Raw genomic sequence first — 457918 nt, 5'->3', positions numbered from 1 at the left:
TCCACTGGAAACCGGGTCTTTGAAATCTTCACCGTCCTTGGCCTCGAAGGCCTGGGGCGGTGATCCAGAAACAACCCCCCGATACCTGCCCTCAGTTCCGCCAAGCGTCTCCCTGTCGCTGAAACTGGATTGGCTGCTGCCATCACGATCAATTGCACGGCGATGTACTGACAGGCTGGTTTGAAACGGATGTCCGAAGGTGCTCGACCAAACGCCACCGCCGCTTGGCTCGCTTCCCGGCGAATCACGTTGTAAGCCAGCAACAGCCCCCACACTTCCTGATAGATCAGCTCGATTTTTTTGCTGCGCAAGGTCATTGCGTTCTGTTGCATCGAACTCTTGATGTCCCTGAAACCCAACTCGATCTCCCAACGCTCCTGATAAAGTTTGGCAACGGCCTTGGTGGTGTAGGTCTTGGCCGGCAAGGACGTCATGACGGTCTTCACTTTGCCTTGAATTTCATAGCTAACTTCGCGTACCTCCCAGTGCGAGGGAAGAGTCGGATTTCGCTTTCTGGCCTGTGGCGAGACTTTCATACGCACCAAACGGTCGTGCTGGCTGTAACGGGCCACCTCCTCGCAGACCAGTCCTTTTTTTGCCGGGATCAACCAATGACGGTGGGTGCCCGTTGTGCTCAGGCTCGACAGCAGCTCCGCGCCCCAGAACCCTTTGTCGAACAGCGTCACCGAATGGTCGGGAATCTGCTGCAAAAACTCGTCGGCCAGGCGCATTTCACTGCGTCGGTAAGGGCTCAATTGTGCATCCAGGATCACGTGCGAACGCACATTCATTAGCGCCACCAGGCGCAGCATCGGAAACGGTGTCTGGCGGTCGCTGGAGGTGTTTCCCGACCCGAAGTGATCTCGAAGCTCGGGCGTATCCGGGGTGCGCAAAAGCGCACCGTCCACCGCGAAAACCTGCAGATCATGCCAGGCATCATCGTCATAGCGCTCTGCGCCCCAATGGTTGCCGGTCTTACGGAACAACCACTCAACAGGATCGGCGCCGAGCCGTTTACGAGCTTCGGTTACACCACTGCGCGCCAGCAAATGGTCAGAGGCCAGGCCTTGGGCGCAGATGTTCAAACGCCTGGCCACCTCGTGAACCGGCTCGTCACGAAATAACGCCATGCCAAGCACTAGCCACAGCACTTGATCAGCGGGCAGGCGCCGCCGGCGAATGGTCGCCTGACTGGAGAGGTCGAGCGCAGACGCGACCCACTCGATGGGAATATTTTGAGTGAAAGTGCTCAAGTCACAGAAGTTGAAAAGGTCGCCGAGGTCGAGCAAGTCCTGTTGAACAGACATAAAAAATCCGATGCCAGAGGTCTGGCATCGGATTTTCTAGGAAGCCCGGCTTTGACTCAAATGCTTAAGTGAACAGCATTACGCCGGAAGGCGGGCTTTAGGACAAACATCTCAGAGCAGGAAGATCGTCGCCAGACCAAGGAAGATAAAGAACCCCCCGCTATCAGTCATGGCCGTAATCATGACACTGGCCCCCATGGCAGGATCGCGCCCAAGCCGCGCCAGCGTCATCGGGATCAGAACCCCCATCAGTGCTGCAAGCAACAAATTGAGTGTCATGGCAGCGGTCATCACCACACCCAAAGACCAGCTGCCGTATAGAAGATAGGCAACAACGCCGATCACACCACCCCAAATCACGCCATTGATCAGTGCAACCGCCAACTCTTTGCGCATCAGTCGCGAAGTATTGCCAGTGCTCACTTGATCCAACGCCATCGCCCGAACAATCATAGTGATCGTCTGATTACCGGAATTGCCCCCGATACCCGCCACGATCGGCATAAGCGCCGCAAGCGCTACCAGCTTCTCGATTGAGCCTTCGAAAAGACCAATCACCCGCGATGCAACGAATGCAGTGATCAGGTTCACCGCCAGCCAGGCCCAACGGTTACGCAAGGACTTCCAGACGGACGCGAAAATATCTTCTTCTTCGCGCAGACCCGCCATATTGAGAACTTCGTTCTCGCTCTCTTCACGAATCAGGTCGACCATTTCATCAATGGTCAGTCGACCGATCAACTTGCCGTTTTTGTCTACGACAGGTGCCGAAATAAGATCGTATCGCTCAAACGCCTGAGCCGCGTCGTAGGCCTCTTCATCCGGATGAAAGCTCACCGGATCGCTGGCCATCACTTCAGAAACCTGCTTGTCCGGGTCGTTGACCAGCAAACGCTTGATCGGCAACACCCCTTTGAGGACGCCGTCATAATCAACCACAAACAGTTTGTCGGTATGGCCGGGCAGCTCCTTGAGGCGCCGCAGGTAGCGCAAAACCACTTCGAGACTGACATCCTCACGGATGGTCACCATCTCGAAGTCCATCAAGGCACCGACCTGATCCTCGTCATAGGACAATGCGGAGCGAACACGCTCACGCTGCTGACCATCGAGAGTTTCCATCAGCTCATGGACGACATCTCGCGGCAGCTCTGAGGCCAGGTCAGCAAGTTCGTCGGCATCCATGTCCTTGGCTGCAGCCAGGAGCTCATGATCGTCCATGTCGGCGATCAGGGTTTCACGAACCGAGTCGGATACTTCGAGAAGGATGTCGCCGTCACGATCAGCCTTGACCAATTGCCAAAGCGCCAGACGATCGTCCAGTGGCAAGGCTTCAAGGATATAGGCGACGTCGGCGGAGTGCAGATCATCGAGCTTGCGTTGCAACTCGACGAGATTCTGCCGGTGGACCAGGTTCTCAACCCGATCGTGATGCGGGCCTTCCTGGCGATGAGTCAGGTCTTCTACTACTCGCTGACGCTGCAACAGCTCAACAACTTGAGCGAGGCGGTCCTGCAAGCTTTCTTGCGTTTTCTTTACTTCAACTTCAGACATAGGCGAACTCCACTCCCAGCAGCGGGGCACGCCGGAAGTATCAATCAGTCAATTCATGATTGGAAAAACGGGGTATTAAGTAACTACTGGGTAAGTCCATGGAGGTATTCCACAAGCCCCGGCGGGGCTGACGGGCGCAATGATAACACCGCCCGACGGTTTTAAACGTTAAAAAATCGTGGCTGAAACAAGCGCTTGCGAAACAATCTTGAGCACCATCCTGATCCTTCAAACTGCGACGACTCATCCCGAAAAGAAAACACACCGACAAATGAAAATGTAGCAGCTACCTTTGAACGAGCACCGTCACGGAGGACGTCGAATGCCACAAAAATCATCCTGCCTTCTACTGCTCCCCCTTCTTTGCCTGCCACTCGTCGTACACGCCACAACCATCCATCGCTGCGAAGCGCCTGACGGACGCATCACCTTCACTACAATGGGCTGCGCAGCCGGCGAGCACCTTTCAACCCAGGAAGTGCAACCCTACTCGCCCGGCACGGCTATCGCCCTCATGCCGGACGCCAACCCCCTAGCAACACCGGGAAGGACATTCACAAACCGCGATATGACTGTCGTCGGCCAGCCAGAGGACAAATGTGGAAACCTGATCAGTGCCAGGGAGCGCCGAGAAGCAATCATCAATCAGCGAATTGTTGCCGGCATGAGCCAACAAGACGTCGAAAGCGCCTTGGGCAAACCAGACAAGATCAACATTCGGAATTCGACCACGAGTTATCGCTACGACACCAAGCGAGGTCGAAGCGCAAACGTAGAATTTGATGCGAGAGGATGTACGAAAGGAAAAGCCAAATCCCGGACGGCAAAAAGCCCGCATTAAATGCGGGCTTTCTGTTGTATGGTGCACTCGACAGGATTCGAACCTGTGACCGCTCGGTTCGTAGCCGAGTACTCTATCCAGCTGAGCTACGAGTGCATTTTGTGTTTTTATACCAGATCACAACTGGTTGAAGCCAAGTCATTCACATCACTGCAAACAACTCTTAAATGGTGCACTCGACAGGATTCGAACCTGTGACCGCTCGGTTCGTAGCCGAGTACTCTATCCAGCTGAGCTACGAGTGCATTTGTTGCCGCGCATTATAGGCCGTTCAATCTGTTTGTAAAGCGCTTTTTTCTAGTAATTTCAACAACTTACCGAAGAAGCCAGATTACAACGTACTACGAAAATAATGGCGGAGAACGGGGGATTCGAACCCCCGACACCCTTTTGAGGTGTACTCCCTTAGCAGGGGAGCGCCTTCGGCCACTCGGCCAGCTCTCCGCAACACGGGGCGTATATTAACCAGCTTCTTCCCCGTTTGCAAACATAAAAAACGATAAAAATTAATGGCTTGGTTCTTCGTCCTTCTCTTTCTTGATACGCAGGTAGATTTCCTCACGGTGGACAGCCACCTCTTTAGGGGCATTCACACCAATACGCACTTGATTTCCTTTGACGCCGAGCACGGTCACAGTGATTTCGCCATCACCAATAATCAGGCTTTCTGCGCACCGACGAGTCAGAATCAGCATACCTTTCTCCTCACGCATTACATTTCAGGGACAACAGTCTGCAAAAAAAGAGGCACTCGACCTACAACCAAAGCGGTCGCGGCCTGCATGCCTGAGTATTGACCAGCACGAGCAAAAGAACAGCTTCGGGTCGCGCCGTTCAAAAAGCAAAGAGCACGGTCAGACCGCGCTCCTTGGCAAACGCATCACTCGCCCTGGCGGGCCGGTGCGTCCAGTTCGAAAGCCGTGTGCAGGGCGCGCACAGCCAGTTCCAGGTACTTCTCTTCGATCACTACGGAGACTTTGATTTCCGAGGTCGAGATCATCTGGATGTTGATGCTTTCCTTGGCCAGGGATTCGAACATGCGGCTGGCTACGCCTGCGTGGGAGCGCATGCCAACGCCGACGATCGAAACCTTGGCGATCTTGGTGTCACCCACGACTTCACGGGCACCGATCTCGCGAGCGGTGTTTTCCAGCACTGATTGTGCGGCCTGATAGTCGTTGCGGTGCACGGTAAAGGTGAAGTCGGTGGTGTTATCGTGCGCAACGTTCTGCACGATCATGTCGACTTCGATATTCGCGGCACTGATAGGACCGAGAATCTTGAACGCCACGCCCGGGGTGTCTGGCACGCCACGGATGGTCAGCTTGGCTTCATCGCGGTTGAAAGCGATGCCGGAAATGATCGGCTGTTCCATGGTTTCCTCTTCATCAATAGTAATGAGGGTGCCCGGACCCTCCTTGAAGCTGTGCAGTACGCGCAGCGGAACGTTGTACTTGCCGGCGAACTCGACCGCACGGATCTGCAACACCTTGGAACCGAGGCTGGCCATTTCCAGCATCTCTTCGAAGGTGATCTTGTCCAGGCGCTGGGCCACGGACACGACGCGCGGGTCCGTGGTGTAGACGCCATCGACATCGGTGTAGATCTGGCATTCATCAGCCTTCAAGGCTGCTGCCAGGGCCACACCCGTGGTGTCAGAACCGCCACGACCGAGGGTCGTGATATTGCCGTGCTCGTCGACACCCTGGAAACCAGCGACAACGACCACACGACCAGCCTTCAGGTCGCCGCGAATCTTCTGGTCATCAATCTGCAAGATACGCGCTTTATTGTGCGCGCTATCCGTCAGAATCCGGACCTGATTACCGGTGTACGATACCGCCGGCACACCGCGCTTGATCAGCGCCATGGCCAACAGGGCAATCGTCACCTGCTCGCCGGTGGAAACGATCACGTCCAGTTCACGCGGAACCGGTTGCCCGTCGCCACTGATTTGCTTGGCCAGATCGATCAGACGGTTGGTTTCGCCGCTCATTGCAGACAGCACAACCACCAGGTCATCGCCGGCATCGCGGAATTTCTTAACCTTGTCGGCGACTTGCTCGATTCTCTCGACAGTGCCGACCGAGGTGCCTCCAAATTTCTGTACGATCAAAGCCATTTCAAAGCCGCCTCTGCCCATGAAGGGCGCCCAAATAATCACTCAAACAGCGTTCCGGCCCGCCACTAGACTGCGGGCCGAGAGCACTGCCTTATAAACCCTGCTCTACAAATGGAACTGTCAGCGCCAGTGCTGCATCCAGTGCGCCAGCGTCGGTACCGCCGCCCTGCGCCATGTCCGGACGACCACCGCCCTTCCCGCCCACTGCCGCAGCGGCTTGCTTCATCAAATCACCGGCTTTGAGTTGGCCAGTCAGGTCCTTGGTTACACCTGCAACCAGTACGACCTTTTCCTCATGGACACTGCCGAGCAGGATCACTGCGCGGCCGAGTTTGTTTTTCAGCTGATCGACCAGCGCCAGCAGCGCCTTGCCATCCTGACCGTCCAGACGCACGGACAGCACTTTCACACCCTTGACGTCCAGTGCCGAAGCCGACAGATCGTCGCCCGCGGCGCTGGCGGCCTTGGCTTGCAATTGCTCGAGTTGTTTCTCCAGCAGACGGTTGCGCTCCAGCACAGCCGACAACTTGTCGATCAGGTTGTCGCGGCTGCCCTTGACCAGGTTGGCCGCTTCCTTGAGTTGTTCTTCGGCCGCATTCAAGTAGGCCAGGGCCGCAGCACCGGTGACCGCTTCGATACGACGCACACCAGACGCCACACCGCCCTCACTGATGATTTTCAGCAGGCCGATGTCGCCGGTACGGTTGGCGTGAATACCGCCGCACAGCTCAACGGAGAAATCACCGCCCATGCTCAGCACGCGAACATTGTCGCCATACTTCTCGCCGAACAGCGCCATGGCGCCTTTCTTCTTGGCGGTTTCGATATCGGTCTCTTCGGTTTCAACCGCGGAGTTCTTGCGAATTTCGGCGTTGACGATCTCTTCCAGCGCTTTGAGCTGTTCCGGCTTGATCGCCTCGAAGTGACTGAAGTCGAAACGCAGGCGCTGACTGTCGACCAACGAGCCTTTCTGCTGAACGTGATCGCCCAGCACCTGGCGCAACGCGGCGTGCAGCAAGTGAGTGGCCGAGTGGTTCAGCGAAGTGGCGTGACGCACGTCAGCCTCGACGTGGGTTTCCACCGGCGCACCGATCAACAGGCTACCCGACGCCAGCACACCGTGATGCAGGAACGCGCCACCGGTCTTGGTGGTGTCGCGCACATCGAAGCGCGAAGCACCGGCCTGCAGGTAGCCACAATCGCCGACCTGGCCGCCGGACTCCGCGTAGAACGGGGTCTGGTTCAGAACGACCACGCCTTCTTCGCCTTCGCTCAACACATCGACCGATTGCCCGTCCTTATAGAGGGCAACGACTTTCGCCGAACCGCTGGTGGCGTGGTAACCGGTGAACTCGGTATCGACATCCACCTTGACCAGGCTGTTGTAGTCCATGCCGAAGGAGCTGGCCGAACGGGCACGGACGCGCTGGGCTTCCATTTCGCGTTCGAAACCTTCTTCGTCGATGGTCAGGTTGCGTTCGCGAGCGATGTCGCCGGTCAGGTCCATCGGGAAACCGTAGGTGTCGTAGAGCTTGAACACCACATCGCCGGGCACCACGTCGCCCTTGAGTTCGGCGAGATCCTGCTCGAGGATTTTCAGGCCCTGCTCCAGGGTCTTGGCGAATTGCTCTTCTTCGGCCTTCAGAACGCGTTCGATATGCGCCTGCTGGGATTTCAGTTCAGGGAAGGCTTCGCCCATCTCGGCGACCAGTGCCGCGACGATCTGGTAGAAGAAGCTGCCCTTGGCCCCGAGCTTGTTGCCGTGACGGCAGGCGCGACGAATGATCCGGCGCAGCACATAGCCACGGCCTTCGTTGGATGGCAGCACGCCGTCAGCGATCAGGAAACCGCAAGAACGGATGTGGTCAGCCACGACTTTCAGGGAAGCCTGTGCGTCGTTGGTGCAACCGATGGCCTTGGCCGATGCGCTCAGCAGGCTCTGGAACAGGTCGATTTCATAGTTCGAATGCACGTGCTGCAGCACGGCACTGATCCGCTCAAGGCCCATGCCGGTGTCTACCGACGGCGCTGGCAGCGGGTGCAACACGCCATCGGCGGTGCGGTTGAACTGCATGAACACGTTGTTCCAGATTTCGATGTAGCGGTCGCCGTCTTCTTCCGGCGAGCCCGGTGGGCCACCCCAGATGTCGGCGCCGTGATCGTAGAAAATCTCGGTGCAAGGACCGCACGGGCCGGTATCGCCCATGGTCCAGAAGTTGTCGGAAGCGTAAGGCGCGCCCTTGTTGTCGCCGATACGAACCATGCGCTCGGCGGGAACGCCGATTTCCTTGGTCCAGATGTCGTACGCCTCGTCATCGCTGGCATAGACCGTGACCCAGAGCTTCTCCTTTGGCAGGTTCAGCCATTTGTCGGAAGTCAGGAAGGTCCAGGCGTAGGTGATGGCATCACGCTTGAAATAGTCACCGAAGCTGAAGTTACCCAGCATTTCGAAGAAAGTATGGTGACGGGCGGTATAGCCGACGTTTTCCAGGTCGTTGTGCTTGCCGCCGGCGCGCACGCATTTCTGGCTGCTGACGGCGCGGGTGTACGCGCGCTTTTCCTGGCCCAGGAAACAGTCCTTGAACTGGTTCATCCCCGCGTTGGTGAACAGCAGGGTTGGGTCGTTGCCCGGAATCAAAGAGCTGGAGGCTACACGGGTGTGGCCTTGCTCTTCGAAGAAGCGAAGGAAGGCTTCACGGATTTCTGCGCTTTTCATTAGGTTCTTCCACGGAGGCTGCGGCCAAAGGCCTGTTCGAAACGTCAACAGACGAAGCGACGGCAAAGGGCCGCATTATATCGGCCCTGCGCGCGGGGTACAGCGTGTTTATACGATAGAAACAGTCAATTGGAGCGCTAACGCTATCACTTGCGCGAAAAGTCGACGAATGTCGCGACGACCTGCTCGATTTGCGCCGCACTGACGTCCATGTGCGTGACCATTCGCAGGCGTGCGGCCGCGCTCAACTTGATCCCGCGCGCGTCGGCGAACGCCTTGAGCGCTTCGGCCTGGTCGCCCATCTGCACGTAGACCATATTGGTCTGCACCGGCTCGACCTCAAAACCTGCCCCGCGCAGGCCCTCGGCCAGCAATTGTGCGTTGGCGTGGTCATCAGCCAGCCGCTGAACGTTGTTGTCCAGTGCATACAAGCCTGCCGCCGCCAGAATCCCGGCCTGCCGCATGCCGCCGCCGACCATCTTGCGCAGGCGCCGAGCCTTGCCGATCAACTCGGCCGAGCCGCACAGCACCGAACCCACCGGCGCGCCCAGACCTTTGGACAGACAAACCGAGACAGAGTCGAAATGCCGGGTGATTTCCCGGGCGTCGACCCCGAGCCTGACCGCTGCGTTGTACAGCCGCGCGCCATCCAGGTGCAGTTGCAGCCCATGCTCACGGGTAAAACAGCGCGCCCTTGCCAGATATTCCAACGGCAGGACCTTGCCCTGCATGGTGTTTTCCAGCGCCAGCAATCGGGTCCGGGCGAAGTGGAAGTCATCCGGCTTGATCGCGGCGGCGACCTGCGCCAGATCCAGCGAACCATCTGCCTGCACTTCCAGTGGCTGCGGCTGGATCGAACCGAGCACTGCCGCGCCGCCACCTTCGTATTTATAGGTGTGCGCTTGCTGACCGACGATGTACTCGTCACCGCGTTCGCAGTGAGCCATCAGCCCCAGCAAATTACTCATCGTGCCAGTCGGTACGAACAGCGCCGCCGCAAAACCCAGACGCCGGGCCAATTCGGCTTCCAGTCGATTGACCGTCGGATCCTCACCATAAACGTCGTCGCCGGTGGCGGCGCCGGTCATCGCATCGAGCATGCCGGCGGTGGGTTGGGTGACGGTGTCGCTGCGAAGATCGATAACACTCATGAATCTGGCCTCGGTAAACAGGGGAAATCCCTTTCAGAAAAGAATTACTGCGGTCATGCCGATGAATAATCAACCCTTGGTGAAGGAAAAGTCGGGGTAATCCAGTGAAAAATTCGATGAGATTGATCTGAAAGCATCGATGCGCACGTAGGAAATATGTGTTAAAAACGCTGCGCCGCCAGACAATCTGGCGGCAAAACGTTCTCAGGGCGGGGTGCAACTCCCCACCGGCGGTAATTGCGCGCAACGCGCATAGCCCGCGAGCGCTTGGCGACAGTACGGCTTCGGCGGTGACTGGCGGCAAGGTCAGCAGACCCGGTGTGATCCCGGGGCCGACGGTCATAGTCCGGATGAAGAGAGAACGGGATTGGCGCCGCCTAGGCTCTATACCAAAGCGCCGTCCGCAGGCACTTGCGCCTGCGTACCCTTAAATCCCATTCGATTCATAACGCCCTGTTTTTCACACAAACAGGAGTCAGAACATGCAACCCACCGCAATCGACAGCAAAAGCAAAAACCATCACGGCGAACGCGTTGCGTTCATCCAGGCCTGCTGGCACAAGGATATTGTTGATCAGAGCCGTAAAGGCTTCGTCAGCGAAATGATTGCCCAGGGTTATCAGGAATCCGAGATCGACTTCTTCGAAGTCGGCGGCGCCTTTGAAATGCCCCTGCACGCCAAGCTGCTGGCCAAGACCGGCCGTTATGCCGGCATCGTAGCGGCAGCCCTCGTGGTGGACGGCGGCATCTACCGTCACGAGTTCGTCGCCCAGTCAGTGGTCAGCGGCCTGATGCAGGTTCAGCTGGAAACCGAAGTGCCAGTGTTCTCGGTGTCCCTGACCCCGCACCACTTCCATGCCGGTGAAGAACACCAGAAGTTCTTCTTCGAGCATTTCGTGCACAAAGGCCAGGAAGCGGCGAAGACGTGCGCGGATACGCTGCACAAGATTCGCAGCCTGCGCCGTACTGAGCCGCGCGCAGTCGCTGTTTAACACAGGACCTGTAGGAGCGAGCCTGCTCGCGATGGTCTTCAACGAAAACGCCGTGTATCTGATACCCCGCGGCGTTCTCAAGTCCATCGCGAGCGAGCTCGCTCCTACAGGGTTATCCGGTCAGGCCAGATTTTCGTCGGTGGTCGGTACGATCAGGATGCCGGCACGCAGGCCATTCTTCACCTTGGGGTTCGGGAAGATGATCCGGGCGCCCTCCTCCTCGATGATCCAGCGGGTCTGGGCGATGTCTTCGGCCAACAGATAACCCACTTCCAGCTCCGAAAAGTTTTCGATGTCCGCTGGCAAGTTCAGGCGGAAGTTATCGCTGTGCTTGATGATTTCCCGCGCGACGCTGAACAGCTTCAAGCCATCCAGCGCCACTTCATTCAGCGCCGGCTCGGAGCCTTCGATAATCTGTTTGAGGCGTGTTTCCAGCCTGGACACGTTCACCCCGTCGTTCTGCCCGAATGGCCGCGCCTTGCCCAACTCCAGCGTGAAGGACTCGGCACCGAGCTTGTCGTAGGTGTAGGAACTGAAAACGATGGACGGCTTGTTCTGCAGCAGCACCGCCTCCATGCCGGCGGCGCGCAGGCGGGCCAGCTCCTGGCGTGAATGCTGACGACCTTCCTTCCACGGATACAACGCGAACTGCTCGATTTTCGAGCCGCGAATGGCGGTATGCAGGTCATAGTGCAGGCGATCGCGGTCCGGCAGGCTGAAGAAACTCGCCGCCAGGCGCTCCAGCTCACAAGCGCGCAACGCTTCGGAGCCGCTGCTTTGTTCGTGACGGCCGTTGAACAGCCGATTGACGTCCTGCTCGACGAAACGCTCGCCTTTGCGAATCGCCTCGGGGTTGCCGAACAGGAACAGAATACGTGCACGCGGTTTCAGATCACCGCGGGCGATGTCATGCAACAGGCGATCGAGCAGTTCGATCGGCGCTGTTTCATTACCGTGGATACCCGCCGACAGCAGCAGGTCCAGGCCATTGTCGCGAGCTTCAGGTGGCCGGACTTCCAGCGCACCTTCGCTCAACCAGCGCATGCGCACGCCTTCGACAGTCAGTTGAGTCTTCTCCGCCGGTTCACGGCCGGCGAGGGTCAGTTCAAGCAGTTTGCCGAGGGCGAGCATAGAGCGGTTTCCTTAGTGATCGTGATTGCAATCCGGGCCGTGAACGTGGTCTTCGTCGCCGACTTCAGCCGGTTCCATTTCCAGTTGCAGACTTACCAGATTAGTCGCCAATGGGCGCAGCAGCAGGTTGGCGTATTCGGCGTCACCTTCTTCGACGTCCACGCCAATCAGCAACTGACCACGGCCATCATGCTGGATCCACAGCTCTTTGCCTTGCCACAGGACCGCGACACGGGTGCAGGAAGTCTCCAGTTGCGTGCCATCGGTGTCTTCAAGGATCAGCTGCAGGGTATCGCTCATTTATTTACGCTCTCATTTGAGATGAAGCGGCGCGCTGTCGTGCCCGAGCGCGCGCCGTCGATCAATTGATCTGGAATGGATAAACCGAGCCCAGTTTAAGGATTTGTGTCAGTTCATCCAGTGCCGTCCGGCACTCAAGCAACAATTGCGGGTCCGCCAGATCGTTTTCGGTCATGCGGTCGCGGTAGTGCTTGTCGACCCATTCGGTCAACGTGCCATACAACGGCGCCGTCATGATAACTCCTGGATTGACCGCCGCCAGTTCAGTTTCGTTGAGAGCGACACGCAAACGCAGGCAAGCCGGGCCACCGCCGTTCTGCATGCTCTGCTTGAGATCGAAGACTTTGACTTCGCGGATCAGGCCGCCGGAGCTGGTCAAACCCTGCAGGTATTGCCAGACACGCTCATTGCCACGGCACTCTTCCGGCACGATCAACAGCATGGAACCGTCCGGACGGGACAGCAGCTGGCTATTGAACAGGTAGGAACGAACCGCGTCTTCAACGGTTACAGCGGAACGCGGCACGCAGATCGACTGGAATTTGCCACCGACCCTGGCGAGCTTGCTCTGCAACTCGGCCAGCATCTGCTCGGTCTCGAGGAATGCGTCCTCGTGATAGAACAGCACTTCGCCATTACCCACGGCGATCACGTCATTGTGGAATACGCCCTGATCGATCACCGATGGGTTCTGCTGGCCGTAGACCACGCCGTCATCGCTCAGGCCGTGCAAACGGGCAACGGCCTGCGACGCTTCGAGGGTCTGGCGCGCCGGGTACTTCTGCGGTGCCGGGTAGCGGGTATCGAACGCACTGCGACCGAAGACGAAAAATTCAACTCCGGCTTCACCGTACTCACGGCAGAAACGGGTGTGGTTGGCGGCGCCTTCGTCACCGAACTGCGCCACGGCCGGCAGGGCCGCGTGGTGCGCGAAGTGCTTCTGGTCGGCGAACATCGCCCCCAGCACGCGACTGGTGGTCGGGTGTTCGATGCTGCGGTGGTATTTGCAATTCAGGTTGGCGGCGGTGAAATGCACGCGGCCATCCGCGGTGTCGGCACTTGGGCTGACGGTAGCGGCGTTGGCCACCCACATGCTCGAAGCCGAGCAGCTGGCAACCAGCAGGGGCATGGCGTCTTTGGCGGCGCGCTCGATGACTTGAGCGTCGGTGCCGCTGAAGCCCAGGCGACGCAGTGCCGCCACGTCCGGGCGCTCTTGTGGCGCCAGCACGCCTTGCTGAAAGCCCATTTCCATCAGCGCTTTCATTTTTGCCAGGCCTTGCAGCGCGGCTTCCTTCGGGTTCGAAGACTGCTGGCTGTTGCTCTGGGACGCCACGTTGCCGTAGGACAGGCCACCGTAGTTATGGGTAGGCCCCACTAGACCGTCAAAATTGACTTCATAGGATTTCATCAGCGAGGCTCCACGAGAATCTGTTGTTATAGGCTTCAGTAACTATTCTTTTAGACCGAGTCGCGGCCATCGCGAGCAAGCTCGCTCCCACAGTGATTGCGTCGTACACAAATTGTATGAACACCACTGAACCTGTGGGAGCGAGCTTGCTCGCGAAAGGGCGTCAGGCCATTTTCACGCCGGGGGTCAGGGCCGACGGCAAGGCCAGGCTCGGGGTTTCCAGCGAGGCCACCGGATACGCGCAGTAATCCGCCGCGTAGTAGGCGCTGGCGCGATGGTTGCCCGAGGCGCCAACGCCGCCGAATGGCGCGCTGCTGGCAGCACCGGTCAACTGCTTGTTCCAGTTGACGATACCGGCACGGCTCTCCAGCCAGAATTGCTGGTAACGCGCTTCGGAGTCCGACAACAGACCCGCAGCCAGACCGTAGGCCGTGTCGTTGGCCTCAGCAATCGCCGACTCGAAATCAGCGTAGCGGATCACTTGCAGCAGCGGGCCGAACAACTCTTCGTCCGGGCGATCCGCCACGGCGGTCACATCCAGAATGCCAGGGGTCAGCAATGCGGATTGCGCCTGAGGCTGAGTCATCTCCAGCAACGACACCGCGCCGTTAGCCAGCAAATGCGCCTGTGCGTCCATCAGCGCTTTAGCGGCGCCGAGGGAAATCACCGAGCCCATGAACGGTGCCGGTTGCTGATCGAAGGCCCCGACTGAAAGAGTCGAGCTGACCGCCACCAGACGCGCCAGCAGGGTGTCGCCCCAGGCGCCTTGCGGCACCAGCAGGCGGCGGGCGCAGGTGCAACGCTGACCGGCAGAAATGAATGCCGACTGGATGATGGTGTACACAGCGGCATCGAGATCGGCGACCTGATCGACCACCAGCGGGTTGTTGCCACCCATTTCCAGCGCGAGGATCTTGTCCGGACGACCGGCGAACTGCTGGTGCAGATGATTGCCGGTACGGCTGGAACCGGTGAAGAACAGACCGTCGATGCCAGGGTTCGCCGCCAGGGCGATACCGGTTTCGCGAGCGCCTTGCAGCAGGTTCAACACGCCGGCTGGCAAGCCGGCTTCGATCCAGCACTTGACCGTCAACTCGGCGACTTTCGGCGTCAGCTCGCTCGGTTTGAACAGCACGGTGTTACCGGCCAGCAACGCCGGCACGATGTGGCCGTTGGGCAGGTGACCAGGGAAATTGTAGGGACCGAACACGGCGACCACGCCATGTGGCTTGTGACGCAGTACGGCGGTGGCGTCGCCCAGCGGGCCGCTCTTCTCGCCGGTACGTTCACGGTAACTCTGCACCGAGATCGCAATCTTGTTGACCATGCTGGTGACTTCGGTCGCCGCTTCCCAGAGGGGTTTGCCGGTTTCTTCACCGATGGTGCGGGCCAGTTCGTCAGCGTTGTTCTTCAATGCCGCGGCGAAAGCCTCCAGCACCGAGATGCGTTCTTCCAGCGTGCGGCGAGCCCAGGCCGGGAACGCCTGGCGCGCCGCTTGTACGGCCGATTCAACTTGGGCAGCGGTAGCGCCTTCGCCGGACCAAACCACCTGCTGGGTCACCGGGTTCAGCGACTCGAAGGTTTCGCCCTGACCGGCCAGCCATTCACCTGCAATGTAAAGCGACTTCATTATTTCGACTCCCGAGCAGCGGACAACGGAACGGCGCGCACTTGATCGCCGGCGTTGAGTTGAAGACGTTTGGCGGTCAGCGGATCGACCACCAGCGTACCGGCGGCGAAGCGTGCGGGTGCGGCAGTGATCCGGCAGTCTTCGCGCTTGCGGTTGTGAATAATGAATGGCGTGGCGTCGTCACCCGGCGTGCCGATGGCCAGCACCAGGGCCTGGCTGTCGCGCACCGCACGGATCTTGCCGGTTTCGCACTCGATGGCCGGGCCGGCGTCGAAGATATCGACGTAGCCTTGATAGCTGAAACCTTCGCTCTTGAGCATCGCCAGCGCCGGCTCAGTGTCGGGATGAACCTGACCGATCACGTTGCGTGCCTCCGGAGAGAGGAAGCAGGTGTACAGCGGGAATTTCGGCATCAGTTCGGCGATGAACGCCTTGTTGCCAACGCCGGTCAGGTAATCGGCCTGGCTGAATTCCATTTTGAAGAAGTGCCGGCCCAGGCTTTCCCAGAATGGCGAACGCCCGGCTTCATCGGACACGCCGCGCATCTCGGCGATGATCTTGTTGCCGAACAGGTGCGGGAATTCGGCGATGAACAGCATCCGCGCCTTGGACAGCATGCGGCCGTTGAGGCCACTGCGGTAGTCGGCGTGCAGGAACAACGAGCACAGTTCCGAGTTACCGGTCAGGTCGTTGGCCAGGAACAGCGTCGGGATTTCGCGATAGATTTTCAGTTCCTGCGAGGCACTGACCGTCAGCCCCACGCGGAAGTTGTACCAAGGCTCACGCAGGCCTACGGCACCGGCGATGGCGGAAATGCCCACCACGCGGCCGTCGTCGTCTTCGAGTACGAACAGGTAGTCCGCATCGCCCCGCCCGGCTTCGCCACGGAAAGTCTTCTCGGCCCAGCCGACCCGATGGGCCAGGCGCTCTTCGTTGGCTGGCAAGGTGGTCAGGCCGGTGCCGGTGCTGCGGGCCAGGTCGATCAGAGCGGGTAAATCGCTGCTGCGTACGGGACGAACGATCATGCTATCTCCTCAATCGGGTCGCTTGCGCCACCCGCGAAACTCGCTGCTTTCTAAGCATTCATTGAAGCAGGCGTTAAACCGCCACCAGGCGCACGCTGGCACCTTCACCGACGCCCAGGGCTTCGGCTGCTTCCAGATCCAGGGTGACGGGTTTGCCCGGCGCGTAATCAAGCTCGAGCAATACCGCGCGGTAATCCTGCAACTGGGCGTTGGCCACCAGGTACTGACGACCGGCGCCTTTGACCGGCTCACCGATTTTCACCGGCACCACACGGCTCTGGGCAATCGAACGGATCCCCGAGACACGGGCGTGCAAGGTCGGGCCGCCGTCGAAAATGTCGATGTAGTGATCGGTCTCGAAGCCTTCGCGCATCAGGATGTCGAAAGTGATCTGCGCCCGCGGGTGTACCTGCCCCATCGCTTCTTGTGCCGAATCCGGCAGCAACGGCACATAGATCGGGTAATGCGGCATCAGTTCGGCAAGGAACGTCCGGCTCTTCAGGCCGCACAGACGCTCGGCTTCGGCGTAGTTGAGGTCGAAGAAGTTGCGACCGATGGCGTCCCAGAACGGCGAATCGCCATTTTCATCGCTGTAGCCGACGATCTCGGTCACCACGGAATCGGCAAAGCGCTCCGGATGGCTGGCCACGAACAGCAGGCGACCACGGGAATTGAGCTCCGCCCAAGGCGACCCCACCAGCTCGCGCTGTACGTAGAAACTGGTCAGCAAGCTGTTGCCGGTCAGGTCGTGGCACTGAGAAAGCACATGAATCTTGTTATGAATCTTCAGCTCACGGGAAGCATGCACGAAGGTTTCATTGCGGAAACTGTAGAACGGCTCGGAATAGCCGGCCGAGGCGACGATTGCCGAGCAACCGACCAGTTTGCCGGTCGCGGTGTCTTCGAGGACGAAGAAATAGCTCTCTTCACCGTTGAAGCTGACTTCGGCGGCGAATGAGGCTTCGCTTGCCGCGATCTTGTCGCTCAGGCGTTCAACGTCATCCGGCAGGGAAGTGACACCAATAGGGCTGTCCGCAGCCAGACGCTGTACCTCGCCCAGATCAGCCATTTGCGCGGGGCGCATCACCAGCATGGTGTCACTCCTTTTTAAAAACTCTTTGAGGAAAATAAGCCGGCCCCTTGTAGGAGCGGGCCTGCTCGTGAGGCTGGATCAGTAACAATGATGTCGACTGACACACCCTCGCGAGCAGACTCGCTCCGACAGGAAAGCGGGTCCGGCATCAGAATTGGGTTCGACGCCTGAATGGACAGGCGTCGAAAGGTCTATCAGGCTTGTGTCAGCTTAGCTGCGGCGCGCTCGAAGCGATCCAGGCCGGCATCGATATCGGCGTCGTCAATCACCAGGCTCGGGGCAAAACGAATCACGTCCGGGCCGGCTTGCAGAATCATCAGGCCTTCTTTTTCAGCGGCGTTGAAGATGTCCTTGGCCTTGCCTTTCCAGGCATCGCTCAGTACGCAACCGATCAGCAGGCCCAGGCCACGCACCTGGGTGAACAGGCCGTATTTCTCGCCGATTTGTTCCAGGCGGGCCTTGAACTTGTCGTGCTTGGCATTGACGCCGTTCAGCACTTCAGGGGTGTTGATCACGTCGATCACGGCTTCCGCGACGGCGCATGCCAGCGGGTTGCCGCCGTAGGTGGTGCCGTGGGTGCCAACGACCAGGTGTTTGGCCAGGTCTTCGGTGGTCAACATCGCCGCGATCGGGAAACCGCCGCCCAGGCTCTTGGCGCTGGTCAGGATGTCCGGGGTCACGCCGTAGTGTTGATACGCGAACAGCTTGCCGCTGCGGCCCATGCCGGTTTGCACTTCGTCGAACACCAGCAGCGCGTTGTGCTCGGTGCACAACTCGCGGGCGCCTTGCAGGTAGGCCAGTTCGGCCGGCAGTACGCCGCCCTCACCCTGGATCGGCTCCAGTACCACGGCACAGGTCTTGTCGGAAACGGCGGCTTTCAAAGCGGCCAGATCGTTGTAAGGGACGTGAGTGATACCGGTGATTTTTGGACCGAAGCCGTCGGAGTACTTCGACTGGCCACCCACGTTCACGGTGAACAGAGTACGACCGTGGAAGCTGTTCAGCGCGGCAATGATTTCGTATTTTTCGCTGCCGAAGCGATCGAACGCGACGCGACGGGCCAGCTTGAAGGCAGCCTCGTTGGCTTCAGCACCGGAGTTGCAGAAGAACACGCGCTCGGCAAAAGTGGCATCGATCAGCTTATGGGCCAGGCGCAAGGCCGGCTCATTGGTGAACACGTTGGACACATGCCACAGCTTGTTGGCTTGCTCGGTCAACGCACCGACCAGCGCCGGATGCGCATGGCCCAATACGTTTACCGCAATCCCGCCGGCGAAGTCGATCAACTCGCGGCCGGACTGGTCCCATACGCGGGAACCGGCGCCACGCACTGGAATGAAAGCGGCAGGCGCGTAGTTGGGAACCATTACCTGGTCGAAATCGGCGCGTTGTACCGCAGCGTGCTCAACGGACATCGGAGTCTCCTGAAGACGAACACTCGCCTGAAACTGGCGAGCGATGGGGGGATTGTAAGGACAGTTTTCAGCCCGGCCTTGCCGCCAAGCGACAACTTCTTATAGCGCAAACCCCGGATTTTCCCGGGTTTACGGCAATGCGACATATAGGGTCGCAAAGGCGCAGTTTAACTGGCGGCGAGCGTTTGCGGCAGGCTTGCTCCGTTGTAACCGATACGGATTGGGCGAGTGAGGTAAATATGTACCGCACGTCGTCCGCCTTCGCGCGGTTTCCTTAGGGCCTTCTCAAACTTCGATGGCCCACTCGACCCCATGACGACCCAACCTGCCCCCCAGGCGACCGATGTTTTCAGGCCGGACGCCCACTTTCAGCACCTGATCAACGTCATCCCGTCCTGGCTGCGCCAGGCAACGCCCCAGCGGCGTGAAGCACTGAGCAATATCACCCCGGGATTGCCGGCCAGTCTCAAGGACGCCCCGCCACATCAGCACGCGGAGCTGAGCAAACTCATCGCCCGTCATGTGACCAGCCAGAATCGGGTCGATCAGATGATGGCCAATCTGCAAAGCCCCGCTGATTTCGCCGAGCCGCTGCTGAAGGCGGCGCTCAAGCGCGATTTCGGCCTGGAGCTGGACGTGCGCCAAACCTGCTTGCGTCTTTACATCCCCACCCACCTTCCCTGGCTGCGGTTGAAGTCAGGGGCCGCGCGCATCTGGACGGTGTCGCTGCTGGATGCAGCGCTGCACAACTTCGAAAGCGCCGAAACCGAAACTGACGCCTTCGAACCCGCCTCGACTTTCATCACGCCCCCCTCCGCCGACGGGCGATTCGGGACCTTGCCGCAGATTGCGGAAAAAATGCCCATCACGGCGTTCACCCGCCTGTGCCGGGAGCTGGATATCGGCCAGCGCTATAAAGAGTACCTGGAGGACAATCTGGGTATCAGCAACCCGGTGGCGGCGGCACTGCTGCAACCGAAAATCCATGACAGCCAGAAAACCGCGCTCATCGCCGCCCTGCACATGGCGCTGATGCAACAACGGCTGACCAGTGATACCCACCGGCTGATTCTTGGCCTGCTGGACGACCTGCCTTATCTGCGCTTGCGCGGCCAGCCATGGGGCTGTCATGAGTTGACCATCATGAACGCGCGCCTGACTGGTGTTCTGTTATTTGCCCCGGACCTTGAAAGCGCACGCGAAGTGGCCAGGGTCGTGGCCTACATCCCTGACGACCCCGAACATCCGATCAAGGAATACGCATCGTCCGCCGCCTTTGCCGAAGAACTGAGCAAACGCCTGCGCGTGCCCGCCTATCAACAATTCTTCAGCCGCTTCATCGACCACGAGGATCGCGGCCACTTCTTCGCCCAATTGAACAGCCAACTGGCCCCCATTACCTGGCAACCGGTTCAGCCGGGGGATCCGCGCCCGACCTGGCGCGAGCAACCCAACCAGCGGGTCGATCTGCGCATCGCTTCAATGCCGATCAAAGGCGAACTTTGGACCCACCAGTATCAGTCCAAACTCAACAAGATTCTCAACGATGCCCGGGTCATCGCGGTATCCACTGCAACGGTCGACCAGAAAGCCCGCTGGGCCCTTTGGGACTCCTTCACCGAAATCGCTTCGGCACTGTTGAATGTCGCTGCCTTCATTGCCCTGCCGTTCGTGCCGTTCCTTGGTGAGTTGATGCTCGCTTACATGGCCTACCAGTTGCTCGACGAAACCTTCGAAAGCGTCGTCGACTGGGCGCAGGGCCAGGGTCGCGAGGCGTTCGGGCACCTGATGGGCGTCGTGGAGTCCGCCGTACAGCTGGGTACATTTGCGGTGGGTGGCGCGATTGCAGCGGGAGAACTGCGTGCGGCGCTGCCCGGGGACATCGTGCAGTTCTTCGACCGCTTCAACTCGGTTAAGCGACCGAACGGCGAAACCCGTTACTGGCAACCCGACCTCACCGCGTACGAGCATCCCGCCGAGCTTCCCGACGAATCAAAACCTGATGCACTCGGACTGCACCGTCATCAGGGCAAAACCCTCTTACCCCTGGAGAACAAACGCTACGCCGTCAGCGAGAATCCTTTGTCGGGCGAACATCGCATCGACCATCCGACCCGACCTGAGGCCTACAAACCCACGCTCAAACACAACAGGGCCGGCTCCTGGCAAACCGAGGTCGACCAACCTCTGAGCTGGGACCAGGCCACCTTGCTTCGACGTATCGGACCGGACATGCAGCGTTTTTCCGAGCGCGAACGCGAAGGCATGCTAACCATCAGCGGCACCCACGAAAACGTCCTGCGCAAGATGCACACCCATGCAGGGTCGCTGCCGCCGCTTCTGGCCGACACGCTCAAGCGCTTCACGATCGACCAGGACATACAAACCTTTATCGAGCAAATCGGCAGCGACCGGCCGGAGCTGTACCTGAAGGCCGACCCCGTCACCCAGCTCGAATTGCTCAACGCCAACGGCTACTGGCCGAATACCAAAGGGCTGCAACTGACGGATGGCGAGGCGCGCACACTTTGGCAAAGTCCCGCGCCGGATGTGCCGCGCCTGCGCATCGATGTCACGCAACTCAACGACGGCGATCTGCTCAAAACCTTCCTGCTCGCCCTGTCGGACGAAGAAGCGAGAACCTTGATGGGCGAGGAATTCGGCCTGCCCTCCCCTCGCCTCGAAAGTCGCACGCGCAGCCTGCGCCAGAAACTGGCCCAACTCGCCCAACGCAAGCGACAGAGCCTGTTCGAACAGCGCTACCGCGAACTCGAACGGGGCGCTCACTCCATGGCACAAATCCTCATCGATGCCGAACCCGGATTGCCGACCACCATCGCAGACGCGATTGCCGCAACGGCCAACGACCTGGAGCTGCAACAACTCAAGAGCGGCAAGATTCCCCCCAGGCTGGCGGAACTGAGCCAGGAGGCCAGGTTGCAGGTACGGGTGACACGCGCCTACGAAGGCCTTGAGTTGCCGTCGACCGAGGACAACATCGACACCGATTGCCTGGTTCTGCACTCACTGGAAAACCTGCCAGGCTGGAGCGGACAACTGCGCCTGGAAATACGCCACTACAGCCCTGACGGGCGCCTGATCGACAGCCTTGGCAGCGCTGACGCCGACCTGCGCAAAATACTGGTGCTCGGCGAGGACGGCGCCTATCAGCCGTTTGATCAGGATGGAGAAGAACTCAGCGGTTCGACCACGTTTTTTAACAGCTTGCTGCAGGCATTGCCCGACAGCGAGCGCATGGCGCTGAACGTCCGGATTGGCGACGAGGCCCGGCTCAAACAGTTGATTCGCCAACACCCACTGAGCCGCGAGGCCTTGCGCACACTGCTGGGCCGGCAGGTCAATCTCAAGCCTGCCTACGACCCGAAGGTCATGCGACTGTTGGGCGGCGTCGATGGTTATCGGCACCTTCCCACCCGTACGCCCACCCTGCAAGCCCGCGTCCAGTCGTTGTTCCCGCAACTGTCGGCCGAGGAACTCGATGCGTTTGTCGAGCGCCTGCAACAACACCCGGCAGGGCCACGGGCAGAACTGAATCGACTCATGGTTGAACATTCAGGGCTCTACGACACCCTGTCACCCTGGTGCAGCGATATTCCGCCGTTCCTGCCTGATACCCAAACCAGGCTCACACCTGAACAACTCTCCACCCAGATGCACGCTCGAAGGCATTTCGTGATCGAACTGATGGAGTGCTGGCGGCGGCAATGGGTCCCTGCACAGACCGGATTCGCCACGACCGACTTCAATTTCTTCCAACCGATTATTGGCGAGCTGCCAGCCCTGAACGCCGACTTCAGCCGTGTCCAAACGCTAACACTGGATGGCTGTGGCGCCACACGGGGAATGCAAGCTTTCTTGAGCAGTTTTACCGGATTGCGCGCCCTGAAACTGCGCTACTTCAACCTGGGTCACCTTCCGGATGTTGTCGTGCAGCTACAACTTGAGGAACTGGTTCTCAGCGATTGCGCGATCCGCCTCAGCCCCGAGGCCCACGCCACGCTCGCCGGGCAGTTTCAATTGACCACACTGGATATGTATAACAATCCGCTGGGCCTGGTACCGGACGTCGGTGGCATGCCCAACCTGAATTACATCGACCTCTCACACACCGGCATCCCCGAGCTGCCCAAGGACTTGCTAACCCGCCCGCGCCTGCTCACTGCACTGCTCAACAACAACCGGATCGAAGAATTGCCGACAGCCCTTTTCTCACTGCCACCCGACAGTCAGGAAGGATTCGACCTGGGCAACAACCCACTGTCGTCCACAACCCGCGAACGCCTCAAGCAACACTACCTGGCCACACGTCAGGACTTCGGTATCTTTGCCGAGGCGGCGGACCTGAGACGTGCGCAAGCGCTTTATCCGATGATGGACCAGGAAGAAGCGAGCAAATTCGTGAATTCGCTGCCTGGAACACTGGACGAGGGGCGAGCCGAACTGAGTCGCCTGGAAGCCGAACTTGCCACCCTGGAAACCGAGCTGGCTGCCTGGACCGCCGACATTCCCGCTCTCCATCCCGTCACCCAACAACCGTTCAACGCGCAACAACTGCTGAACGAGCATTGGGCCCGAGACGAATTCAAACAGCTCGTGCTGCGATGCTGGCGTCGGGAAACGGGGGCCGAAGACATGAGCGACTTGCTGCAACCGAGCTACGACTTGAGCCTGGACACCCACATTAGCGGCGACTTGCCAGCACTGAGTGCAGACTTCAGCCATGTCACGATGGTTTATCTCAATAGCGAAAGCGGAATGCCCATGGGCGTTAGCCGGTTCCTGGAAGGTTTCCCGAAACTCAAGACCCTGAGCATCCGCGACTTTCACCTGGGCAATATCCCGGACGCGATTTTCCGCATGGGCGAACTGACCTCGTTGAACCTCCCGGACTGCCACATCGCCCTGACGGCACAGAGCGTCCTGAACCTGTCCGAGATGACTCAACTGGACTTCCTGGACTTGAGTAACAACCCGCTGGGACTCGCACCGGATGTCACTCAGATGACCGATCTGGCCACCCTGCAACTGGACAACTGCCGGCTCACCGAACTGCCTGCCGGCCTGTTGCAACTCAAGAGTCTGGACATCGCGAATCTGAGCAGTAACGAGATCACCCGGATACCCACCGATATTCTCGAACTGCCGATGGAGGCTGCCGAAAGCATCGATCTGCACGGCAATCCGCTCAACGAAGCCAGTCTGAAAATCCTGATTGAGTATTTCAAGTTGACCAACGTCGACTTCGGGGTCGAGGAAGTCATCGAGCGGGCTGAGCTGCAGGTGTCGTCTTCCGGAGAATCAGACCCGGACGAGTAACCCTGTCAGGCGCGGATCAACCGCGCTCCGACGGCACCGAGGACAACTCGAACGGGCTGCTGCTGCGCCGCTGGTTGCGATCTTCCCGCGGCGTGGCGCCGAAGAAGTTGCGGTAGGCGCTGGAGAAATGCGGCCCCGAGGAAAAGCCGCAAGACAGGCCGATCTGAATGATCGACTTGCTGGTTTGCATCAACATCTGCCGGGCCTTGTTCAGGCGCAATTCCAGGTAGTACTGGCTCGGCACACGGTTGAGGTACTGCTTGAAAATCCGCTCCAGCTGCCGACGGGACACGCACACATGTTGGGCGATTTCGTCGGTGGTCAACGGCTCTTCGATATTGGCTTCCATCAGCAACACCGCCTGGGTGAGCTTTGGATGGCTGGAGCCGAGACGGTTCTGCAACGGAATGCGCTGGCGCTCACCCCCCTCACGGATACGTTCGACCACCAGTTCTTCAGAGACCGCACCGGCCAGCTCGGCGCCGTGATCGCGGGCCAGCACCGCCAGCAGCAAGTCGAGTACCGACAGGCCACCGCACGCGGTCAGGCGATCACGATCCCAGTCGAACAGATGGCTGGTCGCGATGACTTTCGGGAAGCGTTCAGCGAAATCGTCCTGCCAGCGCCAATGCACGGCCGCGCGATAACCATCGAGCAAACCGAGTTGCGCCAACGGGTAGACACCGGCCGACAGACCGCCGATCACGCAACCAGCACGCACCAGCTGCTTCAGCGCACTGCTGAGCGCCGGGGCAAGGCTGGTCGGTGGCTCATCTGCCAGCAGGAACAGTTTCTGAAAGTTTTCGAGCTTGCCGGTCCACGCCTCGCCGGGCAATTGCCAGGCACCTTCGGCCGGTGGCTCGGCCTGCAGGAACGACAATTCGTAAACCACCTCCGGATGCACACGCTGGGCAACACGCAAGGCCTCCTCAGCCAGCGCAAGCGTCAGTGCTTTAGTGCTGGGCCAAACAAGGAAACCAATTCGATGGGCAGTCATGGCGGGCAATCCGAAACGAAGAACGGTGATGAAGGCATGGGCCAATGCTAGCCCGTAAATGAACGCAAATCTCAAAACCAGCATCGTCCCCTGTGGGAGCTGGCAAGCCAGGTCCCACAGGGATCAGGGATCGATCTCTAGGTTGCGAAGCATGCACTATCGCGGTGCACAACGGCAGCCCTGATTACTTCAGGCTACCCGACAGGAATTGCTGCAGGCGTTCGGATTGCGGATTCACCAGCACTTCGCGCGGGTTGCCGCTTTCTTCGACGACACCTTTGTGCAGGAACACCAACTGGTTCGACACTTCACGGGCAAAGCCCATTTCATGAGTCACCACCACCATGGTCCGGCCTTCCTGGGCCAGGGCCTGCATCACCTTCAGCACGTCGCCGACCAACTCCGGGTCGAGGGCCGAGGTCGGTTCGTCGAACAGCATCACTTCCGGCTCCATCGCCAACGCGCGGGCAATCGCCACGCGCTGCTGTTCGCCGCCGGACATATGACCCGGGTAAGCATCCTTACGGTGAGCCACACCCACTTTGTTCAAGTAGTGCTCGGCTTTTTCCCGCGCTTCGGCCTTGGACACGCCCAGTACATGCACCGGCGCTTCCATGATGTTTTCCAGCGCTGTCATGTGTGACCACAGGTTGAAATGCTGGAACACCATCGACAGGCGCGAACGCATGCGTTGCAGCTGTTTCGGGTCGGCAGCCTTGAGTGCGCCGTCCTTGTTCGCCACCAGTTTCAGTTCTTCGTTGTTGAGCAAGATCTTGCCCGCGTGCGGCTGCTCCAGCAGGTTGATGCAACGCAGGAAGGTACTTTTGCCGGAGCCACTGGAGCCGATGATGCTGATCACATCACCCGCCGCCGCCTTCAGGGACACGCCCTTGAGCACTTCGTGACTGCCATAGCGTTTATGCAGGTCTTGGACTTCAAGTTTGTACATGCGGTCGGTTCTCACAAAAACAGTCAGTCAGTCGTTGAGCAAGCGCCCGTGACGCAGCGCTTCGCGCCCCGCCACCTTGGCCAGCCAGAAACCGGGTTGGGCGTAACGCAGCCGCTCAATGGCAAACAGCACCCCGGACGTACCAGCACACACCGTGCTGACCCGATCCGCCAGCGGATCGATCACTTCAAAAATTTCGTCTCCGGCGTCCACCCATTCACCGGGCTTGCGCAGGAAACTCACCACACCGGGGTGCGGCGCAAACAGCAATTCAGTGCCTTCGAAGGGCATGCCTTCGCACGCGTCCTGCGCAGGTTTCGGCCACTCGCCGCTGATCAATCCCTGCTCGGCGAGGAACGCCAGAATGCCTTCGGCGTGAGCCTCGGATTCAGCGCGACCGGTGTCGGCCTGACCACCCAGTTCAAGGGTGGTCGCCAGGCACGCCAACGGAATCTGCGCATCCGGGAACAGGCGCGACAAACGCAACCACGGCAGCGAACAGGCCTCGTCAAAGGAACTGCCGCCGGAATCTTCCGCCAGCAGACCGACTTTCACATTCAAGTGCGCGGCCAGTGAACGCCACTGCGGCCAATGCTGCGGCAAGGCATACATGTGCAGCGCCGCTTCGGCGTCGCAATGCAGATCCAGCACCACATCGGCGGTGCAGGCATGGCTGAGCAAAATGCGCTGCATGCCCTGCAACTGGCTGCTGGCCGGTGGCAATGCGGCCAGCGCATCGCTCATGGCCTGGCGAATCAAACGGATGTTGGCGTGCGGGTCATCACCCAGGTGCCCGGCGACTTCGGCGGCCACTGGCGCGCTGAGCTCGACGAAATCGCGATTGAAGTTCTTGCCGCTGCCCGCCTCGAAACGCCCTTGATGATTGCCTTGCAGCAGTTGACCGAGGCCCAGTGGATTGGCCACCGGCACCAGCTCGATCACGCCGTTCAACAAGCCTTGGGCTTCCAGTTCGGCCAGGCGCTTTTTCAGCGCCCAAGCCGTGCGCATACCCGGTAGCTCATCGGCGTGCAGGCTGGCCTGGATGTAAGCCTTGCGCTCGCCGGTGCCGAAGCGGAACACCGAAATCCGGCGTTCGCTGCCCAGATGGCTCCACGGCAATAGATGATCAATGCGTTCCATATCAGTGCTTCCGCGGGGCCAGATAGCCCAGCCAGCGGCGCTCGGCCAGTTTGAACAGCTTCACCAGGATGAAGGTCAGGCACAGGTAGAACACGCCAGCGGTGATGTACGCCTCGAACGGCAAGTAGAACTGAGCGTTGACCGTGCGCGCGGCACCGGTGATGTCGATCAGGGTCACGATGGACGCCAGACTGGTGGTCTGCAGCATCATGATCACTTCGTTGCTGTACTGCGGCAGGGCCCGGCGCAGGGCCGATGGCAGCAGGATGCGCTTGTACATCTTGAAGCGCGACATGCCCATGGCCTTGGCCGCCTCGATCTCACCGTTCGGCGTGGCGCGCAGGCTGCCGGCGATGATTTCGGCGGTGTACGCACTGGTGTTGATGGCGAACGCCAGGCACGCGCAGAAGGTCGCGCTCGACAGCCAAGGCCAGAGGAAGCTTTCCCGTACGGTTTCGAACTGCGCCAGACCGTAGTAGATCAGGAACAGTTGCACCAGCATCGGCGTGCCGCGGATCACGTAGGTGTAGAGCCAGGCCGTCATGTTGACGACAGCGTTTTTCGAGACGCGCATCAAGCCCAGCGGCAATGCACACAGCAGGCCGAAGAACAGTGACAGTGCGAGCAGTTTGAGGGTGGTCACCAGGCCGCCGAAGTACAGCGGCAAGGCCTCCCAAATGACGTTGTAGTCGAAGATCATAGATCAGCCGCCCTTACGCCTACCGAGTAGCGCTTCTCAAGGTGACGCAATGCCAGCAACGAGACACTGGTGATCACCAGGTACATCGCCGCCACTGCGAGGAAGAAGGTGAAAGGCTCACGGGTGGCGTCTGCCGCCTGCTTGGCCTTGAACATCATGTCTTGCAGGCCCACCACCGAAATCAGTGCGGTCGCCTTGGTCAGTACCAGCCAGTTGTTGGTGAAGCCCGGAATCGCCAGACGGATCATCTGCGGCACCAGCACACGGAAGAACACCTGGAAACTGCTCATGCCATACGCCATGCCGGCTTCGGCCTGACCTTTGGGGATCGCCATGAACGCGCCACGGAAGGTCTCCGACAGGTACGCACCGAAGATGAAGCCCAGGGTGCCGATACCGGCGGCCAACGGGTTCAGGTCGATGTACTCGTCAAAGCCGAGCAGCGGTGCGACGCGGTTCAGCAGGTCCTGCCCCCCGTAGAAAATCAGCAGGATCAACACCAGATCGGGAATGCCGCGGATCACGGTGGAATACAGGTCGCCCAGCCAGGCCAGCCAGCGCACCGGCGAAAGGCGCAGTGCCACGCCGATCAGGCCCAGAACGATGGCCAGAGCCATGGACGACAAGGCGAGCTGAAGCGTCAGCCAAGCGCCATCGAGGATGACAGCCCCGTAGCCTTTCAACATGATTCAGGTCCTCGAGAGTTGGGATGAAAAAATGGCGCAAACCTCAGAGATCCTGTTGCTTGCGCCATTTCGGACTTTTCGTTGCGACGTACTTACTTGCCGTAAATGTCGAAATCGAAGTACTTGTCCTGGATTTGCTTGTACTTGCCGTTCTCACGAATGGCGGCGATGGCGGCGTTGAGCTTGTCCAGCTCAGCCTTGTCGCCCTTGCGAACCGCGATGCCTACGCCGTCGCCGAAGTATTTGACGTCGGTGAACGCAGGGCCGACGAACGCGAAGCCTTTGCCGGCATCGGTCTTCAGGAACCCGTCATTCAACAGGGTAGCGTCTGCCACGGTGCCGTCGAGGCGGCCGGCGGCCACGTCGAGGTAAATTTCGTTCTGCGAACCGTAAGGCTTGATCTCGGCACCCAGCGGGGCCAGGACTTCGCGGGCGAAACGCTCGTGGATCGAACCACGTTGCACGCCGATGTTCTTGCCCTTGAGCTCGGCCAGGCCTTCGCTGACCTGAGTGCCTTCCTTCATGACCAGGCGGGCCGGGGTGTTGTAGTACTTGTTGGTGAAGTCCACGGACTTCTTGCGATCTTCAGTGATCGACATGGACGACAGAATCGCGTCGATCTTGCGCACTTTGAGTGCCGGGATCAGACCGTCGAACTCTTGCTCGACCCATACGCACTTGACCTTCATCTCTTCGCACAGGGCGTTGCCGATGTCGTAGTCGAAACCAACGATGCTGCCGTCCGGGGCCTTGGAAGCGAACGGAGGGTAAGCCGCTTCGATACCAATTTTCAGAGGCTTTTCATCGGCGAAGGTTGGCAGGGACAGCACGGACAGTGCCAGGGCGCCAAGCAGCACGAGTTTCTTCATCTTGGGACTCCATCGGTAAAGGGCTAAAACGGCAGAGTGAGCGACAGCCCAATATGCGAATGAGTGGAACCGGATAGTTTTGCTGCGTCCTACAGTGCACGTGCGAATTTTCAACACGAGCAACGACGAGCGAGTGATCGGCATTCTAACGACAGGCCCGAAGCCGATATTTCTTCAATGCGACAACTAGTTACAGAAGCACTGAGAAAGCCGGTTTGGCACGTTGACAGCCCTGCAAAATCATGCAAGAGCAAAAGACAGTGAACCGATATACATTGCAAATTGCGGGCCTATTATTAGCAAAGCCTTCTAATCCGGCAAGCGCAGCGTTGGTTCTTATTTTTGAGGGGCGTTTTGAATGCCCCTATCCGGGGCCTGGCGTTTCCCTATGCCCCGTATCGGCGCGGGCGGTTACACATTTAGTAACTTGAAGGATCAAGGGTAACAGCGGGAAACAGCCTACAGGGGAAACCGATAATTATTGGCTGTTGCATAAGGGGCGACTGACAGGCCGCCTTCGCGAGCAGGCTCGCTCCCACAAGGATCAATGGAGTGCCTACGAGTTACGCCACACTACAAAAACCTCTGGGAGCGGGCTTGCCCGCGAAGAGGCCCGCACAGCCACCACACAATCACCCGACATGAAAAAGCCCCGCCAGACTCAACACCTGGCGGGGCTTTGGATGACGCCGAACGCTACTTACGCAACATTCATGGTCTTGTGCGTATCAATCAAATGCTGCACCACGCTCGGATCGGCCAGAGTGGAGATATCCCCCAAGCCATCGTATTCGCCGGTCGCGATCTTGCGCAGAATCCGGCGCATGATCTTGCCCGAACGGGTTTTCGGCAGGCCTGGCGCCCACTGGATGACATCCGGCGAGGCGATCGGACCGATCTCCTTGCGCACCCAGTTTTTCAGTTCCAGGCGCAGTTGCTCGTTCGGCTCCTCGCCGTTTTTCAGGGTGACGTAGACATAAATGCCCTGCCCCTTGATGTCATGCGGCACACCGACCACCGCCGCTTCGGCGACTTTCGGGTGAGCGACCATCGCGCTTTCGATCTCGGCGGTGCCCATGCGGTGGCCGGACACGTTGAGCACGTCGTCGACGCGACCGGTGATCCAGTAGTAACCGTCGGCGTCACGGCGGGCGCCGTCACCGGTGAAGTACATGCCACGGAAGGTCTTGAAGTAAGTGTCGACGAAACGGTCGTGGTCGCCGTACAGCGTGCGTGCCTGGCCTGGCCACGAATCGAGAATCACCAGATTGCCCTCGGCCTCGCCTTCGATGATGTTGCCCAGGTTGTCCACCAGCGCCGGTACCACGCCGAAGAACGGACGTGCCGCCGAACCCGGCTTGAGGGCATGTGCGCCCGGCAGCGGGCTCATCATGTTGCCGCCGGTTTCGGTCTGCCACCAGGTATCGACGATCGGGCAACGGGACTTGCCGACATTCTTGTAGTACCACTCCCAGGCTTCCGGGTTGATCGGCTCGCCCACCGAACCGAGCAGGCGCAGGCTGCTGCCGTCAGCACCTTCGACGGCAGCGGTGCCCGAAGCCATCATGGCGCGAATGGCGGTCGGTGCGGTGTAGAGGATGTTGACCTTGTGCTTGTCGACGATCTTCGCCACCCGGGTGATGTCCGGGTAATTCGGCACGCCTTCGAACAGCAGCGTGGTCGCGCCGTTGGCCAGCGGGCCATAGACAATATAGGAGTGACCGGTGACCCAACCGACGTCGGCGGTGCACCAGTAGACCTCACCCGGGCGGTAGTCGAACACGCGCTCGTGGGTCATGGCCGCGTACAACAGGTAGCCGCCGGTGGTGTGCTGCACGCCCTTCGGTTTGCCGGTGGAGCCGGAGGTGTAGAGGATGAACAGCGCTTCTTCGGCGCCCATTTCCTTCGGCGCGCACACGGTGCCCGCCACTTTCATCAAATCTTCGTACCAGATGTCGCGATGCTGGTTCCACTTGATGTCGCCACCGGTGCGCTGGCACACGATGACTTTCTGGATGCTGCTGGTTTCCGGGTTGGTCAACGCGTCGTCGACGTTGGCCTTGAGCGGGATCTTCTTGCCGGCACGAATGCCTTCGTCGGCAGTGATCACCACCTTCGACTTGCAGTCGATGATGCGGCCCGCCAGGGCTTCCGGCGAGAAACCACCGAACACCACCGAGTGAATCGCACCGATCCGGGCACAGGCCAGCATGGCGACCACGGCTTCGGGGATCATCGGCATGTAGATCGTCACCACGTCGCCGCGGTGTACATCCTGGCCGCGCAGGGCGTTGGCGAATTTGCAGACTTGCTCGTGCAGTTCGCGGTAGGTGATGTTGCGGCTTTCGGAAGGGTCATCGCCTTCCCAGATGATTGCGACTTGATCGCCGCGCTCGGCCAGATGACGGTCGAGGCAGTTGTAGGAGACGTTCAGGGTGCCGTCGGCGAACCACTTGATGTCGACATGGTGATCGTCGAAGGACGTCTGTTTTACCGTGGTGAAAGGCTTGATCCAGTCGAGACGCTTGGCTTGCTCGCGCCAGAAGCCGTCCGGGTTGACGACTGACTGCTGGTACATGGCCTTGTAGGTCGCCTCGTCGGTCAGCGTGTTGGCCAGAACCTCGGGACGAACGGGATACAGGGAAGCCACACTCATCTTTCTTACCTCGGGGAATATAGTTGTTTTTGTATGACCCCGTTGTAGCCGGGCCGGCCCTATAGAACCATTCGACGATGGTAGTAACAAGCCCATACAAAATGCCCCGGCAAGCGCAAAACAAGGCTGGAACGAATGTTCCGATATCACGCCGCCCCTTGTAGAAGCGAGCTTGCTCGCGATGCTCCTGCAAAATAACGCGCCAAACCTGACACCCCGCAGCGCCCCACGATTCACCGCGAGCAAGTTCTCCCTACATGGGATTGTTACGAAATCTGTCAAAGGTGTTTATCAAAAGCATGGCTATATGAATAAACCCCTCCCCCCTAAAATCTGCATCGCCAACCCGGCAAATTGAGTTAACCACGTTACAGCCCCCACGAAGGCAGTTAACCCAAAAACTAAGTTGTTCGGCTCCACACGCAACCCCAAAAAGGTTGCGTGACCCCACTCGACCTATGAAAGGTAAAATTTAAATGAAAGCTTTATTGGTTCTGGCCCTCAGCAGTCTGTGCGCTACCGCCATGGCAGACGAGGTCCCGGCTGATGTCGCGCAACAACAACCCGTAGTAGAGGATTACACTTACTCGATGCACCTGGACATCGCCAAAGTTATATCCATGAGCGAAGTTCCCAATGTTTGCGAAGTTGTCCCGATGAAAATGGAATATGACGACTCCAAGGGTCAACGTCATATCCTGCGCTACAGCGTGATGGGTAACGGCTGCTCCAGCGGCTGATACATCCGCCCCTCGTCTCCCCAAGGTTCGACCCAGCCGCCCGACGTTGCAGGCAGATGAAGCGCCGAACCTGATACATCTATAAATACGATTTCTTTAAGCATTTTTTAGCGAATTTAGATCAATTTATCAGATGTAGCATGTGTTCCATACCCAAGGCACATAACGCCACCCCATTTGGAGTCACCCCCATGAAAAGCAAACTGATCCTCGCCCTGACCCTCTCGGTACTGGCTGCCAACACCTTCGCCGCCGACGGCTATGACCGCACCGGCTCGGCCACCTTTGCCGCTGATGGTTACGATCGCACCGGTTCTGCCACCGTTGCTGCTGACGGCTACGATCGCACCGGTTCTGCCACCGTTGCTGCTGACGGCTACGATCGCACCGGTTCGGCCACCGTTGCTGCCGACGGCTACGATCGCACCGGTTCTGCCACCGTTGCTGCTGACGGCTACGATCACACCGGGTCTGCCACCGTTGCCGCTGATGGCTACGATCACACTGGCTCGGCAGTGGCTGCCGACGGCTACGATCGCACCGGTTCGGCGACTGTCGCTGCAGATGGTTATGAGCGCACCGAGTCGGCCACTTTCAGGTGATCACTGAAGGTCGTTCCCAGCCCGACTTCGGTCGGGCTTAGTTGTGTCTGGAGCCTGAGAAACCCCCTTCGAAACACAAGATGTAGTGAAAAAAGCCTTTTCTGGTTATTTCTTGAGCAAAAATGACCCAGGGCAAAAATTTACGAAAAAAAATCTGCACCGGCCAAAGCCCTGTAAACCCTCGCTCCGACCGAAAAACCGTCCCTGTCGACCGATCCGTGAGCCATTTCGCCGCACCACGGCACCGAAAACTTCCCTATAATGCGGCCTTAAACGGGCCTGCAATATTCCCTTACAGGGATGAAAAGCCAGTCTGAAGCCCCGCAGAAGCGTTCGATGCTTTCTGCGCCCATCAGTGGCTCTCGGAACCCCGTACAAAATTCTGTTTTATTGCCTGCCTTAGCTGCTGCAAAAAACGATTCCTTAAGATCCATCGCGGCCAGTACGGCCGTGTGAAAGACCAACCTATCAATTTCACACGGGCAATCTGGCCCTCACGCAGGAGACGACACGTCATGCTGAGCTGGGACGAATTCGATAAAGAAGACACGGAAGTAGCGGTCAAGAGCGCCAACGCTGGCCACGCCACCGAAGCCAATATGGACCGTCTCGACAGCGCTGGCGGTGCCGCCGCCCTGGAAGCCCGTGCCGTCACCGCCACTGACTCCGCCGCCGTCGCCCGCGCCAAGGCTGCCCTGGACGCCCTCGACGTCGCCGAAGGTCTGGCCGAACTCGAAGGCGCCTCCGCCCGTGTCGCCGTTGACGAAAAACGCATGATCAACTGCCGCGCCGACCTCAACCAACTCGTGCCCTTCAAGTACGACTGGGCCTGGCAGAAGTACCTGGACGGCTGCGCAAACCACTGGATGCCGCAAGAAGTCAACATGACCGCCGACATCGCCCTCTGGAAAAACCCGGAAGGCCTGACCGACGACGAGCGCCGCATCGTGATGCGCAACCTCGGCTTCTTCTCCACCGCCGACTCCCTGGTCGCCAACAACCTGGTCCTGGCCGTATACCGCCTGATCACCAACCCGGAATGCCGCCAGTACATCCTGCGCCAGGCGTTCGAAGAAGCGATCCACACCCACGCCTACCAGTACTGCATCGAATCGCTGGCCATGGATGAAGGCGAAATCTTCAACATGTACCACGAGATCCCGTCGGTCGCGAAAAAAGCCACCTGGGGCCTGAAATACACCCGTTCGATCTCCGATCCGAAGTTCGAAACCGGCACCGTCGAAACCGACAAGGAACTGCTGCGCAACCTGATCGCCTACTACTGCGTTCTGGAAGGCATCTTCTTCTACTGCGGCTTCACCCAGATCCTCTCCATGGGCCGTCGCAACAAAATGACCGGCGTCGCCGAGCAGTTCCAATACATCCTGCGCGACGAATCCATGCACCTGAACTTCGGCATCGACGTGATCAACCAGATCAAAATCGAAAACCCACACCTGTGGGATGCCGAAATGAAGGAAGAAGCGACCCAGATGATCCTGCAAGGCACTCAACTGGAAATCGAATACGCCCGCGACACCATGCCTCGCGGCGTGCTGGGCATGAACGCCGCGATGATGGAGGACTACCTCAAGTTCATCGCCAACCGTCGTCTGTCGCAGATTGGTCTGAAGGAAGAGTACCCAGGCACCACTAACCCGTTCCCATGGATGAGCGAGATCATGGACTTGAAGAAAGAGAAGAATTTCTTTGAGACGAGAGTGATTGAGTATCAGACTGGTGGGGCGTTGAGCTGGGATTAACCCCTCAGGTTGCCGTGATTTGAAGATTTAAATCGGCAAATCGAAAATTAAAGCCCCGTTCTGATCATCGATCAGAACGGGGCTTTTTTTGGAGTAGGAAAACTCTTACTCATACTCCTAGTAGCTGCTAAACCTCCCACAGGACTTCCAGCGCCTTCTGAATTGATTGCTGTTCAAAGCGTCTCTAAGCTTTGTCGCAGGTGCCTAAGAAACGCCCAACGTAGAAGCCAACCTCCTCATAGAACGCATGCTGATATCAGCTATTTATGCGCGTCTCTGTGTGCGGGAGAACGGCTTGTTGGGATTTCTTAGATCCTCTACGTCGGGCTCTGGCCCTCTTCAACTTCAACGTAGAGGTAAGGGATATGCCTACAGAAACTCCACACCGATCGGTCATGCGCGATCCTTATAGGCCGACGATCTTCATCCGCCACAACCTCCACCTCCACGCCCTCCTCCTTGAAAATCAACCATGGTTCTGCACTCGCGATATCGGCCGCTTGATGGGTGTCCATCTGAGTGATCGTATGGTCAGCAAACTAGACAAAGATCAGCGTCGTGTTGTGTGGATTGAGTATTTTCGGCAACCAGAAAAGCAGCTGATGCTCAGCGAGTCCGGTGTCTATGCGCTGTTGGTGTATCACTACGTTCCGGGGAATCGATTGTTGCGTGAGTGGTTGACCCACCAGGTGGTGCCGGCTTTGCGCGATGCGGAGCAATCTGAAAACTCGGATCGGCCGATGTTGAGCTTGTTGGATTGGCCGGAAATGTCGTTGAGTCTGCTGCATTGGCAGAATGAAGGTTGGATTCGACTTCGGGACATGCCGTATCTGTTAAACGATCAAACGCAGCGGCGCGTACCGATGGCTAAGCCTTGGTGGCGGAAGGTAACTCAGGTGTTTCAGTCATCGAAGCATTCGATGAGTTAGGTGACGTGCTTGTAGGAACGATCGCGAGATCCGTCGTTATTTTCTGTAGGAATTTTCGTAGACAGTCGTAGTGGCCACTCAGTATCGTCCGAGGGTTTTCAACCCTCGGCGATCGTATGGACACTGAAAAGAAGAACGAAGATTGGAGCGCGTCGGAAATTAAGGCCGCAGTGGGCGCCTATCTGACGATGCTTGCACTTGAACTCAAAGGACAGACATTCAATAAGGCCCAAGCGAATCGCTTACTACGCCAGGGTGCCTTGGCTAACCGTTCCAAAAGCTCCGTTGAGTTCCGTATGCGGAACATATCTACAGTCCTAGAAAAGATGGGGCGCTCGAGTATCAAGGGATACAGGCCAGCGGAAAATGTCGGCGCCAATGTTGAACACGGAATTCGTGAAGCACTTGCCTCTGACGCCTTTGAACCCTCCGCCGATGAAGACACACTTGAACGTCGTGCTATTGCCCTAGAGCAGAAACCGTTCGAGAAGGAACCAAAAGGGATCTTAAAACCCAAGCAAGCCTCTACCAACAGCACTACTTACATTCGCGATCCTGAAGTCAGAGCCTGGGTTCGGCAGAATGCCAAAGGTATCTGCGAAGGCTGTGATCAGCCCGCACCGTTTGAAAAGGACGGCTCGCCGTTTCTTGAGGTTCACCACGTTAAGCATCTGGCGAACAAAGGGTCGGATCGGACAAGCAATGCCGTAGCGCTGTGTCCAAATTGTCATCGCCGCTGCCACCATTCGGACGATAAAGACACTTTCACTTTGTATTTGTATGACAAGGTGAAACGGCTGAGGCGTGAGAAATAGCTATTTGTTGCCAGCCCTTCAGCCCGTCAGTTGAGATTGTTGGTGCAAGGGCTGGCGCCATCGCGAGCAAGCTCGCTCCTACAGGGGATGGCGGTGAGTTTGGAAACTATAAGTACCCTCACAACTTTGCCGAAACCACTCGTATCCCATACTGCGGAATAATCCCGTCCGCGGTGATCAACTCCAGCCCTTCCGCCTGAACCTGAGCAATCAACATTCGATCAAACGGATCGCGATGGATCTCCGGCAGTTTTCCTGCCTGTTGCCCGTGGAACAGGGAAATAGGCAGCTTGGTAAAACCCTCGTCCTCAACCAGCGCTTCGAGGTCCTCTGGGGCCTCCAGCATCCCTTTAGCCTGCTTGATCGATATTTCCCAGATAGAAGCAGCACTCACCAGCACCTGATTTCGCGGTTCTTCTATCATCTCCCGAGCCTCCGCACCCAGTGCCGGATCATCGGACAACCACCAAAGAAACACATGGGTATCCAACAACAAGCGCCTCATAAGCTGCCCTCAAATCCATCGATGATGTCCTCGGGAGTCTTGTCGAAATCCGCAGACATCCGAATTTTCCCCTTCAACCGCCCGGGCTTGCGCGCCCGAGGGGTATCGACATGAGGCAGCAGATCCAGATAAGGCTTCCCGGCTTTGGCGATCACCACCTTGTCACCATGCCACGCACGTTCAGCAAGTTGAGAGAGTTGGGACTTTGCCTCGTGCATGTTTACTTGCACCAATTCATTCATATGGCACCTCCATAGAGTTAGCTAAGCTAGCCTAAGCTGGCGTTTTTCTATAGGCAAGCTAGCGAGGTGACCGTCTATCAAAAATGTCTTCTCAAACCATTTCTGTTTTCAAGCGAATCCACAGCGTCTCTGTCGATACGACAAACACGAATCAACAGGTGCGCCATCAACCACTACCCGCTATTAATACCCCTCCCCTCAAGGACCCGAGCCCCCCATGAAATTCGACCTCGCCTACTGCCTCAGCCTCGACGCCAAGCTGTCGATCTATGACGTGCGCGATTTGAATTTCGACGAGACCATGGCCTTCGATTCCGCCAAGGAACACTTCCAGTGCCCCAACGATGCCTGTCGTTTGGCGTTCGATGTGGCGAACGCGTTGGGGACGTTCAACGCCAAGAATGTGAATTACGTGCGTACGCCGCACTTCAAGAATTTGCCGAGTACGCGGCATGTCGAGGGTTGTCCTTATGTCAGCCTGAAGACGCCGGCATCGGGCGTGGAGGCGGATGGGGCGGAAGCGGATGACAGTCGCGAGGAGCATTTCCCGTCGGAATTGTTACTGACTCGACGTGCGTATGTGCGTAAGCCATCCAGCCCGGCGGTGGCGCCCGACACTGAGAGGGATGAGCCCATAACGCCTTCGGCCACCACTAGCGTCGAGCCGCCGAGCCACGATTCGACGCCGGACAAGACCAGCATCTTCGCCCACCCGGTGGAGTGTTTCGTGTCGAACTTCGACGACAAGGACTTGCTCAAGCGCATGCCGCTGAAGATCGGCGAACACACCGCAACGTACGCGGCTTTTTTCAAGAAGATCGAGTACCTGCAGGACAACAAGGGGCTGATTTACTGGGGCAAGGTCAAGCAGATCAAGGACTACACCCAAAGTTTTCGCATCGACTTCGAGAAGAAGGTCTGGTTCGAGAAGAAGCCGTATTCGGTCAATGTTTACCTGAGCAAAAAGCTGATCGACACCTACCGCAAGCGCAAGGCGTTCCTGGAAGAGATCAAGCACGCCATCGAGAGCGGGCGCGAGTTGTATTGCTTCTTTTATGGCGTGACGCCGGAGCTGAAGCAGGTGCCGAGCAAGAAAAACCCCGAGCAGACGTTCGGGGTGTTCAGTGCCAACATTGAGAATCTGGATCACTTTATTGTGCGGGAGGCACCCGGGCTGGAGGGGAAATGACCCACCATTACGATTCCCGCGCGTGTTTAAGCTCCCGTTCAAATGCCCGGATTTCCCGCTTCACTTCCATGCGCCGTTCAAGTGCGGCTTGAATGCCGGACTCATCAAGGCCAACGTATCGGCGCAACCAGTGAGCCACCATTTCCTCATCCGGGTAGTAAAAATCCTTGTGCCCTTTGCTCCCTCGTGGCGTGTCATTCATGTCGCCATCGAAGCGTCCGGCTGAGAACTCATCCAAAGGCAGAGTCCCCCATTCAGCGGCGCAGTCCTCGAAGATCCAGGCAATTTCATTGATGTGTTTTTGCGCACCTCGGTGGCCGCGTTTGTAAAACGCGTACTCGCGGCAACCCTCCTCGAAGCGCCCCATCATCTGCTCAGCATCGACCCAGCGAAGAATGTCATGGTTTCCGGCGTGACGGATCAGGCCCTCTACCCAGCGGTTGGCAAACCGTCGAATGATACCTTCGATATCCGCCTTTTTCGCGTCGGCGAAAATCATGCAGTAGCGGGTTTGCACATGGATGACGTACAGCACGTGTTTGCGTTGCACGGTGGCGGCGTGAACCAGCCACTGTTCGGCAAGCTCGCCGACCTCATCCTCCTCGATAACGGGTGATGGCGGTTTTTCCACCGGGGTGATTTTTTTACCCTTGTGTACGCGACTGAAGAAATGGCTGGCCGCTTCGGTGCAGTTAAAAATCAACATCCTGATTCTCTGCTAGAGGTCTGGGTATAGGGGGAGTCAGTCATGACTTACGCCTTCTTCGGCCCACTTAATCTTATGGGGCCGACGAACAACGTCAGCAAGCATTGCCTGCACCTCGTCGCTAAGGACTGTCAGCTCTGCATCGGTCAGCAAATCGTGACTGACCATCGTTTCCAAGGCCATAAGGGCGCTAGATCGACTGTAACGATCGAACGTGCGGACGATGTCTTTATCCCTATCGCGCATCAGTTGATAAAGCGTCCGATACCTGGCGTGGGGTGAGCGCGCGTCATGCTCGGCGATAGTCTCGGCATCGGCCAACACCCTCAGACAGAAACGATCGAGCGCAATTTTGTACAGCTCCTTGAACTTCTTCCAATCACTTTCGAGGACCCTCATGACATTCTCCCGCGCGAAATATTGAACAGTGCGAAGTCGCATTCTTGCGAACAAGCCCACTGACTCCAACCCTACCTGGCACACATACTCATCAGCACCAACACTAGCAACCCGACGTACACCCGCGCGTGAATCTGATCCGGTATGCGCCCGATCCAGGGCGTGGCCAGGCGAATCCCCACCACCGATCCAACCGTCAACACCGTAAACGCCAGCAGATCCACATAGCCGACAAACCACGGCCCCAGATCAAACGCGCTGAAGCCGGCCATGGCCATGTAGGTCAGGGTTCCGGCCAGTGCCACGGGCAAGCTCAGTGGATTGGCCATGGATGTCGCCTGGGACATGCTCAGTCCGCATCGGCGCAATAATGGCACGGTCATGACGCTGCCGCCCACGCCGAGAAAGGTGGCAATGACGCCGATTCCCACACCGCCGCCAGATTGTTCTGACCGACTCAATCGCCGTGGATTTCGCAGCTGGGAATGTGTGAGAAAGCCGTCTCTGAACAGGCAATCCAGAATGGTCAGCCCCAGGTAGGCAATGAAGGCCAAGCGAATGAGTTGGCCACTGGCCTGCATCGCGGCCACGGCGCCGAGTGCCGCCCCCACACCAATGAAGCCGCCCAACGGCCACAGGTAATGGCGAATGAGATGACCGGCGCGGTGGTGTTTTCCGGTGGCGATCAGGGCATTGACGATCATCACGCAGGTCGAGGTGGCGACGGCAATGTGCATCGCCGCCTGGCCGATGGGATCGTCCACGCCGTACCTGGCCATGAGCATGCGGTACAGCAACGGCACCACCACAAAGCCCCCGCCAAAACCAAACAACACGGCGGTAACGCCGCTCATGCAGCCGAAGAGTGTCAGCCATAGGTAGAACATTGCGCGTCGTCCGTTGATTGAGAGCAGTCGACGATAAAGCGCTGCGCCTTGGCCTGCTTCAGCAAGTCAGCCAATAATGTTTGCGTTTACGCCAACTGTGGGACTGCTTGGATGCGCAATATTTCGATTGATCTGCTGGACGCCACGCCACGTCCGGTGGTTGCCATCGGTTCGGATTATGCCTACGGCCAATGGTTGCCCCGTCATACACACCGTCGCGCGCAGTTGTTGTACGGCGCCACGGGGGTGATGCAGGTGAGCACGCACGACGGCAATTGGGTGGTGCCGCCGCAGCGGGCGGTGTGGATTCCGGCGGGGGTGGCGCATGAGGTCTTGATGCTGGGGGTGAGCACTCGCAGTTTGTACATCGAACCGAGCGCGGTGGATTTTGGCCAGCGCTGTCAGGTCATCAGCGTGTCGCCGTTGATGCGGCACCTGTTGATGGAAGCGGTGGAGATTGCGCTGGAGTACGCCGAAAACAGTCGCGACGCCACCCTGATCGACTTGTTGCTGCACGAACTGGCGCTCAGCACTCACTTGCCGCTGCATATCCCGCTACCGCTCGATGCGCGCCTGCTCGCGTTGTGCCAGGCCTTTGTGCAGCGGCCCGACGCCCATCAGTCTCCGCAACAATGGGCCGATCAATTGCACATCAGTTTGCGCACGTTCAATCGCCTGTTTCGCCAACAGACCGGCTTGAGTTTCAGCCAATGGCGGCAACGCGCCTGTGTGGTGCTGGCACTTGCACGGTTGGTCGCGGGTGAACCGGTGACGCGCATTGCCCTGGATTTCGGTTACGACAGCCCGGCGGCATTTTCGACCATGTTCCGACGCCTGTTGGGCCAGGCGCCATCCGTCTGGTTGGAGGGGGCGAAATAGCAGAAATCGAAAAATCAAATTGATCCGGGTCGAAAACAACTGTACAAAAACACAGTATATTTTTGATCAACACTCTCGAACCCGGAGAACCCCATGGCCTCTCAAGCGATGAAAATCACCCTGGAACGTATCGCCCTCTTCCAATTCACCCCGGCCCACTGCGCCCAGGCCCGAGCGATGCTGGGTTGGAGCGTGGAGGAACTGTCTCGCGAATCCGGGGTTTCGGTGGAGGCCATTCAGCGCTTCGAAGCAGAACAGGATGTGCTGGATGTCACCCGGCTGACGCTGGCGTATCGGTTTGAAGCCGAGGGGCTGGTGTTCTTCCCGGGGTTTGCACCGGGGCGCGGGATGAACCTGAGAGGTTCTACCCCCAATCCAATGGAGCGGGCTGATTTTGCGATGGTTGAGTAAAGATCCTTGGACGGGCCGCTTTCAGGGCTAGCGGCCCGATTCCAAAACACTACGCGTTCTGCACAGTCACCTGATCACTCTCCCCTTCCAGCTCCAGCCACCACGCGTCACCGCGCTGCGGGTACATGAGGTTGAACGCCTCACCCATCTGCGGTGTGGTAATCGAAACGCTGCGGTCCCAGGCCAGGGCCAGGATGCGGTCGAAGGGTTCGTACCAGGCGTGCATCGACAGGTCGAAGGTGCCGTTGTGAATCGGCAAGAGCCAGCGGCCCTTGAGGTCAATGTGGGCTTGCAGGGTTTGTTCCGGTTGCATGTGCACGTGGGGCCACTCGACGTTGTAGGCGCCGGTTTCCATCAGGGTCAGGTCGAACGGACCATATTGTTCGCCGATGTGTTTGAAGCCTTCGAAGTAGCCGCTGTCACCACTGAAGAAGATCCGCGTGTTGCCTTCGATCATCACCCACGAAGCCCAGAGGGTGCTGTTGCCGTCGAACAGGCCGCGACCGGAGAAGTGTTGTGACGGGGTGGCGATGAAGCGGATGCCATCGACTTCGGTGTCCTGCCACCAGTCCAGTTGCCGGATCTTGCTGGCGTCGATACCCCACTTGATCAGGGTGTCGCCCACGCCCAGCGGCGTGAGGAAGTACCTGGCCTTGTCGGCGAGTTGCAGCACGGCCTGGTAGTCCAGGTGATCGTAATGGTCGTGGGACAGGATCACCGCTTCAATGGGTGGCAACTGGTCGAGGCTGATCGGCGGCTGGTGAAAGCGCTTGGGACCGGCCCATTGCACAGGCGAAGCCCGTTCTGCGAAGACCGGGTCGGTGATCCAGAATTTGTCCCGCAACTTGAGCAGCACCGTGGAATGGCCAAGTCGATAGACGCTGTGGTTCGGCGCGGCCATCAACGCCGCCTGGGTCAGGGTTTGTACCGGGACCGGCGCGCTCGGACGGGTGTCTCGCTGCTTGTGGAAGACCATGTTCCACAGGATGCGCAGGGTCTTGCGAAAGCCTTCACGCTTGAACGGTGAGTGATTGAGGTATTGCCCTTCTGTCTGACGGGACGCTTCAGATGCGGCAACGATGTCCGCGGGGGAAGTGGTTTTGGCCATGACTGAATGACTCCGGAAAAACCGCAAGTAACCGGTTTATCAAGGTTGGACGATAAATGGCCAAGGCATGCACGCATCAGCCGGATGGTTCTATTGTTCACCGGGCAGGATTAACAAAACATTACACTGCACGGTGTAGTTTCTAGGTTGCATCAAAGCCGATCACAAGTAAACTGCCCAGTGTAATTTTTCACCCACCCCTGCCGAAGCGTACTTATGACAGTTCCACAGCGCCTCACCGACCGAAAACGCGAAGCCATCATCCAGGCGGCGATTGCCGAATTCCGTGCCAACGGTTTCGAGATCACCAGCATGGACAAGATCGCCGCCACTGCCGGCGTGTCGAAGCGCACGGTGTACAACCATTTCCCCAGCAAGGAAGAGTTGTTCGCCGAAATCCTCAATCAATTGTGGACCCGCGTAACGACAGAGCAAGAAACGCCCTATCGCGCTGATCAACCGCTACGAGAGCAACTGCGCCTGCAACTGATGGCGAAAATGCAGATGCTGGGCGATGAAAATTTCCTCGACCTGGCGCGAGTGGCCATTGCGGCAACCATCCATTCCCCTGAGCGCGCTCAGGACATGGTGGCTCGCCTGGGTGAGCGCGAAGAAAGCCTGACGGTGTGGATTCGCGCGGCCCAGGCCGATGGTCGGTTGAAAGCAGTCGATCCTGCATTTGCTGCGCAACAGGTTCAGGGCCTGCTCAAATCCTTCGCGTTCTGGCCGCAGGTTTCCATGGGGTTGCCGGGCTTGTCGGCAGACATGCAGGGCTCTGTCGTGGAGTCGGCACTGGATATGTTCCTGGCCTGCTACCAGTTGCCATAAATGACAATGTGCGGGCGTTGTCCCACATTGGGGCGGCTGCGGATAGATCGGCGCAATGTGTTTCAGAATGAAACTGGCACCGGGGTTATAGTGAGTCCAAGTTCCAGCCTCCACCAGAGATCACCATGAGCACGACACCCAACAACAAACCCGCCTCCCCCGTCGATCACCTGCGCTTCCATCGCCCTCACGCCCACTTGGCACCGACCTTTGGCGATGACAAGTTCGCCCTGCGTGCCGAGGCTTTTGCGCGGTTCTTTGGTACGCCGACTTTTCTCGGTGCCCAGACGCTGATCGTCGCGGTGTGGATCGTCCTCAACATCTCCGGTGTGACCCACTTCGACGCGTATCCCTTCATCCTGCTCAACCTGGCGTTCAGCCTGCAGGCGGCGTATGCCGCACCTCTGATTCTGCTGGCCCAGACCCGTCAGGCGGCGCGGGATAAAGCGCAGTCCGATGCCGATGCCCAGCATCGTGAAGCGCTGGCGACCGCCAACAGTGAGCGACAGGCAGAGGCGGCGAAGAACACGTCGCAACTGATGGAATTACTCGAACAAAACACTCGCCTGACTCAACTGACCAAGGAGCTGAGCGAACGCATCGAAAACCTGACCTCGGAAATGCATCAGCACGTGTTGAACGCGGCGCCATCAAAAGGCTGAGCTGTTTACGGCAGCTTCAATGCCCGCCCCAGCTCATCAAACAAGGTGACCACCGAGCGCAGGGCGCGGCAATCCGGGCGGGTCAGCAGCCACAGCGCGGTGTCGTAACCCTGCAATGGCTCACCCAGCGCCTGCAACCCGTCGCCGATCAGGAAGTCCGGCAACGCCGCCACCCCCAACCCTGCCCGGACCAGTTCGGTCACCGACAGCATGCTGTTGCAGCGATAGGCGGGCGTCACGCCCGGCAACGCCTGGCGACGCCATGCGATGGTCGGGTGATCGGGAAGGAATTCGTCCGGGGCAATCCAGGTCAGTGCGGCGAGGTCATGGGGATCGACCGATTGCAGATAGCTCTCGCTGGCGCACACCCGGTAGGAGATGGCCGCCAGTCGCCGCCCCACCAAGTGCTCGGGCGGCGTACGGGTCAGGCGCAGGGCAATGTCGGCGTCGCGACGGCTGAGGTTGGCGAAGTCGTTGGAGGTACTGAGTTCGATGGTCAGTGCCGGGTAATTGGGCATGAACCGCGCCAGCGCCGGCAGCAACAAACCTTGCAGGACCGAGTCGGTGCAGGTCAGGCGCACGGTACCGCTGATCACTTCACCGCCCTGCTCCACGCCAATGCGCGCGGCCTCAAGTGCCTGTTCGGCGCGCTCGGCCTGCTCGGCCAAGGCCTGGGCCAGGCTGGTTGGCAAGTAGCCGGCGCGGCTCTTTTCGAACAATTGCTGACCCAGCGCGGCTTCCAGTCGACGCACCGCACGAAACACCGTCGAGACATCCACCCGCAACAGCTGCGAGGCCCGGGCCAGAGAGCCGCCACGCACCAACGCCAGAATCAGGGCCAGGTCCGGGTAGTCCAGTCGATAGTGCGTTGCTGCATTGATCACTTGGGAAAACGCCCATATTGAGTGCGTGAACGCCAATCTATAGTGAGCGCCAGGAATCAACAAGCGCCGAGGTTGCTCATGGAAAACCGCGTTATCCGCATCGCCCTGATCGGCGACTATGACCCGCACGTCACCGCTCACCAGGCCATTCCCGTGGCCCTGGACATGGCTGCCGAACACAGTGGCCACAACGTGCAAGGGCATTGGCTGGCGACTGACAGCATCCACGCCGACACCCCGTTCGATGACTACGACGGTTTCTGGTGCGTGCCCGCCAGCCCCTACCGCAACACGGACGGCGCATTACGGGCGATTCGTTATGCCCGCGAACAAGGGCTGCCTTTCCTCGGCACCTGCGGCGGCTTTCAACACGCCGTGCTGGAATATGCGCGCAACGTGCTGGGCTGGACGGATGCCGAACATGGCGAGACATCGCCCAACGCTGCGCGGGTGTTGCTCACGCCGCTGGCCTGCTCGCTAGTGGAAGCCATCGACAGCATTCATTTGCTTGAGGGTTCGTTGATCGCCAAGGCGTACGAAACTTCTGAAATACGTGAAGGCTACCGCTGTAACTACGGTGTGAATCCTGAGTTCGAACGAGCACTGCTCAGGCATGACCTTCACAGCGTCGGGCAGGATTCGGCCCACGGCTTGCGAGCGCTGGAACTGCGAGGTCATCCGTTCTTTGTCGCCACCCTGTTCCAACCCGAACGCGCCGCGCTCAAGGGCACCTTGCCGCCCCTGGTACGGGCATTCATCCAGGCCTCCGCGGGGCAGCCCTCATGATCGCCAACACCCCGCCAGCCCCTTACTTCGCCGTGATCTTCACCTCGCTGCGCACCGAGGGGGACCAGGGTTACGCCGAAGCGGCCGAGCGCATGGTCGAGCTGGCCCGCCAACAGCCGGGGTTCCTCGGGGTGGAGTCGGCACGGGGCGATGACGGGTTGGGGATTACCGTGTCGTACTGGGCCAGTGAGGCGGCGATCCTGGCGTGGAAACAGCATCCCGAGCACAGCGCGATTCGGGAACGGGGGCGCTCGACTTGGTATGCCCATTGCCATACGCGGGTATGCCAGGTTGAGCGGGCTTATGAGTTCGAACGGTAATTGATGCGGCGTTAGCTCGCTCCCACAATGGATCGGTGGGAGCGAGCCTGCTCGCGATGGGGCCAGTCGAATCACTGCAAAGACTCAACCCTGCACCGATTGCCTCACCGCCAAAATCTCCGGCACTTCCCGCCGCTGCATGTACACCCGCAACGGCTCGGTGATGTTGATCCGGTCATCGATGTTCTGATCCAGCAACAACTGAATCAACTCGCGCTTGAGGGTCATGGCCTGCTCGGGGCCGGACGCCCAGACGAATTCGCTGGCGGGAATGATGCCGTCATCGGCCACGTCCATGCCGAAAGCGTCTTCACTGAAGCGCACGATGTAACGGCCGGTCTTGCGATTGAGCCCGACGAAACCTTTGAGTTGGTCGGCGGCCTGGCAGATGAGCTGGGAAGTGATGCGCATGAAAACCTCACAAAAGGTGATGGATGGTTTACACGCAAGGATGGCAAGTGGATTTCCCTCTGCCGGGGAAATGGCCGGGGCTAGGGTACTGCAAAAAACCGTTTTGAACAGATGGATGTCGGTCCGGCGATGGCGCTTGTCACGCTCAGTTGCTACAAGAGAGGGCTTCGACAACCATCGCGAAAGGATTTCGACCATGCCCGTCACCTTCAGCCAAAGCGCCTTGCTGCTGAGTCTGCTGCTCGGCCTCGGCCAGGCGCATGCCGCCAGCGAGCCAGCCCCCGTTGCATTGGCAGCCCGTCTGGGCATCCCGCACCCGGCGGTGATTGCCCATCGCGGCGCGTCCTTTGATGCCCCGGAATCCACTGCCGCCGCCTACAAGACCGCCCGCGATCTCGGCGCCGATTACCTGGAGCTGGACCTGCAACGCAGCAAGGATGGCGTGCTGTTCGCTCTGCACGACAACCATCTGCAACGCACCACCGACGTCGCCACCCGGTTCCCCGAGCGCAAGGACAGCCCGGCCACGGCATTCACCCTCGCCGAACTGAAAACCCTGGACGCCGGCAGCTGGTTCAACAGCGCCTACCCGGATCGCGCGCGGCCCGCATTTGCCGGCCTGAAAATCCTCACCCTCGATGAAATCATCGACATCGCCGAAGGCAACCCGCTGCACAAACCCGGTCTGTACATCGAAACCAAGGAGCCCAGGCAGTTTCCCGGCATCGAACGCGAGCTGAAGGAAAAACTCCAGGCCCGTGGCTGGCTGATCCCGCCGGGGTCGACACCGACAAAAAACGAAGTGGCCGTCGGCCAGGGCACTGGCAAGGTGATCTTGCAAACCTTCGAGAAGAGCAGCCTCGAGTTGCTGCAAAAGGAAATGCCGCAGGTGCCGAAAATCCTTCTGCTTTGGGTGGGCGAAGGCAACATCGAGCCGGCCTCCAACGTGCCGTTTGCCAAGTCTGGCGAGAAAGACAAAGCGGCTTACTACGCCCGACAGCAACCCAAGGACAAAGCCGAATTCCAGCGCTGGATCGACTACGCCAAGGCCCAGGGCGCGATCGGCACCGGTCCGTCTGCCGCACTGACCCAGGGGGGTGATCAGAGTTACGCGGATTTGGTGAAGCCCTGGATGAACCAGTACACCCACGACCAGGGGCTATTGGTGCATGTCTACACCCTCGACGATGCGGTGGATTACCAGAAAGCCATGGACGCCGGCGTCGACGGCATCTTCACCAACCGTGCGAGTGAGTTGCTCAAATTCTACAAGCGCCCGGCGGCGGCGAGTGTGGAGCAGGTGTTGCGCAACAACGGTTTCTGAGCCGGGATCGACGCGTCCGCATCGCTGGCAAACCAGCGATGCTCGGGAATTAAGGCTGAATTAAGTTGCCACAATTAACCTGATCCCACTCAAACAGCTCACCCAAGGAAAGATGCCCATGAAAACCCTGACAGCCCTCCTCACCGCCGCTGCCTTGACCCTGACCGCGGGTTTGGCCCAGGCCGATGTTCGCGTGGACGAGATCCCGCAACTGGTCAAGGACGGCAAGATCAAGCCGTTGGAAGAGCTGAACAAAATCGCCCTGGACCTGCACCCGGGTGCATCGATCACCAAGACCGAGCTGGATAACCATTTCAACGGTTTCGAGTATGAGATCGAACTGCGCGACAAGCAGAACGTCGAGTGGGATGTGGACATCGATGCCGCCACCGGCAAGGTCCTGAAGAACAAGCAAGACAAGTAACCGCGACACGCACAAAAGCCGCACGACCTGACCATCGTGCGGCTTTTGTGCGTTTTCAGTTCACGCCGATGTGCTGACCAGCGAACCGGACGTGCTGCCGCCCTCTTCCTGCAACGCTTGCAGCAGCGATGCGGTGGCGGTTTGCAATGAGGCAGAGGTCGTCGCTATCTGCGCCTGAGCCGCCGCCACATCAGCCGCCTTGGCATCGGCGCTTTCCTGCTTGGCCTGGGCCGCTTGCAGTTGCTGCTGTTGTTCCTGCAATTGCTTTTGCAGCTCGGCGATCTGCTTGCGCAGTTCTTTGACCGAGTCGGACTCTTCGCTGCTGCTGGAGCTGCTGCTACCCGATGCCTGTGTGCCGCCAGCGGAAACCTTGGTGTCATCGCTTGAAGTCGATGTCGAGGTCGCGGCCGCGGTGGAGGTGTCTTCAGTGCTCGTGGCGCTGGTCGAAGTGGTCGCCGTGCTCGACGGTGGCTGGGTGATTGAAACGGATGTGATGCTGACCATGGGCGTTATCCAAAGTGGTTCGAAGTCCCCTCCCTCATCGACACGCCGAGCCAACGCTTGAGATCGACTGTGTACCGACTCGGTAAGCGAACCGATACACAGCCGTTTTCATTACGCGCTCAAACGCGCTGTCACCTCGTTCAACTCCCCCGACAACCCGTGCAGGTTGTTGCTCGCCGCTTCGGTGCGTTGCACGTTGTCCAGGTTGGTACTGGCGATGCTGGTGATCTCCGTCAGATTGCGCGAGATGTCTTCGGCGACGGACGTCTGCTCTTCGGCGGCGGTGGCAATCTGGCGGTTCATGTCGCGAATCGCTTCCACGGCCAGGGTGATGCGCTCGAGCATGGCACCGGCCTCGGTGACCTGCTGAACGCTTTCCTCACTGCGCGACTGACCGCTTTCAATCGCCTGGGCCGCATCCACTGCACCGCTCTGCACGGTCTGGATAATCTGGTTGATTTCGATGATCGACGCCGCCGTGCGCTGGGCCAGGCTGCGCACTTCATCGGCCACCACGGCAAAACCGCGTCCGGCCTCTCCAGCGCGAGCGGCTTCAATCGCGGCGTTGAGCGCCAGCAGGTTGGTCTGTTCGGCGATGCCGCGAATCACTTCCAATACCTTGCCGATGCGCCCGCTGTCGGTTTCCAGCTGACGAATAACCGTGGCGGTGTTGTCGATTTCGCCGCGCATCCGGGTGATGGTGTCGATGGTGCCCTGCATGACTTTCTCGCCCTGCTGCGCGGACTGGTCGGCGTCGTCGGCGGCCCGTGCGGCATCGGCGGCATGGCGGGCGACTTCCTGGGCGGTGGCGGACATTTCGTTCATCGCTGTGGCCACCTGATCGGTGCGGTTGAACTGCTCGTTGGTGCCGCCGGCCATCACGGTCGCAATCGAATTGAGCTCGCCGCTGGCGCTTTCCAGATCCGAGGCACTGCGTTGCAAGCGGCTGAAGGTCTCAGCGAGGAAATCGCGCAAGGTATTGGCCGCCATCGCCAGTTTGCCCAATTCATCCTGACGGTTGCTGGCCACGCGCTCGGCGAATTTGCCGTGACTGAGTTGCGCCACGTATTCGATCAATTGGCGAATCGGCTCGACCAGGTTGCGGTTGATCAGCCACAGGCTCAACAGACCGATCAGCAACCCCGACGCCAGCATCACGATGATCCCCAGCAACACGGTGCGATCGGCACTGGCGCTGAGCTGTTTCGATTGCTCTACACCCTGCTGGCGCAACTCGCTGACCAATTCGCTCATCTGATCGCTGGTCGCGCGGTCCACACCCTTGACTGCGGTGTCACCGGCAGTGGGATCGGCCCCCGCCGCGAGATAGGCATCGCGGCCCTTCTGATACGCGGCGCCCAGTTGGCGATGCTCGTCGCGCAGCCGTTCGATGCGGGATTTCAGTTGCGGCTCGATGCCCTGCTGCCCGGCCAGTTCGCCGAGAATGTTCTGCACATCGCCCTGACGCTCCTGGAACTGCTTCCAGTACTTGTCCAGGTCCGCCGGTTGCTTGCCGCGCAGCAGGACGTTTTTCCACTCCTGCACCTGCACCTTGAATTGCAGGTTGGCTTCATCGATCAGTTGCGACGTGTGCAACGGCCCCTCGATCAGGTTGGCGTAGCTCTGGACACCGCTGGACAAAAAGTGAAAGCAGGCCAGCGCGATCAGCAACATCGCAATCAGGCTGCCGCTCAGCAGGGCGAGAATTTGCGCTCTCAGGGACTTTTGCAAAAACATCGGACGGTACTCATGACAGGAATGAAGCACGCCCGGTTCAGGCGTGAAAGGTCTCCGGACATCCATGTCTGCGGCGTCGGCTTCTGGCCGAAGGCGCGCAACTTACCCCAAGCAAGATCGGCGTGCCAGAGCGGTTCTTTAGGGAAATCCGACCATCGGCCGAGCAATCGTTTGCGTTCACTTTGCCGTCACAAAAACGTCATCAACGCTTGCGATGATGCGGCTCAAGTGAACCTGTAAAACCCGCAGCAGGCGCCTCACCTTGCGAGCACTCATGAACCACAGCATCGATCAAAGCCATCGCGATCCGGATCTGTTCGGCTTGCTTTACGGCTTCAGTTTTCGTCCTGGTGAGCGCGGTCGCGAGATCGATTCGGCCAGGGCGCTGCAATGCCTGAAGCAACCGGACGACAGCGACGAGTTCCTCTGGCTGCATTTGAATCTGGCCCATGCCGCGTGCGAGCGCTGGATGAAAAGCCATCTGGAATTACCCGAAGAGTTTTTCGAGGCCTTGCACGAAGGTTCGCGCTCGACGCGTATCGAGCATGTCGACTCGGCCTTGCTGGCGGTGGTCAACGACGTGGTGTTCAACCTAAGCAGCATGGTCTCGTCGGATGTCTCGACGCTGTGGGTCTGCGTGCGCAGTCGGCTGATCATCAGCGCACGCCTGCAACCGCTGCACTCGGTGGACAAGCTGCGCTCTTCAGTGAAGGCTGGCGAACGCTTTCGCTCGCCGCTGGAACTGCTGGTGCACCTGCTGCGCGATCAGGGTGAAGTGCTGACCCAGATCGTGCGCAAGACCAGCCAGAGTGTCGATCAGGTCGAAGACGAATTACTCTCCTCGCGCCTGTCGACCAACCGCGCCGAGCTGGGTGCCAACCGTCGGGTGCTGGTGCGCTTGCAACGGCTGCTGGCGCTGGAACCGGGGTCGTTGCTGCGCCTGCTCAATCGCCCGCCGCCCTGGTTGCAGAAGGAGGACGTGAAAGAGCTGCGCAAATCCACCGAGGAGTTCGCGCTAATCATCAACGACCTTACGGCGCTGGGCGAACGGATCAAGCTGCTGCAGGAGGAGATCGCCGCCAACCTCAACGAACAAAGCAACCGCACGCTGTTCACCTTGACCGTGGTGACGGTACTGGCATTGCCGATCAACATCATTGCCGGCTTCTTCGGCATGAACGTCGGTGGGGTGCCACTTGCCCAGGACCCCGAAGGATTCTGGATTCTGGTGGCGCTGGTCGCGACTTTTACCCTGATCGCCGGACGCTGGGCGTTTCGCAAGCGCAAGGATTATTGACACTCCCTTCATCACCCGACACAGGTTTTTGTACAACCTCAGGATTGTCCGGGTTTCAGATAAACGACCCACGAAACACCTAAACACTGATCCAAAGCAGCCTCCCTGTAACAATTGGCAACGATCATGACCGGTACTCCTTCCATCCTCAGGAATGTCCGGTATGGCTACGCCCACTTTCACTGCCGCTCAGGCCCCTGCCAGTAGTGCAAAACCGCAGTTGGACAAAAAACCCGGCTTGTTCACCATCGTCGTATTTTTTGCGGTACTGGCCATCGGCTTGCTGTTCACCGCCTACAGCCTGATGCGCGACATGAACGAACTCGGCACGGTGGTGACCACCTGGACGCCATTTCTGCTGCTGGGCGTCGCGCTGTTGATCGCTCTGGGCTTTGAATTCGTCAACGGTTTCCACGACACCGCCAACGCGGTGGCCACCGTGATTTACACCAACTCATTGCCGCCGAACGTCGCGGTGGTCTGGTCCGGTTTCTTCAACTTCCTCGGCGTGTTGCTGTCCAGCGGCGCGGTGGCCTTCGGCATCATCGCCCTGCTGCCGGTGGAATTGATTCTGCAGGTGGGCTCGTCCGCTGGCTTTGCGATGATCTTCGCCCTGCTGATCGCGGCGATCCTGTGGAACCTCGGCACCTGGTGGCTGGGCCTGCCGGCGTCTTCGTCGCACACCCTGATCGGCTCGATCATCGGCGTGGGCGTGGCCAACGCACTGATGAACGGCCGCGATGGCACCAGCGGCGTGGATTGGGCGCAAGCGATCAAGATCGGTTATGCATTGCTGCTCTCGCCACTGGTCGGCTTCGGCTGCGCCGCGTTGCTGTTGCTGGCCCTGCGCGCGTTCGTGAAAAACCGCGCGCTGTACAAGGAGCCGAAAGGTCAGACCCCGCCACCCTGGTGGATTCGCGGTCTGCTGATCGTGACCTGCACCGGCGTGTCCTTCGCCCACGGCTCCAACGACGGTCAGAAAGGCATGGGCCTGATCATGCTGATCCTGGTCGGCACCCTGCCAATGGCTTACGCCCTGAACCGCACCATGCCGGCCGACCAGGCCCTGCAATTCGCGGCCGTGGCCGAAGTCACCCAGCAAGCACTGGTCAAAAATGCACCGCAACCCGCGCCGGCCGACCCACGGGCGGTGCTGTCCGACTACGTGCGCAGCAAGGACGCCACGCCGCAATTGGTGCCGGCGCTCGCCGCGCTGACCGGTAGCATTGGCGCCGAGGTCAAGGGGTATGGTTCGCTGTCGAAAGTCCCCGCCGAAGCCGTGGGCAACGTGCGCAACGACATGTACCTGACCAGCGAAACCATTCGCCTGATGGACAAGAACAAGCTCGGCAACTTCGACGCCGACACCAGCGGCAAGCTGCAACTGTTCAAGCAGCAGATCGATAACTCGACACGCTTCATCCCGCTATGGGTGAAGATCGCGGTGGCCATCGCCCTCGGCCTGGGCACCATGGTCGGCTGGAAACGGATCGTGGTGACGGTTGGCGAGAAGATCGGCAAGACCCACCTGACCTATGCCCAGGGCGCCTCGGCGGAAACCGTGGCCATGCTGACCATCGGCGCCGCCGACATGTTCGGTTTGCCGGTTTCGACCACGCACGTGCTGTCTTCCGGTGTGGCCGGGACCATGGTCGCCAATGGTGGCGGCCTGCAGATGAGGACCATCCGCAACCTGCTGATGGCCTGGGTACTGACCTTGCCGGCGGCCATTGTGCTGTCGGGCAGCCTGTACTGGTTGTTCACGCAGTTGTTCTGATTCGATTGTTGTTTCAACCGTCCCGGCCCGATCCTGAGCCGGGATTTTTTTTGTCCGACGGCACGGAATTTGCTCACAAGCCCGGGAGCTTACGTTTTGTTGACGCGCCACACGTCCAGCAGCCCTTCAGTTTGCTAGCGTGATGCCGACTCATAAAAGACTCGATGCATTCAGGAGCGAATTCGTGAATCTGTACATCAATCAGCTTCAACACAAAGCTGACTTCAAAGAAGCCATCTACGCCGGTGACATCTTCCTGAACACTCATCTGCGCGCCGCCAAGGATCTGTGCGTGTTCGCCCAGGACAGCATCACCGCCGCCTTCGACGGCGAGACCCATCACCAGGCGCTGCACACGCTGATGCCGGTGGAAGAATTCGTGGTTCTGGTGACGCGCCTCAAGGGCCAGTTCACCAACAGCCAACGCGTCAAGGAATTGATCCTGTCGTTCATCGACGAGATCGGCGTCGACCCGCGCGAATACATTTTCGACGTGCCGCGCATTCGCGTGGTGCCCAACTATGACTACCTGCACGCCGGGGTCAGCTACGCCTACAAGCCGCATCGCGACACGTGGTACGGCAGCGTCGATTGCCAGATCAACACCTGGATGCCGGTGCACACCATCAGCCCCGACCAGACCATGATGATCAACGCCGGCTACTTCGACGTACCGGTGAAGAACACCTCCAGCCAATGGAGCCTCAACGACTGGATCAACAATCAACGCCACAAGGCCAAGGACAACCTCAAGGAGGAAGTCCGGGTGCACCCGGTGCCACTGGAAGAGATCAATAGCACTTCTGAAGTGCGCATCGCCGGCAACACCGGTGAGATGCTGATCTTCTCTGGCTCGCACCTGCACGGCACCGTGGCCAACCACACCAATCAAACCCGCTTCAGCGTGGACTTCCGCCTGATGCACCTCGACGACCTCAAGCACCAGCGCGGCGCCATCAACGTCGACAGCGCGTGCCCGGATGTCGGCGCAGGCTTCAAAGACTATTTCCACGCCCACGACTTTTCGAATTTCCAAGGAATCGACCAATGACCAAGCGTCGCATCACGCCTGCCGAGGCCCAGTACAACGAAACCCGTGCCAACGTCCTCAAACGGGTCGATGCCGAATACGTCGCCGATGCACCGTTCGTCTTCGCCAACCGCATCGGCGTGACCGCTGCGCTGTCGCGCATGGAGCTGTTCAAGAAAGTGGCCGAAGTACCGGGCGCGATCATCGAGTGCGGCGTGTACAAGGGCAACTCGCTGATGCTCTACATGCACCTGTCGATGATCCTGGAACCCTACGCGATCAACCGCTCGATCATCGGCTTCGACACCTTCGAAGGCTTCCAGAGCATCGACAAGAACGAAGACCCGGCCGACGTCAACGAGACCATGTTCTCCGACACCGACCAGTCGCTGATCCAGGACATGATCGACGCCAACGACCTGCTGCGCCCGGTCAACCGCATCCCGCGCTGCGAACTGGTCAAGGGTGACATCGTCAAGACCGTGCCTGAGTGGGTCAAGACCCGTCCTGATCTGGTCGTGGCCATGTTGATTCTCGACACCGACCTGTACGAGTCGACCAAAGTCGCGCTGGAAACCTTCCTGCCGTACATGCCTAAAGGCGCAATCGTAGTGCTCGACGAAGTCGCCTACCGCAACTTCCCGGGCGAAACCAAAGCCCTGCGTGAAGTGCTGGACCTGAACAAGATCGAACTCAAGCGTCTGCCGTTCGATTCCTGCGTAGGTTACTTCCACGTCTGATACCCGGACCGGGACCTGACACAAAACCTGTGGGAGCGAGCTGGCTCGCGAATGCGGTCTGACCTTCAACAATGACGTTGAATCGTTGACCCTTTCGCGAGCCAGCTCGCTCTCGTCGTTTATGCGCCGCAGCTTTCACGAATGACCATGCGCTCGCGCACCACGTCATACACCCAGTGGTACAGGTAGGTGTACGGCAGGAAAAACAGCAGCACCCCGATATCCAGCAAAAATGCCTGCCACAGGCTGATGTTCAGCCACCAGGCAATCAGCGGTACGCCGAGGGCCACCAGCCCACCTTCGAACAACAGTGCATGCACCACACGGACCCAGGCGTTGTGCGCAATGGCCAGGCGCTTGAGCATCCGATCGAAGAAGCCGTTGAACACCACGTTCCACGCCAGGGCCAGGGCGGCCATGACCAGGGTCACGACGCCCATGTCGAGCATCGGCTTGTCCATGATCAACGCCAGCAAGGGGGTGCAGATCAGGATGGCCAGCAATTCGAAACCGATGGCCTGGAAAATACGCTCAGTGATGGATTTGTTGGCGCTCATGGCCTGACTCCTTGAGTGACGATGGTTGCCATGATCCTGCCTCGCACCGATACTTCATAACCAATAACCATCGATCAAGGCGATAGTTCATGGCCTCCCAAGAAGTGTTGCAGGCCTTCGTCCAGGCCGCGACCCAAGGCTCGTTTTCCGCTGCGGCGCGTAAATTGGGTCGCAGTCAGTCGACCGTCAGCGCGGCGGTGGCCAGTCTGGAAATCGACCTCAACCTGACGCTGTTCGACCGCACCACCCGCAAACCCACGCTCACCCCGGCCGGGTACGTGATGTTGCAGCGCGCCGAGGACATTCTGGCCGCCACCAGCCGCCTGGAAATGGCGGCCAGCCAACTGTCCCAAGGGGTCGAGGCGAAACTGACCGTGGCACTGTCCGACACCTACCAGTCCGATCGCTTCGAAGCGGCACTCAGTGCATTCGATCAGCGTTATCCCGACCTGGAACTCGAATGCCTGATCGCCGAATGCGAGGACCTGGTGGCCCTGGTACAGAGCGGTCGGGCACAGGTGGCCTTCGCCGAAATGCAGGACAGCTACCCGCCGGACCTGGTCAGCTCGACGGTGGATGAACGCACGGACATCGCGCTGTTCGCCTCCCCCGAACACCCGCTGGCAGCGCTGCAATACATTGATCAGGACGTACTGCAGCAGCACCGTGAATTGCGCCTGGCAACCATCGTCAATCCATACGAAAGCCGGGCGAAGGGTCGCGTCTGGTCGGCGCCGAGTTATTTGATGCTGCTGGAAATGGCCCAGGGCGGATTCGGCTGGGCACCATTGCCACGCTGGCTGGTGGAGCGCTTCGGTCCAGGCACCTTGCAGGAGCTGCCGGTGCGTGGCTGGCCGAAGACGGTGTCGGTCGATGCCCTGTGGTCGCGACTGCACCCACCGGGACCGGCGGGCAGTTGGTTGCTGGGCAAGATGCTGGAGTGAGAGTGCTTCGGCGCTGCGCGGAACCAGTGGGAGCCCGCTCGCGATGGTCGTCAACGATGACGCGGTCTGGCTGAATGACCGCGTTGCCCGGACGTTTTTCGTCGGAACGCCGCCCGGAGCAAGCTCGCTCCCACAGAGAAGCAAGGCGGCGCCCCCACCCGCTCTACTCCACTCATCAGGCCGAGCGTTAGCTCGCCTGCAGCTCTTGATCTTGATCCACCCGCCCCTTCGGGAGGCTGAGTGGAGGTGTTCATCCGGGGAGTGGCGCGCAGCGCCGTTCGACGCAGTCGAACACGCTGCATGTAGGTCGTCGCGAAGCAGACCGGAGGGCAGTGTCCCCGGATGGATACCGCAGCGAAGGAACCCCGAGCCTTAGCGAGGGGCCGGACGCTCGGGGCGAGACCTTTTGGTTCCTTTTGTGGCGTTTGACAAAAGGGACTCGCCGTAAGGGCGAAACCGCCAGCCGCCATCACCGCAACAACGGATATGTACACAACCAAACCAAAACCCGGTCGGCCCAGAGGCCGCCGATACACCCACATCACCTCAACCCCTTGAGCCGCCCCCGGATAAACCGCCGCTCCGGCTCCTGCCGGGTCAACTCCAGCGCCCGCTCATACGCCTGCCGCGCCTGCTCCACCCGCCCCAACTGCCGACAAAATTCCGCTCGCGCCGAATGGGCCAAGTGGTAATCCTGCAACTCACCACGCTCCAGAATCGCCTCGACCAGCGCCAACCCCGCCAGCGGCCCGTCCCGCTTCGACAGGGCCGCTGCACGGTTCAACTCGATCACCGGCGAAGGTACGGCGCGCAGCAACACGTCATACAGCCCGACAATCTGCGCCCAGTCGGTTTGCTCCACCGACGGTGCTTCGGCATGCACCGCCGCAATCGCCGCTTGCAGGCAATAGGGGCCGAATCGCCGCGTGCCCAGCGCCCGCTCCACCAACGCACAACCTTGGGCGATCATCTGGCTGTCCCACAACGTTCGGTCCTGCTCATCCAGCAAGATCAACTCGCCACCAGAGGACGTGCGCGCCGGGCGCCGCGATTCGTGCAACAGCATCAGCGCCAGCAGCCCCATCACCTCCGGCTCCGGCAACAGCTCCATGAGCAAACGCCCGAGTCGAATGGCTTCACGGGTCAACTCTTCGCGGGTCACCAGCGCGCCGATGGACGCCGAATAACCTTCGTTGAACACCAGGTAAATCACCCGCAACACGCTGTCGAGGCGTTCGGGCAGTTCCGCCAGGGTCGGCACCTGATAAGGGATTTTCGCGTCACGGATTTTCGACTTGGCGCGCACGATGCGCTGGGCGATGGTGGCCGGCGCCGAGAGGAAGGCCCGGGCGATTTCTTCCGTGGTCAGGTCGCAGACTTCCCGCAGGGTCAGCGGCACCTGGGCGTCCGCCGCCAGTGCCGGGTGACAGCAGGTAAAAATCAGCCGCAGGCGGTCGTCTTCCACGTCCTCGTCACTCCAGTCGGCCTGCTCCAGTTCTTCCAGTTGCGCGATCAACAGCGGACGAGACGCGGCGAAGCGGGCGCGCCGGCGCAACACATCGATGGCCTTGAAGCGTCCGGTGGACACCAGCCACGCCCGCGGATTGTCCGGCACACCGTCCCGCTGCCAGCGCTCGACTGCGATGAAAAACGCCTCATGCAGGGCCTCTTCGGCGAGGTCGAAATCGCCGAGCAAGCGGATCAGTGTCGCCAGAATCCGTCGCGACTCTTCACGATAGACCTGCTCGACGCGCTCCTTGACCGACACCGTCATTTCAAGGGTTCAACTGGCGAACGGGGCGCACTTCGACACAACCGACCCGGGCCGCCGGAATGTCACCGGCGACCTGGATGGCTTCGTTGAGGTCCTTGGCGTCGATCAGGTAGAAGCCGGCCAGTTGCTCCTTGGTTTCGGCGAACGGGCCGTCGGTGATCGACAGCTTGCCGTTGCGCATGCGCACGGTGGTGGCGGTCTGCACCGACTCCAGCGCCTCGGCGGCGACCATTCGGCCACTGCCCTGGATCGACTCGGCGTACGCCATGCACTCGGCGTCCTTTGGGCTTTCCGGCAACGCATGCAGCAGGTGCTCGTCGCTGTAGACCAGGCATAAATATTTCATGAGCTTCTCCAGGGTCGAAGATCAACTATGGCCGTGAATCGGCCGTTTGGCGCGTCTTCCCGATCAACTGCCCGCCGGTCAGGGTTCCAGATTGAACAGGGCCGTACCGCTCATCATGTCGAACGGCGCCGACCAGTGTTCGTGGACGATGCGCCATTGTCCGGCCTCGCGCCGGTAGCAGGCCGTCACGCGCATCCAGCACGCCTGGGTTTCACCCTTGTCATTGGTGCCCCCGCAGTGGGCCAGCCAATGGGCAAAGGCGATGTGTTCATCAGCCACGATGTTCATCTGGTCGAAGTCAAAAGTGTGCGGGCCCTGGCACATTTCCATGCATTCGAGCCAATGCGCGCGGTAGGCGGCCTTGCCGCGAAACTGCAGCGCCTTGACCGCGTCATAGGAGACGATGTCCTCGGCATACAGGGCCATGATTTTCTCGACATCCTTGGCGATGACCGCCTGACGGTAGGTGTCGATCAGGGTCTGGATTTCGTGGGTGGCGTTCATGGTGGTTCTCCGTGGTTTTTATTGTGAAGACACCCTTAGTCGTCTGGCGATCCATCCAATCGACAGCCGAAATAAAAATAATCCATGAACGCAAACTCGCTAGAATCCGAGGCTCATTTCCGTTGGAAAAAGGACACTCCAGTGACAACCCGACTCGTGCCTTACGAAAGCCTCAATGCGCTGCAGCGCCAGCAGGTGGAGGCCATCGAAGTGCATCCGGAACAAATCAGGTTTTCCGGTGACATCCACGGTGCATTGCACACCCTGCTGTCCCGACCCGGCCCCGGCGTCAAAGGATTTGCCCTGTTGGCCGACGCGATCCCCGTGGCCTTCCTGCTGCTCAAACGCCCACCGGTATTACCCGCCTGGGCCGACGAACACAGCGCCACCCTGCATGCCTTGCAGGTCGATCAGCGCGCCCAGGGCAAGGGCTATGGAAAGGCTTGCCTGCAAGACTTGGCCGAAGTGGCCCGCCAGGCCTGGCCGGAAATTCGCGGGCTGGAGTTGTCGGTGGATGCAGACAACGCCGCGGCCATTGCCCTGTACGCCAAATATGGTTTTGTCGACAGCGGCGAGGCGTACAAGGGGCGGATTGGCTATGAACGGCGGATGGGAATGATGTTCTAGGTGCGCCACGCACCTGTAGGAGCGAGCTTGCTCCGGGCGGCGTTCCGACGATGGTCGATAACGATAACGCGTGTTTACCGGTTAAACGCGGTGTTCTTAAGTCCATCGCGGGCAAGCCCGCTCCCACAGGTTTTGTGCAAAATTTTAGAGACTGAGCACCATCTCATGCCACGCCATGCCGCCATGGTCCGACGCCGATGGCTTGACGTAGGCAAAGCCGAACCCGGCATACAGCGGGATATGCCGCTCCTTGCACATCAGGTTGATGCTGGCCTTGCCCATTGCGCGCATGCGCTCGATGAACTCGCCCATCAAACGCTTGGCCAGCCCCTGCCCCTGAAAATCCGGATGCACCACCACCGACATGATCACCACGTGCGGCCCGGCCGGGTCGTGGCCGATCAGTTCCTTGAACGCTTCGTCCGACATTTCAACTTCAAATGCCGCACCGGAATTGATGAAGCCGGCCACCACGCCGTCCACTTCGGCGACGATGAAACCCTCGGGCCAGGTGGCGATGCGGGTGGCGATTTTTTCGCGGGTCGCGGCTTCGTCGCCCTCGTAGGCTACGGTTTCGATGGCGTAGCAACGGTCCAGGTCGGCGGGCAGGACGTGACGGATGACGGTGTTCATGGCAACTCGGAATCAGCGATGGGAAAGCCGGGGATCATAAATCAGCCTCCCCGTGACATCGAGAGACGAATCGTCGATACGTCTCTCGATGCGGCTGATCAGGCCTTGATCGGCAGCCAGATTTCCAGTGTTCCGGTGTTGAGCCTGGGGTTGAAGTCTTCGCCGTAGCGTTCGAATTCCGGGGCGTCCGCCGCCTGATGCCCGGACTGCGGCAGCCAGGTATCGCAGATGTAGCGAAAGGTCTGCGACAGGGATTCCAGCGGCCCTTTATGCTCGAACACCGCGTAATACTGCGGCTGAATTTCAACCCAGCGGTATTGCTCGGGCAAATCGTCGAGCTTGCTGATCTCGACCCCGGCGATGTAATCAAAGCCACCCTTGCCATCGAAATTGCAGCAGACGCCGTAGGTGACTTCACCCTTTTGACCCGGCACGTTGCCGATGTGGGGACTGAATTTTTCCCAAAGCGCGGGAATGCCTGCGGTGGTCTGCTGGGTGAAGGGAGCGCCAAGCCCTGCAATCAGCAGGAAGTGTCCGCGTTCAAAGCGCGGTTCCAACAATTCGACGCTTTTTTGCTCATCCATGACTCGACTCCTGGAAGGAAAAATGGGTTCGGCTGGGAGTATAGAAGCCAAACCCGTTTCGCCCACTTACAGTGCGTGCAACTGCTCGACGGCAGCCGCACCGACAAATTCGTTGTAGCCGGAAAGGATCACGTACACCGCGAAATAGCAGAAGATCGCCGCAGATGCCATATAGGAGTACCGCAGCAGCTTGTCGCCGAGCAACTTGCCGCCATGGCTCGCGGCAAAGCACAGGCCGGCGGACCACAGCAAACCGGCGCAGAGAAAACCGCCGAGGAACAGCGCCGAACTGAGCGGGCCACCGCCGCCGGATCGTGCGATCAACGTGCCGCCCACGGCGGCGAACCAGAGAATCGCGCTGGGCGAGGACATGGCGAGGAAGATCCCGCGAAAAAACTCTTTGCGATGGGAGTTCTGCCCCACCTCGACCGTTTCGGCCATCAACGCTTCATGGTGGATCGCCGAATAAATCATCTTCGCCGCGAAATACACCAGCAACGCCGAACCACCGATCCACAGCACCCAACGCACGGTTTCGTACTGCAGCAAAACCGTCATGCCCGCCAGCGCCAGCACCGCGTAGATCAGGTCGCCGACGCAGGTCCCCAGGCCCAGAGCAAAGCCTTGAAAATAGCCGCGCTGCATCGCCAGGGTGATCATGGCGATATTGGCCACGCCAATGTCCAGGCACAGCGAAAGGCTCAGCAAAAAGCCACTGGTGAATTCCATCGTCCCAATTCCTTCGGAAAAATTTGTTTACATGGAGGCTGGACAGTCTGCCACAGCTGACCGTACATTCCGCACAGGTCACCGCAGTGACCAGCGTCGCTCGGACGGTTCCGGGCGCTTACGTTATCCGAGGCAACAATGGCCGAACAAGGTTCGCCGCGCCGCTTTGCGCGCATAGATCGACTCCCTCCTTACGTTTTCAACATCACCGCCGAGCTGAAGATGGCCGCCCGTCGCCGTGGCGAAGACATCATCGACTTGAGCATGGGCAACCCCGACGGCGCCACGCCGCCGCACATCGTCGAGAAACTGGTGACCGTCGCCCAGCGCGAAGACACCCATGGCTACTCGACGTCCAAGGGTATTCCGCGCCTGCGCCGGGCGATTTCCAACTGGTACAAGGATCGCTACGAGGTCGACATCGACCCGGAAACCGAAGCCATTGTCACCATCGGCTCCAAGGAAGGCCTGGCGCATTTGATGCTGGCGACCCTCGACCAGGGCGACACCGTGCTGGTGCCGAACCCCAGCTACCCGATTCACATCTACGGTGCCGTGATTGCCGGCGCCCAGGTGCGTTCGGTACCGCTGGTGCCGGGCGTGGATTTCTTCGCCGAACTGGAACGGGCTATCCGGGGTTCGATTCCGAAGCCGAAAATGATGATCCTCGGCTTCCCGTCCAACCCCACCGCGCAGTGTGTGGAGCTCGATTTCTTCGAACGGGTGATCGCACTCGCCAAGCAGTACGACGTGCTGGTGGTGCATGACCTGGCCTACGCCGACATCGTCTACGACGGCTGGAAAGCCCCGTCGATCATGCAGGTGCCGGGCGCCAAGGACATTGCGGTGGAGTTTTTCACCCTGTCCAAGAGCTACAACATGGCGGGCTGGCGCATCGGTTTCATGGTCGGCAACCCGGAACTGGTCAACGCCCTGGCGCGGATCAAGAGTTATCACGACTACGGCACCTTCACCCCGCTGCAAGTCGCAGCGATTGCGGCGCTCGAAGGCGACCAGCAATGCGTGCTCGACATCGCCGAGCAATACCGCCAGCGCCGTAACGTGTTGGTCAAAGGCCTGCATGAGCTGGGCTGGATGGTCGAGAATCCGAAGGCGTCGATGTACGTCTGGGCCAAGATTCCCGAGGCTTATGCCCATCTGGGTTCGCTGGAGTTCGCCAAGAAACTGCTGGCCGAAGCCAAGGTCTGTGTCTCGCCAGGCGTGGGCTTTGGTGAGTACGGGGACGATCACGTGCGCTTTGCGCTGATCGAAAACCAGGACCGGATTCGTCAGGCTGTTCGCGGCATTCGCGGGATGTTCCGGGCCGATGGGGTCGCACCAAAGGCCACCAGCTAATACAAAACACTGTGGGAGCGAGCCTGCTCGCGATGAGGGCTTATATTCAACGAAGATGTTGAATGTAAGTCCGCCATCGCGAGCAGGCTCGCCCCCACATTTGGTTTTGTGGTGCGCTTAAACGAACAACGACAACAACAGAATGAAGCCCAGGCCCACCACCGACAGGATGGTCTCCATCGCGGTCCAGGTCTTGAAGGTTTCTGCCACGGTCATGTTGAAGTACTGCTTCACCAGCCAGAAGCCGGCGTCGTTGACGTGGGACAGGATCAACGAACCGGCACCGGTGGCCAACACCAGCAGCTCACGGTTCACGCCCGGAATCATCCCCACCACCGGCACCACGATGCCCGCGCCAGTGATGGTCGCCACGGTCGCCGAACCGGTCGCGATGCGGATCACCGCCGCCACCAGCCACGCCAGCAGGATCGGCGAGATCTGTGCGTTCACCGCCATGTGGCCGATCACGTCACCCACACCGCTGGTCACCAGCATCTGCTTGAAGCCACCGCCGGCACCGATGATCAGAATGATCGCGGCGGTCGGCGCCAGGCTCGCGTCCAGCCATTTCATCATTTGGCTGGAACCGATGCCCTGCTTGTAGCCGAAGGTGTACAGCGACAGCAGCAAGGCCAGCAGCAACGCCGAGATCGGGTGACCGATCAGGTCCATGAAGGAGCGGAAGATGTTGCCATCGGGCAGCACCACGTCGGCAAACGTCTTGAGCAGCATCAGGAACACCGGCAGCAGCACGGTCACCAATGTGATGCCGAAGCTCGGCAGTTCAGCCGAATCGGTTTCGCGTGCCAGTTGATCCACCAACTCCTGGTTCGGATGGCCAGGGATGTGCTTGGCAATGAACGTACCGTAGATCGGGCCGGCAATGATCGCGGTAGGCAGCGCCACGATCAGGCCATACAGAATGGTTTTACCGATGTCGGCGCCGAACACGCCGATCGCCAGCAGCGGCCCCGGGTGCGGTGGCACCAGGCCGTGGACGGCGGACAGACCGGCCAGCAGCGGGATGCCGATCTTGATGATCGACACGCCGGTACGCCGGGCAACGATGAACACCAGCGGAATCAGCAGCACGAAGCCGATTTCGAAGAACAGCGGGATGCCCACGAGGAACGCGGCGAACATCATGGCCCACTGCACTTTGTCCTTGCCGAAGGCGCGGATCAGGGTCTGGGCGATCTGGTCCGCCCCGCCCGACTCGGCCATCATTTTGCCGAGCATGGTGCCCAGCGCGAGGATGATCCCGACGAAACCGAGCACGCCACCGAAGCCGTCCTGGAACGCCTTGATGATGGTGCCGATCGGCATGCCGGAGGTCAGCCCGAGGAAGGCGGCGGCGATGATCAGGGCAAGAAAGGGATGCAACTTGAACTTGGTGATCAGAACGATAAGCCCGATCACCGTGACCACTGCATCGAGCAGCAGGAACGTCTCGTGGGACATGCCAAACATTAGGGGTGTCTCCTGGTTGTTGTTGTTATTGAAGCGGGTAATTCGAAAGCCATAAGGACAGCGCTATCTCTAGAAGCAAAATTAGCCGGCACGCTTCAGGCCGTGCCCGAGCCACCAGTGGTGCGCCTGCACGGCCAACTCATCGACACTGTGGGTCGACGCATCGAGGGCCAGGGTCAAGGGCTCGCCGACGGGGGACTCGAGGGTGGCGAACTGGCTGTCGATCAAGGTCGACGGCATGAAGTGGCCCGGCCGGTGGGAGACACGGTCGGCGGCGACTTCAGGGGTCAGTTCAAGGAACACGAAGCCCAGGCCTGGCAAGGCGCTGCGCAGGCGCTCGCGGTAAATGTGCTTGAGCGCCGAGCACGTCAGCACCGGGCGCTGGCCCAGAGCGTCGACACGGCGCAATTCAGCGCACAGGCTGTCGAGCCAGCCGGCACGGTCTTCATCGTTCAGGGGGATACCCGCGCTCATCTTTTCGATATTGGCGGCAGGGTGAAAAGAGTCGCCTTCAATGGCGGTGGCGCCGCTGAGCTGGCACAGGGCTTCGCTGACGCACGTCTTGCCGCAACCGGCAACGCCCATGATGACCAGGGCGGTGATGGGATGATTCATGTAACACCTCAGCGCGCAGACAGCGCTACCTTTGCCAGTTATGACACTAGATCAAAAGTAGAAGTTGCCGACGCCTTCTTGTCATTTTTGTGGGTTGCAGCATGTTCGTTCCCAACACCAAAAAGCGAGGATCAGGCAAACCCTCGCTCACGCATTTGCAGCTGCATCGAGACAGCGCTACCTTAGTGCCTTGAATTTTGTTTGGCAAGCCATCGATGACCTCAACCAAAAACGATAAAAACACACGAACCACTGGCCGCCCTACCCTCAACGAAGTTGCCCGCCTGGCTGGTGTCAGTCCGATTACCGCTTCGCGCGCCCTGCGCGGCGTCAGCACTGTGGCCGCCGAACTGGTGGAAAAGGTCCAGAAAGCGGCGCTCGAACTCAACTATGTGGTCAACCCGGCTGCCCGCGCCCTGGCCTCGGCCCAGAGCCATTCGGTGGTGGTGTTGGTGCCGTCGCTGTCCAACCTGTTATTCATCGACACCCTGGAAGCCATTCATCAGGTGCTGCGCCCCAAGGGCTTCGAAGTGCTGATCGGCAACTTCCACTATTCCCGCGACGAAGAAGAAAACCTGCTGCGCAACTACATGGCCTATCAGCCGCGCGGCTTGCTGCTGACCGGTTTCGACCGCACTGAAAGTTCGCGGCGGATGATCGAAGCGAGCAACATTCCCTGCGTCTACATGATGGAGCTCGACAGCGCCGCCGGAGTCAATTGCGTAGGCTTTTCACAACTGGCTGCCGGCGAAACGGCGGCCGAACACTTGCTGTCCCGCGGGCGCAAGCGCCTGGCCTACATCGGTGCGCAACTCGACCAGCGCACGCTGCTGCGCGGCGAAGGTTTCCGCAAGGCCCTGCAAAAGGCCGGTTTGTATGACCCGGACCTGGAAGTGCTGACGCCACGCGCCTCCTCGGTCGGCCTCGGTGGCGAACTGTTTCTGCAACTGCTCGCCGGTCACCCCGATGTCGATGCGATTTTCTTCGGCAACGACGACCTGGCCCAGGGTGCATTGCTCGAAGCCATGCGCTGCGGGATCAAGATCCCCGGGCAGGTGGCGATTCTCGGCTTCAACGACCTGCCCATGTCGGAACACATGGTCCCGCGCCTGAGCAGCATCAACACCCCGCGCGAGGCAATCGGTCGGCGTGCGGCGGAGCAAATGTTGACGCTGATGGCCGGCAACACCGTGGCCAAACCGGTGCAGGACATGGGGTTTGAGTTGAAGGTGCGCGAGAGCACGTAAGGATGGGCCTTCGGATTTCAACTAACCTTTTTAGAACAACGAATGTCGCCAACCGGTCCGCACCCTGCCAGTCTCCCGTAGCGCGCCAATTCGCTAACGGAGCCGCAACATGGAACATGCACTGAAAATTCTCGGTAAAGCCTCATCGATCAACGTCCGCAAAGTCTTGTGGACGTGCGAGGAACTGGGCCTGTCCTACGAGCGTGAGGATTGGGGCAGCGGTTTTGCCTCGACCCACAGCCCTGAGTTTCTGCGGCTCAATCCCAATGCAAAGGTGCCGGTGATCATCGATGAGAACGGGGCGCTGTGGGAATCCAACACCATCTGCCGCTACCTGGCCGGCAAACACCACTATCACCATGCCGAACTGCTGCCCACCGAACCGGTCGCGCGGGCCCGGGTGGAACAGTGGATGGATTGGCAGGCGATTGAGCTCAATCCGTCATGGAGCCATGCGTTCATGGCGCTGGTGCGCAAGGACCCGGAATTCCAGGACCCGCATCGACTGGACGTCAGTGTGCGCGACTGGAACCAGAAGATGGGCATCCTCGAACATCAGCTGGCAACCACCAAGGCTTATGTGGCCGGGCCAACATTCACCTTGGCCGATATCGTCATCGGGCTGTCGGTCAATCGCTGGTTGATGACACCGATCGAGCGCCCCGATTACCCGGCCATCGACGAGTATTTCAGGCGTTTGGCGCAGCACCCCGGTTTTCTCAAGCATTGCTGCAACGGCCTGCCTTGAGCCCTCCGTGTGCCAGTGAGCATCGCTGACGGCCCGGCGGTCGAGCCCTGCCGCCTGGCGGCAAGGCTTGACCGCAAACGTCCGATACTCGCCGGACAAAACAAACCAAGTATTTGATATATAAGATATTTATCTTATAGGCATACTATTTGCTCAACACACTGCACCGCCCATACCTACAAGGTCTATTTATCATGCTGGTCAGTGCAAAATTAAACCAGGTGACGCCACTGCCCAAACGGCCCGGTGAAAATCCAAACGCCGACGCCGCTGCCGGACTTCAGAGCGGCCTTCAAGGCGCCATGATGCAAGCGCTGCAAAACAATGTGCAGACGCAAACCGCGCAAGCCAGCGAGCAGGTACAGGCATCCGCCACACAACTCGCCACGCAACAGGTCAGCCAGGCCAGCCAGGCCAGCAAAATCAGTGACAACGTTGATGAAGCGTTCGCCAAGACCCGCGTGAATCTGCAGGCGACGACTGCAAGCGTACCGGCCGACACCCAGAACAAGGTCGGCAGTGGCTCGGCCACGGACGAATTCAAGGACTATATGAGCAAAACGCCTGAACAGCGTTTGCGCGACAGCATTCTGAAAGAGATGGGCCTGACGGAAGACCAGGTAAATGCCATGCCTCCTGAGCAACAATTGGCGATTGGCAAAGAGATCGCCGAGCGCATGCAGGACAAGGTGAAACTGACGCAGGCCGAGAAAGACAACGGCAGCAGCGATAAAGGCAGCAGCCAGGTGGTCGACAAGCTCCTTGCTTCGCTTTAATGACGCCGGAACAAAAGGGGCCCTCTTACCGGGCCCCTTTGCATTTGGCCGCGATCAATTCAGCTGCAAGGTCGAATTGAACTGGCTGATGGCGTCCACCACGTGCCGCGAGCCCTGTTGAATCTCCAGAATCACCTCCCCCGCCTCATTCGCCAGCTCTACCCCAAGCCCGGTTCGACTCAAGCTCGACTGCATGCTCGACACAGCACTCACTGACAAATCGTGGTTCTTGCGCACCACTTCGACGATTTCCACCGTCGCCTGGCTGGTGCGTGCGGCCAGGCTGCGCACTTCATCGGCCACCACCGCGAAGCCGCGTCCATGCTCGCCGGCGCGGGCCGCTTCAATGGCGGCGTTGAGGGCCAGCAGGTTGGTCTGATCGGCAATGCCGCGAATGGTCTGAACGATGGTGCCGATGATGTCGGACTGTTTGCTGACGGCATCGATGCTTACCGCCGCCTCGTTCAAGTCGCGGGAAATGTCCTGGATGATCTGCACCGTTTGCTGCACCACCTCGGACCCTTTGCGCGCGCAGGCATCGTTTTGTACCGAGGTGCTGTGGGCCGATTCCGCGGCCGTTTGCAGGGTAGTGACCTGCTCGGTGATATTGCTGGCGAACTTCACCACTTTGTACAGCCGGCCCTTGGTGTCGAACAGCGGGTTGTAGGACGCTTCCAGATAAACCATGTGGCCGAACTTGTCCTTGCGTTCGAATCGGTGCGAGTGATATTCGCCGCGATTGAGCGAGGCCCAGAACGCTCTGTAGTTGGGCGATTCACTTTCGCTGCGGTGGCAAAACAAGCTGTGATGCTGGCCGACGATTTCATCGAGCGAGTAGTGCATGGTCTTCAGGAAGTTGTCATTGGCCGTGATCACCTTGCCTTCGGGGGTGAACTCGATCACTGCCATGGAGCGCCCGATCGCCGCGAGCATGCTTTCGTCTTCGTGCTCTTTGTAAACTCTCGCCGAAATGTCGCTGGCGATTTTAATCACACTGCTCACTTGCCGATCAGGACCGTAGACCGGCATGTAGCTGGCTTCGAGCCAGATCTCCTTGCCGCTCTTGTTCAAGCGTGAAAAGGTGCCACTGATGGGCTCGCCACGGGCCAGGTCGCGCCACAACTTGGCGTACTCTTCGCTACGGTAAAACGCCTCTTCGCAAAATATCCGGTGATGCTTGCCGCGTACTTCTTCGACGCTGTAACCCATGGCGCTGCAAAAGTTTTCGTTGGCATCGAGCACAATGCCGTCCGGGGTAAATTCAATCATCGCCATCGAACGGCTGATGGCGGCCAACCTGGCATTGGCCTCGCCCAGCGCACAGCTGAAGCGTTCGATTTCCTGCAGGTCAGCCTTGTGATGTAGGTTGAACATGTTCGTACCACCTTGAGCGCGGTCTTTTGATTAATGAAAGCTGCTGATCTTTCACATCCACCACTACGTTCCACAGAACAGGTACACGCGCCCCTCCACGGGAAGGACTTGTCAGGTGATAAATGATGTTTAATCGGAGGGTCCCTTTAGTGACACTCTTATCAAGACATCCTTCTCTTGATCGCCCGGATTCGGGCCAGCCCTAACCTACTCAAAATCAAATTCCCTTTACCCGATTGCTCCATTTTGCCCAGCCTCGGTGCCTTGGAATGCGCACTCTCACGGTTGAACGCCAGTCACCCGGAGGCCACCGACATAGTTAGTTATAAGTGAGCATAGACAGCCGTTATGGCTAAGCAAGGCCACTAGTCGGCCAGTATTGAGGACAAAATCGGTTCAGCGTTGGTGTGACTGAGAAGGCATCCCAAACAGGGATCGGTGGGCAGTATCGAAGTCATGAGGCATGGCGTTGCCCGGATCGGGATCATTTCCCTTCTGTGCAACGACGCCGGGTTTTCTTGCAGATTTTCTCTTCACTGGACGAACAGCGGGAGCCCTTGGACCGGGCTCCCTGATCACGGGATCAATGACCGAAAATATCGACTTTCTTGGCCTTCTTGTCCGCACGCTTCTCGATGGCGGTTTTTGCCGGTTTTTTCTTCGCTGCTTTCTTTGAATCCATACCTTTGGACATGATGCGTACTCCACTCACACGGGATGTGAGATCAGGTATACACCTATCCTTGGGGTCGCGTTCTTTTATAATCGCCCGCTTTGCACACCGACAGTCCGGTCCCATGCCCAACACTCAGTACACCCGGCTCGATGAGCCGTTATGGCCGTTGATGAACAAGTTTTATCGCGCCCACCAATCTTCGATGAAAGCAGTCCGCGACGCGCAATTGTGGGTCGCCCGGCGTGACGAAATCGTCGGGGCATTGTGCTTGCGGCCGGTGTCCGGCGGGCATTGGCTGACGGGGTTGTTTGTCGATCCGGCCTGTCGCGGGCAAGGCATCGCCGCCGCGTTGATCGCTGCCGCGGTAAAGCAGGCCGAAAGCCCGGTCTGGTTGTTCTGCCACCCGGACTTGCGCGGCTTCTATGAGCGTCGCGGCTTTGTCTTCGATCCACAGATGCCCTACGCCATGACCGAACGCCTGAGCCGTTACGCGCGCAGCAAGCCGATGATCGCCATGGGCCTGGAACCGCTGGTCAGGACCACAGGGTAACCGGTGAGTCGGAGCGAGTGACGAAAGCGTCGAGATCACCTGTGGGAGCACGCTCGCTCCCACATGGGTCTTGTGGAGGATTCAATCGTCGGCGTTCGGATCAAGGTCCGGAAACATCACCTCGGTAAACCCGAACTTGCTGAAATCGCTGATGCGCGACGGATATAACCGGCCGATCAGGTGATCACACTCATGCTGCACCACACGCGCATGAAAACCCGAGGCGATGCGCACGATGGGCTCGCCCTTGGGATCGAAGCCTTCATAGCGGATGTGTTGATAACGATCCACGGCACCGCGCAAACCGGGCACCGACAGGCAACCTTCGAAGCCCTCTTCCAGCGTCGGACTCAGCGGCGTGATCAAGGGATTGATCAGGATCGTCTGCGGCACCGCTTCGGCATCCGGATAACGCTCGCTGTGCTCGAAGCCGAAGATCACCAGTTGCAGGTCGACGCCGATTTGCGGCGCGGCGAGACCAACACCGCCAACGCTTTCCATGGTCTGGAACATGTCGTCGATCAGTTGCCACAGTTCCGGGCTGTCGAACATCTCGGCCGGCACCGGCGGGGCAATGCGCAGCAGGCGTTCGTCGCCCATTTTCAGAATTTCACGGATCATGATCAGGCTTCGTCAGCGGTCGGTTTGAGCGAGTGATCCCGGCCCAGTCCCGACACATGGTGTTTGGGTTCAATGCCCGGGCTGTGTTCGCCGGGGACTTTTTCGCCCGGGTCCTTGCCTTCCTTGGACATGTGCTCGATCACCGCATTCATCTCGGCACCGAGCAGCAGCACCGCGGAAGAAATATAGAAATACAGCAACAACACGATGATCGCGCCGATACTGCCATACATGGCGTTGTAGTTGGCGAACTCCTTGACGTAGAAACCGAAGCCCAGGGACGCGATGATCCACACCACCACGGCCAGTACCGAGCCGGGGGTGATGAAGCGGAACTCCTGTTTGACGTCGGGCATCACGTAGTAAATCAGGGCCACGGCCACCATCAACAGAATCACGATCACCGGCCAGCGGGCGATGGTCCACAGCGTGACGATGAAGTATTCGAGGCCGACTTGCGACGCGATCCAGCTCATCACTTGTGGCCCGAGCACCATCAGCGCGGCGGCAATCAACAGCATGCCGGCGACGCCGACGGTGTAGATGATCGACAGCGGAAAACGCTTCCACGCCGGCCGGCCTTCGACCACATCGTAGGCGGCGTTCATCGCGCTCATCATCAGCCGCACGCCGGCAGAGGCCGTCCACAGGGCGATTACGATACCCACTGAAAGCAGCCCACCCTTGGACTGCTGGAGCTGGTCGATCACCGGGTTCACCTGCTCCAGGGCCTGGGGTGGCAGTACCAGTTCAGACTGCAGGCGCAGCCAGGAGAAGAAGTCCGGCAGGTGCAGGAAACCGATCAGGGCGATCAGGAACAGAATGAACGGAAACAGCGAGAACAGCATTTGATAGGCCAGTGCCGAGGCGTAGGTCGACATTTCGTCGGCGACGAACTCGGTGACCGTGCGCACCATCACACGGTGCAAGGGCAGGCCTTTCATGTCCGGGAAAATCATTAGCGTCTCCTTTCGCCGCAAACAAAATGGTGGGTTAAGTCGTGGCGACTCAAGGGCCGTTTACTGCTTCAAAATACTCTAGCTGGCGACTTTGAAACAATTTCTGGGCTCAAGTTCAGGCTGACACAAAAACGGCCATCCGCGGATGGCCGTTTCTTACCTTTATTAAAGGCTGGGTTACGCCTTGTCGATGCCTTTCTTCAGCGCATCCTTGGCTTTGCCAACGGCTTGCTGGGCTTCACCTTTCTTTTCCTGCATCACGCCTTCGGCGCGCATTTTGTCGTTACCGGTGACTTTGCCCACGCCTTGCTTGACGTTACCGGCTGCTTCGTTGGCCATGCCTTTTACTTTATCGCCAGTGCTGCTCATGGTGTTTCTCCTGTGAACATCTCGATGAAAAAGGTCGTTACACAAGGTTGACCGGGGGCGTTTGCACGGAGTTTCATTTATTTTCAGCCCGACATTTCATCGTTCAGCGCAGGTTGGGCTTTATGTTTGCCCGGCAACCCCCGAGAATGCGCAACGTATTCAGGCCATGGCGCTGAAGATCCAATCCCGTAGGAATGTTATGAAACTCGATAAAAAGCAGGCCATTGCCCGCAGAAACCAGGAACTCGGCGGTGCTGTGCTTGGCGTCAACAACTGCCACTTCACCGAATTGAACCGCAACCGCAACATCTGGTGGTTCGATATTCCGGTCGCGCGCCTGGCCATTGGTCAGTACGAGTGGATTCACCTGCTGATGCACACCCCGGATACCGACGAACTGTTGCACCTGAAAGTGCCGACGGTGTTCCTGCGCGAGAAACTCGAAGGCCTGGTGGTGCGCAATCAGGGCAAGCGCAAGGCGGCATTGAGCCTGGAACTGAGCGCCGACAAGGACTCGTACCTGCAGGACATGCGCCCGGCGGGCACCAACGTCAATTTCGCGCCGTTCCGCCAATAACCCCTCGCCACAAGAGCACTAACAAAAAGCCCCGCATCGGCGGGGCTCTTTGATTAGGCGGCGTTCTTCGCCTTGATCTTCTTCAACTCTTCATCCCGCAACTCGCGACGCAGGATCTTGCCAACGTTGGTGGTCGGCAATGCATCGCGGAACTCCACGGAACGCGGCACCTTGTAGCCGGTGACGTTGGCGCGCATGTGCTCCATCACCTGTTCCTTGGTCAGCGTCACGCCTGGCTTGGCGACGATGAAGATCTTGATCGCCTCCCCCGACTTCTCGTCCGGAATGCCGATGGCCGCGCATTGCAGCACGCCCGGCAGGGTTGCCAGTACATCTTCGAGTTCGTTCGGGTAAACGTTGAAACCGGACACCAGGATCATGTCTTTCTTGCGATCGACAATGCGCATGTAGCCATCCGGCTGGATCAGCGCGATGTCACCGGTCTTCAACCAGCCTTCGCTGTCGAGGATTTCATCGGTGGCGTCCTGACGCTGCCAGTAGCCCTTCATGACCTGCGGACCTTTCACGCACAGTTCGCCGATTTCGCCCATTGGCTGTTCAACACCGGCATCGTCGATGACTTTGCACAGGGTCGATGGCACCGGAATGCCGATGGTGCCGATCTGAATGTTCTGGATCGGGTTGACCGTCGCCACCGGGCTGGTTTCGGTCATGCCGTAACCTTCGCAGATGGCGCAACCGGTGACGGCTTTCCAGCGCTCGGCCGCCGCCAGTTGCAGGGCCATGCCGCCGGACAAGGTCACTTTCAGCGCCGAGAAGTCCAGCTTGCGGAAGCCTTCGTTATTGCACAGGGCGACGAACAGGGTGTTGAGGCCAACGAAACCGCTGAACTTCCACTTCGACAGCTCCTTGACCATCGCCGGCAAGTCGCGCGGGTTGCTGATCAGGATGTTGTGGTTGCCGATCAGCATCATCGCCATGCAGTGAAAGGTGAAGGCATAGATGTGGTACAGCGGCAGCGGTGTGATCAGGATCTCGCAGCCTTCATTGAGGTTGGAGCCCATGAGCGCCTTGCACTGCAGCATGTTCGCCACCAGGTTGCGGTGGGTCAGCATGGCGCCCTTGGCCACGCCGGTGGTACCGCCGGTGTATTGCAGCACCGCCACGTCACTGCTGGCCGGGCTGGCTTCCGCCACTGGCTGACCATGCCCCTTGCTCAATACGTCATTGAACTTGACGGCTTTTGGCAGGTGGTATGCCGGGACCATCTTCTTCACGTATTTGATGACGCTATTGATCAGCAGGCGCTTGAGCGGTGGCAGCAGGTCGGCCACTTCGGTGACGATCACGTGCTTGACGCCGGTTTTCGGCACGACGGTCTCGGCCAGGTGCGCCATGTTGGCCAGGCACACCAGCGCCTTGGCACCGGAATCGTTGAACTGGTGTTCCATTTCCCGCGCGGTGTACAGCGGGTTGGTATTGACCACGATCAAGCCCGCTCGGATGGCACCAAAGACGGCAATCGGGTATTGCAGAACGTTGGGCAGTTGCACGGCGATTCGATCGCCGGGCTGCAAATCGGTATGCTGTTGCAGGTAAGCCGCAAAGGCACCGGACAATTCGTACAGTTCACCGTACGTGATTGTCTTGCCCAGGTTGCTGAACGCCGGCTTGTTGGCGAAGCGATGGCAGGATTGCTTCAACACTGCCTGAATATTCGGGTACTCATCTGGATTGATGTCGGCAGCAACTCCAGCTGGGTACTTATCCTTCCAAAAGTCTTCGTTCATGGAAGCCCACTCCTCAGCAACGCGAATTCAGCACCGCATTTGATGCGATTATTATTGGTGTGTTTATTGGTGAGTCTGGCTTTTTACAAGGCCGAGAAGTCACAAAGCGCGCCGAGAGTAGCAGCTTTGCCAAGGGTCGACTAGAGCCAAAAGCGGCCTCTACGGTCACTTTTGTGACTCAAGAATGACAAGCGGTCATTTTAGAGCAAAAATTCTATAAAGCCCTGAAAGCCCCGAAAATCGGGGCTTAAATCAATGCAGGAGCGAGCTCGCTGGCGAAAAACTGGAGGCCGTTGCGGGGCATCTGGGTTTACGCGTCATCGTTCAAGACCCTCGCGAGCTCGCTCCTACAGGATCCGCGCAAAGCGCGGCCATTTATCGATCAAGCGATATCACGCAACTCCCGCCGCAAGATCTTGCCCACCGGTGTCATGGGCAACGATTCACGCAACACAATGTGCTTGGGCACTTTGTACGCCGTGAAGTTTTCCTTGCAGTACGCCTTCAGCTCTTCAAGGCTGACCCCCGTTTCACGGGCCACCACAAACAACTTCACCGCTTCGCCCGAGCGCTCGTCCGGCACCCCGATGACCGCGCAGTTGGCGACTTTCGGGTGGGCCATGACCACGTCTTCAATCTCGTTCGGGTACACGTTGAAACCCGAGACGATGATCATGTCCTTCTTGCGATCGACAATGCGCACAAACCCGTCCGGGTCGATCACGGCAATGTCGCCGGACTTGAACCAGCCCTCGGCATCCAGCACTTCTTCGGTGGCTTCGGGTTTCTGCCAATAGCCCTTCATGATCTGCGGGCCTTTGATGCACAGCTCGCCGCGCTCGCCCAACGGCTGCTCGACGCCTTCATCGTTGATGACCTTCAGCGTGGTGCCTGGCACCGGCAAGCCGACCGTGCCGATGCGCGACTGGTCGCCATAGGGGTTGGTGCAGGCCACCGGCGAGGTTTCCGTCAGGCCGTAGCCTTCGGTGATCCGACACCCGGTCATTTGCTCCCAGCGCTCGGCGGTGGCCTTGACCAGTGCGGTGCCGCCGGAGTTGGTGAGTTTGAGGCTGGAGAAATCCAGGGTCTTGAAATCCGGGTGATCCATCAGCGCGACAAACAGCGTGTTGAGCCCCAGCAATGCCGAGAACCGCCAGTTTTTCAGCTCCTTGATAAAGCCGCCGATGTCCCGTGGATTGGTGATCAGCACGTTGTGGTTGCCGGTCACCATCATGCACATGCAGTTCGCCGTGAAGGCATAGATGTGGTAAAGCGGCAGCGGCGCGATCATCACTTCCTGTCCTTCGCGCAGCAGCGGGTGGCCATCGACAGCGGTCTGACTGAGGCAGGCCCGCGCCTGCTGCATATTGGCCACCAGGTTACCGTGGGTCAGCATCGCGCCCTTGGCCAGGCCGGTGGTGCCACCGGTGTATTGCAGCACCGCGATGTCATCGAGGCCGGCGTTCAACGGCTTGATCCCCAGGCCCCGGCCCATGCGCAGTGCACTCTTGAAGGAAATCGCCTGGGGCAAGTGATAGGCCGGGACCATTTTCTTGACCTTGCTCACCATGGTATTGACCAGCCAACCCTTGGCGGTCGGCATCAGGTCGCCCATCTTCGCTTCGATCAGGTACTGCAGGTCGGTGTCAGGCACTACTTCCTGGACTTTGGCACCGAACATGTTCAGGTACACCAGCGCTCGGGCTCCGGAGTCCTTGAACTGATGACGCATCTCCCGCGCTGTGTACAGCGGGTTGGTGTTGACCACGATCAACCCGGCGCGCAAGGCGCCGAACACGGCGATCGGGTAATGCAGGACGTTGGGCATCTGCACCGCGATGCGATCCCCCGGCACCAGGTCGGTGTGGGCTTGCAGGTAACCGGCGAAGGCTGCGCTATAGCGTTCCAGCTCAGCGTAGGTCAGGGTGACACCCATGTTGCTGAACGCCGGGCGATCAGCAAACTTCTTGCAGGAACGTTCGAACACCTCGATCACCGACTTATAGGCGCCCGCATCAATGTCCAGGGGCACGCCGGCCGGGCGTTTGTCATTCCAGAAATCAGGTTGCATTGTTCTTGTCCTCTTTACCTGAACCTATCCGGGCCACTTTTCTGTCTCTGTCATTTCTTAAAAGCAGAAAGCGAAAAGCGGAGCTTCACGGACACTAGCAGCTATGTCGAATCAGGCAAATACGCGCACGATCGTCATAGATCGTGTGAATCTTCGTGCCATGGCGTGACCAGATCAGACGCCCGACGCAGGATGCGCTATACACTTGGGTTGCAAGCCGCACGTACCATGCCCCAGCAAAGGAAACGCCATGATCCACGACACTTTCTGGCTGACCACCAGCGATCACAGCCGTCTCTTCGTCAACCAGTGGCTACCGGCAGGCATTCCCAAGGCATTGATTTTGCTGGCTCATGGCATGGCGGAACACAGTGGGCGGTATGCGCGTCTGGCGGAAAAACTCTGTGAACAGGGTTACGGCGTGTATGCGCCGGATTTGCGCGGACATGGCAAAACTGCCGAACACGGGACCCTCGGTCATTTCGCCGATAGCGATGGCTGGAGCAAAGTGGTGGGTGATCTGGCGTGCCTCAACCAGCACATCGGCCAGCAGCATCCCGACATGCCGATTGTGCTGCTCGGTCACAGCATGGGCAGCTACATTGCCCAGGCTTATTTGCTGCATCACAGTGCCAGCCTGCACGGGGCCATTCTCAGCGGATCGAATTTCCAGCCCGTCGCGCTTTATCGCGCGGCGCGGCAAATCGCCCGGTTCGAACGCCTGCGCCAAGGCCCCAAGGGCCGCAGCGCCCTGATCGAATGGTTGTCATTCGGCTCGTTCAACAAGAAGTTCAAACCGGTGCGTACCCGGTTCGACTGGCTCAGCCGCGATCCGAAGGAAGTCGACTTGTACGCCAATGATCCGCTCTGCGGCTTCCGTTGCACCAATCAGCTGTGGATCGATTTGCTCGGCGGCTTGCAGCAAATCAGCAAAGCGTCCAATCTCGCTCAGATCGATCCGGGCCTGCCGTTGCTGGTGATTGGCGGCGAATGTGATCCGGTGAGCGAAGGCAAACGTCTGACAGATCTGGCCAACGCCTTGCGCAAGGCCGGCAGCCAGAGCCTGCAACTGACTATTTACCCGCAGGCGCGGCATGAACTGTTCAATGAAAGCAACCGCGATGAAGTGACCGCCGATGTGCTGGCCTGGATCGCCCAGGTCTTGAGCCATCGTCGTCCACACCGAGCCGAATAGTTTTTTTGTGAATTTTTTTATTCGTCACAGGAATTGAGACAGATGACCCAGGTTACCAACACCCCTTACGAAGCCCTTGAAGTCGGCCAGACCGCCAGCTTCAGCAAGACCGTCGAAGAGCGCGACATCCAGTTGTTCGCCGCGATGTCGGGCGACCACAATCCGGTACACCTGGACGCCGAATACGCCGCCAGCACCATGTTCAAGGAACGTATCGCCCACGGCATGTTCAGCGGCGCGCTGATCAGTGCGGCAGTGGCTTGCGAGTTGCCCGGGCCGGGCACGATTTATATCGGTCAACAGATGAGCTTTCAGAAGCCGGTGAAAATTGGCGACACCCTGACCGTGCGTCTGGAGATTCTCGAAAAGCTGCCGAAGTTTCGGGTGCGCATTGCCACCCGCGTGTTCAACCAGCGTGATGAGCTGGTGGTGGATGGCGAAGCGGAAATTCTGGCGCCGCGCAAACAGCAGAGCGTGACCCTGACCGAGTTGCCGGCCATCAGCATCGGCTGATCCCCCTCTAACCCGTGGCGAGGCAGCTTGCTCCCTCGCCACGGGCACAATTTAGCGCTCCCCCTCCTGCACCTGCACGCTCGCCGTCATCCCCGCACTCAGATTCAGCCCTTCGGGCACGTGGTCCAGTTTGATCCGCACCGGAATCCGTTGCGCCAGCCTGACCCAGTTGAAGGTCGGCTCCACTTCCGCCAGCAATTGACCATCAGGCGTCGTATTGCGATCGGTAATCCCGCGGCTGATGCTTTCCACATGTCCCTGCAACGCCTCCCCGGCGCTCATCAACCAGACCTTCACCGGATCGCCGATGCGAATCCGCGGCAGTTTGGTTTCTTCGAAATACGCCTGCACATAGAAGGTCGAATCGTCGATCAACGCCATGACCGATTGCCCGGCATTCACATAATTGCCTTCGGCCAGGCGCAGGTTGGTGATATGGCCATTGCGCGGCGCGTGGACCTGGCTGCGGTCCAGATTGATTTGTGCCATCTTGGCTTCGGCCTGGGCTTCACGCAGTTCGCCACGGGCAATGCCCGCGTTGATTTGCGCGTTTTCACGCAGTTCGGCGCTGATCGCTTGCGGCCCGAGACTGGCGCGACGGCTGGCTTCGCGCTCGCGCAGATTGAGTTGTTGCTGACGGGTCTGCACCACCGCCTGGGCCTTTTCCAGCGCGGCTTCGAAACGGTCACGGTCGATACTCAACAACAGGTCGCCGGCCTTCACCTGCTGGTTGTCATACGCCTTGAGTTCACGCACCCAACCCGACACGTCCGGGGAAATCACCACCACATCGGCACGGATTCGCGCGTCGCGAGTCCAGGGCGTGAGCATGTAGTACTGCCATAAATGGAACCCGGCAAAAATCGCCACCGCCACCAGACACAGGGTTACCGCGACACGTACGGAGGTACGCATATTCAACTCCTTATAAGGGACCGAGGACGAAGGTGATCACGGTCAATACACAGACGTACAAGGCGCAATCAAACAATGCTTCATGCCAGATCCAGCGGCTCACCGGGGTCAGCCGCAACAACAGGCGCAAGGCGCCGGTGACCAGCAACGCCAGTACCACATAAATCAGAAACGGGCTGAGCAGTACGCCGCCCACCGACCACTCACGCAAGCCCATCGACGTCCTCCTGCTGGCGGCACCAGGCACGCCAGCTGTTTTGCAATTGCAGCACCGCGCCCTGGGCCAGCTTCACCGCGTCATCAGGGGGCAAGGCGTACAAGGATTGCAGCAAGGCTTCGCTCGGCTCGGCCAACGCGTCGGCGCGACTGCCAGCCGGACCTTGTTGCAGGACTTTTTCCAGATGCTCCAGGTATTGCCGTTGCGGTGCGGTCAGCGGCACCTGCGCCACTGCCAGGCTCAAACGCAGGTGCAGCAATTCATCGCCGATATCCAGGCCGAGCAAGCCATCGTCCCAGCGACTGCGTGCTGGCTCCGGCAGCTCCGGATAATGCCGCGCCAATTGCAGCAAACGGTCGGCCATGCGTCCGCCGAACCAGCTCTCGGCGCCGGCCAGATTGCGCCGGGTCAGGCGTACCAGGTCGCCAAGGGTCGCGGCCAACAGGCGTCGGGCATGCCAGGTCGGGTTGCGCAGGATCAGTAAATGAAACGCCAGCACCGCCGCACCGACGCCTATCACCATGGCTTGTGCACTGTTGAAAAACCCGGCGACGTCGAACTTCATCTGATTCAACGGAGCCACCAGCACAATGAAATGCAGACAGAACGAAGTCGCCGTGGCGCCAATCTGCGGTTTGGCCATGCCCAGCGCTCCGAAAAACAATGGCACGCCCATGCCCAGACAGAGCATCGCGAAACCGCTCCATTGCGGCAGCAGAATCTGTCCGACGATAAACGCCGCCGGAAGGGCCAGGAAAATCCCGCGCATGAAACTCATGCCGATCTGCGCGCCGTTCTCGCGGCTGGCGAACAGGCTGCACACCACACACGTCAGCAATAGCGCCCCGGCCGCGGCGGGCCATGCCGTCGCCAGCCAGAAACACGAAACCACCAGAAAGGCCAGCGCGCTGCGGGCACCGAACACCAGCGCCAGGGACAGGTCACGGTGTGGGGCCAGGGATCTTGGTGGGTCGAGGGACTCACCCCCCTGCTCCACCGCTTGCAACGCGGTACCGGCTGCCAGCGCGGTGTCCATCAACAAGGTCAACCGCACCAGGCAGTAACTTTGCGCGGCGCTGATGTGCCGCGCATGGGACGCCTCCAGCAAGCGTGGACGCAAGGCTTGCAACGGCGCGGGATCGCCGCTGCCGAGCGCTTCCTGGACTTCGTGCATCCAGGACGATAATTGCGCCGTCTCCTGGGGCTCCAACGGCTTCCACTGACGACGAACCGAACGGGCGATGCGCAGCAACATCAACAACTTCTGACTCAGACCACTGATAGCCCGCGCACGTTGCCGGCCGCGACGGCCTTCGAACCAGGCGTGTTCGCGCTGGGCGTCTACCGCGACGATTCTGCCGAGGATTTCCAGCAAGTCCTTGCGCGCCTGGCCATCGCCGGCCAGGGTCGCCCGCGCGGCGTTCATTCCGCTCCGCCAGGCCGCGCGGGCCTGATCGGCCAGTTGCAGCTCGACCCGCATCGGCCAGAGCAAGGCACTGCTGGCGGTGGCACAGACAATCCCCAGGCAAATTTCCGTGCAGCGCGCCACGGCCTGATCGAACACGGTCAGCGGATGGGCAATGGCCGGCAAAGCAATGATCGCCACCGTGTACCCGGCCAGCACAAATGAATAGGACCAGGCGCTGCGCAGCAGGGTCGAACTCGCCGTACACAGGCCGAGCCACAGCGCCAGGGCCAACAGAAACAACCACGGCGTCTGGGCGAAAGCGCCCATGAACACCACCGACATAATCGTCCCGATCAACGTGCCCAGCAGCCGCGCCAGGCCCTTTTGCAGCACCATCCCGGACAATGGCTGCGCCACGATGAACGCCGTCATCAGCGCCCAGGCCGGTTGCTCCAGTCCCCAGCGCAAGGCCAGCCACAGCGCCAGGCCTCCGCCGATCAGGGTCTTGATCGCGAATTGCACAGCGCGGCGGTCAGGCGCAAATAAAGCCTGGAAAGTGATGGGCACGAAAGGGACTCTTGGAAGGACGATTTAACGATAGACGGCTTCGGTGAACACTTGAGAAACAAATTATTAGCTAGCTATCGATATCCCGTCCAGCGCTAATTCACAGGCACAAAAAAACGCCAGACTGGCTGGCGTTTTTGACAGCAAACGTACGCTTACGAACGTGCACGCGCCTGGTTACGCAAGGCTTTGACTTGATCGTGATTGCGCTGCACGCCGTGGTACTGACGCTCAACGAGGTCGCGAATGCCCACCAGATTATGCTTGTTGATTTTTTCCATGGCGTCTCGATAGGCCTTCAGCGCATGGTCTTCGCCACGCTCGGCTTCATTGAGCACCGCTTCTTCGTCCTTGCCGGTGAACATCGACTTCACGTCAACCCAGCGACGGTGCAAATCACCGCTGACACTGGTGGAGGTTTCCGGATCGCCGCCCATGGAACGAACCGCACGTTGCAGTTCGGAAGCCGCTGTGGCGCACTCTGCGGAACGTTGCACGAACAGGGTTTTGAGTTCAGGGTGTTTGATGTCTTCAGCGCAAGTCTTGAACCCTTCCTGACCGTCCTTGCTGGTTTCAATCAGGTCGTTGAGTACAGAAATCGCTTCTTTATTCATGTCAGTCATTTTTCAATTCCTTGCGGGTGGATGAAAGTTGCAATAGGTGTTGCACCTCGCATGCCAGCTATCCATCAAGCAATTACTCTATATATTTCAGTGAGTTATAAATATCAGATGAATCTGTATCCGTTTCTTTTGCATGATCTGTCATTTGGCCTGCATGCAGAATGCCTGTATTTTCCAGACTGATTGAATCCAGGATTGATTGATGAACCCTGAAAAGCTCGAACTGCTGATAACTCGCCAGATGCCCTTCGGCAAATACAAGGGTCGAATCATTGCCGACCTGCCCGGCCCCTACCTGAACTGGTTTGCCCGGGAAGGATTTCCCCACGGCGAACTGGGCGGTCTGTTGGCCCTGATGCAGGAAATCGATCACAACGGTTTGTCTGAATTGCTCGAACCCTTGCGTGCCAAACACGGCAAACCCGCGCCACGTCACTGAAATGTCCACTCATCGAGTTGCCCATGCCCGATAACACCCGCCGCGCCCGTGATGAATCCTTCTGGCGGACGTTTGCCGACCGCTACGATGTCCAGCCCGGCCCGATCAACCTGGAAAACGGTTACTTCGGACGCATGTCGCGCACGGTGATCGAGGAGTATCAGCACAACATCGAGCTGATCAACCGCAGTAACTCGGTCTACGTACGCCAGCGCTTCGAGACGAGCGACGGCCTGAAGATCCGTGCGCGGGTGGCCGGGCTGATTGATGTGCCCGCCGAAGCTGTCGCGCTTACACGCAACGCCTCGGACGGCTTGCAGTCACTGATCCGCAACTACAACCGCTTGCAGCCGGGCGACCAGGTGCTGGTATGCGATCTGGAATACGACACGGTCAAGGGCGCCATGCGCTGGCTGGCCCGTCACCGTGGCGTCGAAGTGATCGAGATCGAACATCGGCATCCCGCCAGTTTCGACAGTTTGCTGACCACCTATCGCGAAGCTTTCGAGCGTTATCCACGGCTCAAGCTGATGGCCCTGACCCACGTCACCCATCGCACGGGGCTGGTGATGCCGGTACAGGCGATTGCCGCCGCAGCCAGGGAACACGGGATCGACGTGATTCTCGATGGGGCCCATGCATTGGGCCAGTTGGCGTTCGATCTTGAGGAGCTGGGCATCGCCTTCGCGGCCTATAACCTGCACAAGTGGATCGGCGCGCCGCTGACCCTGGGCTTCCTCTACATTGCCCCTGAACGCCTGGGCGATATCGACCCGGACATGGGCGAGATGCATTTCCCGATAACCGACATTCGCGCCCGCACGCCCTACAGCACCCCGAACATCCCGGCGTTGCTGACCCTGCCGCTGGTGCTGGTGCTGGAGGAACATTGGGCCATGGGCGGCGCCGCCGCCAAGGGTGCACGGCTCAACTACCTGCGTAACCTGTGGGTTCGAGCGGCACGTGAGCTGCCGGGCATTGAAGTGCTGACACCGGATGACCCAAGGCTGTATTGCGGCATCACCTCGATGCGTTTCACCGCACACAACGATCAGCAGTCGATGGTCGAGCGGCTGCTCAACGACTACAACCTGTTCACCGTGGTGCGCAGCGGTGCGGCCTGCGGTCCCTGCATTCGCATTACGCCGGGACTGACCACCACCGCTGCCGACATGGCACAACTGATCACGGCGCTGACCGAACTGAGTTGACTCACACCGTGTACTTGTCGAAGTCCTCGGGCTTGATCTGGGATGACACTGCAAAGGTGTCGATGCCGATGGTCACCTGCCCGAAAAAGCCGTCTTCATTCGAGTCTCGACCGAGGGTGTGAACGTTCAGGGTCGAGGCTTCGCCGCCCATGCTCTGGTAGAAAAAGTCTTGATCGTTACTCAATGCAGGGATGGCGCGACCGCTGTACTCCCGGGCATTGAGCACCGAGCGCGCGGCGACCTCGGGGAAGTACAACTGACCGACCCAGGCGACGTGTCGCTCCTGCAGATAGTTGTTACCGCTGGTGATGCGAACGGCGACGTGGATATGCAAGGCACGCCCGGCATAAAACCCCGGACAGATCGTGGTGAACCGGGCGATGCCTTTCTTGTCGGTGAATTGCCCGCCGCGCAGGTAAGTGTCGTCGTCGGTTCGCGGGACCGAGCCGATGTCTCCGGCATCGACTTCCACATCCGGATTGACCTTGCTCCAGCCGGAGTATGCCCCGCGCGCATTGCAGTGCCAGATATCCACCAGCGCATCGGGAACGGGCTGGCCGGTCATGGCGTCGACTATGGCCAGCCGCAACACCAACGGGATGCCGTCGGCGCCTTCGCTGATATTGCGTCTGATCAGTTTCGGGTTGCGGAAATAGGGACCGGCTATCTGTTCCGGTGAAAGCAGGTAAACGGGTGTTGCTGAGGTGTTGTCGTCCATGACGTTCTCTCTTCCATAAGAAGAACGCAGGCTAGCACTGGCCAAAACGCGTCACGCGGTAACTATGTATCGCATGATGTCCCTGTGGGAGCGAACGGGCTCGCTCCCGCCTGTTTTTTTGCGGGCAAAAAAAACGGTGCGCCGACCAAGCGCACCGAAAAGCCGTAGAACACACAACGAGGTGTCAGGTGAAGCGGATCAGTCCAGCAGCGCCAGAGCTTCGGCGGTGCATTCCTGAATGCGGGCCCAGTCGCCGTTCTTGATCCACTCCGGATCAAGCATCCAGCTACCGCCCACGCACATGACGTTTTTCAGCGCCATGTAGCTTTTGATGTTGGCCGGACCGACACCGCCGGTCGGGCAGAATTTCACTTCGCCGAACGGGCCGCCCAGGGCCTTGATGGCCGCGACGCCGCCGCTGACTTCCGCCGGGAACAGCTTGAAGCGGCGATAGCCCAGACCGTAGCCCTCCATGATGCCCGACGCATTGCTGATGCCCGGCAACAGCGGGATCGGGCTGGCGACGCTGGCTTCCAGCAGGTCACGGGTAATGCCCGGCGTCACGATGAACTGCGAACCGGCAGCTTCCGCGGCCGCCAGCATGTGGCGATCGAGCACGGTGCCGGCACCGGTCACCAGCTCCGGACGCTGCTCACGCAGGATCTGAATGGCCTTGAGGCCGAACTGCGAACGCAGGGTCACTTCCAGCGCAGTCAGGCCGCCAGCGGCGAGCGCATCGGCCAGCGGCAGAACGTCCTGCTCACGAGCGATGGTGATCACCGGCAGAATCCGCGCCCTGGCGCAGAGGTCGTCGATCAGGGCAACTTTGTCCGCCATGGAAACGGTCGGGGATGGGTTTTTCATAGCGGCAGTTCCTTGGCTCATGGGCACCAGTAAATCTCTAACGTGGGTTGCAAAAATGCGCGAATCGGCAATTCGGCGACATCGTCGCCGGCCAATGCGGTGTTCAGGGTGGTCAACTTGGACTGACCGGAAATCGACAGCACTTTATGTTTGGCCGAAGCCAGCAGCGCGCGACTCATGGTCAGGCGCTGATGCGGCACGGTCGGCGCCAGCATCGGGTAGCAACGACGCGTGCCATCGGCTTTCAAGGCATCGGCGAGGTTCGGACTATTGGGGAACAGGGATGCGGTGTGACCGTCGTCGCCCATGCCCAGCACCAGCACGTCAATCACCGGCAGCTCGGAGAGCAAACGGTCAGCGTTCTCGGCGGCTTGTTCAAGGTTGGCGGTGGCGCTGTACAGACTCAGGAACTGCGCCTTGGCCGCCGGGCCTTGCAGCAGATACTTCTTCAGCAGGCCGGCATTGCTGTCGGCGTGCTCGACCGGGACCCAACGCTCATCAGCCAGGCTGACCACCACGTTCGACCAGTCCAGTGGCTGCTTGGCCAGGTGCTGAAAAAAGGCCACCGGGCTGCGACCACCGGACACCACCAGCGTTGCGGTGCCCTGGGTGTCGATCGCCTCGCGCAATTGCTTGCCCACGCCCATCGCCAGGCCTTCGGCCAATTGCACCGGGTTCTTGAACTCACGGGCGCTGACGCCCTGAGGCAGTTTCAAATCAGATATCGCCATACCACGACCTCCCGTCCCGCGTGATCAGAGCAATGGAGCTCATCGGCCCCCAGGACCCGGCCGCGTACGGCTTGGGCGCATCACCGGATTTTTTCCATCCGGCGATCAACTGGTCACACCACTTCCACGCGGCTTCGATTTCATCTTTACGGACAAACAGGTTCTGATTGCCGCGCATCACTTCCAGCAACAACCGTTCGTAGGCATCGGGAATCCGTGCGCTGCGCCAGGTGTCGGAAAAATTCAGCTGCAACGGACCGCTGCGCAACTGCATGCCCTTGTCCAGGCCTTGTTCTTTGGTCATCACACGCAAGGAAATGCCTTCGTCCGGCTGCAGGCGGATAATCAGTTTGTTGCTGATTTGCAGGCGCTGCTCGGGAGCGAAGATGTAATGCGACGGTTCCTTGAAGTGGATGACAATCTGCGAGAGCTTTTGCGGCATGCGCTTGCCGGTACGCAGGTAGAACGGCACGCCGGCCCAGCGCCAGTTGCGGATGTCGGCACGCAAGGCGACGAAGGTTTCGGTGTCGCTCTGGGTGTTGGAATTCGGTTCTTCCAGGTAACCCGGTACCGGTTTGCCTTCGCTGTAGCCGGCAATGTATTGGCCGCGCACCACTTGAGTGGTCAGGCCTTCCGGACTGATCGGCGCCAGCGCCTTGAGGACTTTGACTTTCTCGTCGCGGATGCTGTCGGCGGACAGGTCGGCCGGCGGGTCCATGGCGATCAGGCAGAGCAGTTGCAGCAGGTGATTCTGGATCATGTCCCGCAGCTGACCGGCCTTGTCGAAGTAACCCCAGCGGCCTTCGATCCCGACCTTCTCGGCCACAGTGATTTCCACGTGAGAGATGTAGTTCTGGTTCCACTGGGTTTCGAACAGGCTGTTGGCGAAACGCAGGGCGATCAGGTTCTGGACAGTTTCCTTGCCCAGGTAGTGGTCGATGCGATACGTGCGGTTTTCCGGGAAAAACTGCGCCACGGCATCGTTGACCTTGCGCGAGGATTCCAGGTCCGAACCGATAGGTTTTTCCAGCACCACGCGGGTGTTTTCCGCCAGGCCGACCTTTGCCAGGTTTTCGCAGATCGCGCCATACACCGCTGCCGGCGTGGCGAAATAGGCAATGACCCGCTGCGCGCTACCGGCCATTTCAGCCAGGGCCACATAGTCTTCGGACTTGAGGAAATCGACGTGCAGATAGCTCAGGCGGGCCAGGAAGCGTTCGACCACGGCTTCGTCCAACTCTTTGGCACCGACGTAGCGGCGCAGTTCGGCGGTGATGAACGCCAGATGCTGCTTTTCATCGCCCGGCTCACGGGCCAGCGCGATGATCCGCGTGTCCTCGTGCAGGAGGCCCGCACCGTCGAGTTGATAAAGGGCTGGAAACAGTTTGCGCAAGGCCAGGTCGCCAAGGGCGCCAAACAAGGCGAAGGTGCACGGTTCAACCGTAATCGAAGGCATGATGTTTGTTCTTTTATCAAGTTAAGCTACAAATACCTTTTTTCAAGGCATCACTCAAGGGAAAATGTAGTAATAACCACAACATTTTCGCAAAATACAGATTCCGAGTGGTGGTCGGTCAGAGCCATCAGTAGGATAGGCCACCGTTATGGGCCACACCAAAGGCCCTTTTTGCATTAGCCGCGCGCTTATCGGCGCCGGTGAATCAAGGAAACTCATATGGACCGCGTGCGAAATTTACTGGAACAGATCCAGAATCGCCTTGAAGAGCTCAACAAGGCCGAACGCAAAGTCGCCGAGGTGATCCTGCTCAACCCACAGCAGGCCACTCGCTTCAGCATCGCCGCCCTCGCCCAGGCCGCCTCGGTCAGCGAACCGACGGTCAACCGGTTCTGCCGTTCATTCGGCGTCAGCGGCTACCCCGAGCTCAAGCTGCAACTGGCCCAAAGCCTGGCCAGCGGCGCGGCGTACGTCAGCCGTGCGGTGGAGGCCGACGACAATCCGGAAGCCTACACCCAGAAAATTTTCGGCAGCGCCATCGCCTCCCTCGACAGCGCTTGCCAGGCCCTCGATCCGAACCTGATCAGCCGCGCCGTCGACCTGCTGATCCAGGCCCGGCAGATCCACTTCTTCGGCCTCGGCGCCTCGGCTCCCGTGGCCCTGGATGCGCAGCACAAGTTCTTCCGTTTCAACCTGGCCGTGACCGCCCATGCCGACGTGCTGATGCAGCGCATGATTGCTTCGGTGGCGCACACCGGCGAGTTGTTCGTGATCATTTCCTACACCGGACGCACCCGCGAACTGGTGGAAGTGGCACGCATCGCCCGTGAAAACGGCGCATCGGTACTGGGCTTGACCGCCGAGAACTCGCCGCTGGCCAAGGCCAGTACCTTGAGCCTGAACATTCCGCTGCCCGAAGACACCGACATCTACATGCCGATGACTTCGCGGATCATTCAGCTCACCGTGCTGGACGTGCTCGCCACCGGCATGACCCTGCGCCGGGGCGTGGATTTCCAGCCGCATCTGCGCAAGATCAAAGAGAGCCTGAATGCCAGCCGGTATCCAGTGGGCGACGAGTTTAATTGATCCGAAATCTGCGCTGAACGGTCCTGCCTCATCGCTGGCAAGCCAGCTCCCACAGGTTTCATTGGCGTTCGCGAATTTCAGGTTCGGCGCGGACACTGTGGGAGCTGGCTTGCCAGCGATGGGGCCAGCAGCAACAGCACAAATCTAAGCCCCCACCCGCGCCTGCAGACTCAAATGCGCCCGCTCCCCCGGTTTCAGGCACAGGCTGTCAGTCCCGCCGCTTGCGGCTTCTACGCAAACGAACTCGGATATCTCGTTCCAGCTCACCCCCAGCAACGGCCGTGAGCCCGGATGCCAGACCACCGTGTCGGCCGTGTCGCCGGTATCGATGCACAACGCCCGTTGCCAGGCATGGTCGTTGAGCTGCAGTTCGCCGTCATGCTGGAACACCCGCTGACAACCGCCATCGACGCGCAACTCGCCTTCCTGCTGGCAAACCTGACGGTTCAACTGGTCGTAACCTTGCGCACCTTCGAGCCCAGACAGCGCTACCTCACCGACGTCACCAATACGCCAGTAAGCGTGCAAAGCCTGACTCAACTGGCACGGCATGTCGTCCTGATGCTCGGTACTCAGGCGCAGATCCATGCATTCGCCCAAGTGTGCATGCAGGTCCACTTGCCAGTCGCACAGTTCCAGCTGCCAGTGCAAACGCACGCCGTCATCATCACTGCTGCTGTCGATCAACTTCCAGTCGATCAGCCGCGCCCAGCCATGGGACGGCCAGGCATTTTCACTGGGATGACGGCCATACCACGGCCAGCACACCGGCACGCCACCACGGATGGCACCGACTTGCGGCCACTTCGCCGCACACCAAAGCCACGGCTTCTGCCCCTTGGGCTGAAAGTGCAGCAATTGCGCGCCTTGGCGACTGAACACCGCCTGACACAACGGGTGATCGATCACCAACACGTCGCGCTTCTGATAGCGCTCCCATGCAAACACCGGTCGTTCGCGCAAGGATTTGAAGAAGCGTTGTAGCGGATGCTCAAGCATGGGCCACGGTCCTGAAAAACATGGGTGTACTAACAGTCACTGAAATTATCTGTGGCGAGGGAGCTTGCCCCCCTCGCCACAGGGCCGCACAAAAAAAAGCGGACAGCCATGGCTGTCCGCAAAAATGCGCACATAGAGAGGAGCTTATCGCAACCGCGTTAGAACACCGACTGAATTTTCAGGCCGGCGACCAATGCGTTGTCGACTTCATCCACACCGCCAGGGTGAGTGATGTATTGCAGGTTGGGACGCACGGTCAGCCAGTTGGTCACGTGGAAACCGTAGTTGACCTCGTAGTTGTATTCGGTTTCACGAATCGGCGAGAACACCGGATTGTCGTAGTCCGAAACGCCATTGGAAGCATTGACCAGTTCAGCGTTTTTCTTCACGTCATCGTTGACATGGATACGGGCGAAACCGATGCCCACGTCATCCTTCGGACGCGCGTCGAACGGGCCCTTGTACACAAACATCAGCGACTGGTAGTTGTCGATGAAGTTGGTGTCCTTGTCGTGGAAAGTGGCGTTGGCGGCGATGTTCAGACCGCGAGAAGCATCGCCATTGTGGCTGGTGAGTTGCTGTTGCGCGACGAACCAGTAGCCGTGCTTGCTATCGTGGACGCGGTAAGGGTTGCCGCTGGTCGCGGCGTTCTGGCCGTTGTCGTCCTCGAGCACGTCGTCGGCCGGGGCGGTACTTTTGTAGTAACCGACACGGTATTCGCCAGGCAGGCTGTTGACCTTCGGCGACCAGACCAGTTCGACCGGCAACACGGTGCCCGCCGTACCGCTGCCGCTGAGCTTGAAGCCGTTACCGTGCTCCAGCTGTGACGGGTTCTGGTTGTACGCGCCAATCTGAGCGTAGAGCTCGTCATTGATGTTGTACTTCACGCGGATCGCCGCTTGGCTGACCGGCCAGTTGTACCAGATGTTGGTCGCCCAGTTACCCACCTGGGAGCCGCAGAACGCCAGGTTCTGGAATTCGCACGGGAAGGTGTTGAAGTCTTCGCCTTCACCGAAGTAACCGGCCTTGACGTCCAGCTTGTTGTCGAAGAATTGATGCTGAATCCACAACTGGGTCAGGCGGACCATATGGCCACGACCGTAGACTTCCTGGGAGGAACTCAAGGTGCCGGCACGCGGGTCACCGATACGGTCATTGGAAATGTTCTCACCGTTACGGTTGGTGAGCTGGATCTTGGCCTGGGTGTTGTCCCAGCCCAGCAGTTTTTGCAAGTCCAGCGCCGCACCCAGGCCGAACTGGTCGCTGTAGCGTGCGGTCTTGTCGTCATTGAAGCCGCCGTGCAGGTTACCGCCGACTTCCCCGACGTAGTCCATCTTGATGTCGATGCCTTGCTCGATCAGCCTGGTACGCTCGCCACCCCAATCGCCCGTCATCCACTTGGAGTCGGAGCTGAACGCTTCATCGGCCATCGCATTACCGGCCAGAACCAGTGCCGCCGCTGCTGAGACCTGGCAGATCAACCGGGCCGTGTTTCTCGTCTTCATCCCTACATCCTCGTTTTATTGTTATTAACTTTTCTTTTTCTAACGCGGTTACAGCGGTTGCGATGCACGACAGGCCGCGCATCACGGATTCCCCCCTGTAGGAGCGAGCTTGCTCGCGAGAAACCTGAGAACACCGTGGGGTGTCAGGTTTCCAGTGTCATCGTTGACGTCCATCGCGAGCAGGCTCGCTCCTACAGTTTTGTTGTTCAGCGGCCCTTGAATTGCGCGACGTTGGCAGCGTGCGCTTCGGCTTTCGGCAGACCGGCCACCCCCAAACGCTCCCCGGTCTTGGCATCGAACAGCAGCACTTTGGCCGGATCGAATTGCAGGGTCAGGCTCTCGCCCACGGCCGGGGCGACGTCCGGCGCCAGGCGGCAGCAGACCTTGGTGTCGTTGAGGTTGACGAAGACCAGGGTGTCGGGACCGGTCGGTTCAGTGACCTGGACTTCGGCACGAATGCTCGGCAAACCATTGGTTTCGCCATTCGCCAGAACGATCTGCTCCGGGCGCATGCCGAGGATCACTTCGCGATCCTCGAGACCGGCGTCCTGCATGCCCAGCGGCAACTCGCAACGGGCCTGGCCGCTGTCGAGCAACGCCAGCAGACGACCGTCCTTGCGTTGCAGGCGCAGGGGGATGAAGTTCATCGGCGGCGAACCGATGAAGCTCGCCACGAACAGGTTGGCCGGATCGTTGTAGATGTCTTTCGGCGTGCCGAACTGCTGAATGATCCCGTCCTTCATCACCGCCACTTTGTCGCCCAGGGTCATCGCTTCGATCTGGTCGTGGGTCACGTAGACAGTGGTGGTCTTCAGGCGCTGGTGCATCAGTTTCATTTCGGTGCGCATCTCGACCCGCAGCTTGGCGTCGAGGTTGGACAGCGGTTCGTCGAACAGATAGATCTTTGGCCGACGTGCCAGGGCGCGGCCCATCGCCACGCGCTGTTGCTGGCCACCGGAGAGCTGGCCTGGCTTGCGATTGAGCAGGTGTTCGATCTGCAACAGCTTGGCGACGCGAGCGACTTCCTCATCGATGGCCGACTGGCTCATCTTGCGGATTTTCAGTCCGAACTCGATGTTCTCGCGCACGCTCATGGTCGGGTACAGCGCATAGGACTGGAACACCATGGCGATGTCACGATCCTTGGGGCTCATGCCGCTGACGTCCTGGTCACCGATCATGATCGCGCCGCCCGTGATGGTCTCGAGGCCGGCGATGCAGTTCATCAGAGTCGACTTGCCGCAGCCCGAGGGGCCGACGAGGATCAGGAACTCACCGTCCTTGATCGACAGTTCGATGTTCTTCAGGGTGTCCGGCAGGCCGGCGCCATAGGTCTTGTTTACGTTGCGAAGTTCGAGCGTTGCCATGATTACCCCTTGACTGCGCCGGCTGTCAGCCCGCGCACGAAATACTTGCCTGCGACCACATAGACCAGCAGGGTCGGCAAACCGGCGATCATCGCCGCCGCCATATCAACGTTGTATTCCTTGGCCCCGGTACTGGTGTTGACCAAGTTGTTCAACGCCACCGTGATCGGTTGCGAATCACCGCTGGAGAACACCACCCCGAACAGGAAGTCGTTCCAGATCTGAGTGAACTGCCAGATCAGGCAGACCATGATGATCGGCGTCGACATCGGCAGGATGATCCGGCGGAAGATGGTGAAGAAACCCGCACCGTCGAGGCGCGCGGCTTTGACCAGCGCATCGGGAATGCTGATGTAGTAGTTACGGAAGAACAGCGTGGTGAACGCCAGGCCGTAGACCACGTGCACGAACACCAGGCCCGTGGTGGTGCTCGCCAGGCCCATCTTGCCGAGGGTGAACGAGGCCGGCAGCAGGACGGTCTGGAACGGCAGGAAGCAGCCGAACAACAGCAGACCGAAGAACAACTGCGAACCGCGAAAACGCCACATCGACAGCACGTAGCCGTTCAAGGCACCGATGGCCGTGGAGATAACTACCGCAGGAACGGTGATCTTGATCGAGTTCCAGAAGTAACCGTCAACCGTGGCCCAGGCCTTGACCCAGCCAATGCCGCTGACCACGGTCGGCCAGCTCAGCAGGTTGCCGGTGCTGATGTCTTCGGGGGTCTTGAAGCTGGTCAACAGCATGACCACCAGCGGAATCAGGTAAAGCATCACGGCGAGGATCAGCACCGCATAGATCGCGATGCGACTCAGGCTGATGGCAGGTTTGGCAGCGAGACTAGTCATGACGCTTGGTCCTCAGCTCGGAGTACAGGTAAGGCACGATGATCGCGAGAATCGCACCGAGCATCAGAATCGCACTGGCCGAGCCCATGCCCATCTGGCCGCGACTGAAGGTGAAGGAATACATGAACATCGCAGGCAGATCCGAGGAGTAACCCGGGCCGCCGGCTGTCATCGCCGCCACCAGGTCGAAACTCTTGATCGCGATGTGCGCCAGAATCATCACCGCACTGAAGAACACCGGACGCAGGCTTGGCAGCACCACTTTCCAGTAGATGCGCGGCATGCTCGCGCCATCGATCTGCGCGGCACGGATGATCGATTGATCGACGCCACGCAGGCCGGCAAGGAACATCGCCATGATGAAGCCCGAGGCCTGCCACACAGCGGCGATCACCAGGCAATAGACCACGCGATCCGGGTCAATCAGCCAGTCCAGGCGGAAGCCTTCCCAGCCCCAGTCACGCAACAGTTTGTCCAGGCCCATGCCCGGGTTGAGCAGCCATTTCCATGCAGTACCGGTGACGATCATCGAGAGCGCCATCGGGTACAGGTAAATGGTGCGAATGAAGCCTTCACGACGAATGCGCTGATCGAGAAACACCGCCAGCATCACGCCGATCACCAGCGTGATGCCGATGAACATGCCGCCGAACAGCGCCAGGTTCTTGCTCGCCACCCACCAGCGGTCGTTGTCGAACAACCGTGCGTATTGCGCCAGGCCCGCCCACTTGTAGTTCGGCAGGAAGGTCGAGGTGGTGAACGACAGAACGAACGTCCACAGGATGTAGCCATAGAAGCCCACCAGAACGATGAACATGCTCGGCGCCAGCACCAGTTTTGGGAGCCAGCGCTGCAATGCATCGAACGGCGAGGCCTTGCTGAACACAGCAACAGAACTCATGGGGAAATCCAGAATAGAGAATTAGGATTACAAGTGCGTTCCCTGTGGGAGCCAGCCTGCTGGCGATTGCGTTGTGTCAGTTCTCACATCAGGTGGCTGACAGTCCGCCATCGCGAGCAGGCTCGCGCCTACAGGGGCCAAGCATTACTTGGACGACTTGATCGCTGCGCCCAGCTTCTTGGCCGTGTCGGCCGGGTCGGCTTTCGGGTCGTTGATGTAGTTGGTCACTACGTCGAAGAACGCGCCCTGTACCGCCAGCGTGGTCGCCATGTTGTGCGCCATGCTCGGCTGCAGGCCGCCGGACTTGGCGTCAGCCAGGAAGTCCTTGGCCGCGGTCTGGGCGCACGAGTCGAAACCGAACTTGCCCATATCGGCCAGCATGTCGTTGCGCACCGGGATCGAGCCCTTGTTGATGCTGAAGACTTTCTGGAAGTTTTCACCCAGCACGACTTTGGCGATGTCCTGCTGACCGGCAGCAGTGCCCTTGTCTTTCTGCTTGAACACCGCCAGGGAGTCGATGTTGTAGGTGAACGCCTTGTCGGTGCCCGGGAACGCTACGCACTCGTAGTCCTTGCCCGCGACTTTCTTGGCGGCGGTCCACTCGGACTTGGCCCAGTCACCCATGATCTGCATGCCGGCCTTGCCGTTGATGACCTTGGCGGCTTCCAGGTTCCAGTCCTGGCCTTTGCCGTCGGCGTCCATGTAGGTCGCGACTTTCTTCAGCTCGGTCAGCGCCTTGACCATTTCCGGACCGGTCAGCGTGGCGTTGTCGAGATCAACCAGGGCTTTCTTGTAGCCATCGACCCCCATGACCGACAGCACGACGGCTTCGAACACGGTGCTGTCCTGCCAAGGCTGGCCGCCATGGGCCAGCGGAATGAAACCGGCAGCCTTGAGCTTGTCGCCAGCGGCGTAGAATTCTTCGAGGGTGGTTGGATTCTTGGTGATACCGGCTTTCTTGAAGACTTCCGGGTTGATCCACAGCCAGTTCACACGGTGGATGTTCACCGGCACGGCCACGTAATCACCGTCGTACTTCACGGTATCGGAGACTTTCTTGTCGAGCAGGCTGTCCCACTTCTCTTCTTTGGCAACGTCTTTGAGGACGTCGGTGTCCAGCAGGCCGGTCGAGGCCCACTCCTGGATGTCCGGCCCCTTGATCTGAGCGACGCCTGGCGGATTACCGGCCACTGCGCGACTTTTCAGTACGGTCATGGCCGTGGCACCGCCACCACCGGCGACTGCGCCGTCCTTCCAGGTGAAGCCGTCTTTTTCGACTTGTGCCTTGAGGACATCGACCGCTGCTTTTTCACCACCCGACGTCCACCAGTGAACAACTTCCACAGTTCCTTTGGAATCGGCGGCAAGGGCACTGATGGGGAATGCAGCAACAGGGAGTATTGAGGCGAGAGAAATGACAGTAGCGAGGCGAGAAATCGCATTCATCTAGGAGTACCTTTCTTGTTGTTATGCATGCAAGTCTGGTGCTTGCGCTGCATAGGATTTTAAACAGGGGATGCCCCTTCGCAGGTAACGAAGGGACGCGCGAATGTCACCGCATGGTTACATAGAACCGCTCTGGGACAGCTTTGCCAGCGCACTGGCCATGCTCGGGGCGAGGGGCAGGCGTGGAATCAGCACCGCTTGCCAGGCGTGGTAAAGGTCGGGTTTGCCGGCCCAGATATCGGCACTCGGGCGGTTCAGCGGGTCGAGCTCGTGGTGCCAGCTGCCATCGCAACGGTCAATGAAATGACTGTCACAGAATTCCCAGAATAGTCGGTACCAGTGCTCGTATTGCTCATCGCCCGTGCGTTTGAGCAGCGCACTGGCAGCGGCGCTGGCCTCGCAATGGGTCCAGTGCAGGCGATGGCGCACCACCGCGCGATTGTCCCAGTCGAGGGTGTAGACGATGCCGGGCGCGCCATCGATGTCCCAGCCGTGGCGGCAGTTGTGTTCGAAGAGTTTTTCCGCATCGGTGGCCAGCCATCCCGGCGTGAGCATCCCGGCCCGTACCCGCGCCGCCTCGAGGTGCAGCAGCAACCGCGCCCATTCGAAACCGTGGCCCGGCGTGGTGCCGTAGGGACGGAATCCGTCGGCCGGGTTGTCGTGGTTGTAGTCGCGCAACGGCTGCCAGTCGCGGTCGAAATGCTCGACCACCAGGTAATCATTGGCAGCCGCATGGCCATGGATGACCCGCTCGACGATGCGCTGGGCACGGCACAGCCAGCGGTTGTCGTCGGTGACATCGGCCAGGGCGAGGAAGGCTTCGGTGGCGTGCATGTTGCTGTTGGCGCCGCGATACGCCTCCTCCTCACGCCAGTCACGGTTGAAGGATTCGCGCATCGCGCCTTCCTCCTCGCTCCAGAAATACGTGTCGATGATGTCGATGGCCTCATCGAGCAAGGCTTGTGCGCCGGGACGTTGCGCGACCAGAGCAGAACTGGCAGCCAGTGCGACGAAGGCATGCAGGTAGGCGTTTTTGCCGGTGTTGCCGTCACGGTGTTCCGCGACGGCGAACCACCCTCCATGAACGGCATCACGCAACGGTCCGCGCAGGGCGTTGATGCCGTGATCCACCAACTCGGCGAACCCCGGCAAGCCCTGGATATGGGCCATGGCGAAGCTGTGGGTCATGCGGGCGGTGTTCATGGTTTTGGCTTGCGCGTTGGCCGCCAGGTGGCCTTTTTCATCGAGGTTACCGAAGCCTTCGGGAAGCTTCGAAGCCTTGGCAAACGCCAACAGACGCAGGCCTTCGGTGGCTAGCCATTGCTGGTGGGCAGGCGCGTTCAGCCAACTGCTGAAGCCTGGTTGGAAGCTGTGCATGGAGGACCTTTTTTGTTGTTATGACTGCAGGGCAGTCTAAACAACGGGCGGTGGCAGGCTTGTAACGAAGGGGGCGAGTTATGTCACCAAGCCGTGACAATAGCCCCCTCGCCACAAGGTCCGTGTCAATCCAGCGAGCGGGGTAACTGAAGGGTCACCCGCAAGCCACCTTCACGCAGGTTTTGCAGGCTGACTTCACCGCCATGGCTGTGGGCAATGTTGCGCGCGATTCCCAGCCCCAACCCATACCCCTGCTGCTGCCCGGCCAGGCGGAAGTGCGGTTCGAACACCTGTTCCAGCCGTTGCTCCGGAACCCCCGGCCCTTCGTCGTCGACATGCAGCACGAACGCACTGTCGTCATCATCGATGTGCAGATGGGCCTTCTGTCCGTACTTCAAGGCGTTGTCGATCAGGTTGCCGATGCAGCGCTTGAGCGCCAGCGGTTTGCCCGGATACGCCGCCAGTGCCCGCCCCTGCTGCGTCACGCGGCCATTGCCGTTCGGCGCCAGGTACGGCTCCACCAGACAATCGAGCACGTGATTGAGATCGACCTGCTCGATATTTTCGTGGATGTCGGTGTCCTTCACGCATTGCAGCGCGCCCTTGACCAGCAATTCCAGCTCATCCAGATCGCGGCCGAACTTGGCTTGCAGTTTTTCGTCTTCGAGCAATTCGACCCGCAGGCGCAAGCGGGTAATCGGTGTACGCAGGTCATGGGATATCGCGCTGAACAACTGACTGCGTTCAGTCAGGTAGCGACTGATGCGCTCGCGCATGGTGTTGAAGGCGCGACCGACCTCCACCACTTCGCTGCCACCGCCCTCGGCCACAGGCTCGACGTCAGCGCCCAGGGACAGATCCCGCGCCGCCCGCGCCAGACGCTTGAGCGGCCGGCTCTGCCAATGCACCAACAGGCCGATGAACAACAACAGAAAGCCGCTGGTGAGGGCGATGAACCACATCTGTTGCGCTGGCAGGCCCTGTTCTTCAAGGCTGGTGTAGGGCTCGGGCAGAAGCGAGGCGATATACAGCCATTCGCCTGGCGCCATCTGGATCTGGGTGACCAGCACCGGCGGATTCACCGGTTCCAGGGTCAGCGCGTAATGGGCCCAGGAGCGTGGCAGTTCATCGAGCTTCAGGCCGGCATTGAAAATCCGCAGGTCTTCAGGGCTGACGAAGGTCACCGAAATGTCCGTGTCCTGGCCCAGCGACTGACGCAGCACTTCGTCCACCGCTTTGATCACCGCCGCCTTGCGCGGGGTAACCGGCAACACTTCCATCCCCAACGGTCTATCGTTGAGCGTCACCACGAACCGGGTGCCGCCCATGCTGCGCAACTGGTCGAGCACCAGCGGCCGGAACGCCACCGGCAAGGAGCGGAAATAACTGACACTGGCGGTCATGGAATGGGCAAGGCTGCGGGCGCTGGTGACCAGGCCTTCCAGCTGGGTGGCGCGCAGTTGCGAGACCCAGATCACGCTGGACAGCGTCTGCGCGAACAGCACCGCGAGCAAGGTCAGCAGCAACATGCGCCCGAGCAGCGAGCGCGGCACCGGCACTTTCGCCACGAGCGAGCGAAAAAAATCAGTGACCATTGCTGGCAACCACATTGGCTGCCAGTTGGTAGCCACTGCCACGCACGGTACGGATCAGGCGCGGCGGTTTTTCGGTGTCGCGCAGGCGTTGGCGCAGACGACTGACCGCCATGTCGACGATGCGGTCGAGCGGCATCAACTCACGGCCACGGGTGGCATTGCCGATAGTGTCGCGGTCGAGGATTTCCTGCGGGTGATCAAGGAACAGCTTGAGCAAGGCGAAATCGGCGCCCGAGAGAATCACTTCTTCGCCATCGATGTGAAACAACCGATGGCTGACCATGTCCAGGCGCCAGTCATCGAAGGCCAGCACTTCACTGCCGGAACGCTCCTGACCGAACTGCGCGCGACGCAACAAGGCCTTGATCCGCGCCTGTAGCTCACGGGGGCTGAAGGGTTTGCCAAGGTAGTCGTCCGCCCCCAGTTCCAGGCCGATGACACGGTCGGCTTCGTCGGAACTGGCGGTGAGCATGATGATCGGCACCTGGGCCCGTCGCGGGTGCTGGCGGATCCAGCGGCACAGACTGAAACCGTCCTCGTCCGGCAGCATCACGTCGAGGATCACCAGATCGCTGGGCTCATCGTTCAAGGCCTGGCGAAAACCGGCGCCGTCGGGCGTGGTACGGACCTGGAAACCGGCGCGGGTCAGGTAGGTGTCCAGCAACTCGCGTATCTCTTGATCATCATCGACCAACAAAATCGACTTGTTGACTGAGCTCACGGGGCGGCGTCCTTGTTGTTTGAATTGGGCGGATTATGCCTGATGACCTTCGAATATTTGTTGCCTGTTCTGGCCCTATCGCGGGCAAGCCCGCTCCCACAGGGTTATGTACACATTCTGAAAATGCCGGTGATCCTGTGGGAGCTGGCTTGCCAGCGATGAAGGCGACGCGGTCTCAAGCCTGGTCGAGTGCCACTCCCGCCCCCACCAACCCGGAATACGGTGCCGTCACCAACCACACCGGAATCCCCTTGAAGTAATCGCTCATGCAGCCCTTGTCGGCAAAGCATCGGGCGAAACCGCTTTCGAGGAAGAAATCGGCGAAGCGCGGGATCACCCCGCCAACGATGTACACGCCACCGCGCGCGCCCGTGGTCAGCACGTTGTTGCCGGCCACGCGACCGAGCCAGCAGCAGAACTGCTCAAGCACTTCCAGGGCAATCGGATCGCCCGCCAACCCGGCAGCGGTAATCGCCTCCGGGGTGTCGAGTACCGGTTCATGACCGTCCACCGCGCAAATCGCCCGATACACCCGTGGCAAACCACCGCCGCTCAACGCCGTTTCGGCGCTGACGTGGCCAATCTCGTTATAGAGGTGTTGCCACAGTTGGGTTTCTCGCGGGCTGCTCAGGGGCAAATCGACGTGACCGCCCTCTCCCGGCAAGGCCGCGAAACGGCCCTCACCCAGATCCAGCAACGTACCGACGCCCAGACCGGTGCCCGGGCCGATAACCACCGCAGGCCGCAACGGCTCCGGCGTACCTTCGCAAACCACACGGAATTCGCCCGGTTGCAAACGGGTCATGCCCAGGGCCATGGCCGAGAAGTCGTTGACCAGCAACAGCTGATCCACCTGCAACGCCTGACAGAACCCCTTGCGGCTCAGGCGCCAGTGATTGTTGGTGAACTTGAATTCGTCGCCGCTCACGGGGCCCGCCACCGACAGGCACACCGAACCGATCGCCCCCGGCGCCAGGCCGAGCCCGCTCAGGTAGAGGCTGATCGCCTCTTCGGGGCTGGCGTGGTCTGCCGTCGCCAGCACCTGGACCGATTCCAGTTGCTGGTTTTTCCACAACGCGAAACGTGCGTTGGTCCCACCGATGTCACCGACCAAAGCCAGTTTCAATTAAGCGTCTCCAGGGCAGAAGTAAAGGCGCTGGCGCCCTGCTCCGCCGAGCTGAAGGCCATGCGCATGAAACCAAACAGTTCGCGCCCGGTACCGATGTTGTTGCCCAACAGGCCCTTGGCCGGGGTGCGCGCTGCGAATTCTTCGGCGTCCACCTTAAGCTCCAGGGTGCCTTTGACGCCATCGACGCGGATGATATCGCCCTCTTGTACCCGCGCCAAAGCTCCGCCCACGTACGCTTCGGGACTGACGTGAATGGCCGCCGGAATTTTCCCCGACGCGCCGGACATGCGCCCGTCGGTCACCAGTGCGACTTTGAAACCGCGATCCTGCAGCACGCCAAGGAACGGCGTCATCTTGTGCAGTTCCGGCATGCCGTTGGAGCGCGGGCCCTGGAAGCGCATCACCGCAACGAAATCCTTCTCCAGCAAACCGGCCTTGAACGCATCGGCCAGGTCTTGCTGATCCTGGAACACCATGGCCGGTGCTTCGACGATCTGGTTCTCCAGCGCGACGGCCGAGACTTTCATCACGCCACGACCGAGGTTGCCTTCCATCACCCGCAGGCCGCCCTCTGGCGAGAACGCACGAGCCACCGGCCGCAGGATGCTTTCGTCGAGGCTTTCGGTAATGCCTTCGCGCCAGACCAGCTCGCCGTTATCGAGGAACGGCTCCTGGGTGTAACGGCTCAGGCCGTGGCCCAGCACGGTGTTGACGTTTTCGTGGAGCAACCCGGCTTCCAGCAGTTCGCGGATCAGGAACGACATGCCGCCCGCCGCCTGGAAGTGGTTGATGTCGGCTTTACCGTTCGGGTAGACGTGGCTCAGGGTCGGCACCACCTCGGAGAGGTCGGCCATGTCCTGCCAGGTCAACTGAATGCCTGCCGCCATGGCGATGGCTGGCATGTGCAAGGTGTGGTTGGTCGAGCCGCCAGTGGCGTGCAGGGCGACGATGGAATTGACCAGCGAACGCTCGTCGACGATTTCGCCGATCGGCAGGTAGTTGCCGTTCTGCTTGGTAATGCGTGTCACCTGATGCGCCGCTTCGCGGGTCAGGGCATCGCGCAACGGCGTGTTCGGATTGACGAAGGAAGCGCCTGGCAAGTGCAGGCCCATGACTTCCATCAGCAACTGGTTGGTGTTGGCGGTGCCGTAGAAAGTGCAGGTGCCGGGGCTGTGGTAGGAATTCATTTCCGATTCCAGCAACTCTTCGCGGCTGGCCTTGCCTTCGGCGTAGCGCTGGCGCACATCGGCTTTTTGCTTGTTGGAAATGCCCGACACCATCGGCCCGCCCGGGACGAAGATCATCGGCAGATGCCCGAAACGCAACGCGCCCATCATCAGGCCCGGCACGATCTTGTCGCAGATGCCGAGCATCAGCGCGCCGTCGAACATGTTGTGGGATAACGCCACGGCCGTAGACAGCGCGATCACTTCGCGACTCGGCAGGCTCAGTTCCATCCCAGGCTCGCCCTGGGTCACGCCATCGCACATGGCCGGGGTGCCGCCGGCGAACTGACCGACGGAGCCGATTTCGCGCAGGGCTTTTTTGATCAGCTCCGGGAAGACTTCGTACGGCTGATGCGCCGAGAGCATGTCGTTATATGACGAAACAATCGCAATGTTGGCGGAGTTCATCATCCGCAAACTGTTCTTGTCGTCGCTGCCGCAACCGGCCACGCCGTGGGCGAAGTTGGCGCATTGCAGCTTGCCGCGCATCGGACCGTCGCTGGCCGCACCGCGAATCAGTGCAAGGTAAGCCTCACGCGTGGCGCGGCTGCGGGCGATAAGCCGTTCGGTGACCTCAAGGACGCGGGGATGCATGTGTAAGAACTCCAGGCTAACGGATGTGGCGACCTGATTGTCTATGCTGAACAAGAGCCGTTGTTGACGGGATGACAGACGGCTTTCTTGATCAATCGGACCAGTTGATTCAGGTCACTCGTTGTAGATTGAACAAAATATTGCCACTAAAAAGGCTTGTTTTCTATTTTTTTGCGAATAATCTTGTAATTCCAACAACAAAACGACGGCGGCGCTGACAAATGACTCTTCGAATCGCGATCAATGGTTTTGGCCGTATCGGCCGTAATGTCCTGCGCGCACTCTATACCCAAGGCTATCGACAGGATTTGCAGATTGTCGCCATCAACGACCTGGGCGACAGCGCGATCAACGCACATTTGCTCAAGTACGACACTGTTCACGGCACGTTCGATGCCGATGTCCAACACGATCAGGAAAGCCTGACCGTCAACGGCGACCGCATTTCGGTCAGCGCCATCCGCAACCCGGCCGAGCTGCCCTGGGCCGCGGAACGGATTGATGTGGTGTTTGAATGCACCGGCCTGTTCACCGACCGCGCCAAAGCTGCGGCGCATATTACGGCCGGCGCGCGCAAAGTGATTATCTCGGCACCGGCCAAAGGCGCCGATGCCACGGTGGTGTACGGGGTCAATCACGACATTCTGCGCCAGTCGCACCAGATTATTTCCAACGCTTCGTGCACCACCAACTGCCTGGCCCCGGTGGCCCAGGTGCTGCACCGCGAACTGGGGATCGAAAGCGGTCTGATGACCACGATTCACGCCTACACCAACGACCAGAACCTGACCGACGTCTACCACACCGACCCCTACCGCGCCCGTTCGGCCACCCAGAACATGATCCCGAGCAAGACCGGCGCCGCTGAAGCGGTCGGCCTGGTGCTGCCGGAACTGGCGGGCAAACTGACCGGCATGGCCGTGCGCGTGCCAGTGATCAACGTCTCCCTGGTCGACCTGACCGTGCAGCTCAAGCGCGAAGCGTCGGCCGATGAAGTCAACGCGCTGCTCAAGGAAGCCAGTCAGCACTCGAAAATCCTCGGCTACAACACCCTGCCGCTGGTCTCGAGCGACTTCAACCACAACCCGCTGTCGTCGATCTTCGACGCCAACCACACCAAAGTCAGCGGCAAGCTGCTGAAGGTGCTGGCCTGGTACGACAACGAATGGGGCTTCTCCAACCGCATGCTCGATAACTGCCTGGCGCTGTGCAACGCTGAATAAGCAGCACGCCCCCTGCCTGTAGGAGCGAGCCTGCTCGCGATGGTCGTGAACGATAACGCGGGGAACCTGATGCTCCGCGGTGTTCTCAAGTTCATCGCGAGCAAGCACGCTCCTACAAGGTGCACCCCCTGCCTGTAGGAGCGAGCCTGCTCGCGATGGTCGTGAACGATAACGCGGGGAACCTGATGCTGCGCGGTGTTCTCAAGTTCATCGCGAGCGGGCTCGCTCCTACAAGGTGCACCCCCTGCCTGTAGGAGCGAGCCTGCTCGCGATGGTCGTGAACGATAACGCGGGGAACCTGATGCCCCGCGTTGTTCTCTCGTTTATCGCGAGCGGGCTCGCTCCTACAAGGTGCATCTCATTTTTGGAGCCACAACCGATGATTGGCATCAGCTTTACGCAAAAGACCCTGGCGGCGCGCAAGCGTATCGCCTTGGTCGCCCATGACCACTGCAAGGTGTTCTTGCTGGATTGGGCCGAGCGGCAGAAAGATAAACTCGCCCGACACGAACTGGTCGCCACCGGTACCACGGGGTTGTTGCTGCAACAACGCCTCGACCTGCCGGTGGAGAGCATGATCAGCGGTCCGCTGGGCGGTGACCAGCAGCTCGGCGCGCGAATCGCTGAACAACGGGTCGACATGCTGGTGTTCTTCTGGGACCCGTTCGAGCCACAGCCGCACGACCCGGACATCAAGGCGTTGTTGCGCGTCGCGGCGGTCTGGAACATTCCAGTGGCGTGCAACGAATGCAGCGCCGACTATCTGCTCAGCAGCCCGCTGATGGATCAGGCGCATGGGCACCGGATTCCGGATTACGCGACCTATCTGCAGAATCGCGCATAAACCGGAACAAATCAGTGCTTGACCACCAAAGCGGATGATACGCATTATCATCCGCTTGAAATGGATCAGGTTCTCCCGTGAGTCAATCGCGCTTCAACGACGTCTTCATCACCCAGCGAATCACTCTGCTGCGCACGCTGGAGCGGATGGTCAACAACCACAGCACCGCCGAAGACCTGCTGCAGGAAACCTACCTGCGCGTGACCCGTGCGCTCAGCGAGCGGGCCATCGATCACCTTGAACCCTTCGTCTTCCAGACTGCCCGCAACCTGGCGCTGGACCATCTGCGTGCGCGGCGAATCCACTCGCGAACCATGGTCGATGACGTCCCGCTGGAAGTGGTGCAAAGCGTCGCCGCCCCGGCCGGCAATGCCGAAGATGCCGTCCATGCCGAACGATTGCTTGAGCGCTTGAACGTACGCCTCAGTCAACTCAGCCCTCGCCAGCAGCAGATTTTCATCCTCAGTCGCCTGCACGGTCACAGCTATCTGGAGATCGCCGAAAAGCTCGGTGTATCGCTGAGCACCGTGCAAAAGGAGCTGAAACTGATCATGACAATCTGTATGGGCGTCGCAGGACGCAGCTCGAAGCTTTAAGCTTGAAACTGCATTTCCTCCCCTGCCGAGAAAATACCGTGACGGACACCCAGCGCTTCCCTTCGCCCTCCCCGGCGCAGGACACTGCAGATGCGATGGACCAGGCCCTCGACTGGCTGATCGTGCTGGACAGCCCGAACGAAGAACAGACCCGCCAGTTCCAGCAATGGCTCGCGGCCGATCCGGCGCATGCCGATGCGTTCGCCAGGGCCCAGGCGATCTGGAATGGTCCGCAAATCACACAGTGCGCACAAAGCCTGGCCGCGCGCCCGACGAAAATCACCGTACTCTCGCGCCTGCGCCCCCACTGCAAACCCCTGGCCACCGCCGCCGTGCTGATCCTCGGCCTGTTCAGCTTCAGCAATTTGCCGATGCGCCTGCAGGCCGATCACCTGACCGTGGTCGGTGAACGCCAGCGCCTGCAACTGGAGGACGGCTCGAAAGTCCTGCTCAACACCAACTCGGCCTTTTCCAGCACCATCAACGACCAACAACGCGTGGCGCGGTTGTATCAGGGCGAAGCCTATTTCGAGGTGCCGCCTCATCCGGGACAACCGCTGGAAATCGACGCTGGCCTGGTCACGGCGAGCGTGCGGGATACCGCATTTGCCGTGCGTTATCTGGATGGTGTGACACAGGTTCGAGTGCAACGCGGGGACGTCGATCTGCGGGCCACTCGCGACGACGAACGCGTTCGCTTGAGCGCCGGAGAAAGCATTCGCATCGGCCCCAACGGGTTCGACCGCCCGGCCAAACTGGATGCCGCCACCGAACTGGCGTGGGTCCAGGGCCGACTGGTGTTCGAAAACTGTCCGTTGAGCCAGGTCCTCGCGGAACTGCGTCGCTACTACCCAGGCTGGATCATCAACAACAACGAGCGGTTGGCCAATGTCACGGTGACGGGGAATTACCGCCTCGATCAGCCGCTGGACGCCGTCCGCTCCCTTGCCCACATCACCTCCGCCAAACTCCAGGAGTTCCCGGCGCTGGTGATCCTGAACTAAATGAGAATTATTTTTACTCGATAGCCAAGCCTCGTACGTCTCGTTATAGCCAATGCAATTGATTCGCATCTTCGATGCCGATCAGCACCTATAAAGATTCGTGCGACACGGAGCGCTATCGATGTCCTCTCGCCTTACCCGCCAGTCCTCTTCACCTTCCCGCGTACTGTCGCTGCTGACCGCCGCCATTCTGATGGCCGGCAGTGCACCGCTCATGGCCGCCACGGCCGAACAGCCGAGCCGCAACATGGGCGACTATTCGTTCGCCATTGCGCCACAGTCGCTGGTGCCGGCGCTCAATGCGTTTACCGCTGTCACAGGCTGGCAGGTTGGCTTGCCCTCAGCGCTGGCCGAAGGTGTGGCGTCGCCGGGTGTACGCGGCTCACTGCCGCCAGAGAAAGCCCTCGATCGCCTGTTGGTGGGGACCGACCTGAGCTATCGCAAACTGGGCAATAACAACATCGTGCTGGAAAAGCGCGGCAACAGCGGCACCCTCAACCTGCAACAGGTGACCATCAGCGCCACCCGCCAGGAGCAGGACGTGAACAGCGTGCCCAGCACCGTCACCGTTCACACGCGCGAAGAGCTGGATCGCAACAACGTCAATACCATCAAGGAACTGGTGCGTTACGAACCGGGCGTTGCCGTGGGCGGTACCGGCACCCGTGGCGGAATCAGCGGCTACAACATCCGGGGCATCGACGGTGACCGGATCCTGACCCAGGTCGATGGCGTCGAAGTACCGGACGGCTTCTTCAACGGCCCTTACGCCAAGACCCAGCGCAACTACGTCGACCCGGAAATCGTCAAGCGTGTCGAAATCCTCCGCGGTCCGGCTTCGGTGCTCTACGGCAGCAATGCCATCGGTGGTGCGGTCAGCTACTTCACCCTGGACCCCGACGACATCATCAAGCCTGGCCAGGACGTCGGTGCACGGCTGAAGACCGGTTACAGCTCCGCCGACGACAGCTGGCTCAAATCCGCCACCGTGGCGGGCCGCGCCGATCAGTTCGATGGCTTGCTGCATTACAGCCAGCGCGATGGCCACGAAACCGAATCCTACGGCAGCAACAACGGCACAGGGCTGGCGCGTACCGCCGCCAACCCGGAAGACGTACGTGCCAGCAACGTGTTGGCGAAAGTCGGCTGGAACTATAAAGAAGATGCGCGCCTGGGCCTGGTCTACGAAAAGTACAAGGACGACCGCGACACCGACCAGAAAAGCGCTTATGGCGGCCCGTTCTTGAACGGCCGACCGACCATTGCGGCCAACATCTTGCCGGGCGGCATGTACCAGTGGCGCACCGGTAACGACACCATCACCCGCGAACGCTTCGGCCTGGAACACAGCTTCGCCCTCGACAGCCTGCTGGTGGACAACGTCAAGTGGAGCCTGAATCACCAGGTCGCCAAGACCGATCAGAGCACCGAGGAGTTCTACTACCCGATGTCACGCAAAGTGCTGCGGACCCGAGACACGGTCTACGAAGAAAAGCAGTGGGTCTTCGATGCACAACTGGATAAGACATTCAGCATTGCCGACACTGAACACCTGCTGACCTACGGCACCACCCTCAAGCAACAGAAAGTCACCGGATCACGCAGTGGCAATGGCACCTGCCTCGCGGTCTTCGGTAGCTGTCGGGTTGTCGGCGCCACCAGTGCCGCGGACGTGCTGAAAAAATCCAGCGACTTCCCGGACCCGACCATCAACACCTACAGCCTGTTCGCCCAGGACCAGATCAGCTGGAACCAGTGGACCTTCCTGCCTGGCCTGCGCTACGACTACACCGAACTCAAGCCGCACATTACCCGGGAATTCCTCAACACCGTGGCGGCTGACGGTCGCGGCACCGTCAGCGACGAGAACAAGACCTGGCACAAGGTGTCACCCAAGTTCGGCCTGACCTATGCCCTGACCGACGAGTACACCTGGTACGGCCAATACGCCGAAGGATTCCGCACCCCGACCGCGAAGGCGCTGTACGGGCGCTTCGATAACACCGCTGCCGGTTATCGCGTAGAGCCAAATCCGAACCTGGAACCGGAAAAGAGCAAAAGCTACGAGACCGGCCTGCGTGGCAACTTTGAGCAAGGCGTCTTCGATGTGGCGGTGTTCTATAACAAGTACCGCGATTTCATCAACGAAGATGCCATCACGCCGGGTTATGACGAGCCGACCTTCCAGAGCGCCAACATCAAGCACGCCACCATCAAAGGCGCGGAAGTCAAAGGTCGCCTGAACCTCGATGCCTTCGGTGCACCGCAAGGTCTCTACACCCAAGGTTCCGTGGCTTATGCCTACGGTCGCAACGACGACACCGGCGAGCCGCTCAACAGCGTCAATCCGCTGACCGGTGTATTCGGGCTCGGCTACGACCAGGACAACTACGGCGGATTGTTGAGCTGGACGCTGGTGAAAAAGAAAAATCGGGTCGACGACAGCAACTTCAAGTCGCCGGACGGCGTCAGCAGTCAGTTCAAGACCCCGGGCTTCGGCGTGCTGGACCTGAGTGGTTTCTACAAAGTCACCGACGATGTGACCGTCAGCGCTGGCATCTACAACCTGACCGACAAGAAGTACTGGTTATGGAACGACGTGCGCGGTTACGACAGCGTCGGCGAAGCCTCGGTGACGCAACCGGCCAACCTTGATCGCCTGACTCAACCGGGTCGCAACTTCGCGGTCAATCTGATCTGGGATATCTGATCCCGCCCTTCTCACGACGCCACTTCATTAAAAGCGGCGTCGTGAGGATTTTTTACTGTCGTGGGCCTGCTCATACGTCTCGTTACCAGGCTCTTCTTATTCTCAAGGATTTCTCATGACCACTCAGGAAACGGCTCAACGTCCGGTATTGCGCTCGCAACGCCTGAACCAGATCACCCACGAACCTCACACCCGACTCGATGCGTTGGTCAAAGCCCACGCACCCTTCGAAACCCAGGCCAACTTCGCCCGGTTCGTGGTGGCGCAGTATTTGTTCCAGTCCGAACTGGTGCCGCTGTACAACGATGCCGATTTGACCGCCATCGTTCCGGACCTGCCTGCTCGCTGTCGGGCCGAAGCGGCCATGGCCGACCTGGCGGACCTGGACACCGAAGTGCCGGGACCGGTCGCTGGCGCCCTGCACCATCCGAGTAAAGCCCAGGCACTGGGCTGGCTCTTCGTGTCCGAAGGGTCGAAGCTCGGCGCAGCCTTCCTGATCAAGCGCGCCGTCGGCCTGGGCCTGAGCGAAACGTTCGGCGCCCGCCACCTGGGCGAACCGGCCGGTGGCCGTGCTGAAGGCTGGAAAAGCTTCGTCAAAACCCTCGATGGACTGGAGCTCAGTGCCCAGGAGGAAGCCGAACTGGATAAAGGCGCCATCGACGCGTTCAACCGCTTCACCCTGTTGCTGGAACAGGCTTACGCCACGAAGGCTGAACCGGCCTGAGGTCACTCGATCCCTGTGGGAGTGAGCCTGCTCGCGATGACGGACTGGCATTCAAATCGGATGTCGCCTGCAAGACTGCTATCGCGGGCAAGCCCGCTCCCACAAGGGACCGAGTCAGCCTGTAAAATCCCGATCCGCCTCACACGCGCCCCTCTGAGAATATGCCGTCCTCATCAAAACTCACCCGTCTGCTGTTCGGCCTGCTGGCCTGCGTCAGCCTGGGTATCGGCCTGATCGCCATTGTCGTACCCGGCCTGCCAACCACCGAGTTCATCCTGCTGGCCGCCTGGGCGGCGACCAGAAGCTCGCCACGCTTGAGCGCCTGGCTGGAAAACCATCGGCTGTTCGGCCCCATTCTCATTCACTGGCGCAACGGCAAAATCATCGCGCGCCGGGCCAAGGTCAGCGCCACCGTCAGCATGCTGCTGTGTGCCACGCTGATGCTGGTGATGCTCGATCATGGCTGGCCGATCTACCTGGCGATGGCGGGCATGGGCCTGGGCAATGTGTGGATCTGGTCGCGCCCCGAAACACTGCCGAAATCTTCCTGAATCAAACCGCTGTTTTTCCTGTTTTTTATACGATTTTCGGTACATTTTCCCGCGCAAACGTTTAGCAGCTACCGTTCGTCGGAATCACCCTCATGCAATGACCACCCCTCGCCGATGTGGATTGAATACGCTGAATGGATTTGGCGAATCGAGTCGGCCCGGACTCAAAGCCAACACCTCATCCATTCGCGAGTTCGCCCTATGTTCGACTCACTGTCCATCCGCCTGAAAATTGTCCTGCTCTCCGGTCTGTGCCTGCTTGGCGTGGTCGCGCTGATCGAGGGCATGAACGTCTACCAGACCGATCAGAACAATGCGCTGGTCAGTTCCTCCAGCAGCCAGATGCTCACCAACAGCGTGCAGGATTTGCTGCAGGCCAAGGCTGCCGAGCAAGCGGTGCGGGTGCAGAAGGCATTTGGCGAGACCCTGACGGTGGTGACCGCCCTGGCCGATCAGGTCAAGGACATGCGCAACCTGGCCGCCAAGCGCTCCCTGGAGCCCGGTGCCCTGCGAGAAGAACTGAACCAGAGCCTGAAAACCGCGTTCGAGCGCAACAGCAAAGTGCTGGGGATCTGGATCGCGTTCGAACCCAACGGCCTGGATGGCAAGGACAGCGAGTTCGCCAATGACGCCACTCACCAGTCCAACGAAGTCGGACGTTTTGCCACCTACTGGAGCCGTGCCGGGGGAGAATCGCTCAACACGGTCTTGCTCGAAACGGACATGAACAAGACCACCCTGACCCTCAGCGGCACGCCGTATAACATCTGGTACACCTGCCCCCGGGACAACAAGCGCGCCTGCCTGCTCGACCCGTACGCCGATACCATTGGTGGCAAGGAGGTGTTAATGACCACCGTTTCCGTACCGCTGCTGGTGGATGGCAAATCCATCGGCGTGGTGGGCATCGACATCGCCCTCAACACCCTGCAAGCAGCGGCTGTCGACTCCCAGCGTGACCTGTTCAATAGTGCCGGGCACATGCTGATCACCTCCGGTACTGGCGTGGTGGCGGCCTACAGCATCGATGCTGCCAAAGTCGGCAAAAGCATCGACGACACCCTGGGCGCCGACGGCAAGGACATTCTGCAATTGCTCAGCGGTGGCGCTCCGAAAATTCTCCAGCAAGGCGACCTGATCCGTGCGGTTTACCCGGTCAGCCCGATCCCTGACGCCAAGGCCTGGGGCGTGGTGATCGATTTGCCCAAACAAGTGTTGCTGGCCGACTCGGTGAAGCTGCAAGCGGTGCTCGATGACGCCCAGCAAAGCGGCACGATCAAAGCCATTGGCGTGGCGATCATTGCCGGCCTGATCGGCTTGCTGTTGATCTGGCTGACGGCTTCGGGTGTCACCCGGCCGATCAATAGCGTGGCCCAGATGCTCAAGGCGATTGCCAGCGGCGACGGCGACCTGACCCAACGCCTGCACTACAGCAAGAAGGATGAGCTGGGTGAACTGGTCAGCTGGTTCAACCGCTTCCTCGACAAGCTGCAACCGACCATCGCGCAGATCAAGCAGAGCATTACCGATGCTCGCGGCACCGCCGATCAGTCTGCGGAAATCGCCCGCCAGACCAGTGAAGGCATGCTGGTGCAGTTCCGCGAAGTCGACCAGGTCGCCACCGCCTCCAACGAAATGAGCGCCACGGCCCACGACGTTGCCAACAGCGCATCGAACGCGGCGAATGCGGCCAAGGGCGCCGACCAATCGGCCCGCGATGGCATGCAGATCATCGAGCGCAGCACCCGCGACATCAATCAACTGGCCGACGAAGTCAGCAAGGCCGTGACTGAAGTGGAAGCCCTGGCGGTGAACAGCGAGCAAATCGGATCGGTGCTGGAAGTGATCCGCAGCATCGCCGAACAAACCAACCTGCTGGCGCTCAACGCCGCGATTGAAGCCGCCCGGGCCGGCGAAAGCGGTCGCGGTTTTGCCGTGGTCGCCGACGAAGTGCGCAACCTGGCCAAACGCACCCAGGACTCGGTGGAAGAAATTCGCCTGGTGATCGAACGTATCCAGAGCGGCACCCGCGGTGTGGTCGCCACCATGCATTCGAGCCAGACCCAGGCGCACAGCAATGCCGGGCAGATCCAGCAAGCCGTGCAGGCACTGAGCAAGATCAGCGACGCGGTCACCGTGATCAGCGACATGAACCTGCAGATCGCCAGCGCCGCCGAACAGCAAAGCGCCGTGGCCGAAGAGGTCAATCGCAACGTCTCGGCGATCCGCACCGTCACCGAAACCTTGACCGGGCAGGCCAATGAATCGGCGCAGATCAGCAGCCAGCTGAACAACCTGACCACCCACCAGATGAAACTGATGGATCAGTTCCGCGTATAGAGCCCCCCCGCTGGGAGCGAGCAAGCTCGCTCCCACAGGATTTCATCCGGCCTGCCCCCTATTTGTTCTATGCTCGGGCTCTCGCTCCGGAGGGCCTTCGATGACTGATCTACTCACGTCCATTCAAGCCGCACTCGGCTTGCCCCGCACCCAGGTTTCATTCACCGCCAGTGGCGCCCTGCCCTCGGCCTTTGCCGTCACAGACCTGGCGTGCGCCAGCATCGCCGCCGCCGGCCAGGCCGTCAGTGAATTGCTGCACCAGCAAACCGGTCGCTTGCCCGGGGTTGAAGTCGATCGCCGCTTAGCCTCGTTCTGGTTCTCCTCCTCGATCCGCCCGGTGGGCTGGAGTGTGCCACCGCTGTGGGACCCCATCGCCGGTGACTATGCCACCCGGGACGGCTGGATTCGCCTGCACACCAATGCTCCCCATCACCGCGCCGCCGCCGAAACCGTGCTTGGTGCCTGTGCCGATCGATCCGCGATGGCGAGCAAAGTGGCGCAATGGGCCAAGGGCGACCTGGAGCAGGCGGTGGTCGATGCCGGAGGTTGTGCCGCCGAAATGCGTACGTGGGCGCAGTGGCAGTCTCACCCGCAAGGCATGGCAGTCAATGCAGAACCGCTCATCCAGTTCGACCGTCACGGCAACCACGAGGGCAAACCGTGGCGAGGTTCGGTGGCACAGCCCTTGGCCGGGATCAAAGTGCTGGACTTGACCCGTGTGCTCGCCGGCCCTGTTGCCAGCCGTTTTCTGGCCGGCCTCGGCGCCGACGTCTTGCGTATCGATCCACCGACCTGGAACGAACCCGGCGTGGTGCCGGAAATGACCTTGGGCAAACGTTGCGCGCGCCTCGATCTGCACGACAAGGCTGATCGCAGCGTGTTCGAAAAGCTGCTCAAGGATGCCGATATTCTGCTCCACGGCTACCGCGCCGATGCGCTCGAAGGGCTGGGATACGGCATCGTCGAACGGCAAAAACTCGCCCCCGGCCTGATCGATGTCTGCCTGAACGCCTACGGCTGGAGTGGCCCGTGGCAAAACCGTCGAGGCTTCGACAGCCTGGTGCAAATGAGCAGCGGCATTGCCGAGGCCGGCATGCGCTGGAAGTGCGCGGACAAGCCGACACCTTTACCACTGCAAGCGCTGGATCACGCCACCGGCTACCTGATGGCGGCCAGTGTGATCAAGCTGCTGGCTGAACGCTTGAGCAACGGCCGTGGTGGATCGGCGCGGCTGTCACTGGCGCGCACGGCAAAGTTGCTGATCGACAATGGACCCGGGACCGAAGCGTTATTGCGCGCAGAGGACGAAGGCGATCAGGGACTTGTGCTCGAGCAGACCACCTGGGGGCCGGCGCATCGGCTGCAGGTTCCATTGAAGATCACCGGTACCCCCCTGCAGTGGACGATCGCGGCCTCTGAATTGGGTTCCCACCGCGCGCAGTGGTGGTGACGGTCAGATAGCCTTCACGAGCAGGCTCGCACAAGGTTTGTCATTACCCATAAATTGTGCGCGGGATTTCACCATTGGCCCGCGCCAAGGCATACTTGCCCCCCCTCGCCGTCCAGAATTCATTAGCGTCCCATGCGTATCCACGTCAGCTTCATCGACCGCGTCGGTATCACCCAGGAAGTCCTGGCCTTGCTCGGTGGGCGCAATCTCAATCTGGATGCGGTGGAAATGGTGCCGCCCAACGTTTATATCGACGCCCCGACCCTGAGCGCGGAAGTCCTCGAAGAGCTGCGTGATGCGCTGTTCAGCGTGCGTGGGGTGCAAGCGGTGACGGTGGTCGACATCCTGCCCGGCCAGCGTCGGCACTTGCAGCTCGACGCGCTGCTCGCGGCCATGACCGATCCGGTGCTGGCGCTGGACAGTGCCGGCAAGGTGTTGCTGGCCAACCCGGCCCTGATTGCCCTGTACGGTCGCGAGCCGGCCGGCGAAAGCGTCGCCGACCTGTTCGGCGACCCGGCCCTGCTCGATACATTGCTCGAATACGGTTTCCGGTTGCCACTGCGGGAAATTACCGTCAACGGGCAGACATTACTGCTGGACGCCACGCCCATCACTGACGCTGGCGCGCTGCTGACCCTGTATCAACCGAACCGCATCGGCGAACGCCTGTCGGCGCTGCATCACGATCATGCCGAAGGCTTCGATGCGCTGCTGGGCGAGTCGCCGGCGATTCGCACGCTCAAGGTTCGCGCACAACGGGTGGCAGCCCTCGATGCGCCTCTGCTGATCCAGGGCGAAACCGGCACCGGCAAGGAATTGGTGGCCCGGGCTTGCCACGCCATCAGTGCGCGACACAACGCTCCGTTTCTGGCATTGAACTGTGCTGCATTGCCGGAGAACCTCGCCGAAAGCGAACTGTTCGGCTATGCCCCCGGCGCGTTTACCGGTGCGCAACGGGGCGGTAAACCGGGGCTGATGGAACTGGCGAACCAGGGCACGGTGTTTCTTGATGAAATCGGTGAGATGTCGCCCTACCTGCAAGCCAAGTTGCTGCGCTTCCTCAACGACGGCAGTTTCCGGCGGGTCGGCGGTGATCGGGAGGTGAAGGTCAACGTGCGGATCCTCAGTGCGACCCACCGCGACCTGGAAAAAATGGTCAGCGAAGGCCTGTTCCGTGAAGACCTGTTCTATCGACTCAATGTGCTCAATGTCGAAGTCCCGCCCCTGCGCGAGCGCGGTCAGGACATTCTGCTGCTGGCCCGCTATTTCATGCAGCAGGCATGCGCACAGATCCAGCGTCCGGTCTGTCGCCTGGCGCCGGGCACCTATCCGGCGCTACTGGGTAATCGCTGGCCGGGTAACGTCAGGCAACTGCAAAACGTGATCTTCCGCGCCGCCGCCATATGCGAAAGCAGCCTGGTGGACATCGGCGACCTCGACATCGCCGGCACGTCGGTGGCGCGCCAAAGCGACCATGAAGTCGACAGCCTGGAACAGGCGATGGAGGCGTTCGAAAAAGACCTGCTGGAAAAACTCTACGTCAGCTACCCCTCGACCCGGCAATTGGCCAGTCGCCTGCAAACCTCCCACACCGCGATTGCCCACCGTTTGCGCAAGTACGGCATTCCCAACAAGCCCTGACGCCGCCCACGCCTGAATCACCGCATATCCCGTGGGAGCAAGCGCGCTCCCACGGGTTTCGTGTCCAGCAAAAAATCACTCTAAAAGCGACCTTCATCTGTACTGAAAGCGCTACAGCGTAACGATATCGCTACACTCACCCCCAACCAGCGCCGTGCAAGGCTTTGATCCCTCTAGGCTTTTTTCTTTGTGCCCAACCGTAGCGATTTCGCTACAGTCAACGTTGTCCGCGCCTCTCGAAATACCCATAAACAATTGATTAATAACAAGAAATCAACATTGGCCGCGTTTTTGCTTAGTAACCCTTCATAAATCAGGGCATTGCCCAAGCATTCAATAGCGTCCACCAGACGAGTCTGGCCCCCTTAGGAGTTTCCATGAGCGAGTTGCGTTTTACTGAAGATCACGAATGGCTGCGCACCGAAGCTGACGGCACGGTTACTGTCGGCATCACCGTTTTCGCGCAGGACGCATTGGGCGACGTGGTTTTCGTACAACTGCCTGAGCTGCAGTCCTACGACAAAGGCGCTGAAGCCGCCACCGTGGAATCGGTCAAAGCCGCCAGCGGCGTGTACATGCCACTGGACGGTGAAGTGCTGGAAGTGAACCCTGCGCTGGACAGCAGCCCTGAGCTGGTCAACGAAGATCCGCTGGGTGAAGGCTGGTTCTTCCGCTTCAAGCCAAATGACGCCTCGGCTGTTGCCCAACTGCTGGATCAGGACGCCTATGACCGTCTGATCAAAGCCAACGCCTAAGCCTGAGGAGCGCTGACATGACTCAAGTAAGCCTGACAACAGCCAACGAATTCATCGCCCGCCACATCGGCCCGCGCGCCGGCGACGAGCAAGCGATGCTCAACAGCCTCGGCTTCGACTCGCTGCAAGCCCTGAGCGCCAGCGTGATTCCCGACAGCATCAAGGGCACCAGCGTGCTCGGCCTGGAAGACGGCCTGAGCGAAGCCGACGCCCTGGCGCTGATCAAAGGCATCGCGGCCAAGAACCAGCTGTTCAAGACCTACATCGGCCAGGGTTACTACGGCACGCACACGCCGTCGCCGATCCTGCGCAATCTGCTGGAGAACCCGGCCTGGTACACCGCCTACACCCCGTACCAGCCGGAAATTTCCCAGGGTCGCCTCGAAGCGCTGCTGAACTTCCAGACCCTGATCAGCGACCTCACCGGCCTGCCGATCGCCAACGCCTCGCTGCTCGACGAAGCCACCGCCGCCGCCGAAGCCATGACCTTCTGCAAGCGCCTGAGCAAGAACAAGGGCAGCCACCAGTTCTTCGCCTCCGTGCATTGCCACCCGCAGACCCTCGACGTGCTGCGTACCCGTGCCGAGCCGTTGGGCATCGAGGTGGTGGTCGGCGACGAGCGTGAACTGAGCGACGTGACGCCGTTCTTCGGCGCCCTGCTGCAATACCCGGCGAGCAACGGTGATGTGTTCGACTACCGCGCATTGACCGAACGTTTCCACGCCGCCAACGCCCTGGTGGCGGTGGCCGCCGACCTGCTGGCCCTGACCCTGCTGACCCCGCCGGGCGAATTCGGCGCCGACGTGGCCATCGGCAGCGCCCAACGCTTCGGCGTGCCCCTGGGCTTCGGTGGCCCGCACGCGGCGTACTTCTCCACCAAGGATGCATTCAAGCGCGACATGCCGGGCCGTCTGGTCGGTGTCTCGGTGGACCGTTTCGGCAAGCCGGCGCTGCGCCTGGCGATGCAGACCCGCGAGCAACACATCCGCCGCGAGAAGGCCACGTCCAACATCTGCACCGCGCAGGTGCTGCTGGCCAACATCGCCAGCATGTACGCCGTGTACCACGGTCCGAAAGGCCTGACGCAGATTGCCAACCGCGTGCATCAGCTGACCGCGATCCTGGCCAAGGGCTTGAGCGCTTTGGGCCTGAACGTTGAGCAGGAACACTTCTTCGACACCCTGACCCTGGCCACCGGCGCGCAAACCGCCGCGCTGCACGACCAGGCGCAAGCCCGGCAGATCAACCTGCGCGTAGTCGATGCCGAGCGTCTGGGCCTGTCCCTCGACGAAACCAGCACCCAGGCCGACGTCGAAACCCTGTGGGCCCTGCTGTCCAACGGCAAAACCCTGCCGGACTTCACCGCCCTCGCCGCTTCGACTCAAGCGACCATTCCGGCCGCACTGGTGCGTCAGTCGCCGATCCTCAGCCACCCGGTGTTCAACCGCTATCACTCGGAAACCGAGCTGATGCGCTACCTGCGCAAACTGGCGGACAAGGACCTGGCACTGGATCGCACCATGATCCCGCTGGGCTCGTGCACCATGAAACTCAACGCCGCCAGCGAAATGATCCCGGTGACCTGGGCCGAGTTCGGCGCCCTGCACCCGTTCGCCCCGGCCGAGCAAAGCGCCGGCTACCAGCAACTGACCGATGAACTGGAAGCGATGCTCTGCGCCGCCACCGGTTACGATTCGATTTCCCTGCAGCCAAACGCCGGTTCCCAAGGCGAATACGCCGGCCTGCTGGCCATTCGTGCCTACCACCAGAGCCGTGGCGAAGACCGCCGCGACATCTGCCTGATCCCGTCCTCGGCCCACGGCACCAACCCGGCCACCGCCAACATGGCCGGCATGCGCGTGGTGGTCACCGCCTGCGATGCCCGTGGCAACGTCGACATCGAAGACCTGCGCGCCAAGGCCATCGAGCACCGCGAACACCTCGCGGCGCTGATGATCACCTACCCGTCGACCCACGGCGTGTTCGAGGAAGGCATCCGCGAAATCTGCGGCATCATTCATGACCACGGCGGCCAGGTGTACATCGACGGCGCCAACATGAACGCCATGGTCGGCCTCTGCGCCCCGGGCAAGTTCGGCGGCGACGTCTCGCACCTGAACCTGCACAAGACCTTCTGCATTCCCCACGGCGGTGGCGGCCCGGGCGTCGGCCCGATTGGCGTGAAATCGCACCTGGCGCCGTTCCTGCCAGGCCACGCGCAAATGGCGCGCAAAGAAGGCGCGGTGTGCGCCGCGCCGTTCGGCAGCGCGAGCATTCTGCCGATCACCTGGATGTACATCCGCATGATGGGCGGCGCCGGCCTCAAGCGCGCCTCGCAGCTGGCGATCCTCAACGCCAACTACATTTCCCGTCGCCTCGAAGAGCACTACCCCGTGCTCTACACCGGCAGCAACGGCCTGGTGGCGCACGAGTGCATCCTCGACCTGCGTCCGCTGAAAGACAGCAGCGGCATCAGCGTCGACGATGTGGCCAAGCGTCTGATCGACTTCGGCTTCCACGCCCCGACCATGTCGTTCCCGGTGGCCGGCACGCTGATGATCGAGCCAACCGAAAGCGAATCCAAAGAAGAACTGGACCGCTTCTGCGACGCCATGATCCGCATCCGCGAAGAAATCCGCGCGGTGGAAAACGGCACCCTGGACAAGGACGACAACCCACTGAAAAACGCCCCGCACACCGCGGCGGAGCTGGTGGGCGAGTGGTCGCATCCGTATAGCCGGGAGCAGGCGGTTTATCCGGTAGCGTCGCTGATCGAAGGCAAGTACTGGCCACCGGTCGGCCGGGTCGACAACGTCTTCGGCGACCGCAACCTGGTTTGCGCCTGCCCGTCGATCGAAAGCTACGCTTAAACGAATGAGGGGGCGGGTTTGCCCGCCCCCACTTTCAAGAACACCACAAAACCCTGTAGGAGCTGGCTTGCCAGCGATGAGGGTGGATCAGTCTACGTATCTGTTGCCTGACCCACCGCCATCGCTGGCAAGCCTGCTCCCGCAGGGAATGCATCAAGCCAGAATTTCCGTCCATTCCTATAACAAGAAACCGGAGAACAACCATGTCGTTAAGCGTGTTCGACCTGTTCAAGATTGGCATCGGCCCTTCCAGCTCCCATACCGTCGGCCCGATGCGTGCCGCCGCGCGTTTCGCCGAAGGCTTACGCCGTGACGGACTGCTGACAACGACGACCTGCGTCAAGGTCGAGCTCTACGGTTCGCTGGGTGCCACCGGCAAGGGCCACGGCAGCGACAAGGCTGTGTTGCTCGGCCTGGAGGGCGAACACCCGGACACCGTAAACACAGAAACCGTCACCGCCCGCCTGCATGAGATTCGCGGCAACGGACGCTTGAACCTGCTCGGCGAACACAGCATTGCGTTCAACGAGAAAGAACACCTGGCCATGATTCGCAAGCCGTTGGCCTATCACCCTAACGGCATGATCTTCCGCGCGTTCGATGCGGCAGGCCTGCAAATTCGCAGCCGCGAGTACTACTCGGTCGGCGGCGGGTTTGTCGTCGATGAAGACGCTGCAGGCGCCGACCGCATCGTTGAAGATGCCACGCCCCTGACCTTTCTCTTCAAAAGTGCCAAGGACTTGCTCGGTCACTGCACCACCTATGGCTTGTCGATCAGCGAGGTGATGCTGACCAACGAAAGCGCCTGGCGTCCGGAAGCGGAAACCCGCGCCGGTCTGCTGAAAATCTGGCAAGTGATGCAGGACTGTGTCGCCGCCGGTTGCCGCAACGAAGGCATCCTGCCTGGCGGCTTGAAGGTCAAGCGTCGTGCGGCAGCGCTGCATCGGCAATTGTGCAGCAACCCCGAGTCCGCCTTGCGCGATCCACTCTCCGTGCTGGACTGGGTCAACCTCTACGCCCTGGCCGTGAACGAAGAAAACGCCAACGGCGGACGCGTGGTCACGGCCCCCACCAACGGTGCGGCCGGGATCATTCCGGCCGTGCTGCATTACTACATGCGTTTTATTCCCGGCGCGAACAATGACGGGGTCGTGCGTTTCCTGCTGACCGCTGCGGCCATCGGCATCCTGTACAAGGAAAACGCCTCGATCTCGGGCGCCGAAGTCGGTTGCCAGGGTGAGGTGGGCGTGGCGTGCTCCATGGCGGCCGGCGCGCTTTGCGAAGTCCTCGGCGGCAGCGTTCAGCAAGTGGAGAACGCCGCTGAAATCGGCATGGAACACAACCTCGGCCTGACTTGCGACCCGATTGGCGGACTGGTGCAGGTGCCTTGCATCGAGCGCAATGCCATGGGATCGGTCAAGGCCATCAATGCCGTGCGCATGGCCATGCGTGGTGACGGCCAACATTTCGTCTCCCTCGACAAGGTCATTCGTACCATGCGCCAGACCGGCGCCGACATGAAAAGCAAATACAAGGAGACCGCCCGTGGCGGTCTCGCGGTCAACATTATCGAGTGCTGATGTGCACTCACCTGCACACTTTTTCAGGAGCTGAATATGTCCACCGAACAACTGTTGAAAACCCCGTTGCACGCCCTGCACATCGAGCTCGGCGCACGCATGGTTCCGTTCGCGGGCTATGACATGCCTGTGCAATACCCGCTGGGCGTGATGAAAGAACACCAACACACCCGCGACCAGGCCGGCCTGTTTGATGTGTCGCACATGGGCCAGATCCGCCTGACCGGTGCCAACGCCGCCAAGGCCCTGGAAACCCTCGTGCCAGTGGACATCATCGACCTGCCAGTGGGCATGCAGCGCTACGCGATGTTCACCAATGAGAGCGGTGGCATCCTCGACGACCTGATGGTCGCCAACCTGGGTAACGACGAGTTGTTCCTGGTGGTCAACGCCGCCTGTAAAGATCAGGACCTGGCGCACCTGCGCAAGCACATCGGCGATCAATGCACCATCGAGCCACTGTTCGAAGAACGCGCGCTGCTCGCTCTGCAAGGCCCGGCGGCCGTCACTGTCCTGGCACGCCTGGCGCCGGAAGTGGCAAAGATGACATTCATGCAGTTCACTCGAGTGAAGCTTTTGGGCGTGGAGTGTTTTGTCAGCCGCTCGGGCTACACCGGTGAAGACGGCTTCGAAATCTCCGTACCGGCACAAAACGCCGAAGCCCTGGCCCGCGCCCTGCTGGCCGAACCTGAAGTCGAAGCCATCGGCCTTGGCGCGCGCGACTCGCTGCGCCTGGAAGCCGGCCTGTGCCTGTACGGCCACGACATGAACACCGACACCACTCCGATCGAAGCCAGCCTGTTGTGGGCCATCTCCAAGCCACGCCGTACCGATGGCGCGCGAGCCGGTGGCTTCCCTGGGGCTGAGACGGTATTCGCTCAACAACAGACCGGCGTCGGCCGCAAACGTGTCGGCCTGCTGCCACAGGAACGCACCCCGGTGCGCGAAGGCGCAGAGATCGTCAACGAAGCCGGCGAGATCATCGGCAGCGTCTGCAGCGGCGGTTTCGGGCCGACCCTTGGCGGTCCTTTGGCGATGGGTTACCTCGACAGCGCTTATATCGCGCTCGATACGCCGGTTTGGGCGATTGTTCGTGGGAAAAAGGTTCCTTTGCTTGTAAGCAAAATGCCATTTGTTCCACAACGCTACTATCGCGGCTGATTGACTGTTCCTATAAGTAACGCGGTTGCGTTAACAGTGCACTAATGTGTAACGCAACCGCCATAAAATAGTGCACTGTTTGAATCTAAGCTTCGATTATGAACTTTGCTTATAACGATCGAAAACAATTGAACAAGCATAACGAATAACGCACCCACTAACCGACCGGAAAATTGCTCAAACTGAGGAAAACCGGGGGCTTTGCGGGGGCTTGTTTTTTCTCCCGTAGTTGGCGTAGAGTTTGTTCACTGTGTTTGCATGGGTCGCTTGGAATCGTGACCTGGGCAGTAGCCTACAAGTTAGCTACATCCCGTTCGACGTCTTCTTACTCTCCTGCAACCAGCCCCAGTACTCTTTCATGAGAAGGAGGCTGTCATCAATTTTAGCGTCAAAGGAAATAAGAAATGTCCCAACGTCAGAGCGGTACCGTCAAGTGGTTTAACGACGAGAAAGGTTTTGGTTTTATCACTCCAGAGAGCGGTCCGGATCTGTTCGTGCATTTCCGCGCTATTCAGGGCAACGGCTTCAAGAGCCTGAAAGAAGGCCAAAAAGTGACTTTCATCGCTGTGCAAGGCCAGAAAGGCATGCAGGCTGACGAAGTCATCGCAGAAGCCTAATTTTCTGTAACGAAAAAGCCCCTGATGCTGACATCAGGGGCTTTTTTGTGCGCGCAAATCCGTAAAATGGCTTCTTTTTTCGCCGAGAGCCTGCCATGTCGAAACACCTGCTTACTCCTCAGGGCGATTTCCCTGTCGCTGGCCTGGGTCGTCGCCTGGCCGCGATGTTCTACGACTTCCTGCTGTGTACCGCGCTGCTGATAGTCACTAGCGGCATCTACAAGATGATTCAAATGGCGATCATCGGCGAAGACAAAATGCGCGCCCTCACCGAATCCGGCGCACTGGATGGCGATCCACTGCTGTCGACAGTGCTCCTGTTCGTACTGTTCGGCTTTTTCGCCAAGTTCTGGACCTGGTCTGGGCAGACGCTGGGGATGCAGGTCTGGTGCATCCGCGTGCAGAATGCCGACGGCTCATCCATCAGCCTGTGGCAAGCTTTGTTGCGCTTCGTGGTGGCCATCGCATCGCTGCTATGTGTCGGCCTGGGTTTTTTCTGGTCGCTGTTCGACAAGCAGAAACGCAGTTGGCATGACATGTATTCCAATACTCAACTGGTGCGGATTCCAAAGAAATCCAAATAAATTCGGACCGCACAAATCATTGTGGGAGCGAGCCTGCTCGCGATGGCGGCGTATCAGTCAACATGCACGTGACTGACAGTCCGCTATCGCGAGCAGGCTCGCTCCCACCGTTTTTTCTACTCGCTGATTGATCTCAGGCGTTGCCCGCCAGTTTCATCCGCGCAGCCTGGGTGAAATCGAGCATGCGCTTCAGCGGTCGAATCGCCTGTGGTATCAGCGCAGGATCAACAAAGATCTCATTCGCCCCCTCCTTCAAGCTCTTCAGCGTGCGCTCAAGGGTATTCATCGCCATCCATGGGCAATGTGCGCAACTGCGGCATGCCGCGCCGTTACCGGCCGTTGGCGCCTCGATAAAGACCTTGTCCGGACACAGCTGCTGCATCTTGTAGAAGATGCCACGGTCAGTGGCGACAATCAGAGTCTTGTTCGGCAGGCTCTGCGCCGCCGCGATCAGCTGACTGGTGGAGCCAACGGCGTCCGCCAGTTCGATCACCGACGTCGGCGATTCCGGGTGCACCAGAATCGCCGCCTCGGGATACAGCGCCTTCATGTCTTCGAGCTGCTTGGATTTGAATTCCTCGTGAACGATGCAGGCACCATCCCAAAGCAGCATGTCGGCGCCGGTCTGGCGCTGAATGTAGGTGCCAAGGTGCTTGTCCGGGCCCCAGATGATCGTTTCGCCGTTATCCATGAGGCTCTCGACGATCTCCAGCGCGCAGCTGGACGTCACCACCCAATCCGCCCGGGCTTTGACCGCTGCCGACGTGTTGGCATAAACCACCACCGTACGCTCGGGGTGCTGATCGCAGAACGCGGAAAACTCGTCGACGGGGCAACCCAGGTCCAGCGAACAAGTCGCTTCCAGGGTCGGCATCAGGATGCGCTTTTCCGGGTTGAGGATCTTGGCGGTTTCGCCCATGAACTTCACACCGGCGACCACGACGGTCTTGGCCGGATGGGCATTGCCGAACCGGGCCATCTCCAGCGAGTCGGAGACACAGCCCCCGGTTTCTTCAGCCAGGGCCTGAATGATCGGATCACAATAGAAGTGAGCCACCAGCACTGCGTCCTGAGCCTTGAGCTCGGCAGCGATGGCGGCACGGTAATAGGCTTCCTCATCGGCGGTCAGCGGCTTGGGCTGCTTGGCGTCGAGGTGGGCTTGAACCAGAAGGCGTTCGGAAATCTGCGTCATGTTCGCAAGACCTGCAGGCGCATTCGCGCGAAAGTCGAGTATACACCCGGCTCCGGACCCTTCAGGGGGTACCGCCGGGAAAGTGGGTATTCATCAGGCACGGACAGTGTTGAAGCTGGGCAAGGCTACAGAATATCCCGGGGATGCAAAAGATGATTCTGACCTGCGTCATGCAGTGCAGCCCAAGAACGGGACGGACCTAAATCGCGGGCAAAAAAAAATCCGGAAATCCTCACTTTCGTGGGCCTTCCAGACTTTTAAAACAGCTTGAAAATGGTGGGTCGTGTGGGATTCGAACCTACGACCAATTGGTTAAAAGCCAACTGCTCTACCAACTGAGCTAACGACCCGCTGTGTGGTGGCGCGTATAATACTGATTTTTAAGGACTATTCAACACCTTTTTTAAAATAATTCAAAAATAAGGTGTCGGGTCGCTGATTCCGGCCGCCGCAAAGCCTTCCGCACGCAGTCGGCAGCTGTCGCACTTGCCGCAGGCACGGCCATTATCGTCAGCCTGATAGCAGGAAACGGTCAGGCTGTAGTCCACACCGAGCTTCACGCCAGCCTGGACGATCTGCGCCTTGCTCAGGTTTTGCAGTGGCGCCTGGATGCGGAACCCCTGCCCTTCTACGCCGGCTTTGGTAGCCAGATTGGCCATGCGCTCGAACGCTTCGACGAACTCGGGACGGCAATCCGGGTAACCGGAGTAGTCGACTGCGTTCACGCCGATAAAGATGTCACGCGCGCCCAGCACTTCCGCCCAACTCAGCGCCAGCGAGAGAAACACCGTGTTGCGTGCCGGGACGTAAGTCACCGGAATGCCTTCGCTCGGCGCTTCCGGCACGTCGATGCTGCTGTCGGTCAATGCTGACCCGCCAATGCCATTCAGGTTCAGTCCGATCACCTTGTGCTCGACCACACCCAGATCACGAGCAACACGTTCGGCAGCGTGCAATTCGGCACGGTGCCGCTGACCATAGTCGAAGCTCATGGTGTAGCAGCTGTAGCCATCGGCGCGGGCCATGGCCACGACAGTCGCCGAGTCCAAACCTCCGGAAAGCAGGATGACCGCACGTTTTTCAGCAGTGTTCAGTTGTTCTGTCATATCAGCGCCCCGGCTCGTCGTTCCAAAGATATTTATGCAGCTGCAATTGCAGACGCACTGGCAGGTTGTCCGCCACCACCCAGTCAGCCAGGTCCCGAGCATTAAGGTCATGGTGACTAGGCGAGAACAGGACTTCGCCGGCGCGCCGATCAAGACCGTACTGGATCAATTTGGACACGGACCAGTCATAGTCTTCCCGCGAGCAGATGACGAACTTCACCTGATCGTTGGGCGTGAGCAGCTCAATGTTCTCGTAACGGTTGCGATGCGCCTCGTTCGAACCTGGCGTTTTCAGGTCGACGACGCGACTGACGCGGGAATCTACCGCCGATATATCGAGAGAACCACTGGTTTCCAGTGACACTTCGTAACCGGCATCGCACAACCGCTTGAGCAATGGAATGGCATTGGGTTGTGCCAGAGGCTCGCCGCCGGTGACACAGACATAACGCGGACGGAAACCAGCCACTTGCTCGAGAATATCGTCGAGCGTGCGGATGGTTCCGCCGGTGAAGGCGTAGGCACTGTCACAGTATTGGCAACGCAACGGACAACCGGTCAGACGCACAAAAACAGTGGGCAGGCCGGCGGTCCGAGTTTCACCCTGCAACGAGTAGAAAACTTCGGTGATTCTCAATGTGTCTTGCATAGTCGCCACGGGCGTAACAGCTAAACAGGCTGTCCGCCTCCGTCAGGCACTTCAAGGAACCCCGGCAATGCGCAGATCCCAAAAAGCGTGTTTCAGAAAAAGGGGGTGAATTCTAACGAAAAAACCCGCGACAAGCGCGGGTTTCTTTGAAACGGGTCAAGCAGGCTTACATGCGCTGCAGATCGCGTTGAGCCAGCTGAGCGGCGGAAGTGCCCGGATACTGGGAAACCACCTGCTGCAGAATGCCTTTGACGCGGTCGGTGTGACCAAGTCGGCGCTCTACGTCCGCGAGCTTGTACAGCGAATCAGGCACCTTGGCGTGCTTCGGGTACAGCTGCGAAACCTTGGCAAATGCCTGACCTGCGCCTTGCAGGTCGCCTTTGGCCAGGTTGACTTCGCCCAACCAGTACTGGGCATTACCCGCGTATTGGCTGTTCGGGTATTTACGCAGGAACGCGGCAAAAGCCTGACTGGCCTTGTCGAAATCCTTGGCCTTGATCAGGTCGAAGGCTGCGTCGTAATAGAGCTTTTCCTTCGCCGGGTCCGCCGGTTCGCTACCCGCGGCGGGTGCTTGAGCGGCAGCCGCTCCCGCAGCTGCGCCAGCTGCTGCAACGGGGGCATTCAAATTGCCACCGGTAGAAGAATTCTCAGGAGTCGCGGCCGGTGCAGCGCCGGTTCCTATGCGCCGATCCAGATCCTGGTATCGCTCCAGGTTTTCCTGCTTCATGCGCGCTACATCATTCTGCAGAACCTCGATCGCGCCTTGCTGACGCTCGATTTGTTGCTGCATCGATTGCAGTTGGTTGAACAGCTCGCCCTGTGCCGAGACAGGGGCCGAAACCCCTCCCCCGGCATAGGCGCCGTTCGTACCGTAACCTGCAGGCGGATAACTGCTCCCGCTATTGTTATAACCGGAGTTGTTATCGACCACAGGAACCGCAGCCCACACCGAAAGCGGTGCGAGACTGAGAGCCAGGACAGTTACAGCACGACGGCACGTTCGCATGACGAATTACTTACGCAGTTCGACGCGACGGTTTTGAGCCCAGGACTGCTCGTCGTTGCCGGTAGCAACTGGACGCTCTTCGCCGTAGGAAACCAGTTCCAGCTGAGCTGGGGAAACACCTTGCAGTACCAGGTAACGCTGAACGGCTTTCGCACGACGCTCGCCCAGTGCCATGTTGTACTCACGAGTACCACGTTCGTCGGTGTTGCCTTCCAGAACAACGCGAGCGCCGTTTGCTTTCAGGTCTTTGGCGTGAACGTCCAGAGCGCGCATGGCTTCTGGCTTCAGGTCCGAGCTGTCGTATTCGAAGTAGAAGGTGGTGATTGCGCGCAGAGCAGCTTCTTCGCTCAGGGAACCGTCAACAGCACCAGTGTTGGCGCCATAACCAGCGTTTGGATCAACAGCGCCTTCACCGGCGTTGTCGCCGCCTTTGGACGAGCAACCTACAGCTACAGCCATGGCCAGAGCCAGCGCAGCAAATTTACCAAACTTCAGCATTTCCATCGTGAAACTCCTAATGAACCCCAGTGTGTTAAGTAAAACGTATAGCGCCGCGTCAGTTCAGGTAAGGGGACCAGGAAGGTTCTCTGACTTCGCCTTGAGCGGTAGGAAGCGGGAGCCTTACGCGTCCATTGATAGACACGAGCATCAAGACTCCCCGGCCCTGCTGGCGGGTGGCGTAGATTACCATGGTGCCGTTGGGCGCGACAGTGGGCGACTCGTCCAGAGTGCTATCAGTGAGGATTTTTACACTGCCTCGCTGCAAATCCTGGGCCGCCACTTTGAAATTGGTGAAACCGTCCTGGCGGTGAATCATCACCAGGGTCTTTTCGTCAGCCGACAATTTAGGGTTGGCGTTGTAGTTACCGATGAAGGTCACACGCTCGGCACCACCACCGCCCACGCTGGTTTTGTAGATCTGCGGCTTGCCGCCACGGTCGGAAGTGAAGTAAATGGTCGAACCATCCTTACCCCAGAACGGTTCGGTGTTGATGCCGGGACCATTGGTGACACGGCTGATCTGACGCGAACCCAGGTTCATCACGTAGATGTCAGGGTTACCATCCTTCGACAATACGAATGCCAGGCGATTGCCATCTGGCGACCAGGCTGGCGCACCGTTCAGGCCTTCGAAGTTGGTGATCTGCTCACGGCGGCCGGTGTCGATGTTCTGCATGAAGATGCGTGGGCGCTTCTGCTCGAACGATACGTAGGCGATGCGCTTGCCATCCGGTGCGAAACGCGGCGACAGGATCGGTTCACGCGATTGCAGCAGCGTCACGGCGCGAGCACCGTCGTAGTCCGAACGCTGCAGCGTGTAGCGAGTGTTCTTCTCGGAGAAACGCTCGGCAGTCACGTACAGCAGACGAGTCGAGAACGCACCTTTGATACCGGTGAGTTTTTCGAACGACTGGTCGGAGATGTAGTGCGCCATGTCGCGCAGTTGATCGACACCACCCGACACGCTACCGGTCAGCACTTGCTGCTCGGTGGCGACGTTGAACAGTGCGTATTGAACCTGCAGGCGACCGCCGGCAGGAACGATGCTACCGACCATGACGTACTGGGCGCCCAGCGCCTTGAAGTCACGGTAGATGATTTCGCTGGCCTGGCTTGGCTGGCTGATCATGTTCTGCTTGGGAATCGGCGAGTAGTAACCCGAGTTACGCAGGTCGTTACCGATGATTTCGGCCATGTCGTCCGGCAGCACGCTGCCGCCCTGGTTGCCGAATGGTACGACGGCGATCGGAGTAGCCCGATCGCTGCCGCTGGTGACCAGAATGTTTTTCTCATCTGCCATCGCCATCCCTGCCATGCAGCAGATAACGACCAGCATTCCTCGAAGAAGGTTTCTCACAAGGCTAGATCCTCAGGTGTGAATGTCATCTTGAATGAACGATACGGAGCGAAATCGCTCGGCTTCATTCCCTGCATTTCTGTCAAACGTCCAATATTCTTCACCGCCGCTACAGCCGATGCGTCAAATGGACCGTCACCGCTGGACTTGGCCACGCTGACCGAAGTCACCGTACCGTCCGGCAACATGCCGATTTGCAACACGACCGTCATGCCTTTGCGGGCCGAAGGTGGACGAGCCCAGCCTTCCGCTGCACGAGCCCGAATCAGGTCATCGAAACTGCCGGCGACTTCGTCGCCCTGCTCATCGGCCAAGGCCTGCTGACGCTGCGGCGTGTCGGAAAGCAAATCTGCCAGGGCCTGAGCCTTTTTATCCTCGGCGGATTTACGTGCCGCGTCCTGCGCTTTCTTCTTCGCAGCATCGGCAGCAGCTTTCTTCTTCGCTTCTTCGGCGACTTTCTTCTTCGCCTCTTCAGCTTCAGCTTTCTTCTTGGCGTCTTCCGCGGCTTTCTTCTTCGCGTCTTCGACGATCTTCTTCTTCGCTTCCTCAGCGGCCGCTTTCTTGGCCTCTTCTTCAGCAGCCTTCTTGGCTTCTTCTTCCGCTTTCTTCTTGGCTATATCAGCCAATTGTTTCTCTTCTGCCTTCTTGGCTTCGGCGGTCTTCTTCGCTTCGTCGGCTTTCTTGGCTTCATCAGCCTTTTTCGCCTCTTCCGCTTTCTTGGACTCGGCGGCCTTCTTGGCTTCCTCGGCCTTTTGAGCTGCTTCTTCTTTCTTTTGTTCCGCAGCCTTCACCGCTTCCTGCTCGACCTTCTTCTGTTCCATCTGTTCGACTTCGGTCTGACGCGCCGCAGATTTCTGCGCTTCACCGGCAATCTTCTGATTGGTCTGGGTGGTCGCCCGACTTTTCGATTTCAGCTGGTACAAGGTCGCCTGGACAATCGGCTTGGCCGGCGGCAGTTCCGGTGTCATGGCGAAACTGACAAACAGCATGCCGAACACCAGCACGTGCAAGCCAATCGCCCAGACACTAGGCCAGAAGTAGCTTTCCGAGGCGGACGGCTCTCGCTGTTGTTGCATCAGGGCGCCTCGGTAATCAAGCCAACATTACCGACCCCGGCTTTCTGCAATCCGCCCATGGCGCCCATGACAGAGCCGTAATCGACGGACTTATCGCCGCGAATGAAGACCTGGGTGTGCTTGCCGCCCTCGTTACCGGCGCGAATGATCTTGGTCACCGCATCGGTCATTTGAGGCAAGGTCATGGCCCTGTCCTGCTGTTTCTCTGTATCGACTTCGCTGCCAAGATTCCAGTAATAGGTCTTGTCAGCCTTGATCGAAATGGTCAGGACCTGGGTGTTGTTGTCCTGCGGCAAGGCCTCACTGGAAACCTTGGGCAGATCAACTTTCACGCCCTGATTGAGCATCGGCGCGGTCACCATGAAGATGACCAGCAGTACCAACATCACGTCGATGTAGGGCACCACGTTCATCTCGGCGACCGGCTTGCGCTTGTGTCGAGCTCGAGCGATTAAAGCCATTGGAAATTACCTGCTTATTCTTCGCTGGTGTGCACTTTGCGGTGCAGGATCGCCTGGAATTCGTCGGCGAAGGTGTAGTAACGGCTCAGCAGTGTTTCGCTGCGAGCAGAGAAGCGGTTGTAAGCGATAACGGCCGGGATGGCGGCGAACAGACCGATCGCGGTGGCGACCAGGGCTTCGGCGATACCGGGCGCCACAGTCGCCAGCGTTGCTTGCTGGGCAGTCGCCAGACCACGGAAGGAGTTCATGATGCCCCACACGGTACCGAACAGGCCGATGTACGGGCTGACGGAACCGACGGTGGCCAGGAATGGCAGACTCTGCTCGAGCTTTTCTTCTTCGCGGGAAATGGCTACACGCATGGCACGAGCCACGCCTTCCATGACGGCTTCAGGATCGACGCCTGGTTGCTGACGCAGACGGGAGAACTCTTTGAAACCGGCGCGGAAGATCTGCTCGACACCCGAATCCGGGTCCGGGTTGCTGCCGGCCTGACGGTAGAGCTTGGACAGGTCGATACCCGACCAGAAGCGCTCTTCAAAGCTCTCCAGGGCACGTCGGCCAGCGCGTATCAGATTGCTGCGCTGAAAGATCATGATCCACGAGGTCACCGATGCGGCTACCAGGATCAGCATTACCAGTTGCACCACGACACTGGCATTGCTGACCAGGCTCCACATGGAGGAATGGTCGACGACGTTAGCTTCCACGCTTTATCTCCTGCTTTGAGTGTGTACCCGCGCCGCTCACGTCGGCAAAGGCCGCTCGTAGAGCTTCGGGAATGGCCCGGGGTTTCAAACTGTTAGTGCGCACACAGGCCACCAAAAACTGCCCCTCGCAGAGCAGCACATTATCCGTAGCCCGCCTGACCTGCTGTTTAAAGCGCAGGCTGGCACGGTTCAATTCAATTACTTCAGCGCTTACCAACAGTTCGTCGTCCAGTCGCGCCGGCGCGTGGTAACGCGCTTCGCTGGAATGCACGACGAACAACAGGTCCTCCCCTGCCAGCTGCGATTGGGCAAAACCCAGTTCTCGTAGCCGCTCGGTTCGAGCCCGTTCCATAAACTTGAGGTAATTAACGTAATACACGATGCCGCCCGCATCGGTGTCCTCGTAATAAACGCGACAACGATGTGCGAAAGGCTCAAGCCTGTTTTGCGCGCGCATACTCTAGTGCTTACTCCTCAGGTTGCCAATCCGGCGAGACAACTGTTTTTCATTGTTCTGCGGCTTTCTTGCAAAAGTACGGTCCTAGGACAGCACAATGCCCGAATAAATCAGCGCGCAAAGGTTATTAATCGTCCACGGCATCAAGGAACTCGTCTATCACGGGCATCTCGCCCAATCGTGACGGAATGTTCAAGCCGAAATGCAGATATGCATGCCGCGTCACCACCCTTCCCCGCGGCGTGCGCATGATGTAGCCCTGCTGAATCAGATAGGGTTCAAGTACGTCTTCAATGGTGTGACGCTCCTCGCTGATGGCTGCGGCGAGACTGTCCACCCCGACCGGCCCGCCGTCGAACTTCTCGATCATCGTCAGCAACAGACGTCGGTCCTGGTGATCGAAGCCACGCTCATCGACATCCAGCAGGTTCAATGCCAGGTCGGCAATCGGCTTGGTGATGTGCCCCTTGGCACGAACTTCGGCGAAATCCCGCACACGACGCAGCAAGCGATTGGCAATTCGCGGGGTACCCCGGGCACGGCGGGCGATTTCAAAGGCGCCTTCCGGGTCCAGCGGCAAACCGAGGATGTTAGCCGAACGACTGACAATCGTGGCCAGGTCGGCCGTGCTGTAGAACTCCAGGCGCTGCACGATCCCGAAACGGTCACGCAACGGGTTGGTCAGCATTCCCGCCCGCGTGGTCGCACCGACCAGGGTGAAGGGCGGCAGATCCAGCTTGATCGAGCGCGCGGCCGGTCCTTCACCGATCATGATGTCGAGTTGGAAATCTTCCATGGCCGGGTATAGCACTTCTTCGACAATCGGCGACAGTCGATGGATTTCGTCGATGAACAGCACGTCATGGGGTTCAAGATTGGTCAGCAGCGCGGCGAGATCACCCGGTCGCTCCAGCACAGGCCCCGAAGTGCTCTTGATAGAAACCCCCATTTCCTGGGCGATGATATTAGCCAGGGTGGTTTTACCCAGGCCCGGCGGACCAAAAATCAGCGTGTGGTCCAAGGACTCACTGCGCCCGCGGGCCGCCTGGATGAACAACTCCATTTGCTCGCGAACGGTCGGCTGACCAATGTATTCGGCCAGGCTGACAGGGCGTATCGCACGGTCCTGGACTTCCTCGCGATCACGGGGACCACCCGTTGCGGCGATCAGACGATCAGCTTCAATCACTTAGATCATTCCCTTCAGGGCACGACGAATCAGGTCTTCACTGCTCAAGCCTTTCTCCTTGATCGCGGAAATCGCCTTGCTGGCTTCCTGAGGCTTGTAACCCAGGGAAATCAGCGCACTGACTGCATCGCTTTCAGCGGTGTTCACCGGAGCCGGGCCATCTGGCTGGTTCGGCACCAGGGCAAACATCGCCGGCACCGTTTCCCAGGCCTTGAAGCGATCCTTGAGTTCGACCAGCAGGCGCTCCGCGGTTTTCTTGCCCACGCCCGGCACCTTGGTCAACGCCGAAGTATCCTGGGATTGCACGCAACGGACCAACTCGTCGACTTCCAGACTCGACATCAAGGCCAGAGCCAATTTCGGTCCGACCCCATTGAGACGGATCAACTCGCGAAAAAAGTCTCGCTCGCGCTTGCCGACGAAGCCATAGAGTAACTGCGCGTCTTCGCGTACGACCAAATGGGTATGCAGCGTCAGCGGTTCACCGACCGACGGCAGCCGATACAGCGTAGTCATGGGCACTTCCAGCTCATACCCCAGACCGTTTACATCGAGAATCAGATGCGGCGGCTGTTTTTCAGCCAGTGTGCCGCGCAAGCGTCCAATCACGTTACAGATCCTTGAGCGTTGGCCAGCGCGAGGCCAGCGACTGACAGAACAAGGATTTTGCGCCGACGACACAGGCGAAAAACCTTCATTCCATAAAATTGACTGTTGATGCTATCAGAGACGCAAGCGCCCGCCACGACTGCGTGCCGTGCCCAGGCCATGGGGCAACAGGCTGGAACGGGTGTGAGCATGGCAAATGGCAATGGCCAGGGCATCCGAGGCATCGATTTGCGGCTTGCTGGTCAGCTTCAGCATATGCATGACCATCATTTGTACCTGCTCTTTATTCGCCCCGCCCGTCCCGGTCACCGCTTGCTTGACCTGGGTTGCGGTGTATTCGGCAATTTCCAGGTTTTCTTCGGCACCAGCGACAATGGCCGCGCCGCGAGCCTGTCCGAGTTTCAACGCCGAGTCGGCGTTACGTGCCATGAACACCTTCTCGATGCCCATGGTCACCGGGCCGTAGGTCTGGATGACCTCGCGAACGCCGCGATAAACGATTTGCAGGCGCTCATGCAACTCGCCCGACCCCGTGCGAATGCAGCCCGACGCCACGTAAACGCAGCCTCGGCCGGTATCGCGCACCACGCCATAACCGGTGATACGCGAACCGGGGTCGATACCTAGAATTAAAGTCATAACGCCTGCGGGCTATTGGAAAAAACCAAGTGTCGAACCTGTAGGAGCGAGCTCGCGTTGGGCGCCAACGATGCTGCGAGCCAACTGAATTAGCACGCCACTCTCGGGCTCATCGCGAGCAGGCTCACTCCTACAAAGGCAAAATCAACCGAGCTGTGCGGCCACCGACTCTGGAATATCCGCGTTGGAGTAAACGTTCTGTACGTCGTCCAGGTCTTCGAGCATGTCGATCATTTTGAGGACTTTCTCGGCGCCTTCCAGATCCAGCTCGGCGCTGGTGGTCGGCAGCATGACGATTTCCGCGTCATCACCCTTGAACCCGGCCGCTTCCAGCGCGTTACGCACGGAATAGAAACCGGCAAACGAGGTGAACACGTCGATGGAACCATCTTCGTTGGTCACCACGTCATCGGCATCAGCCTCCATGGCCGCTTCGATCAGTGCGTCTTCATCAACGCCAGGAACAAAGGAGATCTGACCCTTGCGCTCGAACAGGTAGGCGACCGAACCGTCGGTACCCAGGTTTCCGCCGCACTTGCTGAACGCATGGCGTACCGCCGCCGCCGTGCGGTTGCGGTTGTCGGTCATGCACTCGACCATCACCGCTACACCACCCGGGCCGTAACCTTCATAGGTCAACTCGACCACATCGTCAGTGTCTGCCGCACCGGTGCCACGGGCAATGGCCCGATCAATGATGTCGCGACTCATGTTCGCACCCAGGGCCTTGTCCAGGGCCAGGCGCAAACGCGGGTTGGAGCCCGGATCACCGCCACCCTGACGGGCCGCGACGGTCAGCTCACGAATCCACTTGGTGAAAATCTTGCCTCTCTTGGCATCCTGACGTTCTTTGCGGTGCTTGATGTTCGCCCACTTGGAATGACCTGCCATAACTCGCTCCGAATTCTCTTTGACACATTACCCGCCACGCGGCGTCGCGTCGGCCGGCAAACAAAAAATTTCGACCCTTATAAAGAAAAGGCGCATCCGAAGATGCGCCCTTCAGGCCAGTCTTACTCAGCCTTAGGCGTTTCGCGCAGACGAATATGCAGTTCGCGCAATGCCTTGGCATCCACCTGCCCCGGCGCCTGAGTCATGACATCCGCCGCGCTCTGGGTTTTCGGGAAAGCGATCACTTCGCGGATCGATTGGGCACCGGTCATCAGCATCACCAGACGGTCCAGACCGAAAGCCAGGCCACCGTGCGGCGGCGCACCGTACTTCAGGGCGTCAAGCAGGAAGCCAAACTTCTCTTCCTGTTCAGCCTCGTTGATGCCCAACAGGCGGAATACCGACTGTTGCATCTCTTTGCGGTGGATACGGATCGAACCACCACCCAGCTCCGTGCCGTTCAGAACCATGTCGTAGGCGCGGGACAGAGCGGCTCCCGGATTGGCTTCCAGCTCTTGCGGGGTGCACTTCGGTGCGGTGAACGGGTGGTGCAAGGCACTGAAGCTGCCGTCTTCGTTTTCTTCGAACATCGGGAAGTCGACGACCCACATTGGCGCCCACTTGCAGGTCAGCAGGTCCAGGTCGTGGCCCAGCTTGATCCGCAGAGCACCCAGGGCTTCGCTGACGATCTTCGACTTGTCGGCGCCGAAGAACACGATGTCGCCGTCAACCGCACCGACGCGATCAAGGATCACGTTGAGGTTGGCTTCAGGGATGTTCTTCACGATTGGCGATTGCAGGCCTTCGACGCCTTTGGCGCGCTCATTGACCTTGATGTACGCCAGGCCCTTGGCACCGTAGATGCCGACAAACTTGGTGTAATCGTCGATCTGCTTGCGCGGCATGCTGGCGCCGCCAGGAACGCGCAAGGCGGCGATGCGGCATTTCGGGTCGTTGGCCGGGCCGCTGAACACCTTGAAATCGACTTCCTTGAGCTGATCGGCAACGTCAACCAGTTCCAGCGGGTTACGCAGGTCCGGCTTGTCGGAACCGTAACGACGCATGGCCTCTTCGAAGGTCATGTGCGGGAACTCACCGAATTCCAGATCCAGCACTTCCTTGAACAGGTTGCGGATCATGCCTTCGGTCAGGCCCATGATGTCTTTTTCATCGAGGAAACTGGTCTCGATGTCGATCTGGGTGAATTCCGGCTGACGGTCGGCACGCAGGTCTTCGTCGCGGAAGCACTTGGCGATCTGGTAGTAACGATCGAAGCCGGCGACCATCAGCAGTTGCTTGAACAGCTGCGGCGATTGAGGCAGGGCGAAGAACGAACCGGCGTGGGTACGGCTCGGCACCAGGTAGTCGCGCGCGCCTTCAGGGGTGGCGCGAGTCAGGATCGGCGTCTCGACGTCGAGGAAGCCATTTTCGTCCAGGTAGCGACGAATGCTGGTGGTCATGCGCGAACGCAGACGCAGCTTCTCGGCCATTTCCGGGCGACGCAGGTCAAGGAAGCGATAGCGAAGGCGGGTTTCCTCGCCGACATCGGAGAACTCGTTCAGCGGGAACGGCGGGGTTTCCGACTCGTTCAGCACTTCCAGCTCGTAGCCGAGGACTTCGATCATGCCCGACGCCATGTTGGCGTTGGTAGCACCGGCCGGACGCAGGCGAACCTTACCGGTGATCTTCACGACATACTCGCTGCGCACGCGGTCGGCGGCGGCGAAGGTTTCAGCGCGGTCCGGATCGAATACGACCTGGGCCAGACCATCACGATCACGGATATCGAGGAAAATCACCCCACCGTGGTCACGGCGACGGTGGACCCATCCGCAAAGGGTAATTTCCTGGCCGTCCAGGCTTTCGTTCAGTTGGCCGCAATAATGGCTGCGCATCATGGTCGTGGTTTCACTTCTCGTAATTCGAAATTCGGTTGGAGGCCCTGCGTATATACCAGTCGGCAGATGATGCAAGGGCTCGCACGTGTCGTTCAACTCAGGTCCAGACCCTAGTCAGCTTTGTCGCCGCCGGCCAGGTTCTTCTTGGAACCGGTCTTGAAATCGGTTTCGTACCAGCCGGTACCGCTCAGGCGGAAACCCGGCATGGACAGCATCTTCTTAAGCTCTGGCGCCTGGCATGCAGGGCAGTCGACCAGCGGTGCGTCGCTGATCTTTTGAATGGCTTCCAACTGATGACCACAGGAAGCACATTGATAATCGTACATCGGCATGAGGGTTGTCTCGGTGATCAGATTGCTACCGTCTACACTCGGTTTTACGGCAAAGCGCGGGATTATATCCATTAAATGCAGCCTGTGCAGCCGTAAGACTGCACAGATCGACACACCGCTGCTCCACTGCGACAGTCAGGCCATCACCATGCAACGCCCTTCCTTGCGACTGTGCACGACACAGACAACACGCACCAGGCCGCTGAAATTCTTCACCCCTCCATGACGCAAATGCACTTCGCGATCCACGTGGGACAACAATGCACTGACCGAACAACAGTTGATCCTGGCCATATCGCCCAGGATATCCCAGTAAACCTGCTCAAGCCGCAAACAGGTGGCAAAGCCATTGAGGCGCACCGACCGGGACAAGGGCCGGGCCAGCCCCATATCGAATTCGCTGACAAACGGATCAATCCTTATGTCTGCGAGCGGACCGATCCTCTGCTCGTTGCGCCTGTCCTCATAATCCATACCGTTGACACTCCTTTGCCATTCCGGGTTTTCATAAGCGCAATTTGTGTGCTTATAAAACCGCGAGGACAAAGTTATATCCAGATGACTTTATGACCATCCACGTAGGATAAGCCAACAACTGAAGGCAGATCATGGAGAGCGTCCTACTCCGGGCTTTTTCCTACGCCCCCAGTAAAGGGTCATTCCGGCAGCAGGGCGTATTACCGAAAAAAGACAAGACAGCGCTCGGACGACACACGCCGGGTGTCGTCCGCGCACAGAATGAGTTACTCAGCCAGCAGTGAGCGCAGCATCCACGCGGTCTTCTCATGAACCTGCATACGCTGGGTCAGCAGGTCGGCCGTTGGCTCGTCACTGACTTTCTCCAGCAGTGGAAAGATGCCTCGTGCCGTACGTGTCACTGCCTCCTGGCCTTCGACCAATTGCCTGATCATGTCCTCGGCGGCCGGAACACCTTCTTCTTCCTTAATGGAAGACAGGCGCGCATAGACTGAATAGGCGCCAGGCGCCGGAAATCCGAGTGCGCGAATTCGCTCGGCAATCAAGTCGACCGCCAGTGCCAACTCGTTGTATTGCTCCTCGAACATCAAATGCAGGGTCCGAAACATGGGACCGGTGACGTTCCAATGGAAGTTATGGGTTTTCAAGTAAAGTACGTAAGTGTCCGACAGCAGCCTCGACAATCCGTCGACGATGGACTTGCGGTCCTCTTCACTGATTCCGATATCGATTGCCATGTTTTTCCCCTAAAGGTGACGAAATTCATCCGACAGGTGCAGGATCACTCTAGCAAGCCCCTCCCCCCGCTGCAGCCCTGCCTCCCCTTTTCAGCCCACGAAAAATCGCCCCCATGCACCGCTGGACTCCCTGATTTGAGTAGCTACTGGCTTTGCTGTTAAATAGGCGGTGTGTCGCTGACGCCTATATTTTCCGGGCGCCGCGCATAGGCTGACACCGGGTACGTACCCAACGCCTCTTATTGTTCTGAAGCGAACCGTGCTCGATCAGCTCTTCCTTGTGATCCGTCTTAACGTGAGTTAATCAAAATGTTGAAAATCGTCCACCTGCTAATGGGCGCAGCGGCTCTGCTGCTGTCCTTCATCCCTAGCCTGCGATCCGAAGCCGTACCTTACCTGCAACAACCCGACGCACTGTACCTGGCCTTTTTCGGCCTGCTAAACCTTACCCTCGCTCCTGTTATCCCATACTGGAACAAAGGCCCTCGCCATCAATTGCAGAACCTGGTCAGCGCCCTGCTGGTGCTGGCTGTTGTCCTGCAAACACTGACGCTGATCGCACCGATGCCGGTGATCGCCGGTCAACCTGCCGTTCTGTTCAGCCTGGTCGCTGCCCTGATTGCCGTTGTTTTGCACCTGGCGGTCAGTTTTTACAAATCGTCACCGGCCACCACTTCGCCTGGCTATGACATGAGCAACCGCGATACCGGCACCGTCAAGTGGTTCAACACGTCGAAAGGCTTCGGCTTTATTTCCCGCGACTCCGGCGACGATATTTTCGTGCACTTCCGGGCCATTCGCGGCGAAGGCCACCGCGTCCTGGTCGAAGGCCAGCGCGTGGAGTTCTCCGTCATGAACCGTGACAAGGGCCTGCAAGCCGAAGATGTGATCGCCGCTCTGCCGCGACGCTGATTCAAGGCATAAAAAAACCGCGAACAGCCAGGCTGTTCGCGGTTTTTTATTGCCGGCGCCTGGGCCTTAGTAATGTGGCGGCGGCGCCTCTTCCTCGAACGACTCGAACTGGCCGGCCATTTCCTCCTGGCGCTTGAGCAATGCGGCGATTTGCAGTTGCAGGCGCTCAACCGCACGCTGCTGTGCCGCCACTACATCATTCAATGCCTGAATGGTGTCATCCTGAAACGCCAACTGGCTCTCCAGATCGGTAATGCGATCTTCCAGACTCATGATTCAGCCCTCCACGAACGAAAAATCACTGGTCAGCACCAGGCGCAGCCGCTCGCGAATCGCCTCGACCTGCTCGGCACTGTAGGGTTTGGCCGGGTGCTTGCCCCAGACCGGAGCCGGCCAGGCGATGTCCTCACGCTTGCGCACGATCACATGCATGTGTAACTGGCTGACAACGTTGCCCAAGGCCGCGACATTCAACTTGTCCGCGCCGAATGAGTCCTTGAGCATCTCGGCCAGCGCGGTGGTTTCCTGCCAGAGCCGCAACTGATCGGCGACATCCAACTGAAATATCTCACTGATATCGTCGCGGCGAGGCACCAGGATGAACCAGGGATAATTCGAATCATTGGACAACAGCAACCGACAAAGCGGGAAATCGCCAATCGGCAACGTGTCTTGTTGAAGTCGTGGATCTAAAGCGAACACTGAGTGCACTCCCGCCTGGTCATCAATTTTCAGCTTAGCGCCCATCCCGAAAGATCGCGCACCAAGCGACTGGTCGGCAGCATACCTGCGAATGTCGCCGGCTTCACGAGCAACCATTGCCGAAGCCCGCCCGAGAGCTTGCAAAGGGCCGACGCGCGCCCCGAGATGAGACATTTCATGGCGAAACGCACCATTACTGACCCATTGCCAGTGAAACGAATAGCGAAATGACCAGCAACTACCTATCCGTTCAAGGCGTGGCAAACGCGTAACTGTACGAATTCAGTACAGCGCGATAAATTATTTGCACCAAAACCGCACAGTGCGTCTACGCTGAATGCTTCGACATCCGCCATCTACTCACTGGTGGGGTGAACCGGTAACGTTTTTGGTTGTCACGCCGCCGTACATGGCGATAAACACGATGCAAACCATGGCGTCAAGCTCGACTAACAGAAGCATGCCCCCCCGGTTTTATGAGGTTTTTAGCGCACCAGGCAGGCATTCAGAAAAAAAGATCAGCAAAAAGCTGGTTTGTGCACACTTGTTGCATTAGCACCCACATCGTCTATGAGGACACCGCTGGAAGCGGGAACCTTGAGACCCAAAAAAATAGTGGCAGGTAGCCCGATGGAGATTCAAACGTTTCACCAAGGACTCTTTTTACCGATGCTCAAGCCCAGAAACAGCATTAAAGTTGTCCGTCCTGTTGCATCGGGGCTGTAAATTTGCGACATCTAGCAAGCCGTTTGCGACAGGGTCGTAAAGAAGCTGAAAGGTTAGATGCGCAAGTATCGCCAACATTGTCGGCGTGATATAAGTTTGCGCCGACACAAAAAGAAAGAGCCGCCCAGATAATAAAACAGGTGGGACGGCAGTACTCTTCTAAAAACCAAAGGAGCAAATCACGATGCGCGTGATGAAGTGGAGCATGATCGCACTGGCTGTTGCAGCTGGTACCTCGCAGTTCGCAGTAGCGTCCTCCCAGGACGACGCCAAGGGTTTTGTCGAAGATTCGAGCCTGAAACTGAAAACCCGTCTTGAATACATGAACCGCGATTTCAGAAATGGCGCGAGCAACAGCACTTCTGGCGGTGCTTCGGGCTACCGCCAAGACACCGGTATCAGCCAACTGCTGAACTACGAATCGGGCTTCACCCAAGGCGTTATCGGCGTCGGCCTCGATGCCATGGTAATGGGTACCGCCAAACTCGACGGCGGGTCGGGTCGTGCCGGTAACGGCCTGTTCGCCACTGACAGCGACGGTAACCCGGAAAAGAGCCAGGGCAAAAGCGGCGCAGCCGTTAAGTTCCGCCTCTCCGACACCACCCTCAAATACGGTCGTCAATTCGTTGCCAGCCCTGTATTTGCTACCGATGACAGCCGTCTGCTGCCAGAAGTCGCTGAAGGCACTCTGATTACCAGCAAGGAAATCAAAGGCCTTGAACTCAGCGCCGGTCGTTTCACTGCTCTGAGCTCGCAAACTGGCATGGGCAAGGACAGCATCAACGGGAAGCACACCGCGGGTCTGACCAGTGCCAACATCGCTGGCGCAACCTACCAGTTCACCGATAACTTCGTAGCCGGGCTCGCTGCGTCCGACGTTGATGACTACTTCAAGAAACAATACCTCAACGCCAACTACACCCTTCCGATCAATGACTCTCAGTCGCTGAACTTCGACCTCAACGCCTATCGCACCAAGGATCAGGGCCAGGCGCTGTATGGCAAGCTCGACAACAAACTGTGGAGCCTTGCAGCTGCCTACAGCCTGGGTGCACATAAATTCACCCTCGCTTACCAGCAATCGTCCGGTGACACCAACTACCTGTATGGCGTTGACGGTAACAGCACAATTTTCGTATCGAACTCCATCCAGATCTCCGACTTCATCGGTGTCGAAGAAAAATCCTGGCAGGCTCGTTACGACCTGAACATGGCCACCTATGGCGTACCTGGTCTGAGCTTCATGACTCGCTACGTATACGGCGACAACATCGAAACGACTGCAGGCACCGAAGGTAAGGAACACGAGTTCAACTTCGAAACCAAGTACGTCCTGCAAGAAGGTCCAGCCAAGGACCTGTCGTTCCGTCTGCGTAGCGCGATTTACCGTGCAAACGGTGCCTACAACGCTGACTACACTGCTGACAACAACGACGTACGTCTGATTGTTGAGTACCCGCTGAGCATCCTGTAATCCGGGTGTAACACCGCAAGTACTGTAAGAATAAAGCCGCCCACCTCTTCAGGTGGGCGGCTTTTTTATGCCTGCCATATTCGTAAAAAACCAGCAAACAACTTCATTTCATAACATCAGTCTTTTTTTCAATGAACTGATCAAAAATCACAAAAAAGCCCAAGAGGCAATTATCCTCTTGGGCCCTGTGCCACTAACGGAGCAAATAACCAACTAAGTTGGTATGGGTTACTGCACTGCCGCTTCCTGAACCACACGAACAACCCGTTGTGGAAATGGAATATCGATGCCAGCCTGTTTCAATCGATCACGGGACTGTTCATTAAACATGAACATTACGTCCCAATAATCTGCCGTTTTGACCCACACTCGCAGGGAAACAGTGATCGAACTGTCACCCAAGGTCGAAATGACTGCCTGAGGCTCCGGGTCCGTCAAAACACGCGGATCCTTGGCCAGGTCCAGCAAGACCTGACGGGCCTTTTGCAAGTCCGCTTCGTAATCCACGCCAACGTCGAACACCACTTTGCGGGTCGGTTGGCGATTGGTGTTGGTAATGATACCGTTCGACAGATTGCCGTTTGGCACGATAATCGTCTTGTTGTCACCCGTTCGTAACACGGTGTGGAAGATCTGGATGCTGTCGACAGTACCGGCAACACCTTGAGCCTCAATCCAGTCGCCAATTCGGAACGGTCGGAACAACAAAATCAGCACGCCACCGGCAAAGTTCGCCAGACTGCCCTGCAGTGCCAGACCAATCGCCAGACCCGCCGCACCGATCGCCGCCACGAACGAAGTGGTTTCCACACCGATCATCGACGCCACACTGACGATCAGCAGTATCTTGAGAATGATATTCGCCAGGCTACTGATGAACCCTTGCAGGGCCAGATCCGCATTGCGCAGGGCCAAAAGACCGCCGAGCTTTTGCGTGACCTTGTTGATCAGCCACCAGCCAATGGCCAGAGTGATCACTGCCAGCAGCACACGACTGCCGTATTCCATGATCATCGGGATCCAGGCCTGGGATACCTTGACCAGGTTGTCTACTTCAGCATTCAAATCCATCTATTTTCTCCTGATTTCCGGCCATCCGGCACACGAAAAATAAACGGTAGAAATGACCGCACCCTCAGGGGCAATCGTTTCTACCGTTGCTTGGGCCTCGGACGCCGAAAACGCCGAGAGGTTCCCGCTTGCTACGTCAGTCGCGGAAATTGTTGAACTGCAGCGGCATGCCGAATTCCTTGGCCCGCAGCACCGCAATGGCCTCCTGCAAGTCATCGCGCTTCTTACCGGTGATGCGCACTTGCTCGCCCTGAATGGCGGCCTGAACCTTGAGCTTGGCGTCTTTGACGTGAGCGACGATTTTCTTCGCCAGCTCTTTGTCGATACCTTCCTTGAGAACGGCTTCCTGCTTCATCAACTTGCCCGATGCAAACGCATCCTTGACTTCAAGGCATTGCACGTCGATCTTGCGCTTGACCAGCGACAGCTTGAGGATCTCAATCATCGCCTCCAGCTGGAAATCCGCTTCGGCGGTCAGGTTGACGGTCAGGTCCTTTTCCTTGAACTCGAAGCTGCCTTTGCCTTTCAGGTCATAACGACGATCGAGTTCCTTGACGGCGTTTTCGACCGCGTTGGTGACTTCGTGTTTGTCCAGTTCGGATACCACGTCGAACGACGGCATGTAGTTTCTCCAATAAATGGGCGCGCCGATGAAGCACACCTGGCTTGCGGTAAAAATCCGCGCTGATTATAACGGGTCTTTTCCATCATTCACTGTGAGCCTTCCATGCGCGCCTTAAACAGAGCAAAAAGCTGATGTCCACCACCTGGCATGTCCTGGGGGCCGGAAGCCTTGGCACGTTGTGGGCGACGCGCCTGACACGGGCCGGAGTGCCGGTGCGACTGATTCTGCGGGATAGCGCGCGCTTGCAGGCTTACGAAACGGCAGGCGGGCTGACACTGGTCGAACACGGAGAGGCACGGCACTACCCGGTGCCCGCCGAAACTCCTGAGAGTATCGAGCCGATCAATCGCCTGTTGATTGCCTGCAAAGCCTACGACGCTGAAAAAGCCGTGGCGCGAGTAGCATCACGCCTGGCCCCCGGTGCAGAGCTGATTCTCCTGCAGAACGGCCTGGGCAGTCAGGACGCCGTCGCAGCGCAAGTACCGCAGGCACGCTGCATTTACGCGTCAAGCACCGAAGGCGCCTTCCGTGACGGCGACTGGCGTGTGGTGTTCGCGGGACACGGCTTTACCTGGCTCGGCGATGCTGGCCATCCAGTCGCGCCGATCTGGCTCGATGACCTGAGCGCCGCCGGCATTCCCCATGAGTGGAGCACCGAGATTCTGACCAGACTGTGGCGCAAACTGGCGCTCAACTGTGCGATCAATCCGCTGACGGTGCTGCACGATTGCCGAAATGGCGGTCTGCAGGAGCATCACTGTGAAGTCGCTACCCTTTGCGGTGAACTGACCGAATTGCTTGAGCGCTGTGGCCAGCCGGCGGCGGCCGAGAACCTGCAGCAGGAAGTGGAACGGGTGATCCACGCCACCGCTGCCAACTATTCCTCGATGTATCAGGACGTGAGCAACCGACGTCGAACCGAAATCAGTTACTTGCTGGGTTACGCCTGCAAGGCATCGGACAGGCACAGGCTCAACCTGCCGCACCTCAACCAACTGCAACAGCGCCTGATCACCCATCTGAAAAGCCTTGGATTGCCCAGCGACTGAGCAGCGGCTACGCTGGCCACTTGTTCCTCTGCAGCGATAAACCCGATGCCATTGCGCCAGCGCCTTGAAAACCTGCCTGTCGGCCAGAAACTGTTGGCCGCCCTGTTGGTGCTGTTGACCACTGTCCTGCTGGTCGCCAATCTGACCTTTATCAGCGCCGCGTATTACATCTCCCAGGAAAGCATGGCCCCGCAGGCCCTGCAGACCATTGGTCGACTGGTGTCCAACCCGAGCCTGGTGGCCGATGCCTTGCAATCGCCACAAAACGCCGAGCGCCTGCTCAATGAACTCAACAGCTACTCCCCGCTGCGGGCAGCCGCTCTCTATGACGGCAAGGGGGTACGTCTGGCACAGCTGCAACATGGCGACCACCTGAGCCTGCCCGAGCGTTACCGGCACATCGAAGCCTGGCAAGCCACCGAGTTTCGCAGCAATCAAGTGATCACCCTGCCCCGCCCCGGGACTGACCCCGGCCACTTGCTGCTGGTGGCCAGCAGCGAACTGCCGATGGCGTTCTATACCGGCACCCTGACCGCCAGTCTCGGGATTCTGATCTTCAGCGTGCTGCTGTGGATGGTGATCGCCCGGCAAATCAAACGCCTGATTACCCGACCGATCCACGAACTCGAAGAACTCTCCCGACAAGTGACGCGGGAAGAGAATTACGCACTGCGCGCCTCGCGCGGTAATCACGATGAAATCGGCAGTCTCGCTGAAGCGTTCAACACCATGCTTTCGCGCATCGAGGCCCGGGAGCAGCAACTCAAGCGGGCGCGGGACGATTCTCAGGCGGCCTATGACCAGGCTCAGGGGCTGGCCGAAGAAACCCGGCATACCAACCGCAAACTGGAGCTCGAAGTCCAGGTGCGCAGCAAGATCGAGAAGAAACTCACCGGTTTTCAGAATTATCTCAACAGCATCATCGACTCCATGCCGTCGGCCCTGATCGCCCTCGACGAGCAGCTCTACGTCACGCAGTGGAACCAGGAAGCCAGCGCCCTCTCCGGCACACGCCTCGATGAAGCCTTGAACCAGCCAATTTTTCTCGCTTTCGAACCGCTCAAACCGTTTCTGCCACAACTCAAGCAAACCGTCGAACAACACACCGTGGCCAAGATCGAACGCGTGACCTGGGTCAAGGACGATGAACCCAAGCACTACGCCCTGACCTTCTACCCGCTGATGGGCGGCGCCGGGCGCGGGGTGGTGATCCGGATCGACGACATCACCCAGCGCCTGTCCCTGGAAGAAATGATGGTGCAGTCGGAGAAAATGCTGTCCGTCGGCGGCCTTGCCGCCGGTATGGCCCACGAGATCAACAACCCGCTGGGCGCGATTCTGCATAACGTGCAGAACATTCGTCGACGCCTGTCCCCCGACTTGCCGAAGAACCTTGAGCAGGCCGAACAGGTGGGTGTCGAACTGTCGACGGTCAATGACTACCTGAAAGCCCGTGAAGTGCCACAGCTGCTCGACGGCATCCAGCAGGCCGGCGCCCGGGCGGCAAAAATCGTGACCCACATGCTCAGTTTCAGTCGTCGAAGCACTCGCCAAATGGCCCCTTGCGATCTACCGGCGCTGATTGATCAAGCCGTGGAAATCGCCGGTAACGACTTCGACCTGGCCATCGGTTTCGATTTCAAGGGTCAGGCAATCATTCGCCAGTTCGACCCGGCGCTGGGCCCGGTGCCCGGCACGGCCAACGAACTGGAGCAGGTGCTGCTCAACCTGCTGAAAAACGCCGCCCAAGCCATTCACCAGCGCGAAGACGACAGCGAACCGGGACGGATCATCCTGCGTACCAAGCTGAATCCGCCATGGGCCGAAATCCAGGTCGAAGACAACGGCGTCGGCATGAGCGAAAGCGTACGCAAACGCACGTTCGAACCCTTCTTCACCACCAAGGAAATTGGCCAGGGCACCGGTCTCGGCTTGTCCGTCTCGTACTTCATCATCACCAACAACCATAAAGGTCAGATGGAAGTGCAATCGACCCTGGGCCAAGGCACCTGCTTCACCTTGCGCCTGCCATTGGCGGGCACCCCGCTCGTCTCTCAAGAACTCAATCAGCTATCGAGGTAACCATGGGCTTTCGCTTGTCGAAGATTTACACCCGCACCGGCGACAAAGGCGAAACCGGTCTGGGCGACGGCCGCCGCGTGCCCAAGGACCATCCACGGATCGAGGCCATAGGCGAGGTCGATACGCTCAACAGTCAGGTGGGTGTATTACTGGCCGGGCTGGCCGCGCAGTGCGTCAAGCATCCGGGGCTGGAGGAAGTGATCGAGGTATTGGCCCCCTGCCAGCACCGACTGTTTGACCTTGGGGGCGAACTGGCAATGCCGGAGTATCAAGCGTTGAACGCCGCAGAAATCGAACGCCTGGAAGCGGCGATCGATGTGTGGAACGAGGAGCTGGGGCCGCTGGAGAACTTCATTCTGCCGGGTGGTTCGATGCTGATTGCCCAGGCTCACGTCTGCCGCAGTCTGGCTCGCAGTGCCGAGCGTCGCTGCCAGCATTTGAACGCGATTGAACCGTTGGCCGGAGTGGGCCTGGCATACATCAATCGACTGTCGGATTTGCTGTTTGTGATAGCACGGGTGATTGCCCGGCGTCAGGGGGTTGCGGAGATTCTTTGGCAGCCCGCGGCGAAACCTGAAGTTTAGTCGTCGCCTATTAGGCCCTCTTCGCGGGCTTGCCCGCGAAGAGGCCGACAGCATCACTGCATAATCAAGCCTCAGGCCAAAACGCCCGAATCCCGGCCACACCTTGCGCACCCGCCGCCCAGGCCTTCCGGACTTCCGCAGGCCCCACGCCACCGAGCAGGAACACCGGTTTGCTGAAACCGTCGATCAAGGTCGAGGCCTGTTCCCAACCCAGCGGTTGAGCGCCCGGATGAGTGAGGGTCGGCTGCACCGGTGACAGGGTCACGAAGTCCACGCCCATCTCTTCGGCCAGCGCCAGTTCTTCGGCGTTATGGCAGGACGCCGCCAACCAGCGCGACGCAGGCAACGGACGACCGGCCGCCGCGTATTTGCGCAGTTGTGCCGAGGTAATGTGCCAGCCGGCGGAAGGGAAATCCCCCAGCCATTCGAACGGGCCCTTGATCATCAACTGCGCCTTGCCGGCACACAGCCCCACTGCGTCCACCGCCAGATCACGATACTTGGGGTCGTAACCGTTCGGTGCGCGCAACTGGATCAGCTTGATGCCACCCGCGATGGCTTTCTGGATCCCCCTCAACAAGGCCGGGGTTTCCAGATCCTCCGGGGTGATCAGGTATTGCTCGGGCAAACGGGCAGCGGCGACGATAGGCCGATTGGCCTCCGGAAACTCGTAATTCGAGAGCTCACGGGCGGTCACCCAGGCCAAAGGCTGACCTTCGGCACCATGAGGTTCGCCGGTGAACGCCGAGACTTCCCAAACATCCAGCAAAACTTGCTTGTCCGGGTAGTCGTGTTGAACCTTGATCAGTGGTCGCGCGATGTCGACGACAATGCCCAGTTCTTCGTGAAGCTCGCGACCAAGAGCCGTTTCAACGGACTCGTCAGCTTCGACCTTGCCACCAGGGAATTCCCACAGCCCACCCTGATGCTGGGTGTCGGCACGGCGAGCGATGAGGATCTTGCCGCTGCTATCACGGATAACGGCGGCGGCTACGTGTACTCGTTTCACCGCTTGATTTCCTCCAGTCCGGCCTTCTGCCAGGCCTTGAAGGCTGGCCATTGGTAGATGGTTTGAACATAGGCTTCGTCAGCTGCGGACAGCTTCACCTGATAGGTGCGCAGGCGCACGGCGATGGGCGCAAAAAACGCGTCGGCCAGGGTGGCCCGACCAAACAGATACGGCCCGCTTTCCGTCGCGACGGCACGGCACTCTGCCCACAACGCGGACATGCGTTCAATGTCCGCCTGCACGTCGGCCGGAACCGGCGACAGAGGTGCATCATGGCTCAGGTCGAATGGCATGTTGCCGCGCATGGCGAAGAACCCGGCATGCATCTGTGCGCACGCTGAACGCGCCTGGGCACGGGCCGCGGTGTCTTTGGGCCAGAGGCCAGCATCGGGGAATTGCTCTGCCAGGTACTCGGCAATCGCCAGGGAATCGGCGACGGTCCCGTGTCCGGTTTTCAGCAGTGGTACTTTGCCGGTCGGCGAATGCTTGAGCAGACGTTCACGGGTGTCCGGCTGGTTGAGCTTGATCAATTCTTCGGTGTAGGAGGCACCGGCCAAGTCCAGGGCCAGAGCGCCGCGCAGGGACCAGGAGGAAAACAGTTTGTCGCCGATGATCAGGTGCAGGCTCATGTTCGGGACCTTTTGATGAAGGGGACAGACCAGTCTAGCGAGTGACTGGCAGACCGCCATCGCTAGCAGGCTAGCTCCCACAGTTATTCGGGTGAACACAAACCCAATGTGGGAGCGAGCCTGCTCGCGATGGGGTCGACGCGATCTTAAGTACGGTATTCCGCGTTGATCTTCACGTACTCATGCGACAGGTCGGTGGTCCAGATGGTTTCGCTGCAATCGCCGCGTCCCAGCTCGATACGGATGGTGATTTCTTCCTGCTGCATCACCGCCGCGCCCTGGGCTTCGGTGTAAGTCGCGGCGCGCGCACCACGGCTGGCGATGCACAGGTCGCCGAGGAACACGTCGATCTTGCTCACGTCCAGATTCGGTACACCCGCGCGGCCGACGGCAGCGAGGATACGACCCCAGTTCGGATCGGAAGCAAACAATGCAGTCTTGATCAGCGGCGAGTGGGCCACGGTATAACCAACGTCCAGGCACTCCTGGTGATTACCGCCGCCGTTGACTTCAACGGTGACGAACTTGGTCGCGCCTTCACCGTCGCGCACGATCGCCTGGGCCACTTCCATGCACACTTCGAACACGGCCTGTTTCAACTTGGCGAACAACTCGCCTTCAGCGCGGGTGATTTCCGGCAGCGCAGCCTGACCAGTGGCGATCAGCATGCAGCAGTCGTTGGTCGAAGTGTCGCCATCGATGGTGATACGGTTGAACGACTTGTTGGCGCTGTCCAGCAACAGGTTTTGCAACACATCGCGGGAAACTTTGGCGTCGGTGGCGATGTAGCCCAGCATGGTCGCCATGTTCGGGCGGATCATGCCCGCGCCTTTGCTGATGCCGGTGACGGTGATGGTCACGCCATCATGCTGGAACTGACGGCTGGCACCCTTGGGCAGGGTATCGGTGGTCATGATGCCGGTGGCAGCGGCTTCCCAGTTATTGACCGACAGGTCGTCGAGGGCGGCTTGCAGCGCGCCTTCGATTTTCTCGACCGGCAGTGGCTCGCCGATCACACCGGTGGAGTACGGCAGCACCAGGCTGGCATCCACACCCGCCAGCTCGGCCAGCTTGGCGCACGTGCGCTCGGCGGCGGCAAGGCCGGGTTCGCCGGTACCGGCGTTGGCATTGCCGGTGTTGGTCAACAGGTAGCGTACCGGGCCTTGCACGCGCTGCTTGGCCAGGATCACCGGTGCCGCGCAAAAGGCGTTGAGGGTGAACACGCCGGCGACGGTCGAACCTTCGGCACAACGCATGACCACAACATCCTTGCGCCCCGGGCGCTTGATACCGGCCGAGGCGATACCGAGTTCAAAACCGGCAACCGGGTGCAACGTTGGCAAAGGACCAAGACCAACAGCCATGAATGCGCTCCTTATAGATGATGTGTGCACCGCTTCAGGAAGAGCGGTGGTTTAAATGGCAAAACGCCGCGACGGCAGGAGCCGGTCGCGGCGCGGGTATTTCAGCGTTTGAAACGGGGTTACTGAATCTGCCCGTGGCAATGCTTGAATTTCTTGCCCGAACCGCAGTAGCACAGCTCGTTACGGCCCAGCTTCTGCTCACTGCGTACCGGTGCGGTGGCCAGGGCCACATCGACCTCTTCACCCAACGCTTCCGGCTGCTCCAGACCCGGGGCTTCTTCATGCAGGAACTGCATGCGCGCCGCCAGTGCTTCGGCCTCCTGACGCAAACGGGCTTCTTCTTCGGCCGGATCTTCGCGACGAACCTGAACGTGGGACAGCACACGGATCGAATCGCGCTTGATCGAATCGAGCAGTTCGGAGAACAGCGTGAACGACTCGCGCTTGTACTCCTGTTTCGGGTTCTTCTGGGCATAGCCACGCAGGTGAATGCCGTGACGCAGGTGATCCATGGTCGACAGGTGGTCTTTCCACAGGTCGTCCAGCACGCGCAGAACGATTTGCTTCTCGAAAGTACGCAGCGCCTCGGCGCCCGCCTGGTCTTCTTTCTCGTTGTACGCCGCCACGAGTTCCTGCATCAGCTTCTCGCGCAGGGTTTCTTCGTACAGGTGATCGTCTTCGTCGAGCCATTGCTGGATCGGCAGCGCCACGCCGAAGTCGCTCTGCAAGGCGGCTTCCAGACCGGCCACGTCCCACTGCTCCGGCAGCGATTGCGGTGGAATGTGTGCGCTGACGGTGGCGTTGAGCACGTCCTGGCGGAAGTCGGCAATGGTTTCACCGATGTTGTCCGCGGCCAGCAATGTGTTACGCATGTGATAGATCACTTTACGCTGTTCGTTGTTGACGTCGTCAAACTCGAGCAGTTGCTTGCGAATATCGAAGTTGCGACCTTCAACCTTGCGCTGCGCCTTTTCGATGGCGTTGGTCACCATGCGGTGCTCGATCGCTTCGCCAGGCTGCATGCCCAGGGCTTTCATGAAGTTCTTCACCCGGTCAGAGGCGAAGATGCGCATCAGGCTGTCTTCCAGAGACAGGTAGAAACGGCTGGAACCGGCATCACCCTGACGGCCGGCACGACCACGCAACTGGTTGTCGATACGGCGCGATTCGTGACGCTCGGATGCGATCACCTGCAAACCGCCCGACTCGAGCACTTGCTGGTGACGCTTCTGCCAGTCGGCCTTGATCTGGGCGATCTGCTCAGGGGTCGGGTCTTCCAGCGAAGCCACTTCCACTTCCCAGTTGCCGCCCAACAGGATGTCGGTACCACGACCGGCCATGTTGGTGGCGATGGTCAGTGCACCTGGGCGACCGGCCTGGGCGATGATCTCGGCTTCTTTTTCGTGGAACTTGGCGTTCAGGACCTTGTGTTCGATACCTTCCTTCACGAGCAGGCTGGACATGTGCTCGGACGTTTCGATGGTCGCAGTACCCACCAGCACCGGACGACCGGCAGCCATGCTTTCCTTGATGTCGGCGACGATTGCCGCGTATTTCTCGTCGGCGGTCAGGAACACCAGGTCGTTGTAATCCTTACGGGCCAACGGCTTGTTCGGTGGAATGACCATGACCTGGAGGCCATAGATCTGGTGGAATTCGAACGCTTCGGTGTCCGCCGTACCGGTCATGCCGGACAGTTTGCTGTACAGACGGAAGTAGTTCTGGAACGTGGTCGACGCCAGGGTCTGGCTTTCGGCCTGAATGTTGAGGTTTTCCTTGGCTTCGATGGCCTGGTGCAGGCCCTCGGACAAACGACGGCCCGGCATGGTCCGACCGGTGTGTTCGTCGACCAGGACAACCTGACCATCCTGCACGATGTATTCGATGTTGCGATGGAACAGTTTGTGCGCACGCAGACCGGCATACACGTGAGTCAACAGGCTCAGGTTGTGCGCCGAGTACAGGCTCTCGCCTTCAGCCAGAAGGCCGATGCGGGTGAGGGTTTCTTCGACGTACTGGTGACCGGCTTCGTTGAGCTCTACCTGGCGGGTCTTCTCGTCAACGGTGTAGTGACCGGCCTTGGTGACTTCGCCTTCGACTTCCTCGACATGCAACTCCAGCTGCGGGATCAGCTTGTTGATCTCGATGTACAGCCTGGAGCTGTCCTCGGCCTGACCGGAAATGATCAGCGGCGTACGGGCTTCGTCGATGAGGATGGAGTCGACTTCGTCGATCACGGCAAAATTGAGTTCGCGCTGGAATTTTTCTTCCATGCTGAACGCCATGTTATCGCGCAGGTAATCGAAACCGAATTCGTTGTTGGTGCCGTAGGTAATGTCGGCGGCGTAGGCGGCGCGCTTCTCTTCCGGCGGCTGGAACGGCGTGACCACGCCGACCGACAGGCCGAGGAATTCATAAAGCGGGCGCATCCAGTTGGCGTCGCGGCGAGCCAGGTAGTCGTTCACCGTCACAACGTGCACGCCCTTGCCGGACAATGCGTTGAGGTAAACGCCCAGTGTCGCCACCAGGGTCTTGCCTTCACCGGTACGCATCTCGGCGATCTTGCCTTCATGCAAGGTCATGCCGCCGATCAGCTGGACATCGAAGTGGCGCATACCCATGACGCGCTTACCGGCTTCGCGGGCGACCGCAAAGGCTTCTGGCAGCAGCTTGTCGAGGGTTTCCCCTTTGGCGATGCGGGCCTTGAACTCATCTGTCTTGGCACGCAATTGATCGTCCGAAAGGGCCACCATTTGCTCTTCGAAGGCATTGACGAGTTGCACCGTCTTGAGCATGCGTTTGACTTCACGCTCGTTCTTGCTTCCAAAAAGTTTCTTTAACAAAGGCGCAAACATATCGGCAGGATCTTCCACACTAAAGGGATGGAGGGCGGCCCCGTGAGTCGCCCGTGCAGCCCTCATGGCCGCATGCGAACGAGCATTCTACCCGGAAACGATGGTGAGGAAAGTGGCGTTATTCCACGATGCTGGCACAGCGCTGTGACGGGGCTCACTTAAAATAGGGGCAAATGGCTGAACTTCAAGCCATAGGCGACAGAAGTTACTTGTTGATTTAATGGGCAAACCCCGCATAAAAGCAATGGGGCAGGTGCATCCGGCGCTTTCTGCTACCATGGCGGCTCTGTTACTTAAGGTGTCTGATCATGGCATTTCGCCCTCTTACGGCCAGAGCACCCGCCGTTCTGCTTCGCGAAGCCAAGCCGCTCAAGGCTATTCTCGGCCACGCTCAACGCCTTGGACATCTGCAGCGGCTACTGGAAAGCCAACTGCAGCCGGCCGCCCGCGAGCATTGTCATGTAGCGTCGTGGCGCGAAGGCAGTTTGTTGCTGATTGTCACCGACGGTCATTGGGCCACTCGCCTGCGTTATCAACAAAAGCGCCTGCAGCGGCAATTGCAGATGTTCGACGAGTTCACCAGCCTCACGCGAATCCTGTTCAAGGTACAGCCGCCCACCGTTCAACAAGGTGCCGCCGGGCATACCATGGATTTGTCCAACGATGCCGCCGCCACCATTCAGGCGACGGCCGATGGCATCAGCGACCCGAACCTGCGGGCCGCACTGGAACGATTGGCGGCGCACGCCAGACCCAAGGGTTGATAAAAAACCAATGTGGGAGCGAGCCCGCTCCCACCGTTTTTACGCGCCGACTCAAATCAACGGCGTTTGCTGCCGCCCAATAATGATCCCATCAACCCGCGCACCAGCTGTCGCCCCAACTGATTCGCCGCCTGTCGCATCGCCGACTTCAGCGCTTGCCCTGCCGCGGTGCCGAGGAATTCGCCGGCCTGTTCGGTGAAGCTTGGCTCCTGCGGAGCCGGCTTGCCGGGTTCAGCTTCAGGCGCCAGGCCTTTGCGCCCCATCAGCACTTCGTAGGCGGATTCGCGATCGATCGGCTTGTCATATCGCCCCTGCAATGGCGAGCTGGCAATCAATGCCGCGCGCTCGGCCTCACTCAGCGGCCCGATCCGCGATTGCGGTGGTGCCACCAGCACCCGCTGGACCATCTCCGGCGTGCCCTTGTCCTGCAAGGTGCCGACCAGCGCCTCGCCGATCCCGAGTTCGGTCAGCACCGACAGGGCATCGAACGCCGGGTTCGGCCGGAAACCCTCGGCCACCGCCCGCAAGGATTTCTGCTCCTTGGCGGTGAATGCGCGCAAGCCGTGCTGGATGCGCAAACCCAACTGCGCCAGTACGTCATCCGGCAGGTCACCCGGCGATTGGGTGACGAAATACACGCCGACACCTTTCGAGCGAATCAGCCGCACCACTTGTTCCAGACGATCCTGCAATGCCTTGGGCGTACCGGCGAACAACAAGTGTGCCTCGTCGAAGAACAGCGCCAGCAGCGGCTTATCCGCATCGCCGCGCTCCGGCAATTGCTCGAACAATTCAGCCAGCAGCCAGAGCAGGAATGTTGCATAAACCTTCGGCGCTTCATGAACCAGACGACTGGCATCGAGCAAATGAATACGTCCGCGCCCATCGGCGCCCGGTTGCAGAATATCTTCGAGTTGCAGCGCCGGTTCGCCGAACAGCGCTTCGGCGCCCTGCTGTTCAAGGATCGCCAGGCGCCGCAACAGCGCCTGACTGGACCCGGTGGTCATCAACGCCGCGTCGTCGCCGAGCAACGCCGGATTGTCCTTGAGGTGATTGAGCAGCGCCTTCAAATCTTTCAGGTCCAGTAGCAACAGGCCTTCGCGGTCCGCGACCTTGAAGGCGGCGTACAGCGCCGACTGCTGGCTGTCCGTCAATTCGAGCAAACTTCCCAACAGCAGCGGCCCCATTTCGCTCAAGGTCGTGCGCAATGGATGACCGGACTGACCGTGCACGTCCCACAGCGTTACCGGATAAGCCTGAGGCTTGTGGTTCAGCCAGGGCATGCCGGCGATCCGCTCGGCGATTTTGCCCTGGGGATTGCCGGCGGCGCCCAGGCCGCACAGGTCGCCTTTGATATCGGCGGCGAATACCGCTACACCGGCGTCACTGAAGGCTTCGGCCATGCGTTGCAAGGTAACGGTCTTGCCTGTCCCGGTGGCGCCCGCGATCAAACCGTGGCGATTGGCCAGGCGCATGGCCTGGGTGATCGGCTGCCCCGCGGGATCGGCGCCGATAACGATTTGCAATGACTCAGACATTTGGTCACCCATGGTTAATCTTTGGTCCTACACGGCCGATAGACATAACGACAAAGCAGACAGACACAATCTGTAAGAGATTTCTCTAAGGAGCGGCGGAAATATCAATTGCTTTGAACCTTGCACATTTTGCGTCTCTTTATAAAAGCACGCGTTGTACATTAAGACCTTAGCGGACCCCTAAGTCATGAACAAAAATCTGCGTTTCAGCCATAAAATCCTGCTTGCCGCCGCGCTCGTCGTCATTACTGCCTTCGCCTCATTCACGCTGTACAACGACTACTTACAGCGCAACGCCATTCGAAGGGACCTGGGCAATAATCTACAGGAGATGGGCAGAGTCACTGCCAACAACATCCAGACCTGGCTGGCCGGTCGCAGCTTGTTGATCGAAAACCTGTCGCAAACCACCGCACTGAACCCTGATACCGACAACGTTTCCAATCTGCTTGTGCAGAAGGCCGTGACGTCGACGTTCATGGGCGCCTATCTGGGCAACAAGGATGGTTCTTTCATGATCCGTCCGGACAGCAAGATGCCCGATGGCTATGACCCGCGCGCTCGCCCCTGGTACAAGAGTGCGCAAAGCACGAACGGCCCTGCATTGACTGAACCGTATATTGATCTGGCCTCTGGCCAACTGGTGATTTCCATCGTCGACAGTGTGATCAAGGACGGACAAAACATCGGTGTCGTCGGCGGCGACTTGAGTTTGCAAGTGATCGCCGACACCCTCAATGCGCTGGACTTCGGCGGCATGGGCTACGCCTTTCTGGTCAGCTCGGACGGCAAGATCCTGGTCCACCCCGACAAATCGATGGTGATGAAATCGCTCAAGGATGTTTACCCGCAGGACACGCCAGCCATCAGCAGCGACCTGAGCGAAATCCAGGTCGATGGCAAAACCCGCATCATGACCTTCACCCCGATCAAAGGATTATCGTCGGTGAACTGGTACATCGGTTTATCCGTGGACAAGGACAAAGCCTTTTCCACGCTCAGCGAGTTCCGCGCCTCGGCAGTCGTTGCCACCGTCATTGCCGTGGCGATCATCATCGCCCTGCTGGGCATGCTGATCCGCATCCTGATCCAGCCGTTGCACGTCATGACTCGCGCCATGGCCGATATTGCCGACGGCGAAGGTGACCTGACCAAACGCCTGACCATTGTGAACCACGATGAGTTCGGCATCCTTGGCACCGCTTTCAACCGCTTTGTGGAGCGCATTCACGGTTCGATCCGCGAAGTGTGTTCGGCCAGCGGGCAGGTCAACGAAGTCGCGTTGCGGGTCGTCGCGGCCTCGAACTCCTCGATGTACAACTCCGACCAGCAGGCTTCGCGCACCAACAGTGTGGCGGCAGCCATCAATCAGCTCGGCGCCGCCGCCCAGGAGATCGCCCGCAACGCCGCGCAAGCCTCGACCCAGGCCAGCGATGCCCGCAGCCTGGCAGAAGACGGCCAGCACGTGGTCGATCGCAGCATTGCCGCGATGAATCAGCTATCGAGCATGCTCAGCGCCTCCAGCAGCAACATCGAGTCGCTCAACAGCAAAACCGTGAACATCGGGCAGATTCTCGAAGTGATCACCAGCATTTCCCAGCAAACCAACCTGCTGGCCCTCAACGCCGCCATCGAAGCCGCACGAGCGGGTGAAGCCGGACGCGGGTTTGCCGTGGTCGCCGACGAAGTTCGCAACCTGGCGCACCGTACCCAGGAGTCGGCGCAACAGGTACAGACCATGATCGAGGAGCTGCAAGTCGGCGCGCGCGAATCCGTCAGTACCATGAGCGACAGCCAGCGCCACAGTCAGGACAGCGTGGACATCGCCAACCTGGCGGGCGAACGCCTGAGCAGCGTGACCCAACGCATCGGCGAAATCGACGGCATGAACCAGTCGGTGGCCACGGCGACCGAAGAGCAGACGGCCGTGGTCGAGTCGATCAACGTGGACATCACCGAAATCAACACCCTCAATCAAGAAGGTGTGGAAAACCTGCAAGCGACCTTGCGCGCCTGTGCCGATCTGGAACAACAGGCGGCGCGACTGCAGCACCTGGTGGGCAGTTTCCGAATCTAGCGTCTGATCCCCCCCTTGTGGCGAGGGAGCAAGTTCCCTCGCCACAACATCGCCGTTACCTCCGTCCTCGCCCACAAATCCGCAACCGAACAACTATTCTTCATTAAGGTCAACCAAGGGAGAGCAACGGACCGGAGGGATGTTGATCGTGCACATAGCCGACATAACCATGTTCTACGCCCCCGCCAGCGGTGGCGTGCGCACTTATCTGGATGCCAAACACCGTCGCCTGTGCAACCGGCCGGGTATCCGCCACAGTTTGTTGATCCCTGGGGCCTCTTTTAGCGAACGTGATGGCATTTACACCGTTCCAGCGCCCGCCCTGCCCTTCGGCAAGGGTTATCGTTTCCCTCTCCGCCTCGCGCCCTGGCGCAATGTCCTCCATGATTTGCAACCGGACCTGATCGAGGTTGGCGACCCTTACCTCACCGCCTGGGCCGCCCTGGATGCCCGACGGCAACTGGACGTGCCGGTCATTGGTTTTTACCACTCGGACCTGCCGCTGCTGATCAGCAACCGGATGGGCAATTGGGTCACCCCCAACATCGAGGCTTATGTCAGGAAGCTCTACGGCAATTTCGACCGCGTGCTGGCACCCAGTCGGATCATGGCTGAAAAACTGACAGGCCTGGGGGTGAAGAACGTTTTCGTGCAGCCTTTGGGCGTCGACTTGCAGACCTTTCACCCCGACGCCCGTGATCCGGGGCTGCGAGCCGAACTGGGCATCGATGAAAACACCCATTTGCTGATCTTTGCCGGGCGCGGTTCCAAGGAAAAAAACCTGCCTGTGCTGCTTGAGTGCATGAAGCGCCTGGGCCGGCGCTATCACTTGCTGCTGGTGGGCTCTTCGATGCCGGCTGCGGTGCCGGATAATGTCACTGTCGTCGACGAATTCTGCCCCGCCGCGCAAGTCGCCCGCCTGATGGCCAGTGCCGATGCGTTGCTGCATGCCGGTGACCAGGAGACCTTTGGCCTGGTGATCCTCGAAGCCATGGCCAGCGGAATTCCGGTGGTGGCCGCCGCGGCCGGGGCCTTTGAGGAAATTGTCACCCGTCAATGCGGCTTGCTCTGTACGCCCAACGATCCGCAGGCGATGGCCAATGCGGTGCACGAACTGTTCGATCAGGGCTGCGCCGCCCTCGGCCAACAAGCGCGGCGCCATGTCGAACGACATTACTCTTGGGACACCGTGGTCAACAGCCTGCTCGGTCACTATCACGCCGTACTCGGCAGCCAATGGCCGCAGGTGGCCAATGGCTGAGCCCATGGCCCCGCCCAGCCTGTTGCTGGTGCTGCACGACGTCGCACCACACACCTGGGCCGATTATCAGCCCTTTGTCGAAGCCGTCGATGCTTTGGGCAACGTGCCGATGACCTGGCTGGTGGTGCCGAACTTCCACAAACACGATGACCTGGAGGCGCATCCGGGATTCCGTCGCCTGCTCAGCGGACGCCTGGCTCGCGGTGATGAACTGGCGTTGCACGGTTATTTCCATTGCGACGACGGACCAATGGCGAGCAATCCCCGAGACTGGTTCATGCGCCGGCTCTACACCCACGAAGGCGAGTTCTACAGCCTGACCCGGGAAGCGGCCCTCACCCGCCTGCACGCCGGCATCGAAATGTTTCAGCGTTACCGTTGGCCGCTGCATGGCTTCGTCGCTCCCGCGTGGCTGATGAGCGAAGGCACACGCCAAGCCCTGCGCCAATTGCCGCTGAGTTACACCAGCGACCCGCAACACCTCTATCGACTGCCGGATTTCGCCGTCGTCGATGCCCCGGGTCTGGTCTGGAGTGCGCGCAGTGCCTGGCGCCGGGGAATATCGAAGCTGGTCAGTGATCAACGCGAACAACGCTGGCGACAAGCATCGGTGATTCGACTCGGCCTGCACCCGGTGGACATGCGCCATGAGTTCTCGCGTAGCTACTGGCTGCAAACCCTCAAGCGCCTGATCGCCGAGGGGCGAAAGCCGATGACCAAGGCGAGCTGGCTGGCACGGCACGACGATCGCATGGGTCGTGCCGCATGAGTCGCGGCTTTCTGCTGTTCGTCGGCCTGCTTGCCGCGGTGCTGATCCCCTGGCTATTGGGAGGAAGCGAGACCTGGTCGCGATTGCAGAGTTTTCCCTTGAGCGAATTGTTGATCATGTTCGGCATGATCCTGTTGTGCTGGTTGATCAATACGCTGCGTTTGCGCTTGCTGCTGGGAGATCAACGCGGCAAGGTCAGCCCGGTCAAAAGCCTCGGCGTCGTGATGGCCGCCGAATTTGCCTACTGCGCCACGCCGGGCGGCAGCGGCGGACCGCTGACGATCATGGCCCTGCTGGCACGCAACGGCGTGCGTCCGGCGAGGGGCAGCGCGGTGTTCGCCATGGACCAGCTCAGTGACTTGCTGTTCTTTCTCTGCGCGCTGAGCGGGATTCTGATTTATGCCCTGTTCCAGCACCTCAGCCAACGCATGGAGTGGTTGCTGACCGTCAGCGCCGTCTCGATGTTCGGCGGATTGATCAGTTGCATTGTCGTGGCTCGCTATCATCGCGGACTGATCCGTCTGACTGGCCGATTGCTGGCGCGTCTCAATGTCAAAGCCAGCACCCGGGTTCGCTGGGCCCGTAAGCTCCTGCATTTCCTGGCAGCCTTTACCGACACCCTGAAGCTGCCCTTTCAGACATTGATCACGGTGTTTGCCCTGACCTGCCTGCATTGGGCCTTGCGTTACAGCGTGTTGTACCTGGCGTTGCGCGGGCTCGGCGCGGACTTGCAGTGGGCCTGGAGTTTTCTGATCCAGATGCTGTCATTGAGTGCAGGGCAATTCAGTCTGTTGCCGGGTGGCGCGGGGGCGGCGGAATTGACGTCGGCGGCGCTGTTGGCGCCCATGGTGGGGAAATCCACGGCAGCTGCGGCGATCCTGATCTGGCGGGCGGTGACTTACTACTTCTATCTGCTGGTGGGTGGCCCGGTATTTCTATTGATGCTTGGCCGACCCTTGCTCAAGAAGCTGATGAACTTCAAGCAGGCTTAGGCGGTTGTTCGGGCTGATCCTGCAATTGCTCCCACAATTGGGCCGCGCCGGGAAACTCCGTGCCGTCCTCCGGGCTCATGTCATCCGGGTCATAACGACTCAAACAGCCTTCCCCCAGCGTGGCGGGTGCCCTGGAAGTGGCTTTATCCAGTGGATCGGCCATAGACATATCCTCAGTGTAGAAACGGCGAAGGGCCTGAAGCGATTGAACGCCCAGGCCCTCCGAATTTCAACCGTGTCGTGTGGCGACGGTCAGAACACCACGGTTTTGTTGCCGTGCACCAGCACCCGGTCTTCCAGGTGATAACGCAGACCGCGGGCCAGCACCATTTTCTCGACGTCACGACCGAAACGCACCATGTCTTCGATGCTGTCGCTGTGACTGACGCGCACCACGTCCTGCTCGATGATCGGACCGGCGTCCAGCTCTTCGGTCACATAGTGGCAGGTCGCACCGATCAGTTTCACACCACGCAGGGAAGCCTGGTGGTACGGCTTGGCACCGACGAACGATGGCAGGAAGCTGTGGTGAATGTTGATGACCTTGTGCGCATATTCGCGGCACAGTTCCGGCGGCAGGATCTGCATGTAGCGGGCCAGTACGACCACTTCGGCATCGTGCTGTTTGACCAGGCGCGAGACCTCGGCGAACGCCGGCTCCTTGTCCTGTGGATTGACCGGCACGTGGTAGTAAGGAATGCCGTGCCATTCGACCATGCTGCGCAGGTCGTCGTGGTTGGAAATCACGCAGGCGATTTCACAGTCCAGTTCGTCGCTGTGCCAGCGATGCAGCAAATCGGCCAGGCAATGGGACTCGCGGCTGGCCATCAGGACCACGCGCTTCTTCTGCTCGGTATCGGTGATGCGCCAGTCCATCGAGAATTCTTCGGCAATCGGCGCAAAGGCTTCGCGCAAGGCTTCGATACCGAAAGGCAGCGAGTCGGCACGAATTTCGTGACGCATGAAGAACCAGCCACTGAGATTGTCCGAGTGATGACTCGCTTCAGTGATCCAGCCATTATGGGACGCCAGAAAATTACTGACTTTGGCAACGATGCCGACGCGGTCCGGGCAAGAAATCACCAGCCGAAAAGTGCGCATGAGGGGAAACTCCAGAACTTCGCAAAGGCGGGCATTCTAACGATTGCGCAGCAAAACTGCAGTATTGATGACGTAGCACCTTGCCCGAACGCCAGCGACAGGACCTTTGCCGCCGTCGGCAACCGGCGGTAACAGCAGCGTTGTTAAACATCTACAAGCATACAATTGTGAATATCCGCGCCGGTGTATCGCACTATTTAACCGCACATCCATTGTGCGGCGATTTTCATCGCGACTAAATTAAATAAACCTCCCTTTAATGTTTACTTGATGAAACACCCTGACTATTATTGCGACACTGTTCCCTGCCATCCTATGACCTGCATAAGGTAGTCATCATGTCCCTGATCAACGAATATCGCGCCACCGAAGAAGCTATCAAAGAGCTGCAAGCCCGTTTGAAGAACCTGTCCCAAGACGACAAACTGCAAACCGAGCTGGAATTCGAAGGCAAACTGCGCACCCTGATGGGCGAATACTCCAAGTCCCTGCGCGACATCATCGCGTTGCTGGATCCAGAATCCAAAACCAAAGCTCCACGCGGCGGCGCAGTAAAAACTACCGGCACCAAGCGTGCTCGCAAAGTTAAACAATACAAAAACCCGCACAACGGCGAAGTCATCGAAACCAAAGGTGGCAACCACAAGACTCTGAAAGAGTGGAAAGCCAAGTGGGGCGGCGACGTGGTTGAAGGCTGGGCTACCCTGCTGGGCTAAGCCGCAGCGCTTGTCGCAGACTGATCTGCGACCCAAAAGAACGCCAGCATGCGCTGGCGTTTTTTTATGCCCGGAGTTCAGGCTTCGGGGATTTTCGTTTTCAAAGACTCAAACGTTTACGCAACACCTGGACATATTCCTGCCATTCATTCAGCACCGATTTTTGAAACGGTGTCGCAGTAACATTCAGTTGGGCTGCGGTCTGTACGAAACTTTCCAGGGTATTGGGCGCTCCCCACTCAGGCACTGACAAACGTTTCTGACAGAATAATCGCCAGCGCTCTTGCTCGTCGGCACTCAACGTATCGGGAAAGTTACGTGCGCGATATCGAAACAATAATTCCGGCAAACGCTCATCATCGAATGGCCATTGCGCTTGCGCTAATTGTGTCGGATCGGCCATTCGCACTTGTTCGCACAGGCGTCGATCGCGATCACCGATAAAACCGTCGTATAGCTGTTGTTCCGGGTCCTGATTCGCGGAGAAATCCTCCCGGGCGTATATCGCCGAAACTTTATCCTGCCAAACTTTTTGCGCATCGTTTAGCTGCAGCGCACGCTGCTGATAAAGCGCCATATCCAGCCCCAGCCGCTGCTGATCTTCCGGGCGAAGTACCGACATCGGCGCCACCACCGGGCATTTATTGATGTGAATGAGCTTGAGTGGGACCGGCAACTCACCTTCGGCCAGTTCTTCGCGACGGGTATACAACCGCTGTCGCAATGTCTCGGCGTCCAGGTCGAGCAAACCCTGAGGATCCAGCTGCAGATCACAGACGATCAAGGCGTTCTTGTTACGCGGGTGCCAGGCCAGGGGCAACACCACACCGACGTAATTGCGCGCCGCGGAAAAGCGCCCGGAGACATGCACCATCGGCTGCAGCAGTCGAATCTGATCCAACACCTTCTGCTTGCTGCGCAGATTGAACAGCCAGTCATACAGCTTCGGTTGCTTTTCCCGGATCAGCCGCGCCAGCGCGATGGTGGCCCGTACATCCGATAGCGCTTCGTGGGCGTTGCCATGGTCGATGCCATTGGCGGCGGTCAAACGTTCGAGCTTGAGCGTCACCCGGCCTTCTTCATCCATCGGCCAGACGATGCCATCGGGGCGCAAGGCATAGGCCGCGCGCACCACATCGATCAGGTCCCAGCGACTGTTACCACCCTGCCACTCCCTCGCGTACGGGTCGAAGAAGTTGCGATAGAGGCTGTATCGGGTCATTTCGTCGTCGAAACGCAAGGTGTTGTAACCCGCACCGCAAGTACCGGGCGCCGCCAGTTGGGCATGCACCCGGGTCATGAAGTCAGCTTCACTCAGGCCGTGCTCGGCCAATTGACCCGGGGTTATGCCGGTGATCGCGCAGGCCGCCGGATGCGGCAGGATGTCATCACCGGGCTGACAATAGAGATTGACCGGCTCGTCTATTTCATTGAGATCGAAGTCGGTACGCAGTCCCGCCATTTGCAGTGGGCGATCGCAACGGGGGTTGATGCCCGTCGTTTCATAGTCGTACCAGAAGATGGAGGTCACGGGCTATTCCTGAACTGAAGATCGGCAAAGTCTAGGCGTTCACATCCCGCCCCGGCCAGCAATCTTGTCGTTCACGCACCGTTGCTTGCTTGGCGTGCGTTACAAGTTATGTCGTATGCCCCGGAGAAACTGCCTGCATCCTTTCGAGAGTCCATCCTGCTCAGGCCACATCATCAAGTTGCTTATGCGAGAGACTACAGCGCAGCTAAGGAAGACGATGCTGTTCCTCCTGGATACGCGGCATCAAGTCGAAATGCCCGAGGGCATCGATTTCACACCGCGCCCAGCCGGGTTGATGGTTGGTATACCGGCGCTCTCCTTCGGCCTGATGCTGCGTGGTTTGATCCTCGGCTTGCAGTTCATTGTTCTGGCGATGCGTGGAAAACTCGGCGCAGGGCTGGGCTCGCTACAGATTTTCGCCGTGAGCCAGTGGTACATGGTGCCTTTCGAAGTCTCCAATCAGGGATGCTCGCTGGGCGAACAGTGGATGGGCCGGCGCGTGGTGCCGGATGACGGCACACCCATTGACTCGTCCGCGTCGCTACTGCGTAACCTGTTACGATTTGTCTACCTGTTGCCGTTCGGCTACTCCTCGGCACGATCAGTTGTCTACAACACGCGCCATCCTCTCTCTGCTTTCATATCCGCGTCTGTCCGAATTTCGCCTGCCGCTAGTTACTGGCTGTGGGCAACTTGTTCAGCCAGCTCGGCGTACGCCAACATTAGCGACGTGGCCAGGGCTGAAATTTCATTAATTACGCGAATTTCGCGAGAATGACAGCCTCCGGCAATTGACTGGTAGGCCACGCGAGTCCAAGGCAATGGCATACTGCGGTACGGTAGATTTCTTGAATAAACGGAACGAACTCCATAACGAGTTCAGTACAAATGGCGTATCGGTTCTGAATGTTACGCGTTGAGAGCTCGGCTTAGTATTATCAACGAGATACTCAAACTAAAAAAAATCAAAACAACAAAACCATTAACACACTCAAACCCACAACAAAATAATTATTAACCCAGACGCCGTGAATATTTGCGCATTTTTTTGACGTAACCGCACCACCCCGCCCGACAACGCCCCAACAACGCTAATTACCTCACACAACAAACTAATAACTGCACAACACATCAACTTCAAGCGCTATGCGCCCCCAAACCTGACAAAACCCACCCCCCTTTCCTACAACAAGTAAAAACCCGATCAAAAACCCTACACCCCCCAAAAAAAACCAATAAAGTCAAACCACGCCGCCTATATCTTAGAGCTAAACACTCATAACCCCGCAGCAGCCATACAATCGACAACCTCTACAGAAAGCAGATCAAAAAAAAAAAAACCGACGACAACATATTCATGACGAATATACGGCAAAAAACCAAACTAAAATAAATCATGGCTATGCCGTCGCCAAAAACCGAAAAACCTTATTTCATTGACCAAAAAGCGAGAAATCCGCTTGCCAGAAGCGACAACCATCAATACTTTTTAAACACAACCGACAGCTAATTATGGGCGACGCACGAGCTGAACTTTATTCCCCCAACTTTCAGTCTCACCAACGCCATTATTTTTTCCATCATATTCAATTCGAACATTAAAAAACGGACCACTCCCCTCTTGAAAATAAACATTCGCATATGTAATATAGGAATGCCACTGAAAATTTTGGCTCATTGCATCAGGCGAGTTAACCCGATGTGTAATAAGACCTTCAAGTTGAATATCCAAATTTGCCCTATTCCAATGACTGTTAGCCGGCCGACTAGTCAGATAATAGGCCAAAGTTCTGACATACACCGTCGAACCGTCAAATCTATATTGGTATTGCAATTGGCCCTTCAATTCTACAACACGCTTATGCTGGTGATGAAAAACATCAACCGGAACATCTTTCCAAAATTCATCGGTAAACGGCTCGCCTTCACCCACCTCTCGAAAGTCACCGTCTGCAAAATCTTCCGCAATTACGAACTGCGTCACGCGTGACTCTTTTGTATTTTCGACACTCATCTCAGTAACTCCTCAGGAAATTTAAGAACGCATTCAAAAATTACCCCATAAGCAGGAGAACCAACCACTGTCAGATCTGACAGTTCTCAAGATGAAAAAGGCATAACAGGAATAATTTAATTTCCAAACATTCAGAAAAAACCGTTCTATTTATCCAGCCAACCTTATTTTTCACAGGTCATCTGCGGTCATTCGCCACTACCCATCTGCGACAGGAAATGCCTTTAAGAGGCTATGGTTGCTAGAGGTATAGGGTCTTGATCGCAAGCCAGACTGAGGCCCCCGATATCAAAAAAGTCGCAGCCAGTTGCTGGCTGCAACCTTTGCCTGTCACGCCGAAGCCGGCAACGTCTGAAAACTGAAGTACTGCTTCAACGCCTCTACCAGTTGCCCATACTCCGGCGGTGGGCGTTGCAAGCTGAACCCGGCGTCATAGTGCTGAGGGGTTGCGTCTTCGTGGCACCACAGGCAACACGCCTGCAGGTCGATGACCTGTTGGCAACCATCGCTGGCGGGGATCTTAAGGCGCAAATCGAAGTCCGCGCCGATCATCAGGGGCAACTGACTGATCAGCATCAGCCCGTCCTCGGACACGTTGCCCAGAAAGCCGATGGGTTTGTCGGTGATGCTGTTGAACACTTTCAGAAAATACGGCAGTTGATGCCGCTCGATCCGGCGGTCAGTGAACATGCTGAATTCGCTATGCAAGGCCCCTAAGCAGGGCCGCACCAATGCTTCGGAACAGACCTGCCTGGTGTGGTTTGACAGCCACGGGCGGCCCGCTCTCCCCGATCCCGGTGCGACAGTCGCCGAAAACCGCTGCCGCTTACATCTGCCGATCACAGGTGTTACCTCGGTTTAGAGACAAGGCTCTAAAACCGGTCTATTCGACTATAGCTCACCACTGCCGGTAGGCCAGACATCAGATGACCACTGACATCAGAACCGGGTCGGACGCACCACTGCCGCACTGCGAGTCGGGTAGTGGCCCAGGCTCTGCAGGGTTTCCAGGCGGGCGCGGGCGCGGTAGGCGTACTCGCTCTGCGGATAGGTCGCGATAATGAATTGGTAAGTCTGAGCCGCATCGATAAACATCTTCTGCCGTTCCAGGCACTGACCGCGCATCATCGAGACTTCCGGCCACACGTAAGGTCGCGCCCGACTATCACGCTCGACCTTGGACAACTCAAGCATCACCTGCTCGCAATTACCCCGGTCATAGGCGCTATAGGCATTGTTCAAATGATGGTTCATCGCAAAACGAACGCAACCCGTGGCGCTGAGGGCAAGGGCGGCAATGAGCATGAATCGCATGGGGGATCTCCTGTCTTGAACGCTGTATCGACCCGCGAGCGGAAATCTTCAGGCCGCCGGGCGCAAAGTTGCCAGGTTCAATAAAGAAAGCAATAAGTAGTGCTTACGAACAATGACTACAACTTCGGACCATAGTAGCCTCACTCAGCGCTTGAACTCAGGAGTCTTTGCATGTCCGTCCGTCGTACCAAAATCGTTGCCACCCTTGGCCCGGCCAGTAACTCGCCGGAAGTTCTCGAACAGCTGATTCTGGCTGGCCTGGACGTCGCCCGTCTGAACTTCTCCCACGGCACCCCCGACGAGCATAAGGCTCGCGCCAAGCTGGTGCGTGATCTCGCTGCCAAGCATGGCCGCTTCGTGGCCCTGCTGGGTGACCTGCAAGGCCCGAAAATCCGTATCGCCAAATTCGCCAACAAGCGCATCGAGCTGAAGATCGGTGATCAATTCACCTTCTCCACCAGCCATCCGCTGACCGAAGGCAACCAGCAAGTGGTCGGCATCGATTACCCGGACCTGGTCAAGGACTGCGGCGTGGGCGACGAGCTGCTGCTCGACGACGGTCGCGTCGTGATGCGTGTCGATACCGCCACCGCCACCGAACTGCACTGCACCGTGACCATCGGCGGTCCGCTGTCGGACCACAAAGGCATCAACCGTCGCGGTGGTGGCCTGACCGCACCGGCCCTGACCGAAAAAGACAAGGCTGACATCAAGCTCGCCGCCGAAATGCAGGTCGACTACCTCGCCGTATCGTTCCCGCGTGACGCCGCCGACATGGAATACGCCCGTCAACTGCGCGACGAAGCTGGCGGCACCGCCTGGCTGGTGGCGAAGATCGAACGCGCCGAAGCCGTGGCCGATGACGAAACCCTCGACGGCCTGATCCAGGCATCCGACGCGGTGATGGTGGCCCGTGGTGACCTGGGCGTGGAAATCGGCGACGCCGAGCTGGTGGGCATCCAGAAGAAAATCATTCTGCATGCACGCCGCCACAACAAGGCCGTGATCGTGGCGACCCAGATGATGGAGTCGATGATCCAGAACCCGATGCCGACCCGTGCTGAAGTGTCCGACGTGGCCAACGCCGTGCTCGACTACACCGACGCCGTGATGCTTTCTGCGGAAAGTGCCGCCGGTCTGTATCCGCTGGAGGCCGTGCAGGCCATGGCCCGCATCTGTGTCGGCGCTGAAAAGCACCCGACCAGCAAGACGTCCAGCCACCGCATCGGCAAGGAATTCACTCGTTGCGACGAGAGCATTGCCCTGGCGACCATGTACACCGCCAACCACTTCCCGGGCGTGAAGGCGATCATCGCGTTGACCGAAAGCGGCTACACCCCGCTGATCATGTCGCGCATCCGTTCCTCGGTGCCGATCTACGCGTTCACCCCGCACCGTGAAGCCCAGGCTCGCGCGGCGCTGTTCCGTGGCGTGTACACCATTCCGTTCGATCCGGCTTCGCTGGCGCCGAACGAAGTCAGCCAGAAGGCGATCGACGAGCTGGTCAAGCGCGGCATCGTGGTGAAAGGCGACTGGGTCATCCTGACCAAGGGCGACAGCTACCACACCACCGGTGGCACCAACGGCATGAAAATCCTGCACGTTGGCGACCCGATGGTCTGAGTGACTAACCGTTGAAAAACGAAAGCCCCGCCGTGTGAATGGCGGGGCTTTTTTGTTTTCTGATTCGACAGGTGTGTTGTCTGATCCGGCCTCTTCGCGGGCAAGCCCGCTCCCACAGCAGCCGGTGTCGTTGACATAACCTGTGCCGAACACAAAATCCTGTGGGAGCGGGCTTGCCCGCGATGAGGCCAGCCCAGTCTGCGAAGATTCAATGCCGTTTAATAAACCCGGTCAACGCCGCCAATGCCTCCGGCGAACGCAGCCGTTGTGTAAACAACGCACCCTCTTCTTCTATGACCTTGCGCAACATCTCCCGATCCGGCGCTCTCATCAATTGCTTGCTGATGCGCACCGCTTCCGGCGGCAGCGACTCGAAGCGCAGCGCCATTTCCCGCGCCTTGGCCAACGTCTCTTCGCCACTGCCCAAGGCTTCGCAGGCAATGCCCCATGCGGCGGCCTGCTCACCGCTGAACCCCTCACCGAGCAACAGCAACTCCGCCGCCCTGGCCTGCCCGAGCAAGCGAGGCAGGATCAGGCTGGAACCGAATTCCGGGCACAAACCGAGGTTGACGAATGGCATGCGCAGACGCGCATCGCGGCTGACGTACACCAGATCACAATGCAGCAACAGGGTCGTACCAATGCCCACCGCCGCACCCGCCACCGCCGCGATCACCGGTTTGCGGCATTCAAGCAGGTTGAGCATGAACTGGAACACCGGGCTGTCGAGGCCGCTCGGCGGTTGCTGGATGAAATCGGCGATGTCGTTGCCGGCGGTGAAGCACTCACTGGAACCCGTGATCAGTACGGCATGGATTTCAGGGTCGTGGTCGGCCAGTTTCAGCGCTTCGGCCAAGTGGCTGTACATGGCGCGGGTCAGGGCGTTTTTCTTGTCGGGGCGATTCAGCCGCAGGGTCAGCAGGCCCCGTTCGCGTTCAACTTGGATGGCATCGGTCATGACAGGTCTCGCGTCTGAAAGATCAGCGCTCAACCACGGGGCAGGAAGACGTCGGCCAGCAGTTGATTGCGCGGCAATCCCGCCAGGTACAGGCGTCGGGCGAAGGCGTCGATGCTGTCGGGGGCTCCGCAGAGTAAGGCCTGGGTTTGCCGGGAAACAAGCCGCAGTTGCGCCAAAGCCGCCGGCAGCTCGGCCGCGGTCCACAGCTCGATACTCAGGTTCGACCGGTTCGCCGCCAGGGCTTGCAGGGGTTTGGCCAGATAATGCTCATTGGCATCATGGGCCAGGTGAATGACACGAATCGCACCCTGGTGATCCTGGCGCAACGCTTCGCGCAACACCCCGAACAGCGGCCCCAGTCCGGTGCCCGCAGCCATCAGCCACAGCGGACGCTCGTGCCAGTCCGGGTCGTAATGCAAGGCCCCGCCCCGCAACTCGCCGAGACGGATCCCATCGCCGATCTTCAGTTGACGCGCCGCATCGCTGAATTGCCCGGGCTGTCGACAATCGAGGTGAAACTCCAGAAAACGGTCATCTTGCGGCAGGCTGGCGAGGGAGTAAGGCCGCGCCACATTGCCCGCCCACAACACCAGATGCTGGCCGGCGCTGTAGCGCAATGGCCGCTGCGGGGTCAGGCGCAAACGCAACACGCTGGCGCTCAGCCAATCGACGGCGGCGACCTCGGCCGGCTGGCCATCCTGCTGCGGGTCGAAGGTGTGCACCTGCAGGTCCTCGACCACCTGGCACTGACAGGCCAGGCGCCAGCCTTGCCGACGCTGTTCCGTGTTCAAGGCATCGGGACGGCTGTCGCTCGGCAGCCCTTGCACACATTGCACCAGGCACGCATGGCAACTGCCGGCACGACAGCTGTAGGGCACCGACACGCCGTTCTGATTCAGGGCATCCAGCAGATTACTGCCCGCCGCCACCGACCATTGACGGTCGCCAACACGCAACTCAGGCATCGACGTTTTCCCAGGCCGCCGCGCAACGGTTGCGGCCATCGCGTTTGGCGCGATAAAGCGCCTGGTCGGCGCGCTGCAAGGCATCGTCAAGATCATCCCCGAGTTCCAGCAGGGTCATGCCGGCGGACAGGCTGAGGCTGCGCACATTCAGGCCAATCAATTCGACATCGGTGAAGGCGATGCGTAGCCGCTCGCAACAGGAGGTCAAGCTTTCGGGATCGCAATCGGGCAGCAGCACCACGAACTCCTCGCCGCCATAACGGGCCAGCACGTCACCGTCGCGCAGACAGGCCGAGGCCACGCCGGCAAAGGCTTGCAACACCTGGTCGCCTGCGGCGTGGCCGTGCAGATCGTTGATACGCTTGAAATGGTCGAGATCGATCAGCGCCAGGCCATGCACGACACCCACCTCCATGGCGTTCAACTCGCGGGACGCCAGGCGCAGGAAATGCCGGCGATTGAACAACCCGGTCAACTCATCGGTGGCCACCAGGTCCTCGAGCTGACGCATCATCCCGCGCAGCGTGTCCTGGTGCGCCTGCAAGGCAAATCGCCGCTGACGCATGCGGTGTCGCGAAGCCTGTACGTAACCGGCATAGAGCACCAGCCACACCAGCACGATCAACAGCACGCACACCTGCAACGCCGCCAATGCCGGGTCAGGCAACTGGAAGTGGTAGCCCTCCCACAGCGTGATCGCGCTGAAACTGAAAAACACCAGCGAGGCACAACGCACAAATGAGCGACGGGACAGATGGAACAGCCCGAACAGCAGAATCAGTACGTAAAAAACCAGAAACGCCCCACGGGCATCCCCCAGGTGTGCGATCAGCCAGGTCTGCCACCCCAGCCCCAGCAACACTTGGGCTTCGGTCAGGCTGGGGTCGGCAAAGCGCAGGTTGAGGCCCGAATAGAACAGTGCAAACAGCGTCGCCTGACTGATGACCACCAGCGCGCTGCCAATGGCAACGCCGGAGAGCGACTCTTCATAGTGCCCGGTAAAAAACGCCAGCCACAGCAATACCAATGCCAGGGCATAGGTGCCGGCCGCAAGGGCGAAACGCTTGAGCAACAGTCGCTGGATGGCGTTATGGGTCAATCGTTGACTCACCGAATGAAAGGAGACTGACAGAGCGTCCTACTCTACAGACCGTATGTCACTTTAGTGGCGTGGCCGATAAATGACCATCCTATTTTCGAGGGTGGATAACAGGAATACACGCGGCTCAACGGGAGCAAGCCACCTCGCCACAAAAGCAATATGCCTTTATCTGCCCGTTCCAAACCTGCTGCTGCCTGTATGCGACCAACGATTGATTGCCGGCGGGTGTTTACGGAACCGAGGCGCGTTATACTGCCGCGCCTTTTTAGCGTCGCGCCAGCATGCCCGGCGTGCCTTGAAAGGTGCTTGCAACCGACCGATGCACCCAAGCTGCAAGCACCTTATTGAATGTTCCCGTCTTTTAGAGGAGCGCGACTCATGACCGTGATCAAGCAAGACGACCTGATTCAGAGCGTTGCCGACGCCCTGCAGTTCATTTCCTACTACCACCCCGTGGATTTCATCCAGGCGATGCACGAGGCCTACCTGCGTGAAGAATCGCCGGCTGCCCGTGACTCCATCGCTCAAATCCTGATCAACTCGCGCATGTGCGCCACCGGCCACCGTCCGATCTGCCAAGACACCGGCATCGTGACCGTGTTTGTCCGCGTGGGCATGGACGTGCGTTGGGATGGCGCCACCATGAGCCTGGACGACATGATCAACGAAGGCGTGCGTCGCGCCTACAACCTGCCGGAAAACGTCCTGCGTGCCTCGATCCTTGCCGACCCGGCAGGCGCTCGCAAGAACACCAAGGACAACACCCCGGCCGTTATCCACTACTCCATCGTTCCGGGTAACACCGTGGAAGTGGACGTGGCGGCCAAGGGCGGCGGTTCCGAGAACAAATCGAAAATGGCCATGCTCAACCCGTCCGACTCGATCGTCGACTGGGTGCTGAAGACCGTTCCGACCATGGGCGCCGGCTGGTGCCCACCGGGCATGCTCGGCATCGGCATCGGCGGCACCGCCGAGAAAGCCGCGGTGATGGCCAAGGAAGTGTTGATGGAATCCATCGACATCCACGAACTGAAGGCCCGCGGCCCACAGAACCGCATCGAAGAAATGCGTCTGGAGCTGTTCGAGAAGGTCAACCAGTTGGGTATCGGCGCCCAAGGCCTGGGCGGCCTGACCACCGTGCTCGACGTGAAGATCATGGATTACCCGACCCACGCCGCTTCGTTGCCGGTGTGCATGATCCCGAACTGCGCCGCCACCCGCCACGCACACTTCGTGCTCGACGGCTCCGGCCCGGCGTCCCTGGAAGCGCCACCGCTGGACGCCTACCCGGAAATCGTCTGGGAAGCGGGTCCGTCGGCCCGTCGCGTGAACCTCGACACCCTGACCCCGGAAGAAGTGCAGAGCTGGAAGCCGGGCGAAACCATCCTGCTCAACGGCAAGATGCTCACCGGTCGCGACGCCGCGCACAAGCGCATGGTCGAGATGCTGAACAAGGGTGAAACCCTGCCGGTCGACCTCAAGGGCCGCTTCATCTATTACGTCGGCCCGGTCGATCCGGTCCGTGAAGAAGTGGTTGGCCCGGCTGGCCCGACCACCGCGACGCGGATGGACAAGTTCACCCGTCAGATCCTCGAGCAAACCGGCCTGCTGGGCATGATCGGCAAATCCGAACGCGGCCCGACCGCCATCGAGGCGATCAAGGACTACAAGGCCGTCTACCTGATGGCTGTCGGCGGCGCGGCTTACCTGGTGGCGCAAGCCATCAAGAAATCCCGCGTGGTGGCTTTCGCCGAACTGGGCATGGAAGCGATCTACGAGTTCGACGTGAAAGACATGCCGGTCACTGTTGCGGTCGACAGCAACGGCGAGTCGGTACACATCACCGGTCCTGCCATCTGGCAGAAAAAGATCAGTGACAGCCTGGCGGTGGAAGTGCAGTAAGTATTAAACCGTAAGCCAAAAAGAGCCGCGCTGTATTTACGACAGCGCGGCTTTTTTATCCATTAATACCCAATTTTCAACGACAAAGTTTTAAACCATTCAAGCACCTGGCTACCCAACCACGGTGACCGGAGATCGCAGGATCGGGCGGTCAAATCGTGAACGGCTTATCAACTGCCCAATCGGAGTCCCCCCCTGTGACCTTGCCGATCTGCCTGGCAGTAATTATGTAATTTCCTGATCCCCATGCTGTCGGGGCAGACACCCGCCAACTTCCGTCGGACTCAACCGTCGTGGATAATAAAACGCCCCCGCCCCCACCCGAATTCCAGATCTCAAGCGTGGCACCTTTGAGCCCCCCCGTTCCACTGATAGTAGGTTTTCCGTCAGCAGATATGGTTACATCAGTGATCACTGGCCTGAACAGCACAGCAAAATGGACCGGGCTCGCCCATTCGGACACCACACCATTCAACTTCTGAATAGCGGTCAGTCTGAATGGATCACCCATCCACAACGGCTGCGTAAGCACGGTCTTCCAGCCATCTGATTGTACTGTCGCTGTTCCGAATAGAACGGTACCGACACCGGCTTCATAAAGTTCGATCGTAGCACCCGCCATACCGCCCGTTCCTTGTATTTCCGGTTTTGGTACCCGCACGGTTCCGGGTTGGGTAATTACTGGCGTAGATGGGTGAACCTGACCAATTTTAAAGTTATGACTCCTTGCCCAATGGCTATATAGTAAGTTTTTATATTGGATCCTAAAGTAAATCTGTTCACCTATAGGTAGCTCATCGGGCACCTGAAATCTTATAAAAATGACCCCTCCGTCACCGCTATATCTTTTGATTTTTTCATTATTGCTGGCTCTGAAGAAATCAAGATTCCATTTGGAGTAAGTGGGTGCCGGTACGACTGCATCAACGTTAAATCGACGACTAACGATTGTCGCGACGGGCGCCGTGATTATGGGAGATGGCAGTACTTCCCAGTCTGGTTCATTTTCTCCCGCCATCCGGAGTTCATTATTGCTTGTCATGATCTCACCTCTCCTGTGCCCGGCACGTTCGCCAACACTTGTAACGCTGTTTTTATCTTGGTTCGCGACGATGAAACAACCTGTAAAAACTGACAGTTCCGACGAATGGATACCTGTATGCAGTCGAGCAAATTTCTGCGCAGAGCGGGAAAGCCCGGCGTATTGACTTGAACGTATGAGATGAGTACGGCGCAAGAGGGTCTGCATGCTATCTTGCGACCCCTGTCATTGGTCCGATCTCCGTTTGATGCTGCCTACTTCCCGATCCCTGCGCCTGGCGCTCTATATCGTATTGATCATCGCCGGTGCCGCCATCGCCGCCACCCTGGCGATGCGTCACACCATGCGCCAGTCCATGGTCGAAGACGCCGCCCGGGCCAATCAGCAGTTGGCGCTGTACGCCACGTCACTGCATACCCTGATCGAACGTTACCGTGCCCTGCCCTCCGTGCTGGCGCTGGACCCGCAGTTACGCGAAGCACTCAATGGCCCGGTAAGCCCCGAGCAACAGGACGTGCTGAACCGCAAGCTGGAAAAAATCAACGGCGCCGCCGAGTCCTCGACCCTGGAATTGCTTGATCGCAACGGCCTGGCCGTGGCGGCGAGTAACTGGCGCCTGCCCAGCAGCTACGTCGGTCACAACTACGGCTTCCGTCCTTACTTCAGTCAGACGCGCACCCAGGGCACCGGGCGTTTTTACGCCGTGGGCGTGACCAGTGGGATACCGGGTTACTTCCTGTCCAGCGCCGTCACCGATGACGACGGGCAGTTTCTCGGGGCCATGGTGGTCAAACTGGAGTTTCCCGAGCTGGAACGCGAGTGGCGTCAGGGCAGCGACACGCTATTGGTCAGTGATGCGCGCGGGATCATTTTTATCGCCAACCAGCCGGGCTGGCGTTATCGCCAATTGAAGCCGTTGAACGACAGCGATCACGCCGAACTCAAGGCCACACGCCAGTACGACAAGCAGCCCCTGACACCGCTTGATTATCAATCGCTGCGCCGCTTCGACGAAAACAGCGAGCTGGCACGGGTCGATGGTCCGGACGGCAACGCAGATTACCTTTGGGAGTCCCTGCCGCTGACCGCCGAGGGCTGGACCCTGCATCTGCTGCGTCGCCCACAAGTGGCGTTCGAAGACAGTCGCAACGCCGCCCTCGCCGCTGCCGGCCTGTGGCTGACCCTGGTGTTTCTGCTGCTGTTCCTCAACCAGCGCTGGCGTCTGGCAAAAATGCGCCAGCGCAGCCGCGAAGAGCTTGAGCAACTGGTGGAAGAGCGTACCCGCGATCTGCGCACCGCCCAGGAAGGCCTGGTGCAATCGGCCAAACTCGCCGCCCTCGGGCAGATGTCCGCCGCCCTCGCCCACGAGATCAATCAGCCTTTGACTGCCCAGCGCATGCAACTTGCCACGCTGAGGTTGCTGCTCGACCACGGCCGCGTCGACGACGCCTACAAGGCGCTCAAACCCGTGGATGAAATGCTGACGCGCATGGCCGCCCTCACCGGCCACCTGAAAACCTTCGCCCGCAAAAGCCCTAGCGGCTTGCGCGAACGCCTGGATCTGGCCGCAGTGGTGGATCAGTCCCTGGAGCTGCTCGACACCCGATTGCGTGATGAACAGGTCAGCACCGTGCTGCACCTGACCCGCCCGGCCTGGGTGCGCGGCGATGCGATTCGCCTGGAACAGGTGCTGATCAACCTGCTGCGCAACGCACTGGACGCGATGCAGGATAAACCCTGCAAGCGCCTGGAAATCCGTCTCGAAGCCGATGAGCAATTGTGGCGCCTGAGCGTCATTGATAACGGTGGCGGCATTGCCGAAGAGAACCTGGCCAAAGTGTTCGACCCGTTCTTCACCACCAAACCGGTCGGCGATGGACTGGGCATCGGATTGGCGGTTTCCTTTGCAATCGCTCACGAATCGGGCGGACGCCTGACGGCCGGCAATCGCGACAACGGCGCAGTGTTCTCCCTTACCCTGCCCATCGACCTGGAGGCCCATGGCTCATGCTGAATTCCGTGATGGTGGTCGACGACGAAAGCAGCATCCGCAGCGCCGTCGAACAATGGCTGAGCCTGTCGGGTTTCGATGTGCAGTTGTTCAGCCGAGCGGACGAGTGCCTGGCGCAGTTGCCGAAACATTTTGCCGGGGTGATTCTCAGCGATGTGCGCATGCCCGGCATGAGCGGCCTGGAACTGCTGGCCGAAGTGCAGCAGCGTGATGCCGAGCTGCCGGTGATCCTGCTGACCGGTCACGGCGACGTGCCGATGGCAGTGGATGCGATGCGTGACGGCGCCTACGACTTTCTGGAAAAACCCTTCAGCCCCGAAGCCCTGCTCGGCAGCCTGCGCCGCGCGCTGGACAAGCGCCGGCTGGTACTGGAGAACCGTGCCCTGCATGAACAGGCGGACAACCGCGCCAAACTCGATGCCACGCTGCTGGGCGTGTCCCGTGGCTTGCAGACCTTGCGCCGTCAGGTGCTGGAGCTGGCTGCATTGCCGGTCAATGTGCTGATCCGTGGTGAAACCGGCAGCGGCAAGGAACTGGTTGCCCGCTGCCTGCACGACTTCGGCCCGCGGGCGGACAAACCTTTTGTGGCGTTGAACTGCGCAGCCATCCCCGAGCAACTGTTTGAAGCCGAGCTGTTCGGTCATGAGAGCGGTGCGTTTACCGGCGCCCAGGGCAAACGCATCGGCAAGCTCGAATACGCCGACGGCGGCACGCTGTTTCTCGACGAGATCGAAAGCATGCCCCTGGCACAGCAGGTGAAGCTGCTGCGCGTGTTGCAGGAACAGAAACTGGAACGCCTGGGTTCGAACCAGAGTATCCGCGTGGATCTGCGGATCATTGCCGCGACCAAGCCGGACCTGCTCGACGAAGCACGGGCCGGGCGTTTTCGCGAGGACCTGGCTTATCGTTTGAACGTCGCCGAGCTGCGTCTGCCGCCGTTGCGCGATCGCCGCGAAGACATTCCGTTGTTGTACGAATCGTTCGCCCGCCATGCCGCCGAACGCCTCGGGCGCACCTTCGCGCCGCTGAGCGGCCCGCAGTTGAGCCACCTGCTGAGCCACGACTGGCCAGGCAATGTGCGTGAACTGGCGAATGTCGCCGAACGTCAGGTGCTGGGGCTTGGCGAACCTGTTCCTGCTGGCATCGACCCTGGGCAGTCGCTGGCGGCCCAGCAGGAAGCCTTTGAGGCGCAGTGCTTGCGCGCGGCGCTGACCCGGCACAAGGGTGACGTCAAGGCCGTGCTTGAAGAACTGCAACTGCCACGCCGTACGTTCAACGAAAAGATGCAGCGCCATGGCTTGAGTCGAGAGATGTTCCTGCAAGAAAACTGATTCTCCAGCGCCTTTAATGGCCTCTTCGCGGGCAAGCCCGCTCCCCACAGGAGGCCGATACGGTAGGCAAAACTCGCGATCAGCTCGGTCATTGTGGGAGCGGGCTTGCCCGCGAAGGGGCTGGTCCAGGCAACATCCCCCCATGAGCAACTTTTCGCTCACACCCAACTTTTAATGAGCGGATTTCCGCTCACAAGATCGCTCCAACCCCTCTAAATCGGCCCTCTCCACCTTGGCACACCTCCTGCTATAGCCCCCGCAGGCTGCGTTAACGCGCGCTCCACAAACAATAATTAGACGAAGGATCCTTCAATGGATAACTCCAATACCCTGCCCCGTGGGTCGGCTGCCGTGCCGACAAGAGAACGCACCACCTCCAGCCGTATCAAGTCGATCTTCAGCGGCTCGGTCGGCAACATGGTCGAGTGGTATGACTGGTACGTCTACGCCGCTTTCTCCCTGTACTTTGCCAAGACCTTTTTCCCGAAAGGCGACACCACTGCACAACTGCTGAACACCGCCGCAATCTTCGCCGTGGGCTTCCTGATGCGTCCGATCGGTGGCTGGCTGATGGGCCTGTATGCCGACAAGGTCGGGCGCAAAAAGGCCCTGATGGCCTCGGTGTACCTGATGTGCTTCGGCTCGCTGCTGATCGCCCTGAGCCCGGGCTATGAAATCATTGGCATCGGCGCGCCGATCCTGCTGGTGTTCGCCCGCTTGCTACAGGGCCTGTCGGTCGGTGGCGAGTACGGCACCTCGGCCACTTACCTGAGTGAGATGGCGACCAAGGAACGCCGCGGTTTCTACTCCAGCTTCCAGTACGTAACCCTGATCTCCGGCCAGCTCATCGCGTTGGCCGTGTTGATCGTATTGCAACAATTGCTGACCACCGAGGAGCTGTACGCCTGGGGCTGGCGCATTCCGTTCGCCATCGGCGCACTCTGCGCCATTGTCGCGCTGTACCTGCGTCGCGGCATGGAAGAAACCGAATCGTTCACCAAGAAGGAAAAGGCCAAGGAAAGCGCGATGCGCACCTTGCTGCGTCATCCAAAGGAACTGATGACAGTGGTCGGCCTGACCATGGGTGGCACCCTGGCGTTCTACACCTACACCACGTACATGCAGAAATACCTGGTGAACACCGTCGGCATGAGCATTTCCGACTCCACCACCATTTCCGCTGCGACGCTGTTCCTGTTCATGTGCCTGCAACCGATCATCGGCGGCCTGTCGGATAAAATCGGTCGTCGGCCGATCCTGATCGCCTTCGGCATCCTGGGCACCCTGTTCACCGTGCCGATCCTCACCACCCTGCACACCATTCAGACCTGGTGGGGCGCGTTCTTCCTGATCATGGCGGCACTGATCATTGTCAGCGGCTACACCTCGATCAACGCGGTAGTCAAAGCCGAACTGTTCCCGACCGAAATCCGCGCCCTGGGTGTTGGCCTGCCCTACGCGCTGACCGTGTCGATCTTCGGTGGCACCGCCGAATACATCGCGTTGTGGTTCAAGAGCATCGGCATGGAAACCGGTTACTACTGGTACGTCACTGCCTGTATTGCCGTATCGCTGCTGGTGTACATCACCATGAAAGACACCCGCAAACATTCGCGGATCGTCACGGACTAAGTCCAGCCGCGTCACGATCAAAAGGGGCAGACCGTCATGGGTCTGCCCCTTTTTTTGTTTGGCATGGCATGAAAAAACCTTCACGGCCGCGAGAGCCGGATTAATCACGAGTTAATGCTCAACCACCACCCTGAACCTGCCTGATCGATTAACTGCGATGCGCTCACTCAAACCTTGAAAGCGAAAACATCTGCGGGCCTTAACATCTATTTAATCGATTGTTTTTAGCATTTATTTGCGCTTTTTAATCAGTTTAATTGGCGTAGCATGAGACCCATGCCCAAGACACAACCGCCAACGAATCTGGAGAAATGAAGATGAAAACCAAACTGTTCCTCGCCCTGGCCCTCACCGTACTGACCGCCAACACCTTCGCCGCCGACGGCTTTGACCGTACCGGCTCCGCCGTTGCAGCAGACGGCTATGACCGCACTGGCTCGGCCACGGTCGCCGCTGATGGCTACGACCGCACTGGCTCGGCCACGGTCGCCGCTGATGGCTACGACCGCACCGGTTCTGCCACCGTCGCCGAAGATGGCTACGACCGCACTGGCGGCGCTTCCATCAGCTGATCCGCAATCGCGGCACCACAGCCCGGCTTCGGCCGGGCTTAGTCCTTTATGGAGAACACTAAAAACGACAACCGCAAAAAACCTGTGGGAGCGAGCAAGCTCGCTCCCACAGGGTCCCCATAGAAGACCCCAACTCTTGCGATTGACTGGAAATTAGTCATCGTCGCCAGCAATATGACCCTCTCTCGAAAAGCTCAGGTCTGCCCCATGCCCGACGATATCCACTATTACGAACCCGCCAAGGGCCACCGCCTGCCCCATGATCCGTTCAACGCAATCGTCGGGCCGCGCCCTATTGGCTGGATTTCTTCCCAGGATGCCAATGGCCACTTGAATCTGGCGCCTTACAGCTTCTTCACCGCGTTCAACTACATTCCGCCGATCATTGGTTTTTCCAGCATCGGACGTAAAGACAGCCTGAACAACATCGAGCAAACCGGCGAATTCGCCTGGAACCTGGCGACCCGGCCATTGGCCGAACAGATGAACCAGAGCTGCGCCATGGTTGGCCCAGAGGTGAACGAATTCGAGCTGTCCGGGCTGACTACCGTTGCCTCGAAAGTCATTTCAGTGCCACGGGTGGCCGAAAGCCCGGTGTCCTTCGAGTGCAAGGTCACGCAGATCATTCAGTTGCAGCGGGCGGACGGAAATGTGGTGCCGAGCTGGCTGATTCTGGGCGAAGTGGTCGCCGTGCATATCGCCAGGAAACTGTTGAAGGACGGTGTATACGACACCGCCGCAGCAGAGCCGATTCTGCGCGGCGGCGGACCGGCGGACTACTTCCAGTTGGGGCCTGAGGCGTTGTTCAAGATGTATCGCCCCGGGGCGGTCAGGTAGTTACCAGATCAGGGCGCCGTCTTCGCTGACACCCTTGAGGTGGGTCAACTGCAGAGCGGCCGCTTCGTCCGCTTCTTTGGCGGTCTTGAACGTCTGCTCTTCCAGCAGTTTATTGAAGCGAGGCGCCCCCGAGCCACCGATGGCTTTGGTGGCGATTGCGGCGTAATACCCGCCTTCACGGGGAACGACCGCCGATACGGCTTCGAAGGTTTCAAAGGCTTTGCGTGCCATGTCGCGCATCCTGACTGGTTGAGAATGCTGCCATTAAACCCTCAACCAGCCAGTTTGTGTACCGCAGCCCCGGACTGGCGGAGGGCCTGCGCCGCCGACACATCCCTGAAGGTGTGAAAATCCAGGCTATTGACCACCAGTTCCTGCACCAGCTCGGTGAAGATCTCCATGGCCGGGGTGCTGAAGTACGCGGTCATGGCCTGCTGGTTAGTCCAGAAACCGCAGACCAGCCACAACTCGGGGTCGCATTGCGAATGCTGCAAGGCAAAGCTCAGGCAGCCTGGCGCGGCGCGAGACGGCTCGATCAATGCGCTCAAGCGCACACCCAGCTCCTGCGAACGTCCGGCGCGCGCTCGAACAAAGGCCATATGACTGACGGGGATCTGCTTAGACATGTTCAACCCTCCCAGGGAGTCGTGTGGCAGCCGGGGGACGGGCTGCGACAGGATCAAAGGTTAAGGGTTGGCGTGCGTGGCTCGTTAGTCGATTTCTGCCGGGACGTTGCACAATCCTGCGAGAGTGTGTGGACTGATTGTAACAATGCGCAAAACACTGTCACGCTTCTGCCCTGCGAGTTTCAAGCAAGTTTTGCCGCCTCTGACCGGTCTTGTCGGGGTAAAAGGCAACGCCCATGCAGAATCAGGCAAGCATCCGGCAGGATGTGTCTACCGCCGTGACTTGCACAAACTTATGCTCTGCCCGTCAACCCAACCTTGCCGAGGATGCCTCCCATGTCGTCGCTCGATCACTTTCAAGCCCCGCTGGACGCCGACATGGAGAAACAGCGCGCGGAACTGGCGCCGATCATTCGTCGCAACACCGCCGAAGATGGCAGTTATGCCACCGCTGTCGATTCGCTGCTCATGTCGCGCCACAGCCAAAACCACGACTTCGCCCCGGTGCTGGCGCAACCGGCACTGTGCATCATGGCCCAGGGGCGCAAGGAAGTTCGGCTCGCCGATGAGTTCTTCAATTACGACCCGCTCAATTACCTGGTGGTCTCCGTCTCGATGCCACTTAGCGGCCGGGTTGTGAATGTCTCGGCCGAAGAACCGATCCTGGCCGTGCGGCTGGACATCGACCCCGCAGAAATCACCGCCTTGATCGCCGACGCGGGTCCGCTTGGCGTGCCCACCCGGCCGACCGGGCGCGGGCTCTATGTCGAGCGGCTCGACAGCGCGATGCTCGATGCAGTGCTGCGACTGGCACGGTTGCTCGACACGCCGAAAGACATCGCCATGCTCGCGCCACTGATTCGACGGGAAATTCTCTATCGGCTGCTACGCAGCAAACAGGGCCACCGGTTGTACGAAATCGCCATCGCCAACAGCCAGAGCCATCGCATCAGCCAGGCGATCAAATGGCTCAACAGCAACTATGAACAGCCGCTGCGCATCGATGATCTGGCGAAGGAAGTGAACCTGAGCGTGTCGACGCTGCATCATCGTTTCAAGGCGATGACGGCGATGAGCCCGTTGCAGTACCAGAAACAACTGCGATTGCAGGAAGCGCGACGCTTGATGCTGGCCGAAGGACTGGAAGCTTCAGCGGCGGGATATCGGGTCGGGTATGAAAGCCCTTCGCAGTTCAGCCGCGAGTACAGCCGTTTGTTCGGCGCGCCGCCGTTGCGGGATCTGGCGCGGTTGCGGTTGAGCGTTTAGCCGGGATTTGTTCAGTCAGTACCGGCCCCATCGCGAGCAGGCTCGCTCCCACGGGTTTTGTGATCGCCCAATAACCCTGTGGGAGCGAGCTTGCTCGCGATAGGGCCAGTACAAACAACATCTAGTCCGGATCAGGCGCCGAGTACCCGGCAAGCCTCCGCCGGCAAGGTCACCGACACCGGATGCCCAACGCTCAAGCCAAAGCCCTGGCACGGCGTGCTCAGCGCCGTGAACGTCACCCCGGAACACTCGACCGTGGTTTCGATGGTCGCGCCGATATCCCGCACGAACGTCACCTTGCCCAACAACCGATTGCCCGCCGTCGCCTGCGGCGCCGACAGTTGCAGGTCTTCCGGGCGAATCAGCATCTTCACTTTCTCACCGACCACAATGCTGCTGCAGATCGGCACTTGCAGCGCATCGCCGCCCGGCAGGCTGATCTTGCCATTGCCCAGCGCCGTGGCCGGGAAGATGTTGCCCGAACCGATAAAGTCGGCGACGAATTCGTTGGCCGGGTGCCGGTAGATTTCGATCGGCGTACCGACCTGCTGCACCCGATGCTCACCCAGCACGACGACAATATCAGCCATGGTCATGGCCTCACGCTGGTCGTGAGTCACCATGATGGTGGTGATGTTCAGCCGTTGTTGCAGTTGACGGATTTCCACCTGCATCGACTCGCGCAGCTTGGCATCGAGTGCCGACAGCGGTTCGTCGAGCAAAAGGATTTTCGGGTGACTGGCAATCGCCCGGGCAATCGCCACGCGCTGCCGCTGCCCGCCGGAAAGTTTGGCCACCGGGCGATCAATCATCTGTTGCAGCTGGATCAACTCCAGCAACTCCACCACTCGCGCCTGCTGGTCAGCCTTGCTGACCCCGCGCAGTTTCAGCGGGTAAGCAATGTTCTCCCCCACCGTCATGTGCGGGAACAGGGCCAGGGACTGGAACACCATGCCGAAATTGCGCAAGTGCGCCGGGGTTTGGCCGATGTCTTCGCCGTCCAGGCGAATCTCACCGCCAGTCAGGGTTTCAAGACCGGCAATCATCCGCAGCAACGTGGTTTTGCCGCAACCCGACGGGCCGAGGAAACACACCAGCTTGCCCTCGGGCAAATGCAGATTGACGTCCTGTACCGCGCAAGCCGAGCCATAGAATTTCTCGACGTTTTCCAGAATCAGACCAGTCATGTTGCACCTCAAATCAAAAGGAAACGCCGCCCTCGCCCACCAGCTTCTCCAGCGCCCAGATAAGGACGAAGTCGATCAGCACGATCAGCACGGCAAACGAAAATACGGTTGGGTCGAGCGAAGACACGGTGCGGCTGTACATCCAGATCGGCACGGTCATGACGTCGATGGTGTAGAGGAAATAGGTCACGGTGAATTCGTTGAACGAGACGATGAACGCCAGCAGCATGCCCGCCAGAATCCCCGACTTCATCAATGGCACCACCACATCGACGATCGCCCGCAGCGGTGAAGCGCCAAGCATTTGCGCGGCCTCTTCGACTTCACTGCCGATGGAGAGCATGGCGGCGGTGCAGTTCTTCACCACGAACGGCAACGCCAGGATCACGTGGGCAATCACCAGGCGCGAGGTGGTCATCTGGAACGGCAGGCTGTCGAACACCAGCAGCAACGCCAGGCCCAACACCACCATCGGGAATACCAGCGGCAGCGACATCAGTTGCAGCGCCACGGCTTTGCCGCGGAATTCGCAACGGGTCAGTGCGTACGCCGCCGGCACCGCGATCAGCGTCGCGAAGACCATGGTCAGACACGACACCATCAGGCTGGTGGTCATGGCTTTGCCCAGGCTCAGCACGTCGCTGGCGTCCGGCGAAACGAAGGTGTGCCAGGCGGCCTTGTACCATTGCAGGCTGTAGCTGCTCGGCGGGAAGTCGAGGTTCGACGCGCCACTGAAGGACATGACGATCATGGTCAGGATCGGCAACACCGCCAGCAACAGAATGAAGCCGGACAGTATGCCTGCGAACTTGCCGGTCTCTCCCGGCAACAGCGACTGGCGCTTTTTGATCAGGGTACTCATTGCGAAGCCTCCAGTCTGCGCCGACGACGGCCAGTGATGTATTCGGACAACGTCATGATGGCGAGCGTGGTGACGATCAGCACCACACCGGCAGCGGACGCGGCGGGCCAGTTCATCAGCGGCGCGATCTGGTCATGCACCATCACCGCCAGCATCGGCACGCGACGGCCACCGAGCAGCAGCGGCACCACGAAGCTGCTGGCGTTATAGGCGAACACCAGGGTCGCACCGGTGATGATCCCCGGCAGGCTCATCGGCAACACCACCTGGCGGAACACCTGGAAACGACTGGCGCCAAGGGTGGCGGCGGCCTCTTCGTAACTGCGGGCAACGCCGCGCATGGCGCTGGCGATCGGCAACACGGCCAGCGGGAAGGCAGTTTGCACCAGGCCCATCAACACGCCGTTCTGGTTGTAGAGCAGCATGATCGGACGCTTGATCAGGCCCAGGCCCATCAACGTCTGGTTGAGCATCCCGCCCGGGCCGAGAATCACCAGCCAGCCGTAGCTTTGCAGCAGCAGGTTGACCAGCAAGGGCAGCAGCACCGCCGCGAGGAAAATCCGGCGCACGAACGGCGAGCTCAGGCGCGACATGGTGTAAGCCACCGGGATCGCCAGCACGACCGCGATCACCGCGCTGATCAGCGCCAGGCGCAGGGTCAGCAGCAGGGATTTGAGGTAGTAGGGTTCCAGCAATTGCGCGTAGCTGGCCAGGCTGAACCCGCTCCATTCCGCGCCCTTGGTGCCCACGCTCATGCGCAGGACCAACAGGCTGGCGGCAATCAGCACGCCCAGAAACAGCATCGACGGCGATAGAAACAGCCAGGCGCGCGTCGTCGGCGAAACACCCCGATCATTGCGCGCGGGAGCAGCACTCACCGGATGGGTCAGAGGTTGGTGTTCCATAGCAAAGGTCTCGTCAATGGAGGATCAAATGGCACACGGACATGGGGCATCAACCCGATCCCTTGTAGGAGCGAGCCTGCTCGCGATGGACGTTAACGATAACGCGGGGCATCAGACAGCCCGTGTCGTCCATGCGCCCATCGTCGGAACGCCGCCCGGAGCAAGCTCGCTCCTACAGATCAGGAAGAAAAGATTTCCGTGTAACGACGAATCCATTGGTCATGCACGGTGGCCAGGAAGGCGTTGTCGTGCATGATCGCCTTCTCGGCAATCTGCTCCGGCGTAAGGATGTACGGGCTCTTGCGCGCTTCGGCGGAAATGATCGCCTTGGCGTTGACCGGGCCGTTGTAGATGTCTTCGGCCATCTTGCCCTGTACCAGCGGGTCCAGAGAATGGTTGATGAAGGCGTAGGCCAGGTCGGTGTCGCCGGGGCGATTCTTTGGCATCACCGAGAGCATCAGGTCGGTGTAGAAACCTTCCTTCATGCCGAAGGTGGCGCCCAGGCCGTAGTTGCTGTCGCGGATCTGTTTCGGGAAAAACGCAGGCGCGTACAGCCCCCCCATGTCCAGCGAACCGGTGCGGAACAGTTCGGCGATCTGGTTCGGGTTTTCACCCAGGGTCACCACACGGTCCTTGAGCTCGGCGAGTTTCTTGAAGCCCGGCTCGATGTTGTGTTCGTCACCACCGGCCAGTTTGGCGGCGATGATGATCAGGTCCATGGCCTCGGTCCAGTTCGGCGGCGGCAGGAAGATGTTCGGTGCCAGCTCGGCATCCCACAGGGCGGCGTAGCTGTCCGGAGCTTCCTTCTGCGTGCGAGTGCTGTAGACCAGGCTATTGCACCAGAGCAGGTAACCGATACCGTGGCCATTGGCGCCGGTGCGATACTTTTCCGGTACATCAACAATGTTGGGAATGCGGTTGAGGTCGGGTTTTTCCAGCAGGTTGGCGGCGGCCAGACCTTCGGCGCCGACGCCTGCCAGGGTGATGATGTCGTATTGCGGACGATCACCGCCGGCCTTGAGTTTGGCGACCATTTCCGAGGTACTGCCGGTGCGGTCAGCGATGACCTTGACGCCGTATTTGTCCTCGAACGTCGCGGCGATGTTGCGCAGTGCGGCCAGGCCTGTGTCGTCGGACCAGGTCAACAGACGCAGGGTCTTGCCCTGGAAACGGGTATCACTGGCATTGGCCTTGACGAACGGCAGGCTCATGGCCGCCGCAGCAACCGAGGCTACGCCCACGGTCTTGATGAATTGACGTCTGTTCAGATCATGCTCGCCCATTACGGACTCCCTTTGTTTTTTTAGGTATAAGGCAGGTCGAAGCTATTGCATCCGCGCGACTGGATCAGCGTTTTCCCCTCTATTTTCGGGGGGGTTGGTTGAACCAGTGAGTTCATCCTGAGGTTGTGTAAAACCGCTGACTATCGATAAAAACTCATTGAAGCCATGACGCCAGCACATGCCTCAAGTAGGAGCGAGCTTGCTCGCGATAGGTGCACGGGCGGCGCGTAAACTCAGGCGCTCCGCGTCATCCTTGACGTCCATCGCGAGCAGGCTCGCTCCCACAATAATCGTCGTCAGACGGCTCGAATCACGTGCTTGATTTCCTGGAAAGCCTGCAAGCCCCACGGGCCCAATTCGCGACCGATGCTGCTCTGTTTGTAGCCACCCCAGGCGGTCTGCGGGAAGATCACCTGGGGTGCGTTGATCCACACAAGCCCCGCTTGCAAAGCGTTGGCGACGCGATCCGCCGTCTCGGCATTGCGCGTCACCACGCTGGCGACCAGACCGAACTGACTGTCATTGGCCAGGGCAATCGCTTCGGCTTCGCTGGCAAAGCTGCGCACGCCAATCACCGGGCCGAATATCTCTTCACACCACAGCGCACTGTCGAGGGGCACTTCGGTGAAGATTGTCGGCTGCAAAAAATATCCGCGCGGCAGATCCGCCGGGCGATTGCCGCCGCAAATCAGCTTGGCACCGGTACTCAAACCGCGGTCGATGTGGCTTAGCACGCGCTGGTATTGCGCTTGATTGACCAGCGCGCCCATTTCCACGTTCGGGTCGAACGGGTCTGCCACGCGAATCGCTTCGGCACGGGCTTTCAATCGAGTCAGGAATTCATCGGCCAGTTCGTCGGCGACCAGCACGCGGCTGGTGGCCGAACACATTTGCCCGGCGTTGAAGAAACCGCCGCCACAGGCGACTTCCACGGCCAGGTCGATATCGGCATCGGCCAGCACCAGCAACGAGGATTTGCCGCCCAGTTCCAGGCTCACGCCTTTGACGGTTTCTGCCGCGCGCTGCATGACCTGTACGCCTACCGCGTTACTGCCGGTGAACGACACCTTGGCGATGCGCGGGTCCGCCGACAGCGGCGCGCCAACCGCCAGCCCCGTGCCGCACACCAGGTTGAACACACCGGCGGGCAAGCCAGCTTCGGCAATGATTGCCGCCAGTTCCAGCTCCGGCAGCGGCGTCACTTCCGAAGGCTTGAGCACCACGCAGCAACCGGCAGCCAGGGCCGGCGCCAGTTTCCAGGCCGTGGTGACCATCGGGAAATTCCACGGCACGATCAGGCCGACCACGCCGCAAGGTTCGCGGCGCAGACGAGCGCGGAAATCTTCGCTCGGCAGTTCAACGGCGCTGTCCTGTTTTGCGTCGAGGCCTTCGGCCAGATCGGCGTAATACTCGAACGTGGCGATCACGTCATCGACGTCGATGGCCGCTTCGAACTGTGGCTTGCCGTTGTTGAGGGATTGCAAACGCATCAAGTGCTCACGACCGGCCTGCACGCCGGCGGCGATTTTGCGCAGGATCGCGCCGCGCTCGGCACCGGTGGTTTTCGACCAATCGGCGAAAGCCCTGGTCGCGGCGCTGACGGCTTGCTCGACAGCGCGCTCGTCACCGCCCTTCACCGTGGTCAACAGGGCTTCGGTTGCCGGGTTGATCACCCGCAGGTGTTCGCTGCTGGCGGACCATTGGCCGTCGATGAACAGGCCATCCAACGTGGTGGGTAAGGTCAAGGCAACGCTCATTTCGACACCGCCTTGGTCCAGGCAGCCTGATCGATTTCGATCAGGGTCGGGCCTTGACGATCCGAGGCCAGGCGCAAGGCGCCACGCAGTTGCTCGACGCCGCTGACTGCTTCGGCGGCACAGCCCAGGGCCTTGGCCACAGCGATGAAGTCCGGGGTGTAGATGTCCACGCCGACCGGCTCGATGGCGCGGTTGACCATGTATTTCTTGATCTCTTCGTAGCCCTGGTTGTTCCACAGCAGCACGATCACCGGGGTGCGCGCTTCAACGGCGCTGGCCAGTTCCGGCAGGGTGAATTGCAGGCCACCGTCGCCGATCAGGCACACCACCGGCGGACGTGCGCCACCTTCAATACTGCCGCCCAACCAGGCGCCAATCGCCGCCGGCAAGGCGTAACCGAGGGTGCCGTAGCCGGTGGACGAGTTGAACCAGCGACGCGGGCGCTGCGGGTTGAACGTCAGGTTGCCGGTGTACACCGGTTGGGTCGAATCGCCAACGAACACCGCATTCGGCAATTCGTGCAAAACGGTTTCGAGGAAACGGGTCTGGACCAGGGTCGGCGCATCCCAGGAGGCCGCCAGTTCTTCGCGCAGGCGGGCGGCACGCACCTGGCCCCAATCGTTGCGGCGCTCGGCCAGGGACTTGTGCGACAGCGCGCTCAACAGAGCTTGCGCGGCGTTGCGCGAGTCGGACACAAGGGCCATGTGCGGCGGGTAGTTGCGCACGGTCTGGTCCGGGTCGATGTCGACACGCAGCAGCTTGCCGGGAATTTCGAAGCCACCGGCGAAGGTAACGTCGTAGTCGGTCTCGGCCAGTTCAGTTCCGATGGCCAGCACCACGTCGGCCTCGGCGACCAGCGCGCGAGTGGCGACCAGGCTTTGGGTAGAACCGATCAGCAGCGGGTGACCGGATTCCAGCATGCCCTTGGCATTAATGGTCAGGGCGACGGGCGCGTCCAGCAGCTCAGCCAGTTCAGTCAGCTCGGCGGCGGCGTCGATGGCGCCGCCACCGGCGAGAATCAGCGGACGCTTGGCGCCCGCCAGCAGGTCGGTCATGCGCGACACCGCAGTCGGCGAGGCCCCGGCGCGGTCGATGTTCACCGGGACGCTGGCCAGCAGGTCGTCGGCTTCTTCCACCAGAACATCCAGCGGAATTTCAATGTGCACCGGGCGCGGACGACCGGCCTGGAACAGCGCAAACGCCCGGGCCAGAACACCTGGCAATTCCGAGGCCGACATCAGGGTATGGGAGAACGCCGCGACACCGGCGCACAAGGCGCTCTGGTTCGGCAGCTCATGCAGCTTGCCGCGACCGCCGCCCAACTGGTTGCGCGATTGCACGCTGGAGATCACCAGCATCGGGATCGAGTCGGCATAGGCCTGGCCCATCGCAGTGGTGATGTTGGTCATGCCAGGGCCGGTGATGATGAAGCACACGCCCGGTTTGCCGCGGGTGCGGGCATAGCCGTCGGCCATGAAACCGGCGCCCTGTTCGTGACGCGGCGTGACGTGGTTGATGCTCGAACGGGCCAGCCCGCGATACAGCTCCACGGTATGAACCCCGGGGATGCCGAACACCTGCTCCACCCCGTAACCTTCGAGTAACTTGACCAGTACTTCGCCACACGTCGCCATGTCATTGCCCTTTTTATTCGTTTGAGACGCCGGGCCTGCGCAGTGTTTATGATGGATTCGCAGGTCCAGGGATGGCCTCATTGGAACGGGCGACACATAGCCGCAACAATGGATAAAAAATCATACTAGCCATGTCCTCACGTCATACCTTGGATCCGAATGAAACGACTGCCTCCCCTGCCGGCGCTGTACACATTTTTGATTACCGCGCAGTGCTGCAACTTCACCCGGGCCGCCGAGCAACTGCACATCACTCAGGGCGCAGTGAGCCGGCAGATTGCCGGGCTGGAGGATCACCTGGGTTATGAACTGTTCATCCGCCAGGCCCGCGGCCTCGACCTCACCGCCGAAGGACGGGAATGGCTGCCACGTGTCCGGCAGATTTTCGGCCTGATCGACGAAGCGGTGGAGCAGATCGGCGAGAAGCGCGAAACCCTGCGACTCAAGGCCCCGACGTGCGTCATGCGCTGGCTGTTGCCACGGCTGTTGCAGTGGCAGAAAGAACGCCCGGACGTGCCGGTCGAACTGACCACCACGGTCAAGCACGGCGTGGATTTTCATCGCGAGCAATTCGACGCAGCCGTGATGTATGGCGCGCCGCCGGAGGCTTCGCTGGTGTCGCAACGCCTGTTCGAAGAACGACTGACACCGGTGTGCTCCAAGCCATTGCTCGAAGGCCCGGTGCCGTTGCACACGCCGAAGGATCTGGAACAGCACATGCTGCTGCACCCGACCCGGGATGAACGGGACTGGAAGGCCTGGCTGGCCTCGGCGGATGTTCGCTTGAGCAATGTGAGCAAGGGCCAGCATTTCGAAACGCTGGACCTGGCGATGTCGATGGCGTCACAGGGAACCGGTGTGGCGATCGGCGACTGGTCGCTGATTGGCGATGACCTGAGCGCCGGGCGGCTGGTCATGCCTTTCGATCTGATCGTAAAGACAGGCTTGGCGTATTACCTGGTCTCCCCCGAAAAACCCGGACCTTCGGCGAAATTACGCGAGCTGACGGGGTGGTTGGTGGAGCAGGCGCAGAGTCGCTGAAAGCCAGGAGTCGTAGCGTGATACCTCTGTGGGAGCGAGCAAGCTCGCTCCCACAGAGACAGTCAGTTCAATACCCGACGGTAAACCGCTGGCGAATGTGTTTCGGCGCGTCCACTTCATCCAGCATTGCGATGGCAAAGTCAGCGAACGTGATCCAGCTGCGCCCTTCGCTGCTCACCAGCAAATCATCCTTGCCGATCCGGAATTTTCCCGTGCGCTGACCTTCGACAAACTCTGCCGACGGCGACAAAAAGGTCCAGTCCAGATCCTGTTCCTGACGCAGGCTCTCCAGAAACTCGGCACCCGCCCCGGCTTCTGCCTTGTACTCGGCCGGGAAGCCCTGGCTATCGATCACCCGGGTGCCATCCGGCAACAACAAAGACCCGGCACCGCCCACCACCAACAGGCGATTGACCCCGGCCTTTTTCACCGGCCCGATGACGGCACTGGCAGGCAGCGTGGCGAAATGCGCGGCGCTGATCACCAGGTCATGACCCGCCACTGCGGCTTGCAACGCAGCACTGTCGAGGGCATCGACATTCTGGCTGACCACGCCGGCACGCTGGCCGATCTTCGAGGTATCGCGGGCGATGGCGGTGACACTGTGACCACGGCGCAGGGCTTCTTCCAATAGCTGGCTACCGGCACGACCGGTGGCACCGATGATTGCGATTTTGCTCATGACGTTCTCCAGTTGGCTTGAGGTGTATCTGTAGCGACAAAAATGTTTATGTGGCGGTCATCACAAAATCTCATTCACCCCACTTCATCTCGCCCTTGGCGACCTTGGCGCTCAACGCCAGGGAGCTTTCGTCACCCAGTGTCGGGAAGCGTTTTTTCATCGCGGCAATCAGTGCGGCCGCATCCTTGGCCCTGGCGGTTTCTTCGTCGAAGGCCTTGATGTAATCGGCAGTGAATTGCACCGCCGCCAGGGAGCGGGCGCTGTCACCGAGGTAATGACCCGGGATGACGGTTTTCGGTTTCAGGGTTTCGATCGAGTGCAGCGTAGTCAACCAATCGGCATGGGACTGCGGGGTTTGGGTGTCAGCCATCCACAGGTGAATGTTTTCTGCCACGACCACGCCACCGACCACGGCCTTGATCGATGGAATCCACACGAAGCTGCGATCCGGTTGCTTGCCCTCAAGACCGACCACCTGCAGTTTCTGCCCTTCGAGCATCAGGCTGTCGCCCTTCAGCACATCCGGCACGATGGTTTTAGCCGGTACGTCGGCACCCATTTTCGGGCCCCAGAAGGCCAGCTTGCCGTCGACGGTGTGCTTGATGTGATCAACGGTCGGCCGGGAAGCGAGCACCTTGGCTTTGGGGAAGGCAGCGGTCAGGGTGTCGAGGCCGAAGTAATAGTCCGGGTCGCCGTGACTGATGTAGATGGTGGTCAGTTGCTTGCCGCTGGCGCGGATTTTTTCCACCACCTGTTCGGCCTGGGACTTGCCGAATTGGGCGTCCACCAGAATGGCCTCTTTCTCACCGCTGACCAGTACCGATGTCACCGGAAAAATGGCCTTTTCGCCGGGGTTGTAGACATCCAGGGTCAATGTCGACGCAGCGGCGTGAGCGGCGAAACCGAGAGCGGTGGTCGCCAGCAAAACGCGTTTGAGCGTGGTGAAACCGATCATCTGTTGCTCCGTATCCAATGGCTGTAGTGGTCCCCTGCAGGAGCGAGCAAGCTCGCTCCTGCAGGGAACAGAGCTTAGTTGCCTGGTTCAGTACAAAAAATGCGATGCTGGAACATAGTTTGTTTCTGAAATCGGGCAAATCATGGATCGTCTACAAGCAATGCGGGTGTTCGTTACGGTGGTCGACCTCGGTAGCCAGTCGGCCGCCGCCGATCATCTGGAGCTATCCCGGCCGGTGGTGTCCCGGTATCTGGCCGAGCTGGAAGACTGGGTCGGCGCGCGCTTGATGCACCGCACCACACGCAAGTTGAGCCTGACGGCGGCCGGTAGCGAAATCCTGCCCCGCTGCCGGCAAATGCTCGACTTGTCCAGCGACATGCAAGCCGCCGTCAGCGAACCGGACGAAGCACCGCGCGGCCTGCTGCGGGTCAGCGTCAGTACTTCATTCGGTCAGGCGCAACTGGCCGATGCCATGGCGGCGTACGTCAAGCGCTACCCCGGCGTGAGCATCGACATGCAGATGCTTGATCGCACCGTGAACCTGGTCGATGAGCGCATCGATCTGGCGATTCGCACCAGCAATGATCTGGACCCCAATTTGATCGCCCGCCGACTGACCGTCTGCCGCTCGGTGATCTGCGCCTCTCCTGCTTACCTGCGCGAGCACCCGGCGCCGCAATGGGTCGAGGACTTGAGCCAGCACAATTGCCTGACCCATTCCTACTTCGGCAAAAGCCTGTGGCATTTCGAGCAGGACGGCGAAGAGGTCTCGGTACCCGTGCAGGGCAACATCAGCGCCAACGAAGCCAGCACACTCATGCGCGCGGCGATGGCCGGTGCCGGAGTGGCGATGCTGCCGACTTATCAGGCTGGCGTGCACATTCACAGCGGCGAGCTGGTCCGCCTGTTGCCAAGGGCCGAACCGCGACAGATGAACGTGTACGCGGTGTACGCCTCGCGCAAGCACATGCCGGCGGCATTGCGCAGCCTGCTGGATTTTCTGGTGGTGAGGTTCCCTGAAGAACCGGTGTGGGATATCGGCCTGTAACTGCAACCCTGTGGGAGCGAGCTTGCTTGCGATAGCGGTGGATCAATCGACATCATCGTTGAACGTTCAGCCGCCATCGCGAGCAAGCTCGCTCCCACCAGGGCAAATCAGCGCTCTGAATATCGGGTTACAAGCGAACATGGCATCACTGGCAACTCAGTGGCACTGACCTATGCTCAAAGTAATACCGGAAGGTATTCGTTCAGAGGTCAACGCCATGAACATCAAAACAAGAAGATACCTCGCCATTTTCATCACCTGCGCGGTCACGCTCGGGCTCTATGGCGCTGCGGCCTGGCGGGTCGAGCAGTTACGCAACCTGCCCCGTGAATACGCCAGTTGCAACTTCGAGCGGTGCATTCCACACAACGCGACCCTCAATGCCCTCCGCTGACAAAGGGGATCAGGCCTCGTTGCCCTGATCGGCCTTCAAGCGGTCGCGGAAGGCCTTGGGCGAGATCCCCACCCTGCGTCGGAACAGGCGTGTGAAGTTGGTCGGATCCGAGAACCCCAACACGTCGGACATTTCGTAAATGGTCATGCTGGTGTAGGTCAGCAAGCGCTTGGCCTCCAGCAATTGGCGTTCGTGCATGATCTGCAACGCCGGCTGACCGGCCAGCTCCCGACAGGTGCCATTGAGGTGGGACACGGAAATCCCCAGCCGATGGGCCAGATCCTCGACTTTGACATGCTGGCGATAAGTCTCTTCCACCAGTTGGATGAACCCGTTGAGGTACTCCCGCGCACGTTGCGGCCGCTGCGAGGCTGAACGACGCTGAATCACCTGACGGCTGACCCATACCATGATCACGCTGACCAGCGAATGCATCAGCATTTCCCGCGCCGGTTGGTGCCCTGTGTATTCGGCTTGCAAGGCCGAAAACAAGCTGTTGAGGTACTCGCTGTTTTCACCCGCCGGGTAGCTCTCGGCCTGGGCCAGCGCATTCCCCGAATGCCCCAGTTGCGCCTGCAGGTGGGCGATCAACGGCGCGGCCAGGGTCACGACGAACCCTTCGATATCTTCGGAAAAACGATAGCCATGCACGGATAACGGTGGCAGGACCAGGATCGCCGGCTCGCTCAGTTGCGTACGTTTGCCTTCGATTTCAAGCTCTGCCTGACCTTTGAACACGAAGAGCAACTGGCATAGATCCGGGTGGCGATGGGGTTTGATTTCCCATTGATGTTCGCGACTGCGTTTGGAAATGGTTTCACAGTGCAGCAAGTCCGGGGTCGGCCAATTCAGGCTTTCACCGTAGAGCTTGAACACCGGAATCGAAGGCAGGTCAGGCTTGTTCATCACTTCAATCCAGGCCTCGAAATAGATGACGGACGATAATCGCACCGATTGGCAGAATGCACAGGTATCGGCTCAGTTTTCACCCTCAATTGACAGACCCGCAAGTGAAAAATGCAAGCACTCGATCCATAAAACTCGCTCAGTGACGTTGGCCGTGTGTTGCTTGGGAGTCATGAAAACAATGAAAACCCTGAAACCCAAGTTGCCATCATTGGCGCCGGTCCTTCCGGTCTGCTGCTCGGTCAATTGCTGCACAACGCCGGCATCGACACCCTCGTTCTCGAACGTCAGAGCCCGGACTATATGCTCGGGCGAATCCGCGCCGGGTCCTTGAACAAGGCAGCTTAGAGCTGTTGCGCCAGGACGGCGGAGTCCGCGCATGGGCACTGAGGAATTGATCCACGGTGGCTTCGAACAGGCCCTCGACGGACGCCAGGTGCATATCGATCTGCACGCCCTGACTGGCGGAAAAACTGATGATCCAAGGCCAGACCGAGGTCATCCGCGACCTGATGGCCGCTCGTCAGGTCGCCGGGTGCGATGGCTTCCGTGACGTGGCGCGGCAGTCGAGGGCTATCGAATAGCCTGCTATCGATTTAAACTGGCGAGCACCCCCGCTCGCCTTGCCACTGGCGGGTTATCACTGCCCGCAGGTTTTCTTCGTGACCAATCTCAAACAGCCTGAAACGCCCAAGCCGGCTATCCGCAGCGTATTGATCGCCCTGATGCTGGCGATTTTCCTCGGCGCCCTGGACCAAACCATCGTCGCCGTGTCGATGCCGGCCATTTCCGCGCAATTCAAGGACGTCAGTCTGCTGGCCTGGGTGATTTCCGGGTACATGGTGGCGATGACGGTTGCGGTGCCGATCTACGGCAAACTCGGCGACTTGTACGGGCGTCGCAAGTTGATGCTCTTCGGCATGGGCCTGTTCACCCTGGCGTCGTTGTTCTGCGGCATCGCCCAGAGCATGGAACAACTGGTGCTGGCGCGGATTTTTCAAGGCGTCGGCGCCGGCGGCATGATCTCGGTCAGCCAGGCGATCATCGGCGACATCGTGCCGCCACGGGAACGCGGTCGTTATCAGGGTTATTTCAGCAGCATGTACGCCGTGGCCAGCGTGGCCGGTCCGGTGCTGGGCGGCTACATGACTGAATACCTGTCCTGGCGCTGGGTGTTCCTGATCAACTTGCCGCTGGGCCTGGGTGCCTGGCTGGTGGCCAATCGCACCCTGGTGGGCTTGCCGATACCGCAACGCAAACCGGTCATCGATTACCTCGGCACCCTGCTGATGATCATCGGGCTGACGGCGTTGCTGCTGGGCATTACCCTGGTTGGCCAGGGTCATTCATGGCGCAGCGTCGAAGTGCTGGCCCTGCTCGGTTGCGCGGTGTTCGTGCTGGGCTTGTTCGTGGCCTGTGAACGACGGGCACAGGAACCGTTGCTGCCCATGCATCTGTTCGCCAATCGCAATGCGGTTCTGTGCTGGTGCACGATTTTCTTCACCAGTTTCCAGGCGATCTCGTTGATCGTGCTGATGCCGCTGCGCTTTCAGAGCGTGACCGGGGCCGGGGCCGACAGCGCGGCCCTGCACCTGCTGCCGCTGGCCATGGGTATGCCGATCGGTGCCTATTTCGCCGGGCGCCGTACGTCTGTGACCGGACGCTACAAACCGATGATCCTGACTGGCGCCGTGCTGATGCCGATCTCGATTCTCGGCATGGCATTCAGCCCGCCCCAGGCGTTTTTGCTCAGCAGCCTGTTCATGTTACTCAGTGGCATCGCCGGGGGGATGCAGTTCCCGACGTCACTGGTGGGCACACAGAACTCAGTGGAACAACGCGACATAGGCGTCGCCACCAGCACCACCAACCTGTTCCGGTCGCTGGGCGGCGCGGTGGGCGTTTCTGTGATGTCGGCGCTGCTGCTGGCGTTGCTGCAGGATTCGAGTTTCGCGCACCTGGCCGGCTCATCGCTGATTGCCGAAGGGCATTCGGGGAATGTGCTGCTGGACGGTTTGAACGCTGCAGCGGGGGATACACAAAACGCTCTGCGTGCCGAACTGCTGCTGACGTTTCGGCATTTATTGATGGTCAGCGCTGCAGTGTCGTTGCTGGGGCTGGCGGCGGCGATTGTCATGCCGAACATGTTGTTGCGCGGGCGGGAAGACAAGGTTCGGTAGATGGACCGAGTCGCCTGTTATCGCGAGCAAGCTCGCTCTCACAATGCTTTCTGGTGTACACAAATGTGTGTTCACCGGGATTCAGTGTGGGAGCGAGCTTGCTCCGGGCGGCGTTCCGGCGATGGCGTCATGACAGACACAACATATCTCAAGGGCTGTAATACCCCACAGCCACCAGAAAATGCCCGACCTTCTTCAGGTAGGCATGCTTGTCCTCGACCTTGCCGGTGACCGGGTTTTTCCAACGATAGTCGTATTCGCCGTAATCCTGCCCGGCCATGAGCGCCAGCATTGGCTCGCCCACCGGCTTGCCTTCAGGGTCGCTGATCTTGCTGAAATCGGTGTTGATCAAGCGCAGGTTGGTGCCGTGGGCGATGTAACGCCGGGTATTCAGGTCGACGACAAACACATACAGGTCATCCTGCAAATAACCGCCCTTGAGGGAGTTGATGGCGCTCAGGGTGCCCTTCTCGTCCTTGGCCAGATCGGCCGCGGCTTTGTTCAGCAGTGCCATGGCCTGTTCCGCTGACGCCCGTGGCAGGTAATACCCGACCGCCAGAATCCGCTGGCCGACACGCTGGTAGTAGACGTGCTTGCGCTCGATCTTGCCGTCGGCCCAGTTCTGCCAGCGGTATTCCGCCTGCTGGATGCCATTGCCCTCAGGCACTTTCAGGGCGTCCTTGAAGGTTTTCTGCAAATCCGGTCCGAGGCTTTCCGATACGTCCCGGCCGATCAGCGCCGAAGATGGCCCGCCGCTGGCGAGCATCACGCCCTTGGTATCCAGTACAAAGACATATCGGTCCTTATCGACAAACTCGCCCTGACGGCTGAACGCCGCGAAGGCCTTGTCGCCATTCTCGTGGTAATAGGCCAGGGCTTTTTCCAGTAAGGCGATGGCGGCCTGACTGTCAGATTTTTCGGTGTTGGCGGCTTGAACCTGGCCCAGGCACAGCAAAAGCATGCTGCCCAGCAAGGCCAATTTGTGCAGAAACCCCATTGCGCATCCCTCGTTCTTGATCGTGTTTCAAGAGCGTAGACGGGTTGGGGCCATGCACGAATATTCAGGATCCGCAGTGAACGGATTGGGGCGGGAGCAAGCTCCCTCGCCACAAGTGTTCATGTGCAGGTCTATTACTGGCGGGCGCGCAGTTGCTGCTGCAAGTTCTGGATCTGCGCCTGAAGGGTATTGATATTGCGAGTGACCTGGCTGCGGAAAGCATCGAATTCGGCAGTGTTGGTCGAGCCTTGGACAGGCGTCGGGCGATTGTCCTGTTCGCTTTTGAGCACCACGATCTCCTGCTCCAATCGCTCGATGGCGGCGCTCGGATTGCCTTGTTTCTTCAGTGCGGTGATGTCGGCGCCGAGGCTTTTCAGCTGTGCATCGAATTTTTCCGTGTCTGCCGGAGCACTCTTCAACGCGGCCACGTCGCTGATCAAGACTTTGACCTGAGCCTGCAATTGCGTATTGGCGGTTTGGTGCTCAGTGCTCTGCGCGCTGATTTGCGCCAGGCGCTTATCCAGATCGGTGGTTTGTGCCGTCATCTGCGCCAGGCGCTTGTCCAGATCCGAGGTCTGGCCCGCGACGCCTTGTTGTTGCTGACTCTGATCCTGCAGCTTGCTTTCCAGCTGTTTGATTTGCAGCTTCAGGGCTTCGCTGTCGCTGGTGACGTTGGTCTGACTGGCCACCACCTTGCCGGAAATATCCTGCAGGCGCCCCGCCGCTTCCTCACTGATGCGGGCGAAGCTTTCCTGGGTGGCCACCAATTGCTGCTCCATCAGCGAAATCTGCTGAAAGCTCCACCAGGCCAAGCCCGCGAACGCAAAGAACAAAGCCCCAACCAATGCCCACAACGGCCCGGTGCTCGGGCCTTTGGCCTGCACTACCGGCACGGGCCGTGAGTGCACGGAAGTGCGCGTGGTGACCGGAAAATCATCGTCGTCGAGGCTGTCGGCGCGCAGGCTCGGTACATCGTCGAAGTCATCGTTGGCATCGTTACGCATGGACATTGAGTCAACCTTTGTGAAACGCGGTGATAGCTGGATGCGGCGAGTATAACCTTCACTGCCGCACCGATTGACCTTCACCCCTCGGCTCGGTTCAGTGCCGCGCTGCTCAGCGAATATCCTGGGCCTTCCACCAGCCGCAGAACTCATCCAGCGCGGCCCACAGACTGACCTTGGGGTCGTAGTCCAGATAATGCCGGGCGCGGCTGATGTCCAGGGTGAAATTTTTGTTCATGACCTGCATGCCCAACCGCGACAGGGTCGGTTCTGGACGCCCCGGCCACAACTTGCACACAGCCTCATTGAGCGCGGCGACGGTGTAGGCCAGGCCGTAGGAACGGTAGCGCGTTACTTGTGGGACTTCCATTTTACGCATGACGTAATTAACCACGTCCCACAATGGAATCGGCGTCCCGTTGCTGATGTTGTAGGCCTTGCCCAGGGCGGACCCGCTGGCCATCAAACTGCTGAGCAAGGCTTCGTTGAGGTTCTGCATGCTGGTGAAATCGACCTTGTTCAGGCCGTTGCCGACAATTGCCAGGCGCCCCTTGCGCTGCATGTTCAGCAGGCGCGGGAAAATGCTCATGTCACCGGCACCGGTGACGAAACGCGGACGCAGGGCCAGGGTCTCGAGACCGAATTCCTGGGCACCGAAGACTTTTTGCTCGGCCAGGTATTTAGTCGCGGCGTATGGATGCTTGAAGCGTTTGGGCACCTGTTCTTCGGTCAACCCCAGGTGATCGCGGCCATCGAAATAAATCGACGGCGACGACAAATGCACCAGCCGCCGGACCCGCTGCTTCAGGCAGGCTTCGACGACGTTTTCGGTGACCTGGACGTTACCTTGGTGAAAGTCCTGATAACGTCCCCATAAGCCGACGGCGCCGGCGCAATGCACCACGGCCTCGACGTCGGAACACAGGTCGCGCGTCAGTTCAGGATCACTCAAATCGCCCTGGATGAACTCGGCGCCGCGCCGCACCAGATGCTCCACACCTTCGGCCCGGCGACCGTTGACCCGCACATCCAGGCCCTGCTCCAGGGCAAAACGCGCAAAGCGTCCGCCGATGAAACCGCTTGCGCCGGTGACCAGAATCTTCATGTATTGCTCCGAATATTTCGTTTTGCGTATTGCGAGAGGTCTTGACGCTGCCCGTCAGTCCAACGGCACCAGCCATTGTTTCGACGCGCGCACCAATTGATCGGTAAGAAGCCCCAGCAATTGACCGCCATTGCGCCAATGATGCCAGTACAGCGGCACGTCGATCGGTTTATCTGGCAAAAGCTCCAGCAACGCACCGCGCTCCAGCTGTTCGCGAACCTGCAATTCGGGCACCAGTCCCCAGCCGAGGCCTGCTTCGGTGAGGCGGATAAACCCTTCAGAGGACGGGCATAAATGGTGTTCGAATCCACCATCGACGCCGAGAGACGCCAGGTATCGATGCTGCAGGAAATCATCCGGGCCAAACACCAGCGCCGGCGTCCGGGCCAACTGATCGGCGCGCACACCCTGGGGAAAATGCCGGGCAATGAAGGCCGGACTGGCCAACGCGCGGTAGCGCATCGCCCCCAGCAACACGCTGCGGGCGCCCGCCACCGGCCGCTCGCTGGCACAGAGGCATGCGGCCACTTCGCCTGCGCGCATGCGCTTTAGACCTACGGTCTGGTCTTCAACCACCAGATCCATCAATAGATGTTGTTCCGCACAAAAATCCCCGACGGCTTGCGCCCACCAAGTGGCCAGGCTGTCGGCATTCAAGGCGATACGCAGGCGCTCCGGCAGGCCTTCTTCGTCCAGCGCCGGCACCAGCGTCTGCAAATCACGCTCAAGCAAACGCACCTGCTGCACATGGTTGAGCAAACGCCGGCCAATTTCCGTGGGAGTGGGCGGTGTGCCCCGGACCAACACCGGTTGGCCGACCCGCGCCTCGAGCAATTTGATGCGTTGGGAGATCGCCGACTGCGACAAACCCAAGACCTGGGCGGCACGCTCGAACCCGGCTTGCTCGACCACAGCGGCGAGGGCAGAAAGCAATTTATAGTCGAACATCAGTTTTCCTAATGAGCGATCAGCAAGATTGGTTTTTCTTATACAGCCTGGCACGGGAGAATGGCCAGCAAGAACGCTTGAACAAGGAACACCCACATGGCTGGCGAAACTTCATTGGCAACACTGCTGCGCAGCATGAGCCCGCAACTCAATGCCGGCGAGTACGTGTTCTGCACCTTGCATGACGGCCAATGGCCGGCGGGCCTGGAGATCATCGGCAGCTTCCGCGAGCAGGAAGGCCTGACCGTGATTCTCGAACGCCGCCACGCCGAACAGGCGGGCTTCAGTTTCGACTACGTCGCGGCCTGGATCACCCTGAACGTGCACTCGGCCCTTGAAGCTGTTGGTCTGACCGCCGCGTTCGCCACGGCACTGGGCCAGGCCGGCATCAGTTGCAACGTGATCGCCGGCTATTACCACGACCATTTGTTTGTCGGCCAGGCCGATGCCGAACGCGCCATGCAAGTGCTGCGCGATCTGGCAGCCAACGCGGAGTAATTATTATGTGGCAAAGCTATGTGAACGGCCTGCTGGTGGCCTTCGGTCTGATCATGGCGATCGGTACCCAGAATGCGTTTGTGCTGGCCCAGAGCCTGCGTCGTGAACACCACCTCCCGGTGGCGGCGTTCTGCGTGGCCTGCGATGCATTATTGGTGGCCGCCGGGGTTTTCGGCCTGGCGACGGTCCTGGCGCAAAACCCGACCTTGCTGGCCATCGCCCGTTGGGGTGGTGCCGCGTTTCTGTTGTGGTACGGCACCCAGGCGTTGCGCCGGGCCTGCGCCAAACAAAGCCTGCAACAGGGCGAAAACCAGACCGTGCGCTCATTGCGAGCGGTGATGCTCAGCGCGCTGGCGGTGACGCTGCTTAACCCGCACGTCTACCTGGATACCGTGTTGCTGATTGGCTCCCTCGGCGCCCAGCAGACAGAGCCCGGTGCCTATGTGGTGGGGGCGGCGAGTGCTTCGTTGCTGTGGTTTTTCACCCTGGCGCTCGGCGCGGCATGGCTGGCGCCCTGGCTGGCTCGTCCCAGTACCTGGCGCATCCTCGACCTGTTGGTGGCCGTCATGATGTTTGCGGTAGCGTTGCAATTGATCACCGCCGGCTGATTTATTCCAAAAGGCTCTGGAACCTCTATTCCACACAGTTGTTGCGTGGTTATGCCGTCCCCCCGGTGCTATGATCCGACGCCTGCGCCGCAAAGAGTACAAACTCCCCCGGCGCTAGTCTGGCCGCCCGTGATCGGCCTTGCGCTCACCGCAACTGACCTGATTAGGAGATCCACCATGGCTTTCGAATTGCCGCCACTGCCTTACGCACACGATGCACTGCAGCCGCACATTTCCAAGGAAACTCTGGAATATCACCACGACAAGCACCACAACACCTACGTCGTGAACCTGAACAACCTGGTGCCAGGCACCGAGTTCGAAGGCAAAACCCTGGAAGAAATCGTCAAATCTTCCTCGGGCGGTATCTTCAACAACGCCGCTCAGGTCTGGAACCACACTTTCTACTGGAACTGCCTGGCGCCAAACGCTGGCGGTCAACCTACCGGCGCGCTGGCTGAAGCCATCAACGCTGCTTTCGGTTCGTTCGACAAGTTCAAGGAAGAATTCAGCAAGACGTCCATCGGCACCTTCGGTTCCGGTTGGGGCTGGCTGGTGAAAAAGGCTGACGGTTCCCTGGCCCTGGCCAGCACCATCGGCGCCGGCAACCCACTGACCAACGGCGACACCCCGCTGCTGACCTGCGACGTCTGGGAGCACGCTTACTACATCGACTACCGTAACCTGCGTCCGAAGTACGTCGAGGCGTTCTGGAACCTGGTCAACTGGAAATTCGTAGCTGAGCAGTTCGAAGGCAAAACCTTCACCGCCTAAGCTCGATACCCATCAAAAAAACCCGGCTTTCCAGCCGGGTTTTTTTTGCGTGAGTGGTTGCGTCGGTCAGTAATCGTCAGCTGGCAGGCCGCCTTCGCGGGCGAACCTGAGGCCTGCAGACGAATCGCGCAATCCAATAAAACCAGACCCTGTTCCCACGACGAAACCATCCTTCGACCCCTTGCCCCCACGCTACAGCCGTCTAACATCAACAAGAAGGAAAATATCTCCACATCCCCTCAAGTTGAAGGACTCGACAACCGACACAGTACTAATCGGACAATTAATCCAGTCAACAACCTGTTGGCCAAACTGCAGGAAAAAGCCCGTACAGATGATTGTCCCTTTGACTGCGATCACGGGATTGCCAATACTCATGGCAACTTGATGCTACCCGCACGGAACAAGGAATAGCCCTTTGAAGCTGGAACTCAAGAACAGCTTGTCGGTGAAGTTGCTCCGGGTCGTGCTCCTGTCGGCATTGGTCGTCGGCGTAGTCTTGAGCTGCGCACAGATCGTTTTCGATGCCTATAAAACACGCCAGGCCGTCGCCAATGATGCCGAACGCATCCTCGATATGTTCCGTGACCCTTCGACCCAGGCCGTCTACAGCCTGGACCGGGAAATGGGCATGCAGGTCATCGAAGGCCTGTTTCAGGACGACGCTGTGCGCCAAGCCTCCATTGGTCATCCCAATGAAGCCATGCTCGCGCAAAAATCCCGTGAGTTGCAGCATTCCAAAAGTCGTTGGCTGACTGATCTGATCCTGGGCAAGGAGCGCACCTTCACCACCCAACTGGTGGGTCGCGGCCCTTACAGCGAGTACTACGGCGACCTGAGCATCACCCTCGACACCGCCACCTACGGGCAAGGCTTTATCGTCAGTTCGGTGATCATTTTCATTTCGGGTGTGTTGCGGGCCCTGGCGATGGGATTGGTGCTGTATCTGGTTTATCACTGGCTGCTGACCAAACCCCTGTCGCGGATTATCGAGCACCTGACCGAAATCAATCCCGACCGTCCCAGCGAACACAAGATTCCGCAACTCAAAGGCCACGAGAAAAACGAGCTGGGCATCTGGATCAATACCGCCAACCAGTTGCTGGAGTCCATCGAGCGCAACACCCATCTGCGCCACGAAGCGGAAAACAGCCTGCTGCGCATGGCTCAATATGATTTCCTCACTGGCCTGCCGAATCGCCAGCAATTGCAAACGCAGCTGGACAAGATCCTCGTCGACGCCGGCAAATTGCAGCGCCGGGTCGCCGTGCTTTGCGTCGGTCTCGATGACTTCAAGGGTATCAACGAACAGTTCAGCTACCAGACCGGCGACCAGTTGCTGCTGGCCCTGGCCGATCGACTGCGTGGGCACAGCGGTCGCCTCGGCGCCCTGGCTCGTCTGGGTGGTGACCAGTTCGCCCTGGTTCAGGCCGATATCGAACAACCCTACGAAGCCGCTGAACTGGCGCAAAGCATTCTCGATGACCTGGAAGCGACGTTTGCCCTCGATCATCAGGAAATTCGCCTGCGGGCCACTATCGGCATCACCCTGTTCCCGGAGGACGGAGACAGTACCGAGAAGCTGCTGCAAAAAGCCGAGCAGACCATGACCCTGGCCAAGACTCGATCGCGTAACCGCTATCAGTTCTATATCGCCAGCGTCGACACTGAAATGCGTCGCCGTCGCGAACTGGAGAAAGACTTGCGCGACGCCTTGGTCCGCGACCAGTTCTACCTCGTCTATCAACCGCAAATCAGCTACCGCGATCATCGCGTGGTGGGCGTCGAGGCGTTGATCCGCTGGCAACATCCGGAGCACGGACTGGTACCGCCAGACTTGTTCATTCCACTGGCCGAGCAGAACGGTACCATCATCGCCATCGGGGAGTGGGTGCTGGATCAGGCCTGCAAGCAACTGCGCGACTGGCATGACCAGGGCTTCAGCGACTTGCGCATGGCGGTGAACCTGTCCACGGTGCAATTGCACCACGCCGAGCTGCCGCGGGTGGTCAACAACCTGCTGCAGATGTACCGCCTGCCACCGCGCAGCCTGGAACTGGAAGTCACCGAAACCGGCCTGATGGAAGACATCAGCACCGCCGCCCAGCACCTGCTCAGCCTGCGTCGTTCCGGCGCGCTGATTGCCATCGATGACTTCGGAACCGGCTATTCATCGCTGAGCTACCTGAAAAGCCTGCCTCTGGACAAGATCAAGATCGACAAGAGCTTCGTTCAGGACCTGCTCGATGACGACGACGATGCAACCATCGTTCGCGCCATCATCCAATTGGGCAAGAGCCTGGGCATGCAGGTGATCGCCGAAGGTGTGGAAACTGCCGAACAGGAAACGTACATCATCTCCGAAGGCTGCCACGAAGGTCAGGGCTACTTCTACAGCAAGCCACTGCCGGCGCGGGAGTTGGGCGCTTACTTGAAGCAAGCCCAGCGCAGCAACGCCGCTATTTTGTGATCGGGTATCCGTCGCGCCTTGCTCATGCAGGGTGGATTGCGCCCTTGTGCGAATAAGAAATATTTTCAAGAACAGCCTTTACACATAATGCGAAAGATTTGCATTATGTCGCAGTTTTGCGCGCCCGCCGCGCCATACCACCCCCCTTTCGAAGCAGGATGTTCGCCATGATTCGTATGCCTCTGGCTACCGCCAGTCTGTTGGCCATCGCAATTTCCCTCGCCGGTTGCGGTGAGGGCAAAGACAAGGAAAAGACAGCCGCCCCTGCGCCGGTCGCCAGCACTGCCGCTGCCCCGACTGCTCCAGCCGCTGCCGGTAAAGTCGATGAAGCCGCCGCCAAAGCCGTTGTCGCGCACTACGCCGACATGGTTTTCGCTGTTTACAGCGATGCCGAATCCACCGCGAAAACCCTGCAAACCGCCATCGACGCCTTCCTCGCCAAGCCGAACGCCGACACCCTGAAAGCAGCCAAGGCCGCCTGGGTTGCAGCCCGCGTTCCTTACCTGCAAAGCGAAGTGTTCCGCTTCGGCAATACCATCATCGACGACTGGGAAGGTCAGGTGAACGCCTGGCCACTGGACGAAGGCCTGATCGACTACGTCGACAAATCCTACGAGCACGCACTGGGTAACCCGGGCGCCACCGCCAACATCATCGCCAACGCTGAAGTTCAGATCGGTGAAGACAAGGTCGACGTGAAAGACATCACCCCGGAAAAACTCGCCAGCCTGAACGAGCTGGGCGGTTCCGAGGCGAACGTCGCCACTGGCTACCACGCGATCGAATTCCTGCTCTGGGGCCAGGATCTGAACGGCACCGGCCCTGGCGCCGGCAACCGTCCTGCCTCGGACTACCTGGAAGGTGCCGGCGCCACCGGCGGCCACAACGATCGTCGTCGCGCTTACCTGAAAGCCGTGACCCAACTGCTGGTCAGCGACCTGGAAGAAATGGTCGGTAACTGGAAGCCGAACGTGGCCGACAACTACCGCGCCACCCTGGAAGCGGAACCGGCTGAAACCGGCCTGCGCAAAATGCTGTTCGGCATGGGCAGCCTGTCCCTGGGCGAACTGGCGGGCGAGCGCATGAAGGTTTCCCTGGAAGCCAACTCCCCTGAAGACGAGCAGGACTGCTTCAGCGACAACACCCACAACTCGCACTTCTACGATGCCAAAGGCATTCGTAACGTGTACCTGGGCGAGTACACCCGCACCGACGGCAGCAAAATGACCGGTGCCAGCCTGTCGTCCCTGGTGGCCAAGGCCGACCCGGCCGCCGACGCCGCGCTGAAAGCCGACCTGGCCGCGACCGAAGCCAAGATCCAGATCATGGTTGATCACGCCAACAAGGGCGAGCACTACGACCAGTTGATCGCTGCCGGCAACACCGCCGGCAACCAGATCGTCCGTGACGCCATTGCATCCCTGGTCAAACAGACCGGTTCGATCGAGACCGCCGCCGGCAAACTGGGTATCAACGATCTGAACCCGGACAACGCTGATCACGAGTTCTGATCAACGCTGGCTGATAAGAAGGCGACCTTCGGGTCGCCTTTTTTTTGCCTGATTTTTCAGTGATGCTGATGGCTTGCCCGCGATGGCCGTGACGCGGTCTCAACTCGAATCCTGCCCCACATCAAGTAAACGATAATTCCTCTTATTCAAATTCCCATCCCCTGTTAGACTTTGCGCCCTTGTTTTGCTCGTCTCGCAGGATGTCTGATGCCCCCGCTGCCTCTTCGCTTGTTCGCACTGTTTCTGGCCCTGGGTCTGAGTGCCTGCGATGACGCCCCGCGTTTTACCAAGGCCGAACCCGGTGAAGCCCGCTCGGGGGGCAGCGCTACCGTACGCAAGACCGATCAGAACGCCTTCTCCCTGCCCTCCGCCAACCTGCCACCCTCGCGGCGCGTGGACTTCAGTGTCGGCAACAGTTTCTTCCGCAGCCCCTGGGTGATCGCCCCGTCCACCACCACCGCCCGCGACGGCCTCGGCCCGCTGTTCAACACCAATGCCTGCCAGGGTTGCCATATCAAGGATGGCCGCGGCCACCCGCCGGGGCCCGATGCGCCGAATGCCGTGTCGATGCTGGTACGCCTGTCGATCCCCGATACCCCGGCCTACGCCAAAATCATCGAACAACAGGGTGTCGTGCCGGAACCGGTCTATGGCGGGCAGTTTCAGGACATGGCCGTACCCGGCGTTACCCCGGAAGGCAAGGTGCGTGTCGATTACACGCCAGTGCCGGTTCGCTTCAAGGACGGTACCGAAATCGAGTTGCGCAAACCGAGCCTGAGCATCACTCAACTGGGTTACGGCCCGCTGCACCCTGACACCCGATTCTCGGCCCGGGTCGCGCCGCCGATGATTGGCCTGGGCTTGCTGGAGGCGATTCCCGAAGACGCCATCCTGGCCAACGCCGCCGCTCAGGCCAGGGACAACAACGGCATCGCCGGACGCCCGAACCGGGTATGGGATGACGCGCAACAGAAAACCGTGCTCGGGCGGTTCGGCTGGAAGGCCGGGCAACCGAATCTCAATCAGCAGAACGTTCACGCGTTTTCGGGGGACATGGGTCTCACGACCAGCCTGCGTCCCTTTGATGACTGCACCGACACGCAAACGGCCTGCAAACAGGCGCCCAGTGGCAATGGCCCCGATGGCGAGCCGGAAGTCAGCGACAACATCCTGCGCCTGGTGCTGTTCTACACCCGCAACCTTGCCGTACCGGCCCGCCGCGATGTCAGCGCGCCAGAAGTGCTGGCGGGCAAGAACCTGTTTTTCCAGGCCGGCTGCCAGTCGTGCCACACACCGAAATACACCACCGCCGCCAATGCCGCAGAACCTGAGTTGGCTAACCAAGTGATTCGCCCTTACAGCGACCTGCTGCTGCATGACATGGGCGAGGGTCTGGCCGACAACCGCAGTGAATTCCAGGCCGGTGGCCGCGACTGGCGCACGCCGCCGTTATGGGGCATCGGCCTGACGCAAGCGGTCAGTGGCCACACCCAGTTCCTGCACGACGGCCGTGCCCGCAATCTGCTTGAAGCCGTGCTCTGGCATGGCGGCGAAGCCAAGGCGGCGCAGCAACAGGTTTTGACTTTCAATGCCGAGCAGCGCGCTGCGTTGCTGGCGTTTCTGAATTCTCTTTAATACGCATTCTTCCAGCGGGAGCCCGACATGTTCCGTCCCAAATTGTTGTTCACCAGCCTTGCCGCGCTAGCCCTCGGCGCTTGTTCGCCACAAGACCCGCAAGCCGTCACCTCGGCGGCCATCGCCAAATCGGTGATCCTGCCGACCTATACCCGCTGGGTCGAAGCGGACCGCCAACTGGCCGTCCGCGCCCTCGCCTACTGCGAAGGCAAGGAGTCCCTGGACACTGCCCGCGCCGACTTCCTGCACGCACAAAAAGCCTGGGCCGAACTGCAACCGCTGTTGATCGGCCCTTTGGCCGAGGGCAACCGTTCGTGGCAAGTGCAATTCTGGCCGGACAAGAAAAACCTGGTCGGCCGTCAGGTTGAGCAACTGGTCACTGCACAGCCACAGATCAACGCCGCCGACCTGGCCAAGTCCAGCGTCGTGGTGCAAGGTTTGTCGGCCTACGAATACATTCTGTTCGACAGCAAACCGGACGTGGCCGACCCGGCACAGAAAGCCAAGTACTGCCCGCTGCTGATCGCGATTGGCGAGCGTCAGAAACAACTGGCCGAAGAAATTCTCAAGAGCTGGAACAACACCGACGGCATGCTCGCGCAGATGAGCAAATTCCCGAACCAGCGCTATGCCGACGCCCACGAAGCCATCGCCGATCTGCTGCGTGTGCAAGTCACCGCCATCGACACCTTGAAGAAAAAGCTCGGCACGCCGATGGGCCGCCAGAGCAAAGGGGTTCCGCAACCCTTCCAGGCGGATGCATGGCGTAGCCACTCTTCCCTGACCGGCATTGAAGCCAGCCTTGCCGCCGCCAAGACCGTTTGGGAAGGTGTCGATAACAAAGGTCTGCGCAGCCTGCTGCCGAGCGAGCAAAAGCCGTTGGCCGACAAGATCGACGCTGCCTACGCCGCGTCGCTGAAACTGTTCGCCAGCACCCAGCGTTCGCTGACCGAAATGCTCGCTGACGATGCCGGCCGCCAGCAACTCAACGATCTCTACGACAGCCTCAACACCGTCCACCGCCTGCACGAAGGCGAGCTGGCCAAGGCGCTGGGCATCCAACTGGGCTTCAACGCCAACGACGGTGACTGATGAGGGCGAGTGCCATGCTGCGACGTCAGGCTCTGACTTTGGGTAGTTTGCTGCTGGGAGCAGTGACACTGGGCGGCTGGACGCTGTTCAGGCAAAAGGACAAAAGCCCGTTGCTGCTTTCGGCACGGGACGATACCGATGGCAAGCACTACGCCGTCGGTTATCGGCTCGATGGAACCCGGGTGTTTGCCACCCAGGTTGGCCAGCGCTGCCACGACATCATCAATCACCCGACGCGGCCGATGGCGCTGTTCGTCGCCCGGCGTCCGGGCACCGAGAGCTACCTGATCGACTTGCGTGATGGCACGCTGCTGCAAACGGTGGCATCGCAACCGAACCGGCACTTCTACGGTCACGCCGTGATTCACAAGAGTGGCGACTGGCTCTACGCCACCGAAAACGACACGACCGATCCTGGTCGCGGCTTGCTCGGTGTGTATCAGTTCGAAGGCGAGCAGCTGGTGCATACCGGCGAGATATCCACCCATGGCCTGGGCCCGCATCAGGTGTCGTGGATGCCCGACGGTGAAACCCTGGTGGTGGCCAACGGCGGGATTCGTACCGAGGCCGAAAGCCGCGTCGACATGAACCTCGACGCCATGGAACCCAGCCTGGTCCTGATGCAACGCGACGGCACCCTGCTGAGCAAGGAAACCCTGGCCCAGCCAATGAACAGTGTGCGTCACCTGGGGATTGCCAGCGATGGCACCATCGTTGCCGGCCAGCAATTCATGGGGCCTGCCCACGAGTCCTCGGAGCTGCTGGCGATCAAGCGTCCCGGCCAGCCGTTCGTGGCGTTCCCGGTGCCCGAGCATCAACTGCAGGCCATGGGGCATTACACCGCCAGCGTCGCGGTGCACAGTGATTTGCGACTCGTCGCCTTGACCGCGCCACGGGGCAACCGCTTCTTCATCTGGGACCTGGACAGCGGCGAAGTGCGCCTGGACGCACCTCTGCCCGATTGCGCAGGGGTCGGTGCGGTGGCCGATGGTTTTGTCGTGACCTCGGGCCAGGGTCGATGCCGGTACTACGATTGCCGCCAGACAGATCTGATTGCAAAACCGCTGGATCTGCCTGCCGGGCTCTGGGACAACCATCTGCATCTGATTTGAACACGCCTTTGCCTTTGCAGGAGCCGAGCGTGCTCGCGATGGCGGCTGCGCATTCCCTATGGCAGTGACTGATACACCACTATCGCGAGCAAGCTCGACTCCCTCAGGTTTTGCGCCCGCCAGGAAAAAGTGGCAGTTGGATTCACGCTCCCACTCGCGGTAATGTGCCCCACTGTCTCACCTGATTTTCTCCAAGGAACTGGAAATATGCTGCGTCGCCGCATGCTGATCATGTTGGGTGTTGTTCTGTTGGTCGCGCTGGTCCTGGCCGGTTACAAAGCCTTCTCCATCTACACGATGATCCAGGGCTTTGCTGCGCCAAAACCGCCGATCAGTGTCGCCGTGGCCACCGCTACCGAACAGCCATGGCAGGCCCGGCTGCCGACCGTCGGCACACTCAAGGCATTACAGGGCGTGGACCTGAGCCTGGAGACCGACGGCACCGTCGTCGATCTGCAGTTCGAGTCAGGGCAGAAGGTCAAGGCCGGCCAACCCCTGCTGCGACTCGACAGCGCGGTGGAAAGCGCCCTGCTCGAAACCGCCCAGGCCGACCTCGGGCTGGCCCAACTCGATTATGGTCGCGGCAGCCAGCTGGTGGGCAGCCAGGCCATTTCCAAAGGCGAGTTCGATCGACTCTCGGCAGTCCTGAAAAAGAGCAAGGCGTCGGTCAATCAGCTCAAGGCTGCGCTCGGCAAGAAAAGCATCGTGGCACCGTTCAGCGGAACCATCGGCATTCGTCAGGTCGACGTCGGCGACTACGTCGCCAGCGGCACCATGATCGCCACCCTGCAGGACCTCAGCAGCCTGTATGTCGACTTTTTCGTGCCCGAGCAGTCCGTGCCGAAAATCGCCATCGGCCAGCCGGTTGAAGTCATTGTCGCGGCCTACCCGGCCCAGACCTTCCCCGGCACGATCAGTGCGATCAACCCGAAACTGGAGAACAGCACGCGCAACATGCAGGTCCGCGCGACCCTGGCCAACCCGGACGGCAAGTTGCTGCCCGGGATGTTCGCCAGTCTGCAGGTGATGCTGCCTGACCCGCAGTCGCGCATCGTCGTACCGGAAAGTGCGATTACCTACACGCTCTATGGCAATTCGCTTTATGTCGTGACAGAGAAAAAAGCCGAAGACGGCAGCCTGGAAAAAGACGACAAGGGCCAGCCGATCCTGATCGCCGAACGGCGTTTCATCGAAACCGGCGAGCGCCGTGACGGGCTGGTGATGATTACCAAAGGCGTGCAGAACGGCGAAAAAGTGGTAACGGCCGGCCAGATCAAACTGGACAACGGTGCGCACATCGCTATCAGCGACGACAAGACCCTAGCCGAGAAGAACAGTCAGCCGCGCGCTGACTGATCAAGGAACCCCCATGGCTTTTACCGACCCGTTCATCCGCCGCCCGGTGCTCGCCACCGTGGTCAGCCTGTTGATCGTACTGCTGGGCTTTCAGGCCTGGAGCAAGCTGCCGCTGCGCCAGTACCCGCAAATGGAAAATGCCCTGATTACCGTCACCACGGCCTATCCAGGGGCCAACGCCGAGACCATCCAGGGCTACATCACCCAACCGATGCAACAGAGCCTGGCCAGCGCCGAGGGTATCGACTACATGACGTCGGTCAGTCGCCAGAACTTCTCGGTGGTCTCGATTTACGCACGCGTCGGTTCAAACAGCGATCGCCTGTTCACCGAACTGCTGGCCAAGGCCAATGAGGTCAAGAACCGCTTGCCCCAGGATGCCGAAGACCCGGTCCTGAGCAAGGAGGCGGCTGACGCCTCGGCCTTGATGTACATCAGTTTCTACAGCAAGGAGCTGAGCAACCCGCAGATTACCGACTATCTGTCGCGGGTCATCCAGCCGAAACTGGCGACCCTGCCGGGCATGGCCGAGGCGGAGATACTCGGCAACCAGGTATTCGCCATGCGCCTGTGGCTGGACCCGGTGAAGCTCGCCGGTTACGGTCTGAGCGCCAGCGACGTGACCGATGCCGTGCGCAAGTACAACTTTCTCTCCGCCGCCGGTGAAGTGAAAGGCCAGTACGTGGTCACCAGCATCAACGCCAACACCGAACTCAAATCCGCCGAGGCATTCGCCGCGATCCCGCTCAAGGTCGAAGGCGACAGCCGTGTGCTGCTGCGGGATGTGGCGCGGGTCGAGATGGGCGCGGAAAACTACGACAGCATCAGCTCTTTCGGTGGCACGCCCTCGGTGTACATCGGCATCAAGGCGACACCCGGCGCCAACCCGCTCGACGTGATCAAGGAAGTGCGCAAGATCATGCCGGACCTGGAAGCCCAGCTCCCCCCCAACCTCAAGGGTGAAATTGCCTACGACGCCACACTGTTCATTCAGGCCTCAATCAATGAGGTGATCAAAACCCTGTTCGAAGCCGTGCTCATCGTGATCGTGGTCGTGTTCCTGTTCCTCGGCGCGCTGCGCACCGTGGTGATCCCGGTCGTCACCATCCCGCTGTCTATGATCGGCGTCATGTTCTTCATGCAGATGATGGGGTACTCGATCAACCTGCTGACCTTGCTGGCCATGGTATTGGCCATCGGCCTGGTGGTGGACGACGCCATCGTTGTGGTGGAAAACATTCACCGTCATATCGAGGAAGGCAAGACGCCGCTCGACGCGGCCATCGAGGGCGCCCGGGAGATCGCCATGCCGGTGGTCTCGATGACCATTACCCTGGCGGCGGTGTATGCGCCGATCGGCTTCCTGACCGGTCTCACCGGAGCATTGTTCAAGGAATTCGCCCTGACCCTGGCCGGCGCAGTGGTCATTTCCGGCATCGTCGCCCTGACGCTGTCACCGATGATGTGCGCCCTCCTGCTGCGCCACGACGAAAACCCCAGCGGCCTGGCCCATCGTCTGGATCTGATTTTCGAAAGGCTGAAGCGCCGCTATCAGAAAATGCTGCATGGCACGCTCAACACCCGCCCCGTCGTGCTGGTGTTCGCCGTGATCGTGCTGTGCCTGATTCCGGTGCTGCTCAAGTTCACCAAGTCGGAACTGGCTCCGGATGAAGACCAGGGCATCATTTTCATGCTGGCCAACGCCCCGCAACCGACCAACCTTGATTACCTGAGCGCCTACACCGACGAGTTCATCACGATCTTCAAGGCGTTTCCCGAGTACTACTCTTCGTTCCAGATCAACGGTTTCAACGGAGTGCAATCGGGGGTCGGCGGCTTCCTGCTCAAGCCCTGGAACGAGCGTAGCCGCACCCAGATGCAAATTTTGCCCGAGGTCCAGGCGAAACTGGCAGGCGTTGCCGGACTGCAGGTTTTCGGTTTCAACCTGCCGTCCCTCCCAGGCACAGGCGAGGGCTTGCCCTTCCAGTTCGTCATCAACACCGCCAGCGATTACGAGTTGCTGCTGCAAGTGATGGACCGGGTGAAAAAACGCGCGATGGAGTCCGGCAAGTTCGCTTTCGTCGATGTCGACCTGGCCTTCGACAAGCCGGAGGTCGTCGTGGATATCGATCGCGCCAAGGCGGCCCAGATGGGCGTATCGATGCAGGACCTCGGCGGCACACTGGCCACCTTGCTGGGTGAGGCGGAAATCAACCGGTTCACCATCGAGGGTCGCAGTTACAAAGTCATTGCCCAGGTCGAACGCCGCTTCCGTGATAACCCTGACTGGCTGAACCATTACTACGTCAAGAACAGTAAGGGCGAGCTGCTGGCCCTGTCGACACTGATCTCTGTGTCTGACCGGGCGCGGCCTCGGCAATTGAACCAGTTCCAGCAACTCAATTCGGCCATTCTTTCCGGGGTGCCGCTGGTCAGCATGGGTGAGGCCATCGATGCCGTGCGCCAGATCGCACGGGAAGAAGCCCCGGCGGGATTTGCCGTCGACTATGCCGGCGCATCGCGGCAATACGTGCAGGAAGGGAGTGCGCTGTGGGTCACCTTTGCCCTGGCACTGGCCATCATTTTCCTGGTGCTGGCCGCCCAGTTCGAAAGCTTCCGCGACCCGCTGGTGATTCTGGTCACCGTGCCGCTGTCGATCTGTGGCGCGTTGCTTCCGCTGTTCCTTGGCTGGTCGAGCATGAACATCTACACCCAGGTCGGCCTGGTGACATTGATCGGTCTGATCAGCAAGCACGGGATCCTGATCGTCGAGTTCGCCAACCAGTTGCGCAAGGAAAAAGGCCTGACGCCACGCGAGGCCGTAGAGGAAGCCGCAGCCATTCGTCTGCGCCCGGTGTTGATGACGACCGCTGCCATGGTCTTCGGCATGGTGCCATTGATCATCGCCACGGGGGCAGGTGCCGTCAGCCGCTTTGATATCGGTACCGTCATCGCGACGGGGATGTCGATCGGGACGCTGTTCACATTGTTTGTATTGCCCTGCGTATACACACTGCTGGCTAAACCCGACAAACCTTGAATAATACCGATCGCTCAGCGTCAGCGAGCGTTGAGCAATCAGGCACAAAAAAGGCCTCGCATTAGCGAGGCCTTTTATTTGGGCTTCATGCTGTTCAACTTTGCGGTCTCAATCCTTGAGTGAGCCCGAACATAAACAACAACAAATCATGATCGGGCTGGGTTGCTGCGGACGCCTTGGCTACCCGCGGCAATGGGCAATGCGCGCCACCGTGCGCTGAACTGAGAACTTGCGTGCGGGGCTCCTCCCAGGCAGCCACCGCCAGTGAAGCAACCGCCAAGGCTCCTGCCAGAAACAAACCTCGCGCGACTTCGAGTTTCATTGCTATAAACCTTTGATAGCGCTGCCAAACGCCGTGTTGTAAAAGTAGACGAGTTTGTTCCAGTCCGTCGTGTTGAACGACGAATGGCGGCGCAACTGCTTCATGTCATGGATCGCCGCGCGCCGGGCGCTGAGGCGTTGGCGGCATTTTTCCAGGTCAATGAGGGCGACCTCGACCTTGGCTGCATCCCCCTCGCCCGTCACGCGTACGAACACGTGCTTGATATAGATACAGCTGTGCTGCCAGCGGCCTTTGTGCATACGGGCCAGGTTCTCGGCCAGATCCTTGAGTACGCGATCATGCACCGCCTCGCCGTAACGCTCACGGCCGCCGCCTGCGTACCATTGTTCGATTTCTTCAAAACCGTCCAGTGATTTTGTCACCAGCAACGCGCGCCATTTGTGCACGGGATCGCGCTGAGCGCCGCAGAAAATGATGTCCGGAACACGAACGCCGAGCTCACGAACACCGATGAGTGCATCACGTTCGCGCAACACCGTCGGCCGACCGAACGGGTGCAACCAAGTGCGATAGATATGCCCGGTCTGCCGTTTGACGTACAGCAACTGACCATCGCTGCCCACGACCCGTTGCACACCGCTTTCACCACCGCGACGGACGTTGGGTTCTTCTACCCATTCACCACGCTGGTTCCAGAAATAGTCGAAGCGGTCCTGGGGAGCGACTTCCGTTTCTGCTGCACATTGCACTGCCATTCAATTACCTCTTGCGTAATACGTAAACCCGCCACATCGCATAGAGCGGTAAAAAGTCCAGTTGTTCCTGAATGCGGAAACCCGCCTGTTCAAATTCTTTTTCTACCGTTGCTGCCGGTAATACAAATCGGTTTTGGTAGCCTTCCTGCCTGCGGTTTTTCTCCGCGCGCTTGCGCTTCCAGGCTTTGAAATTGCCGTCCACCCACAATGAAAGAATCACACTGTCACGGGTGACGCGTTCGAATTCACGCAAGATGGTCAGTCGATGCTCGGCTTCACCGATGTGATGGAGCAACCGCATGCAGAAAATGCTGTCGACGGCGTTATCAGGCAAAGCGATATCGAATGCGGATGTTTGCAAGGTTTGCACCCGCTTCACCACATCGGCCGGTTGCGCCTGCGTCGCAACCTTCAACATGGACTCGGAGTTATCGGCGCCGATGATCACGCGATTGGGCTTTTCTGCCAGCAACGGCCAGAAACGCCCCGCGCCGCAGGGTAAATCAAGGACCAGCCCCGGCTCACCAACCAGCGTCAGTGCTTTTCGCGCCAATTGTTCATCCCGCCAGTGAGACAGCCGGCGGCCAAGTCCTTCCTTGTGCTTGCGCAGGTACCGTTGGGCGTGTTGGTCGTCGTACTTTTCGGAAAAATCCAGTTTGACCGGGCCATCTGCCATTATCAAAGTCTCCTGAGCTTCTGATACCAACCACCTTAGGTAGCGAATAGTCAGTGTCAGGTTACGCCTTTGTGAAAAAAAAGTTATGTAAAAGCCAGAACTTTTTCAAGATTTTACAAGGCTGCGACAGGGGCAAGAGTTGGCCGACTTCAGGCTAGTCAGTTCACATTGGATGGATACAGTTGCACCTCAAAACGACAACCGTTGGGTTCCATGGTTGTCAGGCTGACGCTCCAGCCCTGGTTTTCACAAATTCGTTGTACCAGCGACAGCCCAAGGCCCAACCCCTCACCGCGTTTTTCGGTACCACGGACGAAAGGCTCGAACATCGCTTCGCGCTTTTCTTCGGGAATGCCCACACCACTGTCCTCGACCATGAAACCGCTCTTCGTCAGGGTCAAGCGGATGAATCCGTGTTCGGTGTAATGCAGCGCGTTACGCAGCAGGTTGCCCATCACCGCGTGCAGCAGGGTCGCGTTATAAGAGGTGGATTGCGGGCTACCGGGTTCGAAGATCAACCTCAGTCCTTTCGCCTCGATCGGCTCTCGCCAAAGATTCAGTAGCCCATCGGCCACCTGACGAACGGATTGCTGCGGCGCCATACTGGCGTCTTCGCGTTGAGCGCGGGCCAGCATCAAGAAGGTCTGAACCAACTCGCGCATCTCCTCACAGGCACGAGCGATTCGCTCGACCTGAGCGCGGCCGCGCTGATCGATCCCCGGGTTTTCCAACAGCAATTCGCAGGAACTGGCCAGCACCATCAAAGGCGTGCGCAGTTCGTGGCTGACGTCACTGGTAAACAGTCGCTCCCGGGACAATGCCTGACGCAAGCGTCCGAGGGTGGCGTCGAAAGCCACGGCCAGCTCGCCCACTTCATCGGCGGCATAATCCGGCGCCAGAGGTGGCGCCAGCCCTAGCAACTGGTCACGATGACGCACCTGGCGGGCCAGCCGAACCACCGGGGCCATCACCTTGCGCGCCAGCACCCAGCCGAGAAAAACCGCCAGCGCCAGGCTGAGCACGAAGCCCACCAGCACCACGGCAAACAGGACCCGCTCGCGCTCTTCGAAGTCGCTCTGGTCCTGCAACAGCACATAACGCCGTCCGTCGACTATTTCGACCATCGCGTGGTATGACAGATTCTCGCGGAACACTTCATGAAATCCCGCGTCCAGGTGCCGCAAATCCTTGGGCAGCTCGAAGTCTCCATGCCCGCCACTGAAATAGAACAACTGGTCCGGTTCAGGGCGATGGCTCCACTCCTCGACGTTGTCCATCAGTAACAGGCGTTGCAGGTCGCCACCCAGACCTGCCGAAATAAGCTTTTCTTCCACCAGGTGCACGGTGGCGATAATGCCCATGGCAAAGGCGCCCGCCACCAATGCGCTCATCAACGCGAACGCAATGATGATGCGCTGGGAAAGGCTTTGTTTAAACTCCATCACGGCCCTCGGCCAAGCGGTAACCCACGCCGTGCACAGTCTGCAGCAACGGTTTGGCGAATGGCTTGTCGATCACTTGACGTAATTGATGAACGTGGCTGCGCAGGCTGTCACTGTCTGGGCAGTCATCGCCCCACAGCGCTTCTTCGAGAATTTCCCGACGCAGCACGTGAGGGCTTTTCTGCATCAGCACGGCCAGCAGCTTCAGGCCCACCGGATTGAGTTTGAGCAGGCGACCTGCGCGGGTAACTTCCAGCGTATCGAGGTCGTAGCTCAAATCGCCGACCTGCAAGGTGCGACGACCGCCACCCTGGGTACGGCGCATGACCGCCTCAATGCGCGCAGCCAGTTCTGACAGGGCAAAGGGCTTGATCAGGTAATCATCGGCGCCGGACTTGAAGCCTTGCAGCCGGTCATCCAGTTGATCGCGGGCGGTGAGCATGATCACCGGCGTATCGCGTCGGGCGTCTTCGCGAAGGCGTTTGCACAAGGTATAGCCGTCAATACCGGGCAGCATGATGTCGAGGACGATCAAGTCGTAATGTTCGGTGGCCGCCAGGTGCAGGCCCGACAAACCGTCCTGCGCACAATCCACGGTGTAACCCTTGAGTCCCAGGTAATCAGCCAGATTGGCGAGGATATCGCGGTTGTCTTCAACCAATAAAATTCGCATCGGCATCTCCTCCGTATACAGTAACGGCCGTCTTGGCCCGCGCAGCTTAAGGCCAAGAGCTGCTCACGGCTAGGGCCGCAGGGTGCAGAGTCGACTTAGGCGACCAAAGCAGCCAATTAACGAGTTTTTCACCCCCTGTTCACAAGCCAGCGACCGCTCTTGAAGTAGGGTGGTTCTGATTGTTTATAAGGAATGATGCCAGTGGATGTTTTAAAGACGGCGCCCATGCGTTTTCTACAGCTGATTGCCGGCACTTGGCTGGCCATTTTTTTCCTGACCCGAATGGTTTTGCTGCTGACTCACCTGGATGAGGCCGGTAGCGGTTTCCTTTCGGTTTTCGGTGTCGGACTGCTTTACGACCTCGGTTTCATTGCCTATGCCGTGCTGCCGATGGGGTTGTATTTGCTGCTCTGCCCGCCAGCATTGTGGCGCCGCCGTGGCCATCACTGGTTTCTTCAGGGACTGTTGACCGTCAGTCTGTTTGCAATGTTGTTTACCTCGGTGGCCGAATGGCTGTTCTGGGATGAGTTCGGCGTGCGCTTCAACTTCATTGCCGTCGACTACCTGGTGTACTCCGACGAGGTGCTTAACAACCTGCTCGAGTCCTATCCGATTGGCACATTGCTGAGCATCCTCACCGTCCTGGCCATTGCCTTGAGCTTCGCACTGCGCAAGCCCTTCAATGCTGCGATGAACGCACCGTTGCCGCCGCTGCGCACCCGCCTGGCCAATGCGCTGGGCCTGTTGATCGCCGCCGGTCTGAGCGCACAACTGCTTAACCAGGATGCCCCGCGTGCCCAGGGTGGCAACGCCTATCAAAACGAACTGGCGAGCAATGGCCCTTATCAGTTCTTCGCAGCCTTTCGCAATAATGAACTGGATTACCAGCAGTTCTACAACACCCGCCCTCCTGCCGTTGTCGCGCAACAGATTCGCGCCGAGTTGAGCGAACCCGGCGCCCGCTTCATCGGCGAGGATCCACAAGACATTCGTCGGCTCATCGATAATCCTGGCTCGCCGCGCAAGCCCAACATCATATTGGTCACCATCGAAAGCTTCAGTGCCAAGTACATGGGCAGCAACGGCGACGAGCGAAATCTGACCCCGAACCTCGATGCCCTGCGTAAACAGAGCCTGTACTTCAACAATTTCTACGCCACCGGCACCCGCACCGATCGCGGCCTGGAGGCCATCACCCTGGCGATCCCGCCAACGCCGGGTCGTTCGATCGTCAAGCGTGTGGGTCGCGAAAGCGGCTTTGCCAGCCTCGGCCAGCAACTCAAAGCCGTGGGCTATGACAGCGTATTTGTTTACGGCGGACGCGGTTACTTCGACAACATGAACGCCTTTTTCGGCGGCAATGGCTACCGGATCGTGGACCAGAGCAGCGTCGATGAGTCGGAGATCCACTTCAAGAACGCCTGGGGCATGGCCGACGAAGATCTCTACAGACAAACGCTCAAGCTGGCGGACGCGGATCATGCAAAGCAACAGCCGTTCCTGCTGCAATTGATGACGACGTCCAACCATCGCCCTTATACCTATCCAGACGATCGAATCGACATCAAATCCGGTAACGGGCGCGATGGCGCGGTTAAATACACCGACTACGCCATTGGCGAGTTCCTCGATCAGGCTCGCAAAAAGCCCTGGTTCGACAATACAATCTTTATCTTCGTCGCCGACCATACCGCCGGCAGCGCAGGCAAGGAGGACTTGCCGATCAGCAACTACCAGATTCCGTTGTTCATCTATGCGCCCAAGCTGATTGAAGCCCGTGAGACAGCACAGCTGGCCAGCCAGATCGACCTGGCCCCCACGCTGATGGGGCTGCTGAATCTGGATTATGTGTCGACGTTCTTTGGTCGCAACCTGCTGCAGGACAATCCTCTGCCGCCGCGCGTGGTGGTCGGCAATTATCAGCATTTGGGCCTGTTCGACGGCAAGAACCTGGCCATTCTGAGTCCCCGTCAGGGCCTGCGGCGTCACGATGAAGCATTGACCGAGAGTCGCGAGTCCAGGGCCACTGCCACCGACCCGCTGATCACCCGGGCAATCACCTATTACCAAACCGCCAGTTATGGCTACAAGCAACAGCTGCTTGACTGGAAAGCGCCCATGGAGGGCACCGATCAAGTCGGCGAACGTTAACCGAAAAGCCCCGGGCTGATGCCCCGGGGCTTTTTCAATTGCTCAGGATCCATCATGTCATCAACCGTTGTCCGCCCTGCCTCTCGCCCGCTTAATTTCTGGGTGTGCCTGGGCGTTCCCGCCATCGCGGCGATCACTCTTGTGTTGCTGGAACTGACGTCCCTGGACATGGATCTCGCCAGGCTGTTCTACGACCCGGTAGCCGGTGAATTCATCGGCAGGCACAGCTACTTCCTGGAAGACATCCTGCACGACCGCGCCAAGCAAGTGGTCATCGCGTTTTCGTTGTTCGCCATCCTCGGTTTCATTGGCTCGTTCTTCATGGACAAACTCAAGCCGTTCAAACGGGAGCTGGGTTGCCTGGTGCTGTCCCTTGGTTTGGCGACTTCGTTTGTTACCCCGATGAAAGCGGTGACGGCGGTGCAATGCCCGTGGAGTCTTGAGCAGTTCGGCGGCCACGAAACCTACAGCGAATTGTTGAGCCCTCGCCCGCCCACCAATAAACCGGGGCGATGCTGGCCAGGCGGACATGCCGCGACCGGGTTCACACTGTTCGCCCTGTTCTTCGTACTGCGCGACCGTCGGCCACGCATGGCGCGCGCCGCGTTTGTCTTCGCCTTCACCCTGGGCACGGTGTTTTCCCTTGGCCGGATGATGCAGGGTGCGCACTTTTTCTCGCACAACGTCTGGACAGCGATTTTCTGCTGGCTGATCTGTTTGGGGTCGTATTACTGCATTCTTTATCGGCCGGCGATGAAGGCGCAACGCGAGGCAAACGCAGAAGCTGTCGGCGCCTGAAACGACACCATTGCAGGCACGCCGCGCGCCCACACCGGATTGCTCTGTACTTGTGCAAGCGCGGCCAGCCCGTGGTGGTATCGACGCGGTCTACCAAGTCGCCAACGTGAAGCCAATAAAAAACCCCGACTGCTTTCGCAGGCGGGGTTTTTTCGTACGGGGTAAGGCTGGCTTACATCATGCCGCCCATGCCACCCATGCCGCCCATGTCTGGCATGCCGCCGCCAGCTGGTGCGTCTTCCTTGATCTCGGCGATCATGGCTTCGGTAGTGATCATCAGGCTGGCAATCGACGAAGCCGCTTGCAGAGCCGAACGGGTCACTTTGGCCGGGTCCAGGATGCCCATTTCGATCATGTCGCCGTATTCGCCGGTCGCAGCGTTGTAACCGAAGTTACCTGCGCCTTGCTTGACCTTGTCGACCACAACGCTTGGCTCGTCACCGGAGTTGGCAACGATCTGACGCAGCGGCGCTTCTACAGCGCGACGCAGCAACTGGATGCCAACGTTCTGATCATCGTTGTCGCCTTTCAGCTCGCTGATGGCTTGCAGGGCACGAACCAGTGCCACGCCGCCGCCAGGTACCACGCCTTCTTCAACGGCTGCACGGGTAGCGTGCAGGGCGTCTTCAACGCGGGCTTTCTTCTCTTTCATTTCGACTTCGGAGCCAGCGCCAACCTTGATCACTGCTACGCCGCCGGACAGCTTGGCCAGACGCTCTTGCAGTTTTTCACGGTCGTAGTCCGAGGAAGTTTCAGCAACCTGGGCACGGATCTGGGTGATGCGTGCTTCGATGTCGCCTTGTACGCCAGCACCGTCAACGATGATGGTGTTTTCCTTGGACAGGGTGACGCGCTTGGCGTTGCCCAGGTGCTCCAGGGTGGTGCTTTCCAGGCTCAGACCGATCTCTTCGGAGATCACGGTACCGCCGGTCAGAACAGCGATGTCCTGCAGCATGGCCTTGCGACGGTCGCCGAAGCCTGGAGCCTTGACGGCTGCGACTTTAACGATGCCACGCATGTTGTTCACAACCAGAGTCGCCAGGGCTTCGCCTTCAACGTCTTCGGCCACGATCAGCAGTGGGCGGCCGGCTTTGGCAACGGCTTCCAGCACTGGCAGCATTTCGCGGATGTTCGAGATCTTCTTGTCGACCAGCAGGATCAGCGGACCGTCGAGTTCGGCAGTCATGGTTTCCGGCTTGTTGACGAAGTACGGGGACAGGTAGCCACGGTCGAACTGCATGCCTTCTACAACCGACAGTTCGTTTTCCAGGCCCGAGCCTTCTTCAACGGTGATCACGCCTTCTTTACCGACTTTTTCCATGGCTTCGGCAATGATGTCGCCGATGGAGCTGTCGGAGTTGGCGGAGATGGTGCCGACCTGAGCGATTGCCTTGGTGTCAGCGCATGGCTTGGACAGGCCTTTCAGCTCTTTGACGATCGCGATGGTCGCTTTGTCGATACCGCGTTTCAGGTCCATCGGGTTCATGCCGGCAGCGACGGCTTTCAGGCCTTCGTTGACGATCGATTGAGCCAGAACGGTAGCGGTGGTGGTGCCGTCGCCCGCGTCATCGTTGGCACGGGAGGCAACGTCTTTGACCAGCTGCGCGCCCATGTTTTCGAAACGGTCTTTCAGTTCGATTTCTTTGGCTACGGAAACGCCATCCTTGGTGATGGTCGGAGCGCCGAAGCTCTTCTCGATGATCACGTTACGGCCTTTCGGGCCCAGGGTCGCTTTTACCGCGTCAGCCAGGACGTTGACACCGGTCAGCATTTTTTTGCGGGCGGAATCGCCGAATTTAACTTCTTTAGCAGCCATGATCGATATTCCTTAAATACTTTGTAGTAGCGGGAAAATGAGCGGGGAATCAGCCTTCGATAACAGCGAGGATCTCGTTCTCGCTCATGACCAGCAGGTCTTCGCCGTCGACTTTCACAGTGTTGCTGCCGGAGTAAGGACCGAACACAACCTTGTCGCCCACTTTCACGGACAGTGCACGCACTTCACCGTTTTCCAGTACGCGGCCGGTGCCTACAGCGAGGATTTCGCCGCTGTTGGCTTTTTCAGCAGCCGAACCTGGCAGGACGATACCGCCAGCGGTTTTCTTTTCTTCTTCGCTGCGACGGATGACGACGCGGTCATGCAGAGGACGAAGCTTCATTGTCGATCTCTCCTAATTGTGGTTTTCATCGGCCGGTGTAGTCCCGGCGGGTTTAACAAAGTCCGGCGGTGCCGGGTGCGGTTCGTCGAGCGAACCGCGGAAGTCTGTCTGGCATGTTCGCCAGAAACCTTGCGGTGACCGTTACATAAGGGCGCATAAGCTTATTACAAGAGCGGGGATCGAAAAAAAATCATCTCGATGCGCCGCAAACGAACACGGCACCCGAAGGTGCCGTGTCGATAGGGGGCGTTACTTGGTATCGCGGTGTTCGAACTCGCCCTCGATCACATTGGGCTCCCGGCCCAGCGGTTCGCGAGGTGCAGGACCGCCGCGGGACTGTAGGTCATCGGCGAACGCACGTTGGCGGATCGCTTGCTCCTCGGCGCGCTGGCGCATTTGATTGGCGAGCAGACGACGGGAGACCGGCAGCAGCATGATCAGGCCCAGTACGTCGGTGACGAAGCCCGGCAGGATCAACAGGCCGCCCGCCAGGGCCAACATCAGGCCTTCGAGCATGGTCTGGGCGGGCAGTTCCCCACGATTCAGGCTTTCACGGGCACGCAATGCGGTTGCCAGACCGGCGATCCGCAGCACGAACACGCCGAGCATCGAGCCGAGAATGATCAGTAGCAGGGCCGGGAAAAAACCGATCGCCCCGGCCACCTTGACGAATACGAACAACTCCAACACCGGGAGCAGTACAAAGAGCAACAAAAAAGGGCGCATCAAATGGTTCCTCAACGCAAGAATGCCTTGCCAGTAATCCCTAGATGACGTCGCCGTTTCGTGAATTCAAGCGTCAGCCACTTCATTTTTCGGCCATTGTTCTGCATGAGCCAGGAAAACCAAGGCTTCGCGAACTTGTGTCGGAGTATTACATGGCGCTTGGAACGGCAACCAGTGAAGTCCCTGGCCAATGCGCAGGTGCATGCCCTCGCTATCGATACCGACCATCTGCGCCGGTGAGGTTTTCGGTAATCCCGCCAGATCGACGTAATGGGCGATGGCCTTGGCGTGATCGGCATTCATGTGTTCGACCATGCTCACTTCGGCCCTGCCGGCAAAAGGATTGGCCAGGGTCAGTTCGTTGACCCAGTGAATGGCGCCAAAACCGCCGATGTAACGATGGCGCACAGGCTTGAGCACCCAGAAATCGAAATCATGGGCCTGGTGATAGTTCTGCGATTCCGGGAAATAGCGATAGTAACGCTCGGCGGCTGCTTCGATATCTGCCTCGTCCTCGAGCTGATGCGCCTCGGCCAGGTAAGTCAGGCGCCCCACTGCTTGCACGTCTTCGGCCCCGCGCTCTCCGACAAAGAGCGAACATTTCGGATCTTTTTGCAGATTATGGGTGTGTTGGGCGATACGGCTGATCAGGATCAGCGGCCAGCCCTGGGCATCCAGGCAGTACGGAACCACGGAGCCGAACGGAAAACCGGGCATCGCTTTGGAATGCGTGGAGAGTACCCCGCGGTATTCCTTGAGCAGCAATTCTCGGGCATGCTTGGCAGCTTCAACGCTCAATTTATGACTCCTTATATAGAATCCGTCATAAAAACGGACGGGCGCCTGGCGAAAGTACCAGATCGCCAACAGGGCAGTTCTCATGTGCAGCCGGGCCACGCCAGGCGCCGATCGAGAGGCTCTCGCCAACGAAACCACTCTAGACCTGCTACCGGGGCATGCGAATGCAACTCACTGACAAAGTAATCATTATCACTGGCGGTTGCCAGGGTTTAGGCCGCTCCATGGCCGAGTATTTCGCCGACAAGGGCGCAAAACTGGCACTGGTGGACCTGAACCAGGACAAGCTCGACGACGCCGTAGCGGCCTGCAAGGCCAAGGGTGTCGAAGCCCGTTCCTACCTGTGCAACGTCGCCAACGAAGAGCAAGTGACCCACATGGTCGCCCAGGTCGCCGAAGACTTCGGCGCGATCCATGGCCTGATCAACAACGCCGGGATCCTGCGTGACGGCCTGCTGCTCAAGGTCAAGGACGGTGAAATGACCAAGATGAGCCTGGCCCAATGGCAGTCGGTCATCGACGTCAACCTGACCGGCGTGTTCCTGTGCACCCGTGAAGTCGCGGCGAAAATGGTCGAGCTGAAGAACGGCGGCGCGATCATCAATATCTCGTCGATTTCCCGCGCCGGCAACGTCGGTCAGACCAACTACTCCGCCGCCAAGGCCGGCGTTGCGGCTGCGACCGTGACCTGGGCCAAGGAACTGGCGCGCTACGGCATTCGTGTGGCCGGCATTGCACCGGGTTTCATCGAAACCGAAATGACCCTGGGCATGAAACCTGAAGCACTGGAGAAAATGACCTCCGGGATTCCGCTCAAGCGCATGGGCAAACCGGAAGAGATCGCCCATTCGGCGGCGTACATCTTCGAAAATGACTATTACACCGGTCGGATCCTGGAAATGGATGGCGGCTTGCGCATTTAACGCCACCGCAAAACAACGGTAGGAGCGAGCCTGCTCGCGATGAACTTGATGGCAACGCGTTTTTCCAGAAAATACGCGTCATCGTTTAGGTCCATCGCGAGCAGGCTCGCGCCTACAGGGGATAGCGTTTCAGAGCATCAATCGTCGCTGATGCTGATGTTCGGCATCGCCGGGGTCGCGGCTGCCTGCAACACGATCCTCGCGCCGACATGACGGGCGAGTTCCTGATAGACCAGCGCGATCGGGCTGTCCGGCTCGGCGATCACCGTTGGCTTTCCACCGTCAGCCTGTTCGCGGATGGCCATTGCCAGCGGCAGCGAGGCCAGCAGCTCCACCCCGTACTGGTTGGCCAGCTTCACACCACCGCCCTCACCGAACAGATGCTCGGCATGTCCGCAGTTGGAGCAGATGTGCACAGCCATGTTTTCCACCACGCCGAGCACCGGAATGTTCACTTTGCGGAACATTTCCACGCCCTTGCGCGCGTCGAGCAAGGCCAGGTCTTGTGGCGTGGTGACGATCACCGCACCGGCCACAGGGACTTTCTGCGCCAGGGTCAGCTGGATGTCACCGGTGCCTGGCGGCATGTCGATGACCAGGTAATCCAGGTCGCCCCACGCGGTCTGTGTCACCAGTTGCAACAAGGCACCGGAGACCATCGGCCCGCGCCAGACCATCGGCGTGTTGTCATCGGTCAGGAACGCCATGGACATCACTTCGACGCCATGGGACTGGATCGGCACGAACCACTTCTGATCCTTGATCTGCGGCCGGGTGCCCTCAGCGATGCCGAACATGATGCCCTGGCTCGGGCCGTAAATGTCCGCATCCAGAATGCCCACCTTGGCCCCTTCGCGAGCCAGGGCCAATGCCAGGTTGGCGGCGGTGGTGGATTTGCCCACGCCGCCCTTGCCGGAGGCCACGGCCACCACATTCTTGACGTTGGCCAGGCCCGGAATCTGAGCCTGAGCCTTGTGCGCGGCAATGACGCTGGTGATCTCGACACGCGCCGTCGTCACGCCGTCCAGGCCTTCGATAGCCATCTGCAACAGTTGCGCCCAGCCACTCTTGAACAGACCGGCGGCGTAGCCCAGCTCAAGCTGGACGTTGACGCGATCGCCCGCAATATCGACGCTGCGCACGCATCCGGCGCTGACCGGGTCCTGGTTCAGATAAGGGTCGGTGTACTGGCGAAGGACGGCTTCCACCGCTGCGCGATTGACGGCGCTCATGGGCAACTCCGATAACGAGACTGGAAAATCAGGCGGGTATCCTACGCCGGACACGGATTTGTGGCGAGGCTGGAAAGTTGCCTGTGGCGAGGAAGCTTGCCCCCGTTGGGGCGCGAGCGGCCCCGAATAAAACCCATGCAGTGTTCCAGACTTGACGCATTCGCCTTCTCGCAGCCGACACGGGCAAGCCTCCTCGCCACATATAAGCGCATTTGCAACACAACTCCCCTGAGCCACGGGGTGAAAAATATGCGCCGGCGCTTTATAGTGGCCGACCTCCGTTTCATCAAGTAGCCGAGCCCCATGTCCGAGCCACGCAAGATTCTCGTCACCAGCGCCCTGCCCTATGCCAATGGTTCGATTCACCTTGGCCATATGCTGGAGTACATCCAGACCGATATGTGGGTGCGCTTCCAGAAGCACCGCGGCAACCAATGCATTTATGTCTGCGCCGACGACGCCCACGGTTCGGCGATCATGCTGCGCGCGGAAAAGGAAGGCATCACCCCGGAACAACTGATCGCCAACGTCCAGGCTGAACACAGCGCCGACTTTGCCGACTTCCTGGTCAACTTCGATAATTTCCACTCCACTCACGCCGAAGAAAACCGTGAGCTGTCGAGCCAGATCTATCTGAAGCTGCGTGACGCCGGGCACATCGCCACCCGCTCGATCACCCAGTATTTCGACCCGGAAAAGAAAATGTTCCTGGCCGACCGCTTCATCAAGGGCACCTGCCCGAAATGCGGCACCGAAGACCAGTACGGCGATAACTGCGAAAAATGCGGCGCGACCTACGCACCGACCGACCTGAAAGATCCGAAGTCGGCTATTTCCGGCGCCACTCCGGTGCTCAAGGATTCCCAGCACTTCTTCTTCAAGCTGCCGGACTTCCAGGAAATGCTGCAAACCTGGACCCGCAGCGGGACCCTTCAAGACGCCGTCGCCAACAAGATCGCCGAATGGCTGGACGCGGGCCTGCAACAGTGGGACATCTCCCGCGATGCGCCGTACTTCGGTTTTGAGATCCCCGACGAGCCAGGCAAATACTTCTACGTCTGGCTGGACGCGCCGATCGGCTACATGGCGAGCTTCAAGAACCTGTGCAACCGTACGCCGGAGCTGGACTTCGACGCGTTCTGGGGCAAAGACTCCACCGCCGAGCTGTATCACTTCATCGGCAAGGACATCGTCAACTTCCACGCCCTGTTCTGGCCCGCGATGCTTGAAGGTGCGGGCTACCGCAAGCCGACCGGCATCAACGTGCACGGCTACCTGACCGTCAACGGCCAGAAAATGTCCAAGTCCCGCGGCACCTTCATCAAGGCCCGGACCTACCTGGATCACCTGTCGCCGGAATACCTGCGTTACTACTACGCGGCCAAACTGAGCCGTGGCGTCGATGACCTGGACCTGAACCTCGAAGACTTCGTGCAGAAGGTCAACTCCGACCTGGTGGGCAAAGTCGTCAACATCGCCAGCCGTTGCGCCGGTTTCATCCACAAAGGCAACGCCGGCGTGATGGTCGACACCAACGCCGCGCCGGAACTGACCGAAGCGTTCCTGGCCGCCGCGCCAGGCATCGCCGACGCCTATGAAGCCCGCGACTTCGCCCGCGCCATGCGCGAAATCATGGGCCTGGCCGACCGCGCCAACGCCTGGATCGCCGACAAGGCACCGTGGTCGCTGAACAAGCAGGAAGGCAAGCAGGACGAGGTGCAGGCTATCTGCGCCACCGGCGTCAACCTGTTCCGCCAACTGGTGATCTTCCTCAAACCGGTGCTGCCACTGCTGGCCGCCGATGCCGAGGCGTTCCTCAACGTGGCCCCGTTGACCTGGAACGACCATGCGACCTGGCTCGCCAACCATCAGCTGAACGAGTTCAAGCCGCTGATGACCCGGATCGACCCGGTCAAAGTGCAAGCCATGACCGATGCATCGAAAGAAGACCTGACGGCCAGCCAGACCGACACCGGCGCCGCCGCAACGACCGGCAACGGCGAGCTGGCCAAGGATCCGCTGTCACCGGAAATCGAGTTCGACACCTTTGCGGCGGTCGACCTGCGCGTCGCCCTGATCGTCAAGGCCGAACACGTGGAAGGGGCCGACAAGCTGTTGCGCCTGACCCTCGACATCGGTGACGAGCAACGCAACGTGTTCTCCGGCATCAAGAGCGCTTACCCGGATCCGTCCAAGCTCGATGGTCGGCTGACCATGATGATCGCCAACCTCAAGCCCCGCAAAATGAAGTTCGGCATCTCCGAAGGCATGGTGATGGCGGCCGGCCCTGGTGGTGAAGAGATCTACCTGCTCAGCCCTGACAGCGGCGCCAAGCCTGGTCAGCGGATCAAGTAAGGTTACTGCGGCAAACCGATCCCACAGTCGTGCCTGGCGCGACTGTGGGATTTTCATGTCTGGCCCACCCTCCGCCCTTGCCGGATAATGCCTAAGCTTTTTAGACCGCTCCCGTTAAAAAGCCCCGTTCTTGCCGGCACGATCATGACCGAAACGCTTCTTACGCTTATCAGTGCAGCCTTGATCAACAACCTCGTGTTGCACTGGCCGCTGGGTGTCGATCCGCTGCTGGGCAGCAAGCGCCAGCAGGTCCATGCACTGGGCCTCGCGACCACGTGCCTGATGTTGATTGTCGGCACCCTTGGCCATGCGCTTTACCACGGGTTGCTGGTGCCGTTGGACATGGCTTCGCTGCGGCTGTTTGTGTTTCTGCCCTTGAGCGTGTTGTTGATTGCTCCGTTGCTGACGTTGCTGGGGCGGATATTCCCGACACTCTCCTTCGAGGGGCTCTGGTTGTTGCTGCTGGGCAATGCGGGCGTGCTTGGCGTAGCGCTGCTCAACGCCGAGGATGACCAAGGGTTCTTTCACGCCACCGCCCTGAGCCTGGGTGCCGGGCTGGGTTTCTGGCTGGTGCTGAGCCTGTTTCAAGACCTGCGCCAACGCACACTCGATAACGATATTCCCCTGCCCTTTCGCGGCCTGCCGATCGACCTGATCAGCGCCGGCCTGATCGCAGTGGCTTTTCTCGGATTCAGCGGACTGATCAAAACATGAGTCTGATTCAACGCATCGACGCCCTCTTGCCACAGACTCAATGCGGCAAGTGCGGCCATCCCGGATGCAAGCCCTACGCCGAAGGTATCGCCAGCGGCGAGCCCATCAACAAGTGCCCGCCGGGCGGCAGCGAAACCATCAACGCCCTGGCCGAACTGCTGCACGTACCGGTGCTGGAACTGGACATCAGCCGGGGGTCGGCTCCGGCGCAGATCGCCTATATCCGCGAGGCCGAATGCATTGGCTGCACCAAATGCATCCAGGCCTGCCCGGTAGACGCCATCGTCGGCGCGGCCAAGCTGATGCACACGGTCATCATCGACGAGTGCACCGGTTGCGACCTCTGCGTGGCGCCCTGCCCGGTCGACTGCATTGAAATGCATCCGTTGCCGATCTCCACAGTGCTGCCGATTGTCGGCGGCCTGGCATTCAGCCTTGAAGAGCAACGCGCCCGCACGGCCAAACGCAATCGGGCGCGACGCCGTTTCGAGCAACGCAACGCCCGCTTGCAACGTGAAGAAGAACTGAAGGCTGCCGAACGACAGGCCCGGGCGCAACGTGCCGCCCAACCCAGCGCAACGACGCTCGACCCGGTGCAGGCCGCCCTTGAACGCGTCCGCGCGCAAAAGGCCGCCACTGCCGATGCGGCACTGAAGAAAGCCAAGATCGATCTGGCGATGAGTCGGGCGCAATTGAACAAATCGCTCAAGGCCTTCGGCCATCCGCCGACCTTCGAGCAGCAATCGCAGTTGGTCGTCCTGCAACAGCAGTTCGAAGCGGCCGAGCAGGCCTTGGCGCTGCTGGAAAGCACGGCTGCGCCCGCGCCCGCCATTGCGCCAGTAAAAGATGCCGATCTGAAACGGGCCAAGATCCAGTTGGCCATGCGCCGCGCCGAACTCAAGAAGGCTCAGACCCTTCAAGCGCCCGCTGAACAGATCGAAACCCTGGAACGCGCGCTCAGCGAGGCCGAGCAAGCCTTGCATGCCGCCGAAGCGCTCAGTGAACAACCCTTGCCAGACCTGGCGCGCGTGGAAAAGCGTCCGATCGACAGCCAGCTCCGACAACTGAAGACCGAACTGGCCTATGCCCGCGCTGACGTCAGCAAACTCGAACGTCGCGCCGACACCCCCGCCGAACAGATGGAGAAGGCACGCGCTCGCCTGCTGGAAGCCGAGCGTCAGGTGGATGCCCATGTCGCCCCTTGACGCGGTCGACGAGCGCCTTCAGCAGGCCATGCAGCGGGTACTCCTGGCTACGCTGCCGGGCATGCTCGCGTTGTTCTGGCTGTACGGCTGGGGGGTCTTGATCAACCTGGTTCTGGCGGCGGTGAGCGCTTTGGCCGCTGAAGCGGCGGTGTTGAAGTTGCGCAAGCGCTCACTCCAGCCGACCCTGGGCGACGGCAGTGCACTGGTCAGCGCGACATTGCTGGCCCTGGCCCTGCCACCTTACTGCCCTTGGTGGTTGACGGTCAGTGCCGCCGCGTCCGCCATGCTGTTCGGCAAGCACTTGTATGGGGGCGTGGGCAAAAATCCGTTCAATCCGGCGATGCTTGGCTTTGCCCTGGTGCTGGTGACGTTTCCGCAACAAATGACGCACTGGCCATCCTCCCACGGCATGGACCTGATGGGCGGACTCCAGCAAGTTTTCGGTTGGGGTCAGATGCCGGATGCCTGGGTCCAGGCCACGGCGCTGGACGGCTTGAGGATCAACAAAAGCCTGACCATGGATGAACTGTTCGCCACTCATCCTGCATTTGGCCAATTCGGTGGTCGAGGTGTGGAATGGGTGAATCTGGCGTTTCTGGCGGGCGGCGCATTTCTGCTGCAACAACGCCTGTTCAGTTGGCACGCGCCAGTCGGCATGCTCGCCAGCCTGTTCCTTATCAGCTTGTTGTGCTGGAACGGTTCGGGCTCCGACTCCCATGGTTCGCCGCTGTTTCATCTGCTCAGCGGCGCCAGCATGCTGGGGGCATTTTTCATCGTGACGGAACCGGTGTCCGGTGCGAAAAGCCCCGGCGCACGACTGCTGTTCGGCGCGGGTGTCGGACTATTGACCTATCTGATCCGCACCTGGGGTGGCTATCCCGACGGCGTGGCGTTCGCCGTCCTGTTAATGAACCTGTGTGTACCGGCGCTGGAGCGGTTTGTCGCGTCCAGGCAGGAACGGATTTCGCCATGAGCCGAGCATCGAGCGTTGCGATCCTTGTGGTAATGGCAGGTCTTGGCATTGGCTCGACCTACTTCGTGCAATACACCAGCGCCTCCCGCATTGCCGCCCAACAGCACCTGATCGACAGTCGTAACCTGCTTGACCTGCTGCCCCCCGACAGCTACGACAATCAGCCACTGGAACAGCCGCTCGCACTCGAAGTCACAGCCTTGACCAACAGCACGCTGCTGGGTGGTTACCTGGCAAGCAGGTCCGGCCAGCCCTATGCCGTGTTGCTGCGCAGCCAGACCCTGGGTTATGCGGGTGCCATCGACTTGCTGATCGCCGTCGATGCCAATGGCCGGTTGGTCGGGGTCAAAACCCTGAAGCAATCCGAAACCCCGGGGCTTGGCGCACGAATCGCCGATTGGCCGAATGTCTGGCTTCAGATGTTTTCCGGCAAGTCTCGGACCGATCCCGGCGACAATGGCTGGGCGCTGAAAAAGGATCAGGGGCAATTCGATCAGATCGCGGGGGCGACCATCACATCAAGAGCGGTGATCAACGCCACCCATGACGCTTTGCGCTACTGCGATGAGCACCGGCAAGCACTGTTCGGGAGTCCTTCCCATGAATAAATCATCCCTCGTGCAAAACTCGCTGATGCTTGCACCGTTGATCGGCGCTACCGGCTCGCTGATGACCGCTGCGGGCCTGACGCTGATGTTCATCGTGGTGACCTGCATTTTCGCTCTGTGCATGAATGCATTGCGGCCTCGACTGCTCCCGGCGACGCACTTGCTGGCAAGCGTGCTGCTCGCCGCCACATTGACCAGTTGCGCGGAACTCGGCGCCCAACTCTGGTCGCTGCAATGGCATCAGGACCTGGGCATTTATGCCGGGCTGGTTGCCTTGCAATGCGTGGTGTTGGACTGCACTGGATTTTTCCAGAGAACCTGGCCGGATCGCCTGCGTGTGTATGGCTCGTTCGGCGCATTGATGGTGGGCCTGGGGCTGCTCCGGGAACTCATTGGCCGCGGGACCTTCGGTAGCCACCTGTCATGGCTGACGAATGCCGCGCCGGCGCATCGGGAAGGCTGGATATTGGCCACCGACGGTGGCTTGCGCCTGACCACGCTGGCCCCAGGCGGATTCATTCTGCTGGGATTGCTGATTGCCCTCTGGCAGATCTGGCACCGCCCCACACCTTAAATTGAACGTCTTCGAGGAAACTCACTGCCCATGAATGCCGCAAAACGTCTGGAAATTTTCCGCAGGCTGCATGAAGACAACCCGGAACCGAAGACCGAACTGGCCTATTCCTCACCGTTTGAATTACTGATTGCTGTGATTCTCTCGGCGCAATCGACCGATGTCGGCGTCAACAAGGCCACGGCGAAACTGTTCCCGGTCGCCAATACGCCAGCGGCGATATATGCCCTGGGCGTCGAAGGACTGTCGGAATACATCAAGACCATCGGCCTGTACAACAGCAAAGCGAAGAACGTGATCGAAACCTGTCGCCTGCTGGTGGAGCGCCATGCTGGCGAAGTGCCGCAGACCCGAGAGGAACTGGAAGCGCTGCCCGGTGTTGGCCGCAAGACCGCCAACGTTGTGCTCAACACAGCATTCCGCCAACTGACCATGGCTGTGGACACCCATATCTTCCGAGTCAGCAACCGCACCGGCATTGCGCCGGGCAAGAATGTGGTCGAGGTCGAGAAAAAACTGATGAAATTCGTGCCCAAGCAATACCTGCTCGATTCCCATCACTGGCTGATCCTTCACGGGCGCTATGTTTGCCTGGCTCGCAAGCCCCGCTGCGGCAGTTGTCGCATCGAAGACTTGTGCGAATACAAGCACAAGACCTCCGACGATTGAGGCGCTATTGGAATTATTGATTTATCGATTGAAAAAATCTTTTTTACCCGCCGGGAGATTGTCGATATAAGGAGCCCCAAAGGCAGTCTTAGCCTGGAGTAACTAAATGAGCACTGGCAAAGAGCAATTGGACGTAGAAGACGACTTTACCCCCATTGAGGCCGATGACGCTGAACCTGTGGTTGAAGTGGCGAAAACCAACCTGAGCAAACGCCGTACCATCGACAATCTGCTGGAGGAGCGCCGACTGCAAAAGCAATTGGCCGATTACGACTTTGACCTATGACACCTAAAAGCCTCCCGAAACGGAGGCTTTTTACTTTGGCTGCCGTGCGGTAAATGCCGCTCATCGCTTGATGCAATCACACCAGCCCGTTGCGCTGGGCCAATTCAATCAGGTCCACCAGAGAGCGCGCATTGAGTTTCAACAGCAGGCGAGTCTTGTAAGTACTAACGGTTTTGTTGCTAAGGAACATCCCATCGGCAATCTCCTTGTTAGTCTTGCCCTTGGCCAACTGTTGCAAGACCATCATTTCCCGTCCTGACAGACGATCCACCATATCGGCTTCACTGGCATTACCCAAACTAGCGCGAACGGTATGCAAGGCCTGATTGGGAAAGTAGCTGTAACCGGACAAAACGGCCTTTATTGCACTGAGCAACTCAGTGAGGTCCTGTTGCTTGCAGACATACCCGGCAGCCCCCGACTGCATGCAACGCATGGAAAAATGTCCAGGCGCCTGGGACGTCAATATCAATACTTTCATTGGCATCGCAGTGGATGACAGTCGGGCAATGACTTCCAACCCATCCAGTTTCGGTATTCCAATATCCAGAATGACAATGTCCGGCATATGTTCACGCGCAAGTTGCAATGCATCCACGCCATTATCTGTTTCTGCAATGACTTCGTAGCCATGACGTTCCATCAGCATACGTACCGCAAGACGAATGACGGGGTGATCATCCACGATCAGCACTTTATTCATGGGCAGTCCAATTTCGCTGTTCGAATTTTTAGAGCCCGCACAATAGCCTAGTCGTTTCACCCATGGCATGCCGCCCCCCCCAGCCACCTACACCGAGAGACATTCCCTACAAATATCGCGGATTAGTCTTACAAAAAAACCGTCTCAGCAAGGCTGAGAAAACGAAACCCACGGGAAGACAATTCAATTCTCAACGGTTTTTCGTATCAATTTACAACAAAAAAGTTGAGCCAAAAATCGAAGCAACCGCAGTCTGGCTGATATAGCCCACTCAACAATGGCCAAAAAGTAACCGATATTTTCCGTACTTATATTCATACCAGAAATATCACACACCACGCATCCACTTACTCTTACAGCGAAAAAATCCTGACAAACAATCATTACAAAGACACACTTTAAAACCCACTTCCAGCCAAGCCAAATTAAATCAACACAACGTTCACACACATTAAAATAGATATACTCCCCATATAAATTCAAATCATTAACAACACCAAACTAAAATAGTTTCATTAACCCACCGAGAAAAGACAAATTAAATATGAGTGAAAGACATGACAAAACTCAAAAAAAGAATCACCAACCCCATGACCGTTATCGCGATATTCGCAACACTTTCTGAAACATCCGCAGCAATTTCCCTACCCTTTCTGGACAATAAGGAAAGAGAAATTTACATATGGTTCCTGATCAGCTTCCCCTTTTATTTACTGCTTCTATTCTTCGTCACACTCAACTTTAATTATCGGTCGCTGTATGCGCCTTCGGATTTTGACAAGGGAAAGCACTTCATAAAAGTGCTGGACAAGCCCAAGCATCCGGAAAACAGTCACACAACGACCTCAAGTGAACAGACTGAACGGCATAAGCCAGTGGATGCCTGGCGATCCGCTTCGCCCCCCTGCGCCGCCCAGGCCTCGCTCGTAGACCCAGGCCTGGAGGATCGGCTCTCGGTTGAATATCACATCCGAATGACCGCGCTGCTCAAGGAGTTGTGCATCATTGATGCACGCTGCCTGAGCAAAAAAATCGAGTTCAGCGCTTTATTGGAGAATATCGAAAGGCCACGGGACAGGCAGGCACACGTGATTTTGTTTCTCACCTGCGCAGAATCGGAGACCGTACTGAAAAACTGTGCAATCAAACATTCCAAGCTGACGCACAAGTGCCCTAGCACCACATTTTGCGCTGCTTACAATTTGAACTCACATGAGGTGACGGTCATTGACCATAGCGGCCAATCGATATCAGAGACGTGCGGGAAATATCAGAGGGAGACAGATAGCAGATAAAGAGGGTGACAAGAAAATCGCGATGTCGAAGGACCAGATAAACACTATTTCGGGCTTGTGGCCTCGTCGATGACGAGGCCACAAATCCCTTACCCGCTCAAAGGTCTCAGAAAAGCTTCCGGCCCTTGTTCGCAGCAATGCGCATGCGCAATGCGTTGAGCTTGATGAAACCTGCCGCGTCGGCCTGATTGTAGGCGCCGCCATCTTCCTCGAAGGTCGCGATGTTGGCATCGAACAACGACTCGTCGGACTTGCGACCGGTCACGATCACATTGCCCTTGTACAGCTTCAGGCGCACAACGCCATTCACGTGAGCCTGGGACGCGTCGATCATCTGTTGCAGCATCAGACGCTCTGGGCTCCACCAGTAGCCGGTGTAGATCAGGCTGGCGTACTTCGGCATCAACTCGTCCTTGAGGTGAGCCACTTCGCGGTCCAGGGTGATCGATTCGATCGCACGGTGGGCGCGCAGCATGATGGTGCCGCCAGGTGTCTCGTAGCAGCCACGGGACTTCATGCCCACGTAACGGTTCTCGACGATGTCCAGACGGCCGATGCCGTGTTCGCCACCGATACGGTTCAGCGTCGCCAGCACGGTAGCCGGGGTCATTTCGACGCCGTCCAGTGCGACGATGTCGCCGTTGCGGTAGGTCAATTCCAGATACTGCGGCTTGTCAGGCGCCTTCTCCGGGGAGACGGTCCAACGCCACATGTCTTCTTCGTGCTCGGTCCAGGTGTCTTCCAGCACGCCGCCTTCATAGGAGATGTGCAGCAGGTTGGCATCCATCGAGTACGGGGATTTCTTCTTGCCGTGACGCTCGATCGGGATGCCGTGCTTCTCGGCGTAGTCCATCAGCTTCTCGCGGGACAGCAGGTCCCACTCGCGCCAAGGGGCAATCACTTTCACACCTGGTTTCAAGGCATAGGCGCCCAGTTCGAAACGAACCTGGTCGTTGCCCTTGCCGGTGGCGCCGTGGGAAATGGCGTCAGCGCCGGTTTCGTTGGCGATTTCGATCAGGCGTTTGGCGATCAACGGACGAGCGATGGAAGTACCCAGCAGGTACTCGCCTTCGTAAACGGTGTTGGCGCGGAACATCGGGAAAACGAAATCGCGCACGAACTCTTCGCGCAAGTCGTCGATGTAGATCTCTTTCACGCCCATGGCCTGAGCCTTGGCGCGTGCCGGTTCGACCTCTTCGCCCTGACCCAGGTCAGCGGTGAAGGTCACCACTTCACAGTTATAAGTATCCTGCAGCCACTTGAGGATCACCGAAGTGTCCAGGCCGCCGGAATACGCCAGAACGACCTTGTTTACGTCCGCCATGCCATCACTCCACGGGGTTCTACGGAAAGCCGGGAAGTCTACCGCTCATGCAGGATAATTTACAGAGGCGCGACAGCTTATGACGACGAAGCGACAGATTATGTCGAGAGCGCGACGATGACCGGCGAGTCAGGAAGTCGCCGACGTGCTTGGCTTCGTGGCCTGCGGGGCCACCTGCTCCGGCGGAGCTCCGCGTTCCAGGCGAACGGCGACCCGACGGTTCTTGGCCCGGTTGGTATTGTTGGTGTTGGGTGCCAACGGGTAACGCTCACCGTGGAAGCGCATGGTGACCTGCGATTCCTGAATGCCATTGGCCTTGAAGAATTCCATGACCGCCAGGGCCCGGCGCCGCGACAGCTCACGGTTGGTCAGGCGGTTGCCGCTGTTGTCGGAGTGGCCGTCGAGTTCGATGTGATTGACCGTCGGATCGGCCTTCATGTACTCCAGCATCACCTGCAGCTTGGCTTTCGCCGCCGCATCCAGGTCGATACCGCCACCGGGGAAGCCGACTTCGGATTGTTTCACCTGCTCGAAGTTTTGCGGCAACAACTTGGCCACACACCCCTGATAGTCGGCAAACGCCTTGCTGAACTTGACCGGCAGCAACCGCACTTCCGACACGCGGCCATCCCCCGAAGAATGCCGGATCACAGGACTGCGTCCGTCCATCAGGCCACTGATCAATCGCCCGGCCTGCGCCTGCGAACTGTTGAACAGCACATTGCCGCTGCCGATTCTCACCGAACCCAGGTTGATATCGCCCCGCCCCGGTTGCCACGGCGCAGCCGCCGCCAGCAAGGTGGCCGACCCACCGCCCATCATGGCGTTGTAGGCATTCAGACGAAACGTCGCCTGCTCGCCAGCACGGCGCACGAATTGTCCCGAGCCGAAATCAGTGATCGGCTGGGTCAGTCTGCATTCGAACTTGTCACCTTCGACCGTCCACTCGATGCTCTCCAGTCGGGTCTGGAAAGTGAGCGCCATCGCAGGAAGGCTGGCAAACACACTGAGCAAGGCTAAATAACGCTGGCGCACGGGCGGCTCCACTGGCTTCTACAACAAAAAGACCGACACACATATGTTTACGGCATACCTGTTGGATATCGGAAGCTTCCCGTAAAACTTGATAGCGAGTGCCTGCAAGAGTCTTTTCCGGTAGCATTCCCCTCAGTTTGACCCGCCTGGAATCCCCTCATGTCCGACCGCCTGACCCTGCTGCGTCCCGACGACTGGCACATTCATCTTCGCGATGGTGCCGTGTTGACCAATACCGTTGCGGATGTCGCGCGCACCTTTGGTCGCGCCATCATCATGCCCAACCTGGTTCCGCCGGTCCGTAATGCGGCTGAGGCCGACGGCTATCGCCAGCGGATTCTCGCTGCTCGCCCGGCCGGCAGCCATTTCGAACCGCTGATGGTCCTGTACCTGACCGACCGCACCCAGCCTGAAGAAATTCGCGAGGCCAAGGCCTGCGGTTTCGTCCACGCCGCCAAGTTGTACCCGGCCGGCGCGACCACCAACTCGGACTCTGGCGTCACCAGCATCGACAAGATCTTTCCTGCACTGGAGGCCATGGCCGAAGTCGGAATGCCCTTGTTGATCCACGGCGAAGTCACCCGTGGCGATGTCGATGTGTTCGACCGCGAAAAGATCTTCATCGATGAGCACATGCGCCGTGTGGTCGAGCGTTTCCCGACCCTCAAAGTGGTGTTCGAACACATCACGACCACAGACGCCGTGCAGTTCGTCAAATCGGCTTCGGCCAACGTGGGCGCGACCATCACAGCGCATCACCTGCTATACAACCGCAACCACATGCTGGTGGGCGGGATTCGGCCGCACTTCTACTGCCTGCCGATCCTCAAGCGCAATACGCACCAGGAAGCCCTGCTCGACGCCGCCACCAGCGGCAGCGAGAAGTTCTTCCTCGGCACAGACTCGGCGCCCCACGCCCAGCATGCCAAAGAAGCCGCTTGTGGCTGCGCTGGCTGCTACACCGCCTATGCCGCGATCGAGATGTATGCCGAAGCCTTCGAACAGCGCAATGCGCTGGACAAGCTGGAAGCCTTCGCCAGCCTCAACGGCCCGCGGTTCTATGGCCTGCCGGCGAACACCGATCGCATCACCCTGGTCCGCGAAGAATGGACCGCCCCCACCAGCCTGCCGTTTGGCGAGCTGACCGTTATCCCGCTGCGCGCCGGTGAAAAACTGCGCTGGCGCCTGCTGGAGGAACACGCGTGAGTGAAGAGCATTTCGACGACGAACAGGAAGGTCATGGCGGCGGAGGCGGTCCCCGTCATCCAATGGCTGCCAGGTTCCGTGGTTACCTGCCCGTTGTCGTCGACGTAGAAACCGGTGGCTTCAACTCGGCCACCGACGCCCTTCTGGAAATTGCCGCGACCACCATCGCCATGGATGAAAAGGGGTTTGTGTACCCGGATCACACCTACTTCTTCCGTGTCGAGCCGTTCGAAGGCGCGAACATCGAAGCAGCCGCCCTGGAATTCACCGGGATCAAGCTTGATCACCCGTTGCGCATGGCCGTGAGTGAAGAAACCGCCCTGAACGACATCTTCCGTGGCGTACGCAAGGCCCTCAAGGCCAATGGCTGCAAACGGGCGATCCTGGTCGGGCACAACAGCAGCTTCGACTTGGGCTTCCTCAACGCTGCGGTCGCGCGCCTGGACATGAAGCGCAACCCGTTTCACCCGTTCTCCAGTTTCGATACCGCGACCCTGGCCGGCCTGGCTTATGGCCAAACCGTGCTGGCCAAGGCCTGTCAGGCAGCCGATATCGACTTCGACGGTCGCGAGGCTCACTCGGCTCGCTACGACACCGAGAAGACGGCCGAGCTGTTCTGCGGCATCGTCAACCGCTGGAAACAGATGGGCGGCTGGGAAGATTTCGACGATTGATTGCGGCCCCGGATACACCTGTAGGAGCGAGCTTGCTCGCGAGGGTGGACAACGATAACGCGGGCTGTCTGGTTCCCCGTGGCATTCTGGAATCCATCGCGAGCGAGCTCGCTCCTACAGGGTCTCTATCCCGCGCATAAAAAAACCGGCCTCAGAGGCCGGTTTTTTTGTACCTGGAACGTGCCTTACAGCGCAGCAGCGTGCTCGGTCAGGTAAGCCGCAACGCCTTCTGGCGAAGCGTTCATGCCTTTGTCGCCTTTTTTCCAGTTGGCAGGGCAAACTTCGCCGTGCTCTTCGTGGAATTGCAGAGCGTCGACCAGACGGATCAGCTCTTCCATGTTACGGCCCAGCGGCAGGTCGTTGACGATCTGCGAGCGAACAACGCCCTTGTCGTCGATCAGGAACACGCCACGGAAAGCAACGCCGTCAGCGGACTGAACGTCGTAGGCCTTCATGATTTCCTGCTTGATGTCGGCAGCCATGGTGTAACCCACCTGGCCAATACCGCCGTTGTTCACCGGGGTGTTGCGCCATGCGTTGTGGGTGAAGTGCGAGTCGATCGACACAGCGACCACTTCCACGTTGCGCGCCTTGAAGTCAGCCAGGCGGTTGTCCAGAGCGATCAGCTCGGACGGGCAAACGAAGGTGAAGTCCAGCGGGTAGAAGAACACCAGGCCGTATTTGCCTTTGATGGCCGAAGACAGGGTGAAGCTGTCAACGATTTCGCCATTGCCGAGTACGGCCGGTACGGTGAAGTCAGGGGCTTGTTTGCCTACGAGTACGCTCATTGGATATCTCCTGGTGTAGAAACGTAAAAACAGGGTTGGTGCCAGCCTGCCACCCTCAGGCGACAGCCCTGTGACACAAACCCGTTTCGGAAAGACCGGCCATCATACACTGCGTGTTTGACCTGTCCTCAACGGTTTTTCCCTCGATCCCTGAAAACGCCAGGCCGGATTTCGTTTCACCCGCCCTGGAAGCAACCGTTCGTCAGCGCCGGAAAAAGCGTTCGGAAAGCACTTTGACAATCATTCTCGTTAACATTAAGATCCACCGCATTCGAGCATAAACAAGCGACGGTCTTCACTTATGTATGTTTGCCTCTGCACTGGCGTCACCGACGGCCAAATCCGCGATGCGATCTATGAAGGATGCTGCAGCTACAAGGAAGTCCGCCAGGCAACCGGCGTTGCCGGTCAATGCGGCAAATGTGCCTGCCTCGCCAAGGAAGTGGTACGCGAGACCCTGACGAAACTGCAAACGGCCCAGGCAGCGATTCCTTTTCCAGCAGAATTTACAGCAGCATAAATACCGTATTTCAAAAAACCGGACGCATGTCCGGTTTTTTTATGCCAGCAAATCAATCGCTTATGTTCCAGACGCGGAACACAAACATTCTTATTCCTATTAATTTTCATATAAGTTTCAATAACTTAGGTTTGACACTATTAAGTGTGCGGCTCAAACTCCGACTTATTGATAGCTAATAAAGGGCAGGACCCCATCATGAAAGGCGACGTAACAGTCATCCAGCATCTCAACAAAATCCTTGGCAATGAGCTGGTCGCGATCAATCAGTACTTTCTGCATGCGCGCATGTATGAAGACTGGGGCCTGAACAAGCTCGGCAAACACGAGTACCACGAATCCATCGACGAGATGAAGCACGCGGACAAGCTGATCAAGCGCATCCTGTTCCTGGAGGGCCTGCCGAACGTTCAGGACCTGGGCAAGCTGCAGATCGGCGAACACACCAAGGAAATGCTTGAGTGCGACCTGCGCATCGAGCGCACCGGTCATGCCGACCTCAAGGTGGCCATTGCTCATTGCGAAACAGTGGGCGACTTCGGCAGCCGTGAACTGCTTGAAGATATCCTTGAGTCCGAAGAAGAACATATCGACTGGCTGGAAACCCAACTTGGCCTGATCGACAAGATTGGTATCGAGAACTACCTGCAATCGCAGATGGGCGACGACGAGTAAGTTCTCCGCCATTGATCTCGATGCAATAAAAAGCCCCGCTCTCATTTACAGAGGCGGGGCTTTTTTGTACTTGCTCTTGCAGGAGCTGAGCTTGCTTGCGATGGTCGTTAACGATAACGCGGGGAACCTGGTTCCCCACAGTGCTCTTTAGCCCATCGCGAGCGGGCTCGCTCCTACAGGAAGCGAATCAGGCTTCGGTCTTCTGGGCAGCAGCCTTGGCAGCAGCGTCCTTGATCAGCGCCTGCAGCGAACCATCAGCGGACATCTCGGTCATGATGTCGCTACCGCCAACCAGCTCACCCGCCACCCACAGTTGCGGGAAGGTCGGCCAGTTGGCGTATTTTGGCAGGTTGGCGCGGATTTCCGGGTTTTGCAGGATGTCCACGTACGCAAACTTTTCACCACACGCCATCACGGCCTGCGCGGCTTTCGCGGAGAAGCCACACTGCGGGGCATTCGGCGAGCCTTTCATGTAAAGCAGAATGGTGTTGTTGGCAATCTGCTCTTTAATCGTTTCGATGATATCCATGGAGCACCTCGGCTGAACTTTCCGACTCATGGGTCGGCACGGTGGCGCATTGTAACGGAAAGCCGAGCACCCTGCTCGGTCTCTCCGTCAGATACGATCAGGCCGCCGCCACGGTCACCGGAACACCGTTCAACGCCGCATTGCCCGACAACTCATCGAGTTGACACTCGTCCGTCAGGTCGTTGGCGCTGGAGCCTGGCTGGCCACTGGCAATGGTCATTTGCACACCGGGTCGCGCATGGCCCCAGCCGTGCGGAAGGCTGACCACACCTTTCATCATATCCAGGCTGCCGAGCACTTCAACTTCGATCGTGCCGACCCGGGAGCTGATCCGCACACGCTGCCCGTCACTCAAGCCGCGACTGGCCAGGTCATCCGGGTGCATCAACAACTGATGACGCGGCTTGCCTTTCACCAACCGGTGATAGTTGTGCATCCATGAGTTATTGCTGCGTACATGACGACGGCCGATCATCAATAACTCGTCAGCAGCCGGTGCCCGCAATGCGGCAAAGCGCGCCAGATCGGCAAGGATCGCGGCTGGAGCGGCCTGGATTCGCTGATTGGCGGTTTTCAGACGTGGCGCCAGATTGGGTTTCAGCGCCCCCAGATCGACCCCATGAGGATGATCGAACAGCGTTGCCAAAGACAGTTTGTGTTCCGAGGCATCGCCATACAGCCCCATGCGCAAGCCGCGATCGATCATTTGCGAAGGGGCGATGGTCGGTTTCAATTCCTTGCCGGTCTTTGCGGCGAAGGCCTTGGCCAACCCGACAAAAATCTCCCAGTCATGCAGCGCGCCTTCAGGCTTGGCCAGGATTGCGCGATTGAACCGACTGACGTTACGCACCGCAAACATATTGAACGTGGTGTCGTAGTGGTCGTTTTCCAGCGCCGAGGTGGATGGCAGGATCAGGTCGGCATAGCGCGTGGTTTCATTGATGTACAAATCGACGCTGACCATGAACTCCAGCCCGTCCAGCGCCTGTTCCAGTTGTCGGCCATTGGGCGTGGACAATACCGGATTGCCCGCCACGGTGATCAGCGCACGGACCTGCCCTTCTCCCTCGGTCAGCATCTCCTCGGCCAGCGCCGACACGGGCAACTCGCCAGCATATTCGGGGCGCCCCGAAACTCGGCTCTGCCACAGATTGAAGTGCCCACCCGATGTGGAGGCCACCAGGTCCACCGCCGGCTCGGTGCACATCGCGCCCCCGACGCGATCGAGGTTACCGGTGACCAGGTTGATCAATTGCACGACCCAGTGGCACAGCGTGCCGAACGCTTGGGTCGAGACGCCCATGCGGCCATAGCAAACCGCGCTTGGCGCTGCGGCGAAGTCCCGCGCCAACTGGCGGATCTGCTCGGCCGGCACCGCGCACAACGGGCTCATGGCCTCGGCGGTGAAACCTGCAACAGCCTCGCGCACCTCATCCAGGCCATCCACCGGCAAATGACTGTCGCGGGTCAGACCTTCGGTGAACAAAGTATTGAGCAAGCCGAACAGCAAGGCTGCATCGCCACCTGGGCGCACGAACAGATGCTGGTCGGCGATCGCTGCCGTTTCGCTGCGGCGCGGGTCGACCACCACCACTTTGCCGCCCCGGGCCTGGATCGCCTTCAAGCGCTTTTCCACATCCGGCACAGTCATGATACTGCCGTTGGAGGCCAGCGGATTACCACCGAGGATCAGCATGAAGTCGGTGTGATCGATGTCCGGGATCGGCAGCAGCAGACCGTGGCCATACATCAAATGACTGGTCAGGTGATGGGGCAATTGATCGACCGACGTCGCGGAAAACCGGTTGCGGGTTTTCAACAGACCGAGGAAGTAATTGCTGTGGGTCATCAGTCCATAGTTGTGCACGCTGGGGTTGCCTTGATAGACCGCCACCGCGTTTTGCCCATGACGCTCCTGAATCGCCGCCAGGCGTTCGGCCACAAGGTTGAAGGCGTCCTGCCACTCGATGGGCTGCCATTCGCTGCCCACGCGTAACATGGGTTGATGCAGACGGTCCGGGTCGTTCTGAATGTCCTGCAGGGCGACAGCCTTGGGGCAGATATGCCCACGGCTGAACGTATCCAGCGGATCGCCCTTGATCGAAGTGATCTGCACACGGCCTTCGAGCTCGGTGGTTTCGATGGTCAGGCCACAGATGGCTTCACACAGGTGGCACGCACGGTGATGGAGAGTCTTGGTCATGGCCAGTCTCTGTCTTGTTCTGGGCGGGCAATGTCGGCCGCGGGAACAAAACTATGGCGCCTGCCCCGCCAGCGCGCCAGCGACGTTCGTCTTGTGAATTGGTGGCCATCAGGCCAGCCGATGGCCGCTGACGATCAGCTCGATGGCAGCCCGGGCGGCACCTGCGACTGGAGCGGCTGGACGGTTTCGATCGGTTCGTGGGCGGCCTGCACTCCGGTCAGTTCGCCGATCAGGCGCCAATGCTCGTCCAGCCCGGCGCTGATGGTAACCATGCGGTCGATCATGCGTCGCGCGGCTTCCCGGGTCACTTTGTCGTCACTTCGCAAGAGTTCGAAGGACATCGAGGTCATCGAGGCGGTCAGGTGAGTCAGGGAGCGGGCCGTCAGGCCGAGCAACTCCATCAACTGCTGTTCTTTCGATTCCATGCCAAGGCTTCCTGCATCACTCGTGATTTATTTATAACCCAGCACCTTGCGTTAGCAAGTGTTTCAGATTGGCAGCGCTGTACACGAAGCCTGCAAACAACAGGTCATAAAACCGACCACAATGCACCGCCAACGCCTCGCTTGATTGCCAAGCTGAGCGGGGCCGGTGTACAAAGACCCGGCTACTGTCAGGAAACAGGCTTCAAAAGCGCTACTGCGGTGAACCCGTAGCCCCTCTGAAATCCCCTAAAAACCGTAGCCCTATTGGTAAGACGCGACATTTAATTATAAGATCGCGCCTTCCCTTATTTCGTCGCCCCGTGCGGCTTACGCCGCAGGTCTCGCCCGTTGTTCCGTTAAACAAGGCTTTGAGCATCTGCGGTTTGTAGCAAAAAGGTAGTCAATGATGAGCGCAAGGCACTTTCTCTCCCTGATGGATTGCACGCCCGAAGAGCTGGTCAGCGTGATCCGTCGAGGCGTTGAGCTCAAGGACCTGCGTAACCGCGGCGTACTGTTCGAGCCCCTGAAAAATCGCGTGCTCGGGATGATTTTCGAAAAATCCTCGACCCGCACCCGCATTTCCTTCGAAGCCGGCATGATCCAGCTCGGTGGCCAGGCGATCTTCCTGTCGCCACGCGACACCCAACTGGGCCGTGGCGAGCCGATCAGTGATGCTGCCATCGTCATGTCGAGCATGCTCGATGCGGTGATGATCCGCACGTTTTCCCACAGCACCCTGACCCAATTCGCCGCCAATTCGCGCGTGCCGCTGATCAACGGCCTGTCCGACGATTTGCACCCGTGCCAGTTGCTGGCCGACATGCAGACCTTCCTGGAACACCGCGGCGCCATCCAGGGCAAGACCGTGGCCTGGATCGGTGACGGCAACAACATGTGCAACAGCTATATAGAAGCGGCGATCCAGTTCGACTTCCAGTTGCGCGTCGCCTGCCCGGAAGGCTATGAGCCGAACCCGGAGTTTCTGGCCCAGGCCGGTGATCGGGTGACCATCGTGCGTGATCCGAAAGATGCCGTACGCGGCGCGCATCTGGTCAGCACCGATGTCTGGACCTCCATGGGCCAGGAAGAGGAAACCGCCAAGCGTCTGGAGCTGTTCGCGCCATACCAGGTCAATCGTGCCCTGCTTGACCTGGCTGCCCCGGACGTTCTGTTCATGCACTGCCTGCCCGCGCACCGGGGCGAAGAAATCAGTGTCGATCTGCTCGACGACCCGCGCTCGGTCGCGTGGGACCAGGCTGAAAACCGTCTTCACGCGCAAAAGGCCCTGCTCGAATTTCTCGTTCCACCTTCGTACCACCACGCATGAGTCAGCCACTCCTGCTTAACCTGCGCAACCTCGCCTGCGGCTATCAAGACCAGCGGGTCGTGCAGAACCTCAACCTGCATTTGAATGCGGGCGACATCGGTTGCCTGCTCGGCTCTTCGGGCTGCGGCAAGACCACCACCCTGCGTGCGATTGCCGGTTTCGAACCGGTGCACGAAGGTGACATCCAGCTGGCGGGCGAAACGATTTCCAGTGCCGGCTTCACCCTTGCACCGGAGAAGCGCCGCATCGGCATGGTGTTTCAAGACTACGCGCTGTTTCCCCATTTGAGCGTGGCCGACAACATTGCCTTCGGGATCCGCAAGCACCCGCAAAAGGATCGCGTCACCGAAGAGTTGCTGGAACTGGTCAACCTGAAAAACCTCGGCAAGCGCTTCCCCCATGAGCTTTCCGGTGGCCAACAGCAACGTGTCGCCCTGGCCCGCGCCCTGGCGCCGGAGCCGCAGCTGCTACTGCTCGACGAACCGTTTTCCAATCTCGATGGTGAATTGCGCCGCAAGCTCAGCCATGAGGTTCGTGACATCCTCAAGGCCCGCGGCACCAGTGCGATTCTGGTGACCCACGATCAGGAAGAAGCATTCGCCGTCAGTGATCACGTTGGCGTGTTCAAGGAAGGTCGCCTGGAGCAGTGGGATACGCCCTACAACCTCTATCACGAACCGCTGACACCCTTTGTGGCCAGCTTCATCGGCCAGGGTTATTTCATTCGTGGCCAACTGAGCAGTCCTGAGTCGGTGCAGACCGAATTGGGCGAGTTGCGCGGCAACCGTGCCTACACCTGGCCGGTCGGTGGTGCGGTGGATGTGCTGTTGCGTCCGGACGACATCGTTTATGCGCCGGACAGCGCGCTGAAGGCGCGGATCGTCGGCAAGACCTTCCTCGGTGCTTCGACCTTGTATCGCCTGCAACTGGCAACCGGCGCACAACTTGAGTCGATCTTCCCCAGCCATGTCGATCATCAGACGGGTGTGGAGGTGGGTATTCGGGTCGCGGCGGAACACCTGGTGCTATTCCAGGCTTCCGGCAGCACGGCGGCACAGATTCCGGTCGTCGAATCCGGTGTCCGGCGGTACAGCGCTACTCACTGAGAAACACAATCCCTGTGGGAGCGAGCAAGCTCGTTCCCACAAAGGAATCGGTTTAATCCAGCATCAACGTTCCGCTCGCCACCAGCGTCGCATTACCGCCGATCTTCACCCGCTCCCCCTCCAATCGGCAGAACAACTCTCCGCCCCGCGCCGAACATTGATAAGCCGTCAGGCTCGACTTGCCCAACCGCGCCGACCAATACGGAATCAGACAGCAATGGGTCGACCCGGTCACGGGATCTTCATTGATGCCAATGGCTGGAGCGAAATAGCGCGACACGAAATCGTGCTTGGTGCCCCGGGCGGTCACGATCGCCCCCAGCCAGGGCAGCTTCGCCAGGGCAACCATGTCAGGCTTGCAGTCGAGCACCGCCTGCTCGGACTCCAGCACCACGAACAGCTCATTCGAACCCAGCACATCGATGGCTTCCACGCCCAGGGCGCGCTCGACATCCAGGCTCACACCTATTTCCGAAGGAACGATCGCCGGAAAGTCCAGCCACAGACGCCCACCGTCGCGACTCACACTCAACGGACCGGATTGACAGGTGAAGTCCAGACGCTCGACCGGCTCTTTATAGATTTCAAACAATACATAAGCGCTGGCCAGCGTTGCATGACCGCACAATGGAACCTCGGTGGTCGGAGTGAACCAGCGGATGCGCCAACCCTGCCCTTCACGTACCACGAAGGCCGTTTCGGCGAGATTGTGCTCCGCGGCGATTTTCTGCATCAACTCATCGGCGAGCCAGGCATCGAGCCGGTAAACCATTGCCGGGTTGCCGCCAAATGGCCGATCACTGAACGCATCGACCTGGTGAAACTCAAGCTGCATAACCGTCTCCTTGTGTTTTGCCCTTGAGCATGAAGCGGTCGACAACGCTGCACCAGTGACAGTGCTGACTAATTTTCGCCATACAGCGACTCAGGCGCGCCCGATGTCAGCGAACTTCGCCTGGGTGTGTTCGGCGAGCACGGCAGGGGCCAATTCAACTTCCAGACCGCGTCGACCTGCGCTGACAAAAATGCTCGCAAAAGGCTGAGCCGAATTATCGATAAACGTGCGCAAGCGCTTCTTCTGCCCCAACGGACTGATCCCACCCAACAGATAACCGGTTGAACGCTGCGCCGCCGCAGGATCGGCCATTTCGACCTTTTTCACCCCGGCCGCGTGAGCCAGGGCCTTCAAGTCCAAGGTGCCGGCAACGGGCACTACCGCGACCAGCAACTCTCCTTTCTCACTGGCGGCCAGCAGGGTCTTGAACACCTGCGCAGGGTCGAGCCCGAGTTTCTCCGCCGCCTCCAGCCCATAGGAAGCGGCCTTCGGGTCATGCTCATAACTGTGCACTCGGTGTTCGGCGCGAACTTTTTTCAACAAATCCAATGCGGGTGTCATGACAGCTCCAGACTTGGCGGCGGTAGAAAATATTGGGCGGGATTCTAGGACATTGGTCCACAAAAGGCTCTATGGCGCGCCCTTCCGTCCATTCAATCAATAGGTCATTCATGCGACGAATAGTTGCATTCTGACTGACGGTTCACTTTCGACCTTTGACAGCAGTGTTTCTTGTCTATATTTTTTCGTTTTTGAAACTGCACGAAACGTCCTACCGCAGCACCCAGCAACAAACCGGGCAATGGATGGGGATCCTGACCCGGTGAAAAAACGCGCTTTGACCATGATGGAAAGAAAGCGCCAGACAATAAAAAATGAGGTTTCAATGACAACCGCTTTACAACAACCGTCGCTCTCGAGCCAATGCATGGCCGAGTTCCTGGGTACTGCTTTGCTCATCTTTTTTGGTACGGGTTGCGTCGCCGCCCTCAAAGTCGCGGGTGCCAGCTTTGGTCTGTGGGAAATCAGCATCATCTGGGGTATCGGCGTGAGCATGGCGATCTACCTGACCGCCGGGGTTTCCGGCGCTCATCTCAACCCTGCCGTCAGCATCGCGCTGAGCATTTTCGCCGACTTCGAAAAGCGCAAACTGCCGTTCTACATCCTGGCCCAAGTGGCGGGTGCCTTTTGTGGCGCCTTGTTGGTTTACACGCTGTACAGCAATCTATTCTTCGATTTCGAACAAACTCACCATATGGTTCGCGGCACTGAAGCCAGCCTGGAATTGGCGTCGGTGTTCTCCACCTTTCCCAATCCGAGCCTGTCCACCTCACAGGCCTTTCTGGTCGAGGTGATCATCACCGCCATTCTGATGGGCGTGATCATGTCCCTGACTGACGACAACAATGGCCTGCCGAACGGCCCGCTGGCGCCAGTCCTGATTGGTTTGCTGATCGCTGTGATCGGCAGTTCGATGGGACCGCTGACCGGTTTCGCCATGAACCCCGCCCGTGACTTCGGCCCTAAATTGATGACGTTCTTCGCTGGCAGGGGTGACATTTCCTTCACCGGCGGGCGCGATATCCCGTACTTCCTGGTTCCGGTTTTCGCACCGATTATCGGGGCCTGCCTCGGCGCCGCAGCCTATCGCGGGGTCATTGCCCGCCATCTGCCAAGCGTCGCACCTGCTACAAAGGACACAGCACCGGCCATTGACGGCAAACCAAGAATTTCTTGATACCGTTGGCACGTGATTCTGCCCATTCAATCGCGCGCCAGACCTCACTCCCTTATTTCGTCCAAGGCAATCGACATGACCGACACACAGAATAAGAACTACATCATTGCCCTCGATCAGGGTACGACCAGCTCCCGCGCGATCATCTTCGACCGCGACGCCAACGTGGTCTGCACTGCACAGCGCGAATTCGCCCAGCATTACCCGCAAGCGGGCTGGGTCGAACACGACCCGATGGAAATCTTCGCCACCCAAAGCGCCGTGATGGTCGAGGCCCTGGCTCAAGCCGGCCTGCATCACGATCAGGTCGCCGCCATCGGCATTACCAACCAACGTGAAACCACCGTGGTCTGGGACAAGAACACCGGCCGCCCGATCTACAACGCGATCGTCTGGCAGTGCCGCCGCAGCACCGAGATCTGCCAGCAGCTCAAGCGTGATGGCCACGAGCAATACATCAGCGAGACCACGGGCCTGGTCACCGACCCGTACTTCTCCGGCACCAAACTCAAGTGGATCCTCGATCACGTCGAAGGCAGCCGTGAACGCGCGCGCAACGGCGAGTTGTTGTTCGGCACCGTCGACAGCTGGCTGATCTGGAAATTTACCGGCGGCAAGGTCCACGTCACCGACTACACCAACGCCTCGCGCACCATGCTCTTCAACATCCACACCCTGGAGTGGGACGCGAAGATGCTGGAGGTGCTGGACATCCCGCGTGAAATGCTGCCCCAGGTGAAATCGTCGTCGGAGATCTACGGCCATACCAAAAGCGGCATCGCCATCGGCGGGATCGCCGGCGACCAGCAAGCGGCGCTGTTCGGTCAGATGTGCGTCGAGGCAGGCCAGGCCAAGAACACCTACGGCACCGGTTGCTTCCTGCTGATGAACACCGGCGACAAAGCCGTGAAGTCCAGACACGGCATGCTCACCACCATCGCGTGCGGTCCGCGCGGTGAAGTGGTCTACGCCCTGGAAGGCGCTGTGTTCAATGGCGGCTCCACCGTCCAGTGGCTGCGCGACGAGCTGAAAATCATCAACGACGCCCACGACACCGAATACTTCGCCAACAAGGTCAAGGACAGCAACGGCGTGTACCTGGTACCGGCGTTCACTGGCCTGGGCGCGCCGTACTGGGACCCGTATGCCCGTGGCGCACTGTTCGGCCTGACCCGGGGCGTCCGTGTGGATCACATCATTCGTGCCGCGCTGGAGTCGATTGCCTACCAGACCCGCGACGTGCTCGACGCCATGCAGCAAGACGCCGGCGAACGCCTCAAGGCCCTGCGCGTGGACGGCGGTGCCGTGGCGAACAACTTCCTCATGCAGTTCCAGGCCGACATCCTCGGCACGCAGGTCGAGCGCCCGCAAATGCGCGAGACCACCGCACTGGGTGCCGCGTACCTGGCAGGCCTGGCCTGCGGCTTCTGGGGCAGCCTGGAAGAACTGCGCGGCAAGGCGGTTATTGAACGCAAGTTCGAACCGGCGCTGGACGAAGCGGCGAAGGAAAAACTCTACGCCGGCTGGAAAAAAGCCGTCAGCCGCACCCGCGATTGGGAGCCGCACGAAGGGGCTGAATAACCCAGGCAGCAGACTGTAGCCGCGAGTAACTGGTCGGGAGGAGATTCCTGCGGCATCATGGGCAAATTTTGCTCGGCAGCCCAAAGGACGCCCCATGAATCTGCCTCCCCGTCAGCAGCAAATTCTCGAACTGGTCCGCGAACGCGGGTACGTCAGTATCGAGGAAATGGCCACGCTGTTCGTTGTTACACCGCAGACCATTCGCCGCGATATCAATCAGCTGGCGGAAGCCAATTTGTTGCGTCGTTACCACGGCGGCGCAGCCTACGACTCCAGCGTCGAAAACACCGCCTACGCCATGCGCGCCGATCAGATGCGCGACGAGAAACAGCGCATCGGCGAAGCGATCGCCGCACAGATCCCCGATCACGCCTCGCTGTTCATCAATATCGGCACGACCACCGAATCGATTGCCCGGGCGCTGCTCAACCACAGCCATCTGAAAATCATCACCAACAACCTGCATGTGGCTTCGATGCTCAGCGCCAAGGACGACTTCGATGTTCTGCTGACCGGGGGCAATGTGCGACGTGACGGTGGCGTGGTCGGTCAGGCCAGTGTCGATTTCATCAACCAGTTCAAGGTCGATTTCGCCCTGGTTGGCATCAGCGGCATTGATGAAGACGGCAGCCTGCTGGATTTCGATTATCAGGAAGTGCGGGTTTCCCAGGCGATCATCGCCAATGCCCGACAAGTGATTCTGGCCGCGGACTCCAGCAAGTTCGGGCGCAACGCCATGATTCGCCTGGGGCCGATCAGCCTGGTTGATTGCCTGGTCACGGATCAGCAGCCTTCCCCTGCGCTGGCGCAGCTTTTGAGCCAGCACAAAGTCAGACTGGAAGTCGTTTAACACCGCGCCATTAAATAATCTGCAGGAGTCGGCTTGGCGGCGATCGGCCTGAATGACGCCATTGCCGGCAAGCCAGGTTCCTATAGAACCTACTTCCCCTCCCCCTCTGCAAAATGTTCGATAATTTTCCTTTAAACGCCTTTCGATGAGTTTTTTCAATCGAATCTGACTGGCTGCATGCGTCTTTATGGGCTAGTATTTTCGCAAATGAACATTCATGTTCGATTTCAAATACAGAACTTCAAAGAATCCCGAGGCCCGAGCCGATGCCCACTTCCACCTTGCCTACGCCCCCTCTTGCCGAGGTCTACGATATCGCCGTCATTGGTGGCGGGATCAATGGCGTGGGGATCGCAGCGGATGCCGCCGGTCGCGGTCTCTCGGTGTTCCTTTGCGAAAAGGATGATTTGGCCAGCCATACCTCGTCGGCCAGCAGCAAGCTGATCCATGGCGGCCTGCGTTATCTCGAACACTATGAATTCCGTCTGGTGCGCGAAGCCCTGGCCGAGCGTGAGGTGCTGCTGGCCAAGGCTCCGCACATCGTCAAGCCAATGCGCTTTGTGCTGCCGCATCGCCCGCACCTGCGACCCGCCTGGATGATTCGTGCCGGCCTGTTCCTGTACGACCATCTGGGCAAACGGGAAAAACTCGCCGGTTCGAAAAGCCTGACGTTCGGTCCCGATAGCGCGCTGAAAAGTGAAATCACCAAGGGCTTCGAATACTCCGACTGCTGGGTCGACGATGCACGGCTGGTGGTGCTCAATGCCATGGCCGCCCGGGAACAAGGCGCCCATGTCCATACCCAGACCCGTTGCGTCAGCGCTCGTCGCGCCAAAGGCCTGTGGCACCTGCATCTGGAGCGCGCCGATGGCAGTCTGTTTTCGATCCGCGCCAAGGCGCTGGTGAATGCCGCTGGCCCATGGGTCGCCAAGTTCATCCGCGACGACCTGAAGATGGAATCGCCCTACGGTATCCGCCTGATCCAGGGCAGCCACCTGATCGTGCCGAAGCTGTACGAAGGCGAGCACGCGCACATTCTGCAAAACGAAGATCAGCGCATCGTGTTCACCATTCCTTACCTGAACCATTTCACCCTGATCGGCACCACCGACCGCGAATACACGGGCGATCCGGCAAAGGTGGCGATCACTGAAGGCGAAACCGACTACCTGCTCAAAGTGGTCAATGCCCACTTCAAAAAGCAAATCAGCCGCGACGACATCCTGCACAGTTATTCCGGCGTGCGTCCGCTGTGCAACGACGAATCCGACAACCCGTCGGCCGTCACGCGCGATTACACCCTGGCGCTGTCGGGCAGTGGCGAAGAAGCACCGTTGTTGTCGGTATTCGGTGGCAAGCTGACCACCTACCGCAAACTGGCCGAATCGGCGCTTGCGCAACTGGCGCCGTACTTTGCGCAGATGAAGCCGAGCTGGACCGCCAACGCGACCTTGCCGGGCGGCGAAGACATGACCACCCCGCAAGCGCTGAGCGCGTTGATTCGCGACAAGTTCGACTGGGTCCCGACAGAAATTTCGCGCCGCTGGGCGACCACCTACGGCAGCCGTACCTGGCGTCTGCTCGAAGGCGTACAGAACCTCAGTGACATGGGCGAACACATCGGTGGCGGCCTCTACACCCGCGAAGTCGATTACTTGTGCAGTGAAGAGTGGGCCACCACCGCACACGACATCCTGTGGCGCCGCAGCAAGCTCGGGTTGTTCACCACGGCCGCGGAACAGGACAAGCTCAAGGATTACCTGAACAAGGTCGAGCAGCACCGCAGCAAGATCGAAGCAGCCTGATTGCACCGCTTGATACTGTAGGCGCGAGCATGCTCGCGAAAAACGCCAGGGCAACGCGGGGTATCCGGCAGAGCGCGTTATCGTTGACGTCCATCGCGAGCAGGCTCGCTCCTACAAGAGGCGCTGTCTCATATATCCCGCAAATCTGATTCATGGATGGGTTGGTCACGGTGGGTCGCACGCTGGTACTGCGCCGGCCAGATGGCTTTGCGTCCGCCGAGATCGTCATCCGCGTGCAGCGGCCAGTAAGGATCGCGCAACAACTCGCGGGCCAGGAAAATGATATCCGCCTGACAGGTGCGCAGAATGTGTTCGGCCTGAGCCGGCTCGGTGATCATGCCTACGGTGCCAGTCGCAATTTCAGCTTCCTTGCGAACGCGCTCGGCAAAGCGAGTCTGATAACCAGGCCCAGTGGGAATTTCCGCATTCGCCGCCGTGCCGCCGGACGAAACATCGATCAGGTCCACACCCAGCGCCTTGAGCCGCCGCGCCAGCTCGACGGTTTCATCGGGATTCCAGCCGTCCTCCACCCAGTCAGTGGCCGAAACCCGGACAAACAACGGCAACTCTTCGGGCCACACCGCGCGCACCGCTTCGGTGACTTGCAGCACCAGGCGGATGCGATTTTCGAATGATCCGCCGTATTGATCGCGCCGTTGATTACTCAAGGGCGAAAGAAACTGGTGCAACAGATAACCATGGGCCGCATGCACCTCGACCACTTTGAAACCGGCAATCAGCGCGCGCTTGGCCGAATCGACGAAGGCCTGAATGACGTTGGCGATTTCGCCGTCATCAAGCTGCCTGGGCTGAGTGTGCTGGGGGTCGAACGCGATCGGTGACGGGCCGACCGGAAGCCAGCCGCCCTCTTCGATCTTAACGCTGCCATGCTTGCCCAGCCACGGCCGATAGGTGCTGGCCTTTCGCCCTGCGTGCGCCAACTGGATACCCGCAACGGCGCCTTGGGCAGCAATGAAGCGGGTGATGCGTTGCAGTGGCTCGATTTGCTCATCGTTCCACAAACCAAGGTCTTGCGCGGTGATACGCCCGTCGGCCGTGACCGCCGTGGCTTCGGTGAACACCAGTCCGGCCCCGCCGATGGCACGGCTGCCGAGGTGGACCAGGTGCCAGTCATTGGCCAGGCCATCCACACTGGAATACTGGCACATCGGGGATACCGCGATGCGGTTGAGCAGGGTCAGTTGACGAAGGGTATAGGGTTCAAGCAGCAGACTCATGGGGCACCTCTCGAATCAGTGGTCAGGCTCCAGGGTTCTGTTTGAAAAGTCGACGAGTGACAGGAAATAGATGCAGCACCCGCCCCCGCGGGCAAAAAATTCGACAAGACGTCACAAGGATTATCAAGCAGTGATTAGAGCCTAGTCGACATCGCAGTAGGAGCGAGCTTGCTCGCGAAAAAACCAGAGGCGCCGATGGAGACCAGATTCAGCGCGTTATCGTTCACGACCATCGCGAGCAAGCTCGCTCCTACATGTATCGGCTCAACGCGGTTCGATGTGGGCAATCATCAGTTGAACGGTCTCGTTGCCGCGGAACTCGTTGACGTCGAGCTTGTAGGCCAGTTCCACCCACTTGATGGTCGGATTCGGCCAGATATCGCGGTCGACACCAAAGGCAATGCCATCGAGCTTGACCGAACCACATTCGCTTCTGAGCACCACCTTGAGGTGCCGTTCGCCGACGACGCGTTGCTCGACCAACTGAAACACCCCGTGAAACAGCGGCTCCGGAAAGTGTTGCCCCCAGGGACCGGCATGGCGCAGCGCGCGGGCCAGTTCCAGGTGAAACTCCTCGACCGCCAGGGTGCCGTCCGACAGCAGACGCCCGGTCAGGTCTTCTTCGCGCAATTGCCTGCGCACCTCAGCGTCAAAGGCCTCGGCGAACAGCGGAAAATTAGCTTCCGGCAGGGTCAGACCGGCGGCCATGGCATGGCCGCCATATTTGCTGATCAGGTTCGGATGCTGCGCCGCCACCACGCTCAGGGCATCGCGGATATGGAAGCCCTGGACCGAACGCCCCGAGCCCTTGAGCAGCCCGTCTCCCGCATCGGCAAAGGCGATGGTCGGACGGAAATAGCGCTCTTTCATGCGCGATGCGAGGATGCCGATGACGCCCTGGTGCCACTCGGGATCGAACAGACACAGACCAAATGGCATGGAATCCACCGGCAAATCCTTTAGCTGGGCCAGCGCTTCACGCTGCATGCCCTGCTCGATGGATTTGCGGTCCTGGTTCATGCCGTCCAGCTGAGCGGCCATCTCGCGGGCCAGCGCCGCATCCTCGGTCAGCAGGCATTCGATGCCCAGGCTCATGTCATCCAGGCGCCCCGCTGCGTTCAGGCGCGGGCCGACAATGAATCCCAGGTCGGTGGAGGTGATGCGCGCCGGCTCACGCTTGGCCACTTCGAGGATCGCCTTGATGCCCGGCCGCGCACGTCCGGCGCGAATCCGCTCGAGGCCCTGGTGCACCAGAATCCGGTTGTTGGCATCCAGCGGCACCACGTCAGCCACGCTGCCCAACGCCACGAGGTCGAGCAATTCGCCGATGTTCGGCTGCGGCTTGTTCTCGTACCAGCCCAGGCTGCGCAAGCGCGCGCGCAGGGCCATCAGCACATAGAAAATCACCCCGACACCGGCCAGCGCCTTGCTCGGGAACTCACAACCTGGCTGGTTCGGGTTGACGATGGCGTCGGCCTGGGGCAATTCATCACCGGGCAAGTGGTGGTCGGTGACCAGCACCTTGAGGCCAGCCTTTTTCGCTGCGGCCACACCTTCGACACTGGAAATACCGTTGTCCACGGTGATCAACAGCTGTGGCTGACGCTCCAGCGCCACGGCAACGATCTCCGGTGTCAGGCCGTAACCGTAGTCAAAACGGTTGGGCACCAGGTAATCGACATGGGCCGCGCCCAGCAGGCGCAGACCCAGGGTGCCCACGGTGCTGGCCGTCGCGCCATCGGCGTCGAAATCGCCGACGATCAGAATCCGTTGCCGCTGTTCAAGCGCGGTCACCAGCAGGTCCACGGCAGCATCAATGCCCTTGAGCTGCTGGAACGGAATCAGCCGCGCCAGACTCTTGTCCAGCTCGACTGCGGATTGCACGCCCCGCGCGGCGTAGAGTCGGGTCAGCAGGGGTGGAATATCACCCAGCAATGGCAAGGGGTCGGGCAACAGGCGAGATTCAATGCGCATGGGGTGACAGGAGCTTCTCTTCAGTACGTGGGATAAAGGCGCATGACGCGGTCCAGCGGCGAACGATCAGCCGCGTTCGCCGGCCAGCCACTGCAACTGGACTTCATGCTGGCCACGATCGTCAGTGACGAAAATCGTCCCTTCACTGATCATCACGTCCCACTTGATAACGCGAGGCATGTCCTTGGCCAGGGTTTCCAGAACTTCCTGGGGCACGGCGGCGATGTTGACGTTTTTCAGGTTTTTGATCGCCGGGATCACCTTGCCTTCCCAGACGCGCAGGCTGCCGTAGGCCAGCAGGCTGGTGCGTTCGGTGCGACGCGAACACCAGGTCAGGCGCTCGGCATCCGGCTGGCCGACTTCGATCCAGTGCAGGACACGGTCATCCAGGCTTTTTTCCCACAAGGCCGGTTCATCCACTTCTGAAAGACCCCGGCCAAAGGACAGCTGCTCGTTGTACCAGAGGGCATAGGCCAGCAGGCGCACGGTCATACGCTCTTCGGTTTCCGAAGGGTGACGGGCGATGGTCTGCTTGACGCTCTCGTAAACGCTGCGGTCAAGGTCGGTGAGGTTCAGTTCAAACTTGTAAGTCGTGGACGGCTGGGCCATGAACGGGCTTCTTGATACGAGGAAAGTCGGCAAGTCTAACCGATGCGGCAGGCAATCAACGAATAGAAGGCGATCTACCTTGAGCGCCTGACAGTCGGCTATGTTAAAAGTCTGTATTCGCTCAGTCTTTTGTCCTACAGGATTTAGTATGCCGCTCACCGACAAACCGCTCTCGGGTCTGAAAGTCATCGAATTGGGCACCTTGATTGCCGGTCCGTTTGCCTCGCGCATCTGCGCCGAATTCGGTGCCGATGTGGTCAAGATCGAGTCTCCGGACGGTGGCGATCCGCTGCGCAAGTGGCGCAAGTTGTACGAAGGGACTTCGCTGTGGTGGTTCGTTCAGGCGCGCAACAAAAAGTCGCTGACGCTCAACCTCAAACATCTGGATGGCCTGGCGATTCTGAAAAAGCTGCTCAGTGAAGCGGACATCCTGATCGAAAACTTCCGCCCCGGCGTGCTGGAAAAACTCGGTCTGGGCTGGGAGGTCTTGCACGCGCTGAACCCGAAACTGGTGATGGTGCGACTCTCGGGCTTCGGTCAGACCGGTCCGATGAAGGATCAGCCGGGGTTTGGAGCGGTCGGTGAATCCATGGGGGGCCTGCGTTACATCACCGGGTTCGAAGACCGGCCGCCGGTGCGTACCGGGATTTCCATTGGTGATTCGATCGCTGCACTCTGGGGCGTGATTGGTGCGCTGATGGCCCTGCGTCACCGCGAGGTCAATGGCGGCCAGGGGCAAGTGGTGGATGTGGCGCTGTATGAAGCGATTTTCGCCATGATGGAAAGCATGGTCCCGGAATTTGATGTTTTCGGCTTTATTCGCGAACGCACCGGCAACATCATGCCCGGTATTACCCCCTCCTCGATCCACACCAGCGCCGACGGCAAACATGTGCAGATCGGCGCCAATGGCGATGCGATCTTCAAGCGTTTCATGATGATCATCGGTCGCGAAGACCTGGCCAATGACCCGACCCTGGCCAGCAACGATGGGCGCGACAGCCGCCGCGACGAGCTCTACGGGGTGATCGATCGCTGGGTCAATTCGTTGCCGCTGGACACGGTCATAGAGCGCTTGAACCAGGCCGATGTGCCCGCCAGCCGGATCTTCAGCGCCGAAGACATGTTCAGCGACCCGCAATACCTGGCCCGGGAAATGTTCCTGCAGGCCAAGCTTCCTGATGGCAAAGACTTCAAGATGCCGGGGATTGTGCCGAAACTCTCAGAGACACCCGGTGAATGTGAATGGGTCGGGCCGCAACTGGGTGAGCATAACGCACAGGTACTCCAGGAACTTGGCTATGACGCGTCGCAGATCGCACAGCTGCGCAAAGACGGGGCCATCTGAGCTGAAGCGTCTGCTGGCGCGGTCAATAAAGCACTGCCTGCCACTGACCAGGCGGGTGTTGTTTGCGTTGGTGAGCATGTGGCTGATCAGCGGACTGACCTTGCCGATGCTGGCACAGGCCGGGGAATCCCTGGTCTGGCTGAAGCGGGACCTGCCGCCACTGTTCATTTTCGAAGGGCCGGACAAGAATCAGGGTGTCATCGATCAGCTGTTGCGGCAGCTAATCGCCGGCATGCCCCAGTACCAGCACAGCGTAAAGAAGGTCAATCGTGCCCGCGGACTGCAAATGCTCCGCGAATCGGCGCTCACGTGCGATGCAGCGCTGAATTGGAGCAAGGAGCGCGATAACTGGATCGCGTTTTCCGTTCCGGTCTTCCGCGCCATGAGCAACGGCTTGGCCGTACGCCGTGGCGATCGGGAGGTGTTGACGCCTTTCATCAAGGACGGAGAGGTGGATCTGGCGGCCCTGCTGGCCACTGGCAGCGTAACGCTGGGGATTGTTGCCGAACGCAACTACGGCGAGTTTATCGATGCACTGCTCAAGCAAGCCTCCCCTCAAGCACTGACCCTGCACTACGGCAACGACGCGCTGGGTAGCCTGCTTCAGATGCAACGCCTCGGGCGCCTGCACCTGTTGCTGGGCTACCGACCGGAGATCCGCTACCAGGCTCAGCGACAAGGGATCGACGAGGATGAATTGCAGTTCTATCCGATTCGCGGCACCGGCAAGTACCTGTCCGGCTACATCGGCTGTACCGACACGCCCCAAGGCCGACAGGCAATCATCGAGATCAATCAACTACTGCACAACCTGCCTCGCGATGAACTGAGCGAGGCCTACGCCGCCTGGCTCGACCCGGAAAGTCGCAGCGAGTATCTGCAGGCGTCCAAGGCATTTTTTGAGCTGCAGGCCGGGCACTGACAACCACCCGACAAAAAGAAACCCCGAGAAGTGGGGAGACGACTCGGGGTTAAACGTGGCCTATCTATAGACCATTGGCAGCAAGCTACAAGCACCGGAGCACAATGCTTGATCCTGCTGTTAAAAGATCTGACTGATCCGGGCGCAGGAAGGTTCCCACAAAAAACAATTTCAATTCCGGCGGGCCAGCAACTTGTCTTGAGCTGCATGGCGCAATGCCGCAATGACACAGGGCTCCAGCCGCCCTTCCGCAATCAGCACATCGCGATGCAAACCGTCGACCACATCCGTGAGCAGACGTTTATCACTCAATTGGGCCTGGTTGAACTCGCGTTCGACCACAACGGCACCCATCGTATTCGTCAATGACACCCGGCATTCACCATGAATACCCGACGGGGTCAGCGTCACCTGGTACGGGCTCAGAGCCTCACCGAGCAAGAGACTGATACTTTCCATCTCGATCACCACTCAATAGTCCGAAACAAAGTGCCTGGGGTATCTCTACAGTAAATGACCGCTGGCCCGAGAAGAAAGTTCTGAAAACCGATTGCCGGGAAGCTGAGCCTCCCGTCGATAGAGCATGCATGCCAAAGATGACAGAGAAAAAACAAGCGCATCACGCCCGTCGGATGCGCTGGTCGATATCAGTCCAGCCCCCGAGCAAACCTCGCAGTTGGCCGTCCGAACTGTAAAACGGCACCGTCCATTGATAGATGTCCCTGAGGCCATTCATGAACAGCAATTGCCGCTCACTGAAGTGCGACTTGCGATTAGCCAGTTGAGCCATGAACTCGGTGTGCAGCAGCTCAGCAGTCGCTTTGGGCAACACATCGAGTTCAATCAGTTGGCGCCCCTGCATTTGATCGAAACGGGTCGACAACCTCTCCTCATAGCTTTTATTGCACATGATCAAACGCCCTTGCAGATCCCGGACGAAAATCGGATCAGGCATGGCGTCGATCAACGCGTGCTGGAACGCAAGCTGATCACTGAGGCTTTTCTCGGCCTGTGCCCGTTGCTGGACCAATGCTGCCAAGCGGCGGTTCCAGAGTAAGGACAGCAACCCGAAGAGGCCGGCGATAACGACTCCCCAGCAGCCCCACTCGGCAATCCGTTGACCGACGGTACGTACTGGCGCTGGTGTTATCCCATTGAACCATTTCTGGCGAATGGCACGTAATTCGGCGGGAGGAAACGCCTCAAGCGCCTTGTTGAGGATGCTCAGCAACTGCGGCTGACCTTGACGCACTGCCAGGTAGTCCGGGTCCCACTTGCCCTCGACGATATGGCCCACCTGAAGCAATCCCGAGGGAAAAAGTTGAGCACCGATCTCGTTTTCGATAGTTGCATGGGCCAGCCCGCTTTCGACCCACGCGCGGGCCTCGGCGCTGGTCTTGACAGAGCGCAACTCAATGGCTGGATATTCGCGACGAATCAAGGCCTCCAGGGCGTGGCGGGCCGGCAACACCAACACTCTTTTTGCCAACTGCTGCAGCGATTGCACTGGCGGCTCCCCAGCCCGACCGACGAACACCCAGCCAGCGCCACCAAACGCATAGCTGAAGTCCAGAAACGCTTTGCGTTCATCATTCATCGAGAGCGTGGTGCTCATGTCCGCAGCCCCCCTCTCCAGACTTTCAAGCATCTGATCGATCGAAAAGGACTCGACATGAACAAACTGCAAACCGGTCATGGCGCTGATGCGATCAAGCAAATCCCTGTTCAAGCCACTCCAATGGCCATGCTCGTCCTTGAACAGGTACAGCGGGTATTCCAGTGATGCGACGATGACGCGCGGATGCTCGGTAATCCATTTCAGCTCTTGAGCGTCCAGCCTGATCGTCTTCACGGGCTCAGGAACCACCGAATGAGAGGCCAGCCCCCATTGGGAGAAAACCAGGGCGCCGAGCAACAACAGCCAGCATGGGGCTGACCTTGACCTTCTGAAAAACAGCATTGCCACTTCCTTGATGATCAGCTCGCCCGTCCTTCATGGGCGACTCTTCCCGGCAAGTGTGGCATGCAGAAACAAGAAAGCCCGTCAGGAGACGGGCTTCAATTTGTGACAGCTTTTGCCGTTACAAAGGCTTGCCACGGTTGCCATGCTGACTGACAAAGGCCTGTACGGCTTTCAAGTCATTCGGCAACACGGTGCACCGCTCATCTCGCTCAAACAAATCAGAAAGATGTGCGGGGAGTTCGAGTGCTTTTCCTACACCGGCTTTTTCCACGGCGTCCGGGAATTTGACCGGGTGGGCGGTGCCCAGGATCACCATCGGAATATCCAGGCTACGACGGCATTCCCGTGCAGCCTTCACGCCGATGGCGGTGTGCGGATCCAGCACTTCACCGGTCTGCTCATAGACTTCGGCGATGGTTTCGCAGGTTTGTGCATCATCCACTGCCAGCGAATCGAACAGTTTGCGTGCTTCGGTCCAGCGCTCCTGCTCGACGCTGAAACCGCCACCTTGCTTGAAGCTGTCCATCAACCCGGCGATCGCCGCACCGTTGCGACCGTGCAGGTCGAACAGCAGACGCTCGAAGTTCGACGACACCATGATGTCCATGGAAGGCGACAGGGTGGCGTGCAGGGTTTCCTTGACGTACTGATTGCCGCTCATGAAGCGGTGCAGGATGTCGTTGCGATTGGTGGCGACGATCAACTGGTTGATCGGCAGGCCCATGTTGCGCGCCAGGTAGCCAGCGAAAATATCGCCGAAGTTGCCGGTCGGCACCGAGAACGACACCGAACGCGCCGGGCCACCCAACTGCAGCGCAGCGTGGAAGTAGTAAACGATCTGGGCCATGATTCGCGCCCAGTTGATCGAGTTCACCGCCACCAGGCGAGTGCCCTTCAGGAAACCCTGGTCGGCGAAGCTCGCCTTGACCATTTCCTGGCAGTCATCGAAGTTGCCTTCGATCGCAATGTTGTGGATGTTCTCGCCGAAGATGGTGGTCATCTGCCGACGCTGCACTTCCGAAACACGGTTGTGCGGGTGCAGGATGAAGATATCGACGTTTTCGCAGTGCTTGCAGCCTTCGATGGCGGCCGAGCCGGTATCACCGGAGGTCGCACCAACGATCACCACACGCTCGCCACGTTTTTCCAGCACGTAGTCGAGCAGGCGACCGAGCAGTTGCAGGGCGAAGTCCTTGAACGCCAGGGTCGGGCCGTGGAACAGCTCCAGCACCCATTCGTTACCGTTCAACTGACGCAGCGGCGCAACGGCGCTGTGGGCGAACACACCGTAGGTTTCTTCGAGGATCTTTTTGAAATCGGCGTCCGGAATGCTGCCGGTGACAAACGGGCGCATGACCCGGAACGCCAGCTCGTGATACGGCAGACCTGCCCAGGAAGCGATTTCTTCCTGGGTGAAACGTGGCAGGTTTTCCGGGACGTACAGACCGCCGTCGGTGGCCAGACCGGCCAGCAGGACGTCTTCGAAATTCAGGGCCGGTGCCTGGCCGCGGGTACTGATGTAACGCATGACTGACTCCAATGGACAGTGTTCGTAAACCCGGGCTCAACCCGTGAGCCCGGTGAACGATAACGGCTTAGTTCAGGTGCTCGACACGGATCCGTACGACAGGACCCACAACGCCAGCCAAGGCTTCCAGGGCGGTGATCGCGTCGTTGATGTGCTGCTCCAGCACACGGTGGGTCAGCAGGATCATCGGCACCAGGCCGTCGTGTTCTTCGACTTCCTTCTGCATGATCGATTCGATGTTGATACCGCGCTCCGACAGGATGCTCGCGACTTGCGCCAGCACGCCCGGATGGTCCTTGGCCTGAATGCGCAGGTAGTAGGCGCTTTCGCAGGCTTCGATCGGCAGGATCGGGTGCGCCGACAGCGAATCCGGCTGGAAGGCCAGGTGCGGCACGCGGTTTTCCGGATCGGAAGTCATGGCGCGAACGACATCCACCAGGTCGGCAATGACCGACGAAGCCGTCGGTTCCATGCCGGCGCCGGCACCGTAGAACAGGGTCGAGCCGGCAGCATCACCGTTGACCATGACCGCGTTCATCACGCCGTTGACGTTGGCGATCAAACGATCGGCCGGGATCAGCGTCGGGTGTACGCGCAGCTCAATACCGGCCGCGGTGCTGCGCGCCACGCCCAGATGCTTGATGCGATAGCCCAGCGCTTCGGCATAGTTCACGTCAGCGGTGGTCAGCTTGGTGATGCCTTCGGTGTAGGCCTTGTCGAATTGCAGCGGGATACCGAAGGCGATGGACGCCAGGATCGTCAGCTTGTGCGCCGCGTCGATGCCTTCAACGTCGAAGGTCGGATCGGCTTCGGCATAACCCAGAGCTTGCGCCTCGGCCAGCACGTCTTCGAAGGTGCGACCCTTTTCGCGCATCTCGGTCAGGATAAAGTTACCGGTGCCGTTGATGATCCCGGCCACCCAGTTGATACGGTTGGCCGACAGGCCTTCACGGATCGCCTTGATCACCGGGATGCCACCCGCCACGGCTGCTTCGAACGCAACGATCACGCCCTTTTCGCGAGCCTTGGCGAAAATTTCGTTACCGTGAACGGCGATAAGCGCCTTGTTCGCGGTGACCACATGCTTGCCATTCTCGATGGCCTTGAGTACCAGCTCACGGGCAACGGTGTAGCCGCCCATCAGCTCTATAACGATGTCGATCTCAGGGTTCGTGGCCACTTCGAAGACATCGTTGGTAATCGCAATACCGGTCGTTTGGAACTGAGGCTTTGGCGTGCGCATGGCAATTTGTGCCACTTCGATTCCACGCCCGGCACGACGAGCAATTTCCTCGGCGTTGCGCTGAAGTACGTTGAAGGTACCGCCACCGACGGTTCCTAACCCACAGATGCCTACTTTGACCGGTTTCACTGTGAACTCCCCATAAAACGGCCGACTCAAGGCCGGCCGTGAAAACAACCGCATGCTCGCGGCTCTCTATTGATGGCCCGGCGAATGCTGCTGCCGGACCATGATCGTCAACGGCTGACCGTGACGATGCGAATTTACTTCGCGCCCAACGCCAGTTTGGCGACTTGTGGCGCAGGCTGGTAGCCCGGAATGACCTGACCGTCGGCCAAAACGATGGCCGGCGTACCGTTCACGCCAATCGACTGGCCGAGGGCGAACTGTTTGGAAACCGGGTTATCGCACTTGGCGGCCTTGATTTCCTTGCCGTCGACCATCTTGTCCATGGCCGCTTTCTTGTCTTTCGAGCACCATACCGCTTGCAACTGTTCGTCACCCGGCGAGCCCAGGCCCTGGCGCGGGAACGCAACATAACGCACTTCGATGCCGCGCTTGTTCAGCTCAGGCACTTCTGCGTGCAGTTTGTGGCAGTACGGGCAGGTGGTGTCGGTGAACACGGTGATGTGCGACTTGGTTTCGCCAATGGCCGGGTATACCACGGTTTCAGCGACCGGAATCTCATTGATCAACTTGGAGATACCCAGTCGCTCGGTCTTCTCGGTCAGGTTGACCGGTTTGCCATCCTTGAGCTGGAACAGGTAGCCCTGAACCACGTACTGGCCGTCGGCACTGGCATACAGCACGCGGCTGCCCTTCAATTTGACTTCGTACAAGCCCGGCAGCGGGCTGGCGGTGATGCTTTCTACCGGCACTTCGAGCTGGAGGTTTTCCAGGCTTTTACGGATGGCTTTGTCGGCCGCGTCATCGGCGACGGCAAAGGTGCTGACCAACGCAATGGCGGCGGCAGCGAAAATCTGGGTCAGACGCATGAGAACTCCTGAAGGCGGACAAATGGGACGATCAGAACGCCCGTGCCGAAACACCGGGTCATAACCGCCCATCGTGCAAACCGACAAAGCCTACCACATAAGGCAACGGTGTCCGACTCCCGGTGATGCAAGGCTTTGACGACTGCTTTCTGTGGGAGCGAGCTTGCTCGCGATCGCGGTCAATCAGGCGCCATTAATGTTGGAGTTCAGGCCTCATCGCAAGCAAGCTCGCTCCCACAGGACTTTTGCTAGCCTCTAGGATGGTGCTTGGCGTGCAAGTCCTGCAACCGCGCCCGGGCAACATGGGTATAGATCTGGGTGGTCGACAAATCGCTGTGCCCCAGCAGCATCTGCACCACCCGAAGGTCGGCACCGTGGTTGAGCAAGTGTGTGGCGAAAGCATGTCGCAATGTGTGCGGCGACAGCGACTTGCCGATTCCCGCGACTTTCGCCTGATGCTTGATCCGATGCCAGAACGTCTGGCGGGTCATCTGCTCGCCGCGCTGACTGGGGAACAAGACATCGCTGGGACGCCCGCCAAGCAGCTCGCCGCGCCCATCGCGCATGTAGCGCTCGACCCAGACAATCGCCTCCTCACCCATCGGCACCAGTCGCTCCTTGCTGCCTTTGCCCATCACTCGCAAGACGCCTTGGCGCAGATTGACCTGCTCCAGCGTCAGGCTGATCAGCTCCGTCACCCGAAGGCCGCAGGCATAAAGCACTTCCAGCATGGCGCGGTCGCGCTGTCCGATGGCTTCGCTCAAATCAGGCGCCTTCAACAGTGCTTCTACATCGGCCTCCGACAAGGATTTGGGCAGCGGCCTGCCGAGTTGCGGCATATCGATGCGAAGTGTCGGGTCAACGGCGATCAGCTTTTCCCGCAGCAAATAGCGATAGAAGCCACGCACGCCAGAGAGAAATCGCGCGGTTGAACGGGGTTTGTAGTTTTGCTCCACACGCCACGCCAGGTGGTCGAGGATCAACTCGCGTCCGGCGTTGGCCAACTCCAGCCCTTTCTCCTGCAACCAGCCGTTGAACAGGGCCAGATCACTGCGATAGGCATCGCGGGTGTTATCGGAAAGCCCCTTCTCCAACCACAGTGCGTCGAGGAACTGGTCTATCAATGGATGTTCGATGGCAGGCATGGGCACTCAAAACACACGGCGTTGAAACGGCGCGTAAAAATTCAGGAAGACGGTAGAAACGGTCGCTAGTCTTTCATAGCCAGCCACAGCAAGAAACAGGGAGCTTGAATGAGTGGACAGCAGATTGTGTTGGCATTCTGGCCGGTCCCGTTTTGCACTACTGCGCCTGCGCGCGCATCGCGCAAGGTTCTGCTGCAACCGGACAGTCGAGTGGACTCTGCTGACGCTGATTCAGCCCTGGGCAGGGCAGGCTCGACAGCACGGGGATCTGCTCAAGCGTCGCTAAATCACAGGCAACAAAAAAGCAGCCCGTAGGCTGCTTTTTTTCTGCATCGGAAGCTGGACTTAAGCCAGTTTTTCCTTGATGCGAGCTGCTTTACCGGACAGGTCACGCAGGTAGTACAGCTTGGCTTTACGTACGTCACCGCGACGCTTAACGGCCATGCTGTCGATTTGCGGGCTGTAGGTCTGGAAAGTACGCTCTACGCCAACACCGTTGGAGATTTTACGAACGGTGAATGCACTGTTTACGCCGCGGTTACGCTTGGCGATAACAACGCCTTCGAACGCTTGCAGACGCGAACGGTCGCCTTCCTTCACTTTCACCTGAACGACAATGGTGTCGCCCGGGGCAAAGGTAGGGATCTCTTTGGTCATCTGCTCTGCTTCGAGTGCAAGGATGATTTTGTTAGTCATGCTGTGCTCCTAAGGTAAATCGTCGGATCTACCATCGATACGTTGTTAACTATCGTCCCGCTCGCGGATATATTCCTCGAGCAGCTTCTTCTCTTCTCCAGAAAGCGAGCGGCTTTCCAGAAGATCGGCGCGTCGTTCATAGGTCCGACCAAGGGACTGCTGTAAACGCCAACGCCGGATGTGCGCGTGATTGCCACTTAGCAATACGTCGGGAACACGCTGATCCGCATACACCTCCGGTCGGGTGTAGTGCGGGCAATCCAGCAAACCATCCGTAAAGGAATCTTCCTCGGCGGAGTCCGCATGCCCTAAAGCTCCAGGCAGCAGTCGTGTAACCGCATCGATCAGGACCATCGCCGGCAGCTCACCGCCAGACAGTACATAGTCGCCAATCGACCACTCTTCATCGACATGAGCATCAATAAAACGCTCGTCAATGCCTTCATAGCGGCCGGCAATCAGGATCAATGCATCCAGATTCGCCAACTCGCGTACCGCCGACTGAGTCAGTTGACGGCCTTGGGGCGACAGGTAAATAACCTTCGCGCCCTCCCCGGCGGCGGCTTTGGCTTGAACCAGAGCGTCTTCCAGGGGCTTGATCTTCATCACCATGCCCGGACCACCGCCAAATGGGCGATCATCCACAGTGTGATGTCGATCCGTCGTGTAGTCTCGCGGATTCCAACAGGTGAGCTGCAAGAGCCCCTGTTTCACCGCACGACTGGTGATGCCGTACTCGCTGATGGCGGAGAACATCTCGGGAAACAAACTGATCACTTCTACGCGCAAGTTAGCCACGCTTAGAAATCCGCGTCCCAATCCACCTTCATCTCGCCCGCGGCCAGGTCGACTGCCAACACGCATTGCTCGGTATAGGGCAACAGGCGTTCGCGATCATCCAGGCTGCCAGCGCAAGGCTTGACCACCATTACATCATTCGAGCCGGTCTCTAGCAGGTGATCGATCTTCCCGAACAGTTGTCCGAGGGTGTCGATAACCTTGAGACCTTCCAGCTGGTACCAGTAGTACTCGCCGTCGGTCAGTTCAGGGAACAGGTTGCGCGGCACGCAGATCTCATAACCGGCCAGAAGACGAGCTTCCTCACGATCATCGAGACCCTTGAGCTTTGCGACCAGGAACTTGTCGTTCCCGCGTCCGCTGACCAGCTCTACCTGCTTTACATTGCCGTCACGCTTGAGCGTCCAGGTTTTGTAATCCAGCAGGTTCTTAATCGGATCAGTAAAGGAATACACCTTCACTTCGCCGCGAACGCCGTGAACCGAGTAAATCTTGCCGATAACGATCAAATCATCAGCAACAGCTGGCGTCGCGTTCATATTGCTCAGGCCGCAGCCTTAGCAGATTCCTTCAACAACTGAGCAACGCGCTCAGAAGGTTGTGCACCAACGCTCAGCCAGTAGGCTACGCGCTCTTGGTTCACGGACAGACGGACTTCTTGACCACGAGCAACAGGGTTGAAGAAACCAACCTGTTCCTTGTGCGAACCGTCGCGCGGGTTGCGGCTGTCGGTTACGGTCAAGTGGTAAAACGGGCGCTTTTTGGAGCCGCCAAGGGCAAGACGGATTGTTAGCATGTGAACATCGTTCCTGTAGTCGGTGCTGCAAATCTAAATGCACAGCGGGCATGGGTGCCCGAAAGGCCGCATATTCTAAGGAATATCCGGACTTTTGCAAATGCCTTTTTCCGGCACCTATCAAAGTGCCATTCAGATCTGCCATAGAGCCGTCGTTGAAAACGGCCGGTCAGCTCCCGCCAAATGCGGGTTTGCTGGAGATCCCGCGTCCCTGCGGGGTCTGCGCCGGTGCGACGACCGGCGCGGATTCTGGTGCTCTGTTACGCCAGTACGCTCAGTTTTGGCGTGACAGGGCACTAAATTTTCGGCATGCCGCCGCCGGGCAACATACCGCCCATGCCGCGCATCATTTTGGCCATCCCGCCTTTCGCGGAGAATTTCTTCATCATCTTCTGCATCTGCTTGTGCTGCTTGATCAAGCGACCGATGTCCTGCACTTGCGTGCCGGAACCCATGGCGATACGACGCTTGCGCGAACCGCTGATCAGCTCAGGGTCACGGCGCTCGGCCGGGGTCATGGAGTTGATGATGGCTTCCATCTGCTTGAATTGCTTCTCTGCCGCGCTCTGGGCGTTGCCCATCTGCGCCAGGTTCACGCCGCCCATGTTCGGCAGCTTGTCCATGAGGCCGCCGAGGCCGCCCATGTTTTTCATCTGTTGCAGCTGATCACGGAAGTCTTCGAGGTCGAAACCCTTGCCCTTCTTCAGCTTCTTGGCCAGCTTGTCGGCCTTGTCCTTGTCGAGGGTCGCTTCTGCCTGTTCGATCAGGCTGAGAACGTCACCCATGCCGAGGATCCGCGAGGCGATACGCTCAGGGTGGAACGGATCGAGCGCTTCGCTCTTCTCGCCCATACCGATGAACTTGATCGGCTTGCCGGTGATGGCGCGCACCGAAAGGGCCGCACCGCCACGGGCGTCACCGTCGACCTTGGTCAGGATCACACCGGTCAATGGCAGCGCATCGCCGAAGGCCTTGGCCGTGTTGGCGGCATCCTGGCCGGTCATGGCGTCGACCACGAACAGGGTCTCGACCGGGTTGATCGCGGCATGCAGCGCCTTGATCTCGCCCATCATCTCTTCATCGATGTGCAGGCGACCGGCGGTATCGACGATCACCACGTCGATGAATTTGAGTTTTGCTTCTTTAATAGCGGCTTGCGCGATCGCGACCGGCTTCTGGCTCAGGTCGGAAGGAAAGAAGGTAACGCCGACTTCGCCCGCGAGCATTTCCAGCTGTTTGATCGCCGCAGGACGGTAGACGTCCGCAGACACGACCATGACCGACTTCTTCTTGCGCTCTTTAAGGAAGCGCGCGAGCTTGCCGGCGGTGGTGGTTTTACCAGCGCCCTGCAAACCGGCCATCAGGATCACGGCAGGTGGAACGGCGCTCAGGTTCAGGTCTTCGTTGGCCGCGCCCATCAGGCTTTCGAGTTCGGCCTGGACGATTTTCACGAAGGCCTGGCCCGGCGTCAGGCTGCGCGACACCTCGGTACCGACAGCGCGTTCCTTGACCGAGTTGACGAAGTCTTTGACCACCGGCAAGGCGACGTCGGCTTCGAGCAACGCCATGCGCACTTCACGCAGGGTGTCTTTGATGTTGTCTTCGGTCAGCTTGGCCTTGCCGGTGACATGGCGCAGCGTCTGCGAGAGACGGTCGGTTAAGTTTTCAAACATTGCGCGATCCTTTCAGGCCCTGTGTAGACCGGGATAGTGGCGGCCCGTACCGGACTAAAACGTGTACTCGGCGAGCCTGCGGCGTGGGCAGGTCGCGGATTATAGCGAAGACTGCGTCTGGCGGACACCTCGCACTTTCGTGCCGTGTGGGTTCTATGCCAAACTCATCGGCTTTCGGGCTTGCCTAACAGGACTTATGCTCCCTTTGTCACCCAGCTTGCTAACCACTCTCGCCGCCGCCTGCTTGTATGCCGCTGCGACTTTCTATCAGGGCACTCGCCTGGCCAACGGCGCCAAGGCGAACAAACGGCTGCTCGTCACGCTCGGCGTGCTGGCGGTACTGGCCCATGGCGCCAGCCTGGTCACTCATCTGCTGACGCCAATCGGGCTGGGGCTGGACTTTTTCAGCGCCGCCAGCCTGATCGCTGCGGCCGTCATAGCCCTGACCCTGCTCGCCTGCTCACGCATACCGGTGGGAAACCTGCTGGTGCTGTTGTTCCCACTGGGGGCCGCGACGGCGCTTCTGGCACAGTTTGCGCCCGCCGGTACCGTGCAGATCATTGACGAAGCACCGGGCATCCTCGCTCACATCCTGCTGTCGATCCTCGCCTACGGCATGTTTACCATTGCGGTGTTCCAGGCCTTGCTGTTGCTGGTTCAGGACCATCAACTCAAGCACAAACACCCCTCGGGGCTGATCAAGAACTTCCCGCCGCTGCAAACCATGGAAAGCCTGCTGTTCGGCTTTCTCTGGGCCGGCTGGACCCTGCTGTCCCTGTCGCTGATCTCGGGCTGGCTGTTCGTCGAAAACCTTTTCGCCCAGCATCTGGTGCACAAAACCTTGCTGGCCTGCCTGGCCTGGATCGTCTTCAGCGTACTGCTCTGGGGTCGTAACCGCCTCGGCTGGCGCGGACACAAGGCCATTCGCTGGACCCTTGCCGGTTTCTGCCTGCTGATGCTGGCGTATTTCGGCAGCAAGCTGGTTCGTGAATACATCCTGCACATCTGACGGGCGGCATAAATGGACGACTTGCCCATAGGGCCGATGCTCGCAGTAGTGGCCCTGCTGATTTTATGGTCGGGGCTGTTCACCGCCATTGAAGCCGCTCACCAGCACGTACTGGCCAAGCGCATCGCCTCACGTTCAAGCGACAAACCGCTGACCAGGCTGAGCTTTCCGCTCAACAGCCTGATCTTGTGCAACACCCTGTGCCGCACGCTGGTGGTGGTTATCTGTACACTGCTGGCCCTTTTCACCTGGGCCGAAAAGGGGCCCTGGGTCGCGTGCCTCGGCGCGAGCGCCATCTTGCTGGTGTTCGCCGACTACCTGCCACGCGCCCTCGCCGCCCGCCATCCGGATGCGATTCTGGCACTGGGCAACAACCTGCTTCGCATCCCGCTGAAGCTCATCTACCCGGCGGCATGGCTGCTCAACGCCACCAGCCAATTGCTGCTCAGACCGCTCGAGCGCAAAGCCAAGGTGGTGCAACAGAGCGAAGACGAACCACCGAAAGCCCAGTACGACGATCGCGAACCCGCCATCTGCCGCCCGCACTCGCTGCCTGGCATCCATGCGCTGGACAACATCACGGTCAACGACATTCTGGTTCCGCGCAGTGAAGTCGACGGGATCAACCTCGACGATCCGATCGAGGAAATCATCGAGCAACTGCGCCACAACAAGCGCACCCGCCTGCCGGTGTTCCACAGTGATATCAATCAGGTCGAAGCCGTGCTCAACACCCGGCAAATCGGCCACCTGCTACCCGACGCGAGCCTGACCCTGGAAGCGCTGCTGGCTGCCAGTCGCGAACCGTACTTCGTGCCTGAAAGCACTCCGCTGCAACTGCAACTGCTGAATTTCCACAAACAGCAACGCCGCCTGGGCATGGTGGTCGACGAGTACGGCGAAGTGCTCGGCATCGTGACCCTGGAAGACATTCTCGAAGAAATCGTCGGCGAGTTCGAAAGCCAGCAAAGCCTGAACAACCCGCACATCCACCCCCAGGCCGATGGCCGCTTGGTGATCGACGGCGCAGCGTCGATTCGCGAACTGAACAAGAGCCTTGGCTGGCACCTGCCAAGCGATGGCCCGAAGACCTTGAACGGCCTGGTGACCGAAGCGCTGGAAACGATTCCCGAGAGCGCGGTATGCCTGAAGATCGGTCGTTATCGCCTGGAAATCCTCGAGACCGAAGACAATCGGGTGACTCGGGTACTGATCTGGCAGACCACCCCGATGCCGGTGGTTATCTAGGATTCAGCGTAACTTCCCCACAAAAAACCGCGAAAAACAGGCCACTTGTTAGATCGTTAGCCACCTTCCTATAATCGAGCCGCTTACCCAAGCCTCGCTACACCCGTGCTACCCGCACCCCGCTCCAAACCCACATCCCTGGGTATCAACCATAATAATTCGCTCCACTGGGGCACATGACTGTCAGGGATAACCGCATGACGACCAGCACGACTTACAGCGACTCCACACCCGCGCAACCGACGAACTCCGCCACCCGCGTGGCCACGGCGAGTTTCATCGGCACCGCCATCGAATTCTACGATTTCTACGTCTATGCCACCGCAGCCGCGCTGGTGATCGGCCCGGTATTCTTTCCGCAGACATCCGGCACGGCACAGATGCTGTCGGCCTTCCTCACGTTCGGCATCGCATTCCTTGCACGCCCCCTGGGTTCGGCGCTGTTCGGTCACTTCGGCGACCGTATCGGCCGAAAGTCCACCCTGGTGGCTTCCCTGCTCTTGATGGGGGTGTGCACCACGCTGATCGGCGTGCTGCCAGGCTACGACAGCATCGGGGCCTGGGCGCCGATCCTGCTCTGCGTGTTGCGCTTCGGCCAAGGCTTGGGGCTGGGCGGCGAATGGGGCGGCGCGGCCTTGCTGGCCACGGAAAACGCGCCCAAAGGTAAACGCGCGTGGTTCGGCATGTTTCCGCAACTCGGCCCTTCCATCGGGTTTCTGGCGGCGAACGGCCTGTTTCTGACGCTGGCCATGGGCCTGGACGACGAACAGTTCCGCTCCTGGGGCTGGCGGATTCCGTTTCTGCTCAGCGCCGTGCTGGTGATGGTCGGGCTGTATGTGCGCCTCAAGCTCCACGAAACACCGGTGTTCGCCAACGCCGTGGCGCGCCAGGAACGAGTGAAGATCCCGCTGATCGAGCTGTTCAGCCAATACTGGGTGCCGGTTTTGCTGGGCGCCGGCTCGATGGTCGTGTGCTACGCGCTCTTTTATATCTCGACCGTGTTTTCGCTCAGTTACGGTGTGGCGACACTCGGCTACAGCCGCGAAACCTTCCTCGGCCTGCTGTGCTTCGCCGTGCTGTTCATGGCCGCCGCCACACCGCTCTCGGCCTGGGCCAGTGACCGCTTCGGGCGCAAACCGGTGCTGATCATCGGTGGCGTGCTGGCCATTCTGTCCGGGTTCTTGATGGAACCCCTGCTCACCCAGGGCTCGACCTGGAGCGTGGCATTGTTCCTGTGCATCGAACTGTTTCTGATGGGCGTGACGTTTGCGCCGATGGGCGCGCTGCTGCCGGAACTGTTTCCAACCCACGTGCGCTATACCGGCGCCTCCGCGGCCTACAACCTGGGCGGCATTGTCGGGGCTTCGGCCGCGCCGTTCTTCGCGCAGAAACTGGTGGCGATGGGCGGTTTGAGCTATGTCGGCGGGTATGTATCCGGCGCGGCGGTGCTGAGCTTGATTGCAGTGCTGTGCCTGAAGGAAACCCGGCATAACGACTTGAATCGGATCGCCTGACCCATCGCCATCGCGGGCAAGCCCGCTCCCACAGGATTGAAGTCGGTCACGGAAGTGCGGTACGACAAAGAACCTGTGGGAGCGTGGCTTGCCCGCGATGGCGTCCTGATTGGCAAACCTTATCCCCAACCGGTCACGATTTTTCCCCCACCCGTTAACGCCTCGCTCTACGCGTAACAGTTTATCCCCGCTATACTCTTCGGCTTTTCCTGAATAAATGCCAATAGGGTCCCGCCGCGCATGGATAAGACCTACCAGCCGCACGCCATTGAAACTTCCTGGTACAACACCTGGGAGTCAGAGAATTACTTCGCCCCGCAAGGCGCGGGCGAGTCCTACACCATCATGATCCCGCCGCCGAACGTCACCGGCAGCCTGCACATGGGTCACGGCTTCAACAACGCGATCATGGACGCCCTGATCCGTTTCCGCCGCATGCAGGGTCGCAACACCCTGTGGCAGCCGGGCACCGACCACGCCGGTATCGCCACGCAGATGCTGGTGGAGCGTCAACTCGAAGCCCAGGGCCAGAATCGCCACGATCTGGGCCGCGACAAATTCCTCGAGAAAGTCTGGGAATGGAAGGATCAGTCGGGCGGCAACATCAGCCGCCAGATCCGCCGCCTCGGCTCGTCCGTCGACTGGAGCCGCGAGCGCTTCACCATGGACGACGGTCTGTCGGAAGCGGTTAAAGAAGCCTTCGTACGCCTGCATGAAGACGGCCTGATTTATCGCGGCAAGCGCCTGGTCAACTGGGACACCAAGCTGCACACGGCGATTTCCGACCTCGAAGTGGAAAACCACGACGAGAAAGGTTTCCTGTGGAACCTGAAATACCCGCTGGCCGATGGCGCCAAAACCGCTGAAGGCAACGACTACCTGATCGTCGCGACGACCCGTCCGGAAACCATGCTCGGCGACGCCGCCGTGGCCGTTAACCCGAACGACGAACGCTACAAAGCCCTGATCGGCAAATTCGTCGAGCTGCCGCTGGTCGGCCGCCGCATCCCGATCATCGCCGACGATTACTGCGACCCTGAATTCGGCACCGGCTGCGTGAAAATCACCCCGGCCCACGATTTCAACGACTACGAAGTCGGCAAGCGCCACAACCTGCCGCTGCTGAACATCTTCGACAAGAATGCCAGCGTCCTGCCAGCCGCCCAGGTGTTCAACCTCGACGGCACGCTGAACGAAAGCATCGACGGCAAGATCCCGGCCGAATACGCCGGCCTCGACCGTTTCGAAGCACGCAAGCAGATCGTGGCCGCGTTCGAAGCCGCGGGCCTGCTGGTCAGCGTTGACGATCACGCCCTGAAAGTCCCGAAAGGCGACCGCTCCGGCACCATCATCGAGCCGTGGCTGACCGACCAGTGGTACGTCTCCACCAAGCCTTTGGCCGAGCCTGCCATTGCCGCCGTCGAAGACGGCCGCATCCAGTTCGTGCCCAAGCAGTACGAAAACATGTACTTCTCCTGGATGCGTGACATTCAGGATTGGTGCATCAGCCGTCAGCTGTGGTGGGGCCACCGGATTCCGGCCTGGTACGACGAGTCGGGCAAGGTCTACGTCGGCCGCGACGAAGCCGAAGTGCGCGCCAAGCACAACCTCGGTCCGGACGTTGCACTGCAACAGGACAACGACGTTCTCGACACCTGGTTCAGTTCGGGCCTGTGGACGTTCTCGACGCTCGGCTGGCCGGAGCAAACCGAATTCCTGAAGAAATTCCACTCCACCGACGTGCTGGTGACCGGCTTCGACATCATTTTCTTCTGGGTTGCCCGGATGATCATGCTGACGATGCACCTGATCAAGAACGAGGACGGCACGCCGCAGGTTCCGTTCAAGACCGTCTATGTGCACGGTCTGGTGCGTGATGGCCAGGGCCAGAAGATGTCCAAGTCCAAGGGCAACGTCCTCGACCCGCTGGACATCATCGACGGTATCGAGCTGGAAGAGCTGGTCAGCAAGCGCACCTCCGGCATGATGCAGCCAAAACTGGCGAAGAAGATCGAGAAGCAGACCCGCGAAGAATTCGCCGACGGCATCGCCAGCTACGGCACCGACGCCCTGCGTTTCACCTTCTGCTCGCTGGCGTCCACCGGTCGCGACATCAAGTTCGACATGGGTCGCGTCGAAGGCTACCGCAACTTCTGCAACAAGATCTGGAACGCCGCGCGCTACGTGCTGGACAAGGGCGAAGACTGCGGCCAGAACGGCGAAGCCTACGAACTGTCCCTGGCCGATCGCTGGATCATTTCGCAGCTGCAACGCACCGAAGCCGAAGTGACCCGCCAACTGGATCAGTTCCGCTTCGACCTGGCCGCCCAAGCCTTGTATGAGTTCATCTGGAACCAGTACTGCGACTGGTACCTGGAACTGTCCAAGCCTGTGCTGTGGGACGAGAACGCCCCGGTCGAGCGTCAGCGCGGCACCCGTCGCACACTGGTTCGCGTACTGGAAGTGGCCCTGCGTCTGGCCCATCCGTTCATGCCGTTCATCACCGAAGAAATCTGGCAGCGCATTGCGCCGCTGGCCGGCATCGAAGGCAAGACGATCATGCTGCAACCTTGGCCGGTGGCCAACGAAACACGCATCGATCAGGCCGCCGAGGACGACATCGAATGGCTCAAGGGCCTGATGCTCGGCACGCGTAACATCCGTGGCGAAATGAACATCGGCCCGGGCAAACCGCTGCCGCTGTTCTTGAAGAACGTCAGCGCCGAGGACCAGCGTCGCCTCACTGAAAACGAAGCCTTGCTGAAGAAACTGGCGCGTCTCGAATCGATCACCGTACTGGCCGCCGGCGAAGAAGCACCACTGTCGGCGACCGCGCTGGTTGGCGAGATGGAAGTGCTGGTACCGATGGCTGGCCTGATCGACAAGGGTGCGGAACTCGCGCGTCTGGACAAGGAAATCCAGCGCCTGCAAGGCGAAGTGCAACGGGTTGGCGGCAAGCTGTCCAACGCCGGTTTCGTCGACAAGGCGCCGGCTGAAGTCATCGAAAAAGAACGCGCCAAGCTGGCCGAAGCCGAACAGGCCCTGGGCAAGCTGGCGGAACAACACGCGCGGATTGCCAGTCTGTAACGGCACATCGCAATGAAACAGGGAGGCCCGGGTGGCCTCCCTTTTTTATCCGCCCCTTTCTCCCAAACATAGAATCTCCCACAACGGACTTGCGGTGACCCGCACAGTTGAACTCACAATGGCCGGATGTGGGACAATGCCCGCCACTTTTAGCCACGCCCGAATCGACACCCCCATGACTGCCCCCCGCACTCCCAAACCTGCGCGCCAAAAGCCTGAATCGACCAAGGCAGCCAAAGCCGTTGAGCCACGCGAGAAGGCCAGCCTGCATCCGCGCAATCGCCACCAGGGTCGCTATGACTTCCCGGCGCTGATCAAAACCACGCCGGAATTGAAGCAGTTCGTGATCACCAACCCATACGGCAAGGAAAGCATCGACTTCGCCAGCCCGGATGCGGTGCGCGTGTTCAATCGGGCACTGCTCAAGTCGTTCTACGGCATCGCCCATTGGGACATTCCGGCCGACTATCTGTGCCCGCCGGTGCCGGGACGTGCGGATTACGTGCACTTTCTGGCCGATCTGCTGGCCAGCGGCAATGACGGCGTGGTCCCGCGTGGCGCGGCAGTGAAGGTGCTGGATATCGGCATGGGCGCCAACTGCGTGTATCCGCTGATTGGTCACAGCGATTACCGCTGGCAGTTCCTCGGCTCGGAGATCGACGCCACCGCCATCGCCGCCGCCAAAGCCATCATTCAGTCCAATGGTTTGAACAAAGCCATTCAGATCCGCCAGCAGAGCAACCCGAAACAGATCCTGCTGGGCCTGCTCGAAAGCGCCGAGCGGTTTGACCTGACCCTGTGCAACCCGCCGTTCCATGCCTCCCTGGAGGAAGCGACCCGAGGCAGCACCCGTAAATGGCGCGCGCTGGGCAAGGCCGACCCGAAACGCAAACTGCCAGTATTGAACTTTGGCGGTCAGGCGGCGGAGTTGTGGTGTGAAGGTGGCGAGGCAAGGTTTGTCACGCAATTGATCAGCGAGAGCCTGCAGGTGGGGCAACAGGTGTTGTGGTTCAGCACACTGGTGTCGAAAGCCTCGAACCTGCCTGCGATCCAGACCGCCCTGAAAAAGGCTGGCGTGCTGGAAAGCCAAGTGGTGGAAATGTCCCAGGGGCAGAAACAGAGCCGTTTCGTCGCCTGGACGTTCCAGACCAAGGCGCAGCAACAGGCCTGGCGCCAGGCGCGCTGGGCCAAGGCTTCAACGGAATAACACTGCGATATGTCTTGGGACAAGTCGTTGCCGTGAACAAAAAAACCGTGCGCCGGATTAATCCGGCGCACGGTTATTTTTAACCAGCTTTACTTGCTAACAGTGTCGACCCGGCCTTTGGCCACAACTCGCCAGGTGACCTGAGTCAAACATGCCATGCATCAGTGCTTCGCTGGCCTGACGATCTCTTTGAATGCACAGCCGCGAACTTCCTTGTTTGTGCAGTAATACCGTGAGTTCCACTCTTCCCACGCCCCGCCAACATCGATACTCGCGACAGTCCCTTCCCTTTTGAACCTCATATCCACCGCGCCGCCCTTTTGCAGCCTATAACCACAACGCTGGACTTCACCTATGACGGTACTCCCCTCGACATCCTTGTGAGGCACGAAGATCGCCTCCTCGAACTCTCCAACCGGCCCCTGGCCGCCTTGAGACACACCGTACCACTCGCCATTGCCGTCAGCCGTGGGGGCGTTGTAGACACCCGGGTTCAATTCCCTGATGTCTGCAGGGCTTGGGCAGTACTCCGTGACATTTGCCCAGGCCTGACCGGACAACAGAATCGACACGCACATCACCAACTGTTTAAGTTTCATAAAACGTCCCTGTAACTAACAACTAGAATTTGGTTTATTGGCTTTTACGCAAAGCCGAGCGCCACACCGAATCGATACTACCGATCCAGGGCAGACACTCAACTATCAGTACTGTAGGAAAGTTCGCCAGACACACAGAGAAAACTAACTTATTCAATTCACACTGTAAAAATCGACGCCCTACATAACTGACGATTCCATTAATCCATTGCCAGAAACAGTCGCCCCATGAAATGCCAGGGGATAAAAACGCACTTCAGCAAAAAACAAAATGTTACATTGATCCACCTTGCGCCGATCTTTTTGACGGGCACAAAAAAACCGTGCCCGGAGTACTCCGGCGCACGGTTTCTTTTAACAAGTCTTACTTGTTAACAGCGTCGGTCAGGCCTTTGGCCACAACCAGCTTGATCACTTTCTTGGCAGCGATTTCGATGGCAGCGCCAGTCGAAGGGTTACGGCCAGTACGGGCAGGACGCTCAGTCACTTTCAGTTTGCCGATACCTGGCAGAGTGATTTCGCCGCCGTTTTCCAGCTGATCGGCAACGATTTGGCCCAGTTGGTCCAGAGCGTTACGCGCGGTGGTTTTTGGCGCGTCGATAGCTTCAGCGATGTCGGCGATCAGTTGGTCTTTAGTAAGAGCCATGTAGTGTTCCTTCCCTATCAAATTCATATGGATTGCAGAGTGCAGTGTCAGCCATCGAGCCCGATCTTCTGGATCTGGCACCCTCGGCCAAATAACCACGGGATCGGGGTTATAGATACCGAAATCCGGGTTTGGTTCGACCTGACAAATGCTGAATGCACGCTTAACGCAGTGACTTCGCGTAAGACGGGGCAAAACTAGCACAGAGACGGGGAAATATCCGCCTCCAGCTACCCATTTGGTCAGCTTTATTGCTCTAAAACGGGAAAAAATCCCATATGTGACGCCCGCCACCCTGGAATTGACCTTCGCACCGCGCCAAAACCAGCGGTTGCGGTACACTGAGCGCTTTTTCGGGGGAGCACGCCCTCCTCTCTTCAATCAGCCGAGAAACCCATGCCGATCCGTCATTGCATCGTCCACCTGATCGACAAAAAACCCGACGGCACACCTGCAGTTCTCCACGCTCGCGAATCGGAACTGGCCGAGTCCGCCGCCATCGAGAACATGCTCGCCGACCTCAATGAAAGCTATAACGCCAAACAGGGCAAAGCCTGGGGGCTGTTTCATCCGGAGTCCGGGGCCTTTCCTTTCAGCGGCTGGCTGAAGGAATACCTCGATGGCAGCAGGGACTTCACGGCGTTCAGCCGCGTGGCGGTGGAACACCTGCAAAAACTGATGGAAGAATCCAACCTCTCGGTCGGCGGCCACGTATTGTTCGCGCACTACCAGCAAGGCATGACCGACTATCTGGCCATTGCCCTGCTGCACCACAGCGAAGGCGTCGCAGTGACCGATCAACTGGACGTGACCCCGTCCCGTCACCTGGACCTGGGCCAATTGCACCTGGCGGCGCGGATCAACGTGTCCGAGTGGCAGAACAACAAGCAGTCCAAGCAGTACATTTCGTTCATCAAAGGCAAGAACGGCAAAAAGGTTTCGGAGTATTTCCGAGACTTCATCGGCTGCCAGGAAGGCGTCGACGGGCCGGGCGAAACCCGCACGCTGCTCAAGGCGTTCAGTGACTTCGTCGAGAGCGAAGACCTGCCGGAAGACTCCGCTCGAGAAAAAACCAAGACCCTGGTGGATTACGCCAGCAGCCAGGCCAAACTGGGCGAGCCCATGGGCCTGGAAGAGTTGTCGGAGCTGATCGACGAAGAACGCCCTAAAGCTTTCTACGACCACATCCGCAACAAGGATTACGGCCTGTCGCCGGAAATCCCGGCCGATAAGCGCACCCTGAACCAGTTCCGCCGCTTCACCGGCCGCGCCGAAGGCCTGTCGATCAGTTTCGAGGCACACTTGCTGGGCTCGAAGATCGAGTATGACGAAGAGGCCGGTACGCTGATCATCAAGGGCCTGCCCACCTCGCTCACCGACCAGCTCAAGCGACGCAACTGATGCTGGGCAGGGTGTTGAAGAAATGCCTGCTGATCCTGCTGGTGGTCGTGGTCTACCAGAACTGGGGCAAGATCGAGCGCCTGATGGACCCGACCCGCCTGGTGTCCGAGCAGATGCAGCTCAAGGCCAATGTCGTGATCTACAGCACGGACTGGTGCGGCTACTGCAAACAGACCCGGCGCTTTCTCGATCAAAGGAACATTCCGTACAAGGAATTCGATATCGAAAAGGATGCCGTGGCGCGCAAGGACTATGAAGCGCTCGGCGGCGGCGGGATTCCGATCATCGATGTGAACGGAACGCTGATTCGCAAGTATGACCCGGATGCGATCCTGGCTGCCCTGAAGTAACCCTGTAGGAGCGAGCTTGCTCCTACAAGGAATCGTCAGGCCGCTTCGATCCGGAAACCGAACCGCGGGAAGTGCACATGCACCAGACCGCCACGCTCGTCTTCACGACGAAGAATCAATTCCTCGCGGCCGGCAAACAACAACTCACCCGCCACCGGATCGACGCCATAGTCGGTTGCTGCGATCACCACCGGCTGGCCCGCCTTGAAACCATTCGGTTCATCGAACTGTTCGTCCGGCAATGCCGCCGGAGTGGAAGCCCGCGCCACCTGCAACGCCTCTTCGGCGGTCATCTCGCTCGAGGCGCCATGGCCGAACCCCAACACACGGGCATGCCACGCGCTCACCGCCGGATAGTTATCCACAAGCGGAGACGTCACGGGCGTCGCCTTGAGAAACCATAACGAATGCGCCAGGGCGAAGTCGGCAATCGACGGCTCGCCGAACAGGTAATCCCCCTCCTCGCGCTGCAGCTGTTGTTCCAGCCGCGCCATGATCGTCGGCCATTGATGCCTGGCCTGCTCCGCCGACAGGCGCGTGGCGCTGCCGCCGCTGAACAGCCCGGCGCGGTCGGCGATAAAGGCCTTGATCGCTTCCGGCGACAAATTGCCGAAGCGCACCGCGATCGATTCCGGCTGAAACACCAGGCTGACCGCATGCTGGAACACCACCGAATCGGCCCAGCTGGCGAAGCTGGCGGTGATCATTTCCTGGCCTTCCGGGAAAAACGCCGGCAGGGCTTTTTCCTGCTCCAGACGACGGGCGATCAACGAAGTGTCGCAATAAATATCCGCACCGATTTGCAGCACCGGGGTCTTGCGATAGCCACCGGTCAACGCGGTCAGGTCGGGTTTGGGCATCACCGGTGAGATCTTCACCGAGCGCCAGGACAATCCCTTGAAGCCCAGCAGCAAACGCGCCTTTTCGGCAAATGGGGACGTCGGGTAATGATGCAGGATCAACTCGGACATGCTCGGCTCCGCCGTACGAATAGGAAGTCGCAGCTTAGCGCGCAATCGGTTAGCAGCCTACAGATCTGCCTGATGGGAACAGATCAGTCAGAGTGATAAGCCGGCGGCCGCACTGGCCACCAGGCATTCCTTGGCGCTTTTCTTGAGCTTCTTGATCAGGCGCTCCTGGCGCAACGCTTCGCTTTTATCGCGACAGACTTCGGTGTAGACCAGCGCCATGGCCGGGCTGGACAGGAAGAAGCGTGCCCCTTTGCCGCTTTGATGCTTGGCGAAGCGGCGCACGGGATCGTCGCTGATCCCGCAGTAGAGCGAACCATTGGCCGCGCGCACGAGATAGACGAACCAGGGTTTGCTCACCGCAATGGCGGTGTCGACAGGGCTTTCGCTGGGGGCGTTCACGTAACGATCAGTGCTTGAAGGGGACAAGCCGCGATCTTATCAGCGGCTGGCCTGGAATGCCTTCAAACCCTTCAAGGCCTGAGCACGAACAGCGTTGCTCACCAACGGCGTCCAACCGAGCAGCAGGCCTTTGAAACCCAGCGCCTGACGCGACCACTTCCACAGATTGAAGCTGTCGTGATGCTCGCAAATCTTGCCGTCACGGAAAACGAAACGCGCCTGGATGTCATTGACCACGATGTTGCCGGTCTGACTGAACAGATAGGTCGCCACCCAATGGGCAGCGCCCGTGCGCTCATCGGCGCGCACGTTATCGAAACTCAGGGAGAAATCCTTGGCCCGGGTCGTCAGCATGCGCCACATGTCGCTGGCATCGCGGCCGCGAAGCTCACCAAACGCCGGATCACTGAACACCACGTCATCGGTATAGCAGGCTGCCATGGCCTCGGCATCCAGGCGTTGGAAGGCCTGGTAGAACCGGGTGATCAATGCGCTGTGGATATCACTCATGGGCAGGCTCCCTGTTGTTGCGAAATGTTTTCGAAAGATGGCCTGCACAATAATCTGCAAAGGTGCCGAACACTATGGGTATTCGCCACGAGAATACCGGGACAGCTCGTACGCTGAGCGCCTAGATCGACATTCCGCTGTCGCGGGCGTAGGAAAAAAGCTCGACATCCGTGGAAATACCCAAGCGGTGCATGGCCATGTTTTTTTGTTTGCTTATGGTCGACACACTGCGCTGGAAGTGACTGGCGATTTCGCTGACGGTCATACCACTGGCCAGCATCCGCACCACTTCGTGCTCTTTGGCCGATAACGGCAACTCGCTCATCTGGCTACCCGTGTCAGCCAGCAGTGTTCGCAACGACTCACTGATGTAGCGTCGCCCCCCACCCACCGCATTGATCGCCAGGGGCAGTTCGGTCTCCGCCGCGGATTTGGTGACGATGGCCCGTACCCCCTGAGCCAGCGCCGCCCTCGCCGTGGCGACGCTGGTAAACATCGTCAGCACAATGACCGGCAACGCCGGATGGTCGCGCCGAATCGTACTCAACATTTTCAAACCATCGGCCTGCTGCCCTCCCGGCATGGAGAAATCGGTGATCAACAGATCGCAGGGTGTGCCCGAAAGAATACGCATCAGGCTATCGGTACCCTCAGCCTCAGCAACGATGACGCATTGCCTGGTGGCATTGATCAACATCCGCAACCCGATGCGGACGACACAGTGATCGTCAGCAATTACGACTCGCATTGTGGGAGGTCTCCTGCTTGTGATTGAAGGGCGCGGAAATTAACGCCGTTCCCCGCCCCCTACAACACCCGCCCGAAACCTGAAATCCGAATTTTCCAATGTCCTTAAGGACCTGAGTTTTTGCCTAGCAAACAATCAGATTACTCCTACATTGCATCACGCATAAACCTACGCAGACGTACTACCCACAACGGCGATTCCGGCGGATTTCAGCCTGTAATCCGCAACACCTTTTCATACACCGAGCCGCTTCTTTTCGTATTTGTTGCATTTCAGCCGCTGCCATACCCAGCGTAAATTCCGCTCCCGTCACTGGCGCCCTTTACCAAGAACGAGCAACTCAACGAAAACGTCTTTGAGCCTCCTCGACACCGCGATGCTGCAGATGCCCTGACCGCTTGCTCGCTTTCGTACTGCCACCCGCAATCGAAGTTGAGTCCGGACTCCTTTTATTCGAACGTTCCCATGAGACACGTCATGCCGAAGTACTTTTCTTTCTCGCGTCAAATGATCCACTCCGGTATTGGCGTACTCGCGCTGTTGCTGACGTCCCATGTCCAGGCCGACGGCATGGTCCCGAACACCTCGGTGGTGATCGTCAACGAGGCTGATGGCGAGGCTTCGGTTTCCGTGACCAATACCGACGCCAACCTGGCGTTGCTGCACGTCACCATTGAAGACATCGAGCAGGACAAAGAATCCCTGGTGTTCGTGACTCCACCGCTGTCCCGCGTCGAGGCGTCGAAAACCCAATTGGTGCGCTTCATCCTGCAATCGGAAAAGCCCTTGCTCACTCAACGCTTGAAGCGCGTGATCTTTGAAGGCATCCCCCAGGGCAGACCTGCCGCCGACGCCGGGCATGCCCGCGTCGGTGTGACGGTGCGCCAGAACCTGCCGCTGATTCTGCACCCCAAGGGCCTGGCGCCCAATCGCACGCCGTGGACCGATCTGCAATGGTCATTGCGGGACGGCCAACTGACCGTGCGCAACGACACACCTTATGTGGTGCGCCTGGCGCAGGAGCTGCAATTGTTGCCGTCCAGGAGCGGTGCTTTGTTGCCGCGAACCTATGTGCTGCCCGGCGAGAGCATCAGTGTGCCGGCAACGGCCACAACCGCGACGCAGGTGCGCTTCCTGCCCGCCACCGTCTACGGTTTTGCGGTGCCGCACTACGACGCACCCGTCGAATCCTGATACGCATCACCCTGGCGCCCCAAGGCAATGTGGGTGCCGACAAGAAACAGAGACGACGACCCGTTGACCGTCGCCGAACGTGTGCCTGAACCACAGCGTGTCGAGCAGCACGCTGGCCTAAGACAAGTGAACTCCATGAACACCGTATCGACCTACCGTGATGGCGAAGCCATGCCCGCGATTCGAGTGGCGAACGCTCGCCTTCCGCGATCCCGAGCCTGGGTGGGGCTGGGGTTGGCCAATGCACTGGTGCTGACCGATGTCGGTGCCGACGCCTTGGCCGACTCGCCGCTGCTGACCTCGTTCGACAAGAGAACGCTGGAGCAACGTGGTATCGACCCGGCACTGGCGACGCTGCTGCTACGAGCGCCACGCTTCACCGCGGGCCGGCATCCGGTCACGCTCACGGTCAACGGTCAGCGCCGTGGGCGGGTGGATGCCGCGTTCAGTCGCCAGGGTGACTTGTGCTTTGACCAGGCCCTGCTCGACACAGCAAATCTGAAGGTTCCTGCTGGCACGCAGGATGATCAGCCTTGTCACGACTTCCTCGGCGCCTGGCCACAAACCGTGATCGACCCGGACCCGGCCAGCCTGGGCCTGTCATTGATCGTGCCCACTGACTCGATCCGCCCGACAACCCGGGACTTTACCGGCTACCAAACCGGTGGCTTCGCCGGTCTGCTCAATTACGACGTCAACAGCCTGCACAGCCACTTCGGCGATCAGTCGAGCCGTTATCTGTCGGCCAATACCGAACTGGGTTTCAACGCCGGCGACTGGATCGTACGCAGTCGTCAGGTGCAGACCCGGCAGGATGACGTGTCGCGCACCAGCCATTTGGCGGCCTATGCCCAGCGCACCTTCGCCAGTCAGCAAGCGGTGCTGCAGGCCGGACAGATCAATCTCTATAACCCGGTGCTCGCCGGTGCGCAGATAACCGGTGTGCAAGTCATGACCGAACAGGCGCTGCGGGTCGAAGGCCAAAACGCGGTGATCGAAGGCATCGCGCACAGCCAGGCGCAGGTCGAAGTCAGACAGAACGGTTCGCTGATTCATACGACGGTGGTGCCCGCCGGTCCGTTTTCCTTGAATGACGTGCGTCGGCTCAACAATCGCTCCGATGTGGAAGTCACGGTCAAAGAGGCGGACGGCAGTGAGCGCAGCTTTACCGTGCCGGCCGCCATGCTCGGTATCGGCCTGCCCGCGCCCGGCTTCTCGCTGGGAGCCGGCCAGGTACGCAGTACAAGTGAGGCTCAGGATGGCGATCCATGGGTGATCAGCGGTGGCTGGAGCGCAGCGCTGGATCCTCGATTGCAGTTCAGCGCGGGCATGACCGGCGCTGCCGATTATCGTGCGACTGGCTTCAGTCTCGGCCTGCTGCCCTCGACCGAGACGCAGATTCAGGCCGGCCTTTTGAGTGCCCATGCCGTTGGACGCGCCCCATCCCGCGGCCTCCAAGGCGACCTGAGCGCATCCCATCGATTCGATGACCAGTGGTCGATCAACGCCGGCAGCTCGTACCGGACCTTCGGCTACCGCGAACTTGAGGATGCCGTTTTCAGCGTCGCTTCAGACAACGACAAGTCCCGTTACCGCGATCGGCAAAGCGTCGCGCTGGCCTGGTCACACCCGGCCCTGGGCACCTTCAGCGGCGGCATGAGTCGCTCGTCTTCATTCGACGGTCAAAGCAACAGTCGTGCGCTGGCGTCCTGGGGCACCAGCATCGGCGGGGTGTCCGTTTCGGCAAGCGCTGAATGGCAACTCAGCGGGGCGAGCCGCAGTGATAACAGTCTTTACCTGAATCTCAGCATTCCCCTGGGCGAAAGTCGCCGGGCACGAACCTGGGTGCGCAGTGCCGCTGGCGAGTACCGCAGCGGTGTCGGCCTGAACGAACGGGTCAACGACCGATTCGGCTATCGGATCGGCGTCGAACACGACACCCGCGACAAACAGATGCAGTCCACTGCCGGCGTTTCGTTGCTGCCGCGCTCCAGCCAGCTGGACCTCAGTTACACCCGTTCCGACGCCGAGCGCTCGAGCTATCAGGCCGGCGCCCGCGGCGGCGCCGTGCTGCATGGCGGTGGCTTGACGCTGTCGCCTTATCCGGTGCGCGACACCTTCGCCCTGCTGTCCGTCGGTGAGATGGACGCCATCAGGGTCAACACCCCCAGCGGCCCGGTCTGGACCGACGGGCAAGGTCAGGCGGTGGTCCCGCAAGTCGCTGCCTATGGCCGCAGTGCGGTGGAAATCGATACCCGTTCGCTACCGCGCAACATCGATATCAACAACGGCATGGCCGTGATATCGGCCGGTCGTGGTGCGGTCGACCGCGTCGAGTTCGGGGTCACGATGACCCGCCGCGCCTTGCTCAAGGTCACCACGAGCCAGGGCACACCACTGCCCCGAGGCGCGACGGTGAATACCGAGGACGGCGAGTTCGTGACGCTGGTTCAGGACGCCGGCCAAGTGTTCTTGCCCAACGTTCTCGACTTGCGCCCTCTGTGGATAACCGCGCCGGGGCTTGAGCGCTGCCGACTGGATTTCGAGCTGCCGGCCAAAGCCGACGCCGAGGCGTACTACGAAACCGCCGTTGCCCAGTGCCGAGCCCTCTGAGGATAATTGATGAACCTGTCCCGTTACCTGCTGCCATTCCTCGCCCCCCTGACGCTGGGCGCCTTCTCATCTCACGCCTGGGCGTTGCCGCAGGACTGTCAGCTCAGCCTCAGCCAGCCCGTGCTCGACTACGGCTTGATGAACCGTGCGATACGCATCGATACAACACCGGTACGTACCTTGGGCGAACGTCGCCTGGGCCTCAACCTGAGTTGTTCGCAGCCCACCGACATGAGCGTGTTCTACCGCGCCATGGCCGCGACCGCCGAACGCTATTACTTCGCGGAGCGCGGCAGCTATGAAATGCGTGTACGCGATGGCGTACTCGATGGGCAATCAGTCGATTTGGGACTGATTTCCAATGTCGGCCAGTCACCTGTGGAAACCGCATCGACCCTGATCTGGCGCCCGGAACACGGCATCGTGCCAGTAAGCGCCGGTACAACGGTGCAGGGTCGGAGCTTCTCCGCGCAGATCGAGGTGACCGCCTGGGCTCAGGAACAAGCGATGCGGGTGCGTGACGCCGTGACCTGGGAAACCACGGGGGTATTCGACGCAGTCGCGGCAGGCCGCTCCCGGGAAGCCATCCTGCGTGCCCGCTTCGCGCCGGGGGCTTGCGAGCCGGTGCTGTCCAACGCCGGCCTGGTCGATTTTGGCAGGTTGTCCAAGAGCGATCTGAATACCGACCAGGGCACTCGACTGCCGCCCAAGACCCTGACGCTGCGGGTCGATTGTGATGCGCCGACCCACTTTGCCCTGGTGATGCACGACAACCGCGCAGGCTCGGCGACGGTCAACAGTGAGATTTATTACGGCCTGGCCTTCGATAACCGTGGCAACAAGATCGGCCTGTATTCGCTGAATGTCGATCCGGCCGATGCCAGCGCCGACAGCTTTGCGCGCCTGTACCGAACCGACTCCACCACCACAGGCGCGGCCTGGAGCACGGCCAGTACAAGCCCGATCCCCGTCGGCCAGAAAAGCTACCTGGGCTTTACCGACATCGCCGGCAGCACCGCAGGCCCGGTCGCGATTCAGAACCTGACAACCGGCGTCACCGTCGAGGCCGTCATTGCGCCCACCTCAACCCTGGACCTGAGCACCGCCGTCCAGCTCGATGGCTCGGGAACGATCGAGATTATTTACCTGTAACACCCAACCCACCTTGTTGACCCCGGGGCGCAATGGAGCGCCTTGGGCGAATCAAGGAATCAACCAGCAAAAAGGAAAAAAATGAAAAAGTACTTCGTGGCCCTGTCGACTGCCGCTCTGGTCAGCGTTGCACCTTATGCCCTCGCGTCGTCAACCGACCTGACGGTCACAGGTGTCATCACCCCGGCTGCCTGCACACCGATCCTGTCCAACGGCGGTGTCGTGGATAACGGCAAGATCTCGGCGAAGGATCTGGACCCAGTGCAGGATACGTTGGTCGGCACCCATCCGCTGCAACTGGCGGTGTCATGCGATGGGCCGACTCAGTTTGCATTAAAGCCCATCGATCGCCAGGCCGGCACGGCCTCTATGGCAAGCTGGTTCGGCCTGGGCCTGACCGACGCAGGCGAGAAACTGGGCTGGGTTCGCGTCGATGTCAAAAATGCCCTGGCAGACGGCGTGGCGGCACAGGCCATCGACTCCGACGACGAGGGTAAAACCTGGAAGGCAACCTGGGTAACAAGCCCCGGATACCTCCTGTCAGTCGGTTCCACCACCGACCTGAGCACCCCGCTGTTTGTGAAAGACCTCACCATGGATCTCGAGGTCAACACCAACATCACCCGCGCCGACAGCCTGACCCTGACCGACGAAGTGGTCATGGACGGTGCCGTGACATTTGAAATGACTTACATCTAACCCCCCGATGCCGAACCACTCGCGGCGTCTGGGCGAGTGGTTCGGCTCACACTTCCTTCCTCGGCACCTTTGGCAAGGGGATGGAAACAACCACTGAAAAGAAGCATTAGCCAATATGAAGAAGTATCTCGCGGCACTTTCCAGCACCGCTCTGATCAGCGTCGCGCCCTTTGCCCTCGCGACCTCCAGTACCGACCTGACGGTCACTGGCGTCATTACGCCACAGGCTTGCACACCGAGCCTGTCCGGCGGTGGCATGGTGGACAACGGCAAGATCTCGGCAAAAGACCTCAATCAAGACAAAGAAACCATACTCCCACCTCAAACGCTGCAAATGACCATCGCCTGTGATGCCCCGACGTTGTTTGCCCTGGACTCAACGGACAACAAGGCAGGTACATCATCCAATGGCTGGTTTGGTTTGGGCTTGACCGACGCCGGCGAAAAAATCGGCTTTGTATACCTGGCCGGCCAGAACCCCGTCGCGGACGGCAATGCTGTGCGGATGATCGAATCGGAAGACGACGGCGCAAGTTGGGAGCTCAGAAACTGGTTAATCCCCGAGTCACTGAGCGCATTCGCCGCTGCCAGCGGCCCCATCACTCCCACCCCCATCAAGGATCTGGCGATGGACCTGGATGTTCAGACGTATATCGCTCGCGCCGACAGCCTGACCCTGACCGATGAAGTCACGCTGGATGGTTCGGCCACCATCGAAGTGAAGTACCTCTAAGCGCATGACGCCGAACCGTTCGCGCCGACGGCGTGACCTTGACCGATGAGGTCGTAATGGATGGCGCCGCGCCTTTGGAAATGACCTACCAGTAAGACCCGACGCTGAGCCGCTCGCAGCGTTCGGGCGAGTGGTTTTGCATCAATACCCAACCCGATCCTCGGGGACCGGGTGCGGTAAACAACCACCAGGATGAAGCAATGACCGACATGAAAAAATACTTCGCAGCACTCTCCGCCACCGCCCTGATGAGCATTGCGCCCTATGCCCTGGCGTCGTCGACCGACCTGACCGTTACCGGGGTCATCACGCCGGCCGCCTGCTCGCCGAGCCTGTCCGAAGGCGGGCAGATTGACATAGGGAAAATCCCTTCGCATACCCTTTATCCAAACACCAGCACATTAGTAAGCACCCACACATTGCAATTGACCGTAGCGTGTGACGCGCCGACCCTGCTCGCACTGAATGCAATCGATCACATGGCGGGTACTGAATATGAACCGGGTTACTTTGGTATAGGACTCACCAAGGCCGGCGAAAAACTGGGTGCGATCTGGCTTAGTGTAAGAAATCCACTGGCGGACGGGCAGCGGGTCACCACCATTGCCTCGTACGATGGCGGAGCAAGCTGGGAGGATTACGACGACTTGAGTCCGAGCAATCTCGTATCGGTCGCTCATCACTCTGATCTCGGCTCTCCGATCCCGGTGAAATATCTCGACACACAGCTATATGTAAGGACCGCCATTGCCCCGGCAAACGGTTTGACACTGACTGACGAGGAAAGCATCAACGGAGAGGCAAGCATCGAAGTGATGTACCTGTAAGTACCCGCTGAATCACTCGCCGTGCGAAATCACGCGTGGTTCAGCCTCACTCGCCTCAACCTGGAAGAGGAACTGATCGTTGAAACACTTTCTTGCGCCCGTTGCAGCTGTTCTATTGATCAACCCGACTCATGGCGTACTGGCAGCATCAACAACGGACTTGACCGTCAAAGGTCTCCTTACCCCCGCCGCCTGCACGCCATCGTTGTTTCCCAACGGCCTGGTCGATTACGGAAAAATTTCCCGGCAGGATCTGAACAGCGATAAACGAACGCGCCTACCAGACAAGTCCCTCGCCTTCGCCATCAGTTGCCAATCACCCACGCGATTCGCCTTGCGCATGCGCGACGATCGTAGCGGTACGGCCATCGTTAACAGCGAAATCCATTACGGCCTGAATCTTGATCGCAGTGGCAACAGGATCGGTCTGTACGCCCTGCACTTCGATCCGGCTCAAACCGTGGTGGATGCACTGCCTCGGGTCTATCGGACCGACTCCACCACCGAAGGCCGGGCCTGGAGCCCGTCGCGCAGCGAGCCGATACCGATTGGCGCCAGAAGCTATCTCGGTTTTACCGAGATAGCGGGCAGCACCGCGGGCCCCGTCGCCATTCAGAACCTGAGCAGTCGCGTGACCCTCGAAACCGTCATCGCGCCCACCTCAGCGCTCGACCTGAGCAGCGATGTCCTTCTCGATGGAGCGGCAAGCCTGGAAGTGCTTTATCTGTAGCGCCGCCCTCAGACTTTTTCGCTTTCGACCTGCACATACAGCGCACGACCGGCCCCCAGGCCAGCGATGATCGCCCCCAGGCCGATGACCCCGAAGATCCAGCCCACGGCATTCCAGCCGCCGGTCCAGTCATGCACGATGCCCACCGCGAACGGCCCCATGGAGGCCAGGGTGTAGCCGAATCCCTGGGCCATGCTCGACAGGTTCGCCGCCACATGGGAATCCCGCGAGCGCAGTACGATCAAGGTCAATGCCAGGCTGAACGTGGCGCCCTGCCCCAGCCCCAGTACGATCGCCCAGCCCCACAAACCTTCGATCGGCGCGTACAGGCAACCGAACAATCCGCCCAGGGTCAGCGCCATGACGATCACGATGGCCACGCGCTGATCCTTGCCGCGAGTGGCCAGCCACGGTGCAGCCAGCGAGCTGACCAGTTGCACGATCACTGAACCCGACAGCACCAGACCGGCCTGGGTCGGCGTCAGGCCACGGCCGATAAGTATCGACGGCAACCAGCCGAACACGATGTAGGCCAGGGACGATTGCAGGCCCATGTACAAGGTCACTTGCCAGGCCAACGGGTCACGCAGCAGTCCGCGAACGCGGTAGGCGACGTTGTGCGCACCGTGTTTCTGGCCGACTTGCGGCAACCAGAACACGGCGGCAACCAGTGCCGGGATCACCCAGAAACCGAGCCCCATTGCCCAGCTCTTGTCGAAATGCTCGCTCAGCGGCACGGTGGAACCTGCGGCCATGGCGGCGCCCAGGCACAGGGCCATGGTGTAGACGCCGGTCATGGTCCCGGCCTGTTTGGCGAAGTCACGCTTGACGATACCCGGCAGCAGCACGCCGATCACACCGATGCTGGCACCGGCCAGCACACTGCCGGCGAACAGGCCGATCTCGCCAATGGAACTGCGCAGAATGATCCCCCCGGCCAGGGTCAGGAGGATGCCCAGCACCACCCGCTCGGCGCCAAAACGTCGCGCCAGCAGCGGCGCCAGCGGCGCGAACAGCCCCAGGCAGAGGACCGGCAAGGTGGTCAGCAAACCGGCCTGGGCCGCCGACAACCCGAGACTTTTCGACACGTCGCTGAGCATCGGCGCCATGCTCGACAGTGCCGGGCGCAGGTTCAGCGCCACCAGAATCAGGCCCAACAGCAACAGCCATGGCCGGCGCAAGACCGGTCGGGTTTGCTGGACTTGTTCATCATCGGCTTCGGCGTCGATCAGCAGCTCTTCCAGCTCCGCCGTGCGTTTGGGTTGAGCGGTGTTGCCTGGATCGCTGGTCATGGTGCTCCCGGTTTCAAGGTTCATTGATCAACTGCCTCGACAAGGCTTTGGCCCGCTCCGGGTCGCGTTGCTCGACCGCATCGAGCAACGCGATGTGCAGGTCGAACACTTCCTGTCGGCGCGGGACGATGTTCAGGGTCTGACGCAACTGCGCGCCGACCACGCTGGAGAAGTAGCGATACAGCTCGCTGAGGGTCGGGTTGTGCGCGGCGTCCACCAGACGGCGGTGGAACACCAGATCGCAGGCGATGTAAGTATCGAGATCACCGTGATAGTGACTGCCGCTCACCCCCAGCGCCTCGCGCAACGCCAGCAGGTCTTCATCGGTACGACGCAAGGCGGCCAAGCCGATGGCCTCGACTTCGAGGATGTGCCGGGTTTCCCGGGCCTGCTCGAGGGAGCAACGGGACAACGCCTTGAGCGTGTCCAGTGGATCGACCACCGCCCGCAAATAACTGCCGTCGCCCTGGCGGATCTCGATCAGCCCGGAAAACGCCAGCACCCGCATGGCTTCACGCACGGTGTTGCGGCTGATGCCCAGCTCGGTGGACAACTCGGGTTCGGTGGGCAAGCGCTGACCCACCACCCAGACACCCTGGTTGATACGCAGGCGCAACTGATCCAGGGCCTGATCGACCAGGGATCGTTTAACTAATGGAGAGATTTCAGACATTGGATTCGCCCTGTCATCCAATCATAGGATGAATTTCCTGGCATGTTAGTCAGCTTGTTCCGCAACGGCAACCACCTGTAGGAGCGAGCCTGCTCGCGATGGACGAGAGAACGCCGCGGGGCATCAGGAAATCAGCGTTAACGTTAACGTCCATCGCGAGCAGGCTCGCTCCAACAGGGGTCGGGATTTCTTCGGGCAAAAATAAACCCGGAACTCAGTCCGGGTTTATTTCACTGCCGAGGGTCGATCAATGCAGGATCTGGCTCAGGAACAGCTTGGTGCGGTCGTTCTGCGGGTTGTCGAAGAAGTCGTTCGGCGCAGCCTGTTCGACGATTTCGCCCTTGTCCATGAAGATCACGCGGTTGGCCACGGTACGGGCGAAGCCCATTTCGTGGGTTACGCAGAGCATGGTCATGCCGTCTTCGGCCAGGCCAATCATGGTGTCCAGCACCTCTTTCACCATCTCGGGGTCGAGTGCCGAAGTCGGTTCGTCGAACAACATGATTTTCGGTTTCATGCACAGCGCACGGGCAATCGCCACACGCTGCTGCTGACCGCCGGACAGTTGCCCCGGGAATTTATGCGCCTGCTCCGGAATGCGTACGCGCTCCAGGTAGTGCATGGCGATTTCCTCGGCCTTGCGCTTGGGCATCTTGCGCACCCACATCGGTGCCAGGGTGCAGTTCTGCAAAATGGTCAGGTGCGGAAACAGGTTGAAGTGCTGGAACACCATGCCGACTTCGCGGCGGATCGCTTCGATCTGCTTGAGGTCGTTGGTCAACTCCACGCCATCGACCACGATGCGGCCCTGCTGGTGCTCTTCCAGACGGTTGAGGCAGCGGATGGTGGTGGACTTGCCGGAACCCGACGGACCACACAGAACGATACGCTCGCCCTGCTTGACGTTGAGGTTGATGTCCTTGAGTACGTGAAACTGGCCGTACCACTTGTTTACGCCCTGCATCTGAATAATGCCTTCAGGGCTCACAGGCTGTTTGATTGCTTCGCTCATAAAAGAACTCCTAACGCTTGTGGCCAGTGTCGAGCTTACGTTCCAAATGCATGGAGTAGCGGGACATACCAAAACAGAAAATCCAGAACACCAGGGCTGCGAATACATAGCCTTCGGTGGCCATGCCCAGCCATTTCGGGTCGGCGGCGGCTTGTTTGACGCTGTTGAGCAAGTCGAACAGGCCGATGATGATCACCAGGCTGGTGTCCTTGAACAGGGCAATGAAGGTGTTGACGATGCCGGGGATCACCAGCTTCAGGGCTTGCGGCAGAATCACCAGGCCCATGCTGCGCCAGTATCCCAGGCCCATCGCCGCAGCGGCTTCGTACTGCCCCTTGGGAATCGCTTGCAGCCCACCGCGCACCACTTCAGCCACGTAGGCTGACTGGAACAGGATCACACCGATCAGGGCCCGCAGCAGTTTGTCGAAGTTCATGCCCTCGGGCAGGAACAACGGCAGCATCACCGAGGACATGAACAGCACCGTGATCAACGGCACGCCGCGCCAGAACTCAATGAAAGTCACGCAGACCACACGAATCGCCGGCATGTTCGAACGACGGCCCAGGGCCAGGACAATCCCCAGCGGCAACGCACCGGCAATACCGACGGTGGCGATCACCAGGGTCAGCATCAAGCCGCCCCATTGGCTGGTCGCCACGTTGGTCAGTCCGAAGAGACCACCATGCAACAGGAAGTAGGCAATGATCGGGTACAGCACCAGGAAGCTCAGGCCATACACTGCTTTACGGGGAAAGCGCGAGATGAACAGCGGTGCCACACCGATGACCGCCAGCCACACCGTCAGGTCCACGCGCCAGCGCAGTTCCGGCGGGTAGTAGCCGTACATGAACTGGCCGAAGCGCTGCTGGATGAACACCCAGCAGGCGCCCTCCTTCGTGCAGTCGGCGCGAGTGGTGCCGACCCAGTTGGCGTCGAGGATCGCCCAATGCAGGATCGGCGGCACCACCAGGTAGATCAGGTAGAACGCAAACAGGGTCAGCAGGGTATTGAGCCAGCTGGAGAACATGTTCGCGCGCATCCACGCCACCACACCGATGCTGCTGCTCGGAGGTGGCATGTCGGGTTTGAAAGTATGAGTACTCATGCGCTTTTCCTTACCGCTCGATCAGCGCAATGCGCTTGTTGTACCAGTTCATCAGCAAGGAAATGCTGATACTGATCGCCAGGTACACGCTCATGGTGATCGCAATCACTTCGATCGCCTGCCCGGTCTGGTTCAGCACCGTACCGGCAAACAGCGAGACCATTTCCGGGTAACCGATACCGGCCGCCAGCGACGAGTTCTTCGCCAGGTTCAGGTATTGGCTGGTCAGCGGCGGAATGATCACGCGCAGGGCTTGCGGGATGATCACCTTGCGCAGGGTCGGGCCGTTGCGCAGGCCGAGCGAATGCGCCGCTTCGGTCTGGCCATGGCTGACCGACTTGATCCCCGAGCGCACGATCTCGGCGATGAACGCCGCGGTGTACACCGTCAGGGCCAGGGTCAAGGCCAGCAGTTCCGGGATCAGCACCCAGCCACCGACGAAGTTGAAGCCTTGCAGCTTCGGCATTTCCCAATGCAGCGGCGCGCCGAAGATCAGCGCGCACAGCGCCGGAATCACCAGGAACAGCGCCAGGCCGGTCCAGAACTTGTGGAACGGCACACCGGTGGCTTCGAAGCGTTTGTTGGCCCAGCGGCACATCAGCACGATGGCGACGATAGCCACGACCACGCTGGCCACGAACGGCCAGAAACCGTCTGCCGTCAGCGCGGCCGGCATGTTCAGGCCACGGCTGCTGACGAAGAAGGTGTCGCCGAAGTTATGGCTGTTACGCGGCCCCGGCATGGTCAGGAACACCGCGAAGTACCAGAACAGGATCTGCAGCAGCGGCGGAATGTTACGGAAAACTTCCACGTACACCGTCGCCAGCTTGGCGATGATCCAGTTTTTCGACAGCCGCGCCACACCGACGATGAAACCGAGGATCGTCGCCAGGATCACGCCAATGAAAGTCACCAACAGGGTGTTGAGCAGACCGATGACAAACACCCGGGCGTATGTGTCCGATTCGGTGTAGTCGATCAGGTGTTGAGCGATGCCGAACCCGGCACTGCGCTCCAGAAAGCTGAAGCCCGAGGTAATGCCCCGGTGCTGAAGGTTGGTCTGTGTGTTATCGAACAGATACCAGCCCATCGAGACCACCGCGACAATGGTGATGATCTGGAATAGCCACGCACGCACTTTCGGATCGCTGAGGCTGAGCCTCTGCTTTGGTGCGCCGATTGAATTTTGCATGAAGTGCCCCGCAAATAATGGAACAGAACATCACCCGGTGGTTGGCCCACCGGGTGATAGAACCATCAGCGCACTGGTGGTGCGTATTGAATGCCGCCAGCGTTCCACAAGGCGTTCAGCCCGCGGTCGATTTCCAGCGGAGTGCTCTTGCCGAGGTTTTTCTCGAACACTTCGCCGTAGTTGCCGACTTGCTTGACGATCTGGACAACCCAGTCCTTTTTCACTTTCAGGTCTTTGCCGTATTCACCGTCGGTACCCAGCAGACGGGCAACGTCCGGGTTCTTGGTGGACTTGGCTTCAGCTTCGACGTTCTTCGAAGTGATGCCGGCCTCTTCAGCGTTGAGCATGGCGTAGCCAGTCCAGCGCACGATGGCCAGCCACTCGTCGTCGCCGTTACGCACGACCGGGCCCAATGGCTCCTTGGAGATGGTTTCCGGCAGAACCACGTAGTCCTTAGGCGAAGCCAGCTTGCTGCGCTGGGCAAACAGCTGGGACTTGTCGGAAGTCAGTACGTCGCAACGACCGGATTCCAGCGACTTGGCGCTTTCGTCGGAGGTGTCGAACGTGATCGGGGTGTACTTCAGGTTGTTGCCACGGAAGTAGTCGGAAACGTTCAGCTCGGTGGTGGTACCGGCCTGGATGCAGATGGTCGCGCCGTCCAGCTCTTTGGCACTCTTGACGCCCAGCTTGTTGTTAACCAGGAAACCGATGCCGTCGTAGTAAGTGATGAAGCCGGGGAATTTCAGACCCATGCCTGCGTCACGGGAACTGGTCATGGTGGTGTTGCGCGACAGGATGTCGATTTCGCCGGACTGCAGCGCGGTGAAGCGCTCCTTGGCGTTCAACTGACTGAACTTGACCTTGGTCGCGTCGCCGAAAACAGCTGCAGCCACCGCGCGGCAGTAGTCCGCGTCGATGCCCACGATCTTGCCGGTGGAGTCTGGAACCGAGAAACCAGGCAGGCCATCGCTGACGCCGCACTGTACGAAACCTTTCTTCTGCACTGCATCCAGGGTCGCGCCCGCCTGAGCGAACCCACTGACGCCGAGTACTGCGGCTGCAGTCACGACTGCCAGGGTGGATTTCAACATCTTCATTCAAACCTCCAGTTTTGCTCTTGTTGTGTCGGAGCGTGGTCCAATCGCACCCTTTTGAGGCATTGTTGACCCTTGTTGGCTTTTTTTAGGGTCAAGCGACGTAGGACCGTAGCTATGAGTCTAGTAGGAGAAAATCCACATCAGGGACAACTCACTTCTCACCAGTCGGCCGAACGGGCTGTAGCCCTTCACGTTCGCGAAGCCCGTAGCGGCCACTGGCGAACATCCATCACCGGATTTTTTGCTCTCCCACGGTCAGCGGTACACTGATAGTGTTACCGACAGGCGTAGGATCTTTCGTACGAGCATGTGCATAGCAAACCCCGTACCACACCGCTTGCAAAATCGTTTCAGGCGCAGGTCAAGAGCAAAACTTTCAGCCTTGCGACATCTACTTAACTGATCAACCGGACGCGCACTCAGACCTCGCACTTAATGAGCGCGCATGCACAACATTGGAGCAGCCATGACCGAGCCCTTGATTCTAGAACCCGTCAAGCCCGCAGACGCCTGCGTCATCTGGCTGCACGGCCTTGGCGCCGATCGCTACGACTTCCTGCCGGTCGCCGAAGCGCTGCAGGAAACCTTGCTGACCACCCGCTTCGTACTCCCCCAGGCGCCCACCTGTGCTGTCACTATCAATGGTGGTTACAAGATGCCGAGCTGGTACGACATATTGGCCATGAGTCCGGCGCGCGCGATCAACCGTGAACAACTGGAGGAATCGGCACAACGGGTCATCCAGCTGATCGATGTGCAACGAGCAGCCGGAATAGACGCCTCGCGGATTTTTCTGGCCGGTTTTTCCCAGGGCGGTGCCGTGGTACTGCACACCGCGTTCCTGAAATGGCAGGGAGCATTGGGCGGCGTACTTGCCCTCTCGACCTATGCACCGACGTTCAGCGACGCCCTGGAACTGTCCGCCAGCCAGCAGCGCATTCCGGTGCTGTCGCTGCACGGTCAGTACGACGATGTCGTGCAAAACTCGATGGGCCGAACCGCCTACGAGCATTTGAAACAGCGTGGTGTCACCGTGACATGGCAGGAATACCCAATGGGTCACGAAGTGTTACCCGAGGAAATTCGCGACATAGGCGTCTGGCTCACCGAGCGCTTGCGTTAAACCGAATGTTTAAAAACACCCTTTGATCCATCCCACTACGCCGCGCCCGATTCTTGCATTACACTGGCCGGCGTACATTCCTTAACCAATTGATGAGATGACCGTGCTCAAAGCACTCAAGAAAATGTTCGGTAAAAGCGAGACTGAGCAACTCGCGCCAGTCCCCAGCGCTCCGTCTCACACGCCCAGCCACCGCGCCGACGGTCATCCGTCTGGTCGGGCCGCTACCGTAGCGGCACCGAAACACGAGCCCAAGCCCGCTCCGGCCGTCGAACCTGCGGCGCCAATCACTTCCGAACAACCTCGCAACGAAACACCGAAACCCGCCAAACCGCGCCGCGAACCGAAGCCAAAGGCCCCGGTAATCCCGTGGAAACTCGAAGATTTCGTCGTCGAGCCGCAGGAAGGCAAAACCCGCTTCCACGATTTCAAACTCGCCCCGGAACTGATGCACGCCATCCAGGACCTGGGTTTCCCGTATTGCACGCCGATCCAGGCACAGGTGCTGGGCTTCACCCTCGCGGGCAAAGATGCCATCGGCCGCGCCCAGACCGGCACCGGCAAGACCGCTGCGTTCCTGATCTCGATCATCACCCAACTGCTGCAAACCCCGCCGCCGAAAGAGCGCTACATGGGTGAGCCACGGGCACTGATCATCGCGCCGACCCGCGAGCTGGTGGTGCAGATCGCCAAGGACGCCGCCGACCTGACCAAGTACACCGGCCTCAACGTCATGACCTTCGTCGGCGGCATGGACTTCGACAAGCAGCTCAAGCACCTCGAGGCCCGTCACTGCGACATCCTCGTCGCCACGCCGGGCCGTCTGCTGGACTTCAACCAGCGCGGCGACGTGCACCTGGACATGGTCGAAGTCATGGTGCTCGACGAAGCCGACCGCATGCTCGACATGGGTTTCATCCCGCAAGTGCGCCAGATCATTCGCCAGACCCCGCCCAAGAGCGAGCGTCAGACGTTGCTGTTCTCCGCGACCTTCACCGAAGACGTGATGAACCTCGCCAAGCAGTGGACCACCGACCCGGCCATCGTCGAAATCGAAATCACCAACGTTGCCAACGAAAACGTCGAGCAGCACATCTACGCGGTGGCCGCTGCCGACAAGTACAAACTGCTCTACAACCTGGTCAACGATAACGGCTGGGAGCGGGTGATCGTGTTCGCCAACCGCAAGGATGAAGTGCGGCGCATCGAAGAACGCCTGGTGCGTGATGGCATCAATGCGGCGCAGCTGTCCGGCGACGTGCCGCAGCACAAGCGCATCAAGACCCTGGAAGGTTTCCGCGAAGGCAAGATCCGTGTGTTGGTCGCCACCGACGTGGCCGGGCGCGGCATCCACATCGACGGCATCAGCCACGTGATCAACTTCACCCTGCCGGAAGTCCCGGACGACTACGTGCACCGCATCGGGCGTACCGGTCGTGCTGGTGCCGACGGTGTCTCCATCAGTTTTGCCGGTGAAGACGACTCCTACCAGCTGCCATCCATCGAAGAGAAGCTGGGTCGCAAGATCAGCTGTGAAACGCCACCGACGCACCTGCTGCGTGCGGTTGAGCGCAAGCGTCCGTAACGGACGACGCATAGAAAGAGGCGCAGCCGGAAACGGACTGCGCCTTTTTTTCGCCCGGCTTTTTTTCAACAGGCGCTTGCTCGCGATATTTAAATGTCCATAATGGACAAATTAGTTTATCCCGATACCCGGAGCCACCATGACCAACAGCCCCCATGTGATCACCCAACCGCAGGCCCGTGAGTGGCTGGCCCAGGTCGACGTACCGCAGATCATGCGCAACCTGTTCCGCGACCTCGCCGCCGGCCAGGCGGTGCAACCGGCGCAGCAACTGGTGGAGTTTCCCCAGGGCGCCGGCGACTTCATCAACTATCTGGGTGTGCTGGCCAAAGAAGGCGTTTACGGGGTCAAGACGTCGCCGTACATCGTGCGCGAACAAGGCCCGCTGGTGACCGCCTGGACCTTGCTGATGTCGATGCAGACCGGTCAGCCGCTGCTGTTGTGCGATGCGGGCGAACTGACCACGGCGCGCACCGCCGCGACGACCGCCGTGGCGGTCGATGCACTCGCACCGCTCAAAGCGACTCGCCTGGCAATCATCGGCAGCGGCAAGGTCGCCCAGGCGCATTTGCGCTACGTGAAGCACCTGCGCGACTGGCAGAGCATCAGCCTGTACTCGCCAAACCTGAGCGACGACGTTGAAACCGTGGCCCTGCTGAAAAGCATCGAGCCACGCCTGACCATCGTCGACAGCCGCGAAGCCGCTGTCGTCGACGCGCAGGTGATCATGCTCTGCACCTCATCCGCCGGCCCGGTGATCGACCCGTCCAGCCTGCGCAAACCGGCGTTGATCACCTCCATCAGCACCAACGCCCCACGCGCCCACGAAGTGCCGCCACAAAGCCTCAATGACATGCAGGTATTCTGTGACTATCGTCTGACCACCCCCGGCTCGGCCGGCGAGATGCTGATTGCCGGCGAACAACATGGCTGGAATAACGATGCGATTGTCGGCGACCTGGCCGATCTGCTGAGCGAGAAAGTGCAGCGCCCTGACTACCATCGCCATGTGTTCTTCCGCTCCATCGGCCTGGGCCTGGAAGACATCGCGCTGGCCAATGCCATCTACCGCCTACAACCATAACACCCCACCCTGCGGGAGCTGGCTTGCCAGCGATGCAGACGCCACGGTCCATCATTTACACCGCGGCGATGCGATCGCCAGCAAGCCGGCTCCTACAGGGATGACCGATAACAGGAGACGTTCATGAGCCACGCAGATTTCATCATCATCGGCGGCGGGATTGCCGGCGCTTCCACCGGTTTCTGGCTGTCGCAGCACGGGCGCGTGATCGTGCTCGAACGCGAATCCCATCCGGCCTATCACTCCACCGGTCGCTCGGCGGCGCTGTACACCGCCGCTTATGGCACGCCGCAGGTTCGCGCCTTGACCCAGGCCAGCCGCGCGTTTTTCGACACGCCACCCACCGGCTTCTGCGAGCACCCGTTGCTCGCCCCGCGCGGCGAAATGACCGTGGACTTCACCGGCGACCCGGCCGAACTGAACAATCAATACCTGAGCGCCAAGGCCACGGTGCCCGAGATGCAATTGCTCAGCGCCGAAGAGGCCTGCGCCCGCCTGCCAATCCTGCGCCAGGAAAAAGTCCACGGCGCGATCTACGACCCGACCGCCAGCGACATCGACACCGACGCGCTGCACCAGGGCTATCTGCGCGGCATCCGCCGCCACAAAGGCGAAGTCCATACAGACTGCGAAGTACTGGGCCTGAGCCGCGACGCCGAAGGCGTGTGGCAGGTACAGACCCACGCCGGCACCTTCAGCGCGCCGGTCATCATCAACGCCGCTGGCGCCTGGGCCGACAAGATCGGTGAACTGGCCGGCGCCAAACCCCTGGGCCTGCAACCCAAGCGGCGCGCGGCGTTCATTTTCGCCGGCCCCGAGGGCGTGGACATTCATCACTGGCCGATGCTGGTCAGCCTCGACGAGTCCTTCTACATGAAACCCGATGCCGGGATGTTCCTCGGCTCACCGGCCAACGCCGATCCGGTAGAACCCCACGATGTGCAGCCTGAGGAGCTGGACATCGCCATGGGCATTTACCAGATCGAAGAAGCCACGACCCTGACCATCCGCCGTCCGACCCGCACCTGGGCCGGCCTGCGCAGCTTCGTCAGTGACGGCGACCTGTTGTCCGGTTTCGATCCACAGGTGCCAGGCCTGTTCTGGGTGGCGGCACAGGGCGGCTATGGCATCCAGACCTCGCCTGCCATGGGCCAGGCCAGCGCCGCCCTGGTGCGCGGTGAAGCATTGCCCGAGCCACTCACGCGCTTCGGCCTGAACGCCGCCATGCTCTCCCCTGCCCGCCTGGGCTGATCCTCACCCTCAGGTGACGCGCCGACACGATTGCGGCACACTTTCAGAGCCCCGTTTTTCGGGGCGCTGAAGCTGCCCGGAGCCCCATGTGATGAACGCCCCCGAAAAAGACCCGGCCCTGAACGACGCCTCCCTGGATAACTTCCGGGCGATTGCCGACGCCATCGCCACGTTGTTCTTTCCCCACGCCGAAGTGGTGCTGCACGACTTGCGCACGCAGAAGGTCGACTACATCGCCAACAACCTGTCGAAAAGGGAGATAGGCGACGACTCGGCGCTCGAAGACATGCTCAGCGACGATGTCACCGAACGAAATATCGGGCCGTATGAAAAGCTCAACTGGGATGGTCAGAAAATTCGCAGCCTGAGCACCGTCCTGCGCGACCGCGACGGTCATCCTGTGGCGGTGCTGTGCATCAATCTGAATATTTCGCTGTTTGAAAACGCCAAGGCGGCGCTGGACCTGTTTCTGTCGCCGACCAAACTGATTCCGCAACCGGACTCACTGTTTCGCGATGACTGGCAGGAGCGCATCAACACCTTCCTGCACAATTGGCTGCGCGAGCGGCAACTGAGCCTGAACCTGCTGACCCGCGACCACAAACGCGAACTGGTGCTGGCGCTGCACGCCGAAGGGGCCTTCAAAGGCAAAAGCGCTTCGAACTATGTGGCCAATGTGCTGAACATGGGACGGGCGACGGTGTACAAGCATTTGAAGGAATTGAAAGCCTAGCGGCTGTGTTGATTGGTCTGGCCCCATCGCCAGCAGGCTGGCTCCTACAGGGGATTTGCGGCGTACACAAAACCTGTGGGAGCTAGCCTGCTGGCGATGGCGGTAGATCAGTCGCCGTAGATGTCGGACTTGAAGTACTTATCGGAAATCTTCTGATATTCGCCATTGGCGCGAATGCCGTCGATGGCGGTGTTCAGCTCGCTGACCAACTCGGCATTACCCTTGCGCACGGCAATCCCGGCGCCCTCGCCAACATATTTCGGGTCCTTCAACTCAGGCCCGACAAACGCGTAGCCCTTACCGCGCGGCATCGACAGGAAGTCATTGAGCGGAATGGTGTCGGCAAAAATGGCGTCGAGGCGACCGGCCGCCAGGTCCATGTAGATCTCTTCGTTGTTGCTGTAACGCTTGACGTTGATACCTTCGGGCTCGAACACCTCGGTGGCATAACGGTCAGTGGTGGTGGCGCGCTGCACGCCGATCGTCTTGCCTTTGAGGCTGGCGTACTGGTCATCCACCACCGCGCCTTCCTTCATCACCAGGCGCGATGAAGTGAAGTAGTACTTGTGGCTGAAATCCACCGACTTCTTGCGGTCGTCGTTGATGGTCATGGACGACAGCGCCATGTCGATCTTCTTCACTTTCAGGGAAGGAATCAGACCGTCGAACTCGCCTTCAACCCACACACACTTGACCTTCATCTGGGCGCACAGAGCATTCCCGATGTCGTAGTCGAAACCGACGATTTCGCCTTTATCGGTTTTGGAAGCGAACGGCGGGTAAGCGGCCTCGATACCGATGCGCAAGGTTTTCTCGGCGGCAAACAGACTACTGCACGCCAACAGGCTCAGGGCCAGACCGGTGATGAGGGGAAACTTCTTCATGTTCGTTCTCTCGCGGGTTGTTGTTGGTTTGGCAAGACAGAAGAAAGAGTTGAAACAGGGAAAGCCGTTTTTGTACTTAGAATTCCATACTGGACTTTTACGTATTATTCGTCAATCAGACAAATGCAGCCCGTATCGGCCGGTGGTCGGGAGGGGAGTCAGTAAAAGTGTTGGTGGTGCGGATGACGCCATCGCGAGCAGGCTCGCCCCCACAGTGGGCCTGTGTTTGCCGTTGCAATGTGGGAGCGAGCCTGCTCGCGATGGCTTACCTGGAAACGCCGCAGAACTTACTGCTTCCAGCGATCCGCCGCCGCATGATCGCTGTCGCGCCCTTCGACCCAACGCGGGCCGTCGCTGGTGTTTTCTTTCTTCCAGAACGGTGCGCGGGTTTTCAGGTAGTCCATGACAAAGGCGCAGGCGTCGAACGCGGCCTGACGGTGCGCACTGGCGGTGCCGACAAAGACGATGGGCTCGCCCGGCTCCAGCGCGCCAATGCGATGCAGCACTTCCAGCTTGAGCAGCGGCCAGCGCTGTTCGGCCTCGCTGGCAATCCTGGCGAGGGCTTTTTCGGTCATGCCCGGATAGTGCTCGAGGAACATTCCGGCCACGTCGAGCCCGTCATTGAAGTCGCGCACGTAGCCGACAAAACTCACCACTGCGCCGACGCCGACATTGGCATCGTGCATGGCGTTGACTTCGGCTCCCGGATCGAACGCCGTGGACTGCACGCGAATCGCCATGGATCAGCCCCCGGTCACGGTCGGAAAAAACGCCACTTCGTCGCCCTCGTTCACCGGCTCGTCGAGCTGGCAGAGGTCTTCGTTGCGCGCGCACATCAGGTTCTGCTCGCTCAGCACCTCGGCGCCGTCGCGCTGGGCCAGCAATGCCCGGACGTCGTCGACAGTGGCGAAATCACCCTGAACCTGTACCGAGTCCACGCCAATCGCCTCGCGATAACGGGCAAAAAATTTCACCGTGACGTTCATGGCTGATCTGCCTGGAAATGCCCGCTCTTGCCGCCGACTTTTTCCAGCAGACGCACGCTTTCGATGGTCATACCGCGATCGACGGCCTTGCACATGTCGTAAATGGTCAGCGCTGCCACACTGGCGGCGGTCAGGGCTTCCATCTCGACGCCGGTCTGCCCGGACAGTTTGCAGCGCGCCACGATACGTACGCTGTCCTCGCCCTCGGCACTGAGCTCGACTTTCACGCCGGTCAGCATCAGCGGGTGGCACAGGGGAATCAGGTCGCTGGTTTTCTTCGCCGCTTGAATGCCGGCAATGCGCGCCACGGCGAAGACATCACCCTTGGGGTGACCGCCGCTGACGATCATCTGCAGGGTTTCGGGCAGCATGCGCACCAGCGCTTGGGCCGTCGCCTCACGGAACGTCACGGCTTTTTCGGTGACGTCGACCATGTTGGCGCGACCTTGGGAATCGAGATGAGTCAGCACGGGGTTACTCCTGATCAGGAGCGTCGATTGTAAACCTGCGGGTCAGATTTCCGCACGCACGATTATCGGCCCGTCGGGCATAAAAAAACCGGGCGGCTTTGGCGGCCGCCCGGTTTTGGTTGAACGGTTACAGATGCGATTCGGCGTATTCGGCCAGGATCGAACGTGGCACTCCTTGCAGGGTGATGTGCACCCCGTTCGGGAAGTCCTTGAAGCGTTCCGTCAGGTAGGTCAGCCCGGAGCTGGTCGCGGACAGGTAGGGGGTGTCGATCTGCGCCAGGTTACCCAGGCACACCACTTTGGAACCGGCGCCGGCACGGGTGATGATGGTTTTCATCTGGTGCGGCGTGAGGTTTTGGCACTCGTCGATCAGGATCAGACTCTGCTGGAAGCTGCGGCCCCGTATGTAGTTGAGGGATTTGAACTGCAACGGCACTTTGCTGAGGATGTAATCGACGCTGCCATGGGTGCTTTCGTCATCCATGTGCAAGGCTTCGAGGTTGTCGGTGATGGCGCCCAGCCATGGCTCCATTTTTTCCGCTTCGGTACCGGGCAGGAAGCCGATTTCCTGGTCCAGGCCCTGCACGCTACGGGTGGCAATGATCCGGCGGTAGCGCTTGCTGACCATGGTTTGCTCGATGGCTGCCGCCAGCGCCAGGATGGTTTTACCGGAGCCGGCCGCACCGGACAGGTTGACCAGGTGGATGTCTGGATCCAGCAAGGCGTAGAGCGCCAGGCTCTGATAAATGTCCCGTGGCTTCAGGCCCCAGGCTTCCTGATGCAGCAGGGGTTCCTGGTGCAGGTCCAGAATCAGCAGCTTGTCTTCTTCGATCTCCTTGATCCAGCCGACAAAGCCCTGCTCATCGATGATGAACTCGTTGATGTGCACGGCCGGCAAGTTGTCGATCAGTTGCACCTGATGCCAGGTGCGGCCATGGTCCTGACGGGTTTCGACCTTGCTCACACGGTCCCAGAAGGAACCGGTCATGTTGTGATAACCATTGGGCAGCAGCGATACGTCGTCAACCAGTTGGTCGGTGCTGTAGTCCTCGGCCGCGATCCCGCAAGCGCGGGCCTTGAGGCGCATGTTGATGTCTTTGGTGACCAGCACCACGGGCAGTTTCGGATCGCGCGCGTGCAGGTCGATCAGTTGGTTGATGATTTTGTTGTCGTTCAGATGCTCGGGCAGAATCAGGTTCGGCTCGGCACGCTTGCTCATCAGAATTGACAGCAATCCCTTCGGCCCGCTCTTGCCCCGCTGGATCGGCACACCCTGTTCGACGTCCTCGGGGGAGGCATCGCCCAGGGTCTTGTCGATCAGGCGAATGGCCTGGCGGCATTCGGCCGCGACGCTGTGATGCCCGCTCTTGAGCTTGTCGAGCTCTTCCAGCACGGTCATCGGGATGGCGACGTGGTGTTCTTCGAAATTGAGGAGCGCGTTTGGATCGTGAATCAATACATTGGTATCGAGTACATAAAGGATTGGCTGGTTGGAAGAAGAGCTACGTCCGTGATCATCCATACTCGGTCACCTTTGTGGGAGCCAGTCGACGCAATACCTTGGCGGTGCTGCGCCTCGAAGTGGCCGCCGAATCTCACCTGCGGAGATCCAAGTGACTGCAAACAAACGGGTCTTGGAAGACGCCACCTGTGTTGCAGGTTTCGGCGGTCTGTCTTCGTAATACTCCAAAACACATGACAGAAAAAAGCACTTTGACGTTTTTTTGAAGTTTATTTTTCAGAATGACCAATAGCACTTGGCGGACTGCCATCACCCCGTTAAAGTCGGAAGTCCGCCTGCATCGAAATCCCTCCCGAAATCGCCCTTTGCCCAATGTTTACGGGCTTTCGCCCTTCCCGGCGAAACGCGCTCCGGCTTTTCACCGGAACCCGTTCTGGCAGTCCTCCCAACCGATCCCGCTTTGCGCCGTTTGCGTAATCAGCCAGGGCATCGCCGTTTTCACCCCATCCTGTTTCACATTGAAATTGATCACGCCATGACGCCACAGCAGCATCAGGGTCAGCACCCGTTGCGCGCTCTGGCCGGCTTTGAGCTTGCCGGCGCCGTCCTGGGCATCGATGTCCCATAACGCCACCTGCAACCCCTGAGACTTGAAGAAGCCTTGCGCGTCGGAACGGCGCTGACCATCGGGCGGGCGAAACAGCGGCACGTAGTTCTCCGGCAATTTGCTTTTGACCAGCTCGGCGCTACGCCGCACCGAATCCTGCCAGTCCTGCCAATGGCTGTGGGAGCGGAACTCCCAACCCTGTACGCCGACGCACTGCATCGAGTAGGTCGATTGCAGGCTCGCCACCGAACGCTCGGCCAGACGCGTCTGGATATCCTTGCCGAGGACGAAGAACGTGCCGCTCATGTTCGACTTGCGCAGGTACTCGGTGACCCAGTCCGTGTTGTCCGGCAGGGCATTGGCGGCACTGTCGAAGGTCAGCAGAAACAGCCGGTCGTGCATCTCGTCGCCATTGCGCTCAAAGTCGCCGAAACGATCGACTTCGCTACTGGTTTGCGGAAACAGCGCGGCCTTGCGCAATTGCTCGTCCAGGTACTGGGCATGAAACAGGCGACTCGGTTCGGCCCACTTGATGTAGTAGCTGTCCTCGCTGATCTGGAACTTGGCGGCTTGCTCGCGCAGGGTGGGCATGTCCTCGACCAGGAAACAGAAAGACGCATCCTGGTCGCAGCTCTGCTGGGCGAAGTTGTAGCTGCTCAACAGACGCAGCCACAGGCGCTGGCGAACATGGTTGACCGACGCCATGTTGACCGTGCGCAAACCCAGGCGCTGGGCCAGTGCGGGCTCGTCCAGGGCTTCGCTGGCCAGCAGCACGCGGGCAAACATCAGGATTTCGGCGCGTGACGCGACATCGAACAGCGTCGGGTTGCCGAGTTGTTCAGGCCAGGTGCTGCGATCAAGGGTCGCCACATCACCCGGCGCCGCCATGGCCCCGAAGCTCAAGAGCCAGGCCGAAAATAGAAAAACGATGCGCAATGAGATGTCTCCATAACAAAACCCGCGCGGCACTATAGCCGATCCAGTCCAAACACTCGCAGCACCGCTCCCACAGGGTTTTGTGCAAAGCCACCGATCATCACCTATGGCCTTGATAGCTGGAGTCAACCAGGACAACCCCCTAGAATCGCCCCCACGATTAAAGGAGACGACTTCATGCTGATGGTGATTTCACCCGCCAAGACCCTCGATTACGAAACACCGCCGGCGACCCAGCGCTTTACCCAGCCGCAATACCTGGACCATTCCCAGGAGCTGATCCTGCAATTGCGCGAACTGACACCGGCGCAGATCAGCGAGCTGATGCATGTCTCCGACAAGATCGGCGGGCTCAACGCCGCGCGTTTCGGCAGCTGGACGCCCGCGTTCACCCCTGAAAACGCCAAACAGGCCTTGCTGGCGTTCAAGGGCGACGTTTATACCGGCCTCAATGCACAAACCTTCAGCGAAGCCGATTTCGATTACGCCCAGCAACACTTGCGCATGCTTTCCGGCCTGTATGGCTTGCTGCGCCCGCTGGACCTGATGCAACCGTACCGCCTGGAAATGGGCACCAAGCTGGCCAATGCCCGTGGCAAGGATCTGTATGCGTTCTGGGGCACGCGGATCAGCGAATGGTTGAACGAAGCCCTGGCTGACCAGGGTGATGACGTGCTGCTGAACCTGGCCTCCAACGAGTACTTCTCGGCGGTCAAACGCAACGCCTTGAAGGCGCGCATCATCAACACCGAGTTCAAGGACCTGAAGAACGGCCAGTACAAAATCATCAGCTTCTACGCGAAAAAGGCCCGCGGCATGATGAGTCGCTTCGTGATCGAAGAACGCATCAACGACCCGGCCGCCCTCAAACAGTTCGACGTGCAAGGCTATCGGTACAGCGCCGAGCAGTCTAAACCGGACAATCTGGTGTTCCTGCGCGATCACGCCCCAGACTGAAACGCCGGGGTGGCGCATGAGGCTCAGATCCGTCATGCGCCCCCATTGAGCCCCCACAATTCTCCCGCCACTATCGCCATTTTCATGGCGCCAAAAATACATCACTCCGATTTATAACTTTAGTTTCACTCGACTTTGATGATTTTTTTCAGTAGTGGCACTGAAAATTTTTATCGGTAGTGGCAAAAAACTATCCCTCCCAATAAATCGCCTATATATAAAGGGCGAAACGGCAAGTGCTATCAATATGAAAGCAGTGCCATCTTTCTCAATATTTCAAGAAATTTCAGAATTCGTGATCAGCGGGTCGGAACTATGTCCGAATGCACCGCTCATACCACCGGTAACGATCCTCACAATGCTTGTACGAGATAACTTACGCAGAACAGAGATCCATGTAGCAAAGTTGTCACATCAACTTGTGCTGAATAATCCCTGATTTGGGCAATACACAACGGACAGGAGATAACGTTTTATGACTATCCCCTACAAGGCCATGGCAGCGCCCCTATAAGCGTGCTCAATGGAGCACCCAAGCGCTTGATTTACGGGCTTATGGCCTGACATCGAGCGCGCAAGACGATTGCACGGACATCCTCTGAATAGAGGATTGGCTGCATAACAGGGCACGTCATAACAATAAGGCCCGATTGCGCACATCTTGAGTGCACTTATTTAGACACTCGTCATTCATATGCCAGAACACGGCATTGTTGCGCCTGTAAGCCGCACTTGCGAATGCACTATGACCGCTGAAACACCCTTAACTCCAGCCATCTAATGGCTTAATGAATACAGGCTTGATAATAGAGAGGTAATTGCGATGCGCATCAGCATATTTGGTTTGGGTTACGTCGGCGCAGTCTGTGCCGGATGCCTGTCTGCACGGGGCCATGACGTTGTCGGCGTCGATGTTGCCAAAGACAAGATCGATATGATCAATGCCGGCAAATCGCCGATCGTTGAACCGGGCCTGGGCGAACTTCTGGCGCAAGGTATCCAGACTGGCCGTCTGCGTGGCACGACCAACTTCGCCGAGGCGATTCGTGACACCGACCTGTCGATGATCTGCGTCGGCACGCCGAGCAAGAAGAACGGCGATCTGGAACTGAATTACATCGAAGCGGTGTGCCGCGAAATCGGTTTTGTCCTGCGCGACAAGAGCACCCGCCACACCATCGTGGTCCGCAGCACCGTGCTGCCAGGCACCGTGGCCAACGTGGTCATCCCGATCCTCGAAGATTGCTCCGGCAAGAAGGCCGGTGTCGATTTCGGTGTCGCCGTGAACCCTGAGTTCCTGCGCGAAAGCACCGCCATCGCCGACTACGACCAGCCGCCAATGACCGTCATCGGCGAGTTCGACAAGGCCTCGGGCGACGTTCTGCAATCGCTGTACGAAGAGCTCGACGCGCCGATCATCCGCAAGGACATCGCCGTCGCCGAGATGATCAAGTACACCTGCAACGTCTGGCACGCCACCAAGGTGACCTTCGCCAACGAGATCGGCAACATCGCCAAGGCCGTCGGCGTCGACGGCCGCGAAGTGATGGACGTGGTCTGCCAGGACAAGACCCTGAACCTGTCCCAGTACTACATGCGCCCGGGCTTTGCGTTCGGCGGCTCCTGCCTGCCCAAGGACGTTCGCGCCCTGACCTACCGCGCCAGCTCGCTGGATGTGGAAGCCCCGCTGCTCAACTCGCTGATGCGCAGTAACGAGTCCCAGGTGCAAAACGCCTTCGACATCGTCGAAAGCCACGACAAACGCAAAGTCGCCCTGCTGGGACTGAGCTTCAAGGCCGGCACCGACGACCTGCGCGAGAGTCCGCTGGTGGACCTGGCGGAAATGCTGATCGGCAAAGGTTTCGACCTGAAGATCTACGACAGCAACGTCGAATACGCCCGTGTCCACGGCGCGAACAAGGACTACATCGAGTCGAAGATCCCTCACGTCTCGTCCTTGCTCAACGCCGACTTCGACGACGTGATCAACAACTCCGACGTGATCATCCTCGGCAACCGCGACGAGAAATTCCGCACTCTGGTGCAGAACGTTCCTCACGGCAAGCAGGTGATCGACCTGGTCGGCTTCATGTCCAAGGCCACCAGCGTCAGCGGCCGCACCGAAGGCATTTGCTGGTAAGCCCCCTGTAGGAGCGAGCTGGCTCGCGATGCACCTGAGAACACCGCTGGGTATCAGATACCCAGCGTCATCGCGAGCAAGCTCGCTCCTTCAGGTTTGTACGCCTGCGTTAACCCGAGATCTAGACGGATGCAGATTATGCACAGGCTAAAGCACGGCCTACTCCAGGCCGCCGGTTGGCTGTTTTATCTAAGTTTATTGATGGGCATCGCCATGGCGTTGCCTGTGTCCACGTTCGACTCCGAGTCGAAGGACTTCATTTTCCTGATCGGTATCGTCGGCATCTGGCGCTACTCGATGGGGGCCACGCACTTTCTGCGCGGCATGCTGTTTCTGTACGTGGTCTACCCGCACCTGCGGCGCAAAGTGCGCAAGCTGGGTAAAGCGGCAGACCCGTCCCATGTATTTCTGATGGTCACCAGTTTCCGCATCGACGCCCTGACCACCGCACAGGTCTACAGCTCGGTGATTCGTGAAGCCATCGACTGCGGCCTGCCGACCACCGTGGTCTGCTCCATCGTGGAAATGTCCGATGAGCTGCTGGTGAAAAGCCTGTGGAACCGGATGAATCCACCGGCCCGGGTCAAGCTCGATTTCGTGCGCATTCCCGGCACCGGCAAACGTGATGGCCTGGCCTACGGCTTCCGCGCCATCTCCCGTCACCTGCCGGATGACCGCGCCGTAGTGGCCGTGATCGATGGCGACACCGTGCTCGCCGAGGGCGTGGTGCTCAAGACCGTGCCGTGGTTCCAGCTGTTCGGCAACGTCGGCGGCCTGACCACCAACGAGTTCTGCGAAGTGCGCGGCGGCTACATCATGAGCGAATGGCACAAGCTGCGCTTTGCCCAGCGTCACATCAACATGTGCTCGATGGCCCTGTCCAAGCGCGTGCTGACCATGACCGGCCGCATGTCGGTGTTCCGCGCCAGCGTCGTGACCAACCCGGACTTCATCGCCGACGTGGAAAGCGACTCGCTGCAACACTGGCGCCTGGGTCGTTTCAAATTCCTCACCGGTGACGACAAGTCGAGCTGGTTCAGCCTGATGCGCCTGGGCTACGACACCTTCTACGTGCCGGACGCGGCGATCCACACCGTGGAGCACCCGCCCGAGAAGAGCTTCATCAAGGCCAGCCGCAAACTGATGTTCCGCTGGTACGGCAACAACCTGCGCCAGAATTCCCGCGCCCTGGGCCTGGGGATCAAACGTCTCGGTGTGTTCACGTCCGTGGTGTTGTTCGACCAGCGCGTGTCGATGTGGACCTCGTTGCTCGGCCTGACCGTCGCCATGATCGCCAGCTTCAAGTACGGCACCGCGTTCATCCTGGTTTACCTGCTGTGGATCGGTATCACCCGCCTGATCCTGACCCTGCTGCTGTCCTGCTCCGGTCACCGGATCGGCCCGGCCTACCCGGCGATTCTCTATTACAACCAGATCGTCGGTGCGCTGGTGAAGATCTACGTGTTCTTCCGCCTCGACCAACAGTCCTGGACTCGCCAGCCCACTTCCCTGACCCGTGATCTCGCCAGCTTTCAACGTTGGTTCAACACCTGGTCGTCTCGGACCATGACCTTCTCCGCCGGCAGCATTTTCGTCGCCGTGCTGCTGATGATGGTCTGACCGCCCCCTTATTGAATTAACCAGGAAACCGCCCCTATGAATACCGCCGTCAACGCCAACGTAGTGCATGAATCCGAAGCCCAGCGCCAACACGCCCGCGTGAAAATCCCGGCCAAGCTGCGCTTCTACGGTCCCGACCGCACGCCGGTCGAAGCACGAGTGCTCGACCTCTCCGCCGGTGGCCTGGCCTTCAATGCCGGCCAGTTGCCGCTGAAGATCGGCGACGTGTACAAGGCGCGCCTGCAATTCGTGATCGACAACCTCGGCCTGGCCATGGACGTCGAGTTGCAGGTTCGCTCCTTCGATCGCCAGAGCGGTCGCACCGGTTGCCAGTTCCAGAACCTGGAACAACAAGACATCTCGACCCTGCGTCACCTGATCACCTCGCACCTGGCCGGCGACATCGTCAGCATCGGCGAAGTGCTGGCGACGCTGCAGCGCGACAACTTCACCAAGGCCCGCAAGGTCAAGGACGGCGGCCACGGCATGTCCGCGTTCGGACGCATGAAAGCCGTGACCTTCAGCCTGGGGATCTTCGTGGTTGGCCTGGCAGCGTTCGGGTTCATCTTCAAGTCGGTGTACGGCATGTACTTCGTCAGCCACGCCCAGGCCGGACTGGTCAGCGTGCCCGGCGTGAGCATCACCATGCCCCGCGACGGTACCGTGCAGAGTCTGTTGAAACCCGATGGCGTGGCCGCCAAAGGCGCGCCGCTGGCGACCTTCAGCACCAGCATGCTCGACGTGCTCAAGGGCCATCTGGAAGACGATCAACTGACACCGGCCAAGGTCGAAGAGCTGTTCGGCAAGCAAATGACCGGCACCCTCACTTCGCCGTGCGATTGCACCGTGGCCCAGCAAATGGTCGCCAACGGTCAGTACGCCAGCAAAGGCGACGTGATCTTCCAACTGGTACCGCGCAACAGCGAAGCCAACGTTGAAGCGCGTTTCTCCTATCGCCAGTTCAGCGACGTGCTGCCAGGCACCGCGGTGCGCTTCCAGATCGCCGGCGAAGACAAATCCCGCACCGGCAAGATCGTCAGCAGCACCAGCCTGAAAAGCGCCGACCTGTCGTCCGACATTCGCGTCCTGATCCAGCCGGACGAAGCCCTGGACACCACCCTCGCCGGCCGCCCGGTGGAAGTGAGCAGCGACCGTGGCCCGAACCTGAACTGGCTGATCGACAAAGCCATGGCCGCTGGTCTTTAAGCGGAGGACATGCCTGTGACCACTCCTACCTTGAACACTCCGCCGACCCTGTGGGAGCGAGCCTGCTCGCGAAAGGATCGACGCGGTTTGGCTGATGCACCGGGGCGCCTGCTTCGCGAGCAGGCTCGCTCCCACATGGGCTCACTGTGTGCCGTCGCACTGGCAGTCAGCCTCGCCGGCTGCGCCGGCCTGCCCGACCAGCGCCTGGCCAACGAAGCGCTCAAGCGTGGCGATACCGCCACCGCGGCGGCGAATTACCAGCAACTGGCCGACCTGGGCTACAGCGAGGCGCAAGTCGGCCTGGCTGACATTCAGGTCGACAGCCGTGACCCGGCGCAGATGAAACAGGCCGAGGCAACTTACCGCGCCGCCGCCAGCGTTTCGCCGCGAGCGCAAGCACGCCTGGGTCGTCTGCTGGTGGCCAAACCCGGCTCCACCGAAGCCGAACAGCACGAAGCCGAAGGCCTGTTGAAAAAAGCCGCCGCCAATGGCGAAGGCAACACATTGATCCCGTTGGCCATGCTGTACCTGCAATACCCGCACAGCTTCCCGAACATCAATGCCCAGCAGCAGATCAGCCAATGGCGCGCCGAAGGCAAACCGGAAGCGGGTCTGGCGCAGGTGCTGCTCTATCGCACCCAGGGCACTTACGACCAGCACCTGGACGAAGTGGCAACGATCTGCAAAGCCGCGTTGAACACCACCGACATCTGCTACGTCGAGCTGGCCACGGTCTATCAGAAACAGGCCAAGCCCGAACAACAGGCCGAACTGATCAAGCAACTGCAAGCGGCTCACGCTCGCGGCACGGTTTCCGCGCAACGGGTCGACAGCGTTGCCCGTGTGCTGGCGGATTCGACCCTCGGCACGCCCGATGAAAAAACCGCGCAGTCGCTGCTCGAACCCATCGCTCCGGGTTACCCGGCATCGTGGGTCACCCTCGCGCAGCTGCTCTACGACTTCCCCGAACTGGGCGACGTCGACCAGATGATGAAGTACCTGGATAACGGCCGCGCCGCCGACCAGCCGCGCGCCGAACTGTTGCTGGGCAAGCTCTACTACGAAGGCAAGAGGGTTCCGGTCGATGCCAAGGTCGCCGAAGAACACTTCCAGAAAGCCGTCGGCCGCGAAGTCGCCGCCGATTATTACCTCGGCCAGATCTACCGCCGTGGCTACCTGGGCAAGGTGTATCCACAGAAGGCCCTCGACCATCTGTTGACCGCGGCGCGCAACGGCCAGAACAGCGCCGACTTCGCCATCGCCCAATTGTTTTCCCAGGGCAAGGGCACCAAGCCTGACCCGCTCAACGCGTATGTCTTCAGCCAATTGGCCAAGGTCCAGAACACCCCCCAAGCCACCGAGCTTGCGCAAACACTCGAAGCCCAACTGCCGCCTGCGCAGCTTGCCGAGGCCCAACGCCTGTTGAAACAAGAACAGTCCGTTCGTGGTGCCTTGAGCCAGAACACGCTGCAACTGCACGCCCTGCAAGAAGACGGCGAGGAATCCCTATGAAGTTGAATCCATTCGTCAAGGCCGGTATTGGCCTGACATTCGCGCTGATCTGGTCCTGCCCGACACTGGCGGCGATCACCGAAACCAAGAACTTCGGCCTCGAAGTGAAGATCACCGGCCAGTCCGAAGACGACCGTGACCTCGGCACACAGCCCGGCGGCGACGTCAACGGCGTCGGTCTGGACCTGCGTCCCTGGGTCTATGGCGAAAGCGGCGCGTGGAGCGCCTACGCCATGGGTCAAGCCGTGACGTCCACCGACATCATTGAAACCGACACCCTGCAACAGTCCGAAGGCACCGAGAACACCAGCAACAATGATCGCCAGACCAAGAAGAACTACCTGGCGATGCGCGAGTTCTGGGTCGGCTACAGCGGCTTCACGCCCTACCCCGGCGAGATCCTGAAAGTCGGTCGCCAGCGCCTGCACAATGACGACGGACAATGGCGCGACACCAACATCGAAGCCGTGAACTGGACCTTCGACACCACCCTGTTGCGCGCCAACGCCGGCGTCGCCGAACGCTTCAGCGAATACCGCACCGACTTGAAAGAGCTGGCGCCCAAGGACAAGGATCGCCTGCACGCTTACGCCGAGGCCGAATACCAGTGGACACCAGGTCAGTGGGTCGGCATTCGCGGTCATCACACCCATGACGACGGCAAGCTCGACTATGCACAACCGGGCGTGCCCAGCGATTCACTGGACAAGAAACAGAACGGCGACATCAGCTGGATCGGCCTGCAGGCCAACAGCGACGCCTACAACTGGCGCAACACCAACACGGTCAACTACTGGGGCAGCGTCACCGGCATGAGCGGCGACCGCGACACGGTCAACCCGCTGAACGCCGATGGCACTCCACCCGCGCAAGCCAAGCACAGCGGCGACGTCAACGGCTGGGCCACCGATCTGGGCGTGCGCCTGCGCCTCGATCCGCAATGGCAAGTCGGTGCGGCCTACGCCCGGGCCAGCGCCGATTACGAACAGAACGGCCTGGAAAGCAACCGCTCGAACTACACCGGCACCCGCTCGCGGGTCCACCGTTTCGGCGAGGCCTTCCGTGGCGAAATGAACAACCTGCAAACCGCCACGCTGTTCGGTTCGTGGATGCTCAACGACGAGTACGACGCCAGCCTGATCTACCACAAGTTCTGGCGTGTCGACGGCAACAAGCCGGTCGGCAGCAACGGCATCGATGCGGTGCAGAACAACACCGACGACGTCACCGGCGCGGTGCTCTCCACCACCTCCCTGCCGCTGAACGATGGCGAAAAAGACATGGGTCAGGAAATGGACCTGGTGGTCACCAAGTACTTCAAGCAGGGCCTGTTGCCAGCGGCACTGAGCCAGAAGATCGATGAGCCTTCGGCCCTGGTGCGTTTCCGTGGCGGCGTGTTCAAGCCCGGCGATGCCTACGGTAGCCAGGTTGATTCGTACATGCACCGCGCGTTCATCGACGTGATCTGGCGCTTCTGATGCACACCGCGAAGGGAGTTCCCCAGATGAATCATCAAGCCCGAAAAGGCTCGATCAGCCTGTTGGCCGGCGCATTGCTGCTGGCCAGTGCGACTGGGTTCGCCAATGCAGAGTCGGCCAGTGTGGAGCCGGCAGCCAAGCCGGCCACCATGGCCAAGGAACTGCAACAAGCCAAGACCTACACCGTCAGCAGCGCACCGACCGCGCCGCTGGAACTGGCCACGCCGAAATTGCCGGACATTTCCGGCTACACCGCCGAAGCCGTCGCCGCGAAAATCGTGCGCAGCAAGGCCGGCAAGATCAGCGTGCGCCGGATGATGCAGGAAGACGCCCTGAAGGACTTCATCGGCGGTGACAACAAGATGGCCGAATGGGTGGTGCGTCAGCACGGCATCCCGCAAGCGATCTTCGTCGACGACGGCTACATGAACCTCAAGGACGTGGCGAAAAAACTGCCCAAGTACGTCATCGAAACCGCGCCGGGTGTGTTCCTGGCGAAACTGCCGATCGTGGTCGGTCACCACGGCATCCTGGAAATCGACAAGCAGACCCAGGAGCTGCGCCTGTCCCAGGAGGCCGGTTCGTTCCTGGTCAACGACGGCCAGTTGTTCGTGCGTGATACCAAAATCACTGGCTGGCGCGAGAAGGACAACGGCCCGGCGACGTTCACTTCGCCGAAGGAATTCCGTCCGTTCCTGCTGTCCTGGGGCGGCACCGAGACCTACATCGCCAACAGCAAGATCGCCAGTTTCGGTTATGCCAACAGTAAGTCCTACGGCGTGAGTATTTCCCAGTACACGCCGAACATGGCCAAGGTGCTCAAGCGTCCCGAACCGACGGGCTGGATCGTCGGCTCCGAGTTCTCGGACATGTGGTACGGCTTCTACTGCTACGAGACCCGCGACTTCGTGGTCAAGGGCAACACCTACAAAGACAACATCGTCTACGGCATCGACCCGCACGACCGATCCCACGGCCTGATCATCGCCGACAACACGGTGTACGGGACCAAGAAGAAGCACGGGATCATTATTTCCCGTGAGGTCAACGACAGCTTCATCTTCAACAACCGCAGCTACGACAACCACCTCTCGGGGCTGGTGATCGACCGTAACAGCGTGAACAACCTGATCGCCCACAACGAGATCTACCAGAACCACACCGACGGCATCACCCTCTACGAGAGTGCCGACAACCTGTTGTGGGGCAACAAGGTCATCAGCAACCGGCGCCACGGCATCCGCATTCGTAACAGCGTGAACATCCGCCTCTACGAAAACATCGCCATGGCCAACGGCCTGACCGGCGTCTATGGCCACATCAAGGACCTGACCAACACCGACCGCGACATCAAGCTCGACCCGTTCGACGCCCAGGTGTCGCTGATCGTGGTCGGCGGTGAACTGGCGGGCAATGGCAGCGGGCCGCTGTCCATCGACTCGCCGCTGAGCGTCGAGTTGTACCGCGTGTCCATGCTCGCACCGACCAAATCCAGCGGCATCAGCTTCTCGGGGATTCTCGGCGAGCGCCAGGATGAAATTCTCGACCTGCTGGTGCGCCAGCAGAAAGCCGTGCTGATCGACCCTGTCGAACGCCAGACCGAAATGCAGGACTGAGGATAATTTTATGCACCCACACTTGATCAAATTACTCAGCCTGTCGGGCCTGACACTCGGGATTCTGGCGGCCGCCAGCGGTGCCCGTGCCGACGAAGTCAAGGCGCCCGTTTTCACCGCCGAACCGTGCTGCAGCCTGTGCCCGGCTGCCCACGACGCGAAGAACTACACCACGCGCTATCAGCAGAACTTCACCACGCTGGTACAGGCCCAGGGCGACTGGTTGTTCCGTACCCAGGAAGACCTGCGCACCGAATTCGACACCACGCCCGCCGGCTACAAACGCATGAAGCAACTGCACGATGCGTTCAAGAGCAAAGGCGTGGAACTGGTGGTCGTCTACCAGCCGACCCGTGGCCTGGTGAACCGCAACAAATTGAACCCGGCGGAAAAAGCCAGCTTCGATTTCGACAAGGCACTGAGAAACTACAAGACCATGCTCGGCCGTTTCGCCGCCATGGGCTACGTGGTGCCGGACCTGTCGCCACTGACCAACGAATCGTTGCCCGACACCCTGCCCGCCCACGACTTCTACTTCCGTGGCGACCAGCACTGGACGCCGTACGGTGCCCAGCGCACGGCGAAAATCGTCGCCGAGAAAATCAAGCAATTGCCTGAGTACGCCGACATTCCCAAGCGTGAGTTCGAGACCCATAAGTCGGGTCGCATGGGCAAGACCGGAACATTGCACAACATGGCCGGTCAACTCTGTGGCACCAGCTACGCGATCCAGTACATGGATCAGTTCACCACCGAGCCCAAAGGCGAAGCGGGCGATGGCGATCTGTTCGGCGACTCGGGTAACCCGCAGATCACCCTGGTCGGCACCAGTCACAGTGGCAAGAACTACAACTTCGCCGGTTTCCTCGAAGAGGCCATCGGCGCCGACATTCTCAACGTGGCCTTCCCCGGCGGCGGCCTGGAAGGTTCGATGCTGCAGTACCTGGGCAGCGAAGAGTTCCAGAAGAACCCGCCGAAAATTCTCATCTGGGAATTCTCGCCGCTGTATCGCCTCGACCAGGAAACCATCTACCGCCAGATGATGGCGCTGCTGGATAACGGTTGCGAAGGCAAGGAAGCGCAGATGTCCGGCAGCACCACCCTGAAGCCGGGCAAGAACGAACTGATGGTCAACAGCAAAAACCTGAACCTGCAAAACAGCAGTCATCAGGTCGATATCCGCTTCGCCGACACCTCGGTGAAAACCCTGCAAGCCACCCTCTGGTACATGAACGGGCGCCACGAGGACATCAAGATCGACAAACCGGAAACCTCCGACACTGACGGGCGTTTCGCCTTCGAGTTGCGCACGGACGAAGACTGGGCCTCGCAGAACCTGCTGGCCGTCGAAATCCAGGGTCCTGAAAAAACGGATGCCGCGCCACAGAAAGTCGAAGCGAAAATCTGCAAACGCAACGTATTCCCGAGCGCTGAGCAACGTACCGCTCAGGCCGGGCAATGAGGTCTGCCATGCGAAATCCGAAACTGAAAAGCCTGTTGGCACCCACGCTTTTGAGCCTGGCGATGTTCGCCGGCGCTACTCAGGCTGCGGCGCCATTGCGCCCGCCCCAGGGCTATTTCGCACCGATCGAAAAACTCAAGACCGGCGACAAGGGCGAAGGCTGCGAAGCGATGCCGACGCCGTACACCGGTTCGCTGCAGTTTCGCAGCAAGTACGAAGGTTCGGACAAGGCCCGCGCCACGTTGAACGTGCAATCGGAAAAAGCTTTCCGCGACAGCACCGCCGACATCACCAAACTGGAGCGCGGCACCAGCAAACGGGTGATGCAGTTCATGCGTGACGGTCGTCCGGAACAGCTGGAATGCACACTCAACTGGCTGACGGCCTGGGCCAAGGCCGATGCGTTGATGTCCAAGGACTTCAACCATACCGGCAAGTCGATGCGCAAATGGGCGCTGGGCAGCATGGCGTCCGCCTACATTCGCCTGAAGTTTTCCGACTCCCATCCGCTGGCCAACCATCAGCAGGAGTCGCAGCTGATCGAAGCCTGGTTCAGCAAGATGGCCGATCAGGTGGTCAGCGACTGGGACAACCTGCCGCTGGACAAAACCAACAACCACTCGTACTGGGCCGCCTGGTCGGTGATGGCCACCTCCATCGCCACCAACCGCCGCGACCTGTTCGATTGGGCGGTCAAGGAATACAAGGTCGGCGCCAACCAGGTCGACGCCGACGGCTTCCTGCCCAACGAACTCAAGCGCCAGCAACGGGCGCTGGCGTACCACAACTACGCCCTGCCGCCGCTGGCGATGATCGCCAGTTTCGCCCAGGTCAACGGTGTGGATTTGCGCCAGGAAAACAACGGCGCGCTCAAACGCCTGGCTGATCGCGTCCTCGCCGGGGTGAAAGACCCGGACGCATTCGAGAAAAAGAACGGCAAGGAACAGGACATGACCGACTTGAAAGAGGACATGAAATTCGCCTGGCTCGAACCGTTCTGCACCCTCTACACCTGCACGCCCGATGTGCTGGAGAAAAAGCACGGCATGCAACCGTTCAAGACCTTCCGCCTCGGCGGCGACCTGACCAGGGTCTATGACCCGGCCAATGAGAAGGGCAAAGGCTCTTAGGCAAACCCAAAACCCTGTGGGAGCGAGCCTGCTCGCGATAGCGGTCTGACATTCAGCATTGATGTCGACTGACACTCCCTCATCGCGAGCAAGCTCGCTCCCACAGGGTTAGTTGTCAGCTGTGAAATGTGAGTTATGCCCCCCATTTTCATGGGGGGTTTGGGGGGGCCGTTGGCCCTTGAATGTTGGTTCAAACAAGGAGAGATCGGGATGGTTTTTTCGTCCAACGTGTTCCTGTTTTTGTTCTTGCCGATCTTTCTCGGCTTGTACTACCTGAGCGGGCAACGCTATCGCAACTTGCTGCTGCTGATCGCCAGCTACGTGTTCTACGCCTGGTGGCGGGTGGACTTCCTCGCGCTGTTCGCCGCAGTCACGCTGTGGAACTACTGGATCGGCCTGAAAGTCGGCGCCGCCGGCGTGCGGACCCAACCGGCGCAGCGCTGGCTGTTGCTCGGCGTGGCCGTTGACCTGTGCATCCTCGGCTACTTCAAATACGCCAACTTCGGCGTCGACAGCATCAACGCGATGATGACGTCGGTGGGCCTGGAGCCGTTCATCCTGACCCACGTGCTGTTGCCGATCGGGATCTCGTTCTACATCTTCGAGTCCATCAGCTACATCATCGACGTCTACCGTGGCGACACCCCGGCAACCCGCAACCTGATCGACTTCGCGGCATTCGTGGCGATCTTCCCGCACCTGATCGCCGGCCCCGTGTTGCGCTTCCGTGACCTGGCCGATCAGTTCAACAACCGCACCCACACCCTCGACAAATTCTCCGAGGGCTGCACGCGCTTCATGCAGGGTTTCATCAAGAAGGTGTTCATCGCCGACACCCTCGCGGTGGTGGCTGACCATTGCTTCGCCCTGCAAAACCCGACCACCGGTGATGCCTGGCTCGGCGCGCTGGCCTACACCGCGCAACTGTATTTCGATTTCTCCGGCTACAGCGACATGGCCATCGGCCTGGGCTTGATGATGGGTTTCCGCTTCATGGAAAACTTCAAGCAGCCTTACGTCAGCCAGTCGATCACCGAGTTCTGGCGGCGCTGGCACATCAGCCTGTCGACCTGGCTGCGCGACTACCTGTACATCACCCTGGGCGGCAACCGCAAAGGCACGTTGATGACCTATCGCAACCTGTTCCTGACCATGCTGCTCGGTGGTCTGTGGCACGGCGCGAACATCACCTACATCGTCTGGGGCGCGTGGCACGGCATGTGGCTGGCGATTGAAAAAGCCATTGGCCTGAACACTTCGCCACGCAGTTTCAACCCGATCCGCTGGGCACTGACTTTCCTGCTGGTGGTGATGGGCTGGGTGATTTTCCGTGCGGAAAACCTGCACGTCGCCGGCCGCATGTACGGCGCGATGTTCAGCTTCGGCGACTGGTCGCTGTCGGAACTCAACCAGGCCAGCCTCACCGGCCTGCAAGTGGCAACGCTGATCGTGGCGTACGTGACCCTGGCGTTCTTCGGCCTGCGCGACTTCTACACCAACCAGCCACCGGTCAAGACCAAGCCTGCGGTGAACGTCGACAGCGACGGCCCGGCCGCCGCCGAACCAGGCCTGATCAAGGCCGCGCCTGGGGATAACCCGGCGAGCATCCATCAGCCTGGCTACACCGTCGGCGTCGACGCCCAGGTGCAACCGGCCTACTGGACCGCTGACTGGTCGCGCTACGTGATGCGCGCGCTGGTACTGCTGCTGTTCATCGCCTCGATTCTCAAACTCTCGGCACAAAGCTTCTCGCCGTTCCTTTACTTCCAGTTCTGAGGGATCTGACCATGACCCGCTCATTACGCATCTTCTACATCGCCCTGTTCCTGGTGACCCTGTTGGCCCTGGGCCTGTGGTCCACGCGCAGCTTCTTCGGTTTCAGCACCAACGCCGACGCCACGGTACTGAACGGTCGCTGGACCAAGGCGGTAGAGACGCACTACGACGAAGAGTTTCCGATCAAGCGCCTGGGCACCAACCTCTGGGCGGCGCTGGACTTCAAGCTGTTCAACGAAGGTCGTCCGGGTGTGGTGCTCGGTCGCGACCAGTGGCTGTACAGCGATGAAGAATTCCACCCGATCGTCAACGAAGAGCTGAACCTGCAAGGCAACTACGCGCTGGTCGAAGGCGTGCGCCAGACCCTGAAAGCCAAAGGTGTGCAGCTGGTGATGGCAGTGGTGCCAGCCAAGGTGCGCCTCTACCCGGAACACCTCGGTGAGGTGAAACCGGCGAGCATCCACACCAACCTCTACAAGGACTTCCACCAGCGCCTGGCGGCCGACCGGATTCCGGCACCTGACTTGTTGGGCCCGCTGCTGGCGGCCAAACGTGACGGCAAGCAAGTGTTCCTGCGCACCGACACCCACTGGACCCCGGAAGGCGCCGAAATCGCGGCAAACAAGCTGGCCAGGACCATTGCCGACAAGTTCCCGCTGAGCGGCGAGCCGCAGAACTTCGTCACCGAGCCAGCGGAGAAAGTCACGCACAAGGGCGATCTGCGTCTGTTCCTGCCGCTGGACCCGCTGTTCGAAAACCTGATGCCGGCGCAAGAGCCTTTGCAGAAGCGCAACACCGTCGCCGCTTCCGACCAGCCAGCCGGTGACGACGCCCTGTTCGCCAACACCGAAGTGCCGGTGGCACTGATCGGCACCAGCTACAGCGCCAACCCCAACTGGAACTTCGTGGGCGCGCTGAAACAAGCGTTGCGCAGCGACGTGGTCAATTACGCCGAGGACGGCCACGGCCCGATCCTGCCGATGCTCAGCTACCTCAAAAGCGACGCTTTCAAGAACAGCCCGCCACAAGTGCTGATCTGGGAATTTCCCGAACGATATCTGCCTGTGAACAACGAAATCGGCGACGCCGACCCGCAGTGGGTCGCAGAGCTTAAACAAGCCGGCGCGCGCCAACAAAACGTAGCAATCAACACTAAATCCGAGACGCCCGACCGGGCGCAAAACTGAAAGAGAGGTACACCATGACTTTCACTACTACTCCTCGCCGTCTCGCTAAGACTTTTGCTCTTGTCGCTGGCATGAGCGTTCTGTCGATGCACGCTTTCGCCGGTGGCGACGCCGCACTCTACGGCCCGACCGCACCGAAAGGCTCGACCTTCGTACGGATCTACAACGCCAGCAATGCCGAAGTCAGCGCCACCGTCGGCAGCACCCACCTGAGCGATGTCGCACCGCTGTCCAGCAGTGACTTCAGCTTCATGCCGGGCGGTGACTACAGCGCCAAGGTCGGCAGCCAGAGCCTGCCGGTGAAACTGGCCGGCGATCACTATTACACCCTGGTCAACAACGCCAGTGGCGCACCGCAACTGATCGAAGAGCCGCCGTTCAAGAACAAGCAAAAATCCCTGGTACGGGTGCAGAACCTCAGCGACAAGGCACTGACCCTGAAGACCGCCGACGGCAAGACCGACGTGGTGCCCAACGTTGCGCCCAAAGGTCGTGGCGAACGTGAAATCAACCCGGTGAAAGTCAGCCTGGCACTGTATGACGGCGCCACCAAAGTCGGCGACGTGAAACCGGTTGCCCTGGAACGCGGTGAGGCCGCCGTGCTGTACGTCACCGGCAATGGCAGCAGCCTGTCGCCGGTCTGGGTGAAACGCCCGGTATCGACGCGCTAATACATTTTTCCGGCTGACCAGGAACCCTGTAGGAGCGAGCCTGCTCGCGATGAACTCAAGAACAACGCATTCATCCAGACAGCACGCGTTTTCGTTGACGTCCATCGCGAGCAAGGCTCGCTCCTACAAGGGATCGAGGTGTCAGCCGGGACACGGAACAAGAACAAGAGTGAAACGACACAGCGTTCGTAGCTCTAACCAAACGATTTTCAAGGAGTAACAACATGATTCCGGTGATCTTGTCAGGTGGTAGCGGCTCACGTCTTTGGCCGCTTTCCCGTAAGCAATTCCCCAAACAGTTCCTGGCCCTGACCGGCGAGCACACGCTGTTCCAGCAAACCCTGGAGCGCCTGGTGTTCGAAGGCATGGACACGCCGATCGTGGTCTGCAACAAGGACCACCGTTTCATCGTCAACGAGCAACTGACCGCGCGCAAACTGGAAACCCAGCGCATCCTGATGGAACCGTTCGGTCGCAACACTGCGCCGGCCGTGGCCCTGACTGCGATGATGCTGGTCAATGAAGGCCGCGACGAGTTGATGCTGGTGCTGCCGGCGGACCATGTACTGGAAGACCAGAAAGCCCTGCAACGCGCCCTGGCGCTGGCCACGGTCGCCGCCGAAAACGGCGAAATGGTGCTGTTCGGCGTGCCGGCCACCAAACCGGAAACCGGCTACGGCTACATCAAGTCAACCAACGACTCGCTGCTGCCAGAAGGCGTCAGCCGCGTCTCGCACTTCGTCGAAAAACCCGACGTGAAACGCGCCACCGAGTTCGTCCAGTCCGGCGGTTATTTCTGGAACAGCGGCATGTTCCTGTTCCGCGCCAGCCGTTTCCTCGAAGAGCTGAAAAAGCACGATCCGGACATCTACGACACCTGCCTGCTGACCCTGGAACGCAGCAAGCAGGATGCCGACGCTGTCGACATCGACGCCGCCACCTTCGCCTGCTGCCCGGACAACTCCATCGACTACTCGGTGATGGAAAAAACCCAGCGCGCCTGCGTCGTACCGTTGACCGCAGGCTGGAGCGATGTCGGCTGCTGGTCGTCGTTGTGGGAAGTGAACGAAAAGGACGCCAACGGCAACGTCACCAAAGGCGACGTGGTCATCCAGGACAGCCGCAACTGCATGATCCACGGCAACGGCAAACTGGTGTCGGTGATCGGCCTGGAAAACATCGTGGTCGTCGAAACCAAGGACGCCATGATGATCGCCCACAAGGACAAGGTCCAAGGCGTGAAACAGATGGTCAACACCCTCAACGAACAGGGTCGCAGCGAAACCCAGAACCACTGCGAGGTCTATCGTCCGTGGGGCTCCTACGACTCGGTGGACATGGGCGGTCGGTTCCAGGTCAAGCACATCTCGGTCAAGCCGGGCGCGTGCCTGTCGCTGCAAATGCACCACCACCGCGCCGAGCACTGGATCGTGGTCAGCGGCACCGCTGAAGTGACTTGCGACGAGAACGTGTTCCTGCTCACCGAGAACCAGTCGACCTACATTCCGATTGCCTCGGTTCACCGTCTGCGCAACCCGGGCAAGATTCCACTGGAGATCATCGAAGTGCAATCGGGCAGTTATCTGGGCGAAGACGATATCGAGCGGTTTGAAGATATCTACGGTCGCTCCACCCCGATCGAGCGTGGCGTGTCGGTGAAGACCATCGCGCAATAAGCATTTGCTGACTTAAGCCCCCGACCGGCTCGCTGCGTTCCCTATCCGCAGCGGGTTGGGCGGGGGCTTTTTTTTGGGTTCTTCACGGAATCCCGGGATACAAAGCTAACGCAAGACCTGTAGGAGCGAGCCTGCTCGCGATGGTCGTGAACGATAACGCGGGGAACCTGACGCCCCGCGGTGTTCTCCAGTTCATCGCGAGCCGGCTCGCTCCCACATTTGACAGCGTACGCCGTTCAATGTGGGAGCGAGCCGGCTCGCGAAGGGGCCATGACAGCCACCGCCGAAATCCTGCCCATCGCCAACCTCACCTACGCTTAGGTAGGATGCTCCTCTCTGCTTTCGAGGTTTGCGCGTCATGTTCATCGGTGTCCTGCTCGTCATCACCTGGCTGATCCTGCTACTGCGCTATCCGGCCAAAGCGCTGCCCGTTTCCATGGCCGCCGCCGTGGGCCTGGGTATTGTCGCCACGTGGGTGATCTGGATGGACCATCGCGAACTCAAGCAACTGGAGCGTCTTGAATTGCGCATCAGCTACGCGCCGCAGCACTGCCCCGCCGACCGGCCGCTGCAATTGACCCTGAACAATGGCAACGACGTGCCGCTGACCGAGCTGCGCTGGCGCGTCGCGGCCTACGCGCCGGGTGACACGGTCAATCTCGCTGACAACCAGTACACCGCCCCGCGCTACCGTGGCCCCGGCGAATTGCAGGCCGGTGGCAACTGGGAAGACTGTCTGCCGCTGCCGCCGTTGCGCCCCGGCTACCGCCCGGAAACCCTGGAGTTTCGCGCCGAGCGCTTGCAAGGTAGTTTCTCCGACTGAGCCTTCCCCCCACTTTTTTGCACAAGGACCGCGCCATGCCCGTTGCGTTGATTACCGGATGTTCCAGCGGCATCGGCCGCGCCCTGGCCGATGTGTTCAAGGCTGCCGGGTACACAGTCTGGGCCAGCGCCCGCAAGCCTGAAGACGTGGCAACCCTGACCGCCGCCGGTTTCACCGCCGTGCAACTGGACGTCAACGATGGCCAGGCGCTCGAACGGTTGAGCGAGCGCATCAACCAGCAACACGGTGGCCTCGATGTGCTGATCAACAACGCCGGTTATGGCGCCATGGGGCCACTGCTCGACGGCGGTGTGCCGGCGATGCAGCGTCAGTTCGAAACCAATGTGTTCGCCATTGTCGGCGTGACCCGCGCACTGTTCCCGGTGTTGCGCCGGGCCAAAGGCCTGGTGCTGAACATCGGCAGCGTCTCCGGCGTGTTGGTGACGCCATTCGCCGGCGCCTATTGTGCTTCGAAAGCGGCGGTGCATGCCTTGAGCGATGCCTTGCGCATGGAGTTGGCGCCGTTTGGCGTGCGGGTCATGGAGGTTCAGCCGGGCGCCATCGCGTCGAGTTTCGCCAAGAACGCGGGCCACGAAGCCGAACAACTGATCAGTGAGCAATCGCCGTGGTTTCCATTGCGCGAAGGTATCCGCGCCAGGGCCAGGGCCTCCCAGGACAAACCGACGCCCGCCAGCGAATTTGCCGCCGGAGTACTCAAGGCTGTGCAGCAAAACAAGCCGCCACGACTGTTACGCCTGGGCAATGGCAGCCGGGCATTGCCGTTGCTGGCCGGACTGTTGCCCAAGGGCCTGCTGGAATCAGGCTTGATGAAGCGATTCGGATTGCGCGGGCAGCTCTGAGACCGGGTTATCGTTCTTCGCGGCCAGGCAGATTTTGAGGAAACACCATGACCGACTACACCGAATACTTCGACGAAGTGATCAAGGCCCACGTCGCCATCGAACAATGGTTGGCCGAAGAACGCGATGTGCGCGAACTTGAACAGCTGCTGAGCCGTTTTTCGCCGCAATTCTCCATGGTTTCGCCCCTGGGACGAGTGCTGGATTTTGCCGCGCTGAACGAGTTGTTCATGCTGGCCGGCGGCAAGAAGCTGGGTTTTCGTATCGAGTTGAGCGAATTGCGCGGCATTGCGCTGCATGACGGTGGCGCCACCGTCAGTTACCGCGAGCAGCAGACCGATGCGACGGGGCTGCATTCGGATCGGCGCTCTACGGTGGTGTTTGAAAAGCAGGCGGATGGCCGCGTGATCTGGCGGCATTTGCAGGAGACGTTTTGCAGCAAATAATTTTTTGCCTGTCTACGGAGCCATGACGGGCTAAAAAATACACGATCAATAAGAGTGTGACCGTACATCACCACCTGTTATTTCTGTCAGTAGACAGCTCGAAACGTTCCCCCACAGACTGGATGACAGGAAGGAAACCACAGACCGAGTGTTATGCATGAGAGCCGGAAGCTGTTGTGGATGACTTCTTCACCAAGCTTTCTTTTATCCACACTCAGGGATTACTCCATCATGACGACTCCTCTCAACCCATCCAATCAACCCGGCACACCCGATCCGGACTTTGGTGATCAGGGCACTTTGACACTTCACACGTTGATCAACGATCCAGAGTTTGTTGCGGTACACCTGTTCAAGGGCATCGCAGGTGATTCGCAGGGAGGGACGATTTTCAGTGCCCAAATGTATCGCGACGATCGCTACGTCTATGCGCTGGGACGGATGGATGAACGCGGTGAACTGGACATGACATTCGCAGACCGTGGGCTGACATTTGGAAATTTTGTAGCCAAACACAGCTCCGCAGGCGGCAAACTCGCTGTTTCGCAGGGCGGCAAAATTTATATGCTGGGTTGGAGCGAGCGCGCCGATGGTTGGGCCGATTTGGTCGTGGCGTGCTTTGATCACAATGGCAAGCCCGATCCAGCGTTTGGTCAAAACGGTCGAGTCATCATCCCCACCCCGCCCGATCTGGAACTACATACAGATCTCTCCTCAATCCACGTACAGCCCGACAACAAGTTGCTCATCAGTCCGAGTTATACATCGCTCAGCGTCTCGAAACCGGCAATCGGCGTGCTTTTGCGTCTGATGCCAGATGGGTCATCAGACACCGGTTTCAGCAACAATGGACGCTGGGAATTCACGTTGCCCGACCACCCAAAATCGGCGACAGCAATAGGAGCCTGCCTATCTCAAGGAGAGAACATCATCATTGCCGGACATGTGCAATTCGGGGCGCAAAAAGATGATGCTGTAGTGGCTCGACTGAGTCACGATGGACAAATTGATAGCAGTTTTGGCGACCGCTCCCTCCCGGGTTTTCATGTCGTCGAAGCCCCCGGCTACGCCACTCGTTTCAATGCACTTATTGAAAGATCCGATGGAAGCCTGGTCGGTGCGGGGGGAGCCAACATGAGCGGCGAACAGCAGACCGCTGGGCTGCTCGTTGCGCTAACACCCAACGGCACGCCGCATCAACTGTTCAATAACCGCAAACCTCTGATTACCCGGTTCGATGACGCCGTCGATATCGGTTGGGTAACGGCACTCGCCATGACCGAAAACAAATTCGTGGTGGCTTCAGGTGGACGACAGTCCACCTCGATTTACCTCGCAAGCTTCCTGCCTGATGGCCAACCCGATAGAAACTTTAATGGCAAGGGATATACCGACCTTGATTCTGAGTCACAAAGCGACCCCGTAGTAGTCACTTCTGGATTAGGAGGTCGGGTCGTAATCAGCGCGAACGTGCTAGGCCTGTCCCCTGAGGGCGTGGGCCTTGCGCGACGCTTCTACGGGTAACACCTTGCAAGCGAGCAGCGGTTGACTACCGCTGCTCCTGTTGCTTCACCACCACCGTACATGTAATCCCCGCCGCCAACAGCACGCCTTCCGGCACTTCGTCGATGTGAATCCGCACCGGCACCCGTTGCGCCAGGCGCACCCAGTTGAAGGTCGGGTTCACGTCGGCGATCAACTCACGGCTTTCCGGGTTGTCGCGGTCGTAGATACCGCGCGAGATGCTTTCCACATGGCCCTTGAGCACTTCGCCGCTCATCAGTTGCATGTCGGCCTTATCGCCCACGCGCACATGGGGCAGTTTGGTTTCTTCGAAGAACCCATAGACCCAGAACGAATTCATGTCGACCACGGCCATTTTCGCCTCGCCGATACGCGCGTAGTCGCCGCGATGCACATTGAGGTTGGTCACATAACCGTCCACGGCGGCGCGGACTTCGGTGCGTTTGAGGTTCAGCTCGGCGGCTTCCAGTTGCGCCTGGGCCTGCTGGTAATCGGCCAGGGCCGAGTCGGCGAGGTTGCTGGCGTCGTCGCGGTTTTCCCTGGAGATCACCAGGTTGTCCATGTCGGCCCGGCGATGGGCGTTGTCCTTGCGCATCTCCCACGTGGCCTTGCGCGAAGCCACCAGCGACTGTGCCTGCTTGACCGCGAGACGGTAGTGCTCGGGGTCGATCAGCATCAGCAGGTCACCCTTCTTCACCAACTGGTTGTCACGCACCGGCACTTGCACCACCTCGCCGGTGACGTCGGCGGCAACGTTGATGATGTCGGCGCGCACCCGGCCGTCGCGGGTCCATGGCGTCTCCATGTAGTACACCCAGAGGGTCCGGCCGATCCATATCGCCAGGGCCAGTACCAGCAGAGTTGCAAGCAGGCTGAATAGCTTTTTCATCAGGGTGTTCTCAACGGTAGACAGTCAGCGCCAGGGCGCCGAACAGACAGGTAAACAGACTCAGGCGCAGCAACGCCGGGTGCCAGAAAAAACGGTACAGGTCGAACCCGGCCAGGAAGCGGTCCAGCGCCCAGGCCAGCGCCGCCGCGATCAAAAACATCAGGGTCATGGTCGGCATGTACACGCCGTGGAAGGCGATTTCACGAGGCATGTTCAAGTCCTTGGGGCTTCACGGTGGCATGGTTGTAGCCGGCGAGCGGTGATTGCGGGTCCAGCAGCGAGGTGCGGATGAAGTGCAGGTAGCTCTTGACCCGACGCAGCGCCGAGGTTTCGAAGTGTGGGGCGAACGGTTCGTCGGTGGCTTGCACGCGGCTGATGGCATGGTCGACCGCGACCAGCGCACGCTCCAGATTGCTCTGGCCGGGTTGCAGAAACAGCCGCACCAGCGAACGCCCCATCACACGGATCGACTGGCGCCACGGCTGGGATTCGGAATAGGCGGGATGCACCGGCAGGACGGCCTGTTCCTTGCGCAGCTCGATGATCGCGTGCCCCACTTCCAGCACCACGAACATCCAGCGCAGCAGGTTTCGCTGGACCTGCGGCTGCCCCGCCGCGAAGCCATAGGCCTGGTGCACCAGGTCGCGGGTGCGGCTTTCGAAACTCGAGGCCAGGCCCTTGAGTTTGCCACCGATGGCATACACCACCTGCCCCCGCAGATCCTGCTCCAGTCGACGCCACAACCAACGGCTGTTGGGCGGCAGAATGATCGCCCCCGCCGCCGCACACACCAGCATGCCCAGCACCATGGCGATGTAGTCGTTGATGAAGGTGTACGGGTTGTAGACCGTAAGATTGTCCGGCACCGAACCGGTACTGAAAAAGATCAGCAATCCCAGCCCTACCCCGACGTATTGCGGCCGCGAGGTGAGGAACGACCCCAGCACGATCACCGGTGCGAGCATCACACAGAGCAACGGAAACCCATCGATTCGCGGAAAAATGAAGAACATCTCGACGAAGCCGATCAACGCCCCGAGAAAGGTGCCGCAAGCCATTTGGAATGACATGCGCTTGGGGTTCGGTGTGGCGGCGGAAAGGCCGACGGTGGCGGCGGAGATCAAGGTCATGGTCGCCCCGCTCGGCCACGCCGTGGCCACCCAATAGCTGCCCAGCACCACCAGAATGAACGCGGCGCGAATCCCCGAGGCTGCCGATACCAGCCAACTGGTCTGCGGCGTGAACGGCTGGTCCCAGCGCTCCCGTTCGTGGCTGTGATCGGCCAGCGACGCGTGGGTCTGTGCATAATTGTGCAGGTCATCGACGAAGCGATAGAGCAGTTCGTACGCCGTGTGGAAATCCAGTTGCTCGGCGTCGCTTGGCTGACTCTCCTGGAAAAGCGCCCGAAGGCTGCGTACCCGCGCCGGAAGACCTTCCTTATAAGCGCTCAGGGCCTTCACCAGACGCGCCGCATCGGCGTTGGTCAGGGCGCGACCGCTAAAGCCGTCGAGCAATTCGGCCAGATCGATCAACCCCGGTTTGATTGCGGCCACCACTTGATCCGCTGCACTGTTGCGCAGGCGTTCCAGCAACTGGTGCAAGGCGTTGAAGCGGGTGGTGATGCCCATGAACTCGCTGTTCAAGCGACTGAGCCGGCCGTTGCGCCGGCGCATGTGCGGGTCTTCGAACATGGTGACGCTACGCAGCCCCTCCAGGCCCACGGCCTCGGCGATGAAACGCACGTTGCCAGCCTCGAACGCCTCGCGCTGACTGCGCCCACGCAAACCGTCGGTGACGAACAAGGCGAACACGCCGAAACGCTGGTAGAGGGCGTTGCGCATGGCGGCACCGGACGATTGCGGCAGGATCGCGGCGCTGACCAGGGTCGAGCAGAGGATCCCCAGGGAGATTTCCAGCACCCGCCAGACCGCCGCCATGAAGGCGCCGTCCGGATGGGCCAGCGCGGGCAAACCGACCATCGCTGCGGTGTAACCGGCCAATACGAAACCGTAGGCGCGGAAGTTACGATAGCGGGCCGCGCCGGCCGTGCAGATACCGACCCAGATCGCCAACGAACCGAGGAACAGTTCGGTGTTCTGCGCAAACAGGGCGATCAACGCGACCATCACCGACGACCCGGCCAGGGTGCCAAGGAACCGATAAAAACTCTTGGCGAACACATGACCGCTCTGCGGCTGCATCACGATGAACACCGTGATCATCGCGGTGCGCGGCTGCGGCAACTCCAGGCGCATGGCCAGCCACAGGGTCAGGAATGCGGCGATCAACACCTTGAAAATGTATACCCAGGTCACGCCGTCGCTGCGTGCCCAGTCAAAGAACCCCCGGCGCCATTCCAGGGAATACAGCCAGCGCAGAGGTGCGGGCAAGGGAGTCATGGAGTCCTGCTCACTTAGGAAAGTCTGGAAACGATTGAAGCCCTGTGGCGAGCGAGCCTGCTCGCGCCGGGCTGCGAAGCAGCCCCAAAACGCTGGCAGTCATTGCTGATGTTGTGAGTGCTGCGCACTCAAGCGGGAGCAAGCTCCCTCGCCACAAAGATGGCCTGGCCTGATGCATCCGGGTCACCTGAGCAGTCTCGGCTTTTTCGGCGCGGCTGTCTGACTGTCCTTGGGCACATCGTTACCGGCCCCCAGCCCACCGCCCAACGCCGTCACCAACTCGGCATGAGCACTCAGTCGCGCCGCCTGAACCTGTTGCTGCACTTGCTGCTGTTTGAACAACAGGGTCTGGGCATTGAGCACGTTGAGGTAATCGGTGAGCCCGCGCTGATAGGCAACCATTGCGATGTCATAAGTCTTCTGTGCAGTCGCCACCGACTCGGCGGCAAACATTTGCTGCTTGTCCATGGACTCTCGGCGGATCAACTGGTCGGAGATGCTCTTCAGCGCATTGACCAGGGTCTGGTTGTACTTCGCCACGGCGATATCATAACCGGCCGAGGCTTCACCCAGTTCCGCGCGCAGTCGCCCGCCGTCAAAGATCGGCAAGGAAATCGCCGGGCCGACGCTGTAGTTGAGTTTCTTGCCGGACAAAAACTCCAGCGCACCACCGCCAGTCGCGATGTAGCCGAGGCTGCCGACCAGATTGACGTTGGGATAGAAACCGGCATGGGCAACATCGATGCCGCGTGCCTGCGCCGCCACCTGCCAGCGGCTGGCGACCACGTCCGGGCGCTGCCCCAGCAACTGCGCCGGCAACGATGACGGCAACTTCAGTGCCGCGCCCAACGACAGCGTCGGTCGCTGCAACTGCGCGCCCTCGCCCGGACCTTTACCGGCAAGTGCGGCCAATTGATTGCGGCTCAGGGCGATTTCTTCGTCCAGCGCATCGATCTGACGATGGGTTTCCGGCAGCGGCGTTTCGGCCTCGCTGACTTCGAAATGGGTACCGATCCCACCGTTCAAGCGCCTTCGCGCCAGCTCGAGGATCTGCTCTTGCTGCTTCAATGTGGCTTCGGCAATGTCCCGCTGCGCGTAATGCAGCGAGAGTTCGATATAGACGCGCACGATGTTGTTCTGCAGTTCGAGCTGGGCCTGGCGCGCTTCGGCGACGGTCATGTGGGCCATGTCCACGGCGCTCTCGGTGGCATTGCTTTCACGGCCCCAGAGGTCGAGGGCGTAGCTGAAACCCAACGAAGCGTTGTTGTCCCAGGTGGTGGTGTTGGCCAGGTTACCGGGGCCATAGAATTGATCGGTCGCCCAGTTGTGGCGCTTGATGCTCGACTCGCCATTGATCTGCAGCGATTCGGCAGACTCGGCGAGGCCGGCCATGGATTTGGCCTGACGCACCCTCGCGGCGGCCATGGCCATGGTCGGGCTGCCTTGCACGGCGAGGTCGATCCAGCGATTCAGTTGTGCATCGCCATACGCCTGCCACCACTGGGCGGTGGGCCAATGCGCATCCTGAGCGGCGCTTTGGATGGCTTCGTCGGTGACCAGTGAATCGGCCTCCAGCGCCTTGCCCTGCGGGGCAATACCTCCGGTTCCGATGCAGCCGCTGATTGCCAGGGTTAAAGCCAAAACACTGAGCGGTTGAAGCGCTCTGCTAATGCGACGCGGCACTGCTGCGATTTCCTGAAATAGAGGAGGTAACGAGATCTGACAGGAGCCGGTTGCTGGCGATGCAGACACCCTGGAACAACGGGATGACAGCAGCGACGCATTCGCCAGCAAGCCGGCTCCTACAGTCCATACAATTCTATGGATGAGCCTTGGTCGCGATAAGCCGGAATTCCTGTGAATCTTTGTTACCGTTAACGCGATAATCCCTTGGTCGGGGTCTCAAATCCTGAAACTTCATGTCACAATTTGCCATCGAACCCGAGAGCACCCCATGGACACACTGCAAAACATGCGCGCCTTCAGTTACGTGGCCGAAGCGGGAAGCTTCACCGCCGCCGCCGTACAACTGGACACCACCACGGCCAACGTCTCGCGCGCGGTCTCCAACCTGGAAGCCCACCTGCAAACCCGTCTTCTCAACCGCACGACCCGCCGCATCGCCCTCACCGAAGCCGGCAAGCGTTACCTGCTGCGCTGCGAGCAGATCCTGGCCTACGTCGAAGAAGCCGAAGCAGAAGCCAGCGACGCCCACGCGCGCCCGGCCGGGCAACTGAAGGTGCACACCATGACCGGCATCGGTCAGCACTTCGTGATCGACGCCATTGCCCGCTACCGCAAGACCCACCCGGACGTGACCTTCGACCTGACCATGGCCAACCGCGTACCGGACCTGCTCGACGAGGGCTACGACGTGTCCATCGTCCTGGCCAGCGAACTGCCCGACTCGGGTTTCGTCTCCCAACGCCTGGGCATCACCTTCAGTATCGTTTGCGCCTCCCCGGCCTACGTCAAAGCCAACGGTTGCGCGCAAAAACCCAGCGACCTGCTCAACCACGCCTGCCTGCGCCTGGTGAGCCCGGTGATTCCCCTGGAAAAATGGGCATTCGACGGCCCGGAAGGCCAGGAAATGGTCACCATCAACAGCTCACCGTTCCTGGTGAACTCCGCCGACGCCATGAAAAGCGCGATCACCAGCGGCATGGGCGTCGGCGTGCTGCCGCTGTACGCAGCGATCGACGGCCTGCGCAACGGCACCCTGGTACGCGTGATGCCCAAATACCGCTCCCAGGAACTGAACCTGTACGCCATCTACCCTTCGCGGCAATACCTGGATGCAAAGATCAAGACATGGGTCGAGTATTTGCGCGGATCGCTGCCGGAATTGTTGGCGGCACATCAAGTCGAACTGGCGGCTTATGAAATGAGCGGGAGCATGGCCGGGGCGCGAATGGCGAACTGAGCCTGCCAGAGACACACAATGCCCCCACGGGAAATGGCTGCGTAACCCTATTCCGCGTTCGACCAAGACCATGTGTAGGAGCGAGCCTGCTCGCGATGGACGTCAACGATGACGCGGGCTGTCTGAATGCTCGCGTTGCCCGGACGTTTATCGTCGGAACGCCGCCCGGAGCAGGCTCGCTCCTACAGTGGATTGAGTACAGCCGTCAGGCCGCCTTCGCGCTATATCGAAGTGCGGCAGGCAGGGGTGCAACGACGATACCGACAGCTAGAGCTCCTGTAGGAGCGAGCCTGCTCGCGATGGACGTCAACGATGACGCGGGCTGTCTGAATGCCCGCGTTGCCTGGACGTTCTTCGTCGGAACGCCGCCCGGAGCAAGCTCGCTCCCACAGAAAAGCAAAGCGGCGCACACCCACCTGCTCCTCACCACTCATCAGGCCGAGCGTTAGCTCGCCTGCAGCTCTTGATCTTGATCCACACGCCCCTTCGGGAGGCTGAGTGGAGGTGTGCATCCGGGGAGTGGCGCGCAGCGCCGTTCGACGCAGTCGAACACGCTGCATGCAGGTTGAAGCGAAGCCAACCGGAGGGCAGTGTCCCCGGATGGATACCGCAGCGAAGGAACGCCGAGCCTTAGCGAGGGGCCGGACGCTCGGGGCGAGCGTTTTTTTGGTTACTTTTTTTAGGCGCTTGTAAAAAAAGTGACTCGCCGTAAGGGCGAACCCCTAAGTCGCCGTTACCGCAGCAACGGATATGTCCCCAACCAACCCAAAACCTGGTCGGCCCAAAGGCCGCCAAGGCCAAACCAAACTGACAGCGCCGTCAGTTAGCAGTCACCTTCCTGACCGCCAAACAGGTTTATAAAGGAACCTACCAACCTACCGACCACCAGCCCTGGCGCCCCACTCGCATGCGAATCCAGCAAAAACCCGCCCTGCTCGTCGCCCTCCTGATCGTCCTGGCAGCGCTGGGCCTGTGGTATGCCAGCCAACCCGCCAAAACCAGACTCGCCGCCCCCACCGCCATCCCCGTACGCGTCGTCAGCGTCATCCAAAAAGACGTCCCCCGCTACGTCAGCGGTATCGGCTCGGTCCTGTCCCTGCACAGCGTGGTGGTCCGCCCGCAAATCGACGGCATCCTCACCAAACTGCTGGTCAAGGAAGGCCAACTGGTGAACAAGGGCGACCTGCTGGCCACCATCGACGACCGCTCGATCCGCGCCAGCCTCGATCAGGCCAGGGCGCAACTGGGTGAAAGCCAGGCGCAACTGCAAGTGGCGCTGGTCAACCTCAAGCGCTACAAACTGCTGAGCGTCGACGACGGCGTCTCCAAACAGACCTATGACCAGCAACAGGCGCTGGTCAACCAGCTCAAGGCCACCGCCCAAGGCAACCAGGCCTCGATTGATGCGGCACAGGTGCAACTGTCCTACACGCAGATTCGCTCCCCGGTCACCGGCCGCGTCGGTATTCGCACAGTGGACGAAGGCAACTTCCTGCGCATGACCGACGCCCAAGGGCTGTTTACGGTGACCCAGATCGACCCGATCGCCGTGGAGTTCTCCCTGCCACAGCAAATGCTGCCGACCCTGCAAGGCTTGATCGGCGATCCGGAGCGTGCCCAGGTGAAGGCCTACATCGGTGCCGACACCGATGGCGAAACCGGCAACCTGCTGGGTGAAGGCCATCTGACCCTGATCGATAACCAGATCAACGCCAACACCGGGACCATCCGCGCCAAGGCTGAATTCAGCAACCCCGCGCAGACGCTCTGGCCGGGCCTGCTGGTGACGGTAAAGATTCAGACAGCGCTGGATAAAGATGCCCTGGTGGTTCCGCCCACCGTCGTACAACGTGGCCTTGACCAGCATTTCGTTTACCGGGTGAACGGCGACAAGGTCGAAACCGTTAACGTGCAGATGGTGTCCCAAGGCAGCGGCCAGGACATCATCAAAGGGGTCAAACCGGGGGATCTGCTGGTCAGCGACGGTCAGTCACGGCTCAAGCCCGGCTCGACCGTGCAGGTCCTGACTGAGCCGCCGCAAGTGGTCCAGTCGGAGTCGAAACCATGAAGGGCCACGGTTCGGTTTCGGCCTGGTGCATCGATCATCCGGTCGCGACCATCCTGCTGACGTTTGCCCTGGTCCTGCTCGGTGTGATCGCCTTCCCTCGACTGCCGATCGCACCACTGCCGGAAGCAGAGTTCCCGACCATCCAGGTGGCGGCACAATTGCCGGGCGCCAGTCCGGAAACCATGGCGTCGTCGGTGGCCACGCCGCTTGAAGTGCAATTCAGCGCCATCCCCGGCGTGACCCAGATGACCTCGAGCAGCGCCCTGGGCTCGACCAACCTGACCCTGCAATTCACCCTCGATAAAAGCATCGATACCGCCGCTCAAGAGGTCCAGGCCGCGATCAACACCGCCGCCGGCAAACTGCCCAAGGACATGCCGACCCTGCCGACCTGGCGCAAGGTCAACCCGGCCGACAGCCCGGTGCTGATCCTCAGCGTCAATTCGACCCAGATGCCCGGCACTGAACTCAGCGACCTGGTGGAAACCCTGCTCTCGCGTCAGATCAGCCAGATCGATGGCGTAGGCCAAATCAACATCACCGGTCAGCAACGCCCGGCGATTCGCGTCCAGGCATCGGCCGACAAGCTCGCCGCCATCGGTCTGACGCTGGCGGACATTCGCCTGGCGATCCAGCAAACCAGCCTCAACCTGGCCAAAGGCGCACTGTACGGCGAGTCGAGCATTTCGACGCTGTCCACCAACGACCAGTTGTTCCAACCCGAGGAATACAGCCAGCTCATCGTTTCCTACAAGGACGGTGCACCGGTTCACCTGAAGGATGTGGCCAAAGTCGTCAACGGTTCGGAAAATGCCTACGTTCAGGCCTGGGCCGGTGACCAACCCGGCGTGAATCTGGTCATTTCCCGGCAACCGGGCGCCAATATCGTCGAGACCGTGGATCGCATCCAGGCCGCATTGCCCGCCCTCGAAGCCATGCTGCCGGCGTCGGTGCAGGTCAAAGTGCTGGTCGACCGCACCCAGACCATTCGCGCCTCGTTGCATGAAGTGGAAGTCACCCTGCTGATCGCCATCCTGCTGGTGGTCGCGGTGATGGCGCTGTTCCTGCGCCAATGGTCGGCAACGATGATTGTGTCGGCGGTGCTCGGGGTTTCGCTGACGGCCAGTTTCGCCCTGATGTACATCATGGGCTTCAGCCTGAACAACCTGACGCTGGTGGCCATCGTAGTGGCCGTGGGGTTTGTGGTCGACGATGCGATCGTGGTGGTGGAGAACATTCACCGCCACCTGGAGGCTGGCGACGGCATGCGCGAAGCGGCGATCAAAGGCGCCGGCGAGATCGGTTTCACCGTGGTGTCGATCAGTTTCTCGCTGGTGGCGGCGTTCATTCCGCTGCTGTTCATGGGCGGCGTGGTCGGGCGGCTGTTCAAGGAGTTCGCCTTGACCGCCACCTCGACCATCATGATTTCGGTGGTGGTGTCGCTGACATTGGCCCCGACCCTGGCCGCGCTGTTCATGCGTGCCCCCGTGCATCATGCCCACAGCACACCGACCTTCGGCGATCGTTTGCTGGCCTTCTATGAAAAAGGTCTGCGCCGCGCCCTGGCCCATCAGAAGTTGATGATCGGGGTGTTCGGCCTGTCCCTCGGACTGGCGATTGCCGGGTACATTTTCATCCCCAAAGGTTTCTTCCCGGTGCAGGACACCGGTTTCGTCCTCGGCACCACCGAGGCGGCTGCGGATATTTCCTACAGCGACATGGTGAAAAAGCATCTGGCGATGGCTGAAATCGTCGCGGCGGATCCGGCGGTCGCGGCCTTTTCCCACTCGGTCGGGGTATCGGGCAGCAACCAGACCATCGCCAACGGCCGCTTCTGGATTTCCCTGAAAAAACGCAGTGATCGCGACGTTTCGGCCAGTCAGTTCATCGACCGGATTCGCCCGCAACTGATGAAAGTACCGGGCATCGTGCTGTACCTGCGCGCCGGCCAGGACATCAACCTCAGTTCCGGCCCGAGCCGCGCCCAGTACCAATACGTGCTCAAGAGCAACGACGGCGCGGTCCTGAGCACCTGGACCCAGCGCCTGACGGAAAAACTGCGTGGCAACCCGGCATTCCGCGATGTGTCCAACGACCTGCAACTGGGCGGCAGCATCACCCACATCACGATCGACCGCAGCGCGGCGGCACGTTTCGGCCTGACCGCCAGCGATGTCGACGAAGCGTTGTACGACGCCTTCGGCCAGCGACAGATCAACGAATTCCAGACCCAGATCAACCAGTACAACGTGATCCTGGAACTGGACACCCAGCAACGCGGCAAGGCAGAAAGCCTCAACTATTTCTACCTGCGCTCACCGCTGAGCGGCGAAATGGTGCCGTTGTCGGCCCTGGCGAAATTCGATGCGCCGACCATAGGCCCGCTGTCCATCGCCCATGACGGGATGTTCCCGGCGGCGAACCTGTCGTTCAACCTGGCGCCCGGTGTGGCGTTGGGCGATGCGGTGATCATGCTCAACCAGGCCAAGGTCGACATTGGCATGCCGGTGGCCATCAGCGGCAATTTCCAGGGCGCGGCCCAGGCATTCCAGAGTTCGCTGGCCAGCCAGCCGTGGCTGATCCTGGCGGCGCTGGTGGCGGTGTACATCATTCTCGGTGTGCTCTATGAAAGCTTCGTGCATCCGCTGACGATCATCTCGACCCTGCCCTCGGCAGGCCTGGGCGCGGTGATCATGCTGTGGATTTGCGGCCAGGACTTTTCGATCATGGCGCTGATTGGCCTGGTGCTGCTGATCGGTATCGTGAAGAAAAACGGCATCCTGATGATCGACTTCGCCCTCGAAGCGCAGCGCAAAGGTGGCTTGCCCCCGGAAGAAGCGATCTTCCAGGCCTGCATCACGCGGTTCCGGCCGATCATCATGACCACCCTCGCCGCCCTGCTCGGCGCCCTGCCGCTGATGCTCGGCTACGGCACCGGCGCGGAACTGCGCCAACCCCTGGGGATCGCGGTGGTTGGCGGCTTGCTGGTGAGCCAGGCGCTGACGCTGTTCACCACGCCGGTCATATACTTGTGGCTGGAGCGTTTATTTCATAGGCACACTCTCTCACCAGCGCTTCCGCCCACACCGGCGCTGGCAACCACAGACTGAGGCGGGGTCATGCGCGTTCTGATTATCGAAGACGAAGAAAAAACCGCGGATTATCTGCACCGCGGCCTGACGGAACAGGGTTACACCGTGGACCTGGCGCGCGATGGCGTGGAAGGCCTGCACCTGGCGCTGGAAAGCGACTACGCGGTGATCGTCCTCGACGTGATGCTGCCGGGCCTCGACGGCTTCGGCGTACTGCGCGCCCTGCGTGCGCGCAAGCAAACCCCGGTGATCATGCTCACCGCCCGTGAGCGTGTCGAAGACCGGATCAAAGGCCTGCGCGATGGTGCCGATGATTACCTCGGCAAACCGTTTTCCTTCCTTGAACTGGTGGCGCGCCTGCAAGCGCTGACCCGGCGCAGCAGTGGCCATGAACCGGTGCAAGTGAGCATCGCCGACCTGTGGATAGATTTGATCAGCCGCAAGGCCACCCGCGCCGGTACGCGCCTGGACCTGACCGCCAAGGAGTTCTCGCTGCTCAGTGTGCTGGCCCGCCGGCAAGGGGAAATCCTCTCGAAAACGGCGATTGCCGAGATGGTCTGGGACATCAATTTCGACAGCGATGCCAACGTCGTCGAAGTCGCGATCAAACGCCTGCGGGCCAAGCTCGACGGGCCGTTCGAAGAGAAACTGCTGCACACCATTCGTGGCATGGGTTATGTGCTGGAGAGCCGGGGTGTCCAGTAATTCGATTGCCCTGCGCCTGAGCGGCATGTTCACGCTGGTGGCGCTATTGGTGTTCCTGCTGATCGGCTGGGCGCTGTATCAGCAGGTGGATAAAGGCTTGGGACTGTTGCCCGAAGCCGAACTGGATGCGCGCTACAGCGTGCTCGAATCCACCGTTGGCCGCTATGGCACGCCCGAGCACTGGGTGAAGATCAACAACAAGCTCAAGCTGCTCGGCGAAGAGGACAAGCGCATCAGCTTCTGGATCACCAGTGGCGATCCGCACTACGAATACGGCAACCTCACCCCGCAAATCCGCGCTTTCGCCGAAGGGCCGCTGGGCATGCGCGACCTGCAACTGCCGGATCAGCCTTATCCACTGAAAGTGCTGGTCAGTGAGTTCCCGGCCAAGGACCAACGCCCGCCGCTGCGCTTCATGATCGGCATCGACACCGAAACCTTTCTCCAGACTCAACACCACTTGCTGATCGCCTTGGTCAGCCTGGCGATTATCGGGGTGCTGCTGGCGTCGGCGCTGGGTTATTGGGTGGCGCGGATCGGTCTCAAACCCTTGATCAAGCTGTCTCAGGAGGCACAGCGCCTGGCCCCGCCATTGCGCTCGGGACGCCTGCAAATGTCGTCTTTGCCGCCGGAATTGAATCAGTTCGTCAACTCGTTCAATTCCACGCTGGAACGGGTCGAGCAGGCCTACTCGCGCCTTGAATCGTTCAATGCCGATGTCGCCCACGAACTGCGCTCGCCCCTGACCAACCTGATCGGCCAGACCCAGGTCGCCCTGACCCGCGGACGTTCGGCCGAGCATTATTTCGAGGTGCTGCAATCGAATCTCGAAGAGCTGGAGCGACTGCGCTCGATCATCAACGATATGCTGTTCCTCGCCAGCGCCGACCAGGGCAGCAAGGCGACGAAACTGACCTCGACCTCATTGGCCGACGAAGTGGCGACGACCCTGGAATACCTGGATTTCATTCTCGAGGATGCCCAGGTTCAGGTGCAGGTCAGCGGCGATGCGCAGGTGCGAATCGAGATCGCGCATCTGCGCCGGGCGTTGATCAACCTGCTGAGCAACGCCGTGCAGCACACCGAGCCCGGGCAGGTCATTCAGGTACGGATCGAGGCCGAAGCGCACCAGGTCAGCATTGGCGTGGCCAACCCCGGTTCGCCGATAGCCAGCGAGCACTTGCCGCGTTTGTTCGAGCGCTTCTACCGCGTCGATGCTTCGCGCAGCAACAGCGGTAACAACCATGGTTTGGGGTTGGCGATCGTCAAGGCGATTGCCCTGATGCATGGCGGCGACGTGTTCGTGCGCAGCGACCATGGGATGAATACCTTCGGGATTCACCTGCCTGTCTGACGCACCCGCAAGCACTGCCGCGCCCCGAGATCTTTGCTTTTTTCGCAATAGTCCTTTCTTGAATCAGGTCTGTTTCTCGGCGCTCAAGATCCTTATCTTTGCCCGCACTAAACAGCACTTGCCAAGCAAGAAGGTTTTAAAGATGTCCAACAGTATGGGTATTGCCAGCGCTTTCGTTTTGTCCTCTTTGTTCGTGTCTCCGTTCGCCATGGCTGAAGAGTCGCATGCCTTCGTCGCACAGAATTCCGCACGCGCCGCAGCGTTTGAAGAGCATCAGGGCGAAATGACCGCGAAAGCCCAGAAAGCCACCCAGGCCCCTCAAGCTACGAGTTCCAAGACCCAGCCTAAGGTCCAGAAAGACAGTTGATTGCTACGCATCACACCTGTTCCCCCGACGCTTTTCATCGGCTCTTCCCTTTGAAAAGTCGTCTTCAAAGCCGCTGCTATCAGCGGCTTTTTTTCGTCGCATTGTTTAAACGACAAGCTCGATTTCCTCTGTAAGACACGTCCCTGACTGCCAAAACAATAACGTTCAACCTGGACCAGGGAGCTTGACTGCGCGTGTATTTTCCATTCAGGTTCAATCCGTCATTCATTACAGTCACTGCAACGATAAGCCACTGCTGCCCACAGGGCGCTGAGCCGGCCATCGACGGTTCGAGTTTGAATTTCAATGTTCCTCGTTGTCTTTTAAGCGTCAACAAGCAAAAGGCCAGCACGTTTTGCTGGCCTTTTTTTTGTCCGGGACTTATATAGTCGCTCTGAATGTCACCGGTTTCTGAGACTCTGCCTTACTCTCGAAAAATTCAAAATGGCCCCTTAGCAGAAGTCAGAACCATGAGTGTGAGCGGTACACCATCTCAACCACCGACCCGGTCAATACAGTCCGAGTGGTTTCTGGTGATCAGCAGTTTGTTGCTGGTCACGGCGATATTGAGCATTGTCGCCTTCCTGCTGATCCGTGAACGCGGCAATGCACAAGAATCCGCCACCCGTGCTGCTTCCAATATCGTGCAGTTGATCGATGCAGATGTACTGCGCAACGTCGAACTCTATGATCTGACATTGCAAGGCCTGATCGCTGCATCCCGCCGCGACGACCTCAAGGCGGTTTCTCCGACCATACGTCATTTGGCCTTGTTCGACCGTTCCACTGCCGTGCCCTACAAGGGCGACATTCTGTTGCTTGATGCGCAGGCAAATGTGATCGCGGATTCCGCGTCAGTGCAGCCACGCAATGGCAATTATGCCGACCGCGAATACTTTCAATCCCACGTCAACAACCCGGACCTGGGGATGTTCATCAGCCGCCCCTTCCGATCCCGACACGCCGAGCATGAGTGGCGCATCAGTTTCAGCCGCCGGCTCAGCGGCGAACAGGGCGAATTCCTCGGCGTCGCTGAAGCGGCAATGCGCCTGAGTTACTTCGACCAGTTGTTCAGCAGCCTGAACATCGGGCGTAACAGTTCGGTGAATCTGATCAGCAAGGACGGGATTCTTCTGGCCCAGGAGCCACGCCTGATCGACGAACTGGTCGGCAAGGATTTCAGCAATCGCCCCAACTTCCAGCGCATTGTCAGAGAAGGCGATGGCAGTTTCACCGGCATCTCAAGCCTCACCCATGATGAACGCTTGTACACATTCTCCAAGGTGGGCGACTTGCCATTGATCGTCATCGTCGCGCAGTCCAGCAATGAGGTGTTTGCGTCATGGAGACGCACTGCGATCGTGGTCAGCCTGGCGACCCTTGCACTGTGCATCAGCCTGCTCTGGCTGACCTTGTTGCTCTGCCGGGAACTGCGTCTGCGCCGACAGGCCGAGAAAGAACTGGCGCAACTGGCCACCACCGATGGCCTGACCGGCGTGGCCAATCGGCGGATGCTCGATCAAACCCTGCGCCACGAGTGGTTCCGCGCCCAACGCTCGGGCGAACCGTTGTCGGTGATGATGATCGATGCGGATCATTTCAAGGCGTTCAATGATCGGCATGGGCATCAGGCCGGGGATCAGGCATTGCGCGAGCTGGCCAAGGTCATCGTTTCGAACGTGCGGCGCCCGGCGGATCTGGTGGCGCGTTATGGTGGTGAAGAGTTCTCGGTGATCCTCGCCGACACCAACGCTGCCGGTGCACGGCAGATTGCCGAGCATATTCGTGTGGCGGTGGAGCAGATGCCCAAGGTCGAGGGCGCAGAGGTGGCGATGACCGTGAGCATCGGCATCAGCACCTGGACGGCTGCGAGCGAGATGACGCTGGAGCAGCTGTTGTTTGCCGCGGACAAAGCGTTGTATCAGGCCAAGGAAGGCGGGCGGAACCGGGTGGTGACGACTGACTGAGAGGCTTTGCGCTTCCAGACAATGCAAAAGCTGTGGGCATAAAAAAGGCCACCCAAAGGTGGCCTTCAAAAAACTAGAGAGGTTTTTTACTTACACGGCCGCAACAGGACGCATGTAAGAGATCGGTGCAGTGCTGGCGTCTTCGAAAGTCACGACTTCCCAAGCATCTGTCTGCTCAATCAACTTGCGCAGCAGCTGGTTGTTCAATGCATGTCCGGACTTGAAGCCCTTGAACTCACCAATCAGGCTATTGCCCAACAGGTAGAGGTCACCAATTGCATCGAGGATCTTGTGCTTCACGAATTCGTCTTCATAGCGAAGGCCGTCTTCGTTCAGTACTCCATCCGCGTCGACCACAATAGCGTTTTCAACGCTGCCGCCGAGTGCGAGGTTGTGCTTGCGCAGGTACTCGATGTCACTCATGAAACCAAAGGTACGGGCGCGGCTGACTTCTTTTACGAACGAAGTGCTGGAAAAATCCACGCTTGCACTTTGTGTGCGGTCACGGAAAACCGGGTGATCGAAATCGATCTCGAAGCTCACCTTGAAGCCTTCGAAAGGGACGAAAGTGGCGCGCTTGTCGCCGTCTTCCACTGTCACTTCCCGCAGGATACGGATGAACTTCTTGGCGGCGTCCTGTTCTTCCAGGCCAGCCGATTGAATCAGAAATACGAAGGGTCCAGCGCTACCATCCATGATCGGGACTTCGGACGCGGAGAGCTCGACGTAGGCGTTATCGATGCCCAGGCCAGCCATGGCCGAGAGCAAGTGCTCCACCGTATCCACTTTGGTGTCACCGTTGACCAAGGTGGTCGACATCGTGGTTTCACCAACGTTTTCCGCGCGGGCAGGGATCTGCACCGCAGGGTCCAGGTCGGCACGAACAAACACGATGCCGGTGTCGACAGGCGCAGGCTTGAGGGTCAGATAGACCTTCTCACCAGAGTGCAGACCTACACCTGTGGCACGGATAATATTTTTCAGTGTGCGTTGTTTAATCATGGCTTGGGCCGCTTCAGCGCAAATTGCGAACTGGTATCAACAAAGGCTGGCGATGATAGCAGACCACGCCTTTGCTGAACACCAATCACCTTCATAGCCCTGATACATTTCATCAATCGGCCTGACGACGCAGGAATGCCGGGATATCCAGGTAATCCAGATCATCTTGCGGATTCATCTTCGCGGCAGCCGCAGCACCGGCCTGAGCCTGGTTGCGCATGACGGTCGGACGGTCCAGGTCACGGTAGTTCACCGCTGGCGCTTCCTGACGAGCAGGGGCTTGCTGTTGTGGCTGCGAAGCCATCGAGGTGTGAACGGTATTGTCGATGACCTTCACAGGCTTCTCGATTTTTGCGCCCAGACCGGTGGCAACCACAGTCACGTGCAACTCGTCGCGCATGTCCGGATCGATAACGGTACCGACCTTGACCATTGCGTGCTCGGAAGCGAAGGCTTCGATGATGCTACCCACGTCGGAGTACTCACCCAGGGACAGGTCAGGACCGGCGGTGATGTTCACCAGGATGCCGCGTGCACCTTGCAGGTTCACGTCTTCGAGCAACGGGTTGCGAATGGCGGCTTCAGTCGCCTCACGCGCACGGTTCGGACCGCTGGCGCAGCCAGTGCCCATCATCGCCATGCCCATTTCGCTCATCACGGTACGTACGTCGGCGAAGTCGACGTTGATCATGCCCGGACGCTTGATGATGTCGGAGATACCGCGAACGGCACCGGCCAGTACATCGTCAGCCTTGGCGAAAGCCGACAGCAGGCTGGCGTCTTTACCGAGGATGGTCAGCAGCTTCTCGTTGGGAATGGTAATCAACGAGTCGACGCTTTCGGAAAGCAGACGGATGCCTTCGTCGGCGATCTGCATGCGCTTGCGACCTTCGAACGGGAACGGACGGGTCACCACCGCAACGGTGAGGATCCCCATTTCCTTGGCCACTTCAGCAATGATCGGCGCAGCACCGGTACCGGTACCACCGCCCATGCCAGTGGTGATGAACACCATGTTGGTGCCCTGCAGGACTTCGGCAATGCGCTCACGATCTTCGAGAGCGGCCTGACGACCTACTTCAGGGTTGGCGCCAGCGCCCAGACCCTTGGTCACGCCGGTACCCAGTTGAAGGATGGTCCGCGCGCCGATGCTTTTCAGCGCCTGGGCATCAGTGTTGGCGCAGATGAACTCAACGCCTTCAATGTTGCTCTTGACCATGTGATTCACGGCGTTGCCGCCGCCACCGCCAACACCGATAACTTTAATAACCGGGCTTGCGGGGATGTTGTCTACGAGTTCGAACATTTTCCCTCTCCTTTACGTTCTCTAGTTTTTCGCCTACTGCCTGTATCTACAACGGTGTAACGGTGCTGCGGTAAATCTTAGAAATTGCCCTGGACCCAGCTCTTGATGCGATCGAGCAACGCGCCTTTCGGTTCTTCGTTGCTGTAGCTGTCGCGGCTGCCGATGCCCGAGAACGAAATGCCGTCGGATTGCTTCTGCAGGCCGTACATCAACAGGCCAACGCCCGTGGAATAGATCGGGTTGCGGACCACGTCATCCAGGCCTTTCACGCCATGTGGCACGCCCAGGCGCACCGGCATGTGGAAGATTTCCTCGGCCAGTTCGGTGGCGCCTTCCATTTTCGACGTACCACCGGTCAGCACGATGCCGGCCGGGATCAGGTCTTCGTAGCCGCTACGGCGCAGCTCGGCCTGGATCAGCGTGAACAGTTCGTCGTAACGCGGCTCGACCACTTCGGCCAGGGCCTGACGGGACAGCTCGCGAGGTGGACGGTCGCCCACGCTTGGCACCTTGATGGTTTCACCGGCGCCAGCCAGTTTGGCCAGCGCGCAGGCGTAGCGGATCTTGATTTCTTCGGCGTACTGGGTCGGAGTGCGCAACGCCATGGCGATGTCGTTGGTCACCTGATCGCCCGCAATCGGGATCACGGCGGTGTGCCGGATCGCGCCTTCGGTAAAGATGGCGATGTCGGTGGTGCCGCCGCCGATGTCGACCAGGCACACGCCCAGCTCTTTCTCGTCGTCGGTCAGTACCGAATAGGCGGAAGCCAGTTGCTCGAGAATGATGTCGTCGATTTCCAGACCGCAGCGGCGCACGCACTTTTCAATGTTCTGTGCGGCGTTGACGGCGCAGGTGACCACATGAACCTTGGCTTCCAGGCGCACGCCGGACATGCCCAACGGCTCGCGGACGCCTTCCTGGTTATCGATCACGTAATCCTGCGGCAGGGTGTGCAGCACGCGCTGGTCAGCCGGGATCGCCACGGCCTGGGCAGCGTCGAGTACGCGCTCGAGGTCGGCGGAGCTGACTTCGCGATCACGAATCGCCACGATGCCGTGGGAGTTCAGGCTGCGGATGTGATTGCCCGCCACACCGACGAAGGCCGAGTGGATGCGGCAACCCGCCATCAGCTGTGCTTCTTCGATCGCGCGCTGGATCGACTGCACGGTGGACTCGATGTTCACCACCACGCCTTTCTTCAGGCCACGGGACGGATGGGTACCGATCCCGACGATTTCCAGCGTGCCGTCGTCCGCAACCTCGCCTACCAGCGCCACCACCTTGGAGGTGCCGATATCGAGACCGACGATCATTTTGCCGCTTTGCACGTTTGCCATGGGTCCTGCCTCTTCTTAATTCTTCGCGACAGCGGGTTGGGCTGTCGTGGGCGCTACAGGTTCCCGCCAGCCAACAGCGAGGCCGTTGGCATAGCGCAGATCGATGCGCGCAATGTTCGTAATCTGTTCTTTGAGCGTCTTGTCATAGATGGCAATGAAGCGGCGCATCTTTTCCACCAGGTTGCCGCGTCCCAGCAACAGTTCGATACCGGGGCCCGAACTGCCGGGGCCGGTGGTCAGGAACCAGCTGCCACGCTCACGCAGCTCCAGGCGTGCAATCGAAAAGCCCAGCGGCCTGAGCATCTGGCTCAACACCTGGTATTGCTGCATCACTTGCTGTTGCGCCCGTTGTGGACCAAACAGCTGAGGCAAGTGTTCGTAGTTCGCCAACTCGCGCGGAGTGAACGCCTGACCCTGGTTGTTCAACAGCGACTCGTCGCCCCAACGGGCCACCGGCAGTTGCTCTTCCAGGCGGATCACCACTTGATCCGGCCACACCCGACGCACTTCGGCGTGGGCAATCCATGGCATTTGCTCCAGCTCGGTGCGCATGCTCGCCAGGTCGATGGTGAAGAAGCTCGATGCCACGTACGGGGCGATCCGCTGCTGCACGGCTTGCTGGCTGATGTAACTCAAGTCGCCCTGCACATTGATCTTGGTGATCGGCCGGTCGGCGTATGGCAACAAACGCTGCGCGCCTTCGTAAGTGCCGAAACCCAATGCAACCAGCAGCACCGGCCAGAACAAGGCTTTGAGAAAACCAAAATTGGCTTTCGGCAGGCGCACGGACATCGGCTCTTTGGCCACCATTCGGCTGGCACCCCGAGGCACCGGCTTGCGGCCGGGAGCGGGTGGCTGATGTCTGAGCTGTGCGCCTTGCATGGTCTTAACCTCGCGTCGACTCTTGGTTGCCAGCCGTGTTGCCGGCAACGCTCGCAGCCAGGATGGCCAGAACCAATTGCTGGAAATCCAGACCGGCGGCACGGGCCGCCATCGGAACCAGGCTGTGATCGGTCATGCCCGGTGCAGTGTTGACCTCCAGGAACCAGAACTGCCCTTCGGCGTCCTGCATCACGTCCGCCCTGCCCCAACCGGCGATACCCAGCGCCTCACAGGCTTTCGCCGTGAGGTCCATGAGTTCCTTTTCCTTGGCGCTGTCCAGCCCGCACGGAATGCGGTACTGGGTATCGTTGGCGATGTACTTGGCGTCGTAGTCGTAGAAACTGTGCGTCGTGCCCAGGGCAATCGGTGGCAACACCTGGTCACGCAGGGTGGCGATGGTGAACTCGGGACCTTGAATCCATTGCTCGACCAACACTTGCGAATCGTAGGTACTGGCCGCTTTCCAGGCGTCGATCAACTCGGACGTGGAACTCACTTTGGCCATCCCGATACTTGAACCTTCATGGGCCGGTTTGACGATCAAAGGGAAGCCCAGTTCCGTCGCCGCCGAAATACAATCGGCCTCGCTGCTCAGTACCGCGTGACGTGGCGTCGGAATGCCCAGGCTGTGCCAGACCTGCTTGGTGCGCAGCTTGTCCATGGCCAGTGCCGAGGCCAGGATGCCACTGCCGGTGTACGGAATGCCCAGGCATTCGAGCAGGCCCTGCATGCTGCCGTCCTCACCGCCACGACCGTGGAGGATGATGAAGGCGCGGTCGATTTTTTCGTTCAACAGGCGCTGCAGAAGGTCATCGCCCACGTCGAGGCCGAACGCGTCCACACCCGCGCTTTGCAGCGCATCGAGAACGGCGTTGCCGGACTTCAGGGACACTTCGCGCTCGGCACTCTTGCCACCGAACAGCACGGCGACCCGGCCGAAATCTTTCGGCGCGACGGTGGAGACGAGGTTGGCGTAGGCAGCAGTCATTTCAACTTCCCCTCGGCTGACGCCGCAACGGCACCAGCGAACAACTCACTCTTCAACAGTTTGGGTGCGAGACCACCGATGTCACCGGCCCCCTGGCACAGCAGGATGTCGCCGGCGCGCAGCAGCGGCTTGACGATTGGCGCGAGGTCCACGCCGCGATCGATGTAGATCGGGTCGAGCTGGCCGCGCTGGCGGATGCTGTTGCACAACTTGCGGCTGTCGGCACCCGGGATCGGCTCTTCGCCAGCCGGATAGACTTCCATCAGCAGCAGCACGTTGGCGTCGGCCAGTACATTGACGAAATCGTCGTACAAGTCGCGGGTACGGCTGTAGCGGTGCGGCTGGTAGACCATCACCAGGCGACGCTCCGGCCAGCCACCGCGTACCGCCTTGATGACCGCCGCGACTTCGGTCGGGTGGTGGCCGTAGTCGTCCACCAGCATCACGTTGCCGCCCTCTACCGGCAGCTCGCCGTAGACCTGGAAGCGCCGGCCAACGCCCTGGAACCCGGACAGGCCCTGGACGATGGCTTCATCGCTGACACCTTCGTCAGTGGCGATGCAGATGGTGGCCAGTGCGTTCAGCACGTTGTGGTTGCCCGGCATGTTGACCGAGACATCCAGCGGCTCGCGATCGGGACGCAGCACCGTGAAGAAGGTCTGCATGCCTTGCTGGCGAACATTGATCGCGCGTACGTCGCAGTCATCGCCAAAGCCGTAGGTGACGGTAGGACGTTTGACCAACGGCAGGATTTCACGCACCACCGGATCGTCCAGGCACACCACCGCCAAACCGTAGAACGGCAGGTTGTGGAGAAACTCGACGAAGGTTTTCTTCAGTTTGTTGAAGTCACCGTCGTAGGTCGCCATGTGGTCGGCGTCGATGTTGGTGACCACGGCCACCAGCGGCTGCAAGTGCAGGAAGCTCGCGTCGCTCTCGTCGGCCTCGGCGATCAGGTAACGGCTGGTGCCGAGCTGGGCATTGGTGCCCGCGGCATTCAGACGACCGCCGATCACGAACGTCGGGTCCAGGCCACCGGCCGCGAACACCGAAGCGATCAGGCTGGTGGTGGTGGTTTTGCCGTGAGTACCGGCGACGGCGATGCCGTGGCGATAGCGCATCAGTTCAGCCAGCATTTCTGCACGGGGCACCACTGGAATGCGGCGCTCCAGCGCGGTGGCGACTTCCGGGTTGGACGTGTTCACGGCACTCGATACCACCAGCACATCGGCGGTGGCCGCGTTTTCGGCGCGATGGCCGATGAAAATATGCGCGCCGAACGATTCCAGACGCTCGGTGACTGGCGACGCCTTCAGGTCGGAACCGGACACTTCATAGCCCAGGTTCAACAACACCTCGGCGATCCCGCACATGCCCACGCCGCCGATTCCGACGAAGTGGATGCGACGGATGCGGCGCATTTCCGGTTGTGGCATGGCTTTCTGATTCTCAACCATGGGCCACCTCCAGGCAGGTATCGACCACGTTACGGGTGGCATCGGGTTTGGCCAGGCGGCGGGCCGCGGTAGCCATATCGTTGAGTCGTTGTGGTTGCATCAGGACCTCTGTCAGGCGCGCGGCAAGATCCGCTGCGCCGGTCGTTCTTTGCGGCATCAGGAAGGCAGCGCCTTCACGGGCCAAATAATCGGCGTTGCGGGTCTGGTGATCGTCGATCGCGTGGGGCAAAGGCACCAGCATCGAGGGCAGACCGGCGGCGGCCAGTTCACTGATGGTCAGCGCACCTGCGCGGCACACCACCAGGTCGGCCCAGCCATAGGCTTGGGCCATGTCTTTGATAAAGGGCTGCACTTGCGCCTCGACGCCAGCCGCGCGATAGCGCTCTGCAGTCACTTCATCGTGGTTTTTGCCGGCCTGATGGAACACTTCCGGACGCAAGTCGACGGCGACTTGCGACAGGGCTTCAGGCAGCAACTTGTTCAACGGTTCTGCGCCCAGGCTTCCGCCCAGGATCAGCAAACGCGCCTTGCGACCGGCCAGGGCTGGTCGCAATGTTTCGAGGAACAGCTCGGGGCGCACCGGGTTACCGGTGGTCCGACGGCTGCCCGACAGGGTAAAGGTGTCGGGGAAGGCTTCACAGACCCGGGCGGCCAACGGCACCAGCAACCGATTGGCGGTACCTGCCACGGCGTTCTGCTCATGAACGATCACCGGAACACCGGCCAGTTTGGCGGCAACGCCACCGGGACCGGTCACAAAACCGCCAAAACCGACGACACAGACCGGCCGCAACCGGCGAATGATCGCTCGTGCCTGCCAGACCGACTTGAGCAACATGAACGGCGCCTTGAGCAGCGACAACTTGCCCTTGCCGCGCAGGCCGCTGGCATTGATCCGATGCAGCTCGATGCCGGCCGCCGGGACCAGATCGTTTTCAATGCCTCGCGGCGTACCGAGCCAGTGCACGGTGTAACCGCGGGACTGGAACTCACGCGCACAGGCCAGCGCCGGGAACACGTGACCACCGGTGCCGCCGGCCATGATCAAGACGTTAGCGCCCATGGTTCGGCTCCTCGGCGAAGTCGCTCTCATGGAACTCCATCTCCTCGCTGCCCAGGTGGGTTCGACTCTCCCACTCGATGCGCAGCAACAAGCCGAGACAGGCACAGCAGATCACCAACGAACTGCCGCCATAACTGAGGAACGGCAGCGTCAGGCCTTTGGTCGGCAGCAGACCGACGTTCACACCGATGTTGATCAGGAACTGACCGATCCACAGGAACGACAAACCGTAGGCGACATAGGCCGCGAAGAACTGCTTGGCCTTCTCGGCCCACAAGCCGATGTACATGCCGCGAATACAGACGAACACGAACAGCGCCACCGTGCACAACGAACCCACGGCACCCAGCTCTTCGGCCAGGACCGAGAACACGAAGTCGGTGTGGGCCTCCGGCAGGTAGAACTGTTTCTGCACGCTGTTGCCCAGGCCAACACCCAGCCATTCGCCGCGACCGAAGGCGATCAATGCCTGGGATAACTGATAACCGGCACCGAACTGGTCGGCCCACGGGTCGGCAAAGTTGGTCAGTCGCGCCATTCGGTATGGCTGCATCTGGATCAGCAACACCACCGCGCCGACGGCCAGCACGACCATCAGGGAGAAACGGAACAGTCCCACTCCGCCGAGGAACAGCATCGCCGCAGCAGCCCCCATCATCACGACGGTGGCACCAAAGTCGGGCTCCATCAGCAACAGGCCGGCCATCGGCAACAGAACGATGAATGGCTTGAAGAAGCCCATCCAGCTTTCACGCACTTCTTTCTGGCGACGCACCAGATAACCGGCGAGGTAGATCACCACGAACACCTTGGCGATCTCGGAAGGCTGAACGTTGAAGAAGCTGAAGCCGATCCAGCGCATCGAACCGTTCACTTCACGGCCGATGCCCGGGATGATCACCATCACCAGCAAACCGAACGCGCCGATCAGCATGAGCCAACCCAGGCGTTGCCAGGTCGCGATCGGGATCATCATGGTGACGATGCAGGCGCCAAGGCCGAGTACGACGTAGATAAGGTGGCGAATCATGTAATACAGGGCGCTGCCCGACTGCACCGCCGCCACTTCGGTCGATGCCGAGGCAATCATGATCAACCCGAGACCGAGCAAGGCCAGGCAACCGGCGAGCATCGGAAAATCAAGATCAATGCCGCGCCCGGTGATCAGCGGGGATGGGTACGGCTTGATGATGTTTCTCAGGCTCATGCCAGTTCCTCCACAGCGCGGACGAACTGGTGACCACGGTCTTCGTAGTTCTTGAACATGTCGAAACTGGCGCAGGCAGGAGACAGCAACACCGCATCGCCCGGTTCGGCGACAGCACGGCATTGCTCGACCGCTTCGATCAGCGAACCGACACGAATCAACGGCACGGCATCGCCGATGGCCTCACCGATCTTGTCGGAATCGCGACCCATCAGGATCACGGCGCGGCAGTTGGACGCCACGGGATCACGCAGGTCCTTGAACTCGGCACCCTTGCCATCGCCACCGGCGATCAGCACGAGTTTGCCGTCGATGTCCGCGCCCAGACCTTCAATGGCGGCCAGTGCAGCGCCGACGTTGGTGGCTTTGGAATCGTTGTAATAACTCACGCCATCGAGATCGCGGACCCATTGGCAACGGTGCTCAAGGCCGGCGAAAGTACGCAGGCTCGACAGCATGGCATCGAAGGGCAGACCGACGGCGTGCCCCAGCGCCAAGGCCGCCAGGGCGTTGGACTGGTTGTGGGCGCCCCGAATCTTCAACTCGCGCACCGGCATCAGGTTCTGGAATTCGAAGGCCAGGTACTTCTCGCCGTTTTCCTCGCGGATACCAAAGCCCTTGAAATCGGGCTTGCTCAAACCGAAAGTCCAGCACGGCTGCCCCTCGCCCATCAGGGGACGGCTCAAGGCATCCTGACGGTTGACCACGAACTGTCTGGCACCACGGAAAATCCGGTGCTTGGCCAGGTGATAAGCCGGCAGACCGCTGTAGCGGTCCATATGGTCTTCGCTGATGTTGAGTACGGTCGCCACTTCAGCATTGAGTTGATCAGTGGTTTCGAGCTGGAAGCTCGACAGTTCCATCACGTACAGCTCGATGTCATCGCTGAGCAGGTCCAGCGCCGGTGTGCCGAGGTTGCCGCCGACGGCGACACGCTTGCCGGCTGCTGCAGCCATCTCGCCGACCAGGGTGGTCACGGTGCTTTTCGCGTTGGAACCGCTGATGGCTACGATCGGCGCCTTCGCGTTACGCGCGAACAGCTCGATGTCGCCGGACAGTTTTACGCCACGGGCGGCGGCGGCCTGCAGGGCCGGGGTCGCCAGCGCCAGGCCGGGACTCACGTAGAGCTCGTCGGCACGGCACAGGAATTCCACGTCCAGCTCGCCACAACGCACTTCCACGTGCGGATAGTCACGCTTGAGCGTGGCCAGTTCCGGTGGATTTTCCCGCGTATCGGCCACGGCAAAGGCGACGCCCTGGTTCGCCAGGAAGCGAACCAGGGACATGCCGCTCTTGCCGAGGCCGACAACGATGCGGAAGTGGTCAGAAGCGATCAGAGACACTCGTTCTACCTCAGCTTCAGGGTGGCAAGGCCGATCAGCACGAGAATCACGGTGATGATCCAGAAACGGACGATCACGCGCGGCTCGGGCCAGCCCTTGAGTTCAAAGTGGTGGTGAATCGGCGCCATGCGGAATACACGGCGACCGGTCAGTTTAAAAGAGGCAACCTGAATGACGACTGACAGGGTCTCCATCACGAACACGCCGCCCATGATGAACAGGACGATCTCCTGACGGACGATCACGGCGATGGTGCCCAGGGCCGCGCCCAGCGCCAGCGCACCGACGTCGCCCATGAAGACCTGGGCCGGATAGGTGTTGAACCAGAGGAAACCCAGGCCGGCACCGATCAGCGCGCCGCAAAAGACGATCAGCTCACCCGCCCCCGGTACGTAGGGAATCAGCAGGTATTCGGCGAACTTCACGTTACCCGACAGGTAGCAGAAGATCCCCAGGCCGCCGCCGACCATCACGGTCGGCATGATCGCCAGGCCGTCGAGACCATCGGTCAGGTTGACCGCGTTGCTCGATCCGACGATCACGAAGTAGGTCAGGACGATGAAGCCTGCGCCCAGCGGAATGCTGTAGTCCTTGAGCATCGGCAGGATCAGGGTGGTTTCCACCGGAGTGGCGGCAGTCATGTAAAGGAAGATCGCCGCGCCGAGGCCGAATACCGATTGCCAGAAATACTTCCAGCGGCTTGGCAAGCCGCGGGAGTTCTTCTCGATCACTTTGCGGTAGTCGTCGACCCAGCCGATGGCGCCGAACAGCAACGTCACCAGCAACACAACCCAGACATAACGGTTGGTCAGGTCAGCCCACAGCAGCGTGCTGACACCGATGGACGAAAGAATCAGTGCACCACCCATGGTCGGCGTGCCCGATTTGGACAGGTGCGATTGCGGACCATCGTTGCGAACGGATTGACCGATCTGACGGTTCTGCAGGGTGCGGATCATCCACGGGCCATAGCACAGCGACAAAACCAGCGCGGTCAGCACACCGAGGATCCCGCGCAGGGTCAAGTACTGGAAGACCGCGAAGCCTTTGTAGAACTGTTGCAGATACTCCGCTAGCAGCAGCAGCATTAATGTTTCTCCAGACGGGTCCCGCACAAGGCGGCAACGATGTTTTCCATCGCGGCGCTGCGCGAGCCCTTGATCAAAATAGTGGTGTTTGTGTCTTGCTCGGCGTCCAGGGCCTTGATCAATTCAGCCTGAGTACTGAAGTGAAAGGCTTGAGGACCGAAGGCGTTGACGGCGTGGACCATCATCGGCCCGACGGCGTACAGCGCAGAAACCTTGCCACGGGCGTATTCGCCCACGTCGCGGTGCCCCTGCTCCGCCCAATCGCCCAACTCGCCGATATCTCCGAGCACCAGAACGGTGCGACCGGAAAAGCCGGCGAGTATATCAACCGCCGCGCACATGGAGGTGGGGTTCGCGTTGTAAGTGTCATCGATCACGCGCATGCCGTTGCTGGCCAGTTGCGCGACGGTCCGGCCCTTGACCGGTTGTACCGCGCCGAGGCCTGTCGCAATGCCGAACAGCGATACACCCAAGGCATGGGCGGCGGCCGCGGCGGCCATGGCGTTGGCGACGTTATGGGTGCCGAGCAGGTTCAGTTGAACGTGCTCCACGCCTTCGGGGCTGTGCAGATTGAATGCCGGGCAGCCGCGAGCATCACGGCCAAGGTCGCTCGCATGGAAGTCCGCGTTAACGTTACTCAGGGCAAACGTCAGCACTTTACGACCAGCGGCGCGAGCCTTCCAGATGTCGAAAGCCTTGTCATCCAGATTCAGAACGGCGACGCCATCGGCATCGAGCCCTTCAATAATCTCGCCCTTGGCCTCGACGATTTTTTCCGGCCCGCCGAACTCGCCGACGTGGGCGGTCCCGGCATTGTTGAGAATGGCCACGTGCGGCTTGGTCATGCCGACGGTGTAGGCAATTTCGCCAAGACGCGAAGCACCGAGTTCGATCACGGCAGCCGTGTGCTCCGGCGCCAGTTCCAGCAGGGTCAACGGTACGCCGAGGTCGTTGTTCAAGTTGCCGCGGGTTGCCAGCACCGGACCACGGGTACGCAGGATGCTCGCGAGCATTTCCTTGACCGTGGTCTTGCCGCTGGAACCGGTGACGGCGGCGACTGGATGGGTGTAGGCCGCACGGTTGAGCGCGCCCAGTTGACCCAACGCCTGGCGGGTATCGCTGACCACCAGTTGCGGCAGCGTGCTGTGGGCAATTTCGCGCTCGACCAATGCTGCCACCGCGCCTTTTGCCGCGACATCATTCAGATAGTCATGACCATCGAAACGCGGGCCTGTCAGCGCAATAAACAGTTGCCCCGGCTTGATCGCGCGACTGTCGATGCTGACGCCGTCGAAGCTGACATCGGCACCGACCAGGCGCGCATTCAACGCGCCAGTCAGTTCGCTGAGTTTCAAGGCCTTAAGCATGGGCCACCTCCCACGCGGTCAAGGCATGATCAGCCTCGACCAGATCAGAGAAGGCGTGACGCTCGCCATTGATTTCCTGATAGTCCTCGTGACCTTTACCGGCCAGGACGATCACGTCATCCGCCGAGGCACTGGCAATCAGCTGGGCAATGGCCTGGCCACGACCGGAAACGAAGTTCACGTTATCCACAGCCGTGAAACCGGCGCGGATGTCATCGAAGATCACCGAAGGGTCTTCCGTGCGCGGGTTGTCATCGGTCACCAGCACGCCATCGGCCAGACGCTCGACCACTTCAGCCATCAGCGGACGCTTGCCGCGATCGCGGTCGCCGCCACAGCCGAACAGGCAAAGCAGCCGCCCTTTGACATGCGGACGCAGGGCTGTCAGGACTTTTTCCAGCGCATCCGGGGTGTGGGCATAATCGACCACGACCAACGGCTGAGTCCCGCCACCCAGGCGCTGCATGCGACCGGCCGGACCTTCGAGCTTCGGCAGAACCTTGAGAATTTCGTCCAGCGCGTAATCCAGGCCGAGCAAGGCGCCAACCGCCGCCAGCACGTTGCTCAGGTTGAAACGGCCAAGCAGCGCGCTGCGCAGATGGTGCTCGCCTTGTGGGGTAACCAGAGTGGCGCGCACACCTTCGTCGTCGAATTGCGCTTCGCGGCAATACAGATAGGCACTGGAGTCTTCGAGACTGTAGGTAATCAACCGCGACTCACGTTTTTCGGCGGCCAGTTGCCGGCCGAAGTCGTCATCAAGGTTAACGACCCGGCACTTCAAGTCGTTCCAGGCAAACAGCTTGGCCTTGGCGTCGCCGTAGGCCTGCATGGTGCCGTGGTAATCAAGGTGATCCCGGGACAGATTGGTCATCACGGCCACATCGAACGCCAATGCAGTCACACGGCCCTGATCCAGACCATGGGAAGAGACTTCCATCGCCACGGCCTTGGCCCCGGCCTTTTTAAGGTCCGCCAGGGTGGCTTGCACGGCAATTGGATTCGGCGTGGTATGCAGGCCGCTTTGCAGCGCGCCGTAGAAACCGGTACCCAGGGTGCCAACGATGCCGCAGTGCTGGCCGAGCAGGTCCAGCGCCTGGGCAACCAGCTGAGTCACACTGGTTTTGCCGTTGGTACCGGTCACGCCGATCAAGTTCAGATGATGACTCGGCTCACCGTAAAAACGCCCGGCGATATCCGAAAGTTGTGCCGCCAGGCCTTTGACCGGAATCAATGGCACTTCGGTGATCGGCAGCACGGTGGCGCCTTCCACTTCATAAGCCACCGCGGCAGCGCCGCGCGCCAGAGCGTCGGCGATGTGTGCACGACCGTCGAATTTTCCGCCCGGTACCGCGAGGAACAGGTCACCTGCGCGGACGTTACGACTGTCCAGCGCCAACTCACGGATCAACAGATCGTGGCCGGCGTGGGGGAAAATCTTGTTCAGACTTAATGACATCAGCCGCGCCCTCCATTGGCTTTCAGTGGAACAACCGGCGTTGCGTTGGCTTGTTGAGTCGGCGGCAGGTTGTCCGGAGTGACGTTCATCAGGCGCAGGGTGCCGGACATCACGCGACTGAACACCGGCGCCGATACCAGACCACCGAAGTAACCGGCCTTGGTCGGCTCATCGATAACGACCACGATGGCGTAACGCGGATCGCTCATCGGGCCGAAGCCGGCGAACAGCGAACGGTAGGAGTTCTCGGCATAGCCTTTGGTGCCCACCGATGTTTTACGCGCAGTACCCGACTTGCCGCCCACGTGATATGCCGGCACCTGAGCCCGGAACACACCGCGCGGGGCTTCGATCACTTGCTGCAGCATGCCTTGCATCGTCTTCGCGACCGCTTCCGGCAACACCTGGGTAGTTTGCGGAGCCTTGTCGGTTTTGATCAGGGTCAGTGGCGCGAGACGGCCATTGTTGGCCAGTGCCGAAAACGCGTGAACCAACTGGATCGCCGTCACCGAAATACCGTAGCCGTAGGACAGCGTGGCGGTTTCGGCCTTGCGCCATTCGCGGTAGTTCGGCAGGTTGCCGACACGTTCGCCGGGGAAACCCAGGCCGGTGTCCTGACCGAGACCGACTTTCTGCGCCAGCCGGAAAATCGTCTCGCCGCCGATATCGAACGCGACCTTACTCATGCCGACGTTACTGGAGTTGATCAGAATACCGGTCAGGTCGAGTACCGGACCTTCGGTCTTGGATACGTCCTTGATGGTGTACTTACCAATCTGCAAGGAGCCCGGGTACACCTCGACGGTATCGCTCGGCTTCCAGCGCCCGGTTTCGATGGCGGCGCTCATGGAGATCGCCTTCATGGTCGAACCCGGTTCGAACACGTCGATCATCGCGCGGTTGCGCATCATCGCCGGTTGCAGGTTGCGGCGGTTGTTCGGGTTGTAGGTCGGCTGGTTGACCATGGCGAGGATCTCGCCGGTCTTCACGTCCATGATCACCAGGCTACCGGCCTTCGCACCGTTCTCGATGATCGCGTTGCGCAGTTCGCGGTTGGCCAGATATTGCAGGCGCAAGTCAATGGACAACGCCAAGGGCTTTCCGGCCTTGGCGTTTTTGGTGACCTGAACATCCTTGATCAACCTGCCGCGCCGGTCCTTGATGACCTGGCGCTTGCCGGGCACTCCGGCCAGCCATTCGTCATAAGCGAGCTCGACACCTTCACGACCGTGGTCATCGATATCGGTAAAACCAACCATATGGGCGGTCACTTCACCGGCCGGGTAAAAACGCCGGAACTCTTCAATGCCGTAGACACCCGGTACTTTCAGATCGAGCACCGCCTGACCTTGCTCAGGCGTCAGCCCGCGCACCAGGTAAATGAATTCTTTATTGGCTTGAGCCTCAAGGCGCTCGGCCAGGGCTTTCGGGTCTTGCCCCAGCGCAGCGGCCAGCGCGGGCCACTTCTCTTTGGCCAGCTGCATTTCCTTGGCGTTGGCCCACAGGGTGGTCACCGGCGTACTGACAGCCAACGGCTCGCCGTTGCGGTCGGTGATCAGGCCGCGGTGCGCCGGAATCGGAATATGACGAACGCTGCGAGCGTCCCCCTGACCTTTGAGGAAGTCACGGTCGACAACTTGCAGATCGATGATGCGCCAGCAAATCGCGATCACCATGACGCCGAGCAAACCCAGCACCACACGGAATCGCCACGGAAAGAGTGCGCCTTCGAGTTTCATCATGGCGCCACCATCTGCACTTCGGCGGCACCGGGAATGTGCATTTTCAGTTGTTCGGTGGCCAACACTTCGATTCGGCTGTGGGCAGTCCAGGTGCTTTGCTCAAGAATCAACCGCCCCCACTCGGCCTGCGCTTTGTCGCGCACGCTCAACTCGTTGTACAGCGAGTTCAGCAACTGACGATTCCAGTGCGCGCTATAGGACACGCCGATCGCCGACACGAGCACGCCGATAAACAGCAGCAGCATGAAAAAGCTTCCGCCGGGCAGTGGCTTGGCGAAAAGCTTGCTCACCGCAGCTTCTCCGCCACACGCATGACAGCGCTACGGGAACGTGGGTTGGCCTTGAGCTCGGCATCGGAGGCCGTCTGCGCTTTGCCATGGATTTTGATTTTCGGTTCGAAAGCGACATGCCGAACCGGCAGGTTGCGCGGCAGGTTATCGGCTTCGCCTTTCACCAGTTTGCGCATGAACAGTTTGACGATGCGATCTTCCAGCGAGTGGAAGCTGATCACTACCAGACGACCGCCCACTTCCAGGCAGTCCAGAGCGGCTTCGAGGCCGGCTTCCAGATCACCCAATTCGTTATTGACGTGAATACGCAAACCCTGAAAGGCGCGGGTTGCCGGGTTCTTGCCCTTTTCCCACGCCGGGTTGGCGACTTTGAGGACTTCGGCCAGGTCAGCCGTACGCTCGAAAGGTTTGATATCACGACGCTCGGCCACGGCACGGGCCATGCGACCGGAGAAACGCTCTTCGCCATATTCCTTGAACACGCGGGCAATTTCTTCCACCGGCGCGGTATTGACGAATTCGGCGGCGCTGATCCCGCGGGACGGGTCCATGCGCATGTCCAGCGGACCGTCGTTGAGGAAACTGAAGCCACGCTCAGGGTCGTCAAGCTGTGGCGAAGACACGCCCAGGTCGAGCAAAACGCCGCTGACCTTGCCGTGCAAACCGCGATCCGCGACTTCCGAACCGAGCTCGGCAAAGCTGCGCTGCACAACGACAAAGCGGCCGTCTTCGGCCGCTAGCGTCTGCCCGGTGGCAATCGCCTGTGGATCCTTATCGAATCCAAGCAACCGACCATCGGGACCGAGCTGACTGAGGATCAACCGGCTGTGCCCGCCGCGCCCGAACGTACCGTCCAGATAGCAGCCATCAGGACGTACGGCGAGAGCCTCTACGGCTTCGTCAAGCAGTACGGTGATGTGGTTAAAGCCGCTATCTATAGTCACAGGATCAAATCACGCAGTTCGTCAGGCATCGCGCCCGGTTCTTGAATAGCAGCCAGATCAGCGGCAGAAACCGCATCCCAGGCATCCTCATCCCACAATTGGAACTTGTTCAACTGGCCTACCAACATCGCGCGTTTATCCAACTTGGCATATTCACGAAGACGCGGCGGAACCAGAAATCGACCACTGCCATCGAGCTCGAGGTCGACGGCATTACCAATCAGTAAACGTTGCAGGCGGCGGTTCTCTTCGCGTAGCGAAGGCAGTGCGCGCAGTTTGGTTTCAATAATTTCCCACTCGTCGAGGGGGTAAACACACAAGCACGGATCAACGGCATCAATTGTGACGATTAACTGACCGGAACTACGCGAAACAAGCTCGTCACGGTACCGGCTCGGCATGGCGAGACGGCCCTTTGCATCGAGACTGATAGCGTTGGCTCCGCGAAACACGTCAGCGTTTCTCCAAATATTAGCGTTTTGCGCTCAAAAAACCCACTTCATGCCACTTTCCGCCACTTGCGCACACTATAGGAATGCGCCCACCACACCGTCAAGGCGCGGAGTAAAGGAAAACCCTTACGAAACTGAGATTTAGGAGCATAAAAGGAGGGGTAACGAGAATTTGGCAGATGAAACTGCCCGATAACTTGAATCAGCACAGAAGGCTGCATTCGGAAGTTAAAGTAATTTATTAAGAGTAAGATTTTTTCGGTATTACGAAAGTGCTTCTGCTGACGATTCTGAGAGGAGGGAAAATCGGTGCTGCATCGAGTTTAGGCGCTCATCACCAGGGCAGGCAAATTGATATCACGCAACCCCTTCTACTGACAACGCTGCATGACGACAATTTCACCACCCACACCCTGCTCATTGATTTAAGCAGGAGGGTAGAAAAAGGTGGAGAGTCGATCTGTAAGCCGGGTTCTGTCTTGAACAGTCATTCGTCTACGATGGCCATCACTGGACATCTTTAGCAACCTACCCGGTCCCAGCGCGGGCCACGCCTTGGGACCCTATTTGGTCTTGCTCCAAGTGGGGTTTACCTAGCCACGAACTGTTGCCAGACGTGCGGTGCGCTCTTACCGCACCTTTTCACCCTTACCGGCGCCGAAGCGCTTAGGCGGTTATTTTCTGTGGCACTTTCCGTAGGCTCACGCCTCCCAGGCATTACCTGGCACTTCGCCCTATGGAGCCCGGACTTTCCTCCCCCCCCTAATTTTCATAGAGGGCAGCGACTGTCCGATCGACTCTCCGGCGCGAAGGTTAACGGCAGAGCGCCCGAAGAACAAGCGCTAAACGCCTTTTACCGCGCCTGCGCGTCGGGTTTTACTCGCCCTTCTGTTTTTCCAGCGCGACCTGGTACAAAACATTTTTACGCTCGCCGGTAATTTGCGCAGCCAATGCGGCAGCACGCTTGAGCGGCATTTCTTCGAGCAACAGGTTGAGCACGCGCATCGCCTCGCTGCTGACAGCGTCCTCACTCTCGGGAGCCGTCCACCCCGCCACCAACACTACGCACTCGCCGCGCTGCTGATTGCTGTCCGACTCAACGAACTCACGCAGCTCGGCCAATGGCAGGCCTTTGAGTGTTTCAAAGGTCTTGGTCAGTTCACGCGCCAATAACGCCGGGCGCTCGCCACCGAATACCAGCTCCATGTCCTGCAGGCATTCGAGGATACGGTGTGGCGCCTCGTAGAAAATCAGCGTGCGCGGTTCCTCCTTGACGAGCTCGAGGCGTGCGCGCCGCCCCACGGCCTTGGCCGGCAGAAACCCCTCGAAAATGAAGCGATCCGATGGCAACCCGGCCGCCGACAGCGCTGCGATCAATGCACAGGCGCCCGGCACTGGCACTACGTTAATGCCTGCCGCACGAGCCTGACGCACCAGGTGATAGCCAGGATCGGAAATCAGCGGCGTCCCCGCATCGGAAATCAGCGCCACATCGTCACCGGCCAGCAGCCGGGTAATAAAGCGGCTACCTTCATCCCGCTCGTTGTGCTCATGACAGGCAGCCAGCGGCGTCGCGATGCCGAAGTGTTGCATCAGCCGCTGGGAATGCCGGGTGTCTTCAGCGGCGATCAGGGCGACCTCGCGCAGGATCTTCAGCGCACGCGCACTGATGTCGTCCAGGTTGCCGATGGGCGTCGCCACCACATAAAGCGAGCCCGCAGCGGAATTCAAAGCACCTGGAGCAGTCAAAGCGCACACCTCATGATCGATAAAGTCGCCATTGTAACGCGTCGCGACGCCCGCGATACGCGCAAGGAACACTCACCTTTGCGGCCTCTTGCGCCATGGCGCAACATTTGTACGAGCTAAATTGATCGATTCACGCCAGTAACATCGCGCCCCGGCCAGCGCTTGGGTACAATTCCACGCTAATTTGATCGAGTATCAGGAACGCTTACATGATCGCTTGCCTGCGGCTGTTCACTGCCCTCTGCCTCGCTGCCTTGCTGGCCGCTTGCGCCAGTTCGCCCTCCTCCAGCCTTGGCGAACTCCCACGAACCCCGGATGCCAGTATTGAGCAACTGCTTGAAAAAGCGGCTCAAAGCAAAACACCGGAAGAAGCTGCACTGTTTCGCCTGAGCGCAGCAGACCTGGCCTACCACCAAGGCAATGCCGGCCAGTCCGCGCAAATCCTGCAACAGGTTCAGGTCGAACAACTCAAGCCAGGGCAACAGATCTTCGCCAGTACCCTGGCGGCGGAACTGGCCATGACCCGCAATCAACCCAAGGCCGCGCTGAGCGCCTTGAGCCACCCCAGCCTGCAGCGCCTGAGCGAAATGCCTGCCGAGCAACAGGTCCGCACCGGCACGGTTCACGCCCGCGCCCTTGAAGCCGATGGTCAGACGCTGGCCGCCGCAAAGGAACGGATCTTCATCGCGCCGATGCTGAGCGGAGACGCCGCTCGCAAAAACCACGAAGCCATCTGGGCACTGATCGCTTCGCTGCCAACCGATCAATTGCAGCCAAACACTACCGATGACCTCGGCGGCTGGATGGCGCTGGCACTGGCCGTAAAATCGGCCGGCACCCTGGAACAGCAGCAGGCCGCGATCGACAACTGGCGCGCCCAGAACCCGAAGCACCCCGCCGCTATCCAGCTGCCATTGCCATTGACCAACCTCAAGCAACTGGCCAGCCAGCCCTTGAGCAAGATTGCCCTGCTGCTGCCTCAAGACGGCCCGCTGGCGTCGGTTGGCAAGGCACTGCGTGAAGGTTTCATGGCCGCCCACTATCAGGCACAACAGGCCGGACAGAAGCCGCCAGCCATCGAGTTCTATGACAGTTCGCGCCTGACCAATCTCGACGAGTTCTACCGCAAGGCCCAGGCCGATGGCGTGCAGCTGGTCGTCGGCCCACTGGAAAAGCCACTGGTCAAACAACTCAGCACTCGCCCACAACTGCCGATCACCACCCTGGCACTGAACTACAGCGAAGGCGAGCAAGGTCCGGCCCAACTGTTCCAGTTTGGTCTTGCAGCGGAAGACGAGGCACGTGAAGTATCGCGCCGCGCTCGCGCCGACGGCCTGCATCGCGCCGCCATCATGGTGCCGAAAGGTGAATGGGGCGATCGCGTACTCAAGGCTTTCAGCCAGGACTGGCAAGCCAATGGCGGCAGCGTCGTCGCCATCGAACGCGTTGACCAGCCAGTGCAACTGGCCCAGCAAATTGCCGACATGTTCCAGCTGCGTCAGAGCGAAGGTCGCGCCAAGAGCCTGCAAAGCACCATAGGCTCGCAGGTTGCCGCCCAACCTTCCCGCCGTCAGGACATCGAATTCATCTTCCTGGCCGCCACCCCGCAACAAGCCCAACAAATCAAACCGACCCTGAACTTCCAGTACGCGGGTGATGTTCCGGTTTACGCCACCTCCCACGTCTTCAGTGCCAGCGGCGATGTGAACCAGTACAACGACATGAACGGCATTCGCTTCTGCGAAACCCCATGGCTGTTGGAGGCTAATGATCCACTGCGTCGCCAGGTCACCGCACAATGGCCACAGGCAGCCGGCAGCCTGGGGCGCCTGTATGCCATGGGCGTCGACGCCTATCGCCTGGCTCCACGCCTGGGCCAACTCAAGGCCTTGCCTGAAAGCCGAGTCGAAGGTCAATCGGGCAGCCTGGGCATGACGCAGAACCAGCGCGTCGTAAGGCAGTTGCCATGGGCCCAGTTCGTCAATGGCCAGGTTCAACGCCTGCCGGACACTCCACGCTGATGCCTGACAGGTCACGCCAGCAAAGCGGTAAGGATGCCGAGCGCCATGCGCTCGAGCATCTTCAACAACAAGGTCTGCGCCTGCTGGCGCAGAACTGGTTGTGTAAACGCGGCGAGCTTGATCTGGTCATGCTTGATGGCGATACAGTAGTATTCGTTGAAGTTCGCTACAGAAAAAACACTCAATGGGGTGGCGCGCTCGATAGCATCGATGAGCGCAAACGGCAAAAACTGATTTTTGCCGCTCAGTATTTTCTTCAGTGCGAGTCGCACTGGGCCAATTCCCCTTGCCGTTTCGACGTGGTTGCCATCGACAGTAAACTCGATCAGTTGAACTGGTTGCAGAATGCCTTCGACGGCTGATCGTTTACGCTCCGAACCGGACACCCGACAACATTTTTGCTCTTTGTTTTGCGGGCTGCACATTCACGTGCCGGACAGCCGCGCTCATTAAGGTCACACAGATGGACATGCAATCCCGAATTCGCCAGCTTTTTCAGGCCAGTATCGACACCAAGCAACAGGCGATGGACGTACTTGCACCGCACATCGAGCAAGCCAGCCAGGTGATGGTCAATGCCCTGCTGAACGAAGGCAAAATGCTTTCCTGCGGCAACGGCGGCTCTGCCGGCGACGCCCAGCACTTTTCGTCCGAGCTGCTCAACCGCTTCGAGCGCGAGCGCCCGAGCCTGCCAGCCATCGCGCTGACCACTGACAGCTCGACGATCACCTCGATCGCCAACGACTACAGCTACAACGAAATATTCTCCAAACAGATCCGCGCCCTTGGTCAGCCGGGTGACGTTTTGCTGGCAATTTCCACCAGTGGCAACTCGGCAAACATTATTCAAGCGATCCAGGCCGCACATGATCGCGAAATGATTGTCGTAGCATTGACCGGTCGCGATGGCGGCGGCATGGCGTCGCTGCTATTGCCCGAGGACGTCGAGATTCGCGTACCGGCCAACGTCACCGCACGTATCCAGGAAGTCCACCTGCTGACGATCCATTGCCTATGCGACTTGATCGACAGCCAACTGTTCGGGAGTGAAGAATGACCCCTAATCGCCTCGGCCTACTGGCCCTGACCCTGTGCCTCGGCATCAGCGGCTGCACCTCTGTGGTGAATGCCAGCCGTGAAGCACCGATCGAAGACGACCGCGGCACCCGCACCTTCGGCAGCAAGATCGACGACTCCCTGATCGACACCAAGGTCGGGGTGAACATCGCCAAGGCCGATCCGGCCCTGGACAACGACTCCCATATCGTCGTCACCAGCTTCAACGGCGTGGTACTGCTTGCCGGGCAAACCCCGCGCGCCGACCTCAAGGCCAAGGCCGAACAGGCCGCTGCCGCCGTTCAGCGCGTGAAGACGGTCCACAACGAACTGCAGATCCTGCCACCCTCCGGCTTCCTTGCCCGGCAGAACGACACCTGGCTGACCTCCAAGATCAAGACCCAGATGCTCACCGACCCGAACATCCCCGGCTCGCGCATCAAGGTTGTCACCGAGAACGGCATCGTTTACCTGCTGGGCCTTCTGACCAAACAGGAAGCCGCTCAGGCGACCAATTTGGTGCAAGGCGTTTCTGGCGTGCAGAAGATCGTCAAGCTGTTCGAATACATCGATTAAGACCTGCAGGAGCGCTCCTGCATCGTTTGAAGGCGCTGAAATAAAAAGGGTGATCCTTGCGGATCACCCTTTTTTTTATTTCACCACTTTCAAACTAGGTCGACCGCTGGGACGCGGCGGCTCACTGTCGGGTGGCGGAATATCGTCATCCGGCTCGAGCCCCTCATCGTCTTCCATGGGCGACTCCAGATCGAACACCATACCCTGGCCATTCTCCCGGGCATAGATACCCAGGATTGATGCGATAGGCACGTACAGCGTGTGTGGTACACCGCCGAAGCGCCCCTCGAAACTGACCGCTTCGTTATCCATGTGCAAATGACGCACGGCTTGCGGCGATACATTCAGGACAATTTGTCCATCACTGGCAAAACCCTGCGGCACCTGCACCGACGGATACTCGGAATTGACCAGCATGTGCGGGGTGCAATCGTTGTCCACAATCCACTCATAGAGCGCGCGGACCAGATAAGGTCGACTGGAGTTCATAGCGGCTCCTTAAGCCTTAGCGCATATCGCGTTCGACACCAGACAGACTCGCCTGGAAAGCCTCACGCGCAAACTGGCGCTCCATGTAATCAAGCAGCGGCTTGGCTGGCCGCGGCAGTTCTATACCCAGAATCGGCAATCGCCAGAGTATTGGCAATAGGCAGCAATCCACCAGGCTTTGTTCCTCGCTGAGGAAAAACGGCTTGTCGGCAAACAACGGCGACACGCCGGTCAGGCTTTCGCGCAGTTCTTTACGTGCTACGGCGCGAGCGGCCTCTTTGGTCCGCGAATCCAGGATCAGATCCACGAGACCGCACCAGTCACGCTGAATACGATGAATCAGCAAACGACTGTTGGCACGCGCCACCGGATAAACCGGCAGTAGTGGCGGGTGCGGATAACGCTCATCCAGGTATTCCATCACCACCGTTGACTCCCACAACGCCAGGTCACGATCGACCAGGGTGGGCAAGCTGCCATAAGGGTTCACTTCGATCAGTTTAGGCGGCTGACGGCCAGCTTCCACGTAAATGATCTCGGCGCTTACACCCTTCTCTGCCAGTACGATTCGCACTCGGTGGGAATAGTGGTCGGCGGGGTCGGAGTAACAGGCCAACCGATTGGTCACGCCCATGGCGATCCTCCTCGCTTGTAGAAATTATCGGAAGCGGAAAAACGAGCGCGCCCAGAGGGCGCCTCCCGTAACGCCTGGATCACCAGACTCGTTACACCTTCAGAGACGCCCTTGGGCGCGCGCGATTAACAGCAATTGCTTAAAGCTTTATCAGTGCACATCTTTCCAGTATTCGCGCTTGAGCAAGTAGGCGAATACGAAGAAGAACGCCAGGTACAGCAATACATACGTACCGATGCGCTGATGTTGCAGCTTAACCGGGTTAGCCGAGTAAGCCAGGAAGGTTACCAGATTCTTGACCTTCTCATCGAACTGCTCTTCGGTCAAAGCACCACTTTTCGGCACAATCGTCAGCTGATCGCACGCCTCATGTGTCAGCGGCGTACCGGTAAGCGGATCAAATTGTTTCTTGCCGTCTTCGACGATCTGAACCTGTTTGCAACCGACCACCTGACGACCTTGCAGGCCGACCAGGACGTTTGGCATGCCAACATTCGGGAAGACCTTGTTATTCACACCCCATGGGCGCGCCGGATCTTCGTAGAACGACTTCAGGTAGCCATAGAGCCAGTCAGTACCACGAACGCGAGCAACCAGCGTCAGGTCGGGCGGAGCCGCACCGAACCAGGTCTTGGCGTCCGCTGGCTGCATGCCGATGCTCATGTGATCGCCAATCTTGGCGCCAGTGAATATCAAATGGCTTTGCATCAGATCCGCAGGGATATCCAGATCATTCGCCACTCGCTCATAACGCTGGTATTTCGCGCTGTGACAGCCCATGCAATAGTTGGTGAATGTACGCGCACCATCTTGCAACGCGACTTTGTCACCAACGTCGATCTCAACCTTTTCGAGCTCAGGCTCAAGAGCGTTGGCAAAAGACACGACAGGAAGCGCAGCAAGAATCAAAACTGCAAATAACTTTTTCATCAGCCAGTCACCCTTTCCGGAACCGGTTTGGTCTTCTCAAGCCTGGTGTAGAACGGCATCAGAATGAAGTAGGCGAAGTACAGGAAGGTACATACCTGCGACAGCAGCGTCCGCTCAGGGGTTGGAGCCAGAACACCCAGAACACCCAGGATCACGAACGCGATGCAGAACACCCAGAGCCAGATCTTGCTCAGCCAGCCCTTGTAGCGCATCGACTTGACCGGACTACGGTCCAGCCAGGGCAGGACGAACAGCACAGCAATGGCCGCCCCCATCGCGATTACACCCAGGAGCTTGTCAGGAACAGCCCGAAGGATCGCGTAGAACGGAGTGAAATACCAAACCGGAGCAATATGCGCAGGCGTCTTGAAAGCGTTCGCTGGCTCAAAGTTCGGCTTCTCGAGGAAGTAACCACCCATTTCCGGGAAGAAGAACACGATCGAACAGAAGATGAAGAGGAACACCACCACGCCGACGATATCTTTCACGGTGTAGTACGGGTGGAAGGCAATGCCGTCCAGCGGTACGCCGTTTTCGTCCTTGTGCTTCTTGATGTCCACGCCGTCCGGGTTGTTCGAACCGACTTCGTGCAATGCCAGAACGTGCAGCACCACCAGGCCGAGAATAACGATCGGCAAGGCAACCACGTGCAAGGCGAAGAAGCGGTTCAGCGTAATACCCGAAATCAGGTAGTCACCGCGGATCCACTGGGTCAGGTCGTTACCGATGACCGGGATCGCACCGAACAGCGAGATGATCACCTGGGCACCCCAGTAGGACATCTGACCCCATGGCAGCAGGTAACCCATGAAGGCCTCAGCCATCAGCGCCAGGTAAATCAGCATGCCGAAGACCCACACCAGCTCACGCGGCTTCTGGTACGAACCGTAGAGCAAGCCACGGAACATGTGCAGATAGACCACGATGAAGAACGCCGAAGCGCCGGTGGAGTGCAGCAGACGCAGGATCGAGCCGTACTCGACGTCGCGCATGATGTATTCGACGGAAGCAAACGCCTCTTCCGCAGACGGGGTGTAGCTCATGGTCAGCCAGACACCGGTAACGATCTGGTTGACCAGAACGAGCAGGGCCAGGGAGCCAAAGAAATAGAAGAAGTTGAAGTTTTTCGGGGCGTAGTACTTGCTGAGATGGTCTTCCCACATCTTGGTCGCGGGAAAGCGCGCATCAACCCAATCCATGAACTTGCTCATCACGCTTTCTCCGTATCGACGCCAACGACAATGATGTCATCGGTCTCATAGGAATGCGGGGGAACTGGCAGGTTCAAAGGCGCGGGTTGCGACTTGTAGACGCGGCCAGCCAGGTCGTAGTGGGAGCCGTGGCATGGGCAGAAATAACCACCTACCCAGTCTTTGCCAAGATCTGCGGGAGCGACTTCCGGACGGAAAGTCGGCGAGCAACCGAGGTGCGTGCAGATACCAATCAGCAGCAGAACCTCAGGTTTGATCGAACGGGTTTCCGGATCGACATAGGTCGGTTGAGTCGAGTTCTTGGAGGTAGGGTCAGACAACTGGCCCTCGATCTTCTTCAGATTCCCCAGGATTTCCTGCGTACGGCGGACGATGAATACCGGCTGACCGCGCCACTCAGCAATCATCTGCTGGCCTGGCTCGATTTTGCTGACATTCACTTTCACCGGTGCACCTGCGGCTTTCGCCTTGGCACTGGGAAACCATGACCCCACGAACGGGACCGCAGCCCCCACCGCTCCTGCAGCACCCACCACGGATGTGGCTGCTACCAAGAAGCGACGCCGGCCTGCATTCACGCCGTCATTGCTCATTCAGTCCTCTCCCATCAGCTTTGTGGCCTGTTAAATCAGGCATCTACTAAGTAAAACTCTGTACTTATAAAAATTTTGCCGAATGGTAATGAAAACCCCCAATTCTGACAAGGTAATTACCTGAGGGCACCACTCCCAAGCCTTGTAGTATAGGGGCTCTGCGCGTGTGGCAAGTTGTCACAGAGCAATTCTTTGATAAATCGCACGCATAAAAAAACGCCCAGCTCCGCGAGGAAACTGGGCGTTCTTTTTTGAACGTGGAAGCGAATTAACGCTTCGAGTACTGCGGACGCTTACGCGCTTTACGCAGACCAACTTTCTTACGTTCAACTTCACGTGCATCGCGGGTTACGAAGCCGGCTTTACGCAGAGCGCTGCGCAGAGTCTCGTCGTAATCCATCAGAGCGCGAGTGATGCCGTGGCGGATTGCGCCAGCTTGACCACTTACACCACCACCGATCACGGTGACGTAGATGTCGAACTTCTCGACAGTCTCAGTCAATTCCAGCGGCTGACGAACTACCATGCGGGCAGTTTCGCGGCCGAAGAAATTATCCAGCGAACGGTTGTTGATGGAGATGTTACCAGTACCCGGACGCAGGAAAACGCGTGCGGTTGCGGTCTTGCGACGGCCAGTGCCGTAATTTTGAGTCGCCGACATAATGAACTATTCCGTTAAATCTTCAGTTCTTGGGGCTGCTGAGCAGTATGAGGGTGTGCAGCGCCCGCATAGACTTTCAGCTTACGGTACATGTCGCGACCCAGCGGGTTCTTAGGCAGCATGCCTTTGACCGCGGTCTCGATCACGCGCTCAGGGGCTTTGGCGATCAGCTTTTCAAAGTTGATCGACTTGATGCCGCCCGGGAAACCGGAGTGGGAGTAGTACATTTTGTCAGTGGTTTTAGCACCGGTAACACGGATCTGCTCAGCGTTGATTACGACGATGTAGTCGCCGGTGTCAACGTGAGGAGTGTACTCAGGCTTGTGCTTGCCACGCAGACGGCTCGCGATTTCGGTGGCCAGACGACCCAGGGTCTGACCAGCAGCGTCGACGACAAACCAGTCGCGCTTTACTGTTTCCGGTTTAGCAGTAAAAGTTTTCATTCTTTATAGCCTCAGGGGCCGCCCTGTAAATTAGACGGCGGATCTTACTGAATAGTGCGTACTTTGACAAGTCAAAGGCAGCCGGATACAGACGCTTTCGGGGGCTCGGGTCGGCGCGTCCGTTCAACGGCAAGATTCTTCGGCGGCGGCGCATCACTTCCACTGCAGAAAGAGGTGCGCAATTATGCAGATTGCGAAAAATAATTCAACCTGCTTTTATGATTGTTTTGCCCAAGGAGCACCCGATGGACTATCGCCAGCTAGGCCGGACCAATCTCAACGTGAGTGCCATCTGCCTCGGAACCATGACCTGGGGCGAGCAAAACAGCGAGGCTGAAGCCTTCGCGCAGATTGAACGGGCCAAGAGTGCCGGGATCAATTTCATCGACACCGCCGAAATGTATCCGGTGCCTCCCAAGGCCGAAACCTATGCCTCCACCGAACGCTATATCGGCAATTACTTCAAAAGCCGCGGCGACCGGACCGACTGGATCCTGGCCAGCAAGATCGCCGGCCCGGGCAACACCATTGATTACATCCGCGACAGGAACCTGCGGCACAATCGACAGCACATCACCGAAGCCGTGGATGCCAGCCTGAAACGCCTGCAGACCGATTACATCGACCTGTACCAGCTGCACTGGCCGGAGCGCAGCACCAATTTCTTCGGTCAATTGGGCTACAAGCACAAAATCGAAGCCAACCTGACGCCCCTGGAAGACACCCTCGAAGCACTGGACGAGCAGGTCAAGGCCGGCAAGATCCGCCACATCGGCCTGTCCAACGAGACACCCTGGGGCACCATGCGCTTCCTCGCCCTGGCCGAAGCACGAGGCTGGCCACGCGCGGTCTCGATCCAGAACCCTTACAACCTGCTCAATCGCAGCTTCGAGGTCGGCCTGGCGGAGATCGCCATTCGTGAACAGTGCGGCCTGCTCGCCTATTCACCGCTGGCGTTCGGGTTCCTGTCGGGCAAGTACGAAAGAGGTGCGCGCCCACCAAAAGGTCGCTTGAGCCTCTACAGCCGCTTCAGCCGCTATTTCAACCCGCAGTCGGAAGCCGCGTGCAGCCGGTATGTGGCACTGGCTCGCGAACACGGCCTGGACCCGGCACAAATGGCCCTGGCGTTCGTGACGCAGCAGCCGTTCGTGACCAGCAACATCATTGGCGCGACCACCATGGAGCAACTGGAGAGCAACATCGCCAGTTTCGATCTGAAGCTGCCGGAGGAAGTGCTGGAAGGGATCGAAGCGATCCACAAGGATCACCCGAACCCTGCGCCTTGATCGAATCGTAGAACCCATCACGGGCAAGCCCATCCCACCGGCGTCATTGATCCTGTGGGAGCGCTTGCCCGCGATAGCGTCCACCCTGCCAACGCCGATCAAAGCGATCTGGCAATAATCTCCTTCATGATTTCATTGGTCCCGGCATAGATCCGCTGCACCCGCGCATCCGCCCATGCCCGGGCGATCGGGTATTCCCACATGAAGCCGTAACCGCCATGCAACTGCACGCACTCGTCGAGGACCTTGCATTGCAGGTCAGTGCCCCAGTACTTGGCCATCGCAGCGGTTGGCACGTCGAGCTTGCCTTGCAGATGCAACTCCAGGCAGCGATCCACAAAAACCCGACCGATCTGGATTTCTGTCGCCATCTCCGCCAGCTTGAAGCGGGTGTTCTGGAAGTCCGCAATCGCCTTGCCAAACGCCTTGCGCTCGCGGGTGTACTCCAGCGTCCATTGCAGTGCCGCTTCGGCCGAAGCGAGCCCGCCGATGGCCACGGTGAGGCGCTCCTGGGGCAATTCCTGCATCAGGTACGCAAACCCCATCCCGGCCTGGCCCAGCAGGTTTTCCTTGGGCACCCGCACGTCCTGGAAAAACAATTCCGAGGTGTCCTGGGCCTTCATGCCGACCTTTTCCAGGCGCTTGCCCTTTTCAAAGCCAGGCGTATTGGCTTCTACCAAGAACAGGCTGGTGCCTTTCGCGCCAGCCTTGGGATCGGTCTTGGCGACGACAATCACCAGATCGGCGAGAAAGCCATTGGTGATAAAAGTCTTCGAGCCGTTGATCACGTATTCGTCGCCGTCCAGCACCGCCGTGGTCTTGACGCCCTGGAGGTCGGAACCGGCGCCAGGTTCGGTCATGGCAATGGCGGTGACCAGCTCCCCGGAAACCAGTTTCGGCAGGTATTTGTGTTTCAGCGTTTCACTGCCGTAATGCAGGATGTAGGGCGCCACGATGTCCGAATGCAGGGAAAAACCGATACCGGTCAACCCCAGGCGACCGACCTCTTCGATCACCACCGCACTGTAGAGAAAGTCTGCGCCTAACCCGCCGTATTCCTCCGGCAGATGCGAGCACAACATTCCCGCCTCCCCTGCCTTGTTCCAGAGTTGACGGTCGATGTAGCCCTGTTTTTCCCATTGTCCGTGGAACGGCACGGCCTCTTTTTCGAGGAACGTTCGCACACTGTCACGAAAAAGTTCGTGCTCGGAACTGAACAAGGTTCTGGGAATCATGCGGCACCTTTCTTGGTATTGGGCAGGAATGAACCTTCAGAGACTAAGCCCCGCGTCCGATACAGGACACTGGACACATCCGACAAAAAATAAGACGATCCAGCCGTCTGGTGACCACTTTCCCCTATAAGAATAAAGTTGAATTATGTCTAACCAAGCCTCCACGCCCTTGCGGCGCGTCAGCATCCTGGCCATCGACCGGGTTTTCGCTTCCACCCTCATGCAAGCCAAGGATTTCTTCCACCTTGCCAGCCTGCGCTACGGCAAACAGCTGGGCCACGGCCTGACACCGGCGTTCGAAACACGCCTGGTCAGCCCCGACGGCCAGCCGGTCAACACGTTCAGTGACGTGAAGATCCCGGTAGACGGCGGCCTGGAAAATGCCGACATCATTGTCATTCCTGCCTTCTGGGACGATTTCGACACCCTGAGCAAACGATACCCACAGGTCCTGCCCTGGCTGCGCCAGCAACACGCCCGTGGCGCGGTGCTCTGCGGCGAAGCGACCGGCGTGTTCTGGCTGGCCGAGGCCGGACTGCTCAACGGCAAGGAAGCGACCACCTACTGGCGCTTCTTCAATGCCTTCGCCGAACGCTTCCCGCAGGTCCAGCTCAACCAGGACAAACACCTGACCGACGCCGACAACCTGTACTGCGCCGGCGGCACCACATCGGCGTGTGATCTCTATATCTATCTGATCGAGCGTTTCTGCGGCGCCAATGTGTCCCAGGCCGTGGCACGAGACATTCTTTATGAAGTCCAGCGCAGCTACTCACCGGGTCGCATCGGCTTTGGCGGACAAAAGCTGCATCAAGACGTGATCATCCTGCAGATCCAGCATTGGCTCGAAGAACACTTTGCCGACAAGTTCCGCTTCGAAGACGTCGCCCGCGAACACGGCATGAGCATCCGCAACTTCATGCGCCGCTTCCAGACCGCCACCGGCGACAAGCCCCTGCACTACCTGCAACGCCTGCGCATCGAAACCGCCAAGGGCCTGCTGTCCGCCAGCCGCAAGAGCATCAAGACCATCAGCTACGAAGTCGGCTACGACGATGCGAGCTTCTTCGCACGCCTGTTCCGCCAGCACACGGACCTGTCGCCGAACCAGTATCGGCAGCAGTTTCAGCAGGCAGCATAGACCTGAACGTCAAGCCAACGCTCACTCCCACAGGGTTTGTGCCGAGTCAAAAGGCATAAAAAAGGGCCTGCATGTGCAGGCCCTTTTTGTATTCCGAAATATCCTACGGCTTGTGCGGACGCGACAGGAATTCGTGGGATTGCATTTCCAGCAGACGGCTGAGAGTACGCTGAAACTCAAAGTTCAGGCGACCGCCGGTGTAGAGATCCTTGAGCTCGACTTCGGCAGAAATGATCAGCTTCACGTTACGGTCGTAGAACTCGTCGACCATGTTGATGAAGCGTCGGGCGATGTCGTCGGTGGTGACGCTCATCTGCTCGACACCGCTGAGCAACACAGCGTGGAAGATCTTGCCCAGTTCGATGTAGTCGTTCTGGCTGCGCGGGCCGTCGCACAGCTCCCGGAAGTCGAACCAGGCCACGTCATCGCAGGTGCGCAGGGCAAGGATTTCGCGGTTTTCGATCATCAACACGTCATTCTCGATCGCTGCCGTGCACTCTGGCGTCAGCGCACGGAAGCTTTTGCGCAGGCTTTCGTTGGACGCTTCGTCGAGCGGATAGTGGAACAGCTCCGCTTGTTCGAGGTGGCGCAGACGGTAATCGACGCCGCTGTCGACGTTGACGATTTCGGTGTTCTGCTTGATCAGCGCAATGGCCGGCAGGAAGCGCGCGCGCTGCAAGCCGTCCTTGTACAGGCCGTCCGGCACGATATTCGAGGTCGCGACCAGGGTCACGCCGTTCTTGAACAGCTCCTCCATCAGGGTGCCGAGGATCATGGCGTCAGTGATGTCGGAAACGAAGAATTCATCGAAGCAGATCACCCGGGCTTCGGCGGCGAAACGCTTGGCGATGATGGTCAGCGGGTTTTTCTCGCCGGCCAGGGTCTTCATCTCTTCGTGCACGCGCTTCATGAAGCGGTGGAAGTGAGTTCGGGCCTTTTCCTTGAACGGCAGCGCCTCGAAGAAGGTGTCGACCAGGTAAGTCTTGCCGCGACCCACGCCGCCCCAGAAGTACAGGCCTTTGACCGGGGCCTGATCCTTCTTGCCAAACAGTTTGCCCAGCAGGCCCGGCTTGTTCTGCTCGGCCGCGACCAGATCGTCGTAGAGGCGCTGCAAATGACGCACAGCCGTTTCCTGCGCAGCGTCATGGAAGAATTCCGGGCGTTTCAGATCAGCTTGATATCGTTCTAGGGGCGTCATAATTCGTTAGCAAGGCAACAAAAACGGGCCGTCACTGTAGCGATGGCCCGTGGGAATGGCAATCAGCCCTTGGTCGGGCCGTGCCGTTGATTATTCCTGAACCGGCGTCAGAGCGATCCGCAATGCTTCGATTGCAGCATCGCGCGCAGCGCTGTCAGCGAAGGCCGGGCTATGGGCGACACACTCGCCTTCCAGCCAGACGCTGAAGCTCAAGTCTTCATTTCGCACGTCCAGCGACTGACCCGACTGCAGCTGCTTGGTCACCTGGCCTGCGGCTTTACCGTCAGCGAAGTTGCGCGACAGCAGCAGTTGCTCGCCATCGGCCGCCAGCAGACGGAAGCGGAAACTGCCGTCGTCTTCGCGGAAGCTGACAAAACGTGCAGCTTTTGCCGCCTTTTTCCTGGTGGTCGCTGCAACCTGGGTTTGGGCAACGAACGAACGCAGGCCAACCGCCTCACGCAGCTCGTTGAGGAACGGTGTCGCGACCGCACGGGCCTTTTTCGCGCCGTGTTGCAGGATGTCTTCCAGGTCTGCCGGGCGCTCGATCAACTGGTGATAGCGCTCGCGCGACTCGCCCAACTCATTGTCCAGCAACTGGAACAGACGGTTCTTCGCCTCGCCCCAACCCAGGCCCTGCAGCAGTTCGCTGCGGAACTCGTCGGATTGCGCCGGTGTGGCGAACGCCTGGAACAGTGTGAACAAGTGCGAATTGTCCGGATCTTTTGCCTCGCCCGGCGCGCGGGAGTCGGTGACGATCCGCGAAATCGCGTCCTTCATCTCTTTGGCGCTGCTGAACAACGGAATGGTGTTGTCGTAGCTTTTCGACATCTTGCGACCGTCGAGGCCTGGCAGCGTGGCAACGCTTTCCTCGATCAGTGCCTCGGGCATGGTGAAGAACTCTTTGCCCTGGCCGAACAAGTGATTGAAGCGCTGACCGATATCCCGGGCCATTTCCACGTGCTGGATCTGGTCGCGACCGACCGGCACCTTGTGCGCGTTGAACATCAGAATGTCCGCCGCCATCAGCACCGGGTAGCTGTACAGGCCCATGGTGATGCCGGCGTCCGGGTCTTCGCCGGCCTCGACGTTCTTGTCCACCGATGCCTTGTAGGCGTGGGCACGGTTGAGCAGGCCCTTGGCGGCAACGCAGGTCAGCAGCCAGGTCAATTCAGGGATTTCCGGGATGTCGGACTGGCGGTAGAAAGTCACGCGGTTCACATCCAGGCCACCGGCCAGCCAGGTCGCGGCGATTTCCAGACGCGAGCGCTGGATGCGCAGCGGGTCATCGCATTTGATCAGGGCGTGGTAGTCCGCCAGGAAGTAGAACGAATCGGCATTGCTGTCACGGCTGGCGACGATCGCCGGACGGATGGCGCCGGCGTAGTTGCCCAGGTGCGGCGTGCCGGTGGTGGTGATGCCGGTGAGGATACGGGTACGAGTCGTCATGGGTAATCGCTTGTCAGACTGCAATCATTTCGAAAGACGCGGCAGGATCAGATCCTTGAGATCGGTCAGCTTGCCATGAAAAAAGTGTCCGCATTCTGCCACTTTCAGCAGCTCATGGGGACGTTCGAGCTTGTCGGACCATTGGTAAACGAGCTGCGGATCGATGACTTCGTCGGTTTCCGGCTGGATCAGGGTCAGTTCGCCGTGCTGAGGCAACGAGTGCTGATCGCCCAGACGCATGACCGCCGGTGCGACCATGAACAGGTGTTTGAGCTGTTCGCCCTGCGCTTCGAGGCGCCCACCGAGACTGGCGGCGACAAAACCGCCGAAGGAGAAACCGAACAGGTTGAGCGGCAAGTCCGGGTGTTTGGCTCGAAACCAGTTGGCCACGGCCTGGGCATCATCGACTTCACCGGTGCCCATGTCGTGGGTGCCTTCGCTGGCACCGACGCCACGGTAATTGAAACGCAGGGTAATCAAACCGGCATCGCGCGCGGTGCGCTGCAGGGTCGAGACCACTTTGTTGAGCATGGTGCCGCCCTGCACCGGGTTCGGATGGCAGATCAGCGCCAGGCCGCGCGGCTGCTCGTTATCCAGGTAAAGTGCTTCCAGTTGACCGACCGGGCCATCAATCACTACAGGGGTTTCACGCATAAGCAAGGAAGGAACTCCGTGACCTCGAATCGGGTCGACTCGTCTAGCAAATTGTCTGTAGCTGTCTATTGCGAGTGAATCGCGGTATACAGCGCAGGTTCGAGCCGTTAACGTAAAGCAAAGCCGTTTATAGAGGAAGGACTCGTGGAACACTCGCTCTTAGTTTGGTTGTTGCCGACTCTTGCCCTGGTTGTGGGTGTCGCCATTGGATTCCTGATCGCTCGCCTTGCGCCGAATGCCGCGCCTAGCAGCACGCAACGTCAGCTGGACGATATTCAGGAACGTTTCGACAGTTATCAGAATGAGGTGGTGACCCACTTCAACAGCACTGCAACACTGGTCAAGAAACTGACTCAGAGCTACCAGGAAGTGCAGGATCATCTCGCCGAAGGCGCCAACCGCCTGGCCTTGGACGAGCAGACCCGCCAACGCCTGCTGGCCTCCCTGCACGCCGACGCGGCGCAGGCTCCACGGGAACGCCTGACGCCGCCGCGCAATCAGGAACCACCGCGTGACTACGCGCCTAAAGCCCCGAACGCACCGGGCATGCTCGACGAGCATTACGGCCTGAAGAAGTAATCAGGTCCCAGACGTGAAAAAGCCCTCGGACGAGTGATTGTCCGAGGGCTTTTTTTGTTGTTGAACGCTTCTTTGCCCGGTCTGCCCCCATCGCGAGCAGGCTCGCTCCCACAGGGCTCGTCTTCGATCACAGGATCTGTGTCGATTGAAGATCAATTGTGGGAGCGACCCTGCTCGCGATGGGGCCGGAATCAACGACAAAAAAAAACCGCCCGATCTTTTAAGGATCGGGCGGCTCTTTCACACCTGGGGTTCAGTCAGGCGATCAAGGGTATTGCTGGACGGTGCCTTGTTGCTGGCCGCCATACTGCTGACCCGGAATCGCCTTGAGGTTGACCTCGACACGGCGGTTCTGTGCACGGCCATTGACGTCGCCGTTGCTGGCAATCGGGTTATCCGGCCCGGCGCCACGGGCGCTCAGGTTGGCACCGCTCACGCCTTGCGACGTCAGGTAGGTCGCCACACTCTGCGCACGACGCTGGGACAGGTCCATGTTGTGCTGACGGCTGCCGGTGCTATCGGTATAACCGACGATCTCGATCTGGTTCTGGTTGAACTCTTTCAGCGAGCCGGCCAGGTTGTTCAGTGGCTGGTAGAAGCTCGGGGCGATGTTCGCCGAATCGGTGGCGAACGTGATGTTACCCGGCATGATCAGCTTGATCTGATCGCCCTGGCGCTGCACTTCAACACCGGTGTTGGCCATGCTGGCCCGCAGTTTTTTCTCCTGCTGGTCGGCGTAGTAGCCATAACCGGCAGCGGAGGCACCGCCCAGAGCCGCGCCGATCAATGCCCCTTTACCACGGTTATCGTGGTTGATGGCCGCACCCGCCACAGCACCTGCCAGAGCGCCGAGACCACCGTATTTGGCGGTTTTGCTCATACCCGTGGAGCCACCATCCGCCTGCCCCTGGTTGTCGTACGGGTTGGGCGAGGCACAACCGGACAACAGCGCCACGGCTGTAGCAACAATAATCAAACGACGCGTGGTGAACATGTAGAGCTCCTACTTTTTACATTCTGTGGTGCAACGAACTTAAGCATCGAACCATTGCGGGCGTTGGATCGTCTCGCTGGACAAAAATTCCGCCCGTTACAATTCAAGCCCGAACAAAAGGATTTTCGCGCATTTCATCGCCAAGTCGGGTGTCGGGACCATGCCCGGCTACCACGGTGGCCTCCTCGTCGAGGGTGTACAGACGCTGCTTGATCGAGCGCACGATAGTTGCCTGATCGCCGCCCCACAAATCCGTGCGCCCCACTCCGCGACGAAACAGGGTATCGCCGGCAATCAACAGCTTCGCGTCGGAAAACCAGAAGCTCATGGAACCCGGCGTATGCCCGGGCGTGTGCAGCGCCACACCGCAACCGCAAGCCAATTCTTCATCATCGGCCAGCCAGCGGTCCGGTGATGGCACTGGCGTGTAGGGCACGCCGAACATCTGGCACTGCATCTCCAGATTGTCCCAGAGGAATTGATCTTCTTTGTGCAGGTGCAAGGTGGCGCCGGTTTTCTCCTTCAACTGACCGGAGGCCAGGAAGTGATCGAGATGCGCGTGAGTGTGAATGATGCTGACCACTTTGAGGCCCAATGCATCGAGCCGAGCCAGGATCAACTCATGGTTGCCTCCCGGATCGACGACAATGGCCTTTTTCGTTACCGGATCGCCGATGATCGTGCAGTTGCACTGCAAAGGACCGACAGGGAAGGTTTCTCGAATGAGGGTGGCTGGCCGGGACATCGCAGAGGGCTCAATCAACAGGGATGGGTAATGTTCGCACAAATCGGCGCCCGGCAATTTGCCGCCCTGTGTAACTTTAGTTTCACCCTTAACCCAACACGCCCAGCTCCTTCGCCCGTGCAACCGCCTGCGTACGCCGCTCCACCCCGAGCTTGCTGTTGATGTGGCTGGCGTGGGTTTTGACCGTGTGCAGGGAAATAAACAGCTGATCGCTGATCTCCTGGTTCGAACAGCCTTGGGCGATCAGGCGCAGCACAGACAGTTCCCGCGTACTGAGCTGTTCTGCCGCTGCGGTGGATTCCAGCGCCGGGCGGACCACCGGCGTCGGAAGTTTCTCCGCCAGGTCCTGGCAAACGGTCGTCGGCGCACAGAGTTGAAGCTGTCCACGCAGCCAGTCCGGGTGCTCGGCCAACAACCTGTCGAACGGTTGCAGCACGCCACCGGCAGCCGCCTCTAACGCCTGGCCCAAGGCCTTGCGAGCCTCGGGTTCGCGTCCAGTGCTCAGCAACAACGAGGTTATTTGTGTCAGTGCCATCGTACTGAGCAACTGCCGACCGGTTTGCTGACCACGTTCGAGCAAAGCATTCAAACGCCCCTCGGCCAGCATCGGTTGGCCCTGAATAACCTCCAGCAAAGCTTGCTGCAGCTCGATGTGCAGTGGCAGTTGCGGGTGGAATTCCGGAGGCGCCGCCGGGTGTTCGCCGTTGTAGGTCTGACTCAATCTCGTCAGCCATGCTTCGGCCAGATCGGTGCGGCCCTGGGCCAGCCAGAGTTCGCATTTGACCAGCGTGATCATCGCCAGATAGTAGATGGGCGGCACGTCCCAAATGTGCATCAGCCGTTCGGCTTCGGCCAGCTCGGCAAAGGCCTTGGCGAACTCGCCACTGCTGCCTTCCAGCCGCGCGATCACGCAGTGGCCGATCAGCACGCTGATGTCGCGGCAGGCACGTGCCTCGCTCAACCCGACCTGCAACCGCACCTTCGCCGCTTGTGGTTGCAGGCGCTGCGCCAGCAGAAATCCTTCGTACAAGGCCAGTCTCGCGCGTACCGCATAAAGCCGTTGCGGAGATAAACCTTGCAGACGTTGCAATCCTTGACGGACTTCATCCAGCGAACGAAGGATTTCCCCGCGCGCCTGCAGCACACGGGCGCGGTCGTAGTGGGCCAGCGCTTCGAACAACGGATTGCCAACCCGCTGTGCCAACTCCAGAGAATCCCGGTTCAACTCGCGTGCGCGCCACAAGTCGCCATCGGCGATGGCGAGGTTGGACAGGGTCGAGAGGCACATCAACCGCTGTCCGTAGCGTTTGCACGGAAGGCTTTCCAGCGCCTCGCTGCAATAGAGCAGCGTGAGTTCGCGGTTGCCGCGCCCGCGAGCGATGATCCCGCTCAGTGCCAGCCACTGTGCCAGCATGGATTTCTGCGCGGTGGCCGACGGGGCCGGCAGGAAGCGACTCAAATGGCTCGACAGCTCCTCGGCCGCATCCAGTTGACAGGCCAGCCCCAACGCCCAGCTGTAGAGCACGATCAGACGCGGCGTGCTGATCAGCAGACTGTCGGGCAAGTCCATTTTCCAGCGCAGCAACATGCCGACGTTTTGCTCGGCCAGCAATTGCTCTTCGGAAAGGTTTTGTACCAGGTTCGCCGCCACATCCAGGTGTCCGGCGCGCAAGGCCTGCTCCACTGCTTCGTCGAGCAACCCCTGGGCATTGAACCAGCGACAGGCACGCAGGTGCAGGCTCGCGGCCGGCACCACTGGCTGTGCGGTAGGCCGCGTGCGCAGCAGATCGGAGAACAGGTGGTGATATCGATACCAGTGGCCGTGTTCGTCCAGCGGCACCAGGAAAACCTGGTGCGCCGCCAGAAAGCGCAGGATCTCGGCGCTGTCATGCGCGTCGCGAATGGCGTCGCACAGCTCGCTGCAAAAACGTTCCTGGGGCGCCGTGTCGTAAAGGAAGGACTGAACCTCGGCGGGCAGGCAATCGATCACTTCTTCAAGCAGATAATCGCGGATCAGTCCCTCTCCGCCGTGCAGCGCCTGGGGCAATGCTCCTTGGCTGCCGGCCTCCGAGGCCGCCAGCAACCAGAAGCGCAACCCGGCAACCCAACCTTCGCTGCGCTGGATCAGGCTTTCCAGGGCCTCACCGCGCAATGAGCTGCTGTGCCGGTCGAGCAGGGTCAAGGCTTCGTCGTGGGTCAGGCGCAAGTCCTGTTCATTCAGCTCGAGCAGTTGCCGCGACAAGCGCAGCCGCGCCAGATGCCAGTCAGGGCGCTGGCGACTGGTGACCATGACCAGCAAGCCGTCGGGCAAATGATTGAGGAAAAACTGCAGGCAGCGATCAAGCACCGGCCCCTGGGCCAGATGATAGTCATCGAGCACGAGTAACAGCGGCGTCGCTGTCGAAAGGTGTACCGCCAGCTCGTCGAGCAAGCCGTCCAGCCATTCCTCGAAAGCAAACGGCTGATGCCGCTGGCGCATCTTCAACAGCCCCAGGGACTGCCTGCCCAGTTGCGGAAAATAGTCCTGAAGGCCTTCGAGCAAGCGTTCGAGGAATCGACCCGGATCACTGTCTCGCGGACTCAATCCCAGCCAAAGGCTTTGCCAATGGACCGGCAGCGACTGACAGAACTCCACCGCCAACGAACTTTTCCCGAACCCTGCCGGTGCACTGACCAGTAACAGCCGACCATTGAGCCCGGCACTCAGACGCTCGCAAAGACGAGGCCGCAGCACATGGCCGTCGGGCAAGGGTGGTCGGAAAAAACGCCCGGCCAGCGTGGCGACGGCAACGCTTGCAGGGCCTGGTGGAGGGAACAGATCAGTCATGGCCGGCTCTTGTTTGAATTGCGAATGGCGGCGTTGCAGATGTCCGCAGACTAGCGGTAAACGAAGTGGTTATGAAGGTTATTGCTACAAATGACTACAAAAAGTCTACGAACAAAAGATCACAGCCTCGTTTCACTCGATGGCTCGGACATTGAAATGAGGCCGCCAGCTTTATCAACGCACAAAAAAAACGCCCCGAACCAGTCGGGGCGTTTCTAGAGGATGCGGCCTCTGTTCAGTGCACGTTAGCGAACACCATCCTGACGCAAGGCTGCCGGGGTGAAGTCGCTGGTGGTGGCCGTGAAGCCGAAGTCGTACGCAGACTTTTCTTCGTTCTTCATGCCCAATGCCAGGTAACGGCCCGATTGCAGGTCGTACAAGGCTTCCAGGGCATACCACGGTACTTGCTTGTCGTAGTAGTTCTCGGCATGAGCCTCGGCGACACGCCACAGTTGGTTACGACCATCGTAGTGATCGATCACCGCTGCTTGCCAGGTGTCTTCGTCGATGTAGAAGTCACGCTTGGCATAGATATGGCGCTGACCTTCCTTCAAGGTGGCAACCACATGCCAGACGCGACGCAGCTCGTAACGCGCCAGGTCCTGGTTGATGTGACCGGCCTTGATGATGTCGGTGTACTTCAGACTCGGGTCGTCGAGCTTGTAGGCGTCGGAGGCGATGTACATCTCTTTCTTGCCTTCGAGTTTCCAGTCGTAACGATCCGGCGCACCGTTGTACATGTCCAGGTTGTCGGAGGTGCGCAGGCCATCGGCTGCGGTACCCGGCCCGTCATAGGACACTTGCGGCGCACGACGCACACGGCGCTGACCGGCGTTGTAGACCCACGCCGAACGCGGTTCCTTAACCTGGTCGAGGGTTTCGTGCACCAGCAGCACACCACCGGCCAGACGTGCCGGAGCGGTCACTTTCTGCTTGAAGTAGAACAGGATGTTGCCCGGGTTTTTCGGGTCGTAGTCCTTCATCTTGTCGCGGAACACGAACTGGTCCTGGAAGTACACCAGGCTGAACGAACCGTTTGGCTGCGGCGTAGCCTGGGTGACCAGGCGGGTTACGCTGCCGCCGCGATAGCGGGTGATGTGGTTCCAGATGACTTCAACGCCGCTTTTCGGAATCGGGAACGGCACTGCGGTCTCGAAGTTTTCCAGACCGTTACCGCCGGATACCAGATTGGTATTGGTGGCGTTGCGCTTGATGGCGGCGAACACGTCATCCGGCACGGTAGCGCCACGATGGGACGGGTAAACCGGCATCTTGAAGGTTTCCGGGTAACGCTTGAACATCGCGTACTGGCCCGGGGCGAGTTTGTCCTTGTACTGCTCGACGTTCTGCGCCGTGATGATGAACAGCGGTTTTTCGCTGGCGTACGGATTGGACAGGAAACCTTTGCTGTCGACGGAACCGGCGTTCTTCGGCATGGGTTTCCAGGCCGGGATCGAACCGTCGGCGTTACCCGCCATTTCGGCCCCCATGGGGGTCAGGCTCTTGCCCAGCTTGTCCGCCTCGGCTGCCGGGACCGCCGCCATGACACTGGTCGCCAGCAGCGAAAGCCCCAGAACACCGGCGTGGAACAGACTCTTTGTTATTTTCATATGTGCGTTCGTCCTGAAAATACAGTGCTTAGAAGTTCACGCCGAAGCTGAGCGCAACGAAGTCGCGGTCATCCACGGTGGTGTACTTGCCGTCGAAGAAGTTGGTGTAAGCCAGGCTCGCGGTGTAGGTGTTCTGGTACTCGGCGTCCAGACCCAGGCTGACCGCTTTGCGACCTTCCTCGAAGTTGCCGCCAGGGCCAGGGGAGTAACCGCTCACGTCATGGGACCAGGCGACGTTCGGCTTGAGGTTCACACCGGCGAACACGTCGTTGTATTCCCAAATGGCCCGACCGCGATAACCCCAGGAAGTGGCTGTCGTGAAGCCGTCATCGTTGCAATTGCGGCTGAGGTTGTTGGTAGCAGCACCTGGACCTGCACCGTTGATGGTGCTGGTGTTGAGCGCCACGCAGGTGTTCTGACCGCCGGTGGCAGGCAGCTCGCCAGGCCCGTAGACCGGATCACGGCCGTAGCGGACGTCGGAGGTGCTTTCCAGGCCGCCGACGTGGGTCACGCCCACTTCACCGACCAGGGTCAGACGGCTGGCGCCCATGACCTGATCGAAGAAGTGCGTCAGGGTGGTCTGGAACTGGGTGATTTCCTTACGACGATAGCCGTGCAGATCCGAGCCCGGTGGAGCGGAAAGCAGCGAAGCGTTGGTCAGCGAGCCGCCCAAAGGACGTACGCCGGCGAACAGGATGTCGGTGGAGTTGAGCTGCACCGGTGCGTTCGGACGGTAGCTGACTTCACCGCTCCACGCCGTGCCGGTAGGCAGGGTGGTGGAGAAGCTCAAGCCGTACAGGCGAATGTCTTCCGGATATTCGACGAAGTAGCTCGAGTTACCCGCGACAATCAGCGGCGCCAGCGCCTGCAACTGCGCCGGCAGCGCCCTGACCCCGGCAAAGGTCGACGCCGGAGCACCGGTGGCGCTGAAGATCGGCGCACGGCTGTGGTAATTCATGAAGTAGGCACCGAATTCGGTGTCCAGCGGATCGAACATGTATTTGAAGGACGCGCCCCATTGGCCGCTGTCCCGTGCATCGCGGTCGCCGGAACGACGCACCAGCACACCTTCGTTGTCGACGTCGACGCCCAGTCGGGTCAGCGTAGGCAAGGCCGCGGCCGGAATGGTCGAACGTTTGTTCAGCACACGCAGGTTGTTGTCGCAGCCGTCGGCGATGATGTCCGGCTGGGAGAAGAAGGTGCCGCAGTTGTCGACGACGGTCTGGTCCCATTCCAGCTGGTAGAACGCTTCGGCCGACAGGTTTTCGGTGAGGCTCTGGGACACGTAGAACATGTTGACCGGGATCAGGCCTTCCTTGATCTCGGCACCCGGACGACGGAACGCGGACACGTCGATCGGGTTGATGGAGTTGATGCCGCCGCCGATGAAGGTACTTTCACCCCAGCTCACCACCTGCTTGCCCAGACGCACGGAACCTGGCTGATCGGCAATGGAATAGTTGTGATAAACGAAGGCATCGAGGATCTCGCCACCAGCGGACTTGGCGCCTTCCTTGCGATTGTCGTCGCTGATGTCCTTGAACGGACGACTCTCGTCCTTCAATTCAAAGTCGTACCAGTATTTGCCACGGACGAAGACACCGGTATCGCCGTACTTCAGTTCCAGGTCGTGGATGCCCTTGAAGATCTTCGAGAAGGTTTCCCCGCTCTTGAAGTTCAGGTGACCGTCATCGGAAGTCTGGGACAAGCCATGGCCGCCGTTGTTGACGCCGATGAGGTTCTTGTTCGGCTGCTGGGTAGACCAACTGGCACCAATGGACAGGGACGAGTCGAACTGGCCTTCGATTTCACCAACGTTGAAACTGACGCCGAATGCTGGCCCGGCGAGCGTAGAGGCAAGACTGACGGCCAGAGGCAGTTTTGCCCGGCGCCAGAACTGATTTACTGATGTCATCGACGCTACTCCATGTGCATTTTATTGTTATGGCAGTGAGCACTTCTAAAAACGTTGTGGATGACGGGGAGCCAAGGCATCCCGAAGTCATTCCAAAATTGCATCGCCCCGTTTTGTGCGTTTGCTCCGTTCTTAAAAATCCTTGAGCGGACTATAGCCAGCAGGTAGTAGTGCTTGATCCCTCTAAAGTGTGATTTGCACCTGTCAGCCACTCTGGAACAGTCCTTTTGCCAGACCGACGCCCGTCGGCAGGGCAAGGATGGCTTAATTTTCTGATTTGACAAGCCAAGCGCTTGCTTGGTGGGGCCGGCGTGCCCTTTTGGGCACGCCGGAACACGCTTAAAGCGTGGAAAGGAAGGTACTGTTGTTGGCTTGCCATTCAGTGATATCGACGCGAATTCGCTTCTTGTCGAGCTTGCCGACACTGGTCTTGGGAATTTCAGTAACAAGGGCGATCTGACTCGGGATCGCCCACTTGCTCAGGTGCCCCAGTTCCACGAATGGCTTGAGGTGTTCCTTGAGTTCCCGGGCATCGATAACATGGCCTTCGCGGACCACCAGCAAGGCAAACGGCCGCTCGCCCCATTGCGGATCGGCAATGCCCACCACTGCTACTTCGCGTACCGCCGCATGGCGACTGATCAGGTCTTCGAGGTCCAGGGAGGACACCCACTCACCGCCGGTCTTGATCACGTCCTTGATCCGGTCGCGAATGTCGATCACGCCCATGCTGTCCAGGGTCGCCACGTCACCCGTGTGCAGCCAGCCCCCGGCCCAGAGCTCGGCGCCCTTCTGCGGCTCTTTGAAATACCCCTCGGTCAGCCATGGCGCACGCAGCACCAGCTCGCCCTGGGTCTCGCCATCGGCGGGCAGGAAATTGCCATCGGTGTCGATGATCGCCGCTTCCACCAGTGGCCCCGGTACGCCAGCCTTGATCCGATAAGTCGTGCGTTCGTCTTCGCTGCCGGCCATCAACTCGTCGTTGAGGTGCGCGCAGGAGACCAGTGGCCCGGTTTCCGACATGCCATAAGCGGCCGTCAACTGAATGCCCTTGGCCTTCGCCGCTTCGTACAGGGCACGATTGAGTGCACTGCCGCCGATGACGATTTTCCAGCCAGCGAAATCGGTGTTTTGCGCCGCCTTGGCATTGAGGACCATTTGCAGGATGGTCGGCACACAATGAGAGAAAGAGACCTTTTCCTTGCGCCACAGCTCCACCAGAAACTCCGGGTCATAGCGCCCGGGATAAACCTGCTTGAGCCCGAGCATGGTCGCCACATAGGGCAGGCCCCAGGCATGCACATGGAACATCGGCGTGATCGGCATGTACACGTCGCTGGTGCCCAGCAGGCGCACGCTGTCGATCGCGCCCATGATGGTCGACACGCCCATGGTGTGCAGCACCAGTTGTCGATGGCTGAAGTACACGCCTTTGGGATTACCGGTGGTGCCGGTGGTGTAGAAGGTCGTTGCGACCGAGTTTTCGTCGAAATCCTGGAAGTCGTATTGCGGGCTCGCAGCCGCCAGCAGTTGCTCGTACTCGCCGACCAGGTTCGGCAGGTCGGCGGTCTTTTCCGGCAGGTCGGTCAGCAGCAGGGTTTTCTCGACCGTGGTCAGGTGCCCGGCAATCGCGTTGTACAGCCCCACGAACTCGCTGTTGACCAGTACAAAGCGGTCCACGGCGTGGTTCATGGTGTAGAGGATCTGTTCCGGCGACAGGCGCACGTTGATGGTGTGGATGACCGCGCCGATCATCGGAATGGCAAACATGCATTCCAGATAACGATGGCTGTCCCAATCCATCACCGCCACGGTGTCCCCAGGCTTGACCCCGGCCTCTGTCAGCACATTGGCCAACCGCGCGACCCGTTCGATCAAGGTCGGATAGCTGTAGCGCAACTGGTCGCGGTAAACGATCTCGCGCGTTTTCTCATAGCGCGCCCCGGACATCAGCAGCCGTTTGATCAGCAGCGGATACTGGTAAGCGCCTTCGGCTGGGGGGATAACGCGAGTCTGCAACATAAGAATCCCTTTTCTGACTGCACGGTCGTGGCTGAAAGTAAGCACTCTAGTGCCCTTGATCGCCAGCCAAATCAGCCAAAGGAATGATTTGCAGAGCCGCACAAATGCTAGCGTTGCGCCAGCATTTGTCGGTATGCACAGCGCTCAGGCCGTTTGTCCTGCCAAAGCCTCCGAGGGCGTGCGCGGGAAGACCAGGGCCGCGACGAAGGTCAATGCCGCAATCGCCGCCAAAATCAGATAGAGCCCGACCAATCCCTGGAGCGGTTCGACGTAAGAGATCAGAGGGATGGCGGTGGCGCTGGCGCCGAAAGACAGGCAGTAACGCAACGCAAAGACCCGTGATTGCCATTGAGGCGCAACGAAATTGGCAACCATCGCATCGTTGACCGTGACTTGGCCGAACACCACGAACATGAACGCCGCCCCCAACGCAATCACGCCCCAGCCTTCGCCATAGGCGAGTGCGAAGAGCAGCGGTGCCTGGCACATCGTCAGCACCACGAATGGCCACTTGAGACTGACGCGATGCAATACCCGGCCAATGCTCAACTGAGCCACGGCGCCAAAGGCGTAAGCCAGGCTGACCACGACACCCAAGGTTTGCGGCGAAGCGAACAACTCGTGCAACCGCTCCTGGAACAGTTTCGGATAAGTCATCGTCGTCGCGTTGAACACCACGCCGCCGGTCGCCGTGGCCAATGCCAGCACGCCGAACACCAACGCCATGGAGATTCGCTGACCGCCCGCCCCTTTGAGCGGCGTGTGGGGACGCTTGGGGACAGGCTCCTCACGCACCTGCAAGGCGAACCCGACACCCAGTACCATCGCCACCACACCCGGCAGAATGAACGCCGCACGCCAGCCGAAATGCGCCACCAGCAGCCCGGTGATCAGCGCTGAAAACGCCACGCCCAGGTTGCCCCACATGCCATTGATGCCGATCTCCCGGCCACGGTTTTGTGCGTAGGCCACCAGCATCGCGGTGCCCACCGGATGGTAGATCGCTGCAAACATCCCGATCAGCGTCAGACCCAGCACCAACATCGGGGCGCTGTGACTCAAGCCGGTAAAAATCGCTGAAGCGCCAATGCCGAAGAAAAAAACCAGCATCATTCGCCGTCGGCTCCAGTGATCCCCCAGCCAGCCGGCCGGCAAGGAACAAGCGCCAAAGGCGATGAATCCGCCCAGGGACAAGCCGATCAGCGCCGCGAAATCGAGGGCAAACGCCTGCGTCATGCCGAGCACCGCGGCGGGAAATATGAGCATGAACATGTGGTCGATCACATGGGCGGCATTGATGTAGCGGATTACGTTTCTGGACTGGTTCATCGCGGCACGCTTTACGTTGGAGTGAGCGACCTATGCTAAGTTGGCGAAAAAGCGCATTCCTGACAACAAAGTCATCGGATCTGACATGTTAATCAGCCATTTCCAGCACGGGCCGGTCAGTGCCTATCCGCGAGATTACGTGGATGGCGCACACCAGGAACTTCATCAACATCGCGAAGCGCAGTTACTGTATGCCGTGTGCGGGATGATGCGAGTGGTGACAGCGCAGGGTGCGTGGATCATTCCACCGACCCGCGCCGTGTGGATTCCGCCAAAGGTGGAACATGAGATTTTCATGTCCGGGGAGGTGCGCATGCGCTCGCTCTTCATCGACGCCGAACTGTCGCCGGCGAACCTGCAGCAGTGCTGTGTACTGGCGGTCACGCCGCTGCTGCGCGAGCTGATCGTGCGGGCAGTGCAAGGCCCGCAGCACGCTGAAAATCCTCTGATTCAGCAACTGATGCTGCAAGAGCTGGCCAGCCTGGAAAACCTTGCGCTGCACATACCCATGCCCGAGGATCGGCGCTTGCAGAGCATCTGTCTGGCACTGCTGCAAAAACCTGATCACCTCAACACGCTGGAGGACTGGGCGCAGCAGGTCGGCGCCAGTTCACGCACTCTGGCACGACTGTTTCAGCAACAGCTCAAGATGACTTTCAATGACTGGCGCCAGCAACTGCGCTTGATGGAAGCCCTGCCCCGTCTGCTCGCCGGGGAAAGCGTGCAGAGCGTCGCGCAGGACCTGGGTTACGGCAGCGCCCGCGCGTTCAGCGCGATGTTCCGTCGTTTGCTGGGAGAAAATCCCCGGCAATACCTGAACACCCTGAACAAGCTGAGCGAACTCGGCGCCACGTAGGATCAGTGCATCTCGGTAAACGCGAGTTTCACACCGATTGCAATCAGTACGGCGCCCATGGTGCGGTCGAACCAGTGCCCCATGCGGGCGAAACCGGCACGCACACGTTGCTGGCTGAACAGCATCGCCACCAGGCAGAACCAGGTCGCGGTCGCGGCGGCCAGGTAAATTCCGTAGCCGGCTTGCACCATCAGCGGTGTGTGAGGATTGATCACGACGGTGAACAGCGACAGGAAAAACAGCGTGGCTTTCGGGTTGAGGCCATTGGTCACGAAACCCGAAGTGAAGGCGCCACGGGCCGTGCGTTCGCCCCCTTCCTTGTGCAGATCATCCGCCACCGGTTTGGCCGGTTGCGCCCGCAGGGCCTTGAAGCCGATGTAGAGCAAGTAAGCGGCGGCGGCCCACTTCAAGGCATTGAACAGCACGATCGACTGCGACACGATCAGGCCGATGCCCAGCAGCGAATAGCCGACGTGCAGGAAGATCGCGGTGCCGACACCGAGCGCCGTCCAGGTGCCGGCACGACGACCGTGGGTCACACTCTCACGCACCACCACAGCAAAGTCCGGGCCGGGGCTGGCCACGGCCAGCAGGTGAATCAGGGCAACGGTCAAGAACTCTGTCCAGTACATGAAGGCTCCTTTTTGGACAAGCGTAACTGGTTGTTTCATCTGGTAGGCTCGGCAGATTACGCTTTCAGTTCATTGCACAAAAGGTACAGTTGATGACGAACATTCGCCGCGCCGTTTTCCTCGACCACCCGTCCCTGGATCTGGGCGACCTCGACCTCAGCCCGTTGCGCGATTGTTTCAGCGAGTTGCAGCTATACCCCCAGACCCTGCCGGATCAGGTGATCGAGCATCTCAAGGGCGCCACCGTCGCCATCACCAACAAAATCCGGATCGACGCCGCCGCCATGGCCGCCAGCCCCGAGCTGAAGCTGATCCTCATCACGGCCACCGGCACCAACAACGTCGACCTCGCTGCCGCCCGCGCCCACGGGATTACCGTCTGCAACTGCCAGGGCTACGGCACGCCTTCGGTGGCCCAGCACACCCTCATGTTGTTGCTCAACCTGGCCACACGTCTGGCTGATTATCAGAAAGCTGTCGGTGAAGGCCGCTGGCAACAAGCCAGGCAGTTCTGCCTGCTGGACTACCCGATCGTCGAACTGGAAGGCAAAACCCTCGGTTTGCTCGGTCACGGCGAACTCGGCGGCGCGGTCGCGCGACTGGCCGAAGCCTTTGGCATGCGCGTGCTGTTGGGTCAGATTCCAGGCCGCCCTGCCCGCCCGGATCGCTTGCCGCTGGAAGAACTGCTGCCGCAGATCGACGCGCTGACCCTGCACTGCCCGCTCAACGAACACACCCGCCATTTCATCGGCGCCCGCGAACTGGCCTCGATGAAACCCGGCGCTTTCGTGGTCAACACCGCCCGTGGCGGCCTGATCGACGAGCAAGCGCTGGCCGATGCCTTGCGCAACGGCCATCTGGGTGGCGCCGCCACCGACGTACTGAGCGTCGAACCGCCGACCCATGGCAATCCGCTGCTGGCCCACGATATCCCGCGACTGATCGTCACCCCGCACAACGCCTGGGGCAGTCGCGAAGCGCGGCAACGAATCGTGGGCCAAGTCACGGAAAACGCTCTGGCGTACTTCAGCGGTAAGGCGCTGCGGGTCGTCAGTTGATAAACTGCGGCACTTTTTTCCACAGGAGCAGTTATGGATCCGCGCAGTGAAGTACTGCTTCGTCAGGCCGAGTTATTCCAGGGTTCGGTGCTGCTGGCCGGTTTACCCGCCGACGACTTGCTCGGTCGCCTGCCGGCCGCTCACGGCTGGTGCTGGCACGCCGGCGACCAGGCGGCCCTGGATGCGCGCTTTGCCGAGCGCAGCCATTTTGGCGTGAATGTCCCGCAGCGCGAGTTCGACAGCGCGGTGGTGTTCCTGCCCAAGTCCAAGGACCTGACCGACTACATCCTCAACGCCGTGGCTTCGCGCCTGGAAGGTCGTGAGGTGTTTCTGGTCGGCGAGAAAAAAAGCGGTATCGAGGGGGCGGCCAAGCAACTGAACCCGTTCGGCAAGCCACGCAAGCTCGACAGCGCGCGCCATTGCCAGCTCTGGCAAGTCACCGTGGTCAATGCACCGGCAGCCAAACCGCTGGAAAGCCTGGCCCAGGAATACGAATTGCCGCTGGCGGAAGGCCCGCTCAAGGTCATCAGCCTGCCGGGCGTGTTCAGCCATGGTCGCCTGGATCGCGGTAGCGCGCTGTTGCTTGAGCATCTGGATAAACTGCCAAGCGGCCATTTGCTGGATTTCGGCTGCGGCGCCGGTGTGCTGGGGGCGGCGGTCAAACGTCGCTACCCGCATAACCAGGTCACTTTGCTGGACGTGGATGCGTTCGCCGCCGCCAGCAGTCGCTTGACCCTGGCTGCCAACGGTCTGGAAGCAGACGTCATTACCGGTGACGGCATCGATGCCGCACCGATGGGCTTGAGTGCAATCCTGAGCAATCCACCGTTTCATGTGGGTGTCCATACCGACTACTTCGCCACCGAGAACTTGCTGCGAAAAGCCGCCAAACATCTGAAAAATGGCGGCGAACTGCGCTTGGTGGCGAACAGCTTCCTGAAGTATCAACCACTGATCGAAGAGCATCTGGGCGTGTGCGCGATCAAGGCCGAAGGACAGGGTTTCAGAATCTACCGGGCCAAGCGCGGATAAGAAATTTCTGCTTGCCGAATGGATTTTGCCTAGGCAGAATCCGCTCCGTCCTAGGGGAGTAGTCTCCCACGAGCGCCACGCTCGTCCGGCATGCGTCAACATACTTGGTCCTCAGACCATGGCGTATGCGACCCAAGCGTCCACATCAGATGGATCGCCGGGGTTTGACAAGACCTATGACACGAACACCTTACCCGGGGCGGGAAGGCTGTACGTGTCATAGCCGTGTCGACCCGCCCCTTAGGAAACCCCCTGATGCTGGATTCACTACTCGTACCTACCGCAATCGTTGCCTTGGCCGAAATCGGCGACAAGACGCAACTGCTCGCGCTCATTCTCGCCGCTCGCTTCCGCAAACCCTGGCCAATCATCGCCGGGATCATCGCCGCGACCCTGGCCAACCACGCAGCAGCCGGCGCGGTAGGCGCCTGGGTGGGAAGTTTCTTCTCGAATACGATGCTGCACTGGATCCTCGCGGCGAGCTTCGCCGCCACTGCGCTGTGGACCCTGGTGCCGGACAAGATGGATGACGACGAAGCCAGCACCGCCCGCAAGTTCGGACCGTTCCTGACCACGTTGATTGCGTTCTTCCTCGCCGAAATCGGCGACAAGACTCAGATCGCGACGGTGATGCTCGCCGCGCAATATCCGGAGCTGTGGCTGGTGATCATCGGCACCACGCTGGGCATGTTGATTGCCAACGTACCCGTGGTTCTGGCAGGTAACTTTGCCGCTGAAAAATTGCCACTGACGCTGATTCGCCGGCTGGCGGCTTCGGCCTTTTTCATCCTCGCCATCGTGGCGGTGTACAAGGCGATGCAGAGCAGCGGCTGGGTTTGACCACAACCCTGTGGCGAGGGGGCTTGCCCCCCCTCGCCACATCATCACTGCCGCAAGATCAGGACTTCTTGGCCTGCTCGTAAAGCGGCATGACTTTCGGGATGGCCGCCTGCAACGACGCAATACGACTCGATGAAGCCGGGTGGGTGCTCATGAACTCCGGCGGGGCACCTTCCGAAGCCTTGCTCATCTTGTTCCACAGGGTGATCGCGGCATTCGGGTTGTAACCGGCGCGCGCGGCCAGTTCGAGACCAATCAAGTCCGCCTCGTTTTCATTGGCGCGGCTGTTGGGCAAGGTCATGCCGTAGTTGGCCACGGTGTCGGCCAGCGCCAGGCTGTCCTGACTCAATCCGAGCAAGGCACCGGCGCCCTGCTTGGCCATTTCGATGCCATAGGCCTTGGACATCGCCTCGCGACCGTGCTCGCGCAGGGCGTGGGCGATTTCATGGCCGAGGATGGCGGCGATTTCATCGTCAGTCAGTTTCAGGCTGTCCATCAGGCCCGTGTAGAAAATGATCTTGCCACCCGGCCCGCAGTTGGCGTTGAGCTCATCGCTCTTGATCAGATTGACTTCCCACTTCCACTGGGCCGAATCCGGACGAAACACCGGAGCCTGGGCAATCAGTCGATCGGAGATCGCCTGAATCCGCTTGGCATCGCTACTGGTCTTGTCCAGCACACCCTGAGTGCTCGCCTCGCCTACCGTCTTTTGATAAGACTGGGCGTACATCTGATTAACCTCATCGGTGGACAACATGCTGAACATGTATTGCTTGCGCTCAACGCCTACAGCACCGCCGCTGGTCGTGTTGACCGACTGACACCCGGCCAGCAGCAGACTCGCGCTCAGCCCACACAACACCCATGTCTTGTTCATCAAAAAACTCCGTAAAAACATGCCCGTATCCTATGCGCGCAAATGTATCGACGCCAGATACAACGGATGTAAGACGCTGATTTCTTGCAAAGCGCTCACCGCTGCAGGAAAAAAATTCACAAACCGATGCACGCCACGACCACTCTTGGTTCATTTACGACCTCGAACACGCCAAAACAGTCATTTCGTCCACGTCTGCTAATGCCTGCTCTACTTCCTGCCGATACACCACCGCAGTCGTCTTTTCGCGTGCGGAGCCCCCATGAAATTCAAGTCAATCCAGTTTTCCGTGGCAGCCCTTGCCGGTGCCATTGTTCTAAGCGTCGTGGCAGCACTGGTTGTTTATGCACTGTTTTCCGGGGCACGGACGCAAGACATGGTCCAGGAGCGGACCCAGGCGCAATTCGAGCAGGTGATCGAACAACGCCTGACGTCGCTGGCGCAAACCCAGGTCAGCCAGATTCAGCGTGAACTCGAAGCGCCACTGCTGATCGCCGGCGGACTGGTGCGGGTCAACGCACTCATCGGGACGCAGGGTGCCGATGGCCAGCCTTCGCTGAGCCTCAGCCGTGAGCAGTTGATCGGCCTGATCAAGGAAAACGTCGCCAGGAACCCGAAAATCCTCGGCACCTACATCGGCTGGGAAAAGGACGCGCTGGATCACAACGATGCGGCCTACATCGGGACCAAAGTCGTCGGCATCGACCCCGCCAACGGGCGCTTCCTGCCGTGGTGGTTCCGCAACGAGGACGGCAGCCTCGGCCTGGACAAACTGGTGGACGTCGACGACCAGAAAACCCTGTCCACCGGCGTGCGCGCCAGCGAGTACTACCTGTGCTCGAAGGAAACCAGGAAATCCTGCGTGATTGATCCGGCGCCCTACAAGGTCGGCGACAAGATCGTCATGCTCGCTTCGTTTATCGAACCGATCATGCTCAACGGCGCCTTCCAGGGCATCGTCGGCGCTGACCTGTCGGTGAACTTCATCCAGGAAATGCTGCTCGGCGCCAACCAGAAGCTCTACAGCGGTGCCGGTGAAATGGCCCTGATCGGCGGCAACGGCCGGATCGTCGCCTATACCAAGGACTCGACCAAGTTCGGCGAAAAGGTCAGCGACATCCTCGACAGCAAGCAAATCGCCAACATGGCCAATCTCAAGCGCGGCGAAGTCACCTATACCGTCGACAAAAACCAGGGCCGGATCGAGCTGTACCTGCCCTTCGGCATCGGCCAGACCGACGCGCGCTGGACCCTGATGCTGCAACTGCCGCTGGACGCGGTGATGGCTGATCTGCAAAAGCTTCAGGCTGACCTCAATACCCAACGCAAATCCGACACCTTCGGCATGGCCATGGTCGGCCTGTTGATTGCCGGCATCGGCTTGCTGGTGATCTGGCTGGTGGGCCACGGCATTGCTCGCCCACTCAAGCAAATGGTCGCCATGCTCGACGACATCGCCCAGGGCGAAGGCGACCTGACCCGCCGTCTGACCAGCGACCGTGCCGACGAACTGGGTTCGATCGCCAAGGGCTTCAACACCTTCCTGGCCAAGTTGCAGGCGATGATCACGCAGGTGGTGGCCTCGGTGCAGAGCGTCAGCGATTCGTCGGAACACACCGCCGACATCGCCATTCGCACCAACACCGGGGTGCACAAGCAGATGGCCGAGATCGACCAGGTTGCCACGGCGGTGCACGAAATGACCGCCACTGCCCAGGATGTGGCGCGCAATGCGACCCAGGCTGCGCAAGCCGCCAGCCACGCGGATCAGGCTGCCAGCCAGGGCATGCAAATCGTCCGCGACACCTCGACCTCCATCGGCGCGCTTGCGCTGGAAATCGGCCGCGCGGTCGGTGTCGTACAGACCCTGGCCAAGGACAGCGAGAACATCAACGCAATCCTCACCGCCATTCGCGGGATCGCCGAGCAGACCAACCTGCTGGCCTTGAACGCCGCCATTGAGGCGGCACGGGCCGGTGAACAGGGGCGCGGTTTCGCGGTGGTGGCTGACGAAGTGCGCAATCTGGCGCAGAAGACCCAGAAAGCCACGGAAGAAATCCAGACCATGATTCAGCAGTTGCAGCAAGGCACGCGGGATGTGGTGCGGGTCATGGAGGATAGCCAGAATCGCACGGACGAAAGCGTGCAACACGCGGCAAAAGCGGCAGAAGCGTTGGAAACCATCACCAAAGCGGTTTCGGTGATCAATGACATGAACACCCAGATCGCCAGCGCCGCCGAGGAGCAAAGTGCGGTGGCCGACGACATCAACCGGAACGTGATCAACATCGGTCAAGTGGCCAATGAAGTGGCCGGCGGCGCGGATGAATCGAGCGCGGCCAGTGCGGATCTGACCAAGCTGGCCGAGCAGCAGCGGCGGTTGATCAATCAGTTCAGGGTTTGATCCGACGACCCTCATCGCTGGCAAGCCAGCTCCCACACAGACCTGTGGTGTTCACAAACTGTGGGAGCTGGCTTGCCAGCGATGGGGCCGGTCCAACCACCAAAGCACTCAACCCGGCGTCAAACACTCCGGCCCATTGAGTTTCGGGTCATTGACCATGTTCGCCAGTACCCGTTCGCGCAAGGCGGCGGGCTCGCTGGCCAGCAACGCCTGCAAGGCATGCAACGGCGTTTCGGGATCGAGCCAGATGTCCTGCGCCGCCGCATCGAGAATTAAAGGTCGGCGCTGACTGGCGGCCGGCTGGGTAATCACGGCCGTACTCAACCACACCTGTTCCTGCACCGGATACGCCTCCCAGATGGCCGCGAAAAACAACGATGAGCCTTCCCCCGGCGTCAACCAGTACGGGCGCTTGCGCGTGGTGCCGCGCCACTCGTAGAAACCGTTGGCCGGCAACAGGCAGCGGCGCTCGCGCAAGGCCTGGCGAAACATCGGTTGTTCGGCAACGGTTTCGGCGCGGGCGTGGGCCGGGGTGCGCGACAGATCGGTCAGCCAGGGCGGCGTCAGGCCCCAACGGGCACGGGCCAACTCGCGCTGACCGTCCGCACCGGCACGCAGCATCAACACCGAATCATTGGGGGAAATGTTCCACTGCGCCTGCTGATCGGCGGGAAAACCGGGCAGGGCCGCGAAGGCGGGATTCCAGCGAAACAGGGCATAACGTCCACACATGGGGCAACACGACTCTTGATCAAACGAACGCCAGCCTAACAGACCAGCGTGCCGGGAAAACTTTCCGGTTCATCGCCGGACAGCGGCAGCGCGGCATTGTACGCGGTGATCAGCTCCCGGGCGTATTGCGCCTGATCGTTCTCCACCGCCAATCCCAGCAGGCCGAAGATCGGCAGTTCGCCGGTGCCGCCCACCAGATCCCGACCGACCAGATGCGCCTCGATGCCTTCACTGGCCAGCATGCTTTGCAGCAACTCGCCTTCCATCAGGTTTTCCGGTTCATAGATGCGCTGCATAAAGGGCTCTCACTCGTCTTCGCCGTGCACATCGAGCATCCATTCCTGACCATCGGTTTGCAGCGTGAACACAATCGGCCGACAACATACCGGACAGTCCTCGATGTACTGTTGATCGCCGCCAGACAAGTCCAGAACCGCCTCGCAATCTTCACCACAATACGGACATTGATAATGCTCGGTTTCCAGCATCGCGGTCTCCCAGGTGACTTGTGCGTATAATCGCCGGTCTATTTGCAGGGCTATTTTTGTCTGACTACTTTTTCAGACCGTGCCCCGTTGGTTTTCGATCAAAACCTTTACTTACCCTAGCCGTTTCCAACAAGAGAGCATGATGGGCGAATTCGATGCCATCCGACCTTACGACGACAGCGAAGTCCCAGCGGTGCTGGCACGGTTGCTCGGCGACAAGGCGTTTCTAGATATCCTCACCCACTTCCGCTTCCCGCGTTTCGCTGGCGCTTTAGGCTGGGCGCTCAAACCTCTTATAGCTCATCGGCTGCGCCGTGAGTTCGCCGGCGTCAATTCGGTCGCCTCGTTGCAGGACAAAGTCGAGGTGTATGTCGACCACACCATCGAGAGGGCCACGGACGGTGTGACGTACACCGGCGTCGAGCAGTTCAAGTCCGGCAGCGCCTACGTGTTCATCGCCAACCACCGCGACATCGTGATGGACCCGGCTTTCGTCAACTATGCCGTGTACCACGCCGGCCTGCCGACCCCACGCATCGCCATTGGCGACAACCTGCTGCAAAAGCCCTTCGTCAGCGACCTGATGCGCCTGAACAAGAGCTTCATCGTGCACCGCTCGATCAGCGGTCGCCGCGAGAAGATGGCGGCGTACCAACTGCTGTCCGCGTACATCAATCATTCGATCCGCAACGATTGCGCCTCGATCTGGATCGCCCAGGCCGAGGGCCGGGCCAAGGACGGCGACGACCGTACCGAGTCGGCCATCCTCAAGATGTTCCACATGAGCCGCAAGGACGAGCCGTTTGGCGAAGTCATTCGCTCGCTGAACCTCACGCCGGTGTCGATCAGCTACGAATACGACCCGTGCGACCTGGCCAAGGCCCGTGAGCTTTATATCCGAGCCACCACCGGCAGCTACACCAAAGTGCCAGGCGAGGACGACGTCAGCATCGCCAAGGGCATTACCGGCTACAAGGGTCGGGTCCATGTGAACTTTGCCGCACCGATCACCGAGCTGTTCGAAGACACCAAGCAACTGGCCGTCGAAATGGACAAGCAAATCCTCGGTGGCTATCGCCTGTTCCCGGTGCACTACCTCGCCTATGCGCAATGGAAGGACGCCGACCCGCAATTACAGGTACCGAGCGCCGCCAAGATGTTCCCGGCCGATGAACTGGCCAAGGCCCAGGAGCAATGGCAACAGCGCCTGGACGCCTGCCCCGAGGAGCACCGCCCCTTCCTGGTGCTGCAATATGCGACGCCGGTACGCAATCAGTACCGTGTGAAGGCGGGATTGCCGCTGTAAGGCAGTTCGCGGATACGACAACGGCGCCTTTGGGGCGCCGTTTTTGTTTTCTGCTCACTACCGGGTTACATCTGGTTCAGACTCGAGTGCTGATCCACGACACCAGCAACGCCAACCCCAGGCAGGCAAAACCGAAGCTGTAGAAAAACCGGTTCATGCGCACGGTCGCGCCATCAAGAAACAACATGGGCTCATCGATGCGACGGCTCTGGCTCTGCGCCTCGAGGTTGGCCATCGCGCGCTGCTCGCGGCGGCGGGTCGCGTGCAGCAGCCATCCGCCGGGGCAAGCAAAGAGCAAGGCCAGCAGATTGATCAATTTGGCGGGATGGGCGGTAAGCAGCGTCATCAAATGCAGCGACATCATGGGCCTCGGGGGAAACAGATGTGGCAGACGCCGAACCGACGACCGCGGCGCGAATTCTACCGAAAGCCTGGGCATCTGCCCGTTCTTTCCGACAAATAACAAGCATTTGACCAACGGTTGTCCTGCGTCACGGCATCGTCATCTGCATCGGTCAGTCTGTCGCCCCTCGAAACCGACAGGGACCGTGTCATGTTGCACGCAGAAAACCAGGATCGACTCTACCTCATCAATCACAGCGACGAACAACAAGCCCTCGTCGGCAGCCTCGCCTTCAACGTTCAGGACCGCCATTGGCTGGTGTATTGCGCGCTGGGCGGCCATCAACATGCGGACTTGCCCGAAGCGGATTTGCTGACGGGTGTGAGTGTGCTGGACTTTTATTCGCAAGCGGCTTGATACCACGTCCCCCTGCAGGGGCTCGCCAGCGGTTGCCTTTGTGGGAGCGAGCCTGCTCGCGATGGGCTTGAGGACGCCGCGGGGTATCAGATTTCCTGCGGAATCGTTGACGACCATCGCGAGCGGGCTCGCTCCTACAGGGCTCGCATTACTCGCCGAGGATCTGACCTACGGTCGGGTCCTTGAACAGTCGGGTCAAGGCATCGCTCAACACGTCGCTGACCAGCTTGGTGTTGGTTTCCTGGTTCGGCGCCATGCCGAAACGCTGGTCCAGGGATGAACCATAACGGCCGCTGTAGCGACGATTGGCGTTCTGCACATCGGAGCGGAAGGTCGCGCCGATGGTCGCCTCGGTCACATACATGCCTTCTTTGGGCGACTGATACTTCAGCTCGGTCAGGGTCACGGTCAGTTGTGGCGCATTCATCGCGTTGGCTGTCGGGGTGAAGCCCAGCAGGCGCACGGCGGCTTCGGCCTGAGCCTGCAACTTCGGCAGGATCTGCTGGCCTTGCACGGTAATCGCGCTGGTTTCCGGGTACAGGCCACCACGGGTGCCCAGGGTCGGCGACGGACGGCCGTCCACTACACGCACCACCACCGGCTGACCGTGGCCTACCGGCGCCAGTTGAGCGGTGAGCTTGGGTTCCGGACTCAGTTGTTGCGGACTGTGGGCGCAGCCGACCAGCGTCAAGCTGGTCACAGTGATCAAACCGAACAACAGGCGTTGCAACATGCTCTTCTCTCCAGAATCAGGCACAAACAGGCCGGCAGTATAGCGGTGCGCCACTGCGGCTAACTAGGGTCATGCAACGATTACTGAAATCTCTGACACACCCTTGCCCACGCGGTTCCTGTCATACATTTTTCATCCGCCATTCACTTGCGCGTCACGACTGGAAGTCATCTTTGTCCGCAACCACCCAAAAGGTAATCTGCCATGCGCTTTCTCGTTTCGTTGTTCACTCCACGTCCGCGCCACCGCAGCTTTGCCCTGCTCGACAGCAATGGCCATTGCCAGGCATTCAAGCAATGCAGCCTTCAACCGATGGGCGATGGCTGGGTCGAAATCGAAGAAATTCGCCTCAACTGGTTGCACCGACCTCTGCCCGCTGGCGCCCGCGTCAGTCAGCATCAATCCCGTTCGCGGGTGCAACAACTGTTAACGACCTGACCAGACGCCTAATAAAAGTCATTAAACACGACCATTTCCCTGCATTTCTTAGATACAATCTCCCCCCGATTATAAGGACGTCTCCTGATCGGGCCTCGCAGCATCGTCAATGCCCAGGTATTGGCACCCCGCACCGCCCACAGAGAGCCGCCCACACAGATCGAGTGAAGCTGGCGCGCTTGCTGTTTTCTTCGGCAAAACCTCCACTTACCGCGAATCTGTAGAGCTGTCATTACGCTCGGTCACTGAGCTGTTTGCCCGTTTTGCCTGCCATGGTTTCCCTGGCGGCAAGCCATCCGGGCACGGTGCCAGGCTGGGACAGCCCTTTTTTGAGGTTCACGTCTTCAAAAGAGCGTGAAAAAAACGGGTTTTCACAACTTCACAAGAGTGTGGCGAGCAAATGAATAGTTTTGCGTCTGAACATGCACCATTAGCGTCTACAACAGCCCAACGACACAGGACCGAGTACTCCTCGAACACCGGAGCCTGAAGCCTGTCCGCTACGGATTTGGTTGCACAAACGGATGTATCGACCATAAGTCGAATTGCCTCCCGCGCGCTGAAATGAGTTCATATGGCTCATAGGCCCGGCAGGTAGCGTCCGTCGAAGTTGCGAAAAATTGCGAAGATTCGGACATGGCGATCCTGGCCATGAGTACCTGGGGCATCACTGACACGCCCCGGAACGCCTGGCAGCCATGCCGTCAATTTGGTGCTGCAGATTTTGGAGACGCGTTAAATGGCGCATAACGAAGCAGTCGACGTAGTACTGGTTGGGGCCGGCATCATGAGTGCCACCCTCGCGGTACTGCTCAAAGAGCTCGACCCCGCGATCAAGCTGGAAGTCGTCGAGCTGATGGATTCCGGTGCTGCGGAGAGTTCCAACCCCTGGAACAACGCCGGTACCGGTCACGCTGGCCTGTGCGAGTTGAACTACACGCCGCAGGCTGCCGATGGCACCGTCGACATCAAGAAGGCCGTGCACATCAACACCCAGTTCGAGGTGTCGAAGCAATTCTGGTCGTACCTGACCAAGAAAGGCACGTTCGGCTCATGCAAATCATTCATCAGCCCGGTTCCACACCTGAGTTTCGTGCAGGGTGAAAGTGGCGTGTCCTTCCTCAAGGAACGCTTCAAGGTGCTGAGCAAGCACCACGCCTTCGCCAGCATGGAGTACACCGAAGACAAAGCTAAAATGGCAGAGTGGATGCCATTGATGATGCCTGGCCGCGACCCTGGCGAAACCCTCGCCGCCACCCGCGTGATCAATGGCACCGACGTCAACTTCGGTGCCCTGACCAACCAGTTGCTCAAGCACCTGACCAGCGCACCCGATGCCCAGGTCAAGTACTGCAAGCGTGTGACCGGCCTGAAGCGCAACAACGGCGGCTGGACCGTCAGCATCAAGGACGTCAACAGCGGCAGTTCCCGTGATGTCGATGCCAAATTCGTTTTCCTCGGTGCCGGCGGCGCGGCGTTGCCACTGCTGCAAGCTTCGGGCATCGAAGAGAGCAAGGGCTTCGGCGGCTTCCCGATCAGTGGCCAATGGCTGCGTTGCGACAACCCGGAAGTGGTCAAGCATCACCAGGCCAAGGTCTACAGCCAGGCCGCCGTGGGTTCGCCACCGATGTCCGTACCGCACCTGGACACCCGTGTCGTCGATGGCAAGAAGTCCCTGCTGTTCGGACCTTATGCCGGTTTCACCACCAAGTTCCTCAAGCACGGTTCCTTCATGGACCTGCCGATGTCGGTTCGCGCCGGCAACATCGGCCCGATGCTCGCCGTGGCGAAAAACAACATGGACCTGACCAAGTACCTGGTCAGCGAAGTGATGCAATCGATGGAACAGCGCCTGGAATCCCTGCGCCGCTTCTACCCGGAGGCGAAAGCCGAAGACTGGCGCCTGGAGGTGGCTGGCCAACGGGTGCAGATCATCAAGAAAGACCCGAAGAAAGGTGGCGTCCTGCAATTCGGCACCGAACTGGTCGCCGCCAAGGACGGTTCCCTGGCCGCGCTGCTCGGCGCTTCGCCGGGTGCCTCGGTGACCGTTTCGATCATGATCGAGTTGATCGAAAAATGCTTCCCGGGCAAAGCCAAGGGCGAATGGGCTGCCAAACTGGCAGAAATCTTCCCGGCCCGTGAGAAAGTCCTGGAAACCGACGCTGCGCTGTATCGCAAGATCAACGCGCAGAACAACGTCGCGCTGGAACTGGTTGAAGCAAGCAGCGAAACCGAAAGCTACGCTTGATCGAGCCACACAAAAAACGCCCCGTTCTCATTGAGAGCGGGGCGTTTTTTTATGGGCGGTCAGCCTATCGTTGTGGCGAGGGAGCTTGCTCCCTCGCCACAAGTCAGCCGCGCGCTTTCTCGATCAGCTCGATGTAATCCGCTGCGTTGCGCTGATCCTTGATCAGGGCGACAAAATCATTGCCGTGCTCGTCCTTGCCGTTCAGGTCCAGGCCGGCCTCGACGAAGAACGTCAGAAAACGCTCGAAATCATCGATACGCAGGCCACGATAAGCCTTGACCAGTTTGTGCAACGAAGGCGAAGTGGCGTCGACCGGTTCGAAATCGAGGAACAACTTGATCTGCTCATCGCCGATCTCGTCACCAATCACTTGTTTCTTATCTTTACGCATTGCCGACTCCAGCTCGCAGACATTTCACGGGGCGGGCAGTTTACCCCTGCGCGGGCCCGGCACTCAACGCGGACGAACACTGCCAGTGTGAAGATCGGCCCAGATATGACCGTTGGCGTAACTGAGGAACTGGCAATACACCGTGTCATTGCGTAGCAAGTCCATCACCACCCGGTACTGAGCCAAGGGGTAATAGAGCGTCAGGGTCTTGCTCTTGTCGTCGTAGACCGGTTTTTTCAGGCTTTTGCTTTCGCCGTCGAAATTGACCAGCACCTGATTGATCGTGGCGCCCTTGTTCAAGGCTTTGCCCTTGAGGCGGATCGACAGCGGCGAGGTGACCGGAATCGGTTGCTGGTTGGACTGGCGTTGCGCACCGACCACCACTGAATAGTCGGTGACCTGCATCAGTTGCTGCTGCTCAGGCGCGGTATCGCGCAGGGTCAGGTCATCCGGTGGCAGGAACTGCGCATGCATCGGCGCCGGGGCGGCGGCCAGGGGAAGGCTGAGGGTCAGCAACAGGGCGGCGCAGCAGCGGATCGAACGGCTCATGACAGGCTCCGGAATCGGGGCTGAGCACTCTAGCATGAGCTAACAGGACTGGATGGGTGAACACATCTCCTGCAGGTCATGGTTCAGTCGAACTGCGCGCGCATCCAGGCGTGATACTCCGCGACACCCGGTTCACCTTCACGCGGTGCCCAGTGGGCCTGCTCGCCTTCACCCACCGGACGGTAAGGACCGGCCTTGCATTCGAACATCAGGCTGTCGGCCTCCAGCACCACCAGACCATGGAACACGCCAGCGGGCAGGTCCACGCCAACGCAATCACCACCGGCCTGCAGGACCGACCTGCTCAGCACTGCACCGGATTCGTCGAAGATCAACAAGCCCAGCTTCCCCTTGAGCACCAGCAAGGTTTCAGCCTTGTTTTCCCCCAGGTGCCGGTGAGGCGGGATATAGGTGGCAGGCTGCAAACCCACCGCCATGCGGTGACAAGCCTCTTCCATCTGGTGGAAATTGTGATGTTGGCGTCCGCGAGGATTAGCCGCGGCTTTCTCGGCCAGTTCAGCGAACAGCGTTTGATCAAGAAAGCTCGCGTTGGTCATGGTCTTACATACCTTTGACGGCAAAAATCCCGTTGGCGTTGCGCCAGTAGCCTTTGTAATCCATGCCGTAGCCGAAAATGTAACGGTCGATGCAGGGCAGCCCCACGAAATCGGCCTTGAGATCCGGACGCGCCTTGCGGTCATGGTCCTTGTCGATCAGCACGGCGGTGTGCACTTTGCGCGCGCCGGCGTGTTTGCAGAAGTCGATGATCGCGCCCAGGGTGTGACCTTCGTCGAGGATGTCATCGATGATCAGCACATCGCGGTCGATGAACGACACTTCCGGCTTGGCCTTCCAGAACAGCTCGCCGCCGCTGGTTTCGTTGCGATAGCGGGTGGCGTGCAGGTAGGAGGCTTCCAGCGGGAAATGCAGATGGGTCAGCAGTTTGCCGGCGAAAATCAGCCCGCCGTTCATCACACAGAACACCACCGGATTGCTGTCCGCCAGTTGTTCGTTGATGTGCGCACCGACGCGAGCGATGGCCGCCTCGACTTCAGCTTCGGTGTACAGGCAGTCAGCCTCTCGCATGATTTGACGGATATGCTCGAGATCAGCGGACATGGTGCTCTCCAGGGGGGTGACGGATTTGGGAAAAGCGGGCAAAGGTACGCATCAAGCGAGGCCAGATCAAGCGTTTGTGGACTAACGTACTGAATGTCTATAGGACAACACCCTCGGATAGATTAATCTAGGCCGGTTTTTTTGCCCGCCGCCGGAGCCTTTCCCATGCCCATCCTCGAGATCCGCCATCCGCTGATCCGTCATAAACTTGGCCTGATGCGCCGCGCAGACATCAGCACCAAGAATTTCCGTGAACTCGCTCAGGAAGTCGGCGCCCTGCTGACCTATGAAGCCACCAAAGACCTGCCGCTGGAAACCTACGATATCGAAGGTTGGTGCGGCACTGTGTCGGTCGAGAAAATCGCCGGCAAGAAAATCACTGTAGTACCGATCCTGCGCGCCGGCATCGGCATGCTCGAAGGCGTGCTGAGCCTGATCCCGGGCGCCAAAGTCAGCGCCGTGGGCGTGGCCCGCAACGAGGAAACCCTCGAAGCCCACACCTATCTGGAAAAACTCGTCCCTGAAATCGACGAACGGCTCGCGATGATCATCGACCCGATGCTCGCCACCGGCGGTTCGATGGTCGCCACCATCGATCTGCTGAAAAAAGCGGGCTGCAAGGACATCCGCGCCATGGTGCTGGTGGCCGCGCCGGAAGGCATCGCCGTGGTCGAGAAAGCTCACCCGGACGTGACTATCTATACCGCTTCCATCGATCAGAAATTGAACGAACACGGTTACATCATCCCGGGCCTGGGCGATGCCGGTGACAAGATCTTCGGCACCAAGCAGAAGGACGCGTGACCATGCAGGATGAGTTCAACGATCCGCTCTGGCGCACGGTGCTGTCCGGCGCACAGATGCTGTTCGTGGCCTTCGGCGCTTTGGTGCTGATGCCGCTGATCACCGGCCTGGACCCGAACGTGGCGCTGTTTACCGCCGGCCTGGGGACGATTCTGTTCCAGATCGTCACCGGGCGTCAGGTGCCGGTGTTCCTGGCCTCGAGCTTTGCCTTCATCACCCCGATCATCCTCGCCAAAGGCCAGTTCGGCCTGGCCGCGACCATGGGCGGCGTGATGGCGGCCGGTTTCGTCTACACCTTCCTCGGCCTGGCCGTGAAGATCAAAGGCACCGGCTTCATCGACCGCTTGCTGCCGCCCGTGGTCATCGGCCCGGTGATCATCTCCATTGGCCTGGCCATGGCGCCGATTGCCGCCAACATGGCGATGGGCAAGGCCGGCGACGGCACTGAACTGATTCATTACCAGACGGCAATGATGATCTCGATGCCAGCGTTGCTGACCACCCTGATCGTCGCGGTGTTCGGCAAAGGCATTTTCCGCCTGGTGCCGATCATCTCGGGCGTGCTGGTGGGTTTTGGCATGTCGTTCTACTTCGGCGTAGTCGATACCGCGAAAATTGCTGCTGCGCCGTGGTTCGCCCTCCCCCACTTCACTGCGCCGGAATTCAACTGGCAGGCGATCCTGTTCATCGTTCCGGTGGCCCTGGCCCCGGCCATCGAGCACATTGGCGGTGTGATTGCCGTGGGTAGCGTGACCGGTCGCGATTACCTGAAAAAACCCGGCCTGCACCGCACCCTGCTCGGCGATGGCATTGCCACCACCGCTGCCGGCCTGTTCGGCGGTCCACCGAACACCACCTACGCCGAAGTGACCGGCGCGGTGATGCTGACCAAGAACTACAACCCGAAAATCATGACCTGGGCAGCAATCTTCGCCATCAGCCTGGCATTCATCGGCAAGTTTGGTGCACTGCTGCAAAGCATTCCGGTGCCGGTAATGGGCGGGATTCTCTGCCTGTTGTTCGGCTCGATCGCGGCCGTGGGCATGAACACGCTGATTCGCCACAAGATCGACCTGGGCGAAGCACGCAACCTGGTGATCGTGTCGGTGACCCTGGTGTTCGGGATTGGCGGCGTACTGGTCGGCACCGGAACCGGCCCCGATGACTTCGGCCTCAAAGGCATCGCGCTGTGCGCGGTGGTGGCGATTGCGCTGAACCTGATTCTGCCGGGCAATGACAGCTGGAAGCACAAGAAGGCGGATGAGCCGCTGGTGTAACAGATGATCCCTGTGGTGAGGGAGCTTGCTCCCTCACCACAGGTTGTATGCCTACAGCGCCAACGGCGCTCGCTCGCACAACGCACTCAACGCTCGCGCCCACTGCGGGTCATCGTTGAGGCACGGCACCAGCACCAACTCCTCGCCGCCCGCTTCGCGGAATTGCTCCCGTCCGCGATCACCGATCTCCTCCAGTGTCTCGATGCAGTCGGCGACGAACGCCGGGCACATCACCAGTACCTTTTTCACGCCACTCTTGGCCAGTTCGTCGAGGCGCGCTTCGGTGTAGGGTTCAATCCATTTCGCGCGGCCCAGTCGCGATTGAAATGACACCGACCACTTGCCGTCCGGCAAGCCCATGCGCCTGGCAAACTCGGCCGCGCTACGCAGGCATTGGGCGCGGTAACAGGTCGCCAGGGAGGCCGGCGAAGCATTCCTGCAGCATTCGTCATTCTTGAAGCAATGCTGGCCGGTCGGATCGAGCTTGGTCAGGTGGCGCTCAGGCAACCCGTGAAAGCTCAACAACAGGTGATCGTAGTCCTGTTGCAGATAAGGTTTGGCGCTGGCCACCAGGGCATCGAGGTATTCCGGCTGATCGTAAAACGGCTGGAGCACCGACAGTTGCACGTCGAGTTTCTTTTCGCGCACCACCCGCTTGGCCTCTTCGATCACAGTGGTGGTGGTGCTGTCGGCGAACTGTGGATAAAGCGGCGCCAGGGTGATTCGCTTGATTCCCGCGGCCACCAGACGCAGCAGCGACGACTCGATGGACGGCTCGCCATAACGCATCGCCAGCTCCACCGGGCCATGCTTCCAGTGGGCCGTCACGGCCTGCTGCAGGCGACGGCTGAGCACCACCAGTGGCGAGCCCTCCTCCCACCAGATCGAGGCATAGGCATGGGCCGATTGCTCGGGGCGCTTGATCAGGATCAACGACACCAACAAGCGCCGAACCGGCCATGGCAGGTCGATCACATACGGATCCATCAAAAACTGATTGAGGTAGCTGCGTACATCCGCCACCGAGGTGGAGGCTGGTGAGCCCAGGTTGACCAGAAGCAACGCGTGATCCGTCATGCAACGTCCTATTTCAGAGGCGGCTGGACAGATCGTCCAGGGCCGCGCGCAAATCAGTGAACTGGAAAGTGAAACCCGCCTGCAGCAAACGAACCGGCGTGGCTCGCTGACCGCCCAGCAGTAACAATGACAACTCGCCCAGGCCGATCTTCAGTACAAAGGCCGGCAACGGCATGAACGCCGGGCGATGGAGCACGCTGCCCAACGTTTTGGCAAATTCGCGATTGCGCACCGGCTTCGGTGCGCAGGCATTATATGGACCGCTGGCTTCATTGCGATGCAGAAGAAAATCAATCAGGGCGATTTGATCGTTGATATGGATCCATGGCATCCACTGGCGACCATTGCCAATCGGGCCGCCCAACCCTGATTTGAATGGCAACAACAGCCGCGACAAAAAGCCGCCTTCGGCCGACAGCACCAGCCCGGTGCGTATAAGGATCACACGAATACCCAAGGCCTCGGCGCGCTGCGCGGTTTCCTCCCAGGCGATGCACAACTGACTGGCGAAATCTTCGTTGACCGGTGGCGATTCCTCGGTCAGCTCGCGCTCGCCACCATCACCGTACCAACCGACCGCCGACCCGGAAATCAATACCTGCGGTTTGTGCTCACGGCCTTCAAGCCAGGTCAGCAAGGTTTCGGTCAGGGTGATACGGCTGCTCCACAACAAGGCTTTGCGTTTGTGCGTCCATGGACGGTCGGCGATCGGTGCGCCGGCGAGGTTCACCACGGCATCGACAGGGGCCGCGCCCAGGTCTTCGAGCCGCGCGATTCCACGCACTTGATCGCCACAGATTTTCGCGACTTTTTCAGGCGTCCGGCTCCAGACTGTCAGGCGATGCCCCTGACTCGACCAGTGTCGGCAGAGCTGACGTCCTATCAAACCAGTACCGCCGGTCAGCAATATGTGCATGACATCTTCCTCACGTGGCGTTTTACCCTGATCACTAGTCTATTTTTATAAGCAAGGGATCTTTTGGTATCGGGCAGGCTCTGTGTTTAACAATAGGCCAAGCTGTCAGAACGAGAACGCTAAAAGTTATACCAAAAAACAATATTGTACAGGTTTAAACCCCGGCGTAGTCTGTACAGAAAGGTAAACGAGGCCCTTATGACTGTACCTATCGCGATCATCGGCACCGGCATTGCCGGGTTATCCGCCGCACAAGCCCTGACAGATGCAGGGCATGTCGTTCAACTTTTCGATAAAAGCCGCGGCAGTGGCGGACGCATGTCGAGCAAGCGCAGCGACGCGGGCGCCCTGGACATGGGCGCGCAATATTTCACGGCTCGCGATCGCCGCTTCGTCACCGAAGTGCAGCGCTGGCAAGCCAACGGCTGGGTCGCCGAATGGGCGCCGCAGCTGTACACCTTTCATGGCGGCCAGCTCAACCTGTCACCGGACGAACAGACCCGCTGGGTCGGTACGCCGCGCATGAGCGCCATCACCCGCGCTTTGCTCGGCGACCTGGAAGTGCATTTCGCCTGCCGCATCACCGAGGTCTATCGCGGCGAAGAACACTGGCACCTGCAAGACGCCGAAGGCTTCACCCATGGCCCCTTCAGCCATGTGGTGATCGCCACGCCGGCGCCTCAGGCAACCGCGTTGCTGGCCTCCGCGCCGAAGCTTGCCGGTGCCGCCGCCGGGGTGAAAATGGACCCTACCTGGGCGGTCGCACTGGCGTTCGAAACCCCGCTGGACACCCCCATGGAAGGCTGTTTCGTGCAGGACAGTCCGCTGGACTGGCTGGCACGCAACCGCAGTAAACCGGGCCGCGACAACACCCTCGATACCTGGGTGTTGCATGCCACCAGCGCCTGGAGTCGCCAGCACATCGACCTGCCGAAAGAAGCCGTGATCGAGCAACTGCACGGCGCCTTCGCCGAACTGCTGCACAGTGCCATGCCCGCCCCGAGCTTCAGCCTCGCCCACCGCTGGCTCTATGCCCGTCCCGCGAGCAGCCATGAGTGGGGCACCCTGGCCGATGCCGACCTGGGTCTGTATGCGTGTGGCGACTGGTGCCTGTCCGGACGCGTGGAAGGCGCCTGGCTCAGCGGTCAGGAAGCCGCCCGCCGCTTGCATGAACACCTGCAATGAACCGCATCAACCCAAGCAAGTTGCTGCTGTCGAAATGGACAGCAGCCCACCCGCAAAACCGCGAGAAACACTTTCTGGTGACCGAACTGATCCGCAACGACGAAGGGGAGGTGCTGGAGGTCGAGTTGCAAGCGGTGTTGACCAAACGCAGCGAACAGCTCAAGTGGCAGGCCCTTCGCGATAAGGATCAGTGGAAGTTCGGCTGGCTGTAGGCACGTCTCGGAAAAACTTGTGCAAATTGTTTGACTTGTACACCTTTGAATCTATGATGAACCTATGTTGTACAGATCGCGAAGTCTGTATAGGTTTTGATTTTGAGGTGCTCCAATGCTCCCGTCCCCTGCCAAACCAAAAATCGCCATCAGCGCCTGCCTGATGGGCGCAGAAGTGCGCTACAACGGCGGGCACAAGGAATCGCGACTGTGCAGCCGCGTCCTCACCGACTACTTCGATTTCGTGCCGGTCTGCCCGGAAGTCGCGATTGGCCTGGGCATTCCCCGGGAGCCGATCCGGCTGGTGGGTGATCCGGATCAACCCGAAGCCGTCGGCACGATCAACCGCGAGATCAATGTCACCCGGCCGCTGGCCGATTACGGCCGGACGATGGCAGCAGAGCTGAGCGATATCTGTGGCTACATCTTTATGCAGAAATCGCCGTCCTGCGGACTGGAGCGGGTCAAGGTCTACCGCGCCAATGGCGCACCGCAGGACGGTGGCGGCCAAGGCATCTATGCCCGGGCGTTTTGCGCCTTGCATCCGGATTTGCCGGTGGAAGAAGACGGCCGACTCAACGACCCGGTGCTGCGCGAAAACTTTCTCACCCGTGTATTCGCCTACAGCGAATGGCAGCAATTGCTGCAAGAAGGCCTGACTCGACGCGGTCTCACAGACTTCCACTCGCGCTACAAATACCTGCTGATGGCCCACAACCCGGTGCAATACAAAACCCTGGGCAATCTGTTGGGCAGCATGGGCCGCACCGACCCGAAGGTGCTTGGCCCGCGCTATTTCAGCGAGTTGATGGCGGCCCTGAAAAAATGCGCGACCCGCCGCACCCACACCAACGTTCTGCATCACATCAGCGGTTACTTGAAACAGGCAATCAGCGCCGAGGATAAACAGGAAGTGCAACACGTCATTGGCCAGTACCGCCACGGCATCGTGCCATTGGTGGTGCCGCTGATGCTGCTCAAGCACTACTTTCGCCAGCACCCGGACCCCTACATCGCGCAGCAGGTTTACCTGCAACCGCACCCGGAAAACCTCAGCCTGCGAAACGCCATCTGATGAAAGTCCCTCTCGACAGTAGCGCCAGCGAAGACCTCGGCGCCGATTTCAAGAAGGCCCTGGACGAGGGCTGGCTGCCGATCCGCGAAGTGGCCCGGCAAACCGGGGTCAACGCCATCACCTTGCGCGCCTGGGAGCGGCGCTATGGCCTGATCGTGCCGCAACGCACGCCCAAGGGGCATCGACTGTTCTCGACCGAACATGTGCAACGCATCCTGACCATCCTCACCTGGCTCAATCGCGGCGTAGCCGTCAGCCAGGTCAAGCAATTGCTCGACACCCCGCAAGACTTCAGCGAGTCCGCGGAGAACGATTGGCAGCGTCTTCGCCAGACCTTGTTGCAAGCCGTTGCGACTTTGTCCGAGCGCACTCTGGACGACACCGTCAACCAGGTCATGGCCCTGTATCCACCGCGGACCTTGTGCGAACAACTGCTGATGCCATTGCTCACCGATCTGGAACAACGCTGGCAAGGCCAGTTCGGCGCGCAAATGGAGCGGGTATTTATTTATTCCTGGCTGCGCAGCAAATTCGGCGCGCGCATCTACCATAACAATCGTCAGCTACACACCGCGCCGTTGCTGTTGATCAACCACTCGGACCTGCCCCTCGAACCTCACCTGTGGCTGACCGCGTGGCTGATCAGCAGTGCCGATTGCCCGGTGGAAGTGTTCGACTGGCCCCTACCCGCCGGCGAACTGGCGCTGGCGGTTGATCATCTGCAACCCCGTGGCGTCCTGCTGTACTCCAGCAAAGCCATCAACCCTTCGCAGCTGCCGAAACTGTTCAATGGCGTCAGTTGCCCAAAAATGATTGCCGGACCAACGGTATGCATCCATCACGCCGAGTTGTCCGTAAAAACATCAGAGATCGCTGATCTGTACGTGGCCGAAGATCCTTTGGCAGCTCATCAAGTACTGGTTCAGCGCGGGCTTATTTAATGCGGGCACTCCCATGCAATTGATCTGGCTGCGCAGTGACTTGCGCGTGAACGACAACACCGCCCTCTCGGCCGCCGCTGCGGTTGGCCCCTGCGTGGCGGTGTATCTGCCGAGCCCGGAGCAATGGCTGGAACACGATGACGCGCCGTGCAAAGTCGACTTCTGGTTACGTAACCTGAAGACGTTGAGCCAGGCGTTGGGCGAACTGAACATTCCACTGCTGATCCGCAACGCCCCGCGCTGGGACGATGCACCCCAGGTGCTACTGGACCTGTGCCGGCAGTTGAACGTCGACGCCGTGCACTTCAACGAAGAGTACGGCCTGCATGAAACCCGCCGCGATGCCGCAGTCGCCGATCGGCTCAAGGCCCAAGGCATCGACGCCCGCAGTTACCTGGATCAACTGCTGTTCAAGCCCGGTAGCGTGCTGACCAAGACCGGGAGCTACTTCCAGGTCTTCAGCCAATTCCGCAAGGTGTGCTACGAACGCCTGCATCGATCATTGCCCCGCCTGGTCAGCGCGCCAATGGCCCAAGCGCCGCTGAACATCATCAGCGACGCGATCCCTGCACAGATCCAGGGTTTCGATACACCCGGCGAACGCCTGCGCGCACTCTGGCCGGCCGGCGAAGTCGAAGCCCGCCGCCGCCTCGACACCTTCGCCGACGCCCAGATCGACTACTACCAGAGCGAGCGTGATTTCCCGGCAAAACCCGGCACCAGCCAACTCTCGGCGTACCTCGCCGCCGGGGTGATTTCGCCTCGCCAGTGCCTGCACGCGGCACTGCAAAGCAATCAGGGCGAATTCGAAAGCGGCAAGGTCGGCGCTGTCACCTGGATCAATGAGCTGCTGTGGCGCGAGTTTTATAAACATATTCTGGTGGGCTACCCACGGGTCTCCCGTCATCGCGCCTTCCGCCCGGAAACCGAAGCCCTGGCCTGGCGCGACGCCCCAGAAGAACTGGCGGCCTGGCAAGAAGCGCGTACCGGCGTGCCAATCATCGACGCGGCCATGCGCCAATTGCTGGAAACCGGCTGGATGCACAACCGCTTGCGCATGGTGGTGGCGATGTTCCTGACCAAGAACCTGTTGATCGACTGGCGCGAGGGCGAACGTTTTTTCATGCGTCACCTGATCGATGGTGACCTGGCCGCCAACAACGGCGGCTGGCAATGGAGCTCATCGACCGGCACTGACTCGGCACCCTACTTCCGGATTTTCAACCCGCTGAGCCAGTCGGAAAAATTCGACGCCGAAGGCGTGTTCATCAAGCACTGGTTGCCGGAACTGGCCGGGCTGAACAAAAAGGAAGTGCACAACCCGGCGAAACTCGGCGCTTTGTTCGGCGTGGCGGATTATCCGCCCCCGATCGTCGACCTGAACGCGTCCCGTGCTCGCGCCCTGGCGGCATTCAAGAACCTGCCGTCGCGCCAGAACGCCGGAGGTCACGATGAGTAGCTTCCTGCGCCAGTTCGCCCAGCGGTTTGCGCAATTGGATAAAGACAATCTGCAACGCCTCGGCGAGTTGTACACCGACGACGTTCGCTTCACCGATCCGCTGCACGAAGTGCAGGGTCTCGGGCAACTGCGCGGCTACTTCGCCGAGCTTTACGCCAACGTCAGCGAGCTGCGCTTCGACTTTCATGGTTTCGACCAGATCGCTGAAGGCGAAGGCTATTTGCGCTGGATCATGAGTTATCGCCATCCGCGCCTGGCGGGTGGCCGGCTGATCCGGGTCGACGGTTGTTCGCACCTGCGCTGGCGCGACAAGGTTTATTGCCACCGGGATTACTTCGATGCCGGGGCACTGCTTTATGAACATCTACCGGTATTGGGCCGGGCGATAGCCTGGCTGAAAAGGAGAATGGGATGAGCATTACACCTCCACGAAGATACTGGCTGACCGGCGCCAGCAGCGGTATTGGCGCCGCGTTGGCCGAAGAAATCCTCAAGACCGGCGCCCACCTGGCGGTCAGCTCACGCTCGATGGCCCCGTTGAAAGTCTTGTCCCAACGTTATCCAGGACAAGTGCTGGTGGTGGCAGGAGACCTGACCAACAGCCAGACCGTGCGTGAAATCGGCGAACAGATTGCCGAGGACTGGGGCTCGCTGGATACGGTGATCCTCAACGCCGGCACCTGCGAGTACGTGGATGCCCGGCAGTTCGATGCCTCGATCATCGAACATGTGGTGCGCACCAACCTGCTTGCCAGCAGCTATTGCATCGAAGCCGCGCTGCCACTGTTGCGGGCAGGCACTGCACCGCACCTGGTGGGCGTGGCCAGTTCCGTGACCTACCTGCCGTTGCCCAGGGCCGAAGCCTACGGCGCCTCAAAGGCCGGGATGCGTTATTTGTTCGAATCGCTGCGTATCGATCTGGCACCGGAAGGCATCGAAGTCACCGTGGTCAGCCCCGGATTCGTCGACACCCCCCTGACCGCAAAAAACGATTTCCCCATGCCCCTCAGCTGGCCGGCGGATAAAGCCGCGCGGCACATCTTCGCCAAACTCAAGGATCGACCGCTGGAAATCGCGTTTCCAGGGTTGTTCATGGCCGTCCTCTGGCCCTTGTCGAAGTTGCCCGGCCGGATGAAGTTGGCGATCGGCAAACGCATGGTTCGCAGCAATCCACCGATCAAGGACGAGCCGTGAACATTGCCATTATCGGCAGCGGTATCTCGGGGCTGACCTGTGCGTATCTACTCAATCGCCGTCACGAGATCACCCTGTTCGAGGCCAGCGACTGGATCGGCGGCCACACCCACACGGTGGACGTGACCGTCGATGGTCACCGCTATGCCGTGGACACCGGTTTCATCGTGTTCAATGACTGGACCTATCCGAATTTCATTCGTCTGCTGGGCCAGATCGGCGTGGGCTTCAAGCCCACCGAAATGAGCTTCTCGGTCACCGACCCCGACAGCGGCCTGGAATACAACGGCAACAACCTCAACAGCCTGTTCGCCCAGCGCCGCAACCTGCTATCGCCGGGGTTCTGGGGCATGCTGCGGGATATCCTGCGCTTCAACAAACAAGCCCTGCGTGACCTGGAAGAACAGCGGATCAAGCCCGACACCACGCTGGACGACTACTTGAAAGCCGGCGGCTACGGCGAGCGTTTCATCCTGCACTACATCGTGCCGATGGGCTCGGCGATCTGGTCGATGCCCATGGCTGACATGCTGGCCTTCCCGCTGCACTCGTTCGTCAGGTTTTTCAAGAATCACGGCTTGTTGTCCGTGAGCAATCGCCCGCAATGGCAGGTCATCGAAGGCGGTTCAAGCGCTTACATCGCGCCGTTGACCGCCAGCTTCCGCGAGAAAATCCGCCTCAACTGCCCAGTGACACGGGTCGAACGCGATGCAGAGGGTGTCGTTATCCACAGTCACGCCGGGAGCGAGCGCTTTGACAAGGTGGTGTTCGCCTGCCACAGCGATCAGGCCCTGCAACTGTTGGCAGCGCCCAGCGAAGCCGAACAATCGATCCTCGGCGCTCTGCCCTACGCCGACAATGAGGTGGTGTTGCACACCGACACGCGCCTGCTTCCACAGCGAAAACTCGCCTGGGCCAGCTGGAACTTTCGTCTCGGCGGCGCTGGCCATACACGTGCCGCCGTCACCTACGACATGAACATCCTGCAAGGCATCCAGAGCGACACGACGTTCTGCGTCAGCCTCAACCAGAGCGCCGCCATCAACCCGTTCAAAGTGCTCGCCAAATACACCTACGCCCACCCGCAATACAGCCTGGCGGCGGTGGCGGCCCAGTCGCGCCGGGGAGAACTGGACGGGCAGCAGCACACCTGGTACTGCGGCGCGTACTGGGCCAACGGTTTCCATGAAGACGGCGTGGTCAGCGCCCTGCATGTGGCCCGCGCCTTTGGAGAAACCCTGTGAACAGCGCCCTTTACAGCGGCTGGATCGCCCATCGGCGCTTTGCCCCCCGGCACCACGCCTTCCGCTATCGGATCGGCCTGCTGTACCTGGACCTCGATGAACAGGACGCGGTGCTCGGCCTGTCACGACTGGCGGGGGCCAGCCGCTTTGCGCCGTTTTCATTTCGTGAACGCGATTACCTCAAGGCGTACACCGGCAACGGCATGCGCCTGATCGACGCCGTGCGCCAACTGGTCAGCGAAGCCATCGGCCATGTGCCGCAAGGCTCGATCTGCCTGCTAACCCAACCGCGCAGTTGGGGCTTGTCGTTCAATCCGGTGAGTTTTTTCTATTGCCATGAAGCCGATGGGCAACTGGCGGCAATCGTCTGCGAAGTCAGCAACACGCCGTGGCGCGAGCGTTATCACTACGTGTTGCCTGCCAGGGCACCGCAGGACCTGTCGGATTTCCATCAACACTTTGCCGTGCCCAAGGCTTTTCACGTGTCGCCATTCCTGCCGCGCGATATCCAGTACCGCATGAGCTTCAGCCCGGTGGCCAAACGAATTGGCGTGCACTTGGCCGACTGGCAGGGCGAAGAAAAACTGTTCGACGCCACGCTCACGCTCGAACGCGAACCCCTCGATCGCGCCAGCCTGCACCGTTACTTGCGGCGCTTTCCATGGATGACCGCGAAAACGGCCCTGGCCATCTATTGGCAAGCCCTGCGCCTGTTGCTCAAGCGCGTGCCGTTGTTTACCCACCAGACGGCCGACGGCCACGTTCAGATCGCCACCACCCTGCCCAAGGATCGCCACCATGAAAGCCTCTAGCGTCTCGGCCAAAGCCAACTTGTTCAACACCCAGGGCCTGACCGGATCGCTGCTGCGTCGCGGCGTGCTTCGGCAATTGACGCAACTCAAACACGGACAACTGGTGCTGATCGAAGACGGCGTACGCCATGTGTTCGGCAGTGCCAGCCATGAATTGCTGGGGGAGATCCATATCCTCGATGCCGCAGCCTGGGGACTGGTGGCGAGCAACGGTTCGATTGGCGCGGGCGAAGCGTTCATCCAGGGCTACTGGAGTTCGCCGGACCTGACCTCGGTGGTCCGGGTGTTCGTCAGTAACCTTGAAGTACTCGATGGCCTCGAAGGCGGCCTGGCGAAACTCGGTCGGCCACTGATCCAGGCCCTGCACTGGCTCAATCGCAATACCCGCAAGGGCTCGCAGAAAAACATCGCCGCCCACTACGACCTGGGTAATGACCTGTTTGAGCAGTTTCTCGACCCGACGATGATGTATTCGGCGGCGCAGTTTTTGACCGATGAGGACAGCCTTGAACAGGCGCAGTTGAACAAACTGCAGCGGATTTGCCAGAAGCTGGCCCTCAAGCCAACGGATCACTTGCTGGAGATCGGCACCGGCTGGGGCAGCATGGCGCTGTACGCGGCCCAACATTACGGCTGCAAAGTCACCACCACCACACTGTCCAAAGAGCAATATGCCTTCACCGCACAACGCATCGATGCCCTCGGACTGCAAGACCAGGTCACGTTGCTGCTCAAGGACTACCGCGACCTCACCGGCCAATACGACAAACTGGTGTCGATCGAGATGATCGAGGCCGTCGGCCATCGCTTCCTGCCGACCTACTTCAAGCAGTGCGCTCACCTGCTCAAGAGCAACGGTCTGATGCTGTTGCAAGCCATCACCATCCGCGAGCAGCGCTATGAACAGGCCAAGAACAGCGTCGATTTCATTCAACGCTACATCTTCCCCGGCGGCGCCTTGCCCTGTGTGCAGAAGATGCTGGAGATCGTGAGTCGCGACACCGACATGAACCTGCTGCACATGGAGGACTTCGGACTGCACTACGCCCGGACCCTGCGCTTGTGGCGTGAGAATTTTCGCCGCGCCCAGGGTCGCTTGAGTGAGCTGGGTTACGACGACTATTTCCTGCGACTGTGGGAGTTTTACCTGTGCTACTGCGAAGGCGGCTTTATGGAGCGCACCATCGGCACCGCGCAACTGCTGCTGGCCAAGCCTTCGGCAATCACGGCGCCGCTGTTGGGTCGCTTCGACGCTTGATGACTGAGCGTCCCGTCTGAGTGTTCACACAGCAGCGGGTGACTGCCTTACACTGCGCGCCATGAAAACCATACCTCACACGCAAATCGCCGAACCGGCCGTCACGTGCTCGACCTGCGCAGCCTGCTGTTGCCAGCTCGAAGTCATGCTGATCACCGACACAGGCGTGCCCGAGCGGTTTATCGATACCGATGACTGGGGTGGGGAAGTCATGCTGCGCCTGGACGACGGCTGGTGCGCCGCGCTGGATCGCAACACGATGATGTGCACCATCTACGAAAAGCGCCCGCTGATTTGCCGGGAATTCGAGATGGGCGCGCCGGAATGCATCGATGAGCGCCAGGGCATTTCCACGGCGTATCGCTGAATGTGCCACCCCCTGTGGGAGCTAGCTGGCTCCCAAAGGGGGCCACCGCAAATTGTCCAGGCCGTGATCGTTACAATGGCATCGTATAGTGCAACGCGTAACTCTCTGCGCCGTCGTTAGGGGTGGTCATGCCCGCATTGGAATAGTGCGTAGCCCGAACTCCAACTTCATGTCCGCCGGCAAAACGCAGACCGAAACCGAAGCGATCTTCGAACTGGAAGACACTGCCCAAGTGATTGTCTTCGACCTGGGTATTGGTGAAAAACGCCACGCCTACCCCCAGTTCCACGTAAGGTTTGACGCTCTGGCCGGCAAACTCGTAAACGAACACTGGCGAGAACGAAAGACTATTGTTGCTGGCACTCTTGTTGCCTTCCCAATAGGTGTAGGCGCCGCTCCAGTAACCTGTCAGGCGGCCAACATCGCTCTGCCACCAACTCTTGTCCCAATCGAACTGCATCCCCAATCGATAAGTCATGGTCGAGTCGCTGGTCTGGCCGATCCCGAATTCCACACCTGCCGCTTGTGCGGTGAAACTGTGCCCCATCAGTGCGGCCGCAATCGCGGCCAAGCAGAATAGTCGCTTCATTAGAAACTTCCTTTTCCGAACGATTACGTTTGGTTTTTTTGTTGCTCGACACTCACAGCTATAGAAGTCGGCGATTTATCAGAAGTTCACCCCAATTATTCGCTTGCCCCACAACCTTCTTACTCGTTGAAGCTTTGCACAACGCCAACGGTATTCCACAGTATCGGCAAAATATTTGCGAAGTGCAGGGGATCGGCACTGGTCCAGAATTGCGCCTCACGAGCAGGGCCTTGAGCGAGCAAATTGCGCTCGGCCAGCAGACGCTGAAGTTGGCGCGCAACAGCGGCGCCGGTGTCGATCAAGCTGATGTCATCGGGGATCATCTGCTTGAGCATCGGCTTGAGGAAAGGGTAATGGGTGCAGCCCAGGATGATGGTGTCGGCACCTTCGGCAAGCAGGGGCTCGACGTAACCGGCCAACAACTGACGCAGTGCGGGACTGTGCAGATCACCCTTTTCAATCAGCTCCACCAGCCCGGGGCAAGGCTGGGTGATCACGCGCACATCCGTGGCGAAACGATCGAGCAATGCCGCGAACTTGGCACTCTGCAATGTACCGGTCGTGGCCAGCACGCCGACCACGCCACTGCGGGTCGCGGCAGCCGCCGGCTTGACCGCCGGCTCCATGCCGACGATAGGCCATTGCGGATAATCGCGTCGCAGGTCGGCAACGCCCGCGACGGTGGCAGTGTTGCAGGCCAGTACCAGGGCCTTGGCGCCCTGCCGTTGAAAGAAACCGGCCATGACGCTGCAACGCTGCCGGATGAATTCCGGGGTTTTCTCGCCGTAGGGAATATTGCCGCAATCGGCGACGTACAGCAGTGACTCGTTGGGCAACAAACGCTGGATCTCGGCCAGCACCGACAGCCCACCGACGCCGGAGTCGAACACGCCAATCGGCGCTTCACGCATGCTTTGGCCCACAAACGCTGCAACCCGGGTCCCGCTTGACTCGCAATTCACGAAAGCGTGAGCCCAAGGCATCGATCAACAACAGGCGTCCCACCAGTGGCTCGCCGAAACCTGCCAGCAGCTTCAGCGCTTCAAGGGCTTGCAGGCTGCCGACCAGGCCCACCAGCGGACCGACCACCCCGGCCTCGCTGCAGGTCAATTCCGCCTCGCTGCCGTGTCCGTATAAGCAGTGGTAGCACGGACTCTCCGCACGACGCGGGTCGAACACCGACAACTGCCCTTCAAGGCGAATCGCCGCGCCACTGACCAGCGGTTTTGCGGCGGCCACGCAAGCGGCATTGACCGCTTCACGGGTGGAGAAATTGTCCGAACAGTCGAGGACCAGGTCCACACCTGCCACGGCAGCCGCCAGGGAATCTTCATCCAGCGCCGTGCGGTGGGCGATCAGTTGAACCTCGGGATTGATTGCCGTCAGGCGCTTGATCGCCGAATCGACCTTGCTCATGCCAACACTGTCGGTGTCATGAATGATCTGGCGTTGCAGGTTGGTCAGGTCGACTGTATCGAAGTCCGCCAGATGCAACTCGCCGACACCCGCCGCGGCCAGATACAACGCCACCGGCGCACCCAGCCCACCGAGGCCGACAATCAGCACGCGGCTTTCTTTCAAGCGCAACTGGCCGTCGATATCGATGTGGTGCAACAGAATTTGCCGGCTGTAGCGCAGCAATTCCTGATCATTCAGCATGGCAGGCGCCCCAGACTGATGCGTTGATGACCGCCCAGATCGGTGCGGCTGTGGACGTCTTCAAAGCCACGGGTCAGCAGCAGATCACGCACCGCCTCGGCCTGGTCGTAACCGTGTTCAAGCATCAGCCAGCCACCGGCCTCCAGATGCTCCGGCGCCTGGGCGACGATCAAGCGCAGATCGTCGAGCCCGTCGACACCGGCCACCAGGGCACTGGCCGGCTCGAAGCGCACATCGCCTTCCACCAGGTGCGGATCGGCTGCCGCGATGTAGGGCGGATTGCTGATGATCAACTGAAAACGCTGACCTTCCAGAGCGCTGAACCAATGACTGCTCAACACTGTGGCGTTGTTCAGGTTCAGACGCTGACGATTGCGTTCGGCCAGGGCCACCGCTTCAAGCACACGATCGACGGCGGTGACCTTCCACGCCGGACGCTCACTGGCCAGGGCCAGGGCGATGGCACCGCTGCCGGTGCCAAGGTCGAGGACTTTGCACGGTGTGGCCGGCAACAGTTCGAGCGCGGCCTCCACCAACAACTCGGTGTCCGGACGCGGGATCAGCGTGTGCGGCGCCACTTCCAGGTCGAGCTTCCAGAAACCCTGCTGACCCAGAATGTAGGCCACCGGCTCACCGCTGCGGCGGCGCTGCAGGTATTCGGCGAACGTCAGCGCCGCTTCGCTCGGAACGATACGTTCCGGCCAGGTGTGCAGAAAACTGCGGGACTTGCCCAACGCCGCCGCCAGCAACAATTCGGCATCCAGACGCGCCGTGGGCGAGTCGGGCAGATCGGCGGCGCGTAACAAACTGGCGATGATCGTCATTTACTCACCTATCGCCGCCAGTTGATCGGCCTGATATTCGGCCAGCAACGGCTCGATCACCGCATCGACGCCGCCGGCGAGGATTTCGTCGAGGGAATACAGCGTCAGGTTGACCCGGTGGTCGGTGACCCGGCCCTGGGCGAAGTTGTAGGTGCGGATGCGTTCGGAGCGATCACCCGAGCCCACCAGCAATTTACGTTCGCTGGCAATGGCATTGGCGGCGGCACTGGTCTGCTGATCGTTGAGTTTGGCCGACAGCCAGGACATCGCCCGCGCACGGTTCTTGTGCTGGGAACGTTCTTCCTGGCACTCGACCACGATGCCCGACGGCAAGTGGGTGATGCGGATCGCCGAGTCGGTCTTGTTGACGTGCTGACCGCCGGCACCGGAGGAACGATAGGTGTCGATCCGCAGGTCCGCCGGGTTGATCTCGATCGCTTCCTGCTCATCCGGCTCGGGCAATACCGCCACTGTGCAGGCCGAGGTATGGATGCGCCCTTGGGATTCGGTGGCCGGAACCCGCTGCACGCGGTGCGCACCGGACTCGAATTTCAGCTTGCCGTAGACGTTGTCGCCTTCCACGCGGGCAATGACTTCTTTATAGCCGCCGTGCTCACCCTCGTTCTCGGAGAGGATTTCCACCCGCCAGCCGCGACGCTCGGCGTAACGCGAATACATGCGGAACAGGTCGCCGGAGAAAATCGCCGCCTCGTCACCGCCCGTACCCGCGCGGATTTCCAGAAACACGTTACGCCCGTCATTCGGGTCCTTGGGCAGCAGCATGCGTTGCAGGCTGGCTTCCAGTTCGACCAGGCGCTCCTTGGCTTCGCGGACTTCTTCCACGGCCATCTCGCGCATGTCCGGGTCGCTGTCCTTGAGCAATGCCTGGGCGCCTTCCAGGTCGCCCTGCACTTTGAGCAACTGTTTATAGGTCTCGACGATCGGCTCGACTTCCGCGTATTCCTTGGAATAGGTGCGGAATTTGTTCTGATCGGAAATGACCTCGCCATCGCCAAGCAAGGCGGTCAATTCCTCGAAACGGTCCTGGAGGATGTCCAGCTTATTGAGCAGTGACGCTTTCATTGCGGTTTCTTATCCGAAAAGCTTTCCGATGAGCCCTCACCGAGGGCAAAGAGTTCCTGGGCCATCGCCAGCGCATCGAGGCGACCTTCGGCAGAGAGCTTTTTCAACTGCACGCTCGGTGCGTGCATGAGTTTGTTGGTCAGGCCACGGGCCAGTTGCAGCAGCACATCTTCGGCACTGGCGCCGTTGGCCAGCAGGCGCTGGGCCTTTTGCAATTCTTCGTCGCGCAAGCGTTCGCTTTGTTGACGATAGGCCTTGAGCACGTCCACCGCCGCCAATTCGCGCAGGCGGACCATGAAATCTTCGGCACCGACCGACACCATCTCTTCAGCCGCTTGCGCAGCGCCTTGCCGGCTCTTGAGGTTCTCGGCGACCACCTCATGGAGATCGTCGACGCTATACAGGTAAACGTCGTCCAGCTCGCCGACTTCTGGCTCGATATCCCGCGGAACGGCAATATCCACCATGAAAATGGGTTTGTGCTTGCGCAGTTTCAGTGCGCTTTCCACGGCGCCCTTGCCGAGGATCGGCAATTGGCTGGCGGTGGAACTGATGACGATGTCGCTGCGCACCAGTTCCGCAGGAATGTCCGACAGCAGCACCGCATGGGCACCGAACTGCTCGGCCAGCAGGCTCGCCCGCTCCAGCGTGCGATTGGCGACCACGATTCGCTTTACGCCGAGGTCATGCAGATGGCGGGCGACCAGGGTGATGGTCTCGCCGGCGCCAATCAGCAAGGCCTGACTGCGTTGCAAGTCGCTGAAAATCTGTTTCGCCAGGCTGACTGCGGCGAACGCCACGGACACCGGGTTTTCACCAATGGCGGTGTCGGTGCGCACCTGCTTGGCGGCATTGAACGTGGCCTGGAACAGGCGTCCGAGCAACGGGCCGATGGTGCCGGCCTCCCGAGCCACGGCGTAGGCCGATTTCATCTGGCCAAGAATCTGCGGTTCGCCCAACACCAGCGAATCGAGCCCCGAGGCCACCCGCATCATGTGACGAACTGCCGCATCATCTTCGTGCACATAGGCGCTCGCGCGCAGTTCGTCGAGGCTCAAATGATGGTATTCGGCCAGCCAGCGCAGGACGATATCCGCCGACAGGTGATCCTGTTCTATATAGAGCTCACTGCGATTGCAGGTGGAGAGGATCGCAGCTTCGCGGCTGTCGGTGAGTCGGCAGAGCTGCTGCAAGGCCTCCACCAGCTGCTCAGGGGTAAAGGCCACGCGCTCGCGGACGTCTACTGAAGCAGTCTTATGGTTAATACCGAGTGCAAGGAAGGCCATTCAAAGTCGCTGATGGTGACGTGAAGCCGGCAATTGTCCTACTTCGACGGAATCAGAACAACTATTCGATATCTATCGCCATGGCAGGCGTCCACCACAACCGCGAATAGTTCTCGATTACGGTCGCTCACACGCGAAAATGCCAGGCCGGTTATGTTTGGCCCAAGGCTTGTGTCATGATGATCCGACCGCAGGTTAGTCGTCCTCTTCCTATATGAATAGATCCTCCGCGTTGCTCCTCGCTTTTGTCTTCCTCAGCGGCTGCCAGGCCTTGGCACCCGTATCGTCGGACAGTACGTCGCCGGCCGAAGACAGCACTCCGGCGCCTGAAAAGCCCAAGGTTTACAGCTCATTCAGCGAAGACACGGTCTTCAGCCTGCTGAGCGCCGAACTGGCTGGCCAGCGCAATCGTTTCGACATTGCCCTGGACAACTATGTGACCCAGGCCATCAATACCCAGGATCCGGGCATTTCCGAGCGGGCATTCCGTATCGCCGAGTACCTGGGCGCCGATCAGGCCGCCCTGGACACCGCACTGATCTGGGCCAGGAACGCCCCGGACGACCTCGAGGCGCAACGGGCCGCTGCCGTACAACTGGCCCGCGCCGGGCGCTACGACGACTCCATGGTCTATATGGAGAAAGTCCTGCAAGGCAAGGGCGACACCCACTTCGACTTCCTCGCCTTGTCCGCAGCCGACACCGACCAGGACACGCGCAACGGTTTGATGAAGAGTTTCGACCGTTTATTGCAGCGCCATCCGCACAACAGTCAGCTGATTTTCGGCAAGGCCTTGCTGATGCAACAGGACGGCGACGCCAAAGGTGCGCTGACCCTGCTTGAAGACAATCCGCCCGACGACGGCGAAATCGCCCCGATTCTGCTGCGCGCACGCCTGCTGCAAACCCTCGATCGCGGTGACGAGGCCTTGCCGCTGCTGCAAAAAAGCATCAAGAAATATCCGGACGACAAACGCCTGCGCCTGACTTATGCGCGCATGCTGGTTGAACAGGACCGGATGGATGACGCCAAAGCCGAGTTCTCGAGCCTGGTCCAGCAATACCCCGAAGACGACGAATTGCGTTACTCCCTGGCGCTGGTTTGCCTGGAAGCCAAGGCCTGGAACGAGGCCAAGGGCTATCTGGAAGACTTGATCGCCCGGGACAGCCATGTCGACTCGGCACACCTGAACCTCGGCCGGATCGCCGAAGAACGCAATGACCCGCAGGGCGCCTTGATCGAGTACGGCAAGGTGGGTCCGGGCAACGATTACCTGCCGGCACAATTGCGTCAGGCCGATATTCTGATGAACAACGGCAGGACCGCCGAAGCCCAATCCCGCCTGGCGACGGAACGCGACGAGCAACCGGACTACGTGATCCAGCTGTACCTGATCGAGGCGGAAACCCTGTCCGCCAACAAACAGGGCGACAAAGCCTGGAATGTGCTGGAAAAAGCCCTGCAGCAATACCCCGACGACCTGAACCTGCTTTACACCCGTGCCATGCTGGCGGAAAAGCGCAATGACCTGGCGCAGATGGAAAAAGACCTGCGACTGATCATCAAGCACGACCCGGACAATGCCATGGCGCTCAACGCCCTGGGCTACACCCTGTCCGACCGCACGACACGTTACGCCGAAGCCAAGGCCCTGATCGAACAGGCTCACCAGATCAATCCGGAAGACCCGGCGGTGCTCGACAGCCTCGGCTGGGTGAATTTCCGCATGGGCAACCTCGACGAAGCCGAACGCCTGCTGCGCCAGGCGCTGCAACGCTTCCCCGATCAGGAAGTCGCCGCACACCTGGGTGAAGTCCTGTGGGCCAATGGCAAACAGCGCGAAGCCAGGCAAATATGGGGCAAGTTCCTCAAGGAACAGCCTGACAGCCCAACTCTGCGCGGTACCATCAAGCGCCTGACCGGATCAGAGACTCTTTAAGATTATGTTTTTGCGCCACATCATCGTTTTCAGTTTCATCGCCCTGCTCGCCGGTTGCGCGGGCTTCGGTGCCCGCGAATCCGTCGAGGGCCACGGTAACCCCGCCCAATGGCGCGAGCACAAACAGCAGCTTGCCGCCCTGGATGGCTGGCAGATCGACGGCAAGATCGGCATTCGCGCGCCAAAGGATTCGGGTAGCGGCACGCTGTTCTGGCTGCAGCGCCAGGACTATTACGACATCCGCCTTTCCGGCCCCCTGGGTCGCGGTGCGGCACGCCTGACCGGACGGCCCGGCAAGGTCTCTCTGGAAGTTGCCAACCAGGGTCGCTATGAAGCGCCAAGCCCGGAAGTCCTGCTTGAAGAACAACTGGGCTGGAAATTGCCGGTGTCCAATCTGGCCTGGTGGGTCCGCGGGCTTCCGGCTCCGGACAGCAAGAGCCGCCTGACCCTGGATGGCGACAGCCGCCTGGCCAGCCTTGAACAAGATGGCTGGCAGGTCGAGTACACCGCCTACACCGAGCAAAACGGCTACTGGCTGCCCGAGCGCATCAAGCTGCACGGCACCGACCTCGATGTCACGCTGGTGATCAAGGCCTGGCAACCACGCAAGCTGGGGCAATGACATGCCTGCCAGTCGCCTGACCCTGCCCTCCCCGGCCAAGCTCAACCTGATGTTGCACATTCTCGGTCGCCGCGAAGACGGCTACCACGAGTTGCAGACGCTGTTTCAGTTTCTCGACTATGGCGATGAAATCACCTTCGCCGTGCGCGATGACGGCGTCATTCATTTGCACACCGAGTTCGAAGGTGTCCCCCATGACAGCAACCTGATCGTCAAAGCCGCGAAAAAACTTCAGGAGCAATCCGGTTGCTCGCTCGGCATTGATATCTGGATCGACAAAGTTTTGCCCATGGGCGGTGGAATCGGTGGCGGCAGTTCGAATGCCGCGACGACCTTGCTTGGCCTCAATCATCTCTGGCAATTGGGCTGGGATGAAGATCGGCTGGCCGCACTGGGCCTGACACTGGGCGCCGATGTCCCGGTTTTCGTGCGCGGCCACGCGGCTTTCGCCGAAGGCGTGGGGGAGAAACTGACCCCGGTAGACCCGGAAGAACCGTGGTATCTGGTGCTGGTGCCGCAAGTATCTGTAAGTACGGCAGAAATTTTTTCCGATCCGTTGTTGACACGTAACTCGCCGCCCATTAAAGTGCGCCCCGTTCCCAAGGGAAACAGTCGAAATGACTGCTTGCCGGTAGTAGCAAGGCGTTATCCAGAGGTACGTAACGCATTGAATTTGTTAGGTAATTTTACCGAAGCAAAACTCACCGGAACTGGAAGTTGTGTGTTTGGGGGCTTCCCAAGCAAAGCTGAAGCTGATAAAGTCTCGGCCCTTCTTACAGAGACCCTTACAGGGTTTGTAGCAAAAGGAAGCAACGTTTCGATGTTGCATCGCAAGCTGCAAAGTCTGCTCTAAAGGAATCGATTACTGGGTAATCGTTGCAACAGATACAGGGGCGTCGCCAAGCGGTAAGGCAGCAGGTTTTGATCCTGCCATGCGTTGGTTCGAATCCAGCCGCCCCTGCCATTTTCCTATACTCATCCAGGTTACCCTCAGCCTTCAGGTACTGCGCGTGTCCAAGATGATGGTCTTTACGGGGAACGCTAACCCCGATCTGGCTCGGCGTGTCGTACGTCAGCTGCATATCCCTCTCGGTGACATCTCTGTCGGTAAATTTTCCGACGGCGAAATTACAGCCGAGATCAATGAAAACGTCCGCGGTAAAGACGTCTTCATTATTCAGCCGACTTGCGCTCCGACCAACGATAACCTGATGGAACTGGTAGTGATGGCTGATGCCTTCCGCCGCTCCTCGGCTACTCGTATCACTGCTGTTATTCCTTACTTTGGTTATGCCCGTCAGGATCGCCGTCCGCGTTCCGCACGTGTGGCTATCAGCGCGAAAGTCGTCGCTGACATGCTTACCGTAGTCGGCATCGACCGTGTTCTCACGGTTGATCTGCATGCTGACCAAATCCAGGGTTTCTTCGATATTCCGGTAGATAACATCTACGGCTCCCCGGTTCTGGTGGATGACATTGAAGATCAGCGCTTCGAAAACCTGATGATCGTGTCCCCGGACATTGGTGGCGTCGTGCGTGCACGTGCCGTTGCCAAATCCCTGGGCGTGGATCTCGGGATCATCGACAAACGCCGTGAGAAAGCCAATCACTCTGAAGTGATGCATATCATCGGTGATGTCGAAGGGCGCACCTGTATTCTGGTCGATGACATGGTCGATACCGCCGGCACCCTGTGCCACGCGGCCAAGGCCCTGAAAGAGCATGGCGCTGCCAAGGTTTTCGCCTACTGCACGCACCCTGTGCTGTCGGGTCGGGCGATCGAAAACATTGAAAATTCCGTGCTGGACGAGCTGGTGGTGACCAACACCATTCCGCTGTCCGCTGCAGCACAAGCCTGTGCGCGTATCCGTCAACTGGATATCGCACCGGTAGTTGCCGAGGCGGTCCGCCGCATCAGCAATGAAGAATCGATCAGCGCGATGTTCCGCTAAGGGCCCTGCCCTTCTCGAACATCTCGTTGACGAAAAGCGCCCCGCCCCGGCATTCCTGTCGGGGCGGGGCTTTTTTGCCCATACCGCCTTTAGCGCTGGTCGCAAACGCTGGGGCGAATGTGGTTATTTTGGAGATACAACATGAACGATTTTACTCTGAATGCTGAAGTGCGTTCCGACCTGGGGAAAGGTGCGAGCCGCCGCCTGCGTCGTCTCGCAAGCCTGGTTCCAGCTGTAGTTTACGGTGGCGAAAAAGCCCCTGAATCCATCAGCATGCTGGCTAAAGAAGTTGCCAAACTGCTCGAAAACGAAGCGGCTTACAGCCACATCATCGAGCTGAACGTTGGTGGCACCAAGCAAAACGTAATCATCAAGGCTCTGCAGCGTCACCCGGCCAAAGGCCACGTGATGCACGCTGACTTCGTACGCGTAGTGGCCGGCCAGAAGCTGACTGCTGTCGTTCCAGTGCACTTCATCAACGAAGCTGCCCCGGTGAAGAAAGGCGGCGAGATTTCGCACGTTGTTGCTGAAATCGAAGTGACCTGCCTGCCAAAAGACCTGCCTGAATTCATCGAAGTTGACCTGGCTAACGCCGAAGTCGGCTCGATCATTCACCTGTCCGACATCAGCGCTCCTAAAGGCGTTGAGTTCGTTGCTCTGGCTCACGGTAACGACCTGGCTGTTGCCAACGTTCACGCTCCACGTGTTGCTCCAGAAGCTACCGAAGAAGGCGCAGCAGAGTAATTTCACTCTGTTCGCCGGAGTGACGGAAACATCGCGGACTGGAACGTAGCGAGAAAGCGGGCGAGAACGCGGAGTTTACATAATGGTAAATGAGCAACTTTCGTCCACTTTCGCCGCTCTCTCCGATTGCGGCGATGTTATCCACCACTCCTGGGAAGGGCCCCTATCGTGACTGCCATTAAACTGATCGTTGGCTTGGGAAATCCAGGTGCAGAATACGAACAGACCCGGCATAACGCAGGGGCCCTTTTTGTTGAGCGCATCGCGAACGCACAAGGCATAAACCTTGTAGCCGATCGCAAATATTTCGGCCTGACCGGGCGCTATACGCACCTGGGTCAGGATGTTCGTCTGCTGATCCCCACCACCTACATGAACCGCAGCGGCCAGGCCGTAGCGGCACTCGCCGGATTCTTCCGCATCAAGCCCGAAGAGATCCTGGTGGCGCACGACGAACTCGACCTGCCTCCGGGCGTCGCCAAGCTCAAACAGGGCGGCGGCCATGGCGGTCACAACGGGTTGCGCGACATCATTGCGCAACTGGGCAATCAGAATACCTTTCACCGCTTGCGGCTTGGCATTGGCCACCCGGGCGTTGCCAGTATGGTTTCAAATTTCGTCCTGGGTCGTGCGCCACGCGCCGAACAGGAAAAACTCGATGCCAGCATCGACTTTGCCCTCGGCGTGCTGCCGGATATCCTCGCCGGTGAATGGAACCGCGCGATGAAAAACCTGCACAGCCAGAAGGCCTGACTCTAACTCCTCGGGGAAACACCATGGGATTCAATTGCGGCATCGTCGGCCTGCCTAACGTCGGCAAGTCCACCCTGTTCAACGCCCTGACCAAATCCGGTATCGCGGCCGAGAACTTCCCCTTCTGCACCATCGAGCCCAACAGCGGAATCGTGCCGATGCCGGACCCGCGCCTCGATGCCCTGGCCGCCATCGTCAATCCAAAGCGCGTCCTGCCGACCACCATGGAATTCGTCGACATCGCTGGCCTGGTGGCCGGCGCGTCGAAAGGTGAAGGCCTGGGCAACAAATTCCTGGCCAACATCCGCGAAACCGATGCGATCGCCCACGTAGTCCGCTGCTTCGAAGACGAGAACGTGATTCACGTTTCCAACAGCGTCGACCCGAAACGCGACATCGAAATCATCGACCTGGAACTGATCTTCGCCGACCTCGACAGCTGCGAGAAGCAACTGCAGAAAGTCGCGCGCAACGCCAAGGGCGGTGACAAGGACGCCGTGGTCCAGAAAGGCCTGCTGGAGCAATTGATCGCTCACTTCACCCTGGGCAAGCCTGCGCGCAGCCTGATGAAGAACATGAGCGCCGACGAAAAGGCGATGATCAAGGGCTTCCACCTGCTGACCACCAAACCGGTCATGTACATCGCCAACGTCGCTGAAGACGGTTTCGAAAACAACCCGCACCTGGACGTGGTGAAAGCCATTGCCGAAGAAGAAGGCGCCATGGTTGTACCGGTCTGCAACAAGATCGAAGCGGAAATCGCCGAACTTGAAGACGGTGAAGAGAAAGACATGTTCCTCGAAGCCCTGGGCCTCGAAGAGCCAGGCCTGAACCGCGTGATCCGCGCTGGCTACGAGATGCTGCACCTGCAGACCTACTTCACCGCCGGTGTCGAAGAAGTCCGCGCCTGGACCGTCCGCGTCGGTGCCACCGCTCCGCAAGCGGCTGGCGTGATCCACACCGACTTCGAAAAAGGCTTCATCCGTGCCGAAGTCATCGCCTACAACGACTTCATCCAGTACAAGGGTGAAGCCGGTGCCAAGGAAGCCGGTAAATGGCGCCTGGAAGGCAAGGACTACATCGTCAAGGACGGCGACGTGATGCACTTCCGCTTCAACGTGTAATGGGTGCCGTGGATATCCACGGAACTCGATAGACGAAAAATCCTCGTAATCACTCGCTGATACGGGGATTTTTGCGTCTTGCGAGGGCTGAATCGCGCAGCACCGCAGAGCGCCGCCCACACTACGCCAATTGCGCCCTGATCTTTTGCACCACGCCTTGCATCGCCGGCAGATACCGGCGGGCGGCTTCCTCAACCGACATCGCCTTGGCGATGTACACCAGGTTCAGGCAACCCATCACCCGCTCCTCGTGCTCAACCGGAATCGCGATGGCAGCAATTTTGCGCTCCTGGCCCCAGTGGGAATTGTTTTCTCCATAGCCCTTGCCGAGAGTGTGCTCCACCAACCGGTCGACAAAGCCGCGATCCGCCGCCAGCGCCGACTGTTCATCTTCGCGGCTGATCATCAACTCAATCAGCTCTTCGCGCTCAGCCGCGGGGCAGAACGCAAAGTACGCACGCCCAGTGGCCGTCATGAGCAACGGTAAGCGCCGACCGACCATGGAGCGGTGGAATGACAGGCGACTGAATCGATGAGTGGTCTCGCGAATCACCATGGCGTCGCCATCCAGCGTGCACAGGTCGGTTGGCCAGACAACTTGTTGCAGCAGCTCGCCAAGCAGCGGCGCGGCAATCGAAGAAATCCATTGCTCGTCGCGAAATCCCTCGCTCAGCTCGCGGACTTTCAACGTCAGGCGATAGCTGTCATCTGACTCACTGCGTCGCACGTAACCCTCGGTTTGCAAGGTCTCCAGCAATCGACGAACCGTGGTGCGATGTAGCCCGCTTTGCTCGGCCAACTGCGCCGTAGTGGCCCCGCCATCGAAACGATTCAAGCCATTGATCAGGGCCAAACCGCGCATTAGCCCACGAACGGCCTTGTATTCTGTTTCGCTCATGGAGGCTCCATTTTTTCTATAAATCAAGCTTGTGCACCTGGTGCACACTAGCAAGGGTTTTCGTTGTCCACCAGCTACCTGATTTCCATACTGCGCCCAACAAGAAATCCAAAAGCGCTGTACGGAGATACCCATGAGTCTTGCACCCACTCCTTCCACGGTGGAGCTGAGCACCGACGTTGCCATCGTCGGCGCAGGCCCTGTCGGCCTGATGATTGCCAATTACCTGGGGCAATGTGGCGTCAACGTCACATTGGTGGAAAAGCTCGACAGCCTGATCGACTACCCCCGCGCCATCGGCCTGGACGATGAAAGCCTGCGTACTTTCCAGTCCGTCAGTCTGGCCGACAAGGTGCTGCCGCATACCACGCCCTGGCACGCCATGCGTTTCCTGACCCCCAAGGGTCGCTGCTTTGCCGATATCCAACCGAAAACCGACGAATTCGGCTGGTCTCGGCGCAACGCATTCATTCAACCCTTGGCCGACCGGGTACTGTTCGACGGCCTGCAGCGTTTCAACAACGTCAAGGTACTGTTCAGCCGTGAGCTCAGCAGTTTTGAGCAAAACGACAGCGCGGTGGTGCTCAACCTCACGGATCAGAATGGCCGCAGCGAACGCCTGCATGCCCGTTACCTGATCGGTTGCGACGGCGGCAACAGCCTGGTGCGGCGCAGCCTGGACATCAGCTTCGAAGGCAAGACCGCGCCGAATCAATGGATCGTCGTCGACATCGCCAATGACCCGTTGAGCACGCCACACGTTTATCTGTGCTGCGACCCGGTGCGCCCTTACGTTTCCGCCGCCCTGCCCCATGGCGTGCGTCGTTTCGAGTTCATGGTCATGCCCGGCGAAACCGAAGCCGAGCTGAGCAAACCGGAAAACATGCGCAAGCTGCTGGGCAAGGTGCTGCCGAACCCGGACAACATCGAACTGATCCGCAGCCGCGTCTATACCCATAACGCTCGTCTGGCCGGTCGGTTCCGTCAGGGCCGGGTGCTGCTGGCCGGCGATGCCGCGCACATCATGCCGGTATGGCAAGGCCAGGGTTACAACAGCGGCATGCGCGACGCGTCCAACCTGGCGTGGAAACTGTCGCTGGTGATCAAGGGCCTGGCCGCCGACAGCCTGCTCGACAGCTACGAACAGGAACGCCGCGACCATGCCAAGGCGATGATCGACCTTTCGGTACTCGCCGGCCATGTGCTGGCACCGCCGAAACGCTGGCAAGGCACCCTGCGCGATGGTGTGTCCTGGCTGCTCAATTACGTGCCGCCGGTCAAACGCTACTTCCTGGAAATGCGCTTCAAACCGATGCCGCAATACACCCGGGGCGCCTTGATCGTGCCGAGTGAAAAGGGCTCGCCAACAGGCAAGATGTTCATTCAACCGCAGGTGTTGACTGACGCCGGCAGCACGGTGTTGCTGGATGAAGTGATCGGTGAAAACTTCGCGATTATCGCCTGGGGCTGCGATCCGACCTGGGGCCTGACGGCAGCGCAAATTACCCAATGGAAAAACCTGGGCACGCGCTTTATTCAAGTGTTGCCGGACGTCCAGCTCAGAGCACCGAGCGATGCCGGCCACGACGTGATCCGCGTGGGTGACAGCACCGGTCGTTTGAAAGAGTGGTTCGCACTCGGCAATTCGTCCATCGCCCTGGTGCGTCCCGACCGCTTCGTCGCCGGATTGGCCATCCCCCAAACCGTTGGCCAGGCCTGCGATGAATTGGCCCGGGCGCTCAAAGTCCTGCCACAAACCGCTGCGAACGCTGTTGTCAGCAAGGTAGCTTGAGATGAGCGCCTATCTGCATTGTTTGTCTCACACGCCATTGGTGGGCTACGTCGATCCTGAACCGCACGTGTTGGCCGAAGTCGATGCCGTGATCAGCGATGCTCGCGAACGCATCGCCCGCTTCGACCCGCAGCTGGTGGTGGTGTTCGGACCGGACCATTACAACGGCTTTTTCTACGACGTGATGCCGGCCTTTTGCATCGGCATGGCGGCCGACGCCATTGGTGATTTCGACACCGCCGCCGGCCCCCTGGACGTGCCTAAAGCGCTGGCTGAATCCTGCGCCCAGGCTGTGCTGGATGCCGGTATCGACGCCGCGGTGTCTTATCGCATGCAGGTCGATCATGCGTTCGCGCAGCCGTTGGAACTGTTGCTCGGCGGCTTGCAGGGCTGTCCGGTGATTCCGGTGTTCATCAACTCCGTGGCCGTGCCCCTGCCTGGCTTCAATCGCGCCCGAATGCTGGGTGAGGCGATTGGCCAATGGGCGAAGTCGTTGAATAAGCGCGTGCTGTTTCTGGCCTCCGGCGGCCTGTCCCATCAGCCACCGGTACCGGAACTGGCCAAGGTCGATGCGCGTATGGCTGACCGTCTGATGGGCAGCGGGCGCCAGCTACCCGCCGATGAACGACAGGCACGCCAGAACCGGGTCATTCAAGCCGCCCGAGACTTCGTCGAAGACCCGCACAGCCTGCACCCCCTGAACCCGACATGGGATCAGCAGTTTCTCGACACCCTCGAACAGGGCCGTATGAGCGACCTCGACAGCCTGAGCAATGACGAATTGTCGGCGCTGGCCGGCAAGTCCACCCACGAAGTGAAAACCTGGGTCGCCGCCTTCTGCGCCCTCAGTGCTTTCGGCCCCTATCAGACCGAGGGCCGCTACTACCGCCCGATTCCCGAGTGGATTGCAGGCTTCGGTGCCCTTGGCGCACAGCCGCTGAACAATCACTAATGAATTCAAGGAACACTGCCATGACAGCCACTGCATTCAGTGAAGCTTCCACCAGCCGCTTTGCCCGTATCAAGGAAGGCGACCTGGACCTGCAACTGCACTACAACGACCTTGGCGAAGGTGCCGAAACCGTGGTCATGCTGCACGGCTCCGGGCCGGGCGCCAGCGGCTGGGCCAACTTCAATCGCAATATCGAGCCGCTGGTGAATGCCGGTTTCCGCGTGATCCTGATGGACTGCCCGGGCTGGAGCAAAAGCGACACGATCGTCAGTGAAGGCTCGCGCTCGAACCTCAATGCACAAGCGCTCAAGGGCCTGCTCGACGTGCTGGACCTGGACCGCGTGCACATCATCGGCAACTCGATGGGCGCCCACAGCACCGTGGCCTTCGCCCTGGAATACCCTGAGCGGATCGGCAAACTGATCCTGATGGGCGGCGGCACCGGCGGCCCGAGCGCCTTCGTTCCCCAGCCCACCGAAGGCATCAAACTGATCGGCGCGCTGTACCGCGATCCGACCATCGAGAACTTGAAGAAGATGATGAACGTCTTCGTTTTCGATGCCAGCGGCCTGACCGACGAACTGTTCCAGACCCGCCTGGACAACATTCTGTCGCGCCGCGATCACCTGGAAAACTTCGTCAAGAGCAGCACGATCAACCCCAAGCAATTTCCGGATTTCAGCCACCGCCTGCACGAAATCAGCGCCGACACCCTGCTTGTCTGGGGCCGCGAGGACCGCTTCGTGCCCATGGACACTGGCTTGCGCCTGCTGGCCGGCCTGCCCAAGGCGCAGTTGCATGTGTTCAACCGTTGCGGCCACTGGGCGCAGTGGGAACACGCCGAGAAGTTCAACCGTATGGTCCTGGACTTCCTGACCCACTGATCATCGAGGCTGAAATGAATCTGACTCAAGACACACTGCATCAACTCGCCGCTGATCTGCGCCAGGCCGAAGCCCATGGCGAAGCCATCGGGCCGCTGCGCGAGCAGATCGGTGAAGACAACGCCGAAGCCGCGTATGCCATCCAGCGCCTCAACGTCGACCACGGCGTGGCCAACGGGCGCCGCGTGGTTGGCCGCAAGATCGGCCTGACCAATCCCAAGGTCCAGGCCCAGCTGGGCGTGGGCCAGCCAGACTTCGGTACGCTCTTCGCTGACATGTGCTACGGCGACAACCAAACCGTGCCCGTCGGCCGCGTACTGCAACCGAAGATCGAGGCTGAAATCGCCCTGATCCTCGACCGCGACCTGCCTCGCGCCGACACCACATTCGCCGACGTGATGGCAGCCACCGGCTGGGTCGTCCCGGCACTGGAAATCGTCGGCAGTCGGGTCCAGGGCTGGAACATCCGCTTCGTCGATACCGTGGCTGACAACGCCTCCAGCGGCTGCTTCGTACTCGGCGGCCCGGCTCGACGTATCGATGGGCTCGACCTGCGCCAGGCCAGCATGCGCATGACCCGCAAGGGTGAAGAAGTGTCCAGCGGCAGCGGCGCCGAATGCCTCGGCCATCCGCTCAATGCGGCCGTCTGGCTGGCCTGCACCATGGCGCGCCTGGGCGATCCGCTGCGGGCGGGCGACATCATTCTCACCGGTGCGCTGGGGCCGATGGTCGCGGTAGCCGCCGGTGATCGGTTCGAGGCCGAGATCGACGGCATCGGCCGGGTTGGTGTGAATTTCTCGGTAGACAGTCGCGCCGAGTGATCGGCGACTTGCGTGCACATGAGGCAACAATAATGAACAAACTCAAAGTCGCCATCATCGGCTCCGGCAACATCGGCACCGACCTGATGATCAAGATCCTGCGTAACGCCAGGCACCTGGAAATGGCGGTGATGGTCGGCATCGACCCGGCCTCCGACGGTTTGGCCCGCGCCCAGCGCATGGGCGTGGCCACCACCCACGAAGGCGTCGAAGGCCTGACCCGCATGGACGTGTTCAAGGACATCGACTTCGTCTTCGATGCCACCTCGGCAGGCGCCCACGTGAAGAACGATGCGTTCCTGCGCTCGATCAACCCCGGCATTCGCCTGATCGACCTGACGCCCGCCGCCATCGGCCCGTACTGCGTGCCGGTGGTCAACCTGGAGCAGAATCTGGATCAGCTCAACGTCAACATGGTCACCTGCGGCGGCCAGGCGACCATCCCGATGGTCGCGGCGGTGTCGCGGGTGGCCAAGGTGCATTACGCCGAAATCGTCGCCTCGATTGCCAGCAAATCCGCCGGGCCCGGCACCCGCGCCAACATCGACGAATTCACCGAAACCACCTCCAAGGCCATCGAAGTGATCGGCGGCGCGGCCAAGGGCAAGGCGATCATCGTGATGAACCCCGCCGAGCCGCCGCTGATCATGCGCGACACGGTGTTCGTATTGTCCGAAGCGGCGGATCAGGCGCTGGTCGAAGCCTCCATCGTCGAGATGGCGGCCGCCGTGCAGGCCTACGTGCCGGGCTATCGCCTCAAGCAAAAAGTGCAGTTCGACGTGATTCCTGAAGACGCACCGTTGAACATCCCCGGCCTGGGTAAATTCTCCGGCCTGAGGACCTCGGTGTTCCTCGAAGTCGAAGGCGCCGCCCATTACCTGCCGGCCTACGCCGGCAACCTCGACATCATGACCTCCGCTGCCTTGGCCACCGCCGAGCGCATGGCGCAGTCGATGCAACAGGCCTGAGGAGAGCGACATGAACGGTAAGAAAATCTACATCTCCGACGTGACCCTGCGCGACGGCAGCCATGCGGTGCGTCATCAGTATTCCCTGCAAAACGTGCAGGACATTGCGCGCGCCCTGGACAAGGCGAAAGTCGACTCGATCGAAGTCGCCCACGGCGATGGTCTGCAAGGCTCGAGCTTCAACTATGGCTTCGCCGCGCACACCGATCTGGAATGGATCGAAGCGGCGGCCGATGTGATCCGTCACGCGAAAATCACGACGTTGCTGCTGCCTGGCATCGGTACCGTGCATGACCTGAAGGCGGCCTACAACGCCGGCGCCCGGGTGGTGCGCATCGCCACCCATTGCACCGAAGCCGACGTGTCGAAACAGCACATCGAATACGCCCGCGAGCTGGGCATGGACACCGTCGGTTTCCTGATGATGAGCCACATGATCCCGGCCGAGCAGCTCGCCGCCCAGGCGAAGCTGATGGAAAGCTACGGCGCGACCTGCGTGTACATGGCCGACTCGGGCGGTGCGATGAACATGCAGGACATCCGTGATCGCTTCCGTGCCTTTAAAGCCGTGCTCAAGCCGGAAACCGAAACCGGCATGCACGCCCACCACAACCTGTCGCTCGGCGTGGCCAACTCGATCACGGCCGTCGAGGAAGGCTGCGACCGCATCGACGCCAGCCTTGCCGGCATGGGCGCCGGTGCCGGCAACGCGCCGCTGGAAGTGTTCATCGCCGCCGCCGAGCGCCTGGGCTGGAACCACGGCACCGACCTGTACACGCTGATGGACGCTGCGGACGACATCGTGCGGCCGTTGCAGGATCGGCCGGTGCGGGTCGACCGCGAAACCCTGGCCTTGGGTTATGCCGGGGTCTATTCGAGCTTCCTGCGCCACGCCGAAATCGCCGCAGCGAAGTACGGCCTCAAGACCCTCGACATCCTCGTCGAGCTGGGCAAGCGCCGGATGGTCGGTGGCCAGGAAGACATGATCGTCGACGTGGCGCTGGATCTGCTCAAGCGCTGAACCCTGCATCACCCCCGACTGGCCGCCCACGCAGCGGCCGGAAGGGCTTGCTTTGCCCATTACAACAATAAAACGGGTATTTCCCATGACATCGCTAAACGTGCTGACACCGTTATACATGGCACGGACCATCGGTCTGTGTTTCCTCGTTGCCCTGATGGAAGGCCTGGACCTGCAGGCCTCGGGGATCGCCGCCCAAGGTATGGCGGCGGCTTTCCAACTGGATAAATTACACATGGGCTGGGTCTTCAGCGCGGGCATTTTCGGCCTGCTGCCCGGTGCATTTCTCGGCGGTTTGCTGGCTGATCGCATTGGCCGTAAACGTGTGTTGATGGCGTCGGTCGCCCTGTTCGGACTGTTCTCGCTGGTCACGACCATGGCCTGGGACTTCAACAGCCTGCTGGTTGCCCGCTGCCTCACGGGCGTCGGCCTGGGCGCCGCATTGCCTAACCTGATCGCACTGAGCAGTGAAGTGGCTGGCCCGCGCCTGCGTGGCACGGCCGTGAGCCTGATGTATTGCGGCGTGCCCCTGGGCGCAGCGCTGGCTGCAAGCATTGGCATTGCCCAACTGGCCGGTGGCTGGCAAGTGGTGTTCTACGTCGGCGGCGTCGTGCCGTTGCTGATCGTGCCACTGCTGGGACTTTATCTGCCGGAATCAGCGGCGTTTCGCAGCGTCCGCGACGCTGCTCCGATCGGCGTGGTCAGCGGCCTGTTCCGCAACGGCGCGGCATTGCCGACCGTGATGATCTGGGTCAGCTACTTCTTTACGCTCATGGTGGTTTACATCCTGATCAACTGGCTGCCGAGCCTGTTGATCGGCCAGGGCTTCAGCGGGGCTCAAGCAAGCTGGGTGATGCTGGCGCTGCAATTTGGCGCGGCGGCAGGTACGTTGTTGCTGGGCTGGGTCATGGATCGTCTGCCGGCCTGGGCATTGTCGGCGTTGATTTACCTCGGCATTCTCGCGTCCCTGACCGCCCTGGGCATGGTCAGTCAATTGCAAAGCATGCTGGTGGCCGGCTTCGTCGCCGGTTTCTTCGCCACGGGCGGGCAATGTGTGCTGTATGCCTTGGCACCGCATTTCTATCGTCCGTCAATTCGCGCCACAGGTGTCGGCAGCGCCGTCGCCATCGGCCGGCTGGGCGCGATGAGCGGCCCGCTGGTGGCTGGCAAAATGCTCGCACTGGGCACTGGCACCGCCGGCGTGATGATGGCCTCGGCACCGGGCATCGTCATGGCGGCGCTGGCGGTGTTTTACCTGTCGGTACGCCGCAACCGCTCGCCCGCTGACTGACTCATCCGCTCTTTTCCCCCCGTGCCTCGATGGCGCGGGGCGTTATCCCTACAACAATAAAAGTGAACACTGCCATGCTCAGGAATTTTCTTCGGGCCTTCAGCGCCTGCACCTGCGTTTTGTCCATTGGCCAGGCTTGCGCCGCCGGTTTTGTCGACGACAGCCATGCCGATCTGGTGATGCGCAACTATTACTTCGATCGCAATTACGTCAACGCCACGCCTCAGGCGGCTGCTCGCGAGTGGGCGCAGGGCTTCATTCTCAACATGCGGTCGGGTTATACCGAAGGGCCTGTCGGCTTCGGCCTGGACGCCCAGGGATTGCTGGGGGTGCGCCTGGACTCGTCGCCTGACCGTACCGGGACCGGCCTGCTGCCGTACAACCCCACCACCCGCGAGCCGGCCAGTGAATATTCGGAGCTGGGCCTGACTGCCAAGGCCCGGGCGTCGAAGAGCGAGTTGCAACTGGGTACCATCAGCACGTTTCTGCCTATCGCCTTTGCCAGCCCTACCCGCTTGCTGCCGCAGACCTTCCGGGGCACGTACCTCAAGTCCCAGGAAATCGACAACCTGACCCTGCATGCCGGCTGGCTCGATCGTATCAACCTGCGCGACTCCACCAACTACCAGAAAATGTCGGTAGCCTCGCCTAACGGCCGCTTCAATGGCGCCGCCGAATCTGACCGCTTTACCTTCCTCGGCGGCGACTATGCCTGGTCGCCGCAACTGACGCTGAAGTACTACCACGCCGAACTGGCTGACCTTTACCGCAAGGACTTCTACGGCTTCGTCGACAATCGTCCGATCGGCCCCGGCAGCCTGAAAAGCGACTTCCGCCTGTTCGTCACTGGCGAGGACGGAGCGGCCAAGGCCGGCCCCGTGGACAACCGCAATGCGGCACTGATGCTGACCTATGCCTTGGGTGCCCACAAATTCGGTGCCGGCTACATGCAACTGACCGGCAAGACCGCAATGCCCTACCTGTTCGGCACCGAGCCGTTAGTCATCACCGAAGGCACGCTGAGCTCCGAGTTTCTTAACCCCAAGGAGCGCAGTTGGCAGGTGCGCTATGACTACAACTTCGCAGCCATTGGCGTACCTGGGCTCAACGGTATGCTGCGTTATGTGAGTGGCGACAATATCGAGCTGCCCAAGCTGGGAGGCTCCAATCTGAAAGAGAGTGAGAAGGATATCGAGGTCAACTACGTGCTGCAGGGCACGCCCCTCAAAGGCCTGGCTCTGCGCGTGCGCAACGCGTGGTACCGCAATGATTTCGCCGCGCGGGCCAGCCACCGGGATGACAATGAGCTACGGGTAAACGTCGATTACACATGGAAGCTATGGTGAGCTTCCGTCCAGCGAGTGGACGTGTATTGAATGTTGTCACCCTGGCGAGTGCGGCCTGTCGAGCGCAACGCAACGGCCCTTGAAATACACAACGCCCGATGCAGTGCATCGGGCGTCAGGCCTTTTTGGTTCGCGGCAAAAAAATCGCCAGGACACCCAATAGCGGCAGGAACGAACACAGGTAATACACGTATTCGATGCCGCGAATATCCGCCAGATGGCCGAGTAATGCCGCACCAATACCACCAAAACCGAACATCAGGCCGAAGAACACCCCGGCAATCATCCCCACATTACCCGGCACCAGTTCCTGGGCGTACACCACAATCGCCGAGAACGCCGAAGCCAGGATGAAACCGATGACCACGCTCAGGATGCTGGTCCAGAACAGATCGACGTGCGGCAAAACCAGGGTGAACGGCGCGACACCCAGGATCGAAAACCAGATCACCGCCTTGCGCCCGATCTTGTCGCCAATCGGCCCACCGAAGAAGGTCCCCGCCGCGACCGCACCGAGAAACAGGAACAGGTGCAGTTGCGAACTGGCCACCGACAGGTCGAATTTTTCGATCAGGTAGAAGGTGAAGTAACTGGTGAAACTGGCCATGTAGAAATACTTGGAGAACACCAGCAGCCCCAGCACCACTAACGCACTGATCACCCGGCCCCTGGACAAGCCGTGAGTCGCCGCCTGGCCTTGTTTGAGCTTGAACAGGTTCAAATGGTTGGCGTACCAGCGGCTGATCCGGTAGAGCACGAACAGAGCAAACACGGCGAACAGACCGAACCAGGCCACGTGACCCTGCCCATAGGGAATGATGATCGCGGCCGCCAGCAAGGGACCAAAGGCCGAGCCTGCGTTGCCGCCGACCTGAAAGGTCGATTGCGCCAGCCCGAAACGCCCGCCCGAGGCCAGTCGCGCCACCCGTGAAGCTTCCGGGTGAAAGGTCGAGGAGCCGATACCGATCAGCCCCGCCGCCAGCAGAATCAACGCAAAGCTGCCGACCACCGACATCATCAGAATTCCGACCAGCGTGCACACGGTGCCGGCGGGCAATAGCCATGGCTTGGGATGGCGATCGGTGTGATAACCGACCCACGGCTGCAATAGCGAAGCGGTCAGTTGAAACGTCAGGGTGATCAAGCCGACCTGGGTGAACGTCAGGCCGTAATTGGCCTTGAGCATTGGATAAATCGACGGCAGTACCGACTGGATCAGGTCGTTGATCAGGTGCGCCAGCGCGACCGCGCCGATGATTCGCATGACCAGAGGACTGCTTTGTGAAGGAGCAGGCGCCGATCCAGCGGCGGACTGAACATTGCTGATAGCCATGAGAATTTCCGGACAACAAGTAAGTGCGCACAGGCAGGTGCGTCAATGTGCCATTTTTCGGTGCGACAGCGCCATCCCCTTAGCCTGCTAACGACTTTTATATTCATCGGAAAGACGGTGATAGCCCAACGCCATGGTCTGAATCTTGCCTCGCTCTTGCGCTTCAACGCGGCCCCTTACAAAGGGGACCGAGAATGGGAAGTTTCACCACAGCGCTGGCTTACACAGCTGGCAAAGGTGAACTTTCGAGGCCGTTTACGGGGACACAGGTCGCGGTCGCAAAGACCTCGATACACGCCGATGGCGCGTGGTGTCCGAAGGAGTCATGGGGCATGCAGGCTTTTTTATCACCGGGGATCAGGCTGCTGGGGCGCTTTGGCTTCGCACGCAAATTTCAACTGTTGTTTCTGCTGTTTATCCTGCCGCTGGCCGGCAGTCTATGGATGATTGGTCTGGACTACCGAGACAAACTGAACCTGATCTCCGGCGAACGGGCCGGGGTCCGCCAGTTACTCGCCCTCGATTTGCTCGATAACCTGCTGGAGGCCCAGCGTGACCGTGCCGCTCGCTGGCGCGCCACCGAAACCAATCGCCAGCCAACGCCGGCAACACTCAGCGCCATGGCCGCATTCGACGCGGTCCAGCCTGCTGTCGCCCAAGCCACCTCAGACCTGAGCAGCGCCCTGCAAAAGGAAGGTGCGGAAGGCGAAACCCTGACCCGTTTTCAAGCGCTGCAAAATGCCCTCAACGGCCTGGACTCGAAGAGTCTGAGCAGCGTCGGATGGTGGCCGGACGGCTATGATCGCTTCACCAACGCCCTGAGCGCGCTGCAAGCCTTGCGCGAGCAGATCGCCATGGATAATCGCCTGACGCTGGCCCCCTGGCTGGAAACCTACCTGCTGACGCAGATCTCCACTCAGCACGCGCCCGACCTGATCGAACGCGTCGGCCGCCTGGCCAGTGTCGGCCAGGCCTCGGTGGTGTCCGGGCAATTCACGCTGCAAAGTCGCCTGCAACTGCGCGACTTGCGCAGTCGAATCGGCGATGCCCGGGAACAACTGGTCAAAACGGCAGGTTTGCTTGAAGCGCGGCTGCCCAGCGCTCTGCAAGCCTGGGCCGGGCAATACCATGACAGCCTCAAGCACCTCGACGCTGGCCTGAAAGTTCTGGACGACGGTGTGTTCGGCGGCAGCATCACCCTCAAGCCCGAAGACTTCGAACGCAGCCTCGATGCCCTGCTTTCCGACCTCGCCGCGTTGCGCCAGCAATCACTGGTTTCACTGGATCAGCGCCTGGATGACTACCAGGGTTCGGCCATACGCCGGTTCATTGTGACGGCGAGCATATTGGGCGGCCTGCTGCTGGCCGCGCTGTACCTGTTCATCTGTTTGCAGGCGTCGATCCGCCGCAGCGCCAGCGGTATCACCTTGCTGGCCGAGGCCTTGCGCGATGGCAATCTGAGCTTGCAGGTGCCGGTGCACGGCCGCGACGAACTGGCCGCCATCAGCACCGCCCTCAACGTCGCGGTGGTGCAATTGCGCGCCAGCCTGCTGGGGGTCGATCACGAAACCCTGCAACTGAGCAACGCGGTGCAAACCCTCAATCATCACTCTGCCGACGCCTTGGGCGAGGTCGAAGCCCAGCAACTGCAAATCAGCCAGATTGCAGCGGCGGCGACGCAACTGGCCGCGACCTCCCAAGGGGTCTCCGACAGCTGCGAACGAGCGTCCGGCAGCGCCCAGCAGACCCAGCGTATCGCCGCCGACAGCAGCCGTGACAGCCAGCGCACGACGGCCAGCATCCAACAACTCAATCAACGCTTGAATGACACGGCGGCGGCGCTGGGCCGGGTCAGTGAGCAGGGGCAGCAGATTCAACTGGTGGTCGATACCATTCGCGGCGTCGCCGAACAGACCAACCTGCTGGCGCTCAATGCCGCCATCGAAGCGGCCCGCGCCGGTGAACAGGGCCGCGGTTTCGCCGTGGTGGCCGATGAAGTGCGCAGCCTGTCGCAACGCACCCAGTCCTCGACCGCGCAAATCGCCGGCACCGTCGACAGCCTGCGCAGCACCGTGAACGAAGCCGTCAGCCTGATGGAAGCGGCCTGCGGGCAGGCTCAGACCGATGCGCAGGCCGTCACCAGCCTCGGCGAACGCTTGGGGGAAATCGCCAGCGCCGTACAGGGGGTCACCGACACCCTGGCGCAGATCGCCACGGCGGTCGACGAGCAAGCGAGTACAGCCGATGAGGTCAGCGGCAACATCCAGCAAGTCGATCAGGCGGCGGTCCGCTTGCTCGAAGGTGCGCGGGCGGTGAACCTTGCGGCAGATACCTTGAGTCAGGGCAGCAAGGCTTTGAGCGCCAATACCGGCAGATTTCAGCTCAAATGATGCCCTCCCCTGACCCGTTTTTTCGGGTCAGGAGGATAAGCGGTTGAAAGCGTAGAGAAATATTTTAGATTTATGCTTGACGCATCCCCGTTACCGGTGAATAATGCGCGCCACTTGGCTACATAGCTCAGTTGGTTAGAGCATAGCATTCATAATGCTGGGGTCCGGGGTTCAAGTCCCTGTGTAGCCACCAAGTACTAAAAACGGCTTACCGCAAGGTAAGCCGTTTTTTTATGCCTGCCTTTTATGGCTGCTGTAGGAGCAAGCTTGTTCGTGATGGTCGTCAACGATGACGCGGCGAGCCTGATACCCCGCAGCGTCTTTGGATTCATCGCGAGCAGGCTCGCGCCTACCTAAAACAACCTCAGACTCGAACCGTCGCCAACGCCGACAACGCCCTCTCCCATATCTGCCAGGTCCGCAGCCAGACCATCGCCTGCCAGTCGCCATCGGCGGGATAGAACTGCTCCAGCAGATTCAATTTGATCTCGCGCCCTACCGCGTCGCTCGGATTGCCGTGCAGATGCAGCCAGTGGTCATCGCGCAGATGACGATGCACCTGCGCCCCCGGATACGTTCCGCACTCAATGACGAACGGCATCAACCGCACCTGCGGCAGCGCATTGATCAATGCCTGCGAGGTGTAGCCAGTCGCGGTGGCCGCCACACCGGTTTCACTCAGGGTGTCGGCACCGGTGTGCAAGGTGTAGAGCCACGGACCATAAAGCGCCTGCGCATCGGCCAGCGCCGGATAGGCCGCTTCGGTAATCGTCAGCAGCATCGGATGACCGTATTCGCCGGCACCGGTGTGCAAGTCGAAACACATGGCGACATCGGCATGGGCGACATGCTTCTGGATGATCTGGTGCAAGGTGCGATTCGACCAGCTCGGCGCCAGCCCGCCATAGAACAATCCATCGGGATGCGCATGCTGCCCGCCTTCGACAATCGACATGACCGCCGGCCAGCCGTGTTCGTGAATCTGCGCATCCAGCAAGGCGTCCGTGCGCTCACGTTCGGGACCTTGCAACTGGGTGCAGGCGTAGATTTCGTGCAACGCTTCATACGCCTGGTTATCAGGCAGCGGCCGCTCGAAGTTCAGGTGATTGCGGTTCAGGTCGATGTTGTCTTCGTTGACCCGACGCAGCCACGCCGTCCCCCAGGGGTTGATCAGATGGATCATCACCACGGCCACATCGGCCGGCAGCACACGCTTGCCCAGCTCCTGCAGCCATTTGATCTGGCACCCGGAACCATAGAAGCCTTCGACCCCATGGGTGCCGCTGAGCGCAATCAGCAGACGCTTGGCACCGGGATCGCCGAGGACCGCTACATCGGTGCCCAAGGCTTCGCCGAAGGGCCCTGTGAGCGGATGTGGATACTCGGTCAGCGTTGCGCCGGCGGCGGTGGCCGCCGCGAGGAATTGTTCACGCTGGGAGCGGTAGCTTGGCTGGGTCGGGAACTCGGTCTGCATGTGTGCCTCTTATTGATCTTCTGGCCTGCCTGGTGGCATTGACCCTACAGAAAATCCATCCATTGATGAAGGACAAAAGCGTCCTGGTCGCGGGGCACGGTTTGCGTCACCGGGCGGTGGCCGATAAAGTCCACGAACCCTTTTTCCCACGGACGGAGTGCCCCGCATGTTCTCAGCCTTCCACTTGAGGCGCATGCGCCTGTCAGCGTTGTCGCTGATCACTGCGGCTTTAGCCCTGACCGCCTGCAACGCGCCATCAGTCTCGACGCTGCCCGTCGCGCCGGAAAGCGCTTCCGGTTATCGCACCGACCTGCAAACCCGGCACGCCTCCAGGCACATGGCAGCCGCCGCCAACCCGCTGGCGGCGGAGGCCGGACGGGAAATGCTGCGTCGTGGCGGTTCGGCCATCGATGCGGCGATTGCGATGCAAGCGGTGTTGACGCTGGTCGAGCCGCAATCTTCCGGCATTGGCGGTGGCGCGTTGATCATGCTGTGGGACGGAAAAAACGTGCGCACTTATGACGGCCGCGAAACGGCACCGGCCGGTGCCACGCAAAGGCTTTTCCTGCAAGCCGATGGCACTCCCATGCCTTTCACCCGGGCGCAGATTGGTGGTCGTTCGGTGGGGACGCCAGGCGTACTGCGCGCCCTTGAACTGGCCCACAAAAAACATGGCCGCCTGCCTTGGGCACAGCTGTTCGAACCGGCGATCAAACT

423 protein-coding genes, 6 tRNA genes, 1 other RNA gene, 7 pseudogenes and 2 riboswitches (2 of these 439 only partly in view) are annotated in these 457918 nt (G+C 59.7%); of the genes and pseudogenes, 203 read left to right on the top strand and 234 right to left on the bottom strand.

What is annotated here, in order from left to right; translation table 11 throughout:
• Both ACX3YF_RS14365 and mgtE read right to left on the bottom strand, forming a co-directional pair.
• Nucleotides 1–1307, bottom strand: partial view of an IS4 family transposase gene (locus tag ACX3YF_RS14365; RefSeq protein ID WP_130211656.1) — the 5' portion only. It extends 25 nt beyond the left edge of the window; 1307 of the gene's 1332 nt are visible here — the first part of the coding sequence; the start codon lies at nt 1305–1307; its stop codon lies beyond the left edge, outside the window.
• Between the two features lie 111 nt (nt 1308–1418).
• Nucleotides 1419–2861: a magnesium transporter gene (gene mgtE, locus ACX3YF_RS14360; RefSeq protein WP_047532344.1), complete on the bottom strand. Its 1443-nt coding sequence runs from the start codon at nt 2859–2861 to the stop codon at nt 1419–1421.
• A gap of 322 nt (nt 2862–3183) precedes the next feature.
• On the opposite strand from mgtE, the gene ACX3YF_RS14355 reads away from it, so the two are divergent.
• The gene (locus tag ACX3YF_RS14355) at nt 3184–3702 is read left to right on the top strand and encodes a cell envelope protein SmpA (protein ID WP_130211407.1); all 519 of its coding nucleotides are present in this window, start codon (nt 3184–3186) and stop codon (nt 3700–3702) included.
• A gap of 19 nt (nt 3703–3721) precedes the next feature.
• On the opposite strand, the gene ACX3YF_RS14350 is transcribed toward ACX3YF_RS14355, so the two are convergent.
• The 7 genes from ACX3YF_RS14350 to ltaE all read right to left on the bottom strand — a co-directional run bounded on the left by ACX3YF_RS14350 (nt 3722) and on the right by ltaE (nt 9691).
• Nucleotides 3722–3798 (bottom strand) — tRNA-Arg (locus ACX3YF_RS14350).
• Nucleotides 3799–3870: 72 nt separating this feature from the next.
• Nucleotides 3871–3947 (bottom strand) — tRNA-Arg (locus tag ACX3YF_RS14345).
• A 108-nt stretch (nt 3948–4055) separates the two neighbouring features.
• Nucleotides 4056–4146: transfer RNA gene (locus ACX3YF_RS14340), tRNA-Ser, on the bottom strand.
• Between the two features lie 62 nt (nt 4147–4208).
• Entirely contained in the window at nt 4209–4397 is a 189-nt protein-coding gene (gene csrA, locus ACX3YF_RS14335) for a carbon storage regulator CsrA (protein WP_002554426.1), read from the bottom strand.
• A 185-nt stretch (nt 4398–4582) separates the two neighbouring features.
• The gene (locus ACX3YF_RS14330; protein ID WP_007934911.1) at nt 4583–5824 is read right to left on the bottom strand and encodes an aspartate kinase; all 1242 of its coding nucleotides are present in this window, start codon (nt 5822–5824) and stop codon (nt 4583–4585) included.
• 91 nt (nt 5825–5915) lie between these two features.
• Entirely contained in the window at nt 5916–8540 is a 2625-nt protein-coding gene (gene alaS / locus ACX3YF_RS14325) for an alanine--tRNA ligase (protein ID WP_130211408.1), read from the bottom strand.
• Nucleotides 8541–8686: 146 nt separating this feature from the next.
• A complete protein-coding gene (ltaE, locus tag ACX3YF_RS14320) occupies nt 8687–9691 on the bottom strand; it encodes a low-specificity L-threonine aldolase (protein WP_458944442.1) in 1005 nt (334 codons plus the stop codon).
• A gap of 196 nt (nt 9692–9887) precedes the next feature.
• Nucleotides 9888–10058: riboswitch (FMN riboswitch) on the top strand.
• Between the two features lie 115 nt (nt 10059–10173).
• Here ltaE and ACX3YF_RS14315 point away from each other — a divergent pair.
• Nucleotides 10174–10683 carry a 6,7-dimethyl-8-ribityllumazine synthase gene (locus ACX3YF_RS14315; RefSeq protein ID WP_458973860.1) on the top strand — a complete coding sequence of 170 codons (510 nt, stop codon included), beginning with the start codon at nt 10174–10176 and terminating at the stop codon, nt 10681–10683.
• A gap of 120 nt (nt 10684–10803) precedes the next feature.
• Here the strand turns inward: ACX3YF_RS14315 and astE are convergent, their stop codons facing one another.
• The 7 genes from astE to ACX3YF_RS14280 all read right to left on the bottom strand — a co-directional run bounded on the left by astE (nt 10804) and on the right by ACX3YF_RS14280 (nt 18685).
• Nucleotides 10804–11814, bottom strand: a complete 1011-nt coding sequence (astE, locus tag ACX3YF_RS14310; RefSeq protein ID WP_047532369.1) for a succinylglutamate desuccinylase — start codon at nt 11812–11814, stop codon at nt 10804–10806.
• 12 nt (nt 11815–11826) lie between these two features.
• Nucleotides 11827–12114 (bottom strand): topoisomerase II, encoded by a 288-nt coding sequence (locus ACX3YF_RS14305; RefSeq protein ID WP_130211411.1) that lies wholly within the window; start codon nt 12112–12114, stop codon nt 11827–11829.
• A 61-nt stretch (nt 12115–12175) separates the two neighbouring features.
• Nucleotides 12176–13522, bottom strand: a complete 1347-nt coding sequence (gene astB, locus ACX3YF_RS14300) for an N-succinylarginine dihydrolase (protein WP_130211412.1) — start codon at nt 13520–13522, stop codon at nt 12176–12178.
• 163 nt (nt 13523–13685) lie between these two features.
• Entirely contained in the window at nt 13686–15155 is a 1470-nt protein-coding gene (gene astD / locus ACX3YF_RS14295) for a succinylglutamate-semialdehyde dehydrogenase (protein ID WP_288098889.1), read from the bottom strand.
• Nucleotides 15152–16177 (bottom strand): arginine N-succinyltransferase, encoded by a 1026-nt coding sequence (gene astA / locus ACX3YF_RS14290; protein ID WP_090324582.1) that lies wholly within the window; start codon nt 16175–16177, stop codon nt 15152–15154. Before astA ends, astD begins: the two co-directional genes overlap by 4 nt.
• 73 nt (nt 16178–16250) lie before the next feature.
• Complete coding sequence (aruF, locus tag ACX3YF_RS14285; RefSeq protein ID WP_025112905.1) at nt 16251–17270, bottom strand: arginine/ornithine succinyltransferase subunit alpha; 1020 nt, start codon at nt 17268–17270, stop codon at nt 16251–16253.
• Between the two features lie 194 nt (nt 17271–17464).
• Nucleotides 17465–18685, bottom strand: a complete 1221-nt coding sequence (locus ACX3YF_RS14280) for an aspartate aminotransferase family protein (RefSeq protein WP_130211414.1) — start codon at nt 18683–18685, stop codon at nt 17465–17467.
• Between the two features lie 312 nt (nt 18686–18997).
• Here ACX3YF_RS14280 and ACX3YF_RS14275 point away from each other — a divergent pair, with 312 nt between their 5' ends.
• Nucleotides 18998–24022, top strand: a complete 5025-nt coding sequence (locus tag ACX3YF_RS14275) for a dermonecrotic toxin domain-containing protein (RefSeq protein WP_458973859.1) — start codon at nt 18998–19000, stop codon at nt 24020–24022.
• Nucleotides 24023–24038: 16 nt separating this feature from the next.
• Here the strand turns inward: ACX3YF_RS14275 and argR are convergent, their stop codons facing one another.
• From argR to acs, 7 genes are all read right to left on the bottom strand, one after another.
• Nucleotides 24039–25019 (bottom strand): transcriptional regulator ArgR, encoded by a 981-nt coding sequence (gene argR / locus ACX3YF_RS14270; protein ID WP_047532376.1) that lies wholly within the window; start codon nt 25017–25019, stop codon nt 24039–24041.
• A gap of 184 nt (nt 25020–25203) precedes the next feature.
• Nucleotides 25204–25968, bottom strand: a complete 765-nt coding sequence (locus tag ACX3YF_RS14265; RefSeq protein WP_007971015.1) for an ABC transporter ATP-binding protein — start codon at nt 25966–25968, stop codon at nt 25204–25206.
• Nucleotides 25969–25995: 27 nt separating this feature from the next.
• Nucleotides 25996–27108, bottom strand: a complete 1113-nt coding sequence (locus ACX3YF_RS14260) for a M14 family metallopeptidase (protein WP_458944440.1) — start codon at nt 27106–27108, stop codon at nt 25996–25998.
• A 1-nt stretch (nt 27109) separates the two neighbouring features.
• Complete coding sequence (locus ACX3YF_RS14255; protein ID WP_103405943.1) at nt 27110–27808, bottom strand: ABC transporter permease; 699 nt, start codon at nt 27806–27808, stop codon at nt 27110–27112.
• Complete coding sequence (locus tag ACX3YF_RS14250; RefSeq protein ID WP_047532379.1) at nt 27805–28494, bottom strand: ABC transporter permease; 690 nt, start codon at nt 28492–28494, stop codon at nt 27805–27807. The genes ACX3YF_RS14255 and ACX3YF_RS14250 overlap by 4 nt, the downstream gene beginning before the upstream one ends.
• 92 nt (nt 28495–28586) lie before the next feature.
• Nucleotides 28587–29363: an ABC transporter substrate-binding protein gene (locus ACX3YF_RS14245; protein WP_196586929.1), complete on the bottom strand. Its 777-nt coding sequence runs from the start codon at nt 29361–29363 to the stop codon at nt 28587–28589.
• Between the two features lie 700 nt (nt 29364–30063).
• Entirely contained in the window at nt 30064–32019 is a 1956-nt protein-coding gene (acs, locus tag ACX3YF_RS14240) for an acetate--CoA ligase (protein ID WP_458973858.1), read from the bottom strand.
• 476 nt (nt 32020–32495) lie between these two features.
• Here acs and ACX3YF_RS14235 point away from each other — a divergent pair, with 476 nt between their 5' ends.
• From ACX3YF_RS14235 to ACX3YF_RS14215, 5 genes are all read left to right on the top strand, one after another.
• Entirely contained in the window at nt 32496–32759 is a 264-nt protein-coding gene (locus tag ACX3YF_RS14235; protein ID WP_130211499.1) for a DUF2790 domain-containing protein, read from the top strand.
• A 191-nt stretch (nt 32760–32950) separates the two neighbouring features.
• Complete coding sequence (locus ACX3YF_RS14230) at nt 32951–33361, top strand: heme utilization protein (protein ID WP_458973857.1); 411 nt, start codon at nt 32951–32953, stop codon at nt 33359–33361.
• A 515-nt stretch (nt 33362–33876) separates the two neighbouring features.
• The gene (locus tag ACX3YF_RS14225) at nt 33877–35124 is read left to right on the top strand and encodes a ribonucleotide-diphosphate reductase subunit beta (RefSeq protein WP_090324615.1); all 1248 of its coding nucleotides are present in this window, start codon (nt 33877–33879) and stop codon (nt 35122–35124) included.
• A 395-nt stretch (nt 35125–35519) separates the two neighbouring features.
• Entirely contained in the window at nt 35520–36053 is a 534-nt protein-coding gene (locus tag ACX3YF_RS14220) for a BRO-N domain-containing protein (protein ID WP_130211497.1), read from the top strand.
• A 116-nt stretch (nt 36054–36169) separates the two neighbouring features.
• Nucleotides 36170–36868 carry an HNH endonuclease gene (locus tag ACX3YF_RS14215; protein ID WP_204149920.1) on the top strand — a complete coding sequence of 233 codons (699 nt, stop codon included), beginning with the start codon at nt 36170–36172 and terminating at the stop codon, nt 36866–36868.
• 118 nt (nt 36869–36986) lie between these two features.
• On the opposite strand, the gene ACX3YF_RS14210 is transcribed toward ACX3YF_RS14215, so the two are convergent.
• Both ACX3YF_RS14210 and ACX3YF_RS14205 read right to left on the bottom strand, forming a co-directional pair.
• The gene (locus ACX3YF_RS14210) at nt 36987–37373 is read right to left on the bottom strand and encodes a type II toxin-antitoxin system VapC family toxin (RefSeq protein ID WP_458973856.1); all 387 of its coding nucleotides are present in this window, start codon (nt 37371–37373) and stop codon (nt 36987–36989) included.
• Nucleotides 37370–37615 carry a type II toxin-antitoxin system Phd/YefM family antitoxin gene (locus tag ACX3YF_RS14205; RefSeq protein ID WP_130211652.1) on the bottom strand — a complete coding sequence of 82 codons (246 nt, stop codon included), beginning with the start codon at nt 37613–37615 and terminating at the stop codon, nt 37370–37372. The genes ACX3YF_RS14210 and ACX3YF_RS14205 overlap by 4 nt, the downstream gene beginning before the upstream one ends.
• A gap of 217 nt (nt 37616–37832) precedes the next feature.
• On the opposite strand from ACX3YF_RS14205, the gene ACX3YF_RS14200 reads away from it, so the two are divergent.
• A complete protein-coding gene (locus ACX3YF_RS14200) occupies nt 37833–38804 on the top strand; it encodes a hypothetical protein (RefSeq protein WP_458973855.1) in 972 nt (323 codons plus the stop codon).
• 7 nt (nt 38805–38811) lie between these two features.
• On the opposite strand, the gene ACX3YF_RS14195 is transcribed toward ACX3YF_RS14200, so the two are convergent.
• The 3 genes from ACX3YF_RS14195 to ACX3YF_RS14185 all read right to left on the bottom strand — a co-directional run bounded on the left by ACX3YF_RS14195 (nt 38812) and on the right by ACX3YF_RS14185 (nt 40796).
• Nucleotides 38812–39510: a DUF6933 domain-containing protein gene (locus ACX3YF_RS14195; RefSeq protein ID WP_458973854.1), complete on the bottom strand. Its 699-nt coding sequence runs from the start codon at nt 39508–39510 to the stop codon at nt 38812–38814.
• 36 nt (nt 39511–39546) lie between these two features.
• Entirely contained in the window at nt 39547–39909 is a 363-nt protein-coding gene (locus ACX3YF_RS14190; protein WP_458973853.1) for a hypothetical protein, read from the bottom strand.
• Nucleotides 39910–39980: 71 nt separating this feature from the next.
• A complete protein-coding gene (locus tag ACX3YF_RS14185) occupies nt 39981–40796 on the bottom strand; it encodes a sulfite exporter TauE/SafE family protein (RefSeq protein ID WP_458973852.1) in 816 nt (271 codons plus the stop codon).
• A gap of 111 nt (nt 40797–40907) precedes the next feature.
• Between ACX3YF_RS14185 and ACX3YF_RS14180 the strand changes: the two genes are divergently transcribed.
• Together ACX3YF_RS14180 and ACX3YF_RS14175 are read left to right on the top strand one after the other, a co-directional pair.
• Entirely contained in the window at nt 40908–41675 is a 768-nt protein-coding gene (locus ACX3YF_RS14180) for an AraC family transcriptional regulator (protein ID WP_458973851.1), read from the top strand.
• Between the two features lie 93 nt (nt 41676–41768).
• Nucleotides 41769–42086 carry a helix-turn-helix domain-containing protein gene (locus ACX3YF_RS14175; protein ID WP_458973850.1) on the top strand — a complete coding sequence of 106 codons (318 nt, stop codon included), beginning with the start codon at nt 41769–41771 and terminating at the stop codon, nt 42084–42086.
• Between the two features lie 49 nt (nt 42087–42135).
• Here ACX3YF_RS14175 and ACX3YF_RS14170 read toward each other — a convergent pair whose 3' ends face one another.
• Nucleotides 42136–43194 (bottom strand): MBL fold metallo-hydrolase, encoded by a 1059-nt coding sequence (locus ACX3YF_RS14170; RefSeq protein ID WP_458973849.1) that lies wholly within the window; start codon nt 43192–43194, stop codon nt 42136–42138.
• A 216-nt stretch (nt 43195–43410) separates the two neighbouring features.
• On the opposite strand from ACX3YF_RS14170, the gene ACX3YF_RS14165 reads away from it, so the two are divergent.
• Nucleotides 43411–44022 carry a TetR/AcrR family transcriptional regulator gene (locus ACX3YF_RS14165; RefSeq protein ID WP_458973848.1) on the top strand — a complete coding sequence of 204 codons (612 nt, stop codon included), beginning with the start codon at nt 43411–43413 and terminating at the stop codon, nt 44020–44022.
• Nucleotides 44023–44147: 125 nt separating this feature from the next.
• The gene (locus ACX3YF_RS14160) at nt 44148–44684 is read left to right on the top strand and encodes a DUF1003 domain-containing protein (RefSeq protein ID WP_130210131.1); all 537 of its coding nucleotides are present in this window, start codon (nt 44148–44150) and stop codon (nt 44682–44684) included.
• 5 nt (nt 44685–44689) lie between these two features.
• Here ACX3YF_RS14160 and ACX3YF_RS14155 read toward each other — a convergent pair whose 3' ends face one another.
• On the bottom strand, nt 44690–45631 hold the full coding sequence (locus ACX3YF_RS14155; protein ID WP_458974839.1) for a LysR family transcriptional regulator: 942 nt from the start codon (nt 45629–45631) through the stop codon (nt 44690–44692).
• A 15-nt stretch (nt 45632–45646) separates the two neighbouring features.
• Between ACX3YF_RS14155 and ACX3YF_RS14150 the strand changes: the two genes are divergently transcribed.
• Nucleotides 45647–46354 (top strand): CTP synthase C-terminal region-related (seleno)protein, encoded by a 708-nt coding sequence (locus tag ACX3YF_RS14150; protein WP_458973847.1) that lies wholly within the window; start codon nt 45647–45649, stop codon nt 46352–46354.
• Complete coding sequence (locus tag ACX3YF_RS14145) at nt 46351–46674, top strand: antibiotic biosynthesis monooxygenase family protein (protein WP_458973846.1); 324 nt, start codon at nt 46351–46353, stop codon at nt 46672–46674. The genes ACX3YF_RS14150 and ACX3YF_RS14145 overlap by 4 nt, the downstream gene beginning before the upstream one ends.
• 84 nt (nt 46675–46758) lie before the next feature.
• On the opposite strand, the gene ACX3YF_RS14140 is transcribed toward ACX3YF_RS14145, so the two are convergent.
• Entirely contained in the window at nt 46759–47085 is a 327-nt protein-coding gene (locus tag ACX3YF_RS14140; RefSeq protein WP_130210125.1) for a DUF2025 family protein, read from the bottom strand.
• A gap of 196 nt (nt 47086–47281) precedes the next feature.
• Between ACX3YF_RS14140 and ACX3YF_RS14135 the strand changes: the two genes are divergently transcribed.
• Nucleotides 47282–48409: a glycerophosphodiester phosphodiesterase gene (locus ACX3YF_RS14135; RefSeq protein ID WP_130210123.1), complete on the top strand. Its 1128-nt coding sequence runs from the start codon at nt 47282–47284 to the stop codon at nt 48407–48409.
• Nucleotides 48410–48527: 118 nt separating this feature from the next.
• Nucleotides 48528–48833: a PepSY domain-containing protein gene (locus tag ACX3YF_RS14130; RefSeq protein ID WP_288097068.1), complete on the top strand. Its 306-nt coding sequence runs from the start codon at nt 48528–48530 to the stop codon at nt 48831–48833.
• A 60-nt stretch (nt 48834–48893) separates the two neighbouring features.
• On the opposite strand, the gene ACX3YF_RS14125 is transcribed toward ACX3YF_RS14130, so the two are convergent.
• Together ACX3YF_RS14125 and ACX3YF_RS14120 are read right to left on the bottom strand one after the other, a co-directional pair.
• On the bottom strand, nt 48894–49337 hold the full coding sequence (locus ACX3YF_RS14125; protein ID WP_130210119.1) for a hypothetical protein: 444 nt from the start codon (nt 49335–49337) through the stop codon (nt 48894–48896).
• A 111-nt stretch (nt 49338–49448) separates the two neighbouring features.
• Nucleotides 49449–51074, bottom strand: coding sequence for a methyl-accepting chemotaxis protein (locus ACX3YF_RS14120; RefSeq protein WP_130210117.1), 1626 nt, complete (start codon nt 51072–51074; stop codon nt 49449–49451).
• 274 nt (nt 51075–51348) lie between these two features.
• Between ACX3YF_RS14120 and ACX3YF_RS14115 the strand changes: the two genes are divergently transcribed.
• From ACX3YF_RS14115 to ACX3YF_RS14100, 4 genes are all read left to right on the top strand, one after another.
• Nucleotides 51349–52371: a transporter gene (locus tag ACX3YF_RS14115; protein ID WP_458973845.1), complete on the top strand. Its 1023-nt coding sequence runs from the start codon at nt 51349–51351 to the stop codon at nt 52369–52371.
• Between the two features lie 163 nt (nt 52372–52534).
• Nucleotides 52535–54148 carry an inorganic phosphate transporter gene (locus ACX3YF_RS14110; RefSeq protein WP_130210113.1) on the top strand — a complete coding sequence of 538 codons (1614 nt, stop codon included), beginning with the start codon at nt 52535–52537 and terminating at the stop codon, nt 54146–54148.
• 184 nt (nt 54149–54332) lie between these two features.
• Nucleotides 54333–55199: a 2OG-Fe(II) oxygenase family protein gene (locus ACX3YF_RS14105; protein WP_458973844.1), complete on the top strand. Its 867-nt coding sequence runs from the start codon at nt 54333–54335 to the stop codon at nt 55197–55199.
• The gene (locus tag ACX3YF_RS14100; RefSeq protein WP_047532408.1) at nt 55196–55918 is read left to right on the top strand and encodes a TylF/MycF/NovP-related O-methyltransferase; all 723 of its coding nucleotides are present in this window, start codon (nt 55196–55198) and stop codon (nt 55916–55918) included. The genes ACX3YF_RS14105 and ACX3YF_RS14100 overlap by 4 nt, the downstream gene beginning before the upstream one ends.
• A gap of 119 nt (nt 55919–56037) precedes the next feature.
• Here ACX3YF_RS14100 and ACX3YF_RS14095 read toward each other — a convergent pair whose 3' ends face one another.
• Nucleotides 56038–56475 carry a multidrug/biocide efflux PACE transporter gene (locus ACX3YF_RS14095; protein WP_130210109.1) on the bottom strand — a complete coding sequence of 146 codons (438 nt, stop codon included), beginning with the start codon at nt 56473–56475 and terminating at the stop codon, nt 56038–56040.
• An 89-nt stretch (nt 56476–56564) separates the two neighbouring features.
• Between ACX3YF_RS14095 and ACX3YF_RS14090 the strand changes: the two genes are divergently transcribed.
• On the top strand, nt 56565–57419 hold the full coding sequence (locus ACX3YF_RS14090; RefSeq protein ID WP_130210107.1) for a LysR family transcriptional regulator: 855 nt from the start codon (nt 56565–56567) through the stop codon (nt 57417–57419).
• A gap of 541 nt (nt 57420–57960) precedes the next feature.
• Here the strand turns inward: ACX3YF_RS14090 and ACX3YF_RS14085 are convergent.
• The 3 genes from ACX3YF_RS14085 to ACX3YF_RS14075 all read right to left on the bottom strand — a co-directional run bounded on the left by ACX3YF_RS14085 (nt 57961) and on the right by ACX3YF_RS14075 (nt 60043).
• Nucleotides 57961–59193 carry an RNA polymerase sigma factor gene (locus ACX3YF_RS14085; RefSeq protein ID WP_130210105.1) on the bottom strand — a complete coding sequence of 411 codons (1233 nt, stop codon included), beginning with the start codon at nt 59191–59193 and terminating at the stop codon, nt 57961–57963.
• 1 nt (nt 59194) lies between these two features.
• Nucleotides 59195–59539, bottom strand: a complete 345-nt coding sequence (locus tag ACX3YF_RS14080; RefSeq protein ID WP_130210103.1) for a YciI family protein — start codon at nt 59537–59539, stop codon at nt 59195–59197.
• A gap of 78 nt (nt 59540–59617) precedes the next feature.
• Entirely contained in the window at nt 59618–60043 is a 426-nt protein-coding gene (locus ACX3YF_RS14075; protein WP_130210101.1) for a YybH family protein, read from the bottom strand.
• Nucleotides 60044–60184: 141 nt separating this feature from the next.
• On the opposite strand from ACX3YF_RS14075, the gene ACX3YF_RS14070 reads away from it, so the two are divergent.
• Nucleotides 60185–60670 carry a GNAT family N-acetyltransferase gene (locus ACX3YF_RS14070; RefSeq protein ID WP_458944419.1) on the top strand — a complete coding sequence of 162 codons (486 nt, stop codon included), beginning with the start codon at nt 60185–60187 and terminating at the stop codon, nt 60668–60670.
• Nucleotides 60671–60814: 144 nt separating this feature from the next.
• Here ACX3YF_RS14070 and ACX3YF_RS14065 read toward each other — a convergent pair whose 3' ends face one another.
• From ACX3YF_RS14065 to ACX3YF_RS14055, 3 genes are all read right to left on the bottom strand, one after another.
• Nucleotides 60815–61303, bottom strand: coding sequence for a GNAT family N-acetyltransferase (locus tag ACX3YF_RS14065; protein ID WP_458973843.1), 489 nt, complete (start codon nt 61301–61303; stop codon nt 60815–60817).
• Nucleotides 61304–61401: 98 nt separating this feature from the next.
• The gene (locus ACX3YF_RS14060) at nt 61402–61887 is read right to left on the bottom strand and encodes a GyrI-like domain-containing protein (RefSeq protein WP_458973842.1); all 486 of its coding nucleotides are present in this window, start codon (nt 61885–61887) and stop codon (nt 61402–61404) included.
• Nucleotides 61888–61953: 66 nt separating this feature from the next.
• Nucleotides 61954–62616 carry a LysE family translocator gene (locus tag ACX3YF_RS14055; RefSeq protein WP_090464530.1) on the bottom strand — a complete coding sequence of 221 codons (663 nt, stop codon included), beginning with the start codon at nt 62614–62616 and terminating at the stop codon, nt 61954–61956.
• Between the two features lie 138 nt (nt 62617–62754).
• Between ACX3YF_RS14055 and alaC the strand changes: the two genes are divergently transcribed.
• On the top strand, nt 62755–63972 hold the full coding sequence (gene alaC, locus ACX3YF_RS14050; RefSeq protein ID WP_130210093.1) for an alanine transaminase: 1218 nt from the start codon (nt 62755–62757) through the stop codon (nt 63970–63972).
• A 117-nt stretch (nt 63973–64089) separates the two neighbouring features.
• Here the strand turns inward: alaC and ACX3YF_RS14045 are convergent, their stop codons facing one another.
• Entirely contained in the window at nt 64090–65442 is a 1353-nt protein-coding gene (locus ACX3YF_RS14045) for a GntP family permease (RefSeq protein WP_130210091.1), read from the bottom strand.
• Nucleotides 65443–65523: 81 nt separating this feature from the next.
• Complete coding sequence (locus ACX3YF_RS14040; protein WP_130210089.1) at nt 65524–66057, bottom strand: gluconokinase; 534 nt, start codon at nt 66055–66057, stop codon at nt 65524–65526.
• A gap of 215 nt (nt 66058–66272) precedes the next feature.
• Here ACX3YF_RS14040 and gntR point away from each other — a divergent pair, with 215 nt between their 5' ends.
• The 3 genes from gntR (at nt 66273) to ACX3YF_RS14025 (ending at nt 68828) form a co-directional block, all read left to right on the top strand.
• Nucleotides 66273–67304 carry an HTH-type transcriptional regulator GntR gene (gntR, locus tag ACX3YF_RS14035; RefSeq protein WP_130210087.1) on the top strand — a complete coding sequence of 344 codons (1032 nt, stop codon included), beginning with the start codon at nt 66273–66275 and terminating at the stop codon, nt 67302–67304.
• A 109-nt stretch (nt 67305–67413) separates the two neighbouring features.
• Complete coding sequence (locus ACX3YF_RS14030) at nt 67414–68052, top strand: glutathione S-transferase family protein (protein WP_196586714.1); 639 nt, start codon at nt 67414–67416, stop codon at nt 68050–68052.
• Nucleotides 68053–68246: 194 nt separating this feature from the next.
• Nucleotides 68247–68828, top strand: coding sequence for a hypothetical protein (locus ACX3YF_RS14025; RefSeq protein WP_458973841.1), 582 nt, complete (start codon nt 68247–68249; stop codon nt 68826–68828).
• A gap of 54 nt (nt 68829–68882) precedes the next feature.
• On the opposite strand, the pseudogene ACX3YF_RS14020 reads toward ACX3YF_RS14025, so the two are convergent.
• Nucleotides 68883–69299, bottom strand: a pseudogene (locus ACX3YF_RS14020) (methyl-accepting chemotaxis protein); the annotation flags it as partial.
• 126 nt (nt 69300–69425) lie between these two features.
• Nucleotides 69426–70202 (bottom strand): annotated as a pseudogene (locus tag ACX3YF_RS14015) (PAS domain-containing protein); the annotation flags it as partial.
• 797 nt (nt 70203–70999) lie between these two features.
• On the opposite strand from ACX3YF_RS14015, the gene ACX3YF_RS14010 reads away from it, so the two are divergent.
• On the top strand, nt 71000–71428 hold the full coding sequence (locus ACX3YF_RS14010) for a GNAT family N-acetyltransferase (protein ID WP_196587089.1): 429 nt from the start codon (nt 71000–71002) through the stop codon (nt 71426–71428).
• An 81-nt stretch (nt 71429–71509) separates the two neighbouring features.
• On the opposite strand, the gene def is transcribed toward ACX3YF_RS14010, so the two are convergent.
• The 3 genes from def to ACX3YF_RS13995 all read right to left on the bottom strand — a co-directional run bounded on the left by def (nt 71510) and on the right by ACX3YF_RS13995 (nt 73377).
• The gene (gene def / locus ACX3YF_RS14005; protein WP_130210077.1) at nt 71510–72049 is read right to left on the bottom strand and encodes a peptide deformylase; all 540 of its coding nucleotides are present in this window, start codon (nt 72047–72049) and stop codon (nt 71510–71512) included.
• Nucleotides 72050–72051: 2 nt separating this feature from the next.
• On the bottom strand, nt 72052–73008 hold the full coding sequence (locus tag ACX3YF_RS14000) for a YihY/virulence factor BrkB family protein (protein ID WP_130210075.1): 957 nt from the start codon (nt 73006–73008) through the stop codon (nt 72052–72054).
• A gap of 177 nt (nt 73009–73185) precedes the next feature.
• Nucleotides 73186–73377: a CsbD family protein gene (locus tag ACX3YF_RS13995; RefSeq protein WP_090324694.1), complete on the bottom strand. Its 192-nt coding sequence runs from the start codon at nt 73375–73377 to the stop codon at nt 73186–73188.
• A 199-nt stretch (nt 73378–73576) separates the two neighbouring features.
• Here ACX3YF_RS13995 and ACX3YF_RS13990 point away from each other — a divergent pair, with 199 nt between their 5' ends.
• Nucleotides 73577–73954: a hypothetical protein gene (locus ACX3YF_RS13990; protein WP_077047210.1), complete on the top strand. Its 378-nt coding sequence runs from the start codon at nt 73577–73579 to the stop codon at nt 73952–73954.
• Between the two features lie 53 nt (nt 73955–74007).
• Here the strand turns inward: ACX3YF_RS13990 and fadD1 are convergent, their stop codons facing one another.
• Nucleotides 74008–75705: a long-chain-fatty-acid--CoA ligase FadD1 gene (fadD1, locus tag ACX3YF_RS13985; protein ID WP_047532438.1), complete on the bottom strand. Its 1698-nt coding sequence runs from the start codon at nt 75703–75705 to the stop codon at nt 74008–74010.
• A gap of 382 nt (nt 75706–76087) precedes the next feature.
• A complete protein-coding gene (fadD2, locus tag ACX3YF_RS13980; protein ID WP_288097134.1) occupies nt 76088–77776 on the bottom strand; it encodes a long-chain-fatty-acid--CoA ligase FadD2 in 1689 nt (562 codons plus the stop codon).
• 250 nt (nt 77777–78026) lie between these two features.
• On the opposite strand from fadD2, the gene ACX3YF_RS13975 reads away from it, so the two are divergent.
• On the top strand, nt 78027–78971 hold the full coding sequence (locus ACX3YF_RS13975; protein ID WP_130210071.1) for an alpha/beta hydrolase: 945 nt from the start codon (nt 78027–78029) through the stop codon (nt 78969–78971).
• Nucleotides 78972–79013: 42 nt separating this feature from the next.
• Nucleotides 79014–79484, top strand: coding sequence for a MaoC family dehydratase (locus ACX3YF_RS13970; RefSeq protein ID WP_007974451.1), 471 nt, complete (start codon nt 79014–79016; stop codon nt 79482–79484).
• 51 nt (nt 79485–79535) lie between these two features.
• On the opposite strand, the gene ACX3YF_RS13965 is transcribed toward ACX3YF_RS13970, so the two are convergent.
• The 4 genes from ACX3YF_RS13965 to ACX3YF_RS13950 form a co-directional block, all read right to left on the bottom strand.
• Complete coding sequence (locus ACX3YF_RS13965; RefSeq protein WP_458973840.1) at nt 79536–80399, bottom strand: efflux RND transporter periplasmic adaptor subunit; 864 nt, start codon at nt 80397–80399, stop codon at nt 79536–79538.
• A 10-nt stretch (nt 80400–80409) separates the two neighbouring features.
• A complete protein-coding gene (locus ACX3YF_RS13960) occupies nt 80410–80616 on the bottom strand; it encodes a DUF1656 domain-containing protein (protein WP_047532442.1) in 207 nt (68 codons plus the stop codon).
• Entirely contained in the window at nt 80603–82591 is a 1989-nt protein-coding gene (locus ACX3YF_RS13955) for an FUSC family protein (protein ID WP_458973839.1), read from the bottom strand. Before ACX3YF_RS13955 ends, ACX3YF_RS13960 begins: the two co-directional genes overlap by 14 nt.
• Before the next feature lie 155 nt (nt 82592–82746).
• On the bottom strand, nt 82747–83214 hold the full coding sequence (locus tag ACX3YF_RS13950; protein WP_458973838.1) for a ferritin-like domain-containing protein: 468 nt from the start codon (nt 83212–83214) through the stop codon (nt 82747–82749).
• A gap of 202 nt (nt 83215–83416) precedes the next feature.
• Here ACX3YF_RS13950 and ACX3YF_RS13945 point away from each other — a divergent pair, with 202 nt between their 5' ends.
• Nucleotides 83417–83653, top strand: coding sequence for a DUF3820 family protein (locus ACX3YF_RS13945; protein ID WP_008056784.1), 237 nt, complete (start codon nt 83417–83419; stop codon nt 83651–83653).
• A gap of 23 nt (nt 83654–83676) precedes the next feature.
• Nucleotides 83677–84864: an aminotransferase class V-fold PLP-dependent enzyme gene (locus tag ACX3YF_RS13940; protein ID WP_458973837.1), complete on the top strand. Its 1188-nt coding sequence runs from the start codon at nt 83677–83679 to the stop codon at nt 84862–84864.
• A gap of 1 nt (nt 84865) precedes the next feature.
• On the opposite strand, the gene ACX3YF_RS13935 is transcribed toward ACX3YF_RS13940, so the two are convergent.
• The 4 genes from ACX3YF_RS13935 to zwf form a co-directional block, all read right to left on the bottom strand.
• The gene (locus tag ACX3YF_RS13935) at nt 84866–85582 is read right to left on the bottom strand and encodes an intradiol ring-cleavage dioxygenase (protein ID WP_458973836.1); all 717 of its coding nucleotides are present in this window, start codon (nt 85580–85582) and stop codon (nt 84866–84868) included.
• A 198-nt stretch (nt 85583–85780) separates the two neighbouring features.
• On the bottom strand, nt 85781–86446 hold the full coding sequence (locus ACX3YF_RS13930; RefSeq protein WP_090464570.1) for a bifunctional 4-hydroxy-2-oxoglutarate aldolase/2-dehydro-3-deoxy-phosphogluconate aldolase: 666 nt from the start codon (nt 86444–86446) through the stop codon (nt 85781–85783).
• A gap of 17 nt (nt 86447–86463) precedes the next feature.
• The gene (gene pgl / locus ACX3YF_RS13925; protein WP_458973835.1) at nt 86464–87177 is read right to left on the bottom strand and encodes a 6-phosphogluconolactonase; all 714 of its coding nucleotides are present in this window, start codon (nt 87175–87177) and stop codon (nt 86464–86466) included.
• Entirely contained in the window at nt 87164–88633 is a 1470-nt protein-coding gene (gene zwf, locus ACX3YF_RS13920; RefSeq protein WP_130210059.1) for a glucose-6-phosphate dehydrogenase, read from the bottom strand. The genes pgl and zwf overlap by 14 nt, the downstream gene beginning before the upstream one ends.
• A gap of 228 nt (nt 88634–88861) precedes the next feature.
• Here zwf and ACX3YF_RS13915 point away from each other — a divergent pair, with 228 nt between their 5' ends.
• The gene (locus tag ACX3YF_RS13915) at nt 88862–89722 is read left to right on the top strand and encodes a MurR/RpiR family transcriptional regulator (RefSeq protein ID WP_170948639.1); all 861 of its coding nucleotides are present in this window, start codon (nt 88862–88864) and stop codon (nt 89720–89722) included.
• 144 nt (nt 89723–89866) lie between these two features.
• Here ACX3YF_RS13915 and ACX3YF_RS13910 read toward each other — a convergent pair whose 3' ends face one another.
• From ACX3YF_RS13910 to edd, 11 genes are all read right to left on the bottom strand, one after another.
• The gene (locus ACX3YF_RS13910; protein ID WP_458959430.1) at nt 89867–90721 is read right to left on the bottom strand and encodes a D-hexose-6-phosphate mutarotase; all 855 of its coding nucleotides are present in this window, start codon (nt 90719–90721) and stop codon (nt 89867–89869) included.
• Between the two features lie 158 nt (nt 90722–90879).
• The gene (locus tag ACX3YF_RS13905; RefSeq protein WP_458973834.1) at nt 90880–92226 is read right to left on the bottom strand and encodes a carbohydrate porin; all 1347 of its coding nucleotides are present in this window, start codon (nt 92224–92226) and stop codon (nt 90880–90882) included.
• A 206-nt stretch (nt 92227–92432) separates the two neighbouring features.
• Nucleotides 92433–93593 carry an ABC transporter ATP-binding protein gene (locus ACX3YF_RS13900; RefSeq protein WP_458973833.1) on the bottom strand — a complete coding sequence of 387 codons (1161 nt, stop codon included), beginning with the start codon at nt 93591–93593 and terminating at the stop codon, nt 92433–92435.
• A 2-nt stretch (nt 93594–93595) separates the two neighbouring features.
• A complete protein-coding gene (locus ACX3YF_RS13895; RefSeq protein WP_458973832.1) occupies nt 93596–94441 on the bottom strand; it encodes a carbohydrate ABC transporter permease in 846 nt (281 codons plus the stop codon).
• The gene (locus tag ACX3YF_RS13890; protein ID WP_090324730.1) at nt 94434–95342 is read right to left on the bottom strand and encodes a carbohydrate ABC transporter permease; all 909 of its coding nucleotides are present in this window, start codon (nt 95340–95342) and stop codon (nt 94434–94436) included. Before ACX3YF_RS13890 ends, ACX3YF_RS13895 begins: the two co-directional genes overlap by 8 nt.
• 144 nt (nt 95343–95486) lie before the next feature.
• Nucleotides 95487–96788: an ABC transporter substrate-binding protein gene (locus ACX3YF_RS13885; protein ID WP_130210049.1), complete on the bottom strand. Its 1302-nt coding sequence runs from the start codon at nt 96786–96788 to the stop codon at nt 95487–95489.
• A 117-nt stretch (nt 96789–96905) separates the two neighbouring features.
• Nucleotides 96906–98165, bottom strand: a complete 1260-nt coding sequence (locus tag ACX3YF_RS13880) for a D-mannose isomerase (protein ID WP_458973831.1) — start codon at nt 98163–98165, stop codon at nt 96906–96908.
• A gap of 125 nt (nt 98166–98290) precedes the next feature.
• Nucleotides 98291–99760 (bottom strand): ATP-binding protein, encoded by a 1470-nt coding sequence (locus ACX3YF_RS13875; protein ID WP_103406744.1) that lies wholly within the window; start codon nt 99758–99760, stop codon nt 98291–98293.
• Nucleotides 99750–100481 carry a response regulator gene (locus tag ACX3YF_RS13870; RefSeq protein WP_034149176.1) on the bottom strand — a complete coding sequence of 244 codons (732 nt, stop codon included), beginning with the start codon at nt 100479–100481 and terminating at the stop codon, nt 99750–99752. The genes ACX3YF_RS13875 and ACX3YF_RS13870 overlap by 11 nt, the downstream gene beginning before the upstream one ends.
• Before the next feature lie 175 nt (nt 100482–100656).
• Complete coding sequence (locus ACX3YF_RS13865; protein WP_458973830.1) at nt 100657–101607, bottom strand: glucokinase; 951 nt, start codon at nt 101605–101607, stop codon at nt 100657–100659.
• A complete protein-coding gene (gene edd, locus ACX3YF_RS13860) occupies nt 101604–103430 on the bottom strand; it encodes a phosphogluconate dehydratase (protein WP_103406743.1) in 1827 nt (608 codons plus the stop codon). Before edd ends, ACX3YF_RS13865 begins: the two co-directional genes overlap by 4 nt.
• A 221-nt stretch (nt 103431–103651) precedes the next feature.
• Between edd and gap the strand changes: the two genes are divergently transcribed.
• The 17 genes and pseudogenes from gap (at nt 103652) to ACX3YF_RS13775 (ending at nt 124080) form a co-directional block, all read left to right on the top strand.
• On the top strand, nt 103652–104653 hold the full coding sequence (gap, locus tag ACX3YF_RS13855; protein ID WP_130210043.1) for a type I glyceraldehyde-3-phosphate dehydrogenase: 1002 nt from the start codon (nt 103652–103654) through the stop codon (nt 104651–104653).
• Nucleotides 104654–105032: 379 nt separating this feature from the next.
• Complete coding sequence (locus ACX3YF_RS13850) at nt 105033–105497, top strand: methylglyoxal synthase (RefSeq protein WP_130211548.1); 465 nt, start codon at nt 105033–105035, stop codon at nt 105495–105497.
• Nucleotides 105498–105574: 77 nt separating this feature from the next.
• On the top strand, nt 105575–106093 hold the full coding sequence (locus ACX3YF_RS13845) for an RNA polymerase sigma factor (protein ID WP_047532469.1): 519 nt from the start codon (nt 105575–105577) through the stop codon (nt 106091–106093).
• A gap of 38 nt (nt 106094–106131) precedes the next feature.
• Nucleotides 106132–107097, top strand: a complete 966-nt coding sequence (locus ACX3YF_RS13840) for a FecR family protein (RefSeq protein WP_458973829.1) — start codon at nt 106132–106134, stop codon at nt 107095–107097.
• Between the two features lie 121 nt (nt 107098–107218).
• The gene (locus tag ACX3YF_RS13835; protein WP_458973828.1) at nt 107219–109807 is read left to right on the top strand and encodes a TonB-dependent receptor; all 2589 of its coding nucleotides are present in this window, start codon (nt 107219–107221) and stop codon (nt 109805–109807) included.
• A gap of 115 nt (nt 109808–109922) precedes the next feature.
• Nucleotides 109923–110531, top strand: a complete 609-nt coding sequence (locus tag ACX3YF_RS13830) for a biliverdin-producing heme oxygenase (protein ID WP_196587013.1) — start codon at nt 109923–109925, stop codon at nt 110529–110531.
• A 161-nt stretch (nt 110532–110692) separates the two neighbouring features.
• The gene (locus ACX3YF_RS13825; protein WP_449106178.1) at nt 110693–111082 is read left to right on the top strand and encodes a YbaN family protein; all 390 of its coding nucleotides are present in this window, start codon (nt 110693–110695) and stop codon (nt 111080–111082) included.
• A gap of 114 nt (nt 111083–111196) precedes the next feature.
• Nucleotides 111197–112564 (top strand): annotated as a pseudogene (locus ACX3YF_RS13820) (methyl-accepting chemotaxis protein); the annotation flags it as partial.
• A 102-nt stretch (nt 112565–112666) separates the two neighbouring features.
• Nucleotides 112667–113422: a methyl-accepting chemotaxis protein gene (locus ACX3YF_RS13815; protein WP_448647743.1), complete on the top strand. Its 756-nt coding sequence runs from the start codon at nt 112667–112669 to the stop codon at nt 113420–113422.
• 100 nt (nt 113423–113522) lie between these two features.
• Nucleotides 113523–114872, top strand: coding sequence for a CoA transferase (locus ACX3YF_RS13810; RefSeq protein WP_458973827.1), 1350 nt, complete (start codon nt 113523–113525; stop codon nt 114870–114872).
• A 132-nt stretch (nt 114873–115004) separates the two neighbouring features.
• On the top strand, nt 115005–116513 hold the full coding sequence (locus ACX3YF_RS13805) for a sigma-54-dependent transcriptional regulator (protein WP_130211546.1): 1509 nt from the start codon (nt 115005–115007) through the stop codon (nt 116511–116513).
• A gap of 377 nt (nt 116514–116890) precedes the next feature.
• Nucleotides 116891–117268 (top strand): glycine cleavage system protein GcvH, encoded by a 378-nt coding sequence (gcvH, locus tag ACX3YF_RS13800; protein WP_103406735.1) that lies wholly within the window; start codon nt 116891–116893, stop codon nt 117266–117268.
• Between the two features lie 17 nt (nt 117269–117285).
• Nucleotides 117286–120138, top strand: coding sequence for an aminomethyl-transferring glycine dehydrogenase (gcvP, locus tag ACX3YF_RS13795; protein WP_458973826.1), 2853 nt, complete (start codon nt 117286–117288; stop codon nt 120136–120138).
• A gap of 203 nt (nt 120139–120341) precedes the next feature.
• Nucleotides 120342–121718: an L-serine ammonia-lyase gene (locus tag ACX3YF_RS13790; RefSeq protein WP_458973825.1), complete on the top strand. Its 1377-nt coding sequence runs from the start codon at nt 120342–120344 to the stop codon at nt 121716–121718.
• Nucleotides 121719–121754: 36 nt separating this feature from the next.
• Nucleotides 121755–122879: a glycine cleavage system aminomethyltransferase GcvT gene (gcvT, locus tag ACX3YF_RS13785; RefSeq protein ID WP_458973824.1), complete on the top strand. Its 1125-nt coding sequence runs from the start codon at nt 121755–121757 to the stop codon at nt 122877–122879.
• 404 nt (nt 122880–123283) lie between these two features.
• Nucleotides 123284–123496, top strand: a complete 213-nt coding sequence (locus ACX3YF_RS13780; protein ID WP_010220199.1) for a cold-shock protein — start codon at nt 123284–123286, stop codon at nt 123494–123496.
• Between the two features lie 95 nt (nt 123497–123591).
• Nucleotides 123592–124080, top strand: coding sequence for an RDD family protein (locus tag ACX3YF_RS13775; protein WP_130204611.1), 489 nt, complete (start codon nt 123592–123594; stop codon nt 124078–124080).
• Nucleotides 124081–124213: 133 nt separating this feature from the next.
• Here ACX3YF_RS13775 and nadA read toward each other — a convergent pair whose 3' ends face one another.
• The 19 genes from nadA to ACX3YF_RS13680 all read right to left on the bottom strand — a co-directional run bounded on the left by nadA (nt 124214) and on the right by ACX3YF_RS13680 (nt 139367).
• Nucleotides 124214–125272: a quinolinate synthase NadA gene (nadA, locus tag ACX3YF_RS13770; RefSeq protein WP_458944389.1), complete on the bottom strand. Its 1059-nt coding sequence runs from the start codon at nt 125270–125272 to the stop codon at nt 124214–124216.
• Nucleotides 125273–125546: 274 nt separating this feature from the next.
• Nucleotides 125547–125622: transfer RNA gene (locus ACX3YF_RS13765), tRNA-Lys, on the bottom strand.
• A 63-nt stretch (nt 125623–125685) separates the two neighbouring features.
• Nucleotides 125686–126378, bottom strand: a complete 693-nt coding sequence (gene queC / locus ACX3YF_RS13760; RefSeq protein WP_458973823.1) for a 7-cyano-7-deazaguanine synthase QueC — start codon at nt 126376–126378, stop codon at nt 125686–125688.
• A gap of 1 nt (nt 126379) precedes the next feature.
• Nucleotides 126380–127027, bottom strand: coding sequence for a 7-carboxy-7-deazaguanine synthase QueE (gene queE / locus ACX3YF_RS13755; RefSeq protein WP_047532495.1), 648 nt, complete (start codon nt 127025–127027; stop codon nt 126380–126382).
• Nucleotides 127028–127193: 166 nt separating this feature from the next.
• Nucleotides 127194–128033, bottom strand: coding sequence for a tol-pal system protein YbgF (gene ybgF / locus ACX3YF_RS13750; RefSeq protein WP_196585543.1), 840 nt, complete (start codon nt 128031–128033; stop codon nt 127194–127196).
• 6 nt (nt 128034–128039) lie between these two features.
• Nucleotides 128040–128537: a peptidoglycan-associated lipoprotein Pal gene (gene pal / locus ACX3YF_RS13745; protein WP_003178634.1), complete on the bottom strand. Its 498-nt coding sequence runs from the start codon at nt 128535–128537 to the stop codon at nt 128040–128042.
• 52 nt (nt 128538–128589) lie between these two features.
• Complete coding sequence (gene tolB, locus ACX3YF_RS13740) at nt 128590–129870, bottom strand: Tol-Pal system beta propeller repeat protein TolB (RefSeq protein ID WP_458974838.1); 1281 nt, start codon at nt 129868–129870, stop codon at nt 128590–128592.
• Between the two features lie 17 nt (nt 129871–129887).
• The gene (tolA, locus tag ACX3YF_RS13735; protein ID WP_047532505.1) at nt 129888–130967 is read right to left on the bottom strand and encodes a cell envelope integrity protein TolA; all 1080 of its coding nucleotides are present in this window, start codon (nt 130965–130967) and stop codon (nt 129888–129890) included.
• The gene (tolR, locus tag ACX3YF_RS13730) at nt 130967–131419 is read right to left on the bottom strand and encodes a protein TolR (RefSeq protein ID WP_161793955.1); all 453 of its coding nucleotides are present in this window, start codon (nt 131417–131419) and stop codon (nt 130967–130969) included. Before tolR ends, tolA begins: the two co-directional genes overlap by 1 nt.
• 23 nt (nt 131420–131442) lie before the next feature.
• Nucleotides 131443–132138, bottom strand: a complete 696-nt coding sequence (tolQ, locus tag ACX3YF_RS13725; RefSeq protein WP_047532507.1) for a protein TolQ — start codon at nt 132136–132138, stop codon at nt 131443–131445.
• Entirely contained in the window at nt 132128–132595 is a 468-nt protein-coding gene (ybgC, locus tag ACX3YF_RS13720) for a tol-pal system-associated acyl-CoA thioesterase (RefSeq protein WP_458973822.1), read from the bottom strand. The genes tolQ and ybgC overlap by 11 nt, the downstream gene beginning before the upstream one ends.
• 127 nt (nt 132596–132722) lie before the next feature.
• A complete protein-coding gene (gene ruvB / locus ACX3YF_RS13715; RefSeq protein WP_047532509.1) occupies nt 132723–133784 on the bottom strand; it encodes a Holliday junction branch migration DNA helicase RuvB in 1062 nt (353 codons plus the stop codon).
• The gene (gene ruvA / locus ACX3YF_RS13710; protein ID WP_047532510.1) at nt 133785–134393 is read right to left on the bottom strand and encodes a Holliday junction branch migration protein RuvA; all 609 of its coding nucleotides are present in this window, start codon (nt 134391–134393) and stop codon (nt 133785–133787) included.
• Nucleotides 134394–134507: 114 nt separating this feature from the next.
• Entirely contained in the window at nt 134508–135032 is a 525-nt protein-coding gene (ruvC, locus tag ACX3YF_RS13705; protein WP_034149140.1) for a crossover junction endodeoxyribonuclease RuvC, read from the bottom strand.
• Between the two features lie 144 nt (nt 135033–135176).
• The gene (locus tag ACX3YF_RS13700; RefSeq protein WP_103406787.1) at nt 135177–135923 is read right to left on the bottom strand and encodes a YebC/PmpR family DNA-binding transcriptional regulator; all 747 of its coding nucleotides are present in this window, start codon (nt 135921–135923) and stop codon (nt 135177–135179) included.
• A gap of 122 nt (nt 135924–136045) precedes the next feature.
• Complete coding sequence (aspS, locus tag ACX3YF_RS13695) at nt 136046–137821, bottom strand: aspartate--tRNA ligase (RefSeq protein WP_130204599.1); 1776 nt, start codon at nt 137819–137821, stop codon at nt 136046–136048.
• A 110-nt stretch (nt 137822–137931) separates the two neighbouring features.
• Nucleotides 137932–138153 carry an FmdB family zinc ribbon protein gene (locus ACX3YF_RS13690; RefSeq protein ID WP_007977333.1) on the bottom strand — a complete coding sequence of 74 codons (222 nt, stop codon included), beginning with the start codon at nt 138151–138153 and terminating at the stop codon, nt 137932–137934.
• 135 nt (nt 138154–138288) lie between these two features.
• Entirely contained in the window at nt 138289–138627 is a 339-nt protein-coding gene (locus ACX3YF_RS13685) for a ribbon-helix-helix domain-containing protein (RefSeq protein WP_130204597.1), read from the bottom strand.
• Between the two features lie 269 nt (nt 138628–138896).
• Nucleotides 138897–139367 carry a Dps family protein gene (locus ACX3YF_RS13680; protein WP_047532514.1) on the bottom strand — a complete coding sequence of 157 codons (471 nt, stop codon included), beginning with the start codon at nt 139365–139367 and terminating at the stop codon, nt 138897–138899.
• A gap of 309 nt (nt 139368–139676) precedes the next feature.
• Here ACX3YF_RS13680 and ACX3YF_RS13675 point away from each other — a divergent pair, with 309 nt between their 5' ends.
• The gene (locus ACX3YF_RS13675) at nt 139677–140279 is read left to right on the top strand and encodes a cold-shock protein (RefSeq protein ID WP_047532515.1); all 603 of its coding nucleotides are present in this window, start codon (nt 139677–139679) and stop codon (nt 140277–140279) included.
• Nucleotides 140280–140345: 66 nt separating this feature from the next.
• Here the strand turns inward: ACX3YF_RS13675 and ACX3YF_RS13670 are convergent, their stop codons facing one another.
• On the bottom strand, nt 140346–140552 hold the full coding sequence (locus ACX3YF_RS13670) for a SlyX family protein (protein WP_130204595.1): 207 nt from the start codon (nt 140550–140552) through the stop codon (nt 140346–140348).
• A 3-nt stretch (nt 140553–140555) separates the two neighbouring features.
• Complete coding sequence (locus ACX3YF_RS13665) at nt 140556–140981, bottom strand: HIT domain-containing protein (RefSeq protein WP_130204593.1); 426 nt, start codon at nt 140979–140981, stop codon at nt 140556–140558.
• A 910-nt stretch (nt 140982–141891) separates the two neighbouring features.
• Between ACX3YF_RS13665 and ACX3YF_RS13660 the strand changes: the two genes are divergently transcribed.
• Entirely contained in the window at nt 141892–143181 is a 1290-nt protein-coding gene (locus tag ACX3YF_RS13660; RefSeq protein ID WP_458973821.1) for an OprD family porin, read from the top strand.
• A gap of 228 nt (nt 143182–143409) precedes the next feature.
• Here ACX3YF_RS13660 and ACX3YF_RS13655 read toward each other — a convergent pair whose 3' ends face one another.
• Nucleotides 143410–144252, bottom strand: a complete 843-nt coding sequence (locus tag ACX3YF_RS13655) for a mechanosensitive ion channel family protein (RefSeq protein ID WP_130204589.1) — start codon at nt 144250–144252, stop codon at nt 143410–143412.
• A 136-nt stretch (nt 144253–144388) separates the two neighbouring features.
• The gene (locus ACX3YF_RS13650; RefSeq protein WP_047532521.1) at nt 144389–144874 is read right to left on the bottom strand and encodes a YajQ family cyclic di-GMP-binding protein; all 486 of its coding nucleotides are present in this window, start codon (nt 144872–144874) and stop codon (nt 144389–144391) included.
• Between the two features lie 134 nt (nt 144875–145008).
• On the opposite strand from ACX3YF_RS13650, the gene ACX3YF_RS13645 reads away from it, so the two are divergent.
• From ACX3YF_RS13645 to ACX3YF_RS13635, 3 genes are read left to right on the top strand one after another with little or no spacing between them, the layout of a single operon-like run.
• Nucleotides 145009–145926, top strand: a complete 918-nt coding sequence (locus tag ACX3YF_RS13645; protein WP_458973820.1) for a putative 2-dehydropantoate 2-reductase — start codon at nt 145009–145011, stop codon at nt 145924–145926.
• 45 nt (nt 145927–145971) lie between these two features.
• The gene (locus ACX3YF_RS13640; RefSeq protein ID WP_130204585.1) at nt 145972–148008 is read left to right on the top strand and encodes a sensor histidine kinase; all 2037 of its coding nucleotides are present in this window, start codon (nt 145972–145974) and stop codon (nt 148006–148008) included.
• 2 nt (nt 148009–148010) lie between these two features.
• Entirely contained in the window at nt 148011–148592 is a 582-nt protein-coding gene (locus ACX3YF_RS13635; protein ID WP_130204583.1) for a cob(I)yrinic acid a,c-diamide adenosyltransferase, read from the top strand.
• Between the two features lie 64 nt (nt 148593–148656).
• On the opposite strand, the gene ACX3YF_RS13630 is transcribed toward ACX3YF_RS13635, so the two are convergent.
• The 4 genes from ACX3YF_RS13630 to secA form a co-directional block, all read right to left on the bottom strand.
• Nucleotides 148657–149601: a Nudix family hydrolase gene (locus ACX3YF_RS13630; RefSeq protein WP_458973819.1), complete on the bottom strand. Its 945-nt coding sequence runs from the start codon at nt 149599–149601 to the stop codon at nt 148657–148659.
• On the bottom strand, nt 149598–150230 hold the full coding sequence (locus tag ACX3YF_RS13625; RefSeq protein ID WP_130204579.1) for a glutathione S-transferase family protein: 633 nt from the start codon (nt 150228–150230) through the stop codon (nt 149598–149600). Before ACX3YF_RS13625 ends, ACX3YF_RS13630 begins: the two co-directional genes overlap by 4 nt.
• Before the next feature lie 146 nt (nt 150231–150376).
• A complete protein-coding gene (argJ, locus tag ACX3YF_RS13620) occupies nt 150377–151594 on the bottom strand; it encodes a bifunctional glutamate N-acetyltransferase/amino-acid acetyltransferase ArgJ (RefSeq protein ID WP_458973818.1) in 1218 nt (405 codons plus the stop codon).
• A 119-nt stretch (nt 151595–151713) separates the two neighbouring features.
• A complete protein-coding gene (gene secA / locus ACX3YF_RS13615; protein WP_130204575.1) occupies nt 151714–154449 on the bottom strand; it encodes a preprotein translocase subunit SecA in 2736 nt (911 codons plus the stop codon).
• Between the two features lie 308 nt (nt 154450–154757).
• Here secA and ACX3YF_RS13610 point away from each other — a divergent pair, with 308 nt between their 5' ends.
• The gene (locus ACX3YF_RS13610) at nt 154758–155213 is read left to right on the top strand and encodes a DUF721 domain-containing protein (protein ID WP_130204573.1); all 456 of its coding nucleotides are present in this window, start codon (nt 154758–154760) and stop codon (nt 155211–155213) included.
• Between the two features lie 56 nt (nt 155214–155269).
• Here ACX3YF_RS13610 and ACX3YF_RS13605 read toward each other — a convergent pair whose 3' ends face one another.
• The gene (locus tag ACX3YF_RS13605) at nt 155270–156751 is read right to left on the bottom strand and encodes a helicase HerA-like domain-containing protein (protein ID WP_130204571.1); all 1482 of its coding nucleotides are present in this window, start codon (nt 156749–156751) and stop codon (nt 155270–155272) included.
• A 187-nt stretch (nt 156752–156938) separates the two neighbouring features.
• Between ACX3YF_RS13605 and ACX3YF_RS13600 the strand changes: the two are divergent.
• From ACX3YF_RS13600 to ACX3YF_RS13580, 5 genes and pseudogenes are all read left to right on the top strand, one after another.
• Nucleotides 156939–157970: pseudogene (locus tag ACX3YF_RS13600) on the top strand (HAMP domain-containing protein); the annotation flags it as partial.
• A gap of 93 nt (nt 157971–158063) precedes the next feature.
• Nucleotides 158064–158828, top strand: coding sequence for a methyl-accepting chemotaxis protein (locus ACX3YF_RS13595; RefSeq protein WP_371919898.1), 765 nt, complete (start codon nt 158064–158066; stop codon nt 158826–158828).
• Nucleotides 158829–158967: 139 nt separating this feature from the next.
• A complete protein-coding gene (locus ACX3YF_RS13590; protein ID WP_458973817.1) occupies nt 158968–160089 on the top strand; it encodes a glycosyltransferase family 4 protein in 1122 nt (373 codons plus the stop codon).
• Nucleotides 160082–160858 (top strand): DUF2334 domain-containing protein, encoded by a 777-nt coding sequence (locus ACX3YF_RS13585; RefSeq protein WP_458973816.1) that lies wholly within the window; start codon nt 160082–160084, stop codon nt 160856–160858. The genes ACX3YF_RS13590 and ACX3YF_RS13585 overlap by 8 nt, the downstream gene beginning before the upstream one ends.
• Nucleotides 160855–161850 (top strand): lysylphosphatidylglycerol synthase transmembrane domain-containing protein, encoded by a 996-nt coding sequence (locus tag ACX3YF_RS13580; RefSeq protein ID WP_458944379.1) that lies wholly within the window; start codon nt 160855–160857, stop codon nt 161848–161850. The genes ACX3YF_RS13585 and ACX3YF_RS13580 overlap by 4 nt, the downstream gene beginning before the upstream one ends.
• On the opposite strand, the gene ACX3YF_RS13575 is transcribed toward ACX3YF_RS13580, so the two are convergent.
• Both ACX3YF_RS13575 and purU read right to left on the bottom strand, forming a co-directional pair.
• Nucleotides 161837–162013, bottom strand: a complete 177-nt coding sequence (locus tag ACX3YF_RS13575; RefSeq protein WP_458944378.1) for a hypothetical protein — start codon at nt 162011–162013, stop codon at nt 161837–161839. The two genes, ACX3YF_RS13580 and ACX3YF_RS13575, sit on opposite strands and share 14 nt — an antisense overlap.
• A gap of 89 nt (nt 162014–162102) precedes the next feature.
• Nucleotides 162103–162951: a formyltetrahydrofolate deformylase gene (gene purU, locus ACX3YF_RS13570; protein WP_020797876.1), complete on the bottom strand. Its 849-nt coding sequence runs from the start codon at nt 162949–162951 to the stop codon at nt 162103–162105.
• Between the two features lie 338 nt (nt 162952–163289).
• Here purU and mvaT point away from each other — a divergent pair, with 338 nt between their 5' ends.
• Nucleotides 163290–163667, top strand: coding sequence for a histone-like nucleoid-structuring protein MvaT (gene mvaT / locus ACX3YF_RS13565; RefSeq protein ID WP_007933316.1), 378 nt, complete (start codon nt 163290–163292; stop codon nt 163665–163667).
• 100 nt (nt 163668–163767) lie between these two features.
• Here the strand turns inward: mvaT and sbcB are convergent, their stop codons facing one another.
• Nucleotides 163768–165198 (bottom strand): exodeoxyribonuclease I, encoded by a 1431-nt coding sequence (gene sbcB, locus ACX3YF_RS13560; protein ID WP_458973815.1) that lies wholly within the window; start codon nt 165196–165198, stop codon nt 163768–163770.
• Between the two features lie 184 nt (nt 165199–165382).
• Between sbcB and ACX3YF_RS13555 the strand changes: the two are divergent.
• A pseudogene (locus tag ACX3YF_RS13555) lies at nt 165383–165816 on the top strand (RDD family protein); the annotation flags it as partial.
• An 892-nt stretch (nt 165817–166708) separates the two neighbouring features.
• Here the strand turns inward: ACX3YF_RS13555 and ACX3YF_RS13550 are convergent.
• The 3 genes from ACX3YF_RS13550 to ACX3YF_RS13540 all read right to left on the bottom strand — a co-directional run bounded on the left by ACX3YF_RS13550 (nt 166709) and on the right by ACX3YF_RS13540 (nt 168526).
• Nucleotides 166709–167212: a hypothetical protein gene (locus ACX3YF_RS13550; RefSeq protein WP_458973814.1), complete on the bottom strand. Its 504-nt coding sequence runs from the start codon at nt 167210–167212 to the stop codon at nt 166709–166711.
• Nucleotides 167213–167542: 330 nt separating this feature from the next.
• On the bottom strand, nt 167543–167902 hold the full coding sequence (locus ACX3YF_RS13545; RefSeq protein WP_130204553.1) for a PilZ domain-containing protein: 360 nt from the start codon (nt 167900–167902) through the stop codon (nt 167543–167545).
• Nucleotides 167903–168151: 249 nt separating this feature from the next.
• Nucleotides 168152–168526, bottom strand: a complete 375-nt coding sequence (locus ACX3YF_RS13540; protein ID WP_047532566.1) for a tetratricopeptide repeat protein — start codon at nt 168524–168526, stop codon at nt 168152–168154.
• A gap of 171 nt (nt 168527–168697) precedes the next feature.
• On the opposite strand from ACX3YF_RS13540, the gene pyk reads away from it, so the two are divergent.
• Nucleotides 168698–170149, top strand: a complete 1452-nt coding sequence (pyk, locus tag ACX3YF_RS13535; protein ID WP_090464694.1) for a pyruvate kinase — start codon at nt 168698–168700, stop codon at nt 170147–170149.
• Nucleotides 170150–170357: 208 nt separating this feature from the next.
• On the opposite strand, the gene ACX3YF_RS13530 is transcribed toward pyk, so the two are convergent.
• Genes ACX3YF_RS13530 through ACX3YF_RS13520 form a run of 3 tightly spaced genes read right to left on the bottom strand, consistent with a single transcriptional unit; the run spans nt 170358 to nt 173171 of the window.
• Complete coding sequence (locus tag ACX3YF_RS13530) at nt 170358–171107, bottom strand: enoyl-CoA hydratase-related protein (protein ID WP_130204551.1); 750 nt, start codon at nt 171105–171107, stop codon at nt 170358–170360.
• Between the two features lie 29 nt (nt 171108–171136).
• Nucleotides 171137–172072 (bottom strand): iron-sulfur-binding ferredoxin reductase, encoded by a 936-nt coding sequence (locus ACX3YF_RS13525; protein ID WP_458973813.1) that lies wholly within the window; start codon nt 172070–172072, stop codon nt 171137–171139.
• Complete coding sequence (locus ACX3YF_RS13520) at nt 172065–173171, bottom strand: GGDEF domain-containing protein (protein ID WP_130204547.1); 1107 nt, start codon at nt 173169–173171, stop codon at nt 172065–172067. Before ACX3YF_RS13520 ends, ACX3YF_RS13525 begins: the two co-directional genes overlap by 8 nt.
• A 381-nt stretch (nt 173172–173552) precedes the next feature.
• On the opposite strand from ACX3YF_RS13520, the gene ACX3YF_RS13515 reads away from it, so the two are divergent.
• On the top strand, nt 173553–175076 hold the full coding sequence (locus ACX3YF_RS13515) for a fumarate hydratase (RefSeq protein ID WP_130204545.1): 1524 nt from the start codon (nt 173553–173555) through the stop codon (nt 175074–175076).
• A gap of 151 nt (nt 175077–175227) precedes the next feature.
• Here the strand turns inward: ACX3YF_RS13515 and ACX3YF_RS13510 are convergent, their stop codons facing one another.
• Entirely contained in the window at nt 175228–176325 is a 1098-nt protein-coding gene (locus ACX3YF_RS13510) for an Ig-like domain-containing protein (RefSeq protein WP_458973812.1), read from the bottom strand.
• Nucleotides 176326–176365: 40 nt separating this feature from the next.
• Here ACX3YF_RS13510 and ACX3YF_RS13505 point away from each other — a divergent pair, with 40 nt between their 5' ends.
• The 5 genes from ACX3YF_RS13505 (at nt 176366) to ACX3YF_RS13485 (ending at nt 182501) form a co-directional block, all read left to right on the top strand.
• Nucleotides 176366–178132 carry an ATP-binding protein gene (locus ACX3YF_RS13505; RefSeq protein WP_130204541.1) on the top strand — a complete coding sequence of 589 codons (1767 nt, stop codon included), beginning with the start codon at nt 176366–176368 and terminating at the stop codon, nt 178130–178132.
• Entirely contained in the window at nt 178126–179460 is a 1335-nt protein-coding gene (locus ACX3YF_RS13500; protein WP_103403940.1) for a sigma-54-dependent transcriptional regulator, read from the top strand. The genes ACX3YF_RS13505 and ACX3YF_RS13500 overlap by 7 nt, the downstream gene beginning before the upstream one ends.
• A 312-nt stretch (nt 179461–179772) precedes the next feature.
• Nucleotides 179773–181092 (top strand): MFS transporter, encoded by a 1320-nt coding sequence (locus ACX3YF_RS13495; RefSeq protein ID WP_047532584.1) that lies wholly within the window; start codon nt 179773–179775, stop codon nt 181090–181092.
• A gap of 317 nt (nt 181093–181409) precedes the next feature.
• Nucleotides 181410–181664, top strand: coding sequence for a hypothetical protein (locus ACX3YF_RS13490; protein WP_458973811.1), 255 nt, complete (start codon nt 181410–181412; stop codon nt 181662–181664).
• 207 nt (nt 181665–181871) lie between these two features.
• Nucleotides 181872–182501 carry a flavin reductase family protein gene (locus ACX3YF_RS13485; RefSeq protein ID WP_458973810.1) on the top strand — a complete coding sequence of 210 codons (630 nt, stop codon included), beginning with the start codon at nt 181872–181874 and terminating at the stop codon, nt 182499–182501.
• Here ACX3YF_RS13485 and ACX3YF_RS13480 read toward each other — a convergent pair whose 3' ends face one another.
• Entirely contained in the window at nt 182502–182732 is a 231-nt protein-coding gene (locus tag ACX3YF_RS13480) for a hypothetical protein (RefSeq protein WP_103403936.1), read from the bottom strand.
• A gap of 41 nt (nt 182733–182773) precedes the next feature.
• A complete protein-coding gene (locus ACX3YF_RS13475) occupies nt 182774–183127 on the bottom strand; it encodes an antibiotic biosynthesis monooxygenase family protein (protein ID WP_458973809.1) in 354 nt (117 codons plus the stop codon).
• Nucleotides 183128–183463: 336 nt separating this feature from the next.
• Here ACX3YF_RS13475 and ACX3YF_RS13470 point away from each other — a divergent pair, with 336 nt between their 5' ends.
• On the top strand, nt 183464–184393 hold the full coding sequence (locus tag ACX3YF_RS13470; RefSeq protein ID WP_458973808.1) for an AraC family transcriptional regulator: 930 nt from the start codon (nt 183464–183466) through the stop codon (nt 184391–184393).
• Between the two features lie 131 nt (nt 184394–184524).
• On the opposite strand, the gene ACX3YF_RS13465 is transcribed toward ACX3YF_RS13470, so the two are convergent.
• The 6 genes from ACX3YF_RS13465 to ACX3YF_RS13440 form a co-directional block, all read right to left on the bottom strand.
• Nucleotides 184525–185580 carry an ABC transporter ATP-binding protein gene (locus tag ACX3YF_RS13465; protein ID WP_130204531.1) on the bottom strand — a complete coding sequence of 352 codons (1056 nt, stop codon included), beginning with the start codon at nt 185578–185580 and terminating at the stop codon, nt 184525–184527.
• A gap of 13 nt (nt 185581–185593) precedes the next feature.
• Nucleotides 185594–186442: an ABC transporter permease gene (locus tag ACX3YF_RS13460; protein ID WP_103403934.1), complete on the bottom strand. Its 849-nt coding sequence runs from the start codon at nt 186440–186442 to the stop codon at nt 185594–185596.
• Nucleotides 186439–187347, bottom strand: a complete 909-nt coding sequence (locus ACX3YF_RS13455) for an ABC transporter permease (protein ID WP_458973807.1) — start codon at nt 187345–187347, stop codon at nt 186439–186441. The genes ACX3YF_RS13460 and ACX3YF_RS13455 overlap by 4 nt, the downstream gene beginning before the upstream one ends.
• Nucleotides 187348–187526: 179 nt before the next feature.
• The gene (locus ACX3YF_RS13450; protein ID WP_130204525.1) at nt 187527–188630 is read right to left on the bottom strand and encodes an ABC transporter substrate-binding protein; all 1104 of its coding nucleotides are present in this window, start codon (nt 188628–188630) and stop codon (nt 187527–187529) included.
• A 296-nt stretch (nt 188631–188926) separates the two neighbouring features.
• Nucleotides 188927–190375 (bottom strand): aldehyde dehydrogenase family protein, encoded by a 1449-nt coding sequence (locus tag ACX3YF_RS13445; protein WP_130204631.1) that lies wholly within the window; start codon nt 190373–190375, stop codon nt 188927–188929.
• Between the two features lie 8 nt (nt 190376–190383).
• The gene (locus ACX3YF_RS13440; protein WP_458973806.1) at nt 190384–192021 is read right to left on the bottom strand and encodes a 5-guanidino-2-oxopentanoate decarboxylase; all 1638 of its coding nucleotides are present in this window, start codon (nt 192019–192021) and stop codon (nt 190384–190386) included.
• Nucleotides 192022–192180: 159 nt separating this feature from the next.
• Here ACX3YF_RS13440 and ACX3YF_RS13435 point away from each other — a divergent pair, with 159 nt between their 5' ends.
• A complete protein-coding gene (locus ACX3YF_RS13435; protein WP_047532602.1) occupies nt 192181–193062 on the top strand; it encodes a LysR substrate-binding domain-containing protein in 882 nt (293 codons plus the stop codon).
• A gap of 67 nt (nt 193063–193129) precedes the next feature.
• Here the strand turns inward: ACX3YF_RS13435 and ACX3YF_RS13430 are convergent, their stop codons facing one another.
• Complete coding sequence (locus ACX3YF_RS13430) at nt 193130–193744, bottom strand: NAD(P)-dependent oxidoreductase (RefSeq protein WP_458973805.1); 615 nt, start codon at nt 193742–193744, stop codon at nt 193130–193132.
• A 70-nt stretch (nt 193745–193814) separates the two neighbouring features.
• Nucleotides 193815–194699: an MBL fold metallo-hydrolase gene (locus ACX3YF_RS13425; RefSeq protein WP_458944359.1), complete on the bottom strand. Its 885-nt coding sequence runs from the start codon at nt 194697–194699 to the stop codon at nt 193815–193817.
• A 142-nt stretch (nt 194700–194841) separates the two neighbouring features.
• Between ACX3YF_RS13425 and ACX3YF_RS13420 the strand changes: the two genes are divergently transcribed.
• Both ACX3YF_RS13420 and ACX3YF_RS13415 read left to right on the top strand, forming a co-directional pair.
• Nucleotides 194842–195747: a LysR family transcriptional regulator gene (locus ACX3YF_RS13420; RefSeq protein ID WP_204149617.1), complete on the top strand. Its 906-nt coding sequence runs from the start codon at nt 194842–194844 to the stop codon at nt 195745–195747.
• Between the two features lie 217 nt (nt 195748–195964).
• On the top strand, nt 195965–196141 hold the full coding sequence (locus ACX3YF_RS13415) for a hypothetical protein (RefSeq protein ID WP_162837843.1): 177 nt from the start codon (nt 195965–195967) through the stop codon (nt 196139–196141).
• Nucleotides 196142–196150: 9 nt separating this feature from the next.
• On the opposite strand, the gene ACX3YF_RS13410 is transcribed toward ACX3YF_RS13415, so the two are convergent.
• The gene (locus ACX3YF_RS13410; RefSeq protein WP_130204515.1) at nt 196151–197047 is read right to left on the bottom strand and encodes a helix-turn-helix domain-containing protein; all 897 of its coding nucleotides are present in this window, start codon (nt 197045–197047) and stop codon (nt 196151–196153) included.
• 159 nt (nt 197048–197206) lie between these two features.
• Here ACX3YF_RS13410 and ACX3YF_RS13405 point away from each other — a divergent pair.
• A pseudogene (locus ACX3YF_RS13405) lies at nt 197207–197571 on the top strand (FAD-dependent monooxygenase); the annotation flags it as partial.
• A 138-nt stretch (nt 197572–197709) separates the two neighbouring features.
• Nucleotides 197710–199227 carry an MDR family MFS transporter gene (locus ACX3YF_RS13400; RefSeq protein WP_458973804.1) on the top strand — a complete coding sequence of 506 codons (1518 nt, stop codon included), beginning with the start codon at nt 197710–197712 and terminating at the stop codon, nt 199225–199227.
• A gap of 148 nt (nt 199228–199375) precedes the next feature.
• Here the strand turns inward: ACX3YF_RS13400 and ACX3YF_RS13395 are convergent, their stop codons facing one another.
• The 4 genes from ACX3YF_RS13395 to ACX3YF_RS13380 all read right to left on the bottom strand — a co-directional run bounded on the left by ACX3YF_RS13395 (nt 199376) and on the right by ACX3YF_RS13380 (nt 203281).
• The gene (locus tag ACX3YF_RS13395) at nt 199376–200224 is read right to left on the bottom strand and encodes a cache domain-containing protein (RefSeq protein WP_458973803.1); all 849 of its coding nucleotides are present in this window, start codon (nt 200222–200224) and stop codon (nt 199376–199378) included.
• A gap of 134 nt (nt 200225–200358) precedes the next feature.
• Entirely contained in the window at nt 200359–201234 is an 876-nt protein-coding gene (locus ACX3YF_RS13390; RefSeq protein WP_103403923.1) for an ATPase, read from the bottom strand.
• 106 nt (nt 201235–201340) lie between these two features.
• Nucleotides 201341–202333 carry an NAD-dependent epimerase/dehydratase family protein gene (locus ACX3YF_RS13385; RefSeq protein ID WP_458973802.1) on the bottom strand — a complete coding sequence of 331 codons (993 nt, stop codon included), beginning with the start codon at nt 202331–202333 and terminating at the stop codon, nt 201341–201343.
• 54 nt (nt 202334–202387) lie between these two features.
• Nucleotides 202388–203281 (bottom strand): LysR family transcriptional regulator ArgP, encoded by an 894-nt coding sequence (locus ACX3YF_RS13380; protein WP_130204505.1) that lies wholly within the window; start codon nt 203279–203281, stop codon nt 202388–202390.
• Nucleotides 203282–203377: 96 nt separating this feature from the next.
• Between ACX3YF_RS13380 and ACX3YF_RS13375 the strand changes: the two genes are divergently transcribed.
• The 10 genes from ACX3YF_RS13375 (at nt 203378) to ACX3YF_RS13330 (ending at nt 217377) form a co-directional block, all read left to right on the top strand.
• Entirely contained in the window at nt 203378–203779 is a 402-nt protein-coding gene (locus tag ACX3YF_RS13375) for an ACT domain-containing protein (RefSeq protein ID WP_458973801.1), read from the top strand.
• A gap of 5 nt (nt 203780–203784) precedes the next feature.
• A complete protein-coding gene (locus tag ACX3YF_RS13370; protein ID WP_458944354.1) occupies nt 203785–204387 on the top strand; it encodes a LysE/ArgO family amino acid transporter in 603 nt (200 codons plus the stop codon).
• Between the two features lie 177 nt (nt 204388–204564).
• Nucleotides 204565–205161, top strand: a complete 597-nt coding sequence (locus ACX3YF_RS13365; RefSeq protein WP_008156084.1) for a superoxide dismutase — start codon at nt 204565–204567, stop codon at nt 205159–205161.
• A gap of 418 nt (nt 205162–205579) precedes the next feature.
• Nucleotides 205580–207631, top strand: a complete 2052-nt coding sequence (locus ACX3YF_RS13360; RefSeq protein WP_130204499.1) for a putative bifunctional diguanylate cyclase/phosphodiesterase — start codon at nt 205580–205582, stop codon at nt 207629–207631.
• Nucleotides 207632–207798: 167 nt separating this feature from the next.
• Nucleotides 207799–209142 (top strand): imelysin family protein, encoded by a 1344-nt coding sequence (locus ACX3YF_RS13355; protein ID WP_130204497.1) that lies wholly within the window; start codon nt 207799–207801, stop codon nt 209140–209142.
• Nucleotides 209143–209349: 207 nt separating this feature from the next.
• On the top strand, nt 209350–210777 hold the full coding sequence (locus tag ACX3YF_RS13350; RefSeq protein ID WP_198132542.1) for a di-heme oxidoreductase family protein: 1428 nt from the start codon (nt 209350–209352) through the stop codon (nt 210775–210777).
• Between the two features lie 27 nt (nt 210778–210804).
• Complete coding sequence (locus ACX3YF_RS13345) at nt 210805–211869, top strand: imelysin family protein (protein ID WP_458973800.1); 1065 nt, start codon at nt 210805–210807, stop codon at nt 211867–211869.
• A 14-nt stretch (nt 211870–211883) separates the two neighbouring features.
• Nucleotides 211884–212981: a DUF1513 domain-containing protein gene (locus tag ACX3YF_RS13340; protein ID WP_130204491.1), complete on the top strand. Its 1098-nt coding sequence runs from the start codon at nt 211884–211886 to the stop codon at nt 212979–212981.
• A gap of 207 nt (nt 212982–213188) precedes the next feature.
• Entirely contained in the window at nt 213189–214337 is a 1149-nt protein-coding gene (locus tag ACX3YF_RS13335; RefSeq protein ID WP_458973799.1) for an efflux RND transporter periplasmic adaptor subunit, read from the top strand.
• Between the two features lie 13 nt (nt 214338–214350).
• Complete coding sequence (locus ACX3YF_RS13330) at nt 214351–217377, top strand: multidrug efflux RND transporter permease subunit (RefSeq protein ID WP_458973798.1); 3027 nt, start codon at nt 214351–214353, stop codon at nt 217375–217377.
• A gap of 94 nt (nt 217378–217471) precedes the next feature.
• Here the strand turns inward: ACX3YF_RS13330 and ACX3YF_RS13325 are convergent, their stop codons facing one another.
• The 5 genes from ACX3YF_RS13325 to colR all read right to left on the bottom strand — a co-directional run bounded on the left by ACX3YF_RS13325 (nt 217472) and on the right by colR (nt 221206).
• On the bottom strand, nt 217472–217699 hold the full coding sequence (locus ACX3YF_RS13325; protein ID WP_130204488.1) for a hypothetical protein: 228 nt from the start codon (nt 217697–217699) through the stop codon (nt 217472–217474).
• Between the two features lie 2 nt (nt 217700–217701).
• On the bottom strand, nt 217702–218415 hold the full coding sequence (locus tag ACX3YF_RS13320) for a lipopolysaccharide kinase InaA family protein (protein WP_130204487.1): 714 nt from the start codon (nt 218413–218415) through the stop codon (nt 217702–217704).
• A gap of 4 nt (nt 218416–218419) precedes the next feature.
• A complete protein-coding gene (locus tag ACX3YF_RS13315; protein ID WP_130204486.1) occupies nt 218420–219091 on the bottom strand; it encodes a class I SAM-dependent methyltransferase in 672 nt (223 codons plus the stop codon).
• Nucleotides 219092–219249: 158 nt separating this feature from the next.
• Nucleotides 219250–220533, bottom strand: a complete 1284-nt coding sequence (locus tag ACX3YF_RS13310) for a sensor histidine kinase (protein ID WP_458973797.1) — start codon at nt 220531–220533, stop codon at nt 219250–219252.
• Nucleotides 220523–221206 carry a two-component system response regulator ColR gene (gene colR / locus ACX3YF_RS13305; protein ID WP_047532651.1) on the bottom strand — a complete coding sequence of 228 codons (684 nt, stop codon included), beginning with the start codon at nt 221204–221206 and terminating at the stop codon, nt 220523–220525. Before colR ends, ACX3YF_RS13310 begins: the two co-directional genes overlap by 11 nt.
• A gap of 201 nt (nt 221207–221407) precedes the next feature.
• Here colR and ACX3YF_RS13300 point away from each other — a divergent pair, with 201 nt between their 5' ends.
• Nucleotides 221408–223357, top strand: a complete 1950-nt coding sequence (locus ACX3YF_RS13300; RefSeq protein WP_458973796.1) for an LTA synthase family protein — start codon at nt 221408–221410, stop codon at nt 223355–223357.
• Between the two features lie 54 nt (nt 223358–223411).
• Nucleotides 223412–224155: a phosphatase PAP2 family protein gene (locus tag ACX3YF_RS13295; protein ID WP_458973795.1), complete on the top strand. Its 744-nt coding sequence runs from the start codon at nt 223412–223414 to the stop codon at nt 224153–224155.
• A 172-nt stretch (nt 224156–224327) separates the two neighbouring features.
• On the opposite strand, the gene groL is transcribed toward ACX3YF_RS13295, so the two are convergent.
• From groL to ACX3YF_RS13275, 4 genes are all read right to left on the bottom strand, one after another.
• Entirely contained in the window at nt 224328–225971 is a 1644-nt protein-coding gene (groL, locus tag ACX3YF_RS13290; RefSeq protein WP_090324874.1) for a chaperonin GroEL, read from the bottom strand.
• A gap of 49 nt (nt 225972–226020) precedes the next feature.
• Nucleotides 226021–226314 carry a co-chaperone GroES gene (locus tag ACX3YF_RS13285; protein WP_007985847.1) on the bottom strand — a complete coding sequence of 98 codons (294 nt, stop codon included), beginning with the start codon at nt 226312–226314 and terminating at the stop codon, nt 226021–226023.
• Nucleotides 226315–226563: 249 nt separating this feature from the next.
• On the bottom strand, nt 226564–227040 hold the full coding sequence (locus tag ACX3YF_RS13280; protein WP_047532659.1) for an FxsA family protein: 477 nt from the start codon (nt 227038–227040) through the stop codon (nt 226564–226566).
• Nucleotides 227041–227106: 66 nt separating this feature from the next.
• Nucleotides 227107–227838 carry a HugZ family pyridoxamine 5'-phosphate oxidase gene (locus tag ACX3YF_RS13275; protein ID WP_130204482.1) on the bottom strand — a complete coding sequence of 244 codons (732 nt, stop codon included), beginning with the start codon at nt 227836–227838 and terminating at the stop codon, nt 227107–227109.
• A 164-nt stretch (nt 227839–228002) separates the two neighbouring features.
• On the opposite strand from ACX3YF_RS13275, the gene ACX3YF_RS13270 reads away from it, so the two are divergent.
• The gene (locus tag ACX3YF_RS13270) at nt 228003–228761 is read left to right on the top strand and encodes an SDR family oxidoreductase (RefSeq protein WP_130204481.1); all 759 of its coding nucleotides are present in this window, start codon (nt 228003–228005) and stop codon (nt 228759–228761) included.
• Nucleotides 228762–228898: 137 nt separating this feature from the next.
• Here the strand turns inward: ACX3YF_RS13270 and apbC are convergent, their stop codons facing one another.
• A complete protein-coding gene (gene apbC, locus ACX3YF_RS13265; protein WP_458973794.1) occupies nt 228899–229993 on the bottom strand; it encodes an iron-sulfur cluster carrier protein ApbC in 1095 nt (364 codons plus the stop codon).
• Between the two features lie 303 nt (nt 229994–230296).
• Between apbC and metG the strand changes: the two genes are divergently transcribed.
• The 8 genes from metG to ACX3YF_RS13225 all read left to right on the top strand — a co-directional run bounded on the left by metG (nt 230297) and on the right by ACX3YF_RS13225 (nt 237377).
• Nucleotides 230297–232348, top strand: coding sequence for a methionine--tRNA ligase (gene metG / locus ACX3YF_RS13260; protein ID WP_196585610.1), 2052 nt, complete (start codon nt 230297–230299; stop codon nt 232346–232348).
• Between the two features lie 144 nt (nt 232349–232492).
• On the top strand, nt 232493–233062 hold the full coding sequence (locus ACX3YF_RS13255; protein ID WP_130204477.1) for an Rnf-Nqr domain containing protein: 570 nt from the start codon (nt 232493–232495) through the stop codon (nt 233060–233062).
• Complete coding sequence (rsxB, locus tag ACX3YF_RS13250) at nt 233059–234267, top strand: electron transport complex subunit RsxB (protein ID WP_458973793.1); 1209 nt, start codon at nt 233059–233061, stop codon at nt 234265–234267. The genes ACX3YF_RS13255 and rsxB overlap by 4 nt, the downstream gene beginning before the upstream one ends.
• A complete protein-coding gene (locus ACX3YF_RS13245) occupies nt 234254–235240 on the top strand; it encodes an RnfABCDGE type electron transport complex subunit D (RefSeq protein WP_458973792.1) in 987 nt (328 codons plus the stop codon). The genes rsxB and ACX3YF_RS13245 overlap by 14 nt, the downstream gene beginning before the upstream one ends.
• On the top strand, nt 235237–235848 hold the full coding sequence (locus ACX3YF_RS13240) for an RnfABCDGE type electron transport complex subunit G (protein ID WP_130204474.1): 612 nt from the start codon (nt 235237–235239) through the stop codon (nt 235846–235848). The genes ACX3YF_RS13245 and ACX3YF_RS13240 overlap by 4 nt, the downstream gene beginning before the upstream one ends.
• Nucleotides 235841–236422 (top strand): Rnf-Nqr domain containing protein, encoded by a 582-nt coding sequence (locus tag ACX3YF_RS13235; RefSeq protein ID WP_130204473.1) that lies wholly within the window; start codon nt 235841–235843, stop codon nt 236420–236422. Before ACX3YF_RS13240 ends, ACX3YF_RS13235 begins: the two co-directional genes overlap by 8 nt.
• Before the next feature lie 30 nt (nt 236423–236452).
• The gene (gene nth / locus ACX3YF_RS13230) at nt 236453–237091 is read left to right on the top strand and encodes an endonuclease III (protein WP_130204472.1); all 639 of its coding nucleotides are present in this window, start codon (nt 236453–236455) and stop codon (nt 237089–237091) included.
• Between the two features lie 106 nt (nt 237092–237197).
• Complete coding sequence (locus ACX3YF_RS13225) at nt 237198–237377, top strand: PA3496 family putative envelope integrity protein (RefSeq protein WP_047532681.1); 180 nt, start codon at nt 237198–237200, stop codon at nt 237375–237377.
• Nucleotides 237378–237453: 76 nt separating this feature from the next.
• Here the strand turns inward: ACX3YF_RS13225 and ACX3YF_RS13220 are convergent, their stop codons facing one another.
• Nucleotides 237454–238080 carry a response regulator transcription factor gene (locus tag ACX3YF_RS13220; RefSeq protein WP_047532683.1) on the bottom strand — a complete coding sequence of 209 codons (627 nt, stop codon included), beginning with the start codon at nt 238078–238080 and terminating at the stop codon, nt 237454–237456.
• A 557-nt stretch (nt 238081–238637) separates the two neighbouring features.
• On the opposite strand from ACX3YF_RS13220, the gene ACX3YF_RS13215 reads away from it, so the two are divergent.
• On the top strand, nt 238638–239375 hold the full coding sequence (locus tag ACX3YF_RS13215; protein WP_130204471.1) for a hypothetical protein: 738 nt from the start codon (nt 238638–238640) through the stop codon (nt 239373–239375).
• 106 nt (nt 239376–239481) lie between these two features.
• On the opposite strand, the gene ACX3YF_RS13210 is transcribed toward ACX3YF_RS13215, so the two are convergent.
• Both ACX3YF_RS13210 and ACX3YF_RS13205 read right to left on the bottom strand, forming a co-directional pair.
• Nucleotides 239482–240699, bottom strand: coding sequence for an argininosuccinate synthase (locus ACX3YF_RS13210; RefSeq protein ID WP_130204470.1), 1218 nt, complete (start codon nt 240697–240699; stop codon nt 239482–239484).
• 129 nt (nt 240700–240828) lie between these two features.
• On the bottom strand, nt 240829–241734 hold the full coding sequence (locus ACX3YF_RS13205) for a flagellar protein MotY (protein ID WP_130204469.1): 906 nt from the start codon (nt 241732–241734) through the stop codon (nt 240829–240831).
• Nucleotides 241735–241893: 159 nt separating this feature from the next.
• On the opposite strand from ACX3YF_RS13205, the gene pyrC reads away from it, so the two are divergent.
• Nucleotides 241894–242940, top strand: coding sequence for a dihydroorotase (gene pyrC / locus ACX3YF_RS13200; protein ID WP_130204468.1), 1047 nt, complete (start codon nt 241894–241896; stop codon nt 242938–242940).
• The gene (gene rnt, locus ACX3YF_RS13195) at nt 242937–243614 is read left to right on the top strand and encodes a ribonuclease T (protein ID WP_047532689.1); all 678 of its coding nucleotides are present in this window, start codon (nt 242937–242939) and stop codon (nt 243612–243614) included. Before pyrC ends, rnt begins: the two co-directional genes overlap by 4 nt.
• A 185-nt stretch (nt 243615–243799) precedes the next feature.
• On the opposite strand, the gene ACX3YF_RS13190 is transcribed toward rnt, so the two are convergent.
• The gene (locus ACX3YF_RS13190; RefSeq protein WP_130204467.1) at nt 243800–244402 is read right to left on the bottom strand and encodes a peroxiredoxin; all 603 of its coding nucleotides are present in this window, start codon (nt 244400–244402) and stop codon (nt 243800–243802) included.
• A gap of 301 nt (nt 244403–244703) precedes the next feature.
• Here ACX3YF_RS13190 and ACX3YF_RS13185 point away from each other — a divergent pair, with 301 nt between their 5' ends.
• Together ACX3YF_RS13185 and bfr are read left to right on the top strand one after the other, a co-directional pair.
• On the top strand, nt 244704–244922 hold the full coding sequence (locus ACX3YF_RS13185; protein ID WP_081997943.1) for a bacterioferritin-associated ferredoxin: 219 nt from the start codon (nt 244704–244706) through the stop codon (nt 244920–244922).
• A gap of 198 nt (nt 244923–245120) precedes the next feature.
• Nucleotides 245121–245597 carry a bacterioferritin gene (gene bfr / locus ACX3YF_RS13180; protein ID WP_130204466.1) on the top strand — a complete coding sequence of 159 codons (477 nt, stop codon included), beginning with the start codon at nt 245121–245123 and terminating at the stop codon, nt 245595–245597.
• A 187-nt stretch (nt 245598–245784) separates the two neighbouring features.
• Here the strand turns inward: bfr and grxD are convergent, their stop codons facing one another.
• The 3 genes from grxD to ACX3YF_RS13165 all read right to left on the bottom strand — a co-directional run bounded on the left by grxD (nt 245785) and on the right by ACX3YF_RS13165 (nt 248754).
• Nucleotides 245785–246126 carry a Grx4 family monothiol glutaredoxin gene (gene grxD, locus ACX3YF_RS13175; RefSeq protein ID WP_047532696.1) on the bottom strand — a complete coding sequence of 114 codons (342 nt, stop codon included), beginning with the start codon at nt 246124–246126 and terminating at the stop codon, nt 245785–245787.
• 97 nt (nt 246127–246223) lie between these two features.
• Entirely contained in the window at nt 246224–248329 is a 2106-nt protein-coding gene (locus tag ACX3YF_RS13170) for a molybdopterin oxidoreductase family protein (RefSeq protein WP_130204465.1), read from the bottom strand.
• A gap of 134 nt (nt 248330–248463) precedes the next feature.
• Nucleotides 248464–248754 carry a type 1 glutamine amidotransferase family protein gene (locus ACX3YF_RS13165; protein WP_130204464.1) on the bottom strand — a complete coding sequence of 97 codons (291 nt, stop codon included), beginning with the start codon at nt 248752–248754 and terminating at the stop codon, nt 248464–248466.
• A gap of 406 nt (nt 248755–249160) precedes the next feature.
• On the opposite strand from ACX3YF_RS13165, the gene argF reads away from it, so the two are divergent.
• Both argF and ACX3YF_RS13155 read left to right on the top strand, forming a co-directional pair.
• Entirely contained in the window at nt 249161–250081 is a 921-nt protein-coding gene (gene argF / locus ACX3YF_RS13160) for an ornithine carbamoyltransferase (RefSeq protein ID WP_047532701.1), read from the top strand.
• Entirely contained in the window at nt 250078–251187 is a 1110-nt protein-coding gene (locus ACX3YF_RS13155; RefSeq protein ID WP_130204463.1) for an ABC transporter ATP-binding protein, read from the top strand. The genes argF and ACX3YF_RS13155 overlap by 4 nt, the downstream gene beginning before the upstream one ends.
• A 52-nt stretch (nt 251188–251239) precedes the next feature.
• On the opposite strand, the gene ACX3YF_RS13150 is transcribed toward ACX3YF_RS13155, so the two are convergent.
• Together ACX3YF_RS13150 and ybaK are read right to left on the bottom strand one after the other, a co-directional pair.
• Nucleotides 251240–252022: a PhzF family phenazine biosynthesis protein gene (locus ACX3YF_RS13150; RefSeq protein WP_130204462.1), complete on the bottom strand. Its 783-nt coding sequence runs from the start codon at nt 252020–252022 to the stop codon at nt 251240–251242.
• Nucleotides 252023–252112: 90 nt separating this feature from the next.
• Nucleotides 252113–252583 carry a Cys-tRNA(Pro) deacylase gene (gene ybaK / locus ACX3YF_RS13145; RefSeq protein ID WP_196585596.1) on the bottom strand — a complete coding sequence of 157 codons (471 nt, stop codon included), beginning with the start codon at nt 252581–252583 and terminating at the stop codon, nt 252113–252115.
• Between the two features lie 325 nt (nt 252584–252908).
• Between ybaK and ACX3YF_RS13140 the strand changes: the two genes are divergently transcribed.
• From ACX3YF_RS13140 to glpD, 4 genes are all read left to right on the top strand, one after another.
• The gene (locus tag ACX3YF_RS13140; RefSeq protein ID WP_458973791.1) at nt 252909–253760 is read left to right on the top strand and encodes an MIP/aquaporin family protein; all 852 of its coding nucleotides are present in this window, start codon (nt 252909–252911) and stop codon (nt 253758–253760) included.
• Between the two features lie 75 nt (nt 253761–253835).
• Nucleotides 253836–255341 carry a glycerol kinase GlpK gene (glpK, locus tag ACX3YF_RS13135; protein ID WP_458973790.1) on the top strand — a complete coding sequence of 502 codons (1506 nt, stop codon included), beginning with the start codon at nt 253836–253838 and terminating at the stop codon, nt 255339–255341.
• Between the two features lie 94 nt (nt 255342–255435).
• Nucleotides 255436–256191: a DeoR/GlpR family transcriptional regulator gene (locus ACX3YF_RS13130; protein ID WP_047532714.1), complete on the top strand. Its 756-nt coding sequence runs from the start codon at nt 255436–255438 to the stop codon at nt 256189–256191.
• A gap of 266 nt (nt 256192–256457) precedes the next feature.
• Nucleotides 256458–257996 carry a glycerol-3-phosphate dehydrogenase gene (gene glpD / locus ACX3YF_RS13125; RefSeq protein ID WP_458973789.1) on the top strand — a complete coding sequence of 513 codons (1539 nt, stop codon included), beginning with the start codon at nt 256458–256460 and terminating at the stop codon, nt 257994–257996.
• Nucleotides 257997–258124: 128 nt separating this feature from the next.
• Here glpD and ACX3YF_RS13120 read toward each other — a convergent pair whose 3' ends face one another.
• The 3 genes from ACX3YF_RS13120 to ACX3YF_RS13110 form a co-directional block, all read right to left on the bottom strand.
• On the bottom strand, nt 258125–259234 hold the full coding sequence (locus ACX3YF_RS13120; protein ID WP_130204457.1) for an NADH:flavin oxidoreductase/NADH oxidase: 1110 nt from the start codon (nt 259232–259234) through the stop codon (nt 258125–258127).
• 264 nt (nt 259235–259498) lie between these two features.
• The gene (gene recJ / locus ACX3YF_RS13115) at nt 259499–261208 is read right to left on the bottom strand and encodes a single-stranded-DNA-specific exonuclease RecJ (RefSeq protein ID WP_130204456.1); all 1710 of its coding nucleotides are present in this window, start codon (nt 261206–261208) and stop codon (nt 259499–259501) included.
• A gap of 66 nt (nt 261209–261274) precedes the next feature.
• Complete coding sequence (locus tag ACX3YF_RS13110) at nt 261275–261817, bottom strand: YaeQ family protein (protein WP_047532723.1); 543 nt, start codon at nt 261815–261817, stop codon at nt 261275–261277.
• 148 nt (nt 261818–261965) lie between these two features.
• Between ACX3YF_RS13110 and ACX3YF_RS13105 the strand changes: the two genes are divergently transcribed.
• The gene (locus ACX3YF_RS13105; protein ID WP_458973788.1) at nt 261966–263165 is read left to right on the top strand and encodes a CaiB/BaiF CoA transferase family protein; all 1200 of its coding nucleotides are present in this window, start codon (nt 261966–261968) and stop codon (nt 263163–263165) included.
• A complete protein-coding gene (locus ACX3YF_RS13100) occupies nt 263119–264087 on the top strand; it encodes a TIGR02285 family protein (protein ID WP_458973787.1) in 969 nt (322 codons plus the stop codon). The genes ACX3YF_RS13105 and ACX3YF_RS13100 overlap by 47 nt, the downstream gene beginning before the upstream one ends.
• Before the next feature lie 171 nt (nt 264088–264258).
• Here the strand turns inward: ACX3YF_RS13100 and ACX3YF_RS13095 are convergent, their stop codons facing one another.
• The 11 genes from ACX3YF_RS13095 to ffh form a co-directional block, all read right to left on the bottom strand.
• Nucleotides 264259–264546 carry a DUF3509 domain-containing protein gene (locus ACX3YF_RS13095; protein ID WP_130204453.1) on the bottom strand — a complete coding sequence of 96 codons (288 nt, stop codon included), beginning with the start codon at nt 264544–264546 and terminating at the stop codon, nt 264259–264261.
• A 160-nt stretch (nt 264547–264706) separates the two neighbouring features.
• Nucleotides 264707–266047 (bottom strand): transporter substrate-binding domain-containing protein, encoded by a 1341-nt coding sequence (locus ACX3YF_RS13090; RefSeq protein ID WP_458973786.1) that lies wholly within the window; start codon nt 266045–266047, stop codon nt 264707–264709.
• 121 nt (nt 266048–266168) lie between these two features.
• Nucleotides 266169–267578, bottom strand: coding sequence for a threonine synthase (thrC, locus tag ACX3YF_RS13085; RefSeq protein ID WP_007990037.1), 1410 nt, complete (start codon nt 267576–267578; stop codon nt 266169–266171).
• Nucleotides 267579–267645: 67 nt separating this feature from the next.
• Nucleotides 267646–268950 (bottom strand): homoserine dehydrogenase, encoded by a 1305-nt coding sequence (locus tag ACX3YF_RS13080; RefSeq protein WP_047539052.1) that lies wholly within the window; start codon nt 268948–268950, stop codon nt 267646–267648.
• Nucleotides 268951–269084: 134 nt separating this feature from the next.
• Complete coding sequence (gene dsbC, locus ACX3YF_RS13075) at nt 269085–269816, bottom strand: bifunctional protein-disulfide isomerase/oxidoreductase DsbC (protein ID WP_047532736.1); 732 nt, start codon at nt 269814–269816, stop codon at nt 269085–269087.
• 248 nt (nt 269817–270064) lie between these two features.
• Nucleotides 270065–270961: a site-specific tyrosine recombinase XerD gene (xerD, locus tag ACX3YF_RS13070; protein ID WP_103403883.1), complete on the bottom strand. Its 897-nt coding sequence runs from the start codon at nt 270959–270961 to the stop codon at nt 270065–270067.
• A 345-nt stretch (nt 270962–271306) separates the two neighbouring features.
• Nucleotides 271307–271657 carry a 50S ribosomal protein L19 gene (rplS, locus tag ACX3YF_RS13065; RefSeq protein WP_003175895.1) on the bottom strand — a complete coding sequence of 117 codons (351 nt, stop codon included), beginning with the start codon at nt 271655–271657 and terminating at the stop codon, nt 271307–271309.
• Nucleotides 271658–271702: 45 nt separating this feature from the next.
• Nucleotides 271703–272455: a tRNA (guanosine(37)-N1)-methyltransferase TrmD gene (gene trmD / locus ACX3YF_RS13060; protein ID WP_077046481.1), complete on the bottom strand. Its 753-nt coding sequence runs from the start codon at nt 272453–272455 to the stop codon at nt 271703–271705.
• A 2-nt stretch (nt 272456–272457) separates the two neighbouring features.
• Nucleotides 272458–272994 carry a ribosome maturation factor RimM gene (rimM, locus tag ACX3YF_RS13055; RefSeq protein ID WP_007972729.1) on the bottom strand — a complete coding sequence of 179 codons (537 nt, stop codon included), beginning with the start codon at nt 272992–272994 and terminating at the stop codon, nt 272458–272460.
• Nucleotides 272995–272999: 5 nt separating this feature from the next.
• Nucleotides 273000–273251, bottom strand: a complete 252-nt coding sequence (gene rpsP / locus ACX3YF_RS13050) for a 30S ribosomal protein S16 (RefSeq protein WP_003198088.1) — start codon at nt 273249–273251, stop codon at nt 273000–273002.
• A 296-nt stretch (nt 273252–273547) separates the two neighbouring features.
• Nucleotides 273548–274924 carry a signal recognition particle protein gene (gene ffh / locus ACX3YF_RS13045; RefSeq protein WP_130204450.1) on the bottom strand — a complete coding sequence of 459 codons (1377 nt, stop codon included), beginning with the start codon at nt 274922–274924 and terminating at the stop codon, nt 273548–273550.
• 196 nt (nt 274925–275120) lie between these two features.
• On the opposite strand from ffh, the gene ACX3YF_RS13040 reads away from it, so the two are divergent.
• From ACX3YF_RS13040 to rlmF, 5 genes are all read left to right on the top strand, one after another.
• Nucleotides 275121–275933, top strand: coding sequence for a cytochrome C assembly family protein (locus ACX3YF_RS13040; protein ID WP_458973785.1), 813 nt, complete (start codon nt 275121–275123; stop codon nt 275931–275933).
• Between the two features lie 12 nt (nt 275934–275945).
• Entirely contained in the window at nt 275946–277181 is a 1236-nt protein-coding gene (locus tag ACX3YF_RS13035) for a transporter associated domain-containing protein (RefSeq protein WP_130204448.1), read from the top strand.
• 197 nt (nt 277182–277378) lie between these two features.
• Nucleotides 277379–278695 carry an MFS transporter gene (locus ACX3YF_RS13030; protein ID WP_458973784.1) on the top strand — a complete coding sequence of 439 codons (1317 nt, stop codon included), beginning with the start codon at nt 277379–277381 and terminating at the stop codon, nt 278693–278695.
• A gap of 240 nt (nt 278696–278935) precedes the next feature.
• Nucleotides 278936–281782 (top strand): valine--tRNA ligase, encoded by a 2847-nt coding sequence (locus ACX3YF_RS13025; protein WP_130204446.1) that lies wholly within the window; start codon nt 278936–278938, stop codon nt 281780–281782.
• Nucleotides 281783–281957: 175 nt separating this feature from the next.
• Nucleotides 281958–282989, top strand: a complete 1032-nt coding sequence (rlmF, locus tag ACX3YF_RS13020; protein WP_458973783.1) for a 23S rRNA (adenine(1618)-N(6))-methyltransferase RlmF — start codon at nt 281958–281960, stop codon at nt 282987–282989.
• A gap of 161 nt (nt 282990–283150) precedes the next feature.
• Here the strand turns inward: rlmF and ACX3YF_RS13015 are convergent, their stop codons facing one another.
• Nucleotides 283151–283588, bottom strand: a complete 438-nt coding sequence (locus tag ACX3YF_RS13015; protein WP_130204444.1) for a DUF3757 domain-containing protein — start codon at nt 283586–283588, stop codon at nt 283151–283153.
• A gap of 364 nt (nt 283589–283952) precedes the next feature.
• Nucleotides 283953–284234 carry an HU family DNA-binding protein gene (locus ACX3YF_RS13010; RefSeq protein WP_007905514.1) on the bottom strand — a complete coding sequence of 94 codons (282 nt, stop codon included), beginning with the start codon at nt 284232–284234 and terminating at the stop codon, nt 283953–283955.
• 396 nt (nt 284235–284630) lie between these two features.
• Here ACX3YF_RS13010 and yejK point away from each other — a divergent pair, with 396 nt between their 5' ends.
• Entirely contained in the window at nt 284631–285635 is a 1005-nt protein-coding gene (gene yejK / locus ACX3YF_RS13005; protein ID WP_130204443.1) for a nucleoid-associated protein YejK, read from the top strand.
• Complete coding sequence (locus tag ACX3YF_RS13000) at nt 285635–285985, top strand: glutaredoxin family protein (RefSeq protein ID WP_047532781.1); 351 nt, start codon at nt 285635–285637, stop codon at nt 285983–285985. The genes yejK and ACX3YF_RS13000 overlap by 1 nt, the downstream gene beginning before the upstream one ends.
• Before the next feature lie 35 nt (nt 285986–286020).
• Here ACX3YF_RS13000 and ACX3YF_RS12995 read toward each other — a convergent pair whose 3' ends face one another.
• From ACX3YF_RS12995 to ACX3YF_RS12980, 4 genes are all read right to left on the bottom strand, one after another.
• Nucleotides 286021–286956, bottom strand: a complete 936-nt coding sequence (locus ACX3YF_RS12995) for a glutathione S-transferase family protein (RefSeq protein ID WP_458973782.1) — start codon at nt 286954–286956, stop codon at nt 286021–286023.
• A gap of 87 nt (nt 286957–287043) precedes the next feature.
• Complete coding sequence (locus tag ACX3YF_RS12990; protein WP_458946226.1) at nt 287044–287355, bottom strand: GIY-YIG nuclease family protein; 312 nt, start codon at nt 287353–287355, stop codon at nt 287044–287046.
• Nucleotides 287356–287394: 39 nt separating this feature from the next.
• On the bottom strand, nt 287395–287865 hold the full coding sequence (locus ACX3YF_RS12985; protein ID WP_130204441.1) for a nuclear transport factor 2 family protein: 471 nt from the start codon (nt 287863–287865) through the stop codon (nt 287395–287397).
• A gap of 121 nt (nt 287866–287986) precedes the next feature.
• Nucleotides 287987–288613, bottom strand: a complete 627-nt coding sequence (locus ACX3YF_RS12980; RefSeq protein ID WP_130204440.1) for a response regulator — start codon at nt 288611–288613, stop codon at nt 287987–287989.
• Between the two features lie 477 nt (nt 288614–289090).
• Here ACX3YF_RS12980 and ACX3YF_RS12975 point away from each other — a divergent pair, with 477 nt between their 5' ends.
• The 7 genes from ACX3YF_RS12975 to ACX3YF_RS12945 all read left to right on the top strand — a co-directional run bounded on the left by ACX3YF_RS12975 (nt 289091) and on the right by ACX3YF_RS12945 (nt 296561).
• On the top strand, nt 289091–289807 hold the full coding sequence (locus ACX3YF_RS12975; protein ID WP_130204439.1) for a fimbria/pilus chaperone family protein: 717 nt from the start codon (nt 289091–289093) through the stop codon (nt 289805–289807).
• Nucleotides 289808–289942: 135 nt separating this feature from the next.
• On the top strand, nt 289943–292420 hold the full coding sequence (locus ACX3YF_RS12970; protein ID WP_130204438.1) for a fimbria/pilus outer membrane usher protein: 2478 nt from the start codon (nt 289943–289945) through the stop codon (nt 292418–292420).
• A gap of 9 nt (nt 292421–292429) precedes the next feature.
• Nucleotides 292430–293572, top strand: a complete 1143-nt coding sequence (locus ACX3YF_RS12965; protein WP_130204437.1) for a DUF1120 domain-containing protein — start codon at nt 292430–292432, stop codon at nt 293570–293572.
• Between the two features lie 81 nt (nt 293573–293653).
• Nucleotides 293654–294271 carry a DUF1120 domain-containing protein gene (locus ACX3YF_RS12960; RefSeq protein WP_130204436.1) on the top strand — a complete coding sequence of 206 codons (618 nt, stop codon included), beginning with the start codon at nt 293654–293656 and terminating at the stop codon, nt 294269–294271.
• A 115-nt stretch (nt 294272–294386) separates the two neighbouring features.
• Nucleotides 294387–295004, top strand: a complete 618-nt coding sequence (locus tag ACX3YF_RS12955) for a DUF1120 domain-containing protein (protein ID WP_130204435.1) — start codon at nt 294387–294389, stop codon at nt 295002–295004.
• A gap of 200 nt (nt 295005–295204) precedes the next feature.
• Nucleotides 295205–295831: a DUF1120 domain-containing protein gene (locus ACX3YF_RS12950; RefSeq protein WP_223272639.1), complete on the top strand. Its 627-nt coding sequence runs from the start codon at nt 295205–295207 to the stop codon at nt 295829–295831.
• A gap of 79 nt (nt 295832–295910) precedes the next feature.
• Complete coding sequence (locus tag ACX3YF_RS12945; protein ID WP_130204434.1) at nt 295911–296561, top strand: DUF1120 domain-containing protein; 651 nt, start codon at nt 295911–295913, stop codon at nt 296559–296561.
• 8 nt (nt 296562–296569) lie between these two features.
• Here the strand turns inward: ACX3YF_RS12945 and ACX3YF_RS12940 are convergent, their stop codons facing one another.
• From ACX3YF_RS12940 to ACX3YF_RS12915, 6 genes are all read right to left on the bottom strand, one after another.
• Nucleotides 296570–297877 carry a CynX/NimT family MFS transporter gene (locus ACX3YF_RS12940; RefSeq protein ID WP_130204433.1) on the bottom strand — a complete coding sequence of 436 codons (1308 nt, stop codon included), beginning with the start codon at nt 297875–297877 and terminating at the stop codon, nt 296570–296572.
• Nucleotides 297867–298526, bottom strand: a complete 660-nt coding sequence (locus ACX3YF_RS12935) for a FadR/GntR family transcriptional regulator (protein WP_130204432.1) — start codon at nt 298524–298526, stop codon at nt 297867–297869. The genes ACX3YF_RS12940 and ACX3YF_RS12935 overlap by 11 nt, the downstream gene beginning before the upstream one ends.
• A 247-nt stretch (nt 298527–298773) precedes the next feature.
• On the bottom strand, nt 298774–299538 hold the full coding sequence (locus ACX3YF_RS12930) for an amino acid ABC transporter ATP-binding protein (RefSeq protein ID WP_003171943.1): 765 nt from the start codon (nt 299536–299538) through the stop codon (nt 298774–298776).
• Between the two features lie 10 nt (nt 299539–299548).
• Nucleotides 299549–300646, bottom strand: coding sequence for an amino acid ABC transporter permease (locus ACX3YF_RS12925; protein WP_130204431.1), 1098 nt, complete (start codon nt 300644–300646; stop codon nt 299549–299551).
• Between the two features lie 10 nt (nt 300647–300656).
• Entirely contained in the window at nt 300657–301838 is a 1182-nt protein-coding gene (locus tag ACX3YF_RS12920) for an amino acid ABC transporter permease (RefSeq protein ID WP_130204430.1), read from the bottom strand.
• A 65-nt stretch (nt 301839–301903) separates the two neighbouring features.
• Entirely contained in the window at nt 301904–302935 is a 1032-nt protein-coding gene (locus ACX3YF_RS12915; RefSeq protein ID WP_090464863.1) for an amino acid ABC transporter substrate-binding protein, read from the bottom strand.
• Nucleotides 302936–303401: 466 nt separating this feature from the next.
• Here ACX3YF_RS12915 and ACX3YF_RS12910 point away from each other — a divergent pair, with 466 nt between their 5' ends.
• The 5 genes from ACX3YF_RS12910 (at nt 303402) to ACX3YF_RS12890 (ending at nt 308711) form a co-directional block, all read left to right on the top strand.
• Nucleotides 303402–304058 carry an alpha/beta hydrolase gene (locus tag ACX3YF_RS12910; protein ID WP_130204623.1) on the top strand — a complete coding sequence of 219 codons (657 nt, stop codon included), beginning with the start codon at nt 303402–303404 and terminating at the stop codon, nt 304056–304058.
• 97 nt (nt 304059–304155) lie between these two features.
• Nucleotides 304156–305643: an ATP-dependent RNA helicase RhlB gene (rhlB, locus tag ACX3YF_RS12905; RefSeq protein WP_130204429.1), complete on the top strand. Its 1488-nt coding sequence runs from the start codon at nt 304156–304158 to the stop codon at nt 305641–305643.
• 139 nt (nt 305644–305782) lie between these two features.
• Nucleotides 305783–306727: an ornithine cyclodeaminase family protein gene (locus ACX3YF_RS12900; protein WP_130204428.1), complete on the top strand. Its 945-nt coding sequence runs from the start codon at nt 305783–305785 to the stop codon at nt 306725–306727.
• A gap of 123 nt (nt 306728–306850) precedes the next feature.
• The gene (locus ACX3YF_RS12895; protein WP_130204427.1) at nt 306851–307978 is read left to right on the top strand and encodes an NAD(P)/FAD-dependent oxidoreductase; all 1128 of its coding nucleotides are present in this window, start codon (nt 306851–306853) and stop codon (nt 307976–307978) included.
• A gap of 91 nt (nt 307979–308069) precedes the next feature.
• Nucleotides 308070–308711, top strand: coding sequence for a helix-turn-helix transcriptional regulator (locus tag ACX3YF_RS12890; protein ID WP_130204426.1), 642 nt, complete (start codon nt 308070–308072; stop codon nt 308709–308711).
• 107 nt (nt 308712–308818) lie between these two features.
• On the opposite strand, the gene ACX3YF_RS12885 is transcribed toward ACX3YF_RS12890, so the two are convergent.
• The 6 genes from ACX3YF_RS12885 to ACX3YF_RS12860 all read right to left on the bottom strand — a co-directional run bounded on the left by ACX3YF_RS12885 (nt 308819) and on the right by ACX3YF_RS12860 (nt 314056).
• Nucleotides 308819–309595: an ABC transporter substrate-binding protein gene (locus tag ACX3YF_RS12885; RefSeq protein ID WP_130204425.1), complete on the bottom strand. Its 777-nt coding sequence runs from the start codon at nt 309593–309595 to the stop codon at nt 308819–308821.
• A gap of 287 nt (nt 309596–309882) precedes the next feature.
• Complete coding sequence (gene moaE, locus ACX3YF_RS12880) at nt 309883–310335, bottom strand: molybdopterin synthase catalytic subunit MoaE (RefSeq protein ID WP_130204424.1); 453 nt, start codon at nt 310333–310335, stop codon at nt 309883–309885.
• A 3-nt stretch (nt 310336–310338) separates the two neighbouring features.
• A complete protein-coding gene (moaD, locus tag ACX3YF_RS12875) occupies nt 310339–310581 on the bottom strand; it encodes a molybdopterin converting factor subunit 1 (RefSeq protein ID WP_130204423.1) in 243 nt (80 codons plus the stop codon).
• Entirely contained in the window at nt 310578–311051 is a 474-nt protein-coding gene (moaC, locus tag ACX3YF_RS12870; protein WP_046820460.1) for a cyclic pyranopterin monophosphate synthase MoaC, read from the bottom strand. Before moaC ends, moaD begins: the two co-directional genes overlap by 4 nt.
• Before the next feature lie 127 nt (nt 311052–311178).
• The gene (locus ACX3YF_RS12865; RefSeq protein ID WP_047532864.1) at nt 311179–312573 is read right to left on the bottom strand and encodes a PhoH family protein; all 1395 of its coding nucleotides are present in this window, start codon (nt 312571–312573) and stop codon (nt 311179–311181) included.
• A 358-nt stretch (nt 312574–312931) separates the two neighbouring features.
• Nucleotides 312932–314056 (bottom strand): polysaccharide deacetylase family protein, encoded by a 1125-nt coding sequence (locus ACX3YF_RS12860; RefSeq protein WP_130204422.1) that lies wholly within the window; start codon nt 314054–314056, stop codon nt 312932–312934.
• Nucleotides 314057–314233: 177 nt separating this feature from the next.
• Between ACX3YF_RS12860 and yaaA the strand changes: the two genes are divergently transcribed.
• From yaaA to ACX3YF_RS12775, 17 genes are all read left to right on the top strand, one after another.
• Nucleotides 314234–315013, top strand: a complete 780-nt coding sequence (yaaA, locus tag ACX3YF_RS12855) for a peroxide stress protein YaaA (protein WP_047532869.1) — start codon at nt 314234–314236, stop codon at nt 315011–315013.
• Nucleotides 315014–315836: 823 nt separating this feature from the next.
• Nucleotides 315837–317153 carry a nucleotide sugar dehydrogenase gene (locus ACX3YF_RS12850; protein ID WP_130204421.1) on the top strand — a complete coding sequence of 439 codons (1317 nt, stop codon included), beginning with the start codon at nt 315837–315839 and terminating at the stop codon, nt 317151–317153.
• Nucleotides 317154–317291: 138 nt separating this feature from the next.
• The gene (gene alg8, locus ACX3YF_RS12845) at nt 317292–318773 is read left to right on the top strand and encodes a mannuronan synthase (protein WP_448647423.1); all 1482 of its coding nucleotides are present in this window, start codon (nt 317292–317294) and stop codon (nt 318771–318773) included.
• A gap of 36 nt (nt 318774–318809) precedes the next feature.
• Entirely contained in the window at nt 318810–319979 is a 1170-nt protein-coding gene (locus ACX3YF_RS12840) for an alginate biosynthesis protein Alg44 (RefSeq protein WP_130204419.1), read from the top strand.
• 15 nt (nt 319980–319994) lie between these two features.
• Nucleotides 319995–321491 (top strand): alginate biosynthesis TPR repeat lipoprotein AlgK, encoded by a 1497-nt coding sequence (algK, locus tag ACX3YF_RS12835; protein ID WP_204149619.1) that lies wholly within the window; start codon nt 319995–319997, stop codon nt 321489–321491.
• Nucleotides 321488–322969, top strand: a complete 1482-nt coding sequence (locus ACX3YF_RS12830) for an alginate export family protein (RefSeq protein ID WP_130204418.1) — start codon at nt 321488–321490, stop codon at nt 322967–322969. Before algK ends, ACX3YF_RS12830 begins: the two co-directional genes overlap by 4 nt.
• A 26-nt stretch (nt 322970–322995) precedes the next feature.
• On the top strand, nt 322996–324585 hold the full coding sequence (algG, locus tag ACX3YF_RS12825) for a mannuronan 5-epimerase AlgG (protein WP_130204417.1): 1590 nt from the start codon (nt 322996–322998) through the stop codon (nt 324583–324585).
• 10 nt (nt 324586–324595) lie between these two features.
• A complete protein-coding gene (locus tag ACX3YF_RS12820) occupies nt 324596–326047 on the top strand; it encodes an alginate O-acetyltransferase (protein WP_130204416.1) in 1452 nt (483 codons plus the stop codon).
• A gap of 8 nt (nt 326048–326055) precedes the next feature.
• Complete coding sequence (locus ACX3YF_RS12815) at nt 326056–327177, top strand: mannuronate-specific alginate lyase (RefSeq protein WP_130204415.1); 1122 nt, start codon at nt 326056–326058, stop codon at nt 327175–327177.
• A 210-nt stretch (nt 327178–327387) separates the two neighbouring features.
• Nucleotides 327388–328953, top strand: coding sequence for an MBOAT family O-acyltransferase (locus tag ACX3YF_RS12810; protein ID WP_130204413.1), 1566 nt, complete (start codon nt 327388–327390; stop codon nt 328951–328953).
• A gap of 11 nt (nt 328954–328964) precedes the next feature.
• Nucleotides 328965–330140: an alginate O-acetyltransferase gene (locus ACX3YF_RS12805; RefSeq protein ID WP_130204412.1), complete on the top strand. Its 1176-nt coding sequence runs from the start codon at nt 328965–328967 to the stop codon at nt 330138–330140.
• A 14-nt stretch (nt 330141–330154) separates the two neighbouring features.
• The gene (locus ACX3YF_RS12800; protein WP_130204411.1) at nt 330155–330811 is read left to right on the top strand and encodes an alginate O-acetyltransferase AlgF; all 657 of its coding nucleotides are present in this window, start codon (nt 330155–330157) and stop codon (nt 330809–330811) included.
• Nucleotides 330812–331035: 224 nt separating this feature from the next.
• Nucleotides 331036–332487, top strand: a complete 1452-nt coding sequence (locus ACX3YF_RS12795) for a mannose-1-phosphate guanylyltransferase/mannose-6-phosphate isomerase (RefSeq protein ID WP_130204410.1) — start codon at nt 331036–331038, stop codon at nt 332485–332487.
• A 358-nt stretch (nt 332488–332845) separates the two neighbouring features.
• Entirely contained in the window at nt 332846–333310 is a 465-nt protein-coding gene (locus ACX3YF_RS12790) for a hypothetical protein (RefSeq protein WP_047532900.1), read from the top strand.
• A gap of 35 nt (nt 333311–333345) precedes the next feature.
• Entirely contained in the window at nt 333346–334170 is an 825-nt protein-coding gene (locus ACX3YF_RS12785; RefSeq protein WP_130211443.1) for an SDR family oxidoreductase, read from the top strand.
• A 47-nt stretch (nt 334171–334217) separates the two neighbouring features.
• Nucleotides 334218–334616: a DUF4440 domain-containing protein gene (locus ACX3YF_RS12780; protein WP_130211442.1), complete on the top strand. Its 399-nt coding sequence runs from the start codon at nt 334218–334220 to the stop codon at nt 334614–334616.
• A gap of 180 nt (nt 334617–334796) precedes the next feature.
• On the top strand, nt 334797–336140 hold the full coding sequence (locus ACX3YF_RS12775; RefSeq protein ID WP_189340519.1) for an NHL repeat-containing protein: 1344 nt from the start codon (nt 334797–334799) through the stop codon (nt 336138–336140).
• A gap of 25 nt (nt 336141–336165) precedes the next feature.
• Here the strand turns inward: ACX3YF_RS12775 and ACX3YF_RS12770 are convergent, their stop codons facing one another.
• From ACX3YF_RS12770 to ACX3YF_RS12755, 4 genes are all read right to left on the bottom strand, one after another.
• Nucleotides 336166–337029, bottom strand: coding sequence for an efflux RND transporter periplasmic adaptor subunit (locus ACX3YF_RS12770; RefSeq protein ID WP_130211440.1), 864 nt, complete (start codon nt 337027–337029; stop codon nt 336166–336168).
• A gap of 10 nt (nt 337030–337039) precedes the next feature.
• The gene (locus tag ACX3YF_RS12765) at nt 337040–337240 is read right to left on the bottom strand and encodes a DUF1656 domain-containing protein (protein ID WP_130211439.1); all 201 of its coding nucleotides are present in this window, start codon (nt 337238–337240) and stop codon (nt 337040–337042) included.
• Complete coding sequence (locus ACX3YF_RS12760) at nt 337230–339428, bottom strand: FUSC family protein (protein ID WP_130211438.1); 2199 nt, start codon at nt 339426–339428, stop codon at nt 337230–337232. The genes ACX3YF_RS12765 and ACX3YF_RS12760 overlap by 11 nt, the downstream gene beginning before the upstream one ends.
• 183 nt (nt 339429–339611) lie before the next feature.
• Nucleotides 339612–341111 carry an efflux transporter outer membrane subunit gene (locus ACX3YF_RS12755; RefSeq protein ID WP_130211437.1) on the bottom strand — a complete coding sequence of 500 codons (1500 nt, stop codon included), beginning with the start codon at nt 341109–341111 and terminating at the stop codon, nt 339612–339614.
• A gap of 271 nt (nt 341112–341382) precedes the next feature.
• On the opposite strand from ACX3YF_RS12755, the gene ACX3YF_RS12750 reads away from it, so the two are divergent.
• The 7 genes from ACX3YF_RS12750 (at nt 341383) to ACX3YF_RS12720 (ending at nt 351904) form a co-directional block, all read left to right on the top strand.
• Nucleotides 341383–342351, top strand: a complete 969-nt coding sequence (locus ACX3YF_RS12750; RefSeq protein ID WP_130211436.1) for a LysR family transcriptional regulator — start codon at nt 341383–341385, stop codon at nt 342349–342351.
• A gap of 907 nt (nt 342352–343258) precedes the next feature.
• Nucleotides 343259–344419, top strand: a complete 1161-nt coding sequence (locus ACX3YF_RS12745) for an efflux RND transporter periplasmic adaptor subunit (protein WP_130211435.1) — start codon at nt 343259–343261, stop codon at nt 344417–344419.
• On the top strand, nt 344416–347529 hold the full coding sequence (locus ACX3YF_RS12740; protein ID WP_130211434.1) for a multidrug efflux RND transporter permease subunit: 3114 nt from the start codon (nt 344416–344418) through the stop codon (nt 347527–347529). The genes ACX3YF_RS12745 and ACX3YF_RS12740 overlap by 4 nt, the downstream gene beginning before the upstream one ends.
• Before the next feature lie 9 nt (nt 347530–347538).
• Nucleotides 347539–348216 carry a heavy metal response regulator transcription factor gene (locus tag ACX3YF_RS12735; RefSeq protein ID WP_130211433.1) on the top strand — a complete coding sequence of 226 codons (678 nt, stop codon included), beginning with the start codon at nt 347539–347541 and terminating at the stop codon, nt 348214–348216.
• Nucleotides 348206–349570, top strand: coding sequence for a heavy metal sensor histidine kinase (locus ACX3YF_RS12730; protein WP_130211432.1), 1365 nt, complete (start codon nt 348206–348208; stop codon nt 349568–349570). The genes ACX3YF_RS12735 and ACX3YF_RS12730 overlap by 11 nt, the downstream gene beginning before the upstream one ends.
• Before the next feature lie 142 nt (nt 349571–349712).
• Entirely contained in the window at nt 349713–349937 is a 225-nt protein-coding gene (locus ACX3YF_RS12725) for a hypothetical protein (protein ID WP_130211444.1), read from the top strand.
• Between the two features lie 470 nt (nt 349938–350407).
• Complete coding sequence (locus ACX3YF_RS12720) at nt 350408–351904, top strand: sensor domain-containing diguanylate cyclase (protein ID WP_130211431.1); 1497 nt, start codon at nt 350408–350410, stop codon at nt 351902–351904.
• A gap of 90 nt (nt 351905–351994) precedes the next feature.
• Here ACX3YF_RS12720 and lpxC read toward each other — a convergent pair whose 3' ends face one another.
• The 18 genes from lpxC to rsmI all read right to left on the bottom strand — a co-directional run bounded on the left by lpxC (nt 351995) and on the right by rsmI (nt 371577).
• Nucleotides 351995–352906, bottom strand: coding sequence for a UDP-3-O-acyl-N-acetylglucosamine deacetylase (gene lpxC, locus ACX3YF_RS12715; protein WP_034149517.1), 912 nt, complete (start codon nt 352904–352906; stop codon nt 351995–351997).
• A 112-nt stretch (nt 352907–353018) separates the two neighbouring features.
• On the bottom strand, nt 353019–354212 hold the full coding sequence (ftsZ, locus tag ACX3YF_RS12710; RefSeq protein ID WP_130211251.1) for a cell division protein FtsZ: 1194 nt from the start codon (nt 354210–354212) through the stop codon (nt 353019–353021).
• A 77-nt stretch (nt 354213–354289) separates the two neighbouring features.
• On the bottom strand, nt 354290–355549 hold the full coding sequence (ftsA, locus tag ACX3YF_RS12705) for a cell division protein FtsA (RefSeq protein ID WP_047532946.1): 1260 nt from the start codon (nt 355547–355549) through the stop codon (nt 354290–354292).
• 15 nt (nt 355550–355564) lie between these two features.
• Nucleotides 355565–356431, bottom strand: coding sequence for a cell division protein FtsQ/DivIB (locus ACX3YF_RS12700; RefSeq protein ID WP_103406171.1), 867 nt, complete (start codon nt 356429–356431; stop codon nt 355565–355567).
• 4 nt (nt 356432–356435) lie between these two features.
• Nucleotides 356436–357419 carry a D-alanine--D-alanine ligase gene (locus ACX3YF_RS12695; protein ID WP_130211252.1) on the bottom strand — a complete coding sequence of 328 codons (984 nt, stop codon included), beginning with the start codon at nt 357417–357419 and terminating at the stop codon, nt 356436–356438.
• Complete coding sequence (murC, locus tag ACX3YF_RS12690) at nt 357416–358876, bottom strand: UDP-N-acetylmuramate--L-alanine ligase (protein ID WP_130211253.1); 1461 nt, start codon at nt 358874–358876, stop codon at nt 357416–357418. The genes ACX3YF_RS12695 and murC overlap by 4 nt, the downstream gene beginning before the upstream one ends.
• Nucleotides 358869–359939, bottom strand: coding sequence for an undecaprenyldiphospho-muramoylpentapeptide beta-N-acetylglucosaminyltransferase (murG, locus tag ACX3YF_RS12685; RefSeq protein ID WP_130211254.1), 1071 nt, complete (start codon nt 359937–359939; stop codon nt 358869–358871). The genes murC and murG overlap by 8 nt, the downstream gene beginning before the upstream one ends.
• The gene (gene ftsW, locus ACX3YF_RS12680) at nt 359929–361146 is read right to left on the bottom strand and encodes a putative lipid II flippase FtsW (protein ID WP_130211255.1); all 1218 of its coding nucleotides are present in this window, start codon (nt 361144–361146) and stop codon (nt 359929–359931) included. Before ftsW ends, murG begins: the two co-directional genes overlap by 11 nt.
• On the bottom strand, nt 361143–362489 hold the full coding sequence (gene murD / locus ACX3YF_RS12675; RefSeq protein ID WP_130211256.1) for a UDP-N-acetylmuramoyl-L-alanine--D-glutamate ligase: 1347 nt from the start codon (nt 362487–362489) through the stop codon (nt 361143–361145). The genes ftsW and murD overlap by 4 nt, the downstream gene beginning before the upstream one ends.
• A gap of 5 nt (nt 362490–362494) precedes the next feature.
• A complete protein-coding gene (gene mraY / locus ACX3YF_RS12670) occupies nt 362495–363577 on the bottom strand; it encodes a phospho-N-acetylmuramoyl-pentapeptide-transferase (RefSeq protein WP_008016698.1) in 1083 nt (360 codons plus the stop codon).
• Nucleotides 363577–364944 (bottom strand): UDP-N-acetylmuramoyl-tripeptide--D-alanyl-D-alanine ligase, encoded by a 1368-nt coding sequence (locus ACX3YF_RS12665; RefSeq protein WP_130211257.1) that lies wholly within the window; start codon nt 364942–364944, stop codon nt 363577–363579. Before ACX3YF_RS12665 ends, mraY begins: the two co-directional genes overlap by 1 nt.
• Nucleotides 364937–366400: a UDP-N-acetylmuramoyl-L-alanyl-D-glutamate--2,6-diaminopimelate ligase gene (locus ACX3YF_RS12660; RefSeq protein ID WP_130211258.1), complete on the bottom strand. Its 1464-nt coding sequence runs from the start codon at nt 366398–366400 to the stop codon at nt 364937–364939. Before ACX3YF_RS12660 ends, ACX3YF_RS12665 begins: the two co-directional genes overlap by 8 nt.
• Nucleotides 366400–368139, bottom strand: coding sequence for a peptidoglycan D,D-transpeptidase FtsI family protein (locus ACX3YF_RS12655; protein ID WP_177329359.1), 1740 nt, complete (start codon nt 368137–368139; stop codon nt 366400–366402). Before ACX3YF_RS12655 ends, ACX3YF_RS12660 begins: the two co-directional genes overlap by 1 nt.
• Entirely contained in the window at nt 368139–368432 is a 294-nt protein-coding gene (gene ftsL / locus ACX3YF_RS12650) for a cell division protein FtsL (RefSeq protein WP_047532978.1), read from the bottom strand. Before ftsL ends, ACX3YF_RS12655 begins: the two co-directional genes overlap by 1 nt.
• Nucleotides 368429–369376 carry a 16S rRNA (cytosine(1402)-N(4))-methyltransferase RsmH gene (gene rsmH / locus ACX3YF_RS12645; protein ID WP_047532980.1) on the bottom strand — a complete coding sequence of 316 codons (948 nt, stop codon included), beginning with the start codon at nt 369374–369376 and terminating at the stop codon, nt 368429–368431. The genes ftsL and rsmH overlap by 4 nt, the downstream gene beginning before the upstream one ends.
• Complete coding sequence (gene mraZ / locus ACX3YF_RS12640; RefSeq protein ID WP_047532982.1) at nt 369373–369828, bottom strand: division/cell wall cluster transcriptional repressor MraZ; 456 nt, start codon at nt 369826–369828, stop codon at nt 369373–369375. Before mraZ ends, rsmH begins: the two co-directional genes overlap by 4 nt.
• 447 nt (nt 369829–370275) lie before the next feature.
• An RNA gene (gene rnpB / locus ACX3YF_RS12635) (RNase P RNA component class A) lies at nt 370276–370629 on the bottom strand.
• A gap of 75 nt (nt 370630–370704) precedes the next feature.
• Entirely contained in the window at nt 370705–371577 is an 873-nt protein-coding gene (rsmI, locus tag ACX3YF_RS12630) for a 16S rRNA (cytidine(1402)-2'-O)-methyltransferase (protein WP_130211259.1), read from the bottom strand.
• 209 nt (nt 371578–371786) lie between these two features.
• On the opposite strand from rsmI, the gene ACX3YF_RS12625 reads away from it, so the two are divergent.
• The 4 genes from ACX3YF_RS12625 (at nt 371787) to ACX3YF_RS12610 (ending at nt 375230) form a co-directional block, all read left to right on the top strand.
• Nucleotides 371787–373598: a penicillin-binding protein activator gene (locus ACX3YF_RS12625; RefSeq protein WP_130211260.1), complete on the top strand. Its 1812-nt coding sequence runs from the start codon at nt 371787–371789 to the stop codon at nt 373596–373598.
• A complete protein-coding gene (locus ACX3YF_RS12620; protein ID WP_130211266.1) occupies nt 373598–373960 on the top strand; it encodes a YraN family protein in 363 nt (120 codons plus the stop codon). Before ACX3YF_RS12625 ends, ACX3YF_RS12620 begins: the two co-directional genes overlap by 1 nt.
• Before the next feature lie 101 nt (nt 373961–374061).
• Nucleotides 374062–374655, top strand: a complete 594-nt coding sequence (locus ACX3YF_RS12615) for a phosphoheptose isomerase (protein ID WP_003171862.1) — start codon at nt 374062–374064, stop codon at nt 374653–374655.
• Nucleotides 374652–375230 carry a BON domain-containing protein gene (locus tag ACX3YF_RS12610; protein WP_056853208.1) on the top strand — a complete coding sequence of 193 codons (579 nt, stop codon included), beginning with the start codon at nt 374652–374654 and terminating at the stop codon, nt 375228–375230. Before ACX3YF_RS12615 ends, ACX3YF_RS12610 begins: the two co-directional genes overlap by 4 nt.
• A gap of 75 nt (nt 375231–375305) precedes the next feature.
• On the opposite strand, the gene ACX3YF_RS12605 is transcribed toward ACX3YF_RS12610, so the two are convergent.
• The 7 genes from ACX3YF_RS12605 to rplM all read right to left on the bottom strand — a co-directional run bounded on the left by ACX3YF_RS12605 (nt 375306) and on the right by rplM (nt 380191).
• Nucleotides 375306–375719: a ClpXP protease specificity-enhancing factor gene (locus ACX3YF_RS12605; protein WP_047532998.1), complete on the bottom strand. Its 414-nt coding sequence runs from the start codon at nt 375717–375719 to the stop codon at nt 375306–375308.
• 16 nt (nt 375720–375735) lie between these two features.
• A complete protein-coding gene (locus ACX3YF_RS12600) occupies nt 375736–376353 on the bottom strand; it encodes a glutathione S-transferase N-terminal domain-containing protein (protein WP_007972581.1) in 618 nt (205 codons plus the stop codon).
• 150 nt (nt 376354–376503) lie between these two features.
• The gene (locus ACX3YF_RS12595; RefSeq protein ID WP_130211261.1) at nt 376504–377283 is read right to left on the bottom strand and encodes a cytochrome c1; all 780 of its coding nucleotides are present in this window, start codon (nt 377281–377283) and stop codon (nt 376504–376506) included.
• On the bottom strand, nt 377283–378494 hold the full coding sequence (locus ACX3YF_RS12590; protein WP_047533006.1) for a cytochrome b: 1212 nt from the start codon (nt 378492–378494) through the stop codon (nt 377283–377285). Before ACX3YF_RS12590 ends, ACX3YF_RS12595 begins: the two co-directional genes overlap by 1 nt.
• Nucleotides 378494–379087 (bottom strand): ubiquinol-cytochrome c reductase iron-sulfur subunit, encoded by a 594-nt coding sequence (gene petA, locus ACX3YF_RS12585; protein ID WP_034149537.1) that lies wholly within the window; start codon nt 379085–379087, stop codon nt 378494–378496. The genes ACX3YF_RS12590 and petA overlap by 1 nt, the downstream gene beginning before the upstream one ends.
• A gap of 268 nt (nt 379088–379355) precedes the next feature.
• Entirely contained in the window at nt 379356–379748 is a 393-nt protein-coding gene (rpsI, locus tag ACX3YF_RS12580) for a 30S ribosomal protein S9 (RefSeq protein WP_003228056.1), read from the bottom strand.
• 14 nt (nt 379749–379762) lie between these two features.
• The gene (rplM, locus tag ACX3YF_RS12575) at nt 379763–380191 is read right to left on the bottom strand and encodes a 50S ribosomal protein L13 (RefSeq protein ID WP_003228062.1); all 429 of its coding nucleotides are present in this window, start codon (nt 380189–380191) and stop codon (nt 379763–379765) included.
• 245 nt (nt 380192–380436) lie between these two features.
• Between rplM and ACX3YF_RS12570 the strand changes: the two genes are divergently transcribed.
• The gene (locus ACX3YF_RS12570; RefSeq protein ID WP_130211262.1) at nt 380437–381477 is read left to right on the top strand and encodes an NADP(H)-dependent aldo-keto reductase; all 1041 of its coding nucleotides are present in this window, start codon (nt 380437–380439) and stop codon (nt 381475–381477) included.
• Nucleotides 381478–381575: 98 nt separating this feature from the next.
• Here the strand turns inward: ACX3YF_RS12570 and ACX3YF_RS12565 are convergent, their stop codons facing one another.
• Nucleotides 381576–382712, bottom strand: coding sequence for an acyl-CoA dehydrogenase family protein (locus tag ACX3YF_RS12565; RefSeq protein ID WP_130211263.1), 1137 nt, complete (start codon nt 382710–382712; stop codon nt 381576–381578).
• A gap of 220 nt (nt 382713–382932) precedes the next feature.
• On the opposite strand from ACX3YF_RS12565, the gene ACX3YF_RS12560 reads away from it, so the two are divergent.
• The gene (locus ACX3YF_RS12560) at nt 382933–383853 is read left to right on the top strand and encodes a GlxA family transcriptional regulator (RefSeq protein WP_189340509.1); all 921 of its coding nucleotides are present in this window, start codon (nt 382933–382935) and stop codon (nt 383851–383853) included.
• 103 nt (nt 383854–383956) lie between these two features.
• Here the strand turns inward: ACX3YF_RS12560 and zapE are convergent, their stop codons facing one another.
• The 3 genes from zapE to ACX3YF_RS12545 form a co-directional block, all read right to left on the bottom strand.
• Nucleotides 383957–385051, bottom strand: coding sequence for a cell division protein ZapE (zapE, locus tag ACX3YF_RS12555; RefSeq protein ID WP_130208239.1), 1095 nt, complete (start codon nt 385049–385051; stop codon nt 383957–383959).
• A gap of 90 nt (nt 385052–385141) precedes the next feature.
• Nucleotides 385142–386497 carry a tryptophan--tRNA ligase gene (locus ACX3YF_RS12550; RefSeq protein ID WP_130208241.1) on the bottom strand — a complete coding sequence of 452 codons (1356 nt, stop codon included), beginning with the start codon at nt 386495–386497 and terminating at the stop codon, nt 385142–385144.
• Between the two features lie 24 nt (nt 386498–386521).
• Nucleotides 386522–387151 (bottom strand): alpha/beta hydrolase, encoded by a 630-nt coding sequence (locus ACX3YF_RS12545; RefSeq protein WP_130208379.1) that lies wholly within the window; start codon nt 387149–387151, stop codon nt 386522–386524.
• A gap of 144 nt (nt 387152–387295) precedes the next feature.
• On the opposite strand from ACX3YF_RS12545, the gene ACX3YF_RS12540 reads away from it, so the two are divergent.
• Nucleotides 387296–387730, top strand: a complete 435-nt coding sequence (locus tag ACX3YF_RS12540; RefSeq protein ID WP_047533043.1) for a Z-ring associated ZapG family protein — start codon at nt 387296–387298, stop codon at nt 387728–387730.
• 265 nt (nt 387731–387995) lie between these two features.
• On the opposite strand, the gene ACX3YF_RS12535 is transcribed toward ACX3YF_RS12540, so the two are convergent.
• The 7 genes from ACX3YF_RS12535 to ACX3YF_RS12505 form a co-directional block, all read right to left on the bottom strand.
• Complete coding sequence (locus ACX3YF_RS12535) at nt 387996–388724, bottom strand: OmpA family protein (protein ID WP_130208243.1); 729 nt, start codon at nt 388722–388724, stop codon at nt 387996–387998.
• A 103-nt stretch (nt 388725–388827) separates the two neighbouring features.
• Nucleotides 388828–389469, bottom strand: coding sequence for an MBL fold metallo-hydrolase (locus tag ACX3YF_RS12530; protein WP_130208245.1), 642 nt, complete (start codon nt 389467–389469; stop codon nt 388828–388830).
• A gap of 88 nt (nt 389470–389557) precedes the next feature.
• Nucleotides 389558–392296 carry a LuxR C-terminal-related transcriptional regulator gene (locus ACX3YF_RS12525; protein WP_130208247.1) on the bottom strand — a complete coding sequence of 913 codons (2739 nt, stop codon included), beginning with the start codon at nt 392294–392296 and terminating at the stop codon, nt 389558–389560.
• Nucleotides 392297–392541: 245 nt separating this feature from the next.
• Complete coding sequence (locus tag ACX3YF_RS12520; protein WP_130208249.1) at nt 392542–393906, bottom strand: DUF1329 domain-containing protein; 1365 nt, start codon at nt 393904–393906, stop codon at nt 392542–392544.
• 28 nt (nt 393907–393934) lie between these two features.
• Nucleotides 393935–395821 (bottom strand): DUF1302 domain-containing protein, encoded by a 1887-nt coding sequence (locus ACX3YF_RS12515; RefSeq protein WP_130208251.1) that lies wholly within the window; start codon nt 395819–395821, stop codon nt 393935–393937.
• Nucleotides 395822–396160: 339 nt separating this feature from the next.
• Nucleotides 396161–397843 (bottom strand): fatty acid--CoA ligase, encoded by a 1683-nt coding sequence (locus ACX3YF_RS12510; RefSeq protein ID WP_130208253.1) that lies wholly within the window; start codon nt 397841–397843, stop codon nt 396161–396163.
• A gap of 144 nt (nt 397844–397987) precedes the next feature.
• The gene (locus ACX3YF_RS12505) at nt 397988–399172 is read right to left on the bottom strand and encodes an MFS transporter (RefSeq protein WP_130208255.1); all 1185 of its coding nucleotides are present in this window, start codon (nt 399170–399172) and stop codon (nt 397988–397990) included.
• Nucleotides 399173–399257: 85 nt separating this feature from the next.
• Here ACX3YF_RS12505 and ACX3YF_RS12500 point away from each other — a divergent pair, with 85 nt between their 5' ends.
• Nucleotides 399258–400028, top strand: a complete 771-nt coding sequence (locus ACX3YF_RS12500; protein ID WP_130208257.1) for an AraC family transcriptional regulator — start codon at nt 399258–399260, stop codon at nt 400026–400028.
• A gap of 2 nt (nt 400029–400030) precedes the next feature.
• Here ACX3YF_RS12500 and ACX3YF_RS12495 read toward each other — a convergent pair whose 3' ends face one another.
• Complete coding sequence (locus tag ACX3YF_RS12495) at nt 400031–400660, bottom strand: LysE family translocator (protein WP_130208259.1); 630 nt, start codon at nt 400658–400660, stop codon at nt 400031–400033.
• Between the two features lie 92 nt (nt 400661–400752).
• Between ACX3YF_RS12495 and ACX3YF_RS12490 the strand changes: the two genes are divergently transcribed.
• From ACX3YF_RS12490 to ACX3YF_RS12480, 3 genes are all read left to right on the top strand, one after another.
• Nucleotides 400753–401718 (top strand): 2-hydroxyacid dehydrogenase, encoded by a 966-nt coding sequence (locus tag ACX3YF_RS12490; RefSeq protein WP_130208261.1) that lies wholly within the window; start codon nt 400753–400755, stop codon nt 401716–401718.
• A 33-nt stretch (nt 401719–401751) separates the two neighbouring features.
• Entirely contained in the window at nt 401752–402750 is a 999-nt protein-coding gene (locus ACX3YF_RS12485) for a class I SAM-dependent methyltransferase (RefSeq protein ID WP_130208263.1), read from the top strand.
• Between the two features lie 40 nt (nt 402751–402790).
• Nucleotides 402791–402916, top strand: a riboswitch (yybP-ykoY riboswitch).
• Between the two features lie 89 nt (nt 402917–403005).
• A complete protein-coding gene (locus ACX3YF_RS12480; protein WP_130208265.1) occupies nt 403006–403590 on the top strand; it encodes a TMEM165/GDT1 family protein in 585 nt (194 codons plus the stop codon).
• 58 nt (nt 403591–403648) lie between these two features.
• On the opposite strand, the gene ACX3YF_RS12475 is transcribed toward ACX3YF_RS12480, so the two are convergent.
• Nucleotides 403649–404467 (bottom strand): M48 family metallopeptidase, encoded by an 819-nt coding sequence (locus ACX3YF_RS12475; protein WP_130208267.1) that lies wholly within the window; start codon nt 404465–404467, stop codon nt 403649–403651.
• A gap of 262 nt (nt 404468–404729) precedes the next feature.
• On the opposite strand from ACX3YF_RS12475, the pseudogene ACX3YF_RS12470 reads away from it, so the two are divergent.
• Both ACX3YF_RS12470 and ACX3YF_RS12465 read left to right on the top strand, forming a co-directional pair.
• A pseudogene (locus ACX3YF_RS12470) lies at nt 404730–406016 on the top strand (methyl-accepting chemotaxis protein); the annotation flags it as partial.
• A 12-nt stretch (nt 406017–406028) separates the two neighbouring features.
• Complete coding sequence (locus ACX3YF_RS12465) at nt 406029–406871, top strand: methyl-accepting chemotaxis protein (protein WP_458946224.1); 843 nt, start codon at nt 406029–406031, stop codon at nt 406869–406871.
• A 108-nt stretch (nt 406872–406979) separates the two neighbouring features.
• On the opposite strand, the gene ACX3YF_RS12460 is transcribed toward ACX3YF_RS12465, so the two are convergent.
• The 3 genes from ACX3YF_RS12460 to ACX3YF_RS12450 are packed head-to-tail and all read right to left on the bottom strand — an operon-like array spanning nt 406980 to nt 408091.
• Nucleotides 406980–407603: an SOS response-associated peptidase gene (locus tag ACX3YF_RS12460; protein WP_047533082.1), complete on the bottom strand. Its 624-nt coding sequence runs from the start codon at nt 407601–407603 to the stop codon at nt 406980–406982.
• Nucleotides 407604–407638: 35 nt separating this feature from the next.
• Nucleotides 407639–407899 carry a putative signal transducing protein gene (locus ACX3YF_RS12455; protein WP_090464998.1) on the bottom strand — a complete coding sequence of 87 codons (261 nt, stop codon included), beginning with the start codon at nt 407897–407899 and terminating at the stop codon, nt 407639–407641.
• A gap of 9 nt (nt 407900–407908) precedes the next feature.
• Nucleotides 407909–408091 (bottom strand): CPXCG motif-containing cysteine-rich protein, encoded by a 183-nt coding sequence (locus tag ACX3YF_RS12450; RefSeq protein ID WP_130208271.1) that lies wholly within the window; start codon nt 408089–408091, stop codon nt 407909–407911.
• A 142-nt stretch (nt 408092–408233) separates the two neighbouring features.
• Here ACX3YF_RS12450 and ACX3YF_RS12445 point away from each other — a divergent pair, with 142 nt between their 5' ends.
• On the top strand, nt 408234–409397 hold the full coding sequence (locus ACX3YF_RS12445; protein ID WP_189340423.1) for a 1-acyl-sn-glycerol-3-phosphate acyltransferase: 1164 nt from the start codon (nt 408234–408236) through the stop codon (nt 409395–409397).
• Nucleotides 409398–409473: 76 nt separating this feature from the next.
• Here the strand turns inward: ACX3YF_RS12445 and ACX3YF_RS12440 are convergent, their stop codons facing one another.
• Nucleotides 409474–409758 (bottom strand): hypothetical protein, encoded by a 285-nt coding sequence (locus tag ACX3YF_RS12440; RefSeq protein WP_130208275.1) that lies wholly within the window; start codon nt 409756–409758, stop codon nt 409474–409476.
• A gap of 192 nt (nt 409759–409950) precedes the next feature.
• Between ACX3YF_RS12440 and ACX3YF_RS12435 the strand changes: the two genes are divergently transcribed.
• Entirely contained in the window at nt 409951–410157 is a 207-nt protein-coding gene (locus ACX3YF_RS12435) for a hypothetical protein (protein ID WP_047533094.1), read from the top strand.
• A 148-nt stretch (nt 410158–410305) separates the two neighbouring features.
• On the opposite strand, the gene ACX3YF_RS12430 is transcribed toward ACX3YF_RS12435, so the two are convergent.
• Entirely contained in the window at nt 410306–410890 is a 585-nt protein-coding gene (locus ACX3YF_RS12430) for a YajG family lipoprotein (RefSeq protein ID WP_090325093.1), read from the bottom strand.
• A gap of 204 nt (nt 410891–411094) precedes the next feature.
• Between ACX3YF_RS12430 and ACX3YF_RS12425 the strand changes: the two genes are divergently transcribed.
• Both ACX3YF_RS12425 and mqo read left to right on the top strand, forming a co-directional pair.
• Nucleotides 411095–411328, top strand: a complete 234-nt coding sequence (locus ACX3YF_RS12425; protein ID WP_130208277.1) for a hypothetical protein — start codon at nt 411095–411097, stop codon at nt 411326–411328.
• Nucleotides 411329–412067: 739 nt separating this feature from the next.
• Complete coding sequence (gene mqo, locus ACX3YF_RS12420) at nt 412068–413576, top strand: malate dehydrogenase (quinone) (protein ID WP_103405131.1); 1509 nt, start codon at nt 412068–412070, stop codon at nt 413574–413576.
• Between the two features lie 103 nt (nt 413577–413679).
• Here mqo and ACX3YF_RS12415 read toward each other — a convergent pair whose 3' ends face one another.
• The 4 genes from ACX3YF_RS12415 to ACX3YF_RS12400 form a co-directional block, all read right to left on the bottom strand.
• Nucleotides 413680–413967 (bottom strand): PA4642 family protein, encoded by a 288-nt coding sequence (locus ACX3YF_RS12415; protein WP_090465008.1) that lies wholly within the window; start codon nt 413965–413967, stop codon nt 413680–413682.
• Between the two features lie 63 nt (nt 413968–414030).
• Nucleotides 414031–414516 carry a hypothetical protein gene (locus ACX3YF_RS12410; protein WP_130208279.1) on the bottom strand — a complete coding sequence of 162 codons (486 nt, stop codon included), beginning with the start codon at nt 414514–414516 and terminating at the stop codon, nt 414031–414033.
• An 83-nt stretch (nt 414517–414599) separates the two neighbouring features.
• On the bottom strand, nt 414600–415073 hold the full coding sequence (locus tag ACX3YF_RS12405; protein WP_130208281.1) for a WbuC family cupin fold metalloprotein: 474 nt from the start codon (nt 415071–415073) through the stop codon (nt 414600–414602).
• 4 nt (nt 415074–415077) lie between these two features.
• Nucleotides 415078–415635: a hypoxanthine-guanine phosphoribosyltransferase gene (locus ACX3YF_RS12400; RefSeq protein WP_047533108.1), complete on the bottom strand. Its 558-nt coding sequence runs from the start codon at nt 415633–415635 to the stop codon at nt 415078–415080.
• Between the two features lie 165 nt (nt 415636–415800).
• Between ACX3YF_RS12400 and upp the strand changes: the two genes are divergently transcribed.
• Complete coding sequence (gene upp / locus ACX3YF_RS12395) at nt 415801–416439, top strand: uracil phosphoribosyltransferase (protein WP_096509110.1); 639 nt, start codon at nt 415801–415803, stop codon at nt 416437–416439.
• Between the two features lie 2 nt (nt 416440–416441).
• On the top strand, nt 416442–417716 hold the full coding sequence (locus tag ACX3YF_RS12390; protein ID WP_130208283.1) for a uracil-xanthine permease family protein: 1275 nt from the start codon (nt 416442–416444) through the stop codon (nt 417714–417716).
• 51 nt (nt 417717–417767) lie between these two features.
• Here the strand turns inward: ACX3YF_RS12390 and hemH are convergent, their stop codons facing one another.
• Both hemH and ACX3YF_RS12380 read right to left on the bottom strand, forming a co-directional pair.
• Entirely contained in the window at nt 417768–418793 is a 1026-nt protein-coding gene (gene hemH, locus ACX3YF_RS12385) for a ferrochelatase (RefSeq protein ID WP_130208285.1), read from the bottom strand.
• Nucleotides 418794–418806: 13 nt separating this feature from the next.
• The gene (locus ACX3YF_RS12380; RefSeq protein ID WP_130208287.1) at nt 418807–419709 is read right to left on the bottom strand and encodes a TIGR01777 family oxidoreductase; all 903 of its coding nucleotides are present in this window, start codon (nt 419707–419709) and stop codon (nt 418807–418809) included.
• A 198-nt stretch (nt 419710–419907) separates the two neighbouring features.
• Here ACX3YF_RS12380 and ACX3YF_RS12375 point away from each other — a divergent pair, with 198 nt between their 5' ends.
• From ACX3YF_RS12375 to ACX3YF_RS12325, 11 genes are all read left to right on the top strand, one after another.
• Nucleotides 419908–420894 carry an NAD(P)/FAD-dependent oxidoreductase gene (locus ACX3YF_RS12375; RefSeq protein ID WP_196585282.1) on the top strand — a complete coding sequence of 329 codons (987 nt, stop codon included), beginning with the start codon at nt 419908–419910 and terminating at the stop codon, nt 420892–420894.
• A complete protein-coding gene (locus ACX3YF_RS12370) occupies nt 420891–421106 on the top strand; it encodes a TIGR02450 family Trp-rich protein (RefSeq protein ID WP_130208291.1) in 216 nt (71 codons plus the stop codon). Before ACX3YF_RS12375 ends, ACX3YF_RS12370 begins: the two co-directional genes overlap by 4 nt.
• A 115-nt stretch (nt 421107–421221) precedes the next feature.
• Nucleotides 421222–422181, top strand: coding sequence for a YbgA family protein (locus ACX3YF_RS12365; RefSeq protein ID WP_130208293.1), 960 nt, complete (start codon nt 421222–421224; stop codon nt 422179–422181).
• Entirely contained in the window at nt 422181–423122 is a 942-nt protein-coding gene (locus ACX3YF_RS12360) for a MerR family transcriptional regulator (RefSeq protein ID WP_130208295.1), read from the top strand. The genes ACX3YF_RS12365 and ACX3YF_RS12360 overlap by 1 nt, the downstream gene beginning before the upstream one ends.
• 13 nt (nt 423123–423135) lie before the next feature.
• Nucleotides 423136–424581, top strand: coding sequence for a deoxyribodipyrimidine photo-lyase (phrB, locus tag ACX3YF_RS12355; protein WP_130208297.1), 1446 nt, complete (start codon nt 423136–423138; stop codon nt 424579–424581).
• A complete protein-coding gene (locus ACX3YF_RS12350) occupies nt 424574–424996 on the top strand; it encodes a nuclear transport factor 2 family protein (protein ID WP_130208299.1) in 423 nt (140 codons plus the stop codon). Before phrB ends, ACX3YF_RS12350 begins: the two co-directional genes overlap by 8 nt.
• On the top strand, nt 424993–425775 hold the full coding sequence (locus tag ACX3YF_RS12345) for an SDR family NAD(P)-dependent oxidoreductase (RefSeq protein WP_130208301.1): 783 nt from the start codon (nt 424993–424995) through the stop codon (nt 425773–425775). Before ACX3YF_RS12350 ends, ACX3YF_RS12345 begins: the two co-directional genes overlap by 4 nt.
• Nucleotides 425772–427019, top strand: a complete 1248-nt coding sequence (locus ACX3YF_RS12340; protein ID WP_448647427.1) for an NAD(P)/FAD-dependent oxidoreductase — start codon at nt 425772–425774, stop codon at nt 427017–427019. The genes ACX3YF_RS12345 and ACX3YF_RS12340 overlap by 4 nt, the downstream gene beginning before the upstream one ends.
• The gene (locus tag ACX3YF_RS12335; RefSeq protein WP_130208305.1) at nt 427016–427831 is read left to right on the top strand and encodes a DUF1365 domain-containing protein; all 816 of its coding nucleotides are present in this window, start codon (nt 427016–427018) and stop codon (nt 427829–427831) included. The genes ACX3YF_RS12340 and ACX3YF_RS12335 overlap by 4 nt, the downstream gene beginning before the upstream one ends.
• Entirely contained in the window at nt 427818–429089 is a 1272-nt protein-coding gene (locus ACX3YF_RS12330) for an SAM-dependent methyltransferase (RefSeq protein ID WP_130208307.1), read from the top strand. The genes ACX3YF_RS12335 and ACX3YF_RS12330 overlap by 14 nt, the downstream gene beginning before the upstream one ends.
• A gap of 61 nt (nt 429090–429150) precedes the next feature.
• Nucleotides 429151–429456, top strand: a complete 306-nt coding sequence (locus ACX3YF_RS12325) for a YkgJ family cysteine cluster protein (protein WP_007981864.1) — start codon at nt 429151–429153, stop codon at nt 429454–429456.
• Nucleotides 429457–429526: 70 nt separating this feature from the next.
• Here the strand turns inward: ACX3YF_RS12325 and ACX3YF_RS12320 are convergent, their stop codons facing one another.
• The 6 genes from ACX3YF_RS12320 to hemA all read right to left on the bottom strand — a co-directional run bounded on the left by ACX3YF_RS12320 (nt 429527) and on the right by hemA (nt 434897).
• The gene (locus ACX3YF_RS12320; RefSeq protein ID WP_130208309.1) at nt 429527–430045 is read right to left on the bottom strand and encodes an acyloxyacyl hydrolase; all 519 of its coding nucleotides are present in this window, start codon (nt 430043–430045) and stop codon (nt 429527–429529) included.
• Between the two features lie 119 nt (nt 430046–430164).
• Nucleotides 430165–430956 (bottom strand): glutamate racemase, encoded by a 792-nt coding sequence (gene murI, locus ACX3YF_RS12315; RefSeq protein ID WP_130208311.1) that lies wholly within the window; start codon nt 430954–430956, stop codon nt 430165–430167.
• Nucleotides 430949–431704, bottom strand: coding sequence for a molybdopterin-synthase adenylyltransferase MoeB (locus ACX3YF_RS12310; RefSeq protein ID WP_130208313.1), 756 nt, complete (start codon nt 431702–431704; stop codon nt 430949–430951). Before ACX3YF_RS12310 ends, murI begins: the two co-directional genes overlap by 8 nt.
• Nucleotides 431698–432528, bottom strand: a complete 831-nt coding sequence (prmC, locus tag ACX3YF_RS12305; protein ID WP_130208315.1) for a peptide chain release factor N(5)-glutamine methyltransferase — start codon at nt 432526–432528, stop codon at nt 431698–431700. The genes ACX3YF_RS12310 and prmC overlap by 7 nt, the downstream gene beginning before the upstream one ends.
• Nucleotides 432529–433611 (bottom strand): peptide chain release factor 1, encoded by a 1083-nt coding sequence (gene prfA / locus ACX3YF_RS12300; RefSeq protein ID WP_047533169.1) that lies wholly within the window; start codon nt 433609–433611, stop codon nt 432529–432531. It abuts the gene before it with no gap.
• On the bottom strand, nt 433608–434897 hold the full coding sequence (hemA, locus tag ACX3YF_RS12295) for a glutamyl-tRNA reductase (RefSeq protein ID WP_130208317.1): 1290 nt from the start codon (nt 434895–434897) through the stop codon (nt 433608–433610). The genes prfA and hemA overlap by 4 nt, the downstream gene beginning before the upstream one ends.
• Before the next feature lie 214 nt (nt 434898–435111).
• On the opposite strand from hemA, the gene ACX3YF_RS12290 reads away from it, so the two are divergent.
• The 8 genes from ACX3YF_RS12290 to ychF all read left to right on the top strand — a co-directional run bounded on the left by ACX3YF_RS12290 (nt 435112) and on the right by ychF (nt 442031).
• Nucleotides 435112–436836, top strand: coding sequence for a tetratricopeptide repeat protein (locus tag ACX3YF_RS12290; RefSeq protein ID WP_130208319.1), 1725 nt, complete (start codon nt 435112–435114; stop codon nt 436834–436836).
• A gap of 4 nt (nt 436837–436840) precedes the next feature.
• Complete coding sequence (gene lolB / locus ACX3YF_RS12285) at nt 436841–437458, top strand: lipoprotein insertase outer membrane protein LolB (protein WP_047533176.1); 618 nt, start codon at nt 436841–436843, stop codon at nt 437456–437458.
• 1 nt (nt 437459) lies between these two features.
• Nucleotides 437460–438311: a 4-(cytidine 5'-diphospho)-2-C-methyl-D-erythritol kinase gene (gene ispE, locus ACX3YF_RS12280; RefSeq protein ID WP_130208321.1), complete on the top strand. Its 852-nt coding sequence runs from the start codon at nt 437460–437462 to the stop codon at nt 438309–438311.
• Nucleotides 438312–438347: 36 nt separating this feature from the next.
• A tRNA-Gln gene (locus tag ACX3YF_RS12275) sits at nt 438348–438422 on the top strand.
• Nucleotides 438423–438468: 46 nt separating this feature from the next.
• Entirely contained in the window at nt 438469–439410 is a 942-nt protein-coding gene (locus ACX3YF_RS12270) for a ribose-phosphate pyrophosphokinase (RefSeq protein WP_003171603.1), read from the top strand.
• Nucleotides 439411–439551: 141 nt separating this feature from the next.
• Nucleotides 439552–440154, top strand: a complete 603-nt coding sequence (locus tag ACX3YF_RS12265; RefSeq protein WP_130208323.1) for a 50S ribosomal protein L25/general stress protein Ctc — start codon at nt 439552–439554, stop codon at nt 440152–440154.
• 168 nt (nt 440155–440322) lie between these two features.
• A complete protein-coding gene (gene pth, locus ACX3YF_RS12260) occupies nt 440323–440907 on the top strand; it encodes an aminoacyl-tRNA hydrolase (RefSeq protein WP_130208325.1) in 585 nt (194 codons plus the stop codon).
• A gap of 23 nt (nt 440908–440930) precedes the next feature.
• Nucleotides 440931–442031 (top strand): redox-regulated ATPase YchF, encoded by a 1101-nt coding sequence (ychF, locus tag ACX3YF_RS12255; protein ID WP_130208326.1) that lies wholly within the window; start codon nt 440931–440933, stop codon nt 442029–442031.
• A gap of 121 nt (nt 442032–442152) precedes the next feature.
• Here ychF and ACX3YF_RS12250 read toward each other — a convergent pair whose 3' ends face one another.
• The gene (locus ACX3YF_RS12250; protein ID WP_130208328.1) at nt 442153–442929 is read right to left on the bottom strand and encodes a DNA-binding transcriptional regulator; all 777 of its coding nucleotides are present in this window, start codon (nt 442927–442929) and stop codon (nt 442153–442155) included.
• Between the two features lie 133 nt (nt 442930–443062).
• Between ACX3YF_RS12250 and ACX3YF_RS12245 the strand changes: the two genes are divergently transcribed.
• The 8 genes from ACX3YF_RS12245 to ACX3YF_RS12210 all read left to right on the top strand — a co-directional run bounded on the left by ACX3YF_RS12245 (nt 443063) and on the right by ACX3YF_RS12210 (nt 452004).
• Nucleotides 443063–444721, top strand: a complete 1659-nt coding sequence (locus tag ACX3YF_RS12245) for a bifunctional 3-(3-hydroxy-phenyl)propionate/3-hydroxycinnamic acid hydroxylase (protein WP_130208330.1) — start codon at nt 443063–443065, stop codon at nt 444719–444721.
• 1 nt (nt 444722) lies between these two features.
• A complete protein-coding gene (mhpB, locus tag ACX3YF_RS12240; protein ID WP_130208332.1) occupies nt 444723–445673 on the top strand; it encodes a 3-carboxyethylcatechol 2,3-dioxygenase in 951 nt (316 codons plus the stop codon).
• 20 nt (nt 445674–445693) lie between these two features.
• Nucleotides 445694–446557: an alpha/beta fold hydrolase gene (locus ACX3YF_RS12235; protein WP_130208334.1), complete on the top strand. Its 864-nt coding sequence runs from the start codon at nt 445694–445696 to the stop codon at nt 446555–446557.
• 14 nt (nt 446558–446571) lie between these two features.
• Entirely contained in the window at nt 446572–447378 is an 807-nt protein-coding gene (gene mhpD, locus ACX3YF_RS12230) for a 2-keto-4-pentenoate hydratase (protein ID WP_130208336.1), read from the top strand.
• Nucleotides 447379–447410: 32 nt separating this feature from the next.
• On the top strand, nt 447411–448346 hold the full coding sequence (locus tag ACX3YF_RS12225; RefSeq protein WP_189340424.1) for an acetaldehyde dehydrogenase (acetylating): 936 nt from the start codon (nt 447411–447413) through the stop codon (nt 448344–448346).
• 10 nt (nt 448347–448356) lie between these two features.
• Nucleotides 448357–449367: a 4-hydroxy-2-oxovalerate aldolase gene (dmpG, locus tag ACX3YF_RS12220; RefSeq protein WP_090461737.1), complete on the top strand. Its 1011-nt coding sequence runs from the start codon at nt 448357–448359 to the stop codon at nt 449365–449367.
• 85 nt (nt 449368–449452) lie between these two features.
• On the top strand, nt 449453–450658 hold the full coding sequence (gene mhpT, locus ACX3YF_RS12215; protein WP_130208338.1) for a 3-(3-hydroxy-phenyl)propionate transporter MhpT: 1206 nt from the start codon (nt 449453–449455) through the stop codon (nt 450656–450658).
• Nucleotides 450659–450732: 74 nt separating this feature from the next.
• A complete protein-coding gene (locus ACX3YF_RS12210) occupies nt 450733–452004 on the top strand; it encodes an OprD family porin (RefSeq protein ID WP_130208340.1) in 1272 nt (423 codons plus the stop codon).
• Nucleotides 452005–452119: 115 nt separating this feature from the next.
• On the opposite strand, the gene ACX3YF_RS12205 is transcribed toward ACX3YF_RS12210, so the two are convergent.
• Nucleotides 452120–453337 (bottom strand): MFS transporter, encoded by a 1218-nt coding sequence (locus tag ACX3YF_RS12205; RefSeq protein WP_130208342.1) that lies wholly within the window; start codon nt 453335–453337, stop codon nt 452120–452122.
• A 332-nt stretch (nt 453338–453669) separates the two neighbouring features.
• On the opposite strand from ACX3YF_RS12205, the gene ACX3YF_RS12200 reads away from it, so the two are divergent.
• Nucleotides 453670–455727: a methyl-accepting chemotaxis protein gene (locus ACX3YF_RS12200; protein WP_448647428.1), complete on the top strand. Its 2058-nt coding sequence runs from the start codon at nt 453670–453672 to the stop codon at nt 455725–455727.
• Nucleotides 455728–455843: 116 nt separating this feature from the next.
• A tRNA-Met gene (locus ACX3YF_RS12195) sits at nt 455844–455920 on the top strand.
• A 171-nt stretch (nt 455921–456091) separates the two neighbouring features.
• On the opposite strand, the gene ACX3YF_RS12190 is transcribed toward ACX3YF_RS12195, so the two are convergent.
• Nucleotides 456092–457201: a DUF2817 domain-containing protein gene (locus ACX3YF_RS12190; RefSeq protein WP_130208346.1), complete on the bottom strand. Its 1110-nt coding sequence runs from the start codon at nt 457199–457201 to the stop codon at nt 456092–456094.
• A gap of 166 nt (nt 457202–457367) precedes the next feature.
• Here ACX3YF_RS12190 and ggt point away from each other — a divergent pair, with 166 nt between their 5' ends.
• Nucleotides 457368–457918: the 5' portion of a gamma-glutamyltransferase gene (gene ggt, locus ACX3YF_RS12185; protein WP_130208348.1), read on the top strand. It continues 1282 nt past the right edge of the window; 551 of the gene's 1833 nt are visible here — the first part of the coding sequence; its start codon is at nt 457368–457370; its stop codon lies beyond the right edge, outside the window.

The organism is Pseudomonas fluorescens group sp. PF-69, from assembly GCF_054481235.1.
Note: the sequence above shows the minus strand (reverse complement) of the source record. Positions and strands in the feature narration are given on the sequence as shown.

Coding starts and splice junctions, on each gene's coding strand:
- mhpT (WP_130208338.1), top strand. CDS start 449,453: ATGACATCGCTAAACGTGCTGACACCGTTATACATGGCACGGACCATC.
- ACX3YF_RS13425 (WP_458944359.1), bottom strand. CDS start 194,699: ATGATCGGTTTCACCACGCTCAAACGCGTTTTGCTGGCGACCACCGCT.
- ACX3YF_RS13505 (WP_130204541.1), top strand. CDS start 176,366: ATGCTGCCTACTTCCCGATCCCTGCGCCTGGCGCTCTATATCGTATTG.
- ftsW (WP_130211255.1), bottom strand. CDS start 361,146: ATGAGCCTGAGAAACATCATCAAGCCGTACCCATCCCCGCTGATCACC.
- ACX3YF_RS13395 (WP_458973803.1), bottom strand. CDS start 200,224: ATGGGGTTTCTGCACAAATTGGCCTTGCTGGGCAGCATGCTTTTGCTG.
- murI (WP_130208311.1), bottom strand. CDS start 430,956: ATGCGTGAAGCGCCGATTGGCGTGTTCGACTCCGGCGTCGGTGGGCTG.
- ACX3YF_RS14260 (WP_458944440.1), bottom strand. CDS start 27,108: ATGGAACGCATTGATCATCTATTGCCGTGGAGCCATCTGGGCAGCGAA.
- ACX3YF_RS13270 (WP_130204481.1), top strand. CDS start 228,003: ATGCAACTCACTGACAAAGTAATCATTATCACTGGCGGTTGCCAGGGT.
- gap (WP_130210043.1), top strand. CDS start 103,652: ATGACTCTTCGAATCGCGATCAATGGTTTTGGCCGTATCGGCCGTAAT.
- ltaE (WP_458944442.1), bottom strand. CDS start 9,691: ATGAGTGTTATCGATCTTCGCAGCGACACCGTCACCCAACCCACCGCC.
- ACX3YF_RS12405 (WP_130208281.1), bottom strand. CDS start 415,073: ATGACCAACGCGAGCTTTCTTGATCAAACGCTGTTCGCTGAACTGGCC.
- ACX3YF_RS13450 (WP_130204525.1), bottom strand. CDS start 188,630: ATGGGCGAGCATGATCTGAACAGACGTCAATTCATCAAGACCGTGGGC.
- ACX3YF_RS12445 (WP_189340423.1), top strand. CDS start 408,234: ATGGGCGAATTCGATGCCATCCGACCTTACGACGACAGCGAAGTCCCA.
- ACX3YF_RS13490 (WP_458973811.1), top strand. CDS start 181,410: ATGAAAACCAAACTGTTCCTCGCCCTGGCCCTCACCGTACTGACCGCC.
- recJ (WP_130204456.1), bottom strand. CDS start 261,208: ATGCGCATTGAATCTCGCCTGTTGCCCGACCCCTTGCCATTGCTGGGT.
- ACX3YF_RS14010 (WP_196587089.1), top strand. CDS start 71,000: ATGCCCAACACTCAGTACACCCGGCTCGATGAGCCGTTATGGCCGTTG.
- ACX3YF_RS12740 (WP_130211434.1), top strand. CDS start 344,416: ATGAAGGGCCACGGTTCGGTTTCGGCCTGGTGCATCGATCATCCGGTC.
- ACX3YF_RS12510 (WP_130208253.1), bottom strand. CDS start 397,843: ATGTTGCAGACTCGCGTTATCCCCCCAGCCGAAGGCGCTTACCAGTAT.
- ACX3YF_RS13680 (WP_047532514.1), bottom strand. CDS start 139,367: ATGGCAATCGATATCGGAATCAGTGAAGAGGACCGCAAGTCCATCGTC.
- ACX3YF_RS13420 (WP_204149617.1), top strand. CDS start 194,842: ATGGATCGTCTACAAGCAATGCGGGTGTTCGTTACGGTGGTCGACCTC.
- yaaA (WP_047532869.1), top strand. CDS start 314,234: ATGCTGATGGTGATTTCACCCGCCAAGACCCTCGATTACGAAACACCG.
- ACX3YF_RS12655 (WP_177329359.1), bottom strand. CDS start 368,139: ATGAAACTCGAAGGCGCACTCTTTCCGTGGCGATTCCGTGTGGTGCTG.
- ACX3YF_RS13495 (WP_047532584.1), top strand. CDS start 179,773: ATGGATAACTCCAATACCCTGCCCCGTGGGTCGGCTGCCGTGCCGACA.
- ACX3YF_RS13690 (WP_007977333.1), bottom strand. CDS start 138,153: ATGCCGATGTACGATTATCAATGTGCTTCCTGTGGTCATCAGTTGGAA.
- ACX3YF_RS13235 (WP_130204473.1), top strand. CDS start 235,841: ATGAATAAATCATCCCTCGTGCAAAACTCGCTGATGCTTGCACCGTTG.
- ACX3YF_RS14075 (WP_130210101.1), bottom strand. CDS start 60,043: ATGAACGCCACCCACGAAATCCAGACCCTGATCGACACCTACCGTCAG.
- ACX3YF_RS13530 (WP_130204551.1), bottom strand. CDS start 171,107: ATGACCGATGCCATCCAAGTTGAACGCGAACGGGGCCTGCTGACCCTG.
- ACX3YF_RS13315 (WP_130204486.1), bottom strand. CDS start 219,091: ATGGCAGATGGCCCGGTCAAACTGGATTTTTCCGAAAAGTACGACGAC.
- purU (WP_020797876.1), bottom strand. CDS start 162,951: ATGCGCACTTTTCGGCTGGTGATTTCTTGCCCGGACCGCGTCGGCATC.
- ACX3YF_RS14110 (WP_130210113.1), top strand. CDS start 52,535: ATGGCTACGCCCACTTTCACTGCCGCTCAGGCCCCTGCCAGTAGTGCA.
- ACX3YF_RS12970 (WP_130204438.1), top strand. CDS start 289,943: ATGAACACCGTATCGACCTACCGTGATGGCGAAGCCATGCCCGCGATT.
- ACX3YF_RS13170 (WP_130204465.1), bottom strand. CDS start 248,329: ATGACCAAGACTCTCCATCACCGTGCGTGCCACCTGTGTGAAGCCATC.
- ACX3YF_RS14160 (WP_130210131.1), top strand. CDS start 44,148: ATGAGCACGACACCCAACAACAAACCCGCCTCCCCCGTCGATCACCTG.
- ACX3YF_RS14055 (WP_090464530.1), bottom strand. CDS start 62,616: ATGGAATTCACCAGTGGCTTTTTGCTGAGCCTTTCGCTGTGCCTGGAC.
- ACX3YF_RS13480 (WP_103403936.1), bottom strand. CDS start 182,732: ATGGCACGCAAAGCCTTTGAAACCTTCGAAGCCGTATCGGCGGTCGTT.
- ACX3YF_RS13805 (WP_130211546.1), top strand. CDS start 115,005: ATGCGTATCCACGTCAGCTTCATCGACCGCGTCGGTATCACCCAGGAA.
- ACX3YF_RS12795 (WP_130204410.1), top strand. CDS start 331,036: ATGATTCCGGTGATCTTGTCAGGTGGTAGCGGCTCACGTCTTTGGCCG.
- nth (WP_130204472.1), top strand. CDS start 236,453: ATGAATGCCGCAAAACGTCTGGAAATTTTCCGCAGGCTGCATGAAGAC.
- queE (WP_047532495.1), bottom strand. CDS start 127,027: ATGCAAGACACATTGAGAATCACCGAAGTTTTCTACTCGTTGCAGGGT.
- ACX3YF_RS13355 (WP_130204497.1), top strand. CDS start 207,799: ATGATTCGTATGCCTCTGGCTACCGCCAGTCTGTTGGCCATCGCAATT.
- ftsZ (WP_130211251.1), bottom strand. CDS start 354,212: ATGTTCGAACTCGTAGACAACATCCCCGCAAGCCCGGTTATTAAAGTT.
- ACX3YF_RS12520 (WP_130208249.1), bottom strand. CDS start 393,906: ATGAAAATAACAAAGAGTCTGTTCCACGCCGGTGTTCTGGGGCTTTCG.
- ffh (WP_130204450.1), bottom strand. CDS start 274,924: ATGTTTGAAAACTTAACCGACCGTCTCTCGCAGACGCTGCGCCATGTC.
- ACX3YF_RS13240 (WP_130204474.1), top strand. CDS start 235,237: ATGAGCCGAGCATCGAGCGTTGCGATCCTTGTGGTAATGGCAGGTCTT.
- yejK (WP_130204443.1), top strand. CDS start 284,631: ATGCCGATCCGTCATTGCATCGTCCACCTGATCGACAAAAAACCCGAC.
- ACX3YF_RS14265 (WP_007971015.1), bottom strand. CDS start 25,968: ATGTACAAACTTGAAGTCCAAGACCTGCATAAACGCTATGGCAGTCAC.
- ybaK (WP_196585596.1), bottom strand. CDS start 252,583: ATGACACCCGCATTGGATTTGTTGAAAAAAGTTCGCGCCGAACACCGA.
- ACX3YF_RS12350 (WP_130208299.1), top strand. CDS start 424,574: ATGAGTAGCTTCCTGCGCCAGTTCGCCCAGCGGTTTGCGCAATTGGAT.
- ACX3YF_RS12960 (WP_130204436.1), top strand. CDS start 293,654: ATGAAAAAGTACTTCGTGGCCCTGTCGACTGCCGCTCTGGTCAGCGTT.
- moaD (WP_130204423.1), bottom strand. CDS start 310,581: ATGAACGTCACGGTGAAATTTTTTGCCCGTTATCGCGAGGCGATTGGC.
- ACX3YF_RS12590 (WP_047533006.1), bottom strand. CDS start 378,494: ATGAGCAAGTTCATGGATTGGGTTGATGCGCGCTTTCCCGCGACCAAG.
- petA (WP_034149537.1), bottom strand. CDS start 379,087: ATGAGCAATGACGGCGTGAATGCAGGCCGGCGTCGCTTCTTGGTAGCA.
- ACX3YF_RS13825 (WP_449106178.1), top strand. CDS start 110,693: ATGCCGTCCTCATCAAAACTCACCCGTCTGCTGTTCGGCCTGCTGGCC.
- ACX3YF_RS12595 (WP_130211261.1), bottom strand. CDS start 377,283: ATGAAAAAGTTATTTGCAGTTTTGATTCTTGCTGCGCTTCCTGTCGTG.
- ACX3YF_RS13835 (WP_458973828.1), top strand. CDS start 107,219: ATGTCCTCTCGCCTTACCCGCCAGTCCTCTTCACCTTCCCGCGTACTG.
- ybgC (WP_458973822.1), bottom strand. CDS start 132,595: ATGCGCGCGCAAAACAGGCTTGAGCCTTTCGCACATCGTTGTCGCGTT.
- ACX3YF_RS14185 (WP_458973852.1), bottom strand. CDS start 40,796: ATGTTCTACCTATGGCTGACACTCTTCGGCTGCATGAGCGGCGTTACC.
- ACX3YF_RS12610 (WP_056853208.1), top strand. CDS start 374,652: ATGACCCCTAATCGCCTCGGCCTACTGGCCCTGACCCTGTGCCTCGGC.
- ACX3YF_RS12725 (WP_130211444.1), top strand. CDS start 349,713: ATGTCCAACAGTATGGGTATTGCCAGCGCTTTCGTTTTGTCCTCTTTG.
- ACX3YF_RS13435 (WP_047532602.1), top strand. CDS start 192,181: ATGAAACGACTGCCTCCCCTGCCGGCGCTGTACACATTTTTGATTACC.
- ACX3YF_RS12200 (WP_448647428.1), top strand. CDS start 453,670: ATGCAGGCTTTTTTATCACCGGGGATCAGGCTGCTGGGGCGCTTTGGC.
- ACX3YF_RS12735 (WP_130211433.1), top strand. CDS start 347,539: ATGCGCGTTCTGATTATCGAAGACGAAGAAAAAACCGCGGATTATCTG.
- ACX3YF_RS12885 (WP_130204425.1), bottom strand. CDS start 309,595: ATGAAGAAGTTTCCCCTCATCACCGGTCTGGCCCTGAGCCTGTTGGCG.
- nadA (WP_458944389.1), bottom strand. CDS start 125,272: ATGACGCAGATTTCCGAACGCCTTCTGGTTCAAGCCCACCTCGACGCC.
- colR (WP_047532651.1), bottom strand. CDS start 221,206: ATGCGAATTTTATTGGTTGAAGACAACCGCGATATCCTCGCCAATCTG.
- glpD (WP_458973789.1), top strand. CDS start 256,458: ATGCCCACTTCCACCTTGCCTACGCCCCCTCTTGCCGAGGTCTACGAT.
- ACX3YF_RS13815 (WP_448647743.1), top strand. CDS start 112,667: ATGCTGGTGCAGTTCCGCGAAGTCGACCAGGTCGCCACCGCCTCCAAC.
- murC (WP_130211253.1), bottom strand. CDS start 358,876: ATGGTTGAGAATCAGAAAGCCATGCCACAACCGGAAATGCGCCGCATC.
- ACX3YF_RS12865 (WP_047532864.1), bottom strand. CDS start 312,573: ATGGATGATCACGGACGTAGCTCTTCTTCCAACCAGCCAATCCTTTAT.
- ACX3YF_RS12450 (WP_130208271.1), bottom strand. CDS start 408,091: ATGCTGGAAACCGAGCATTATCAATGTCCGTATTGTGGTGAAGATTGC.
- ACX3YF_RS13775 (WP_130204611.1), top strand. CDS start 123,592: ATGTCGAAACACCTGCTTACTCCTCAGGGCGATTTCCCTGTCGCTGGC.
- ACX3YF_RS13140 (WP_458973791.1), top strand. CDS start 252,909: ATGACAACCGCTTTACAACAACCGTCGCTCTCGAGCCAATGCATGGCC.
- ACX3YF_RS13510 (WP_458973812.1), bottom strand. CDS start 176,325: ATGCAGACCCTCTTGCGCCGTACTCATCTCATACGTTCAAGTCAATAC.
- argJ (WP_458973818.1), bottom strand. CDS start 151,594: ATGGCTGTTGGTCTTGGTCCTTTGCCAACGTTGCACCCGGTTGCCGGT.
- ACX3YF_RS13960 (WP_047532442.1), bottom strand. CDS start 80,616: ATGGGCTTGCGTGAGTGGTCGGTGGGCGGCGTACTGCTCAGCCCGTTT.
- tolA (WP_047532505.1), bottom strand. CDS start 130,967: ATGCAACAACAGCGAGAGCCGTCCGCCTCGGAAAGCTACTTCTGGCCT.
- ACX3YF_RS13390 (WP_103403923.1), bottom strand. CDS start 201,234: ATGTCCATGCGTAACGATGCCAACGATGACTTCGACGATGTACCGAGC.
- ACX3YF_RS13415 (WP_162837843.1), top strand. CDS start 195,965: ATGAACATCAAAACAAGAAGATACCTCGCCATTTTCATCACCTGCGCG.
- ACX3YF_RS14305 (WP_130211411.1), bottom strand. CDS start 12,114: ATGAGCGATACCCTGCAGCTGATCCTTGAAGACACCGATGGCACGCAA.
- ACX3YF_RS12265 (WP_130208323.1), top strand. CDS start 439,552: ATGAACGATTTTACTCTGAATGCTGAAGTGCGTTCCGACCTGGGGAAA.
- dsbC (WP_047532736.1), bottom strand. CDS start 269,816: ATGCGTCTGACCCAGATTTTCGCTGCCGCCGCCATTGCGTTGGTCAGC.
- ACX3YF_RS13100 (WP_458973787.1), top strand. CDS start 263,119: ATGACGCGTCGCAGATCGCACAGCTGCGCAAAGACGGGGCCATCTGAG.
- ACX3YF_RS14230 (WP_458973857.1), top strand. CDS start 32,951: ATGAAAAGCAAACTGATCCTCGCCCTGACCCTCTCGGTACTGGCTGCC.
- ACX3YF_RS13295 (WP_458973795.1), top strand. CDS start 223,412: ATGTCATCAACCGTTGTCCGCCCTGCCTCTCGCCCGCTTAATTTCTGG.
- ACX3YF_RS12290 (WP_130208319.1), top strand. CDS start 435,112: ATGAATAGATCCTCCGCGTTGCTCCTCGCTTTTGTCTTCCTCAGCGGC.
- gcvT (WP_458973824.1), top strand. CDS start 121,755: ATGTCCACCGAACAACTGTTGAAAACCCCGTTGCACGCCCTGCACATC.
- ACX3YF_RS14135 (WP_130210123.1), top strand. CDS start 47,282: ATGCCCGTCACCTTCAGCCAAAGCGCCTTGCTGCTGAGTCTGCTGCTC.
- ACX3YF_RS13285 (WP_007985847.1), bottom strand. CDS start 226,314: ATGAAGCTTCGTCCTCTGCATGACCGCGTCGTCATCCGTCGCAGCGAA.
- ACX3YF_RS13035 (WP_130204448.1), top strand. CDS start 275,946: ATGGACGACTTGCCCATAGGGCCGATGCTCGCAGTAGTGGCCCTGCTG.
- ACX3YF_RS13280 (WP_047532659.1), bottom strand. CDS start 227,040: ATGCGCCCTTTTTTGTTGCTCTTTGTACTGCTCCCGGTGTTGGAGTTG.
- ACX3YF_RS14330 (WP_007934911.1), bottom strand. CDS start 5,824: ATGGCTTTGATCGTACAGAAATTTGGAGGCACCTCGGTCGGCACTGTC.
- ACX3YF_RS14120 (WP_130210117.1), bottom strand. CDS start 51,074: ATGTTTTTGCAAAAGTCCCTGAGAGCGCAAATTCTCGCCCTGCTGAGC.
- ACX3YF_RS12900 (WP_130204428.1), top strand. CDS start 305,783: ATGACCAACAGCCCCCATGTGATCACCCAACCGCAGGCCCGTGAGTGG.
- astB (WP_130211412.1), bottom strand. CDS start 13,522: ATGAAATCCTATGAAGTCAATTTTGACGGTCTAGTGGGGCCTACCCAT.
- ACX3YF_RS12525 (WP_130208247.1), bottom strand. CDS start 392,296: ATGACTGATCTGTTCCCTCCACCAGGCCCTGCAAGCGTTGCCGTCGCC.
- ACX3YF_RS12815 (WP_130204415.1), top strand. CDS start 326,056: ATGCGAAATCCGAAACTGAAAAGCCTGTTGGCACCCACGCTTTTGAGC.
- lpxC (WP_034149517.1), bottom strand. CDS start 352,906: ATGATTAAACAACGCACACTGAAAAATATTATCCGTGCCACAGGTGTA.
- ACX3YF_RS12435 (WP_047533094.1), top strand. CDS start 409,951: ATGTTGCACGCAGAAAACCAGGATCGACTCTACCTCATCAATCACAGC.
- ACX3YF_RS13995 (WP_090324694.1), bottom strand. CDS start 73,377: ATGAGCAGCACTGGCGATAAAGTAAAAGGCATGGCCAACGAAGCAGCC.
- ACX3YF_RS12930 (WP_003171943.1), bottom strand. CDS start 299,538: ATGAGCGAAGCAATCAAACAGCCTGTGAGCCCTGAAGGCATTATTCAG.
- ACX3YF_RS12225 (WP_189340424.1), top strand. CDS start 447,411: ATGAACAAACTCAAAGTCGCCATCATCGGCTCCGGCAACATCGGCACC.
- ACX3YF_RS13605 (WP_130204571.1), bottom strand. CDS start 156,751: ATGTCTGAGTCATTGCAAATCGTTATCGGCGCCGATCCCGCGGGGCAG.
- ACX3YF_RS13210 (WP_130204470.1), bottom strand. CDS start 240,699: ATGGCGGACGTAAACAAGGTCGTTCTGGCGTATTCCGGCGGCCTGGAC.
- ACX3YF_RS13635 (WP_130204583.1), top strand. CDS start 148,011: ATGGGCTTTCGCTTGTCGAAGATTTACACCCGCACCGGCGACAAAGGC.
- zapE (WP_130208239.1), bottom strand. CDS start 385,051: ATGACGCCCCTAGAACGATATCAAGCTGATCTGAAACGCCCGGAATTC.
- ACX3YF_RS13380 (WP_130204505.1), bottom strand. CDS start 203,281: ATGTTCGACTATAAATTGCTTTCTGCCCTCGCCGCTGTGGTCGAGCAA.
- ACX3YF_RS14170 (WP_458973849.1), bottom strand. CDS start 43,194: ATGGCCAAAACCACTTCCCCCGCGGACATCGTTGCCGCATCTGAAGCG.
- ACX3YF_RS13015 (WP_130204444.1), bottom strand. CDS start 283,588: ATGAAACTTAAACAGTTGGTGATGTGCGTGTCGATTCTGTTGTCCGGT.
- apbC (WP_458973794.1), bottom strand. CDS start 229,993: ATGAGCGCCGTCAATCGCGCAGCGGTGGAAGCCGTCCTTCGCCAGTAC.
- ACX3YF_RS12615 (WP_003171862.1), top strand. CDS start 374,062: ATGGACATGCAATCCCGAATTCGCCAGCTTTTTCAGGCCAGTATCGAC.
- ACX3YF_RS14165 (WP_458973848.1), top strand. CDS start 43,411: ATGACAGTTCCACAGCGCCTCACCGACCGAAAACGCGAAGCCATCATC.
- rsxB (WP_458973793.1), top strand. CDS start 233,059: ATGAGTCTGATTCAACGCATCGACGCCCTCTTGCCACAGACTCAATGC.
- ACX3YF_RS12250 (WP_130208328.1), bottom strand. CDS start 442,929: ATGAGCGAAACAGAATACAAGGCCGTTCGTGGGCTAATGCGCGGTTTG.
- ACX3YF_RS14245 (WP_196586929.1), bottom strand. CDS start 29,363: ATGAAGAAACTCGTGCTGCTTGGCGCCCTGGCACTGTCCGTGCTGTCC.
- ACX3YF_RS12620 (WP_130211266.1), top strand. CDS start 373,598: ATGCCTGACAGGTCACGCCAGCAAAGCGGTAAGGATGCCGAGCGCCAT.
- ACX3YF_RS13475 (WP_458973809.1), bottom strand. CDS start 183,127: ATGTCTAAGCAGATCCCCGTCAGTCATATGGCCTTTGTTCGAGCGCGC.
- ACX3YF_RS13650 (WP_047532521.1), bottom strand. CDS start 144,874: ATGCCGTCGTTCGACGTGGTATCCGAACTGGACAAACACGAAGTCACC.
- ACX3YF_RS13500 (WP_103403940.1), top strand. CDS start 178,126: ATGCTGAATTCCGTGATGGTGGTCGACGACGAAAGCAGCATCCGCAGC.
- ACX3YF_RS12775 (WP_189340519.1), top strand. CDS start 334,797: ATGACTTCTTCACCAAGCTTTCTTTTATCCACACTCAGGGATTACTCC.
- ACX3YF_RS14130 (WP_288097068.1), top strand. CDS start 48,528: ATGAAAACCCTGACAGCCCTCCTCACCGCCGCTGCCTTGACCCTGACC.
- ACX3YF_RS14140 (WP_130210125.1), bottom strand. CDS start 47,085: ATGCGCATCACTTCCCAGCTCATCTGCCAGGCCGCCGACCAACTCAAA.
- ACX3YF_RS13780 (WP_010220199.1), top strand. CDS start 123,284: ATGTCCCAACGTCAGAGCGGTACCGTCAAGTGGTTTAACGACGAGAAA.
- ACX3YF_RS14280 (WP_130211414.1), bottom strand. CDS start 18,685: ATGTCCGTTGAGCACGCTGCGGTACAACGCGCCGATTTCGACCAGGTA.
- ACX3YF_RS13245 (WP_458973792.1), top strand. CDS start 234,254: ATGTCGCCCCTTGACGCGGTCGACGAGCGCCTTCAGCAGGCCATGCAG.
- ACX3YF_RS14220 (WP_130211497.1), top strand. CDS start 35,520: ATGCGCGATCCTTATAGGCCGACGATCTTCATCCGCCACAACCTCCAC.
- ACX3YF_RS12570 (WP_130211262.1), top strand. CDS start 380,437: ATGGACTATCGCCAGCTAGGCCGGACCAATCTCAACGTGAGTGCCATC.
- ACX3YF_RS13460 (WP_103403934.1), bottom strand. CDS start 186,442: ATGAGTACCCTGATCAAAAAGCGCCAGTCGCTGTTGCCGGGAGAGACC.
- rplS (WP_003175895.1), bottom strand. CDS start 271,657: ATGACTAACAAAATCATCCTTGCACTCGAAGCAGAGCAGATGACCAAA.
- ACX3YF_RS14210 (WP_458973856.1), bottom strand. CDS start 37,373: ATGAGGCGCTTGTTGTTGGATACCCATGTGTTTCTTTGGTGGTTGTCC.
- ACX3YF_RS12320 (WP_130208309.1), bottom strand. CDS start 430,045: ATGAAGCGACTATTCTGCTTGGCCGCGATTGCGGCCGCACTGATGGGG.
- dmpG (WP_090461737.1), top strand. CDS start 448,357: ATGAACGGTAAGAAAATCTACATCTCCGACGTGACCCTGCGCGACGGC.
- ACX3YF_RS13485 (WP_458973810.1), top strand. CDS start 181,872: ATGCCCGACGATATCCACTATTACGAACCCGCCAAGGGCCACCGCCTG.
- ACX3YF_RS12780 (WP_130211442.1), top strand. CDS start 334,218: ATGACCGACTACACCGAATACTTCGACGAAGTGATCAAGGCCCACGTC.
- ACX3YF_RS13625 (WP_130204579.1), bottom strand. CDS start 150,230: ATGAGCCTGCACCTGATCATCGGCGACAAACTGTTTTCCTCCTGGTCC.
- ACX3YF_RS12460 (WP_047533082.1), bottom strand. CDS start 407,603: ATGTGTGGACGTTATGCCCTGTTTCGCTGGAATCCCGCCTTCGCGGCC.
- mvaT (WP_007933316.1), top strand. CDS start 163,290: ATGTCCCTGATCAACGAATATCGCGCCACCGAAGAAGCTATCAAAGAG.
- ACX3YF_RS12745 (WP_130211435.1), top strand. CDS start 343,259: ATGCGAATCCAGCAAAAACCCGCCCTGCTCGTCGCCCTCCTGATCGTC.
- mhpB (WP_130208332.1), top strand. CDS start 444,723: ATGAGCGCCTATCTGCATTGTTTGTCTCACACGCCATTGGTGGGCTAC.
- ACX3YF_RS13225 (WP_047532681.1), top strand. CDS start 237,198: ATGAGCACTGGCAAAGAGCAATTGGACGTAGAAGACGACTTTACCCCC.
- metG (WP_196585610.1), top strand. CDS start 230,297: ATGTCCGAGCCACGCAAGATTCTCGTCACCAGCGCCCTGCCCTATGCC.
- ACX3YF_RS13190 (WP_130204467.1), bottom strand. CDS start 244,402: ATGAGCGTACTCGTAGGCAAACAAGCCCCTGACTTCACCGTACCGGCC.
- ACX3YF_RS12935 (WP_130204432.1), bottom strand. CDS start 298,526: ATGTCTGAAATCTCTCCATTAGTTAAACGATCCCTGGTCGATCAGGCC.
- ACX3YF_RS12485 (WP_130208263.1), top strand. CDS start 401,752: ATGGATCCGCGCAGTGAAGTACTGCTTCGTCAGGCCGAGTTATTCCAG.
- ACX3YF_RS14065 (WP_458973843.1), bottom strand. CDS start 61,303: ATGAACACCGTCATCCGTCACGTCCTGCCCGCCGACCTGGACCGTTGC.
- ACX3YF_RS14030 (WP_196586714.1), top strand. CDS start 67,414: ATGGAACATGCACTGAAAATTCTCGGTAAAGCCTCATCGATCAACGTC.
- edd (WP_103406743.1), bottom strand. CDS start 103,430: ATGCATCCCCGCGTCCTTGAGGTCACCGAACGGCTTATCGCCCGCAGC.
- ACX3YF_RS13090 (WP_458973786.1), bottom strand. CDS start 266,047: ATGCTGTTTTTCAGAAGGTCAAGGTCAGCCCCATGCTGGCTGTTGTTG.
- ACX3YF_RS13610 (WP_130204573.1), top strand. CDS start 154,758: ATGGCATTTCGCCCTCTTACGGCCAGAGCACCCGCCGTTCTGCTTCGC.
- ACX3YF_RS14150 (WP_458973847.1), top strand. CDS start 45,647: ATGGAAAACCGCGTTATCCGCATCGCCCTGATCGGCGACTATGACCCG.
- ACX3YF_RS12400 (WP_047533108.1), bottom strand. CDS start 415,635: ATGTCCGCTGATCTCGAGCATATCCGTCAAATCATGCGAGAGGCTGAC.
- ruvC (WP_034149140.1), bottom strand. CDS start 135,032: ATGACTTTAATTCTAGGTATCGACCCCGGTTCGCGTATCACCGGTTAT.
- ACX3YF_RS12800 (WP_130204411.1), top strand. CDS start 330,155: ATGACTTTCACTACTACTCCTCGCCGTCTCGCTAAGACTTTTGCTCTT.
- ACX3YF_RS12790 (WP_047532900.1), top strand. CDS start 332,846: ATGTTCATCGGTGTCCTGCTCGTCATCACCTGGCTGATCCTGCTACTG.
- ACX3YF_RS12495 (WP_130208259.1), bottom strand. CDS start 400,660: ATGTACTGGACAGAGTTCTTGACCGTTGCCCTGATTCACCTGCTGGCC.
- ACX3YF_RS14225 (WP_090324615.1), top strand. CDS start 33,877: ATGCTGAGCTGGGACGAATTCGATAAAGAAGACACGGAAGTAGCGGTC.
- ACX3YF_RS12720 (WP_130211431.1), top strand. CDS start 350,408: ATGAGTGTGAGCGGTACACCATCTCAACCACCGACCCGGTCAATACAG.
- secA (WP_130204575.1), bottom strand. CDS start 154,449: ATGTTTGCGCCTTTGTTAAAGAAACTTTTTGGAAGCAAGAACGAGCGT.
- bfr (WP_130204466.1), top strand. CDS start 245,121: ATGAAAGGCGACGTAACAGTCATCCAGCATCTCAACAAAATCCTTGGC.
- ACX3YF_RS13030 (WP_458973784.1), top strand. CDS start 277,379: ATGACGACCAGCACGACTTACAGCGACTCCACACCCGCGCAACCGACG.
- ACX3YF_RS13670 (WP_130204595.1), bottom strand. CDS start 140,552: ATGAGTCTGGAAGATCGCATTACCGATCTGGAGAGCCAGTTGGCGTTT.
- ACX3YF_RS13990 (WP_077047210.1), top strand. CDS start 73,577: ATGAAACTCGATAAAAAGCAGGCCATTGCCCGCAGAAACCAGGAACTC.
- ACX3YF_RS14355 (WP_130211407.1), top strand. CDS start 3,184: ATGCCACAAAAATCATCCTGCCTTCTACTGCTCCCCCTTCTTTGCCTG.
- ACX3YF_RS13900 (WP_458973833.1), bottom strand. CDS start 93,593: ATGGCAACGCTCGAACTTCGCAACGTAAACAAGACCTATGGCGCCGGC.
- ACX3YF_RS13110 (WP_047532723.1), bottom strand. CDS start 261,817: ATGGCCCAGCCGTCCACGACTTACAAGTTTGAACTGAACCTCACCGAC.
- thrC (WP_007990037.1), bottom strand. CDS start 267,578: ATGCGTTACATCAGTACCCGCGGCCAGGCACCGGCCCTGAATTTCGAA.
- ACX3YF_RS12830 (WP_130204418.1), top strand. CDS start 321,488: ATGAAGTTGAATCCATTCGTCAAGGCCGGTATTGGCCTGACATTCGCG.
- ACX3YF_RS13410 (WP_130204515.1), bottom strand. CDS start 197,047: ATGAACAAGCCTGACCTGCCTTCGATTCCGGTGTTCAAGCTCTACGGT.
- ACX3YF_RS13375 (WP_458973801.1), top strand. CDS start 203,378: ATGGCTGGCGAAACTTCATTGGCAACACTGCTGCGCAGCATGAGCCCG.
- ACX3YF_RS14045 (WP_130210091.1), bottom strand. CDS start 65,442: ATGTTTGGCATGTCCCACGAGACGTTCCTGCTGCTCGATGCAGTGGTC.
- rplM (WP_003228062.1), bottom strand. CDS start 380,191: ATGAAAACTTTTACTGCTAAACCGGAAACAGTAAAGCGCGACTGGTTT.
- ACX3YF_RS13095 (WP_130204453.1), bottom strand. CDS start 264,546: ATGGAAAGTATCAGTCTCTTGCTCGGTGAGGCTCTGAGCCCGTACCAG.
- ACX3YF_RS13890 (WP_090324730.1), bottom strand. CDS start 95,342: ATGAGTTCTGTTGCTGTGTTCAGCAAGGCCTCGCCGTTCGATGCATTG.
- mgtE (WP_047532344.1), bottom strand. CDS start 2,861: ATGTCTGAAGTTGAAGTAAAGAAAACGCAAGAAAGCTTGCAGGACCGC.
- ispE (WP_130208321.1), top strand. CDS start 437,460: ATGCCTGCCAGTCGCCTGACCCTGCCCTCCCCGGCCAAGCTCAACCTG.
- ACX3YF_RS12895 (WP_130204427.1), top strand. CDS start 306,851: ATGAGCCACGCAGATTTCATCATCATCGGCGGCGGGATTGCCGGCGCT.
- ACX3YF_RS12760 (WP_130211438.1), bottom strand. CDS start 339,428: ATGACTCCCTTGCCCGCACCTCTGCGCTGGCTGTATTCCCTGGAATGG.
- ACX3YF_RS13875 (WP_103406744.1), bottom strand. CDS start 99,760: ATGGTCACTGATTTTTTTCGCTCGCTCGTGGCGAAAGTGCCGGTGCCG.
- ACX3YF_RS14205 (WP_130211652.1), bottom strand. CDS start 37,615: ATGAATGAATTGGTGCAAGTAAACATGCACGAGGCAAAGTCCCAACTC.
- argF (WP_047532701.1), top strand. CDS start 249,161: ATGAGCGCAAGGCACTTTCTCTCCCTGATGGATTGCACGCCCGAAGAG.
- ACX3YF_RS12920 (WP_130204430.1), bottom strand. CDS start 301,838: ATGCAAAATTCAATCGGCGCACCAAAGCAGAGGCTCAGCCTCAGCGAT.
- astA (WP_090324582.1), bottom strand. CDS start 16,177: ATGATCGTTCGTCCCGTACGCAGCAGCGATTTACCCGCTCTGATCGAC.
- grxD (WP_047532696.1), bottom strand. CDS start 246,126: ATGGATATCATCGAAACGATTAAAGAGCAGATTGCCAACAACACCATT.
- ACX3YF_RS12840 (WP_130204419.1), top strand. CDS start 318,810: ATGAATACCGCCGTCAACGCCAACGTAGTGCATGAATCCGAAGCCCAG.
- ybgF (WP_196585543.1), bottom strand. CDS start 128,033: ATGCGAACGTGCCGTCGTGCTGTAACTGTCCTGGCTCTCAGTCTCGCA.
- ACX3YF_RS13150 (WP_130204462.1), bottom strand. CDS start 252,022: ATGCAGCTTGAGTTTCACCAGGTCGATGCGTTCAGTGATCGGCCATTT.
- ACX3YF_RS14255 (WP_103405943.1), bottom strand. CDS start 27,808: ATGATCTTCGACTACAACGTCATTTGGGAGGCCTTGCCGCTGTACTTC.
- ACX3YF_RS12345 (WP_130208301.1), top strand. CDS start 424,993: ATGAGCATTACACCTCCACGAAGATACTGGCTGACCGGCGCCAGCAGC.
- ACX3YF_RS13590 (WP_458973817.1), top strand. CDS start 158,968: ATGTTGATCGTGCACATAGCCGACATAACCATGTTCTACGCCCCCGCC.
- ACX3YF_RS13895 (WP_458973832.1), bottom strand. CDS start 94,441: ATGACTAGTCTCGCTGCCAAACCTGCCATCAGCCTGAGTCGCATCGCG.
- aspS (WP_130204599.1), bottom strand. CDS start 137,821: ATGATGCGCAGCCATTATTGCGGCCAACTGAACGAAAGCCTGGACGGC.
- ACX3YF_RS14275 (WP_458973859.1), top strand. CDS start 18,998: ATGACGACCCAACCTGCCCCCCAGGCGACCGATGTTTTCAGGCCGGAC.
- rpsP (WP_003198088.1), bottom strand. CDS start 273,251: ATGCTAACAATCCGTCTTGCCCTTGGCGGCTCCAAAAAGCGCCCGTTT.
- ACX3YF_RS13655 (WP_130204589.1), bottom strand. CDS start 144,252: ATGGATTTGAATGCTGAAGTAGACAACCTGGTCAAGGTATCCCAGGCC.
- pyrC (WP_130204468.1), top strand. CDS start 241,894: ATGTCCGACCGCCTGACCCTGCTGCGTCCCGACGACTGGCACATTCAT.
- ACX3YF_RS14040 (WP_130210089.1), bottom strand. CDS start 66,057: ATGAATCATCCCATCACCGCCCTGGTCATCATGGGCGTTGCCGGTTGC.
- ACX3YF_RS12325 (WP_007981864.1), top strand. CDS start 429,151: ATGAAAACCATACCTCACACGCAAATCGCCGAACCGGCCGTCACGTGC.
- murG (WP_130211254.1), bottom strand. CDS start 359,939: ATGGGCGCTAACGTCTTGATCATGGCCGGCGGCACCGGTGGTCACGTG.
- ACX3YF_RS13130 (WP_047532714.1), top strand. CDS start 255,436: ATGAATCTGCCTCCCCGTCAGCAGCAAATTCTCGAACTGGTCCGCGAA.
- ACX3YF_RS12550 (WP_130208241.1), bottom strand. CDS start 386,497: ATGACGACTCGTACCCGTATCCTCACCGGCATCACCACCACCGGCACG.
- ACX3YF_RS12365 (WP_130208293.1), top strand. CDS start 421,222: ATGCTCCCGTCCCCTGCCAAACCAAAAATCGCCATCAGCGCCTGCCTG.
- lolB (WP_047533176.1), top strand. CDS start 436,841: ATGTTTTTGCGCCACATCATCGTTTTCAGTTTCATCGCCCTGCTCGCC.
- ACX3YF_RS12425 (WP_130208277.1), top strand. CDS start 411,095: ATGCGCTTTCTCGTTTCGTTGTTCACTCCACGTCCGCGCCACCGCAGC.
- ACX3YF_RS12985 (WP_130204441.1), bottom strand. CDS start 287,865: ATGAGTGATATCCACAGCGCATTGATCACCCGGTTCTACCAGGCCTTC.
- ACX3YF_RS12330 (WP_130208307.1), top strand. CDS start 427,818: ATGAAAGCCTCTAGCGTCTCGGCCAAAGCCAACTTGTTCAACACCCAG.
- ACX3YF_RS14195 (WP_458973854.1), bottom strand. CDS start 39,510: ATGTTGATTTTTAACTGCACCGAAGCGGCCAGCCATTTCTTCAGTCGC.
- csrA (WP_002554426.1), bottom strand. CDS start 4,397: ATGCTGATTCTGACTCGTCGGTGCGCAGAAAGCCTGATTATTGGTGAT.
- pyk (WP_090464694.1), top strand. CDS start 168,698: ATGTCCGTCCGTCGTACCAAAATCGTTGCCACCCTTGGCCCGGCCAGT.
- ACX3YF_RS12480 (WP_130208265.1), top strand. CDS start 403,006: ATGCTGGATTCACTACTCGTACCTACCGCAATCGTTGCCTTGGCCGAA.
- ACX3YF_RS13935 (WP_458973836.1), bottom strand. CDS start 85,582: ATGGACGACAACACCTCAGCAACACCCGTTTACCTGCTTTCACCGGAA.
- ACX3YF_RS13545 (WP_130204553.1), bottom strand. CDS start 167,902: ATGTTCACTGACCGCCGGATCGAGCGGCATCAACTGCCGTATTTTCTG.
- ACX3YF_RS13350 (WP_198132542.1), top strand. CDS start 209,350: ATGCCCCCGCTGCCTCTTCGCTTGTTCGCACTGTTTCTGGCCCTGGGT.
- ACX3YF_RS13455 (WP_458973807.1), bottom strand. CDS start 187,347: ATGGAACACCAACCTCTGACCCATCCGGTGAGTGCTGCTCCCGCGCGC.
- pgl (WP_458973835.1), bottom strand. CDS start 87,177: ATGGCGATATCTGATTTGAAACTGCCTCAGGGCGTCAGCGCCCGTGAG.
- glpK (WP_458973790.1), top strand. CDS start 253,836: ATGACCGACACACAGAATAAGAACTACATCATTGCCCTCGATCAGGGT.
- ACX3YF_RS12850 (WP_130204421.1), top strand. CDS start 315,837: ATGCGCATCAGCATATTTGGTTTGGGTTACGTCGGCGCAGTCTGTGCC.
- ACX3YF_RS13365 (WP_008156084.1), top strand. CDS start 204,565: ATGGCTTTCGAATTGCCGCCACTGCCTTACGCACACGATGCACTGCAG.
- ACX3YF_RS12810 (WP_130204413.1), top strand. CDS start 327,388: ATGGTTTTTTCGTCCAACGTGTTCCTGTTTTTGTTCTTGCCGATCTTT.
- ACX3YF_RS14025 (WP_458973841.1), top strand. CDS start 68,247: ATGCTGGTCAGTGCAAAATTAAACCAGGTGACGCCACTGCCCAAACGG.
- ACX3YF_RS13885 (WP_130210049.1), bottom strand. CDS start 96,788: ATGAATGCGATTTCTCGCCTCGCTACTGTCATTTCTCTCGCCTCAATA.
- moaE (WP_130204424.1), bottom strand. CDS start 310,335: ATGGCGATTCGCGTGCAGTCCACGGCGTTCGATCCGGGAGCCGAAGTC.
- ychF (WP_130208326.1), top strand. CDS start 440,931: ATGGGATTCAATTGCGGCATCGTCGGCCTGCCTAACGTCGGCAAGTCC.
- ACX3YF_RS14215 (WP_204149920.1), top strand. CDS start 36,170: ATGGACACTGAAAAGAAGAACGAAGATTGGAGCGCGTCGGAAATTAAG.
- ACX3YF_RS13810 (WP_458973827.1), top strand. CDS start 113,523: ATGACTGATCTACTCACGTCCATTCAAGCCGCACTCGGCTTGCCCCGC.
- ACX3YF_RS13325 (WP_130204488.1), bottom strand. CDS start 217,699: ATGAAACTCGAAGTCGCGCGAGGTTTGTTTCTGGCAGGAGCCTTGGCG.
- ACX3YF_RS13010 (WP_007905514.1), bottom strand. CDS start 284,234: ATGGCTCTTACTAAAGACCAACTGATCGCCGACATCGCTGAAGCTATC.
- ACX3YF_RS14175 (WP_458973850.1), top strand. CDS start 41,769: ATGGCCTCTCAAGCGATGAAAATCACCCTGGAACGTATCGCCCTCTTC.
- ACX3YF_RS12785 (WP_130211443.1), top strand. CDS start 333,346: ATGCCCGTTGCGTTGATTACCGGATGTTCCAGCGGCATCGGCCGCGCC.
- phrB (WP_130208297.1), top strand. CDS start 423,136: ATGCAATTGATCTGGCTGCGCAGTGACTTGCGCGTGAACGACAACACC.
- ACX3YF_RS13515 (WP_130204545.1), top strand. CDS start 173,553: ATGACCGTGATCAAGCAAGACGACCTGATTCAGAGCGTTGCCGACGCC.
- ACX3YF_RS12535 (WP_130208243.1), bottom strand. CDS start 388,724: ATGTTCACCACGCGTCGTTTGATTATTGTTGCTACAGCCGTGGCGCTG.
- argR (WP_047532376.1), bottom strand. CDS start 25,019: ATGACTGCCCATCGAATTGGTTTCCTTGTTTGGCCCAGCACTAAAGCA.
- ACX3YF_RS13330 (WP_458973798.1), top strand. CDS start 214,351: ATGGCTTTTACCGACCCGTTCATCCGCCGCCCGGTGCTCGCCACCGTG.
- ACX3YF_RS14060 (WP_458973842.1), bottom strand. CDS start 61,887: ATGGATGAGCAAAAAAGCGTCGAATTGTTGGAACCGCGCTTTGAACGC.
- ACX3YF_RS13255 (WP_130204477.1), top strand. CDS start 232,493: ATGACCGAAACGCTTCTTACGCTTATCAGTGCAGCCTTGATCAACAAC.
- ACX3YF_RS13440 (WP_458973806.1), bottom strand. CDS start 192,021: ATGGCGACGTGTGGCGAAGTACTGGTCAAGTTACTCGAAGGTTACGGG.
- ACX3YF_RS13370 (WP_458944354.1), top strand. CDS start 203,785: ATGTGGCAAAGCTATGTGAACGGCCTGCTGGTGGCCTTCGGTCTGATC.
- ACX3YF_RS13905 (WP_458973834.1), bottom strand. CDS start 92,226: ATGAAGACGAGAAACACGGCCCGGTTGATCTGCCAGGTCTCAGCAGCG.
- ACX3YF_RS12660 (WP_130211258.1), bottom strand. CDS start 366,400: ATGTCATTAAGTCTGAACAAGATTTTCCCCCACGCCGGCCACGATCTG.
- ACX3YF_RS14000 (WP_130210075.1), bottom strand. CDS start 73,008: ATGATTTTCCCGGACATGAAAGGCCTGCCCTTGCACCGTGTGATGGTG.
- ACX3YF_RS14100 (WP_047532408.1), top strand. CDS start 55,196: ATGACCAAGCGTCGCATCACGCCTGCCGAGGCCCAGTACAACGAAACC.
- ACX3YF_RS12600 (WP_007972581.1), bottom strand. CDS start 376,353: ATGGGCGTGACCAATCGGTTGGCCTGTTACTCCGACCCCGCCGACCAC.
- ACX3YF_RS13525 (WP_458973813.1), bottom strand. CDS start 172,072: ATGCCTGAGTTGCGTGTTGGCGACCGTCAATGGTCGGTGGCGGCGGGC.
- ACX3YF_RS12430 (WP_090325093.1), bottom strand. CDS start 410,890: ATGTTGCAACGCCTGTTGTTCGGTTTGATCACTGTGACCAGCTTGACG.
- tolB (WP_458974838.1), bottom strand. CDS start 129,870: ATGCTGGTCGTTATCTGCTGCATGGCAGGGATGGCGATGGCAGATGAG.
- queC (WP_458973823.1), bottom strand. CDS start 126,378: ATGACAGAACAACTGAACACTGCTGAAAAACGTGCGGTCATCCTGCTT.
- ACX3YF_RS12415 (WP_090465008.1), bottom strand. CDS start 413,967: ATGCGTAAAGATAAGAAACAAGTGATTGGTGACGAGATCGGCGATGAG.
- ACX3YF_RS13335 (WP_458973799.1), top strand. CDS start 213,189: ATGCTGCGTCGCCGCATGCTGATCATGTTGGGTGTTGTTCTGTTGGTC.
- ACX3YF_RS12390 (WP_130208283.1), top strand. CDS start 416,442: ATGCAGGATGAGTTCAACGATCCGCTCTGGCGCACGGTGCTGTCCGGC.
- ACX3YF_RS14090 (WP_130210107.1), top strand. CDS start 56,565: ATGGCCTCCCAAGAAGTGTTGCAGGCCTTCGTCCAGGCCGCGACCCAA.
- ACX3YF_RS12500 (WP_130208257.1), top strand. CDS start 399,258: ATGTTAATCAGCCATTTCCAGCACGGGCCGGTCAGTGCCTATCCGCGA.
- mhpD (WP_130208336.1), top strand. CDS start 446,572: ATGAATCTGACTCAAGACACACTGCATCAACTCGCCGCTGATCTGCGC.
- ACX3YF_RS12380 (WP_130208287.1), bottom strand. CDS start 419,709: ATGCACATATTGCTGACCGGCGGTACTGGTTTGATAGGACGTCAGCTC.
- ACX3YF_RS13120 (WP_130204457.1), bottom strand. CDS start 259,234: ATGAGTCTGCTGCTTGAACCCTATACCCTTCGTCAACTGACCCTGCTC.
- alaC (WP_130210093.1), top strand. CDS start 62,755: ATGGCCGAACAAGGTTCGCCGCGCCGCTTTGCGCGCATAGATCGACTC.
- ACX3YF_RS12235 (WP_130208334.1), top strand. CDS start 445,694: ATGACAGCCACTGCATTCAGTGAAGCTTCCACCAGCCGCTTTGCCCGT.
- ACX3YF_RS12955 (WP_130204435.1), top strand. CDS start 294,387: ATGAAGAAGTATCTCGCGGCACTTTCCAGCACCGCTCTGATCAGCGTC.
- ACX3YF_RS12310 (WP_130208313.1), bottom strand. CDS start 431,704: ATGCTGAATGATCAGGAATTGCTGCGCTACAGCCGGCAAATTCTGTTG.
- ACX3YF_RS12515 (WP_130208251.1), bottom strand. CDS start 395,821: ATGACATCAGTAAATCAGTTCTGGCGCCGGGCAAAACTGCCTCTGGCC.
- ACX3YF_RS13550 (WP_458973814.1), bottom strand. CDS start 167,212: ATGAGTGTCGAAAATACAAAAGAGTCACGCGTGACGCAGTTCGTAATT.
- ACX3YF_RS13645 (WP_458973820.1), top strand. CDS start 145,009: ATGTCCACCACCTGGCATGTCCTGGGGGCCGGAAGCCTTGGCACGTTG.
- ACX3YF_RS12625 (WP_130211260.1), top strand. CDS start 371,787: ATGATCGCTTGCCTGCGGCTGTTCACTGCCCTCTGCCTCGCTGCCTTG.
- ACX3YF_RS13185 (WP_081997943.1), top strand. CDS start 244,704: ATGTATGTTTGCCTCTGCACTGGCGTCACCGACGGCCAAATCCGCGAT.
- ACX3YF_RS12915 (WP_090464863.1), bottom strand. CDS start 302,935: ATGAAGATGTTGAAATCCACCCTGGCAGTCGTGACTGCAGCCGCAGTA.
- ACX3YF_RS12975 (WP_130204439.1), top strand. CDS start 289,091: ATGCCGAAGTACTTTTCTTTCTCGCGTCAAATGATCCACTCCGGTATT.
- zwf (WP_130210059.1), bottom strand. CDS start 88,633: ATGCCTTCGATTACGGTTGAACCGTGCACCTTCGCCTTGTTTGGCGCC.
- ACX3YF_RS13585 (WP_458973816.1), top strand. CDS start 160,082: ATGGCTGAGCCCATGGCCCCGCCCAGCCTGTTGCTGGTGCTGCACGAC.
- rlmF (WP_458973783.1), top strand. CDS start 281,958: ATGACTGCCCCCCGCACTCCCAAACCTGCGCGCCAAAAGCCTGAATCG.
- ACX3YF_RS12910 (WP_130204623.1), top strand. CDS start 303,402: ATGACCGAGCCCTTGATTCTAGAACCCGTCAAGCCCGCAGACGCCTGC.
- ACX3YF_RS12245 (WP_130208330.1), top strand. CDS start 443,063: ATGAGTCTTGCACCCACTCCTTCCACGGTGGAGCTGAGCACCGACGTT.
- ACX3YF_RS12410 (WP_130208279.1), bottom strand. CDS start 414,516: ATGAGCCGTTCGATCCGCTGCTGCGCCGCCCTGTTGCTGACCCTCAGC.
- ACX3YF_RS14315 (WP_458973860.1), top strand. CDS start 10,174: ATGCAACCCACCGCAATCGACAGCAAAAGCAAAAACCATCACGGCGAA.
- ACX3YF_RS12210 (WP_130208340.1), top strand. CDS start 450,733: ATGCTCAGGAATTTTCTTCGGGCCTTCAGCGCCTGCACCTGCGTTTTG.
- ACX3YF_RS12560 (WP_189340509.1), top strand. CDS start 382,933: ATGCAAGCCAAGGATTTCTTCCACCTTGCCAGCCTGCGCTACGGCAAA.
- ACX3YF_RS14095 (WP_130210109.1), bottom strand. CDS start 56,475: ATGAGCGCCAACAAATCCATCACTGAGCGTATTTTCCAGGCCATCGGT.
- mraY (WP_008016698.1), bottom strand. CDS start 363,577: ATGCTGCTGCTGCTAGCGGAGTATCTGCAACAGTTCTACAAAGGCTTC.
- mqo (WP_103405131.1), top strand. CDS start 412,068: ATGGCGCATAACGAAGCAGTCGACGTAGTACTGGTTGGGGCCGGCATC.
- ACX3YF_RS12455 (WP_090464998.1), bottom strand. CDS start 407,899: ATGCAGCGCATCTATGAACCGGAAAACCTGATGGAAGGCGAGTTGCTG.
- ACX3YF_RS12505 (WP_130208255.1), bottom strand. CDS start 399,172: ATGAACCAGTCCAGAAACGTAATCCGCTACATCAATGCCGCCCATGTG.
- ACX3YF_RS12475 (WP_130208267.1), bottom strand. CDS start 404,467: ATGAACAAGACATGGGTGTTGTGTGGGCTGAGCGCGAGTCTGCTGCTG.
- ACX3YF_RS13220 (WP_047532683.1), bottom strand. CDS start 238,080: ATGAATAAAGTGCTGATCGTGGATGATCACCCCGTCATTCGTCTTGCG.
- ACX3YF_RS12950 (WP_223272639.1), top strand. CDS start 295,205: ATGACCGACATGAAAAAATACTTCGCAGCACTCTCCGCCACCGCCCTG.
- ACX3YF_RS13215 (WP_130204471.1), top strand. CDS start 238,638: ATGACAAAACTCAAAAAAAGAATCACCAACCCCATGACCGTTATCGCG.
- ACX3YF_RS13660 (WP_458973821.1), top strand. CDS start 141,892: ATGCGCGTGATGAAGTGGAGCATGATCGCACTGGCTGTTGCAGCTGGT.
- ACX3YF_RS13910 (WP_458959430.1), bottom strand. CDS start 90,721: ATGCTTGAGCATCCGCTACAACGCTTCTTCAAATCCTTGCGCGAACGA.
- alaS (WP_130211408.1), bottom strand. CDS start 8,540: ATGAAAAGCGCAGAAATCCGTGAAGCCTTCCTTCGCTTCTTCGAAGAG.
- ACX3YF_RS14180 (WP_458973851.1), top strand. CDS start 40,908: ATGCGCAATATTTCGATTGATCTGCTGGACGCCACGCCACGTCCGGTG.
- prfA (WP_047533169.1), bottom strand. CDS start 433,611: ATGAAAGCGTCACTGCTCAATAAGCTGGACATCCTCCAGGACCGTTTC.
- ACX3YF_RS12205 (WP_130208342.1), bottom strand. CDS start 453,337: ATGGCTATCAGCAATGTTCAGTCCGCCGCTGGATCGGCGCCTGCTCCT.
- ACX3YF_RS13470 (WP_458973808.1), top strand. CDS start 183,464: ATGTCGTCGCTCGATCACTTTCAAGCCCCGCTGGACGCCGACATGGAG.
- ACX3YF_RS13165 (WP_130204464.1), bottom strand. CDS start 248,754: ATGGAATCGAAAGAACAGCAGTTGATGGAGTTGCTCGGCCTGACGGCC.
- ACX3YF_RS12820 (WP_130204416.1), top strand. CDS start 324,596: ATGCACCCACACTTGATCAAATTACTCAGCCTGTCGGGCCTGACACTC.
- alg8 (WP_448647423.1), top strand. CDS start 317,292: ATGCACAGGCTAAAGCACGGCCTACTCCAGGCCGCCGGTTGGCTGTTT.
- ACX3YF_RS13595 (WP_371919898.1), top strand. CDS start 158,064: ATGTACAACTCCGACCAGCAGGCTTCGCGCACCAACAGTGTGGCGGCA.
- ACX3YF_RS12965 (WP_130204437.1), top strand. CDS start 292,430: ATGAACCTGTCCCGTTACCTGCTGCCATTCCTCGCCCCCCTGACGCTG.
- prmC (WP_130208315.1), bottom strand. CDS start 432,528: ATGACGATCATCGCCAGTTTGTTACGCGCCGCCGATCTGCCCGACTCG.
- ACX3YF_RS12695 (WP_130211252.1), bottom strand. CDS start 357,419: ATGACTGCTGCCTACGCCAACCTCGTCTCCACCGTCGCGCCGAAAGAT.
- ACX3YF_RS13850 (WP_130211548.1), top strand. CDS start 105,033: ATGATTGGCATCAGCTTTACGCAAAAGACCCTGGCGGCGCGCAAGCGT.
- hemH (WP_130208285.1), bottom strand. CDS start 418,793: ATGACGGATCACGCGTTGCTTCTGGTCAACCTGGGCTCACCAGCCTCC.
- ACX3YF_RS13320 (WP_130204487.1), bottom strand. CDS start 218,415: ATGGCAGTGCAATGTGCAGCAGAAACGGAAGTCGCTCCCCAGGACCGC.
- ACX3YF_RS13465 (WP_130204531.1), bottom strand. CDS start 185,580: ATGACTGGTCTGATTCTGGAAAACGTCGAGAAATTCTATGGCTCGGCT.
- rhlB (WP_130204429.1), top strand. CDS start 304,156: ATGACCGTGCTCAAAGCACTCAAGAAAATGTTCGGTAAAAGCGAGACT.
- ACX3YF_RS14080 (WP_130210103.1), bottom strand. CDS start 59,539: ATGAAATATTTATGCCTGGTCTACAGCGACGAGCACCTGCTGCATGCG.
- ACX3YF_RS14250 (WP_047532379.1), bottom strand. CDS start 28,494: ATGTTGAAAGGCTACGGGGCTGTCATCCTCGATGGCGCTTGGCTGACG.
- ACX3YF_RS13580 (WP_458944379.1), top strand. CDS start 160,855: ATGAGTCGCGGCTTTCTGCTGTTCGTCGGCCTGCTTGCCGCGGTGCTG.
- rimM (WP_007972729.1), bottom strand. CDS start 272,994: ATGAACGCGACGCCAGCTGTTGCTGATGATTTGATCGTTATCGGCAAG.
- ACX3YF_RS12770 (WP_130211440.1), bottom strand. CDS start 337,029: ATGAAAAAGCTATTCAGCCTGCTTGCAACTCTGCTGGTACTGGCCCTG.
- ACX3YF_RS12490 (WP_130208261.1), top strand. CDS start 400,753: ATGACGAACATTCGCCGCGCCGTTTTCCTCGACCACCCGTCCCTGGAT.
- gntR (WP_130210087.1), top strand. CDS start 66,273: ATGACCTCAACCAAAAACGATAAAAACACACGAACCACTGGCCGCCCT.
- ACX3YF_RS13385 (WP_458973802.1), bottom strand. CDS start 202,333: ATGAAGATTCTGGTCACCGGCGCAAGCGGTTTCATCGGCGGACGCTTT.
- ACX3YF_RS12530 (WP_130208245.1), bottom strand. CDS start 389,469: ATGTCCCGGCCAGCCACCCTCATTCGAGAAACCTTCCCTGTCGGTCCT.
- groL (WP_090324874.1), bottom strand. CDS start 225,971: ATGGCTGCTAAAGAAGTTAAATTCGGCGATTCCGCCCGCAAAAAAATG.
- ACX3YF_RS13830 (WP_196587013.1), top strand. CDS start 109,923: ATGACCACTCAGGAAACGGCTCAACGTCCGGTATTGCGCTCGCAACGC.
- ACX3YF_RS14145 (WP_458973846.1), top strand. CDS start 46,351: ATGATCGCCAACACCCCGCCAGCCCCTTACTTCGCCGTGATCTTCACC.
- ACX3YF_RS14125 (WP_130210119.1), bottom strand. CDS start 49,337: ATGGTCAGCATCACATCCGTTTCAATCACCCAGCCACCGTCGAGCACG.
- ACX3YF_RS13340 (WP_130204491.1), top strand. CDS start 211,884: ATGCTGCGACGTCAGGCTCTGACTTTGGGTAGTTTGCTGCTGGGAGCA.
- ACX3YF_RS13105 (WP_458973788.1), top strand. CDS start 261,966: ATGCCGCTCACCGACAAACCGCTCTCGGGTCTGAAAGTCATCGAATTG.
- ACX3YF_RS14200 (WP_458973855.1), top strand. CDS start 37,833: ATGAAATTCGACCTCGCCTACTGCCTCAGCCTCGACGCCAAGCTGTCG.
- ACX3YF_RS12360 (WP_130208295.1), top strand. CDS start 422,181: ATGAAAGTCCCTCTCGACAGTAGCGCCAGCGAAGACCTCGGCGCCGAT.
- ACX3YF_RS12440 (WP_130208275.1), bottom strand. CDS start 409,758: ATGTCGCTGCATTTGATGACGCTGCTTACCGCCCATCCCGCCAAATTG.
- ftsA (WP_047532946.1), bottom strand. CDS start 355,549: ATGGCAAACGTGCAAAGCGGCAAAATGATCGTCGGTCTCGATATCGGC.
- ACX3YF_RS13540 (WP_047532566.1), bottom strand. CDS start 168,526: ATGCGATTCATGCTCATTGCCGCCCTTGCCCTCAGCGCCACGGGTTGC.
- ACX3YF_RS13950 (WP_458973838.1), bottom strand. CDS start 83,214: ATGACTGACATGAATAAAGAAGCGATTTCTGTACTCAACGACCTGATT.
- ACX3YF_RS13310 (WP_458973797.1), bottom strand. CDS start 220,533: ATGGAGTTTAAACAAAGCCTTTCCCAGCGCATCATCATTGCGTTCGCG.
- rpsI (WP_003228056.1), bottom strand. CDS start 379,748: ATGTCGGCGACTCAAAATTACGGCACTGGCCGTCGCAAGACCGCAACC.
- gcvH (WP_103406735.1), top strand. CDS start 116,891: ATGAGCGAGTTGCGTTTTACTGAAGATCACGAATGGCTGCGCACCGAA.
- ACX3YF_RS12925 (WP_130204431.1), bottom strand. CDS start 300,646: ATGAGTACTCATACTTTCAAACCCGACATGCCACCTCCGAGCAGCAGC.
- ACX3YF_RS12375 (WP_196585282.1), top strand. CDS start 419,908: ATGACTGTACCTATCGCGATCATCGGCACCGGCATTGCCGGGTTATCC.
- astE (WP_047532369.1), bottom strand. CDS start 11,814: ATGCTCGCCCTCGGCAAACTGCTTGAACTGACCCTCGCCGGCCGTGAA.
- ACX3YF_RS13965 (WP_458973840.1), bottom strand. CDS start 80,399: ATGCGTACCTCCGTACGTGTCGCGGTAACCCTGTGTCTGGTGGCGGTG.
- ACX3YF_RS13940 (WP_458973837.1), top strand. CDS start 83,677: ATGCCCGATAACACCCGCCGCGCCCGTGATGAATCCTTCTGGCGGACG.
- ACX3YF_RS12805 (WP_130204412.1), top strand. CDS start 328,965: ATGACCCGCTCATTACGCATCTTCTACATCGCCCTGTTCCTGGTGACC.
- ACX3YF_RS12190 (WP_130208346.1), bottom strand. CDS start 457,201: ATGCAGACCGAGTTCCCGACCCAGCCAAGCTACCGCTCCCAGCGTGAA.
- ACX3YF_RS12370 (WP_130208291.1), top strand. CDS start 420,891: ATGAACCGCATCAACCCAAGCAAGTTGCTGCTGTCGAAATGGACAGCA.
- acs (WP_458973858.1), bottom strand. CDS start 32,019: ATGAGTGTGGCTTCCCTGTATCCCGTTCGTCCCGAGGTTCTGGCCAAC.
- ACX3YF_RS13945 (WP_008056784.1), top strand. CDS start 83,417: ATGAACCCTGAAAAGCTCGAACTGCTGATAACTCGCCAGATGCCCTTC.
- ACX3YF_RS12750 (WP_130211436.1), top strand. CDS start 341,383: ATGGACACACTGCAAAACATGCGCGCCTTCAGTTACGTGGCCGAAGCG.
- upp (WP_096509110.1), top strand. CDS start 415,801: ATGCCCATCCTCGAGATCCGCCATCCGCTGATCCGTCATAAACTTGGC.
- ACX3YF_RS14115 (WP_458973845.1), top strand. CDS start 51,349: ATGAACCACAGCATCGATCAAAGCCATCGCGATCCGGATCTGTTCGGC.
- ACX3YF_RS13970 (WP_007974451.1), top strand. CDS start 79,014: ATGACCCAGGTTACCAACACCCCTTACGAAGCCCTTGAAGTCGGCCAG.
- ACX3YF_RS13040 (WP_458973785.1), top strand. CDS start 275,121: ATGCTCCCTTTGTCACCCAGCTTGCTAACCACTCTCGCCGCCGCCTGC.
- ACX3YF_RS12605 (WP_047532998.1), bottom strand. CDS start 375,719: ATGAACTCCAGTCGACCTTATCTGGTCCGCGCGCTCTATGAGTGGATT.
- ACX3YF_RS12940 (WP_130204433.1), bottom strand. CDS start 297,877: ATGAACCTTGAAACCGGGAGCACCATGACCAGCGATCCAGGCAACACC.
- ACX3YF_RS13790 (WP_458973825.1), top strand. CDS start 120,342: ATGTCGTTAAGCGTGTTCGACCTGTTCAAGATTGGCATCGGCCCTTCC.
- ACX3YF_RS12700 (WP_103406171.1), bottom strand. CDS start 356,431: ATGCAAGGCGCACAGCTCAGACATCAGCCACCCGCTCCCGGCCGCAAG.
- ACX3YF_RS13000 (WP_047532781.1), top strand. CDS start 285,635: ATGCTGGGCAGGGTGTTGAAGAAATGCCTGCTGATCCTGCTGGTGGTC.
- ACX3YF_RS13575 (WP_458944378.1), bottom strand. CDS start 162,013: ATGGCCGATCCACTGGATAAAGCCACTTCCAGGGCACCCGCCACGCTG.
- ACX3YF_RS12765 (WP_130211439.1), bottom strand. CDS start 337,240: ATGCCTCGTGAAATCGCCTTCCACGGCGTGTACATGCCGACCATGACC.
- ACX3YF_RS13430 (WP_458973805.1), bottom strand. CDS start 193,744: ATGAGCAAAATCGCAATCATCGGTGCCACCGGTCGTGCCGGTAGCCAG.
- ACX3YF_RS12995 (WP_458973782.1), bottom strand. CDS start 286,956: ATGTCCGAGTTGATCCTGCATCATTACCCGACGTCCCCATTTGCCGAA.
- ACX3YF_RS12565 (WP_130211263.1), bottom strand. CDS start 382,712: ATGATTCCCAGAACCTTGTTCAGTTCCGAGCACGAACTTTTTCGTGAC.
- ACX3YF_RS13155 (WP_130204463.1), top strand. CDS start 250,078: ATGAGTCAGCCACTCCTGCTTAACCTGCGCAACCTCGCCTGCGGCTAT.
- ACX3YF_RS12545 (WP_130208379.1), bottom strand. CDS start 387,151: ATGCGTGAAACCCCTGTAGTGATTGATGGCCCGGTCGGTCAACTGGAA.
- fadD2 (WP_288097134.1), bottom strand. CDS start 77,776: ATGCAACCTGATTTCTGGAATGACAAACGCCCGGCCGGCGTGCCCCTG.
- ACX3YF_RS12890 (WP_130204426.1), top strand. CDS start 308,070: ATGAACGCCCCCGAAAAAGACCCGGCCCTGAACGACGCCTCCCTGGAT.
- ACX3YF_RS14235 (WP_130211499.1), top strand. CDS start 32,496: ATGAAAGCTTTATTGGTTCTGGCCCTCAGCAGTCTGTGCGCTACCGCC.
- ACX3YF_RS13930 (WP_090464570.1), bottom strand. CDS start 86,446: ATGAAAAACCCATCCCCGACCGTTTCCATGGCGGACAAAGTTGCCCTG.
- fadD1 (WP_047532438.1), bottom strand. CDS start 75,705: ATGAACGAAGACTTTTGGAAGGATAAGTACCCAGCTGGAGTTGCTGCC.
- ACX3YF_RS12465 (WP_458946224.1), top strand. CDS start 406,029: ATGATCACGCAGGTGGTGGCCTCGGTGCAGAGCGTCAGCGATTCGTCG.
- algG (WP_130204417.1), top strand. CDS start 322,996: ATGAATCATCAAGCCCGAAAAGGCTCGATCAGCCTGTTGGCCGGCGCA.
- ACX3YF_RS13700 (WP_103406787.1), bottom strand. CDS start 135,923: ATGGCAGGTCATTCCAAGTGGGCGAACATCAAGCACCGCAAAGAACGT.
- ACX3YF_RS12665 (WP_130211257.1), bottom strand. CDS start 364,944: ATGCTTAAGGCCTTGAAACTCAGCGAACTGACTGGCGCGTTGAATGCG.
- aruF (WP_025112905.1), bottom strand. CDS start 17,270: ATGCTGGTGATGCGCCCCGCGCAAATGGCTGATCTGGGCGAGGTACAG.
- ACX3YF_RS13640 (WP_130204585.1), top strand. CDS start 145,972: ATGCCATTGCGCCAGCGCCTTGAAAACCTGCCTGTCGGCCAGAAACTG.
- ACX3YF_RS13345 (WP_458973800.1), top strand. CDS start 210,805: ATGTTCCGTCCCAAATTGTTGTTCACCAGCCTTGCCGCGCTAGCCCTC.
- ACX3YF_RS13675 (WP_047532515.1), top strand. CDS start 139,677: ATGTTGAAAATCGTCCACCTGCTAATGGGCGCAGCGGCTCTGCTGCTG.
- ACX3YF_RS13975 (WP_130210071.1), top strand. CDS start 78,027: ATGATCCACGACACTTTCTGGCTGACCACCAGCGATCACAGCCGTCTC.
- xerD (WP_103403883.1), bottom strand. CDS start 270,961: ATGCCTGCCATCGAACATCCATTGATAGACCAGTTCCTCGACGCACTG.
- ACX3YF_RS14190 (WP_458973853.1), bottom strand. CDS start 39,909: ATGAGGGTCCTCGAAAGTGATTGGAAGAAGTTCAAGGAGCTGTACAAA.
- hemA (WP_130208317.1), bottom strand. CDS start 434,897: ATGGCCTTCCTTGCACTCGGTATTAACCATAAGACTGCTTCAGTAGAC.
- gcvP (WP_458973826.1), top strand. CDS start 117,286: ATGACTCAAGTAAGCCTGACAACAGCCAACGAATTCATCGCCCGCCAC.
- pal (WP_003178634.1), bottom strand. CDS start 128,537: ATGGAAATGCTGAAGTTTGGTAAATTTGCTGCGCTGGCTCTGGCCATG.
- ACX3YF_RS13880 (WP_458973831.1), bottom strand. CDS start 98,165: ATGCACAGCTTCCAACCAGGCTTCAGCAGTTGGCTGAACGCGCCTGCC.
- ACX3YF_RS13025 (WP_130204446.1), top strand. CDS start 278,936: ATGGATAAGACCTACCAGCCGCACGCCATTGAAACTTCCTGGTACAAC.
- ACX3YF_RS13685 (WP_130204597.1), bottom strand. CDS start 138,627: ATGGATTATGAGGACAGGCGCAACGAGCAGAGGATCGGTCCGCTCGCA.
- def (WP_130210077.1), bottom strand. CDS start 72,049: ATGATCCGTGAAATTCTGAAAATGGGCGACGAACGCCTGCTGCGCATT.
- ACX3YF_RS12980 (WP_130204440.1), bottom strand. CDS start 288,613: ATGCGAGTCGTAATTGCTGACGATCACTGTGTCGTCCGCATCGGGTTG.
- ACX3YF_RS14085 (WP_130210105.1), bottom strand. CDS start 59,193: ATGACGGTGTCGGTCAAGGAGCGCGTCGAGCAGGTCTATCGTGAAGAG.